Origin of the sequence: Nocardia sp. NBC_00508 (assembly GCF_036346875.1) — a bacterium.
Taxonomy (GTDB): domain Bacteria; phylum Actinomycetota; class Actinomycetes; order Mycobacteriales; family Mycobacteriaceae; genus Nocardia.
In genome coordinates this window covers 5387187-5848559 of sequence record NZ_CP107852.1, presented here as the reverse complement: position 1 = coordinate 5848559, position 461373 = coordinate 5387187, and the positions used below count along the sequence as shown (strand labels likewise).

Annotated in this window: 417 protein-coding genes, 2 tRNA genes, 1 pseudogene and 1 riboswitch (2 of these 421 running past the window's edge); of the genes and pseudogenes, 178 read left to right on the top strand and 242 right to left on the bottom strand. The window is 68.1% G+C overall.

The genetic code is table 11. The annotated features are described in order from the left end of the window. The 3 genes from OHA40_RS26145 to OHA40_RS26135 form a co-directional block, all read left to right on the top strand. On the top strand, positions 1 to 576 hold the 3' end of the coding sequence (locus OHA40_RS26145; protein ID WP_330229511.1) for an aminotransferase-like domain-containing protein. Its footprint begins 612 nt before the window's first position; the window shows 576 of its 1188 coding nt (coding positions 613-1188); its start codon lies beyond the left edge, outside the window; its stop codon occupies positions 574 to 576. 277 nt (positions 577 to 853) lie between these two features. Continuing rightward, positions 854 to 1273: a hypothetical protein gene (locus tag OHA40_RS26140; RefSeq protein WP_330229510.1), complete on the top strand. Its 420-nt coding sequence runs from the start codon at positions 854 to 856 to the stop codon at positions 1271 to 1273. Positions 1274 to 1347: 74 nt separating this feature from the next. Beyond that, positions 1348 to 2064, top strand: a complete 717-nt coding sequence (locus tag OHA40_RS26135; protein WP_442944080.1) for a metal-dependent transcriptional regulator — start codon at positions 1348 to 1350, stop codon at positions 2062 to 2064. A 238-nt stretch (positions 2065 to 2302) separates the two neighbouring features. Here OHA40_RS26135 and OHA40_RS26130 read toward each other — a convergent pair whose 3' ends face one another. Both OHA40_RS26130 and OHA40_RS26125 read right to left on the bottom strand, forming a co-directional pair. Then, positions 2303 to 3385, bottom strand: coding sequence for a tartrate dehydrogenase (locus OHA40_RS26130; protein WP_330229509.1), 1083 nt, complete (start codon positions 3383 to 3385; stop codon positions 2303 to 2305). Positions 3386 to 3518: 133 nt separating this feature from the next. Beyond that, positions 3519 to 4991, bottom strand: a complete 1473-nt coding sequence (locus OHA40_RS26125; RefSeq protein ID WP_330229508.1) for an NAD-dependent succinate-semialdehyde dehydrogenase — start codon at positions 4989 to 4991, stop codon at positions 3519 to 3521. Positions 4992 to 5127: 136 nt separating this feature from the next. Between OHA40_RS26125 and OHA40_RS26120 the strand changes: the two genes are divergently transcribed. Next, positions 5128 to 6369 (top strand): aspartate aminotransferase family protein, encoded by a 1242-nt coding sequence (locus OHA40_RS26120; protein ID WP_330229507.1) that lies wholly within the window; start codon positions 5128 to 5130, stop codon positions 6367 to 6369. Between the two features lie 75 nt (positions 6370 to 6444). Further along, entirely contained in the window at positions 6445 to 6939 is a 495-nt protein-coding gene (locus OHA40_RS26115; RefSeq protein ID WP_330234381.1) for a DUF3830 family protein, read from the top strand. A gap of 46 nt (positions 6940 to 6985) precedes the next feature. Here OHA40_RS26115 and OHA40_RS26110 read toward each other — a convergent pair whose 3' ends face one another. Together OHA40_RS26110 and OHA40_RS26105 are read right to left on the bottom strand one after the other, a co-directional pair. Then, entirely contained in the window at positions 6986 to 8371 is a 1386-nt protein-coding gene (locus OHA40_RS26110; protein WP_330234380.1) for an amidase, read from the bottom strand. Positions 8372 to 8398: 27 nt separating this feature from the next. Beyond that, positions 8399 to 9364, bottom strand: a complete 966-nt coding sequence (locus tag OHA40_RS26105; RefSeq protein WP_330229506.1) for a D-2-hydroxyacid dehydrogenase — start codon at positions 9362 to 9364, stop codon at positions 8399 to 8401. An 87-nt stretch (positions 9365 to 9451) separates the two neighbouring features. Here OHA40_RS26105 and OHA40_RS26100 point away from each other — a divergent pair, with 87 nt between their 5' ends. Genes OHA40_RS26100 through OHA40_RS26090 form a run of 3 tightly spaced genes read left to right on the top strand, consistent with a single transcriptional unit; the run spans position 9452 to position 11590 of the window. Continuing rightward, positions 9452 to 10192 carry a maleate cis-trans isomerase family protein gene (locus tag OHA40_RS26100; protein ID WP_330229505.1) on the top strand — a complete coding sequence of 247 codons (741 nt, stop codon included), beginning with the start codon at positions 9452 to 9454 and terminating at the stop codon, positions 10190 to 10192. Between the two features lie 14 nt (positions 10193 to 10206). Further along, complete coding sequence (locus OHA40_RS26095; protein WP_330229504.1) at positions 10207 to 10938, top strand: maleate cis-trans isomerase family protein; 732 nt, start codon at positions 10207 to 10209, stop codon at positions 10936 to 10938. Continuing rightward, a complete protein-coding gene (locus OHA40_RS26090; protein WP_330229503.1) occupies positions 10925 to 11590 on the top strand; it encodes a GntR family transcriptional regulator in 666 nt (221 codons plus the stop codon). Before OHA40_RS26095 ends, OHA40_RS26090 begins: the two co-directional genes overlap by 14 nt. A gap of 315 nt (positions 11591 to 11905) precedes the next feature. Here the strand turns inward: OHA40_RS26090 and OHA40_RS26085 are convergent, their stop codons facing one another. Then, positions 11906 to 12328, bottom strand: a complete 423-nt coding sequence (locus OHA40_RS26085; protein WP_330229502.1) for an EF-hand domain-containing protein — start codon at positions 12326 to 12328, stop codon at positions 11906 to 11908. 320 nt (positions 12329 to 12648) lie between these two features. After that, positions 12649 to 13062, bottom strand: a complete 414-nt coding sequence (locus tag OHA40_RS26080; RefSeq protein WP_330229501.1) for a DUF4345 domain-containing protein — start codon at positions 13060 to 13062, stop codon at positions 12649 to 12651. A 128-nt stretch (positions 13063 to 13190) separates the two neighbouring features. Here OHA40_RS26080 and OHA40_RS26075 point away from each other — a divergent pair, with 128 nt between their 5' ends. Beyond that, positions 13191 to 13799, top strand: a complete 609-nt coding sequence (locus tag OHA40_RS26075) for a TetR/AcrR family transcriptional regulator (RefSeq protein WP_330229500.1) — start codon at positions 13191 to 13193, stop codon at positions 13797 to 13799. 40 nt (positions 13800 to 13839) lie between these two features. Here the strand turns inward: OHA40_RS26075 and OHA40_RS26070 are convergent, their stop codons facing one another. The 13 genes from OHA40_RS26070 to rimP form a co-directional block, all read right to left on the bottom strand. Next, positions 13840 to 14295, bottom strand: a complete 456-nt coding sequence (locus OHA40_RS26070) for a type II toxin-antitoxin system VapC family toxin (RefSeq protein ID WP_330229499.1) — start codon at positions 14293 to 14295, stop codon at positions 13840 to 13842. Further along, complete coding sequence (locus tag OHA40_RS26065) at positions 14285 to 14512, bottom strand: AbrB/MazE/SpoVT family DNA-binding domain-containing protein (RefSeq protein WP_330229498.1); 228 nt, start codon at positions 14510 to 14512, stop codon at positions 14285 to 14287. Before OHA40_RS26065 ends, OHA40_RS26070 begins: the two co-directional genes overlap by 11 nt. Before the next feature lie 105 nt (positions 14513 to 14617). Further along, positions 14618 to 15538 carry a tRNA pseudouridine(55) synthase TruB gene (gene truB, locus OHA40_RS26060; protein ID WP_330229497.1) on the bottom strand — a complete coding sequence of 307 codons (921 nt, stop codon included), beginning with the start codon at positions 15536 to 15538 and terminating at the stop codon, positions 14618 to 14620. Then, the gene (gene npt, locus OHA40_RS26055) at positions 15538 to 16206 is read right to left on the bottom strand and encodes a 4'-phosphopantetheinyl transferase Npt (protein ID WP_330229496.1); all 669 of its coding nucleotides are present in this window, start codon (positions 16204 to 16206) and stop codon (positions 15538 to 15540) included. The genes truB and npt overlap by 1 nt, the downstream gene beginning before the upstream one ends. A 44-nt stretch (positions 16207 to 16250) precedes the next feature. Further along, positions 16251 to 17210 carry a metallophosphoesterase family protein gene (locus OHA40_RS26050; RefSeq protein ID WP_330229495.1) on the bottom strand — a complete coding sequence of 320 codons (960 nt, stop codon included), beginning with the start codon at positions 17208 to 17210 and terminating at the stop codon, positions 16251 to 16253. A gap of 58 nt (positions 17211 to 17268) precedes the next feature. Then, entirely contained in the window at positions 17269 to 18603 is a 1335-nt protein-coding gene (locus OHA40_RS26045; protein WP_330234379.1) for an MATE family efflux transporter, read from the bottom strand. 163 nt (positions 18604 to 18766) lie between these two features. Then, positions 18767 to 19768 (bottom strand): DHH family phosphoesterase, encoded by a 1002-nt coding sequence (locus OHA40_RS26040; RefSeq protein WP_330229494.1) that lies wholly within the window; start codon positions 19766 to 19768, stop codon positions 18767 to 18769. A 13-nt stretch (positions 19769 to 19781) separates the two neighbouring features. Next, the gene (gene rbfA / locus OHA40_RS26035) at positions 19782 to 20225 is read right to left on the bottom strand and encodes a 30S ribosome-binding factor RbfA (protein ID WP_330229493.1); all 444 of its coding nucleotides are present in this window, start codon (positions 20223 to 20225) and stop codon (positions 19782 to 19784) included. A 118-nt stretch (positions 20226 to 20343) separates the two neighbouring features. Continuing rightward, positions 20344 to 20634: a DUF503 domain-containing protein gene (locus OHA40_RS26030; RefSeq protein WP_330229492.1), complete on the bottom strand. Its 291-nt coding sequence runs from the start codon at positions 20632 to 20634 to the stop codon at positions 20344 to 20346. Between the two features lie 80 nt (positions 20635 to 20714). Continuing rightward, positions 20715 to 23699 (bottom strand): translation initiation factor IF-2, encoded by a 2985-nt coding sequence (gene infB / locus OHA40_RS26025; protein WP_330229491.1) that lies wholly within the window; start codon positions 23697 to 23699, stop codon positions 20715 to 20717. A gap of 108 nt (positions 23700 to 23807) precedes the next feature. After that, positions 23808 to 24140 carry a YlxR family protein gene (locus OHA40_RS26020; RefSeq protein WP_330229490.1) on the bottom strand — a complete coding sequence of 111 codons (333 nt, stop codon included), beginning with the start codon at positions 24138 to 24140 and terminating at the stop codon, positions 23808 to 23810. A gap of 122 nt (positions 24141 to 24262) precedes the next feature. Continuing rightward, the gene (gene nusA, locus OHA40_RS26015; RefSeq protein WP_330229489.1) at positions 24263 to 25294 is read right to left on the bottom strand and encodes a transcription termination factor NusA; all 1032 of its coding nucleotides are present in this window, start codon (positions 25292 to 25294) and stop codon (positions 24263 to 24265) included. Beyond that, on the bottom strand, positions 25291 to 25965 hold the full coding sequence (gene rimP / locus OHA40_RS26010) for a ribosome maturation factor RimP (protein WP_330229488.1): 675 nt from the start codon (positions 25963 to 25965) through the stop codon (positions 25291 to 25293). Before rimP ends, nusA begins: the two co-directional genes overlap by 4 nt. A 93-nt stretch (positions 25966 to 26058) precedes the next feature. On the opposite strand from rimP, the gene OHA40_RS26005 reads away from it, so the two are divergent. Together OHA40_RS26005 and OHA40_RS26000 are read left to right on the top strand one after the other, a co-directional pair. Then, on the top strand, positions 26059 to 26724 hold the full coding sequence (locus OHA40_RS26005; RefSeq protein ID WP_330229487.1) for a hypothetical protein: 666 nt from the start codon (positions 26059 to 26061) through the stop codon (positions 26722 to 26724). Next, positions 26721 to 27155 carry a ferritin-like domain-containing protein gene (locus tag OHA40_RS26000; RefSeq protein WP_330229486.1) on the top strand — a complete coding sequence of 145 codons (435 nt, stop codon included), beginning with the start codon at positions 26721 to 26723 and terminating at the stop codon, positions 27153 to 27155. Before OHA40_RS26005 ends, OHA40_RS26000 begins: the two co-directional genes overlap by 4 nt. A 151-nt stretch (positions 27156 to 27306) precedes the next feature. Here the strand turns inward: OHA40_RS26000 and OHA40_RS25995 are convergent, their stop codons facing one another. Both OHA40_RS25995 and OHA40_RS25990 read right to left on the bottom strand, forming a co-directional pair. Next, entirely contained in the window at positions 27307 to 29058 is a 1752-nt protein-coding gene (locus tag OHA40_RS25995) for an acyl-CoA dehydrogenase family protein (RefSeq protein WP_330229485.1), read from the bottom strand. A 79-nt stretch (positions 29059 to 29137) separates the two neighbouring features. Continuing rightward, on the bottom strand, positions 29138 to 30898 hold the full coding sequence (locus OHA40_RS25990; protein WP_330229484.1) for a proline--tRNA ligase: 1761 nt from the start codon (positions 30896 to 30898) through the stop codon (positions 29138 to 29140). Between the two features lie 58 nt (positions 30899 to 30956). Here OHA40_RS25990 and yaaA point away from each other — a divergent pair, with 58 nt between their 5' ends. After that, a complete protein-coding gene (gene yaaA, locus OHA40_RS25985) occupies positions 30957 to 31700 on the top strand; it encodes a peroxide stress protein YaaA (RefSeq protein ID WP_330234378.1) in 744 nt (247 codons plus the stop codon). Positions 31701 to 31925: 225 nt separating this feature from the next. Here the strand turns inward: yaaA and OHA40_RS25980 are convergent, their stop codons facing one another. Next, entirely contained in the window at positions 31926 to 33527 is a 1602-nt protein-coding gene (locus OHA40_RS25980) for a PucR family transcriptional regulator (protein ID WP_330229483.1), read from the bottom strand. A gap of 163 nt (positions 33528 to 33690) precedes the next feature. Here OHA40_RS25980 and OHA40_RS25975 point away from each other — a divergent pair, with 163 nt between their 5' ends. The 3 genes from OHA40_RS25975 to OHA40_RS25965 all read left to right on the top strand — a co-directional run bounded on the left by OHA40_RS25975 (position 33691) and on the right by OHA40_RS25965 (position 37070). Continuing rightward, positions 33691 to 35181, top strand: a complete 1491-nt coding sequence (locus OHA40_RS25975) for a CoA-acylating methylmalonate-semialdehyde dehydrogenase (protein WP_330229482.1) — start codon at positions 33691 to 33693, stop codon at positions 35179 to 35181. A 31-nt stretch (positions 35182 to 35212) separates the two neighbouring features. Then, entirely contained in the window at positions 35213 to 36577 is a 1365-nt protein-coding gene (locus tag OHA40_RS25970; protein WP_330229481.1) for an aspartate aminotransferase family protein, read from the top strand. A 79-nt stretch (positions 36578 to 36656) separates the two neighbouring features. Then, positions 36657 to 37070, top strand: coding sequence for a PPOX class F420-dependent oxidoreductase (locus OHA40_RS25965; RefSeq protein WP_330229480.1), 414 nt, complete (start codon positions 36657 to 36659; stop codon positions 37068 to 37070). A gap of 474 nt (positions 37071 to 37544) precedes the next feature. Here OHA40_RS25965 and OHA40_RS25960 read toward each other — a convergent pair whose 3' ends face one another. Next, a complete protein-coding gene (locus OHA40_RS25960) occupies positions 37545 to 39005 on the bottom strand; it encodes an MFS transporter (protein ID WP_330229479.1) in 1461 nt (486 codons plus the stop codon). Positions 39006 to 39138: 133 nt separating this feature from the next. Then, the gene (gene cobA / locus OHA40_RS25955; RefSeq protein ID WP_330229478.1) at positions 39139 to 40413 is read right to left on the bottom strand and encodes a uroporphyrinogen-III C-methyltransferase; all 1275 of its coding nucleotides are present in this window, start codon (positions 40411 to 40413) and stop codon (positions 39139 to 39141) included. A gap of 380 nt (positions 40414 to 40793) precedes the next feature. Between cobA and OHA40_RS25950 the strand changes: the two genes are divergently transcribed. After that, positions 40794 to 41264 (top strand): nucleoside deaminase, encoded by a 471-nt coding sequence (locus OHA40_RS25950; RefSeq protein WP_330229477.1) that lies wholly within the window; start codon positions 40794 to 40796, stop codon positions 41262 to 41264. Between the two features lie 19 nt (positions 41265 to 41283). Here OHA40_RS25950 and OHA40_RS25945 read toward each other — a convergent pair whose 3' ends face one another. After that, positions 41284 to 42645, bottom strand: a complete 1362-nt coding sequence (locus tag OHA40_RS25945) for a DoxX family protein (RefSeq protein ID WP_330229476.1) — start codon at positions 42643 to 42645, stop codon at positions 41284 to 41286. A gap of 113 nt (positions 42646 to 42758) precedes the next feature. Beyond that, positions 42759 to 44123: a DoxX family protein gene (locus tag OHA40_RS25940; RefSeq protein WP_330229475.1), complete on the bottom strand. Its 1365-nt coding sequence runs from the start codon at positions 44121 to 44123 to the stop codon at positions 42759 to 42761. Positions 44124 to 44370: 247 nt separating this feature from the next. On the opposite strand from OHA40_RS25940, the gene OHA40_RS25935 reads away from it, so the two are divergent. Together OHA40_RS25935 and OHA40_RS25930 are read left to right on the top strand one after the other, a co-directional pair. Then, complete coding sequence (locus OHA40_RS25935; RefSeq protein WP_330229474.1) at positions 44371 to 45501, top strand: phosphotransferase family protein; 1131 nt, start codon at positions 44371 to 44373, stop codon at positions 45499 to 45501. A 2-nt stretch (positions 45502 to 45503) separates the two neighbouring features. Next, positions 45504 to 46601, top strand: a complete 1098-nt coding sequence (locus OHA40_RS25930) for a hypothetical protein (RefSeq protein ID WP_330229473.1) — start codon at positions 45504 to 45506, stop codon at positions 46599 to 46601. 38 nt (positions 46602 to 46639) lie between these two features. Here the strand turns inward: OHA40_RS25930 and OHA40_RS25925 are convergent, their stop codons facing one another. From OHA40_RS25925 to mqo, 6 genes are all read right to left on the bottom strand, one after another. Beyond that, positions 46640 to 47002, bottom strand: coding sequence for a cobalamin biosynthesis protein (locus tag OHA40_RS25925; RefSeq protein ID WP_330229472.1), 363 nt, complete (start codon positions 47000 to 47002; stop codon positions 46640 to 46642). Continuing rightward, positions 46989 to 48578, bottom strand: a complete 1590-nt coding sequence (locus OHA40_RS25920; protein WP_330229471.1) for a cobyrinate a,c-diamide synthase — start codon at positions 48576 to 48578, stop codon at positions 46989 to 46991. The genes OHA40_RS25925 and OHA40_RS25920 overlap by 14 nt, the downstream gene beginning before the upstream one ends. Positions 48579 to 48666: 88 nt before the next feature. After that, positions 48667 to 49281 (bottom strand): cob(I)yrinic acid a,c-diamide adenosyltransferase, encoded by a 615-nt coding sequence (gene cobO, locus OHA40_RS25915; RefSeq protein ID WP_330229470.1) that lies wholly within the window; start codon positions 49279 to 49281, stop codon positions 48667 to 48669. Positions 49282 to 49417: 136 nt separating this feature from the next. After that, on the bottom strand, positions 49418 to 51364 hold the full coding sequence (locus OHA40_RS25910; RefSeq protein WP_330234377.1) for a VWA domain-containing protein: 1947 nt from the start codon (positions 51362 to 51364) through the stop codon (positions 49418 to 49420). A 275-nt stretch (positions 51365 to 51639) separates the two neighbouring features. Beyond that, entirely contained in the window at positions 51640 to 52098 is a 459-nt protein-coding gene (locus OHA40_RS25905; protein WP_330229469.1) for a GNAT family N-acetyltransferase, read from the bottom strand. 19 nt (positions 52099 to 52117) lie between these two features. Beyond that, positions 52118 to 53590 carry a malate dehydrogenase (quinone) gene (gene mqo, locus OHA40_RS25900; protein WP_330229468.1) on the bottom strand — a complete coding sequence of 491 codons (1473 nt, stop codon included), beginning with the start codon at positions 53588 to 53590 and terminating at the stop codon, positions 52118 to 52120. A 468-nt stretch (positions 53591 to 54058) separates the two neighbouring features. Between mqo and OHA40_RS25895 the strand changes: the two genes are divergently transcribed. After that, complete coding sequence (locus OHA40_RS25895; protein WP_330234376.1) at positions 54059 to 55024, top strand: alpha/beta hydrolase; 966 nt, start codon at positions 54059 to 54061, stop codon at positions 55022 to 55024. Here the strand turns inward: OHA40_RS25895 and OHA40_RS25890 are convergent. From OHA40_RS25890 to map, 5 genes are all read right to left on the bottom strand, one after another. Then, entirely contained in the window at positions 55004 to 55567 is a 564-nt protein-coding gene (locus OHA40_RS25890) for an alpha/beta hydrolase (protein ID WP_330229467.1), read from the bottom strand. The genes OHA40_RS25895 and OHA40_RS25890 overlap by 21 nt on opposite strands. Before the next feature lie 54 nt (positions 55568 to 55621). After that, on the bottom strand, positions 55622 to 56014 hold the full coding sequence (locus OHA40_RS25885) for a PIN domain-containing protein (protein ID WP_330229466.1): 393 nt from the start codon (positions 56012 to 56014) through the stop codon (positions 55622 to 55624). Then, entirely contained in the window at positions 56011 to 56298 is a 288-nt protein-coding gene (locus OHA40_RS25880) for an AbrB/MazE/SpoVT family DNA-binding domain-containing protein (protein WP_330229465.1), read from the bottom strand. Before OHA40_RS25880 ends, OHA40_RS25885 begins: the two co-directional genes overlap by 4 nt. A gap of 79 nt (positions 56299 to 56377) precedes the next feature. Next, positions 56378 to 57916 (bottom strand): cobyric acid synthase, encoded by a 1539-nt coding sequence (locus OHA40_RS25875; protein WP_330229464.1) that lies wholly within the window; start codon positions 57914 to 57916, stop codon positions 56378 to 56380. A 37-nt stretch (positions 57917 to 57953) separates the two neighbouring features. Further along, a complete protein-coding gene (gene map, locus OHA40_RS25870; RefSeq protein ID WP_330229463.1) occupies positions 57954 to 58817 on the bottom strand; it encodes a type I methionyl aminopeptidase in 864 nt (287 codons plus the stop codon). Positions 58818 to 58934: 117 nt separating this feature from the next. Here map and OHA40_RS25865 point away from each other — a divergent pair, with 117 nt between their 5' ends. Beyond that, positions 58935 to 59945: an LLM class flavin-dependent oxidoreductase gene (locus tag OHA40_RS25865; RefSeq protein ID WP_330229462.1), complete on the top strand. Its 1011-nt coding sequence runs from the start codon at positions 58935 to 58937 to the stop codon at positions 59943 to 59945. A 338-nt stretch (positions 59946 to 60283) separates the two neighbouring features. Here OHA40_RS25865 and OHA40_RS25860 read toward each other — a convergent pair whose 3' ends face one another. The 3 genes from OHA40_RS25860 to OHA40_RS25850 all read right to left on the bottom strand — a co-directional run bounded on the left by OHA40_RS25860 (position 60284) and on the right by OHA40_RS25850 (position 62509). Then, complete coding sequence (locus tag OHA40_RS25860; protein WP_330234375.1) at positions 60284 to 60643, bottom strand: DUF4254 domain-containing protein; 360 nt, start codon at positions 60641 to 60643, stop codon at positions 60284 to 60286. 493 nt (positions 60644 to 61136) lie between these two features. Then, on the bottom strand, positions 61137 to 61517 hold the full coding sequence (locus OHA40_RS25855; RefSeq protein ID WP_330229461.1) for a DUF1304 domain-containing protein: 381 nt from the start codon (positions 61515 to 61517) through the stop codon (positions 61137 to 61139). Positions 61518 to 61693: 176 nt separating this feature from the next. After that, complete coding sequence (locus OHA40_RS25850; protein ID WP_330229460.1) at positions 61694 to 62509, bottom strand: amidohydrolase family protein; 816 nt, start codon at positions 62507 to 62509, stop codon at positions 61694 to 61696. A 136-nt stretch (positions 62510 to 62645) separates the two neighbouring features. On the opposite strand from OHA40_RS25850, the gene OHA40_RS25845 reads away from it, so the two are divergent. Then, positions 62646 to 66074: a protein kinase domain-containing protein gene (locus OHA40_RS25845; protein WP_330229459.1), complete on the top strand. Its 3429-nt coding sequence runs from the start codon at positions 62646 to 62648 to the stop codon at positions 66072 to 66074. Positions 66075 to 66100: 26 nt separating this feature from the next. Here OHA40_RS25845 and OHA40_RS25840 read toward each other — a convergent pair whose 3' ends face one another. From OHA40_RS25840 to OHA40_RS25830, 3 genes are all read right to left on the bottom strand, one after another. Next, positions 66101 to 67390: a diguanylate cyclase domain-containing protein gene (locus OHA40_RS25840; RefSeq protein WP_330229458.1), complete on the bottom strand. Its 1290-nt coding sequence runs from the start codon at positions 67388 to 67390 to the stop codon at positions 66101 to 66103. Between the two features lie 118 nt (positions 67391 to 67508). Continuing rightward, a complete protein-coding gene (locus OHA40_RS25835) occupies positions 67509 to 68621 on the bottom strand; it encodes a terpene synthase family protein (protein WP_330229457.1) in 1113 nt (370 codons plus the stop codon). Positions 68622 to 68966: 345 nt separating this feature from the next. Continuing rightward, positions 68967 to 69641 carry a PAS and ANTAR domain-containing protein gene (locus OHA40_RS25830; RefSeq protein WP_330234374.1) on the bottom strand — a complete coding sequence of 225 codons (675 nt, stop codon included), beginning with the start codon at positions 69639 to 69641 and terminating at the stop codon, positions 68967 to 68969. 437 nt (positions 69642 to 70078) lie between these two features. Here OHA40_RS25830 and OHA40_RS25825 point away from each other — a divergent pair, with 437 nt between their 5' ends. From OHA40_RS25825 to OHA40_RS25815, 3 genes are all read left to right on the top strand, one after another. Continuing rightward, positions 70079 to 70939, top strand: coding sequence for a helix-turn-helix domain-containing protein (locus tag OHA40_RS25825; RefSeq protein WP_330229456.1), 861 nt, complete (start codon positions 70079 to 70081; stop codon positions 70937 to 70939). 75 nt (positions 70940 to 71014) lie between these two features. Continuing rightward, entirely contained in the window at positions 71015 to 72403 is a 1389-nt protein-coding gene (locus OHA40_RS25820; RefSeq protein WP_330229455.1) for an APC family permease, read from the top strand. 92 nt (positions 72404 to 72495) lie between these two features. After that, the gene (locus tag OHA40_RS25815; protein ID WP_330229454.1) at positions 72496 to 72993 is read left to right on the top strand and encodes a hypothetical protein; all 498 of its coding nucleotides are present in this window, start codon (positions 72496 to 72498) and stop codon (positions 72991 to 72993) included. Here OHA40_RS25815 and OHA40_RS25810 read toward each other — a convergent pair whose 3' ends face one another. The 3 genes from OHA40_RS25810 to OHA40_RS25800 all read right to left on the bottom strand — a co-directional run bounded on the left by OHA40_RS25810 (position 72994) and on the right by OHA40_RS25800 (position 76245). Continuing rightward, on the bottom strand, positions 72994 to 73446 hold the full coding sequence (locus OHA40_RS25810; protein WP_330229453.1) for a DUF4254 domain-containing protein: 453 nt from the start codon (positions 73444 to 73446) through the stop codon (positions 72994 to 72996). Between the two features lie 543 nt (positions 73447 to 73989). Next, positions 73990 to 75150, bottom strand: coding sequence for a C40 family peptidase (locus OHA40_RS25805; protein ID WP_330229452.1), 1161 nt, complete (start codon positions 75148 to 75150; stop codon positions 73990 to 73992). Positions 75151 to 75480: 330 nt separating this feature from the next. Next, the gene (locus OHA40_RS25800) at positions 75481 to 76245 is read right to left on the bottom strand and encodes an SDR family oxidoreductase (protein WP_330229451.1); all 765 of its coding nucleotides are present in this window, start codon (positions 76243 to 76245) and stop codon (positions 75481 to 75483) included. A 65-nt stretch (positions 76246 to 76310) separates the two neighbouring features. Here OHA40_RS25800 and OHA40_RS25795 point away from each other — a divergent pair, with 65 nt between their 5' ends. Both OHA40_RS25795 and OHA40_RS25790 read left to right on the top strand, forming a co-directional pair. Then, positions 76311 to 76661, top strand: coding sequence for a winged helix-turn-helix transcriptional regulator (locus OHA40_RS25795; protein ID WP_330229450.1), 351 nt, complete (start codon positions 76311 to 76313; stop codon positions 76659 to 76661). A gap of 44 nt (positions 76662 to 76705) precedes the next feature. Then, positions 76706 to 77224, top strand: coding sequence for a hypothetical protein (locus OHA40_RS25790; RefSeq protein ID WP_330229449.1), 519 nt, complete (start codon positions 76706 to 76708; stop codon positions 77222 to 77224). Positions 77225 to 77259: 35 nt separating this feature from the next. Here the strand turns inward: OHA40_RS25790 and OHA40_RS25785 are convergent, their stop codons facing one another. Further along, positions 77260 to 79020: a sigma-54-dependent Fis family transcriptional regulator gene (locus OHA40_RS25785; RefSeq protein ID WP_330229448.1), complete on the bottom strand. Its 1761-nt coding sequence runs from the start codon at positions 79018 to 79020 to the stop codon at positions 77260 to 77262. A gap of 149 nt (positions 79021 to 79169) precedes the next feature. On the opposite strand from OHA40_RS25785, the gene OHA40_RS25780 reads away from it, so the two are divergent. Continuing rightward, entirely contained in the window at positions 79170 to 80117 is a 948-nt protein-coding gene (locus OHA40_RS25780; RefSeq protein WP_330229447.1) for a class I SAM-dependent methyltransferase, read from the top strand. Between the two features lie 227 nt (positions 80118 to 80344). Here the strand turns inward: OHA40_RS25780 and OHA40_RS25775 are convergent, their stop codons facing one another. After that, positions 80345 to 81685: a TIGR03118 family protein gene (locus OHA40_RS25775; RefSeq protein ID WP_442943814.1), complete on the bottom strand. Its 1341-nt coding sequence runs from the start codon at positions 81683 to 81685 to the stop codon at positions 80345 to 80347. A gap of 117 nt (positions 81686 to 81802) precedes the next feature. Here OHA40_RS25775 and OHA40_RS25770 point away from each other — a divergent pair, with 117 nt between their 5' ends. Next, the gene (locus OHA40_RS25770) at positions 81803 to 82300 is read left to right on the top strand and encodes a peroxynitrite isomerase (RefSeq protein WP_330229446.1); all 498 of its coding nucleotides are present in this window, start codon (positions 81803 to 81805) and stop codon (positions 82298 to 82300) included. An 11-nt stretch (positions 82301 to 82311) separates the two neighbouring features. Here the strand turns inward: OHA40_RS25770 and OHA40_RS25765 are convergent, their stop codons facing one another. The 4 genes from OHA40_RS25765 to OHA40_RS25750 all read right to left on the bottom strand — a co-directional run bounded on the left by OHA40_RS25765 (position 82312) and on the right by OHA40_RS25750 (position 84920). Further along, a complete protein-coding gene (locus OHA40_RS25765; RefSeq protein ID WP_330229445.1) occupies positions 82312 to 83040 on the bottom strand; it encodes a hypothetical protein in 729 nt (242 codons plus the stop codon). 129 nt (positions 83041 to 83169) lie between these two features. Continuing rightward, a complete protein-coding gene (locus OHA40_RS25760) occupies positions 83170 to 83391 on the bottom strand; it encodes a hypothetical protein (RefSeq protein ID WP_330229444.1) in 222 nt (73 codons plus the stop codon). 570 nt (positions 83392 to 83961) lie between these two features. Next, positions 83962 to 84390: a DUF4254 domain-containing protein gene (locus tag OHA40_RS25755; RefSeq protein WP_330229443.1), complete on the bottom strand. Its 429-nt coding sequence runs from the start codon at positions 84388 to 84390 to the stop codon at positions 83962 to 83964. Further along, positions 84387 to 84920: a DNA-directed RNA polymerase subunit beta gene (locus OHA40_RS25750; protein ID WP_330229442.1), complete on the bottom strand. Its 534-nt coding sequence runs from the start codon at positions 84918 to 84920 to the stop codon at positions 84387 to 84389. Before OHA40_RS25750 ends, OHA40_RS25755 begins: the two co-directional genes overlap by 4 nt. Positions 84921 to 85171: 251 nt before the next feature. On the opposite strand from OHA40_RS25750, the gene OHA40_RS25745 reads away from it, so the two are divergent. The 18 genes from OHA40_RS25745 (at position 85172) to OHA40_RS25660 (ending at position 107051) form a co-directional block, all read left to right on the top strand. After that, positions 85172 to 86053 (top strand): helix-turn-helix domain-containing protein, encoded by an 882-nt coding sequence (locus OHA40_RS25745; protein WP_330229441.1) that lies wholly within the window; start codon positions 85172 to 85174, stop codon positions 86051 to 86053. Then, entirely contained in the window at positions 86050 to 86256 is a 207-nt protein-coding gene (locus tag OHA40_RS25740) for a DUF397 domain-containing protein (protein ID WP_330229440.1), read from the top strand. Before OHA40_RS25745 ends, OHA40_RS25740 begins: the two co-directional genes overlap by 4 nt. 216 nt (positions 86257 to 86472) lie before the next feature. Then, on the top strand, positions 86473 to 87042 hold the full coding sequence (locus OHA40_RS25735; protein ID WP_330229439.1) for a DUF3558 domain-containing protein: 570 nt from the start codon (positions 86473 to 86475) through the stop codon (positions 87040 to 87042). A 41-nt stretch (positions 87043 to 87083) separates the two neighbouring features. Then, entirely contained in the window at positions 87084 to 87563 is a 480-nt protein-coding gene (locus OHA40_RS25730; RefSeq protein WP_330229438.1) for a hypothetical protein, read from the top strand. Next, on the top strand, positions 87560 to 88714 hold the full coding sequence (locus tag OHA40_RS25725) for a hypothetical protein (RefSeq protein WP_330229437.1): 1155 nt from the start codon (positions 87560 to 87562) through the stop codon (positions 88712 to 88714). The genes OHA40_RS25730 and OHA40_RS25725 overlap by 4 nt, the downstream gene beginning before the upstream one ends. 331 nt (positions 88715 to 89045) lie before the next feature. Then, complete coding sequence (locus OHA40_RS25720) at positions 89046 to 89822, top strand: ESX secretion-associated protein EspG (protein ID WP_330229436.1); 777 nt, start codon at positions 89046 to 89048, stop codon at positions 89820 to 89822. A gap of 143 nt (positions 89823 to 89965) precedes the next feature. Beyond that, on the top strand, positions 89966 to 90541 hold the full coding sequence (locus OHA40_RS25715; protein WP_330229435.1) for a hypothetical protein: 576 nt from the start codon (positions 89966 to 89968) through the stop codon (positions 90539 to 90541). Beyond that, entirely contained in the window at positions 90541 to 90852 is a 312-nt protein-coding gene (locus tag OHA40_RS25710; protein ID WP_330229434.1) for a hypothetical protein, read from the top strand. Before OHA40_RS25715 ends, OHA40_RS25710 begins: the two co-directional genes overlap by 1 nt. A gap of 2 nt (positions 90853 to 90854) precedes the next feature. Then, entirely contained in the window at positions 90855 to 91700 is an 846-nt protein-coding gene (locus OHA40_RS25705) for a hypothetical protein (RefSeq protein WP_330229433.1), read from the top strand. After that, positions 91697 to 92242, top strand: a complete 546-nt coding sequence (locus OHA40_RS25700; RefSeq protein ID WP_330229432.1) for a hypothetical protein — start codon at positions 91697 to 91699, stop codon at positions 92240 to 92242. The genes OHA40_RS25705 and OHA40_RS25700 overlap by 4 nt, the downstream gene beginning before the upstream one ends. Before the next feature lie 464 nt (positions 92243 to 92706). After that, positions 92707 to 93444 carry an IPT/TIG domain-containing protein gene (locus tag OHA40_RS25695; protein ID WP_330229431.1) on the top strand — a complete coding sequence of 246 codons (738 nt, stop codon included), beginning with the start codon at positions 92707 to 92709 and terminating at the stop codon, positions 93442 to 93444. 893 nt (positions 93445 to 94337) lie between these two features. Continuing rightward, entirely contained in the window at positions 94338 to 94718 is a 381-nt protein-coding gene (locus OHA40_RS25690) for an effector-associated constant component EACC1 (protein ID WP_330229430.1), read from the top strand. A 50-nt stretch (positions 94719 to 94768) separates the two neighbouring features. Continuing rightward, positions 94769 to 99031, top strand: coding sequence for a caspase, EACC1-associated type (locus OHA40_RS25685; RefSeq protein WP_330229429.1), 4263 nt, complete (start codon positions 94769 to 94771; stop codon positions 99029 to 99031). Between the two features lie 717 nt (positions 99032 to 99748). Then, positions 99749 to 99970 (top strand): hypothetical protein, encoded by a 222-nt coding sequence (locus tag OHA40_RS25680; protein WP_330229428.1) that lies wholly within the window; start codon positions 99749 to 99751, stop codon positions 99968 to 99970. Next, positions 99967 to 100404, top strand: a complete 438-nt coding sequence (locus OHA40_RS25675) for a hypothetical protein (RefSeq protein ID WP_330229427.1) — start codon at positions 99967 to 99969, stop codon at positions 100402 to 100404. Before OHA40_RS25680 ends, OHA40_RS25675 begins: the two co-directional genes overlap by 4 nt. Continuing rightward, positions 100401 to 100706, top strand: a complete 306-nt coding sequence (locus OHA40_RS25670; RefSeq protein ID WP_330229426.1) for a hypothetical protein — start codon at positions 100401 to 100403, stop codon at positions 100704 to 100706. Before OHA40_RS25675 ends, OHA40_RS25670 begins: the two co-directional genes overlap by 4 nt. A 382-nt stretch (positions 100707 to 101088) precedes the next feature. Further along, positions 101089 to 105951 carry an IPT/TIG domain-containing protein gene (locus OHA40_RS25665; RefSeq protein ID WP_330229425.1) on the top strand — a complete coding sequence of 1621 codons (4863 nt, stop codon included), beginning with the start codon at positions 101089 to 101091 and terminating at the stop codon, positions 105949 to 105951. Positions 105952 to 106073: 122 nt separating this feature from the next. Next, positions 106074 to 107051: a hypothetical protein gene (locus tag OHA40_RS25660; protein ID WP_330229424.1), complete on the top strand. Its 978-nt coding sequence runs from the start codon at positions 106074 to 106076 to the stop codon at positions 107049 to 107051. 153 nt (positions 107052 to 107204) lie between these two features. Here OHA40_RS25660 and OHA40_RS25655 read toward each other — a convergent pair whose 3' ends face one another. The 5 genes from OHA40_RS25655 to dxr form a co-directional block, all read right to left on the bottom strand. Beyond that, positions 107205 to 108992 (bottom strand): penicillin-binding transpeptidase domain-containing protein, encoded by a 1788-nt coding sequence (locus OHA40_RS25655; protein ID WP_330229423.1) that lies wholly within the window; start codon positions 108990 to 108992, stop codon positions 107205 to 107207. 74 nt (positions 108993 to 109066) lie between these two features. After that, the gene (locus OHA40_RS25650; protein ID WP_330229422.1) at positions 109067 to 109930 is read right to left on the bottom strand and encodes a GNAT family N-acetyltransferase; all 864 of its coding nucleotides are present in this window, start codon (positions 109928 to 109930) and stop codon (positions 109067 to 109069) included. A 71-nt stretch (positions 109931 to 110001) separates the two neighbouring features. Beyond that, entirely contained in the window at positions 110002 to 111159 is a 1158-nt protein-coding gene (gene ispG, locus OHA40_RS25645; protein ID WP_330229421.1) for a flavodoxin-dependent (E)-4-hydroxy-3-methylbut-2-enyl-diphosphate synthase, read from the bottom strand. Between the two features lie 152 nt (positions 111160 to 111311). Further along, the gene (locus OHA40_RS25640) at positions 111312 to 112511 is read right to left on the bottom strand and encodes a M50 family metallopeptidase (protein WP_330229420.1); all 1200 of its coding nucleotides are present in this window, start codon (positions 112509 to 112511) and stop codon (positions 111312 to 111314) included. 162 nt (positions 112512 to 112673) lie between these two features. Further along, positions 112674 to 113813 carry a 1-deoxy-D-xylulose-5-phosphate reductoisomerase gene (dxr, locus tag OHA40_RS25635; protein ID WP_330229419.1) on the bottom strand — a complete coding sequence of 380 codons (1140 nt, stop codon included), beginning with the start codon at positions 113811 to 113813 and terminating at the stop codon, positions 112674 to 112676. A 136-nt stretch (positions 113814 to 113949) separates the two neighbouring features. On the opposite strand from dxr, the gene OHA40_RS25630 reads away from it, so the two are divergent. Next, positions 113950 to 114219 carry a DUF2631 domain-containing protein gene (locus OHA40_RS25630; protein ID WP_330229418.1) on the top strand — a complete coding sequence of 90 codons (270 nt, stop codon included), beginning with the start codon at positions 113950 to 113952 and terminating at the stop codon, positions 114217 to 114219. A 140-nt stretch (positions 114220 to 114359) separates the two neighbouring features. Next, positions 114360 to 114674: a hypothetical protein gene (locus OHA40_RS25625; RefSeq protein WP_330229417.1), complete on the top strand. Its 315-nt coding sequence runs from the start codon at positions 114360 to 114362 to the stop codon at positions 114672 to 114674. A gap of 81 nt (positions 114675 to 114755) precedes the next feature. Here the strand turns inward: OHA40_RS25625 and OHA40_RS25620 are convergent, their stop codons facing one another. After that, positions 114756 to 115808 carry a LysR family transcriptional regulator gene (locus OHA40_RS25620; protein WP_330229416.1) on the bottom strand — a complete coding sequence of 351 codons (1053 nt, stop codon included), beginning with the start codon at positions 115806 to 115808 and terminating at the stop codon, positions 114756 to 114758. A 73-nt stretch (positions 115809 to 115881) separates the two neighbouring features. Here OHA40_RS25620 and OHA40_RS25615 point away from each other — a divergent pair, with 73 nt between their 5' ends. Continuing rightward, positions 115882 to 116268, top strand: a complete 387-nt coding sequence (locus OHA40_RS25615) for a DUF5997 family protein (RefSeq protein WP_330229415.1) — start codon at positions 115882 to 115884, stop codon at positions 116266 to 116268. Between the two features lie 34 nt (positions 116269 to 116302). Here OHA40_RS25615 and OHA40_RS25610 read toward each other — a convergent pair whose 3' ends face one another. The 3 genes from OHA40_RS25610 to OHA40_RS25600 all read right to left on the bottom strand — a co-directional run bounded on the left by OHA40_RS25610 (position 116303) and on the right by OHA40_RS25600 (position 118847). Then, a complete protein-coding gene (locus OHA40_RS25610) occupies positions 116303 to 116575 on the bottom strand; it encodes a hypothetical protein (RefSeq protein ID WP_330229414.1) in 273 nt (90 codons plus the stop codon). Continuing rightward, the gene (locus OHA40_RS25605; RefSeq protein WP_330229413.1) at positions 116572 to 117126 is read right to left on the bottom strand and encodes an RNA polymerase sigma factor; all 555 of its coding nucleotides are present in this window, start codon (positions 117124 to 117126) and stop codon (positions 116572 to 116574) included. The genes OHA40_RS25610 and OHA40_RS25605 overlap by 4 nt, the downstream gene beginning before the upstream one ends. 176 nt (positions 117127 to 117302) lie before the next feature. Then, on the bottom strand, positions 117303 to 118847 hold the full coding sequence (locus OHA40_RS25600) for an HD domain-containing phosphohydrolase (RefSeq protein ID WP_330229412.1): 1545 nt from the start codon (positions 118845 to 118847) through the stop codon (positions 117303 to 117305). Positions 118848 to 119009: 162 nt separating this feature from the next. On the opposite strand from OHA40_RS25600, the gene OHA40_RS25595 reads away from it, so the two are divergent. Both OHA40_RS25595 and OHA40_RS25590 read left to right on the top strand, forming a co-directional pair. Then, entirely contained in the window at positions 119010 to 120638 is a 1629-nt protein-coding gene (locus OHA40_RS25595; protein ID WP_330229411.1) for a DUF4331 domain-containing protein, read from the top strand. Between the two features lie 95 nt (positions 120639 to 120733). After that, positions 120734 to 122038 carry a tetratricopeptide repeat protein gene (locus OHA40_RS25590; protein WP_330229410.1) on the top strand — a complete coding sequence of 435 codons (1305 nt, stop codon included), beginning with the start codon at positions 120734 to 120736 and terminating at the stop codon, positions 122036 to 122038. 28 nt (positions 122039 to 122066) lie between these two features. On the opposite strand, the gene rlmN is transcribed toward OHA40_RS25590, so the two are convergent. Continuing rightward, positions 122067 to 123176: a 23S rRNA (adenine(2503)-C(2))-methyltransferase RlmN gene (rlmN, locus tag OHA40_RS25585; protein ID WP_330229409.1), complete on the bottom strand. Its 1110-nt coding sequence runs from the start codon at positions 123174 to 123176 to the stop codon at positions 122067 to 122069. Between the two features lie 110 nt (positions 123177 to 123286). Here rlmN and OHA40_RS25580 point away from each other — a divergent pair, with 110 nt between their 5' ends. Beyond that, on the top strand, positions 123287 to 123628 hold the full coding sequence (locus OHA40_RS25580) for a LapA family protein (protein ID WP_330229408.1): 342 nt from the start codon (positions 123287 to 123289) through the stop codon (positions 123626 to 123628). A 4-nt stretch (positions 123629 to 123632) separates the two neighbouring features. Here OHA40_RS25580 and OHA40_RS25575 read toward each other — a convergent pair whose 3' ends face one another. The 5 genes from OHA40_RS25575 to rpsB all read right to left on the bottom strand — a co-directional run bounded on the left by OHA40_RS25575 (position 123633) and on the right by rpsB (position 128239). After that, on the bottom strand, positions 123633 to 124481 hold the full coding sequence (locus OHA40_RS25575) for a phosphatidate cytidylyltransferase (RefSeq protein ID WP_330234372.1): 849 nt from the start codon (positions 124479 to 124481) through the stop codon (positions 123633 to 123635). A gap of 415 nt (positions 124482 to 124896) precedes the next feature. Beyond that, the gene (gene frr / locus OHA40_RS25570; protein ID WP_330229407.1) at positions 124897 to 125454 is read right to left on the bottom strand and encodes a ribosome recycling factor; all 558 of its coding nucleotides are present in this window, start codon (positions 125452 to 125454) and stop codon (positions 124897 to 124899) included. A gap of 51 nt (positions 125455 to 125505) precedes the next feature. Continuing rightward, positions 125506 to 126234 carry a UMP kinase gene (gene pyrH / locus OHA40_RS25565; protein WP_174183891.1) on the bottom strand — a complete coding sequence of 243 codons (729 nt, stop codon included), beginning with the start codon at positions 126232 to 126234 and terminating at the stop codon, positions 125506 to 125508. Between the two features lie 194 nt (positions 126235 to 126428). Continuing rightward, positions 126429 to 127253 carry a translation elongation factor Ts gene (gene tsf / locus OHA40_RS25560; RefSeq protein ID WP_330229406.1) on the bottom strand — a complete coding sequence of 275 codons (825 nt, stop codon included), beginning with the start codon at positions 127251 to 127253 and terminating at the stop codon, positions 126429 to 126431. Between the two features lie 173 nt (positions 127254 to 127426). Next, positions 127427 to 128239: a 30S ribosomal protein S2 gene (gene rpsB, locus OHA40_RS25555; protein ID WP_330229405.1), complete on the bottom strand. Its 813-nt coding sequence runs from the start codon at positions 128237 to 128239 to the stop codon at positions 127427 to 127429. Between the two features lie 379 nt (positions 128240 to 128618). Between rpsB and OHA40_RS25550 the strand changes: the two genes are divergently transcribed. The 3 genes and pseudogenes from OHA40_RS25550 to OHA40_RS25540 all read left to right on the top strand — a co-directional run bounded on the left by OHA40_RS25550 (position 128619) and on the right by OHA40_RS25540 (position 130195). Next, a complete protein-coding gene (locus OHA40_RS25550; protein WP_330229404.1) occupies positions 128619 to 128924 on the top strand; it encodes a hypothetical protein in 306 nt (101 codons plus the stop codon). A gap of 74 nt (positions 128925 to 128998) precedes the next feature. After that, positions 128999 to 129451: pseudogene (locus OHA40_RS25545) on the top strand (M23 family metallopeptidase); the annotation flags it as partial. A 225-nt stretch (positions 129452 to 129676) separates the two neighbouring features. Further along, positions 129677 to 130195 carry a DUF1990 family protein gene (locus OHA40_RS25540; protein ID WP_330229403.1) on the top strand — a complete coding sequence of 173 codons (519 nt, stop codon included), beginning with the start codon at positions 129677 to 129679 and terminating at the stop codon, positions 130193 to 130195. A 176-nt stretch (positions 130196 to 130371) separates the two neighbouring features. On the opposite strand, the gene OHA40_RS25535 is transcribed toward OHA40_RS25540, so the two are convergent. The 6 genes from OHA40_RS25535 to OHA40_RS25510 all read right to left on the bottom strand — a co-directional run bounded on the left by OHA40_RS25535 (position 130372) and on the right by OHA40_RS25510 (position 135628). After that, on the bottom strand, positions 130372 to 130734 hold the full coding sequence (locus tag OHA40_RS25535; protein ID WP_330229402.1) for a hypothetical protein: 363 nt from the start codon (positions 130732 to 130734) through the stop codon (positions 130372 to 130374). A 165-nt stretch (positions 130735 to 130899) separates the two neighbouring features. Beyond that, positions 130900 to 132801 carry an alkyl/aryl-sulfatase gene (locus tag OHA40_RS25530; protein WP_330229401.1) on the bottom strand — a complete coding sequence of 634 codons (1902 nt, stop codon included), beginning with the start codon at positions 132799 to 132801 and terminating at the stop codon, positions 130900 to 130902. A 47-nt stretch (positions 132802 to 132848) separates the two neighbouring features. Next, complete coding sequence (locus OHA40_RS25525) at positions 132849 to 133157, bottom strand: DUF202 domain-containing protein (protein WP_330229400.1); 309 nt, start codon at positions 133155 to 133157, stop codon at positions 132849 to 132851. Then, positions 133154 to 133519 (bottom strand): YidH family protein, encoded by a 366-nt coding sequence (locus OHA40_RS25520; RefSeq protein WP_330229399.1) that lies wholly within the window; start codon positions 133517 to 133519, stop codon positions 133154 to 133156. Before OHA40_RS25520 ends, OHA40_RS25525 begins: the two co-directional genes overlap by 4 nt. Before the next feature lie 497 nt (positions 133520 to 134016). Beyond that, positions 134017 to 134742, bottom strand: coding sequence for an acetoacetate decarboxylase family protein (locus tag OHA40_RS25515; protein ID WP_330229398.1), 726 nt, complete (start codon positions 134740 to 134742; stop codon positions 134017 to 134019). A 178-nt stretch (positions 134743 to 134920) separates the two neighbouring features. Beyond that, entirely contained in the window at positions 134921 to 135628 is a 708-nt protein-coding gene (locus OHA40_RS25510; RefSeq protein WP_330229397.1) for a TetR/AcrR family transcriptional regulator C-terminal domain-containing protein, read from the bottom strand. A 54-nt stretch (positions 135629 to 135682) separates the two neighbouring features. Between OHA40_RS25510 and OHA40_RS25505 the strand changes: the two genes are divergently transcribed. The 3 genes from OHA40_RS25505 (at position 135683) to OHA40_RS25495 (ending at position 138537) form a co-directional block, all read left to right on the top strand. Continuing rightward, positions 135683 to 137146, top strand: a complete 1464-nt coding sequence (locus OHA40_RS25505) for an MFS transporter (RefSeq protein ID WP_330229396.1) — start codon at positions 135683 to 135685, stop codon at positions 137144 to 137146. Between the two features lie 249 nt (positions 137147 to 137395). Further along, positions 137396 to 137644 carry a hypothetical protein gene (locus OHA40_RS25500; RefSeq protein ID WP_330229395.1) on the top strand — a complete coding sequence of 83 codons (249 nt, stop codon included), beginning with the start codon at positions 137396 to 137398 and terminating at the stop codon, positions 137642 to 137644. A 230-nt stretch (positions 137645 to 137874) separates the two neighbouring features. Then, on the top strand, positions 137875 to 138537 hold the full coding sequence (locus OHA40_RS25495) for a serine protease (RefSeq protein ID WP_330234371.1): 663 nt from the start codon (positions 137875 to 137877) through the stop codon (positions 138535 to 138537). Between the two features lie 50 nt (positions 138538 to 138587). On the opposite strand, the gene OHA40_RS25490 is transcribed toward OHA40_RS25495, so the two are convergent. Then, positions 138588 to 139121 (bottom strand): FHA domain-containing protein, encoded by a 534-nt coding sequence (locus tag OHA40_RS25490; protein ID WP_330229394.1) that lies wholly within the window; start codon positions 139119 to 139121, stop codon positions 138588 to 138590. 391 nt (positions 139122 to 139512) lie between these two features. Between OHA40_RS25490 and OHA40_RS25485 the strand changes: the two genes are divergently transcribed. Next, positions 139513 to 140010, top strand: coding sequence for a GNAT family N-acetyltransferase (locus OHA40_RS25485; protein ID WP_330229393.1), 498 nt, complete (start codon positions 139513 to 139515; stop codon positions 140008 to 140010). Positions 140011 to 140065: 55 nt separating this feature from the next. Here OHA40_RS25485 and OHA40_RS25480 read toward each other — a convergent pair whose 3' ends face one another. From OHA40_RS25480 to OHA40_RS25425, 12 genes are all read right to left on the bottom strand, one after another. Continuing rightward, a complete protein-coding gene (locus OHA40_RS25480; protein ID WP_330229392.1) occupies positions 140066 to 140989 on the bottom strand; it encodes a tyrosine recombinase XerC in 924 nt (307 codons plus the stop codon). A gap of 536 nt (positions 140990 to 141525) precedes the next feature. Beyond that, positions 141526 to 142698 carry a DNA-processing protein DprA gene (gene dprA / locus OHA40_RS25475; protein WP_330234370.1) on the bottom strand — a complete coding sequence of 391 codons (1173 nt, stop codon included), beginning with the start codon at positions 142696 to 142698 and terminating at the stop codon, positions 141526 to 141528. Positions 142699 to 142751: 53 nt separating this feature from the next. Further along, positions 142752 to 144260 carry a YifB family Mg chelatase-like AAA ATPase gene (locus OHA40_RS25470; protein ID WP_330229391.1) on the bottom strand — a complete coding sequence of 503 codons (1509 nt, stop codon included), beginning with the start codon at positions 144258 to 144260 and terminating at the stop codon, positions 142752 to 142754. Continuing rightward, a complete protein-coding gene (locus OHA40_RS25465) occupies positions 144260 to 144616 on the bottom strand; it encodes a YraN family protein (RefSeq protein WP_330229390.1) in 357 nt (118 codons plus the stop codon). Before OHA40_RS25465 ends, OHA40_RS25470 begins: the two co-directional genes overlap by 1 nt. Before the next feature lie 101 nt (positions 144617 to 144717). Further along, a complete protein-coding gene (locus OHA40_RS25460) occupies positions 144718 to 145023 on the bottom strand; it encodes a DUF2469 domain-containing protein (RefSeq protein ID WP_011210678.1) in 306 nt (101 codons plus the stop codon). A gap of 46 nt (positions 145024 to 145069) precedes the next feature. Beyond that, positions 145070 to 145825, bottom strand: a complete 756-nt coding sequence (locus OHA40_RS25455) for a ribonuclease HII (protein ID WP_442944079.1) — start codon at positions 145823 to 145825, stop codon at positions 145070 to 145072. Between the two features lie 78 nt (positions 145826 to 145903). Beyond that, positions 145904 to 146686, bottom strand: coding sequence for a signal peptidase I (lepB, locus tag OHA40_RS25450; protein WP_442943813.1), 783 nt, complete (start codon positions 146684 to 146686; stop codon positions 145904 to 145906). 77 nt (positions 146687 to 146763) lie between these two features. After that, positions 146764 to 147105 (bottom strand): 50S ribosomal protein L19, encoded by a 342-nt coding sequence (rplS, locus tag OHA40_RS25445; RefSeq protein WP_067514127.1) that lies wholly within the window; start codon positions 147103 to 147105, stop codon positions 146764 to 146766. Positions 147106 to 147414: 309 nt separating this feature from the next. Beyond that, positions 147415 to 148335 carry a hypothetical protein gene (locus OHA40_RS25440; protein WP_330229388.1) on the bottom strand — a complete coding sequence of 307 codons (921 nt, stop codon included), beginning with the start codon at positions 148333 to 148335 and terminating at the stop codon, positions 147415 to 147417. Between the two features lie 28 nt (positions 148336 to 148363). Next, the gene (locus OHA40_RS25435; protein ID WP_330234368.1) at positions 148364 to 150763 is read right to left on the bottom strand and encodes a Tex family protein; all 2400 of its coding nucleotides are present in this window, start codon (positions 150761 to 150763) and stop codon (positions 148364 to 148366) included. A 266-nt stretch (positions 150764 to 151029) separates the two neighbouring features. After that, positions 151030 to 152697 (bottom strand): AMP-binding protein, encoded by a 1668-nt coding sequence (locus OHA40_RS25430; protein WP_330229387.1) that lies wholly within the window; start codon positions 152695 to 152697, stop codon positions 151030 to 151032. Then, positions 152694 to 154328: an AMP-binding protein gene (locus OHA40_RS25425; protein ID WP_330229386.1), complete on the bottom strand. Its 1635-nt coding sequence runs from the start codon at positions 154326 to 154328 to the stop codon at positions 152694 to 152696. The genes OHA40_RS25430 and OHA40_RS25425 overlap by 4 nt, the downstream gene beginning before the upstream one ends. A gap of 100 nt (positions 154329 to 154428) precedes the next feature. On the opposite strand from OHA40_RS25425, the gene OHA40_RS25420 reads away from it, so the two are divergent. After that, on the top strand, positions 154429 to 155280 hold the full coding sequence (locus tag OHA40_RS25420) for a helix-turn-helix transcriptional regulator (protein WP_330229385.1): 852 nt from the start codon (positions 154429 to 154431) through the stop codon (positions 155278 to 155280). A 97-nt stretch (positions 155281 to 155377) separates the two neighbouring features. On the opposite strand, the gene trmD is transcribed toward OHA40_RS25420, so the two are convergent. The 4 genes from trmD to rpsP form a co-directional block, all read right to left on the bottom strand. Next, entirely contained in the window at positions 155378 to 156085 is a 708-nt protein-coding gene (gene trmD, locus OHA40_RS25415; RefSeq protein WP_330229384.1) for a tRNA (guanosine(37)-N1)-methyltransferase TrmD, read from the bottom strand. A 64-nt stretch (positions 156086 to 156149) separates the two neighbouring features. Beyond that, positions 156150 to 156674 carry a ribosome maturation factor RimM gene (rimM, locus tag OHA40_RS25410; RefSeq protein WP_330229383.1) on the bottom strand — a complete coding sequence of 175 codons (525 nt, stop codon included), beginning with the start codon at positions 156672 to 156674 and terminating at the stop codon, positions 156150 to 156152. Beyond that, a complete protein-coding gene (locus tag OHA40_RS25405; RefSeq protein WP_011210690.1) occupies positions 156675 to 156917 on the bottom strand; it encodes an RNA-binding protein in 243 nt (80 codons plus the stop codon). Positions 156918 to 157011: 94 nt separating this feature from the next. Next, positions 157012 to 157443: a 30S ribosomal protein S16 gene (gene rpsP, locus OHA40_RS25400; protein WP_330229382.1), complete on the bottom strand. Its 432-nt coding sequence runs from the start codon at positions 157441 to 157443 to the stop codon at positions 157012 to 157014. 224 nt (positions 157444 to 157667) lie between these two features. Here rpsP and OHA40_RS25395 point away from each other — a divergent pair, with 224 nt between their 5' ends. After that, on the top strand, positions 157668 to 157823 hold the full coding sequence (locus OHA40_RS25395; RefSeq protein WP_330229381.1) for a hypothetical protein: 156 nt from the start codon (positions 157668 to 157670) through the stop codon (positions 157821 to 157823). On the opposite strand, the gene OHA40_RS25390 is transcribed toward OHA40_RS25395, so the two are convergent. From OHA40_RS25390 to ftsY, 10 genes are all read right to left on the bottom strand, one after another. Beyond that, entirely contained in the window at positions 157824 to 158381 is a 558-nt protein-coding gene (locus OHA40_RS25390) for a dihydrofolate reductase family protein (RefSeq protein WP_330229380.1), read from the bottom strand. It lies immediately after the preceding gene. A 145-nt stretch (positions 158382 to 158526) separates the two neighbouring features. Then, a complete protein-coding gene (locus OHA40_RS25385) occupies positions 158527 to 159264 on the bottom strand; it encodes a class I SAM-dependent methyltransferase (RefSeq protein WP_330229379.1) in 738 nt (245 codons plus the stop codon). Positions 159265 to 159313: 49 nt separating this feature from the next. Continuing rightward, positions 159314 to 160297 (bottom strand): LLM class F420-dependent oxidoreductase, encoded by a 984-nt coding sequence (locus tag OHA40_RS25380; protein ID WP_330229378.1) that lies wholly within the window; start codon positions 160295 to 160297, stop codon positions 159314 to 159316. A gap of 55 nt (positions 160298 to 160352) precedes the next feature. Beyond that, positions 160353 to 161447, bottom strand: coding sequence for an amidohydrolase family protein (locus OHA40_RS25375; RefSeq protein ID WP_330229377.1), 1095 nt, complete (start codon positions 161445 to 161447; stop codon positions 160353 to 160355). A gap of 81 nt (positions 161448 to 161528) precedes the next feature. Then, positions 161529 to 163091 carry a signal recognition particle protein gene (ffh, locus tag OHA40_RS25370; RefSeq protein WP_330229376.1) on the bottom strand — a complete coding sequence of 521 codons (1563 nt, stop codon included), beginning with the start codon at positions 163089 to 163091 and terminating at the stop codon, positions 161529 to 161531. A 103-nt stretch (positions 163092 to 163194) separates the two neighbouring features. Then, positions 163195 to 163479 (bottom strand): hypothetical protein, encoded by a 285-nt coding sequence (locus tag OHA40_RS25365; RefSeq protein ID WP_330229375.1) that lies wholly within the window; start codon positions 163477 to 163479, stop codon positions 163195 to 163197. A gap of 164 nt (positions 163480 to 163643) precedes the next feature. After that, positions 163644 to 166070: a [protein-PII] uridylyltransferase gene (locus OHA40_RS25360; RefSeq protein ID WP_330234367.1), complete on the bottom strand. Its 2427-nt coding sequence runs from the start codon at positions 166068 to 166070 to the stop codon at positions 163644 to 163646. 122 nt (positions 166071 to 166192) lie between these two features. Continuing rightward, positions 166193 to 166531: a P-II family nitrogen regulator gene (locus OHA40_RS25355; protein WP_330234366.1), complete on the bottom strand. Its 339-nt coding sequence runs from the start codon at positions 166529 to 166531 to the stop codon at positions 166193 to 166195. Positions 166532 to 166536: 5 nt separating this feature from the next. Then, complete coding sequence (locus OHA40_RS25350; RefSeq protein ID WP_330229374.1) at positions 166537 to 167916, bottom strand: ammonium transporter; 1380 nt, start codon at positions 167914 to 167916, stop codon at positions 166537 to 166539. Positions 167917 to 168260: 344 nt separating this feature from the next. Then, positions 168261 to 169796, bottom strand: a complete 1536-nt coding sequence (ftsY, locus tag OHA40_RS25345; protein WP_330229373.1) for a signal recognition particle-docking protein FtsY — start codon at positions 169794 to 169796, stop codon at positions 168261 to 168263. Positions 169797 to 169989: 193 nt separating this feature from the next. Between ftsY and OHA40_RS25340 the strand changes: the two genes are divergently transcribed. After that, entirely contained in the window at positions 169990 to 170379 is a 390-nt protein-coding gene (locus OHA40_RS25340; RefSeq protein ID WP_014987060.1) for a DUF2237 family protein, read from the top strand. A 272-nt stretch (positions 170380 to 170651) separates the two neighbouring features. On the opposite strand, the gene OHA40_RS25335 is transcribed toward OHA40_RS25340, so the two are convergent. After that, positions 170652 to 171425: a TetR/AcrR family transcriptional regulator gene (locus OHA40_RS25335; RefSeq protein ID WP_330229372.1), complete on the bottom strand. Its 774-nt coding sequence runs from the start codon at positions 171423 to 171425 to the stop codon at positions 170652 to 170654. Between the two features lie 106 nt (positions 171426 to 171531). On the opposite strand from OHA40_RS25335, the gene OHA40_RS25330 reads away from it, so the two are divergent. Beyond that, positions 171532 to 172449 carry an NmrA/HSCARG family protein gene (locus OHA40_RS25330; protein ID WP_330229371.1) on the top strand — a complete coding sequence of 306 codons (918 nt, stop codon included), beginning with the start codon at positions 171532 to 171534 and terminating at the stop codon, positions 172447 to 172449. Between the two features lie 1071 nt (positions 172450 to 173520). Here OHA40_RS25330 and smc read toward each other — a convergent pair. After that, entirely contained in the window at positions 173521 to 177141 is a 3621-nt protein-coding gene (gene smc, locus OHA40_RS25325) for a chromosome segregation protein SMC (protein ID WP_330229370.1), read from the bottom strand. A 431-nt stretch (positions 177142 to 177572) separates the two neighbouring features. On the opposite strand from smc, the gene OHA40_RS25320 reads away from it, so the two are divergent. Further along, positions 177573 to 179303 carry a hypothetical protein gene (locus OHA40_RS25320; protein ID WP_330229369.1) on the top strand — a complete coding sequence of 577 codons (1731 nt, stop codon included), beginning with the start codon at positions 177573 to 177575 and terminating at the stop codon, positions 179301 to 179303. Between the two features lie 402 nt (positions 179304 to 179705). On the opposite strand, the gene OHA40_RS25315 is transcribed toward OHA40_RS25320, so the two are convergent. Beyond that, positions 179706 to 180134 carry a DUF1707 SHOCT-like domain-containing protein gene (locus tag OHA40_RS25315; RefSeq protein WP_330229368.1) on the bottom strand — a complete coding sequence of 143 codons (429 nt, stop codon included), beginning with the start codon at positions 180132 to 180134 and terminating at the stop codon, positions 179706 to 179708. Between the two features lie 215 nt (positions 180135 to 180349). Between OHA40_RS25315 and OHA40_RS25310 the strand changes: the two genes are divergently transcribed. Together OHA40_RS25310 and OHA40_RS25305 are read left to right on the top strand one after the other, a co-directional pair. Then, positions 180350 to 181435, top strand: a complete 1086-nt coding sequence (locus OHA40_RS25310; RefSeq protein ID WP_330229367.1) for an S-(hydroxymethyl)mycothiol dehydrogenase — start codon at positions 180350 to 180352, stop codon at positions 181433 to 181435. After that, positions 181432 to 182058, top strand: coding sequence for an MBL fold metallo-hydrolase (locus tag OHA40_RS25305; protein ID WP_330229366.1), 627 nt, complete (start codon positions 181432 to 181434; stop codon positions 182056 to 182058). The genes OHA40_RS25310 and OHA40_RS25305 overlap by 4 nt, the downstream gene beginning before the upstream one ends. A 144-nt stretch (positions 182059 to 182202) precedes the next feature. Here OHA40_RS25305 and OHA40_RS25300 read toward each other — a convergent pair whose 3' ends face one another. The 4 genes from OHA40_RS25300 to kdpF all read right to left on the bottom strand — a co-directional run bounded on the left by OHA40_RS25300 (position 182203) and on the right by kdpF (position 187193). After that, positions 182203 to 183072 (bottom strand): potassium-transporting ATPase subunit C, encoded by an 870-nt coding sequence (locus OHA40_RS25300; RefSeq protein WP_330229365.1) that lies wholly within the window; start codon positions 183070 to 183072, stop codon positions 182203 to 182205. A 1-nt stretch (position 183073) separates the two neighbouring features. After that, positions 183074 to 185131, bottom strand: coding sequence for a potassium-transporting ATPase subunit KdpB (gene kdpB / locus OHA40_RS25295; RefSeq protein ID WP_330234365.1), 2058 nt, complete (start codon positions 185129 to 185131; stop codon positions 183074 to 183076). A gap of 100 nt (positions 185132 to 185231) precedes the next feature. Next, positions 185232 to 186902, bottom strand: a complete 1671-nt coding sequence (gene kdpA / locus OHA40_RS25290) for a potassium-transporting ATPase subunit KdpA (protein ID WP_330229364.1) — start codon at positions 186900 to 186902, stop codon at positions 185232 to 185234. Continuing rightward, complete coding sequence (kdpF, locus tag OHA40_RS25285; protein ID WP_330234364.1) at positions 186903 to 187193, bottom strand: K(+)-transporting ATPase subunit F; 291 nt, start codon at positions 187191 to 187193, stop codon at positions 186903 to 186905. A gap of 171 nt (positions 187194 to 187364) precedes the next feature. On the opposite strand from kdpF, the gene OHA40_RS25280 reads away from it, so the two are divergent. From OHA40_RS25280 to OHA40_RS25245, 8 genes are all read left to right on the top strand, one after another. Next, positions 187365 to 187490 carry a hypothetical protein gene (locus tag OHA40_RS25280; RefSeq protein ID WP_330234499.1) on the top strand — a complete coding sequence of 42 codons (126 nt, stop codon included), beginning with the start codon at positions 187365 to 187367 and terminating at the stop codon, positions 187488 to 187490. Positions 187491 to 187592: 102 nt separating this feature from the next. Then, positions 187593 to 190139: a sensor histidine kinase KdpD gene (locus tag OHA40_RS25275; RefSeq protein WP_330229363.1), complete on the top strand. Its 2547-nt coding sequence runs from the start codon at positions 187593 to 187595 to the stop codon at positions 190137 to 190139. Position 190140: 1 nt separating this feature from the next. Then, a complete protein-coding gene (locus tag OHA40_RS25270; RefSeq protein ID WP_330234363.1) occupies positions 190141 to 190875 on the top strand; it encodes a response regulator in 735 nt (244 codons plus the stop codon). A gap of 99 nt (positions 190876 to 190974) precedes the next feature. After that, positions 190975 to 191442 (top strand): OsmC family protein, encoded by a 468-nt coding sequence (locus OHA40_RS25265; protein ID WP_330229362.1) that lies wholly within the window; start codon positions 190975 to 190977, stop codon positions 191440 to 191442. Further along, positions 191442 to 191720 (top strand): acylphosphatase, encoded by a 279-nt coding sequence (locus OHA40_RS25260; RefSeq protein WP_330229361.1) that lies wholly within the window; start codon positions 191442 to 191444, stop codon positions 191718 to 191720. Before OHA40_RS25265 ends, OHA40_RS25260 begins: the two co-directional genes overlap by 1 nt. A gap of 31 nt (positions 191721 to 191751) precedes the next feature. Then, a complete protein-coding gene (locus tag OHA40_RS25255; RefSeq protein ID WP_330229360.1) occupies positions 191752 to 192573 on the top strand; it encodes a hypothetical protein in 822 nt (273 codons plus the stop codon). After that, the gene (locus tag OHA40_RS25250; protein ID WP_330229359.1) at positions 192574 to 193740 is read left to right on the top strand and encodes a glutathionylspermidine synthase family protein; all 1167 of its coding nucleotides are present in this window, start codon (positions 192574 to 192576) and stop codon (positions 193738 to 193740) included. Between the two features lie 58 nt (positions 193741 to 193798). Then, positions 193799 to 194254 carry a DUF350 domain-containing protein gene (locus tag OHA40_RS25245; protein WP_330229358.1) on the top strand — a complete coding sequence of 152 codons (456 nt, stop codon included), beginning with the start codon at positions 193799 to 193801 and terminating at the stop codon, positions 194252 to 194254. Positions 194255 to 194337: 83 nt separating this feature from the next. Here OHA40_RS25245 and OHA40_RS25240 read toward each other — a convergent pair whose 3' ends face one another. The 12 genes from OHA40_RS25240 to OHA40_RS25185 all read right to left on the bottom strand — a co-directional run bounded on the left by OHA40_RS25240 (position 194338) and on the right by OHA40_RS25185 (position 206146). Beyond that, positions 194338 to 194526 carry a hypothetical protein gene (locus OHA40_RS25240; RefSeq protein WP_330229357.1) on the bottom strand — a complete coding sequence of 63 codons (189 nt, stop codon included), beginning with the start codon at positions 194524 to 194526 and terminating at the stop codon, positions 194338 to 194340. Between the two features lie 95 nt (positions 194527 to 194621). Further along, positions 194622 to 196733, bottom strand: a complete 2112-nt coding sequence (locus OHA40_RS25235; protein WP_330234362.1) for an amylo-alpha-1,6-glucosidase — start codon at positions 196731 to 196733, stop codon at positions 194622 to 194624. Between the two features lie 14 nt (positions 196734 to 196747). Continuing rightward, positions 196748 to 197914 carry a glycosyltransferase family 4 protein gene (locus OHA40_RS25230; RefSeq protein ID WP_330234361.1) on the bottom strand — a complete coding sequence of 389 codons (1167 nt, stop codon included), beginning with the start codon at positions 197912 to 197914 and terminating at the stop codon, positions 196748 to 196750. A 370-nt stretch (positions 197915 to 198284) separates the two neighbouring features. Further along, a complete protein-coding gene (locus tag OHA40_RS25225) occupies positions 198285 to 199391 on the bottom strand; it encodes a winged helix DNA-binding domain-containing protein (RefSeq protein WP_330229356.1) in 1107 nt (368 codons plus the stop codon). A 93-nt stretch (positions 199392 to 199484) separates the two neighbouring features. Beyond that, positions 199485 to 201023 carry a PstS family phosphate ABC transporter substrate-binding protein gene (locus OHA40_RS25220; RefSeq protein ID WP_330229355.1) on the bottom strand — a complete coding sequence of 513 codons (1539 nt, stop codon included), beginning with the start codon at positions 201021 to 201023 and terminating at the stop codon, positions 199485 to 199487. A 105-nt stretch (positions 201024 to 201128) separates the two neighbouring features. Then, positions 201129 to 202190 (bottom strand): PHP domain-containing protein, encoded by a 1062-nt coding sequence (locus OHA40_RS25215; RefSeq protein WP_330229354.1) that lies wholly within the window; start codon positions 202188 to 202190, stop codon positions 201129 to 201131. Between the two features lie 3 nt (positions 202191 to 202193). Then, positions 202194 to 202775, bottom strand: a complete 582-nt coding sequence (locus tag OHA40_RS25210) for a dihydrofolate reductase family protein (RefSeq protein WP_330229353.1) — start codon at positions 202773 to 202775, stop codon at positions 202194 to 202196. 63 nt (positions 202776 to 202838) lie between these two features. Then, the gene (gene mutM, locus OHA40_RS25205) at positions 202839 to 203699 is read right to left on the bottom strand and encodes a bifunctional DNA-formamidopyrimidine glycosylase/DNA-(apurinic or apyrimidinic site) lyase (RefSeq protein ID WP_330229352.1); all 861 of its coding nucleotides are present in this window, start codon (positions 203697 to 203699) and stop codon (positions 202839 to 202841) included. Position 203700: 1 nt separating this feature from the next. Further along, positions 203701 to 204414: a ribonuclease III gene (rnc, locus tag OHA40_RS25200; protein WP_330229351.1), complete on the bottom strand. Its 714-nt coding sequence runs from the start codon at positions 204412 to 204414 to the stop codon at positions 203701 to 203703. A 22-nt stretch (positions 204415 to 204436) separates the two neighbouring features. Beyond that, a complete protein-coding gene (rpmF, locus tag OHA40_RS25195; RefSeq protein ID WP_039799574.1) occupies positions 204437 to 204619 on the bottom strand; it encodes a 50S ribosomal protein L32 in 183 nt (60 codons plus the stop codon). 53 nt (positions 204620 to 204672) lie between these two features. Beyond that, complete coding sequence (locus tag OHA40_RS25190; protein ID WP_330234360.1) at positions 204673 to 205302, bottom strand: YceD family protein; 630 nt, start codon at positions 205300 to 205302, stop codon at positions 204673 to 204675. A gap of 97 nt (positions 205303 to 205399) precedes the next feature. After that, complete coding sequence (locus tag OHA40_RS25185) at positions 205400 to 206146, bottom strand: DivIVA domain-containing protein (protein ID WP_330229350.1); 747 nt, start codon at positions 206144 to 206146, stop codon at positions 205400 to 205402. Positions 206147 to 206512: 366 nt separating this feature from the next. Here OHA40_RS25185 and OHA40_RS25180 point away from each other — a divergent pair, with 366 nt between their 5' ends. Beyond that, positions 206513 to 207031, top strand: a complete 519-nt coding sequence (locus tag OHA40_RS25180; protein WP_330229349.1) for a GtrA family protein — start codon at positions 206513 to 206515, stop codon at positions 207029 to 207031. A gap of 305 nt (positions 207032 to 207336) precedes the next feature. Here the strand turns inward: OHA40_RS25180 and coaD are convergent, their stop codons facing one another. Genes coaD through OHA40_RS25165 form a run of 3 tightly spaced genes read right to left on the bottom strand, consistent with a single transcriptional unit; the run spans position 207337 to position 211840 of the window. Further along, positions 207337 to 207822 (bottom strand): pantetheine-phosphate adenylyltransferase, encoded by a 486-nt coding sequence (coaD, locus tag OHA40_RS25175; protein ID WP_330229348.1) that lies wholly within the window; start codon positions 207820 to 207822, stop codon positions 207337 to 207339. A 53-nt stretch (positions 207823 to 207875) separates the two neighbouring features. Further along, positions 207876 to 208439, bottom strand: a complete 564-nt coding sequence (rsmD, locus tag OHA40_RS25170) for a 16S rRNA (guanine(966)-N(2))-methyltransferase RsmD (protein WP_330229347.1) — start codon at positions 208437 to 208439, stop codon at positions 207876 to 207878. Beyond that, positions 208436 to 211840 (bottom strand): pyruvate carboxylase, encoded by a 3405-nt coding sequence (locus OHA40_RS25165; protein WP_330229346.1) that lies wholly within the window; start codon positions 211838 to 211840, stop codon positions 208436 to 208438. The genes rsmD and OHA40_RS25165 overlap by 4 nt, the downstream gene beginning before the upstream one ends. Positions 211841 to 212302: 462 nt before the next feature. Here OHA40_RS25165 and dnaK point away from each other — a divergent pair, with 462 nt between their 5' ends. The 9 genes from dnaK to OHA40_RS25120 all read left to right on the top strand — a co-directional run bounded on the left by dnaK (position 212303) and on the right by OHA40_RS25120 (position 222931). Then, positions 212303 to 214180, top strand: a complete 1878-nt coding sequence (dnaK, locus tag OHA40_RS25160; RefSeq protein ID WP_330229345.1) for a molecular chaperone DnaK — start codon at positions 212303 to 212305, stop codon at positions 214178 to 214180. A 9-nt stretch (positions 214181 to 214189) separates the two neighbouring features. Further along, positions 214190 to 214702 (top strand): nucleotide exchange factor GrpE, encoded by a 513-nt coding sequence (locus tag OHA40_RS25155; protein WP_330229344.1) that lies wholly within the window; start codon positions 214190 to 214192, stop codon positions 214700 to 214702. Between the two features lie 6 nt (positions 214703 to 214708). Further along, the gene (locus tag OHA40_RS25150) at positions 214709 to 215620 is read left to right on the top strand and encodes a J domain-containing protein (protein WP_330229343.1); all 912 of its coding nucleotides are present in this window, start codon (positions 214709 to 214711) and stop codon (positions 215618 to 215620) included. Next, positions 215617 to 215946, top strand: a complete 330-nt coding sequence (locus tag OHA40_RS25145; protein ID WP_330229342.1) for a chaperone modulator CbpM — start codon at positions 215617 to 215619, stop codon at positions 215944 to 215946. Before OHA40_RS25150 ends, OHA40_RS25145 begins: the two co-directional genes overlap by 4 nt. Further along, a complete protein-coding gene (clpB, locus tag OHA40_RS25140; protein WP_330229341.1) occupies positions 215928 to 218558 on the top strand; it encodes an ATP-dependent chaperone ClpB in 2631 nt (876 codons plus the stop codon). Before OHA40_RS25145 ends, clpB begins: the two co-directional genes overlap by 19 nt. Positions 218559 to 218574: 16 nt before the next feature. Next, entirely contained in the window at positions 218575 to 219030 is a 456-nt protein-coding gene (locus tag OHA40_RS25135) for a thioredoxin family protein (protein WP_330229340.1), read from the top strand. Next, positions 219027 to 219293 carry a UBP-type zinc finger domain-containing protein gene (locus OHA40_RS25130; protein WP_330229339.1) on the top strand — a complete coding sequence of 89 codons (267 nt, stop codon included), beginning with the start codon at positions 219027 to 219029 and terminating at the stop codon, positions 219291 to 219293. Before OHA40_RS25135 ends, OHA40_RS25130 begins: the two co-directional genes overlap by 4 nt. Continuing rightward, on the top strand, positions 219205 to 220965 hold the full coding sequence (locus OHA40_RS25125; protein ID WP_330229338.1) for an FAD-dependent oxidoreductase: 1761 nt from the start codon (positions 219205 to 219207) through the stop codon (positions 220963 to 220965). Before OHA40_RS25130 ends, OHA40_RS25125 begins: the two co-directional genes overlap by 89 nt. Before the next feature lie 292 nt (positions 220966 to 221257). Beyond that, on the top strand, positions 221258 to 222931 hold the full coding sequence (locus OHA40_RS25120; protein WP_330229337.1) for a PucR family transcriptional regulator: 1674 nt from the start codon (positions 221258 to 221260) through the stop codon (positions 222929 to 222931). Between the two features lie 29 nt (positions 222932 to 222960). On the opposite strand, the gene OHA40_RS25115 is transcribed toward OHA40_RS25120, so the two are convergent. From OHA40_RS25115 to OHA40_RS25095, 5 genes are all read right to left on the bottom strand, one after another. After that, the gene (locus OHA40_RS25115) at positions 222961 to 223248 is read right to left on the bottom strand and encodes a hypothetical protein (protein WP_330229336.1); all 288 of its coding nucleotides are present in this window, start codon (positions 223246 to 223248) and stop codon (positions 222961 to 222963) included. 105 nt (positions 223249 to 223353) lie between these two features. Beyond that, complete coding sequence (locus OHA40_RS25110) at positions 223354 to 223566, bottom strand: serine hydrolase (protein WP_330234359.1); 213 nt, start codon at positions 223564 to 223566, stop codon at positions 223354 to 223356. A 263-nt stretch (positions 223567 to 223829) separates the two neighbouring features. Continuing rightward, a complete protein-coding gene (locus OHA40_RS25105) occupies positions 223830 to 224057 on the bottom strand; it encodes a hypothetical protein (protein ID WP_330229335.1) in 228 nt (75 codons plus the stop codon). Positions 224058 to 224410: 353 nt separating this feature from the next. After that, complete coding sequence (locus tag OHA40_RS25100; protein ID WP_330229334.1) at positions 224411 to 224689, bottom strand: hypothetical protein; 279 nt, start codon at positions 224687 to 224689, stop codon at positions 224411 to 224413. Positions 224690 to 224727: 38 nt separating this feature from the next. Next, positions 224728 to 225147 (bottom strand): Hsp20/alpha crystallin family protein, encoded by a 420-nt coding sequence (locus OHA40_RS25095; protein ID WP_327120664.1) that lies wholly within the window; start codon positions 225145 to 225147, stop codon positions 224728 to 224730. Between the two features lie 249 nt (positions 225148 to 225396). Here OHA40_RS25095 and OHA40_RS25090 point away from each other — a divergent pair, with 249 nt between their 5' ends. Next, a complete protein-coding gene (locus OHA40_RS25090; RefSeq protein ID WP_330234358.1) occupies positions 225397 to 225651 on the top strand; it encodes a MerR family transcriptional regulator in 255 nt (84 codons plus the stop codon). A gap of 170 nt (positions 225652 to 225821) precedes the next feature. Here the strand turns inward: OHA40_RS25090 and OHA40_RS25085 are convergent, their stop codons facing one another. Further along, positions 225822 to 226055, bottom strand: coding sequence for a hypothetical protein (locus tag OHA40_RS25085; protein WP_330229333.1), 234 nt, complete (start codon positions 226053 to 226055; stop codon positions 225822 to 225824). A 400-nt stretch (positions 226056 to 226455) separates the two neighbouring features. Beyond that, positions 226456 to 226686, top strand: a riboswitch (cobalamin riboswitch). Positions 226687 to 226833: 147 nt separating this feature from the next. Between OHA40_RS25085 and metE the strand changes: the two genes are divergently transcribed. Both metE and OHA40_RS25075 read left to right on the top strand, forming a co-directional pair. Next, positions 226834 to 229104 carry a 5-methyltetrahydropteroyltriglutamate--homocysteine S-methyltransferase gene (gene metE / locus OHA40_RS25080; RefSeq protein ID WP_442944078.1) on the top strand — a complete coding sequence of 757 codons (2271 nt, stop codon included), beginning with the start codon at positions 226834 to 226836 and terminating at the stop codon, positions 229102 to 229104. Positions 229105 to 229561: 457 nt separating this feature from the next. Then, positions 229562 to 230425: a hypothetical protein gene (locus tag OHA40_RS25075; RefSeq protein WP_330229331.1), complete on the top strand. Its 864-nt coding sequence runs from the start codon at positions 229562 to 229564 to the stop codon at positions 230423 to 230425. A 6-nt stretch (positions 230426 to 230431) separates the two neighbouring features. Here OHA40_RS25075 and OHA40_RS25070 read toward each other — a convergent pair whose 3' ends face one another. The 3 genes from OHA40_RS25070 to prpB all read right to left on the bottom strand — a co-directional run bounded on the left by OHA40_RS25070 (position 230432) and on the right by prpB (position 232960). Beyond that, positions 230432 to 230803, bottom strand: a complete 372-nt coding sequence (locus tag OHA40_RS25070; protein ID WP_330229330.1) for a nuclear transport factor 2 family protein — start codon at positions 230801 to 230803, stop codon at positions 230432 to 230434. 118 nt (positions 230804 to 230921) lie between these two features. Further along, positions 230922 to 232046, bottom strand: a complete 1125-nt coding sequence (locus OHA40_RS25065; protein WP_330234357.1) for a bifunctional 2-methylcitrate synthase/citrate synthase — start codon at positions 232044 to 232046, stop codon at positions 230922 to 230924. Positions 232047 to 232051: 5 nt separating this feature from the next. After that, entirely contained in the window at positions 232052 to 232960 is a 909-nt protein-coding gene (gene prpB, locus OHA40_RS25060; RefSeq protein ID WP_330234356.1) for a methylisocitrate lyase, read from the bottom strand. A gap of 26 nt (positions 232961 to 232986) precedes the next feature. On the opposite strand from prpB, the gene OHA40_RS25055 reads away from it, so the two are divergent. Continuing rightward, entirely contained in the window at positions 232987 to 233160 is a 174-nt protein-coding gene (locus OHA40_RS25055) for a DUF1737 domain-containing protein (RefSeq protein ID WP_330229329.1), read from the top strand. 8 nt (positions 233161 to 233168) lie between these two features. Here OHA40_RS25055 and OHA40_RS25050 read toward each other — a convergent pair whose 3' ends face one another. Next, positions 233169 to 234692, bottom strand: a complete 1524-nt coding sequence (locus OHA40_RS25050) for an MmgE/PrpD family protein (RefSeq protein ID WP_330229328.1) — start codon at positions 234690 to 234692, stop codon at positions 233169 to 233171. 145 nt (positions 234693 to 234837) lie between these two features. Between OHA40_RS25050 and OHA40_RS25045 the strand changes: the two genes are divergently transcribed. Then, entirely contained in the window at positions 234838 to 236259 is a 1422-nt protein-coding gene (locus OHA40_RS25045; RefSeq protein ID WP_330229327.1) for a short-chain fatty acyl-CoA regulator family protein, read from the top strand. Here OHA40_RS25045 and sigJ read toward each other — a convergent pair. Continuing rightward, a complete protein-coding gene (gene sigJ / locus OHA40_RS25040) occupies positions 236238 to 237167 on the bottom strand; it encodes an RNA polymerase sigma factor SigJ (RefSeq protein WP_330229326.1) in 930 nt (309 codons plus the stop codon). The genes OHA40_RS25045 and sigJ overlap by 22 nt on opposite strands. A gap of 199 nt (positions 237168 to 237366) precedes the next feature. Between sigJ and OHA40_RS25035 the strand changes: the two genes are divergently transcribed. From OHA40_RS25035 to OHA40_RS25020, 4 genes are all read left to right on the top strand, one after another. Then, the gene (locus OHA40_RS25035; protein WP_330229325.1) at positions 237367 to 238830 is read left to right on the top strand and encodes a DHA2 family efflux MFS transporter permease subunit; all 1464 of its coding nucleotides are present in this window, start codon (positions 237367 to 237369) and stop codon (positions 238828 to 238830) included. A 233-nt stretch (positions 238831 to 239063) separates the two neighbouring features. Beyond that, a complete protein-coding gene (locus tag OHA40_RS25030) occupies positions 239064 to 239465 on the top strand; it encodes an NUDIX hydrolase (RefSeq protein WP_330229324.1) in 402 nt (133 codons plus the stop codon). Between the two features lie 202 nt (positions 239466 to 239667). Next, positions 239668 to 240843 carry a helix-turn-helix domain-containing protein gene (locus OHA40_RS25025; protein ID WP_330229323.1) on the top strand — a complete coding sequence of 392 codons (1176 nt, stop codon included), beginning with the start codon at positions 239668 to 239670 and terminating at the stop codon, positions 240841 to 240843. Between the two features lie 145 nt (positions 240844 to 240988). Next, positions 240989 to 241690: a 2'-5' RNA ligase family protein gene (locus OHA40_RS25020; protein WP_330229322.1), complete on the top strand. Its 702-nt coding sequence runs from the start codon at positions 240989 to 240991 to the stop codon at positions 241688 to 241690. 4 nt (positions 241691 to 241694) lie between these two features. Here the strand turns inward: OHA40_RS25020 and OHA40_RS25015 are convergent, their stop codons facing one another. Continuing rightward, positions 241695 to 242957, bottom strand: coding sequence for a helix-turn-helix domain-containing protein (locus tag OHA40_RS25015; protein ID WP_330229321.1), 1263 nt, complete (start codon positions 242955 to 242957; stop codon positions 241695 to 241697). A 220-nt stretch (positions 242958 to 243177) separates the two neighbouring features. Here OHA40_RS25015 and OHA40_RS25010 point away from each other — a divergent pair, with 220 nt between their 5' ends. After that, positions 243178 to 243486 (top strand): hypothetical protein, encoded by a 309-nt coding sequence (locus tag OHA40_RS25010; protein WP_330229320.1) that lies wholly within the window; start codon positions 243178 to 243180, stop codon positions 243484 to 243486. After that, a complete protein-coding gene (locus OHA40_RS25005) occupies positions 243483 to 243653 on the top strand; it encodes a hypothetical protein (RefSeq protein ID WP_330229319.1) in 171 nt (56 codons plus the stop codon). The genes OHA40_RS25010 and OHA40_RS25005 overlap by 4 nt, the downstream gene beginning before the upstream one ends. A 524-nt stretch (positions 243654 to 244177) precedes the next feature. Here OHA40_RS25005 and recG read toward each other — a convergent pair. Both recG and OHA40_RS24995 read right to left on the bottom strand, forming a co-directional pair. Continuing rightward, a complete protein-coding gene (recG, locus tag OHA40_RS25000) occupies positions 244178 to 246457 on the bottom strand; it encodes an ATP-dependent DNA helicase RecG (protein WP_330229318.1) in 2280 nt (759 codons plus the stop codon). A 3-nt stretch (positions 246458 to 246460) separates the two neighbouring features. Beyond that, positions 246461 to 248092 (bottom strand): DAK2 domain-containing protein, encoded by a 1632-nt coding sequence (locus OHA40_RS24995; RefSeq protein WP_330234355.1) that lies wholly within the window; start codon positions 248090 to 248092, stop codon positions 246461 to 246463. A gap of 327 nt (positions 248093 to 248419) precedes the next feature. Here OHA40_RS24995 and rpmB point away from each other — a divergent pair, with 327 nt between their 5' ends. The 3 genes from rpmB to OHA40_RS24980 all read left to right on the top strand — a co-directional run bounded on the left by rpmB (position 248420) and on the right by OHA40_RS24980 (position 250071). Continuing rightward, on the top strand, positions 248420 to 248611 hold the full coding sequence (rpmB, locus tag OHA40_RS24990) for a 50S ribosomal protein L28 (RefSeq protein WP_011210730.1): 192 nt from the start codon (positions 248420 to 248422) through the stop codon (positions 248609 to 248611). Between the two features lie 94 nt (positions 248612 to 248705). Continuing rightward, a complete protein-coding gene (locus tag OHA40_RS24985; RefSeq protein ID WP_330229317.1) occupies positions 248706 to 249257 on the top strand; it encodes a GNAT family N-acetyltransferase in 552 nt (183 codons plus the stop codon). 25 nt (positions 249258 to 249282) lie between these two features. After that, complete coding sequence (locus OHA40_RS24980; protein ID WP_330229316.1) at positions 249283 to 250071, top strand: enoyl-CoA hydratase/isomerase family protein; 789 nt, start codon at positions 249283 to 249285, stop codon at positions 250069 to 250071. 6 nt (positions 250072 to 250077) lie between these two features. Here OHA40_RS24980 and OHA40_RS24975 read toward each other — a convergent pair whose 3' ends face one another. From OHA40_RS24975 to OHA40_RS24960, 4 genes are read right to left on the bottom strand one after another with little or no spacing between them, the layout of a single operon-like run. Then, positions 250078 to 250941: an alpha/beta fold hydrolase gene (locus OHA40_RS24975; protein WP_330229315.1), complete on the bottom strand. Its 864-nt coding sequence runs from the start codon at positions 250939 to 250941 to the stop codon at positions 250078 to 250080. A gap of 57 nt (positions 250942 to 250998) precedes the next feature. After that, the gene (locus OHA40_RS24970; RefSeq protein ID WP_330229314.1) at positions 250999 to 251238 is read right to left on the bottom strand and encodes a hypothetical protein; all 240 of its coding nucleotides are present in this window, start codon (positions 251236 to 251238) and stop codon (positions 250999 to 251001) included. A gap of 51 nt (positions 251239 to 251289) precedes the next feature. Then, positions 251290 to 251973 carry a uracil-DNA glycosylase gene (locus OHA40_RS24965; protein ID WP_330229313.1) on the bottom strand — a complete coding sequence of 228 codons (684 nt, stop codon included), beginning with the start codon at positions 251971 to 251973 and terminating at the stop codon, positions 251290 to 251292. A gap of 11 nt (positions 251974 to 251984) precedes the next feature. Then, positions 251985 to 253193 (bottom strand): thiamine-monophosphate kinase, encoded by a 1209-nt coding sequence (locus OHA40_RS24960; protein ID WP_330229312.1) that lies wholly within the window; start codon positions 253191 to 253193, stop codon positions 251985 to 251987. 180 nt (positions 253194 to 253373) lie between these two features. On the opposite strand from OHA40_RS24960, the gene OHA40_RS24955 reads away from it, so the two are divergent. Next, positions 253374 to 254132, top strand: a complete 759-nt coding sequence (locus OHA40_RS24955; RefSeq protein WP_330229311.1) for a DUF3515 domain-containing protein — start codon at positions 253374 to 253376, stop codon at positions 254130 to 254132. Here the strand turns inward: OHA40_RS24955 and OHA40_RS24950 are convergent. After that, positions 254129 to 255232, bottom strand: a complete 1104-nt coding sequence (locus OHA40_RS24950; protein ID WP_330229310.1) for a D-alanine--D-alanine ligase family protein — start codon at positions 255230 to 255232, stop codon at positions 254129 to 254131. The two genes, OHA40_RS24955 and OHA40_RS24950, sit on opposite strands and share 4 nt — an antisense overlap. Before the next feature lie 85 nt (positions 255233 to 255317). Further along, on the bottom strand, positions 255318 to 256313 hold the full coding sequence (locus OHA40_RS24945; protein ID WP_330229309.1) for an NAD(P)H-dependent glycerol-3-phosphate dehydrogenase: 996 nt from the start codon (positions 256311 to 256313) through the stop codon (positions 255318 to 255320). A 31-nt stretch (positions 256314 to 256344) separates the two neighbouring features. Between OHA40_RS24945 and cofC the strand changes: the two genes are divergently transcribed. The 3 genes from cofC (at position 256345) to OHA40_RS24930 (ending at position 260230) form a co-directional block, all read left to right on the top strand. After that, entirely contained in the window at positions 256345 to 257028 is a 684-nt protein-coding gene (cofC, locus tag OHA40_RS24940) for a 2-phospho-L-lactate guanylyltransferase (protein WP_330229308.1), read from the top strand. 71 nt (positions 257029 to 257099) lie between these two features. Further along, a complete protein-coding gene (locus OHA40_RS24935; RefSeq protein ID WP_330229307.1) occupies positions 257100 to 259271 on the top strand; it encodes an RNA degradosome polyphosphate kinase in 2172 nt (723 codons plus the stop codon). Then, positions 259268 to 260230: an NUDIX hydrolase gene (locus tag OHA40_RS24930; RefSeq protein WP_330229306.1), complete on the top strand. Its 963-nt coding sequence runs from the start codon at positions 259268 to 259270 to the stop codon at positions 260228 to 260230. The genes OHA40_RS24935 and OHA40_RS24930 overlap by 4 nt, the downstream gene beginning before the upstream one ends. A 175-nt stretch (positions 260231 to 260405) precedes the next feature. On the opposite strand, the gene OHA40_RS24925 is transcribed toward OHA40_RS24930, so the two are convergent. From OHA40_RS24925 to leuC, 3 genes are all read right to left on the bottom strand, one after another. Beyond that, positions 260406 to 261050, bottom strand: a complete 645-nt coding sequence (locus tag OHA40_RS24925) for an HU family DNA-binding protein (protein WP_330229305.1) — start codon at positions 261048 to 261050, stop codon at positions 260406 to 260408. 156 nt (positions 261051 to 261206) lie between these two features. Next, a complete protein-coding gene (gene leuD / locus OHA40_RS24920) occupies positions 261207 to 261815 on the bottom strand; it encodes a 3-isopropylmalate dehydratase small subunit (protein WP_330229304.1) in 609 nt (202 codons plus the stop codon). Positions 261816 to 261854: 39 nt separating this feature from the next. Beyond that, positions 261855 to 263276, bottom strand: coding sequence for a 3-isopropylmalate dehydratase large subunit (leuC, locus tag OHA40_RS24915; protein ID WP_330229303.1), 1422 nt, complete (start codon positions 263274 to 263276; stop codon positions 261855 to 261857). A gap of 155 nt (positions 263277 to 263431) precedes the next feature. Between leuC and OHA40_RS24910 the strand changes: the two genes are divergently transcribed. The 3 genes from OHA40_RS24910 (at position 263432) to OHA40_RS24900 (ending at position 264996) form a co-directional block, all read left to right on the top strand. Next, entirely contained in the window at positions 263432 to 264133 is a 702-nt protein-coding gene (locus OHA40_RS24910) for an IclR family transcriptional regulator (RefSeq protein WP_330229302.1), read from the top strand. A gap of 33 nt (positions 264134 to 264166) precedes the next feature. Further along, positions 264167 to 264667 (top strand): pyridoxamine 5'-phosphate oxidase family protein, encoded by a 501-nt coding sequence (locus tag OHA40_RS24905; protein ID WP_330229301.1) that lies wholly within the window; start codon positions 264167 to 264169, stop codon positions 264665 to 264667. Positions 264668 to 264750: 83 nt separating this feature from the next. Further along, positions 264751 to 264996, top strand: coding sequence for a DUF5302 domain-containing protein (locus tag OHA40_RS24900; RefSeq protein ID WP_442943810.1), 246 nt, complete (start codon positions 264751 to 264753; stop codon positions 264994 to 264996). Positions 264997 to 265265: 269 nt separating this feature from the next. Here OHA40_RS24900 and OHA40_RS24895 read toward each other — a convergent pair. The 4 genes from OHA40_RS24895 to OHA40_RS24880 all read right to left on the bottom strand — a co-directional run bounded on the left by OHA40_RS24895 (position 265266) and on the right by OHA40_RS24880 (position 268066). Further along, positions 265266 to 265338: transfer RNA gene (locus OHA40_RS24895), tRNA-Glu, on the bottom strand. Between the two features lie 146 nt (positions 265339 to 265484). After that, positions 265485 to 265556: transfer RNA gene (locus OHA40_RS24890), tRNA-Gln, on the bottom strand. A gap of 211 nt (positions 265557 to 265767) precedes the next feature. Beyond that, positions 265768 to 267252 (bottom strand): glutamate--tRNA ligase, encoded by a 1485-nt coding sequence (gene gltX / locus OHA40_RS24885; protein WP_330229300.1) that lies wholly within the window; start codon positions 267250 to 267252, stop codon positions 265768 to 265770. A gap of 13 nt (positions 267253 to 267265) precedes the next feature. Further along, complete coding sequence (locus tag OHA40_RS24880; protein WP_330229299.1) at positions 267266 to 268066, bottom strand: fumarylacetoacetate hydrolase family protein; 801 nt, start codon at positions 268064 to 268066, stop codon at positions 267266 to 267268. 206 nt (positions 268067 to 268272) lie between these two features. On the opposite strand from OHA40_RS24880, the gene OHA40_RS24875 reads away from it, so the two are divergent. Further along, positions 268273 to 269451, top strand: a complete 1179-nt coding sequence (locus OHA40_RS24875) for an MFS transporter (protein ID WP_330229298.1) — start codon at positions 268273 to 268275, stop codon at positions 269449 to 269451. Positions 269452 to 269499: 48 nt separating this feature from the next. On the opposite strand, the gene OHA40_RS24870 is transcribed toward OHA40_RS24875, so the two are convergent. Then, entirely contained in the window at positions 269500 to 270507 is a 1008-nt protein-coding gene (locus OHA40_RS24870; protein ID WP_330229297.1) for a 3-isopropylmalate dehydrogenase, read from the bottom strand. A 456-nt stretch (positions 270508 to 270963) separates the two neighbouring features. Next, complete coding sequence (serA, locus tag OHA40_RS24865; protein WP_330229296.1) at positions 270964 to 272562, bottom strand: phosphoglycerate dehydrogenase; 1599 nt, start codon at positions 272560 to 272562, stop codon at positions 270964 to 270966. A gap of 144 nt (positions 272563 to 272706) precedes the next feature. Here serA and OHA40_RS24860 point away from each other — a divergent pair, with 144 nt between their 5' ends. After that, entirely contained in the window at positions 272707 to 273261 is a 555-nt protein-coding gene (locus OHA40_RS24860) for a TetR/AcrR family transcriptional regulator (protein ID WP_330229295.1), read from the top strand. Between the two features lie 75 nt (positions 273262 to 273336). After that, positions 273337 to 275046, top strand: a complete 1710-nt coding sequence (locus OHA40_RS24855; RefSeq protein WP_330229294.1) for an alpha/beta fold hydrolase — start codon at positions 273337 to 273339, stop codon at positions 275044 to 275046. Positions 275047 to 275851: 805 nt separating this feature from the next. Here OHA40_RS24855 and OHA40_RS24850 read toward each other — a convergent pair. Beyond that, a complete protein-coding gene (locus OHA40_RS24850; protein WP_330229293.1) occupies positions 275852 to 276304 on the bottom strand; it encodes a VOC family protein in 453 nt (150 codons plus the stop codon). A gap of 79 nt (positions 276305 to 276383) precedes the next feature. Here OHA40_RS24850 and OHA40_RS24845 point away from each other — a divergent pair, with 79 nt between their 5' ends. Then, on the top strand, positions 276384 to 276980 hold the full coding sequence (locus OHA40_RS24845; RefSeq protein ID WP_330229292.1) for a TetR/AcrR family transcriptional regulator: 597 nt from the start codon (positions 276384 to 276386) through the stop codon (positions 276978 to 276980). Between the two features lie 167 nt (positions 276981 to 277147). Here OHA40_RS24845 and OHA40_RS24840 read toward each other — a convergent pair whose 3' ends face one another. From OHA40_RS24840 to OHA40_RS24800, 9 genes are all read right to left on the bottom strand, one after another. Continuing rightward, positions 277148 to 277351 (bottom strand): cold-shock protein, encoded by a 204-nt coding sequence (locus OHA40_RS24840; protein ID WP_054814460.1) that lies wholly within the window; start codon positions 277349 to 277351, stop codon positions 277148 to 277150. 505 nt (positions 277352 to 277856) lie between these two features. Next, the gene (iolD, locus tag OHA40_RS24835) at positions 277857 to 279698 is read right to left on the bottom strand and encodes a 3D-(3,5/4)-trihydroxycyclohexane-1,2-dione acylhydrolase (decyclizing) (RefSeq protein WP_330229291.1); all 1842 of its coding nucleotides are present in this window, start codon (positions 279696 to 279698) and stop codon (positions 277857 to 277859) included. Beyond that, positions 279695 to 280585 (bottom strand): 5-deoxy-glucuronate isomerase, encoded by an 891-nt coding sequence (gene iolB / locus OHA40_RS24830; RefSeq protein ID WP_330229290.1) that lies wholly within the window; start codon positions 280583 to 280585, stop codon positions 279695 to 279697. The genes iolD and iolB overlap by 4 nt, the downstream gene beginning before the upstream one ends. Positions 280586 to 280883: 298 nt before the next feature. Continuing rightward, entirely contained in the window at positions 280884 to 281777 is an 894-nt protein-coding gene (locus OHA40_RS24825; protein WP_330229289.1) for a Cgl0159 family (beta/alpha)8-fold protein, read from the bottom strand. A gap of 37 nt (positions 281778 to 281814) precedes the next feature. After that, positions 281815 to 282753 carry a 5-dehydro-2-deoxygluconokinase gene (gene iolC, locus OHA40_RS24820; RefSeq protein ID WP_330229288.1) on the bottom strand — a complete coding sequence of 313 codons (939 nt, stop codon included), beginning with the start codon at positions 282751 to 282753 and terminating at the stop codon, positions 281815 to 281817. Between the two features lie 19 nt (positions 282754 to 282772). Next, positions 282773 to 283555 (bottom strand): ATP-binding cassette domain-containing protein, encoded by a 783-nt coding sequence (locus OHA40_RS24815; RefSeq protein ID WP_330229287.1) that lies wholly within the window; start codon positions 283553 to 283555, stop codon positions 282773 to 282775. Beyond that, the gene (locus OHA40_RS24810) at positions 283552 to 284601 is read right to left on the bottom strand and encodes an ABC transporter permease (protein ID WP_330229286.1); all 1050 of its coding nucleotides are present in this window, start codon (positions 284599 to 284601) and stop codon (positions 283552 to 283554) included. Before OHA40_RS24810 ends, OHA40_RS24815 begins: the two co-directional genes overlap by 4 nt. A 17-nt stretch (positions 284602 to 284618) precedes the next feature. Next, entirely contained in the window at positions 284619 to 285620 is a 1002-nt protein-coding gene (locus OHA40_RS24805) for a sugar ABC transporter substrate-binding protein (RefSeq protein WP_330229285.1), read from the bottom strand. Positions 285621 to 285638: 18 nt separating this feature from the next. Beyond that, a complete protein-coding gene (locus OHA40_RS24800; RefSeq protein WP_330229284.1) occupies positions 285639 to 286535 on the bottom strand; it encodes a TIM barrel protein in 897 nt (298 codons plus the stop codon). 210 nt (positions 286536 to 286745) lie between these two features. Here OHA40_RS24800 and OHA40_RS24795 point away from each other — a divergent pair, with 210 nt between their 5' ends. From OHA40_RS24795 to OHA40_RS24785, 3 genes are all read left to right on the top strand, one after another. Beyond that, positions 286746 to 286964 (top strand): hypothetical protein, encoded by a 219-nt coding sequence (locus OHA40_RS24795; protein WP_330229283.1) that lies wholly within the window; start codon positions 286746 to 286748, stop codon positions 286962 to 286964. 35 nt (positions 286965 to 286999) lie between these two features. Then, entirely contained in the window at positions 287000 to 288004 is a 1005-nt protein-coding gene (locus tag OHA40_RS24790) for a LacI family DNA-binding transcriptional regulator (protein WP_330229282.1), read from the top strand. A 67-nt stretch (positions 288005 to 288071) separates the two neighbouring features. Then, entirely contained in the window at positions 288072 to 289091 is a 1020-nt protein-coding gene (locus OHA40_RS24785; protein ID WP_330229281.1) for a Gfo/Idh/MocA family protein, read from the top strand. A 231-nt stretch (positions 289092 to 289322) separates the two neighbouring features. Here OHA40_RS24785 and OHA40_RS24780 read toward each other — a convergent pair whose 3' ends face one another. Both OHA40_RS24780 and OHA40_RS24775 read right to left on the bottom strand, forming a co-directional pair. Next, the gene (locus OHA40_RS24780) at positions 289323 to 289730 is read right to left on the bottom strand and encodes a hypothetical protein (protein ID WP_330229280.1); all 408 of its coding nucleotides are present in this window, start codon (positions 289728 to 289730) and stop codon (positions 289323 to 289325) included. 395 nt (positions 289731 to 290125) lie between these two features. Beyond that, a complete protein-coding gene (locus tag OHA40_RS24775; RefSeq protein WP_330229279.1) occupies positions 290126 to 291499 on the bottom strand; it encodes a cytochrome P450 in 1374 nt (457 codons plus the stop codon). A gap of 132 nt (positions 291500 to 291631) precedes the next feature. On the opposite strand from OHA40_RS24775, the gene OHA40_RS24770 reads away from it, so the two are divergent. Next, a complete protein-coding gene (locus tag OHA40_RS24770) occupies positions 291632 to 292027 on the top strand; it encodes an acyl-CoA-like ligand-binding transcription factor (protein ID WP_330229278.1) in 396 nt (131 codons plus the stop codon). Between the two features lie 260 nt (positions 292028 to 292287). Here OHA40_RS24770 and OHA40_RS24765 read toward each other — a convergent pair whose 3' ends face one another. From OHA40_RS24765 to OHA40_RS24750, 4 genes are all read right to left on the bottom strand, one after another. Next, the gene (locus OHA40_RS24765; protein WP_330229277.1) at positions 292288 to 293121 is read right to left on the bottom strand and encodes a DivIVA domain-containing protein; all 834 of its coding nucleotides are present in this window, start codon (positions 293119 to 293121) and stop codon (positions 292288 to 292290) included. Beyond that, positions 293118 to 294308 carry an FAD-binding oxidoreductase gene (locus OHA40_RS24760; RefSeq protein ID WP_330229276.1) on the bottom strand — a complete coding sequence of 397 codons (1191 nt, stop codon included), beginning with the start codon at positions 294306 to 294308 and terminating at the stop codon, positions 293118 to 293120. Before OHA40_RS24760 ends, OHA40_RS24765 begins: the two co-directional genes overlap by 4 nt. 570 nt (positions 294309 to 294878) lie before the next feature. Next, positions 294879 to 295244 (bottom strand): group I truncated hemoglobin, encoded by a 366-nt coding sequence (locus OHA40_RS24755; protein ID WP_330229275.1) that lies wholly within the window; start codon positions 295242 to 295244, stop codon positions 294879 to 294881. Between the two features lie 844 nt (positions 295245 to 296088). Then, positions 296089 to 297276 carry a helix-turn-helix transcriptional regulator gene (locus tag OHA40_RS24750; RefSeq protein ID WP_330229274.1) on the bottom strand — a complete coding sequence of 396 codons (1188 nt, stop codon included), beginning with the start codon at positions 297274 to 297276 and terminating at the stop codon, positions 296089 to 296091. Positions 297277 to 297810: 534 nt separating this feature from the next. Between OHA40_RS24750 and OHA40_RS24745 the strand changes: the two genes are divergently transcribed. Both OHA40_RS24745 and OHA40_RS24740 read left to right on the top strand, forming a co-directional pair. Continuing rightward, positions 297811 to 298035 carry a hypothetical protein gene (locus OHA40_RS24745; RefSeq protein WP_330229273.1) on the top strand — a complete coding sequence of 75 codons (225 nt, stop codon included), beginning with the start codon at positions 297811 to 297813 and terminating at the stop codon, positions 298033 to 298035. Beyond that, positions 298002 to 298316 (top strand): hypothetical protein, encoded by a 315-nt coding sequence (locus tag OHA40_RS24740; protein ID WP_330229272.1) that lies wholly within the window; start codon positions 298002 to 298004, stop codon positions 298314 to 298316. The genes OHA40_RS24745 and OHA40_RS24740 overlap by 34 nt, the downstream gene beginning before the upstream one ends. A gap of 26 nt (positions 298317 to 298342) precedes the next feature. On the opposite strand, the gene OHA40_RS24735 is transcribed toward OHA40_RS24740, so the two are convergent. The 4 genes from OHA40_RS24735 to OHA40_RS24720 form a co-directional block, all read right to left on the bottom strand. Next, positions 298343 to 299086 carry an HNH endonuclease gene (locus tag OHA40_RS24735; protein ID WP_330229271.1) on the bottom strand — a complete coding sequence of 248 codons (744 nt, stop codon included), beginning with the start codon at positions 299084 to 299086 and terminating at the stop codon, positions 298343 to 298345. A gap of 131 nt (positions 299087 to 299217) precedes the next feature. Beyond that, positions 299218 to 300588 carry a vWA domain-containing protein gene (locus tag OHA40_RS24730; RefSeq protein ID WP_330229270.1) on the bottom strand — a complete coding sequence of 457 codons (1371 nt, stop codon included), beginning with the start codon at positions 300586 to 300588 and terminating at the stop codon, positions 299218 to 299220. A 50-nt stretch (positions 300589 to 300638) separates the two neighbouring features. Further along, complete coding sequence (locus OHA40_RS24725) at positions 300639 to 301535, bottom strand: AAA family ATPase (protein ID WP_330229269.1); 897 nt, start codon at positions 301533 to 301535, stop codon at positions 300639 to 300641. A 30-nt stretch (positions 301536 to 301565) separates the two neighbouring features. Further along, complete coding sequence (locus OHA40_RS24720; RefSeq protein WP_442944077.1) at positions 301566 to 302540, bottom strand: acyl-CoA thioesterase; 975 nt, start codon at positions 302538 to 302540, stop codon at positions 301566 to 301568. Positions 302541 to 303038: 498 nt separating this feature from the next. On the opposite strand from OHA40_RS24720, the gene OHA40_RS24715 reads away from it, so the two are divergent. After that, positions 303039 to 303317, top strand: coding sequence for a hypothetical protein (locus OHA40_RS24715; protein ID WP_330229267.1), 279 nt, complete (start codon positions 303039 to 303041; stop codon positions 303315 to 303317). Positions 303318 to 303392: 75 nt separating this feature from the next. On the opposite strand, the gene ilvC is transcribed toward OHA40_RS24715, so the two are convergent. The 3 genes from ilvC to OHA40_RS24700 all read right to left on the bottom strand — a co-directional run bounded on the left by ilvC (position 303393) and on the right by OHA40_RS24700 (position 307060). Further along, positions 303393 to 304394, bottom strand: a complete 1002-nt coding sequence (gene ilvC, locus OHA40_RS24710) for a ketol-acid reductoisomerase (protein WP_330234353.1) — start codon at positions 304392 to 304394, stop codon at positions 303393 to 303395. Positions 304395 to 304625: 231 nt separating this feature from the next. After that, positions 304626 to 305129 (bottom strand): acetolactate synthase small subunit, encoded by a 504-nt coding sequence (gene ilvN / locus OHA40_RS24705; protein WP_039799659.1) that lies wholly within the window; start codon positions 305127 to 305129, stop codon positions 304626 to 304628. Then, positions 305126 to 307060, bottom strand: a complete 1935-nt coding sequence (locus tag OHA40_RS24700) for an acetolactate synthase large subunit (RefSeq protein WP_330229266.1) — start codon at positions 307058 to 307060, stop codon at positions 305126 to 305128. The genes ilvN and OHA40_RS24700 overlap by 4 nt, the downstream gene beginning before the upstream one ends. A 508-nt stretch (positions 307061 to 307568) precedes the next feature. Between OHA40_RS24700 and OHA40_RS24695 the strand changes: the two genes are divergently transcribed. After that, positions 307569 to 308060 carry a PH domain-containing protein gene (locus OHA40_RS24695; RefSeq protein WP_330229265.1) on the top strand — a complete coding sequence of 164 codons (492 nt, stop codon included), beginning with the start codon at positions 307569 to 307571 and terminating at the stop codon, positions 308058 to 308060. A 356-nt stretch (positions 308061 to 308416) separates the two neighbouring features. Continuing rightward, a complete protein-coding gene (ilvD, locus tag OHA40_RS24690) occupies positions 308417 to 310258 on the top strand; it encodes a dihydroxy-acid dehydratase (RefSeq protein WP_330229264.1) in 1842 nt (613 codons plus the stop codon). Between the two features lie 304 nt (positions 310259 to 310562). Here the strand turns inward: ilvD and OHA40_RS24685 are convergent, their stop codons facing one another. Beyond that, positions 310563 to 311507 (bottom strand): GbsR/MarR family transcriptional regulator, encoded by a 945-nt coding sequence (locus OHA40_RS24685; RefSeq protein WP_330229263.1) that lies wholly within the window; start codon positions 311505 to 311507, stop codon positions 310563 to 310565. A 190-nt stretch (positions 311508 to 311697) separates the two neighbouring features. Between OHA40_RS24685 and OHA40_RS24680 the strand changes: the two genes are divergently transcribed. Beyond that, positions 311698 to 311946: a hypothetical protein gene (locus OHA40_RS24680; protein ID WP_330229262.1), complete on the top strand. Its 249-nt coding sequence runs from the start codon at positions 311698 to 311700 to the stop codon at positions 311944 to 311946. Continuing rightward, complete coding sequence (locus OHA40_RS24675; RefSeq protein WP_330229261.1) at positions 311943 to 313319, top strand: serine hydrolase; 1377 nt, start codon at positions 311943 to 311945, stop codon at positions 313317 to 313319. The genes OHA40_RS24680 and OHA40_RS24675 overlap by 4 nt, the downstream gene beginning before the upstream one ends. Positions 313320 to 313453: 134 nt before the next feature. On the opposite strand, the gene OHA40_RS24670 is transcribed toward OHA40_RS24675, so the two are convergent. Next, complete coding sequence (locus OHA40_RS24670) at positions 313454 to 314323, bottom strand: DoxX family protein (protein ID WP_330229260.1); 870 nt, start codon at positions 314321 to 314323, stop codon at positions 313454 to 313456. A gap of 120 nt (positions 314324 to 314443) precedes the next feature. Here OHA40_RS24670 and OHA40_RS24665 point away from each other — a divergent pair, with 120 nt between their 5' ends. Continuing rightward, positions 314444 to 315550 carry a PQQ-dependent sugar dehydrogenase gene (locus OHA40_RS24665; RefSeq protein ID WP_330229259.1) on the top strand — a complete coding sequence of 369 codons (1107 nt, stop codon included), beginning with the start codon at positions 314444 to 314446 and terminating at the stop codon, positions 315548 to 315550. Positions 315551 to 315738: 188 nt separating this feature from the next. Here the strand turns inward: OHA40_RS24665 and gatB are convergent, their stop codons facing one another. The 8 genes from gatB to OHA40_RS24625 form a co-directional block, all read right to left on the bottom strand. Further along, complete coding sequence (gene gatB / locus OHA40_RS24660) at positions 315739 to 317244, bottom strand: Asp-tRNA(Asn)/Glu-tRNA(Gln) amidotransferase subunit GatB (RefSeq protein ID WP_330229258.1); 1506 nt, start codon at positions 317242 to 317244, stop codon at positions 315739 to 315741. Positions 317245 to 317301: 57 nt separating this feature from the next. Beyond that, the gene (locus tag OHA40_RS24655; protein WP_330229257.1) at positions 317302 to 318678 is read right to left on the bottom strand and encodes an alpha/beta hydrolase family protein; all 1377 of its coding nucleotides are present in this window, start codon (positions 318676 to 318678) and stop codon (positions 317302 to 317304) included. Positions 318679 to 318714: 36 nt separating this feature from the next. Beyond that, entirely contained in the window at positions 318715 to 319158 is a 444-nt protein-coding gene (locus OHA40_RS24650; protein WP_330229256.1) for a hypothetical protein, read from the bottom strand. Positions 319159 to 319250: 92 nt separating this feature from the next. Next, positions 319251 to 320285: an ATP-dependent 6-phosphofructokinase gene (locus OHA40_RS24645; protein ID WP_330229255.1), complete on the bottom strand. Its 1035-nt coding sequence runs from the start codon at positions 320283 to 320285 to the stop codon at positions 319251 to 319253. Between the two features lie 82 nt (positions 320286 to 320367). After that, positions 320368 to 321255: a hypothetical protein gene (locus OHA40_RS24640; protein WP_330229254.1), complete on the bottom strand. Its 888-nt coding sequence runs from the start codon at positions 321253 to 321255 to the stop codon at positions 320368 to 320370. Further along, on the bottom strand, positions 321245 to 323428 hold the full coding sequence (locus OHA40_RS34775; RefSeq protein ID WP_442943808.1) for a protein kinase domain-containing protein: 2184 nt from the start codon (positions 323426 to 323428) through the stop codon (positions 321245 to 321247). The genes OHA40_RS24640 and OHA40_RS34775 overlap by 11 nt, the downstream gene beginning before the upstream one ends. Positions 323429 to 323500: 72 nt before the next feature. Continuing rightward, complete coding sequence (locus OHA40_RS24630) at positions 323501 to 324154, bottom strand: response regulator transcription factor (RefSeq protein WP_330234352.1); 654 nt, start codon at positions 324152 to 324154, stop codon at positions 323501 to 323503. A gap of 118 nt (positions 324155 to 324272) precedes the next feature. Continuing rightward, positions 324273 to 325586, bottom strand: coding sequence for a sensor histidine kinase (locus tag OHA40_RS24625; RefSeq protein ID WP_330229253.1), 1314 nt, complete (start codon positions 325584 to 325586; stop codon positions 324273 to 324275). A gap of 158 nt (positions 325587 to 325744) precedes the next feature. Between OHA40_RS24625 and OHA40_RS24620 the strand changes: the two genes are divergently transcribed. From OHA40_RS24620 to OHA40_RS24610, 3 genes are all read left to right on the top strand, one after another. Further along, the gene (locus tag OHA40_RS24620) at positions 325745 to 326053 is read left to right on the top strand and encodes a hypothetical protein (RefSeq protein WP_330229252.1); all 309 of its coding nucleotides are present in this window, start codon (positions 325745 to 325747) and stop codon (positions 326051 to 326053) included. A 50-nt stretch (positions 326054 to 326103) separates the two neighbouring features. Further along, positions 326104 to 326811: an ABC transporter ATP-binding protein gene (locus OHA40_RS24615; protein WP_330229251.1), complete on the top strand. Its 708-nt coding sequence runs from the start codon at positions 326104 to 326106 to the stop codon at positions 326809 to 326811. Positions 326812 to 326881: 70 nt separating this feature from the next. Continuing rightward, entirely contained in the window at positions 326882 to 329374 is a 2493-nt protein-coding gene (locus tag OHA40_RS24610) for an FtsX-like permease family protein (RefSeq protein WP_330229250.1), read from the top strand. Positions 329375 to 329379: 5 nt separating this feature from the next. Here the strand turns inward: OHA40_RS24610 and OHA40_RS24605 are convergent, their stop codons facing one another. After that, positions 329380 to 331221, bottom strand: a complete 1842-nt coding sequence (locus tag OHA40_RS24605) for a serine/threonine-protein kinase (RefSeq protein ID WP_330229249.1) — start codon at positions 331219 to 331221, stop codon at positions 329380 to 329382. 264 nt (positions 331222 to 331485) lie between these two features. Between OHA40_RS24605 and OHA40_RS24600 the strand changes: the two genes are divergently transcribed. Further along, positions 331486 to 332379 (top strand): hypothetical protein, encoded by an 894-nt coding sequence (locus tag OHA40_RS24600; protein ID WP_330229248.1) that lies wholly within the window; start codon positions 331486 to 331488, stop codon positions 332377 to 332379. 7 nt (positions 332380 to 332386) lie between these two features. On the opposite strand, the gene OHA40_RS24595 is transcribed toward OHA40_RS24600, so the two are convergent. Together OHA40_RS24595 and OHA40_RS24590 are read right to left on the bottom strand one after the other, a co-directional pair. Further along, positions 332387 to 333052: a response regulator transcription factor gene (locus OHA40_RS24595; RefSeq protein ID WP_330229247.1), complete on the bottom strand. Its 666-nt coding sequence runs from the start codon at positions 333050 to 333052 to the stop codon at positions 332387 to 332389. 215 nt (positions 333053 to 333267) lie between these two features. Next, entirely contained in the window at positions 333268 to 334482 is a 1215-nt protein-coding gene (locus OHA40_RS24590) for a sensor histidine kinase (RefSeq protein ID WP_330229246.1), read from the bottom strand. Between the two features lie 242 nt (positions 334483 to 334724). Here OHA40_RS24590 and OHA40_RS24585 point away from each other — a divergent pair, with 242 nt between their 5' ends. The 3 genes from OHA40_RS24585 to OHA40_RS24575 are packed head-to-tail and all read left to right on the top strand — an operon-like array spanning position 334725 to position 337423. Next, positions 334725 to 335519 carry a hypothetical protein gene (locus tag OHA40_RS24585; protein ID WP_330229245.1) on the top strand — a complete coding sequence of 265 codons (795 nt, stop codon included), beginning with the start codon at positions 334725 to 334727 and terminating at the stop codon, positions 335517 to 335519. Then, a complete protein-coding gene (locus tag OHA40_RS24580; protein ID WP_330229244.1) occupies positions 335516 to 336922 on the top strand; it encodes an alpha/beta-hydrolase family protein in 1407 nt (468 codons plus the stop codon). The genes OHA40_RS24585 and OHA40_RS24580 overlap by 4 nt, the downstream gene beginning before the upstream one ends. A gap of 54 nt (positions 336923 to 336976) precedes the next feature. Next, positions 336977 to 337423 carry an SRPBCC domain-containing protein gene (locus tag OHA40_RS24575; protein ID WP_330229243.1) on the top strand — a complete coding sequence of 149 codons (447 nt, stop codon included), beginning with the start codon at positions 336977 to 336979 and terminating at the stop codon, positions 337421 to 337423. Positions 337424 to 337563: 140 nt separating this feature from the next. Here OHA40_RS24575 and OHA40_RS24570 read toward each other — a convergent pair whose 3' ends face one another. Further along, the gene (locus OHA40_RS24570) at positions 337564 to 338151 is read right to left on the bottom strand and encodes a TetR/AcrR family transcriptional regulator (protein WP_330229242.1); all 588 of its coding nucleotides are present in this window, start codon (positions 338149 to 338151) and stop codon (positions 337564 to 337566) included. Positions 338152 to 338260: 109 nt separating this feature from the next. Between OHA40_RS24570 and OHA40_RS24565 the strand changes: the two genes are divergently transcribed. Next, positions 338261 to 339211 carry an SDR family NAD(P)-dependent oxidoreductase gene (locus tag OHA40_RS24565; protein ID WP_330229241.1) on the top strand — a complete coding sequence of 317 codons (951 nt, stop codon included), beginning with the start codon at positions 338261 to 338263 and terminating at the stop codon, positions 339209 to 339211. A 92-nt stretch (positions 339212 to 339303) separates the two neighbouring features. Here the strand turns inward: OHA40_RS24565 and gatA are convergent, their stop codons facing one another. Both gatA and gatC read right to left on the bottom strand, forming a co-directional pair. Beyond that, positions 339304 to 340773: an Asp-tRNA(Asn)/Glu-tRNA(Gln) amidotransferase subunit GatA gene (gene gatA, locus OHA40_RS24560; protein ID WP_330229240.1), complete on the bottom strand. Its 1470-nt coding sequence runs from the start codon at positions 340771 to 340773 to the stop codon at positions 339304 to 339306. Beyond that, entirely contained in the window at positions 340770 to 341069 is a 300-nt protein-coding gene (gene gatC / locus OHA40_RS24555; protein WP_330229239.1) for an Asp-tRNA(Asn)/Glu-tRNA(Gln) amidotransferase subunit GatC, read from the bottom strand. Before gatC ends, gatA begins: the two co-directional genes overlap by 4 nt. A gap of 458 nt (positions 341070 to 341527) precedes the next feature. Here gatC and OHA40_RS24550 point away from each other — a divergent pair, with 458 nt between their 5' ends. After that, positions 341528 to 342178, top strand: coding sequence for an amino acid-binding protein (locus tag OHA40_RS24550; RefSeq protein WP_330229238.1), 651 nt, complete (start codon positions 341528 to 341530; stop codon positions 342176 to 342178). Between the two features lie 164 nt (positions 342179 to 342342). Here the strand turns inward: OHA40_RS24550 and OHA40_RS24545 are convergent, their stop codons facing one another. The 3 genes from OHA40_RS24545 to OHA40_RS24535 all read right to left on the bottom strand — a co-directional run bounded on the left by OHA40_RS24545 (position 342343) and on the right by OHA40_RS24535 (position 344591). After that, positions 342343 to 342882, bottom strand: a complete 540-nt coding sequence (locus tag OHA40_RS24545) for a GNAT family N-acetyltransferase (RefSeq protein WP_442944076.1) — start codon at positions 342880 to 342882, stop codon at positions 342343 to 342345. A 117-nt stretch (positions 342883 to 342999) separates the two neighbouring features. Then, positions 343000 to 343326, bottom strand: coding sequence for a hypothetical protein (locus OHA40_RS24540; protein WP_330229237.1), 327 nt, complete (start codon positions 343324 to 343326; stop codon positions 343000 to 343002). Positions 343327 to 343346: 20 nt separating this feature from the next. Further along, positions 343347 to 344591: an AAA family ATPase gene (locus OHA40_RS24535; protein ID WP_330229236.1), complete on the bottom strand. Its 1245-nt coding sequence runs from the start codon at positions 344589 to 344591 to the stop codon at positions 343347 to 343349. A 233-nt stretch (positions 344592 to 344824) separates the two neighbouring features. On the opposite strand from OHA40_RS24535, the gene OHA40_RS24530 reads away from it, so the two are divergent. Together OHA40_RS24530 and OHA40_RS24525 are read left to right on the top strand one after the other, a co-directional pair. Further along, entirely contained in the window at positions 344825 to 345373 is a 549-nt protein-coding gene (locus OHA40_RS24530; RefSeq protein ID WP_330229235.1) for a Uma2 family endonuclease, read from the top strand. Positions 345374 to 345481: 108 nt separating this feature from the next. Continuing rightward, positions 345482 to 345835 carry a hypothetical protein gene (locus OHA40_RS24525; RefSeq protein WP_330229234.1) on the top strand — a complete coding sequence of 118 codons (354 nt, stop codon included), beginning with the start codon at positions 345482 to 345484 and terminating at the stop codon, positions 345833 to 345835. On the opposite strand, the gene OHA40_RS24520 is transcribed toward OHA40_RS24525, so the two are convergent. The 6 genes from OHA40_RS24520 to OHA40_RS24495 form a co-directional block, all read right to left on the bottom strand. Continuing rightward, positions 345828 to 346871: an S-adenosylmethionine:tRNA ribosyltransferase-isomerase gene (locus tag OHA40_RS24520; RefSeq protein WP_330229233.1), complete on the bottom strand. Its 1044-nt coding sequence runs from the start codon at positions 346869 to 346871 to the stop codon at positions 345828 to 345830. The two genes, OHA40_RS24525 and OHA40_RS24520, sit on opposite strands and share 8 nt — an antisense overlap. Continuing rightward, entirely contained in the window at positions 346868 to 347563 is a 696-nt protein-coding gene (locus tag OHA40_RS24515; protein WP_330229232.1) for an SDR family NAD(P)-dependent oxidoreductase, read from the bottom strand. The genes OHA40_RS24520 and OHA40_RS24515 overlap by 4 nt, the downstream gene beginning before the upstream one ends. 69 nt (positions 347564 to 347632) lie before the next feature. Beyond that, on the bottom strand, positions 347633 to 349747 hold the full coding sequence (gene ligA, locus OHA40_RS24510; RefSeq protein WP_442943806.1) for an NAD-dependent DNA ligase LigA: 2115 nt from the start codon (positions 349745 to 349747) through the stop codon (positions 347633 to 347635). A 308-nt stretch (positions 349748 to 350055) separates the two neighbouring features. Beyond that, positions 350056 to 351078, bottom strand: coding sequence for a methionine synthase (locus OHA40_RS24505; protein WP_330234349.1), 1023 nt, complete (start codon positions 351076 to 351078; stop codon positions 350056 to 350058). Positions 351079 to 351286: 208 nt separating this feature from the next. Beyond that, positions 351287 to 352402: a tRNA 2-thiouridine(34) synthase MnmA gene (mnmA, locus tag OHA40_RS24500; protein ID WP_330229231.1), complete on the bottom strand. Its 1116-nt coding sequence runs from the start codon at positions 352400 to 352402 to the stop codon at positions 351287 to 351289. Next, entirely contained in the window at positions 352402 to 353631 is a 1230-nt protein-coding gene (locus OHA40_RS24495; RefSeq protein WP_330229230.1) for a cysteine desulfurase family protein, read from the bottom strand. Before OHA40_RS24495 ends, mnmA begins: the two co-directional genes overlap by 1 nt. 717 nt (positions 353632 to 354348) lie before the next feature. Between OHA40_RS24495 and OHA40_RS24490 the strand changes: the two genes are divergently transcribed. Together OHA40_RS24490 and OHA40_RS24485 are read left to right on the top strand one after the other, a co-directional pair. Further along, the gene (locus OHA40_RS24490; RefSeq protein WP_330229229.1) at positions 354349 to 354606 is read left to right on the top strand and encodes a hypothetical protein; all 258 of its coding nucleotides are present in this window, start codon (positions 354349 to 354351) and stop codon (positions 354604 to 354606) included. 126 nt (positions 354607 to 354732) lie between these two features. Continuing rightward, the gene (locus OHA40_RS24485) at positions 354733 to 355110 is read left to right on the top strand and encodes a hypothetical protein (RefSeq protein ID WP_330229228.1); all 378 of its coding nucleotides are present in this window, start codon (positions 354733 to 354735) and stop codon (positions 355108 to 355110) included. A gap of 352 nt (positions 355111 to 355462) precedes the next feature. Here OHA40_RS24485 and OHA40_RS24480 read toward each other — a convergent pair whose 3' ends face one another. The 3 genes from OHA40_RS24480 to OHA40_RS24470 form a co-directional block, all read right to left on the bottom strand. Continuing rightward, positions 355463 to 356497, bottom strand: coding sequence for a lysophospholipid acyltransferase family protein (locus OHA40_RS24480; protein WP_330229227.1), 1035 nt, complete (start codon positions 356495 to 356497; stop codon positions 355463 to 355465). After that, positions 356494 to 357321 (bottom strand): GNAT family N-acetyltransferase, encoded by an 828-nt coding sequence (locus tag OHA40_RS24475; protein ID WP_330229226.1) that lies wholly within the window; start codon positions 357319 to 357321, stop codon positions 356494 to 356496. Before OHA40_RS24475 ends, OHA40_RS24480 begins: the two co-directional genes overlap by 4 nt. A gap of 289 nt (positions 357322 to 357610) precedes the next feature. Further along, positions 357611 to 358903: an NAD(P)/FAD-dependent oxidoreductase gene (locus OHA40_RS24470; RefSeq protein WP_330229225.1), complete on the bottom strand. Its 1293-nt coding sequence runs from the start codon at positions 358901 to 358903 to the stop codon at positions 357611 to 357613. A gap of 111 nt (positions 358904 to 359014) precedes the next feature. On the opposite strand from OHA40_RS24470, the gene OHA40_RS24465 reads away from it, so the two are divergent. Continuing rightward, positions 359015 to 359872, top strand: a complete 858-nt coding sequence (locus OHA40_RS24465) for a LysR family transcriptional regulator (protein WP_330229224.1) — start codon at positions 359015 to 359017, stop codon at positions 359870 to 359872. A gap of 234 nt (positions 359873 to 360106) precedes the next feature. On the opposite strand, the gene OHA40_RS24460 is transcribed toward OHA40_RS24465, so the two are convergent. The 3 genes from OHA40_RS24460 to OHA40_RS24450 form a co-directional block, all read right to left on the bottom strand. Beyond that, on the bottom strand, positions 360107 to 361162 hold the full coding sequence (locus OHA40_RS24460; protein WP_330229223.1) for a cobalamin-independent methionine synthase II family protein: 1056 nt from the start codon (positions 361160 to 361162) through the stop codon (positions 360107 to 360109). A gap of 180 nt (positions 361163 to 361342) precedes the next feature. After that, entirely contained in the window at positions 361343 to 362299 is a 957-nt protein-coding gene (locus tag OHA40_RS24455; protein WP_330229222.1) for an electron transfer flavoprotein subunit alpha/FixB family protein, read from the bottom strand. Positions 362300 to 362409: 110 nt separating this feature from the next. Further along, complete coding sequence (locus OHA40_RS24450; RefSeq protein WP_330229221.1) at positions 362410 to 363195, bottom strand: electron transfer flavoprotein subunit beta/FixA family protein; 786 nt, start codon at positions 363193 to 363195, stop codon at positions 362410 to 362412. A 260-nt stretch (positions 363196 to 363455) separates the two neighbouring features. On the opposite strand from OHA40_RS24450, the gene OHA40_RS24445 reads away from it, so the two are divergent. The 3 genes from OHA40_RS24445 to OHA40_RS24435 are packed head-to-tail and all read left to right on the top strand — an operon-like array spanning position 363456 to position 367173. Then, positions 363456 to 364259, top strand: a complete 804-nt coding sequence (locus OHA40_RS24445; RefSeq protein WP_330229220.1) for a class I SAM-dependent methyltransferase — start codon at positions 363456 to 363458, stop codon at positions 364257 to 364259. Next, on the top strand, positions 364256 to 365923 hold the full coding sequence (locus OHA40_RS24440) for a glycoside hydrolase family 57 protein (protein WP_330229219.1): 1668 nt from the start codon (positions 364256 to 364258) through the stop codon (positions 365921 to 365923). Before OHA40_RS24445 ends, OHA40_RS24440 begins: the two co-directional genes overlap by 4 nt. After that, positions 365920 to 367173 (top strand): glycosyltransferase family 4 protein, encoded by a 1254-nt coding sequence (locus OHA40_RS24435; protein WP_330229218.1) that lies wholly within the window; start codon positions 365920 to 365922, stop codon positions 367171 to 367173. The genes OHA40_RS24440 and OHA40_RS24435 overlap by 4 nt, the downstream gene beginning before the upstream one ends. A gap of 6 nt (positions 367174 to 367179) precedes the next feature. On the opposite strand, the gene OHA40_RS24430 is transcribed toward OHA40_RS24435, so the two are convergent. Together OHA40_RS24430 and OHA40_RS24425 are read right to left on the bottom strand one after the other, a co-directional pair. Further along, positions 367180 to 367725 carry a DUF1697 domain-containing protein gene (locus tag OHA40_RS24430; protein ID WP_330229217.1) on the bottom strand — a complete coding sequence of 182 codons (546 nt, stop codon included), beginning with the start codon at positions 367723 to 367725 and terminating at the stop codon, positions 367180 to 367182. Between the two features lie 193 nt (positions 367726 to 367918). Continuing rightward, the gene (locus OHA40_RS24425; protein ID WP_330229216.1) at positions 367919 to 368668 is read right to left on the bottom strand and encodes an acyltransferase; all 750 of its coding nucleotides are present in this window, start codon (positions 368666 to 368668) and stop codon (positions 367919 to 367921) included. A 249-nt stretch (positions 368669 to 368917) separates the two neighbouring features. On the opposite strand from OHA40_RS24425, the gene OHA40_RS24420 reads away from it, so the two are divergent. Beyond that, positions 368918 to 370255: an outer membrane protein assembly factor BamB family protein gene (locus OHA40_RS24420; RefSeq protein ID WP_330229215.1), complete on the top strand. Its 1338-nt coding sequence runs from the start codon at positions 368918 to 368920 to the stop codon at positions 370253 to 370255. Between the two features lie 208 nt (positions 370256 to 370463). Here OHA40_RS24420 and OHA40_RS24415 read toward each other — a convergent pair whose 3' ends face one another. From OHA40_RS24415 to ctaD, 8 genes are all read right to left on the bottom strand, one after another. Further along, a complete protein-coding gene (locus tag OHA40_RS24415; protein ID WP_330229214.1) occupies positions 370464 to 371675 on the bottom strand; it encodes a THUMP-like domain-containing protein in 1212 nt (403 codons plus the stop codon). A gap of 220 nt (positions 371676 to 371895) precedes the next feature. Continuing rightward, a complete protein-coding gene (locus tag OHA40_RS24410) occupies positions 371896 to 372873 on the bottom strand; it encodes a methyltransferase domain-containing protein (protein WP_330229213.1) in 978 nt (325 codons plus the stop codon). Positions 372874 to 372910: 37 nt separating this feature from the next. Beyond that, the gene (locus OHA40_RS24405) at positions 372911 to 373687 is read right to left on the bottom strand and encodes an enoyl-CoA hydratase-related protein (protein WP_330229212.1); all 777 of its coding nucleotides are present in this window, start codon (positions 373685 to 373687) and stop codon (positions 372911 to 372913) included. Positions 373688 to 373817: 130 nt separating this feature from the next. Beyond that, positions 373818 to 374588 (bottom strand): NUDIX hydrolase, encoded by a 771-nt coding sequence (locus OHA40_RS24400; protein WP_330234348.1) that lies wholly within the window; start codon positions 374586 to 374588, stop codon positions 373818 to 373820. A gap of 113 nt (positions 374589 to 374701) precedes the next feature. Next, a complete protein-coding gene (locus OHA40_RS24395) occupies positions 374702 to 375535 on the bottom strand; it encodes an ABC transporter ATP-binding protein (RefSeq protein ID WP_330229211.1) in 834 nt (277 codons plus the stop codon). Between the two features lie 317 nt (positions 375536 to 375852). Then, the gene (locus OHA40_RS24390) at positions 375853 to 376656 is read right to left on the bottom strand and encodes an aminoacyl-tRNA hydrolase (RefSeq protein ID WP_330229210.1); all 804 of its coding nucleotides are present in this window, start codon (positions 376654 to 376656) and stop codon (positions 375853 to 375855) included. A gap of 158 nt (positions 376657 to 376814) precedes the next feature. Beyond that, entirely contained in the window at positions 376815 to 378077 is a 1263-nt protein-coding gene (gene serB / locus OHA40_RS24385; RefSeq protein ID WP_330234347.1) for a phosphoserine phosphatase SerB, read from the bottom strand. Positions 378078 to 378617: 540 nt separating this feature from the next. Then, positions 378618 to 380360, bottom strand: coding sequence for an aa3-type cytochrome oxidase subunit I (ctaD, locus tag OHA40_RS24380; RefSeq protein ID WP_330229209.1), 1743 nt, complete (start codon positions 380358 to 380360; stop codon positions 378618 to 378620). A 505-nt stretch (positions 380361 to 380865) separates the two neighbouring features. Between ctaD and OHA40_RS24375 the strand changes: the two genes are divergently transcribed. The 7 genes from OHA40_RS24375 to OHA40_RS24345 all read left to right on the top strand — a co-directional run bounded on the left by OHA40_RS24375 (position 380866) and on the right by OHA40_RS24345 (position 399723). Further along, entirely contained in the window at positions 380866 to 381672 is an 807-nt protein-coding gene (locus OHA40_RS24375) for a VOC family protein (protein ID WP_330229208.1), read from the top strand. Between the two features lie 252 nt (positions 381673 to 381924). Then, on the top strand, positions 381925 to 383016 hold the full coding sequence (locus OHA40_RS24370; RefSeq protein WP_330229207.1) for an ABC transporter substrate-binding protein: 1092 nt from the start codon (positions 381925 to 381927) through the stop codon (positions 383014 to 383016). A 140-nt stretch (positions 383017 to 383156) separates the two neighbouring features. Continuing rightward, complete coding sequence (locus OHA40_RS24365; RefSeq protein ID WP_330229206.1) at positions 383157 to 383621, top strand: AMP-binding protein; 465 nt, start codon at positions 383157 to 383159, stop codon at positions 383619 to 383621. A 199-nt stretch (positions 383622 to 383820) separates the two neighbouring features. Next, a complete protein-coding gene (locus OHA40_RS24360; protein ID WP_330229205.1) occupies positions 383821 to 397107 on the top strand; it encodes an amino acid adenylation domain-containing protein in 13287 nt (4428 codons plus the stop codon). Beyond that, entirely contained in the window at positions 397104 to 398090 is a 987-nt protein-coding gene (locus tag OHA40_RS24355; protein WP_330229204.1) for an ATP-binding cassette domain-containing protein, read from the top strand. Before OHA40_RS24360 ends, OHA40_RS24355 begins: the two co-directional genes overlap by 4 nt. After that, positions 398087 to 398905, top strand: coding sequence for an antibiotic transporter (locus OHA40_RS24350; protein WP_442943804.1), 819 nt, complete (start codon positions 398087 to 398089; stop codon positions 398903 to 398905). The genes OHA40_RS24355 and OHA40_RS24350 overlap by 4 nt, the downstream gene beginning before the upstream one ends. Further along, positions 398905 to 399723, top strand: coding sequence for an ABC transporter permease (locus OHA40_RS24345; RefSeq protein ID WP_330229203.1), 819 nt, complete (start codon positions 398905 to 398907; stop codon positions 399721 to 399723). The genes OHA40_RS24350 and OHA40_RS24345 overlap by 1 nt, the downstream gene beginning before the upstream one ends. Before the next feature lie 159 nt (positions 399724 to 399882). Here OHA40_RS24345 and OHA40_RS24340 read toward each other — a convergent pair whose 3' ends face one another. After that, positions 399883 to 400275 carry a DUF7144 family membrane protein gene (locus tag OHA40_RS24340; protein ID WP_330229202.1) on the bottom strand — a complete coding sequence of 131 codons (393 nt, stop codon included), beginning with the start codon at positions 400273 to 400275 and terminating at the stop codon, positions 399883 to 399885. A 503-nt stretch (positions 400276 to 400778) separates the two neighbouring features. On the opposite strand from OHA40_RS24340, the gene nrdF reads away from it, so the two are divergent. Next, positions 400779 to 401741 (top strand): class 1b ribonucleoside-diphosphate reductase subunit beta, encoded by a 963-nt coding sequence (gene nrdF / locus OHA40_RS24335; RefSeq protein ID WP_330229201.1) that lies wholly within the window; start codon positions 400779 to 400781, stop codon positions 401739 to 401741. A 368-nt stretch (positions 401742 to 402109) separates the two neighbouring features. On the opposite strand, the gene OHA40_RS24330 is transcribed toward nrdF, so the two are convergent. Continuing rightward, positions 402110 to 402424 (bottom strand): hypothetical protein, encoded by a 315-nt coding sequence (locus tag OHA40_RS24330; RefSeq protein WP_330229200.1) that lies wholly within the window; start codon positions 402422 to 402424, stop codon positions 402110 to 402112. Between the two features lie 305 nt (positions 402425 to 402729). On the opposite strand from OHA40_RS24330, the gene OHA40_RS24325 reads away from it, so the two are divergent. Together OHA40_RS24325 and cutA are read left to right on the top strand one after the other, a co-directional pair. After that, a complete protein-coding gene (locus OHA40_RS24325) occupies positions 402730 to 403362 on the top strand; it encodes a helix-turn-helix domain-containing protein (protein WP_330229199.1) in 633 nt (210 codons plus the stop codon). Next, positions 403341 to 403667, top strand: coding sequence for a divalent-cation tolerance protein CutA (gene cutA / locus OHA40_RS24320; RefSeq protein ID WP_330229198.1), 327 nt, complete (start codon positions 403341 to 403343; stop codon positions 403665 to 403667). Before OHA40_RS24325 ends, cutA begins: the two co-directional genes overlap by 22 nt. 485 nt (positions 403668 to 404152) lie before the next feature. On the opposite strand, the gene mgtE is transcribed toward cutA, so the two are convergent. Beyond that, positions 404153 to 405517, bottom strand: a complete 1365-nt coding sequence (gene mgtE / locus OHA40_RS24315; protein ID WP_330229197.1) for a magnesium transporter — start codon at positions 405515 to 405517, stop codon at positions 404153 to 404155. 677 nt (positions 405518 to 406194) lie between these two features. Here mgtE and OHA40_RS24310 point away from each other — a divergent pair. The 5 genes from OHA40_RS24310 to OHA40_RS24290 all read left to right on the top strand — a co-directional run bounded on the left by OHA40_RS24310 (position 406195) and on the right by OHA40_RS24290 (position 411843). Further along, entirely contained in the window at positions 406195 to 407277 is a 1083-nt protein-coding gene (locus OHA40_RS24310) for an ABC transporter substrate-binding protein (protein WP_330229196.1), read from the top strand. Next, the gene (locus tag OHA40_RS24305) at positions 407274 to 408134 is read left to right on the top strand and encodes an ABC transporter ATP-binding protein (RefSeq protein WP_330229195.1); all 861 of its coding nucleotides are present in this window, start codon (positions 407274 to 407276) and stop codon (positions 408132 to 408134) included. Before OHA40_RS24310 ends, OHA40_RS24305 begins: the two co-directional genes overlap by 4 nt. After that, complete coding sequence (locus OHA40_RS24300; RefSeq protein WP_330229194.1) at positions 408127 to 409017, top strand: ABC transporter permease; 891 nt, start codon at positions 408127 to 408129, stop codon at positions 409015 to 409017. Before OHA40_RS24305 ends, OHA40_RS24300 begins: the two co-directional genes overlap by 8 nt. 176 nt (positions 409018 to 409193) lie before the next feature. After that, on the top strand, positions 409194 to 410135 hold the full coding sequence (locus OHA40_RS24295) for a TauD/TfdA dioxygenase family protein (protein ID WP_330229193.1): 942 nt from the start codon (positions 409194 to 409196) through the stop codon (positions 410133 to 410135). A 349-nt stretch (positions 410136 to 410484) separates the two neighbouring features. Further along, positions 410485 to 411843 carry a cytochrome P450 gene (locus tag OHA40_RS24290; protein ID WP_330229192.1) on the top strand — a complete coding sequence of 453 codons (1359 nt, stop codon included), beginning with the start codon at positions 410485 to 410487 and terminating at the stop codon, positions 411841 to 411843. 137 nt (positions 411844 to 411980) lie between these two features. Here OHA40_RS24290 and OHA40_RS24285 read toward each other — a convergent pair whose 3' ends face one another. Then, positions 411981 to 412496 (bottom strand): hypothetical protein, encoded by a 516-nt coding sequence (locus OHA40_RS24285; protein ID WP_330229191.1) that lies wholly within the window; start codon positions 412494 to 412496, stop codon positions 411981 to 411983. A 184-nt stretch (positions 412497 to 412680) separates the two neighbouring features. On the opposite strand from OHA40_RS24285, the gene OHA40_RS24280 reads away from it, so the two are divergent. Further along, entirely contained in the window at positions 412681 to 413673 is a 993-nt protein-coding gene (locus OHA40_RS24280) for an LLM class F420-dependent oxidoreductase (protein ID WP_330229190.1), read from the top strand. A gap of 167 nt (positions 413674 to 413840) precedes the next feature. After that, positions 413841 to 414272: a hypothetical protein gene (locus tag OHA40_RS24275; protein ID WP_330229189.1), complete on the top strand. Its 432-nt coding sequence runs from the start codon at positions 413841 to 413843 to the stop codon at positions 414270 to 414272. 298 nt (positions 414273 to 414570) lie between these two features. On the opposite strand, the gene OHA40_RS24270 is transcribed toward OHA40_RS24275, so the two are convergent. From OHA40_RS24270 to OHA40_RS24260, 3 genes are read right to left on the bottom strand one after another with little or no spacing between them, the layout of a single operon-like run. Then, a complete protein-coding gene (locus tag OHA40_RS24270) occupies positions 414571 to 415371 on the bottom strand; it encodes an enoyl-CoA hydratase-related protein (RefSeq protein WP_330229188.1) in 801 nt (266 codons plus the stop codon). Beyond that, positions 415368 to 416252: a fumarylacetoacetate hydrolase family protein gene (locus OHA40_RS24265; protein WP_330229187.1), complete on the bottom strand. Its 885-nt coding sequence runs from the start codon at positions 416250 to 416252 to the stop codon at positions 415368 to 415370. The genes OHA40_RS24270 and OHA40_RS24265 overlap by 4 nt, the downstream gene beginning before the upstream one ends. Positions 416253 to 416265: 13 nt before the next feature. Then, complete coding sequence (locus OHA40_RS24260) at positions 416266 to 417528, bottom strand: CaiB/BaiF CoA transferase family protein (RefSeq protein ID WP_330229186.1); 1263 nt, start codon at positions 417526 to 417528, stop codon at positions 416266 to 416268. A gap of 194 nt (positions 417529 to 417722) precedes the next feature. Between OHA40_RS24260 and OHA40_RS24255 the strand changes: the two genes are divergently transcribed. The 3 genes from OHA40_RS24255 (at position 417723) to OHA40_RS24245 (ending at position 420307) form a co-directional block, all read left to right on the top strand. Then, a complete protein-coding gene (locus OHA40_RS24255) occupies positions 417723 to 418976 on the top strand; it encodes a DUF3500 domain-containing protein (RefSeq protein WP_330229185.1) in 1254 nt (417 codons plus the stop codon). Further along, a complete protein-coding gene (locus OHA40_RS24250) occupies positions 418973 to 419401 on the top strand; it encodes a nuclear transport factor 2 family protein (protein WP_330229184.1) in 429 nt (142 codons plus the stop codon). The genes OHA40_RS24255 and OHA40_RS24250 overlap by 4 nt, the downstream gene beginning before the upstream one ends. 153 nt (positions 419402 to 419554) lie before the next feature. Beyond that, the gene (locus OHA40_RS24245) at positions 419555 to 420307 is read left to right on the top strand and encodes an IclR family transcriptional regulator (RefSeq protein WP_330229183.1); all 753 of its coding nucleotides are present in this window, start codon (positions 419555 to 419557) and stop codon (positions 420305 to 420307) included. A gap of 1 nt (position 420308) precedes the next feature. Here OHA40_RS24245 and OHA40_RS24240 read toward each other — a convergent pair whose 3' ends face one another. From OHA40_RS24240 to OHA40_RS24230, 3 genes are all read right to left on the bottom strand, one after another. After that, positions 420309 to 420986: a GntR family transcriptional regulator gene (locus tag OHA40_RS24240; RefSeq protein ID WP_330229182.1), complete on the bottom strand. Its 678-nt coding sequence runs from the start codon at positions 420984 to 420986 to the stop codon at positions 420309 to 420311. Then, positions 420983 to 422194 (bottom strand): FAD-dependent monooxygenase, encoded by a 1212-nt coding sequence (locus OHA40_RS24235; RefSeq protein WP_330229181.1) that lies wholly within the window; start codon positions 422192 to 422194, stop codon positions 420983 to 420985. The genes OHA40_RS24240 and OHA40_RS24235 overlap by 4 nt, the downstream gene beginning before the upstream one ends. A 90-nt stretch (positions 422195 to 422284) precedes the next feature. Next, positions 422285 to 422866, bottom strand: coding sequence for a TetR family transcriptional regulator (locus OHA40_RS24230; protein WP_330229180.1), 582 nt, complete (start codon positions 422864 to 422866; stop codon positions 422285 to 422287). A 172-nt stretch (positions 422867 to 423038) separates the two neighbouring features. Between OHA40_RS24230 and OHA40_RS24225 the strand changes: the two genes are divergently transcribed. From OHA40_RS24225 to OHA40_RS24215, 3 genes are all read left to right on the top strand, one after another. Next, positions 423039 to 423875: an alpha/beta fold hydrolase gene (locus OHA40_RS24225; RefSeq protein WP_330229179.1), complete on the top strand. Its 837-nt coding sequence runs from the start codon at positions 423039 to 423041 to the stop codon at positions 423873 to 423875. A gap of 49 nt (positions 423876 to 423924) precedes the next feature. Next, positions 423925 to 424491: a DUF3224 domain-containing protein gene (locus OHA40_RS24220; RefSeq protein ID WP_330229178.1), complete on the top strand. Its 567-nt coding sequence runs from the start codon at positions 423925 to 423927 to the stop codon at positions 424489 to 424491. A 231-nt stretch (positions 424492 to 424722) separates the two neighbouring features. Continuing rightward, on the top strand, positions 424723 to 425262 hold the full coding sequence (locus tag OHA40_RS24215) for a putative immunity protein (protein WP_330229177.1): 540 nt from the start codon (positions 424723 to 424725) through the stop codon (positions 425260 to 425262). Between the two features lie 175 nt (positions 425263 to 425437). Here OHA40_RS24215 and nrdE read toward each other — a convergent pair whose 3' ends face one another. From nrdE to OHA40_RS24195, 4 genes are all read right to left on the bottom strand, one after another. Then, a complete protein-coding gene (gene nrdE, locus OHA40_RS24210) occupies positions 425438 to 427519 on the bottom strand; it encodes a class 1b ribonucleoside-diphosphate reductase subunit alpha (RefSeq protein ID WP_330229176.1) in 2082 nt (693 codons plus the stop codon). A 62-nt stretch (positions 427520 to 427581) separates the two neighbouring features. Further along, the gene (gene nrdI / locus OHA40_RS24205; protein ID WP_067461885.1) at positions 427582 to 428043 is read right to left on the bottom strand and encodes a class Ib ribonucleoside-diphosphate reductase assembly flavoprotein NrdI; all 462 of its coding nucleotides are present in this window, start codon (positions 428041 to 428043) and stop codon (positions 427582 to 427584) included. A gap of 68 nt (positions 428044 to 428111) precedes the next feature. After that, a complete protein-coding gene (locus OHA40_RS24200) occupies positions 428112 to 428345 on the bottom strand; it encodes a redoxin NrdH (RefSeq protein WP_330229175.1) in 234 nt (77 codons plus the stop codon). Positions 428346 to 428724: 379 nt separating this feature from the next. After that, complete coding sequence (locus OHA40_RS24195) at positions 428725 to 429294, bottom strand: NAD(P)H-dependent oxidoreductase (protein ID WP_330229174.1); 570 nt, start codon at positions 429292 to 429294, stop codon at positions 428725 to 428727. Positions 429295 to 429451: 157 nt separating this feature from the next. Here OHA40_RS24195 and OHA40_RS24190 point away from each other — a divergent pair, with 157 nt between their 5' ends. After that, on the top strand, positions 429452 to 430051 hold the full coding sequence (locus tag OHA40_RS24190) for a TetR/AcrR family transcriptional regulator (protein ID WP_330234345.1): 600 nt from the start codon (positions 429452 to 429454) through the stop codon (positions 430049 to 430051). A 22-nt stretch (positions 430052 to 430073) separates the two neighbouring features. Beyond that, the gene (gene nadE, locus OHA40_RS24185; protein ID WP_330229173.1) at positions 430074 to 430898 is read left to right on the top strand and encodes an ammonia-dependent NAD(+) synthetase; all 825 of its coding nucleotides are present in this window, start codon (positions 430074 to 430076) and stop codon (positions 430896 to 430898) included. Positions 430899 to 430902: 4 nt separating this feature from the next. Here nadE and OHA40_RS24180 read toward each other — a convergent pair whose 3' ends face one another. The 5 genes from OHA40_RS24180 to moaA form a co-directional block, all read right to left on the bottom strand. Beyond that, positions 430903 to 432138: an RNA polymerase sigma factor gene (locus OHA40_RS24180; protein WP_330229172.1), complete on the bottom strand. Its 1236-nt coding sequence runs from the start codon at positions 432136 to 432138 to the stop codon at positions 430903 to 430905. 1 nt (position 432139) lies between these two features. Beyond that, the gene (locus tag OHA40_RS24175) at positions 432140 to 432853 is read right to left on the bottom strand and encodes a YciI family protein (protein WP_330229171.1); all 714 of its coding nucleotides are present in this window, start codon (positions 432851 to 432853) and stop codon (positions 432140 to 432142) included. 107 nt (positions 432854 to 432960) lie between these two features. Continuing rightward, positions 432961 to 433329: an iron chaperone gene (locus tag OHA40_RS24170; RefSeq protein WP_330229170.1), complete on the bottom strand. Its 369-nt coding sequence runs from the start codon at positions 433327 to 433329 to the stop codon at positions 432961 to 432963. A gap of 420 nt (positions 433330 to 433749) precedes the next feature. Continuing rightward, positions 433750 to 433992: a MoaD/ThiS family protein gene (locus tag OHA40_RS24165; RefSeq protein WP_330229169.1), complete on the bottom strand. Its 243-nt coding sequence runs from the start codon at positions 433990 to 433992 to the stop codon at positions 433750 to 433752. Then, the gene (gene moaA / locus OHA40_RS24160) at positions 433985 to 435043 is read right to left on the bottom strand and encodes a GTP 3',8-cyclase MoaA (RefSeq protein WP_330229168.1); all 1059 of its coding nucleotides are present in this window, start codon (positions 435041 to 435043) and stop codon (positions 433985 to 433987) included. The genes OHA40_RS24165 and moaA overlap by 8 nt, the downstream gene beginning before the upstream one ends. A gap of 378 nt (positions 435044 to 435421) precedes the next feature. On the opposite strand from moaA, the gene OHA40_RS24155 reads away from it, so the two are divergent. From OHA40_RS24155 to OHA40_RS24145, 3 genes are all read left to right on the top strand, one after another. After that, entirely contained in the window at positions 435422 to 436669 is a 1248-nt protein-coding gene (locus OHA40_RS24155) for a molybdopterin molybdotransferase MoeA (RefSeq protein ID WP_330229167.1), read from the top strand. Between the two features lie 67 nt (positions 436670 to 436736). Beyond that, positions 436737 to 437786 (top strand): bifunctional molybdenum cofactor biosynthesis protein MoaC/MoaB, encoded by a 1050-nt coding sequence (moaCB, locus tag OHA40_RS24150; protein ID WP_330229166.1) that lies wholly within the window; start codon positions 436737 to 436739, stop codon positions 437784 to 437786. Beyond that, a complete protein-coding gene (locus OHA40_RS24145; protein WP_330229165.1) occupies positions 437773 to 438207 on the top strand; it encodes a molybdenum cofactor biosynthesis protein MoaE in 435 nt (144 codons plus the stop codon). The genes moaCB and OHA40_RS24145 overlap by 14 nt, the downstream gene beginning before the upstream one ends. A gap of 140 nt (positions 438208 to 438347) precedes the next feature. Here the strand turns inward: OHA40_RS24145 and OHA40_RS24140 are convergent, their stop codons facing one another. From OHA40_RS24140 to OHA40_RS24130, 3 genes are all read right to left on the bottom strand, one after another. Further along, on the bottom strand, positions 438348 to 439385 hold the full coding sequence (locus OHA40_RS24140; RefSeq protein ID WP_330229164.1) for a CobW family GTP-binding protein: 1038 nt from the start codon (positions 439383 to 439385) through the stop codon (positions 438348 to 438350). Positions 439386 to 439479: 94 nt separating this feature from the next. Further along, positions 439480 to 441006 (bottom strand): N-acetylmuramoyl-L-alanine amidase, encoded by a 1527-nt coding sequence (locus OHA40_RS34770; RefSeq protein ID WP_442943803.1) that lies wholly within the window; start codon positions 441004 to 441006, stop codon positions 439480 to 439482. A gap of 137 nt (positions 441007 to 441143) precedes the next feature. Next, the gene (locus OHA40_RS24130) at positions 441144 to 441650 is read right to left on the bottom strand and encodes a sigma-70 family RNA polymerase sigma factor (protein WP_330229163.1); all 507 of its coding nucleotides are present in this window, start codon (positions 441648 to 441650) and stop codon (positions 441144 to 441146) included. 281 nt (positions 441651 to 441931) lie between these two features. On the opposite strand from OHA40_RS24130, the gene OHA40_RS24125 reads away from it, so the two are divergent. Further along, positions 441932 to 442303 (top strand): hypothetical protein, encoded by a 372-nt coding sequence (locus tag OHA40_RS24125; protein WP_330229162.1) that lies wholly within the window; start codon positions 441932 to 441934, stop codon positions 442301 to 442303. A gap of 12 nt (positions 442304 to 442315) precedes the next feature. On the opposite strand, the gene OHA40_RS24120 is transcribed toward OHA40_RS24125, so the two are convergent. Then, entirely contained in the window at positions 442316 to 443188 is an 873-nt protein-coding gene (locus OHA40_RS24120; protein ID WP_330229161.1) for a cyclopropane mycolic acid synthase family methyltransferase, read from the bottom strand. A gap of 22 nt (positions 443189 to 443210) precedes the next feature. Beyond that, a complete protein-coding gene (locus tag OHA40_RS24115; protein WP_330229160.1) occupies positions 443211 to 443366 on the bottom strand; it encodes a hypothetical protein in 156 nt (51 codons plus the stop codon). On the opposite strand from OHA40_RS24115, the gene OHA40_RS24110 reads away from it, so the two are divergent. Next, positions 443365 to 443766 (top strand): PaaI family thioesterase, encoded by a 402-nt coding sequence (locus OHA40_RS24110; protein WP_330229159.1) that lies wholly within the window; start codon positions 443365 to 443367, stop codon positions 443764 to 443766. The two genes, OHA40_RS24115 and OHA40_RS24110, sit on opposite strands and share 2 nt — an antisense overlap. On the opposite strand, the gene OHA40_RS24105 is transcribed toward OHA40_RS24110, so the two are convergent. Then, positions 443763 to 444866 carry an MAB_1171c family putative transporter gene (locus OHA40_RS24105; protein ID WP_330229158.1) on the bottom strand — a complete coding sequence of 368 codons (1104 nt, stop codon included), beginning with the start codon at positions 444864 to 444866 and terminating at the stop codon, positions 443763 to 443765. The genes OHA40_RS24110 and OHA40_RS24105 overlap by 4 nt on opposite strands. Positions 444867 to 445602: 736 nt before the next feature. On the opposite strand from OHA40_RS24105, the gene OHA40_RS24100 reads away from it, so the two are divergent. Continuing rightward, positions 445603 to 446310: a TetR/AcrR family transcriptional regulator gene (locus tag OHA40_RS24100; protein ID WP_330229157.1), complete on the top strand. Its 708-nt coding sequence runs from the start codon at positions 445603 to 445605 to the stop codon at positions 446308 to 446310. A gap of 12 nt (positions 446311 to 446322) precedes the next feature. Here OHA40_RS24100 and OHA40_RS24095 read toward each other — a convergent pair whose 3' ends face one another. Beyond that, positions 446323 to 446871, bottom strand: coding sequence for an ester cyclase (locus OHA40_RS24095; protein ID WP_330229156.1), 549 nt, complete (start codon positions 446869 to 446871; stop codon positions 446323 to 446325). 571 nt (positions 446872 to 447442) lie between these two features. Between OHA40_RS24095 and OHA40_RS24090 the strand changes: the two genes are divergently transcribed. From OHA40_RS24090 to OHA40_RS24060, 7 genes are read left to right on the top strand one after another with little or no spacing between them, the layout of a single operon-like run. After that, the gene (locus tag OHA40_RS24090) at positions 447443 to 453766 is read left to right on the top strand and encodes an SDR family NAD(P)-dependent oxidoreductase (RefSeq protein ID WP_330229155.1); all 6324 of its coding nucleotides are present in this window, start codon (positions 447443 to 447445) and stop codon (positions 453764 to 453766) included. Further along, positions 453763 to 455190 carry an aminotransferase class I/II-fold pyridoxal phosphate-dependent enzyme gene (locus tag OHA40_RS24085; protein ID WP_330229154.1) on the top strand — a complete coding sequence of 476 codons (1428 nt, stop codon included), beginning with the start codon at positions 453763 to 453765 and terminating at the stop codon, positions 455188 to 455190. Before OHA40_RS24090 ends, OHA40_RS24085 begins: the two co-directional genes overlap by 4 nt. After that, entirely contained in the window at positions 455187 to 457196 is a 2010-nt protein-coding gene (locus OHA40_RS24080; protein WP_330229153.1) for a CRTAC1 family protein, read from the top strand. The genes OHA40_RS24085 and OHA40_RS24080 overlap by 4 nt, the downstream gene beginning before the upstream one ends. Then, positions 457193 to 458362, top strand: a complete 1170-nt coding sequence (locus tag OHA40_RS24075) for an enediyne biosynthesis protein (protein WP_330229152.1) — start codon at positions 457193 to 457195, stop codon at positions 458360 to 458362. Before OHA40_RS24080 ends, OHA40_RS24075 begins: the two co-directional genes overlap by 4 nt. Then, the gene (locus OHA40_RS24070; RefSeq protein WP_330229151.1) at positions 458359 to 458862 is read left to right on the top strand and encodes a flavin reductase family protein; all 504 of its coding nucleotides are present in this window, start codon (positions 458359 to 458361) and stop codon (positions 458860 to 458862) included. The genes OHA40_RS24075 and OHA40_RS24070 overlap by 4 nt, the downstream gene beginning before the upstream one ends. A 15-nt stretch (positions 458863 to 458877) precedes the next feature. Next, complete coding sequence (locus OHA40_RS24065) at positions 458878 to 459840, top strand: DUF1702 family protein (RefSeq protein ID WP_330229150.1); 963 nt, start codon at positions 458878 to 458880, stop codon at positions 459838 to 459840. Between the two features lie 11 nt (positions 459841 to 459851). Next, positions 459852 to 460655 (top strand): SDR family oxidoreductase, encoded by an 804-nt coding sequence (locus tag OHA40_RS24060; RefSeq protein ID WP_330229149.1) that lies wholly within the window; start codon positions 459852 to 459854, stop codon positions 460653 to 460655. A gap of 63 nt (positions 460656 to 460718) precedes the next feature. Here OHA40_RS24060 and OHA40_RS24055 read toward each other — a convergent pair whose 3' ends face one another. After that, on the bottom strand, positions 460719 to 461156 hold the full coding sequence (locus OHA40_RS24055; RefSeq protein ID WP_330229148.1) for a DoxX family protein: 438 nt from the start codon (positions 461154 to 461156) through the stop codon (positions 460719 to 460721). Between the two features lie 98 nt (positions 461157 to 461254). On the opposite strand from OHA40_RS24055, the gene OHA40_RS24050 reads away from it, so the two are divergent. Further along, positions 461255 to 461373, top strand: partial view of a TetR/AcrR family transcriptional regulator gene (locus tag OHA40_RS24050; protein ID WP_330229147.1) — the 5' portion only. The gene runs 451 nt beyond the window's last position; the window shows 119 of its 570 coding nt (coding positions 1-119); the start codon lies at positions 461255 to 461257; its stop codon lies off the right edge, out of view.

Here is a 461373-nt window from a genome sequence, read left to right as displayed (position 1 = left end):
GACGTCTATTCCGACCTGCGCTACCGAGGCGTTTCGCCGCCCGCGCTCTGCTCCTTCGCACCGGACAACACGATCTACATCACGTCGCTCTCGAAAACGCTTGCCCCGGCAATTCGTGTCGGAATCACCGTCATGCCGCCGGATCTCCTGCACAGTGTGCTGGCCCTGAAGCAGGGCATCGATATGCAGACATCGACCTACTGCCAGGCGATTGCCGCCGAGTTCCTGGGCAGCGCGGCGGGGGCCGCGCACCTCGCTCACGTCATCGACGCTTACTCGGCCAAATTGGACACCCTGGTCGACGCTGTCGAGCGGCACTTCCCCCAGGGCTTCCGATGGCTCGAGCCCGAGGGCGGGATGTTCTTGTGGGTCGAAGGGCCGCGCGGTTTCGACGCCGACGCACTGCTGGGCACGGCACTGCGCGAGGGCGTCGCCTTCCTGCCGGGCAGCGTCTTCTACGCCGACGGCGACGCCGACCACCGCAACACGATGCGGCTGAGCTTCGCGAACGTGCCGCGAGCCGATATCGACCGGGGCATCGCGGTGCTGGCCGCCCTCTGCGAGGACACCGCATGAGCGGTCAGGCCCGGAGGCGGCAGCGAAGCGTAACCACGCAGGGCTCCGCTCAGGCGAGAAAACGGCACCGCATGAGCGGTCAGGCCCGGAGGCGGCAGCGAAGCGTAACCACGCAGGGCTCCGCTCAGGCGAGAAAACGGCACCGCATGAGCGGTCAGGCCCGGAGGCGGCAGCGAAGCGTAACCACGCAGGGCTCCGCTCAGGCGAGAAAACGGCACCGCATGAGCGGTCAGGCCCGGAGGCGGCAGCGGAGCGTGACCACGCAGGGAGGCACAGCATGAGTGAGCGGCATCCTGTCCTCGGCACGTGGGAGGTCATCGCAGAGGGTGCTCCCTTCGCCTACCACGTGATGCAGTTCCATCCCGGCGGCACGATGCTGCAATCGAATCCGGACTACGGCAACCGGGCCACCAGCGACAGCAACGGCATGGGCACGTGGCGCTCCGACGGACACCTCGTCATCGGCGCGTTCCTGGAGTTCGTCGTCGATCGGGCCGACCCGACCGTGGTCGGCAAGGGGATCGTCGCGTTCGAACTCGAAGTGACCGGAGACCGGTTCTCCGGATCCGCCACCGCGACGTTCTACGACCTTGCCGGTACGCCGCTGCGACCGCCCGCGACCGCACTGCTGACCGGCCGGAGATTCGACGGCACGGCGTTCGCCGGGCGTGCGGATTCACGCGATCGTGATGTCTGAATGTGTATATCGGCAGCGCCCAGCCTAAGCTCGGGTGTGTGCCCGGTAAACGAGATATCGCCACGCGACGCGAGCTGGCCGACACCTCCGTGCCAGGCGAAGCCCATGGTGGCACCGCGACGATCGCGCCGGTGCTCTCGTCGGTCGCCCAGGATTATCTGAAGGTGATCTGGACGGCGCAGGAGTGGTCGCCGGAGAAGGTGTCCACCAAGTTGCTCGCGGAGCGCATCGGCGTGTCCGCCTCGACCGTCTCCGAAGCGGTGCGCAAGCTGGCCGACCAAGGGCTGGTCGAACATGCCCGCTACGGTGCGATCGCCCTGACCCCCGAAGGCCGCCGCGCCGCCGTCGCGATGGTGCGCAGGCACCGGCTGATCGAGACATTCCTGGTGAACGAGCTCGGCTACCGCTGGGACGAGGTGCACGATGAGGCCGAAGTGCTCGAGCACGCGGTCTCCGAACTGCTGATGGCACGCATCGACGCCAAACTCGGCTACCCCGACCGCGATCCACACGGCGACCCGATCCCCTCGGTGGACGGCGCGGTACCCACCCCGCCCGCCCGCAGGCTCAGCGACTTCGCCGCGGGCGAATCCGGCCGCGTCGCCCGGATCTCCGACTCGGACCCGGATATGTTGCGCTACTTCGACTCCGTCGGCATCGCCCTGGACACCACCATCGCGGTCGTCGAACGCCGCGACTACGCGGGCACCATCGCCATCCGTATCGGCGCCATCGAGTCACCGACCGACTTGGGCCGCCCCGCCGCCGAGGCCATCTGGCTCACGGCCTGACCCGGTCGGCTCCGCGGAAGGCGGGTCATCGGGCGTGGTCGGCGCTGTTCTCGCCTACGCGTCCCATCCAGGCGGTTCAGCAACGCGTCAACGGCACCCGAACCAGCGATGCGGGTTCGCTCACCGATGGGCGCGGGCGACGACGGCCGACGACGACGAAATCTCCGGAGGCGCCACCGCATCGGTGAACTCCGCCGGACCGTCGGCAAAACGGCAGCCGCGTGGCACCGTGGGCAGGTCAGCCGCGTTCCACGGTCGCGGAGCGGCGCGCCAGTTCGGCCGCGCGGACGGCGATGGCATCGCCGAGGTCGGTGGTGGTGGCGGTTCCGCCGAGGTCCGGCGTGCGGACCTCGCCCGAGGCGAGCACGTCGCAGACCGCTCGGTCGACGGCGGCGGCCGCGTCCGACTCGCCGAGATGATCGAGCAGCATCGCGCCCGCGAGGATCTGGGCGACCGGGTTCGCTATGCCCTGACCCGCGATGTCGGGGGCGCTGCCGTGTACGGCCTCGAACATCGACGGGCCGGTGCGCTCGGGGTTGATGTTGCCCGACGGCGCGAGGCCGAGCCCGCCGGTGACGGCGGCGGCGAGGTCGGAGAGGATGTCGCCGAACAGATTCGAGCCGACGATCACGTCGAGCCGGTCCGGGTGCAGCACCAGCTCGGCGGCCAGCGCGTCGACGTGCATCTGGCGCGTCGTCACCTGCGGATACTCCGCGGCGATGCGCTCGAATAGGCTGTCCCAGTATGGCATCGAGTGGATGAGCCCGTTCGACTTCGTCGCCGAGCACAGCCGCCCGGACCGTTCGCACGCCCGCTCGAAGGCGTACCGGATGATCCGCTCGCACCCGGCGCGGGTGAACACCGACTCCTGGAGCACGAATTCGTCGGCGCGGCCCTCGTTGTGGATGCCGCCGATGCGGGAGTACTCGCCCTCGGAGTTCTCCCGCACGATGAGGATGTCCAGGTCGTCGGCGGTCCGGCCGCGCAGCGCCGACTCCGTGCCCGGCAGCAGGCGCACCGGCCGGAGGTTGACATACTGGCCGAAGGCGCGGCGCAGCGGGATCAGCAGGCCCCAGAGCGAAATATGATCAAGCACACCGGGAAAGCCGACCGCGCCGAGCAGGATCGCGTCGAATCGGGCGAGCCGCTCCGGACCGTCGACGGGCACCATCGCACCGGTGCGCAGGTATTGCTCGCAGGACCAGTCGAATTCGGTCCATTCGATACCCGGCAGCACCGCGTCGAGCACTCGTACCGCCTCTGCGGTGACGTCGACGCCGATGCCATCCCCTGGGATGGTCGCGATCCGGTATCCGCTCACTCGTGGTTCCTCTCCGCTTGCGTTCGGCGCACCTGGCATCCGGCGTTCTCGAATCCGAGCCGACTGTGGTCCTGGTCCGGACTATCCGTGGTCAACTGCTGGGGGCACGCGCCGTACGGCTCGGCAAGCCACCTCACAACTTCACGCCGATGTACTTGGTCTCCAGGAATTCATCGATTCCGGTGAGTCCGCCCTCGCGTCCGAGCCCGGACTCTTTGACGCCGCCGAACGGCGCGGCCGGATTCGACACCACGCCTTGGTTGAGTCCCACCATGCCGGTTTCCAGCGCCTCGCATACCCGCAGTCCGCGCCGCAGGTTCTCGGTGAACACGTAGCTCACCAGCCCGGAGGGGGTGTCGTTGGCTCGGCCGACCGCCTCGTCCTCGGTGTCGAAGACGCCGATCGCGGCGACCGGTCCGAAGATCTCGGTGTGGCACAGTTCGGCGTCGTCCGGGACATCGACCAGAACGGTCGCGGGATAGAAGGTGCCCGGACCGTCCAGCGCGGTGCCGCCGATGAGCGCCGTGGCGCCGCGAGCGCGGGCGTCATCGACCAGGCTCTGCACCTTGGCGACGGCGTCGGCGTCGATCAGCGGGCCGACCACCGCATTCGGCTGGGTGCCCCGGCCCATCGGCAGTGCGGCCATCCGATCGGCGAGCCTGCGTGCGAAGACCTCCGCGACGCCACGCTGGACCAGAATGCGGTTGGCGGCGGTGCAGGCTTGGCCGATATTGCGCATCTTCGCCGCGAGCGCCCCCTCGACCGCCTCGTCCAGGTCGGCGTCGTCGAATACCAGCAGCGGGGCGTTGCCGCCGAGTTCCATCGAGGTACGCATCACCGTCTGCGCACACTGGGCCAGGAGTTGTTTGCCGACCGCCGTCGAGCCGGTGAAGGACAGCTTGCGCGAGCGATCGTCGCGGATCAGCGGCGTCATCACGGCGGCGGGATCGGCGGTGGTGACCACGTTGACCACTCCGGCGGGCAGCCCGGCCGCGGACATGATCTCCGCCAGCGCCAGCATCGAAAGCGGCGTCTGCTCAGCGGGTTTCACCACGCAGGTGCACCCTGCCGCGAGGGCGGGAGCGATCTTGCGCGCACCCATGGCCACCGGGAAGTTCCACGGCGTGATGAGCAAGCTGGGGCCGACCGGCTGCCTGGTCACCAGGAAGCGTGAGCCGCCGGTCGGCGCAGGCATGTATCCGCCGTCCAGGCGCACGGCCTCCTCGGCGAACCAGCGGAAGAACTCCGCGGCATAGGCAATCTCGCCGCGCGCTTCGGCCAGCGGTTTGCCCATTTCCAGCGTCGCGATCAGCCCGAGCCGCTCGGTGTCGGCCAGCAGCGCGCGATGCACGCGCATGAGCAGGTCGCTGCGTTCCCGGGGTGGTGTGCGAGCCCAGTCCGGCTGCGCCGCGCACGCCGAGTCCAGGGCCGCGAGCCCGTCGGCGGGGTCCGCGTCGGCGACCGCGCAGAGCAGTTCACCGGTCGCGGGATCGAAGACAGGGAGCGATCCGGCGGCCTCGCGCCACTCGCCGTTGATGAACAGACCTCGCGGCACCGTCTCGATCGCGGCTCGTTCGGCAGTGCTCAGGGCGCTTTCGGTGAGCATCGTCGGTGGCTCCTCTCGACCGCGCAGCGTTCGGCCATTGCTGCGACCCGTGCGGCCATGTTATGCATATTGTCGACAATCCGACAATAGACAATTGGCGGCATCTCATCCCACCCGCTCCGGGAGGCGAATCACCATGACCGAGCTATCGCCCGTCCTGAAACAAGCCACTCCAGTGACCGTCGACCACGGCGCGGGGTGCTATCTCTACGACACCGACGGACGCCGATACCTGGACTTCACCGCCGGTATCGGGGTGACCAGCACGGGCCACTGCCACCCGCATGTCGTGGCGGCGGCGCAAGCGCAGGTCGCCTCGCTGATCCACGGCCAGTACACGACCGTCTTGCACCGGCCGCTGCTGGAACTCACCGAGCGGCTCGGTGCGGTGCTGCCGGAGGGGTTGGACGCGCTGTTCTTCGCCAATTCCGGTAGCGAGGCGGTCGAGGCGGCCCTGCGGCTGGTGCGCCAGGCGACCGGACGGCCGAACGTCATCGTGTTCCACGGCGGTTTCCACGGCCGCACCGTCGCCGCCGCCACGATGACGACCTCCGGCACCCGGTTCTCCGCCGGATTCAGCCCGCTCATGTCGGGGGTGCACGTCGCCCCCTTCCCCACCGCGTTCCGCTACGGCTGGAGCGAGCGGGAGGCCACCGCCTTCGCGCTGCGCGAACTCGACTACCTGTTCACCACGCTCACCTCGCCCGCCGAGACCGCCGCGTTCCTCGTGGAGCCCGTGCTCGGCGAGGGCGGCTACATCCCCGGCAACACCGAGTTCTTCCGCGGACTGCGCGAACGCGCGGACCGGCACGGCATCCTGCTGGTCTTCGACGAGATCCAGACCGGCTTCGGGCGCACCGGAAAGTTCTTCGGCCATCAGCACTTCGACGTCCGGCCCGACGTGATCACCATCGCGAAAGGGCTGGCCAGCGGGTTCCCGCTGTCCGGCATAGCGGCACCGCGCGAGCTGATGGCGCGGGCGTGGCCCGGCTCGCAAGGCGGCACCTACGGCGGCAACGCGGTGGCGTGCGCGGCAGCGATCGCCACGCTCGATGTCATCGAATCCGAAGGGCTGGTGGCGAATGCCGCGGCCAGGGGCGCGCAGCTGCTGCGCGGGCTGCGCGAGAGCGCCACCAAGGCGATCGGCGACGTCCGCGGTCTGGGGCTGATGGCGGGCGCCGAATTCACCACGCCCACCGGCGAACCCGATCCGGTCACCGCCGCGGCCGCGCAACGCGCCGCGGTGGGCAAGGGGCTGCTGCTGCTGACCTGCGGCGCGCAGATGAACGTGGTGCGGATGATTCCGCCGCTGATCGTGACCGATACTCAGATCGAGGACGCGCTCGCGATCTGGTCGGAGGTCCTCGCGGAGCTGTAGCCCGGTGACCACCGCCGGTATCCCGACCCCGTCTTGCCCGCCCGGCGGGCACCGATGATCAGGAAGCAGGACCGCATGGCCCGCTACATCACCATCTCCCTCACCAAGGCCGCGGTGACCTGCCGCGCCCGTCTGCTCGACGCGGAGGCGCCGCGCACCTGTGCGGCGGTGTGGAACGCGCTGCCGCAGGAAGGCGACGCGTTCCACGCCAAGTACGCCCGCAACGAGGTGTACACCCTGCTCCCCCGGATCGACGCGGCCCCGCATCGGGAGAACCCGACCGTCACGCCGATCCCCGGCGACGTGTGCCTGTTCGATTTCGAATCGTGGGAGATCGGCAATCCGGCCTACGGCTACGAACCCGGCTCCGCGGCCGAGCACGAGCGCGGCGCCACCGACCTCGCGCTCTTCTACGGCCGCAACAATCTGCTGATCAATGGCGATCTCGGCTGGGTGCCGGGCAATGTCTTCGCCACGATCGAGGAAGGCCTGACCGAGATGGCCGCAGCGTGTAACGCCCTGTGGTTGCATGGGGTTCAAGGCGAAGCACTCGCCTTCGCTCGCGCCTGACCCACGACCGAGTGGCCCCGCGGCACTGCGCGGGGCCACTCGTCGGTCATGACGCCAGCACGAATTCGGCGTAGCGGGCTACCGCCAGCACCAAATCGTCGGAGTGACGCGGACCGATGATCTGCAGTCCCACTGGAAGACCCGCAGGGGTGGTGCCCACCGGGATGCTGATCGCGGGCTGCTGGGTGAGGTTGAACGGATAGGTGAACGGCGTCCACTCCGCCCAGTGATGCAGCCCGCTGCCGGGCGGCACGTCGTGGCCCGCCGCAAACGCGGGAATCGGCACGGTCGGAGTGATCAGGACGTCGTAGTCGGTGTGGAACGCGCCCATAGCGATGCCGAGCTGCGCCGCCACGTTGCGGGCGGCGAGATAGTCGACCGCGCTGACGGTTTCACCGCGCTCCCACACCGCGAGCAGTCCCGGGTCCACCCGCTCGCGCGTCCCTGCCGGGAAGCCGGACAGCATGGTGGCCGCCCCTGCCGCCCAGAGCAGTTCGAAGGCTTCGCGCGGATCGCCGAAACCGGGATCGGCGGCGCTGACGCCCAGTTCGGCCTCGGCGAGGCGGGCCACCGCCGCGTCCACGACCGCCTCGACGTCGGCGTCCACGTCGGCGTAGCCGAGCGTCGGCGAATACGCCACGCGCAGTCCGCGCACGTCGCGCTGCATCTCGGCGCGGAACGCGGTGATCGTGGGAGCAAGCGCGGTGGGGTCGCGCGGATCGGGGAGCGACAGGATGTCCATCAGCAGCGCCGCGTCCTCGACGGTGCGGGTCATCGGGCCCGCGTGCGCCAGCGGACCGAAGGGACTGGCCGGGTAGAGCGGAATCCGGCCATAGGTGGGCTTGAAGCCCACGATGCCGCAGAACGCGGCCGGAATGCGCACGCTGCCACCGCCATCGGTGCCCACCGAGACCGGGCCCATGCCCGCCGCGACGGCCGCGGCGCTGCCGCCGGAGGATCCGCCCGCGGTGGTGGACGGGTCGGCCGGATTGCGGGTGATGCCGGTCAACGGGCTGTCGGTGACTGCCTTCCACGCGATCTCCGGAGTGGTGGTCTTGCCCAGGAACACCATGCCGTCCTCGCGCAGCCGAGCCGCCACGGGGCTGTCCACCGGCCACGGGCCGGCGGGGTCGATCGAGGTGGACCCGCGCCGGGTGGGCCAGCCCTCGGTCAGGAAGACGTCCTTGAGCGAGATCGGTACGCCGTCCAGCAGTCCGCGGGCGTGGCCGGACTGCCAGCGCGCCTCGGAATCCTTCGCCTGCACCAGGGCACGATCGGGATCTACGAGGCAGAACGCGTTGAGCGCGGCGTCGCGGTCGGTGATCGCCCGCAGGATCGCCTCGGTCGCCTCGACGGGTGACAGGGCGCCCGCCGCGTAGGAGGAGACCAGCTCGACCGCCGTCATCGCGGTCGGGTCGGTGGGAATGTTCATATCGGGGTAGCTCATGGATGGGCTCCTTCAGCCGGGCACGTACCCCAGCCTTTTGTCGACCACGTTGTCCAGCGGGCGTCCGGTGATCCATTTGTCGAAGTTCTCGGCGAACATGGTGACGATCTCGGTCCGCCATCCGATGACGTCACCGGAGTTGTGCGGGGTGATCCGGACATTCGGCAGTTCCCACAGGGGGTGATCGGCCGGGAGAGGCTCGGGGTTCACCACATCGAGCGCCGCGGCGGCGATCGATCCGGTGCGCAACGCGGCGACGAGATCGTCGGTCACAACGAGTTCCCCACGGCCGACGTTCACAAACCTGGCGTGTGGCCGCATCGCGGCGAAAGCGGTGGCGTCGAACATATCTCTGGTCTGCTCGGTCAGCGGGGCGATCGCGATGACGTAGTCGGCCCGGCACAGTTCGGCGTGCAGATCGGTGGCGACGGTGCCGAAATCCGGGTCCGTGACACACTCCCGCCTGCCCACCGCCCGTACCGTCATTCCGACCGCACGCAGCAAGCGGGCGATGTGGCGTCCGATCGAGCCGGTGCCCACGATCAGCGCACTGGCTCCCGCGACGCGTTCGGATTCCCGATGTCGCCACTCGTGCCGCTGCTGCAACAGCAGCGATCCGGAGAGGTCCTTGGCGAAGCCGAGAATCTGTCCGAGCACGTATTCGGCGATCGCCACGTCGAAGACGCCGCGGGTATTGGTTACCACCACATCACTCGTCCGCAACTCGGGAAACATTGCCGGGTCGACGCCGGTCGACCCCATGTGTAGCCAGCGCAGCCGGTCTGCCGCATGCCATGCGTCGGGCAGAGCGCGCGTGCGAAAGTCGTAGACGAACAACACTTCCGCCCCGCGCAGGGCGTCCGCGAGGCCGGAGGCCTCCGTGTACCGAACAGTGGCGCGGCCTTCCACCCGGGCCATGTGTTCGACATCGGGCACACTGTCACTGTGCAGGACGGTGACAATTGGGCCCTGTTCCACATTGACACACTAAGATCACATCGTATGATTGTCAACAATCCGATCGTGTTCGGAGGTCGTCCCGGCTGAAGCGCGAGAGGGGCCCCAGTGGACTTGAGCTTTCCCGATCTCGATGGCCCCGTCGCGCAGCGGGGTATCGGGATCATCGCTCCGTTCGATCTCGCACTCGAACGGGAGCTGTGGCGCTGGGCGCCCTTGGAGGTGAGCCTGCATCTGGCTCGCACTCCCTATGAACCGGTCCCGGTCTCGCTGGAGATGGCCGAGCTGGTATCCGATGCCGCGCACCTCACCGCGGCCACCCGCAACGTGTTGCACGTGGAGCCCGAGGTGGTGGCCTACCTGTGCACGTCGGGCAGCTTCATCAAGGGGCTCGCCTACGAGAAGTCGTTGCGCGACACCATCTGCCGTACCGGGGCCCAGGACGCGGTCACCACGTCGGGCGCGCTGCTGGAGGCGATCCGCCATCTGGATCTCACCCGGATCTCGGTCCTCACCCCCTATGACGAGATCCTCACGCACCGGCTGCACGAATTCCTCGCCGAAGCCGGGTGCGCGGTGGTGCGCTCCGATCACCTCGGGCTCGGCGGCGGCATCTGGAAGGTCAGCTACCGCACCATCGCCGAACGCATCGTGGGCGCCGACGATCCCGCCGCCCAGGCCATCTTCGTCAGCTGTACCAATCTGCCGACCTACGACCTCATCGAGCCGCTGGAACAGGCGCTCGGCAAACCCGTACTCACCGCCAACCAGCTCACCATGTGGGCCTGCCTCGGCCGGATGAAGCTGCCGACGATGGGTCCGGGCAAATGGCTACTCAACGTTTTCTGAAGGAAGAACATCGCATGCAGGCACCCACCGTCGGCTTCATCTACCCCGACCACGCGGCCGAGGACGACTACCCGCTCGCGGCGGCGGCACTCGGCGCGCACCTTCCGGTAGCGCACATCTACGGCACCGATCTGCACGCCGTCCCCGAACTGCTCGAGCTGGGCAGCCCGGAGAAGTTGCGCGTCGGCGCGGCACTGCTCGCCCGGCACCGGCCCGCGGCGGTGGTCTGGGCCTGCACCTCCGGCAGCTTCGTCTACGGACCCGCGGGCGCTCGCGAGCAGGTGCGCGCACTGGCCGAGGTCGCGGGCGTGCCCGCCACCAGCACCAGTCTCGCGTTCGCCGACGCCGTGCACGCGCTCGGGCTGCACGCCGTCGCGATCGCGGCCAGCTATCCCGACGAGGTCGCCCAGCTGTTCGTGGAGTTCCTCGCGGACGCGGGCATCGACGTCGTCTCGATGTCCAGCGCGGGTATCGACACCGCCGCCGAGGTCGGCACGCTCACTCCGCCCCAGGTGCTGCGGCTGGCCGCCGACAACGACCACCCGGACGCGCAGGCGCTGCTCATTCCCGACACCGCCATGCACACCATGGCGGTGCTGCCGGACCTGGAAGCTACGCTGGGAAAACCGGTGCTGACAGCCAATCAGGTCACGATCTGGGCGGGCCTGCGGCTGGTCGGCGCCGAGCCGGTCGCCCCCGGGCTCGGCAGCTTGTTCGCGGAAAGGCAGATCGATGTCCGTCGTTGATTTCGAGCCGGTGAACCGGCAGTCGACCGCGGAGATGATCGCCGATCGGCTCCGCGAGGCGATCATGCGCGGCAGCCTCGCCCCGGGAGCGCAGCTCGGCGAAGCGGATCTGGCCGCGCAGTTCGCCGTCTCGCGTGGGCCGGTGCGCGAGGCGATGCAGCGGCTGGTGTCCGAGGGCCTGCTGCACAGCATCCGCCACCGCGGCATCTTCGTCATCGAACTGGCACTCGACGACGTCATCGATATCTATCGCGCGAGGACAGCGCTGGAATGCGGCGCACTGGAGCTGATCCTGGACGGTCGCCGCCCGATCGCCTACGAGGCGCTCGGACCCAGCGTCGAGGAGATGGTGGCCTGCGCCGAACGCGGTGACGCGGTGGGTGTGTCCGACGCCGACCAGGCCTTCCACGAAGCTCTGGTAGAGAGCGCGGCCAGCCCGCGGCTGGTGCGCGCGGCCCGCACCTTGCTGATCGAGACGCGAATGTGCCTGGGCGCCTTGCAGACCACCTACCCCGACCTCCGCGAACAGGCCCACGAACACGTCGACCTGCGGGAGGCCATCGCCACCGCCGCGCCCGCCCGAGCTCGCGCCCTCCTCGTCGAGCACATGGACGACGCGGTACAACGCCTCCGCCACCAGATCAGCCGATAGACGGCTACCTCGCCTCCACACGGCCCGGCGCCGACTGCGGACGGACTACTCATGTCGAGTTGCATGGCCGAGCTGACGGCCGCGAGCAGTTGACATGTAGGAGATTGCCTACCTGCCATTTCGTGGCGGTGACCCGAGCTCGAGCTGTAAGAGGTCGCCCCGACAGGCGCCAGTCATCGCTCGCCCCGCAGGCTACGGACGGACGCCTCCGGCTACGCCCTTCTTGCGGCTGCGTCAGCCATCGCTCGGCGCGGGCTGCGGGCGAACTACGTCCAGCTACCCCTTCATGCGGCTTTCTCGGGTCCGCGGCGCGGTTCAACGGGACAGGAAGTCGAGCAGCGTGCGGAATTCCGCGAGCGACAGATAGCCGTCGCCGTCGCGGTCGGCCGCGGCCAGCAAAGCATCGGCAGGTTCGTCGATCCGGCCCGCGCCGACGTGGCGGATGAGCGATTCGAGTTCCTCGACCGAGATGCGGCCGTCGCCGTTGACGTCGAAGATCTTGAAGGCGGCGTCGGCGTCGGTCACCTCGATGCGGCCACTGACCAGCGCGGCGTCGAATTCGGCACGGGAGACCAGGAAGTCGCCGTTGGTGTCGGCCGCGGCGACCATCCGCTCGACCGCTTCGTCATCGACTTCTAGGCCGAGTGCCCGGATACCGGTGGTGATGTCCGCTACCGAGACGAGGCCGTCGCCGTCCCTATCCCACAACCCGAACGTATCGACCGGTCGTTCACTCATCGCCCATTACCTTCGCTGCCACTGCCTACCGTGGCCGCCACTGGATTCCGCGCACGACGACCAACGCACACTGTACGGATTCCATTGGGGGCGTGGTGCTCCGGTTGCACTCAGGGCAGGCCGCACAGCACCGTGCGCAGCGCTCTCGGGACGACGGGCACGCACGTCCCGATCCCGGCTCGGGCTGCTCGCGGCATTCCACCACGGAGGGATCAGGCCGATCAGGGCAGGCGGTCCGCACCCGATGTGAACCACTCGGTGCGCTGAGGTTCTGCGCAACGCCAGTTCCACGCCGCGTCGCCGAACGCGACGGTGGCGGGTCAGCGGGCGGCAGCGATGCGATCGGACGGCACCCCGAGCCGTTTCTCGTCGGCGTCCGCGAGCCAGAACCAGATCGGCGGCAACACGACTTCGATGGCGGTCAACACGATCTGGAACCAGTGCGGCCAGCCGTACACGGCGACCGAGACGAGGCGAGCGACGGCGCCGAGCAAGAAGATTCCAGCCAGCCAGCGGATCGCGGCGGCCGGGATCGGCGATTGCCGCGCCGCCCAGATCCAGACAACGCCGTATCCGATGAAGATCGCGCCGAAGAACCGGGTTTGGCTATCCGCGGTAACGCCGGAAGAACCCATATCGGGTATCCCGTCGATGCCGAGTGCGATGTGCATGAACCCGATCGCGACGCAGGCGATACCCATAGCCATGGACAGCCACTTCAGTGCAGCGGACATACATCCCTCCCGGAAGCACGTGCTCGGAATGACGCCCGGCGGTCTCGTCGAGCACCGATGATCTTAGTTGACGTCTGTCTACTAAGACGGTACGACCTTGGTAGACAGACGTCAACTAAGCTTGTGCGGTGACGTCCCGCCGCCGCCTTTCGCCCGACGAGCGCCGCCGCCTGCTGCTCGACGCAGGCGCGAAGCTGTTCGCCGAAGACCCCTACGACGCCGTGCTCATGGAGGACGTCGCCGCCGCGGCAGGCGTGTCCCGCGCGCTGCTCTACCGGCACTTCCCGAGCAAGCGCGACTTGTTCGCGGCCGTCTACCAGCTCGCATCCGATAGGTTGCTGATCGCGACGACTTTCGACGCCGAAGCCCCGCTGACCGACCAGCTCGCCGCGGGCCTCGACACGCACTTCGACTACTTCGAGGCCAACGCCAACACCGTGCTCGCCGCCAACCGCGTGCTGGCCGCCGATCCCACGATCCAGGCGATCATCACGGGCGAACTCGGCGAGCTGCGCGAACGTGTCCTCGACGCGCTGGGACTGCATGGGCGGCAGCGTGCGACCGTCTCGGTGATCCTGATGAGCTGGCTGACCTTCGTCCGGGTACTCACCGTCGACTGGCTGGAGAACGGCACACTGACCCGCGCCGAAATGCGCGAAACATCACTCGGCGCTCTCCTGGGTGCCCTGCGGCCGATCATCGCTCTCGACGCCCCGCAGGACACCGAGAGCCGATGAAAGCCGTTGCCCGCGATATCGAGTGCGGACGATCAGCGGGTCAGATCTGTGTGGTGTCGGGTGTGATCAGCTCGAGGTTCGGAAAGTACGTCCGGAACCGTGAGGTGTGCCGGGTCAACAGCCGGTAGCCCGACACCGCGGCGTGGGCGCCGATATAGAAGTCCGGTAGCGGGCTTCGCTTTTCACCGCCGCGGCGCCGGTAGGCGAGAAAGGCTTTGCCGGCCACGAACCCAGCTTGATAGGGCAGGTCTACGCGTTCCAGTTCGCTCTCGGGCAGCGCCGCGTCCAGCTCTTCGATACTGTCGAAACCGGCTGCGACTTCCGCGTAGACAATCGGATTTATGACCGTGAAACCGAGGTCACGGGCTTCGGCGATGGCGTCATCCGACCAATCCGCCCACTTCGGATCGTCGGTGAGCACATCGAGCAGCACGCAGGAGTCCACCAACGTGGTCGGGAGGTCCCGGACCGCCCGCAGCGTGCCGCTACTCTCCACGGAACAGTGCCATCAACTCGTCGGTCGTCATGGTCGTAGTCGCCCGGCCTCGCATGTGCCGGGTCAAACGCTTGCCACGCCGCTCCGCACCTTCTCGGCGGACGATCTGCAGCGCGTTGCCCACCTCGATGACTTCCACTTCGTCCCCCTCTTCGAGTGCGTACTTGCGCCGCAGTTCGGCAGGGATCGTGACCTGGCCTTTACTGTTGAGACGCATCGGTCACCCCTCGCTCATACGTATTACATGCGACACGTATTACATTATCCCGAGTTGGACCAGCCGACAATGCGGCAGTGCGCGGTGTCGTCCGCGCCCGGTGGATCAGAGGTTTGCCGGGCGGACGACCATCACCGAGGACGCGCGGTTGCCGGACTCACGCAGCAGGGCGATGGCGCGGCCTGCGGGGTCGATGGCCGCGTAGACGCCGGAGATTTCGGCGGGGGCGAGCCAGCGTCCGTTGCGCAGATCTTCGGCCTGATTCTCATCGATGTCCCTGTGCGGGAACGCGGTTCGAACCGCAGCGTCGATATCGAGGCTCAGCGGTGGCACGCCCGACTCCGCTGCGTCGGCCAGCTCGTCCAGGGTGCGGGCGTGCTCGAGCGTGAACGGGCCGACCCTGGTGCGGCGCAATGCGGTCAGGTGACCGCCGACGCCGAGCGCTGCGCCCAGGTCACGGGCCAGCGCGCGCACGTAGGTGCCCGAGGAGCACTCGACCACTACGTCCAGGTCGACGAAATCACCGGCGTCGCGGCGGGACAGCACGTCGAAGCGCGACACCGTGACCGGGCGGGCGGCCAGCTGCACGTCCTCACCCGCACGGTGGCGAGCGTAGGCGCGTTCGCCGTTCACCTTGATCGCGCTCACCGTAGCGGGGATTTGGTCGATGTCACCGGTCAGTTCGGCGGTGCGGGTGGCGATGTCGGCGTCGGTGAGGTGGGCGGCGGGTGTGGTGGCGAGCACCTCACCTTCGGCGTCGTCGGTGGTGGTGGCCTGCCCGAGACGGATGGTCGCGGTATACGCCTTGGTGGTCAGGGTGAGCAGGCCGAGCAGTTTGGTCGCGCGGTCCACGCCGAGCACCAGCACGCCGGTGGCCATCGGGTCCAGCGTGCCCGCATGCCCGACCTTCTTGGTGTGCAGCAGTTTCCGGCATTTCGCGACGACATCGTGGCTGGTCCAGCCACCGGCTTTGTCGATGATCAGCAGCCCGCCGAGCACATCGGGGCGCGCGTCCGATCCCGCCATCAGCTGTGCACGATCGCGGTCAGGATGTACCCGTCGACGATCAGCCAACGGCCGTCGAACGAGCGCAGCGGTGCGCCACCGTCGGTGGTCTGGCCCGGCACCAGAAGTTCGGTGTGGAAGCTGCCGTGCCCGGAATCGGCGGTGCTGTCCTCGATCTCGAACGTGATGTGCGCGTCCTCGAAGCCGAGCCAGCGCACCGTCAGCGGGAACCACGCTTTGTAGGTGGCTTCCTTGGCGCAGAACAGCAGCCGGTCCAGGTGCAGCTCGGAGTCGGTGGTCTTCAGCCACTCCCGCTCCTGCGGCAGGCTGACCGAGTCCAGCACGCCGTCGGGCAGCGTGGCATGCGGCTCGGCGTCGATGCCGATGGAACGGAACCGCAGCTTGTGGCCCAGCACTGCGGCCTGATAGCCGTCACAGTGGGTCAGGCTGCCGACGATCCCGCGCGGCCACACCGGAGCGCCCCGCTCCCCCTTGCCGATCGCGACCGGCTGCTCGCCGAGCTCCGCGAGCGCCAACCGGGCACAGTGCCGCGCGCCGATGAAATCCCGGCGTCGCTTCTCCACCGACTTGGCGATGAGATGCTCCTCCGCCGGATGCGGCGTCAGATCCTCCGGATACGCCAGCAACTCGGCAGAGGCCACACCAGCGGGCAGAATGTTCTCGATCATCACCGCCGAGCCTAGCCGAGCGCCGTCGGCGGCCTGCGCCACGACTACGCCAGTCCGCGCCGCTGCTGCGCTTTGCTCCGCATTTCGGCGGCGGCGGCTTCCATTTCCGGGGTCACCTGGAAGTGGCCGCCCCATTTGTTCAGCGTGCCCGGCGGGTACTGCGGGGTGGGCAGGATCTGGCGCAGCAGTCGATCGGGCAGGCCGCGGCGCTGCCATTCGCGGGGGTAGCCCAGCGAGACCTCCTCGAACCGGACGCCGTCGTAGTGCGAGGTGCGCGGGATGTGCAGGTGGCCGTAGACCGAGCAGACCACGTTGTAGCGGGTGTGCCAGTCCGCGGTCAGCTCGGTGCCGCACCACAGCGCGAACTCCGGGTAGAACAGCACATCGGTCGGCTGCCGCACCAGCGGAAAGTGGTTGATCAGGACGACCGGCGTGCCGGGCGCGAGCGCGTCGAGCTTGCGCTTGGTCGCCTGCACGCGGGCGTGACACCACGCGTCCCTGGTCAGGTACGGCTCCGGCGAGAGCAGGAACTCGTCGGTCGCCACCACGTTGCGTTCCCTGGCGATGGCGAGACCCTCCGCCTTCGTCGTGGCGCCCTGCGGCAGGAACGAGTAGTCGTAGAGCAGGAACATCGGCGCCAAGGTCACCGGTCCGCCGTACTCCTCGGCGCCCGCGCCCTCCCACACCGGGAACGGGTCCTCCGGCGTCAGCACGTCCAGGTCACGGCACATCGAGACCAAATAGTCGTAGCGCGCCACCCCGGACATCTGCACCGGATCCTTCGCCGTGGTCCACAGCTCGTGGTTGCCCGGCACCCAGATCACCTTGGCGAAGCGGCCGCGCAGCAGCTCCAGCGACCACCGGATGTCCTCGGTCTTCTCCCCCACGTCGCCGGCCACGATCAGCCAGTCCTCCGGCGAGTCCGCCGTGATCTGCTCGACGACCGGCCGATTCCCTTGGTGCCCGACGTGAATGTCGCTCACCGCCATCAACTTGGGTATCACCACACCTACCTTGGCATATCTGTTCCGATTCGCACGCACCGGCCGAGCCGGGTGTCGTTCACGTCGGCACCTCGGCGCCGACACGGGCCCAACGGCCCGACAGCGCCCGCCACGTGACGGCGAGCAGCCGTAACACCATGAACGCGGCCAAGCCGGACCAGATTCCGGCCACGCCCCAGTCGAACGCCAGCGACAGCCAGATGGCGGGCAGGAAGCCGGCCAGCGCCGCGGTGAGCGTGGTGGTGCGCAGGTAGGCGGCGTCACCCGCGCCGAGCAGCACACCGTCAAGGGCGAAGACGATGCCCGCCACCGGAATCAGGGCCACGAAGAACCACCACACCACATGGGTGCGATCGAGTACCTGCGGATCGTCGGTGAACAGCGTCGGGATGACCACCACCCCAGCCGCGAAAAGGGCGGCCAGAGCGAGGCTGAAGATCTCCGACCATTGGGTCACGCGCCGGGCGATGCCCCGGGCGCCCGCGGCATCGCCCGCGCCGAGTGCCGCGCCGGTGAGGGTCTGCGCCGCGATGGCGAGCGCGTCCAAGGCGAGGGCCAGGAAGTTCCACAGTTGCAGGACCAACTGGTGGGCGGCCACCGAGGCAGCGCCGAAGCGGGCGGCGACCGCCGCGGCCGAGACGAAACAGGCTTGGAAGGCGAAGCTGCGAACGATCAGGTCGCGGCCGAGCACCAGCTGCGCGCGCATGACCGACCACTGCGGGACCAGAGAAACCGGTTCGCGGATCAGCGCGTTCAGAAACAGCGCCGCCATCAGCACCTGGCCGACGACATTCGCCAATGCGGAACCGGGCAGTTCCATACGCGGCGCGCCGAACAGCCCGTGCACCAGCACTGGGCACAAGACAGCCGAAACCGCGAGACCCGCAACCACATAGGCCAGCGGCCTGCGCGTCTCCTGGACGCCGCGCAGCCAGCCGTTGCCCGCCATGGAGATCAGGATCAGCGGCACCCCGAACAGCGCGATCCGCAGCCAACCCAGCGCTTCACCCGCGATGTCGCCGCCGCCCGCGATGGCGTTCGTCAGTGGCACGGCGAACAACTCGGCCAACAGCAGGATCGCGGCGCCGACCGCGATCGCGATCCACGTGGCCTGCACGCCTTCGGCGACAGCGCCCCGGTGATCGCCCGCGCCGTGGCGGCGTGCCGAGCGCGCGGTGGTGCCGTAGGACAGGAAGGTGAGCTGTGAACTCGTCTGCGCCAGAATCAATCCGCCGACCGCGAGACCGGCCAGCGCGAGGGCGCCGAGCCGACCGACGACGGCGAGATCGAACAGCAGGTAGAGCGGCTCGGCGACCAGCACGCCGAGCGTCGGCAACGCCAGCCCGAGAAGGCGTTTCGGGCCGGCCGCGGCGGCCCGGTCGACCTCGAGCAGCCGCGTCTCGGCCTCACGTGCCGAGCCGGTAACCTCCGCCTCGCTGGAACTTTTCGCGTTCACGAACACCTCCGCTACCCGGACCCGGAGGCGACCGCCGTCGGTCGGGCCGAACAAGTTTCGTGGCGACATGCTTCCTGCCGACCGCTGCCGAAGTCCACCGTCATCCGAGCGCGGTCAACAGCGCGGCGACCAACTCCTCGGGCGAGCCATAGGCCGTGTATCCGGCGGCGAAGCGGTGACCGCCGCCGCCCAGCGCCGTGGCCACCTCCGCCACATCCACGCCGTCACCCACCGAGACCCCGGTGTCGCGCGAGCGCAGCGACACCGTCCACCGACCCGGCACGGCGTGGGATTGCTTGAACACCGCGGCGATTCCCGCTTCGGCGGTCGTGCGCACGATATCGATGACGCTCTCGACCTCCTCCGACCGCACCCCGTCGACATCGTCGCGGTGCACGAACGCGTACACCAGCCCGACACCACCGCGCGCCTCCGGCACCAGCCGCGCGGTCCCCAGCACTCGGGCCAACATCGGCAGCCACCCGAACGGGTGCGTGTCCAACAAGGTGCGGGCGATCCCCGCGCCATCGATCCCGGTGGACAGCAGGCGCTCCGCCAAGTCGTGGGTCCCCGGCCGCACCCACCGGAACGAGCCGGTATCGGTGACCAGACCGGCGTAGAGGCAGTGCGCCACGTCCGGATCGATCGGCACGCCCCAGGCATCGAGCAGCCGCGCGATCAGGCTCGTCGTGGACTCGGCGCTGGGATCGACCACGTTGATCGCACCGAACCGGGTATTCGACCGATGATGATCGATCACCATTGTCGTTGCGGCGCCGGGCAATCGGTCGGCGAGCGCGCCGAGCCGCCCCGCGCTACCACAGTCGACCGTGACCAGCAGGTCCACCTCGGCACGCACGTCGGCGGGCGCCACCAAGTGCCGCACCCCCGGCAGCGACCGCATCGAGACGGGCAACTCGGCCGGTTCGGCGAACGACACCTGCACCGGAATACCGCGCCGGTGCAGGACCAGCGCCAGCGCGAGACCGCTGCCGATGGTGTCCGCATCGGGCTGCACATGGCAGATGATGGTCACCGAGTGCGCCGCGTCCAGCGCCGCCACGGCCGCGTCCAGGTCGGCCGTTTCCCGCATCGTCGTCATCAACTACCGCATGTCACTCGTCGGCGTCGCGTTCGACCTTGTAGGGGTCGGCGTCGCCCGCGGGCCTGGCAGTGGCGGCCACCTTGGCGACCGCGTCGTCCGCGGCCCGCGCCTTGGCGAGCAGTTCCTCCATCTGCCGCGCCGCATCGGGCACGGTGTCCAGCACGAACGCCAGCGACGGGGTGAACTTCACCCCGGTTCCCGCACCCACTTTGGAGCGCAACACACCCTTGGCCTTCTCCAGACCGGCGGCCGCGCCGTCGTAATCCGGTTCGGCGTCAAGGGTTTCGCCCATCACGGTGTAGTACACCGTCGCCTCGCGGAGATCGCCGGTCACCTTGGCGTCGGTGACGGTCACGAAACGCAGCCGCGGATCCTTCACCTCGTATTCGATCGCGGTGGCCACGATCGAGGAAATCCGCTTGGCGAGTCGGCGTGCCCTGGCTTGATCCACCATGGCCGTTTCCTCCTCACTACTAACTCTGTTCGATGGCGGCCGGAGACCGCCGTGCCCATCGCTCACGCTGTGCCCGGCGGCAGGAGCAGCGTTGTGTGGCCGCATGCTCCCGCCGAGGTCAGTCTTCGGGTCCGAAGATCCGGCGGCGCACCGCCAGCAACTGTAACTCCGGACGGGCCGCGACGTGCCGTTCACATCTGTCCAGCACTTCGGTCAGGTGGTCCATTCCCGCGCTGACCATGGCGACGCCCAGCATTGAGCGACGGTAGAGATCATGGTCCCCGCCTTCGGCGGCACTCACCCCGAAGCGCTGCAATTCGGCCAGGATCGGCCGGATCACCGAGCGCTTCTGTTTCAGTGAATGCACATCGCCGAGTAGCAGGTCGAACTCCAGTGCACCCAGGTACACCGACACCCCTCCACTAATCGGGACGACCGGCCCGGACGCCGCGGCCTACACGGCGCGGCGTCCGGACTCGTCTCGGTCTATCAGTCGCGCGGCTTCTCGCGCAGCTCGTAGGCCTCGATGATGTCGCCTTCCTTGATGTCGGAGTAGGTGACCGTCATACCGCATTCGAAGCCCTCGCGGACCTCGACAGCATCGTCCTTCTCCCGTTTCAGCGAGGAAATCGTCATCGTCTCGGCGATCACCATGTTGTCGCGGAGCAGGCGCGCCTTGGCGTTGCGCTTGACCGAACCCGAGGTGACCATGCAACCGGCGATGTTGCCGACCTTCGACGAGCGGAAGATCGCCCTGATCTCGGCGCGCCCCAGCTCGACCTCTTCGTAGATCGGCTTGAGCATGCCCTTGAGGGCCTTCTCGATCTCGTCGATGGCCTGGTAGATCACCGAGTAGTACCGGATGTCGACGCCCTCGCGGTTGGCCAGCTCGGTCGCCTTGCCCTCGGCGCGGACGTTGAACCCGATGATGATCGCGTTCGACGCCGACGCCAGGTTGACGTTGGTCTCGGTGACGCCACCGACACCGCGGTCGATGACCCGCAGCCGCACCTCGTCGTCCACCTGGATCCCGAGCAGCGCCTCTTCGAGGGCCTCGACGGTACCGGAGTTGTCGCCCTTGAGGATCAGGTTCAGCTCGCTGGTTTCCTTCAGCGCGGCATCCAGATCTTCCAGGCTGATCCGCTTGCGGCTGCGTGCGGCCAGCGCGTTGCGCTTGCGCGCGTTGCGCCGGTCGGCGATCTGCCGTGCGATCCGGTCCTCGTCGACCACGAGGAGGTTGTCACCGGCGCCCGGCACCGACGTGAAGCCGATGACCTGGACCGGCCGCGACGGCAGCGCCGCGTCGACGTCCTCGCCGTGCTCGTCGACCATGCGGCGCACGCGACCGTAGGCGTCGCCCGCGACGATCGAGTCGCCGACGCGCAGCGTGCCGCGCTGCACCAGCACCGTGGCGACCGGGCCGCGGCCGCGGTCGAGGTGTGCCTCGATGGCCACACCCTGCGCGTCCATGTCCGGGTTCGCCCGCAGGTCGAGGGCAGCGTCCGCGGTGAGCAGCACCGCCTCGAGCAGTGCCTCGATGTTGGTGCCCTGCTTGGCCGAGATGTCGACGAACATGGTGTCGCCGCCGTATTCCTCGGCCACCAGGTTGTACTCGGTCAGCTGCTGCCGGATCTTCTCCGGGTTCGCGCCTTCCTTGTCGATCTTGTTGACCGCCACCACGATCGGCACGTCGGCCGCCTGCGCGTGGTTGATCGCCTCCACCGTCTGCGGCATGACGCCGTCGTCGGCGGCGACCACCAGGATCGCGATGTCGGTGGCCTTCGCACCGCGGGCACGCATGGCGGTGAACGCCTCGTGACCCGGGGTGTCGATGAAGGTGATCAGCCGGTCCGCGTCGCCCAGGTGGGTGAGCACCTGGTAGGCGCCGATGTGCTGGGTGATGCCACCGGCCTCGCCCTCGCGGACGTTGGCCTTGCGGATGGTGTCCAGCAGTCGGGTCTTACCGTGGTCGACGTGACCCATGACGGTCACCACCGGAGGACGCTGTTCGAGGTCTTCCTCGCCGCCCTCGTCCTCGCCGTAGGTGAGGTCGAACGACTCCAGCAGCTCGCGGTCCTCGTCCTCGGGGCTCACCACGTGCACGACGTAGTTCATCTCGCCGCCGAGCAGCTCGAGGGTCTCGTCGTTCACCGACTGGGTCGCGGTGACCATCTCGCCCAGGTTGAACAGGGCTTGCACCAGCGCGGCCGGGTTCGCGTCGATCTTCTCCGCGAAGTCCGACAGCGACGCGCCGCGGGCGAGCCGGATGATCTCGCCGTTGCCGCGCGGCAGCCGCACACCGCCGACGGCGGGCGCCTGCATCGAGTCGTACTCTTGCCGCTTCTGCCGCTTCGACTTACGGCCACGACGGGGCGCGCCACCGGGACGGCCGAACGCGCCGGCCGCACCACCGCGGCCGCCGGGACCACCCGGACGACCGCCGCCGCCACCACCGGGACGACCACGGAAGCCGCCGGCCGCACCACCGGCGCCAGGAGCACCGGTACCCGCACCGGGAGCACCGCCACCGCCACCGCCTCCGCCGCGGTAGCCACCGCCACCGCCACCGCCACCGGGACGGCCGGCACCAGCACCGCCGCCGGGACGACCCGGACGACCTGCGCCGGGACCACCGGCACCGCCCGGACGCGCCGCACGCGACGGCATCGCGCCGGGGTTCGGACGCGGGGGCATCGAGCCGGGGCTGGGCCGCGGACCGCCGGGGCGCGGACCGCCCTGACCGGGGGCCGGACGAGAGCCCTGGGCCGGGCCGGGACGCGGGCCACCCTGCGCAGGACCGGGACGCGGACCACCCGCGGGACCCGGACGCGGGCCACCAGGGGCGGGACGCGACGCGGGCCGCTCGGGAGCCGACGAATAGGGGTTGTTACCGACGCGCGGGGTCTTCGGCCCGGGACGGGGACCGGGCGTAGCGCCACCCTGACGCGGGCCGCCCTGCGTGGGAGCGCCGGGACGCTGCTGCTGACCGGGACGCGGGCCGCTCGGCGTCGGACGCGGACCGGCCGGGGCCGGTGCGCTCGCGCTTGCGGCGGCCGGGGTGATCGATTCCCGTGCGGCGGGCTTCGGGGCGGGAGCCGGTCCTGGACGCGCGGCGGGACCCGGCCTCACGGCCGGGGATTCGCCGGTACGCGCGGCGGGACGGGAAGTCTCCTGCGCCGCGGGCGCCGGAGTAGGCGCCGGAGCCGACGGACGCGGGCCGGGACGCGGGCCACCGCCCGCGGGCTTCGCGGCCGGACGGGCCGACGACGGACCGGGGCGCGCACCCGACTTGGTGCCGTTCGACGGGGCTGATTTCGCCGCGAACGACTCACGCAGCCTGCGCGCGACGGGAGCTTCCACCGTCGACGACGCCGACTTCACGAACTCGCCCTGCTCCTTGAGCGTTGCGAGTAGTTCCTTGCTCGTGACACCGAGTTCTTTGGCCAACTCGTGCACGCGGGCCTTGCCTGCCACTGCTCTCCTCACTGAGAGGCCGAGCAGCGCCACCGTCTCGGGACGGGGGGCCCGCACGACCTCGGGTTATCTCCGATGGACGTTCATCGTTGGTACTTCACGGTGTGCTCATGAGTGCTCGTGCCTGTTCTCGAGGTAATGCTCCAGGGCTGAGATATCCAGATGTCCGGACACTCGTAGTGCTCTGCCGATGGCTCGGCGCCGTTCTGCCGTGCTCAGACAAGCGGAAAGGGGGTGCAGCCAGGCACCCCGTCCGGGAAGTCTGCGCCGCGGATCGGGAACGATCTCGATGACGTGGGAGCCGTCTCCGTTCTCCCGGTCCCGAGCCACGATCCGCAACAGATCGACGGCCAGTTCTCGCTTTCGGCACCCGATACACGTCCGCACGGGAGCGGCCCGGCGCCGGGGCGCCGCGTGCTGCTCGGTGGTGCGGTCGGTCATTAGTGCCGAAGGCTCGGACTGAACCTTGGACCACTCTACCGCTGCCACGCTCGGAACGCCGAACCCCTCCCCCGCGGAAGTTACGAACATGTCATCCCGAGCACTCCGCGGGCGGGTTCCGGTCAACTGCGGTGCGCCTCCGTTCGAACCGATCCGCCGCCCATATCGGGCGCCGCGTCGCTGCGGATATCGATGCGCCAGCCGGTAAGTCGCGCGGCCAGGCGGGCATTCTGCCCCTCTTTGCCGATGGCCAGCGAGAGCTGGAAGTCGGGTACCACCACGCGGGCCGCGCGCGCTTCCGGGTCGACGATAGTGACCGAAACCACTTTCGACGGCGAGAGCGCGTTGCCGACGAACGTCGCCGGGTCGTCGGCGTGATCGATGATGTCGATCTTCTCGCCGGCCAGTTCGCTCATCACGTTGCGCACGCGCTGCCCCATCGGGCCGATACAGGCGCCCTTCGCGTTGACGCCGGGCACGGTGGTGCGCACGGCGATCTTGGAGCGGTGCCCCGCCTCTCGCGCGACGGCGACGATCTCCACCGAGCCGTCGGCGATCTCGGGCACCTCCAGCGCGAACAGCCGCCGCACCAGGTTCGGGTGGGTGCGCGACAACGTGATCTGGGGTCCGCGCGGACCGCGGGAGACGCCGACGACGTAGCACTTGATCCGGTCGCCGTGCTCATAGGTCTCGCCCGGCACCTGTTCGGCGGGTGGGATCAGTCCCTCCGCGCCGTGCAACTCGCTGCCGATGCGCACGACGACGGTGCCGCGTGCGTTGGCGCGCGCGTCGCGCTGCACCACGCCGCCGACGATGTCGCCCTCATGGGTGGAGAACTCGCCGAAGGACTTCTCGTTCTCCGCGTCCCGCAGCCGCTGCAGCACCACCTGCCTGGCGGTGGTCGCCGCGATCCGGCCGAATCCCTCCGGGGTGTCGTCCCATTCGGAGAGCACGTTGCCGTCGACGTCCACCTCGCGCGCCATCACGCGGACCACGCCGGTCCGCTGGTTGATGTCGATCCGCGCGTTGGGCTGATGGCCCTCCGTGTGGCGGTATGCGGTGAGCAGCGCCGACTCGATCGCGGAGATCACGGTCTCGATCGAGATCCCCTTGTCGGCGACGATCGCGCGCAGGGCTTCGATTTCGATGTTCATTCCACGATCCCTTCGGTCGGCGAATCGGACGCTGTTACTGATTCCTGTCGTGCATTCGGTGTTCCTCGAGCGGGACTGCTCGCCGCCACGCCGGCGACCGCCACCCCGTCTTCCCGACCCGGATCCGGTCGCCCCGGAACGACTCCGCCGGCGAGTGCCAGCTCCCGCGCGCCGGGCGGGGAGAACTCGACCTGGACGACGGCGCTGGCGATGTCGGCGAGCGGGACCGTCACCCGGTGCGGGTCGCGTTTGCCGCCGAGCACCAGCGCCACCGCATCGCGGGTGAGCGCGCCGACCCTGGCTTCGAAGGTCGCAGACTTCTCCGGCGGCTGCGCGCCGTCGCGCAGTGCGACGCGCACCTTCCGCCCCCGGGCGCGGTGCCAGTGCCGGTCGGCGGTCAGCGGGCGATCGATGCCCGGCGTCGTCACTTCCAGCAAGTAGGGCGTCTCGCCGAAATCTCCCGCGTCGTCCAGCAGCGCCGACAGATCCGCGCTGAGCGTGGCGATCGCGTCCAGATCGGACGCGTCGCTGTCCACGGTCACCTGGACCCGAGCCTGCGCGTCCGCGCGCTTGCCCGCCGTCGAGATCTCGACGCCCTCGAGGTCGAATCCTCGGCGCTCGACGAGACCAGCTACGAGCTGGCTCACCCTTTCCTCGGTCGGCATCGGCATGTGGGCGGCTCCTGGTTCAGTTGTGACGCGGCGGGAAATTTCTCTACCGAAGGTCTAGCGTAACGCGCCACGAGAGTGTAAAGGACCAGCGGTATGAGGAGTACGCACGCCACGGCCGACGCCGCGGCCGGTGGCGTACCGCGAATCTGGCACGATGGTGCCGTGCCCATCCGCCTTCCCGCCCCGCCGCGTGCCGGGTGCATTTCCGGCATTCCCTCCGACCGGCGCGAGTCCCGTCTCGGCGCCCTGGATCGTCGCAGCGCGCTACGCCTCGCAGGCGGAGGAACGGTCGGCATCCTCGTCCTCGGCGCGCTGGCGGGCTGCACCGAAGAGGACCCGGTCCACGAACCGGATCCGCTTGCCGCACAGGAGATTCTGGCTCGCGCCGACGCCGCCGCGGCGACCGCGGCCATCGCCACCGCACCGGAGCGGCACGCCGCGCTGAGCACGGTGGCGGCCGAGCGCACCGCGCACGCCGATGCCCTGCGCACCGAGATCGACCGCGTGATCGGCGTCTACGCCGACGGCACCACGCCGGTGCACCGCACCCGCGCCAACGGATCGGGCCCGTCCGCCGTGGCGGCGGGCAGCGCCGTTCCGCCCACCGCGCCGCCGAGCATCGACGCGCTGCGCGCACAACTCGCCGCATCGCAGAAATCGGCCGCCGACCTGGCCCGCGCCCTGTCCGGATACCGGGCCGGCCTGCTCGCCTCGATCAGCGCCGCCTGCGCGGCTCAGGCGGGGGTGTTGCTGGTATGACCGAGTCCGAACGCCGAGCGCTGCTGGACGCGCTGAACGCCGAGCACGGCGCGGTGTATGCCTACGGCGTGATCGCCGCGCACGCCTCGCCCGAGCGCACCAGGCTGATCGCCGAGCACACCGCCGCTCACCGCGCCCGGCGCGACACCACCGCCGACGCGCTCGCCGCGGACGGCGCGACGGTGCCGCCACCCGGCGCCGGCTATACCGTGCCGTTCCCGGTCACCGACCCGATCTCGGCCGCCCGGCTGGCCACGACGGTCGAGTCCGACACCGCGATCGCGTGGCGGGCGGTGGTCGAGCGCGGTGCGTCCGCGACCGTCCGCCGCACGGGTGTCGACGCGCTCACCGACGCCGCTGTCCGGCTGGCCACCTGGCAGTCGATCCTCGGCGCCAATCCGCCGACCGTCGCGTTCCCCGGCAAAGCCTGACCGTGCTCGGTGACAACGTCCAGCCGTACGCGCCGGATTCGGCGCGCTCCGCCCCGCGCCGGCGCGATCGATGCCGGACATACCAACCTGCCCGCCCCGGACGGCGGCCCGGTATCGATTCCGTGCCGCCGTCCAGCTCGAAACACCCTGCCTACGGCCGCATCTCGTAGGCGCCGTCGTGGGACACCGCCTCGGCCCACACCCGGTCGAACCGCGGACGGTCGGCGACCGGCGGCCGCAGGGCTGCCGCGGCCCAGCCCTGCTGCTCCGGGGTGGCCGACGGCTTGCCGTACAGCGCGGTGGCGTAGGCGTTGAAATCGCGGATCTGGAAGTCGAAGATCTGGTCGATCAGGTCACGGTCCAGACCGGTGATCGCGGCCTGTTCCAGGATCAGCTGGCCGTAGACCACCAGCGAGAACAGGTGGCCGATGGTCAGCATGAAGTCCAGGTCCTTCTGCTGCTCGGCGTCGGGTGCCGCGGTGGTCAACAGCGTGCGCAGCGCCTGCGCCTGCTCGTAGAACCGGCTGACGTTGGGGATGTCGGCGTGCTTGTCGTAGATCGGCGTCCAGTCCGCGAACTGCACCTTGCCCGCGCCCCGCGCCGGGCCCTGCCGCCAGAAGAACGCGTCGTCGGCAGCGTCCTGCCTGGTCCCGATCTCCGGGTAATCCGCAGGATTGAACAGGTAGTTGGGCATGAACTTCAGGATCTGCCCGACGTTCACGTGCACCGTGCCCTCCAACCGGGGCAGGGTGTTGATCAGCCGCTGCACCTCCGCGAAGTAGGTGTTCTTCTCGAACCCCTTGGCGGCCAGCACGTCCAGCAGCAGCGTCATGACGGTCTCGCCCTCGGAGGTCACCTTGGACTTCGTCATCGGGTTGAACAGCAGATAGCGCCGGTCCTCCAGGCTCGCGCTGCGGAAGTAGTCGACGGCTCGGTCGCTGAACAGCTTCATCGCGAGGATGCGCGCGTAGGCGTCGACGAAGTTCGTGCGCACGTGCGGGAAATCGGTGACCGGGTTGCCGTAGAGGATGCGGTTGTTCGCGTGCGTGATCGCCTCGTAGAAGGAGTGCTCGACCATGCCGATGCCGCCGTGGCAGAGATTGAACTTGCCCACGTTGACGGTGTTCAGCGCCGCGGAGAACGCCTCGGGGCCGGTGTGCAGGATGTCCTCGGCGCGCACCGGGTAGTTCTCCAAGCGGAACGTGCTGACGTACATCTGCTGGTGCACGACATTGCCGAGCAGGCGATAGTTCTCGTGGCGGGAGTCGGCGGCGAACCAGACGTAGGCGTCGGCGCCCTCCAGGTCGGCGCGACGAGAGAACACCGACACCATGCTGGCCACGTTGCCGTTGCCGATGTAGTACTTCTCGCCGTTGGCGCGGAAGAGGATTCCGGCTTCGGCGTCCGCGCTGCCGGGCTTGGTCGGGGTGAGCACCAGGTCGGTGTTGTAGATGTCGGCGCCGTGCGTCTGCTCGGACAGACCGAACGCCATCACCTCACCCGCGGAAAGATCGGCGGCCGCACGCTTCTTGGCGTCCTCGTTGTCGCTCTGCCAGATCGGGCCGAGACCGAGGATGGTCACCTGCTCGGCGTACCAGTACGCCAGACCGTAGAAGCCGAAGATCTCGGACAACGCCGCGTTGCGGGCCGCGTCCCAGCGACGGCCCGGGTCGCCATCGGCGTAGGCGGCGGGAGTGAGGAAGGTGGCGAACAGCTTCTCCTTCCGCACGAAGTCGAGGAAGTCGGCAGTCCACACCGCGTTCGCGTCGTCGGCGAGCAGACGCTGCTTGCCCCGCCCCTCGAACCACTCGATCGTGGCACGCAACAGTCGCCGCGTCTCGGCGTCGAACTGCTGCGGATCATAGGTGGCGGGGTTGAACAACCGCGCGTCTGTGTTTGCCATGCCGGTTAACTTACCAGCGGGTAATCGCAGCGTGGACCAGCTCCACGGATCTACAACCAGCAAATTCAGGCTACGACGGCTAGGCGGGGGAGACTTTCGCCACCACCGCGTCCACCGCCGCGGCAGCGGGGAGTTCTTCGGTCTCGCCGGTGAATCGGTCACGCAGTTCGACCTTGCCCTCGGCCCAGCCACGGCCGATCACCAGGACCAGCGGCATACCGAGCAGTTCGGCGTCCTTGAACTTCACGCCCGGCGAGGCGGTGCGATCGTCGAAGAGCACGTCCAGGCCTTGTGCGTGCAGTCCGGACACCACCTCTTCGGCGCCCGCGCGGGCCGCCTCGTCCTTGTTCGCGATGACGACGTGCACGTCGTAGGGCGCGACCGCGGCGGGCCAGCGCAGCCCCTTCTCGTCGTGCTGCTGTTCGGCGATCACCGCGACCATGCGCGAGACACCGATGCCGTAGGAGCCCATGGTCAGCCGGACCGGCTTGCCGTTCTCGCCCAGCACATCGACCTCGAACGCATCGGTGTACTTGTTGCCGAGCTGGAAGATATGGCCGATCTCGATGCCGCGCGCCGACACCAGCGGGCCGCGCCCGTCCGGCGAGGGGTCGCCGTCGCGGACCTCGGCGGCCTCGATGGTGCCGTCGGGCGTGAAGTCGCGGCCTGCGACCAGGCCGACGACGTGCTTGCCCGGTTCGTCGGCGCCGGTGATCCAGCTCGTCCCGGTGCCGACGCGGGGATCGACCAGATAGCGAACACCGTTGGCCTGCAATGCCTTCGGGCCGATGTAGCCCTTCACCAGGAACGGATTCTCGGCGAAATCGGCATCGGTGAGCAGCTCCACCTCGGCCGGTTCGACCGAGGCACCGAGCCTCTTGTCGTCCACCTCGCGGTCACCGGGGACGCCGATGCCGATGATCTCGGTCTTCCCGTCCGGGTGGCGCAGCTTGACCATGACGTTCTTCAACGTGTCGGCCGCGGTGACCGGGCGGCCGTACCGCTCCGCAAGCCCTGCGCTGTTGGCCCAGTCGACCAGCGTCGCGATGGTGGGGGTGGCCGGGGTGTCGTGCACGACGGCGGCGGGCCGGCCCTCGATGGGCAGCGGCTCGGGAGCAGCCGTTACCACCGCCTCGACATTGGCCGCGTAGCCCGATTCCAGGCAGCGCACGTAGGTGTCCTCGCCGACGGGACTGTCGGCCAGGAACTCCTCCGACGCGCTGCCGCCCATCGCGCCCGAGGTGGCCGCGACGATGACGTACTCGACCCGCAGCCGGTCGAAGATGCGCTGGTAGGCCTCACGGTGCGCGTCGTAGCTCGCCTTCAGCCCGTCCTCGTCCAGGTCGAAGGAGTAGGAGTCCTTCATGACGAACTCGCGCCCGCGCAGGATGCCCGCGCGAGGGCGTTCCTCGTCGCGGTATTTGTCCTGGATCTGGTACAGCATGACCGGAAGGTCCTTGTAGGAGCTGTACTCGCCCTTCACGGTGAGCGCGAAGAGCTCCTCGTGGGTCGGGCCGAGCAGGTAGTCCGCGCCCTTGCGGTCACGCAGCCGGAACAGGGCTTCGCCGTACTCGGTCCACCGGTTGGTGGTCTCGTACGGGTCGCGCGGTAGCAGCGCGGGGAGCGAGATCTCCTGGGCGCCGATCGCGTCCATCTCCTCGCGCACCACGTCCTCGACCTTGCGCAGCACGCGCAGGCCCAGCGGCAGCCACGAGTAGACACCCGGGGCAACGCGGCGCACGTAGCCGGCACGGACCAAGAGTTTGTGGCTGGGCACCTCCGCGTCGGCGGGGTCGTCGCGCAGGGTTCGCAGGAAGAGGCGGGAGAGGCGGGTGATCACGGAAGCACAGGGTAGTCGCTGGCCGGACGCTGGTCCCAGCGCATTACCGTATTCGTTCGTGCTGGTGCTGCTGCCTCCTTCCGAAACCAAGTCCGACGGCGGCGCCGGAGCGCCTCTCGCGCTGGACGCGCTGGCGATGCCGCAGCTCACGGCGCTGCGTGCGCGGCTGATCGAGGAAGTGATGCGCTTGGCGGCCGACCCGGAGCGCTCCCGAGCGGCGCTGGGGCTCGGCAAGGGCGGCGACGGCGAGATCGCCAGGAACGCGGCGCTGCGCACGTCCCCGACTCGCCCCGCGCTGGAGCGCTACACCGGCGTCCTCTATGACGCGCTCGACGCGCGCTCGTTCACCAAAATCCAACGAGCCAAGGCGTATGCCCGGCTCGGCATCGGCTCGGCCCTGTTCGGCGCGGTCCGCGCGGGTGACCCGATTCCCGCCTACCGGCTCTCCGGCGGCTCCAAACTGCCCGGCCTGCCCACTCTTTCGGCCCTATGGCGCGACGAGCTGGCCGCCGCGCTGCACGCCGAGGCCGCGGGCGAGCTCGTCGTCGATCTGCGCTCGGGCACCTATCAGCAGCTGGGGCGGGTTCCGGGCGCGATCACCGCGAACGTTCTCACCGAGCATCCGGACGGCTCGCGCACGGTGGTGAGTCATTTCAACAAGCACCACAAGGGCCTGCTCGCTCGCGCCCTCGTGCTCACCCGGGCCGAGCCGACCGACGTCCGCGGGGTGGCGCGGGTGGCGGCGAAAGCCGGGTTGCGGACCGAGATCGCCTCGCCTACCGAGCTTTTGATCATCACCTGAGTGCGTCTGGTTATCCCGTCGGAGCAGTGAGCGCGGACAACTCAGCGGCGAGATCGGCCCGTGCCGCCGACTCGTACCGATGTCGCGCGGGCGACGCGCGGAACAGATAGTGCTGCTCGGCGAGCTTCCGCAGTACCCCGTCCGGGACGTGCCGATTCCGCACGCACCCCCTTGTGAACATGGCGTAGCGGGGCGTGTCGGCGGCGAGGATCGCCGAGTCCGTGGTCAGGATGACCGCTCGGCAGCGCCCGTCGTCAGGTCGCGGATCAGCAGGGCGGTGTGCAACGAGGTGCGGGATTCGCCGTCGTCGAGGTCGACGTCGAGGATGCGTTCGATGCGAGCGAGCCGGTCGTAGAGCGTCGGGCGGCTGATATTGAGCCTGCGGGCGAGTTCGGTCTTGTTGCCCGCCAGGTCGAGGAACTGCCGCAGGGTGCGGGTCAGGTCGGCGTCGTGGCGGATGTCGTAGCGCAGCAGGGCGCTCAGCTCGGTCTCGGCGAACCGCTGCACGCCCGGCTCGCCGCGGATCAGCGACAGCAGTCCGCGCAAGCGCACGTCGCCAGTGCGATAAAACGGCCGCGGCGCCGAGCTTCCCAGCGACAGCGCGACTTCCGCCACGTGCGCGGCATGCGCGAGCCCGTACGCGGTGTCCAGCAGCGAGTCCGACACCGCACCCGCGCCGATCACCACCCGCCGCACGCCGTCGACCCGGTGAACCTCACCGAGGATCGTGGTGCAGGCGGCGGCGAGCGCCTCGTCCGGATCAGCGGCCCGCGGCAGCGCGAGGATCAGCGACACCCGGTCCCCCTGCTCGGCCGCCACCAGCGCGGTTGTCTTCGCCAAGCCGAGCCCGTGCGTCACGGCGTCCATGATGCCCACGGCGCGGCGCTGCCACGCGACCGGATCGGATTCGGTCGTCACGGCGACGTCGACCGCCAGCGGGACGTAGGCGGCCCGGCGGGCCAAGCCGAGCGCGGCAGAGCGAGCGAGTGCGTCGCGCTCGTCCAGCCTGCCGTTGACCAGGTCGTCGATCAGTCCCGTCTGCGCTTGCCGGTGCAGACCGAAGCGGTCCTTCTCGATCATGCGGTGCAGTGTCAGCGTCTGGGCGGCGCGCTCGAGCACCATGCGCGCCCGCTCGCTCGGCACGCCGTCTGCGCGCAGGAGCAACCGTCCCCACCGCTGCGTGTGCGGGCCCACCGCGACCGCGTTCCAGTTGTGCGGCAACAGACGCGAGGTGGTCTCCCAGTTCTCCAGTAGCGCCGAGGTGGACGTGTGGCGCGCCGACAGCGCGAGCACCCGGTGCGCCAGGTCCTCCAGCACCACCGGCGCGTCGAGCATGGTCGCCGCGGTCTGCACGATCTCGGCCAGCGCGGCGCGGCGCACACTGAGCTCGGTGAACGTCTCGTGCACGGTGCGCGCGAACTCCAGCTCCGCGTATTGGTCGGCGACGATCACCCGGTGCACGGCCTCGGTGATCTCCACGAACCGGGTCACCCGGCGCAGCGCGATCAATGGAAGCCCCAGTGCGTCGGCCGTCGAAGCAACGGCGGGCGACAGCGCGCGCACGTACCCGCCGAGTTCGACGATCAGCCCGGCCACTCCGGCGGCGGCCAGGGTGGTCAGGTACTCCGCCGTCGCCGCGTCGCCGTGACTCATGGCTTGTCCGGTGGTCAGGATCAGCTCGCCGCCGACCAGCAGGTGCGCCACGTCGGCCAGCTCGCTGACGTGCACCCAGCGCACCGGCCGCGCCAGCGATCCCCCGCCGACCACCTCGGGTTCGCCGGAGCTCACCACCGGCATCGCCAACACGTCGGCAACAGAGGGAAGCACCCGACGAATCGTAATACCGAATGCGAAATGGCGTACAAATCGTCGGCCCATCGGGAAGGCTGTATACCGGACAGTGGTAGTCGTGCCGCCTACGCACCCGGTCGCCGCGGGCACGGGGAATGCTGGCGGCCTCGCCGATGCTCACCGACCGAATCGAGGAGACATGCAGACCATCGCGCACTGGCTCGACGGCAAGACCTTCGCGGGCACCAGCCAGAACACGGCGCCGGTCACCAATCCGGCGACCGGCGCGGTGACCGGGCAGGTCGCGCTGGCGAACGTCGCCGACACCCGCGCCGCGATCGACTCGGCCGCGGCGGCTTTCCCGGCCTGGCGGGACACCTCGCTGGCCCGGCGCACCCAGATCCTGTTCCGTTTCCGGGAACTGCTGAACGAGCGCAAGGAGGAACTCGCGCGGCTGATCACCGCCGAGCACGGCAAGGTGGTCGCCGACGCGATGGGCGAGGTGAGCCGCGGGCTCGAGGTCGTCGAGTTCGCCTGCGGCATACCGCATCTGCTCCAAGGCGGCTACACCGAGAACGCCTCGACCAAGGTGGACGTCTTCTCCATCCGCCAGCCGCTCGGCCCGGTCGCGATCATCTCGCCGTTCAACTTTCCCGCGATGGTGCCGATGTGGTTCTTCCCGATCGCCATCGCCGCGGGCAACACGGTAGTGCTCAAGCCGAGCGAGAAGGACCCCTCCGCCGCGCTGTGGCTGGCGGAACTGTGGGCCGAGGCCGAGCTGCCCGCGGGTGTTTTCACCGTGCTGCAGGGCGACAAGGTCGCGGTCGACGAACTGCTGGACAACCCGGGCATCAAAGCCGTCTCGTTCGTCGGCTCCACCCCGATCGCCCGGTACGTCTACCAGCGCGGCACCGCCGCGGGCAAGCGGGTGCAGGCGCTCGGCGGCGCGAAGAACCACATGGTGGTGCTGCCCGACGCGGATCTGGATCTCGCCGCCGACGCGGCGGTGAACGCCGGGTTCGGCTCCGCGGGCGAGCGTTGCATGGCGATCAGCGTGGTGGTCGCGGTGGGCGGCGCGGCCGACGAACTGGTCGGCAAGATCGCCGAACGGGCCGCGACGATCAGAACCGGCGACGGCACCCGCGGCGCCGACATGGGCCCGCTGGTCACCAGCGCGCACCGCGACCGGGTCGCCGACTATATCGCCGCGGGCGAAACCGCCGGGGCCACCGTGGTTCTCGACGGCCGCGGCGTCGCAGCCGACGGCGCGGCCGACGGTTTCTGGCTCGGGCCGACGATTCTCGACCATGTCGGCGCCGACATGAGCGTCTACACCGACGAGATCTTCGGACCGGTGCTGTCGGTCGTGCGGGTCGGCAGCTACGACGACGCCCTCGCGCTGATCAACGCCAACCCCTATGGCAATGGCACCGCCATCTTCACCAACGACGGCGGCGCAGCCCGCCGCTTCCACAACGAGGTGGAAGTCGGGATGGTCGGCATCAACGTCCCGATCCCGGTGCCCATGTCCTACTACAGTTTCGGTGGCTGGAAGAACTCGCTGTTCGGCGACGCGCACGCGCACGGCGCCGACGGCGTGCGGTTCTTCACCCGCGGCAAGGCCGTCACCACGCGCTGGCTCGACCCCAGCCACGGCGGGCTGAACCTCGGCTTCCCGCAGAACAAATAGGTAACGCCCAGTGACGCAGGAGAACTAGCCGATGACCCTTCCGAACGGGCTGTCCCTCGACGAGGCCCGCACCGCGGCCGCCCTGGCCTCCGAGCTCGACCGCAGACATGTCTTCCACTCCTGGTCCGCGCAGGCGCACCGGGATCCGATGACGATCACCGCGGCGTCGGGTTGCTACGTGTGGGACGGCGACGGCAACCGGCTGCTCGACTTCTCGTCCCAGATGGTGAACACCAACATCGGTCACCAGCATCCGAAAGTCGTCGCGGCGGTGCAGGAGCAGGCGGCCAAGCTGTGCACGATCGCGCCGCAGCACGTCAACGACGCCCGCTCGGAGGCCGCGCGCCTGATCGCCGAGCGCACCCCCGGTGACCTCGACCGGATCTTCTTCACCAACGGTGGCGCCGACGCCGTCGAGCACGCGGTGCGGATGGCCCGGCTGCACACCGGGCGCTACAAGGTGCTCGCGCGCTACCGCTCCTACCACGGCGGCACCGAGACCGCGATCAATCTGACCGGCGATCCACGCCGCTGGCCCAACGACCGCGGCAACAGCGGTGTGGTGCATTTCTTCGGGCCGTTCCTGTACCGCACCCAGTTCCACGCGACCACCGAGGCCGAAGAGACCGAGCGCGCGCTCGCTCATCTCCGGCAGACCATCGCGTTCGAGGGTCCGGAAACGATCGCGGCGATCGTCCTCGAATCCGTCCCCGGCACCGCGGGCATCATGGTTCCGCCGCCCGGGTATCTGGCCGGGGTGCGAGCGCTGTGCGACGAGTACGGGATCGTGTTCATCGCCGACGAGGTGATGTGCGGCTTCGGGCGCGCCGGAAAATGGTTCGCCATCGAGCATTTCGAGGTCGTGCCGGATCTGCTCACCTTCGCCAAGGGCGTGAACTCCGGATACGTGCCGCTGGGCGGAGTCGCGATCGGTCCGGCCATCGCCGCGACCTTCGACGACCGGCCCTATCCCGGCGGGCTCACGTATTCCGGGCATCCGTTGGCCACGGCCGCGGCGGTCGCCACCATCACCGCGATGCGCGACGAGCGGATCGTGGAGAACGCCGCCGACATCGGCGCCCGTGTGCTCGGCCCCGGCCTGCGCGAACTCGCGCGGCGGCATCCCAGTGTCGGCGAGGTGCGCGGAGCGGGTGTGTTCTGGGCGCTCGAACTGGTCCGAGACCGGACCAGCCGGGAGCCGCTGGCCCCGTACGGTGGGTCGAGCCCGGCGATGGGCGAAGTGGTCGCGGCGTGCCGCGCGGCTGGGCTGCTGCTGTTCGTGAACTTCCATCGCCTGCACGTCGTCCCGCCGTGCGTGATCACCGAGGCCGAGGCGAAGGAAGGTCTGGCGATCCTCGACCACGCGTTGGAGTCGGCGGACCGGCACACCGTCTGAACCGCAAAGCTTTCGACGATCCGGTGGACGCCCGGCGAAGGCGGGAATGCCCTGCTGCGCCGGGTTGTTCGCACAGAGCGTGACCAGTACCGCCGCGCTTTCCGATGACCTGAAGAAGTACCTGGACGAGGAGCGAGTGTTCGCCACGGCCGCCACGATCGGGCCGAACGGGCAACCGCACCTGACCGTGATCTGGCTGAAGCGCGACGGCGAAGACCTGCTCTTCTCCACCACGACCGACCGCCAGCAGGCTAAGAACCTCGCCCGCGACCCGCGGATCACCGTGCTGATCAATCCGCCGGACAGCCCCTATGTCTATGCGGAAATCCGGGGCAACGCGGCGATCAGTCCGGATCCGGAAAAGACGCTGCCCAACGAACTCTCGCTGAAGTACACCGGCAAGAAATACGCTGATTTCAACCCGGCTTCTGTAAACGACGGACCGCGCATCATCGTGCGCGTGACACCGCGTCGCGTGGCAGGGCGATTCTGACCGGCCGCTGGCAAGCCGCAACTAGCCCGTCGAGCTGACACCTTTGGCCCGGCGCCGAACCTTGCTTGCCTGGAGGCTTCAGCCGACCGGCGGACACCTGGTTCTGCAATGACCACCCACGCAACCGCATCGGCCCACCCTTGCTTTCGAGCAAAGCGAGACCGAGCATTCCCCGTTCGCGGCCCGGCTCGCATCCGAGCGGCCGCCGCGTCCGCGACGAAATGGACCAGCGGCAGACACCCAGCCGCTAGCGATCAAGTGCGGCACACCCTTGACGCCGCAGTCGCCGACCCACGCAACCACTCGGCCCAACCCCCGATTCCGAGCGCAGCGAGACCGAGCATTCCCCGTTCGCGGCCCGGCTCGCGTCCGAGCGGCCGCCGCGTCCGCGACGAAGTCGCCAGCGGCGGCCGCTCGGACGCGAGCCATAAGGGGGCCGCGAACACGCCGCGCCCGCGCGGCAAAAAACACAGCTCAGGCCTGTTGGGCCTCTTCTTGGGCGTGCTGCGCCTTCGCCAATTGCTGCGGCGTGAACCGCAGCGTCAGCGCGACGAGTCCGGCCGCGAACGCGATGAGCGCGCAGACGAACAACACCAGCGTGTAGCCACTGCCCAGCGCGGTTATCTCGGCGGGCGTCATCGCGGCTACCTTGCCGGTGCGGCCGCCGAGCGACAGCGTGCGGGAGGCGGCGATCGGCGTGAGCAGGCCGACGAAGACGGGCGTCGCCAGATTCATGAACATCTGGCCGACCGCGGCCAACGGGCCGATATTGGCCGGTGGCACTCCGACCAGCACGCACAGCGGCGTGAGCACCATAGCCATGCCGACACCGAAGCCGATCACCGTCAGCAGGGGCAGCAGCGTAGCGAAGTACAGCACATCGCCGTCGAGAGTCGAACCGAACAGCAGCCCGACGCCGAGCACCGCGGCCGCCCCCGCGAGCAGCCAGCGCGGCGCGATGTACAGCGCAGCCTTGGACGCCACCGCGCCGCCGATGCCGATGCCGATGGTGAACGGAATGGCTGCCACGCCCGCCTTGAGCGGACCGTAACCGATCACGTTCTGCATGAACTGCGCCACGAAGAAGGTCATCGCGCCCAGCACGCCACCGGCCAGGAAGATCAGCAGGAAGGTGGCGACGCGGTCGCGGCTGTCGAACAGCGACCAGGGCAGCAGCGGATCATCCACTCGCCGCTCCAGCGCCACGAAGACGACCAGCAGCACCACGCCCGCGATCAGCGAGCTGATGATGGCGGGGTGCCCCCACCCGATCTCCGGTCCCTCGGTGGCGCCGAACACGATGGACGCGCAGGCGAGGGTGCCGAGCACCGCGCCGGGCACATCCAGCGCCGATCGATGGTGCTCGGTGTCGGCGAGCTTGTAGGCGGCGCCGAGGATGATCAGCGCGCCGATCGGGACATTGATCAGGAAGATCCACCGCCACGACAGCTGGGTCAGCGCGCCGCCGACCACCAAACCGCCGACCGAACCGATGCCGACCATCGAGCCGACGATCGCGATCGCCTGATTGCGCGCCTTGCCCGGCGCGAACGTGGTGGCCACGAGGGCGAAGGCGGTCGGCGCCGCGACCGCCGCGCCCGCGCCCTGGAGGGCGCGCGCGCCGATCAGCATGGCTTGGTTCTGCGCGAGTCCGCACAGCAGCGAGGCGAACGTGAACAGCGCTACGCCGACGATCAGCATGCGCTTGCGGCCGAAGGCGTCGCCGAGCCTGCCGCCCAGGAGCATCAGGCCCGCGAAGGTGAGCCCGTAGGACGTCACCGTCCACGCGCTTCCCGCGCTGGTCAGCCCCATCTCTTCCTGCAGCCGCGGCAGCGCGAAGATCACGACCGTGCCGTCCAGCACGACCATGAGCTGCAACCCGCTCAGGACTAGGATCGCGAGCCCGAAGGCCCGCTGCGTCACTGGATACTGCATCGTCGCAGCGGGATTCCGAAGCACAGTGAGCCACTGTAATTGATGGCTCCACCGCCTCCCCCGCCCCACCACGTCGCGGCTGTCACGGCAGCTATCGATTCCTCCGGCTGGCGGTGTGCGTGGGCGTGCCGCGCTACCCGGCTGCGGAGTCGGCGTGCGAGGTGGCGGAGTCGGCCGAGAATCCGGCCGTCGGGCCGATCACCACGATGGCGGGTGGGCGGATGCCTTCCTCGCGGACCCGCGTGGCGACCGTGCCGAGGTCGGCGCGCAGCACGCGCTGGGTCCGCAGCGTGCCCTCCTGGATGACCGTGACGGGTGTGTCGGCCGGGCGGCCGCCGTCCAACAGCGCCGTGGCGAACTGTTCGATCCGTTCCACCGCCATCATCAGCACCAGGGTGCCGCGCAAACGGGCCAGCGCGGGCCAGTCGACCAGCGAGTCCGGATGGTCCGGCGCGACATGCCCGCTCACCACCACGAACTCGTGGGTCACACCGCGATGCGTCACCGGAATCCCCGCGGCGGCGGGCACCGCGATGGGGCTGGTGACCCCGGGCACCACCGTGACCGGAATCCCCGCCGCGACGCAGGCTTCCAGCTCCTCGTAGCCGCGCCCGAACACGTACGGGTCGCCACCCTTGAGCCGCACCACGAACTTGCCCGCCTTCGCGCCTTCGATGAGCGCGGTGTTGATCGCGTCCTGCGCCATCGCCCGCCCGTAGGGGATCTTCGCGGCGTCGACCACCTCGACCTCGGGTCCGAGCTCGGCGAGCAACTCCGGCGGAGCGAGCCGGTCGGCGACCACCAGATCCGCCCTGGCCAGCAGCCGCCGCCCGCGCACGGTGATCAGGTCGGGATCGCCCGGTCCGCCGCCGACCAGCGCGACGCCGGGTGTGATCGGCGTCGAGTCGTCGCTCACCACGCCGGATTGCAGGGCCTCGAGCAGCGCGGTGCGCACCGCCGCCGAGCGCCGGTGCTGTCCACGCGCCAGCACGCCGAGCGTCAGTCCGTCGTAGCGCGCGGTGGCCGGGGTGACCGCCGTGCCCAGCCGCGCCGTGTCGGCCCGCACGCAGAAGATCCGCCGCCGCGTCGCCTCGGCGACCACAGCGGCATTGGTCTCGGGCTCGTTGGTGCACGCGATCGCATACCAGGCGCCGTCGAGATCGCCGTCCGCGTAAGCGCGCAGCGCGACGGTGATCTGGCCCGACGTCGCCATGCCCTCGACCGCAGGCGTGATGGCGCGACTCACCACGTGCACATCCGCGCCGGAAGCGATCAGCAGGCCCAGCCTGCGCTGCGCCACCGTGCCCCCGCCGACCACGATGACGCGCCGTCCGCGCAGATCGAGCCCGACCAGGTAGTTCGGGTCGCCGGTGGGCTGGTCTTGCGTTGCGTCTGACGTGTTCGGCACAAGTTTCGAGCCTACGGCCTGACCGCGGGGTACCGGCAATCGACCGGCCACCCCTGCGGCGGTGTTTCGCGATCGCCGCGACCACGACCGAAAGACAGGTCGCCGCCTACCGGCGATAGGGCGCCTCCTAGACGCGAGCGACGACGCGGCATGGGCTCAGGCGGACGACAATGGATCCGGCATCGTGGATCTCGCGCGAGCAGCTGCGGCGCACGCCCCATCCAACCCGCTGTGACCTGCGACGACACACCGCAGCGACCGGGGCGGCGAGTGGCTCACGGGCGCCGGGTGGCATACGGTCGGTTTGTCCTTCACCCCGCCCGGATCCACCGGCGAACGCGATGTGGTGGCCGGGACCGACCGGCTTGGAAGGTGAACGTATGACACAGGTGACACCGGTACAGCAGCTACTAGACGTGGCCTACGAGGAAGCGCTCCACGGGCTCGCCCAGGGCGGGATCCCGATCGGCGCGGCTCTCTTCGACGCGGACGGCATCCTGCTCGGCCGCGGCCGCAATCGCCGGGTGCAGTCCGGCGATCCCAGCGTCCACGCCGAGACCGACGCCTTCCGCGCGGCCGGACGGCGGCGCGACTACCGCCGCACGATCATGGTCACCACGCTCTCGCCGTGCTGGTACTGCAGCGGCTTGATCCGCCAGTTCGGTATCGGCTCGGTGGTCGTCGGGGAATCGCAGACCTTCTCCGGCGGGCACGAGTGGCTCGCCGACCACGGTGTCGCGGTGACCGTCCTGCAGGACCGGCGCTGCGTCGACCTGATGGCCCGATTCATCGCCGAGCATCCCGCACTGTGGTACGAGGACATCGGCGCCGCCGACGAACTCGAGGCGTGACGACCGCCGCCCGCGCGGGTCAGCGGAAGTACGGATACTCCTGCACCCAGTGGAAGCCGCGGCTGCGCAACGGGAAATCGTCGAGGTTCACCGAGGTCAGCGCGATCGACACCGGCTGGTCGGCGATCGTGCCGGTCAGCGTCACACGCTCGGATGCGGGCCGGTCGTAGCCGAAGCTGCCCAGCAGGACCGGTTGCGCGTTCATGAGGCTCGGCGGCGCGAGCAGGGTGACGGTGCGAGCGTCGGAATCGACTATCGCGAGCACCGGAAGCAGCCGGCCGTCCATTCGCTGCACCGTGGCGTTGTCGCGATCGAAGACCACACGCTGCCAACGCATTTCGTCGGTGGTCAGCGGCGGCACCGGCTTGCCGTCCACACTGAACTCGGTCACCGCCCAGATGCCGTACAGCGGAGGTTCCGGCCGGCCCGCCCCCTGTTCGGTCCACCGGTCCCATCCGGTGTAGGCGTTGGAGAACAGCAACCACAGCCCGAGCGCGATCTGCGCCACAGCCGCGATTCGGTTGGCGCGCGGCGTCCGAAACAGCGGGGGCGTCCTCGACGAGCCGACCGGACGATCCAGCACCAGCACGTTCACCAGGCGCCTGGCCTCCGGCGCGAGCAGCACCAGGCACAGCAGCATCAAGTGGAACGACAGGATCTTCGCCGGTACGTCGTAGGTCATGTCCAGCACGAACACCTGGGTCGTGCACACCAGACTCAGCATCGCGCCCACCAGCGTGGTGCGCGGCACGAACAGCAGCGCACCGCCGAGCAGTTCCGCGCAGCCGAGCAGGATTTCGTACTGCGGCGACACCCCGATCTGGTTCCAGAGCACCGCCATGGGGCTGAAGTCCCCGTACGGCTGGATCAGCCGGCTCAGCGGCGTGGGCGGCATCTGCGTCGGGATGGCCTTGGCCATGCCGTAGGCCACCATCTGCCCGGCCAGGCACAACCGCAGGAACAGCAGGAGCCAGGGCTGCATCGCCCGGTAGTCCGGCCGTTGCCGATCCAGCACGCTCCAGATCAGGGTCCCGAGCACCGCGACCACCCCGACGACGAACACCAGCACCCAGAAGTAGGCCTGATCGCCGCTGATGGACGCCGTGTTCGCCGCGACGGAGGCGCCGAACACCTGCGTGCCGGTCCACTCGACGAGGGGCCGCAGCGCGCGGGCGGCCCCGTAATTCACCCAGTCGGGCAGCCACTGCCGGGCCAGGCCGAGGAACTCCGGCACGATCGCCGGATACACCAGGCAGAACAGGCCGAAGTACAGAAACCCGAAGCGGAACGCCAGTCGGGTGGCGCCGCTCCATGGCCGGGTACCGGGATCCACGGCGCTCGCGGCGCCGTCTGCCCGATCGAGGATCGCTTCCGCGGTCACGGCGGTCCTTCCAGTCCGAGTTGACGCAGACCGAAGGTATCGAAAAGTCCGGGATCCGTTCGGGGATTCGACGCGATCGGTGGACTCGAACCGTCGCGCGTGACGTCGACGGGTCAGCGGAAGTACGGGTACTCCTGCACCCAATGGAATCCGCGGCTGCGCAGGGTGAAGGTGTTCAGGTCGACCCGATCCAGCGACAGCGTCACCGGCGTGCCGTTCAGCTCGCCCGTCAGCAGCAGCGTGTCCGATGTCGGCTGGGCGAAGGTGAAACTCGCCAGGCGGGCGGGCGGCGCGTCCTGAGCTCGCGGCGGCTCCGACAGCACGAGGGTGTGCGCGGCCTCGTCGACCTGCGCCACGACGGGCACGGACGAGTCGTCCATCTTCTGCACCGCAGTGTTCTGCCGGTCGAAAATCACTCGGCGCCAGCGGCTTTCGTCGGTCAGCAGCGGCGGCGCCGGATGCCCCGCCCTGGTGAACTCACCGACGGTCCAGATGCCGTACAGCGGAGGCTTCGGCGCGCCGTCACTGTCGTCACGCCATACCTCCCAGGTGAGCACCGTGGTACCGGTCAAGATCCACAACCCCAGCGCGACCTGCAGCGCCGCCGCAATCCGGTTCGCGCGCCTCGACCCGAACAGGACGGGCTGGGTGGCCGGCTCGGACGGGCGTTCCAGCACGAGCACATTCGCCAATCGCCTGGCCTGCGGCGCCAGGACCGCCAGGCACAGCAGCAGCAAGTGGAACGAGAGGATCTTCACCGGCACGTCGTAGGTCATGTTCAGCACGAAGACCTGCGCCATGCTCACCAGGCTGAGCATCGCGCCGATCGTCGCGGTGCGGGGCACGAACAGCAGCAGTCCGCCGAGCGTTTCGGCCGTGCCGAGCAGGATCTCGTACGCGGGCGCCGCGCCGACCTGGTTCCACAGCACGGATGCCGGACTCATGGTCCCGTACGGCTGCAGCAGCGCGGTCAGCGACGGTGCGGGCATCTGTGCCGGAATGGCCTTGGCCAGGCCGTAGAAGAGCATCTGGCCGCCCAGGCACAGCCGGATGAAAAGCACGAACCACCCTCCGAGAGTGGTGTACTCGCGACGGCGTCGATCGAAGATCGACCAGGCAACCGTGATCACCGCGGCCGCGACCAGTTCGCAGAAGATCAGCACCCAGATGGCGGCCTGGTCGCCGCTGCCGGAATTCTCGTGCAGCACGGCTTCGACTCCGAAGACGTGCTCGCCGACCCAGCCGGTGAGCGGATTCGCCGCGCGCATCTGCCACAGGATCGCGCTCTCCGATAGCCACTTGCCCACGATCCCGGTGAACGCGAAGAGGATCTGCGCGAACGACACACAGAACAGAAGCAGATACGCGAAGACGAACCGGAACGCGATCCGGGTCGGCAGGTTCCAGGGACGCCGAGGGGCGCCGAGGGGCGCCTCGTCGCCGCGAGGCTCCAGGACATTCGTTCCGACCGTGCGCACACCGCCCCCTCGCTCGCCGATAGATCTCCGAAAGCCGAAACTATCCGAACTGGTCATGGGATGACCTCAGGGAAAACCCCGGAATTCCGCATACATCTTTCGGCCTACGTGCTGGCCCCACTGGACGATCCACCCGGCGGACCCGCTTCGTGCCCCGGTTTCCACCCACGACAGAACTAGAACGCGTTACAGTCGCGTATCCAGGCCTTTGGGCGTGCACCCGGGCCGCACGTGTCAGGAGGACGACATGACCGATGATCCGGATCCGGCACAGCGACAGCAACTGACCGTCAGCGAGCGCGACCTGGACACGCTCGCCGAGAACCTGGCGCACTGGCTGCGGGCGAAGGTCGGCGCCGACCACCTGCCACAGGTCTCGGGATTGTCGCGTCCGCAGTCCGGCGGCATGTCCAGCACGTCGATCCTGTTCGACGCCGAGTGGAGCGCCGGAGGGGGCCTGGAGCGCGGGTCGTTCGTCGCACGGATGGCTCCGGAGGCCGGATCCTTCCCGGTCTTCCAGACCTACGACCTGGCCACGCAGTACCAGGTGATGGCGGGCGTGGCCGCGGCCACCGACGTGCCGGTGCCCGAGCTGTTCTGGCTGGAGAACGAGGAAAAGCCGCTCGGTACACCGTTCTTCGTGATGCGCCGGGTCGATGGCCGGGTGCCCGCGGACAACCCGCCGTACGTGTTCGTCGGCTGGCTGTTCGACGCGAGTCCCGCCGAGCGGCTGCGGCTGACCCGCAACACCGTCGAGGTGATCGCGAAGATCCACGGCATCCCCGATCCCACGATGCGGTTCCCGATGCTGGACGGTCCGGGCCAGTCCCTGCGCAGGCACGTCGAGGCGCAGCGCGCGTGGTATCGGTGGGCGCTGGCGGACGACGGCTTCGCGATCCCGCTCATCGAGCGGAGTTTCGCGTGGCTGGACGAGCACTGGCCCGCCGACCCGGGTCCGGACGTGCTCAGCTGGGGCGACGCCCGCCCTGGCAATATCATCTACCGCGGGTTCGATCCGGCGGGGGTGCTGGACTGGGAGATGGCCGCGCTCGGACCGCGCGAACTCGACCTGGGCTGGGTGATCTTCATCCACCGCTTCTTCCAGGACATCGCCACGCGTTTCGGCCAACCCGGATTGCCCGACTTCCTGCGCCGCGACGACGTGGTGGCCGAATACCGAGCGCTGACCGGACATCCGGTGCGCGATCTCGATTTCTATCTCGTCTACGCCGCGTTGCGGCACGCCATCGTGATGGCCAGGGTGAAGCGCCGGATGATCCACTTCGGCGAGGACACCGACACACCGGATCGCGACGACTACGTCATGCACCGGGCCGGCTTGGAAGCGTTGCTCGACGGAACCTACGAATGGGACTGACCATGCCTGTGCCTTTGGACGAATACCCGATCCACCAGACACCGCTCTCGCTGGCCCGGGTGGCCAGCAGCGATCGGAACTTCTACGACCGCAGCTACTTCAACGCCCACGACCGCGACGGCGGCAGCCTGCTGATCACCGGACTCGGCGTGTACCCCAATCTCGGCGTGACCGACGCCTACGCCGCCGTCCGCCGCGGCGACACACTGCGGGCGGTGCGCTTCTCCGACGCGCTCGGCGACCGCGGCTTGGACCAACGCGTCGGCGGCTACCGCGTCGAAGTGCTCGAGCCGCTGCGCCGCATCCGGCTGATCTGCGACCACGACGACCTGAGCTTCGACCTCACCTGGACCGGCGCCTTCCCCGCCGTGCAGGAACAGCCGCATCTGATCCTCGCGGGCAACCGGCCGATCATCGACGCGTCCCGGTTCGCTCAGGTCGGCGCGTGGGCGGGCACGCTGCACGTGGACGGCGACGACATCCCGATCGACCCGGCGGTGTGGACCGGAACCAGGGACCGCTCATGGGGCATCCGCCCGGTCGGCGAGACCGAGCCGCCCGGCCGCGCGGCCGCCGAGCCCTCCGGTGGGTTCTGGTGGCTGTATGTGCCGCTGCGGTTCGAGGAATTCGCCGTGGTGGTGATCGTGCAGGAGGAGCCGGACGGCAGGCGCACGCTCAACGACGCGACCCGAGTCTGGCCGGACGGGCGCACCGAGCAGCTCGGCTGGCCGCGCATCACAATCGACTACCGGTCCGGCACGAGGCTTCCCGTCGCGGCGCGGCTGGAGCTGACCACGCCGGACGGCAAGCCGCTGGACATCGAGATCACCCCGGGCACCGGCGTCCCGCTGCACGTCGGCTGCGGCTACGGCGGCGACCCCGACTGGCAGCACGGCCAGTGGAAGGGCCGCGACTGGTCCTGCTCCAGCCGCTACGACCTCACCGACCCGGCCATCGTCGCCCGCACTCCCTACGGCGTGATCGACCACGTCGCCCGCGCCCGCTGCGGCGACGCCGAGGGCTGGGGCCTGTTCGAACACGCCAGTCTCGGCCGCCATGACCCCACCGGCTTCGCGGACTGGGGGTCGGTGGCACCGTAAGCAAGGGTGTCGGCGGTCGGGCCGGGCACGGTGACCGCTCAGCGCGCGGCGGTCGCGGCGATCACGACTCCGTTGATCGTGGTCTTCGCGATCAGCAGCGGACCGCGTCCGGCCAGCAGAGCGGAGGCTTCCGCGACGCTCGCGGTGCCGAGCGCGCTCGCGGTGCGTGCGGACGGATTCGGCACTCGAACACCGGCGAGTTCGGCAGCCGTGTAGGAGCGGACGGGCACGCCCAACGCCTGGGCAGCGGCGTGCAGGCCGGGTTCGGCGGCGCGCCGGTCGATGGTCGCCAAACAGGCGATGACGTTGTCCCCCAGTACTTCTCGCAATGCCGCACGAATTCTGTCCGCGTCGGTGCCCGGGCGGACGCCGAGGCCGACGGCCAAGTCAGGTCGTGACACGGGCGCTGGCGTAGGCCGCGGCGACCGCGACGAAACGACGCACCGCGCTCGGATTTCCGGCCGGATGGGTGTGTAGGTAGGACGCGTGCACGTTGTCGGCGAGCATGCCATCGAGGACCCGTTCGCCCTCGCTGCCGTGCCAGCCCCACGCGGGCGCGGCCGAGGGCGGCGACACCAGACGGGTTCGATGGAACTCGTGCCCGCGGACCCGTTCCCCCGCCCGCCACAGCGGAGAGTCGCCGAGGGCCACCGCATCTCGGTAGCCGAGCGTCAGGCGCGGGCTGAACTCGGCGTCGGCGTCGATCACTCCCGCCATCGGATGGCCGTCGAGTGAGCGGGCCAGATACAGCAGCCCGGCGCATTCCGCGTGCACCGGCATCCCGCGCCGCGCGGCCTCTGCCACCGTCCGCAACAGCGGGACGTTCGATGCCAAGTCCGCGGCATGTTCCTCCGGGAAGCCGCCCGGCAACACCAAACCCGCTGTAGCGCCGGGCAATTCGTCGTGCAGCGGATCGAAGACGGCCACCCGCGCGCCCGCCGCCGTCAGCAATTCCCGATGCTCGGCATATCCGAACGTGAATGCCGCCCCACCCGCGACGGCGATCAGCGGTCCCTCCAGGTCGGCGATGCCACCGGCCGCGCCGAGAGTACTCCCGGCGGCTGCCGGCGAGTCACCACCGAGAATCGTCTCGGCGGAGGCCTCCGAGTCACCGCCACGATCGAGCTGCCGCTCGGCATGCGCCTGCGAATCACCACGATCGGGGGCCGCTCGGGCATGCGCCCGCGCGTCACCGCCATCGAAGGTCGCCGCAGCGGATGCCGGGGCATCACCGCCGAGACCGCGCACGGCGGCGGCGGGATCCCAGGACGGCCCGGTGACCGACGAGCGGGCCAGCGCCGCGATCGCGTGCAGGTCCACATTGGCGGCCACGAGTTCCGTCATCGCCGCCACGGCCGCCGTCGCGGCGGCGCCGTGTTCCACGGCGGGAATCAGGCCGAGATGCCGGGACGGAACCTCCAATTCGGCCAGCCGCGGCAGCGATCCGAGCACCGGCAGCCCGACCCGGTCGCAGGCCGCGCGCAATACCTGGTCGTGCCGTTCGCTGCCGACCCGGTTCAGGATCACCCCGCCGAGCCGGACGCCGCTGTCGAAGGTGGCGAACCCGTGCAGCAGGGCCGCCAGGCTCTGGCTGTGCCCGCGAGCGTCCACCACCAGCACCACCGGCGCCCCGAGCAGACTCGCGACCTGCGCCGTCGACCCCTCCGCCACCGGACCCGCGTGCTGATCGATCCGCCCGTCGAACAGCCCCATGACGCCCTCGACCACAGCCAGGTCGCACCCCTGCGCACCGTGCCGATACAGCGGTACGACACGTTCGGCCCCCACCAGCACCGGATCCAGATTTCGCCCTGGCCGGCCCGCCGCCAGTCCGTGATACCCCGGATCAATGTAATCGGGCCCCACCTTGAACGGCGCGACCCGATGCCCCACCCGCCCCAACGCCCCCATCAAACCAGTAGCAACCGTCGTCTTCCCACTGCCCGACGCCGGAGCCGCCACAACCACCGCCCTCATCCCGCCCCCCGCTCGTCGAGTGGCACACCATCGTGTGGGCATCTCGCGATACGCCGCAGGCATGTGCCACTCGCGATCCAGAACCCTGTCACCATTCGATGCCTCGTTGGCCTTTGCGGCCCGCGTCCATGGGGTGTTTGAGTTTGGTCATCTCGGTGACCAGGTCGGCGGCTTCGATCAAGGCGGCAGGTGCGTCGCGGCCCGTGATGACGACGTGTTGGTTGCCGGGACGGTTGGTCAGGGTGTCGACCACTTCGGCCACATCCACCCAACCCCACTTCAGCGGGTAGGTGAATTCGTCGAGGACGTAGAACCGGTGCTGCTCGGCCTGCAGGCGCCGGGCGACCTCCTGCCAACCGGCGAGCGCGGCCGCTGCGTGGTCCTGCTCGGTGCCCTGCTTGCGGGTCCAGGACCAGCCCTCGCCCATCTTGTGCCACTCCACCGGCCCGCCCGCGCCGGTCTGCTCGTGCAGCGTGCCGAGGGCGCGGAAGGCCGCCTCCTCGCCCACCTTCCATTTGGCGCTCTTCACGAACTGGAACACCGCGACATCGAAGCCTTGGTTCCATGCCCGCAGCGCCATCCCGAACGCGGCCGTCGACTTACCCTTGCCCGGCCCGGTGTGCACCGCGAGCACCGGCTGATTACGCCGCTGCCGCGTGGTCAGCCCGTCGTCGGGAACTGTCTCCGGAACACCTTTGGGCATCGAAACCTCCTTGCGGTTCTCGGCTCACTCCGCCCCTGCACGGCCCGCATACCGCGCCGAGGTCGCCTGCGCGAACCCGGCCGGATCGGGTACGGCAGCCGTGCTCAGACTCCGGCGCGAGGGCGATTTCCCCTGTTCAAGCGGCCCGCACCGCACCGCTCCCGGAACTCGCGCGGACGATATCGGCCACCGAGTCCCCGGTCAGCTCGGCCAGCCGCAGATAACCGCCGCGCAGGTCGCGTGCCAGGTCCGCGGCGAGACCGAGGCGGATCATGCCGCGTTCGCAGTCGACCACGATCGAGGTGACCGCGTCCTGCGCGAGCAGGCTCGCGGCGGCGCGGGCGCGGGGAACGGGATCGGCGCCGCCGGTCGCACGGCCATCGGTCAGCACCACCAGCATCGGCCTGCGGCGCGGGTCGCGCACGCGCTCGCGCCGCACCACCTCGCGTGCCTTCAGCAGGCCCGCCGCGAGCGGGGTCTTCCCGCCGGTACGCATTCCGGACAACCGCCGCACCGCGATATCGACCGACGAGGTCGGCGGCAACACGAGTTCGGCGTCCGCGCCACGCACGGTGATGACGGCGACCTTGTCGCGGCGCTGGTAGGCGTCCCGCAGCAGCGTGACCACCGCGCCGGTGACAGCCGACAGCCGGTCTTTGGCAGCCATCGAGCCGGACGCGTCGACCACGAAGACGATCAGATTGCCCTCTCGCCCTTCGCGATACGCGCCGCGTAGGTCGTCGGCGGCCAACCGCAACGGCCCCTCGTCACGTCCACGGGACCGTTGGTGCGGTACGGCGGCGAACACCGTGCCCAGCAGATGCAACCCCGAGGAGGTATCGGTGCTGGACCGTACGACGCGCCCGTGCCGCGATTCGGCGCGGGATCGCCTGCCCGGCGCCCCCTCGCCGATGCCGGGGACCTCCCAGCGCGGCGGTCGAGCCGCCGCGGAAACCGGTGCGCCACTGCGTCCTTCGCCCGCTCCACCGCCCGGCCCGTCCGGCGGCGACGGGTCCTCGGGTCCGCCATCGGGGTCGTCGCCGGAGACGCCGTCCGGTTCCGCCTCCGGCGGCGTGAATTCCTCGGTCGGCGCGGGCGGTTGCTCCTCGCGCTGTGCCTCGGTGGCCGCGTCGCGCATGGCGTCGTCGAGCTGCTGCTCGCTGATGCCGGGCTCGTCGAACGGATCGCGCCTGCGTCGGTGCGGCAGCGCCAGTTCGGCGGCGACGCGCACGTCGTCCTCGGTCACCGCGTCGCCGCCACGCCAGGCGGCATGCGCGGTCGCGGTTCGCGCGACGACCAGATCGGCGCGCATTCCGTCGACGTCGAACGCGGCGCACAGCGCCGCGATCCGGCGCAATTCCACATCGTCGAGCACCACTCGGCCGATCCGTTCCCTGGCGGAGCGGATCTGCCCGGCCACCGCACGATCGGCCTCGGCGTACCGCGCCACGAACCCGGCCGGATCGGCCTCGTAGTCCAGCCTGCGGCGCACCACCGCCATGCGCACGTCTACCTCTCGGGAGGCGGCCACGTCCACGGTCAGACCGAACCGGTCCAGCAGCTGCGGGCGCAGCTCACCCTCCTCCGGGTTCATCGTCCCGACCAGCACGAAACGCGCGGGTTGCGAGTGCGAGACGCCGTCGCGTTCGACGTGTACCCGGCCCATCGCGGCCGCGTCGAGCAGCACGTCCACCAGGTGGTCGTGCAGCAGGTTGACCTCGTCCACATAGAGCACGCCGTGATGGGCCGCGGCCAGCAGGCCGGGACGGAACGCCTGCTCCCCATCGCGCAAGACGCGCTCGAGGTCCAGGGAGCCCACCACGCGGTCCTCGGTCGCGCCCACCGGCAACTCCACCAGCCGGGCCGGGCGCGCCCCGGTCTCGTCCACAACCGGCGGCAACAACTGGGCAAGCGCACGCACCACGGTCGACTTGGCGGTGCCCTTCTCGCCGCGGACCAGCACGCCGCCGATGCCGGGATGCACAGCGCACAGAATCAGCGCGAGTTGCAGCCGCTCCTGCCCAACGACGGCCGAGAACGGGAACCCGGCGTCACCGTCCGAGGTAGGACGAGCCCTGTTCATCTGCTCTGACGTCAACGTAGTTTCGGCATGAGACACGGACACGCCCCAACTCTAGGCGCGCCCCGATGCCCGCCGAGCGGTGCCCTCCATGCGATCGGTTCGGGGCAGACCGCCACCATGCCACTCGCGCAACTACCAGCGAGTCTTACGAGCGACACTCGCGGCCCGGCTCGCGTCCGAGCAGCCGCCGCGTCCGCGACGAAGTCGCCAGCGGCGGTCGCTCGGACGCGAGCCATAAGGGGGCCGCGAACACGCCGCGACGAAGTCGCGGCAAATCAGACAGAGCCTCCCCTGCGCATCGGCACGTGGGGGATGCCGTCCTCGTCGAATTCCTCGCCGTCGACCTTGAAGCCGTGCTTGCTGTACAGGTCGACCAGGTAGCTCTGCGCGGACAATCGCACCGTCGCCGAACCGGTCTCGGCCAGCGCCGCCTGCAGCAGCCGCGTGGTGTAGCCGTGCCCGCGCGCCGGCGCCGCGGTGCACAGCCTGCCGATACGGAAGCTCTTCACACCGTCCCGGTGCTCCTCGCACAGGCGCAGCGTCGCGATCACCTCGCCCTCGTCATCGAGCCAGAAGTGCCTGGTCTCGGGCAGCAGGTCCTGCCCGTCCAGTTCCGGGTACGCGCACTTCTGCTCGACGACGAAGACTTCGACGCGAAGTTTCAACAGCTGGTAGAGCGTGGCGGTGTCGAGATCCTGCGCCCATGACCGTTTGAGAGCAACCGTTGACATCATCGCGCCTTGCTATCACAACCTAGGCGTTCGCCGCGACCCCTGCGTGCCTCGGCGTGTTGTCGCCACCGCCGACGAGGTTCAGCGTCTTGGAGGTCCAATCCCACACCTCGTGGAACAGCGCGGGGTTGTCCGAGAGCTGCACGCCCAGGGAGGGCACCATTTCCTTCAGCTTCGGCGTCCACTCGGCGTACTCCTGCGGGAAGCAGCGCTGCAGGACGTCGAGCATGGCGGTGACGCAGGTCGAGGCGCCCGGCGACGCGCCGAGCAGACCGGCGATGGAGCCGTCGCGGGCGGCGATCACGGCGGTGCCGAACTCGAGCACGCCGCCGGCGCCCTTGCGCCGGATCACCTGTACGCGCTGGCCCGCGGTGATCAGCTCCCAGTCCCTGGCCTCGGCGCGCGGGATGAACTCCGACAGCGTGATCACCTTGCCCGCCTCGGACTTCAGCAGCTCGCTGACCAGGTACTTGGTCAAGCCCAGCTCGGTGACGCCGACGCCGAGCAGGGAGAAGATATTGTTCGGCCGCACCGACTTGAACAGATCGGTGTTCTTGCCGTCCTTCAGGAACTTCGGTGTCCAGCCCGCGTACGGGCCGAACAGCAGGCCCGGCCTGCCCTTGATCACACGGGTGTCCAGATGCGGCACCGACATCGGCGGCGCGCCGACGGCGGCCTTGCCGTAGACCTTGGCCTCGTGCCGATGGATCAACGCCGGGTTGACGCAGCGGAAGAACTGGCCGCTGACCGGGAAGCCGCCGAATCCCTTGGCCTCTTTGATGTTCGCCTTCTGCAAGAGCGGCAGCGCGCCGCCGCCCGCGCCGACGAACACGAATTTGCTGATCAACCTGCGGGTTTCGCGGGTACGCACATTGCGGACCGTGACCAGCCAGGATCCGTCGGACTGCTTGGCCAGATCGCGCACCTCGTGGCCGAAGGCCAGGTCGGCCCCGGTGGAACCGAGGTAGGCCAGCAACTCCTGAGTGAGCGCGCCGAAGTCGATGTCGGTGCCGCCGTCGGTCCAGTTCAGCGCGATCGGGTCGGAGAAGTCCCGGCCGCGCGCCATCAGCGGCAGACGCCGGGCGAACTCGTCGGGGCGGTCGATGTACTCCATGCCCTCGAACAGCGGGTGCGGCGCCAGCGCCTCGTAGCGCTTGCGCAGGTACTCCACGTTGTCGGCGCCGTGCACGAAGCTGACGTGCGGGATCGGGTTGATGAAGCCGGACGGATCGCCGAGGACGCCGTTTTCCACGCCGTAGGACCAGAACTGACGCGAGACCTGGAAGCGCTCGTTGATGTCGACGGCTTTGGTGATGTCCACCGAGCCGTCCGGGTTCTGCGGGCTGTAGTTCAGCTCACACAGGGCGGAGTGTCCGGTGCCCGCGTTGTTCCACGGGTCGCTGCTCTCCGCCGCGGCGGCGTCGAGCCGCTCGAACAGGGAGATCGACCAATCCGGCTGCAGCTGCCGCAGCAGCGCGCCGAGAGTGGCACTCATGATGCCGGCACCGATGAGTACTACATCGGTCTTTTCAGTCAGGGCAGCGTTCGGCACGGGTAGTTCGACTTCCTTGTCCTTCTGCGCGGGCCCACCGGGCGGGTGGACCTGCCTGGGCACGGTGTGTGGTTGTCACTCGGGTCCGGCTCCGCCGTTCCCGAACACTATGGCGGGAGTCAGGTTACCCGCCGTTCACCTAGGCCCAATTGTGCACCTCACCACCCCCGCGACACGCGGTCGGCCTGCCGAATGTGCGGAATGCGACAGAGATCGTCGTCACTTCCGCGGCAGGGAGACCGCGATGGTCTGTCGGCTCACGGCGCCGTCCAATACATTGGTCGCGTGACGAACGAACAGTCGCTTGCCGAGCCGGTCAACACCTCTCCGGATGGCGTCCGCGTCACCGCTGCCGACGGGGACTGGCTCCCCGACGTCCTAGGCCCGCACTACCAGCAGCGCACGCTTCCGCTGGGCCCCGATCCCGACGGCGAAGGCGACGTGGTCGCCACGCTGGTGCGCTACGTGCCCAGCGGCGCCGTCGAGCAGACCGCGGGCGTGGTGCTCTACGTCCACGGATTCACCGATTACTTCTTTCAAGAGCACCTCGCCGAGCACTACGCCGAGCGCGGGTTCCAGTTCTACGCGCTCGACCTGCGCAAGTGCGGCCGCTCGCTGCGGGAAGGGCATACACCGCACTATGTGACGGATCTCGCTTTCTACGATCGGGAACTGGACGAGTCGCTGCGGATCGTGCAGGCCGAGACCAGTGCGCCGGTGGTCATCACCGCGCATTCCACCGGCGGTCTGGTCGCGTCGCTGTGGCTGGACCGGCTCAACCGCTCCCGAGGGACGGCCGCGGCGGGGATCACCGGCCTGGTACTCAACAGCCCGTGGTTCGACCTGCAGGGTCCGGCGTACTACCGGACCATCGGAACACGGTTCATCAAGGCGGTCGGGCGGTTCCGGAGGATGGTCGAGCTGCCCGGGGGCAAGATCAGCACCTACGGCGACAGCCTGCACCGGTCGGTGTCCGGCGAGTGGGATTACAACCTGGACTGGAAACCGTTGGAGGGCTTCCCGGTTCGGCTCGGCTGGTTGCGCGCGATCCGCAACGGCCACGCACGGCTGCACGAGGGCCTCGACATCGGGGTGCCGTCGCTGATCCTGCGCTCCAGGATGACCAAGTTCGCCCGGCGGTACGGTCCCGCGGTGGACGTGGCCGACGCGGTTCTCGACGTCAAGCAGATCCAGCGCTGGTCGGGCTGTCTGGGTGACCGCACCAACATGGTGCCGATCGACGGCGCCAAGCACGACGTGTTCCTGTCCGGGCCCAAGGCGCTGGCGCAGGCGTTCGCCGAGTTGGACAGCTGGCTGGACTGGCTGGCCGGCTACCAGGCGGCGGCCCGCCGGCAGTCACCAGAGGCTGGTGCGTAGCACGATCTCGGTGGCCAGCTCGTGGTCGGCTTCGGTGGCCACGTTGGTGACGTCGACCTCGATCACCCGGAACTCGCCGTAGACGAACCGTCCCGACGGGTCGGCCACCGAGCGCGGCATGTTCTTGGTGACCAGCAGCGTGGTCGGCACCTCCACCTGACCGGTGGTCGCGTCCGCCACCGCGCCGTCGGTGCCCGGTACGGCCGGATGCCCGCGGTCGGCGACGACCAAGCTCTGGAACCGGCCGAAGCCGCGGGCGCAGGCCTGCCAGGCCAGCACGGCGCCCGCACCGCGTCCGGCGACGTTCACCCACGGCAGCCCGAGCTCGTCCAGGAGCGCGGTCACACCGGCCGCGTCCAGGCCCTCGATCGACTCCACCGCGAAGGTGCGCAGGTCCGAAGTGTGCAGGCGGGCGCATACCTGGTCGTAGACGTCCGCCGGATCACCCGCGTCGGGCAGCAGCAGGACGCTGTGCCGGGACTGCGGCCCGTCGATCCGCACGGTCCACGCCCGGTCACCCACCGTGATCCGCCGAGATTCCATGCCGAATCACGCTACACGGACGGCCGGGCCACAGGGGCGTATGCGGGGCGGCACTCAGGTGAGCAGGCGCATTCCGGCCTGCTCACCTGCGTTGTGATCGAAGGTGACGGTCAGGTCACATCCCGCCTCTTGACCGAGTTGCTGGATCAGCGCGTCGGCGAAGTCCGCTCCGTCTGCGGCCCGGCGCAGCGCCTGCCGCACGGTGTCGGCGCGCTCGACCACGATCTCGGCGGAGTCGAGCAGGCCGAGCAGCACGTCGGTGACGGCTTCCGGGTCCTGTTTGTAGCCGCGGCGCAGTACCCAGTGGATCTCGGCGAGCACGATCATCGTGACGTAGCCGGGCCTGCTCTCGCTGAGCCCGTCGATCACCCGGTTGGCCCGCGCGGACTGTTCCGGGTCGTCCTGGGTGAGGTAGCGAATCAGCACGTTCGCGTCCAGACCGATCATCGCCCCTTGCCTTCCACGATGTTGCCCGCGATCGCCTCGTTCATCTCGGCCAGGCCGATCGGCGAGCCGGACCAGCCGACGATGCCCTTCAGCGACTTGATCGTGCGCGTCTCCGGCACCAGTTCGTAGGTGCCGGTGGGGGTGGGCACGAAGGCGACCCGCACACCGGCGCGCAGCCCCATCGCGACGCGCACGTCGATCGGGATGGTGATCTGCCCCTTGCTCGTCACGGTCGCCGACACCACGCTTCCCCCTCGGCTGTTGGGCTTCTTGTCCGTCGCCATATTCCTCACCCGACCGTCGGCCCGCGCCTTACCTGGGACCGAATTCCTTACTGCAAGGTAAGGGGCGAGGTCCGCCGCGTCAACCGATAGCGTCACCAGGGAGAACAGTGCCAGTGGCCAGGGTGGGCAGATCCGCGGGCGCACCCTCGGCGAGGAGGCGCTCGATCGCCGCCACGTCGAGATGGTCTTCGACCAGCCCGGCTACCAGATCGAGCTGCGCGGCCCGCACGTCGGCCACCGAAACATCTTCGGCCACAACGAAACCCGTTCGTCCCGCGGCCGCGGCGACGGCGCGCAGCCAGCCGCGCCGCAATTCGTCCGACTCCAGCAGCCCGTGCAGGTGGGTGCCCCACACCGCGCCGCGCACGCTGCCCTCCGGCTCGCCGTCGACCGTGAGCCATGCCGGGTCGCCGCGGTGGGTCACCCGGCCGTGGTGGATCTCGTAGCCGCGCACTGCGGTCCCCGCAGCGTGGCCTGCGCTGCGGCGCAACACCTTCGGCTCGGCGAATTCGATCGCGAGGTCGAGCAACCCGAGTCCGTCGACCACGCCTTCGCCGGACTCGACCCGGTCGAGGATGTGGGTACCGAGCATCTGATACCCGCCGCAGATACCCAGGATCGGACGTCCCGCGGCGGCGCGGGCGCGCAGCCCGTCGGCGATGCCGGTGCGCCGCAACCACCGCAGATCCGACACCGTCGCCTTGCTGCCCGGCACGATCACCAGATCCGCGCCCGCCAGCCGGGACGGCTCGCTCACCCAGCGCACCGCGACGCCGGGTTCGCAGGCCAGCGCCTCGACGTCGGTGGAGTTGGAGATGCGCGGCAGCCGGATGGCCGCAACGGTCAGCCATTCGGCGCCCACCGGCGGTCGCGGACGACCGACCGGCGCGTCGGCCAGGGTCCCGAGTGAGTCCTCGGCGTCGATCCAGAGATCCTCGGCGTACGGGAGCACGCCGAGGGTGGGGCGACCGGTGAGCTCGGTGAGGCGGTCCAGACCGGGCCGCAGCAGCTCCGGCGCGCCACGGAATTTATTGACCACGAAGCCCGAGATCAACTGCTGGTCTTCGGGTTCCAGGATCGCGACGGTGCCGAACAGGTGGGCAAGCACGCCGCCGCGATCGATGTCGCCGACCAGCAGCACCGGCAGCCGTGCGGCGCGCGCCAGGCCCATGTTCGCCAGATCCGTCGCGCGCAGGTTGATCTCGGCGGGCGATCCGGCGCCCTCGCAGATCACCACGTCGAATTCGGCGCGCAGCGCGGCGAGTTCGGCGGCCACGACAGCGCGCAATTCCCGCCGGTGCCGGAAGTAGTCCTCGGCCCCGACCGTGCCGATCGCCGTGCCCCGCACCACCAGCTGGGAGCGCCGATCACTACCCGGCTTGAGCAGGACGGGGTTGAATCGGATGCTCGGTTCCAGCCCGCACGCCTGCGCCTGCAACGCCTGCGCACGGCCGATCTCCCCGCCGTCCAGCGTGACCACGGAATTGTTGGACATGTTCTGCGCCTTGAACGGCGCGACGCGCACACCGCGCCGGGCCAGCATCCGGCAGATCCCGGCCACCACGACGCTCTTGCCCGCGTCGGAGGTGGTGCCCGCGACCAGCAGCGCGCCCTTCATCGCACACCACGCCCACCGTGGACCACGACGAGGCTGGTCACGGCAAGGTCAGGATCTCGGTCCCGGACTCGGTGACGACCAGGGTGTGCTCGAACTGCGCGGTCCACTTGCGATCCTTGGTGACGACGGTCCAGCCGTCGTCCCAGATCTCGTAATCGATGCCGCCGAGATTGATCATCGGCTCGATGGTGAACGTCATGCCCGGTTCGATGACGGTCTCCACCGAAGGCTGGTCGTAGTGCAGGACGACCAGGCCGCTGTGGAAGGTGGGGCCGACGCCGTGGCCGGTGAAGTCGCGCACCACGCCGTAGCCGAAACGGTTGGCATAGGACTCGATGACCCGCCCGATCACGTTGAGCGCGCGACCCGGCCGGACCGCCTTGATGGCCCGCATGGTGGCCTCCTCGGTCCGCTCGACGAGCAGGCGCACCTCCTCGTCGACGTCACCGGCGAGGAAGGTCCTGTTGGTATCGCCGTGTACGCCGTGGATGTAGGCCGTGACGTCGATATTGACGATGTCGCCGTCCTCGATCACGGTGGAGTCCGGGATACCGTGGCAGATCACCTCGTTCAGCGAGGTGCAGCACGACTTCGGAAATCCCTTGTAGCCGAGGGTCGACGGATACGCCCCGTGGTCACACAGATACTCGTGCGCGATGCGATCCAGCTCGTCGGTGGTGACGCCGGGCGCGACCGCCTTGCCCGCCTCCGCCAGCGCCTGCGCGGCGATCTTGCCCGCGATCCGCATCTGCTCGATCGTCTCCGCGGTCTGCACCCAGGGCTCACGCCCCTCGTTGGCGGTCTTCTTCCACGCGTACTCCGGGCGCTCGATCGCGCGCGCGACTTCACGGGTAGGCGACAGCGTGCCGGGGACAAGCGGCTTGCGGGTGCGGACAGACATAGCGAACAGCGTAATGGGACGGTCGGATGGATGCCGAGACCCAGCCGGAATAGTCTCGGACCGCGGTCCGTTTACAGAATTGGTTGACATCGAAACAACTCGAAAGAGGCTCGAACCGTGGAACTGGGACTCACGACTTTCGCCGAGCTCTACCCCGTCGGCGACCGGCCCGCACCGACCGCGGCCGAGCGGCTGCGCGAAGTGGTCGCGGAGGCCGTCGCCACCGAGCAGGCCGGACTCGACGTCTACGGGGTCGGTGAACACCACCGCAAGGACTTCGCCGCCTCCGCGCCCGCGATCGTGCTCGCGGCGATCGCGTCCCGCACCGAGCGGATCCGGCTCACCAGCGCGGTCAGCGTGTTGAGCTCGGACGATCCGGTCCGCGTTTACCAGGACTTCGCCACGCTGGACGGCCTGTCCGCGGGTCGCGCCGAGCTCATGGCAGGGCGCGGCTCGTTCACCGAATCGTTCCCGCTGTTCGGCTACGACCTGGCCGACTACGACGAACTCTTCGACGAGAAGCTGGCGCTGCTGCTGCACATTCGGCAAGACGAGCCGGTCACCTGGAGCGGCAGATTCCGTCCGCCGCTGCGCGACGCCGTCGTCTACCCGCGCACCGACCACCGGCCCCTGCCGGTCTGGATCGCGGTGGGCGGCAGCCCCGAGTCGGTAATCCGCGCAGGACTGCTCGGCCTTCCGCTGGCCATCGCGATCATCGGCGGACAGCCGGCCCGGTTTGCACCGCTGGTCGACCTCTACCACCGTGCTCTGGAACAGGCGGGGCACCCGAAGCAGGCGGTCGCGGTGCACGCGCACGGGTACGTCGCGGACACCGACGAGCAAGCCGTCGCCGACTTCTACGAGCCGTACGCGTTGGCGATGAGCACCATCGGGCGTGAACGCGGCTGGGGTCCCATGACCCGCGCTCAGTTCGACGCGTTGCGCGCACCGGGAGGTTCGCTGTTCGTCGGCACACCCGACTACGTCGCCGAAAAGGTCGCCGCGGTAGGTGAAACGCTCGGCTTGGACCGCTTCATGCTGCACACCAGCGTCGGCACCCTGCCGCACGAAAAGGTCTTGCACACCATCGAGCTGCTCGGCACGAAGGTCGCCCCGCAGGTGCGCTGACGGGCCCGCGCCGTTGTCCCGCACACGGCGGAGTGATTGTCGTACAGCGGGATCCGTGGCGGACGTGCCGTGCCAGTCGACCACGCGGCACGCCGGGCGGGGCGCCCCGTTGCGCCCGCCGTCACTGTGCCGGCGGCCGCCCTGGGGTGAAGTTACTGGTCAAATGACTCGGCACCGCAGGCCGGGTGCCGCGCGGCGCGACGTGTTGGCGAGATCGTCCGCGATGATGTGCAGGGTGCGAGCACGGCGCGGACGTGGCCAGTCGGACAAATGACGCTGCGGGGCAATGTCACTATCGCGGACGAGACCACCGTCGCGACGAGATCATCGTCGGGGCATCACTGCTCGGGCAGACGGCGGCGGCCACCGGCCACGTCGGTTACCAGATCAGTGTAACCGTCGACGAGTTCGGCCAGCTGATACCAATGTTTGTGGGTATTGTCGCTTCGCGCGCCTTCGCTATCGATGACCTGATTCGCGTCCACCCAGCTCCGCGCCATCCGGTCCACCACCGCGCCGAGGCTCTCGGTGTGCAGCGAAGCCCCATTGCGGTGCTGCGGCATCTCCTGCGCCACCCAGTCGTTGATGTCATCGACGAGTTCCTCACGCCTGCAGTCGATTTCGGCGATGAGTGCGACGTCCTTCAGCTCGGCGCGGCGCTGATGTAGCTCGGCGAGCGCGTGTGCGGACCGTAGCAGTTCCCGATCTTGGAAACGGCGTCCCTGGAAGGCACACAATAATTGCGGCGCGGTCGGCAATGCGCCAACCGTCGGCGCGCTCACCGCCCTACTCCGAATTCACCCGACACCAACGCTCTTTGTACCAACATGATTGGCTCTCGATTCGGTTATCCCGGTCATCGGATCGGTTGTCACAACTAGGTTAGCTGGATCATGCACGTACAGGTGCAAGAACGCAAGATTGCGTCCGCCCTTCTGCGGTCAAGGGCTCCTGATGCCGCGAAATGCCCAGAGCGCACCGACCGCAATCGATTTCGGCGTCCGCTTGGCCGCGGCACCGCCGCCCGGCGACGGCCGAATCCGGTAACCGAATCCGACCAGGGCAACTCCGCTCATCGCTACTCCCGCCATCGCTCGCCGCGCCCTCTGCGGGCCTCGGTTCGTCAGTGGTGGTCGAGATCGCCACTTCGCCAGCAATGCCGCAGCGTCGCACCAGAGCCGGCCATTCGACTCACAGCTGGGTCAGAGCGGCCAGCAGCGTCAGCGCGGGCAGCGTGCCTTGGATCACTGCGCCCCTGGCGAACCGGCGGTCGTGGGCGACCAGAACCACCGCGGCGGCCAGCATCGACCCGCATCCCGTCAATACCAGCGCCCACCCCGCCTCCGGCACCGACCGCAGGAGCGCCACGCCCACCAGTGCCGTCACCGCGAGGAACAGGTTGTAGAAGCCTTGGTTGAACGCCCACGTCCGCGCCGCGGGCATCTCGCCATCAGCCATCTGAAAGATTCCCTTGTACACCTTGGGATCAGTGAACCGCACGGACTCCATGACGAAGATGCCGACGTGGAGTAGGGCGGCCGCGACCGCCAGTGCCTGGACCACCCAGAGCATGTGACCTCCTCACAAAGTGAACCGGCCGAGTGACGCCACGGATCGTGGAGTGCTCCGGCTCGAGCGCGAGGCGACTCCGGCGTGCCGAGGCATCCTATGGCCCGCGGCCGCGGCAGACCGCGCGACATGCCGTCGTCCGAGCCGTCGGCGGAATCGCTCGGCCCAGCTGTTGCGGGTCAACCCGTCAGCCCGAACACGCGACGGGCGTTGCCATCCAGGTACAGCTCGCGTGTTTCATCGTCGAGGCCGAGAGCGTCGAGGCCGTCGAGCGCGTGCTGCGGGAAGATCATCGGGTAGTTCGTGCCGAACAGCACCTTGCGGCGGCCACTACCGGACTCGAGGTATGAGACCAGCTCCGCGGGAAGACGTTTCGTCGTGTACGCCGAGGTGTCGATGACGACGTTCTCGTGCTTGCGCGCGACGGCGATCATTTCCTCCGTCCACGGATAGCCGATATGTCCGCACACGATGGTCAGTTCCGGAAAGTCGAGCGCGACCTGATCGATATACGGGATGGGGCGACCGGTCTCCGACGGCCGCAGCGGACCGGTGTGTCCCACCTGCGTACAGAACGGGAGCCCGAGGTCGACACAGGCCGCGAACAGCGGATAGAAGCGACGATCGGTCGGCGGAAGCTCCCACAACCACGGCAGCACCCGCAAGCCCTTGAATCCTTGTCCGGCGCGGCGGCGCAGTTCCCGCACCGCGTCCATCGGCCTGCGCAGATCCACCGACGCGACGGGGAACAGACGCTCCGGCGCCTCGGCGGCCCATGCCGCGACCTCGTCGTTGGAGATGAGAATCCCGTCCGGCGCGTGCCAGGCCGAGATCAGCGCTTGGTCGACGCCCGCGGCATCCATCGCATCCAAGGTGACCATCAGCGGGATGTCGCCGGTCGGGATGGTGGCGCCGGTCCACCGCCGCAGCGAGGCGAACATGTCGTGGGCGAGGAACCTCTGCGTAGGGTGTTGCGCCCAGACGTCAATGGTCATCTGCGTGATCCTGTTCGTCGCATCGGGATGGATCGCCTCCCGGTTACCGCACTCGCAATAACCAAACCGGAAGGTTCGCCAGGCATAAACTGGGTATCTATCGCAGGACCGTAGACACCCGAGGCAGAGCAGGGCAATGGCTGGTTCGGACCCGTTCGCCACAGAGCGCGATCGGCCTCCAGATATCGAGCAGGAACTGGAGGGCGCGGGTCTCGACGACCCGCAAGTGATCGGCAAGGGCGGTTTCGGCGTCGTCTACCGCTGTCGGCAGCGCGCGCTGAATCGCAGCGTCGCGGTCAAGGTCCTCACCGGACGGCCGGATCTGGAGCCGGAGAATGTCGAGCGGTTCCTGCGCGAGCAGCAGGCGATGGGCGCGCTGTCCGGCCACCCGAACATCGTGCCGATCCTGCACGTGGGCACCACCGACAGCGGACGCCCCTATCTGGTGATGCCGTATCACTCGCAGGGTTCCCTGGCCAACCGCATCCGCCGAGAGAATTTCCTGCCATGGCAAGAGGCCATCGGGATCACCATCAAGCTGGCCGGGGCCCTGGAGACCGCGCATCGCGCCGGGATTCTGCATCGCGACATCAAGCCGGACAACGTCCTGCTCACCGACTACGGCGAGCCGCAGCTCACCGACTTCGGGATCGCCCGTGTCGAAGGCGGTTTCGAGACCGCGGCCGGAGTGGTGACCGGTTCCCCGGCATTCACCGCGCCGGAGGTCCTGCGCTCGGGGGTTCCTTCGGTCGCCTCCGACGTCTATGGGCTCGGCGCGACGCTGTTCGCCATGATCACCGGCCACGCGGCGTACGAACGCCGTTCCGGCGAGCAGATCGTCGCCCAGTTCCTGCGGATCGCCGCCGATCCGCTCCCGGATCTGCGTCCCGGAGGCATCCCCGACGACGTCTGCGCCGCCATCGAGGCCAGTATGTCGCAGGAACCGGCGAACCGTCCCCGCTCGGCCACCGCGTTCGGGGAGTCGCTGCGCGGTATCCAGCGCGACAACGGCCTGCCGATCGAGAACATGACCCTGCCGACCGTCGACCATGCGGTCTCGATACAGGAGGACCTCAGCACGCGGCCGATGGCCGCCACGGCGAGGCACCCCTCGGCCCACCCCAAGACGCCGCCCACGCCCGAGACGAAGTTCCGCCCGGCGATGTCCTCCCGGCCGCTGGTCCGGCGCGACCGCCTGATGGACGCGTTGCAGACCGAGCCGCGACCACGGCTTGCCGTCATCCATGCCCCCGCCGGGTTCGGCAAGAGCACGCTGGCGGCCCAGTGGGCCAAGCGTCTCGCCGAAACCGACGGTGTCACGGTGGCGTGGTTGAACGCCGACCGCGACGACAGCAACGTGGTCTGGTTCCTCACCCACCTGATCGAGGCGTTCAACCGGGCGAGCCCGGAGCTGGCGCCCCAGTTGGCGCGGATACTCGAAGAGGGTGACGACAACGCCGCACGCTATGTGCTCAGCACGCTGATCAACAGCATCCAGGAACGCGGTGATCGGTTCGCGCTCGTCATCGACGACTGGGATCGGGTCACCGACCCGGCCGCCGTCGACGCCTTGCATTTCCTGGTCGAGCAGGGCTCGCAGCACCTGCAGATCATTCTGACCAGCCGATCGCTGGAGAGTTTGCCGCTCGGCACCATGCGCGTTCGCCATGAGATCGTCGAAATCGATGCCGCCGCATTGCGTTTCGACGCCGAGGAAGCGCGCGCGTTCCTCGCCGAGCAGAGCGGTGTCGCGCTGGCCGACAAGGAGAGCGCCGAGCTGCGCGACTGCACCGAAGGCTGGGCGGCCGGATTGCAGCTGGCTTCGCTGTCGCTGCGCGAGCACCCTGACCCCGCGACGCTGATCTCTCACCTGTCCGGCCGCCATCACACCATCGGCGAATACCTGGCCGAGAACGTGCTCGACACCGTCGAGCCGGATCTGCTCGATGTGCTACTCAAAACCTCGCTACCAGAACGGATCTGCGGGAGCCTGGCGACCGCGCTGACCGGCAAGCCGCACGGTCAGGCCGTGCTGGAGAACCTCGAACGCCGCAATCTGTTCCTGCGCCGGATCGACGAAGGCGGTGAATGGTTCCGCTACCACCATCTGTTCGCGGAGTTCCTCCGGCAGCGACTCGAACGGGACCATGCCGAGCAGGTGGCCGAACTGCATCGTGCCGCGGCCTCCTGGTTCGCCGAGCACGAAATGCTCAGCGAAGCCATCGATCACGCGCTGGCATGCGGCGACGAGAAGAAGGCCGTCGACTTCCTCGAGGCGAAGGCCCGCGCCTTGGTACAAGACGGCCAGCTCGCGACCTTCCTCGGCCTGGTCGCCAAACTTCCACCGGCGGAAGCCTGCGCACGCCCGCAACTACAGATCGGTGTCGCGTGGACGAACGCTCTCCTGCGGCGAACCACCGACCTGCACGCCGCATTGCGGCTGGTCCGGGCGTCACTCGAGAAGTCACCGGAGCCCGATCCCGATGTCGCGGTCGAGGCCGATCTCATCGAGTGTGTGGAGCACGTGTTCGCCGACCGCCCGGAAGGCGTGGACTCCGTGGTCACCCGATGCCTGGCCCGCGCCGACACGCTGGGGCCGTGGGCACTGGGCGCGGCCGCCAACCTCGCCTCGTTCTCCGCGCGTTGCCGGTTCGAGTACGACAGAGCACGCGAATGGCATGACTGGGCAGCCCCGTACTACCGGGAGACCCGCAACACGTTCAGCCTGATGTACAGCCATAGCCTGGTCGGCATCGCGGCGCGGGAACAGCTCGACGTCGCCGCGGCGGAACGCAGCTTCCGCACCGCGCTGCACATCGCCACCACCTCGTCGGGCCCGCAGTCCTACGCCGCACGGTTGGCAAGCGCTCTACTCGGCGAATTGCTCTATGAACGCGACCAGCTCGCCGCCGCGGAACGTCTGCTGGACGAGGCGGGGCGGCTGGGCACCGAGGGCGGGCCGGTCGAATTCATGATGGCCGCCTACGCCACCGGAGCCAGGATCAAGGCCCTGCGCGGTGACCTCGCGGCCGCCGCGCGCCGCCTGGACGAAGGCGCGGAGGCCGCGCGTGCCCTGAAGCTGCCGCGGCTGGCCACCCGGATCGCCAACGAGCAGGTGCGGCTCGGACTCACCGCGACATACGTCACCGAACCGCCTGCTGGTGAAGACGGCATCGCGACGATGGCCGCGGAAATGCGCGAGGATTCCGCGATCCGGATGCTGCTGCGGTCCGGAGCAGCGAAACGGGCGGCGGCCGCGGTCGCACGCGCCCAGCAGTTGCGCGACGCCATCGACACCACTCGACGCCCGCGAGCCGCGGCGCAGGCGCAGCTGCTGCTCGCCTCCTGCCTCGCGGCGGCCGGAAGGACCGACGCGGCGAAGGACGCCCTGGTGCCGGTGGTGGCCAAACACGCCGACATCGGCCTCATCCGACCGCTGCTCGATGAAGGCACGTGGATCACGTCGCTGCTGCACACCCTGAATTACGACCTCCGCGAAGGACTCTGGAAAGACGAATGGCCGATCGTCCCCCCAGCTTTCCTGCACAGGTTGACAGAACGCTGAACGATCCTTGCCGACGCCCGACCGGCTCACAACGCAGGTTGCCGGGAGGTATCCGTGTCGAGAATGTGCAGCACCCACCGGCCCTTGCCATCGGCTTTGGCGCGGTAGAGGCCCGTGTCGGCGGCATCGAGCAGCGATTCGGCATCGGCGCCCGCGACCGCGGTGACGACCGCGCCGATGCTGATGGACATGCGTAGCCGCCGGTCGCCCGCGATGATCGGATCGACCAAGGCCTCGAGCAGGCTGTTCGCCACGGCGGCCACCCGGTGGTCGCTGGCGGGCGGCGGGATCAGCGCGACGAACTCGTCACCGCCGATGCGGGCGATCAGACAACCCGAGCCACGCACACTGTCCTGCAAACGCGCGGCCACGGCGGTGAGGATCTGGTCACCTGTGCCATGGCCGTAGCGGTCGTTGACGTGCTTGAAGCGATCGATGTCGACGAAACACAACCCCGCGCGGTCCCCATTGCCCGCGCTCGCGATCATCTCGTCGATCCGTTCGATGAGATGCCGCCGGTTCGGCAGGCCGGTGAGCGGGTCGTGCCGGGCCTGCCGGTGCAGCTCCTCGCGCATCCGGTGCTGCTCGGTCACGTCTTCGCCGACCGCGAGCAGGTAGTCGCTGTGCCCGTCGGCACCCTTGACGAAGGTGATGGCGAACGCCGCCCAGCCATAGCTGTCGTCGGCGCGACGAATCCGCTGCTCCAACCGCACCGTGCCCTGCCCGGCCGGGACCAGCCGCTCGTAGACCAGCGTGCGGATGCCATCCCGGTCATTGGGATGCGCGAAGTCGTAGACCGACACTCCCCGCAGGGTGTCGACCGGGACGCCGATCATGTCGGCCAGCCCGCGGTTGGCGTCCAGCAGCGTCCCATCGGTGTCGCCGATCGCGATCGCGATGGCGGCGTTGTCGAAGACGACGCGGAACCGTTCGTCGGCTGCTCGGGTCGCTTCACCCGCCGCCTCCGCGGGCTGCTCCTCATGCGCGCGCAGGTGCGCTTCGTACCCCTGCCCCATCGCGGCGAGCAGCGCCGCGAGCCGCCGGCCGCTGGTCGGGGCGCGGTCGGCCAATTCGAACAGCGCCTGCGCGGAGGCGCTGGGGATGCCGGGGGCGACGAACCCGGCGGAGGCCAGCGCAGCGCCTACGCGAGCACCCACACCGGCGTCGAACGGTTCGGCCTCCAGGCCGGAAACCAGCTCCTCGACCAGGTCGAGCAGCAGAATCTCGGGGGCGGGAACGAACACGGAGCCACCCGTGACGGCCTGCAACGCCTGCCACCACGAGTTCGCCAGTGTGGCGAGTTCGAACTGTTCCACCGCAAACCCCCTCACCATTCAGGCCGGAGATAGCCCCCGACGCATCGTATCCACATATGTTCGATACCGTCGAGTACTGCCGCTCGGAAGTATTCCCACAGCTGGTGAGGATGCGGAACTAACCCGTGCCGTTCTCGGTGAATATCGACGCGCCCTTATAGCGCAGCGTCTTGATCTGCCAGGCCCAGGTTGCCTGCACACAGGCGACCAGATCCGCGATATGGGTCGAAACGGTGGCCGCCAGAGCCGCGTCGCTCGCTCCCACTCGATCGCATTGTTCGGCGGTGACAGCCCCGACCTGCCGGAATTCCGTGAGCCGCGCCCGAACGATCTCGCCGGCGCCGTGCACGGCGTCCTCCAGCGACCACCCGGGGTTGTTCAGCAGGACCGCGGAGATCAGATTGAAGTCCGCGAGATCGACGATGCACTCCTTTTCGAAGGAGAACACGTCGTTCATCAGCGCCCCGATCTCGACGGTCAACCTCCGCAATCGGCGGAGGTCACCGGCGAGCCCGGCACGCCGGATCCGGCCCCAGGGTAGGTAGTCGTCGCGACCGAACTCGCACAGCGCGATGGCCGGATACATCCCCGACACCTGGGCGCGCAGGTCGATGTACTCCGTCACGCTGAGCAGTCCACCGCGGGCGCGAGCGTTCTGGTCCCGGATCGCGGGCCGCAGATGATCGATGGTGGCCTCGATGAACCGGTCGAGCCATGCCGGGTCGGCGAGGGCGGACAGCATGGCGAGGAAGGCCGACGTCGAGGCCTCCACCGGGTTCGCATCGCCCGACGCCGGGCGTGTACGCAGCAGCGAGCACAGCCGGTCGACCGCGACGCGCGCCTGTCGCTGCTCGTCGTCGTCCAAGTGCCCGAACTTCTCTCGGCCGACAGTGTCGTTGAGCCAGAACAGGATCGCGTTGTAGAGACCGATGATCGTCATCCGCTCGGCGCTGATGGCGCCGGGATGCAGGTAAGGCGTCATGCTGTTGTAGTGCTCGCCACCGGGCTCGAGCCAGATCTGCTGGGCGCGGCAGAATCGCTCGACCTCCGCACACGCCTGTGCCCCGAACCGGTTCGGCCGGAAGCCCTGGCAGTAGTCGACGATGTCCCAGTCGGGCGTACTGAACATCGCTCGCAACGACCACTTCCGCTCGGCCCGCAGCAACTCCTCGTGCTGCCCACGCATCTTCACGATGTCCCGCTCGAGCGCCGATGTGTACTCACTGACCACAACGACTCCATCCCACAAATAGTTAGTACATCTAAATTGTCTCCGACTTACCTCCAGTGGGACTGGTCGAACGACCAAACCGTGGCCGATTGCATTGACCGGCCGCCTTCCGACGCGACGACGCAGCGGGCCACGCGCCGCCACGTCAGCTCGAGAGTGCGGGGCGGTCGGTGACCGGCGCGCTGCGTAAGCCGCGGTCGCACGGGCGATCCGACGGAATCGGCACGGCACGCCACCGTGGAGCGAGTCTGCGGCGGGGCCGGATTCATCTGCGGGCGAAGGTGAACCTGCTCGCGTTGTCCGAGCGGGCCACCTCGACCGAGTCCACGCAGAAGCTTCGGCCGCTCACTCCGCCGCCACGACGTCGCCGCGCATGGTCAGCAGCAGATGGTCGAAGCGGGCCCGTTGCGAGGCCGGACCGCCGCCCATGGCGGGAATCTCGTTGACCAGCTGGTGCGCCAGCGTGCGCAGCTTGACGTTGGTTTCCTGGGAACGCCATTGCAGCACCCGGAACGCCTGTTCGGCATTGATGCCGTAGACCACCATGAGCACCCCTTTGGCCTGCTCGATCACCGCCCGTGATTCGACGAGCTCGGGCAGGGTGTCATCGAGGATCTCCTGCCGGTTCTCCTCGAGCGCGTCGGACACGTCGATGAGATATCCGGTCGTGCCGACCACCAGGCCCCGGTCGTCGAACATCCGGTCGGCGACGACGATGACGTGATGGACCCGCCCGGAGGTATCGATGACGCGGTGGCGGCCGCAGAACGGCTCGCCGGTGCGCACGGCGGCGTCGATGGACCGGGCGACCAGCGCGCGGTCGTCGGGGTGCTTGTGCGCCAACAGCAACTCGGTGCTCGGTTGCGTGCTCTCGGCGGCGTAGCCGTAGACAGCCGCGGCTTCGTCCGACCATTCCCACCGCTGATCCTCGAACCAGAAGCGGAAGCTACCCACGCTCTGCGGCGTGCCCGCGACGACGCTCTCGACCGCGGAGGCGCTTGTCGGCGCGCGGTGATCCATCCTCGTCACGCGGCCATTATCCACCGGCACCGGCTCGCATCAGAGCGGAACACCAGATGAAATCGAACTGTAGCAAACTCTTCGCATCCCACAATTCTCCAGATTTTCAGCGACAAAGAGCGACATATCGCCCCTCTTCGCACACATGGCAATCAATCAGCAACGAGCCGGTGGCAACGGCAACGATGCCGCCGCACCCAGCAGTAGCCTCGCCGGGATGGCGACCACAGCGCGGCCGACGTTCGGCCCGGTTTACACCCAGGCTTCCCCGCAATCGCCTTCGCCTCGAAAAACACTGACCATAACGCGGATCACTGGAGGTAGTCTCTGTTGCTGTGCTCACGCTTTCGTCGCAGATTCGCTGCATGGGAGCGGGATTCAGGTGAGAACGCCGTAACGCGTTCCAGCAAGTGCGCAAGACCGAAAGGGTTGTTCTGATGGCAGGCAAGCGCACCGTACTGACCGTCCGGTTGCGACGTCTGGCGGCAATGCTGCACGAGATGCGCGAGTACGCCCAGCTCAGCAAAGAAGAAGTCAGCGCGAAGACCGGGATCAACGTCACCACCCTGTACCGGATCGAGACCGCGCAGGCGCGTCCGCAGCGCCGCACCCTCATGGCGATGCTCGACCTGTACCGCATCGGCGACGACCAGCGCGATGACGCACTGGAGTTGCTGTCGGACGCGTTGAAGCCCGGCATGTCGCGCGCCTACGAGGGCAGCGTGTCGGAGGTGTACGCCGCCTACATCAACTTCGAGTCCGAGGCGCTGTCCGCCCGTCACTACCAAACCTCCATCATCCCAGGGCTTTTGCAGACCTACGAGTACGCGACGGCGGTGATCGACACCTCGATGCCGAAACTGGAGGCGTCGGTCATGGAGAGCAGGGCGAGGGCCAGGATGGATCGCGCGGCCAACCTCTCCAAGGAGGAGCCGCTCGAGCTGTGGGTGGTGATGGACGAGGCCGCGATCCGGCGCACGGTCGGCGGCCCCTCGGTGATGCGCGGCCAGCTCGAGCGGCTGCTGCTGGAAACCAAGCGCAAGAACGTGATCTTGCAGATCCTGCCGTTCGACGCGGGCGCGCACCCGGGCATGGCCGGGCCCTTCACGCTGCTGGATTTCCCTGATCCCGCCGACCCCGAACTGGTCTATGTCGAGGGCATCGCGGGTGACGAGCTGATCGAGGGGCACACCGAAATCCGGCGCTTCGGCGTCATCTTCGACCAGCTGCGCGCCATGGCACTGAGCCCGCGCGACTCCGCGGCCATGATCGTGGACGCCGCGCACCGAATGGACTAGGCACACCGCGGCGCATAAGGCGACTATTTCCCCTTGGAATGGGTACCCTCGGCCTTACTGCCGAGGGGAGGACGCATGTCCGATATCGCCGTGAATCCGACAGGCCACTCCGAGCCCGAACTAAAACGGGTGATGGGGCCGGGGCTGCTGCTGCTTTTCGTCGTCGGTGACATCCTGGGCACCGGCATCTACGCGCTCACCGGCAAGGTGGCCAACGAGGTCGGCGGCGCCGTGTGGGTTCCTTTCCTCGTCGCGTTCCTGGTCGCGCTCATCACCGGTTTCAGCTATCTCGAGCTGGTCACCAAGTATCCGCACGCCGCGGGCGCCGCCCTGTACACGCACAAGGCTTTCGGCATCCATTTCCTCACCTTCATGGTCGCCTTCGCGGTGATGAGCTCCGGGATCACCTCCGCCTCCACCGCCTCGCGAGCCTTCGCGGCCAACTTCGCCGAAGCCTTCGACCTGGATATCGGCACCGGTATCGCGGTGACGGTGATCGCGCTGGTGTTCATGACGGTGGTGGCGGCGGTCAACCTGCGCGGGGTGAGCGAGGGCGTGAAGCTCAACGTGCTGCTCACCTGTGTGGAGCTGACCGGCCTGCTGATCGTCATCGGCGTCGGTTGCTGGGCGTTGGGCGTCGGCGACGGCGATTTCTCGCGCATCGTGGAATTCGACACCGGTGAGCGCAGCGCGCTCGGCGGCGTCATCGTGGCCACCACGCTCGCGTTCTTCGCCATGGTCGGGTTCGAGGACTCGGTGAACATGGCCGAGGAGTGCAAGGAACCGAGCCGGATCTTCCCGAAGGTGCTGCTCGCCGGGCTTTTGATCACGGGGCTCATCTACGTCTTGGTGTCCATCAGCGCGATCGCGCTCGTCCCCGCCGACCAACTCGGCCAGGGCGATACACCATTGCTGAAGGTGGTCGAGGTCGGCGCGCCCGACTTCCCGACGCACGTCTTCGCGTACATCACCATGTTCGCGGTCGCCAACTCGGCGCTGATCAACATGCTGATGGCCAGCCGCCTGATCTACGGGATGGCCAGGCAGGGTGTGCTGCCGCGACCGTTCGGCAATGTGGGCGAGCGGCGCCGCACCCCCTACAACGCCATTGTCTTCACCACGCTGCTCGCGCTCGGGCTCATCGTGTTCGTCGGCGAGGTGCCCGAACTCGGCGGCACCACCGCGCTGCTACTGCTGGCGGTGTTCACCGTGGTCAACGTGGCCGTCCTGGTGCTGCGGCGAGACAAGGTGGCACACAAGCACTTCCACACGCCGACGCCACTGCCCATCCTCGGCGCGGTGACCTGCGGATTCCTCGTCACACCGTTCACCGACCGCAATCCGGCGCAATACGCCATCGCGGGCGTGCTGCTGGCCATCGGTGTCGCGCTGTGGGGCCTGAACTACCTGGCCATCCGTGCCATGCGGGCGCAACCCCTGGCCACCGAGCCGCCCACGGAGTAACCGATCACGTTCTCCCACGGGTGATCACCTACTACCGGTATGTCCGGTTCTGCGGATGACTAGCGGCCGCGATGTAGGTAAGGTTGGCGCCGATGACCAGCATGGAAGCGCGTTTCGGGGACGCGACCCGAAGCGTGCCGCTCCCCAACCCGTGGAACCTGACCGCCTATTTGGCCGCAGTGGCAGCGCATCGCGGCCGCTCGATCAGCCTGCACCCCGTTCCGAAGGCGATGCTGGCCGAGACAGGCTGCGGCGGCGGCGGTCTGTGGGTAGCGCGTAAGCACGACGACATCATCGTGTACGACGCCGCGGCGACCGGCCGCAACGCCGATCACGTCATCCTGCACGAGATCGGTCACATGTTGCTCGGTCACCACAAAGACGAGGAGCGCGGTGCTCCGCTGCCACCCTCGCTGGCCGTCATCCTGCCCTCGATTTCGCCGCACTCCATCGAACATGTGCTCGGCCGTGCCGAATTCGGCACCGACCGCGAGCGGGAAGCGGAAGTCTTCGCCGACATGACCATGGTGTACGCGACATTGCCGCGACGCCGCCCTCGGGCGTCCCGGCTGTTCGGACGGGGCAAATAGTTACCAGCGGTCGTAGTGCCCCTCGGGTAGTCGCCTGGCCCCGGTGCGCAGGTCATCGATGAGATCCTGGTAGCCGTCGGCCAATTCGTCGATCTGGATCCAGGCGTCGTAGAAGACGGCGTCGGGCGCGTAGGCGAGAGCCGCGAATGCCTGGGCGACGAGCATGGCCAGGCGGTCCACCATTCGGCCCACGGTCTCGGAGTGTTCGGGCGCGGCGGGAGGCGGGATCGGCGCCGCCAAGGTGACCCAGCGGTCGATGCCGCGGACCAATTGCGCCCGTCGCCGGTCGAGTTTGTCGCACCGGCTGAGCGGTGTGCGTTCGCGAGTCCGGTGCAGCTGAGCCAATTCGCCGGCCGCCTCCAGCATCGGGTGATCTATGTGCGGTAGGCCGCGAAATGCCGCTAGCAGCAGTTCCTTTCCGGGAATCGCCCGGTCCTCGGACGTCTGATTCACCCTCAGCACCCCCATTCCGACCAGAGCGGCGGACGCGTTTCGATCACGTCCTCGATGCCTTGTCACGCCGGTGTTCCGGCACTGCCCGAACATCCACATGTGCCCAGCGTGACCCAGACCGAAGCCCTCCGCGTCCATTTCACGCAGTTTCGCTCACACGACACGCCCATCCATCGGACTTCCAGCGCCCTCGTACGACCCCCAAGCCATGGCAAACATCCAGTGACCTTGTGTTTTTCGAAGACAGATCCGCTTTTCCGGCAACTACGCCCAGCCGGGTCGACACGCCAGCCAATCTCCGGCGAGTCGGGCAAATGCCGCTTGATGGGCACGCAGGCGCGGTGGCCCCGGTTCCCGGCAGTTGGCCGCCCAGCAACCGGCGAGCGCGCAAACGAATGCGTCGACGACCGCCTCGGGCAGCGTCGCGAGTCACCGGGTGGCTGGCGAGAATCGGGCACCATCGAATTGCGGTGCACCCCTTGATCCGACCGGATCACCGCCATAGTCCAGCTGGGTGATCGGCCGACACCGCGGGCGGACCCGTCAGGATGCCCTGTCGGCCGCAGAGGATGGCGGCCTGACGACGCCGACGAGCGATCCTGAGTTCATGGAATAACTCTGGTTCTGCAGACGATCACTGGAATTTCCTTCGATCGTGTTGATTCGGCCGGTTCTGGGGTCCACGGATTCCACGATGCCCACATGGTCCGGGGTTCCATCGCCCTCCCAGTCGAAGATGATCATGTCCCCTCTCTGGGCACTCGATATATGCGCCGCCAATCCCAAGTGTTTGGCGTCGTTCCAGATGGCGGGCACGTAATTCTTGTTGCTCCAGTCGACGTTGTAACCGGACTGATCCCACACCCAGGTGGAGAAGGCCGCGCACCATGCGTCGTTGATGTTGTAGGGGGCTTTGTAAAGTTTGCCGTCCGGGCCGCGGAACACCGGGATATTGTTGCCGCCGCTTTCGGTAACACCGAGCCTCAGCTGCTCCTGCGCCTTCGCGACAATATCGTCCCGGCTTCCGTTACCGGGGGCGATTTTGGCCGTGCTCGGGGCCTGCGCCCACGGCCCCTGGCTCCCGACATCCGGCGCGCTACCGTAAGGGTTGCGGGGGAGGTCCGGCATCAGATCGTAGATATTCTTGGCGTCCCTTTGCATGCCCCTGTCCGCGTCCTCGATCCGGTCGTGCACAGCGTCCACTGCCTCCGCAATCAGGCGCAGCAACCGGACTTCCTCGGCGACGGTCAGGTACAGGTTGCCATCTGGCCACCGAGTCACCTGATGCTCCCCACTCAGCTCGGCTTTGAGCTCGTCCACGATTCCGATCACGTCCTGGAACGCCTTGTTCGACGTGTCGAAGCTCGCGATGGCGCTTTGATTGACACTGCCGTTATACGTTCGCAGTTGCTCCGCTCTCTCCTGGATTTTGCCGCTATTCTCGCCGTAGCCGTCGGTCATCACCGACGCTTTCGGCTGGAGCTTCTGAGCACCGTCCTCGGTGAGCTTGCGCCCTTCCTTGCTGAGCAGCTCGTTCTCCGCCAGCCAAGCGATCATGTCCGGCTGCCCGCCGTCGAAACCGGACGCGAACAGCACGATCGAACGCTGCATGTATTCTTCCGCCAGGTCGACGACCGCTTTGAGCCCCTCTTTGGCGTAGGCGGGATACGGAAGATCGATCTCGATGTCTTCGAAGGTCGTCATGCACGCCCTCCACCCGACCAGGTCCACACGACCGGTCTCCGCGAGCCAACGAACAGCATCCGCAACCTCACTTGCCCATGGCCGCCGGACGCCGTGGCGGCATACTCCCTATGCTCCACTGAGTATCGGACATTCCCACCATTAGTAATTCGCACCACTCGGCCCGTCGTTCGAGCGCCACGCGGCACATAACTGCAGCCACTGCACGGCCATCGGGTTGATCAATGGCCGCCACGACAGGCGGTTCGCGGAGCGCAGCGCGACATGGCGTGACGAAAGGTACGCAGCACCGACCGCGGGCCAGATGGACCGGCGCGCTTGCCCAGCCGTTCAGGAGGCGGTTTCTCGCTCGTCGAGATAGTCCTGACCGCCGACGTATGTGGTGTGTCCGGGATCGGCCGGGCTGGTGGTGGCGAGGGCGACGGCGGTGGCGAACTCCGTGACAGTGGGCAAGGTGCCCTGATTTCGGCGGGCGGTGACGGCGTCGGGGTTTCGGCGCTCCAGAAGCTGGACGATGATCGTGCCGTCGATCATGTCGCCGGAAACGACGTGCAAGGTCACGCCGCGGGCGCTGAGTTCGGGGATCATGGCGCGCAGGGCATCCTCACCCGCGCGTTTGCTCGCGGCGATGGGCTCGTATTCGGCGGGGACCGGCTTGCGGCCGTAGAAGTGCGCCTGATGACTGGTCACGAAGACGATTCCGGAGCCGGATGACATGTGCGGCAAGGCAAGTCGCACCAGTCGTTCCTGCGCGTCGCGGTTCAGTGCCATCGCGTAGCCGGGACCCGCATGCAGCTCGAGACCGCCGGAGGCGTTGAGCACCAGCACGTCGAGGCGGCCGAACTCCGCGGCGATCCCGGCGATCAGCGCGCGGGCCGAATCCGGGTCGGCGATATCGGCGCCCGCCGTGGACGCGCTGCCGCCCCCCTCCCGGATCGAGTCGGCCAGACGCTCGGCCCGCGTGACCTTCTCGCGGTAGTTGATCACCGCGTGGTCACCTCGCGCGGCGAGCACCCGTGCGGTCTCCGCGCCGATACCCCGGGACGCGCCCGTGATCAGAACGATTCGCCGTCCGGTCGTGTCGTCCACGGTCACCCTTTCGATCGCGCCGGGCCACTCCGGCGCACGCTTCTAATTCAGAATCACTATGCTGATTCTAAATGAGAAGCGCAAACGAACCGAAGCCGCCGCGCGGCAGGGACGACCCGGCGAACGCGCCGCTGCTGGCCACGATGGACCTGCTCGGCCAACGCTGGATGCTGCGCATCCTGTGGGAGCTGGAACCCGACCGCCTGGGCTTCCTCGAATTGCGCCGCCGCATGGGCAACTGCTCGTCGAGCATGCTCTCGGTGCGACTGCAACACTTGCAATCCGCGGGCCTGATCGCGAAGAACCCCGACAAGTCCTACGAATTGACCACCGCGGGCAGCGAACTCGGCACCGCACTCGGCTCGCTCTGGGACTGGTCCCGCCGCTGGCGGGTAACCCCGACCGACACACAGGCCGACTGATTTCCCGCGCATCCGCAGAAACCCATAGAAAGGCTGGCTCCCCAGTGACCACCCCAGACGAGACCATGGCCGCCATCACCAGTGCGGTCGCGCTCGGCCACGACGGCCGCCCGGATGACGCGCGCGAGGCGCTGCTCGCCCTCTGGTCCTCGCTCGGGCCGCAGGGCGATCCGCTACATCGCTGCGCCCTCGCCCACTATCTGGCCGACCTGTACGACGACGCCGCCGAGGCGCTCACCTGGGACATCCGCGCGCTGGACGCCGCCGACAGCCTCACCGACGATCGCGCGCAGAGCTATGACGCGGCACTGCAGGTGGCCGCCTTCTATCCGTCACTGCATCTCAACCTCGCCGACAACTACCGCAGGCTCGGCTCGTTCGAGGCCGCGCAGCGCGAGATCGACGCCGCCAACACCCGTCTGCATACCCTCGCCGACGACGGTTATGGCGCCATGATTCGCGCAGCGGTCGAGGAAGTCGCGGCTGCTATCCGCGAACGGCGCACCGAACGCCGGGCGTCGGCACCGACCGGGGGCCGGCCGGGATCGGGTGTACGACAATGACCGGGCTGTTTCATCGATCGAAGCAGTCGGCTCGGCTACTCGATGCCGAAGTCCTTGATCCTGCGATAGATGGTGGCCCGCGACATCCCTAGTGCCGCTGCGGCTTCGGTCTTGTTGCCGCCGTTCTCCGCCAGGCTGCGCACGATCGCGTCGCGTTCCAGCGCCTCGATCCGGCTCAGTTTGCGCCGAGTCAGCGACCGGCATTCCGGCGGAAGGTTATCGACGTGGATCAGGCCGGATCGTTGCCGGGACACGGTTTTCGCCAGCACCCTGCGTAGTTCGGCGACGTTGCCCGGCCACGATAGTTTGCCGAGCTGGCGCATCGCGTCCGGGGCGAGCCGGATGTCGGTGCCCTTGGCCAGCTCGCGCAGCAGGAAGGGGACCAGGTCCTCGAGGTCTTCGATACGGTGCCGGAGTGCGGGCACGCCGACAGTGTGGGTGAACAGCGGCTGCACCGAATCGAGGGCAGTAGTGGACGTGGCCGAATGCGTTGTTGCCGCGATCCATCCACGACCAGCGCACGCCTGGAGGATGTTGGCGATTGGATTGATCGACTCGGCCGGCAGACGGTCCATTTCTGTGATCACAACGCTGAAATCGCTGTCGCTGGTTTTGGTTCTCAGCGCGGCCAGCAGGCTCGCTGTGTCGGCGAAGTCGGCCATCCGCAGCACCCGGGCCATTGTGCCGGGGGTGACGTACGCAACGACAGACTCCGCGAGTTTTGTTCGTCCGGAACCCTTTTCGCCATCGATGACCACCCATTCACGATCCCGGCAGCACCTCTCGATCTGCTGGCAACTGCGCCGCCACGAGCTGCTCCTACCGGCGACACCGGGCAATGCGGGCGTACCGTGCACGACCGGGTGTTGCACCACGCGGTCGGTTGCCAACTGAACGTGCAGGACCATGTTGAGGCTGTTGCGTATCGAAATACGTTCGACTGCGGTCACTCTCGCGATCCGGCCGCTCGGTAGCGGGGCGAGGACGGTATCGACCGCCCCGGGGCGGCCCAGGTCGGCCGAATATTGCAGCAATGCCGCTTGATCGTGGGTATTGAGAGCATGGCGCAGAAACTGGTTCATCAACACCACGTCGCGACCGATCGCGAGCACGCCGAGCGGATACCGGCGGCATTGGCGCCGATACGCCTCCAGCAGCGCCGTCTCGGTTTCGCTGGCGAGGGCGCCCAGCCGGTCCTGGATCTGGCTGCTCGCACTGTTGGCGAGGGCGAGCATCAGCGGATCGGACCGGCTGGCCCAGCAGGTGAGATCGATGACGCCGATCATCGAGCCCGTCATCGGGTGGCGAATGGGCGAGCCCGCACACGCGAGCCGGCCGAGCGTGCCCAGATAATGTTCGCCGCCGCGAATGAACGTCGGGGTGGCCGTCTCCAGTGTGGTGCCGATTCCGTTGGTGCCGACGAAGTCCTCCGCATAGCTGTAGCCGGGAGCGAGTTGCACACCGTCGAGCGTGCGCATGATCGTGGCATCGGACTCGTGGCGCTCGAGCAAGAGCCCGTCCGACGAGGTCAGGATGACACTGACCGACTGGTCGGCCAGGTCGCTCGCGAGCCGCCGCAGCACGGGTGACGCGGCGTTCACCAGTGGGGAGTCGAGGTTCGGATCCCGCACATAGGGCAGCTCCACACGGTCGGAGTGGATCTGCAGGGCACGCGATCGGTACCAAGAGTCGAGCACAGTGTCCCGCACTCGCGGGCGATCGGGCGAACCCGCGGTGAGGAATTGTTCGCGTGCCTTCTCCAGGCTCACAGGGCTCTCGGCCCGAGGATCCGGCATCACCTCGTAACCTCGGCGCTTGTCGCTATCCATGGTGGCGGCCGTCTTGGTGAATGACGTGTCTCAGATTGACACGGTCAGTTTATCGCTTTCGCTGTGTCATAGGCACAGGAGAGAAGTGCTTCGACCGGCAAACCAGGAGAAGGCGTGTGAGTCAGCAGACCCTCAGCAAGGCCCATCGAAAGATCACCGACCTGTCGTGGGAGCCGACCTTCGCCGAGGTCCGGTCCCGCACCGAGCTGCCGGATGAGTTCTTCACGCTGTTCCTCGACCCGACCCGTACCTACAGTTGCGCGTTCTGGACCCACCCGGACGACACCCTGGAACAAGCCCAGCGGGCGAAGATCGACCTCGCCTTGGCCAAGTGCGACCTGCGCCCGGGGATGACCTTGTTGGATGTCGGTTGTGGCTGGGGGTCGACCATGACGCGCGCCATGGACACCTACGGGGCAAATGCGATCGGTCTGACTTCCAGCCGTAACCAGTACCGGTATGTGCGGAATCTGCTCGTCGACCGGCTGGTCCGGGGACGTCCATACGGTGGGGTGCGGCAGCAAGGCTGGGAGGGATTCGACCGCCGAGTGGACCGGATCGTGTGCATCGGTGCGCTGGAACACATGAGCCGGGACCGATACGGCGAATTCTTCGATTTCGCGTACCGGATCATGCCAGCCGACGGGGTGCTGCTGTTGCAGACCGTCGTCAGCTACGACCGCGGCCATTTACGTGCGCAAGGCACGCGCCTCACAAGGACCGATTTCGCGTTCCTGCGGTTCCTGCGTGAGACCATCTTCTCTGGTGGCCAGCTCACGGCACCGACCGGTCACATTCCGAAGGGAATTACCGAGTACGCGGAGGATGCCGGGTTCACCGTCACCGGCATCCAGAAGCTGGGACGGCACTACACCACCACACTGGAGTACTGGGTCTCCGCTCTCCGTGAGCACCGCGACCGGGCGATCGAGCTCGCCGGGCAAGACACCTACAACGCTTACCTCAGGTATCTGACCGGGTCCGCGGACTATTTCCGCCGCGGCTACATCGACGTCGCGCAATTCATCTGCGCCAAACCCGGCGCTGCAACCCGGCTGCGGTGAGCGTGCCCGCGGAACTTCGGGTCGGCGCCCGCCGAGCCAGCGCGGCGACGTTGGTGCAGCTGCGCCGACACCAATCAACGGTCGAGCGATTCACCCCGCCGGGACGGCCTGGTAGCTGTCAGTCGGCCGTTCGCGAGCGGCGCACCGAGCGCCGGGCGTCGGCGCCGACCGGGGCCGATAACGCAACAACGGCCCGCCCCGGATGGTGCGGGCCGCTGCGAAACCAGCTACTTCAAGCGGAGCCTGCCGAACAGGCCGTCCTTCTCGTCGCCGGGTCCGGCAGTGAAATACAGCGAGTCGGCGTCGCCGAGGCTATCGCCGTTGCCGAACATCAGCGCCCATAGACCTTCGATCGCCACCGGCTTGCCGTCGGCGTCGCGCAAGTAGTCGGCGAACTTGCCGGTGGCGTCGTCGTAGGCGAGCACGTGTCCGGCGCCGCCGAAGTTGCCGACGAGAAGCTTGCCGCTGAGCGGGCCGAAGCCCTCCGGCGCGACGGTCACCGCCCACGGCGCGTTCAGGCGCTTGCCGTCGCCGAGGATGCGCACCAGTTTGCCGTCGGCGTCGAACTCGGCGAGCTTGCCCTTGTCCGGTCGACCGCCCGCTGCCTGCTCTTGATCTTTGTCCAGCGAATCCTCTTCGCCCGCATCGAACGCGGTCGCGTCCGCTCGGTCTGCCTTGGTGGTGGCGTAGGCGACGAAAACGCGGTTGCCGACCGTCGAAACGTTGAATGGCGCGGGATCGCCGGGCTCGGCCTTCCTGCCCTTCTCCGGCGCGGCCGGGTCGATCGCGTCACCGGTGGCGAACGGGTTGGCGAAGCCGGTGGTGGGAACCAGCTGCCAGTCCTTGTCGAACGTCCGGACCTGCGGTTCGGCGCCGAAATCGGCGGCGAGCAGCTTGTCCCCCGATGGTGTCAGCGCGATTCCGAGGAACTGCATGCCCTGCGGCTGCCCGTCGAAGACCAGGTTGGCCGGGCCGTCATGACGCACGATGCGGTCTTCGAAGTCCAGCTCGGTCCATGCCGAGATCTTGCCGGAGTCGGTGGCGACGATGAAGCGCGCCGAGCCGTTCAGCGGGCCGCCTTCCGCCTCGACCGGCTGGTCGTGCACGTAGAACAGATCAGAGGTGATCGGCGCCGGATTGAACACGACGCCGGTGGTCTTGCCCGCGCTGGCATCCGAGGTGTCGGCGTCGGCGCCGGGAATGGTGACGATCTTCAACCCGTCCTGGAAGAGTTTCTGCACCTGGGCGTCCGACGACTCGGTGACGTCGCCGACGAACTGGAACGACTTTCCGCCCGCGCCGACCCAGAAGTGCCCGCCCGCGCCCTTGGGTCGATTGGCGAGACCCCATGCGTTCACCAGGTCGGGGAAGGTGAACTGCGCCTTGTACTCCGCGTCATTGGCGGCCAGATTGGTCTGAACGTAATTGTTGCCGTCGAGGGCGGGCGTCTCGTCGGGCCTCGAGTCCGAGCAAGCTGCCGCGAGAAGCAGCGTGAGGCCGAGCGCCGACGCGCGCAGCAGACAATTTCCGCGGCGCGACCGGCGCAACTCATTCCAACGTCCGTTCAACTTTACTGTTCCTTTCCAGCACACACACTCTGGCGCTAAGGTTAAGCTAACCTTAGCGTCGCGCAATTTCGGGGAGTCTACGAGCGCTATCCGGAGCACGGGTTTAGTCTGTTCGCCGTGGTCGAACCCCAGCCCTCCATTGCTCCACATCCGGACATCGCTCCGCTCGCTCCACTGCTCGGCATTTGGCGCGGAAACGGCCGGGGTGAATACCCGACCATCCAGCCCTTCGGCTATGTCGAGGAAATCCGGTTCGGCCACCTCGGCCGCCCCTTCCTCACCTACCGGCAGAAGACCCGCGCCAGCGACGACGGCAGGCCGCTGCACGCCGAAACCGGCTATCTGCGCTGTCCGCGTCCCGACCGCGTCGAACTGATCCTTGCTCATCCCACCGGGATCACCGAAATCTGCGAGGGCTCACTGGCCGTCGAAGACGGCACCCTGCGCCTGGAATTGGACTCCACCGGCATCGGCCGCAGCAGCACCGCGAAACTCGTCACCGCCCTCGGCCGCTCGATCCACCTGTCCGGCGACACCATCGACTACACCCTGCGCATGGCGGCGGTCGGCGAGCCATTGCAGCACCACCTCGCCGCCACCTTGCGGCGGGACTGAGCGCGCGGGCTTCATACCTCCAGAATCCCCGGATTCTGTACATACTCCTGTCGCTGAGGCATGGGGGCTGGCCGGGGCGGGACGAGCTCCATGGAAAATTTGGGAAACTCCGGCGGCCTCGGTAGAGCCGTCTCGAGGCCCAACTCCCTCTTCGCACGAGAGACGGCGTCGTAGGCTTGTCTGAGCGCTTGATCTACGGCACCGGCAAGCTTGAGTTCAGCAAACGACGTGAGATTACCACCGGCTGAAGGGCGTTCGGTGTAAGAGGCAGGCAGCACAAGCACGGCCGCGTTCAACACGTCCTGCAACCGATAGACTATTTCTTGGAGTTCTTTCAGAGCCGCCGAACCTACGGTGGCGGCTCGTTGCGCGATGGTGAAGTTCGTCCCGTCGGTGCCTTGCCAGCCCGCCGAATGACCCTGCAGAACATTCTGGGAGGTCGAAAGCGCTGTGGCGGCGAATCCGGTCAGACCGACCGCCTCGCCCTCCGGCAGCGAGGGCGGAGGCGCCGCCGGTGGAGGTATCGGTGGGGGGACTGCGTATTCCGGGGTACCCAGAATTTCGGCCAGAGCCTGGAAGACCTTTCGGGCGCCGACGAAATAGTCGGCCAGAACCTTCGATGCCCCGGGCGGAGGGTCGAGCGGCGGCACCTGCCAGCCCTCGGGCTTCGGCTTCGATCCGGGTGGAGTAGGCGGCTCGCCCGGGGATGGCGACGGCGTGGGATCGGAGTCGATCTGCATCAAGTCACCTTCCTCGACGGGTTGAGGATTCGAGTTCACAGTCTTGCACCCGAACCGGTACCGGACTTCCCAGCAACGGCGGACCTGGTCGGCTCGCTCATGTCGAGACTCTGGGCCCGGACGCCCACGTCACCGAGACTGCAGATACAGGCGTTCACACGGCAGCCTCGGATACTGGCTCGCGTCATCGGTGCAGACCTGGACCGGATCATGCCAGTGCTTGTCTCGCCACTCCTGGACGAAGACACTCGCGGCGGTGACGCATGCCCGGAAGTCCAGCCGCAACCCGTGCAGGAAGATCGACAGGTGAACGTCCGCTTCCTGCGGCCTCGGCGAATTGTCAGCGGTCATGGCCGACCCTCGCTGTCGGCCATCCCACGGCCCGCGCGGCACGAGGTCGAATCCGGGCCGGTTGGACGGCGTCTGACGAGGCGCGTCCCGTGTGACAGTTGAGACACTCGCCCTCCTTCGGATCCGTCCAGGTTGCCGGGGTGATGCCGGGTAGCGGACTCATATGGCCTACCGCGCCGGATTGAACCGGACATTACGAGCAGATTGCCGAGGCGAACACCGAGCGAGTTCGACATTGCCGAACGCCCAGAGTGGTCTGGGTCACTCGTCGCGCTATCGAACGGCGACCGAGGGGGTTATGACGCAGGTCACATACCTCGGAGGTGATGCCGTGGAGCAATCACCAGGTGTTCGACATTGTCGAATCGATGCTTTGCGGATTTGTTTCCGGTATTGCCCGTCTATTGACCTGGTTGCGGTAACCCAGTTGCCGCCCCACCCGAGGGCGACCCTGTTGCCGTCCAGCACCGCTTGCCGGAGATGGTCCTTCAACTGACGGGCGACGCAATGGGATGCTCCGGTGAATGCGATGTGCGCGAGTACCCACAATCGAATCCGCGCCTTGGCGAACTAGAACGCGTTCGGCAAGCGGCGACGTCCGGCGGTCAGCTCAGTGGCCAGGTCCTCATAAGCGATGGCCAGTTCGGCCAGACGCTCCCAGGCGAACCACAGGTCCCAGTCCGCCTCGGCGGCCAGGGCCGCGTGTGCGGTGACGCTGAGGTGGGCGAGGCGGTCGATCACCGCGCCCAGAGACTCGGTGTGGAGGTAGGCGCCGCCGCGGGCGGAAGGCAAGCGCACCTCGGACCAGCGGTCGATATCCCGGACCAGGCGGGCACGGCACTCGTCGATATCGCGCACAGCTGTACGGTCCGCGCCGAGTCGACGGACGTGCAGGTCGGCTAGAGCGCGGGCGCGCAGCAGCACCGGATGATCCGGTGGCGGCTCGCCCTTCCGGCAGGCTTGCAGCAGTTGACTTCTCGTCGGGAGGACATCGTTCACGACCGCGCCTCGCCCGGGTTCGGCTCCGCCGCGCGCGATGGCGCGTTATCTCGGATCACTCGCTGACGCTCACCGACGACGCTCCGGCCCGCGCAGGTCAGCACGCAATCCACGATCACCGCGCCGGACGGGCGGAAGGTGTCCCGGGGTGCCACCACCCAGCGGCGGAAGCCGCCGTTCGCGTCGGCGGGGGACGGCAGCGCTATTTCGCCGCCGAATGGCACGACGGAGACGTCGAGCCGGAACAGGGCCGCGAACAGTCGCGTGTCGTCGGGGAGATCTGGTCGGCACAGGAAAGTCCAGCGGCGCGAACGGATATGCGCGACGACCGGACCCAGCGGGTGGCCCCGAAAAAGCATGTCGTCTCGCACCCATTGCCCCATCCGGTCGGGCATCGTGATCCCGCCGACCACGCCTGCCTTGACGACGATCCGCCCGATCTCCGGATGTATCCCCGCGGGCAGTCCACAGGTGCGGCGGTAAAAGGCGCAGCGGGACGCGGGTGTATCCGCGAATGCCGCATGGTTCATTCGCCAGCCTCGATTCAATTGGTCCGATAAGAGCAAATGCCCGATCGCTGGACCTGGAACCGTTGTCGCGGTTAAGGTTTCAGCACTTCTTCGATTCGGACCGGGCGCGTTCAGTAGAGCACCGGATATTGCTGGGCGGGAACGTAATCAGTTGTGGAATCGGGCGGAAACCGCCCAGGTTCCAAGGATCCCCGCCAAAAGGTTCCAGTTAGCTACCTGGCCACTAGTTTGGCTACGAAAGGGAATTCGTCATGAGTCCAACAGGTTCCACCCTTGCCCGCCGCATGCTGGGCCGACAGTTGCGGGCCCTGCGGATCAGCTCGGGAGTCAGTGCGGAGTACGCCCGCGACGCGATCAACGTGGGCAAACAGACTCTGTGGCGGATTGAGACCGGACAGCCCGTCCGGCTGAATCCCCTGTTCATCGAGCGGTTGTGCCAGATCTACGGCGCGTCTGAGGCGATGACCGCCATCTTGCTCGAGTTGACCGAGGAGACCAAGCACACCGGGTGGTGGCATGCGTTCGGCGACACCATCCACAAAGAGTTCAGTCTCTACGTGGAATTGGAGGCGGCGGCCAAGCGCATCGTCTCCTACCAGACGACCCTCCTCCCTGGGCTCCTGCAAACCGACGAGTGCCGACGCGCCTTGATCTGGGCCAGCTTTCCTGGGATGTCAGGAGCAGAAGTCGAGCGAAGGATCGAGATGTTCGGGCGGCGAAGGACTCGCTTGGACAACGACTCGGATCCCCTTCTCCTGGAGGCGATCCTCGACGAATCCGCACTGCGCCGGGCGATCGGCGGACGCGCAGTCATGGAAGGTCAGCTTAGGCACCTGCTGCGAGTCAGCGAGCAGCCGAATGTTTCGGTGCGGGTGGTTCCACTCGCGTCGGAGACGTACGCGGGGCTGAGCGTCGGGTCGTTTGTCATGCTCGACTTCCCGAAGCATCCGACTGCCCATCTCACCGAACCCCCTGTCGTCTATATCCAGGGTTTCACCGGGAACCTGTATCTTGAGAAGCCTGAGGAGATCCGGCAATACCGCCAGGCGCACGCCGAACTCCAGCGATCGGCACTGGACCAGGAGCGTAGCCGATCCCTCATCCGCAAGATCGCGAAGGAGTACGGCCAGTGAACACCAGCCTATCCGATGCCATCTGGTTCAAGAGCAGCTACAGCAGCGCACAGATGGACTGCGTGGAGGTCGCATTCCTGCCTGAAGGCTCCGTCGGTGTGCGCGACTCGAAGAACCCGACCGGCCCGGCTATCGTGTTCGCACCTAGCGACTGGGACTCGTTCACTGCCTGCATAAGCAGCGGCGAACTCGACCGGTCATAATCCCAACCAAAGCTGCTCGACCACAGCCCCGGCTCCTCCGTCACCGGCGGTTCCGGGGCGCTCGCTTGAACCGGCGGCTAGGACGGGCGATGCATACCAGATCGCTTGCACCGGAGGTAAACCCCCCGGTAGCGTCAACCTTGATTGAAGGGGGCGGAGGAGCCGGTCCGGCCCTGGAGAGGCCAGGAACAGCACACCGGTGTACGAGGGGAACCCATGACATCAAGGCGGAATTCGCGGCGACTGACCATCCTCACCACCGGTGCCGCGCTCGTTCTGACAGGCTGCGGTTCCTCGACCGATGACAACGCCGCGCCAACTGGCGCTTCCTCCGCCAACCAGAGCGTCGCCCCTGACGTGCCCACCGGCTACGACCCCTGCACCGACATCCCCCAAAGCGTGCTCGACTCCGAAAATCTGCGCAGCAAGGACACAGACGACTCCAAAGCATCGGGAGGAATCAGATGGCGCGGCTGCGGATGGGTACAAACCGATGGATACGCACCCTTCATTCGCACAACGAACCTCACCGTAGACATGGTGCGCGACAAGAAGTTCGCTGACACCCGCGAATACACCATCAACAATCGCCGTGCGATCTCTACGCGGCAGGTCGAAGAACATCCCGACGCCGTGTGCACCATCAACGTGGAGATGAAAGGCGGAAGCCTCGAATTCTTCCTCAGCAATCCTCCGTCGAATCGTAAGACCGGCCAACTCGACACCTGCGCACTCGCGAAGACCTTGGCGGAGAAGGTAGTGCCGACGATGCCTGCCACTGTTTGAAATACGCTGAAGCGATCGAACTCACCGGGAGGGAGTAGCACATGGGTGACGACAACGCGCAGCCGCCTCGGCCGATGGCGAACATTTTGAGCGCGGCGCGGGAGGGGCAGTTAGGTATCCAGATGTCCCCAGAGGACTTTATCTACATAGACCGTGACTGCGAATTCTTCAAAATCGAGATTCGCAAGATCCAACGCTCCATGGATGCTGTTTCTCAGCAGGAGCATTGGGGCTTGGGCGAATCCAGCGGCGATATGGTGTCCGCATCCACGTTGGTCGATAGATTCAAGACGAAGGCTCGCGGAGCCGAGGATCGGAACAGCGTTCATCAGATCATGGAAGATCACTATCGCATCGTCGAGGACATCCAAGATGTACACCGGATCGTTCGGGATCGAATGATGCAGGCAGACAGCAACTTTGCTGCGGACTTCAACAGGCTCAACACCACACTGCCCGAGCGCCCACCCGTCGGACTTCGGTTCGGGCCGTATGCGCTCCCGGACGGAACAAACAAATGAGCGGCTACGAGAGCAAGCGCATCCCGAACGGCGGCGAGCACGCGGACAGCTGGGAACACTCACGGATCAATGACACGTTCAAGCCGCTCGATAGCGGCGACGCGTTCACCCAAGCCGACAAGTACTGGAAGGCCCGCAACCAATGGGAGCAGGGCGTCGAAACCTTCGCCCGCTCCATCCAGACCTCCATCGCCCAAGCTTGGTCGGGTCCGGCCGCGGAGCAGTCCAAGAACGCGATCGCCAAGTACACCAGCGAAGCGCAAAACCTGACCACGTCCCTGGAAGACCTGTACTGCCGCGTCCGCGATGCCGCCACTGCGATCTCCAATACAAAGAACGCGCTCCCGGACACCGTCAACTACCCCTGGACCGAGCGCATTTTCCACCCGAGCCGCTGGAGTCTGTCGGGCGAGCAATCCGAAGCCGAGCAGGCCGCGCGGGCGGCGATGAAGCAGTTCTATGTGCAGCCGTTCAGCGAGATGGACGGCAAGATTCCGGTGCTACCAACACCGGTAGGCCCGACCGCGTCGGTGGACATTCCGGCGCCACCGCCTGGCGGATACCAGAGCGGCGACAACGGTGGTCCCAGCTCGACCGGCCCAGGCAATGATCCCGGCGCCACCGACCCCGGTGTGCCCGGTGACAAGGATGGCGACGGCAAGCCCGATGAGCCGGGCGCCGAGGAGCAGAAGCCCGCCGACCAGTCATCGCAGGAGCAGCAGTCCGCCGACACGATACCGGCCAATACGTCGACCACACCCGCCGGCGTGGACCCCACGGCGACAACACCGACCACGACGACCGACCCCACCCGTACCGTGCCGACCGGTACCGGAACCCCACACGGCCCAGGCACGCCGGGAACCCCTGGCACGACCACCCAGCCGCAACCCGGACGCAGCATCCCGGGCACACCCGGAACCCCGACCCCCTCGGCGAAACCTGCGGCCGCAGCCGCGACGGCCACAAGTGCGCGCGGCACAGCCGGTTTCCCCGGGATGATGTCTCCCGGTGCGCGCGGCGGCGGCAAGGACGACGAGTCCGAGCACAAGACACCGGACTACCTGATCAATCAGGACAACACCGACGAATTGCTCGGCGAGATCCCGAAGACGCTGCCCGGCGGCGTCATCGGCGGCGTCCCGGACTGAGCGCGCCGCCTTTGCCCGACGAAAGCCTTCGACCGTCTCGGGAATACGGGTACGCGCCACCCTCGGGTTGGATGCCTGCAGGCGCCGCAGGCGGCTTGGCCTCCGATCGTCTCGATACGGGTACGCCCACCTCGGTTGGATTCCCTCGGGCGGTGCCGGGTGGCCTCGCCTCCGATCGTCTCGGGAATCGGGGTTGCGCGTCACGGCATCGCGTGCGACACAGACAGGAGTGACCGCATCCGACCTTTCGACTCGGCACACCGCAGTGCTGAGCCACGGGCGTGTGCGCATGACAGCGGGTCGCCTCGGCGCGGCCGGATAGGGACCTCACATGGCTGAATGGACCTGGGAACCAGACGATTTCGCCGCTCTCTGGTACGGCGACGCCCACGATCGCATCCCCAGCCCATTGCGCTACACCAGCCGCTTCGCCTACCGCGACGAGTTCGACACCCACCGCACCGCCGTCCGGGCGCGCTACTCCGCCGACGAGCTCGACGAGATCAACGCCGCCCTACACACGCTGGGCACGTCCGACCTCCGCATCGAAATCCTCGGCGGCACGTGCAAGCACAAGAACAGCACCGGACGCGACGACCTGCGCGAGTACCGGATCCTCGGCGCCCGCACCGGCTTCGGCGCGGTCGTGCTCAGCCAAGCAGGCAACCAACACGACCACGGCCCGATCCGCGTCCGCACGTTCCCCGCCGACCAGCTCCCCACCCGCCTGGTGAACGCGATCCCCGCCTGCAAACCCGGCACCCAGAAGCCCGCCACCTTCCACCCCGACGACCTCGCCCCGCGCCGCGACACCTACCTCCAGGACAACGCCCGCAACACCCCGCGCGAGCAATACCAACGCCTCCTCCACCGCCCCGCCGACGGCGGCGGCACCGCCGTCCTCCTCCCCGCTCCCCTACACACCCACGCCAAACCCGCCAAAGTCCTCCAATGGCACGACATCTCCAACGACGGCCGCTACACCGAACACCGCACCCACCACATCACCGTCCGCCCCACCACCCCAGCCGACCTCACCACTCACTTCACCACCTGGATCGACCAAGCCCGCCGCCACCTCGAATCCACCCGCCCCGAAACTTGGTAACCAGCCCGATGGAACCGAACCCGGCCACGCGGCGTCCAATCAGTAGGTAGCTGCCACAGGTCAACAGGTCGAGGAGAAGGTTCTGCAGCATTGCCAACGGAAGACACGCAGCGGTTCGTTCTGGGTAGCGGCAAAGGAATTGAATGACTGAATTTCGCTTGATCGGTGTGGGGACATTCACGATGCATCTCGACGAAGGTCGCCTTCCAGTAGATGTCGACGTGAGCCGAAACCTCCACAACCGCTTGGATCCACCAGATTTCTCCGCAGCGGCGATGACCGCCTACTATCAGGCACTCTGGCGTCACGACGCACCGATCATCGCGCAGGGTAAATTCGCCGCGCTGAGCGCATCCCCGTCCCGTCGTGCCCAATTGATCACACTTCTCGACACGCAGTCACTCGCCGAATTCGAGGCAGTCGAGCGGGCGCTCCGCGGAGGTGACGAATTCATTGGCCACGGTCCTCCAACCGACTTCGGATCACGTTCCGTTACTGTCGCCGCGAGCCTCTCTCGCATCAGCAGCATCAGCATCGATCCGGCATGGGCGGCAACGGCCAGCCCGCCGTACATCGCCCACGACATCATCGACTGTGCGAATCAGATCCGTCACCAGCGTCCACACTTCCACGAAGGCGGTTCATGGGCGCACCGCTCCGACGATGAGCTCGAGTACGAACTCGGGGAATACGAGAACTATCTGACGAGGACTTCGTAATGACCAATTTCTCGGCGGACCTGAACCAGTTGGTTGCCGCCGCGCGGGCCTGGCGTCGTGCGTCCGACTGCCTCGGCGATGCCGCACACAAAGCAGATAGCATCCGATACAGCAACAGAGATGTCGTCTGGGCGCTATTTCAGGAAGCCTGGAATGCTCAGGCCACAGCCGCAAAGTATATGTACGACAGGCTGAGCGAGGGACGGGACGAAACTGACGCGATTGGAGACGTCCTCGAACACGTTGCCAACGTGTATATGGAACAGGACCAAAACTTCGCGAACGTCCTCATCAAAATGGACGAAGGATAGCTATGGGCGACACCAAAAGTCTCTATGAAATAAATAACGTTCTCGATCAGTTCGCAGACAAGGTCAAAGAAATACGAAGCCAGCCCGCCAAAGTGGAGGTTGCGTTCAATGAAGCAGCAGCAGCGATGGCCATCTACGAGGGGCAGGCATTTGGAGGACCGATCGGCGCAGCTATTGGTGCCGCATATGGCGCGATCACTCACGACAACTTCAGCGGATACATGCAAGACCACAAGGAAGAAATCAAGGCCAAGATCCGGGATCTTCTCGATAAACTGCACGATGCTATCGAAGGTTTACGTGCGCCTATCGCCTTCCTCCAGACCAGCGAGGAATGGCTGAAGCTGAAATCCAAGATCGGCGAGGCACAGAATAACGAAGTAGTCAAAGGAAACGTGCTCGGCTACTGGCAGGGCGGTGCAGCCAATCGATACGGGGCCGCACGCACACTTCAGGACACGGCCATGGATTCAGCCAAAGCGACCTGCGACAAGCTGAGCGACTGCCTTGCCGCGATATCGGATTCCGCTTGGGAATTCTACTCCGGCATCCTCCAGGATATTATCGGATTTCTTGCCAGATTCACTGCGGCTGTGGCTAAAATTGGTTCCTTCTTCGAAGCCCCCTGGGGAATTTCGGATGCGATCGATGCCCTTGCTGATATCATCCCGAAGACAGTACGTTACGGGGACAAACTCGCTACAGCCCTCCGTACACAAATTAATAACCTCGCTAAGATGACAGAATCCACAGACAACCAGAAGGCATTCCTCAACAACCGCTGGCCGGAAAGCACTTCCAAGAGTTTCGATACCCACGCTCCCGGGACCGAATGGGTGGCGACGTGAATCCACAGAAAATTTCCATCGTTGCGGTACTCGCGCTACTCCTGACGGGTTGCGGTGTTCTGCCGCGCACTGACACCGAACGGCAGACACTACAGTTGAGCAACCATACGATCCAGGAGCTGTGCGATTTTCCGAAACAGTTCTTCTCCGCCCGATATAACGCCCCGAATCTCGAAGTCAGCGTAACCGCCACCAAGCCGATGAACGATAAAATAGCTGCCGGCAACGGATGCGGTTACCATACACCTGGACGGAAGGAGTATCTCGGGGATGTCTTCCTGCATCGAATATTCGAGGACACGACGTCACCTACGATCGAGAATCGTCCGGCCCGCGTCCTGAAAGTTGATGGCGTGGCTGTCACAGAAACTGTGGAGCCCATACCGGACTATCTGGATCCCGCCACTGCGCGCCCGTACTTCGAGCTGACTGCCAATATCGATGGGTGGGAGGGCACACTAGAGTTCAAGAACGGCGACGACCAAGGTACGCAAGCGGGCGCGCAAGTGCTCGTCAATATGATTCGCGCCTTAAAGGGTTGACGACGACCTGCCCGCCGATCAGCAGTAGGGGAGTTGGTCCGGCCGTTGGAACCAGCGGCCGGATCATTGCCATCCGACCACCCCGCAACCTCGCCGCCCACTTCCTGTTGGCGTATTCGCCTGTCCAAGCCCGCGGCCCGGCGCGCGCAGACCTGCTCCGATCCGCGTCGTCGACGAATCCAGCTCCATGCTCCAACACCATCAGATCCCGCTCGACACAGAAGGATCCACGCCGCCTCACCACGCACGCCAGCGGAGAGCTTCCGACGAGCAGTCGAACCAGTGGTGGTGAGATCCCCGCACCCGCGACACCCACCTTTACGAAAACGGACGAAAACGGAGTGGGAGACTCATTGCCCAGGTCTCGGGCGGAGGCGTTAATGGAAAGTGCCGGGCCACTGAGTGAGTCGGGGCACCCCTCCCGGTTGAGAGGAACATTTCCACAGCACCGAGGAGGCAGCGCCATGCCCACAATCACTTCCCTCTCGCCGAACTCTGGTCCCACATCGGGAGGTACCAGCGTCACGATCACCGGCACCGGGTTCACCGGTCCCGCGACCGTGAGCTTCGGCAGCACCGCAACAGCTTTCACCATCGACTCCGATACCCAGATCACGGCTACCGCCCCGGCGGGATCGGTCGGTTCGGTGCAGGTCACCGTCACCACCGCGGCGGGGCCCAGCAATGGGGTGGCCTACACCTATCTCGCCGTTCCCGCGCTGAGCTCCATCAGCCCCAGCCAAGGGCCCACCTCGGGCGGCACGTCGGTCGTCCTCACCGGGACGGGACTGACGGGAGTCACGGCGGTCAGTTTCGGTAATACGGCGGCGACTTCGTTCACGGTGGACTCGGACACGCAGATCACGGCCGTCTCCCCAGCCGGAACGGGGATCGTGTCGATCACCGTCACGGGCCCGGGTGGCACCAGCAACGGCGTCCCCTTCACCTATGTCGTGGTCCCGACCATCACGTCGATTTCCCCGACCTCCGGGCCCACCTCGGGAGGAACCAGCGTCACGATCACCGGCACCGGATTCACCGGTCCCCTGACCGTGAGCTTCGGCGCCACCGCAACAATCTTCACCATCGACTCCGCTACCCAGATCACGGCCATCGCTCCGGCCGGGTCGGCCGGAGGGGTACAGGTCACCGTCACCGGCTCCGGCGGAACCAGTAACGGCGTCACCTACACCTACGTCTGATCGATGGTGTGCGCGGGCCGTCGGCGAGCTGTCGGCGGCCCGATCGCGCCGGGGTTGAGCGAACGATTCTCCAGGGTCCGTGCAACACACGAGAGCAGCACCGGCGCGATTATCGATCGTCGGCGCACACATCAGCTTCGGTGCCCGCCGTCCTCAGCTCAACGGGCGCACACGAGCACGGCCCGATTCCCGTGCGCATGCTCCCGGCGAACAACTCCCCGCGCGCCTGGTGACACGTTCCGTCTGCCCACCCCGAACGCCCGATAGCCCACGCCCATCCCCGCGCCGACCGGGTTCGCGTCCGGACGCCGGGATGTTCGAGGCCTCGAATTCGACTGCTGCGCTGAAGAGTTCGCCAGTGTGCTCCTGGATGGCGTTCCTCGCCGGTGCCGCCAGCTTCGCACAGGAATCCGGCATCCCGCTGTACATCGGTGTCTCCTCCGGCTTGTTGATCCCACACCCTGCCAGAACACCCACTACGGACAGTGCCCGTGCTGGTCGGTCTCGTCCTTGCGATGCATTCGACCGGCCGCTGGATCACCGCCAAGCCGCGCTGCGACTGACCGGCGGTGCAGGTTGGAGGGCTGCTTACGATCAGCCGTCCGGCGGCGTCTCCCTCCTGAGGGCGGAGACCCTGACGTGCGCCGCCATACGCCCTCATTGTCGCCGCGAATCCGCCTCGCGTCACGGCCGTGCGGAAGGCTCGACGCCCCGGCGTCGCCCCCTCTCCCGGTCGGCGATGGGAGCCGCTCCCGCTGGCCTAGGCGCCTCGGAACATTGGCGACCGCAAGCCGATTCGGCTCGCAAGTCGCCGCCGATCGACGGAGAAACCGATAGACTTCCGCGTCGAGCAAGGTCTCGAAGTCATCAGCGACGGCGATGGGGGCTAGTGCGTGCATGCACGGATCGATGTCGAAGCGGACGGTGCCGCGGCCGAATTGCGCTCGCTCTGGGGGCGATTGGTAGCCGAGGACGAGCTGCGCCAACGAGTTCTGTCCACCGAGAAGGCGCCGGAGCGGGGCACTCTCGGGGCGGTCATCGATAACCTCGCTCTCGTGCTGGCGCCGAGCGGGCTGGGTGTCGTAGCGGCCCGAGTGCTGGTCACCTGGATCCGTAGCAGGGTTGGTGCCGTCACCTTGACAGTGACGGCACCTGACGGAAGACGCTACGAGCTCGAGTCCACCAACGTCCGGAATCTGGACGCCGCCGCCATGCAGGCGCTCATGGACAGTCTCGCGAAAGCGGGTGACACCGAAAGCACGGCTCCCGAATGAAATTGGGATCCAAGGGTTCTCGTGCCCTCCTGGTGGGAACGGGAACACACGTGGCCGATTCCGTGCTGCCCGATGTCCCTGCGGTTGCCCACACGGTCCGTGCGCTCGGCGCCGCGCTGATCGACCGATGCGGCCTCGGCGTGCATGACGTGGAAACCGTAGTCGACCCGCACCCGATAGATCTCGAGGCCGCCATCGCGGACGCCGCGGCGCGGACCGAGGGCGTATTTCTGTTCTATTACGTGGGACACGGCCTCGTCGACGACCGGAACCAGCTGCACCTGGCAACCCACGACACCGACCACTATCAGGACCGGCTCGAGTTCAAAGCCCTCGCCTATTCAGCGGTCGGTCGGGCACTGCGGCGATCGCCGGCGCGGGCAATCATCGTGGTGCTCGATTGCTGCTTCGCGGGGCGGGCCTACGACGTGTTCGGTCCGGCCGCGAAGGATGCCTTCGACCTCGCTGAATCAGGTGGCATGTACGTGCTTGCGGCAGCATCGTCGAGCGAGGTCGCGCAGGCCCCCGCAGGCAAGCCGCACACCGCGTTCAGCGGCGAGTTGATCACCCTGCTTCGGCACGGTGCGGCCACCGAACCACCGAATCTGACCGTCGAGGGAGCCTATCGCCAGCTGCGCCGCGCGTTGCCGCTGGGCGGCAGCCCCGCACCGGTCCGTCATCTGCGCGGTCAGGCAGGCGAAGTCGTGCTGGCGTCGAACCTGGCGCACGCACCGGCACCCGTCGCCGCGGCACCCGAACGCGTACCGGCCGCCGACGAGCGCTGCCCGTACCGCGGACTCGACCCGTTCACCGCCGACGACGCCGCGTTCTACTTCGGCCGGGCGCGCCTGGTCGACGAATTGCTCGGCAGGCTCGCCGAGTGGTCCGCCGACGGGAAGCCGATCGCGGTGCTCGGTCGCTCGGGGGTGGGCAAGTCGTCACTGCTGCGGGCCGGGCTCATGCCCGCTGTCGTGGACGGAGAGATGCGCGTTCCCGATTCGCACACGTGGCCGCAGTTGGTCATCACGCCCGGCGAGCGGCCGCTCGACACGCTCGCAGCGCGGCTGACCACGCTGATCGATGCGACGACGGACCAGGTCCGAGATCAGTTGGCGGCCGACCCGGACAGCCTGGCCACCATACTGCGCGAACTGCTGCCGACCGGACGCCTGCTGCTCATAGTCGACCAACTGGAAGAACTGTTCACCCTGTGCCGGGACGTCGCGCAACGGCGCCGGTTCATCCAGGCGATCTGCGCGGCCGCGCACGAGCGTACGGCTCTGGTAGTGCTGGGCATACGAGCAGATTTCTACGGATCATGCCTGGCCTACCCGCAGCTCGCCGAAGCGCTCGCCAGGCGGCAGGTGACGGTCGGACCGATGACCGAGGACGAGATGCGGGAAGCCATCGAAAAGCCCGCTGCGCAGACAGGTCTCGGACTGGAGCCCAGCTTGTCGTCGCGCGTCCTGCGTGATCTCGGAGCAGGTCGCGATTTCGCCGTCGGTGCACTGCCACTGCTGTCCTACGCATTGCTGCTCACCTGGCAACGGCGGCGCGGCACGACGCTCACCGTGCTCGGTTACGAGGCGACCGGTGGCGTGTTGCATGCCGTCACCCAGGCAGCCGACGACGTTTACCGCCGGCTCGACGAAACCGGGCGGCGGGCGATGCGGGTGATGCTGCTGCGGATGGTGAACCTCAACGAAGACACCGAGGACACTCGCCGACGGGTGGATCTGGATGCGCTGACCCGAGAATTCCCCGCTGTCGCCCGCGCCCGCGAGGCGCTGGCAACTGCCCGCCTGATCACGGTGGACGGCGACACCGCGCAGATCTCCCATGAGGCATTGCTGCATGCGTGGCCCACGCTGCGCAGCTGGATCGACACCGATCGCGCCGGCCTGCTCGTCCAGCAGAAGCTGACCGACGCCGCACTCGAATGGAACCGGAGCGGGGCGGATCCGAACCTGCACTATCGCGGATCCCGGCTACGGCTGGCCACGGACTGGGCGGCCGCGCATCCCGGCCGAGTAAGCAAGCTCGAGCGACACTTTCTGGACGCAAGCGTCCGAGCGGAGCGCCGCAGAAGCCGAGTTCGCCGCGGTGTGACCGTGACGCTGGTGCTGCTGCTGGTCGGCGCGTTGACCGGGATGACATTCGCCCTCTACCAACGTGGCGTCGCGCAGGAGCGGCAGCGCACGAGTGTGGCTCGCGGACTTGTCAATCGAGCCGACGCCGCGCGCGACAGCGCGCCGCGACTCGCGTTGATGTTGGGCGTGGCCGCCGATCAACTCGACAGCAGTGTGTCGACGAATGCCGGACTGGTCACGAGTCTGTTGCAGCCCTACGCGGGCACCATCTCGGGTAGCGGCGCACCGACTTCGATCGCTTACAGCAACGACGGGCGACTGCTGGCAACCGGATGGAGCGGCCATGAGGTCACCGTGTGGAACGGCACCCGCAAGGTCGCCGCGTTCAGCGGTACGGACATCCCCAGTGCCCTGGCGTTCGATCCACACGGACACCGGCTGGTGGTGGGCGGAACCGATGGCGCGGTATCGCTGTGGGATCTGACCGACCCAGCCCGGCCCACTCTGCTCAGCGCCCGGCCCGGTCATACCGGCAAGATCGGCACGATCGAATTCAGTCCCGATGGCCGACTACTTGTGACGAGTAGCCCGAACCAGCCCGCGATTCTGTGGGACGTCACCGATCCGACGAACCCCAGGCAAGGCGGACGGATCACCACCGAGTCGAATCAGCTGCGGTCAGCGGCATTCAGCCCCGACAGCCGCAGGCTGCTCACCGGAGACCGGCGCGGTGAAATCACCCTGTGGGACATCACCGATCCGGGCACTCCGGTCGGACTCACCGATCTCACCGGTCACGCAAGCAATATCGCCGATGCGGTCGATTTCAGCCCGGATGGTCGCCGAGCAGCAGTCACAAACGGAAACTTGGTCCAAGTGTGGGATCTCGGCGATCCCCGGCAGCCCGCCAGGCTGGCCCGGCTCGCCGATCTGCCCACCACCGTTGCCGCCGTGCGTTTCGACTCGACCGGCAATGCACTCGAGATCGCCACTCTCGAAAGCGCATGGATCCGCAGCGACATCACCGATCCCGCGAAGCCGACTCGGGCCACCGTTGCCCCTGGCGGACGCAGCCCCATCAGCATGGTCACGATCGCCGACGACGGAAATCAGATGGCATCGGCGGGTGTGGACGGCACAGTGATCCTGAATCGAACCATGGCGCGTGCTGTGCCGAGAATGCCGCCCGCGCTCGGACATTGCGGCGATGCCGTGCGCTCGACTCGATACAGCACGGACGGCACGATGCTGGCCGTCGGATGTTTGGACGGCACCGTCAACCTCTGGGCGATCGCGGACCGAACGCGGCCGGTCCTGCTCGGCTCGCTCGCCGGATCGGCCGGCCCGACCGGCGCCGTGGCCTTCAGCGCAGACGGCCGAGTCCTTGCCGCAGGGCGGTACGACGGCGGCAACGTGGACCTGTGGGATCTGTCCGACCGCAGCGATCCGCGGCTGCTGGCTACTCGAAACGCCCAGATCGGTGACGTCAGCTCTCTGGTGTTCGCTCCGGAAGGCCGGATCCTCGCCGTCGCGGGTGAGCAGGGCGCCCTCCTGTGGGACGTCGAAGACCCGCGGGCACCTCGACCGTCGACCAGGCTCGATACGAACATCACCGTGCAGGAAGTCGCTTTCAGCAAGGATGGGCGCACGGTGGCCAGTGGCCGCAACGACAACAGCGCGACGCTGTGGGACATCACGGATCCGAGCCGAGGTATTCGGCGGGGCACCATGCGCCATGCCGGCGCGGTGAGCTCGCTGGCCTTCCGGCCGGATGGGCGCACCCTGGTCACCGGAAGCCTCGATGACAGTGTTGTCGTCTGGGATATCGGCGACCGCGACCACCCGCGGATGGCGAGCACTCCGCTCGTGGAACACACCGACTGGGTGCTTTCGGTGTCCTTCAGTCCGGACGGGCGGCTCATGGCCACCACCGGCCGAGACGGACGCCTTGTCATGTGGGAGACCTCCGATGTCACCCACCCGCGCAGGCTCGTCGCGGAACACTCCGATCGTTCCACCTTCACCGCCACGTTCAGCCCGGACGGGCACACGCTGGCCACAGGCGGATTCGACGATCTCGTGCACTTGTCGGATCTCGCCGGAGTCCTCGACGCGCGAGCGCACGCCCGCGAGCTGGCATGTGAGCGTGCGGGGCGTGGCCTCAACGAGACGGAATGGCACGAGCAGATCCCGGATCTGCCGTACCGGCAGACCTGCCCGTGACGAACCGGCATGGGCGGCCCCGCCGATGACATAGCTCGAGTCCGAATCCAGTTGTGTCACATGCCGACATGACATGGTCACGTAGTGGCGGTCGGCGTCCTGCGTTCGACGCTGCCGATGGTGACTCCCATGGGTGATGGCGACTTGTGCGCACTACTCCGCGACTTCCCGCAGCCGAGCCGCGATATGTAATCGGCCCGCGCGCACCGGATCCACGAGTACCCCGCTGTAGCAACGCCAGAGGGCACTTCGACGCCCGATCGCTCCATCCCCGTCAACATCTGGCAACAATCCGGAAAACGGACAAAAACGGATGCTGAGATGCGTTGCCGAGGTGCCGTTCCTGGGTGTTAATGGAGGTAACCGGGCCACTATCAGAGTCGGCACCCCCCGGTTTGGCGGAACCAGCAAACGAGGAGGCAGCGCATGCCTACGTTCCTCTCTCCGCCTTCCGGGCAGCACTCGCGGGGTTCCCCTGTCACCGTAACCGGCCGCACCGTAGCCGACCCCGCAACCCGCCGGTCCGCACGGCCGGATGGAACCACGAATCCTCTTCTTCCACATACGGGTTCGACTTGGCTAGCCCACACCGATGAAATCCCCCGGGATATCAGCACATACCAAACTTCGCAAAGTGGGCTCGTCTACTCGACGCCCCAGCCGCCGACCACCGACGGCACGGACCTCCACAAAACCCAACCGAGAAAGGGAAAACCAATGAACAAAGTACTCACGACCCTGCGCAGCGAGCCCGTTCGCGCCCTGTTGTACCCGCTGCTGGTAGCGGTCATCGGGTATGGGGTCACCAGGGGTGTCGTCTCGGCCGACGCGTCCGGATTCATTCTCGCCGTTGTCGCAGCGGCGCTGGGACTTCCGGCCGTCGAGTCGGCGCGCCACCGGGTGAGTCCAGCGCCGCCGCACAGTGGTGAACCCGCATGAAAGCGCCGAAGGCAACGACACGCCATGATCCCTTCGAAGTGGTCCTGTGCGCTGTCTTCGGTGTGTCGGCGCTGTTGCAGGCCCTCTTCGGTCCGCCGGCGGGTTCCGCCACCTCGAGCATGGCCCCGGGATTCCGGACGCTGTGGCTGGTTCTCCTGCTGATCGGCTGCCTCGCGACGCTGGTCGGCTTGTTCGCCCGGCGGGTGTGGGGCTACCTGGTCGAGCAGATCGGATTGGGGGCGCTCGGGTGGTCGCTGATGGCATTCGGCGCCCAGCTACTGGTGCTGCAGTTCCAGCAGCGAACCCTCGGGCCCGCCACGATTCTCGGCGGGCCGCTGCCCATCGCGCTGGGGCTCGCGTTCCTGTGGAAGCGACGGCAGGTATTGCAGGACGTGCGGACGCTGCACGCGGTGACGATGAAGGAGGAGCCATGACCATGGTCCAGCAGTCGCCGGTGTTCGCGGCGCTCTTGCTGATCGCCAGCTCCTCGGTGCTGTCGGCGATCGTGACGGCATGGTTCAAGCGCGGTGATGTCGACGCCACCATGACCAAGACGAAGGCCGACGCCGCAAAGGTGTTGAGCGACCTCGCCATTTCACAGACGCAACAGATGTCCGAGCAGATGGGCGCGTTCCGTATGGCACTGCGGGTGCACCGGGAATGGGATCGGAAGATGGTGACGCGGGCACGGCAGGCGGGCATCGAATTCGAGGACCCACCCGAGCTGTTCCTGTGACAAACCATACACCTGGATGAACCACTGCGGGATGGTTTTCGGTGCGGTTGCCAGACCCCCGCGGCAGCCCAAAGGTTTCCGTGATCAAACCCGGCGATCCGTTGCCGGGCGACGACCGGTGCCCGGCGAAAACGCCGCTGCCGCAACGCCAGACGGGCTGGTCACGGGGCGACACGCGGACAATCCGAAAACGGACCAAAACGGATTCGAGACTCGTTGCCCAGGTGCCCTTCCAGGAGGTTAATGGAATTAGCCGGGCCATTGAGCGAGTCGGGCACCCCCCGGTGCAGAGGAACGATCACCACGGCAACGAGGAGGCAGCGCCATGCCTACCATCACTTCCATCTCCCCCACATCAGGGCCCACCACAGGTGGTACCAGTGTGACGATAACCGGCACCGGGTTCACCGGTCCCACGACCGTTAGATTCGGTAGTACCGCGACCACTTTCACCCTCGACTCCCCCACGCAGATCACGGCGATCGCGCCCGCCGGTTCGGCCGGTACGGTGCAAGTCACCGTCCAGACCTCGGCGGGAACCAGCAACGGAGTCTCCTACACCTATCTTCCCGTTCCGTCCCTGAGCAGCGTCAGCCCCAGCCAAGGATCCACGGCGGGCGGGACGACGGTCACGCTCACCGGGTCGGGTCTGACCGGAGTCACGTCGGTCAATTTCGGTAGCACGCCCGCCACTTCGTTCACAGTCAACTCCGATACCCAGATCACCGCCGTCGCCCCTGCCGGGACGGGGATCGTATCGATCACGGTCACTGGTCCAGGTGGTACCAGCAACCCGGTCACCTACATCTATGTCATCGTCCCGACGATCACGTCCATCTCCCCGACCGCGGGTCCCACCGCGGGTGGCAACAGCGTCACGATCACCGGCACCAACTTCACCGGTCCGCTGACCGTACGGTTCGGCAGTACCGCAACTATTTTCACCGTCAACTCCTCGACGCAGATCACGGCGACCGCCCCCGCCGGTTCGGCCGGCACGGTACAGGTCACCGTCACCGGCTCGGGTGGAACCAGTAACGGCGTCAGCTACACCTATGCCGGAGTCCCCAGCCTCACGTCGATCACTCCGAGTTCGGGACCGACCACCGGCGGCACAACGGTCGTGCTCACCGGCACCGGCCTGTCCACCACCAGCGCGGTCACTTTCGGTGGCACACCGGCGACCTCGTTCACGGTCAACTCCAATACACAGGTCACGGCGGTAGCTCCTGCCGGGACCGGGACCGTGCAGGTCACCGTCACTACTGCGGGCGGGACCAGCAACGGACTCGCCTACACCTACGTCGCCGTCCCCACGCTCACGTCGATCATTCCGAGCTCGGGACCGACGTCAGGCGGCACGACGGTCGTCCTCACCGGAACAGGGCTGACCGGAGCCACCGCAGTCACTTTCGGTGCCACACCGGCGACGTCGTTCACGGTTAATTCCTCGACCCAGATCACCGCCGTCGCCCCCGCCGGAACAGGCACCGTGGGGGTCACCGTCACCACGTCCGGCGGAACGAGCAACGCGGTGTCCTACACCTACGTTCCCGTTCCGACCCTGACCACGGTGGTCCCGAATGTTGGACCAGTAGCAGGCGGCACGACGGTCGTGCTCACCGGAACGAACCTGAGCGGAGCCACCGCAGTCACTTTCGGTGCCACACCGGCGACGTCGTTCACGGTTAATTCCTCGACCCAGATCACCGCCGTCGCCCCCGCCGGGACCGGCACCGTGCAGGTCACTGTCACGACGGTAGGCGGAACGAGCAACGGGGTGTCCTACACCTACGTGGCCGTTCCCACCCTCACCACGGCGGTGCCGAATGCGGGACCGATAGCAGGCGGCACCACGGTCGTGCTCACCGGAACGAACCTGAGCGGAGCCACCGCAGTCACCTTCGGTGCCACACCGGCGACGTCGTTCACGGTGGACTCCGCGACGCAGATCACCGCGGTCGCACCCGCCGGAACGGGCACCGTGCAAATCACCGCCACCACCGCGGGCGGGACCAGCAACGGGGTGTCCTACACCTACGTCGCCGTTCCCACCCTCACCACGGTGGTCCCGAATGCGGGACCGATAGCAGGCGGCACCACGGTCGTGCTCACCGGAACGAACCTGACCGGAACTACCGCGGTCACTTTCGGTGCGACACCGGCAACGTCGTTCACCGTCGATTCGGCGACACAGATCACGGCGGTCACACCGGCTGGAACAGGCACCGTGCAAGTCACCGCCACCACAGCGGGCGGCACGAGCAACGGGGTCTCCTTCACCTACGTCGCTGTTCCCACCCTCACCACGTTGGTGCCGAGCGCGGGACCGGTCACCGGCGGCACCACGGTCGTGCTCACCGGAACAGGGCTGACCGGAGCCACCGCGGTCAGTTTCGGTGCCACACCGGCAGCCTCGTTCACGATCGACTCCGCGACACAGATCACGGCAGTCGCCCCGGCCGGAACGGGCACCGTGCAAGTCACCGCCACCACAGCGGGCGGGACCAGCAACGGACTCGCCTACACCTACGTCGCCATTCCGACCCTGGCCACGGTGGTGCCCAGCGCGGGACCGGTCACCGGCGGCACGACAGTCGTGCTCACCGGAACAAACCTGACCGCAGCCACCGCAGTCACTTTCGGTGCCACACCGGCGACCTCGTTCACGGTCGACTCCGCGACACAGATCACCGCCGTCGCACCCGCCGGAACCGGGACCGTGAGCGTCACCGCCACCACAGCAGGCGGGACCAGTAACGGAGTCGCCTACACCTACGTCGCTGTTCCCACCCTGACCTTGGCGGTGCCGAATGTTGGACCGTTAGCAGGTGGCACCACGGTCGTGCTCACCGGAACCGGGCTGACCGGAACTACCGCAGTCACTTTCGGTGCGACACCGGCGACGTCGTTCACGGTGGACTCCGCGACGCAGATCACTGCGGTCGCACCGGCCGGAACAGGCACCGTGCAAGTCACGGCCACCACAGCGGGCGGGACCAGCAACGGGGTGTCCTTCACCTACGTCGCAGTGCCCACCCTCACCACGGTGGTCCCGAATGCGGGACCGGTAGCGGGCGGCACGACGGTCGTCCTCACTGGAACCGGGCTGACCGGAGCAACCGCGGTCACTTTCGGTGCGACACCGGCGACCTCGTTCACCGTCGATTCGGCGACACAGATCACGGCGGTCACACCCGCGGGAACAGGCACCGTGCAGGTCACGGCCACCACAGCGGGCGGCACGAGCAACGGGGTGTCCTTCACCTACGCCCCAGTGCCCACCCTCACCACCGTGGTCCCGAATGCGGGACCGGTAGCGGGCGGCACGACGGTCGTACTCACCGGAACCGGGCTGACCGGAACCACCGCAGTCACTTTCGGTGCCACACCGGCGACCTCGTTCACCGTCGATTCGGCGACACAGATCACCGCCGTCACGCCCGCCGGAACGGGCACCGTGAGCGTCACCGCCACCACCGCGGGCGGAACCAGCAACGGGGTGTCCTACACCTACGTCGCCGTTCCCACCCTCACCACAGTGGTCCCGAATGCGGGACCGGTCACCGGCGGCACCACGGTCGTGCTCACCGGAACCGGGCTGACCGGAGCAACCGCAGTCACTTTCGGTGCCACACCGGCAGCCTCGTTCACGATCGACTCGGCGACACAGATCACCGCCGTCGCCCCGGCCGGAACGGGCACCGTACAAATCACCGTCGCCACAGCGGGCGGAACCAGCAACGGGGTGTCCTACACCTACGTCGCCGTTCCCACCCTCACCACAGTGGTCCCGAATGCGGGACCGGTCACCGGCGGCACCACGGTCGTGCTCACCGGAACCGGGCTGACCGGAGCAACCGCAGTCACCTTCGGTGCGACACCGGCGACGTCGTTCACGGTGGACTCCGCGACACAGATCACGGCAGTCGCACCCGCCGGAACAGGGACGGTGCAGGTCACCGCCACCACAGCGGGCGGGACCAGCAACGGGGTGTCCTACACCTACGTCGCCGTTCCCACCCTCACCACAGTGGTCCCGAATGCGGGACCGGAAGCAGGCGGCACGACGGTTATCCTCACCGGAACCGGGCTGACCGGAGCAACCGCGGTCACTTTCGGTGCCACACCGGCAGCCTCGTTCACCGTCGACTCCGCGACACAGATCACGGCGGTCACGCCCGCGGGAACGGGCACCGTCCAGGTCACGGCCACCACAGCGGGCGGCACGAGCAACGGGGTGTCCTTCACCTACGCCCCAGTACCTTCCCTCACCACCGTGGTCCCGAATGCGGGGCCGGTCACCGGCGGTACTACGGTCGTGCTCACCGGAACCGGGCTGACCGGAGCCACCGCGGTCAGTTTCGGTGCCACACCGGCAGCCTCGTTCACCGTCGACTCCGCGGTACAGATCACCGCAGTCGCACCGGCCGGAACGGGCACCGTGAACGTCACCGCCTCCACCCCGGGCGGAACAAGTAACGGAGTCGCCTACACCTACGTCGCCGTTCCCACCCTCACCACGGCGGTGCCGAATGCGGGACCAGAGGCAGGCGGCACGACGGTCGTGCTCACCGGAACCGGGCTGACCGGAGCAACCGCAGTCACTTTCGGTGCCACACCGGCAGCCTCGTTCACCGTCGACTCCGCGACACAGATCACCGCGGTCTCCCCGGCCGGAACAGGGACGGTGCAAGTCACCGCCACCACAGCGGGCGGGACGACCAACGGAGTCGCCTTCACCTACATCGCCGTTCCGACCCTGACCTTGGCGGTGCCGAATGCCGGGCCGGAAGCCGGTGGTACAACCGTCGTTCTGACCGGAACGGCGCTGTCCACCGCCACCGCGGTCACTTTCGGTGCGACACCGGCGACCTCGTTCACGGTCGACTCCGATACGCAGATCACCGCGGTCTCCCCGGCCGGAACCGGGACCGTGAACGTCACCGCCACCACCACAGGAGGAACCAGCAACGCAGTGTCCTTCACCTACGTTCCGCTTCCCACCCTCACCTCGGCGGTGCCGAACACGGGACCGGCGGCAGGCGGGACAACGGTGGTTCTCACCGGAACAGATCTGACGGGAGCCACCGCGGTCAACTTCGATGCCACACCGGCAACGTCGTTCACCGTCGACTCCGCCACACAGATCACGGCCGTCTCCCCCGCAGGGACCGGCACCGTGCAAATCACCGCAGTCACCACGGGAGGTACGAGTAATGGCGTCGGCTTCACCTATGTTTAACGGTTGACGCCGCTGGGCCGTCGGCAGGCTATTGCCGGCGGCCCAGTATTCGTTGCGGTTGAGCGAATACAACAGAGCCTCTGTCACCGTGGACGGAGGCTGCAGGGGTAAGGGGGTTTTCGTTGGCGACCGTACTCAAGATGCTGCTGGCGGAGCGGCATCTCAAAAGTCATCCGGATTTCCTGACCGCGTACGACCGGTGCGCGGCACAGCTCGACCCGCCCATTCCGCCGGGTCATGGGCCGGCCAAGGCGCAGTACTACCAATGGTTGTCGGGCCGCATGGTCGGGTTTCCGCGTGACTATCACTGCCGGGTGCTGGAGAGAATGTTTCCGGGCTGGACGGTTGAAGGATTGTTTCAGATGGCCAACTCCACACCAGGCAACCCCCGATTGCAGGGAACTGGCCCTTCCGGCACCGACATCCAGCTCGAGGCATTCCTCGGGGCCGAGATGACCACCAGGGGAACGACTCTGGTGTACCCGAGACTCGAGCTGACCAGGCCGTCCGTGGACGTACTGAAAGCGGCGGGGATTTCCCGGCCCTTCGGCAAGCAGTCGAGTGTCGACGTCCCGTCCATGGTGACGGAGAACGATGTTCGCGGACTGCTGTACGTGCTCTCCTTGCTGCAGCGCCAGACCGGCATTCGAGCCGACGTCCGCAGCGATCGCGACATGGTCGCCCGCTCGGACCGGCCGTACATCAGTTTCGGGCTGAGCGGCAACGACTGCACCGATCTGTATCTCGAGGCCGTCGAGCGTCCGCTGTTCACCGTCCATAACAGCGCCGCCGCGGACGGCGCCCGTTCGGTGCACCTGCGGTTGAGCGACGGCAGCGAATACGACTCGGACGACGACCGCAACATCGGCGTCATCGCGCGGGTGCGGCCGAGCCCGGAAGTGCACCCGGACCGATACTGGATCTATTGCGGGGGTCTGGGTCCGCACGGCACCGCCGGAGCGGGTTGGTATCTCGCCACCTCGTGGAGTCCGCTCCAGCAGCGTGCCGGTGATCGTGAGTTCGTCGCGGTCATCGGCGTCGACGAGTACTCCGATCGGACGACCAGCTTGGAGCATCTGCTGATCGCATCGACGGAGTGAGTGCTCCGGCATCACCCGGTGCAGGCACGACGAAGAAGGGCGTACCCGTGAAGTATCGGTCGACGATGGTTGCCGTGGCGCGGTTCCCGCTGGACCGCCCACGGCACCTCGAGCTTCTGTTCTGGGTTGTTCCGGTGTGGGAACGCAACCGCTTCAGTACCCGGCGGGCAACGCGGCGAACATATCTCGTGTCACGGCGACGGCATTGTCGGAACTACCACCTTTGACCAGCAACGTGGCGAACGCGATATCACCGCGGAACCCGACGAACCAGGAGTGCGACCCGCCGTCGACCTCGGCCTCGCCCGTCTTGCCGGACACCTCGCCCTGATCGGCGATCCGGTCGGCCGTGCCGCCGGAGACCACTTGGCGCATCATCATGCGCAGCCCTTCGAGCACGTCGGGGGCCAGCGCGGGGCGGTCGCCGTCGATCCGGGTCGGCCGCCCCGCGATCAGGTAGGGCACCGGCGCCGAGCCGTGCGCGATGGTCGCCGCCATGAGCGCCATACCGAACGCGCTGACCACGACCTTGCCCTGGCCGAGGCCGTCTTCGGTGCGCTGCACCAGATCGTCGGAGGGCGGCACCGAGCCAGAGGTCGTCGGCAGCCCGACCACCGAATAGCCGGGCCCCACGCCGAGTTTCGCGGCGGCGTCGTGTAGCGCGCGCCCGGGCAGCTCGCTGGCGAGTTTGGCGAACGACGTGTTGCAGGACCGCTCGTATGCGGTGGCCATCGGCACGTTGCCGACCGTGAACAGGTTGTAGTTGGGGATGGTGCGCTCCCCGATGATGATTCGGCTCGGGCACGGCAGCACAGTGCCGGGGGTCGCGAGACCGTTCGACATCGCCGCGGCCGCGGTGACCGTCTTGAACACCGAACCGGGCGGGTACTGGCCGATCGTCGCGATCGGACCGTCCCGGTCGGCGGCCTCGTTCTGCGCCACCGCCAGGATCGCGCCGGTGGACGGACGCAGCACCACCATCATGGCCTGTTCGGTACGCGCGTCCACGGCGCGCTGAGCGGCGTTCTGCACAGAGCGGTCGACGCTGAGCGAGAACGACGGCGCAGGCTGCGAAGGCACTTCGGTGAGCACGTCGGTGTCGGCGCCGTTGGCGTTCATGGTGACCACGCTCCAGCCCGCCTTGCCGTCCACCTCCGCGATCACCGTCTTGCGCACTTGGGCGAGCAGGTCCGGCGCGAAATCGCGGTCGGTGGCGATCAGGTCCCACTGCTGGGTCAGCGTGACGCCGGGCAGTCCGATGAGATCGGTGGTCACCTGGCTGGATTCGTGCTCGTTGAGCAGCGCGACGGTGTGGGCGCCGGTAGCGGCCTTCGCCGCGCCGAGGATCGAGTGCGGGGTCAGGGATTTGTCGAAGCGGTTCAGCGCCGCGGCCAGCGTAGTGGCCACCGCCGCGGCGTCGGGTGCTTGCGCCGCGGCGAAGGCGACCCGGGACACCTTGCCCGGCACCAGCACGTCGCTGCCGGACTGCTCGTTGACCCGCGCCCGCGGCGGCGGGGTGGACCGCAACGCCATGGTCTGAGTGTCGCCGAGTCTGGGATGGATGTTGGCCGAGGTCCAGCGGACCATCCAGCGGCCATTGCTGCGGCCCATCTGCAACTGGCCCGAGTAGTTCCAGGTCCGGTTCTTGGGCAGCCGCCACTCGTAGGCGTAGTCGACGGTTGCCGTGTCACCGTTCACCCGTGCCGCGCCGGTGCGTGCGGTGAGCTGTTCGGCCTGCAATTGGACCCACGCGGAACGCAATGCGCCGCTCGCCTTCTCGGGCAGATTGGTGAGTGCGGCCGCGGCGTCCACCCGATGTTCGGCGAACGCCTTGACGAACGCGTCCGCGGCCGGGACCGGCCCCTGCGCCTGGCTCGCGCAGCCCGCGGCGGCCACCGCGGTCACCGCGATGGCGAGCGAGAGGATCATCCGAGTCGGCATCGGCACCGATGGTAGTGGTCACCGGCGGGCAAACGCCTGCGGCACTCCGGAATTCGCCGCACCTGCGTGCGCGATCAGTCGACGAGGACGGTGGCGAAGGTCGCGATCTGCCGGAACCCGACCCGGCTGTAGGCGCGGCGAGCGATCCGGTTGTAGTCGTTCACATACAGGCTGGCGGTGCGGCCGGAGGCGACCACCGCGCACGCGATCGCCGCGGTGCCCGCCGTGCCGCGGCCCTTCCCCCGATGGTCCGGATGCACCCAGACCCCCTGGATCTGGCCGGTGCGCCGGGACAACGAGCCGACCTCGGCCTTGAAGACCACTTCGCCGTCCTCGAAACGGGCCCAGGCGCGGCCGGATTCGATCAGGCTCTGAATGCGGCGACGGTAGCCGCGCCCGCCGTCGGCGGCCCGGGGATCGACACCGACCTCCTCGATGAACATGTCGATCGCGGCCGAGAGGTAGCGATCGAGCTCGGCTGGACGCACCCGGCGCACCGCCGGGTCGGGCGTGGCCAGCGGCGGCTGGGCAAGCGCGAGCAGTGGTTGTTCCCCACGCAGTTCCCGTTCGGGGCCCCAGTGAACAGCCAACATCTCCCACAGTGGCAAAGCCAGCTCTCTGCGGCCCACCACCGAGGAACAGACGCGCGGCCAGCGGACCGCCCGGTCGGCGAACGCGCGCAAAGCGTCTCGGTCACCCAGCAGCGGCACCAGATTCGCACCCGAGAAGCACAGCGACTCCGCCGGACCGCCCCTGCTCCACAGCTCGCCCTGGCCGCACCGAGTGTCCAGACCGAACTCCTGTAGCCGGGCGGCGACCATGCACGAGGCCACCGGATCGGCATCCAGCACCCGCAGGACTTGCGCCAGATCCCGATTCGCGAGCTGCCGCGCAGGGGCATATTTGGCCCGTCGCGCCGGCTCCAGCAGACTCCGCACGGTGACAGCCTGCCACGAACCGGCGCCATGCGGTATCGCTATGCCGAAAGCCCAGGTCGGGCGCGTTTTGCTCAGCCGACCGTGACGACCGGTTCGCCGGCGCCCGCGTCCTCGCCCATTTCCTCGGCGATGCGCATGGCCTCTTCGATGAGGGTTTCGACGATCTTCGCCTCCGGGACGGTCTTGACGACCTCGCCCTTGACGAAGATCTGGCCCTTGCCGTTGCCGGAGGCCACACCCAGATCGGCTTCGCGCGCCTCGCCCGGCCCGTTCACCACACAGCCCATGACGGCGACCCGCAGCGGCACCTCCATGCCCTCCAGACCCGCGGTCACCTCGTTGGCCAGGGTGTACACGTCCACCTGAGCGCGCCCGCACGACGGACACGAGACGATCTCCAGCTTGCGCGGGCGCAGGTTCAGCGACTGCAGGATCTGCCCGCCGACCTTGACCTCCTCGGCGGGCGGCGCCGACAGCGACACCCGGATCGTGTCGCCGATGCCTTCCGACAGCAGCGCACCGAACGCCACCGCCGACTTGATCGTGCCCTGGAACGCCGGACCCGCCTCGGTGACACCCAGGTGCAGCGGGTAGTCGCACTGGGCGGCCAGCTGGCGGTACGCCTCCACCATGATCACCGGATCGTTGTGCTTGACCGAGATCTTGATGTCGCCGAACCCGTGCTCCTCGAACAGGCTCGCTTCCCACAGCGCCGACTCGACCAGCGCCTCCGGGGTGGCCTTGCCGTACTTCTCCATCATTCGCTTGTCCAGCGAACCGGCGTTAACGCCGATGCGGATCGGGATTCCGGCGGCGCCCGCGGCCTTGGCGACCTCCTGGACCCGGCCGTCGAACTCCTTGATGTTGCCCGGATTGACCCGCACCGCGGCGCACCCGGCGTCGATCGCCGCGAAGATGTAGCGCGGCTGGAAATGGATATCGGCGATCACCGGAATCTGCGATTTCCGCGCGATCGTGGCCAGCGCGTCCGCGTCCTCCTGACGCGGGCAGGCCACCCGCACGATGTCGCAGCCCGAGGCGGTGAGCTCCGCGATCTGCTGCAAGGTGGCGTTCACATCGTGCGTCTTGGTCGTGGTCATGGACTGCACCGAGATCGGGTGATCACTGCCGACCCCGACATCGCCCACCATCAGCTGGCGGGTCTTGCGCCGGGGAGCGAGCACGGCCGCGGGAGCGGTCGGCATCCCCAATCCGATTGTGCTGGTCACCTTCGGCTGCCTACTTTCGTCGTGTCCGGCCCATTCGGTGCCGAGTCTAGCCGTGGCGCACCTCGGCCACCCTGTGACAGCAGCGACAACGCTTCCCCTGCCGACCGCGACAGACTACGTCGCGAACCCCGTCCCTCGGCCGCCGACCCCGGTCAGAACAGCCTGATCGGATTGACGATGTCGGCAGCCAGGGTGAGCAGCATGTACGCCCCGCCGATCACCACGAACACGTAGGTCACCGGCAGCAGCTTCAAGTAGTTCACCGGCGCGCCGGGTGCCAGGCCCTTCCAGCCGCGAATGGTGTTGCGGATCTTCTCGTAGATCACCACCGCGATATGGCCGCCGTCCAGCGGCAGCAGCGGCAGCAGGTTGAAGACGCCGAGGAAGAAGTTCAGGCTGGCCAGCACCAGGATGAACAAATTCCAATAGCCGCGTTCCGCGGTCTCACCGCCGATCTTGCTGGCGCCGTACACGCTGACCGGGGTCTCCGGATCCCGCTCGCCGCCGGTGACGGCGACCCACAGCGAGGACACCTTGGCGGGCATCTGAGCCAGCGAGTCCACCGTGCGCACGAACATGTCCCCGGTGAACACCCCTGCGGCGGGGATCGCGGCCAACAGGTCGTATTGCACGGGTTCGTAGCGATCCGGTGCCACGCCGACGGCGCCGACCTCGCGTCCCGTGCCGCCGTCCTCGGGGTAGCGCATCACCCGCTCCGGGGTGACGGGGATGGTGAGGGTCCGGCCGTCACGCTCGACGACGTAGGTGAACGGGCCGTTCTGCTTCTGGGTTTCGGCCTGGAACTGCTTCCAGGTGTCCACCTTGACGCCGTTCACCTCCTTGACGACGTCACCACGCTGCAATCCGGCTTGCTGCGCAGGGCCAGTGCCGGTGCACGGCACGGTCGAAGCATCCGGATTCTGCTGCGGCACGCAGCTCATCTCGCCCAGCGCGGTGGCAGGTGGCTCGGTCAGGTTCGGCAGCCCCCAGCCCACGGCGAGCACCACGATCAGGATGAAGCCGAGCACGAAGTTCATCGCGATGCCGCCGGACATGACCAGCAGTCGCTTCCAGGTGGCCTGGCGGTACATGGCGCGGTCGAGCTCCTCCGGGCGCAGCTCGTCCAGCGCCGTCATGCCCGCGATATCGCAGAAGCCGCCGAGCGGGAGCGCCTTCAAGCCGTACTCGGTTTCGCCGCGGCGGAAGGAGAAGATGCGCGGCCCGAAACCGATGAAATAGCGCCGCACCTTCATTCCGGTCGCCTGAGCGGTCCACATGTGCCCACATTCGTGCAGCGCGATCGACAGCGTGATGCCGAGCGCGAACAGCACGAATCCCAACGCGAACACCATTTGCTCTACAGCCCTCCTGCGTTTGCGCAGCTCGAATATCCCGCACGCACGCGTCCGCTCCTGGCCGCGAGCATTCTGATCACCCTAACCGGACACCTGCCGACCCTGTGTGTTCAGTGTGCCAGGACGCGGTCGCGGCGCGAGTCCGATCCGGTCACCAGGTCAGCCGCGGACCCGGGCGGCGGCGAATTCCCGAGCCCAGGAGTCGGCGGCGAGAACCTCGTCGAGCGAGTCCGGCTCGGCGCGCCACCGCTCGGCCGCTTCGACCGCGGCGGCCACCGTCCGCACGATCTCCGGGAAGCGAATGGCACCGTCCAGGAACGCCTGCACCGCCACCTCGTTCGCGGCGTTGTAGACCGCGGTGACGCTGCCGCCCGCCTGCCCGGCCGCGCGCGCCAGCTCGACGGCCGGGAAGACCTCGTTGTCGACCGGCTCGAACGTCCACGTGGCGGCGGTGCCGAAATCGCAGGCCGGAGCGGCGCCGGGCACCCGGTCCGGCCAGCCGAGGGCCAGTGCGATGGGTAGCTTCATGTCCGGCGGGCTGGCCTGGGCCAGCGTCGAGCCGTCGGTGAAGGTGACCATCGAGTGCACGATCGACTGCGGATGCACGGTGACGTCGATGCGGTCGTAGGGGACGCCGAACAGCAGATGCGTCTCGATCAGCTCGAGCCCCTTGTTCACCAGGGAGGCCGAGTTCAGCGTGTTCATCAGGCCCATCGACCAGGTGGGATGCGCCTTGGCCTCGGCCGGGTCGACCGATTCGAGCATATCCGCGGTCCAGCCGCGGAACGGGCCGCCGGACGCGGTCAGCACCAGGCGATCGACCTCATCGGCACGCCCGCCGCGCAGGCACTGCGCCAGCGCGGAATGTTCGGAGTCGACCGGGACGATCTGGCCGGGGGCGGCGGCGCGTGTCACCAGGGAGCCGCCCGCGACCAGGGATTCTTTGTTCGCCAGGGCCAGGCGGGTACCCGACTCGAGGGTGGCCAGGGTCGGCTCCAGTCCGAGCGAGCCGACCAGGGCGTTGAGCACGACGTCCGCCTCGGTGCGCCGCACCAGCTCGGTCACCGCCCCGGCACCGCCGAGGGTCAGGTCCAGCTGCCGCGCGGCGGACCGATCGGCGACGGCGACATTGCGCGTGCCGGTGGCGGCCATCTGCGCGGCGAGCAGTTCGGTGTTGCCGCCGCGCGCGGCGAGTCCGACCACCTCGAAGCGGTCGGGATTGGCGGCGATCACCTCGAGTGCTTGGGTACCGATGGATCCGGTACTGCCCAGCAACAGGACTCTGACGATGTCGGACACGGCTTCATTCTGTCCTACCGCCGAAAGCGCGTTCGACGGCCGGCTTACAACGACGCACCGTCGTATGTCACGATATGCGGCGTAGCTCATCGAGTGCGTACCGGAATCCGGTACAGGAAACAGCTAAGGAGCGATCGTGGCCGCCACGGAACTCGAACACGCCGACACCGAGCGCGGCATCGTCACTCACGTGGACCCCGCCGAAGTTCCCTCCGCCGCCTGGGGTTGGAGCGGCGAGTCGCGGCGCACCTTCCGGATCGCGGGCTGGATCGTCGCGCTGATCCTGCTGGCCATGCTGGTCGGCAACCACAGCGGCCAGATCGAGAACATCTTCCTCGTCGGCTTCGCCGTCGCGATCGTGGGCGTCCTGATCCGCGATTCCTGGTTGCAGCGCAGGCCGCGCTAGTTCCGCGCTACGAAAAGTCTTCTCGCACAATTTCCTTCGTCCTGTACCGGCGGCCGCGTCCCGGTACCGTGTGCGTCCGAAGTCGGTGTCCCAGCCGGGTCACCGGCCTCGGTTTCGGTTCCCACGATTCTTAGGACGTAATGATCAAGACCTGTTCGGCCGCCCTTCTCACCGCGAGCGCGATCGGCTCCCTGCTCCTGCTGCCCGCGGCGCCCGCCTACGCCCAGTCACCCGCATGCGCCGCCGCCATCGATGCGATCAACGCCGCCATCGACGAGTCGGGCGGCAACCTCGACCCGACCGTGCAGCAGTCCCTCGCCACCAAGCTCTCGGCCATCGACGCCGAAGGCGCGGAGAAGGAGGCCATCGCCGGGTACGCGCGCGCCCTCACCGACGACAGCGTCCCCAGCATGGACACCGCGACCAACGAACTCAACCGGGTCTGCAAAGGCTGATCGCCCGGCGGCGCGGACCCGTCTGGTTCGCGCCGCCGATCAGGACGAGTTACCGCGACTACCGCACGAGACGGATCCCGACTACCGCCCGCGTCGCCGGGCCGGCTTCTTCTTCGCCGGGTTCGGGCGGCCACCTGTGCGCTTGGCCGGGGACTTCCTCTGCGGCTCCGCGTTCTTCGCGAGGGACGTGGCGCGCGAGCTGCGTTCGGAGCGGCCGCGCACCACACCGATGAAGTCTTCGACGAGATCCGTGGTGTGGTCGGCGGGCCAGGCCAGGGCGATTTCCGTCTCGGGAACATCGACCAGCGTGCGGTAGACGAGGTCGCGGCGGTGGTGTAGGCGGGCGAGCGAATGCGGCACTATTGCTGCCCCACCCGCAGCGGCGACGAGTTCCAGCGCACCGGCGACCGTGTCGATATCAGAGGTGTCCTGGAGGGTTTCGTCGGCTAGATCCGCCGAGCGCACCTCGTCGAACACCGAGATCGGATGTTCCTTCTGTACCACGGCGACCGGGATCTCCCGGTAGAGCGGGATGGCGCTCATACCGTCCCGATCGATCGGCAGCCGGACAAAGCACATGTCGACCCGGCCCTCGCGCAGCGCCACCTCTTGATCGGCCTGCGCCAGCGCGATGACCTCGAGCGGGGTCTCGGGGAACCGCTCGCCCCAAATCCTCGTCCACTTCGAGACGGTGACGCCGGGCACGAAACCCACCCGAAGTACCGCACGCGGCTGCGGCTGCTCGTCAGGCGCGGACTCGGCGCGCTCGATAATCGCCCGCGCCCGCTGCAGGAACTCCCGCCCGTCATCGCTCAGCTGGGTCGGCTGCGCGCCGGGCACGAAAAGCTTTGTCCCGAGCTCGTTTTCCAGGTCGATGATGGTCTGGCTCAACTTCTGACGCGAGATGCGCAGCGCGTTCGCCGCCCGCGCGAAATGCAATTCCTCCGCGACCGCGACGAACCAGCGCAAACGCACGACATCGATCGACTCCAACCGGCTCACTCCTGGAAGCGTATGCCACTGTCCGATCGGGACCACCCGGGCCGCCGGATCGGCTACCTCGGGGAACCCCGGCCCGCACGCTCTACATCTGGCCGTCGCGACCGCCGGCCGCGTCGCCTTCGCTCGGCCCACGGGCCGCGGACGAACCCCGGCCGACTGCGCCCGTTAGGCTGCATCAGTGAGACCGGAACAGAAATCGCAGACTATGAAGCCGTTGACGGCGGCGAACAAGCTCGGCATCTACCTTCCGGCTGCGCCCGAGGAGTTCCGCAACGCGCCGATCTCCCGCGCCCAACTCGACGCGCTGCGAAACGATCCACCCGAATGGCTCACCGAACTGCGCCGCGCCGGCCCGTTCCCGCGCGACGTACTGGCCCGCAAACTCGGCGTCTCGAACGCCGGTCTGGCCCGCGCCCAGGTCGCCGAGACCCTCACCGCCGAGGAAATCGGCGCCTTGCTCGCCGACCCGCCGGAATGGCTGCTTCGCGAACGTGCGAGCTACGCCGCGGTCCGCGCGGAGAACGCACGCATCAAAGCGAAGGAAGCCGAGCGCCGCGCCGCCACCAACCGCCCGGCGAGGAACCGCGGCTAGCAGACCGGCTCCGCCCGTGCGATGGGCGACCGCTCTAGTCGCCTCGACTACCGGCGCCGACCAGCGTGCAACGCCCGTCGACGCAGGTCTGCCGCAAGCGGCCACGCGAGGTCGTCTGGACGAGGCCGATAGCCCAGCAGGTCGGGCAGCCACGCAGCGCGACCATTCCGACCGGCACCAGCAGCAAGCTCACGAACCCTGCCAGCGGATACAGCGCGACCGCCGCGAGCAGGGCGCCGAATCCGACCAGGCCGCGGAGCAGATGGCGCGGCACGGACGCGCTGGCGAAGCCGTTCTCGTCGGTCACGGCCCCTCCTCGCCCGGCTCGGACATATCCCGCAGGCTGCGCTGGACCGCGGCCCTGGCCCGGTGCAGCCGCGACTTCATGGCCGCGGTACTCAGGCCGAGCAGATCGGTAACCATTCGTCCGCTGTAACCCTGAACGTCGCGCATGATCAACACCCGCCGCTGGTCCTCCGGCAGCGCCGCGATGGCAGCGGCCACCCGCTCGGTCTCCCAGGCCCGGATTGCTTGCTCCTCGGCAGAGGACACGGCGCAGTCCGGCGGAGACTCGATCTGCCGACCACGCAGCCGTAACTGCCGCAGACATTCGTTGCGGACGATGCGGAACATCCACGACACCAGCGCACCCGAAGCGCGCAAGGTGCCGATCTTGCGATACAGGACGATCAACGCCTCCTGCGCGGCGTCCTCGGCGTCCTCCGGTGTGGCACACAGCGAGTAGGCGAATCGGCGCACATGCGGATGCGAGCCGGACACCAGCGCGGCGATGGATCCGATGTCACCGTCGCGCGCCGAAGCAACCACGGCCGCGTCCGGCCAGGTCGTGTCAACCACGGGTCCGCCCCTTCCTGCGCAGCACGGCGACACTGCAGGCACACACCAGTACAACACCCACGACAACAACGGCAATGATCACGACAACCTCCCTCTCGCGTGCCAGCAGACGTGCTGACACGAACATCAGAGGCGCGAAATCCCGAAAGGATTCACTTCTCCGCGGCCAATTGCGCCTATTCCGGCAGCAGACCGTGTTCCATTGCGAAGACCGCGGCCCCGGCGCGGGTGCGCCGGCCGGTCTTGTCGTAGATATGCGCGAGATGGTGGCCCACGGTGCGCTCGGACAGCACCAATTCGGCGGCGATTTGCCGGTTGGACAGTCCTCGGGCGGCCAGCCGCAGCACGTCGAGTTCGCGTTCGGTGAGTCCGCAGGGCAAGTCGGTGCGCGGCTTGCGCAATCCGGCCGCCTCCACCACCGCGGCGCATGCCTCCCGGTCGAGGTTTCCCGCCGAGACGGCGTCCAGGAGTTCTCGGGCAGCTGCGTCAGGGGAGAAGGCGGGACGGTACGGCCGCGGCTCGGTGAGCGCCGCGAAAACATCGGCCGCGGCAAGGATCCGCGCGGGCTTGGCGAGGTCACGCCCCCGGATGCCCCGGTGATAGCCGCTGCCGTCGAGGCGTTCGTGATGACCGGCGGCGGTGTCGGCAAGATCGGCCAGCCCGGGGCAGCGTCTCAGTACCCGCTCGGTCCAATACGTATGCAGCCGAACGCGTTCCCAGTCGCCGGGCCCGAGCGGGCCGGGCCGATCCCAGATCGCGCTGGACACACCCATGCGCCCGATATCGTGCAGTAGTGCCGCAGCGCGCAGCGCGTCGCGATCGCCGGGGTCCATCCCGCACAGCTCCGCCGCCCCGCCCGCGAGATCGGCGACATGCCCCGAATGCCCCAGCAGCCAGCGGCCTTTCAGATCCACCACGATCGCCAGCGCCAGACACAGCTGGAGCCGCTCGCCGGGCTTGATGCGCAATGGCAGGCCGGGTTCCCCGTGGACCACGGCAGTGAGCACGTCCGGCACGTCGAGGCAGTCCCATACGGCGTCCTCGTCGGCGGTGAACACAGCCACCAGTTCGGGGTCGAGATGCCCGCCGGCCCGTCGCCGCAGCTCTGCCGCCGCACCATCACGGCCCCGCTCGGCAGCGGCGAGCACCGCCTGCTCGGCGACATGCACGATCCGCCCGGTCAGCGAAATCGCCTCGCCCTGGAGCCGTTGCGGTGCGCCGAGGCCATCCCAACGCTCCTTCACCTCGGTGAGCGCCACCACCGCCGCCTCCGGCAGCCCGAGACGGGGACCGAGGGCACGGCTGACTTCGCACACCGACCGGACTGCTGAAGCCGCTTGCCTCGGCGCTGTCGTGACGAACCGGTCCCGCAGCAGTGTCTTGCTATCGGGCGCCCACGAGCCGAACTGCGCCAGCTGCGCCGCGAAGATCGGCGTATCACCCGGATCCAGCACGTGGTAGGCCCGCTGGAAGGCGATGTCGTCGGCGAACGACGCCGCGTTCTCCGAGGCGCGGCTGGTGCAGCCGACCGCGCCGAGCAGTGCCGCGTGAAAGACGGTCCGCCGGTCCGCCTCGTCCAAGCCGATCCGTTCCGCGAGGGTGGTGGCCACCAGGCAGGTCGCCAAGCCCTTCTCGAACGGCGCCCCGGTCGCGAGGTCGGTCGTGAGCGACAGCGCGGCGAGAACCTCGGTGACCCGGATGGAGGCGGGCGGGATCGTCACCCTCCCACGGTAGTTCGCCCCATGGCAGCGCGTCATTCGCAATTCGTCGAATGGATGTCGCGCTCGGTCGTGTCGGGGATAGGTCGATCGACCGATGTGGCCGGGCAGGTCGAGCGTCGACCATTGGCTGCACCGTTATTTACGCCTATCGAAGGAAATCCCATGTCCCGATCATCGGCTCAGCCAGGCGTTCGACACCGCGCCGCCGGCGCCCTGATAGCTGTCGGTGCCACTGTGCTGAGCGGTACGGTGGGCGGTCTCGCGCTGCCGACCGCCGGCGCTTCCAGCCACCGCGAGGCCCCGCTGATCGCCGCCGATCCCGCGGTGGACAACACCGACGTCTATGCGTTCGTCAGCCCGGACAAGCCCGACACAGTGACAATCGTCGCCAACTGGTTCGGCCTGCAGGAGCCCGACGGCGGCCCGAACTTCTACCCGTGGGCCACCGAGGCCAACTACGACATCAACATCGACAACGATGGCAACGCGAAGCCGGACATCAGCTATCGCGTCACCTTCACGACCGACGATCGGCGCGGCGCCGCCACCTTCCTCTACAACAACGGGCCGGTCACCGCGCTGAGCGACGAGAACCTGCTGTTCCGCCAGAACTACACCGTGTCGGTCAGCCACGGCGCGAACGACTGGCGACCGATCGCGCACGGCCAGGCAGCTCCGTCGTACACCGGGTCTGCCTCGATGCCCGACTACGGCGAGCTGCGCAAGCAGGCAACCGAGAATCTGCCGGGCGGCGGCACCGTGTACGCCGGCGCCGCGGAGGACCCGTTCTTCCTCGACCTGCGGGTGTTCGACCTGCTGTACGGCGGTGACCTGTCCGAGGTCGGTACCGACACGCTCGCCGGGAAGAACGTCAACACCGTTGTGCTGCAGGTGCCGATGCGCGATCTCGCGCTGAAGAGCGACCCGGCGCGCAACCCGGTGATCGGGGTGTGGAGTGACACCGAGCGCCGCACGCTGCAGCTCAGTCCTGGCGCCGCCATGCCGGTCGGTGCGTCGGTGCAGGTGTCGCGCCTCGGCAATCCGCTCGTCAACGAGGTGGTCGTCCCGGTTGGGCTGAAAGACGCGTTCAACGGACTGGAGCCGGTCGGTGACGCCGGGGTTCCCCAGGTGGTCGAGCGGGTCACCAAACCAGAGCTGCCGCGGCTGATCGAGTCGATCTACCAGGTGCCCGCACCCGCCACCCCGCGCAACGACCTGGTGGAGATCTTCCTCACCGGGATCGCGAAGAAGGCGCCGACGCTGGACGGCAGCGCGCCGCCCATCCAGGCCGACCTGAACTCGCAGATCCTCAACGCCGATGCCAATTCCGCGGCGTTCCGGCCGTCGGAGATGCTGCGGCTGAACATGTCGGTGCCGCTGACGGCTCAGCCGAACCGGCTCGGCGTACTCGGCGGTGACCTGCAGGGATTCCCCAACGGTCGGCGTCTGACCGACGACGTGGTCGATATCGCGCTGCAGGCCGTGGAGGGCGCGGCGCAGACCGGCAAGCTCGTCGACGCGCTTGCTACCGGGGACAAGGTCGATGCCAACGACGCGTCGTTCTCCAGCACCTTCCCCTATGTCGCGCTACCGGCGAAGGGCGCGACCGCGCCTGGGCAGTCGACCAGCGCAACCGGACCCGCCGCAGCGCCACAGGGCGACGACGGTATGCCCTGGATGCCGATCGCCGCAGGCGGTGCCAGCGCCGCCGCGCTGATCGTCGGCGGTGGCTGGCTGCTGAGGCGACGCCGGACGAGCCGGTCCACGGTGCTCACCCCGCCGAGCGCCTGATATCCAGGCCCAGGTGGCGGGACCGCCCCAGATCCGATCCCGCCACCTGGCGATCACCAACTTCCATTCCATCCCGCACCACTCGAGGTCTCGACATGTCCGAAATACTTTCCCGTGTGCGCCGCAAGCCCGTGCTCGCACTCCTCCTGATCGGGCTGATCGCCGTCATTGTGGGGACGACCGCAGCATTGCCGGAGAAATCATCGACCACCGATCCGATCCCCGCCGATCCGTTGGCTGCGCAGATCGCGCAGATGCGCGGGCAACTGGACCGGGTGCCGGGCAATGCGACCGGCTGGGCCGCGCTCGGCGCCGCCTACGTCGAATTGGCCCGCATCACCGGCGACCCGGAGAACTACGGCCAGGCGCAGCGGGCGCTGGATCGATCGCTGGAGCTGAAGCCCGACGAGAATGCCGAAGCGCTGATCGGGCTCGGCGCACTCACCAATGCCCTGCACGACTTCACCGCCGCTCGCGGCCACGCCGAACAAGCCCTCATGCTGCGGCCGAACAGTGCCGACGTCTACGGCATCCTGATCGACGCGCTGACCCAACTCGGCGAGGCCGACGCCGCCACCGCGGCTGTGCAACGGATGCTCGACCTGCGTCCCGGTGTTCCGTCGTTCACCCGCGCCGCCTACGACCTCGAACTGCGCGGCCGCACCGACGACGCCCGGGAGGCGCTACAGATGGCGCTCGCCGCCGCCACTACGGTGGACCAGATCGCCTTCTGCCGCTACCACCTCGGCGAACTCGCGTTCAACACCGGGAACCTGGACGAGGCCGAAAGCCAGTACCGTTCCGGCATTCTGGCGAACCCCGACAACGTCGCACTGCAGCAGGGCATGGCCAAGGTGCTCGCCGCCCGCGGCGACGTCGAACCGGCGATCGCGCAATACACGGCACTGACCACCAGGGCGCCACTGCCGGAGTACCTGATCGAGTTCGGCGAGCTGCTCGACTCCGCGGGTCGACCCGATGCGGCAGCAGCAAAGTATCGGGAGGTCTCCGACCAGTTCCGGCGACTCGAAGAGCAGGGAGCCACCGAGTACCTGGACGCCGCCCTGCTCGCCGCGGACCACGGCGACCCCGTGGAAGCGGTGCGGCTGGCGCGGCTGGAATTCGACCGCCGCCAGAGCATCCTCACCGCCGACGGTCTCGCCTGGGCGCTGCACAAGGCAGGCCGCGACGACGAGGCGATCGGCTATGCCGACCGCGCAGCCGCCCTTGGCTGGCGCAGCGCCGCCCTCGCCTACCACCGCGGCATGATCCTCGCGGCGCTCGGCCGCACCGATGAGGCCGCCGCCGCGCTGACCGATGCGCTGCGGACCAACCCCAACTTCTCACCCTTGCACGCCCCCCGCGCCCAACGGGCCCTCGACTCGCTCATCTCTCGCTGAACCGGCGGGGCTCGCCGCCGCTGCCGCGTCAGCCTTCGGCGGCGAGCTGCCCGCAGGCGGCGGCGATCTCCTGCCCGCGGGTATCGCGGACGGTGCACGCGACGCCCTTGGCCTCTACGCGCCGGACGAATTCACGCTCAACGGGTTTGGGGCTGGCGTCCCACTTGCTGCCGGGGGTGGGGTTGAGCGGGATGAGGTTGACGTGCACGCGAGAACCGAGGGCCTTGCGCAGCTTTTCGCCGAGCATGTCGGCACGCCAGGGGTGATCGTTGATGTCACGGATCAGGGCGTATTCGACCGAAACGCGTCGGCCGGTCTTGTCGGCGTAATACCTTGCGGCATCGAGAACTTCGGATACCGGCCAGCGGTTGTTGACCGGGACCAGCGTGTCGCGCAGCTCGTCGTCGGGGGTGTGCAGGGAGACAGCGAGAGTCACGGACAGGCCCTCGTCGGCGAGTTTGCGGATCGCGGGCGCCAGGCCGACCGTCGAGACGACCACATTGCGCTGGGAGATGCCCAAACCATCCGGAGCCGGCGAGGTGATCCGGCGGACGGCGGCAACGACGCGTTTGTAGTTGGCCAGCGGCTCGCCCATGCCCATGAACACGATGTTCGACAGACGGCCAGGGCCGCCCGCCACCTCGCCGTCGCGCAGCGAAGCGGCCGCGGCGCGCACCTGGTCGACGATCTCGGCGGTGGACAGGTTGCGGTCCAGGCCGCCCTGGCCAGTGGCGCAGAACGGGCAGGCCATACCGCAGCCCGCCTGGCTGGAGATGCAGAGGGTGTTGCGGTCCGGGTAGCGCATGAGCACGCTTTCCAGGAGGGTGCCGTCGCCCGCGCGCCAGAGGGTCTTGCGGGTGGTGCCCTCGTCGCAGGCCACGTGCCGCACCTCGGTGAGCAGCGGCGGAAACAGAGCCTCGGCGATCTTCGCGCGCACCGGCGCGGGCAGGTCGGTCATCCGGGCCGGATCGGCCTGCAATCGCGCGTAGTACTGCCGGGCGATCTGATCGGCGCGGAACTTCGGCAGACCCAGTTCCTCGACGGCCGCGCGCCTGCCCTCGGCATCGAGGTCGGCGAGATGGCGCGGCGGCATGCCGCGGCGCGGTGCATCGAAAACGAGGGGCAGGGAGACCGTCATAATTGCTCCATTGTCCCATCACGGCGAACCTCGCCCACGTCGGCCCGACATGCCCGGTTCGTTGCGAGGAAATCCCCGCGCCGGTGATAGCGGTCCGCCATGATCGAGTTATGCCCACCCACCCTGACCACACGCCGGAGCCGGACCCGGACCTAGCGCACCCACGCACAGAACCGCCGGGCAGTACGCCCCCGGCCACCGTCGAGAAGCCGCTGGCCTCGCGTACCGGCTACGCCTGGACGGGGCTGGTCGTCGGCGTCCTGATCCTGGTCGTCTTGCTGATCTTCATCCTGCAAAACCTCGATCAGGTCGACGTGCACCTGTTCTTCTGGAACTTCTCGCTTCCGCTCGGCGTCACGGTGCTGCTCTCGGTGATCGGTGGCGCCCTGGTCATGGCGTCGGTCGGCGGTGTGCGCATTCTGCAGTTGCGCCGCCGAGCCAAGCATCGCTGAACGCTCAGATCAGGGTGGACAGCACCAGCCAGGACACGAACGCCGAAGGCAGCATGGAGTCGAGGCGGTCCATGATGCCGCCGTGGCCCGGCAGCAGAGTACCCATGTCCTTGATGCCGAGTTCCCGCTTGATCTGCGATTCGATGAGATCGCCGCAGGTGGCCACCAGCACCAAGCCGACGCCGAGGACGACGCCGATCATCGAGTTGGCCTCCAGCAGCAGCGTCACGGTCAGCAGACCACCGATCACGCTGAACACCAGCGAGCCGCAGAACCCTTCCCACGACTTCTTCGGGCTGATCGAAGGCACCATCGGGTGCTTGCCGAACAACACACCCGCGACGTAGCCGCCGACATCGGAGCAGACCACCAGGATCATGAAGGTCAGTACCCGCAGGTTGCCGTCCGGCTCGAGCAGCAGCAGGGTCGCGAACGAGGCGAGCAGCGGGATCCAGGCCAGCGTGAAGACCGCGATCGCGGTGTCGCGCAAGAAATTTCGCGGCGCGGTATGCAGGCCGTGGTCGAACAACCGCCACACCATGCAGATCAGCGTGGTGGCGGCGAACGCGCCCGTGACACCGCTGGCGCCGTACGGCCAGCCGAGCCAGAACACCGCTTGACCGCCGAGGATCAGCGGAACCCGAGGAACGAGCACATCCGCTTCACGCAGCCGCTTGGCGACCTCCCAGGTGGCCACGCCCACCCCTGCGGCCGCGACGCCGATGAATACCTTCGGCACGAACAGCAGAATCGCGATCAGTGACAAACCGAGGCCGAAGCCGACGCCCAGCGCGGCAGGCAGATTACGGCCCGCACGCGAACCACTCGGCGCCGGATCGGGATGGGCGGCCACCGCGTCGCCCTCGGATGTGGCTAGAGGTTCGGACGCACCGGCATGGTTCGCGTGCTCTTGCCTCGCATCGGCTCTACCGTTCACCGGCGGCTCCTCGGCCGCACCGGTCGCGGCGGCGTTCTCGGCCACGATTGTCCCGTCGCTCACTCGTCGTTCCGTTCATCCCCCGCCCTGGCGGGCCCTCCGCTGTATGCCACCGGCGGCGTTCCCGGCGCCGGTCGCGGTTACGCAAGCTACCGCCTCCGGGCTTCCCGCTCATGCCGCTGGTTTCCCCGGCGGCATTCCGTGCCCTCGGTTTCACACTCCAGACCAGCCGCTCATGCCTGCGCCGCGCTGACGCTCGGCTCCGGCACGAGCGGCTGCCCGGCTGTATCCATTGTTCGCTCGCTGCACTCACTCATGCCGCTGGTCGGCGTCAGACCTCGAGCAGTTCGACTTCCTTGTGCTTCACCAGTTCATCGATCTGTCCGACATACTTGGCGGTGGTCTTGTCGAGTTCCTTCTCGGCGCGCCCGACCTCGTCCTCCCCCGCCTCGCCATCTTTCTGGATGCGCGACAGCTCGTCCATGGCCTTGCGCCGGACGTTGCGGATGGCGACCTTGGCGTCCTCCCCCTTGCCCTTGGCCTGTTTGGCCAGCTCGCGGCGGCGCTCCTCGGTCAGCTGCGGCACCGAGATCCGGATGATGTCACCGTTGTTGGTGGGGTTCACACCGAGGTCCGAGTTGCGGATCGCGGTCTCGATCGGCCCGAGCTGGTTCGCCTCGTAGGGCTTGATCACGACCAGGCGGGGCTCCGGCACCGTGATGCTGGACATCTGGGTGATCGGGGTCGGCGAGCCGTAGTAGTCGACGACGATCCGGGAGAACATGCCCGGATTCGCCCGACCGGTGCGAATGGTTCCGAGATCGTCCTTCGCCACCGAGACGGCCTTTTCCATCTTCTCCTCGGCGTCGAAGAGCGCTTCTTCAATCACGGCCGTTTCCTCCACAGCGTCGTCATGTCATGATCCGCGGTCCGCGGGGTATCAGGACCGAACCAATGTGCCGATCTTCTCACCGGCGACCGCGCGGGCGATATTGCCCTTGGTCAACAAATTGAACACCAAAATCGGCATCTGGTTGTCCATGCACAAGCTGAAGGCTGTCGCGTCGGCGACTTTGAGGTCGCGCTCGATGACCTCCTTGTGGGTGATCTCGGAGTACATGGTCGCGGTCTCGTCGACGCGCGGGTCCGCGGTGAACACACCGTCGACCGCCTTGGCCATCAGAACCACGTCCGCGCCGATCTCCAAGGCGCGCTGCGCGGCGGTGGTGTCGGTGGAGAAATACGGCATGCCCATGCCCGCCCCGAAGATGACCACGCGCCCCTTCTCCAGGTGCCGCTTGGCGCGCAGCGGAAGATACGGCTCGGCCACCTGTCCCATGGTGATCGCAGTCTGCACCCGGGTGTCCACCCCCTGCTGCTGCAGGAAGTCTTGCAGCGCAAGGCTGTTCATCACCGTGCCGAGCATGCCCATGTAGTCGGAGCGGGCGCGCTCCATGCCGCGCTCCTCGAGCTCCGCGCCGCGGAAGAAGTTCCCGCCGCCGATCACCACGGCCACCTGGACGCCGCTGGCGACCACCTCGGCGATCTGCTCGGCGACCGTCTGCACGACATCCGGGTCCAGCCCGACCTTGCCTCCGCCGAACATCTCCCCGCCCAGTTTGAGCAGCACCCGCCGATATCCTGGGCGATCGGTCCCCGGGTCCGTCATGGGTCTCCAGTCTCCTTCGGCGGTGGATTGTCGTTCTTCCGGCGATTCGGTGCTCACGGCAGGCGCCTGTGACGTAGAACAAGGCGGAGCGGCACCTATCCTGCCTTATTCGATTCGAGCGGCAGCAGAAGGCCCCCCGTCAACCGGCGTTCACTCGGTCGACGGGGGGCCCTGCACGCTGGGGGTGCGGCGACTCAGTTCGCGCCGACCTCGAAGCGGGCGAAGCGGGTGACGGTGACACCGGCCTCGTCCAGCAGCGCCTTGACGGTCTTCTTGGAATCGGTGACCGACGGCTGCTCCAGCAGCACGACGTCCTTGAAGAAGCCGTTCACGCGGCCCTCGGTGATCTTCGGCAGCGCGGCCTCGGGCTTGCCCTCCTCGCGAGCGGTCTGCTCGGCGATGCGGCGCTCGTTCTCCACGATGTCGGCCGGAACCTCGTCGCGGGTCACGTACTTGGCCTTGAGCGCGGCCACCTGCATGGCGGCAGCGCGAGCGGCCTCGGCCGCGGCGTCGCCCGCACCGGTGTACTCGACCAGCACGCCGACGGCGGGCGGCAGGTCCGAGGCACGCTTATGCAGGTAGGTGGCGACCGGGCCGTCCAGCGAGATCACCCGGCGCAGCTCGAGCTTCTCGCCGATCTTCGCGGCGAGGGCCTGCACGGCCTCATCGACGGTCTTGCCGCCCAGGTCCAGGGCCTTCAGCGTCTCCAGGTCGGCGGGCTTGGCGGCCGCCGCCGCGGCGACGACCTGCTCGGCCAACTGCTGGAACTCCGCGTTCTTCGCGACGAAGTCGGTCTCGGAGTTGATCTCGACCATGACGCCGTCCTTGGCGACGACGAGGCCTTCGGCGGTGGTGCGCTCGGCACGCTTGCCGACGTCCTTCGCGCCCTTGATGCGCAGCAGCTCGACGGCCTTGTCGAAGTCACCGTCGGTCTCGGCCAGCGCGTTCTTGCAGTCCATCATGCCGGAGCCGGTCAGCTCCCGAAGCCGCTTCACATCGGCAGCGGTGTAGTTCGCCATTCTCGGCGAGCCTCCTTTGAGAAGTGTGAGTTTCTGGCAGCGGCGACCACGATGGCACTCGCTCGTGATCGCCGCCGAAACAGTGTCTGAATTGCGGCGTTCGCGGGGCCCCTCCGTGGTTACGCAGGCTACCGCCTCCGGGACCGTCGCTCGCGCCGCGGTGGTTACGAGTCTCAGGCCTCAGCCGAAGTCTCGGCGGCCTCGGCACCGGGGGCGGCCTGCGCGAGCAGCTCCTGCTCCCACTCGGCCAGCGGCTCGCCAGCGCCCGCCTCGGGCTTCTCGTCGCCCGCGGACAGACCGGCGCGTTGCTGCACGCCCTCGGCCACCGCGGAGGCGACGACCTTGGTCAGCAGGGCGGCGGAGCGGATCGCGTCGTCGTTACCCGGGATCGGGTAGTCGACCAGGTCGGGGTCGCAGTTGGTGTCCAGGATCGCGATGACCGGGATGTTCAGCTTGCGCGCCTCGCCGACGGCGATGTGCTCCTTGTTGGTGTCGACGACCCAGATGGCCGAGGGCACCTTCTGCATGTCGCGGATACCGCCGAGGGTGCGCTCCAGCTTGTTCATCTCACGCGTCAGCATGAGGATTTCCTTCTTGGTGCGACCCTCGAAGCCACCGGTCTGCTCCATGGCCTCGAGCTCCTTGAGGCGCTGCAGGCGCTTGTGCACGGTGGAGAAGTTGGTGAGCATGCCGCCCAGCCAGCGCTGGTTGACATACGGCATCCCGACGCGCGTCGCCTCGGCCGCGATCGACTCCTGGGCCTGCTTCTTCGTGCCGACGAAGAGGACGGTGCCACCGTGGGCGACGGTCTCCTTGACGAACTCGTAGGCCTTGTCGATGTAGGTCAGCGTCTGCTGCAGGTCGATGATGTAGATGCCGTTGCGGTCGGTGAAGATGAACCGTTTCATCTTCGGGTTCCAGCGCCGCGTCTGGTGCCCGAAGTGTGCGCCGCTGTCGAGCAGCTGCTTCATGGTTACGACAGCCATAGCTCTCGTATCTCTCTTTCCTTTGCCGGTTGACGCAGCGAATCGGCGATTCGCTGCCCTGGCGCCGCCGAATCGTCGGACCCGACCGCGAGGGTGGGACCAGCCGGCGATTCCCTGTTGGCGAACACGCTGCCGCGAACCCAAAGCTGTTGAGCTCGATCGAACAGCGCCGTTACGAACAAGCACGGGTGGCGCGCGAAGTCGGTCCGTGCACGCACAGACCGCTCGATCAGTCTACGGCCTGCGGGCATCCAGACCTAAATCGGTCCGAGCCAGAGCCTTCGACCAGGAGGAACACCGACTTTTCACAGTGGAGCAGGTTATCCACATTCCTTGTTTCGGACGCTCCGCGACACCCGCGCCGCACCAGAGTGGAGGCATGAAACCGATCTCCACAGTGACGACGTTGCTCATCCCGCTGTTGTTCGCTCTCGGCGTGGTCTCCGCACCACCGGTCGCGGCTCATCCCCACATCCCGGAACCTGCGCTCGGGGCGTGCGCGGGTTCCGTCTGCCTGCCATCCCTTCCCGGGCTGCTACGCCGCGCGCCGTTCCGGCAGTCCGAGGCAGGCGGCGAGGACCCTGATCCTGGGCCGAACGCCGCGTCATCGGGAGTGCCCTCGTGTGACCAGGCCGAATCCGTGCGCGTGGCGGTTTCCGCTGTGGTCCCGACCCGGTCCCGATGACGCTGTCGAACGGCGCGGGGTTACGTGGGCATCTCGGGTGGGTGCTGGGAGTCTGCGTCGTCGCGGTCGTCTCGATGGAGCCGCTGGCCACCGCGGCGCCCGAGGGCCGGTTCGGCTGGCCGCTGCAACCGCGGCCCGCGGTGGTGCGGCGCTTCGACAAGCCCACGCACGACTGGCTGCCCGGGCATCGCGGGGTCGATCTGGCCGGAGGCGAGGGGCAGCCCGTGCTCTCCGCAGGAGAAGGGATAGTCGTGTTCGCGGGAACGGTGGCCGACAAGCCGGTCGTGTCGATTGATCACCCGGGGGGCCTCCGCACGACCTATGAGCCGGTTCGCGCGGAGGTGCCGGTGGGCGAGCGGGTGGGGCGCGGCTCCCGGATCGGCACACTCGAGTCCGGCCACCCGGGCTGCGCGACGCCGTGCCTGCACTGGGGAGCGCGAGCTGAAGGCGGCCGTGGCCGTCGCGGGCGCGAATACCTGGACCCGCTCGGACTCCTCCATCTGACTCCCCTGCGGCTCAAACCCGTGCCGACGCATGCACGGTCTACGGCGAAGCAGGGTCCCGATTCCGCGCCTGGCATCAGGTTGGTGCGATGGCAGGACCCACCCACGAATTCCGCGCGAATCTCGACGTACATACACGGCCTCCACATGCCATCGGAGCTGCACGGAGGCCGAAGCCCGACGAGCGGCGGATCGCCAGTGTGAGGCTCGAAGTGGCGAAGCGGCGCAGTGGGAGGTGAAGATCGACGCATGGAGGATGGGCACGAGCGGCCACCGTTCACGTATCGCGAAGTGGGTGCGACCAAGGACGTGCTACCGGAGGGATATCACCGGTTTCAGCTGCGGCGTGCGATCGGCCGGGGTCGCGCGCTGTTCGAGCACGCGGGTGCGGAGATCCTGAGCTATCGAATGCAGAAAGGCACCGGGATCTTCCGATACGCCGACACTCCGACTGCCGAGCCCGGCACCGCCATCACGGTGCGGCTCGGGGTCGGTCCGGTCGGGATCACCGCGCCGTGCCGCGTGGTGTACGTGCTCGGCGAACCCGACCGGCAAGGTTTCGCCTATGGAACATTGCCGGGACATCCGGAAGCAGGCGAGGAACTGTTCGCGGTCGAATACGACTCGGCCGACGAAACCGTGTACGGACTGGTCATCGCATTCTCCCGCCCCGCCGCCTGGTACACGCGACTCGGCGGACCGGTCGTGCGGCTCATCCAGCGATTCGTCGCGGGCAGATACATCGCGGCCTTGCCGAGATCCGTCTGAGCGCGGGCCGCAGCAGCTCGAGTTCTGCCGAGCTGTTCTCCAGCCCGCGTCTGACGAAGTGGCCGAACCAGCATCCTGGCGGGCATTGAACCCCGCGGTGGATGTGCGGCGGATTCCTGCCCGCGCACAATCGACCTGATGCCAACCGATCGGAGACCTGGCGGCGCAGCGGCGATTTACAGCAGGCCGGTCAGCGCCTCCGCTTCGGCGTGCAGAGTCGCGGCGCGGTCGGTCTGGCCGAGCGACTCGTATTGCCCGGCGACCTTGCGACGTTCATCGACTTCGGCCCGCACGATCTGCTCGATGTCCTGTTCGGTCAATTGCCGGCGTGCGACCTCGGCGACACCGAGCCCGGTCGCACTGTTTTCCAGTGCGCCCGCCCGATGCTCGGCGACGTCGACGGCCTCGGCGTTGTCGACGGCGGCCAATGCCGAGCGCAGCGCCGAAGCAGCCGCGCGGTCACGGGATTTCATGGCAGCGGACAAACCCGCACGCATCCGCTCCCGCAGCGGGGGGCGGCCGATCGACTCGGTGGACATGAGCAACACCGTAGGCAACCGAGCATTTCGGATCGACCGATTATTCCGCGCGCATTCCCCGCCGATCCGTCGACCACGTCGGTTCACCCACCCGGCCGTCCGGCTGCCGAAATCGTCGACCGACGCAGTCGCGCCAGCCCCTGACCGAGCACGTCTGCCGAACGATTACGGCGTGACGATGGCGAAATCCGGGTCCGGGGCGTCGAAGATATCGACCAGTTCGGCGAGTTTGGTGACATCTCCCTCGATGACGATGTCGCCCGCGGCCGCCGCGACGCCGAAATCTTCCCCTGCCAGCAGCACTCGGATCAGCGTGGCTTTGGCCAGTGTGAACGTCGCGTCGGGTTCCGGAAGGATCATGCCGGGAGCGACATCGAAGTGCGTCAAACGTCCGTTGCGCAGCTCGAGCCGGTGTGTGCGGACCTCATCCGTGAGGATCCAGTCCGTCACGAGCCGATGGTCCCACGCCTTGGGGCCGTCGACGCGCAATGCCAAGGCGTCGAAGATCTGGTCGATGGTCAGCGCGGCGACCACAGTCGGCGATTCGGCCTTGGTCGGTGTGCCGAACGAACCGTAGCGCAGCTCGTAGGCTCCGCTGAGATAGAAGTTGCGCCAGGTCGCGTTCTCCGCGCCATACCCGAGCTGCTCGAAGGTGCTGGCCTGCAATTCCTTCGCTGCGTCGTTGTCCGGATCGGCGAAGATGACATAGTCGAGCACCTGCGCCACCCATCGGTAGTCCCCGCCGTCGTACGAGACCTGCGCCTTGCGCAGCACTTCCTCCACACCACCCATGAATTCCACGTGCCGCCGGGCGGATTCGACCGGGGGATGCTGCCAAAGATGGGCGGGGTTGCCGTCGAACCAGCCCATGTAGCGCTGGTAGATGGCTTTGACGTTGTGATTGACCGAGCCGTAATAGCCACGCGCGTGCCATGCCTGTTCGACGGCCGGTGGGAGCGTCAGCATTTCGGCGATCTCCGCGCCGACGTATCCCTGGTTCAGCAGCCGCACCGTCTGGTCGTGCAGGTATCCGTACAGATCACGTTGCAGCGCAAGAAACTCCACCAGGCGCGACGTACCCCAGGTCGGCCAGTGGTGCGATGCGAAGACGACGTCGGACTCGCGGGCGAAGAGATTGATCGCCTCGGTCAGGTACCTCGCCCAGACGTGGGCGTCGCGCACCAGCGCGCCGCGCAGCGTGAGCACGTTGTGCATGGTGTGGGTCGCGTTCTCCGCCATACACAGCGCGCGGCGGTCGGGGAAGTGGAAGTTCATCTCGGCGGGAGCCTCGGTGCCCGGCGTGAGCTGGAAGACCATCCGTATCCCGTCGACCGTCTCCTCTTGTCCCGTCCTGGTGATGTCGACGGTCGGAGGGATCAGCGTGACGGCTCCGACCGAGGTGGTCTGACCGAGCCCGGCGCCCACCGCGCCGAGTGGGCCGCGCGGCAGCACCGCGCCGTACATGTACCCCGCACGGCGCGCCATCGCCGTGCCCGCGTAGATGTTCTCGGCCACCGCGTGTTCCAGGAAACCGGCGGGCGCCAGCACCGGACAGCGGCCGGCCGCGACCTCGTCGGCGGTCGTGACTCCCCACGCGCCGCCGAAATGGTCGGCGTGCGAGTGGGTGTAGATCAGACCGGACACCGGACGGTCGCCGCGGTGCGCGCGGTAGAGCGCGAGACCCGCCGCAGCGGTCTCCGCGGAGATCAGCGGATCGATCACGAGCACACCGGTTTCGCCTTCGACCAGGGTCATATTGGAAATGTCCAGCCCGCGGATCTGGTAGATGCCTTCCGTGACCTCGAACAAGCCCTGCTTCACGACCAGCCCGGACTGCCGCCAGAGGCTGGGATGGACCGACGCCGGGCAGGGTTCCCGTAGGAAAGCGTAGGAGTCGTTGTCCCACACCACGGTTCCGTCGTCGGAGGTGACCACGCCGGGTTTCAGCGCGGCGATGAAGCCGCGTTCCGCGTCGGCCAGATCGGCGGCGTCGGCCGGTGGCAGAGCGGTGGCGGCACGCTGATGCTCCGCGACGATGAAGCCGCTCGGCTCGCTAGCTGTGCTCATTGTCGTCCTCCTCGCGTGTCGACCAACCATGCTGTGTCCCTACCCCTTCACGGACGTGGATCGAGAAAACCGGCTGCTGCGGCGGCGACCGCGACCATGGTGACGGCCACCGCCGCCGCGGCGACGATGCGGTCACCGTGTGTGTACCGACCTTGACGCAGGCTGCGATTGCGCAGGTAACAGGCACCGGTCAGCGCCACCATCGCGAACGCGGCAACGATGGGCGCGATCGCGGCCGGACGCCACCCGCTGTCGAGGGCGTAGTGCAGAAACAGCGTGCCGACCACCATCGCGGACACGGCGGTGCGCCGCCACGCCAGCGCGGTGCGTTCGGCGGCCAGGTGTGGCGCGCTCATCGCAGCAGCACCGCCAGGCCCGCCAACACCGACACGATCGCGATACCCGCTGACAGGATCGGTACCAGCACGGTGTCCGGCAACGGGTTGCCCCGCCGCATGGCCACGCCGACGCGCCGCCAGTGCGCGTACGCGCCGACCGCGACCACCGTCGCCAGAACCACGCAGCTCAGCGCGATCGCACGCCGGAACCCGGCCATCCGGAACGGCTGCACCAGCGTGTGCACCGCCACACCACCGGCGAGCAAACCCAGCGAGGTGCGCATCCAGGCCAGAAAGGTGCGTTCGTTCGCGAGCGTGAAGCGGTAGTCGAGTTCCTCTTCGCCCTCTTCGGATTCGGCATCGGGATTCGGCAGCGTCACGCCGCCTCGGCTCGCGTCGCGGTGTGCTCGGCATCGGTGCACCCGCGGCTTCCGGGGCATGGCCGCCCGTGAACGATCATCACGCCACACAACGCTACGTCGAGCGGCGGGAGACCGCGGCCTTCCAGCCGCGCGCCTACCGATGACAGGGACACTATGCCGGGTACCGACCACCGCATTTCCCACCAGGCGACCCCACTGGTCGTCGCGGCTACGGGGTAGCCAGATGGAAGCCGAATCGCGCTGACAGCCGGGCTGGAGAACCCCCACGTCCTGCCCCGCGAACAAAGACCGCTCTGCGCTTGCCGCACCGCCTCAGGTGACCGGCCCAGTTCACAGCGTTGATCGACAACACTGCGCTGCTCGGCGGCGATCACGGGCATCACTCCATCGCTCGTAGCGTTGGCAAACGATCCGCTACGTCAGCGTAACCGGAGGCCCAGGGGCCGTCCACGCGCCCGGCGCGCCCGTGATCCGGTGGTTATGTGCGAGATGTGTCAGATCGCGACCGCGTCCTCGAACGTCATGGCCAGGCGCGGGACGGCCGAGGACATCAGCGCGCGCCGCGGCAAACCGATCGACCGGAGTTCTTCCGCGATGGGGTGATCGCCCAAGGTCAGCTTCGCCCCACCGAAACGCGCTCGCATACCGGAGGGCCGCATCTGCCAGCGCGTGCAGCGAGTGATCCCGTCGATGTGCGAGTAGGCGTCGAGGGAGGACGCGGGCGCGCGACCGGCCGGTGTCACGAACCCCGGGCGGACGGTCAGATCTGCGATCAACTGTCCGTTCTGATGCAGCGCACCGCTGCGCGTCCGGCCACCGTGGTCGACGACGAACTCGGCCAGTTCCTTGGGGAATCCCCAGATACCCCGGCCCGCGGCGAGCGTGAAATCGCCGTCGACGGGCAGCCGATGGATCAGCACGCCAGACCGTCCGGTCACCAGATCTTTCGGGCCACCGGCTGCCGCGCTGGCGGTGTGGTGGCGCACCATGAACGAGACGCCGAACTCGTTGTAGGGACCGAGATCGCCATCGACGTAGTCGACGAACACCAGCGTGCACATCGCCCGTCCACCCGGCAGCCGCAGAACACGGAGGCCGGAATAGTCGATGAGCCGTTGCGCCGCCGCGGCGGGCACCAGGTAGGTTGCCATGAACGCGTGCGCGAGCCTGATGCGCACGGGCATCCGCACTTCACGGCCGAGAACGGTATGCGTGCTCACGTCAACACCCTTCTGCCGTCGGCGCAACCGTGTGCCGCGTCGCCATGCGGAGCGGTCTTTCCGCCCGATCATATCGATAGAACACGTATCAGATCACTCACACAATACGGTTCTAGATACGCTGCTACATGATCCGAACTTGTTTCAATTCAGGCGCATGCGATGCGGCGGCGAGTGACTACGCGGACCCCGGCGTGTTGCGCAGGCGGGCCGCCAACCCGTCGAGCACGCAGAGCAAGCCGAAATCGAAGGCCATCGCACGCCCGACCTCCGGATCGGTCGGCACCGTCGCCCGGTAGTCCGCGAGCATGTCGGGATAGTCACCGGCAAGCTCATCCATCACGCGCATCATGCCGTCGGTGTCGATTTCGGCCGAGGCCTTCTGCCACGCGATCTCCGGAAGCACCTGACCGAGGACGAAACTGATCACCGTTCCACTGGCGAGATAGATGTCCACCCCCTGGAAGCCCGCCTGGACGAACGCGCGCCGCAGGCGATCACTCAGCTGTAGCGAGTTCGGGCCGATGCTGGGCAGCTGCCCGACCAGCGACGCCATCCACGAGTGGTCCCGGATCGTCGCGCGGAGACTGTAGGCGAAGGTGGTCAGCAGCTCGCGCCAGGACGCCCGCTCGGGCTCCGGGATCTGCACCATGCCCCAGAACTGGTCGAGCACCAACTCGAGCAGCTCCTCCTTGTTCGCCACATGCCAGTACAGGCTGGTCGCGCCCGCGCCGAGCTTCGCGCCGAGCTTGCGCATGCTCAGCGACTCCAGCCCCTCGGCGTCGAGTATCTCGACCGCCGCGGTGATGATCTGCTCGCGGCGCAGCCCAGAGGTCTTGGGCTGGCGCGGTTCCCTGGTCCATACCGACGCGAACTGCTTGGTCACCCTCTGATTCTATATTCACTCGCACACTGTGCGAGTTTCTCGTACGCTGTGCGAGTGGAATCGAACGTTGTACGAGACCCCCGCCGCTGGTGGGTCCTGGGGGTCCTCTGTCTGTCCCTGCTGGTGCTGATGCTCGACAGCACCGTGCTCAATCTCGCGATCCCGTCACTGATTCGGGAGCTGGACGCCACACCGTCGGACGTGCAGTGGATTCTGGACGCCTACGTGCTGGTGTTCGCCGGGCTCCTGCTCACCGCCGGAAGCCTGTCCGACCGGTTCGGCAGGCGCCGCGCGCTGATCACCGGCCTGGCCGTGTTCGGCGTCGCGTCGCTTGCTGCCGTGCTGGCGAGCGAGCCGTGGCAGGTGATCGCCGCCCGCGCCGCGATGGGCGTCGGCGGCTCGCTGTTGATGCCGTCGACCCTGTCGATCCTGATGACCACCTTCGCCGAGGACGAACGCCGCACGGCGATGGCGGCGTGGTCCACGGTCTCCATGGTCGGCATCGTCGCCGGACCGACGCTGGGCGGCTTTCTGCTCGAGCACTATTGGTGGGGTTCGGTGTTCCTGCTCAACATCCCGGTGGCGGTGCTCGCGATCGTGGCGGCCTTGGCGCTGATGCCGGAAACCACCGGCGAGCAACGGCCCGTCGATCTCGTCGGCGTGGTGTTTTCCATCGTGGCGCTCAGCGCGACCGTCTACGTGATCATCGAGCGGGAATGGAATATCGGCATGATCGTGCTGGCGGTGGTGACGGCCCTCGCCTTCGTCGTGTGGGAGAGCCGGTCGGCGCATCCGATGCTGCCGTTGGCGGTGTTCCGCAGCCGTGATTTCACCGGCACCTGTTTCACGTTGCTGCTGATGGTCTTCGGCATGGGCGCGGTCATGCTGATGCTCACCCAGTACCTGCAGTTCGTGCTCGGCTACGGGCCGATGAAGGCGGGCCTGGCGCTGTTGCCCTACGCCATCGCAGCGGCCGTCTGCAACGGCCTCGGCGCGACACTCGGCAAGACCCTGAGCAACAAGACGCTCATCGTCTCCGGCCTGCTCGTCATGGGCGCCGCGTTCGGCATCCTCGCCGTGGCAAGCGGGTATCTGTGGATCCTGGTCAGCATGCTGGTGATGGGCATGGGCGGCGGTTTGGCCGGTCCAGCTGCGTACGCCGCCATCATGAGCGCCATCCCGCTCGAACACGCCGGTGTGGGCTCCGCGATGAACGACACGCTGCAGCAGGTCGGTATGGCGATCAGCATCGCGATCCTGGGCAGCGTGCTGGCCGGTGTGTTCACTTCGAACATGCCCGCGGACGCCCCGGACGCGGCGCGCGAATCCATCGGCGCGGCATTTCAGCTCGGCTATCTCGAGCCCGCCAAGGACGCCTTCACCGCCGCGATGTCCACCGGGGCCTGGATCAGCGCTGGATTCAGCATCGCCGCCGCTCTGCTCGGCGCGGCCTTGCTGCGCGTCCGGCGGCCGGAACCGGCCGAGCAGCCGGAACCCGCCGCGGTCACCAACGGGTAATCGGAGTCGGCGGCCCGCAGTGGTCCGGTGATTGATCACCCGATCATCGTGGCGCCGCCGACCTCCACGGCTGCGGCCGATCGAGCCGGGCACAATGTCGGTGTGGCGCATTACCCGGCGGTATGAATGATTCCGACCCGGGGGCTGATGGTCTCCTGCGCGCCCTCCGAGCAGAGTTGGTGGTGTGTTCGCATTCTGCCTGCCTTCAGTAGACGAGGGCTTGTGAATCAATCAGTCGCAGGAGAAATCATGATCACGAACAAAATGCGCGCGACAGCGGCGGCAGTAGCGGTCGCACCGGTCATCGCCCTCGGTTCCGGATTTGCTTCCGCAGCCCCGGACGTAGCACCGGCGCCCGTGGCGGATAATTCGGCGGTTCCGACTCAGGTCGAGCCCGCTACCTTGGGCCTGTTCTGGCCTCTGGGCATATTCTGCGCCCCATTGTTGCTCCTTCCGCCGGTCGTCAACGCGGTCGCCGTGTTCGTGTGCGCCATTTGACCGCACTCGACAGAAGGGCGCTGAGGACGAGAGCGCCACGGGCCGCGCCGTAACCCCGAGGCGTCTCGTCTCTGCCAATCCCCAACCGGGCTCCACGGCACAGGGCGAATGACGATATTGTCCGTCCCACCGACGCGCCCGGTAGGGGAACGCGTGCATATCTATTCGGGTAACGCGCGGACATATACCCCCTGAAGTACGGACAAGTGCGGTTCAATCATCGAATGGCCATGTTCAGGAAACTCGTGGGGGCTGCCGCGGCACTCGCCGCAGTCGCGACGCTGTTCGGGGCGCAATCAGGGGCTGCGCACGCCGAGACCGGGCCCGTTCTGGGCGGCGGCTCCGGCATCGTCGTCGGCAATCAGAACATCTGCACCCTCACCACGATCGGGCGCGACTCCGGCGGTCGGCTGGTCGGGTTCACCGCGGGTCACTGTGGTGAACCGGGAGCGACGGTCGTGGCCGATGCCAACCGTGACGGCGGCGTGGTCGGCACCTTCGCCTACACCAACAGCAGTCTCGACTACGCCGTGATCGTGTTCGACCAGGGCAAGGTCGCGCCCGCGAACACTGTGGGCGGCACGACGATCACCGGCGTGGGCGGACCTCCCCGATTCCCGGACATCGCCTGCAAAGAAGGTCGGACCACCGGCCGGACCTGCGGGTTGACCTACGGCGACGCGTTCACATACGGCAATGCGACCTGGACCCAAACATGTGTCGCGGAGGGCGATTCCGGCGGGCCGGTCGTAGTCGGGACAACACTCGTCGGCATGGTCAATGGCTACTTGGGCGTGCCGTGCCTCGGTCCGGAGATCGGCGTGAACATCAAAGACATCCTGGACGATGTGAACGCGCGCGGCGACGCTGGAGCGGGTTTCAGACCGATCTAGCCGGGCACCGTGCCGGACACACGCTTGCCGGGATCGTCCAGCCATAGCACTTACTGCTCGTGATCGACTATCACGCCGCTTTCGATCGCGCGTTCGACCAAGAACGAGCGCTTCTGATTCGGCGGCAGGTCCGGGACGCGAAATTTTTGGAACAGCGCCCGCATGTGCGTCTTGACCGTCGACACAGTCAGGCACAGATCGCTTGCGATCTGGCCGTTCGATGCGGGGTACGAATACGCACTCCGTGCGTCGTACGGGCGGCAGAGCGCCTTGAGAACCATAATTTGGGCGTCGGTCAGCGAATTCCGGATGAGCAGGGGAGAAAGGGCGATCGTCATTTCCTCCTCGGACGATGCGCCGTCTCGGAAAACAAGCAGTGATCGGCCCACGCGAATTCTGTCACCGGAACTGAGTTTGCGTCGCCCGCCGACACGCTCGCCGTTGACGAAAGTCCCGTTCTTCGACAACCCGTCGTCGATGATGATCCAGCAGCCGGAGACTCGCTCGATGATGGCGTGCAGACGAGAAACGGTCGCGTCGGCGGGCACGGTGATATCGGCCGCGTTCGACCGCCCGATCGTCACGGTGGGCGCGTCACCATTCAGAGGAATTTCGCGCCACGTGCCCCGCCCCGTGGGCTGGGATAGCGCCGATCCCGCGGCCGGAAGCGGCAGCGCGGGCTGACCTGCCAGTGAGTACAGTCCGCGATGCAGAGCCTGTGGTCCGCTCGACGTAGACATCGGCTATTTCCCACTCGGAGTACGTCATGGATTGCGGGCACTGATACGCAACTTCCAGAGTGCGCCCTCTCGGCGCTGATCACACCGGAATTCGACTAGATCGGCGCGATCTTGTACACAGACGAGGGAAAGGAATACTTGGACTCCGCATGCATGCCACCAAACAGACTGATAGTCGGAAATTGCCGCAACGACGGACGAGTAAGCGGTGTCGGCGGCAGGGCAGCATAGTCGGATGTGCGTGATCATCCGACCACGGACCGCTGCCGATGCGCACGACTGCGCCGCGGCACTCCGGCAAGTACACGACGTCGACCGATACCCGGAAACCTGGCCTGCCGACCCGGTGGGTTGGCTGTCTCCGTCGAAGCTCATCGCGGCTCGCGTCGCCGAGCAGGCGAGGGTAGTGGTCGGACACGTCGGTCTCGGCGCAGGCGAAGAAACCCCGATTGCCGTGCGTGGTGCAGTCGGCACGCTCGCTGTGGCGTGGGTCATCCGCCTGTATGTCGTACCGTCCGCACGTCGGGCAGGAGTCGGTTCCCATTTGCTTGCGGCGGCCGCGCGAATGGCGGCGAGCCGCGGGCAGCGTGCCGCGCTGAGCGTCGAGTCCGGTGGCGCGGCGGCGATCGCGATGTACGAACGAAGCGGTTGGCGACGAGTACATAGTGCGCCTGGCGGCTGGCACACTGCGCAGGGACAGAAAGCTTGGATGCACTACTACGTCAGCCCATGAGAGCGCGGGACCCCAGTCGCCCATCGACACTTGGCCGCATACTCCCAACGCCTCCTCAGGCGCGCGGGTGGGCTTGGTCGTGCACCTTTTTCAGGCGGTCGATGGAGACGTGGGTATAGAGCTGTGTGGTGGCCATGCTGGCGTGGCCGAGAAGTTCCTGGACCACACGCAGGTCGGCGCCGCCCTCGAGGAGGTGGGTCGCGGCGGTGTGCCGCAGGCCGTGCGGGCCCATGTCGGGGGCGCCGGGGATCGCCGAGACCACTTCGTGCACAACGGTTCTGGCTTGGCGCTGATCGAGGCGCTTGCCGCGGCGGCCGAGCAGCAGCGCGCGACCGGAGTCGGCGGTGGCGAAGGCGGGACGTCCATAGTGCAGCCAGTTGCCAACGGCCTCGTCGGCGGGCCCGCCGAACGGGGCCGAGCGTTCCTTGTTGCCCTTGCCGAGCACGCGGACCACACGCCGCTCCCGATCGACATCCTCGATATCCAGCCCGCACAGCTCGCTCACCCGGATGCCGGTGGCGTAGAGCAATTCCACGATCGCCCGATCCCGCAACGCCATCGGATCGCGCTGGGCAGCGCCGGATCGGGCTGCGTCCATGGCGCCGATCGCCTGCTGTGGTCCGAGCACGGCCGGGAGCACGCGATGCGCCTTCGGCGACCCCAACCGCAGCCCCGGGTCGACCGGCAGCCGCCCGGTCCCGGTGAGCCACGCAGTGAAAGTACGCGCGGAGGACGCCCGCCGCGCCAACGTCGTTCGCGCGGCGCCCGCCGCTGCTTGCCGCGCCAACCAGGACCGCACCAGCAGCAGGTCCAGCTCGCGGATCGCCGAATCGGCCGATCGCAGGTACAGATGGTCCAGCAGCGACCGCGCGTCCCCCAGATACGCCCGCACCGTGTGCTCCGACCGATTGCGGCCGAGCCGCAGGTGTCTGCCGTACTCCACCAGCAGCGCTTCCAGATCCTCGGGCAATTCCTCCATCCCCTTACCGTCGCGACCGCGGCCCCAGTTGGCAAGTGACCGCGCCGAATCCGCACCTCGCTGCCGCTCGACTCCGGCACGACCACGTCAGCGAGTGCATCGACGTTCGCCCGCACCACTCCCCATCGCCACCGCCTCCCGGCGCAGAGCTTCGCCAGAAGCACATCAACGAACGCATCGCCTGCACCTCCCCACCACACAGCGCCGCCATGCCCACATCGGCGACGGCACCAACGTTCCCGCAGCTCTCACTCGCCGCCTCCCCGTCGCACTGCTCATGGCCACATCAATGAACGGCACCGAGGTTCGCGCGCACCAGTCACCCATTGCCCGACTTCCGCACACACGGCCGCGCCATGACCGCATCGGCAAATGCACCAACGTTCGCCCATCGCGCTCACTCACCGCCCGCACCTTCTCGCCACACGGCTCCGCCCAGACCACGTCAACGAATTGCATCGACCTTCGCCCACACTCGCCCGTCGCGCTACCCGCACGGCTACGCCATTGCCGCATCGGCGACGGTGCTCGCTCACTCATATGCGGCGGCGTGCCGTTCGATGCCAACCACTTTCGTCGGCGGCCACCAGCCCCGCTAGTTCGAGGGCCGGGAGCGTCGCGCGGACCGCGGGAAGCGGCAGGCCGCACTGCTGGGACAGCTCGAGTGGTAATCGAGAGCCGATCCTCGGCAGCGCCGCGAAGACCAGGGCTTCGTCTCCCGCGAGGCGGTCGTCCGGATGGTCGGACACTCCCCCGGTCTCCGGGAGGGACAGTCGGAGCGGCCCCGCCTCGTCGACGACTTCCTCCGCTCGAGTCACCAGGAGCGCTTCGCCGTCCCGGATCATCCGGTGACAACCCACCGAAGCCGCCGAGGTCACCGGGCCGGGTACCGCCAGGGCGGGACGGCCGAGGCGACGTGCCCACTTGACGGTGTTGCGGGCGCCGCTGCGCAGCCCCGCCTCCACCACGAGCACGCCGTCGGCGAGGGCGGCGATCAGGCGGTTGCGGGCGAGGAACTGATGCTTGTGCGCAGTCACACCGGGCGGATATTCGCTGACCACCAGGCCGGACTCGGCGATATCGGCCAGCAGACGCTCGTGCTGCGCCGGGTACGGCCGGTCGACGCCGCAGGCAAGCACGGCGATCGTCGAGCCATCTACCGCCAGCGCCGCCCGGTGCGCCATGCTGTCGATCCCGAAGGCCGCACCGGACACGATCGTCCATCCTTGCGCGGCGAGATCTCCGGCGATCTCCCCCGTCACGCGGTCGCCGTACCCGGTGCTGCACCGTGCGCCGACCACCGCCACGGCGCGTTCGCTCGACTCGAGCAGGGAGCGCGGGCCGCGGGCCCACAGAACGAGCGGCACGGCCCCATCTGGATCTCGGCCGGGTTCGAGCTGGGCGAGACCGAGCATGCGCCAAGCGGGCCACTCCGGATCGTCCGGCGTCACCACTCGTCCGCCGATCCGGTCGATGACCTCGAGATCCCGCGCCGCGATGTCGAGGTCGCGCCGCCGCGCTGTCGGTCCGCGCAACGGCTCGGGCAGCGCGCACTCCCGCACCGCACGCGCCGCCTCCACCACTCCGACCGCGTCGATCAGCGCCGACAGCGGCGCACACGGGCCTTGCACCACTCGCGACAGGTACACCCAGGCCAACCGCCGCGCATCGGCCTCGCCGGACGCCGGGCAGGAGAGATTCTCGGACATGCCGCCCGCCGCGGCAGGATTTCCACCACCGCCCGCACGCGACGGCGCCGCACTCATTGCGCGCCTCGCTGGCGGAAGTTCAGCGCCGCCAGCACATCCTGCGCCGACGGCACGTCTCCACCGCGCAGGTCGCAGATGGTCCACGCGACCCGGATGGCGCGGTCGGCTCCGCGCGCGGACATGCGACCGAGACGCAGGGCGCCCTCGACGGGAGCAAGGGATTCCCGGGGCAGACGGAACCTCTGGCGCAGGACGTGACCGGGGACTTCCGCATTGGTCGGCCACCCGTATTCGCGCCAGCGCTCGGCCGCCGCGCGCCGGGCCACAGCGACACGACCGCGAACCACCTCGCTGCTCTCGGCGGCATCGGTACTGAACGCGGCCCCGGACTGCCCGTGCATCCGCACCCAGATATCGATCCGGTCCATCAGCGGCCCGGACAGTTTCCCGAGATAGCGGCGGCGGGCAAGCGGCGCGCAGATGCAGTCGACATCGCGTGCCGGGGCGCACGGGCACGGGTTGGCCGCCAGGACGAGCTGGAATCGGGCCGGATATCGTGCCACGCCGTCACGCCGGGCGATGCGGACCTCCCCTTCCTCCAACGGTGTGCGCATCGCCTCGAGCACCTTCGTGCCGAGTTCGGCGCACTCGTCGAGGAACAGCACGCCGCGATGGGCCCGGCTGACCGCGCCGGGCCGGGCGGTCCCCGAGCCGCCACCGATCATCGCGGTCACCGAAGTCGAGTGGTGCGGGGCGACGAACGGTGGCGCGGTGACCAGCGGATGGTCGCCGGCGAGCGTGCCCGCCATCGAATGGATCGCGGTCACCTCCAGCGCCTCGATCTCCGTGAGCGGGGGCAACAGCCCCGGAAGACGTTGCGCCAGCATGGTTTTGCCGATGCCCGGCGGCCCGGTGAGCAGCAAGTGGTGCCCGCCCGCCGCGGCCACCTCCAGCGCCCAGCGCGCTTCCTCCTGCCCCACCACCTCGCTGAGATCGCCACTCTGGCGCACCGTATCGGGCAGGCCGCCATCCGGTTCGGCGAGCGTGCCCTCACCGCGCAGCCAGGCCACCACCCCGCGCAGGCTGCTCGCCCCGAATACCTGGATGCCCTCCACCAGCCCGGCCTCGGCCATGGCCACCGCGGGCACCACGACGGTCGACCAACCCGCGCTGCGGGCCGCGAGCACGGCCGGCAGAACACCGCGTACCCGCCGCACCCGCCCGTCCAGCGCGAGTTCACCGAGCAGCACCGTCTTCGCGAGCCGCTCGGAAGGGACCGCGTCGGACGCGTCCAGCACCGCGACGGCCAGCGCGAGGTCGTAGACACTCCCGAGCTTGGGCAATGTCGCGGGAGACAAGGCGAGGACCACCCTGCCGTCCGGCCATTTCTCCCCTGAGTTCGCCACCGCCGAGCGCACCCGGTCGCGGGATTCCTGCAACGCGGTGTCGGGCAGCCCGACCAGGTGCACGGACGGCAAGCCCTGGCCGATATCGGCCTCGATCTCGACGAGCAGACCGTCCACGCCGGTGACCGCGACGGAATGCGCCCGGCCGAGCGCCATCAGAACACCGCCGCGAGGTGGTCGATCACCGGCGGGCGCCCCCGTGCCAGCAGCACCGACACGACATCGAATCGGATGCGCCGCCACGGGCCGTCCTGCTCGGCCAGCCACAGCAGGGCCAAGCGCCGGATGCGCTGTTGCTTGACGAAGGTGACCGACTCGGCCGGAGTGCCGTATGCGAGGCCCGAACGGGTCTTGACCTCGACGAACGCGGTCACGTCTCGGTCCTGGGCGATCAGGTCCAGCTCGCCGTACCGGCACCGCCAATTTCTGGCGATGATCTCCATCCCCGCGGCGCGCAGGAACGCCGCCGCCAGTTCCTCCCCGTGCGCGCCGAGCGCCTGTTTGTCTGTCACCCGGCCAGCGTGCGCCGGGACCGAATCAGCTCAGCGCCGCCGACCTGGGCAATCAGAAATACTGTTGATAACCGCGTTGCTGTGGAGAACTGCCCGGCCGCTCACTCGGGCAGCCGCAGGTCCGGCTTCTCCAGCTCCTCGATGTTGACGTCCTTGAAGGTGATCACCCGGACATGCTTGACGAAGCGGGCCGGGCGATACATGTCCCACACCCACGCGTCGCTCATCCGCACCTCGAAGTACACCTCGCCATCCGCGTTCTGCGGCCGCAGCTCCACGGAGTTGGCCAAGTAGAAGCGGCGCTCGGTCTCCACCACGTACGAAAACTGACCGACGATGTCCTTGTACTCGCGATACAGCGAGAGCTCCATCTCGGTTTCGTACTTCTCGAGGTCCTCGGCACTCATCGGGTGGGACGTCCTCCTTCTCGCCGCATCGCGTCGTGTGATGACATCATCGCGCATGCGCGGTATCGGTAGCCACTCGGCCAGCCGTACGGGCGTCCTGAAACTCCTCGGACAGCCCTTCGTCCAGTTCGCCTGCCAGGACGACGTCCGCCTCTTCGGCGTCCACCGCGACCGGCCGCAGCCCGGCGGCCTCGCGCACGTTGCGCCAGGAGCGGCGATGCTCGCTGCTGGGCCCCAGGCGATGCAACGCGGCCGTGTGCTCGGGCGTGTTGTACCCCTTGTGCGCCGCGAACCCGTAGCCCGGAAATCGCTCGTCCAGCTCGACCATCATGCGGTCCCGGGTGACCTTCGCCAGGATGCTGGCCGCCGCGATGCAGGCCGCCGACCCGTCGCCGCCGATCACCGGCAGCGAGGGCACCGGGATGCCGGGCACCCGGAACCCGTCGGTGAGCACGTAGCCGGGCTCCTGACCCAGCCCGGCGACGGCCCGGCGCATTCCTTCGATATTCGCCACGTGGATGCCGATCGAGTCGATCTCCCAGGCAGGGATGACGATGACCTGGTAGGCCAGCGCCAGGCGGATGATCACCGGGTACAGCTCCGTACGGGTGGCCTCGGTGAGCTTCTTGGAATCGTCGAGGCCGGCCAGCTTCTCATAGGCCTTCGGCGCGAGTAGGCACGCGGCCACCACGAGCGGGCCCGCGCAAGGACCGCGCCCTGCCTCGTCCACCCCGGCGACCGGCCCGAGACCACTGCGAATCAACGCCGCCTCGAGCGTGCGCAACCCACCGGCCCTGCGCATCACCACGCGCGGCGGCCAACCGTTACCCACTGGCACTCGACCTTGCCCCACGATCCAATTATCCTGCGCGCCGGATGATCAGTTCGTCTGGGGATTCTCCGAGTGCACCGGTCCGATCCGGCCGGGCGGCCAGATCTTGAACACCGCCTTGCCGCGGACATTGTCCACGGGGATTGTGCCCTGCAGTTCGTCGTTGATGTGCGCGCGGGAGTCGGCGGACTGGTTGCGGTTGTCGCCCATCACCCACAAATGCCCCTCGGGCACCTTCACGGGCTTGAACTCGCGCCCGCCGCCAGCGCCGTACGGCTGACCCGGGACGTACGGGGCGAGATAGCGGGCATACGGCTCGTCCAGCGGCTTGCCGTCCACGAGGACCCGGCCCTGCGGGTCGCAGCACTGTACGGTCTGGCCGCCGACCGCGATCACCCGCTTCACCAGGTCGTTCTCGTCCGGCGGCACCAAGCCGAAGAAGGAGAAGAAGTTCTGCACGCCACGAATGGCCGGATTGTCCGAACGAATCGACTTGTAGTGGGTGTTCCACGAGGGCGGGCCGACGAACACGACCACGTCACCCGGCTGCGGGTCGCCCCAGTAGTAGCTCAGCTTCTGCACGTAGATGCGGTCACCGGTGCATCCGGCGCACCCGTGCAGGGTGGTCTCCATCGACTCCGACGGAATCACGTACGGCCTGCCCACGAAGGTGACCATCAGCGCGGCGATCACCGCGGCGATCACGATGAGGATCGGCAGTTCCTGCCAGAACGGCCGCTGCTTCTTCTTCTGGCCGCGTTTGGCGCGGCCGCCCCGCGTTCCTTCGTCGCCCGATTCGGACACCGACACCGACCCACTTTCGTCTGCCACGCCGAACAGATTAGCCCGGCACCGAGACTGACGTTCGATGCCGGGCTGAGGAAAATCCGTTGTGCCGAAAAGCTAACTCAGCGCTTTTCCTTGATCTTGGCGGCCTTGCCGCGCAGCTCACGCAGGTAGTAGAGCTTGGCGCGGCGGACATCACCGCGGGTGACGACATCGATGTGGTCGATGTTCGGGCTGTGCACCGGGAAGGTGCGCTCCACGCCGACACCGAACGACACCTTGCGGACCGTGAAGGTCTCGCGGATGCCACCGCCCTGGCGGCGGATGACGACGCCCTTGAAGACCTGGATGCGCTCCTTCGAGCCTTCGATGACCTTCACATGCACGTTCAGCGTGTCGCCCGGCCGGAAGTCGGGGACGTCGCTACGCAGCGACTTTTCGTCGACGAAGTCAAGGGTGTTCATTTCCATCCTTCTGGTTTCGCGCGAACAGAGGACCCTGGCGGCACTGCGCGTGCTCGGCCGGTTCATGCTCCGAATTAGGGGGTGCGCCGGGTCGACAACCACCCAGGGCAACCTGAGTATTGTGCCAGATCGGCGCGGCGCGGAAGAAATCGGCCCGAGCGGAGGGTGTTGGGCTATTCCTGCACGCTACGCCGAGAGCGGCCCGGTACACGACCCCGGCCGACCTCGGGCTCGGTGAATCCGAAGGCAGGACGTCGCACGGACCTCGGAGCCGAAGTGGCCGAGCCGCACCCTCCGCCCCCGACCCCGTCAGTGATGCGGTTCCCCGGAGATCGCGTCCTGCGCGGGCGGTGGAGCGGGTGAGTTCAGCGCGCTGTGGTCGGCATGCCACAGCGCGTGGTGCCGGTGCGGAGCCGGTGGCGCGGGCACCACCGTACGGGTGAGTTCCGCCTCCGCCGCCGTGCGGACATGGTCGACGTCCGGTTTCCCCGCGACCAGATCCTGGACGAAGATCTTGGCGCGGATCACGGGACCGCGATAGCGCCGTTCGCGGACGATGGCCCGGTACATCAGACGCCTGCGATCGGCGTAACGCCAACGCGCCCACGGCGCGCCGGGACGACTGAGCCGCAGCGCGCCGACGACCAGCAGCGGTAGGAAGAACATGCCGAACAGGCCGGTCCAGATCTTGCCCTTGGCGATGACGATCGCGGCCAACGCCAGGTTCACCGCCGCGAACACCACGACGAAGACGCGCACCTCGATGCTCGGGTCCCGCCGGAAGTCGTTGATGTCCAGCAACCACAGCGGGTGAAAGCCGAGCAGCAGCAACCCCGTCACCGCGAGCGCGACGAACACCGCGTCCACCGAGGTGCGTCCCTGCTCCTCCCAATACACGTCGCGCAAGTAGAAGATCAGCGCGAACTCGTCGAGGACCAGCGCGGCACCGACGCCGAAGGCCGCGGCGAGCGCGCCGGCCGTCGCCGTGTCCGCGCTCTGGTACACCAAGACCATGCCGATGCCGGACACGAGCACCAGGATCACGCCGAACACCATGTGATGGATGTGGGTGTCACCGGCCCGCAAGTTCCCGGGCCACCAGCGCACCCGCGCCCGGATCAGCCGGACGCTGAGGCGGATGAACAGGAAGCCGACGATGAACCCGAGGAGGAAGCACAGCAACGGCAGCCGCCCTTGGGCGATCACATCCTCGTGGAGCCACCGTCGCATGCCCGCCTACTCCCTACCGTGCACCGGACTACCGGCCGAAACCCGCCCTGCGCAATGCGTCCGCCATCGCGCCGCTCGGCGGGGGCGCGTTGCGTCGCTGGTTTCCGCCGCGCCCCTGTCCCTGATTTCGACCCTGGCTCTGTTGCTTGTTCTGCCCATTCTGCCGCTGCCGCTGCTCCCCGCCGGATCGGCCGCCCTGGCCACGCTGCTTCTCGCCGGCCTTGCCCGGCGCGCCGGGCTCGTCGTCGAGGCGAAGGGACAGGCCGATGCGCTGGCGCGCCACGTCCACCTCGAGCACTTTCACCTTGACCACGTCACCGGACTTGACCACTTCACGCGGGTCCTTCACGAAGTTGTGCGACATGGCCGAGACGTGCACCAACCCGTCCTGGTGCACGCCCACGTCGACGAACGCGCCGAACGCGGCGACGTTCGTCACCACGCCCTCGAGCACCATGCCCGGCTTCAGGTCGGCGACCTTCTCCACACCGGCGGCGAACTCCGCGGTCTTGAACTCCGGACGCGGGTCGCGGCCCGGCTTCTCCAGTTCCGCGATGATGTCGGTGACGGTAGGGACACCGAAGCGCTCGTCGGTGAAATCGCCGGCGCGCAATGCGCGCAGCACCGAGGTGTTGCCGATGATCTCCGCGACGGGGCGGCCGGTCGATTCGAGGATGCGCCGGACGACGGGATACGCCTCGGGATGCACGGCGGAGGTGTCCAGCGGGTCGTCGCCTTCGCGGATGCGCAGGAAGCCCGCGCACTGCTCGAACGCCTTCGGTCCCAGGCGCGGCACGTCGAGCAGCGCCGTCCTGCTGCGGAACGGGCCGTTGTGATCCCGGTGCGCCACAATGCTTTCCGCCAACGACCCGGCGATACCGGAAACCCGCGACAGCAGCGGCACCGAGGCCGTGTTCACGTCGACGCCGACCGCGTTCACCGCGTCCTCGACGACCGCGCCCAGCGAGCGGGCCAGCAGCGATTCGGACACGTCGTGCTGGTACTGGCCGACTCCGATGGACTTCGGGTCGATCTTCACCAGCTCGGCCAGCGGGTCCTGCAGCCGTCGCGCGATCGACACCGCGCCACGCAGCGAGACATCCAGATCGGGCAGCTCCTGGGAGGCATAGGCCGAGGCGGAGTACACCGAGGCGCCCGCTTCGGACACCACGATCTTGGTCGGCGTGTTCGCCCGGTTGTCCGACGATGCGGCGATGCGCGAGATCAGCTCCACCGCAAGGGTATCGGTCTCGCGTGAGGCGGTGCCGTTGCCGATCGCGATGAGCTCGACGCCGAACCGGGCGACCAGCGCGCCGAGCACCGCGAGCGACTTCTCGGTCTGACCCTGCGGCTTGTGCGGGTAGATCACCTCGGTGGCGACCACTTTGCCGGTGGCGTCGACCACCGCGACCTTCACGCCGGTGCGGTAGCCGGGGTCGAGGCCCATGGTCGTGCGGGTGCCCGCGGGCGCGGCGAGCAGCAGGTCGCGCAGGTTCGCGGCGAACACGTCGACCGCGTCCTTCTCGGCCGCCTGGCGCAGCCGCATCCTGGTGTCGATGCCGAGACTCACCTGCAGTTTGGTGCGCCAGGCCCAGCGCACGGTGTCCAGCAGCCAGGAGTCGGCGGGGCGGCCCCGGTCGGCGATGTCGAAGCGGGTGGCGATGCGGCCCTCGTAAACGGTGCGCTGCCCCGGCTCCGGCTCCTCGGTGTCCGGCTCGAGGTGCACGGTGAGCACCTCCTCCTTCTCGCCGCGCAGCAGGGCCAAGACGCGATGGGAGGGCACCTTGTCGAACGGCTCGCTGAACTCGAAGTAGTCGGCGAACTTCGCGCCCGACTCCTCCTTGCCCGCGCGCACGCCCGAAGTGACCTGTCCACGGCTCCACATCAACTCGCGCAGTTCGCCGACCAGGTCGGCATCCTCGGCGAAGCGCTCGACCAGGATGGCGCGCGCGCCGTCGAGCTGCTCGGCGCTGTACTGTGCCGGATCGGTGTTCGGGTCGTCGATCAGCGCGTCGGCCACCGGCTCGTGTCCCGCCTCGCGCGCGATCTGCGCTTTGGTGCGCCGCTTCGGCTTGTAGGGCAGGTAGATGTCCTCGAGCCGGGCCTTGGTCTCCGCGAGCAGGATCTGCTGATGCAGGGCGTCGTCGAGTTTGCCCTGGCCGCGGATCGATTCGACGATCGCGGCCCGGCGCTCGTCGAGTTCGCGCAGGTAGTGCAGGCGCTCGTCGAGCTGGCGCAGCTGCGCGTCGTCCAGGCCGTCGGTGACCTCCTTGCGGTAACGCGCGATGAACGGCACCGTCGAGCCCGCGTCGAGGAGCTCGACGGCGGCGCGCACCTGGGTCTCGCGCACCGCGAGCTCCTCGGCGATGCGACGGTTCACGCTGGCTGTGCGCGCGGTGTCGGAGCGCGGCGGCACGGGAGGAACCATCGTGTTGGACTCTGCACTGGCGGTCTCGGGCGCTGTCGTCACGTCGGAGACACTAGCTGTTCCGCCTCTCCGAGTCTTCAGGCCGTGCTGTTCCGCCTCTCCGGGACTTCAGGCCGTACAGGTCAGGCGACCCCAGGCTTACGTTCAGGTCCTGCGTTGAGTGCCGCTCGAGTTCTGGGGGTACCCGGTGAGTTACCCATGTTCTTGCGAAATCAGGTGTTGCGTGGTTCTTGCGAAATCAGTTGTCTGCGTGGTTTCTTGCGAGATCAGTTGTTGCTTGGCGGATTCGACGTGGGTTTCGCTGCTGATGTGAGGATCGCTTGGGCGATTTCGCGCATCTCGGCCTTGCGGATCTTGCCGGTGACCGTCATCGGGAACTCCTCGACCACGTGGACGTAGCGCGGGATCTTGAAATGCGCCAGTTTGCCCGTGCAGAATTCGCGCACCGCGGCCGCGTCCAACGGTGTTGCGCCCTCGCGCATCCGGACCCACGCCATCAGCTCCTCGCCGTATTTCGGGTCCGGCACGCCGATCACCTGGGCGTCGAGGATGTCGGGGTGGGTGTAGAGGAATTCCTCGATCTCGCGCGGATAGATGTTCTCGCCGCCGCGGATCACCATGTCCTTGATCCGGCCGGTGATGGCCAGGTAGCCGTCGTCGTCCATCACGCCGATATCGCCGGTGTGCATCCAACGGGCCGCATCGATGGCTTCGGCGGTCTTGTCCGGGTCGTCCCAGTAGCCGAGCATCACCGAGTAGCCGCGGGTACACAGTTCGCCGGGTTCGCCGCGCGGCACCGTGAGACCCGTTGCGGGATCGATGATCTTGACCTCCAGGTGCGGCCCGACCCGGCCCACGGTGGCGGTGCGCCGGTCGATGCCGTCGTCGCGGCGGGTCTGGGTGGAGACCGGCGAGGTCTCCGTCATGCCGTAGCAGATGCACACCTCGCGCATGCCCATCCGGTCGATCACCCGCTTCATCACCTGCACCGGACAGGGCGAACCCGCCATGATGCCGGTGCGCAGGGTGGACAGATCCGGGGTGGCCGAATCCAGTTCGGTGAGCAGATCGATGAACATCGTCGGCACGCCGTAGAGCGAGGTGCAGCGCTCGGCCTCGACCGAGGCAAGCGTCGCCTCGGGATCGAACGAGGGCGCCGGAATCACGATGGCCGCACCATGGCTCGTGCTCGCGAGGTTGCCCATCACCATCCCGAAGCAGTGATAGAACGGCACCGGGACGCAGATCCGGTCCTGTTCGGTATAGCCGCACAGCTCGCCGACGAAATAGCCGTTGTTCAGGATGTTGTGATGGCTGAGCGTGGCGCCCTTCGGAAAACCCGTGGTACCGGAGGTGTACTGGATGTTGATCGGGTCGTCGGCGCACAGCCGCGCCGCGAGCGCGGTGAGCCGGTCGGCGTCTATCTCGGTGCGGATCAGCGCGTCCCACTCGGGTGTGCCCAGCACGAGCACCGCCGCCAGCGCCGGACAGTCCGGCCGCACCTTTTCGATCATCGCGACGTAGTCCGAGGACTTGAACCGCTCGGCCGCGACGAGCATCCGCACGCCCGCCTGGCGCAGCACGTATTCCAGTTCAGCGGTGCGGTAGGCCGGGTTGATGTTGACCAGGATCGCGCCGATCCTCGCCGTGGCGTACTGAAGCAGAAACCACTCCGCGCAGTTCGGCGCCCAGATGCCGACCCGGTCCCCCTTTCCGATGCCCTGATCGGCAAGGCCGCAGGCCAGAGCATCGACCGCGGTACCGAGTTCGCGGTAGGTCCAGCGGCGTCCGGATGGACGGTCCACCAGCGCTTCCCGCTCCGGGAACGTCGCGACGGCACGAGCGAGGTTGCCGCCGATGGTGTCGCCGAGTAGCGGGACATCGGAAACGCCGGACGTGTAGCTGGGCAGGGGCGGTTCGAGCGACGACGTCACCGAATCCCTCCCTGCCGCAGCACGAACCGCTGCACCTTGCCGCTGGGCGTCTTCGGCAGGCTCGCGACGAAGTGCACTCTGCGCGGGTAGGCGTGCGCGGCGAATTTTCGCTTCACCAGGCTCTGGAGTTCGGACGTCAATTCGGGGCTGCCCACCACGCCGTCGCGCAGCACGATGAACGCCTCCAGCACCTCCCCGCGCAGGTCGTCCGGCATGCCGACCACGGCCGCCTCGGCGACCTGTTCGTGCAGCACGAGCACGCTCTCCACTTCGAACGGGCCGATGCGATAGCCCGCCATGATGATCACGTCGTCGTCGCGGGCGGAGAAGCGGAAAAATCCGTTCGCGTCCTGCGAACCGGCATCGCCGGTCACGTACCAGCGGCCATCGGCGGTGTAGCGCTGCGCGGTGCGTTCCGGGGCGTCCAGGTAGCCGAGGAACCACAGCAGCGGACTGCGCGCGGTGTCGATGGCGAGGCGGCCCACTTCGCCGATGGGAGCGATGGTGTCGGCGTCTTCGGCGAGCACCGCGCAGGACCAGCCCGGCAGCGCGCGACCCATCGAGCCCGCCGGAGTCTCGGTGTCGAGGTCTTCCCGCCATGCGTTGCAGATGACCATGCCGTGCTCGGTCTGGCCGTAGTGGTCGCGCACCGCGACACCCAGGTGCTCCATCGACCAGGCGACGACCTCGGGCGTCAGCGGCTCACCCGCCGAGGAGGCGCGACGCAACCGGGAGTGCACCGGCGGCGCGGCGCTTTCCGCGCGCAGCGCGCGGTACACCGTCGGGGCGGCGGCGAAATTGGTGACGCCGAAGGCCTCCAGCACCTGCCAGGTCAGCGGAGCGGAGAAACCCGCGTGCAGCAGGATGCTGCGGATACCGGTGGCCAGCGGGCCGAGGATGGCGTAGTAGAGGCCGTAGGCCCAGCCCGGGTCGGCGGCGTTCCAGAACACGTCGCCGGGCCGGACATCCAGTGCGAACTCTTGGTAGGCGTGGAAGGAGGCGAGCGCGCGTAGCGGAATCGGGACGCCCTTGGGTGTGCCGGTGGTGCCGCTGGTGAACAACTGGACGAGCAGGCCGTCGCCGCCGACCGCGATCGGGCGAGCGTTCGGGTGGTCGGCCGAATGGCTATCGAGCAGATCGGCCATCCGCACCGCCCCCTCCGGGGCTTCCTCGCCGGAGGCGATCAGCCGCCAGGGCGGATCCGCGGGCAGATCCGGACCGGGCGCCAGCTTCGACGCTTGATCGGAGTCTGCGATGACGATCGACACTTCGGCGGCCGCCAGCCGCAGCGCGATGGCCGGCGGCGCGAATGCGGTGAACAGCGGGACGTGCACCGCGCCGCGGCGCCAGATGCCGAGCAGCGCGACCACCAGGTCCGCCGACTTCGCCATCAGCGTGGCGACCCGATCGCCGGACTCGACGCCGAGTCCGGCCAGTGCGGCGGCGAATCGGGCCGAGCGTTCGCGCAGCTCGCCGTAAGTGAGGTCGGTCGAGGACAGATCGGCCTCGATGATCGTGAAGGCGACCCGGTCGGCCGGGTGCCGATCGCACAGCAGGTCCGCCGCCGATGCGTCAGGGCGGTCGTAACAGTCCAGCAGCTCGCGCACCCGCTGATTCGGATCGGTGCCCATCTTCGGTTCTCCTCCATCTGTGACCCAGCACAACGCGGGTGTGCAATAGGATGTGGGTCACATCCCGCTGGCCACTACCCCCGAAAAAGGGTGAGTCTCGATGACCCACACCGCGCTGCTGCGTCCCCGCGACGCCGACGCATTACGCGCCGAGATCCGCTGGGTGGCCGGCACCGCGGGCGTGCCGGTGGCTTTCGGCGGCGAGGTGCACGGTGATGCCCTGCTGCTGTCGGAATTCGTCGGCACACTCACCAACGGACTGCGCGGGTTGGCTGTCGTTCGCACGTGGGGGCTCGGTGGCCGGGTGATGGATTCTGGGCGTCCCGCCGCGGTCTCGGACTACCGCACCGCGTCCTCGATCACGCACGACTACGACGGACCGGTCTCCGGCGAAGGCATCCGGTCGGTGCTCGCCGTCCCGGTGGTCGTGGACCGGCGCTCCCGCGCGGTGCTCTACGCCGCGACCAGGGGCGCGGCTCCGCTGGGTGACCGCACCGCGGATCTCGTCGTTCGAGCCGCTCGCCGCCTGGCCGGCGAGCTCGCCATTCGCGACGAGGTCGACCGACGCCTGCGGATGCTGGAGGTGGCCACACCGTCGGCCGGCACTGCCCCGGCCGTCACCGAGGAACTGCGCGACATCCACGCCGAACTCCGCGGCATGGCGCGCTCCGCCGAAGACGACCGGTTGCGCGGACGTCTGCACGCGGTGTGCGAACGACTCACCCGCGTCCTGGTCGGCGAACCGCACCCCGACCGTCCGCGACTGTCCCGGCGCGAACTCGACGTGCTGTCTCAGATCGCCCTGGGCTGCACCAACCAGGAAGTGGCACAACGTCTCTCACTCGGACCGGAAACCGTGAAGAGCTACCTGCGCAACGCGATGGTCAAACTCGACGCCCATTCCCGGCACGAGGCGGTGGTGGCGGCGCGCCGCCACGGTCTGCTGCCCTGACGGCCGGGTGGTCCCCTCCGCGTCGCAGTAGTGGCGCTGCACCGAAGGGGCGGGGAGCTACGACGTCGGCAGCGACGCGGCGCAGCGCGGATTCGACCTATCGCCCGGGTTCGCGCGTCGTGTCGTGCTCCCCGAGCAGGTCCGGGCGGCGTTCCCGGGTGCGGGCGAGGGATTGCTCGCGGCGCCAGGCCGCGACTTTCGCGTGGTCGCCGGAGAGCAGGATCGGCGGGACCTCGAGGCCGCGCCAGGTGACCGGGCGGGTGTAGCTGGGGCCTTCGAGGAGGCCGTCGGAGAACGAATCCTCTTGGTGGGATTGCTGATTGCCGAGCACGCCGGGCAGCAAACGGACCACGGCCTCGGTCATCACCAGCACCGCCGCCTCGCCGCCGATCAGCACGTAGTCGCCGATGCTGACCTCCTCCACGCGCACCCGCCGGGCGGCGTCGTCGAAGACTCGCTGGTCGATGCCTTCGTAGCGGCCGCAGGCGAAGACGAGATGCCGCTCGGCGGCCCAGCTGTGCGCGGTGGCCTGGGTGAACGGCACACCCGCAGGCGTGGGGACGACGAGTAGGGCGTCGTCGGGGCACACCTCGTCGAGGGCGTCACCCCACACGGCCGGCTTCATGACCATGCCGGGCCCGCCGCCGTAGGGCGCGTCGTCCACCGACTTGTGCACGTCGTGTGTCCAGCGACGCAGATCGTGCACGGTGAGGGAGATCAGCCCCTTGTCGATCGCCTTACCGAGCAGCGCTGTGCGCAGGGGCTCGAGGTATTCGGGGAAGATCGTGACGACGTCGAGTTTCATGCCTGTCTCCTGTCGCCGCACTCACCGACCGGGTGGGCGCCGCGCGATCGGGTCTCCCAGCGTCTCATTCCGGGTCGAGCAGGCCCTCGGGCGGATCGATGACGATCACGCCGTCGGCGAGCGACACGGTGGGAACGATCGCGGTGACGAACGGGATCAGGATCTCCCGGCCGTCGTCTGCGGCACGCACCGCGAGCAGCTCGCCCGCCGCGGAACGCAATACCTCGCGCACGGACCCGACCACCGTCTCGTCGGTGAGCCGGACCTCGAGCCCCTCCAGCTCGTAATCGTAGAACTCGTCCGGATCCTCCGACGGCGGTAGATCCGCACTGTCGACCACGAACAGCATGCCGCGCAGCGCGTCCGCCGCGGTGCGATCGGCGACGCCGGCGAGAAACACCAGAAGCCGGCCCGAGTGCTCCCGGGCCGACTCCACGGTGAAGTCGCGGACGTCGTCGGTTCGCGGCAGTCGACCGCGCAGCGTGATGCCGGGTGCGAAACGTGCCTCGGGCTCGTCGGTGCGCACCTCGACGACAAGTTCGCCGCGCACGCCGTGCGCCTTGGCGACCCGTCCGACGACGAGTTCCATCTACTGGTCGGTGTCGACCACGTCGACCCGGATGCCCCGGCCGCCGATGCCGGCGACGAGGGTACGCAGCGCGGTCGCGGTACGTCCGCCGCGGCCGATCACCTTGCCCAGGTCATCAGGATGAACGTGCACCTCGACCGTGCGCCCGCGGCGGCCGGTGATCAGCTCTACGCGGACGTCATCGGGATTGGCGACGATGCCGCGCACCAAGTGCTCGACGGCATCGGCGACTACGGCACTCACTGCTCCATCACCTCGAGACGCGACTCCCCCGTCGTCGCGGCCGGTCTATCGACGGCTCGAGACGGGTGCTGGATGGACGAGAAACGCCCGCTCATTACTCGGCGGCCTCGGCCTCGGCGCCCTCTCCGGCGTCCTTCTTGCCGGCCTTCTTCTTCGGGGTGACCGCCTCGGCGACCGGCTCGTTATCGGCGGCGGCCAGCGCGGCGTTGAACAGGTCCAGCTTCGACGGCTTCGACGGCTTGACCTTCAGGGTGCCCTCGGCGCCGTCGATGCCCTTGAACTTCTGCCAGTCACCGGTGATCTTCAGCAGCTGGAGAACCGGCTCGGTCGGCTGCGCGCCGACACCCAGCCAGTACTGCACGCGCTCGGAGTCGATCTGGATGAGCGAGGGCTCTTCCTTCGGGTGGTACATGCCGATGGACTCGATGGCCCGGCCATCCCGGCGGGTGCGGGCGTCCGCGACGACGACGCGGTACTGCGGGTTGCGGATCTTGCCCATGCGGGTGAGCTTGATGCGAACAGCCACTGCTGATCTGCCTTTCGTTGGTTGGTCACGACGCAATTCGGCGACCCGCATGGTCTGCGAGCCCGGTTTTGCGTTTTCGAGTGTGTGACCGCCGCGCGGTACGTAACCGGAGACGGGCTGACACTTGTCCGGAAGGACGGTGGTCCATTGTGCCAGACGGGACGATCGCGCCAGAAATCGCGTTCCGGTGTTCACACCTCGCGGCCCATGCGCCATAAGCAAGCATGGGAATCTTCCGTCGCAAACGCAGGCGCAGGGACAGCACCAGCCGCGAGATCGCGGCCGAGTTCAGCGAGCCGGCAGTGACCGAGTACGTGGTGCCCGGGGTGTTCCGTACGCTGCGCGCCGTCGTTTCGGGCCTCTTCCGCGCGCTCGACTGACTATCGGCGGCGATATCTCAGCAGCACCACGCCGGAGCGGAACGGGCGGGTCTCGACCAGCCGCAGCGCCGGAACCCGGGTCGCGCCCGCGAACAGCCGCTCACCGGTCCCGAGCACCACGGGGTAGACGAACAGGCGGTACTCGTCGACCAGGTCGGCGGCGATCAGGGCTCGGACCAGCCGGATGCTGCCGGTGGCGACGATGTCCCGGCCCGGCGCCGTCTTGATCACGGCGATCTCCTCGGCCGGCGGACCGCGCAGGATCACCGTGTTGTCCCACTCCGGTTCCCGCAGCGTGCCGGATACCACGTATTTCGTCACCTTGTTCAGGTGCTCGGTTACTCCGCTGGTGTCGTCGGTCCGATTCGGCCAGTACCCACGCATCTGCTCGAAAGTGACCCGCCCGAACAGCACGGCGTCCGATGCCGCGGCCTGCTCTCGCAGTTCCGCGACGAGATCGGACTGATCGACCCCTTCCCGGTCGGCGACATCGAACCAGTCCGTCGCCTCGATCACCCCGTCAAGGGTGATGTTCTCGGTCACGATCAATTTCCGCATATGTGCCTCCGATCGATTCCGGCCCTCGCAATGCAGACGCGAGCCATTGCCGGAATTCATCGCTCGCGACCGGACGAGCGGCCGATTCGGCTCCGTCACGCGGAAGCAAGGCAGGAAACCGATTCGCCGAGCGGCGGTGACGGGACTATCCGGGGGCGGTGGCGGTGAGGGCACGGGTCGGCACCCAGGGGCCGCCCCACCACATCCGCCAACCAACGCCGCGGTGGGTGACTCCGGTAACGCCGCTCGCGGCCAGCGTGGCGCGATACTCGCTGGTCTTACCGATGTCCACGATGACCAGCTTGCCGCCGGGCCGCAGGACGCGGCATGCCTCGCGGACGGCGTCGGCGCGGCCCTGCGCGGTCTTGATGGTGTGGATGGCCAGGCTGGACACGACGACGTCGAACGCGCCGTCCGGGAACGGCATGCGGGTCATGTCACCGGTGTGCAGTTCGATGCGATCGGCGACGTTCTCGGCGAGTGCGTTCTGCTCGGCGGTGGCCGGAATGTTGCCGCAATGGTCGGCGGAGCACCACAGATCCAGGCCGACGGCGCGTCCGGCGGGCAGCCGCCGCGCGGCCGCGAGCAGCACCGCGCCGCGGCCGCAGCCCATATCGAGCAGCAGTTCGTCGCCACGCAGCGTGAGGTCGTCGAGCAGACCCGCCCAGACCCGGAACTTGCCCCGGAGGGTCGCGTGCAGGAACAGGCCGAACTGCGCGGCGAGCACGGTTCCGATCAGCAGGAGCAGCAGGCTAGGACGCAGCTGCTGGAACAGCGCCACCACCAGTGCGGCGGCGAAATACCCGACCGCGAGAACTCCCAGCAACAGCAGCACCGACGGCGCGTCGATACCGTACGACGCTCGCCACGGAGGGGCTATCATCGGCCGATTGTATCCGGCGCCAACGGCATTCGCGTCCGGTTCCCGCTCGTCAGCCCACCAGCGGCGCCAGGGTGCGTCCGGCGAGTTCGACCGCGCCCGGTTCGTGTCCATTCAAGACCATGTTGACGATCAGACCATCGACGCCGCGGTCGAGGACGCGGGTCCGCAGCTGCTCGGCAACCTCGTCCGGCGTACCGACGAACTGGCGATCGGCCGGCGTCTGCGCTATCTCGGACTCCGACAGCGACGACAGGTCGATACCCATGCGGCTCAAGTAATCTCGCTGCTGCTTGCGGACCAAGTCGCCGTCTTCGTCCACCATCAGGAAGCACAGATAGCTGGTCTCCAACGTCGCGGGGTCGCGGCCGACCTCAGCGCAGCGGTCACGCAGAACCTCGATCTTGCGTGGCAGCTCGGAAGCGTTGCAGATCAGGTTGAGGTGGTCGGCGAAACGGGCGGCCAGGCGGAAGGTCTTCTTCTCGCCACTGCCGCCGAGCAGGATCGGCACGTCGTCGCGGATGCGAGGCTCGTTCATCGCGTTCTCGACGTGGTACCACTTGCCGTCGAAGGTGGGGCGCTGCCCACACAGCATCGGCTGGACGATCTGCAGTGCCTCCTCGAGCCGTTCGAAGCGGGTCGTGAAGGTGCCGAAATCGTAGCCGAAGGATCGGTGCTCGAGCTCGAACCAGCCCGCGCCGATGCCGAGCACGGCGCGGCCGCCGCTGACCACGTCCAGCGTGGTGACGGTCTTGGCGAGCATGGCCGGATTGCGGTAGGTGTTGCCGGTTACCAAGGCCGACAACTGGATTCGCTCCGTGGCCGTGGCGAGGCCACCCAATGCGGTGTATGCCTCGAGCATCGGCTCATCGGGCGTGCCGATGCCGGGCAGTTGGTAGAAATGGTCCATCACGAAGACCGTGTCGAAACCGGCGGCTTCGGCCTCCCTGGCCTGCGCGATGACCGTCGGGAACAGCTCGCGCACCGACTTGCCGTAGCTGAAGTTGGGCATTTGATAACCGAGGCGAATGGTCACGGAATTCGACCTTACGCCTCGTTCGGAAACAAGCGGGTGAGCCCGCGATGACGAATTACCGATGACCGGTGACCGGACCGCGTCCGCCGTATACGCGCCCGCGCAGCACGACGGCATACGGTGCGGCAAGCGCTTCCGAATGGGTACGCGGGTCCTGCTGGTAGACAACGAAATCCGCGGGGGCACCGGGCTCGATGCACGGCCGTCCGAGCCAGCCGCGGGCGTCCCAGGAAGCGGCGCCGAGTGCGGCGTGTCGGGACAGGCCCGCGGCGCCGAGTGCGGCGATCTCGTCGGCGATCCGCCCGTGACGGATGGAACCGCCGGCGTCGGTGCCCGCGAAAATGGGCACGCCCGCCTCGTGCGCGGCGGCGACCGTGCCGCGCACCCGGCGGTGCAGGTCGCGCATGTGCGCGGCGTAGACGGGGAACTTGCCCGCACTGTCGGCGATCTCGGGGAAGGTGTCGATATTGACCAGGGTGGGGACCAAGGCGGTGCCGTGCTCGACCATCATCTCGATGGTTTCTTCGGTGAGACCGGTGCCGTGCTCCACACAGTCGATGCCCGCGTTGATCAAGCCGGGCAGCGCGTCCTCGCCGAAGACGTGCGCCGTGACCCGGGCGCCATTGGCATGCGCGGCGTCGATGGCCTCCTTCAGGACCGCGTCGCTCCACAGCGGGCGCAGATCGCCGACGGAGCGGTCGATCCAATCGCCCACGATCTTCACCCAGCCGTCGCCGAAGCGGGCCTGTTCGGCGACGATGTCCGGCAGGTCGCGTTCGTCGTCGAGCTCGATGCCCAGCTCGCGGATATAGCGCTTCGGCCGGGCGATATGGCGGCCCGCACGGATGATGCGCGGCAGCTCGTCATGGTCGTCGACGAACCGGGTGTCGAACGGCGAACCCGCGTCGCGCAGCAGCAGCGCACCGGCCTCCCGTTCGATCTCGGCCTGCGCGAGGGCGCCCGCCCGATCCTCGTGGCCGCCGCCATACCGGATACCGACGTGGCAGTGCGCGTCGACCAGTCCGGGCACGATCCATCCGGTGCTGCACAGCGTTTCGGCGCCCGGCACGGGCTCGAAAGACACGAGCCCATCGCGCACCCAGAGATCGCGCACCTCGTCCCCGGGGAGAATCACTCCTCGTAGATGCACAGCAACCTCCTGGACGTCGTCGGCTGCCTCCAACCTACTGGGGTGGTCACCGCACGTTGTGCCGCGTCGTTCGGGCCCGGTCTACTTCTTCGGGAACTTCAGTTTCGACAGGTCGAAGCCCTCCAGGCCAGGTGGCAACTGGTCGAGACCGGCGGGCATGTTGGAGATGTCGGGCATTCCGGCGGGCATGCCCGGCATGCCGCCCATCCCCGGGAATCCGCCGCGCACCTTCGGCGGCGTGGGGCCACGGCCGCCCTTCTTGCCCTTCTTGCCCTTCTTCGCGCCGCCGCGGCGGGAGCCGGGCAGGCCCATCTGACGGCCCATCATCGCCATCATCTTCTTGGCCTCGAAGAAACGGTCGACGAGCTGATTGACCTCGGAGACCTGGACGCCGGAGCCGTTGGCGATGCGCAGACGGCGGGACGCGTTGATGATCTTGGGGTTGTCCCGCTCCGCCGGGGTCATGCCGCGGATGATCGCCTGCACGCGGTCGAGCTGCTTGTCGTCGACCTGGGCGAGCACGTCTTTCATCTGCCCCGCGCCGGGCAGCATGCCGAGCAGGTTCCCGATCGGGCCCATCTTGCGGATGGCCAGCATCTGGTCGAGGAAGTCCTCGAGGGTGAGCTCACCGCTACCGATCTTGCGGGCGGCCTCCTCGGCCTGCTCGGCGTCGTAGACCTGCTCGGCCTGCTCGATCAGGGTGAGCACATCGCCCATGCCGAGGATGCGGCTGGCCATGCGGTCCGGGTGGAAGACGTCGAAGTCCTCGAGCTTCTCACCGGTGGAGGCGAACAGGATCGGAACGCCGGTGACCTCGCGGACGCTCAGCGCGGCACCACCGCGGGCGTCGCCGTCGAGCTTGGTGAGTACCACGCCGGTGAAGCCGACGCCGTCGCGGAACGCCTCCGCCGTGGTGACCGCGTCCTGACCGATCATCGCGTCGAGCACGAAGAGGGTCTCGTCGGGCTGGACCGCGTCGCGGATGCCCGCGGCCTGCCGCATCAGTTCTTCGTCGATACCGAGCCGGCCGGCGGTGTCGACGATGACGAGGTCGTACTGCTTCTGCCGCGCTTCCTCGACACCGCCGCGGGCCACGTTCACCGGGTCGGCGGCCGAGATGCCCAGCGGGTTCGCCCCGCCACCGATGGAGGTGCCCGGGTGCGGCGCGTAGACGGGCACGCCCGCACGCTCGCCGACCACCTGCAGCTGGGTGACGGCGCCAGGGCGCTGCAGGTCACAGGCCACCAGCAGGGGCTGATGCCCCTGCCCCTTCAGCAGTTTCGCCAGCTTGCCCGCGAGCGTCGTCTTACCGGAACCCTGCAGACCGGCGAGCATGATCACCGTCGGCGGGTTCTTGGCCAGATTCAGCCGTCTGGTCTCGCCGCCGAGGATGCCGACGAGCTCCTCGTTGACGATCTTCACGACCTGCTGGGCCGGGTTCAGCGCCGCGGAGACCTCCGCGCCCTTGGCGCGCTCCTTGATCCGCCCGATGAAACCGCGCACCACCGGCAGCGCGACGTCGGCCTCGAGCAGAGCGAGGCGGATCTCGCGACAGGTGGCGTCGATGTCGGCCGGTGACAGACGCCCCTTACCACGCAGATCCTTGAGGGCACCGGTAAGCCGGTCGGACAGGGATTCGAACACCGATCGCGCTCCTGATCTCGGGGGACGTCACATTCTCTCCCAGGGTAATGGGATCGCCGGTGTGATCGCGCAGGCGGTGCGTCCTTCGAGGCGGAGCGTCTTGCTAGTCGAGCACTCGACGGCGCGGTTTGGCCGTTTTGCGGTAGTCGTGGTTCTCCTCGGCGACCATGAACACCGCCTCGTTAGCGGTCAGCCCCAGCTCGAGGGCCAGGTCGTCGAGGACGGCCCACTCCGCCGTGCTCGGGATGGGCGAGCTGCCGACCGTGGAGGCGATCGTCATCGCGGTCACCGCCTGCTGCCCCGTCAAAGTGCGACCGGGGAGCCAGGAGACCACCCAGCGGTCGCCGCCGACGCAGCGCGCCATATGCGTGGTCTCGTCACTTGTCATTGTCGACGCCGAAACGACTTCAATTGCCACCGACCTGCTCCCCTCGTGCTCGCGATAGCCAGACGCTCTAGATCGTAGGGGCGGGCCGCGATAGCGGAGCTGTTATCCAGCAAATATCTGGCAACAGATTGATTACCGGATAAATTTGCAGGTCGATGCCAATTTCAATGGTTTGGCATGTCATTTTTCGGCGGTTTTGGCGCAGGTCTGGGAACCACCGCGAGAATCGCCTTTTCGATCGTTTCCCGGCGCGCGGGACTGTCCTCAGGGCCCAAATCGAGGCAGAAACTGTCGACCACCGCCGACCCCATCGTGACCACCTTGGCCCAGCGCACGTCCGCTCGGCAGCCGGCCAATTCGGCGGCCAGGCGGCTGAGCAAACCGACCCGGTCCTCGGCGCGCAACTCCAGGATCACTTGACCGGACACCGAGGTCTCCGACCAGATCACCCTCGGCTGCGCCTGCGCATACCGGCTCCGGGCGATGCCGCTTGCCTCGCCCTCCCGTTTGGCCAGTGCCGCGGACACGTCCAGATCCCCCGCCGTGGCGCGGATCAGTTCCTGGCGCAGCAGCCCCGGGTCCGGCGGATCGCCGAATTTGGGCGCGACGACGAACGCGTCGACCGCGCAATCGCCTTCGACGCCCAGCGCGGCCGACAGCACGCGCAGCGAGTGCAGCGCGAGCACGCCCGCGGCGTCGGAGAGCAGCCCTGGGGTATCCGGCGCGATGACGGTGACCTTGTAGGTGTGCTTGCTCTCCCCCGGCTTCAGGTCGACGTGCACTCCACCCGCGCGGGCCTTCTCGACGAGTTCCGCCGCGATCGGCTCCGGCGTCGGGAGCTGATCGCCCGCCATGACCAACCGGCAGCGCCGGACCAGCTCGCCGATCAGAGACGCCTTCCAGTCCCCCCACACGCCGGGGCCGGTGGCCAGCGAATCCGCCTCGGCCAGCGTGTGCAGCAGTTCCAACAGCTGAGGATCGCCGTCGAGCGCATTCACGACGAACCGCACCGTCTCCGGATCGGACAGGTCACGCCGGGTCGCGGTCTCCGGAAGCAGCAGATGATGACGGACGACCGCGCTGAGCGTGCGCACGTCCGAGGGCCACAGGCCCAGGCGCCGGCCGATATGGGTGGCCAGCTCCGCGCCGACCACGCTGTGGTCGCCGGCGCGACCCTTGCCGATGTCGTGCAGCAGCGCGCTGAGGGCCAGCAGGTCCGGGCGGGCCACCCGAGTGCTGATCGCGCCGGCATAGGCGACTGTCTCCACCAGGTGACGGTCGACGGTCCAGGTATGCAGGACATCGCGCGGTGGCAGGTCGCGTACCGCGCCCCACTCCGGAAGCAGTCTGCCCCACAGGCCGGTTCGATCCAGCGCTTCGATCGCGTCGATGGCGCCGCGGCCGGCGCCCAGCAGGACCAGCAGGTCGTTGAGGGCGTCTTTTGGCCACGGCTCGCGCAGCTCGGGCGCGTCCTCCGAGAGCCGGTTCAGGGTGGTGGCGGACATCGGCAGCCCGGTCTGCGCCGAGGCCGCCGCCACCCGCAGGATCAGGCCCGGGTCGCGCTGGGGACGCGCGTCGCGGGCGAGGACGACCTCACCGGCATGCTCGACGACACCCTCGTCGAGTGGCCGGCGCACCGGCATACGGCGAAGCCGCGCCAGGCCCCGGCGGGGCAGCGCGTTGGCCGCGGTGCGCAGACCGACGTCCACGGAGTAACTCACGGTTCGCGCCGAATCGCTCAGGGTACGAGCCAGATCGAAGCGGTCGCCGATGCGCAGGGCCGCGCCGATCTCGTCGGCGTCCTGCGCCCGCAGCTGATCGCGGGAACGGCCGGCGACCCGGTGCAGTTCGGTGCGCACGTCCAGCAGGCGTCGGCGCGCCTGTTTCAATCCGCCGCCGGGCACGTCCGGCCCGAGTCCTGGCATGGCATCGGTCAGCTGGGCGATGGCCAGGGCGTCGAGCAGCTGGATATCGCGCAGGCCGCCGCGCCCATTCTTCAGATCGGGTTCGGCGCGGTGCGCGATCTCGCCGTTGCGCTCCCATCTGGCCTGGGCCTGGGCGATGAGATCGTCGAAGCGGGTGCGGATTCCGGTGCGCCATTCCCGGCGCACCCCGCTGATCAACAGGTTGCTCAATTCCTGGTCGCCGACGATGTGCCTGGCTTCGAGCATGCCGAGCGCGGCGATGAGATCGTCGGCGGCCACCCGCAGCGCCTGCGGCACGGTCCGCACGCTGTGATCGAGCTTGATGTGCGCGTCCCACAGCGGGTACCAGAGCTGGTCGGCGACCTCGGCGACCCGGGCGGGATCGACGTCGTCGTGCAGCAGCACCAGATCCAGATCCGAGAACGGCAGCATCTCGCCGCGGCCGAGGCCGCCGACAGCGACCACGGCCAGGCCGCTGTCGGCGGTGATGCCCAGTTCGGCGCCCTTGCTGGTGAGCCAGAGTTCGTAGAGGTCGACCAGCGCGTGCCGCAGCGACTCGGCATCGAGGCGAGGATTGCGGCGCAGGCCGCCATCGAGCAGTTGGGTTCGTGCGCGGACCAGATCGGCCGCTCCATTGGATATCTTGCCGTTGACTTCTTCGGTCACCTTCGGGTCACCGTCGTGCTCGTGCTCACTACCCACAACCCACCGCCCATTTCAGGCGCGCGGCCCCGCCCCGACCGGGAGTTCCGGTGGGAGCGGGGCCGCCGCTCGATACTCGATCTTCGTTACAGCGCGTCGGTGCCGCGTTCGCCGGTCCGCACGCGAATGATCGACTCCACCGGGGAGACCCAGACCTTGCCGTCGCCGATCTTGCCCGTGCGAGAGGCCTCCACGATCACCTCGACGACCTTGTCGACGGACGCGTCGTCCACGACGACCTCGACGCGGACCTTCGGCACGAAATCGACCGAGTACTCGGCGCCGCGGTACACCTCGGTGTGCCCCTTCTGCCGGCCGTACCCTTGCACCTCGCTGACGGTCATGCCCAACACGCCCGCCTGCTCGAGCGCGGTCTTGACGTCCTCGAGCGTAAACGGTTTGACGATTGCGGTGATCAGTTTCATGTTCGTCATGCCTCCTTGACGGCCGAACGTGCCGTGCTACCCAGAGCGGCGAAGTCGTAGGCGGTTTCCGCGTGCTCGGACTCGTCCAAGCCCACCGACTCTTCTTCCTCGCTCACGCGCAGCCCAATGGTGAACTTCACGATATAGGCAATGATCAGCGTCGCGATGAAGGAGAAAGCAAGTACCACACCGGCACCCACCGCTTGCCGCCACAGCTGATCGACGCCGCCGCCGTAGAACAGACCGGTCTTGGCCGCACCCGCCTCGGGCGCCGCGACGAAACCGACCATCAGGGTGCCGACGATGCCGCCGACCAGGTGCACGCCGACCACGTCGAGCGAGTCGTCGAAGCCGAACTTGAACTTCAAGCCGACCGCGAGGGCGCACAGCGCGCCCGCGACCACGCCGATGGCGAGCGCGCCGAGCACGTTCACCGAGGAACACGACGGGGTGATGGCCACCAGACCGGCCACGACGCCCGAGGCAGCGCCCAGCGAGGTGGGCTTGCCGTCGCGGACCTTCTCCACCAGCAGCCAGGCCAGCATCGCGGCGCAGGTGGCAATCGTGGTGATGATGAACGTCGAACCGGCGAGGCCACCGGAGGTCACCGCGGAACCGGCGTTGAAGCCGAACCAGCCGAACCACAGCAGACCGGCGCCGAGCATGACGAACGGAAGGTTGTGCGGACGGAAGGGCGTCGTCGGCCAGCCCTTGCGCTTACCGAGCACCAGCACCAGCGCCAGACCGGCCGCACCGGCGTTGATGTGCACCGCCGTACCGCCGGCGAAGTCGACCGCGAGCAGCTTGTTGGCGATCCAGCCGCCCTCGTGCACGATGTTGCCGTCGGCGTCCTTCACGTCGAAGTCGAACACCCAGTGCGCGACGGGGAAGTAGACCACCGTAGACCAGATGCCCGCGAACAGCAGCCACGCGCTGAACTTCAGGCGATCGGCGACCGCGCCCGAGATGAGGGCAACCGTGATGATGGCGAACATCAGCTGGAACGCGACGAAGACCGTCGCCGGAATCGTGCCCGCGAGCGGGATGTTCACCGCCTCCGTCGTGACGGCGCCTGCCGCGTCCTTGACCTCGGCGACGGAGTTACCACTGATCAAGCCCTTCAGGCCGAAGAACTGCGTGGGATCGCCGATCACGCCGAACTTGTTGTCGCCGAACGCCGTCGAGTATCCGTACAGCGACCACAGCACGCCGACCAGACCCATCGCGCTGATGCTCATCATGATCATGTTGAGCACGTTCTTCGACCGGACCATGCCGCCGTAGAAGAATGCCAGGCCCGGTGTCATCAGCAACACCAGCGCCGAACTCGCCAGCATCCAAGCGGTATCACCGGTGTCCGGTGCACCGGTAAGCGGAAATGCCACCTTAATGTCCTCCTCATCTCGGGCCCAGCCGATTCCGGCAAATGGACCTGCACAGAAGGGTCCTCACTCGGTGTTTCATCCGTTGAGCTGTCGTGTTTCACCTATGTGAACGGATGGCGCAGCTGTGTTGCTACCACGTTTCGTGGCGTACACCCGATGTTTGCCGACGCTGTGAGCAGCGTGTCCGGAAAATCGGACATTCGCTACCGCGGAGTAGGAGTCGGCAAACATTCGGGGTGTGACCGGCCTCGCACCGATGCGTCGGACAATCGCGGCGCACGGGCCGCGGCGCTCCGCTCGCCCGGAACGCCGCGGGCCGAACCGTTTTCAGCGGGTCGGGAAGATCAGCCCAGCAGCGCGTCCACGAACGCCGCGGGCTCGAACGGGGCCAGGTCGTCGGCGCCCTCACCGAGACCGACCAGCTTCACCGGCACACCCAGTTCGTGCTGGACCTGGAAGACGATGCCGCCCTTGGCCGTCCCGTCCAGCTTGGTCAGCACCACGCCCGTGATGTCGACCACCTCGGCGAACACCCGCGCCTGGTTCAGTCCGTTCTGGCCGACCGTGGCGTCCAGCACGAGCAGAACCTCGTCCACGGCGGCCTTCTTCTCCACGACGCGCTTGACCTTGCCCAGCTCGTCCATCAGGCCGGTCTTGGTATGCAGACGGCCCGCGGTGTCGATGAGCACCACGTCGACACCGCGCTCGACACCCGCCGCCACCGCGTCGAACGCGACAGCGGCCGGGTCGGCGCCTTCGCGGCCGCGGATGGTGTCGGCGCCGACCCGCTCGCCCCAGGTCTGCAGCTGGTCGGCTGCCGCGGCGCGGAAGGTGTCGGCCGCGCCGAGCAGCACCCGGCGGCCGTCGGCGACCAGCACACGGGCGAGCTTGCCGGTGGTGGTGGTCTTCCCGGTGCCGTTCACGCCGACCACCAGCAGGATGGACGGGTGATCCGGGTGCGGCAGCGCGCGGACCGAGCGGTCCAGCTCCGGTCGCAGCTGCTCGATCAGCACCTCACGCAGCACCGCGCGCGCCTGGTCGGTGGTGCGCACGCTGCGCGCCGCCATCTCGGCGCGCAGGCGGGAGACGACCGCGGCGGTGCTGCCGGTGCCGAGGTCGGCCAGGACGAGAGTGTCCTCGACCTCCTCCCACGAATCGTCGTCGAGGTCGCCGCCGCCGAGCAGGCCGAGCAGGCTCTTGCCGACCGCGTTCTGCGAGCGGGACAGGCGGCCGCGCAGGCGGACCAAGCGGCCCTCGGTGGGCTCGATCTCCTCCAGCACCGGGGCGGTCTCGACGCCCGCGGGAGTGTCCGGGGCGACGACTTCGGTCGTCGGGGCAGTGCCGGTGTCCACGGCGGCGGTATCCGGCTCGGCGGCCGCACCCTCGGGGGCGGCAGGTTCGATGACGGGCGCGGCGATGTCGGCTGCGTCCTCGGGTGTCTCCACCCGGTCGGCCGACGCGGGCGGGGCCGCCTCGGTCGTCGGAGATTCGGCCTCGGGCTCGGCGGGCGCCGTCGTCGACGCGGCGCCGCCCGCAGCGGGAGGCGCTTCGGCGACATCCGCCTCCGGAAGCGGAACGTTGGTGATCCCGCGCTTGGGCGCGTCGCGCGGGATCGCGGCGTCGTCCCCGACGTGCGGCTGTCCTTCGGTGTCGGTGCGCTCGAGCGGTGGCGGCGCGGTCGCGGTTCCGCTCCGGCTGAAGTTGAATCCGCCGGACGCGGTGTAACCACCGGACCGGTCGGTCACCTCCTTGTCCTGCGCGGGCGCGGTCAGCGACACGCGGCCGCGCTTGTACCGGACGAAACCGGCGACAAGCACCACGAGCAGCAGTGCGGCGACCACAGCGATCAGGATCCAGACTTCAGGACTCACGCGGACCATCCTTGCAGACCGGTCGTCACGGGCTCGGCCCCGAGCCGCACCCAACGGTCGCGTCGCGCCGCCGCGAGCACGGCACACGCTCGGCGAACACCGCGCGTTCCGAGCCACGGGCGGGCTCGGGCGGGCACCGACACAACCCCTGAGATTTCTTGTCCTGCGGAACTTCTCGCGAAGGGACAATAGGATCGGCGACGTGACCGATCGAAACGTGCTTGGGGGGCCGCTGGAAGAGTGCGGCGCCGATCCTCTCACCGGCTTCTACCGGGACGGCTGCTGCAGTACGGGGCCGGAGGATCTGGGCAGCCACACCGTCTGCACTGTCGTCACGGCGGAGTTCCTGGAGCATCAAGCCTCCATCGGCAACGATCTGAGCACGCCGCGTCCGGAGAACAATTTTCCCGGCCTGCAGCCGGGCGATCGCTGGTGCGTCGTGGCCGTGCGGTGGTTGCACGCACACGAGGACGGTGTGGCCGCGCCCGTCGTCCTGGCCGCCACGCATGAGAACGCCCTCGAAGTGATCTCGATGGACATCCTGCGCAAGTACGCCGTCGACGTACCGGATGACGTCAGCGACCTGCTCTGACCTGCCGTGCTGCGGCGACCGCTCAGCCCAGCCGAGCCACCGAGCCGCCCACTCCACGCCGGTGCCGACGACCGATCGCACCGGAACGCCGATTTGACGGCACCCGCCCCGTATCCCGTCGCCGCCCGCCTCGCGCCCGATGTCCAGCCCGCCGCCGCGGCCGCTGGCACGTATGACGGCCGCCTCATCCATCCGTCGCATCGGGAGGCCGCGGCCGGATCGGGGCCATGGGGCCACAGAGACTCCGATGGCACAAATGCGCCATCCAGGTACTAGCGCGCCGCTGCGGCGCGGCGCCGATGCGCCTTCTGGCGGCACGCCGCCGAGCAGTACGTGGCCCGGCGTCCTACCCCGGCCCGCGGCACCGTCGCGTGACACACCGGACAGCCCGCGCCATCACTTTCGTTACGATCAGCTAATTCGTTACGCCACTCGACGGCTGACCTCTCTTTCGTTACGGCCGGTCCACCCGGTCGCGCCCGCAGCGCGTCCAGCACGATCGCGGCGGTGCGGTCGACGCCGCCGCTCGGCTTTCGGAGCTGTTGAATCGCAACGCATCCGGTGAAGATCGCGAGCACGTCCGCGAGCTCGATGTCGGCGCGGACCGCGCCTTGACGGTGGGCGGCCGCCAGCAACGCTTCCAGGGCGCGATGAAAGCGCATGCCCGCGCTCTGCAAGAGCGCGCGCGGCCAGCCGTCGTCGGATTGGACCAGGTCGCACAACGCCTGGTTGCCCGGGGTGCCGGCGATCACCGCGGTGCAGAAGTCGAAGAAGGCGTCCCCGGCGTCCGGCGCACGGAGATATTCGGTGGCGAGCGTGGCCAACCGGTCGACGCGCTGCTGCATAACGGCTTCCAGCAGATCGGCTTTCGTCGGGAAGTGCCGGTAGACGGTGCCCGCGCCGACGCCCGCCCGCCGGGCGACCTCGGCGAGCGATACCGAGACCCCTTCTTCGGCGAAGGCACGCTGCGCGGCCGCCAGCACGAGAGCGCGGTTGCGCCGGGCATCGGCGCGCGCCGCCGTCCCGGGGGCGAGCGATGCGGTCATTTCGTTACGGCCTTCCCTGATCGGACGTGTTCAACCGGGTCGAGCCACCCGTATCGTCCGAATACGGGTTACTCGACCCGATTCTATCGAGCAGAGAAGGCGAAGCATGTCCCCTCAGCACAACCTCATCCTGGTCACCGGAGCCACCGGCAAGCAGGGCGGCGCGACTGCCCGCAAGCTGCTGGCGGACGGTCACGCGGTGCGCGCCCTGGTCCGCGACACGCAGGCGCCCGCCGCACGGGAAATGGCTGTCGCCGGCGCGGAACTCGTGATCGGCGACTTCGACTCCCCTGACACTCTGTCCGCGGCGCTGGACGGTGTCACCGGACTGTTCGGGGTCCCGCCCGCCGCGTACGGCCCGCAGGGCTGGGACGTGGAACTGGAAGCCGCGCGCGGCCGGACGCTCGTGGACGCGGCACGCCGCGCTGGTGTCGAGCAGATCGTGTTCACCGGCATCGCGTCGATGGGCGACAACATCTCGTGGGGTACGACGGGCAAGAAGCGCATCGAAGATGCGATCATCGCCAGCGGCGTCCGCTACACGCTGCTTCGCCCGGTGCGCTTCATGGAGAACTACCTGCTGCGCACCACGCCGGTCGACGGCATCATCGGCGGCGTGCACCGGCATCTCTTCCCCGCCGCCGGGCCGATGAAGATCATCGCGGTCGCGGATATCGGCGATATCGCCGCTCTCGCGTTCGCCGACCCCGACCGCTTCCACGGCCGCGTCCTCGAACTCGCGGGCGACGCACTCACCCCGCCAGCGGCAGCCGAGGCGATCAGCAAGGCCACCGGCCACCAGGTGCGCTATCAGGAGGTCAGTGAATCCGAGGCGGACGCGCTCGGCGCGGAGATCGGCAACACCTGGCGCCTGATGCGCCATACCGGCGGCTGGCGGGCAGACGTCGACGAGATCCGCGAAATCCACCCGGGCCTGCGAACCTTCGACACCTGGCTGGCCGAAACCGGTGCGGCCCAGATCAAAACGCTACTGGACGGCGACCACGTGAGTCCGGCGAGATAATCCGCGAAAACTCGCCGCAGTGGCCGGCCGACCAGGTCGACGGGCGCGCTGGGATCACATGGGGTAGTGAAATGGCGGCTCGAACCACCGCTACAACCGCCATTCGACTCCGCTCGATGCTCGAGTTCTCCGGCGCGACCACGGCTGGTCGGCTGAGCTGGGACCGTGATGGACGGCGGGAGATAGCGCCGGGTACGGCACCCAGCGTGCCCGGCTGCTCCGGCGCACCTACGGGCTCGAGCAGGGGCATCGCCAGAGATATCTCTGCCCGAAGCTTCGAGTAGTGCCCGCCTACCATCGTTTTCCTCTGGCGGTGCTGGGCGCGTCGTGTGCCGTACCCGGCTTACCTCCCGCGGTTGATCGGAACCCGTCGGCTTCCAGCGGGGTCAACCGGCTGTGGTTGCGTTCAGAAATCCCAGCGAAGAGGGGTTCCGTGTAATCGAGGGTAGCCATATGGCGGCTCGTTCTTGACCTGAAGCCACCATGTGACTCCGCTCGATACTCGAGTTTCTCCGACGCAACCACAGCCCGTCGACTGGGCTGGGACTGTGGGTGCGTGATCGATCGCGGGAGGTAAGCCGGGTACGGCACCCAGCGCGCCCAGCACTGCTCCGGTACACGCACGGAGGGTGTACTCAACTGTGGGGCATCGCCGGAGATTTCTCTGCCGCAGGCTTCGAGCCATGCCCCGGCTACCGCGGTATTTCCCCGGCGGTGGGCGCGTCGGGTGCCATACGTGGCTTACCTCCCGCAGTTGTTCAGGACTTGCGCGTTGCCAGCGTGGTCGACCGGCTGTTGCGTCTTGCGGCTGTTCACAAAGGGATTCGGCACATCACGCGTACCGTGCACACGGTGGTACGCATAGGCAGAAGGCCCGGTCGCGCCCGGCGGAATTCGGTGGGTGCGGAGGTCGACGAGATCTTCGGGCCATCACGCAGGCACATCCACGAGCGCAAGGAATAGATCGCGATCGCGAAGCTCGATGATCGATTCTCCGGTGACGCCCCGCTGATCGACTTGGACTCCGGGACCGTCACGCTCACCTCGCGCCGCGAGTGACCGCGCGCCGGCTCAGCTCGCCGCGCCGACCGGAGCCAGGTTCTCCCCGCGCAGCCGCTGGGAGATCACCTGGGTGATGCCGTCGCCGCGCATGCTGACGCCGTACAGGGCGTCGGCGATCTCCATCGTCGGTTTCTGGTGGGTGATGACGATCAGCTGGCTCTTCTCCCGCAATTGTTCGAACAGGCCGATCAGGCGGCGCAGGTTGGTGTCGTCCAGCGCGGCCTCGACCTCGTCCATCACGTAGAACGGCGAGGGCCTGGCACGGAAGATGGCCACCAGCAGCGCGACCGCGGTCAGCGACTTCTCGCCGCCGGACAGCAGCGAGAGCCGCTTCACCTTCTTGCCCGGTGGGCGGGCCTCCACCTCGATGCCGGTGGTGAGCATGTCGGAGGGGTCGGTGAGCAGCAGCCTGCCCTCGCCGCCGGGGAACAGCTTCGCGAACACCCCGACGAACTCGCGCTCGACGTCGGCGTAGGCCTCGGTGAACACCTCCAGGATGCGGGCGTCGACCTCGGCGACCACGTCCAACAGGTCCTTGCGCGCGTTCTTGACGTCCTCCAGCTGCGTGGCCAGGAAGTTGTACCGTTCCTCCAGCGCGGCGAACTCTTCCAGCGCAAGGGGATTCACCTTGCCGAGGGTGGCGAGGTCCTTCTCGGCGCGCTTGGCACGGCGCTCCTGAGTCTGCCGGTCGAACGGCATCGGAGCCGGCGGGCTGACCTGTTCGCCGCGTTCGGTGGCCTGCTCGTACTCGTGCAACTCCAGCGCCGAGGGCGGCAGCGGCACGTCGGGACCGTACTCGGCGATCAGATCGTCGAGCGCGATGCCGAACTGTTCGGCGATGGTCGCCTCCAGCTGCTCGATGCGCAGCGCCGCTTGGGCCTTGGCCACCTCGTCGCGGTGCACCGCGTCGGTGAGCTGAGCCAGTTGCGTTCCGAGCGCGCGCGCCCGTTCCTTGACCTGCTCGACCTGCGCGGCGCATTCGGAACGCCTGCGGACCAGGTCGTCGCGCCGGGTACCCGCCTCGGCGACCACCTTTTCCAGTTCGGCCGCGATCTTCGCCCCGGACTCGGCGACCGCGGCGGCCACCTCGGCCGCCTTCTTACGCGCGGCCTGGGCGCGTTCGGCGCGGGCACGGGTCTCACGTTCCGCGCGTGCGGCACGGCGCAGTGAATCCGCTTTCCCGCGCACCGATTCCGCACGTTCCTCGGCAGTGCGCACGGCGAGCCTGGCCTCGACTTCCATGGCCCGTACCTCGGCCAGGGCCGCCGCCGCCTCCTCCCGCACGCGTCCTGCGGATTCGGTGCCCGCTTCACCGGCGCCATCGTCGTCGACCTCGGACTGCTCGAGTTCCGCGTGCCGCAGGCGGTCTTCCAGTTCGGCGAGCGAGGCGAGCGCCTCTTCCCGGCTCACCTCCGCGTCGGTGCGCTGGGCCAGCAGGCGCTCACTCTCGGCGTGCGCGGTGCGGGCGGTCTGGCCGAGCCTGCCGAGCCGCTCGTAGATCGCCACCAGCGCCTGGTCGGATTCGTGCAAGGCGAGCAGCGCGTGATCGACGGCATCCTTGCGGTCGGCCTGCTCGTCCAGCGCGCCGGACAGCGCGGCCTCGAGTTCCTCCGCGCGCCGCTGCGCCGCGACCAGCCCGGCCTCGGCCGCGTCGATATCGGCCTGGATCTCCAGCTGGCTCGGCGCGCGATCGGAACCGCCCAGCAGCCAGCCGTTCCCGGCGAGGTCGCCGTCGCGGGTGACCACGCGGACATCGGGCCGGGCCGCGACGACCGCCCTGGCGGTGGGCAGATCGTCGACCACGGCGATGTCCGCGGTCAGCGCGGCGATCGCTCCGCGCACGCTGTCGGGGCAGTCCGTCACGTCGATCAGCCATCGGGCGCCGTCGGGCAGTGCACCGTGCGGCGGCCGATCGGCCCCCTCGGTGCCGAATACGACGGCGGCGCGTCCAGCGTCGGCGTCCTTGAGCGCGTTGATCGCGGCGTGCGCGGAGTCGTCGGTGTCGGCGGCGATAGCGTCGGCGAGCGGACCCAGCGCGGCGGCCGCCGCCGCCTCGTAGCCGGCGTGCACCCGCAACAGCGCCGAGAGCGGGCCGAGCAGCCCTTGTTCCCGGTTCTCCACCAACCAGGCCACACCGTCGCGGCGGGCCAGGTTCATGCCGAGCGCTTCGATGCGCGCGCTGAGCGACGCCACCCGCTTGCTCGCGTCGCGGTCCTGTTCGCGCAGCTCGGTGACGCGCTGATCGGCCAGTTCCAGTGCCTGCACCGCGTGCTCGTGCTGGGCGTCCAGGCCCACCTCGCCCGCGTCCAGTTCGGCGAGTTCGGCCTGCACCGTGTCGAATTCGACCTGTGCGGTCTCGCCGCGATGCCGGGCGTCGGCGATGGCGGCCGAGAGCCTGGCGATCTCCGCGTCCACCGACTGGGCCCTGGCGCGCAGGGTGTCGACCTTGCCGGACAACCGGGCCAGTCCCTCGCGCCGGTCGGCGATCGCTCGCACGGCGGCGAGATGCGCCTGCTCCGCGGCCTTGGCGGCATGTTCGCGTTCGGCCAGCTGATCCCTGGCCGCCTCCAGCATCTCGACGGCGATCTCGACCGCCTCGCGCAGCTCGGCCTCCTCGGCCTCCACCCGCTCGGCCTCGGCCTCCAGCTGCTCGGGGTCCCGACCGGTGCCGACCGGGACCGCGGTGTCCAGATGACGCGCCCGATCACCCGCGATCCGAATGGTCGCGTTGACCCGCTCGGCCAGCGCGGAGAGCTGGAACCAGATCTGGGCGGCCGCCTCGGCGCTCGGGGTCAGCCGGGACAGCTGGAATTCCTGCTCCGCCAGCGCCGCGTTGGCGGCGTCCAGCTCGGATTGCACGGTGATCTGCTGCTCGCGGGCGTAGGCCTCTTTGCTCTGCTGGCTTTCCAGTTCCCGACGGCGGGTGACCAGGTCGTCCGCGGCCAGGCGCAGCCGGGAGTCGCGCAGATCGGCCTGCACGGTCTGCGCCCTGCGCGCCACCTCGGCCTGCCTGCCCAGCGGTTTGAGCTGACGGCGCAACTCGGTGGTGAGGTCGGTGAGGCGGGCCAGGTTGGCCTGCATCGCCTCGAGCTTGCGGACCGCCTTTTCCTTGCGCTTGCGGTGCTTGAGCACACCGGCGGCCTCTTCGACGAACGCGCGGCGGTCCTCCGGGCGCGATTCCAGGATGGCCGACAGCTGGCCCTGCCCCACGATGACGTGCATCTCGCGGCCGATGCCGGAGTCGCTGAGCAGTTCCTGCACGTCCATCAGGCGGCAGGAGTTGCCGTTGATCTCGTACTCGCCCGCGCCGTCGCGGAACATCCGCCGGGTGATGGACACCTCGGCGTAGTCGATCGGCAGCGCGCCGTCGGAATTGTCGATGGTCAGCGTGACCTCGGCGCGGCCGAGCGGGGCGCGCCCAGCGGTGCCGGCGAAGATCACGTCCTGCATCTTGCCGCCCCGCAGCGCCTTCGCACCCTGCTCGCCCATGACCCAGCTGAGCGCGTCGACGACGTTCGATTTACCCGATCCGTTCGGACCCACCACGCACGTGATGCCGGGCTCCAACCGCAGCGTCGTCGCGGACGCGAAGGACTTGAAGCCCTTCAACGTCAGGCTCTTCAAGTGCAAATTCGAGGACCTTTCCGTATTCCACCCGCCTGCCTGTGCTCGGCAGCGCTTCGGCGACATGTCATGGTATTCCGTCGCGTGCCGGGACTTCCCCAGGCCCGACGGCCCGCGGCCGAGGAGCGGTTCGGCACTCTTCTGTAGGTTATCGACTCGTCCGGGGATCCCGCGCATTGCGATGTGCCCTGGGTTTGCCGGGGCGGCCCGTATCGCTGTCTACCGCCCTCGGTCGTCCGGTGCGACGCCAACATGACAGTTCACTGGGCATCCCGGCGCGGCGCAGGAAGGACCCGACGCGGTCTGCCGAGCTTCCGCGCGCCACGGCGGCATCGCCGCACCGATGCCGAGCAGTCTCGAACTGGCACTGACGCCGCGCCGTCCCGCCACATACGATCCCTCTGATTCGCCAGCGGAACGTTCGGGAGCGCACCACCATGTCTGCCCCCTCACCAGGGACTCCGACCGCGTTCCGCCTTGCCCGGATCACGGCGCTCGTGCTGGGCAGCCTGGTGTTTCTGCACGCGTGCGAGCGCAGCAAGAGTGCGGTGCTCAGCGATGTGTGGGGGGAAGTCGCCGTCGCGGCGGCGTTCGTCGCGGCGGCACTGGGGGCGGCGTGGTTCGAAATCAAGCTGAGGGCGCAGGAGCGGGAAGCCGACACCGCGCGTCGCCGCGCAGGTAGCGGGTGGGACGACGGCGCTGAGCAGGCCGAGGCTCCCATGCGTGGGAATTTTTCCCGGCGCGGGCGCCGATCCGGAGACGAGGAGTACCCGGGGGACGAGCCGGGCGAGCGCATCGGTCGCGCGGCGCGGCCGGTGCCCATGGCGCCGCTCAGGGCGGACGACCAGTCGGAACCCGCCGAATACTCGGCGCGTCCCGACCTCATCGCCGGGATAGCGCGGACATTGCGGATCGGCCGCTCCGGCGCCGAGGACGAGCGGCCATTGCTGTCCACCTGGAACGCCGTGACGAAGTGGACTCGGCGCGAGCCCGACGAGGACGCCGACCTCGAGGAACACGACGAGATCGAGCAGATCACGCGCACCGAAGCGGGTGAACTCGTCATCGAATCCAGCACGCGGACGATCCGGGTCAAGATCGCCCGCTCCGGCGACCTCGTGGTGCACGGCCGTGCGACGAGTGGTCCGCATCGGCGGTCGGAATGGAGATGGTCATTCCAACCCGATGTCTTCCCCGGCATCCGCGCCGCGCTCGGCGACCGGTCCGGTGATCTGCTGGACCTGCTCGAGGAAACCATTCCGTGGCTGGACGTCGGTGCCCGCCACGACCCGGGCGCGTGGCTGCGGGCCCACGACATTCCCGCGACCTATCGTGAGAAGGGCGTCAGCGCCTCCGAGGTCACCCGCGAACTCCCCGTGCTCCGACTCGGGCGTCCGCCGCAGCCGCCCCGGCCAGGGAAGCGGCACTCGCAATCGCCGGAAAACGCACCACGCACCAGGCATCCGCGCACGGCATCCGCGGAAACCCCGGACGTCCGCGATACCCGGTTCCCTGCCCGCCGGGAAAGTCCTTCGGCCACCGCGCGGGCCGCCGGACCCCTACCGTCCCATCGGGAAACCCCCTCGCCGGGCGGGAGAGCCGCCGATCAGCAGTCTTCCCGCCGCGCCGAAGGCGATCGGCGATCCCGCCGTGGCGCCTCCCGAGCCGCAGAGCAGCGGAAGCCGCGGCCCGACGACGACAGACCGTCCGCAGCGTCTCGCTCAGCGCGCCGCCATCGCGGCGATCCCGATCCGTCCGGGCACAGTGACCCGTTTCGGCACACCGCCGCGGAAGATCCCGACCTACCCTTGCGTTCCACCCCCGGGCGTCCCGAGCTGCCACGACGTCGGCGTCAGGAACCCTCCGACGAACCGCCCGCCGATCAGCGGCACTCCGGGCGCCACACCCCGCGTCCGAGTCCGGATCCACGATCCGACTACGAGGCCGACGCTGATCCGTCACCTCGAGAATCCCGCCGCCAGCGAAACCCCTACGCGGCCACGGACTTCGATTCGAGGCCGGAGCGACGCAACCAGCCCGAGCGTCCACGCCGCGACCGATCCGCACCGGCCGACCAACCTCCGCCGCGCCGCCGCAACGGCGACCAGCAGTCGCGGCGCGATCATCCCGACCCATCACACGAGTCGACCACCCGGCGCGGCTGGTAGAGCACGAAATCCGCACCGCAACCGGATATTCCGAATGACGGCGCGACTGCAACGGCGAGCGCGTCCAGCCCGGGTGCTCACATCGCGACCGATTCACACCGGCCGACCAAGCTGCCGGACCACCCCGACCAACCTCGGCCGCGCGGCAACCAGCAGTCGCGGCGCGATCACCCCTACCCACCCACGAGTCGAGCACACGGCGCGCAGGATGGCACCCGAAATCGGCGCCGCCACCAGGTGATCCGATGACAGCGCCGATCCAACAGCGACGCGACCAGCGCGAGCGCCGTCGCGGCGCCGAGCGGTGTTCGCGCCGCGATCACCCGGAGTCGACCGCGGGGCCCGCGTGACGAGACGCGAATTCGGCGCCGCCACCGGTTGATCCGAATGACGGCGCCCGGCTCAGCTCGCGCGGCGGCCGCAGCGACCGCTCTCGAACCCGGTCAGAACGCGGAACGCGAGGACGGCTCCCCACGGCCCGATAACCCAGATCGGCCAGAAGTACGTGAAGGCGCCGACACCGAGCGAGATGGCGGCCCAGATCACCAGCACGAGCACGCTGACGCCGAGCCAGCTGCTGCCCTCGATGCGCTGCCAGATCGGGATGCGCGGCCGCCGCGCGGCCGCCGGTTCGGCGGCGCCCTTGGCGGGCTCGGGCAGATCGGACAGCACCAATCGCAAGTCGTCGCGAGTGGCGGTCGCGTACACCTGGGCGACTCGCTGGTCGTACTCGACCACATCGATCCGCCCGTCCGCCATGTGCCTGCCGAGCAGGCGCACCACGGTGTCGCGTTCGGCATTGGAGGCGCGGGTACCGGTGGAGATGTCCATGCCTGGTCCTATCGACGGTTCCATGCTCCATAGTGGAATATGACTTCAGAATAACCCTCCAAAGTGGAATGTCAACCCTTCGTGATTCCCCTACCGAAAAGTGCGACTTCGGTAGTGTTCGGGGCATCGGGTACAGGAGTATGGACAGGTGTTCAGCTCGCGGGCCCGCCGAGCGGCCGGACCGCGTCATCGGTGAATTCGCTCAGGAGGCACAGATGTCGGAAACCGTGCGTGGGATCGTGGCCCGCGGCAAAGGCGCGGCGGTCGAGCTCGTCGACGTGGTGATTCCCGATCCAGGTCCACACGACGTGACGGTGCGGGTACAGGCCTGCGGGGTGTGCCACACCGACCTGCACTACCGCGAAGGCGGCATCACCGACGACTTCCCGTTTCTACTCGGCCACGAGGCGGCAGGCGTGGTGGAAACCGTCGGCGCCGCGGTCACCCACGTCGCGGAGGGCGACTATGTGATCCTCAATTGGCGCGCCGTCTGCGGCGAGTGCCGGGCATGCAGGCGCGGTCGTCCCTGGTACTGCTTCGACAGCCATAACGCGAGCAGGAAGATGACGCTCCCGGACGGCACCGAACTGACCCCCGCCCTCGGTATCGGCGCGTTCGTGGACAAGACCCTGGTACACGAAGGGCAATGCACAAAAGTCGACCCGGAAGCCGACCCTGCGGTGGCGGGCCTGCTCGGCTGCGGCGTGATGGCGGGATTGGGTGCGGCGATGCACACCGGCAACGTCTCGCCCGGCGACACCGTCGCGGTGATCGGCTGCGGCGGCGTCGGGGACGCGGCGATCGCCGGTGCGCGCCTGGCCGGGGCGAAGACGATCATCGCGGTCGACCGCGACGCCCGGAAGCTGTCCTGGGCCGCAGAATTCGGCGCCACCCACACGATCGACGCGGCCTCCGAGGACGTTGTCGAGAAGATTCAGGAGTACACCGGCGGCTGGGGCGCCGACGTCGTGATCGACGCGGTCGGCAAGCCGGAGACCTGGAAGCAGGCGTTCTACGGCCGCGACCTGGCAGGCACTGTGGTCCTCGTCGGCGTGCCGACGCCGGACATGGTCATCGAGATGCCGCTGCTCGACCTGTTCTCCCGCGGCGGAGCGCTGAAATCCTCCTGGTACGGCGATTGTTTGCCGGAACGCGACTTCCCCACCCTGATCGACCTGTACCGCCAGGGCCGCCTGCCGCTGCACCGCTTCGTCACCGAACGCATCGGACTCGACGAGGTGGAACAGGCCTTCGACAAGATGCACGCCGGCGCCGTGCTGCGGTCGGTGGTGATCTGGTGACCGCTCGCATCGACCGCGTGGTCACCTCCGGCACCTTCACCCTCGACGGCGGCACCTGGAACGTGGACAACAACGTCTGGCTGGTCGGCGACGACGCCGAGGTGGTCGTCATCGATGCCGCGCACGACGCAGCCCCGATCGTCGCGGCGGTGGCGGGCCGCACGGTCCGCGCGATCGTGTGCACGCACGGGCACAACGACCACGTGACGGTCGCTCCCGAACTCGCCACACGCTTGGACGCACCGATCCTGCTGCACCCCGGCGACGAGCCACTGTGGCGCATGACCCATCCGGAAGCCGCGTATCGGCCACTCGCCGACGGCGAGCGGATTCCCTTGGCGGGCATGGAAATCCGCATCCTGCACACGCCTGGTCACTCCCCCGGATCGGTCTCGCTGCATTTACCGCAGGCGAAGGCCGTGTTCACCGGCGACACGCTGTTTTCCGGCGGACCCGGCGCGACCGGTCGCTCGTTCTCGGATTTCGGAACGATCATCGAGTCGATCCGCGACCGGCTGCTGACTCTCCCGGAGGAGACCACCGTGTACACCGGCCACGGCGACTCCACCACCATCGGCGCCGAGAAACCCGGGTTGGCCGAGTGGATCGCCCGCGGCCACTGACGACCGCGGACGACCCGACGTCGCCCGCAGTCGTCAGCCGTAAGGTTTTCGTGGCTCGGACCACGCTCACAACCATCAGCGCAGTCCCTTGTCGTGCTGGAGAATCCGCCCTGGGCTGAATACCTCGGCGCGCCCGGGAGGCGATCAGGCGCGGTACGGGTAGCGGCGGTCCAGCTCCAGGTTCAGCTCGAGAACATTCACGCGCGGCTCGCCGAGGAACCGCAGAGTCCGGCCGTCGGTGTGCTCGTCCACCAGAGCGCGCATCTGCTCCTCGGACACGCCGCGTGCCTCCGCGACGCGAGCCACCTGGATGGCCGCGTACTCCGGGGAGATGTTCGGGTCCAGCCCGCTGCCGCTCGCCGTGACGGCGTCGGCAGGCACCGCCGGGTCGGCGGATGCCTCGCCGTGGATCGGCACGATGCGACCGACCGAGTAGTCCTGCCCGGGCCGGGCGCATTCGACCCGCACCCCGCGGTAGGTGTCGAGGAACGGCCGCGCCGGGCAGGCCTCGTTGACGCTGACCACCTGCACCGGCTGCGACACGCCGCCGTCGGCGTCGCGCGGACCGATCACCGAGAGCACCGCGCCCACACCGTCTTTCGTGCAGAACGGGCGGCTGCCGTCGGCCCCCTCACGGTCGCCGACCTCCTCGCTCCGCGTGCACACCAGCGTCAGCAGGCTCTCGCGCGACTCGGTATCGACGATGTCCTCCGGGCCGAGATTGCTCGCCGCGGTGGACAGCGGGTCGTACCCGTCACCTGCGGCGGACGGGCGGCTCTGGAAGTACTGCACCAGAGCGGCGCCGTCGGAGTCGGTGAACGACTGCCCGATCAGGCTGGAGCCCACGGTCGCCGCGTTCGCGTCGACCAGCGAGCCTTCCGCCTTCTCACGCAGTCCGGGCAGCTGCGCGACCGCGAAAACCGCCAGCGGATACACGATTCCGGTGATCGCCGTGAGCACGAGCAGCGCGCGCAGTGCGGCGACATGTTGCCGGATCAAAGTCGAGAAGCGCATGTCAGGACATCCCAGGGAGGAATTGGACCACGAGGTCGATGAGTTTGATGCCGAGGAACGGCGCGATGATGCCGCCGAGCCCGTACAGGGTCAGATTGCGGCTCAACAGCTTCGAGGCGTTCGACGGCCGGTAGCGCACGCCGCGCAGCGCCAGCGGGATCAGCGCGATGATGACGACGGCGTTGAAGATCACCGCGGACAGGATCGCCGACTGCGGGCTGGTCAGGCGCATGACGTTGAGCAGATCCAGGCCGGGGAACAGCGTCACGAACAGCGCGGGAATGATCGCGAAGTACTTGGCGATGTCGTTGGCGATGGAGAACGTGGTGAGCGCGCCGCGGGTGATCAGCAACTGCTTGCCGATTTCCACGATCTCGATCAACTTGGTCGGATCGGAGTCCAGATCGACCATGTTGCCCGCTTCTTTGGCCGCCGAGGTGCCGGTGTTCATCGCGACGCCCACGTCGGCCTGGGCCAGGGCGGGCGCGTCGTTGGTGCCGTCGCCGGTCATCGCGACCAGGCGCCCGCCGTCCTGCTCCTTCTTGATCAGCGCCAGCTTGTCCTCCGGCGTCGCCTCGGCGAGGAAGTCATCAACGCCCGCTTCGTCTGCGATCGCCTTGGCGGTCAACGGATTGTCGCCGGTGATCATCACCGTGCGGATGCCCATCCGGCGCATCTCGTCGAACCGCTCCCGCATGCCCTGCTTCACCACGTCCTTGAGGTGGATCACGCCGAGCACCCGCGCCGCGCCGTCGACCACTTGGCCCACGACCAGCGGCGTGCCGCCCGCGGCGGAGATGCCGTCGACGGTCGCGCCGAGTTCGCCGGGCACCGCACCGCCGTTGCCGCGCACCCATTCGGTGACCGCGCTCGCCGCACCCTTGCGCAACTGGCGGCCGTCCAGATCGACGCCGGACATCCGGGTCTGCGCGGTGAACTCGACCCAGTGCGCGTGGGTCAGCTCGCCCGGCGTACGTTCACGCAGCCCGTGGGCCTGCTTGGCGTAGACGACGATGGAGCGGCCTTCCGGTGTCTCGTCGGCCAGGCTGGAAAGCTGTGCGGCGTCGGCCAATTCGTCCTTGCTCACGCCTGGGACCGGGACGAAGTCGGCGGCCTGTCGGTTGCCGAGGGTGATGGTGCCGGTCTTGTCCAGCAGCAGCGTATTCACGTCGCCCGCGGCCTCGACGGCACGGCCGGACATGGCGAGCACGTTGCGTTGCACGAGCCGATCCATGCCCGCGATGCCGATGGCCGACAGCAGCGCGCCGATGGTCGTCGGGATCAGGCACACCAGCAGCGAGACCAGCACGATGCCGGTGACGCCGTGCACGTCCAGCGCCGAGCTGTCCGGCACCCCTGGGTTGTTCGCCTTGCTGAAGATCGCCAGCGGCTGCACCGTGACGACGGCGAAGACGAAGATGATGGTCAGCGCCGCCAGCAGGATGTTCAGCGCGATCTCGTTCGGCGTCTTCTGCCTGCTCGCGCCCTCGACCAGGGCGATCATCTTGTCGATGAAGCTCTGACCCGGTTCCTGGGTGATCCGCACGACGATCCGGTCCGACAGCACGGTGGTGCCGCCGGTGACCGCGGAACGGTCGCCGCCGGACTCCCGGATCACGGGAGCGGACTCGCCGGTGATCGCCGACTCGTCCACGGAGGCGATGCCCTCCACCACGTCGCCGTCGCCGGGGATGACCTGGCCTGCTTCGACCACGACGTGATCACCGGGACGCAGTTCCGGTGCGCCGACACGCTCTTCGACCGCCCGCGCGCCCGGCGCCCAGTCGACCAGCCGCCGCGCGACCGTGTCGGTCTTTGCCTTGCGCAGCGTGTCGGCCTGCGCCTTGCCCCGGCCTTCGGCGACGGCCTCGGCCAGGTTCGCGAAGATCACCGTGAGCCACAACCACACGACGATCGCCCAAGCGAAGAAGCTCGGATCCACCAACGCGAGGATGGCCGACCACACCGCACCCAGTTCGACGATCAGCATCACAGGGTTGCGCCACAGCGTGCGCGGATCGAGCTTGCGGACCGCGTCCGGCAACGAGGTCAGCAGCATCTTGGGGTCGAGTACCCCGCCCTGGACGCCCTTGCCCCGCCGCGGCCGCTGGGATTCGGGCTCCGCGGAGACGTTCTTTTCGATGACGGGACTGGACATGTCAGTGGATTCCTTCGGCGAGCGGCCCGAGCGCGAGCGCGGGCAGGAAGGTGAGCGCGACCAGGATCACCGTCACACCGACGACCATGCCGACGAACTGCGGCCGGTGCGTCGGCAAGGTGCCGATCGACTCGGGGGTGGTGCCCTGCTGCGCCAGCGAACCGGCCAGCGCGAGCACGAAGATGATCGGCAGGAAGCGGCCGCAGACCATGGCGAGGCCGAGCGCGGTGTTGTACCACTCGGTGTTGCCGGTCAGGCCCGCGAACGCCGAGCCGTTGTTGTTGGCCGCCGACGTGAACGCGTACAGCACTTCCGACAGGCCGTGCGGCCCGGAGTTCAGCATGCCCGCCCGTTGCCCGGGCAGCGCCATCGCAGTGGCCGTGCCGACCAGCACGATCAACGGGCTGATCAGGAAGTACGAGGCGGCGAGCTTGATCTCACGCGGCGTGATCTTCTTGCCGAGGTATTCCGGTGTGCGCCCGACCATGAGGCCCGCGACGAACACCGTGATCACCGCCAGGATCAGCATGCCGTACAGGCCCGATCCCACGCCGCCCGGCGCTACCTCGCCCAGCTGCATGTCGAACAACAGCATCATGCCGCCGAGGCTGGTGTAGGAGTCGTGGAACGAGTCGACGGCGCCGGTCGAGGTCAGCGTGGTCGAGGCGGCGAAGGTGGCCGAATCCGGCACGCCGAAGCGCTGTTCCACGCCTTCCATCGACGCGCCGATCGCGGTCGGCACGGTCCCGTGGTGCTGCAGCTGGAACAGGTTGGTCAGCGTCACGCTGAGCAGTGCGATCGTCCCCATCACCGCGACGATCGCGTAGCCCTGTTTGCGGCTGCCCACCATCCGGCCGAAGGTGCGCGGCAGCGAGAAGCTGATCACCAGCAGCAGAAAGATCTCCAGCCAGTTGGTCCAGGCGGTCGGGTTCTCGAAGGGGTGCGCCGAGTTGGCGTTGTAGAAGCCGCCGCCGTTGGTGCCCAGTTCCTTGATCACCTCTTGGCTGGCGACCGGTCCGCCGGTGATGGTCTGCTGGGTGCCGTTCAGCGTCTGCGCCACCTGATCGTGCAGGTGGAAGTTCTGGATCACGCCGCCCGCGACAAGCACGATCGCTGACACGAACGCGATCGGGAGCAGGATGCGCAGCGTACCGCGCACCAGATCCACCCAGAAGTTGCCCAGGTCGCCGGTGTGCCTGCGGGCGAACCCGCGCACCAGCGCGACCGCCACCGCCATGCCGACCGCCGCAGAGACGAAGTTCTGCACCGCGAGACCGGCCATCTGCACCAGATGCCCCTGGGTCGATTCACCGGAGTAGTTCTGCCAGTTCGTGTTCGTCACGAAGCTGACCGCGGTGTTCCAGGCCAGCGCGGGCGTCATCTCGGTCGCCGGATCGTTCAGGTGCAGCGGCAGTTTGCCCTGCACCAGCTGGAAGAAGAAGAGGAAGAGAATGCCGATGGCCGAGAAGGCCAGCGCGCTGCGCGCGTACACCGGCCAGGTCTGCTCGACTTCGGGTTGCGCGCCGATCGCGCGATAGATGAGGCGCTCGGCGCGAGAATGCTTGCGGCCCTCGTAGACCCGGTACATGTAGTCGCCCAGCGGTACGTGCACCAGCGCGAGCGCCAGGACCAGGGAGGCCACGAAGGCGATCCCCGCGGTTGTCGTGCTCACTCAGAACCTCTCGGGGAACAGCAGCGCCGCGACGAGATAGATCGCGACACCGACAGCGAGAACCAGACCGATCAGATTCGCGGTCACAGCTTCTCCACCCCGCGCTGTACCAGTCCCAACAGCGCGAACACCGCGATGGTGAGCGCCGTGAACACCACGACCGACATGACTCGTCAACCTCCATCCGCGCGCCAGGTTCGGCGCGTCAGAGCGAGTGAAGCGTCCACACGGCTGTCTCGACGGCTTCCTGACGACTTCTTGACGCCCGGGTCCTCGGCATTTGCGGTTCATTGACACGCCGGACAACGCCGCAAGTATCGCGTCAAAGTACGCGGCCGAACTGTCAACACACCGTAAAGATCGAGGTCGGCACCCGCTACGAAGGTAGAAGTGGAGAGCCGGCCAGGCGGAGGACTCCAACGCGACCGGTGTCATCCGCTGGGGAGGGAAGAGAGGATCGTCATGTCGGCAGTAGCCATTGTCGTCGGATTCGTCTGCTGCGCGCTGATCATCCGCACGCTCGCGACGCGTGAACAAGCGCGGTACTCCCAACCTGTCGTAATCGAACTGGAGGGTGCGCGGCGGTGACCTACGAGCAGATCTGGGGAGGGATGCGCGGGTACCCGCACAGCACTTCGGATCGGCCGGGGTCCGCTGGGCCGGAGAGGCGCGACGCGCGATGATGAACGCGTGAGACGCGGTCAGTTGCGGATCTACCTCGGCGCCGCGCCGGGAGTCGGCAAGACCTACGCCATGCTGGGCGAGGCCCACCGACGGCTGGAGCGTGGCCGCGACGTGGTGGCCGCGGTGGTCGAAACGCACGGCAGGGAGAAGACCGCGCGGTTGCTGGAGGACATCGAACGCATTCCGCCGAAGTTCATCGAGTATCGCGGCAGCACCTTCGCCGAACTCGACGTCGAGGCGGTGCTGCGGCGCGCCCCCGCGGTGGTGCTGGTCGACGAGCTGGCGCACACCAACACGCCGGGCAGCAGGCACGAGAAGCGCTGGCAGGACGTGGCCGACCTGCTCGGCGCGGGCATCGACGTGATCTCCACGGTCAACGTGCAGCACCTGGAGAGCCTCAACGACGTCGTGGAACAGATCACCGGCATCCAGCAGCGCGAGACCCTGCCGGACGCGGTGGTGCGCGGCGCGGACCAGGTGGAGCTGGTCGACATCACGCCGGAAGCATTGCGGCGCAGGCTTTCCCACGGCAACGTGTACGCAGCCGAGAAGATCGACGCGGCGCTGCGCAACTACTTCCGGCCGGGGAACCTCACCGCGCTGCGCGAACTGGCGCTGCTGTGGCTGGCCGACCAGGTCGACGCGGCGCTCGCCAAGTACCGGGCCGACCACAAGATCACCGAGCTGTGGGAGGCGCGCGAGCGCGTCGTGGTCGCGGTGACCGGCGGGCCGGAATCGGAGACGATCGTTCGCAGGGCCAGCCGCATCGCCACCAAGGCCAGCGCCGACCTGGTGGTGGTGCACGTGGTGCGCGGCGACGGCCTGGCCGGGGTCTCCACCGAGCGTCTGGCCCGGCTGCGCGAGCTCGCGGCCAGCCTGGACGCCTCGCTGCACACCGTCACCGGCGACGACGTGCCCACTGCCCTGCTCGAATTCGCTCGCGATGCGAATGCGACCCAGCTGGTGCTCGGCACGTCGCGGCGTTCGCGCTGGGCGCGGATGTTCGACGAGGGCATCGGCTCCACGGTGGTGCAGCTCTCCGGCAAGATCGACGTCCACATGGTGACGCACGAGGAGGCCCACCGCGGCTTCCGTCCCCCTGCGCTGCGCCTGCGCCGCCCGGTGTCCGCGTGGCTGGCCGCGGTGCTCGTGCCCGTCCTGGTGTGCGCGCTCAGTGCCGCGTACCTGGACGACATGCTGGATCTCGGCGGGCTCAGCGCGGTGTTCGTGGTCGGCGTCGTCGCGGTGGCGCTGCTCGGCGGCATCGTGCCCGCGTCGTTATCGGCGCTGCTGTCCGGTGTGCTGTTGAATTGGTTCTTCGCGCCGCCGCGCTACAGCCTGACCATCGCCGAGCCGAACAGCTTCATCACCGTGGTGGTGCTGCTCATCGTCGCCGTCGCGGTGGCCGCGCTGGTCGACCTGGCCTCGAAGCGAACCAGACAGGCGCGCAAGGCCTCTCGGCAAGCCGAGCTGCTGACCATGTTCTCCGGCGCCATCCTGCACGGTGCGGATCTGCCCAAGCTGCTCGAGCAGATCAGGGAGACCTTCGCCCAGCGCGCGGTCGGTCTCGTGGCAGGCGACCGGATACTGGCCGAGGTCGGCGACGATCCGCCACGACTGCCCTCGGACGCGAACACCGTGGTCGAGGCGGGCGACGCCCATCACTGGTTGCTGCTCGCCGGCCGTCCGCTGGCGGCGGCCGACCGGCCGGTGCTCAACGCGGTGGCCAACCAAGCCGTGGGGCTGGTGCGACAGGCGCGTCTGGCCGAGGAAGCCAGCGCCGCCGCGGCGCTGCTGGAGGCCGACCGCCTGCGGCGGGCGCTGCTCTCGGCGGTCAGCCATGATCTGCGCACTCCGCTGGCCGGAGCCAAGGCGGCGGTCTCCAGCCTGCGCAGCGACGACATCGAGTTTTCCGCGGAAGACACCGCCGAACTGCTGGAAACGATCGAGGAGTCGGTGGATCAGCTCACCGCGCTGGTCGGCAACCTGCTCGACTCGTCGCGGCTGGCCGTCGGTGTGGTCACGCCGCAGCTGCGGCGGGTGTACCTCGATGAAGTGGTGCACCGGGCGCTGGTGAGCGTCGGGATGGGCGCCCGGGGACTGCGACGCGCGGCGATGGACCGGGTCAAGGTCGAAGTCGGCGACGTCTCGGTGCGCGCCGACAGCGGCCTGCTGGAACGGGTGCTGGCCAACCTGCTGGACAACGCGCTGCGGCACGCACCGCGCGACAGCTCGGTCCGGGTGACTGCCGAACGCACCGGCGACCGCGTCTCGATCACCGTCGTCGACACCGGCCCCGGCGTGCCGCCCGGCGCCGAGGAGCAACTGTTCGAGCCGTTCCAGCGCCTCGGCGACCGGGACAACACCACCGGCGTCGGGCTCGGTCTCTCGGTGGTGCGCGGGTTCGTGGAGGCGATGGACGGCACGGTGCACGCCGAGCCGACACCGGGTGGAGGATTGACCATGCTCGTCGATCTGCCCGCCGGCGAGGCGCCGAGCTCGGACGGCGTGAGCGGCGCTGTGCCACACGAGACGATGAGCGCAGGTGAGTGAGGTGTCCCCGACGACACAGGAGGCGGCGGTTGTGACGAAAACGCCCGAGGCGGTGGCGACGAAGGTACTCGTGGTCGATGACGAACCGCAGATCGTGCGCGCGTTGCGGATCAATCTGTCGGTCCGCGGCTACGAGGTGATCACCGCGGCCACCGGCGCCGCGGCCCTGCGCGCGGCCGCCGACCGGCATCCGGACGTGGTGATCCTCGACCTCGGCCTACCCGACATGGACGGCATCGAGGTGCTCGCCGGGCTGCGCGGCTGGACCTCGGCGCCGGTGATCGTGCTGTCCGCGCGCACCGACTCCACCGACAAGGTCGAGGCACTGGACGCGGGCGCCGACGACTACGTCACCAAGCCGTTCGGCATGGACGAGCTGCTGGCGCGGCTGCGCGCCGCGGTCCGCCGCGGCGCCGCCGACGGCGACTCCTCCGCCCCCGTCGTGACGACCGCGTCGTTCACCGTCGACCTGGCCGCCAAGAAGGTGACCAAGCGCGGCGAGATCGTGCATCTGACCCCGACCGAGTGGGGCATGCTCGAGATGCTGGTGCGCAACCGTGGCAAATTGGTCGGGCGACGTGAACTGCTGCGGGAGGTGTGGGGCCCGTCCTATGCCACCGAAACGCACTATCTGCGGGTGTACCTGGCCCAATTGCGGCGCAAGCTGGAGGACGATCCGTCCCACCCGAAGCACTTGCTCACCGAGGCGGGTATGGGCTACCGCTTCCAGGAGTAGTAATCCCGCCCACCAGTGACCTGCCGCGCGGAATGGCGCGGCAGGTCATGGCGTTGCCAGGCGCGAGCCGATCGCGACGAGAATGGCAGGATCGAACCCATGGCTGAACAGACCGATACCCCCGCCACCGCCACCCCGGCGCCGATCGCGCAGGGACCGACCACGCTGTGGGTCGAGCGCACCGGAACCAGGGCCTACACCGGCCGCAGTTCCCGCGGCGCCGAGGTCCTGATCGGTTCGCAGGGCGTTCCCGGTGTGTTCACCCCCGGTGAGCTGCTGAAGATCGCCCTGGCCGCCTGCTCGGGACTGAGCGCGGACTTCGCGCTGTCGCGCAAGCTCGGCGATACCTTCGACGCGACCATCCGGGTCTCCGGCGATGCCGACCGGGAGAACGAGGTCTACCCGCAACTGGACGAGGTGTTCGAGCTCGACCTGAGCGAACTCGACGACGAGGCGCGGGAACGGTTGCTGGTCACGGTGCAGCGCGCGATCGACAAAGTGTGCACGGTGGGCCGGACGCTGAAGGCGGGAACGAAGGTGACGCTGTCGTTCGACATCGAGGCCTGATGAACGACGCCGTCCGGTTGAGCGCGTGGGTGCACGGCCTGGTCCAAGGCGTGGGTTTCCGCTGGTGGACCCGCTCCCGCGCGCTGGAACTCGGGTTGGTCGGGCGCGCGACCAACGCCCCCGACGGCCGGGTGCACGTGGTCGCGGAGGGCCCGCGTCCCGCCTGCGAGCGGTTGCTCGACCTCTTGCGTTCGGGGGATACACCTGGTCGGGTGCGGTTGGTTGTGGAAAGCTGGGAGCCCGCGCGGGGTGATGTAACGGGTTTCGAGGAGCGGTAGTGGTGATTCGGGCGACAAGGGGGGCACAGCGGTGAGTACGCGGAATCCGGGTGACGGCAAACGTCCAGACGACGCCGAGTCCGAGCGACCGTCCACGCCGGAGCAACCTGCCGAGGACCAGCCGCCTGCGCCGCCCGGATCAGCCGACCGAGAAGATCGGTCGCGGCCGGCCTCCGGCGGCACGGACTGGTCGACGCCGGTGTCCGCACCGAGCGGAGCCCCTGAACCGTCGGAGATCGACTGGTCGACGCCGAGTTCGGTGCCCGCCCGGCAGGAGCCGTCGGGGGTCGCCGGTTCCGATCAGCAGCCCGCCGAGCCCGAGCGGCGCGGCAGCATGCAGCGGCAGGAACCAGGCGTCACGCAGCCGCGACCGCCCACGGTGGCCGAGGCACGGGCCAGAGACAAAGCGCGCAAGCGCGCCGAAGAAGAGCGGCGCGCGGCCGCCGCGGCCGAGGAGTCCAAGAAGCGCAAGCGCAAGCGGGTCATGATCGGCGGTGTCGCCATCGTCGGCGTCGCCGGTCTGGTCGGCGGCGGCTACCTGGCCTATCGCGCCCTGACCGCGCCGGACCGGGTCACGGCGCAGTGCGTGAAGACCGAGAGCGGCCAGGAGGTCGTAGTCGACGACTCCTACTGCGGCGAGGGCCGTCCCGGCTACACCAGCGGCGCGCCGGGCGTGATCATCCTCGGCGGCGGACCGCAGTACCGCTACTACTACGGCGGCACCGGCACCATCGGCAAACCGCCCACCGGCGGCACCACGATCAAACCGAAGAACGCCGAGATCAAGACCAAGAGCGGCACCACGATCCAGCGCGGTGGGCTGGGCAGCAAGAGCACCGGCGGAGGATCGTAGATGCGCCGCGTACGGGATACGCCCCGGCCGGGCTGGCAGCAGGTCATCGAAAGCCAAGGCTTGGTCTACGGTTCCCCGGGACGGGATGCGAGCGGGCAGCCGCGGCCGTACTGGGACGAATCGGTCCATTACGAGTTCGAGATGCCGGAGATCCTCGCCCTGGAGGCCGATGTCGAACTGCTGCATTCGATGTGCCTGAACGCGGTGGAACACATCGTGCTCACCGAGCGGTTCGCCGATTTCGGCCTGCCCGAGTGGAGTTGGGGTCCGATCGCCGAATCCTGGAAACGCTCCGACCCCTATGTCTACGGGCGCTTCGATCTGCGCTATGACGCACGCCGCCCGGCGAAACTGCTGGAGTACAACGCGGATACCCCGACCTCGTTGCTGGAGGCGGCGATCGTCCAGTGGCACTGGCTCACCGACCGCTACCCCGGCGGCGACCAGTGGAACTCGTTGCACGAGAAGCTCGTCGAACGCTGGAGCGCGCTGCGCGACCTGCTGCCCACCGCGCACCTGCACTTCACCTGGTCCGGTGCGGACGCCACCGGCGAGGACAACGTCACGACCGCCTACATGCAGGAGACCGCCGCCGAGGCCGGTTTCGACACCATCGCACTGCCGATCGAGGAGGTCGGCTTCGATTCGGAGCTGGAGCATTTCGTCGACCTGGCCGAGGCGCCGATCGAGGCGATCTTCAAGCTCTACCCGTGGGAATGGGCACTCGACGACGAGTTCGGCAAGCGCGTCGTGGACAGCCTGCCGCAGACCATGTGGGTCGAACCGCTGTGGAAGACGTTGCTGAGCAACAAGGCGATCCTCGCGGTGCTGTGGGAGATGTACCCTGGCCACCCGAACCTGCTGCCCGCCTATCTCGATCAGCCGCATGAGCTCACCGAGTACATCCGTAAGCCGAAGCTCGGACGCGAGGGCGCGAACATGACCATCGTCGGCGCAGGCTTGGAGACCGCCACGGGCGGCGTCTACGGCGAAGAAGGCTACGTGTACCAATTGCTCGACCCGCTACCGGAGTTCGACGACATGCGCCCGGTGCTCGGCGCGTGGATCGTCGGCGATACCGCGGCCGGTCTCGGCATCCGGGAGACCGCGGGCCTGATCACCGACGACGGCTCCGCCTTCGTTCCGCACCGCATCATCACCGACTGAGCATCGACATGCACGAATCCATCTCGGCCGCACGCCGACCCATTTCGGAAGGATCAAGATGACCGCAGTCGCCCTGGAATCGGGGTACTGGAGCTCGCTGGGCGAGGGGGTCGGAGCGATCGTCCTCTACGCCCTCGTCGGCTTGGTGCTCATGCTCGTCGGCTTCTACGCCATCGACATGACCACGCCGGGCAAGCTGCGCAAGCTAGTAGTGGCGGGCAAGCCGAACGCCATCATCGTGACCGCCGCGGGCATGATCAGCATGGCGTTCATCGTGGTGCTCGCCATCTTCTCCGTCGGCGGCGGCGGCAAGCTCTCCGAGGGCCTGATCGCGGCGCTGGTGTTCGGCCTGGTGGGCATTGTCGCGCAGGTCATCTCGGTGCGGGTCATCGAGCGGGCGCTCGGCATCGATATCGGCGCCGCGTTGCACGCGGAGACCTACACCGCCGAGGTCCTCGTCGTGGCGGCCGCGCATTTCGCGCTCGGGCTGGTCATCGCCTTCGCGATTCTGTAGCGATCACCGCCGCGGCATGCGGAGGTGATCGGTCGGTGCGCTCACATCCGCCCGCTGGCCGCTGCGCGGTGAAAGCCGTGAGGTCAGTGGTCGTCCAGATGCTCGAGGCAATATGCCGCCGCCGCGAGATACTGGCGGCACTCCGGGCCGTGACCGGCGTGCACGCTGCGAATGAACAGCGCCCGGTCGAGGTCGAGATCGGTCGAGGGCTCCGCGGCGCAGTCCCGGTGCTGCGTGCGCCACAGATCCTGAGTATCGAGCGATGTCTGCATCGTGCACCTCCCATGCCTGTGTCAGTACGAGAAGGCTTGCCAACATCCTTACGCCGGAGGCATACCCCTTCGCGCCCCTCGGCAACCCGGCCGGGTCATCGGGTCACCAATCGCCAGTCGTCGGGCAGGCGCGCCGCGGTGATCTGGCTGCCCTGCACCTCCAGATCGACAGTGATCGCGCCGAGCCGCAACGCATGCAGTGAGATCTTGCCCCACCTTTCCGGGACGTGCGGGCGCACGGTCAGCGTCCGGGCGGGGACGTCCGGCTCGAGCCCGAGAAACGCGCGCACCAGCAGCAGCGGCGCGGCGCTCGCCCACGCCTGCGGCGAGCAGGAGGTCGGATACGGCACCGGGTTGGCGAACCGCGAACGGGGAAAGCCACAGAACAACTCCGGCAGCCGCCCGTCGAACACCGCTGCCGCGTCCAGCAATCCGGTGGCCAGCTGCGTCGCGACTTCGACCGCGCCCGGCACGTGCTGATAGCGCAGGAGGCCCGCTACCGCGATCGCCGTGTCGTGTGGCCAGACCGAGCCGCAGTGGTAGCTCATCGGGTTGTAGGCGCCCATGTTCGACGCCAACGTGCGCAATCCGAACCCGGAGTCCATCTCCGGGCCCGCCATGCGTTGCACCAGGTCGGCCGCGTGCTCGTCACTCGCGATGCCCGACCACAGGCAGTGCGCCGCGTTGCTGGTCAGCGCGTCGACCTGCCGCTTGCCACCGTCCAGCGCCACGGCGTACCAGCCGCGGTCGGGCAGCCAGAACTGCTCGGCGAACTTGCCGCGCAACTCCTCGGCGCGCTCCCGCAATTGGCCGGCCAGCCGCCTGTCGTCGTATGCGTCGGCCAAGTCGGCCCTGGCCAGCAGCGCCGCGTGTACATATCCCTGCACCTCGCACAGCGCGATGGGCGCCTCGGCGATATGCCCGGTGGCGTCGTTGATTCCGTCGAAGCTGTCCTTCCACCCCTGGTTGATCAGGCCGCGGTCGGTCGCGCGGCGGTATTCGACGAAACCGTCGCCGTCGCGGTCGCCGTAGTCGGTGATCCAGTGCAGGGCGGCGTCGGCCGCGGGCAGCAGTTGCCGGATCACCTCCGGATCCGCGCCCCAGCGATGACATTCGGCGAGCAGCATCACGAACAACGGGGTGGCGTCGGCGCTGCCGTAGTAGATGTTGCCGCCCAGCACCTGACCGCCCGACGGACCGCGGCGCATCTCGTGCATGATGCGTCCCGGCTCCTCCTCGGTGAGCGGATTCACCTCCTGCCCTTGCAGTTCCGCCAACTGCTGCAGCGTGCCGAGCGCCAGGTCCACTTCCAAGGGCAGCGCCATCCATGCGGTGAGCAGGCTGTCGCGACCGAACAGGGTCATGAACCACGGCGCGCCCGCGGCGACGAACGGCCTGGCGTCGCCGGATTCGTCGTGCATCTGCAACGCGCCCAAGTCGCTTTCGGTGCGGCGCAGCACTCGGGTGAGCACCGGATCGGACGCGACGATGTCGGTGGCGGTGTCCCGCCATGCCTCGATCTTGCGGCCCGGCGCGCTGATTCCGTAGTGCTCGCCGGGAGCGACCGCTTGGAAGCGCTGATTGCCCAACGTGGGCTGGGCGATGATCTCGGTCTGCCAGCATTCGCCGACCGGCACGATCACCCGCCAGACCAGCGTGCCCGGCATCACCTGGGGTTCCACTGTCGCCGAGACCGAGATCCCGCGCGTGCGGTCGGCGTGATCGTGCAGCACCAGCTCGCCGTCGGCCACCGTCACGTCGGCCCTCGCGTGTCCGGCACGGCCTTCCTTCACCGCGAACAGGTCGACGAAATCGGCGTCCATGTGCAGTTCCAGCAGCACCGCCGTGGGCTCGCGGCCCATGTTCTCCAGCGTCAGCAGCTCGTGCATGCCGTCGGCCACGATCCGTTCGCGCACCACCAGCAGCGTGCTGTCGGCCAGGCCCGCCTGCGGCGGCCTGCGCAACACGAACCTGGCGGCGAACGCCTCCGGACTCAGCACCGAAAGTGGCTCGGCGGGTTTGCCGTTCACCAGCAACTCCCAGCGGGACAGCACGCGCGCGTCACGGAAGAACAATCCGTGCGGCTTGCCCGGCTCCACATCGCCGAGCCGGTTCGACAGGCAGAACGTGCCGCCCTCCACCAGGGTCACCGAACCGCACCCCCCGAACCCGGTCGCCTCACCGGAATTCAGGGGGTCGGGACTCAGCGGTCGGGTACCGGTCACGCCAATCCGCTCGCCGCGATTCGCACCGGCGCGGTAGCGGTCACGCCGGTGTCGACCGGCACCGCGCCGAACCGCTTCTTGGACCGCAACAGCCTGCGATACACCTGCTCATAACCGAAGCCGAGCGTGTCGGAACCGAACTTCGCCTTCACGTGTGCCCGGCAGGTGTACGGGTCCATCGTCCGAACCTCGTCGATCGCGGCGGGCAACTCGGCGGGATCGTCACAGATGCGGCCGGTCACGCCGTCGACGATCACCTCGGACACCGCCCCGCCGCGCAGTGCGACCACCGGTGTGCCACAGACCAGGGATTCGATCATCACCATGCCGAACGGTTCCTCCCAGCGAATCGGGAACAACAGGCAACGCGCATTGGCAAGCAGCTTACGCTTGGCCGTCGCGTCGGCGAGGCCGAATAGATGGTCGTTGTCCGTCAGCAGCGGCCGCACCTTCTCCTCGAAGTATGCCTGCTCAGGTCGTTCGCTGCACTTACCCGCGAGTACCAGCGGGATGCCTGCGGCATGCGCGGCCTCCAGCGCCAGGTGCGGGGCCTTGCACTCGCTGAACCGGCCGAGGAACAGCGCATAGTCGTCCTTCTCGACGCGGAACGGCCAGTCGTCGACGTTCAGCGCATTGTGCACGCGCCCGGACCAATTCAGTCCCGCCGCGAGTGCGCGCTGGCGGTCGCTGATCGCCACCAGCGCCACGTCATCACCCAAATCCTGGTAGTACCGGTAGATGTCGTCCTCCACCGGACCGTGCACGGTCAGCACGGTGGGCAGCCCGAGGCGCTGGAAGACGGACGCGTTGAGCGGGCCCGCGAAGGTGTGGTCATGCACCAGGTCCACACCCGATGTCGCCGCGAGCTTCTCGACCGCGCGGCGCACCCGCAGCGCGTGCACGACTTCCGGAAACGGCTCCCCGAGACGCTCGGGCACGGCTCGATCCCACACCGGCACGAACCTCGCCTTGGTGCCCGGCTCCCCCGCCCCGAACAGGGTCACGTCGTGCCCGCGGGCCACCAATGCGTCGACCAGATCGGCGACCACGGCCTCGACACCGCCGTATGCCTTGGGCGGTACGTCGAAGTACGGTGGCACCACCATCGCGATGCGGAACGGACCGCTGGAATTGTCTGTCGACAAGTAGTCGGACGACGCCATCGGCAGATCGGACGATGCGCTCTGCCCCGAAAACGGCACGGAAATCGCGCTCATGACCCTCCTTCCAGGGACAACCACGTAGCACTCGCATTCACCCAGCACTCGGAGTACCGGGCGCCGAACTGAACTAAGTGGCCGCCGCGGCGGGGGTGAAGACCTTGCTGCACCGCCGTCCATGGGGCTTGGTTGGCCTGGTCACGCCGCTGACGTGATCAGGGGGGCCGACTGGGAGGTACCTCAGACAGGGTTCTTCAAACCAATCAGTTTGGGAAAAATCCCCTCGCCCAGCGTTTCATCAGCAACCGATGGGTAGTCCGGTGGGCCGGTTATGCCCGCCCGGCCTCGGACGACGCTTCCGAAGCGCCCGTTGTCAACCCTCGATGACAATCTCCGGATCCCGACTCGCCGTTGCATCCCCGCCCGCCGCGATGAACGACAGCAGATCCTCGGCTTCGGTGCGCACTGCCGCTTCGTCCGACGGCGACAGTGGATGCCACGGCTCGATGCGCAGTGTGGCGCCGTCGAGCGACCAGCGGCCGTGCACGAAACCGTCGACCAGATACATGGGCACGCCCGCGGATGCCTCCTTGGCGGTGCGTTTGCGGTCTTCCTCGCTGATGATCCTGCGGCGGTCCTTGTGGCCGAGCAGCGCGTTGTCGAAGGCGGGCAGAAAGCGCACGGGCACAGGCAGATCCGGCTCGGCCACGGGCGCGTCGGGTAGGTCGAACAGCACACGATGCTGGTCGTCGGTGAATACCCGCAGCTTCGTGCGCATCTCGTCGACGACCTCGGCCAATCGGGTGACGCCCGCCCACGCCTGCATGTCCGCAACCGTGGCGGGGCCGAACGCGGCCAGGTAGCGCAGCACCAGGGTCTCGGGCTGCGGTGCGGCGGCCATGGGAGCGCCGATCCATTCCTCGGCCGATCCCACCGTGACGTACCGGTTGCGCCACCGTCCCCACGCACCGGTCTCCGGGCCGTGCACCAACGGGACCAGCAGCTCGACGGTCTCGGCCAACCGACGGGTATGCCGGTCCGGGAAGTGCTCCGCGAGCAGCTTGCCCAGGTCGCCGCGGCTCAGCAGCTGTCCGGCCAGCAGTTCGCGTCCGGCCGCGGCGAGCGCGTCCAGGTCGACGCCGTCGATCTCATCGCGGAAGTACGGCGCCTTCAGCGCGGCGTCGACCACCGGCTGGACCGTGGGCCGCAACCAGCGAAAGTCCGCGGCGTCGGCAAGATGCACGGTCCGGCGGATCATGGTGGAGCGCACCAGCTGACGGTCATGCAGCAGCGCGGCCAGATCGTCGTGCCGGAACGTCGCCAGACGCGACCACAGTCCTACATAAGGCCAGTTCGGTTCCTGGCCCTGCACCGCGACCAGATGCCGGACGAGTTCGAACGGAGTCAGCGCCACCTTCTCCACCAGTTTCTGGCGGACCAGAAGCGTCCGATTCAGTTCGCGCAGCGAGAGTTCCGTCATGCGTCCATCCTCGCCGAGCCCACCGACAGATCGGCGGTCGCGGCAGCGGTGCGATGGCGTTGTGCCGCACCGCGCGGGACGAACCGCCGGGATTCACCGGTCGGGTAGGCAGCGACCGGGGTCGGGCAGGTCGGCGCACGGCGCGTTGCCCTGCGACCGCAGCACCTCCTTGCCGGTCTGATCGGTCAGGAAGTGCAGGAAGCTCGCGGCGAGCGAGTCGCCGGGCAGTTCCCCGTTGCTGTAGGCGTACTCGACGCCCCAGAACGGGTAGGTGCGCCGCACGGCGGCGTCGCGGTCGGCGCCGACGCCGTCGATCGCCACGGTGGGCAGTCCCGCGTCGATCGCTTCGGAGAACTCCGCGTAGCCGATGGCGCCGCGAATTCCGGCCACCGCCTTACGCATGTCCGCGGTGACCTGCACGTCGCAGTGCGCGGGCGCGGTGATGACCGTGTCCTTGAGCGCCGTGCAGCTGAGGTGCGGGCGGTCCGGTTGTGCGCCGTCGAGCAGCCTGCGCTCGAAGGTGTTTCGCGAACCCGAACCGGGAGTGCGGTTGACCAGCACCACCGGCAGGTCCGGACCGCCCACCTCGCGCCAGTTACCGATCTTGCCCCGGTAGAGATCCTGGATCTCGGCGACGGTCAGGTCACTCACACCGACGTCGGGATGCGCGATCATGGTGAACAACGACAGCGCGAGCGGACGGTGCACCAGGGTCGGGTACCCGCTGCCCTTGGCGCCATCGCTGATCGCGAGCAGACCTGGCTTGCCCGCGCCCTCCTCGGCGAGCCGGTCCAGACCATCCTCGGTCCCCTCGAAGTCGAACGCGAATTCCGCTCCGGTGCAGCGCTTCCGATACTGTTCTGCGGCCTCCTGGATCACCGGGCCGAAGGCCGACGACCCGATCACGGTCAGCTTGCCCGACGCGCACTCCAGTGGTGTCGGCGACGGCTCCTGCCAGACCACCACGAGCAGGAACCCGATCACCAGTACCAGGGACATCGTGAACGCGATCAGCCGTCGGGGCGTGCCCGCCCGGGTTTCGATGATCCGGCCGCCCTTGATACCGCCGCGCAGCACCGGCTCCGGGTAGCTCCCCGCGCCGTCGGAGCGTTGCAGGATGGCCAGGATCTTGTAGTGATCGTCCTTGCGTAGCGGCACTTTCGGCAGATCGATCACGCCGATGTGCCCACCGGTGTCCTCGCGCACGTCGATGCCGGAGTTGCGGCCGAGGTGGTCGGCCAACGCCGAAGGATCGCTCAGCTCGTTCACCGCCATGCCGATCACCCGGCGCTGCGGAAAATGCAGGTGCAAACCGATCTGCTGGCCCGGCGCCGTGTAGTCCTCGGTGTCGATCCGCGTAATGCCCGCGTTCTCGATGCGCACCAGGACGACCGAGATGTCCTTCAGGTCCGGGCTCGCGCCATCGGCGGGACGCAGCTGGGTGAGCACGCCGGGAAACCTCGACTCGATCTCGCCGGTGACCGGCGTATCCATCTGCACCCGGTAGCCGAGCCTTTTGCTGCCCGCGAAGACGAACTCCCGAAGGAAGGCGGCGAGCGCTACGGCGAGAGCCACCACCGCGACGACGGTACCGATAAGCTCCAGAACGGTGTCGAGCGGCAAGTCGCCCACCAGTTGATCTCCCACTCCCCGCGAACCACGTGGCACTCATTCTCGGCGCCGATCATGTTCCGGCACATCGTGATCCGAATTGTTCGGCAACCGTTAACCCGGCGGTCACGCTCCGGCACGGGTCCATGCCAGCAGGTCGGCCAGCGGCCAGGCGTTGATCACCCGTTCGGCCACAACACCATTCGCGAGCGCGCGCTCGCATCCGTATCCTTGCCAGTCGAGCTGTCCGGGGGCGTGTGCGTCGGTGTCGACGGCGAAGTGACAGCCCATTTCCACAGCCAAGCGCAGCAACCGCGAGGGAGGATCGAGTCGTTCGGGCCTGCTGTTGATTTCGACGGCGGTGCCGTAGGTGCGACACGCCTCGAAGACCACCTCGGCGTCGAACGTCGACTCCGGCCTGGTGCCGCGACCACCCGTGACCAGGCGGCCGGTGCAGTGCCCGAGCACGTCGACGTTGGGATCGGCGACCGCGTACGCCATGCGCTTGGTCATCGTCGCGCTGTCGTCGCGCAGATGAGAATGCACGCTGGCCACCACGATATCCAGCCGCGCGAGCAGGTCCGCCCGCTGGTCGAGAGTGCCGTCGTCGAGGATGTCGACCTCGATGCCGGTGAGAATGCGGAACGGCGCCATCCGGTCGTTGAGTTCGGCGACCACGTCCAATTGCTTGCGCAGCCGGTCGGCGGACAGGCCGTTGGCCACGGTCAATCGCGGAGAATGGTCGGTCAGGGCGCAATATTCGTGGCCGAGCGCCGCCGCGACGCGCATCATCTCTTCGATCGGGCTACCGCCGTCCGACCAGTTCGAGTGAGTGTGCAGGTCGCCGCGCAGCCGTTCGCGCAACGGCTTGCCCGGCTCCCCGATCGGCTGTGCCGCGGCCCGCAGCTCGGCGAGATACCGCGGCACCGCACCGGCGTACGCCTGCTCGACAACGGCCGCGGTCTTGGGTCCGATGCCCGTGATCTCCTGCCAGCTACCCGCTGCCCGATGCGCCTCGCGCTCGTCGGCGGTCAGCCCGGCCACGACATCGGCGGCGCGCCGGTAGGCCTTGACCCGATGGGTTTCCGCTCGGGCACGTTCCAGCCAGAAGCCGATCTCCCGCAACGCCGCCACCGGCCCGGGCGCCGCGGCGCGGTCCGGTGTCCCGCTCGGATCCTGGTCGGGCACCGGCTATGCGATCCGGCTGTACTTGAGGAAAGCCACGCCGTCCTCGAACACCGTGCTGGTGATCACCCGGAACTTGGCCGGTTCCGGCAGCCGTGGTCCGGCGCCGAACAAAGGGCGTCCGCGACCGAGCACGATCGGGTACAGCTTCAGGAAGATCTGGTCGATCTCCGAGAGCAGCACCTGCGCCAGCTCACCGCCGCCGCACAGCCAGATGCCCAGCCCGCTTTCGCGCTTGAGCGCCCTGACCTTCTCGACCGGGTCCGCGGAGATCAGCTCCACGGCGGGATCGGGGCTCTCCGGCAGCGTGGTCGAGACCACGAACTGCCGCAGATGCGCGTACGGGCTCGAGGTGCCGGTGCGCACGCCGAAGTCGTGCGTCTTGCGCCCCATCAGCACCGTGTCGAAATAGCGATTGCGCTGCTCGACCCCGATCGCTTCGCGCACCTTGGTCGGCAGTGTCTCCGGGTACTGCGCGGTGATCGCCGGGCCGTGATCGCCGCCGACCGGGAAGAAGTCGACCGAGCCCTCCTCGGTGGCGATGAATCCATCGATGGTCGAGGCGACGTAATAGGTGAGCTTGCGCATGCTTCCTTCCTCACGGTCGGGTGACATTCCGAACCGCCCTGAGGAAACGGTAACTCTCTCGCGCTACCGGCGGCGCGGCTTCGGCTGGCAGCGCGGGCAGGAGTACGACGAGCGGTTCATGAACCGATCCCGGATGATCGGCGCGCCACAGCGGCGGCACGGCTCGTCCTCCCGGCCGTAGACGGCGAGGGAGCGTTCGAAATACCCGGACTGACCGTTGATGTTCACATACAGCGCATCGAAGGATGTGCCGCCCGCGTGGAGCGCTTCCCCCATCACCACGCTCACCTCGGCGAGCAGGCTGCGCACGGCGGGCCTGGACAGTCCCGCGGCGATCCGCTCCCCGTGCAGCTCGGCACGCCACAGCGCCTCGTCGGCGTAGATGTTGCCGATACCGGAAACGACGCTCTGATCGAGCAGGACGCGTTTGATCTCGCTGCGCTTGCCCCGGACGACGGCGACCACGGATTCGACGTCGAAACGCGGGTCCAGCGGGTCGCGGGCGATGTGCGCGACCGGCTCGGGCACCAGGGTGCCGTCCACCTCGACCAGCGGGGCGAGCGCCCAGCCGCCGAAGGTGCGCTGGTCGACGAAACGCAGTTGCGTGCCGTCGCTGAAGGTGGCGCGGATGTGCGCATGCTTCTCCAACGGCGCGTCGGCGAGCTGGATCAGCATCTGACCGCTCATCCCCAGATGCACCACCAAGGCGGCTTCCGGGTCGTCGAAGGTCAGCCAGAGGAATTTGCCGCGCCGCTCGGCCGCCTCGACCGTCAGGCCGGTCAGCCGCGCGGCGAGATCGGCGGCGCCTTCGAGATGGCGGCGGACCGAGCGGGGATGGGTGATCGCCACCGATTCGACGACCCGGCCGACCACATGCTCGGCGAGGCCACGTCGAACCACCTCGACCTCGGGAAGTTCGGGCACGTCAGGTTTCGGCGGTCAGCGCCTCGTAGGCGGCGCCCGCGGCCTTCTGTTCGGCGTCCTTCTTGGACCGGCCCACACCCTGCCCGTAAGCCCGGCCGCCGATCACCGTGGTGGCGGTGAACTCCTTGTCGTGGTCCGGCCCCGTCGAGGTGATCTCGTAGCTGGGCACGCCGAGACCACGCTCGGCGGTGAGTTCCTGCAGGCTGGTCTTCCAGTCCAAGCCGGCGCCCATGCGCGGGCCACGCTCCAGCAACTCGGCGAACAGCCGCAGCACCACCGAGCGCGCCACCTCGATACCGTGCTGCAGATGCACGGCGCCGAGCAGCGACTCCATGCCGTCGGCGAGGATGCTGTCCTTGTCCCGACCGCCGGTGAGCTCTTCGCCCTTGCCGAGTAGCAGGTGCGCACCGAGGCCACCTTCGCCGAGGCCGCGGGCGACCTCGGCGAGCGCGCGCATGTTCACCACGCTCGCGCGCAACTTGGCCAGCTCACCCTCGGTCTTCGAGGGATGTTCGTGATACAGCCGCTCGGTGATGCTCAGCCCGAGCACGGAGTCGCCGAGGAACTCGAGACGTTCGTTCGTCGGCAGACCGCCGTTCTCGTACGCGTACGACCGATGCGTCAGCGCGAGGCGCAGCAGCCCGGGCTGCAGCTCGACGCCCAGCGCGGCGAGCAGGCTCGCATGTTCACCGGACGAGTCGGGTTCGTCGGTCACGTCGCTACGGAAAGTCGAACGATCAGACCGCGGCGGTGACCTGGCGGCCCTTGTAGGTGCCGCAGGATGGGCAGGCGATGTGCGGCAGGGTCTTCTCGCCACAGGCGCGGTTCGGGCAGGTGATCAGGGTCGGCGCGGCGGCCTTCCACTGGCTGCGCCGCGACCTGGTGTTGGAACGGGACATCCGGCGCTTGGGAACGGCCACGACTACTTCTCCTCTGTCTTTATTGCTTTGCCGGTTCGGCTGATCTGTCTTGCTCAGTGGTCTCGGTCGGCGGCACCCTCGTCGGGGCTGCCGGTGCCGGGCGATCCGGAGGCGAACTTAGCCAGTCCGGCCCAGCGAGGGTCAAGTATCTCATGTGTGTGCTCGGATCCCGCAATCGCCATCCGTACGCCGCATTCCGGGCACAGTCCTGCGCAATCCGGCGTGCACAGCGGCTGCAGCGGGAGCTCGAGGCCGAACGCGTCGATGACCACGGGCTCGAGGTCGATGGTGTCGTCGACCAGCCGGTAGACCTCGTCCTCCTCGGTGGTCTGCTCGGTGGTGCTGTCCGGATAGGCGTACAGCTCGGTGACTCGCACGCCGACCTCGCCGGTGAACGGCTCGAGGCAGCGCGAGCACTCCCCTTCGGTCGGCGCGGTCACCGTTCCGGTGACCAGCACACCCTCGGACACCGCCTGCAACTGCAGGTCGAGCTCCACCGCCGCGCCCACGGGGACGGCCATCAGATCCAGGCCGATCCGCGCCTGGGTGGTCACGGTGCGGCGCAGCTCGCGCATCGTCCCCGGCCTGCGGCCGAGGCTGCGGGCGTCCAGCACGAAAGCCGCGTCCGGCATCCGGCGCTTGGCCGAACGGGAACGCGACGCGGAACCGGAACCGGCGGACATCACGAACTCACTCACGATCGGGGGGGACATGGGCAACCACTCAACAATACGCGACCACCCGGTTCTCACCCAAAGCGGCTGATCATGACGGGTGCCGCTACCTGCGGAATTCGGTGGCGTAGTCGGGTGCGCCCGCCCCGCTGCGCAACTGGTGCCGCCCACGGCCGACCGTGCGCAGCGTGCTGGTGAGCGTCTCCTCGAAATCGGCCAGCCGGGAGTCGACGTAGTGGTCGCATTCCTCACGCAGCCGATCGGCTTCGGCGTGCGCGGCATCGATCACCCGGGCCGATTCGGCATGCGCGGCGCGCACCACCTCGGTCTGCGTCACCAAGCGCTCCTGCTCGGCGAGGCCTTCGGCGACGGAGCGTTCGTAGGCGGCCTTCCCCGCCTCGATCATCCGCTCCGACTCGGTGCGCGCCCGGCCGGTCACCGCCTCGAATTCGGCGTTGCCATCGGCCACCACGCGATCGGCCTCCTCCTGCGCGGAGGTGACCAGGTGGTCGGCGTGGGCGCTCGCCTCCGCGACCATGCGGTCGGCGTGCGCCTTGGCGTCGGCCAGGATCCGGTCGGCCTCCTCGCGGGCCGAGCCGATGGTGCGCTCGGCCTGGTCGTTGGCGCCCTGCACCGTGGTCTCGGCCCCGGACCTGGCATCGGAAACGATCTTGTCCCGATGATCGAGCACGTCCTGGGCGTCGTCGAGTTCACCGGGCAGCGCGTCACGGACGTCGTCGAGTAGTTCGAGCACGTCGCCGCGCGGCACGATGCAGCTGCGGGTCGGCGGGATGCCGCGCGCCTCTTCGACGATGGCGACCAGTTCGTCGAGCGCTTCGAATACGCGATACATGCTCACTACCCTCCTGCGGACTCACGGCGAAACCCAGTGTGCCCCTCGTCACGGCTCGTGCCGAATCACTTTCCGGTGTGTCGCGGCAATGTCTCGCACACCACAGAATTCAAGTGGAGACCTCCTCTCCGCTTCGTGTTACATTCGTTGGGAAGATCAGATCTTCAGCACGGACCGCGACCAGCCGGGATCGCGGACAAGGAAGCCGGAGGAATGGACACCTGCCCGTCGAATGTTGACAGGCTCCGACTGTTCAGCGATTGCTGAATATGCGCTACGAACGGAATCTGCCAGGAGTCGACGGGGAAGGAAGCGATGACCGTCGCTGTTGACCCTGCCGAGGGCTCGTGTTCGATCGGAATGACGATGACTGTTCTGGAACTACCGCGACCGGCGGGAGTGAGCGCTACCAGCCTCTTCACGCCGTGGGTGAGCGCGTACCCGGCGCTGCCGAAGGCGCAGGCCGCGGCCACCTCCGGACGGCTGCCCCAGTACCTGCGCGGCGACCGCGCCTTCGCCCAGCTGATCCGCTTCGCGCTGGTCGGCGGCTCCAGCAACGTCGCCTACGTGCTGCTGTTCTTCGCCATGCACGGCATCGGACCGCTGATCGCGAACGTCGTCGGCTCGATCGTCAGCACCATGATCGCCAACGAACTGCACCGCCAACTGACCTTCCACGCCGCCGACCGGGTCGGCTGGTTCACCGCGCAGTGGGAAGGCGGCGGGCTGGCGCTGGTCGGCCTGGCCATCACGACGGCGGCCCTGGCCGCACTCGCGGTGTGGGCGCCCGGCCTCGGGGACATCGCCCAAGCCGCCGCCATCCTGGCGATCACCGCCGCCGTCGGCGGCATGCGCTTCCTCGCACTACGCGGCTTGGTCTTCTGAGCGCTCCCCCGCCTCTCCGGGTCTTCAGGCCGTACTGGTCGGGTGACACAGGATTTGCGTTCAGGTCCTACGTTTGGTGCCGCTCGGTTTCTGGGTGTACCCGGCGAGTTACCCATGTTCTTTTGAGATCAGTCGTTGCGTCGCGAGTTCGGCAACGCGTCGAGCAGGTTGTCTCGGGCGACACTGGTGGCTGTGCCAGCAGGGCGGTGGTTGTGCCGGTCCGGCAATGGTCGCGCCGATCGGACAGTAATTGCGCCGATCCGACAGCCACCGGGTAGCAAGCCCCCGAGGTTCGCTACCCGGTTTCAGGACTTGCGTTCGGCGAGGCGGTCCAGGAGGCGTTTGTGGACCGACGGGGGGAGCATGTCGGTGACGTCGCCGCCGTATGCGGCGACTTCCTTGACGAGGGAGCTGGACAGGTAGCTGAAGGACGGGTTGGTGGCGATGAAGAAGGTGTCCACGCCGGAGAGCTTCTTGTTCATCTGTGCCATCTGCAGCTCGTAGCCGAAGTCGCCGGCATCGCGCAGGCCCTTCACGATCGCGGTGATGCCCTGCTCTCTGGCGAAGTCCACGAGCAGGCCCTGCCACGACTCCACCCGGACGTTGGTCAGGTGAGCGGTCGACTCGCGCAGCATCTCGATGCGCTCCTCGACACTGAACATGCCCTGCTTCTTGGGGTTGATCATGACGGTGATGACCACCTCGTCGAACTGGGCCGCCGCCCGGTTGAAGACATCGAGGTGTCCGTAGGTCACGGGGTCGAACGACCCGGGGCACAGTGCTCCTGCCATGAGCCGACGCTAGCAGGACCGCGACCCTCCGGCACGGGTGGCCACGCCCGCGCCTATCCGTCCGGCTCGAACTCCGCGAGATCGATGCGCGTTTCGCCGTACCGGCGCGACTTGGCCGGGACGAAGCCTGCGGGCCAAGCTGTTTCGGGCGAACGCGCCGAACGCTCCAGCACGACCACGGCGCCGGGACGCAGCCAACCGTGCTCGGCCAGCGCGCGCAGGTCGGCCAGCACGGCGGCATTGTCCACCGCGTAAGGCGGGTCGGAGAACGCCACGTCGAAGCCGCCCGCCCCGCCCAGTCGCAGCACGCTCGCCACCGTCGCGACCCGCAGCTCGGCGCCGGGCAGCCCGAGTTCGGCGATATTGCCCCGCACCACGGCGGCCGCCTTGCGGTCGGACTCGACCAGCAGCGCGTGCTCGGCGCCGCGCGAGAGCGCCTCCAACCCGAGCGCGCCGGAACCCGCGTACAGGTCGAGCACGCGAGCGCCCGCGAAGTCCAGCCGGGCGTCCAAAGCACTGAACAGCGCCTCTCGTACCCGGTCGGAGGTCGGGCGGGTGCCCGAGGGCGGCACCCGCAGGCGCCGCCCGCCCGCCGTCCCCGCGACGATCCGGGTCATTGGGCGGAGGATTCCCGCACGGTCAGCTCGATGAGCAGATCGCCGCCTTCCACCTGCTGTACCGGGCCGATCGCGACGCGGCCGACGATGCCCGCGCGGGGTGCGGTGATCGCGGCCTCCATCTTCATGGCTTCGATGGTGCCGATCGTGTCGCCCGCGGCGACCGAATCGCCTTCGGACACAGCGAGAGTCACCACGCCGGCGAACGGAGCCGCGATGTGCCCGGAGTTGGCTTTGTCGGCCTTCTCCGCGGCGGGGATGTCGCTGGCGACGGAGCGGTCGCGCACCGCGATCGGCCGCAACTGCCCGTTCAGGATGCACATCACCGTGCGCATGCCGCGCTCGTCCGGCTCCGAGATGGCCTCCAAGCCGATCAGCAGGGTGACGCCTTTCTCCAACTGCACCCGGTGTTCCTCACCGCGCCGCAGACCATAGAGGAACTGGTTCGCCGACAGCCCGGAGGTGTCGCCGTACTTCTCCCGGTGAGCGAGGAATTCGGCGGTGGGTCCGGGGAACAGCAGGCGGTTGAGGGTGGCGCGCCGCTGTTCGGAGCTACCCGCCAACCCCTCCTCGTCCGAAGGAGTCAACCGTGTTTCCGGCTTGGCCGCGCCGCGACCGGCCAAGGCCTTGCTGCGGAACGGCTCCGGCCAGCCACCGGCAGGAGTGCCGAGTTCGCCACGCAGGAAACCGATCACGGAATCGGGGATGTCGTAGCGTCCCGGATCGGCTGCGAAGTCCTCGATGTCGACGCCGGTGCCGACCAGCGCGAGCGCCAGGTCACCGACGACCTTCGACGACGGCGTCACCTTCACCAGACGCCCCAGCAGCCGGTCGGCCGCGGCGTATTTCGCCTCGACTTCCTCGAACCGGTCGCCGAGACCGAGTGCGATGGCCTGCTGCCGCAGATTCGACAGCTGACCGCCAGGGATCTCGTGGGTGTAGACCCGGCCGGTCGGTGCGGGCAGCCCGGATTCGAAGGGCGCGTACACCTTCCGCAGCGCCTCCCAGTACGGCTCCAGATCACACACATTCTGCAAATCGAGGCCGGTGTCGTACTCACTGTGCGCCGCGGCCGCGACGATCGCCGACAGCGCCGGCTGGCTGGTGGTTCCGGCCATCGCCGCACTCGCGCCGTCCACCGCGTCGGCGCCGGCCTGCCACGCGGCGAGGTAGGTGGCCAGCTGACCGCCCGGGGTGTCGTGGGTGTGCACGTGCACCGGCAGATCGAAGTTGGCGCGCAGCGCGGTGACCAGCTCGGTGGCGGCCGGGGCGCGCAGCAGACCGGCCATGTCCTTGATGGCCAGCACGTGCGCGCCTGCGTCGACGATCTGCTCGGCCAGCTTCAGGTAGTAGTCGAGGGTGTAGAGCGACTCGTCCGGATTCGCCAGGTCACCGGTGTAGCTCATCGCGACTTCCGCGATCGCCGTTCCGGTTTCGCGCACCGCGTCGATGGCCGGACGCATCTGGTCGACATTGTTGAGCGCGTCGAAGATACGGAAGATATCGATGCCGGTCGCGGTCGCCTCGGAGACGAACGCGCGGGTCACCTGCTCCGGATACGGCGTGTAACCGACGGTGTTGCGCCCGCGCAGCAGCATCTGCAGGCAGATGTTCGGCACCGCCTCACGCAACGCGGCAAGCCGCTCCCACGGGTCCTCGGACAGGAAGCGCAAGGCGACATCGTAGGTGGCCCCGCCCCATGCCTCGATCGACAGCAGCTCCGGCGTCAGGCGCGCGACGTGCCCGGCCACGCCGAGCAGGCCGTTGGTGCGCACGCGGGTGGCCAGCAGCGACTGGTGCGCGTCGCGGAAGGTGGTGTCGGTGACGGCGACCGCCTTCTGCTCGCGCAGCGCACGTGCGAAGCCATCCGGCCCGAGCCGCAGCAACCGCTGCCGGGAGCCGTCCGGCGGCGGCACGCTCAGGTCGATCGCGGGCAGCTTGTCGTGCGGGTACACCGTGGTCGGGCGCTCACCGTGCGGCTTGTTCACGGTGATATCGGCCAGGTACTCGAGAATCTTGGTGCCGCGGTCCGCGGATCGGCGCAGGGTGAGCAGCTGCGGTCGCTCGTCGATGAACGAGGTGGTGACCCGGCCCGCTTTGAAGTCGGGATCATCCAGCACCGCGAGCAGGAACGGGATATTGGTGGCCACACCGCGGATACGGAACTCCGCCAGCGCCCGGCGCGCCCGCGCCACCGCCGCTGTGAAGTCGCGACCGCGGCAGGTGAGCTTGACCAGCATCGAGTCGAAGTAGGCGCCGATCTCCGCACCCAGATTCGCACCGCCGTCCAGGCGGATGCCCGCGCCGCCCGGCGTGCGGTAGGCGGTGATGCGGCCGGTGTCCGGACGGAATCCGTTGGCCGGGTCCTCGGTGGTGATCCGGCACTGCAGCGCGGCGCCGCGGATGGTGATCGAGTCCTGGCTCAAACCCAGCTGCTCGAGCGTCTCCCCCGCGGCGATGCGCAGCTGCGACTGCACCAGGTCGACGTCGGTGATCTCCTCGGTCACCGTGTGCTCGACCTGGATGCGCGGGTTCATCTCGATGAAGACGTGGTTGCCGCGCTCGTCGAGCAGGAACTCCACGGTTCCCGCACACGAGTAGCCGATCTGGCGTGCGAAGGCCACCGCGTCGGCGCAGATCCGTTCCCGCAGTGCCGGATCCAGGTTCGGCGCGGGCGCCAGCTCGATGACCTTCTGGTGGCGGCGCTGCACCGAACAGTCCCGCTCGAACAGGTGCATCACGTTGCCGTGCTGGTCGGCCAGGATCTGCACCTCGATGTGCCGCGGGTTCACCACCGCCTGCTCCAGGAACACGGTCGGATCACCGAACGCCGACTCCGCCTCCCGCGAGGCGGCCTCGATCGACTCACGCAACTGCTCGGGGGCGGCGACGCGCCGCATACCGCGTCCGCCGCCGCCGGCGACCGCCTTGACGAAGATCGGGTACTCCAGCGCCCGCGACGCGGCGATCAGCTCGTCCACGTCCGCCGACGGCGCGCTGGAGCGCAACACCGGAAGCCCGGCCGCCTTGGCCGCCTCGATGGCGCGCGCCTTGTTACCCGCGAGTTCGAGCACCTCGGCGGAGGGACCGATAAAGGTGATGCCCTCCCTGGCGCAGGCCGCCGCCAGGTCGGGGTTCTCCGAGAGAAAGCCGTAGCCCGGGTAGATGGCGTCCGCCCCCGCCGACTTGGCCGCCTCGATGATCGCATCGATGGACAGGTACGCCCGGACCGGATGCCCCGGCTCCCCGATCTGATACGACTCCGCCGCCTTCAACCGATGAACCGAATTGCGGTCCTCGTGGGGAAACACGGCGACGGTCCCGATGCCGAGTTCGTACGCCGCCCGGAAGGCGCGGATGGCGATCTCGCCACGGTTGGCAACCAAGACTTTCGAGAACATTGACCCAAGGTACCCGCATGCGTGAACCGCACGAACACGGAATCCCCCTTCGCAAGACTCTTCACAAAGGGGCCTAGCACCGTTGCGAAGTTGCGTTCACCACGCGGATACATGACTCCCCCGCCTCTCCGGGGCTTCAGGCCGTACAAGTCAGATGGCGCGGAATTTGTCACTGGTCGTTAGGGCCTCGAAACAGCGTGCCGAAGGCCGTCTACCGGCGTCGAACCCCTGTTACGGCAGGGCGAATAGGAGTTCCGGGTTCGGCTTCCCGGACCGTGTTCTGTCGCGGATCGGGTTGCGAGGATCGGGTAGTCGGGAGTTCGGTATAGCGCGGACACCGTAGCGAGGCGTGCTCGACGCGCTGAATCGCAGGGGCGGCGTTGTCGGGGAAGCACACACCTGCCGTGGTCGCCGACGAACATCCGGCTGTCAGCCTGTCGCACCGACCCGAAGGAATCCGTCATGGCAACAGCTGTAGGCATCGATTTGGGAACGACGAACTCCGTCATCGCGAGCTGGCAAGGCGGTGAGCCTGTGGTGATCGCAAACGCCGAGGGAGCGCGCACGACACCGTCGGTGGTTGCGTTCACCGAGAGCGGCGAGCGCCTGGTCGGGCAACTTGCCCGCAGGCAGTCGATCCTGAACCCGAAGGGCACCATCTATTCGGCGAAGCGATTCATCGGCCGCCGCTTCGACGAGATATCTCAGGAAGCCAAAGCGGTGAGCTTCGATGTCGTCGCGGGAGAGGGCGGCGCAGCCCGCTTCGACGTCCGCGGCAAGTTGTACGCGCCGGAGGAGATCAGCGCGCTGGTGCTGCGCAAGCTGGTCGACGACGCAAGCAAATTCCTGGGCGAACGGGTCAAGGAAGCAGTCATCACCGTGCCCGCCTACTTCAATGACGCCCAGCGCAACGCCACCAAAGACGCAGGCCGCATCGCCGGTCTCGACGTGCTGCGCATCATCAACGAGCCGACCGCGGCCGCGCTGGCCTACGGCTTGGACAAACAGACCCATGAGACCGTGCTGGTCTTCGACCTCGGTGGTGGCACCTTCGACGTGAGCCTGCTCGACGTCGGTGACGGCGTGGTCGAGGTGCGCGCCACCGCAGGCGACTCCCATCTCGGCGGCGACGATTTCGACCGTCGCCTGGTCGACTATCTGGCCGACGAATTCCAGCGTGACCAGCACATCGACCTGCGTGCCGACCCGCAAGCGCTGCAACGACTCTTCGAGGCGGCCGAGAAGGCCAAGGTCGAACTGTCGTCGGTGGCGCAGACCCAGGTGAATCTGCCGTTCGTGACGGCCGACGCGAACGGTCCCAAGCACCTCACCACCACGATCATGCGGTCGAAATTCGAGGACCTGACCGCGGATCTGGTGCAACGCTGCCTCGACCCGGTGGAGCAGGCGATGAGCGACGCCAAGGTGACCGCCAACGACATCGACGAGGTGATCCTGGTCGGCGGCTCCACTCGCATCCCGGCGGTGCAGGCGCTGGTCCGCAGGCTCACCGGCGGCAAGGACCCGAACATGAGCGTCAACCCCGACGAGGTCGTCGCGCTCGGCGCGGCCGTCCAGGCGGGTGTGCTCAAGGGCGAGGTCTCCGACGTGCTGCTGCTCGACGTGACACCGCTGTCGCTGGGCGTGGAAACCCAGGGCGGGGTGATGACGAAAATCATCGAACGCAACACCACCATCCCGGCCCGGCGCACCGAGGTATTCGCCACCGCGGAGGACAATCAGCCCGCCGTCGATATCGTGGTACTGCAAGGCGAACGGGAGCGCGCCGCCGACAATCGCGTGCTCGGCCGGTTCCGGCTGGAGGACATTCGGCCCGCCCCGCGCGGCGAGGCACACATCGAGGTCACCTTCGATATCGACGCGAACGGCATCCTCAATGTCACCGCCCGCGACAAGGACACCGGCCGCGAGCAGAGCATCACCATCACCGAGCAGTCCAATCTGGACCCGAGCGAGGTCGAACGCATGCTCGCCGAAGCCGAACGCCACCGCCGTGAGGACGAGGAGTTGCGTAAGGCCGTCGATGGCCGTAATGAACTCGATTCGGTCGCCTACCAAGTGGAGCGGCGCCTCGCCGAACTCGGCGACACCGCCGCCCCGCACGATCGGGCCCGCGCCGAGATGCTGATCGCCGATGCCAGGCAGTTGGTCAAGGAAGATGCCCCGCTGGAGCGCGTGCAACCGCTCACCGCGGAACTGCAGCAGCTGCTGTACGGACTCGCACCCGCCCGGACCGGAGGCGAGGGCGGACAAGCGAGCGGCGCCGCGCCATCGCCGGGCGACGACGATGTGATCGACGCCGAGTTCGACCGGAGCTGAGGCACGCTGATGGACAGTTCCGCCGACCGGTCGACCGACGACGCGAAGACTGACGACACGAGCCAGGATCAGTCGCCCCCAGGCCAGCCCGACCCGGCTGTCGCCCAGCTAGAGGACCGCTGGCGCCGCGCCGCCGCCGACTTGGACAACCTGCGCAAGCGGTATGCACGTGACCTGGACCGCGAACGTGCCGCCGAAAGGTCCAAGGTGGCCGCCGCCTGGCTGCCCGTGCTGGACAATCTGGAACTGGCGCTGGCCCATGCGGGCAGCGAGCCGGACGCGATAGTGCAAGGCGTGCAATCGATCCGAGACCAAGCGGTGCAACTGCTCGAGCAACTCGGCTACGCACGATATGCCGAGACCGGAGTTCCGTTCTCGCCCACTGTGCACGAGGTGGTGGGAGTGGTCGAGGCGCCGGATGTCCCGCCTGGCACCGTGCTCGAGGTCGTGCGCCCCGGATACGGCGAGAACGGCGGGCAGCTGCGGCCCGCGGCAGTGGTCGTCAGCAGGGGGGAGGGGTGAGCGCCGATGGCACGCGACTTCTACGAAGTCCTCGGGGTGCCCCGTGACGCCGACAAGGACCAGATCCAGCAGGCATATCGCAAGCTCGCCCGCCGCTACCACCCGGACGTGAATTCCGAGCCCGCGGCGGCGGATCGGTTCAAGGAGATCGGTGAGGCGTATCAGGTGCTGTCCGACCCGTCGACCAGGCGCCGCTACGACCGATTCGGCGCCGACTTCCGGCAGATACCGGAGGACTACGACGAACGGGTCGCCGCGGCCGGTGGCGGTTTCGGGCGTGGCCGCGGCGGCACCCGGGTCCAGTACGGCGAGGGATTCGGCGCCGGTGGGCCCGTCGATCTCGAGGACCTCTTCAGCGGAATGTTCGGCGGCCGTGGTGGATTCGGCCCGATTCCGGGCGCCGACCAGGAGGCCGAGTTCGAGCTCACCCTCGAGGAGGCCTACCGCGGTGGCAAGAGGACCCTCCACTTGGACGGGCGCAGTTTCACCGTCGACATTCCGGCGGGGGTAGTCGACGGACAGCGAATCCGGCTGGCCGGGCAGGGCGGCCGCGGCAGCGGTGAGGGGCCCGCCGGGGACCTGTACCTCGTCGTGCGGATCAAGCCACATCGGCGATTCCGGCTGCACGGCCGCGACATCCACCTCGACCTCCCGGTCTCCCCGTGGGAGGCGGTGCTCGGCGCCACGGTCGCAGTCCCTACCCCGAACGGCGAGGCGAAGGTCAAGGTGGTGCCGGGGTCGTCTACGGGACGGAAGCTGCGGTTGCGTGGCGAAGGCATGCCCAACCCACGTGGCGCGAACGGCGACCTGTACGCCGAGGTCAAGGTGATGGTGCCTGCGAAGCCGACCGAGAAGGAACGAAAGCTGTTCGAGCAGTTGGCGGCCGAATCGACCTTCGACCCGAGGAGGGGCACATGAACACCTTTCTCCCGGCCAACCGGTACGTCTTGGTGCGCCCGGCGCCGATTCGGCTGGAAACCTTCGCACGGCGGGTCGGGTTGCACCCCGAGTTCGTGCGCAGGCTGACCGCGCTCGGCCTGCTCGATTGCACCCGCGACAGCGCGGGGGAACTCCGTTTCGAACCGTCCGAGGTGGCTGTCGTCGCCCGGATCCAACGGTTGCGGACGGGCCTCGGCCTGAACTATGCGGCGATCGGGTTGGTGCTCGATCTGCTGGACCGAATCGAGAAGCTCGAAGCCGATCCTCGCCGAAGGAGGACCTCCACATGGACACCAGCCGACTGACCGAAAAGTCTCGGGAAGCTCTGCACGAAGCGCAGAACGCAGCAACTCGGTTGGGGCACACCGAAGTCGACGGTGAACATCTGCTGCTGGCGTTGATCGATCAGCCGGAGGGCTTGGTGCCCCGGCTGCTCGACCAGGCGGGTGCGGATGTCGATATGCTGCGCGCGGATCTGCAGTTGGAGTTGTCTCGTCGGCCGAAGGTCGGCGGCCCCGGCGCATCGCCTGGTCAGGTGATGATCACCAAGAGATTGGCCGGACTGCTCGAGTCCGCCGAACGAGAGGCCAAGCGCCTCAAGGATTCCTATGTGTCGGTGGAACATCTGGTGCTTGCCCTCGCCGAGGAGGGGTCGGCCGGTGCCGCGGGGCGGCTGCTCGCTCGCGAGGGTGTCGGCAGGGAATCGTTTCTCACGGCGCTCACGAAGGTCCGCGGCAATCAGCGGGTCACCTCGGCAACCCCAGAGGGCGCGTACGAGGCGCTGGAAAAGTACGGCCGCGACCTCGTCGCCGAAGCTCGCACGGGCAAGCTCGACCCGGTCATCGGTCGAGATGCCGAGATTCGCAGAGTGACCCAGATTCTGAGTCGCAAGACGAAGAACAACCCGGTGCTGATCGGGGATCCTGGTGTCGGCAAGACGGCGATCGTGGAGGGTCTGGCCCAGCGCATCGTTCGCGGGGATGTTCCGGAAGGTTTGCGCGACAAGACGATCTTCGCGCTGGATATGGGTTCGTTGGTCGCCGGTGCGAAATATCGGGGGGAGTTCGAGGAGCGGCTCCAAGCCGTGCTGGGAGAAGTGAAGGCGGCGGAGGGCGGCATCCTGTTGTTCGTCGACGAGTTGCACACGGTGGTCGGCGCCGGATCGGTCGGCGGCGAGGGTTCGCTGGACGCGGGCAACATGCTGAAGCCCATGCTCGCACGCGGCGAACTGCACATGATCGGCGCCATCACCCTGGACGAGTACCGCAAGCACATCGAGCCGGACGCGGCGCTGGAGCGCCGGTTCCAGACGGTATTGGTGGACGAACCGACCGTGGAAGACACCATTTCGATTCTGCGTGGCCTGCGCGATCGCCTCGAGGTGTTCCACGGCGTGAAGATTCAGGACGGGGCTCTGGTCGCTGCCGCAACCCTGTCGCACCGCTACATCACCGACCGCTTCCTGCCTGACAAGGCGATCGACCTCGTCGACGAGGCATGCGCCCGGCTGCGCACCGAAATCGACTCCATGCCGGCCGAACTCGACGAGCTCACCAGGAAGGTGACCCGCCTGGAAATCGAAGAGGCCGCGCTGTCGAAGGAAGCCGACGCCGCCAGCAAGGCCCGCCTCGAGGAACTGCGCAAGGAGTTGGCCGACGTACGCGCCGAGGCCGACGCCAGGCACGCCCAGTGGGACGCCGAACGGCAGGCGATCCGCCGGGTCCAGGAACTACGCGGCCGACTCGAACAGCTGCGCCACGAAGCCGAAGAGGCCGAGCGCAACTACGACCTCAACCGCGCGGCCGAACTGCGGTACGGCGAGATCACCAAACTCGAGCGGAACCTGCAGGCCGCGGAAGAACAGCTGACCTCCAAGCAAGGCAGGCAACCGCTGCTGCGGGAGGTGGTCACCGAAGACGAGATCGCCCAGATCGTCGCCGCATGGACCGGTATTCCGGTCGCTCGGCTGCAAGAAGGCGAGCGGGAGAAGCTGCTGCGGCTCGACGAGATCCTGCACGAGCGCGTTATCGGGCAAGACGAGGCGGTGCAGGTTGTCGCCGACGCGGTGATCCGGGCCCGGTCCGGGATCCGCGATCCGCGTAGGCCGATCGGTTCCTTCATATTCCTGGGTCCCACCGGCGTCGGCAAGACCGAGCTGGCGAAGACGTTGGCCGCCGCGCTGTTCGACAGCGAAGACAACATGGTGCGCCTGGACATGAGCGAATATCAGGAACGGCACACCGTCAGCAGGCTGATCGGCGCACCACCCGGCTACGTCGGCTACGACGAAGGTGGTCAGCTCACCGAGGCCGTGCGCCGCAAGCCGTACTCGGTGGTGTTGTTCGACGAGATCGAAAAGGCGCACGCGGACGTCTTCAACACTCTGCTGCAGGTGCTCGACGACGGCCGGATCACCGATTCGCAAGGCAGGCAAGTGGATTTCCGCAACACGGTGATCATCATGACCTCCAACATCGGCTCCCAGTACCTGCTCGAAGGGGTCACCGGTCATGGCGAGATCAAGCCGGACGCCCGGGACCGGGTGCTTGCCGAACTACGCGGGCACTTCCGTCCGGAGTTCCTCAATCGAGTCGACGACATCGTGCTGTTCACTCCGCTGACGCTGCCGCAGCTCGAACAAATCGTCGAACTCCAGACCGCCGAGCTGCGCGAACGGTTGGCGCAGCGGCAGATCCAGCTGGAAATCACGCCGGAAGCGCGCAGGCTGATGGCACAGCACGGTTTCGACCCGGTCTATGGTGCGCGACCGTTGCGCCGCTATATCGCCCACGAGGTGGAGACAAAGATCGGGCGGGCCTTGTTGCGCGGCGACATCGACCAGGGCGGCACCGTCACGGTGACCGTGCATGGCGGCGAACTGGCGGTCGCCTACACGCAACAGCAGGTCGCGGCCTGAGGAAGCGGTGGGGCCAATGGAAAAGGCGCAGGTCAAGTGTCCGCATTGTGGCAAGACCAACCGGGTGCCCGCCGCGGCGGGCACCGGAACCCCGCGTTGCGGCAATTGTCATGAGCCGCTGCCGTGGATCGTCGCTGCGGGCGACGATGATTTCGCCGGGGTGGCCGAGGAAGGGGCGGTGCCGGTGCTGGTCGATCTGTGGGCGACTTGGTGCCGCCCCTGTCTGATGGTCAGCCCGGCGCTCGAGCAGCTCGCGACCGAACGCGCAGGCCAGCTGAAACTGGTCAAGGTCGACGTGGACGCCGCACCCCGCACCGCGCAACGGTTCGCCGTCCGTGCGGTGCCGACCCTGCTCGTGTTGCAGCACGGCGAGGTCTTGGCCCGGCAGGCGGGCACCGCGCTGGTGCCCGAATTGCGGCGATGGCTCGACCAAGCGCTCGCCGAAGGCCGAAAGAAGGAGACGACGGCATGACTTCTGTGCACACCGACCCGCACGCAGCCGCGATCCGGCCGGTAACCCCCCGAACTCCCCAAGGGTGTGAAGAGTGCCTCCGGCTCGGGACGCCGTGGGTCCACCTGCGGCTCTGCCTGACCTGCGGGCACGTCGGCTGCTGCGACTCCTCGCCGATGCGGCACGCGCGTTCGCATGCGGGCGGGGCAGGCCATCCCATCGTCCAATCGATGGAACCGGGCGAAAATTGGCGCTGGTGCTACGTCCACCAGAACTTTGTCTGAGAACCCCGCGTCGGGCGTGACGCCGACCGAAACATCCGACATCGCAGGGGCATTCCCACGATTGTCGGATGAGCAGGTGGCGACGCTCGCCGTCGGCGGAACCCGCAGGCGGGTGCGCGCTGGCGAGACGCTGGTCCGGGTCGGCGAGCCGAGCGATACCTTCTTCGTGATCCTGTCGGGCAAGGTCGGGATCGTCGGCGACGAGCAGACGCACCGGATCGTGCGCGTGCACGGCCCCGGCCGATTCCTCGGCGAGCTGGGTCTGCTGGAGGGCCAGGTCGCGTTCTACACAGCGGAAATGGTCGAGGATGGCGAGGTACTTGCCGTCCCGACGCAGCGGGTCCGTGCGCTGGTCGAACACGATCCGGTGCTCAGCGATCTGATCCTGCGCGCGTATCTGGTCCGCCGCAGTTTGCTGATCGGGCTCGGTTCCGGCTTCCGGATCATCGGCTCCTGTTACTCACCCGAGACTCGGCGGTTGCGCGAATTCGCGGTGCGAAACCGATTGCCGCACCGATGGATCGACCTCGAGCGCGACAGTCGCGCCGAACAGTTGTTGCGCAGTCTCGGGGTCCGACCGGAGGACACCCCGGTGGTGATCTGGCGGGGCGAGCAGGTCCTGCGCAACCCGACCAATGCCGAGCTTGCGCGGGCCATCGGGCTTGCCGTTCCGGACACCGGCCACGACACCTGCGATCTCCTCGTCGTCGGTGCGGGTCCGGCGGGACTGGCCGCCGCAGTGTATGGCGCGTCGGATGGGCTCGACACGGCGGTGCTGGAGGTGATCGCGTCCGGCGGGCAGGCGGGTACCTCCTCCCGGATCGAGAACTACCTGGGCTTCCCTGCCGGGATATCCGGCGCCGAGCTGGCTGAGCGGGCGGTACTGCAGGCCGAAAAGTTCGGCGCCCGGATTCTGGTGTCGGCCGAGGTGACCGGTCTCGAATCCGAAGGCGGCCATCATCGGCTCCGCCTTTCCGACGGCGGCGCGCTGGTAGGCCGAGCCGTCATTCTCGCCACCGGCGCTCGATACCGCAAGCTGGAAGTGCCTGGCATCGAGCTCTTCGAGGGCACCGGTGTGCACTACGCCGCGACGCACCAGGAGGCGGCCACGTGCGGTCTCGGTCCGGTGGCGATCGTCGGCGGCGGCAACTCCGCCGGACAGGCAACGGTGTTCCTCGCCGAGCGTGTCGAGCGTGTCTACCTGCTCATTCGGGGCGGCGACCTCGGCAAGAGCATGTCCCGATATCTGGTGGACCAGATCGAGCGGCATCCGCGCGTGACGACACTTCGGCATACCGAGGTCCGCGGGGTGCACGGCACGAGTGATCTCGAAGAGATCGTGGTCGAGGACAATCGCACCGGCGAGCAGGCGACACTCGCGGTGAGTGCCCTTTTCGTCTTCATCGGCGCCACACCGTGTAGCGCCTGGTTGGCAGGCGCCCTCGGGCTGGACGATCACGGTTTCGTTCGCACCGGCCCGGATGCGGTGTACCGGACCCGCGACGAGGACGCCCGCTATCCCGAATGGCGACCGGTGCCGCTGGAAACAACCGTGCCCGGCGTCTTCGCGGCGGGCGACGTCCGCAGCGGCTCGGTCAAGCGGGTTGCCTCCGCGGTGGGCGAGGGCGCGATGGCGGTGCGGCAGGTTCACGAATACTTCGAAAGGCGCTGATCGGTATGCGGTGCCGGGCGACAGGAGATGTCGACGGTTCCGCACTGACGAGTGATCACCCAGCACACTCGATTACCACATCGGCCCACGCGCGACACGCCGATCGCGTGTAGCATCAAGGATCGACGCCCGCAGCATCGCATCGGCACGTGGGACACCAATGATGTAAGCAGGTCACGGGCTCGCGGCAGATAGACGCGATCGGTCAGTATTCGGGATTGGGCACCGAAGCCGCCGCGGTTTCGAGGTCGGCGCGCGACCTCGGCCACCTAACCTCACGGACTCGATCCGCATGAACCAGCAACTGTTGAGTTCACAGGTCAATGACTCGCTCGCCCGCGCCCAGTTGTCGTCGATGCACGCCCTGTGCGCCCTGTCGATGATGCTCTTCGCCGAACACCAGGACCTGGACATCCTGCGGATCGCCGCGGAGGCGGTGCCATCGCTCGGGTGCTGCCGCACGCTGGCGAGTTATCACTCCGTCGACGGCGAATTTCTGCCCTACCCGCCGCTACCTGCGCGGCCCGACCTCGACACTCAGATCCGCGCGCAGGATGGTGCGGGCAAAGTCGACCTGTCCGACGGCCAGTGGGGCTGGGCGTTCACCCTGTCGAGCGTGACCGGAGCACGCGGCTCGCTGCTTGTCGCTGCCGACCACGAACCACGGGCGGACGAGATCTTCCTGCTCACCGTGCTGGCTCAGTTGACCGGTGCGGCGCTGGCGAATGCCGCACTGCGTGAACAGTCGGTCGCCCACGCCATCCAATTGACCGAGATAAACCAGCACCTATCCGCCAGTGTGGTCCGACTGGAGAGCCAGATGCGGGTACACGAAGTGCTCGCCGGCGCTGCGGCGTACGGCGGCGGGGAGCACGGGATCGCGGACGCCCTCGCTCAGGTGTCCGGGCTACCCGTAGCGATCGAAGACCCCTTCGGCAACCTGAGGGCCTGGTCCGGGCCTGGTCTGCCGGACCGTTACCCGAAGCCCTCACCGCAGGAACGTGAGCAATTGCTGCACCGGCTCGCCACAGCCAACGCGCCTCTCCGCATACACGACCGGGTAGTCATCCTGGTGAAACCGCGCGCCGAAATCCTCGGCACACTCGCGCTGGTCGACCCCGACCATCGGGTGACCGACGAGAACCTCTTCGCCCTCAGCTACGGCAGTACCGTTCTCGCGCTCGAACTCTCGCATCAACGCAATGTCGCCGAGATGGAGCTGCGACTGCGCCGCGACCTGGTCGACGATCTGCTGTCCGGTACCGACAACGACAGCGCCTTGGCCAGGGCCGAGGCATTGGGACACGACCTGCACGGTCAGCACTACCTCGTCCTGGTGCACAGCACCGGCAGCGCGGTCGCCGAGGCAGTAGGCCGCGCCGCGACCGCGCTGGACCTGCACTACATTCCGGGACGCCACGCCGGGATGGTGGTGCTGATCACCGACCGCCGACCCGATCCGGTCGCCCTGCACCACGCCATCCGCGAACACCTCGACACGACACCGGTGGCCATCGGTATCAGCGGCCGCTGCGACCAGCCGAGCCATTTCGCCGGTGCCTTCGCCGACGCGCGCCGCGCCATCAATATCCGGCTGCGATCCCGAACACCCGACGGCGCGACCGCATTCGACGAACTCGGCTTCTACCGCCTGGTCGACGCCGCCCATACCGACGGCCAGGTCGAAGAATTCATGCGTGAATGGCTCGGCGCGCTCCTCGACTATGATCGAACCCGCAACACCGACCTCGTCCACACCTTGAGCCAATACCTCGAATGTGGCGGCAACTACGACGATTCCGCCGCCGCACTGCACATCCACCGCAGCACCCTGCGCTATCGCCTCGGGCGCATCCGGGAAATCACCGGCTTCGACCTGCGTGACGTCAACACCCGCTTCAACTTGCAAGCCGCGACCCGCGTCTGGCAATTCCTGTCCGCCGTACACCTCCCAGGCGAGACCTGATATCAGCGCTGCAGACTCGGAGTCGGATCCTATGTCGCCCGGTCGGCTCCCGGCCGGGCGGTCACGCCGAGGCGATGATCGAGACCGAGGTCGGCGGCGCGGAGGGCGGCCAATTCGAGCGCGAGTTCGTTGTCGGCAGTGCCGTGGTCGTTCAGGATCTCGTCGAGGACCATTCCGTTCACCGCCTGCTCGCGTGTCAATGCGATATTCGGCAGCCAGCTGAGTTCCCAGCTGCCGCCAGCGAAGTCGGGCACGTAGCGCGCGATTTCCGGAGTGATGTCGCTGGTGATGAATAGGTCGGTCGTGTCGAGTGCCATGATTCGCTCTCATTCACTCTGTGCGGGATGACCCGGACAGCGGTTCGCGGGATGGCGGTGGTCGTGCTCGGTCACGGCCCGAACGCGCTGGTGTCAGGCACCTCCTCACCCTCTCCAGCGTCGACAAGTTCCAGTCCTACGCACCGGAAGCGTTCCTGCGTCGCGTGTCTCCGACACCGCTGCTGATGGTGATCGCGGATCAGGACCGCCGGAGACCCGGCGCCCGATCTCGCCAACCAGATGACCGAAAGTCACGCTGTGGTACAGGTGTTCCGTGCCCGGCGGCCACTGTGGTGGCTGCGTCTCGAGTGGATTGATGACCGGGTCCCAGGCGCATGCTTGTTCGAAGGTCAGCGTTCCGTCGATGATCGGCGGGCCAGGGCCTGGATGTTGAGCGCGGAAAACCGCGTACGAGTCTCACGATGACTTCGTCGGCGCCGGGTCGGCGCGTGTAGCAGGCGCCGACTGATACCGGCACGGCGTCGATATCGAGATCCGGCCCCCTGGCTGCCTGGCTTATGCCGGTCGCGCCTGGCCATAGCGGGGTCGGCCGGTAGGTAGTGCGGGTCCGGGTGCTGTGGTCAGCAGGCGGGGTAGTCGTAGTCGTCATCATCGTGTGGGGTGATCAAGGCTTGATCGATACGGTCGGTGAGGTCGGCAGTCTCGATCGCTGCGCGCAGGGCCTCGGCGAGTGGGTGCAGCGTGGTGGTGCCCAGGCCGATGTCGAGGTCGCTGTCCCGGACGGGAACGTTCTGGCCGACGCGGTCGAAGTCGCTGCCTGCGGGGGTGGTGGTCCAGGTGGCGGTCACGGCGGTCTCCTTCCCTCGAATGCCATCGGGTGGCCGATCCGGCGAAAGGCCGGGTGAGCCCGGAAGCCTCATGCTGACCGGGCCCACCCGTCGGCGGCAGGGACAACATGAACCTGTGCCGGTGCTCCCGCGAGGGGCGGCGCGCCGTGCCCGCTGCTGTGCCACGACAGTGGCTGTGCACGCGCCGGACGGGGTGTCCTGACGTCCGGGTGCCGGTGTGCAGGAACCAGGCCCGGCCGCCGGCCCGTATATCGCGAAAACACTTCTGTGCGAGAACGGTTTCGTGTGGTCTTCGTTGTCTTCGACGGGCATCACCTCGCTCTCACTCGTCATCGGATACCGCACCGAGGCTCTCAGCGCCGGGGGCGGGCCGCGCTGGCGAGCCGGCCCAACGCCCGGTCGGCGTCCGTGCAGCTGGGCGGTCCGCCCTCCCGGCGCCGCGCGCCCTGCCGTGGCCAGGGTGCGCGAGGTCCGCGCGGTGGCGGGGACCTCCACCGATCCCGGGCTTCGCGCAAGACCTGGTCGATCTCGGCGAACAGTTCCTCGAGATCGGGGTCCAACCCCAGCAGCCGGGCATCCAGGCCCGACAGCTCGCCGGGCTCGGTCGCAGCGTGACCGGTCGCGCACCTCATCGCGGGCATCATCACAGGACTCGCGTGAGGCTGCCGGGTCAGGCGTTGATGGCCTCGCGTTCGTCGTGGCGGCTGATCTCGATCTTGCGGGGCTTGGCCTTCTCCGCGACCGGGATCACCAGGCGCAGCACCCCGTCGCGGTAGTCGGCGCGGATCGCGTCGGTGTCGAGGTTCTCCCCCAGGAACAACTGGCGGCTGAACACCCCACGGGTGCGCTCCGCGGCGATCATCGAACGCTCGGGGTCCAGTTCCGGGCGCGAGGCCCGCACAGTCACCACGTTGCGTTCGATATCCAGATCCAGCGAGTCCGGGTCGATGCCGGGCAGGTCGAGTTCGACGAAGAACTCGTCTCCCTCGCGCCAGGCGTCCATCGGCATCACCGCCGGACGGGCCGGCGTGCCGAACACCTGCTGTGTCAAACGATCCAGATCCCGGAACGGATCGGTGCGCATCAGCATGGTCGCCACCTCCTACTTCACTCCATTCTCGATCGAAGGGAACTCAGATAACTTGTGTCATCTGACATAGATTTTTTTAGCACTCTGCCGAGATGAGCGCAAGCATCCTACGGAGGTAATCTGGAGATGGCAGAGAGAAGGAGTCGAATGCTGTCGGATCGATACGAGGACCACCCGACGGGGCACGGTCACCGGCCCGGCCCGGCGCAGGCGGTGTACGGGATCTCGGTGGCCGCCGAACTGGCCGGGATGGGAATGCATTCGCTGCGCTTGTACGAGCAGCACGGACTGGTCACACCAGCCCGCAGCACCGGCGGCACCCGCCGCTACAGCGACGACGACCTGGCGCGGCTCGCGCGCATCGCCGCCCTGACCGCGCAAGGGGTCAACCTCGCCGCGATCGCCCGCATCCTCGACCTCGAAGACGCCAACACCGAACTGCGCCACACCAACGCCGCGCTCAACGCGGAACTCGACCGACTACACCACCACAACCCGCAGTAACACTGGGCGCGCGGCCAGGCGGGAACCGATCCGCCGCCCCGCGCATGGACTGCTTCATCGTCCCGTCAGCCCTCTTGCCAGGACCACTCATCCGCCGAGAGCGAGCCGGGTGTTCATGTTGAGCTCGACCTCGCCGTAGGGGTTGTTATCTGGACAATTTGGTGCTCACCTCAGCATTCGGTAGGCCCTTCGGCCAGCTGGCAGTGCTCACCGAGTTCGGTCAGGAGCTGCCGGATGCGGCTGGCGGCGCTGCACGAGATGGCGCGCCGGCGTGGTGGGGTACTGCTGGTGGCGGCGTAGTCGATGGGAATGTCGTCGAGCAGGGCGCGGGTAACTTTCTCGCTGCCATCGTCGATGGCCAGGATCGCGGTGCCGCGGATCAGCTGCGACCGACTGCCGATCATGCCGCCGGTGCGCTGCTAGAGATAGTCCCCCAAATCGACCAGCGCGCCGGACTTGTGCCGGTGCAATTGCAGCATGCCCTCCAGTGAGGCGATCAGGGCGCGCCAGGTGTCGCGCTGCTCGCCGGTGCCGTAGGCAAAGGCCGTCGCGCCAATTACATGGAGTTACCCATGTGCTCACGAAATCAGATGTTGCGTTGAGAGCGCCGTTGTGGCCTACCGTCGATGCCGCGGCAGCAACCCGCGTCCCCCACCGGAGGCTGATCCAGATAAGGGTGACATGGCCAGGCCGGGCCGGTTACGCGCGCCCGCGGCTGCGGGGCCTATGCTGAAGGAGCAGCTGGTTCACCAGCGCGCGGCGAGATGGAGCCCCGACGTCGCGCGACGGAGTCGAGCCCGTCCGTGCGGCGACGTTACGGCGGGCGAGAGGGAACCCGGTGGGAATCCGGGACTGTCCCGCAGCGGTATGCAGGAACGACCGCCGTCACCAGGCACTGAGTTCACCGAGCCGGAAGGCTTCGTGACTTGGGAAGCGACGGCCAGTAGGTCGGTCATCGGGAACACCGGAGCACGCCGGTACGTCCCTCGGCCGGTGCCCGCGAGTCCGAAGACCTGCCAGCCGTGCCGGGTACGCCGTACCCGGCGGCCACCGCCTCGTGGATTGGGCGTGCGGATCACCAGCTGACGTGTCGGGCTCCTCGGCCGGGAATATCTCCGGCATGTCATAAGGTCCTCCGCCTGCCCGTATGGCGATGGCTTTCGTCCTCAGCAATGGAGAAACATCGTGACTGTTTCACAGCAAAAGCCGTTCACCGCAACGGTTCTCGGGCTACCTCGGGTGGGGCCGCGGCGCGAGCTCAAACGAGCCACGGAAGCCTACTGGGCAGGCGGGATCGACGCCGAGAAGTTGCACGCCGTGGCAAGTGATCTGCGGCGAGCTCAGCTCACCGAATTGCTCGCCGCGGGCCTGGACTCGATCCCCGTCGGGACCTTTTCCTATTACGACCAGATACTCGACACCGCCGTCCTGCTCGGCGCGTTGCCGCCTCGGGTCGCCGGGATCGCCGATCCGCTGGATCGGTACTTCGCCGCCGCGCGCGGCACCGACACGGTCGAACCGTTGGAGATGACCAAATGGTTCGACACCAACTATCACTATCTGGTGCCGGAAATCGGCCCGGACACCGCGTTCTCGCTGCACCCGGAGAAGCTGCTGGAGGAACTGCGGGAGGCGCTCGAGCTGGGCGTGCCCGCGCGGCCGGTGGTGGTCGGCCCGATCACCTTCCTGAAGCTGGCGAAGGCGACCGGCGGCACCGCGCTGACCCGGCTGCTCGAGCTGCTTCCGCTCTATCGGGAGTTGCTGCGCCGGCTGGCCGCCGCGGGGGCCGAGTGGGTGCAGATCGACGAACCCGTGCTGGTCACCGACCTCACGGCGGAGGAGATCGACCTGGTGCAGGCCACCTACGGCGAACTGGCCGAGGCGGCCGATCGTCCCGCGATCCTCGTCGCGACCTACTTCGGTGATCCAGGTGCCGCGCTCACCGCGCTGGCGAATACTGGGATCGAGGCCGTCGCCGTCGACTTCACCTCCGGCACAGACGTTTCCGCGGTGGCTGCGGTGCCCGCCCTGGCGGGCAAGCTCGTCGTCGCCGGAGTGGTGGACGGACGCAACGTGTGGCGCACCGACCTCGACCGTGCCCTCGCCACCCTCGGCACCTTGCTGGGATCCGCTGGGCACGTGGCGGTTTCGAGCTCGTGCTCGTTGCTGCACGTGCCGTACACGCTGGCCGCGGAGACGCGGTTGGACGAGCGGCTGCGGTGGTGGCTGGCTTTCGGGTCGGAGAAGGTCGCGGAGGTGCGCCTGCTCGCGACCGGCTTGCGCGAGGGCCCGGAGGCGATCGGCGCCGAATTGGCCGCGGTGCGGGCGGCACTCGCGGCGCGGCGGTCGGATCCGCGTCTGAACGATCCGCAGGTGCGCGCCCGTCTGGCCGCACTCGGGCCGGACGCCGTGCGCCGCGCTCCCGCCGAGCAGCGCCGTGAGCTGCAACAGGATCGTTTGCGGCTGCCCGCGCTGCCGACTACGACGATCGGTTCCTATCCGCAGACCTCCGCGATCCGGTTGGCGCGGGCCGCGCTGCGCAAGGGCGAGATCGATCAGGCGGAATACGTGCGCCGGATGCGCGCCGAGATCGCGGACGTCGTCGCGCTCCAGGAGGAACTGGGGCTGGACGTGCTGGTGCACGGCGAGCCGGAGCGCAATGACATGGTGCAGTACTTCGCCGAGCAGCTCGACGGTTTCGCGGCCACCGAGCAGGGGTGGGTGCAGTCGTACGGCACCCGCTGCGTGCGGCCGCCGATCCTGTTCGGGGACGTGGCACGGCGGGAACCGATGACCGTCGAGTGGATCGGCTACGCGCAGTCGCTCACCGACAAGCCGGTCAAGGGCATGCTGACCGGCCCGGTGACCATTCTCGCGTGGTCGTTCGTCCGCGACGACCAACCGCTGGAGGAGTCCGCCCATCAGGTGGCGCTGGCGATCCGGGACGAGACCGTGGATCTGCAGTCTGCGGGCATCCGGATCGTCCAGGTCGACGAGCCGGCTCTGCGCGAACTGCTTCCGCTGCGTGCGGACGACCAGCCCGCGTACCTGGAGTGGTCTGTGCGGTCGTTCCGGCTCGCGACCTCCGGTGTGTCGGATGCCACGCAGATCCACACGCACCTGTGCTACTCGGAGTTCGGCGAGGTGATCGACGCTATCGCGGGGCTGGACGCCGACGTCACGTCGATCGAGGCCGCGCGCTCGCGTATGGAGGTGCTCGACGACCTCAACGCGGCGGGCTTCGACCTCGGCGTCGGTCCCGGCGTGTACGACATCCACTCGCCGCGGGTGCCCAGCGTGGAGGAGATCACCACGTCGCTGCGCGCTGCGCTGAAAGCCGTTCCGGCCGAACGGCTCTGGGTCAATCCCGACTGCGGATTGAAGACCAGGGGCCCCGCCGAAGTGGAAGCCGCGCTGCGCAATATGGTCGCCGCCGCGGCGGCCGTCCGGTGAACGCGTCCTCCTGAGCGATGATCGGCGCCCCCTTCCCCCTGACGAAGGGGGCGCCGACTCACGCACGCCCGACCGGCCGCACTACATGCCGTCCCCTGGTTGCCCTCTCGCCCCGATCCTGACCGATTCCCCGGACTGCGCGAGCCAGTCCACTACGGGCTCAACCGGATTCCGGTTCCGGCCGTGGATGCCGTCGCCGCCGGGACGTATACCGCTCACACGGCTCCTCCCGCCGCGTCATCGGCACAACCCCCGCCCGCGTCCGCATCGCCTTCCGCCACGCCGTGTGACACCCGGAACAACGCTCCATCGGCATACCCCTCCTCGCACGTCTTCTCCGACTCGGTCTTTCCCCTCTTGCCCTACTTCGACGCGCGCACGCCCGATTCGGTTCCCAATAATCGCGACGAATTTCCGCTTCAACGAATGTCAGTGTGGCCGTGTAGTTTCCATTGCCATGCCGACGCAGCAGCACGAGGTGCTCGTAGAGATGTTCCGGTCGCAACCGCACCTAGCGGCCGGGTTGATCACCGATGCCTTCGGCATACCACTACCCGCGTATGCGCAAGTGCGTGCGGCGTCATGCGATTTCACCGATGTCGGGCCCAACGAGTTCCGGGGTGACACCGCACTGGTGCTCACGGACGCCAGCGGGACCGCCGTGGTCGGCATCGTCCTGGAAGTCCAACTCGGCCGCGACCGATCCCGGCAGTGGGCGTGGCCGGTCTATGTGAGCACCTTGCGTGCCCGCCTGGAATGCCCGGTCTTCTTGATGGTCGTCAGCCCGGATGCACGGGTTGCCACTTGGTGCCGGAAGCCGATCGAATTCGGTCACCCGGGCCTCGTGCTCCGCCCATTGGTGCTCGGACCGGACGTGGTGCCTACCGTGACCGATCTGGGCGAAGCTCGAACGCTGCCCGAACGAGCCGTCCTCTCCGCACTCGCACACGCGGACGGCCCGGACGCGGATCGGGTGTTCGAGGCGTTTCTCGCCGGATTGCAGAGCACCGACGACGAGCGCGCGAAAATGTACTATGACCTTGTTGTCGCGGCTCTGTCGAAGACAGCCCGGCACCGACTGGAGGAACTCATGACGTCTACCTTCAAGTACGACTACCAGAGCGACTTCGCCCGCAAGTACGTCGCACAAGGCCGCGCCGAGGAGGCGGTGCGGACCCTCCTCATGGTCCTCGAAGCACGCGGAATCGCTGTCCCGGACAAGACACGGGCCGAAATCATCTCTTGCACCGATCTCGACCGACTCGAATCCTGGACCCGCAAAGCCGCCACCGCCGAATCCGAGAACGACCTGTTCGACTGACCCGCTCTACAGTCCGAAGGCTCGGTTGATGACCGCCATGTCGAAGTAGTCGCGCCAGGTGGTGATGGCACCATCGGTGACCTCGAAGAAGCCCATGACCGGGAGTGGGGTCGCGCGGCCTGCGGAGCGCAGGGTGTCGGTGCGTTCGTTCATGACCACGCTGCCGGATGCGATCTGGTGGTGGATGTCGAAGTCGATGGCGTCGAAGGTGGTCAGGAAGCCGGCGATGAAGTCGCGGATGGCAGCGCGGCCGACGATGGGTTCCATCGGAATATTGTGGTAAACGGCGTCTTCCGCGAAGTAGGCGCTGATCCGGTCGGGATCGGGGTCGGACCAGCTTCGGCACATCGCACGGACGAGTTCGTCGGGACTCGGCATTCGCGTGGCTCACTTCCTGCTACCGCCGGGCGGGGTGCACCCACGATTCAACCAAGCAATTGCTCGGTAGGGAAGAGAATCGGGGTTTCCCCTGCCCGCCGGGGGCAGGTCGCTCCGTTCAGTGGCTGACGGCCAGCTTCCGCTGCGGCACGCCGGTGTACTCCGACAGCGGCCGGATCAACGTGTTCGATGCCGCCTGCTCGATGACGTGCGCGGTCCACCCGGTGATCCGGCTCATCACGAAGATCGGCGTGAACATCGCGATGTCGAACCCCATCAGGTAGTAGGCGGGGCCGGCGGGAAAATCGAGATTCGGCTTGATTCCGGTGGCCTCCGCCATCGCGCGCTCCAGTTCGGTGTACATGCGCAACCAGCGCTCACCTCCGGTCGCCGCCGCGACCCGCTCCAGCTCCGCGCGCATGGTCGGCACGCGGGAATCACCGTTCTTGTAGACCCGGTGACCGAAGCCCATCACCTTCCGCTTGTCCGCAAGCTCGGCGCGCAGCCACGACCCGGCCAGCTCCGGTTCGCCGATCTCCAGCATGGCGTGCATGACGGCCTCGTTGGCGCCGCCGTGCAGCGGTCCTTTCAGCGCCCCGATGGCGGCCGTGACCGCGCTGTACATATCCGATCGGGTGGAGGTGACCACCCGCGCGGCGAAGGTGGAGGCGTTGAAACCGTGTTCCGCGTAGAGGATCAGCGAGGTCTCGAACGCCCGCACGATTCGGGGGTCGGGCACGGCGCCGAAACACATGTTCAGGAAGTTCGCGGCGAAGCCCAGATGCGAGTGCGGCGCAATGGGATCCAGTCCGCGCCGCCGCCGCATGTCCGCCGCGATCACGGTCGGCAGCACTGCGGTCAAGCGCAAGGCTTTCGCCAGCAACGCCCGCTGCGTGGGCGTACCGCCGCGATCCTCCTCCGCGTCCTCGGCCCCGAGGTAGCTCACCACCGTGCGCACTACGTCCATCGGATGACAGGTCTCCGGCATCTTCTCGACCAGCGACAGGATCGACCGGTCGATGCGTCGCTGCGCGCGCTCGCGCTGACACAGCAGCTCCAGCTGCGCGACGTCGGGCAGTTCGCCGTACCAGAGCAGGTACGCGACCTCCTCGAAACCGCAATGCCGCGCCAGATCCGGTACGGCGTAGCCGCGATAAGTCAACGAGTTGGTCTCCGGCACCACCTTCGAGATGGCGGTGGTGTCGACCACCACTCCGGCCAGGCCCTTCTTGATCTCGGTCATGTCGGTCACTCGCTTCCGGTGTAGGTGAATATTCCGGCGTCGAATTCGGTGTACTGCTGGTAACGCAGCAGCTCGTAGAGCCTTGACCGGTGCTGCATAGTCCCGAGTAGCGCGGATTGCGTTCCGGTGCGGGCGATCTCGCGCAGCCCGTGCTCCACGGCATACATGGCCAGCCGCAGTGTGGTCACCGGATAGATGACCGCGTTGTAGCCGATCTCCTCGAGGGTGGATGCGGACAGCAGCTCGGACTTGCCGAACTCGGTCATGTTGGCCAGCAGCGGGACCTGCACGGCGGCACGGAATGACGCGAACTCCGCGGCGTCCGCCAGCGCTTCGGTGAAGATCAGATCCGCGCCCGCGTCGGCGTAGGCCCTGGCCCGGTCGATCGCCGCGGCCAATCCTTCGGTGGCGCGCGCGTCCGTGCGGGCGCAGACGATGAAGTTCGGGTCGCGCCGGGCCGAGACAGCGGCTCGCAGGCGGCGCACCATTTCCTCGACCGGAACCACGGCCTTGCCGTCGAGGTGACCGCAGCGTTTGGGGTTCACCTGATCCTCGATATGGCAACCGGCCAGGCCCGCGTCCTCCAGGAGGGTTACGGTGCGGGCGGCGTTCATCGGCTCCCCGAAACCGGTGTCGGCGTCGACGAGCACCGGGAGATCGGTGACCCTGGCGATCTGCTGCCCCCGGGCGGCCACCTCGCTGGCCGTGGTCAGCCCGATGTCGGGCAACGCCAGCTCGGCCGACATCACGGCGCCGGAGAGGTAGACGCCCTCGAACCCGGTCTCCTGGATCAGCCGGGCCACCAAAGGATCGAACGCGCCCGGTAGTCGCTGGATGCGCCTCGAGTCCAGACCCGCCCGGAACGCCGCACGCTTCTGCGCCGCACTCGTCGCGGCCGCCAGCAGGCCGGTCACCGCACCCACCGTCCTACCCTCAGGAGATGACCGGCGAACCCCTGCGTTACCGACTGATCACCGGCGTGGACGACGCCCGATTCTGCGAGCGGATCAGCGCCCTGCTGGCACAGGGGTATCGCCTGCACGGCTCGCCCGCGATCACCTTCGACGGCAAGAACGTGATCGCCGCGCAGGCGGTGACTCTGGACGACAACTAGCGCGACCATCAGAAGATCCCCTCCGGGGTGCGCGGCGCTCGGTCGAGCACCGCGTCGGACACGGTGAAGCTCAGCTGGTCCAGTTCACCCGCGTCCAGTTCCGGGGTCCGCTGCGCCGCGTCCAGGAATCGGTCCTGCTCGGCCTCGTCGAGCACTCCTTCGGCGAGGGTGCGGAATTTCGCGATGTACTCCGCTCGCCCGAACGGGCGCGCCCCGAGCGGATGCGCGTCGGCGACGGCCAGTTCGTCGACGATCGTCTCTCCGCTCTTCAACGTCACCACCGCCCGCGCACCGAATGCCTTCTCGCCAGGATCGGTGGCGTGGTAACGCCTGGTCCATTCCGGATCCTCGGTAGTGCTGATCTTGCGCCACAGCGCGACGGTGTCGGGACGCCGCGCCCGCTCCTGCGCGTACGACCGCTCGTGATGCCAGGTTCCGTCTTGCAGCGCCACCGCGAAGATATACGGGACCGAATGATCGAGCGTTTCGCGGCTGGCCTGCGGATCGAACTTCTGCGGGTCACCGGATCCGGTGCCGATCACCACGTGCGTGTGGTGGCTGGTGTGCAGGACGATCGAGGCGATCTGATCCAGATCGCCGATCCGCGACCGCATCCGGCGCGCCAGGTCGATCGGCGCTTGGCTCTGGTATTCGGCCGAGTGCTCCTTGGTGTAGCTGCTCGAGATCGCGAGCTTGGCTTCGCCCGGCCCGGGCAGTGGCACGTGGTATTCCGCGTCCGGGCCGCCGAGCAGGTAGGCGAGCACGCCGTCGGCGCCCTCCCAGATCGGCGCGGGCGCGCCTTCACCGCGCAGCGCGCGATCCACCGCCTCGACCGCCATCTTGCCCGCGAAGGCGGGAGCGTAGGCCTTCCAGCTGGAGATCTCCCCTTTGCGGGATTGCCGCGTCGCGGTGGTGGTGTGCAACGCTTGGCCGAGCGACTGATAGATGGTCTCGGTGTCGAGCCCGAGCAGCGTGCCGATGCCCGCGGCGGCGGACGGGCCGAGGTGGGCGACATGATCGATCTTGTGCTCGTGCAGGCAGATGCCGCGCGCCAGGTCGATCTGGATCTCGTAGCCGGTGGCCAGCCCGCGGATCAGATCGGCGCCACTGCGGCCGAGGTGCTGGGCGACGGCGAGGATCGGGGGAATGTTGTCCCCCGGATGCGAGTACTCGGCGGCGAGGAACGTGTCGTGGAAATCCAGTTCGCGCACCGCTACACCGTTGGCCCAGGCGGCCCACTCCGGCGAAACCCGCTGCCGCGCAGGCAATCCGAACACTGTCGAACCGGAACGACCCGCTCGCGGCCGGTAGGGCTGCGCGGTGGCCTGGGCACGCGCGGCGGTCACCGGGCGGCGGGTCAGCGCCGCGGCGGCCACGGCGGCGTTGTCGATGATCCGGTTCACGATCAGCGCGCCGACCTCGGCGGTGACCGCGACCGGATCCGCGGCGACCTCAGCGATCTTCGTGGCGAGATGTTCCGAGCGCGGAAACTCCTCGGCGGCGGCGCGGGCGCGTACGGTGTGTGTCTTCATGCATCCTCCACGAGCGTGTGCAAATCCCTCTTCGCACGCTACGCAGGCCGGACATATCGCTGAATACCTCGCAAAAGCATATTTTCGCGGGAAACAACTCCCGATTTTGCGATGATTGCGAATAATCGCCGCTACCATCGTGCGGGTGCGCAAGATGTATGCGGGCGCCCGGCTTCGGCGGTTGCGCGAAGAGCGGAGGATGACCCAGGCGGCCCTGGCGAAATCGCTGGACCTCTCGCCCAGCTACCTCAATCAACTCGAGCGCGACCAGCGGCCCCTCACCATTCCCGTACTGCTGAAGCTCAATTCCACCTTCGACCTCGACGTCCAGTTCTTCGCCGCCGATTCGGACGCGCGCCTCGTGTCCGACCTGCACGAGGTGCTGGTGGACGCCGCGGGCGGGCACACCGCACCGCTGACCGAGGTGGAGGAGCTGGCGACCCGCCAGCCGGAGGTCGCCAGAATCGTCGTGGCGATGCACCGACGACTACGCGCGACCACCGATCAGCTCGATCTGCTCTCGGCGCGGGTGTCCGCGCCCGCGGGCGCGCCTGGGGTGCCCATGCCCTACGAGGACGTGCGCGACTTCTTCTACGACCACCACAACCACATTCCGCAACTCGACATCGCCGCCGAGCAGCTGTTCGAGAACTCCGGCCTCTCCATCGGCTCGCTCGATCGCCAGCTCGCGCGGATCGCCGAAGAGCGCGCCAGGGTAACGGTTCTGGTGCGCGGCGACGGCGCTGACCCGACCATCCCCAAACGGCACTACGACCCGGAGAACCGCACGCTGACGCTGGCCCGGCGGTTGCGTCCTGGCCAGCGCGCGTTCCAGATCGCCACCACCCTCGCCTTCCTGCTGTACGGGGCCGAGCTGGACGCGGTACTGGCCGAAACTCCTGCACTCAGCGGCGAATCCCGCACGCTGGCACGGATCGGGCTGGCCAATTACTTCGCGGGCGCACTGGTACTGCCCTATGGGCGGTTCCTGCGGTCGGCGGAGGAACTGCACTACGACATCGACCTGCTCAGCTTGCGTTTCGAGGTCGGCTTCGAGACCATCTGCCATCGGCTCAGCACCTTGCAGCGGCAGGGACAGCGCGGCGTTCCGTTCTTCTTCGTCCGCACCGACCGCGCGGGCAATATCTCCAAACGCCAGTCCGCCACCGCGTTCCACTTCTCCCGGGTCGGCGGCAGCTGCCCGCTGTGGGTGGTGCACGAGGCGTTCGCGCATCCCGGCCGCATCCTCACCCAGGTCGCCGAAATGCCGGACGGCCGGCGCTACCTGTGGATCGCCCGCACGGCCGCGATCGCCCCACATGGCTTCGGCACCGCGGCGAAGAACTTCGCGATCGGGCTCGGCTGCGATATCGAATACGCCGAACGCCTGGTCTATTCGGCGGGCTTGCAACTGGACGACCCGGCAGCCGCGGTGCCGATCGGCGCGGGCTGCAAAGTATGCGAGCGCCCAGCGTGCGCGCAGCGCGCGTTCCCGCACATCGGTAGCCCGCTGGCGATCACCGAGCACACCAGTAGCGATCTGCCCTACCCGCGCCTCGGCCGCTGACCGGCCTCGATCCTGGTGAGTTTGTCCGGATTGGACACCGCGTAGATCCCGCGGATCCGGTCGGTGGCCGGATCGATGTCGAGGACGAGGACCGCGAACGGCGCGCCCGCGGAGAAGATCAGCGCGGCCGGGTCGCCGTTCACGAACCGATATCCGACACCGAAATCGGGCACGTCGTTCAATAGATTTCGGCCGGTGAGCAGGCGAGCGACCTTCTCGCGGCCGTGGATCGGGCGCAGCGCGGCCCGCCGCTTGCCGCCGCCGTCTGACCAGAATGCGACGTCCGGCGCGAGCAGTTCCAGCAGACCGGCCAGGTCGCCGTCCCGCTGCGCGGCGACGAGCTTCTCGGTCACCCGCCGCTGGGTGCGCGGGTCGGCTCGGTAGCGTGGCCGCCGCGCGTGAACATGCCCTCTGGCCCGGTGGGCCAGTTGACGGATCGAGGCGGGGCTGCGGCCGAGGATCTCGGCGATGTCGGTGTGCGGATAGCCGAATACCTCGTGCAGCACGAAGACCGCGCGTTCCAGCGGGGTGAGCGTCTCCAACACCACGAGCACCGCCATGGACACCGATTCGGCACGCAGCGCGCCCTGTGCCGCGTCCTCGGTGAGCTGTGGCGTGTCGGTGACCAGCGGTTCGGGCAGCCACGGGCCGACATAGGTCTCGCGCCTGCGAGAAATCGCCGCGCGGCGCGCGAGCGCCTGGTTCACCGCGATACGCACCAGATACGCCCGCGGATGCCGGATTTCGTCGCTGCCCTCCCCCACCCGGGCAGCCCAGGAAAGCCACGTCTCCTGCAGCACGTCCTCGGTGTCGGCGACGCTGGCGAGCATGGTGTAGACCACCGAGAACAGCAGTTCCCGGTGGTCGGCGAACACCCGCGTAGCGGCCTCGTCGGCGGTTTCGGCCATCGGAGCTCCTGTGTCTGTGCGGACAACCGCGCCTGTATCGGTCTCACGCATAGGAGCGAGACAGCGCCGCGATCTGTGACGTCCGGCCCCGAATTGTGATCCGTCTCTCGTCGCCGTGCGGCGATGTCACATCGGCCAGCGCGCCGAAGCTCTCGGTTTGCAACGGACGACAACGTCCGCATCGAGAGAGGACATCGGAGTGCTCGCACCCACCGAAACACCATCGTTCCTGGCGACCCGCCGCGGCAAACTCACGCTGGCGCTGCTGTGCACGGTCGCCTTCCTCGACTTCGTCGACGCCTCCATCGTCAACGTCGCGCTGCCGACCATCCAACGCGAACTCGGCATGTCCGTGCCGACGCTGCAGTGGGTCACCAGCGGGTATCTGCTCACCTATGGCGGGCTGCTGCTGCTCGGCGGCAGGCTGGCCGATCTGCTCGGACGGCGGCGGATCCTGAGTGCCGGGACCGTCGTCATCGGCGTGTCCTCCGCGTTGGGCGGGCTCGCCGACAGCAGCGGACTGCTGATCGCGGCTCGCCTGGCACAGGGTGTCGGCGCCGCGTTGATGCTGCCTGCCGCCCTGTCGATTCTCACCACCAGCTTCCGGGAGGGCTCCGATCGGCACACCGCGGTCGGAATCTGGGGAGGCGCCGCAGGGTTGGCATCGGCGGCGGGCGTGTTCCTCGGCGGGGTGATCACCGAGGGGCCGGGCTGGCGCTGGGTCTTCTACGTCAACACGCCGGCCTGCGTGCTGGTACTGGCGGCCATCCCGTTGCTGATTCCGAACGATCAGCGAAATGACATCCGACGCGGCTTCGACGTGCTCGGCACGCTCTTGGCAACCGCGGGCCTGATGACGCTGGTATTCGGCTTGGTGAAGGCCCCGGAATACGGGTGGGGCGACGCGCGCACGATCGGCGTGCTCGGTGTGGCCGCGGCTCTGCTCGTCGCGTTCGTCGTCAACGAGCGCGCCACGGCCGACCCGCTGGTCCCGCTGTCGATCTTCGGCATCCGCGGATTGGCCGCGGCCAACCTGACACACCTGGTGATCGCCGCGGGCATGCTGTCGATGTTCTTCTTCGTCACGCTATACATGCAGACGGTGCTCCGCTACGGCGAATTCGAGGCGGGGGTCGCCTACCTTCCGGTGAGCTTGACCATCGGTGTGGCCGCGGGTCTGGCGACGAAGTTCTTCTCGAGGACCGGAACCCGGATCTTCACGGTACTCGGGTCGCTGCTGTGCGGGCTCGGCGTTCTGCTGCTGTCGCGCATCTCGACCGACGGCTCCTACGTCACCGATCTGCTGCCCGGAATGCTCGTGATGTCGTTGGGTGCGGGCGCGGTCTTCGTCGCGAACACCACCGCCGCGAACGCGGGCGTGCCGCCCGAGCAGGCCGGTCTGGCCGCCGCGCTGCTCAATACCGGGCAGCAGCTGGGCGGGGCGCTGGGCCTCGCGGTGCTCACCGCCGTCGCGACCTCGCACACCAACGCCCAACTCGCCGCGGGCCACACGCCGATCGATGCGATGAACGCCGGGTTCGGGCGGGCGCTGTTCGTCGGCGGCGTGATCGGTGTGGTAGCAGCGGTCATCGGGATGTGGACCGTCAACGCGCGCGGGGATGCCGAGTCCACGGCGCCCGCCACCCAACCCGTGGCGCGCTGAGGTCGACAAGTGGCCGGGAATCGAACGACTCCCGGCCACACCGCTGATCACATAGCTTTGTGCTCGTTCTATCTCCCATTGCTACCGTCAAAGTTGTGCGCCGCACTCAATGGACAATCCACGGTGAACACGTGGTGGACGAGAACCGTCATATCAGGCTGTCGACAGTCGAAGTAGAGCTGCCGGATGGGATGCGGTTCACGCAGTACGTCGCCAGGATGCCTCGCTGTGCGATGACGTTGGTCCTGAACAACGACAGCGAAGTCCTGCTGATGTACCGGCACCGGTTCATCATCGACCGCTGGGTGTGGGAGTTGCCGGGCGGATACGTCGACCACGCCGAAGACGTCGCCTTCGCCGCCGCCCGCGAGGTCGAAGAGGAGACCGGGTGGCGTCCGAGAGCCATGGAACATCTGGTCACCTACCAGCCATCGATCGGCACACTCGACCAGCCGCAGGAGATCTATCTGTCCCGCGGGGCCGACCTCACTGACACGGCCCCGGACATCAACGAGGCTGAGGACATCCGATGGTTCCCACTACCGGACGCGGTCGCCATGATCGACCGCGGCGAGATCGTCGGCGCCGCGACGGTCGTTGCGCTCTACCGCGCGCTCAATCTTCCCGAGCAGTGACCGTCAGCGCTCGGTGTCGGAACTCTGCCACGTCATCCAAATCGTTGCGCGGGCGAGCCGAGGTATTCATCCGACGCTTGGTTGGGGATAGCCTCGATACGTGCAATCATCGGCAGATATAGACGGCCGCTACTGAATTCCGGTCCCGCTACATCCATCTGAGGTGCGCGCCGCGCGAACAGGGACGAGTAGCGTGGAATGTATGAATGCCGACCTCGGGGAACGGCTGAAGTCGCTGCGCAAGCGGCGCGGGCTGACCCAACGCGAACTCGCGGACAACTCCGGTGTCTCGCTGTCGCTGATTCGGAAGCTCGAACAGGGTGACCGCGCGGCCGCCCGCCTGGAGACGTTGCGAAAGCTCGCGATTGCGCTGCGCACCCGTACGTCGACGTTGCAAGCCGGACAGATCGACGTTGAGCACGCCGACGCGGGAACCTCCGACATGTGGGAGCCGGTACGCCGGGCGCTTGCCGGTCAAGGCGCGCCGGACGAGATCGAGGACCAGCCGACGGCCGCTGGCGTCCACGCAGCCTACGAGGCACTGATGCCCATGATCGACGCTCACCGGTACGCCGAAATCTCGGCGCTGCTTCCCTCGCTGCTGCGCGACGCCGAGCTTCTCACCGACCACGAAGGCCGCGCGATTCGCGCCCGCCTGCTCAGTATGACCGGTTGGATGCTCACCCAGAACAGGCAATTCGATATCGCCGCCATGACGCTCGACCAGGCCATCGACACCGCCCCCGAACGCGGGATAGCCGTCGGCGCGGTGAACGTCGCCGTCTGGTCACACCTCCGGCAGGGCAACCTCGACGCCGCACGCGAACTCGCGGTCATGTGGGCCGATGACATCGAGCCGCGCTTCTCCCGCGCGACCGCGTCGCAACTGGCGCTGTGGGGACGACTGTGGCTGTACGTGGCAAATGTTGGTGTGCGCGACAACTCGCCCGGCGCCACCGAGGACACGCTGAGCCTGGCCCGCGCCGCCGCCGACCGGATCGGCCGCGAAGTGCTGTACGACCCGAATCCGAACCGGCTCTTCGGGCCGGTGACGGTCGCTCAGATCACAGGCGAATGTGCCGTGATCGCCGAGCAACCGAGCAAGACATTGGCTATCGCCGAAAGTCTGCCGACCGCAGTACTGTCGCCGACCGCCGCCGGTCGACTGCGCCACCGGCTCGACGTAGCCAACGCGCACACGCAGCTGCGTCAGTATGGCGAGGCGATGCACACCTTGCAACAGCTTCGCTCGATCGCACCCGAATGGCTTGCGCAGCAACGCTATGCCCGTGATGTCCTCGGTCGGATCGTGAAAGAGCGCCGCACGCTCACTGACGAAATGCGCGAGCTGGCTACGCTCGTCCGCCTCCAGTACTGACCTCACTGGTCAGCCACTTCTTTTGTGACACTTTCGGCAAACCAGTTCAGGAAGTGACACGGACCATCCTCCTTGCCCGGCGCGACTCTGTCTCTAGCCCCGACGCCGGGTTCGGGCAGGCGCTGAGGTCCGTACACTCACCGGCGTGGTCGCCACCAAACGCCCGTTCCCGTTGTTCCAGCCCGCGTCGACGTCCGACCCGGTCGCCATCCGGGACAACGATTGGACGGCGTTCCGGCAGCTCGGGTCACTGCACGACCATTGGAGCTTGAAATCGTGGGCTCCTGGCCAGTCTGGCTTCTACTGGTATCTGACCTTCGACGATCCGGCGCTCGCCGATCTCGCCGAGCAGTGCCAGAAGAGTCTCGCCGACGACGGGATCGACCCCGTCCCCCTCGACGGTCTGCACCTCACACTGCTGAGCGTGGGCCGCACCGGTGACATTTCCGACGAGCAGCTCGCCGGGGTCGCCGACGCTGCACATGCAAGGCTGTCGGCGGTCGCACCATTCGACCTCGACGTCGGGCCGTTGACCGGTTCTCGCAGCGCGCTGAGGTTCTCGGTCACCCCCTGGGACACCCTGCTCGACCTGCATCGTCTCCTGCGTGAGGCGACCGCGACACAACGGTCGGCCAGCCGCCTCACGGATACCACAGAACTCCGGCCGCACTTGGGCATCGGCTACATCAACCGACCGCAGAACGCAGCGACAATCGTCGCCGACATCGCGGCGTTGCGCGATCTGCCACCAGTTACGGTGCACGTGAACAAGGTCCACCTCGTCGAGCTGCGCCGCGATGGCCGCCAGTATCGCTGGACCGACCGCGCCGTTCTCTCGCTGGGGTGACCGGCTATCCCTCCGACGCCGAGAACTCCCGGGCGGTGGACGACCACGCCAATAGCGAGCCGAGATACTCATCCGACGCTCGTGTTGGAATCGCCTCGATGATCTTGCCGAGCTCGTGGGCGCGCTGCCAGACAGATCGGATCGGCCGATCGCTGGACACCTCGAGTGCTTCCACGCCGAGTCGCGCCGCATGCTCGACCTCGCGGTGACGTCCGGCGCCGAGCATCGCCGCGGCCATGTCGAGTCGCACGAGAGACCGGCTCCACACCGAGTCCGATTCGGCGACGCGGTCCTCGACCTGCTGGCCGTAGTCGAGGCAGCGATCATGCTCACCGGCCGAAAGGAATGCGGTGGCCGCGTTCGCCATCAGCCGGGCCTCGCCGTATGGCGCGAAGGTCAGCGCGGGGGTTAGTCCTGGGCCTGTGTCGAGCGCACTTGCGGTTGCGGTCGCGGCGTCGATCGCCGCAGCGACACCGGCGGAGTCTCCAACTTTTCCGAGGGCGCGTGCCAGTCCGTTCGAGTACAGGCGGATGGATTGCGGACCGCCGTTCGCCAAGTCCAATCCTTCGTAGGCGGCTCGCACAGCCGCAGCGCAGTCGCCTTGGTAGTAGGCACAGAAACTTTCGGTGCCCTTCACCCAGGCCTGCAGATCCGTGTCGCCAAGCAGCTCGCCGATGGAGAAGGCTTCACGGCAGTACATCCGCGCGTGCCCGAATCGTCCGCGGTTCACCGCCATGTATCCGAGGACACCCGACAGACGGCCCGCGATCGAGTAGAGCGCATGGAGCTGCGCCGGGTGGCGCCGCTGCCGCAGCATCGCCTCGACCTGGCGCCGTGCGGTGATGACGTCCGGGGCGAGTCGGCGCGGACCCTCCAATTCGTACCGCTCGACGACGTCGTCGATGGCCAGGGCCAGGATGTCCAGCACGCTGCCATCCGCGTCGAGTTCGTTCAGGCTCTGTACGCGCTGCGCGATTTCGGTCGAGCTCTCGAAGGAGTCGGGCGCGGATGGCGTTTTGACCACGCTTCCCCGTCCCGCCAGTGCAGCCTCGAACCGCGCTTCGGCAGCATGGTCCAAGCGCTGTAGCAACGTGTCCATGCCTGCGGCGAATCTGCCTGCTAGTTCAATCGTTTCGCGTCGGCCTTCCCATTTGCGCACCGCTGCAACGGTGAAACCGAGGATCTCGGCGAACTCCGGCTGCGTGACGCGCAATGCGGCGGTGCGCAGTGCACGAACCTCTACCCCGGTCCATCTGGTCACGATCATCTGATCTGCCCATCTGTGCGTTCGTCCGTGAAATGCAGCGTAGATGTTTCGTAGTAGTCGCGTGGGTTCAATCGCCCAAAAAACAGCGCGAAAGTGCAGGTAGACACCCGGTGCCGGGTGATGCCGGTCCATCAGCGGTACTGAGCCGCACACCGATGGCGAGAGACCCGGCGCCGGGTGCCCCAACCAACAGAACCCAACGCGCACAGGGGGTACGCAGATGCCCGCGGAATCCGTCAGCATCGCCGTAGTCGGCGGATCGGTCCTCGTCGTCTTGTGGCTGATCTTCGGCGTCCTGCCCGCCATTCTCGAACGTCCATTCAAGACAGCCAGCCCAGCCGATGAAACCCTGGAACACCTAAACCATCCTTGCCACCACGCACCCACGGTCTCCTACACGGCTGCGCAAGCGCAGCGGATCATGCAGCGGCTCATCGAATGTGACGCCACTGCATGCCACGCCAAGGCCGCCGCATTCCGGGTGCTCGCCGAGGCTGGAATGGTCAAGCCTGCGAAGGACCTCCGGTGATCGCCGTCGCTCGTGCCGACGTCCTCGACCGATGGCGCGCACAACCCTGCGCCAGCCAGATGATCGAAAGCATCGAGCACGCCCGGTTCGCGCTCACCAACCACGCCGCCCACAGTTGCGACCAGTTCCTCGCAGCACTCGGCCATGGATCGGTGGTGTGCGGATGAGGGGGCGACTTGTCGGCGAGGGCTGCGAGGACGCTGCGGCACCGGGCATAGACATGCCCCAGGCTCGCGGCATTGTCGCGATCCACGAGCACTGCACGCCACCGTGCCCAAGGAAGCGCACCGCGACCGAATACCTTCGGCAGCACGGCGTTCCCACGGACGCCGATACCGATGGCGCTTACTGAGCCGCAGGCGAAGGTGCTGGGCGCGCTGTCCGCACAGGCGTTGACGTTCGACGAGATCCGCACCCGTACCGGCCTTTCAACGCACACGACACGGGTCATTGTGCACGCCCTCGCGTATCTCGGGTGGGCGCGCCGGTCCGCTACGTGCTGGCGGATCACTGATGACGGCCGGAGGGGTCATCGCCGAGCCACGTTACCGAGACTTCCGTCCGGACAACACGCGAGAGGAGGTGTGACGATCGTGGATGCGCAGGAACCGGGGCCGGTTGGGCAACAGCGAGTATCGGCGAAACTGTCGAATCGAGCCGAAACACAATGCGGCGCATTGCAATCCGTAGGTCAAGACTTCGCCAAATACTCCAGGCGCTCGGAATCCACGGCGGCATGCATCATGCTCGCCAAACCGGGGTGCCGGGTCAGGCCGGGATCGGATTCGACAACCGTACGGGCGAACTCCTGGGCGGCCGTGATGACCTCGAGATCGTCCAGCAGCGACAGCAGGCGCAGGGAGCGGGCCGTGCCGGACTGGGCGGCGCCGAGTACGTCGCCCTCGCGGCGGGTGCGCAGGTCGAGTACCGCGAGTTCGAAGCCGTCGGTGGTGGTGGCGACGGCGTCCAGCCGGGCCATCGCCGATCCGCCGGGGGCGGCGTCGGTGATCAGCAGGCACAGCCCCGGGTGCGTGCCGCGCCCGATCCGGCCGCGCAGCTGGTGCAGTTGGCTGACGCCGAACCGGTCCGCGTCAACGATCACCATCACCGTGGCGTTCGGCACGTCGACACCCACCTCGACCACGGTGGTGCACACCAGCACGTCCACCGATCCGTCGTTGAACGCCCGCATCACCTGGTCTTTTTCGTCGGCGGGCAGCCTGCCGTGCAGCAAGCCGACCCGAACGCCCGACAGCGGCCCACCGCGCAGCGTCTCGAACACGTCCAGTACCGCCTGCGTGGTGGGGCCGTCCTTCTCGCCGTCGCGGGATTTCGAGCGCCCGTTGCGGGACTTGCCCGTCCCCTCCTCGTCGTCGCCGATGCGCGAGCACACCACGTAGGCCTGACGCCCGGCGGTCACCTCCTCCACGATCCGCTCCCAGGCGCGATCCACCCAGTTCGGATGCTGCCTGCGCGGCACCACCTTGGAGACGATCGGCGAGCGCCCTTTCGGCAGTTCGGTGAGCGTGGAGGTCTCCAGGTCGCCGAGGGTGGTCATCGCGATGGTGCGCGGGATCGGCGTCGCGGTCATCACCAGCAGATGCGGGCTCGCGCCCGCTTTCGCCTTGGCGCGCAAGGCGTCGCGCTGCTCGACGCCGAAGCGGTGCTGCTCGTCGACCACCACCATGCCGAGATCGAAGAACTCGACGTTGTCCTGGATCAGCGCGTGGGTGCCGATCACGATGCCCGCCTCGCCGGTGACCGCCTCGAGCAGCGCGGCCTTCTTCGCGGAGGCCGACATCGACCCGGTCACCAGCACCACGCGGGTCGCGTGCTCGGCAGCGCCCAGCTCGCCCGCGGCGCCCAGCTCGCCGAGCATGCCGCGCAACGACCGGTAGTGTTGCGCGGCAAGCACTTCCGTCGGCGCGAGCAGCGCGCACTGCAGTCCGGCGTCGACCACCTGCAGCATGGCGTGCAAGGCGACGATCGTCTTGCCGGAACCGACCTCGCCCTGCAACAGCCGGTGCATCGGCTGCTCGCCGGACAGATCGGCGGAGATCTCGCCGACCACCTGCTTCTGCCCCGCGGTGAGTTCGAACGGCAGCCTGCGGTCGAACGCCGCGGCGATGCCGTCGGTACGTGGCGGGCAGGCCCGCGCGCTACGGCCGGACACCTCGTGCCGCCGCTCGGCCAGCACCAGTTGCAGGGCCAGCGCCTCGTCGAAACGCAGCCGATCCTCGGCCCGATCGATGTCGGACTTGTGGTCGGGCAGATGGATCAGGCGCAGCGCGTCGGACAGGTTCAGCAGTGCGCGTTCCGCGCGCATCGCCTCCGGTAGTGGGTCCTCGATGGGATCGAGCTGGTCGAGCACTTGGCGCACGCACGCGAGCACGTCCCAGCTCTGCACCTTCGCGGTCGCCGGATAGACCGGGATGAACTCCCGCTCCATGAACGAGGTGTCCACTCCCCCAGCGCCTTTCGCGCTCTCGGCGAGGCCGCGTAGATCCCCGCCACCACGCACCTTGGTCAGCGACCCGACGGAATCGTCGCCGTCGGCCTCCGGCAGGATCAGATAGCCAGGGTGGCTGAGATTCCATTGGCCGGGGCGCCAGTAGTTCACGGTGCCCGACATCATGGCCCGCAGACCCTCGCGCACAACGTATTTCACTTTGTCGCCGTGGAAGAAGGTGACGTCGACACCGCGCCCGGCCCCGGTGTCGAGGACCACCTTGAGCAGCGAACCGCGGCGGTTGCGCATCGGCCGCAGCTCGGCCTTGGTGATCCGCCCGATGACCGTGATGTGCGAACCGTCCTCGGGCGCCTCCTCGGTGAGCGGCTGGCCCTGGGTCGCATAGCGCAGCGGATAGTGCCGCAACAGGTCTTCGACGGTGTGCATGTCGAACGCGTCCGCCAGCGAGGCGGCCGCCTTCGCACCCAGGATGTGGTCCAGCCGATCGCTCAGTGTCGCCATGCCCTACTCCACTCCGATCTGCACCAAATCGCCGTGCTGCCCACCGGAATACACGATCACCTCGACACCGGGAAAGCCGCGCGCGATATGTGCGGCGAGTTCGGCGCCGAGCTCGTCCGGTGCCTGCGCGCCCAGCAGCAACGTGACCAGCTCGCCGCCGAAGGCGAGCAACCGATCGAGCAGCGTCCGTCCGGCGGTGCGCACGTCGCGGTCGATCACCACGACCTCGTGGCCGGCCAGCCCGAGCCCATCGCCCGATTCGCAGGTGCCGACCAGGGTGAGCGCGCGCTCGGTGGCGGCGCGCAGCGATCCCCACCGCGTCGTGGCGGCGGCCTCCGACATGGCGAAGGCGTCGTCAACGGCGATCCGTCCGCGGTCGTGCACGGCCAGCGCGGCAAGACCCTGCACCATGGACGCGCTCGGCAGCAGCAGCACGTCACGATGCGCGTCGCGGGCCGCGACACCGACCGCGACCAGCTCGTGCGCGGGGAGCGCGCCGTTGGGCAGCACCAGCACTTCGCGGTTGGGCATCCGCCGGATCGCGGCCAGCAGCGTCGTCGCGGTCACCGCCGGAGCACCTGCCAGCACCACCGCACCCGCGCGCTCGAACAGGTTCGCGGCGCCGTCCCCGGTGACCACGGCCAGAATCCCGCGGTCGGCCGGAGCTTGCGGTATCCGGGCGGCGCCGAGCGCGCCCGGCGCGGTTTCGCCGTGCCCCTCCCACTGATCGTGGTGCGACGCGAACGCGACGTTCTCGATGCGGATGCGGCTGAGCGCGCCCGCCGCGATCCCCGCCTCCACCGCCGCGCCCGCGTCGGCACAGTGCACATGGGCCGACCAGGAACGGTCGCCGTCGCCCACGACCACGACCGAGTCGCCGAGCTCGGCGAGCCGGGCCCGCAGCGTCGCGACTTTCGGCTCGTCGGCGTCGGTCAGGAGATACATCACCTCGTACCGGGGTTCGGCGTCGCCGACGGAGGCGAACGCCGGCAGCCGGGGGTATTCCGGCCGCGTGGGCGCCTCGCCGCGTGTCACCGCGACCAGGCTGTCCAACAGCACGACCAGCCCGCGAGCGCCCGCGTCGACGACACCGGCCTCGCGCAGCACGCCGAGCTGAAAGGGCGTGTCGCCGAGCGCTTTGGCGGCGCCGTCGGCCGCCGCGAGCGCCACGTCGACGAGCGTGCGGTCCGGGCATGCCGCGGCCGCCGCGGACGCGCAATCCAGGACGGTCAGGATGGTTCCCTCGATGGGCACGCTGAGCCCCTCGCGCACCAGCTCCGAGGCCCTGGCGAGCGCGTCACGCAGGGTGTCCGCCGTCAGCGGACCGCGGCGCACCGCCTCGGCGACGCCGCGCAGCACCTGGGACAGGATGATCCCGGAATTGCCGCGGGCGCCGACCGTCGCGCCGTGCGCCATCGCGGCGGCGACGATATGGGCTGCGTCGTCGGGGTCCGCCGACGGGTTCAAGGCAGCCGCTTCCGCCGTCTCGACCGCGGCGCGCATGGTGGCCAGCAGATTGGTTCCGGTGTCGGCGTCGGGGACGGGAAAGACATTGAGCGCGTTGATCTCCTCGCGCCGGAGTTCCAGATCCGCGAGACAGGTGCGGCCCCAGCACAGCAGTGCCGTGCCGTCCATCACATCCCGCCATCCCGGCACGCCACCTCTCCCTTCCGCCACCGGCGCATCACCACCGCACGTCAGGTTAGCGGGCGGTGGTGACACGGAACCGCTGACACCGCGCCACTACACTCCGGGGTGCCCAGCGACTGTTCCGGCACTCGTTGCCAGGGGGACCGGTTTGGTGGATCGGTGCCCGCACAGCTACCCTTGCAGGGTTGCCTCGCGCGGCCGTCGCCGGTCCGCGCTGGTCGGCTTCCGCCGACAGGGCATACTTGACATTGATCGGACAGGCCGCCTCGCGAAAGCGGCGGTCCCCACCATGACATGAAGGAGTTCGCGACTATGGCTGCCGTCTGCGACGTCTGCGCCAAGGGCCCCGGCTTCGGGAAGTCGGTCTCGCACTCGCACCGGCGCACCAACCGTCGCTGGAACCCGAACATCCAGACCGTTCGCGCACAGGTCGCGCCGGGCAACACCCGCCGCATGAACGTGTGCACCTCCTGCCTGAAGGCGGGCAAGGTCGTCCGCGGCTGATCCGGCCTCCGGCCGACCAGCACACGCCCCGGCACCCTTATCGGGTGGTCCGGGGCGTCGTCATGATTGCGATGATTCGGCGAGCATGGCCGATATGACCGAGCATCCGTGGCGCATCCTGCCGCTGGCCGCCGAGCACACGCGCAGCCTCGCCGAATGCCACATCGCCTGCTGGCGCGAGGCCTACCGAGACCTGGTACCCGCGCACGTCCTCGACGCGTTCGACACCGAGCGCCGCGCCCAGCAGTGGGAGCGCGATCGGGTGCGGCATCCCGGCCGTACACAAGTCGCGATGGTCGACGACGTGGTGATCGGATTCGCCAGCGCGGGCCGGTCTCGCGACCCGCAGCCGGTGACCCCGTTCGAGCTGCACGCCCTCTATGTCCGCATGCCCTGGCATGGGAGTGGTGTCGCCGACGACTTGATCCGCGCCGCGCTCGATCCGGCGGCCGCGTGCTCGCTGTGGGTGTTCGAGCGCAACCCGCGCGCGCAGGCGTTCTACCGCAGGCACGGATTCGTGCTCGACGGAGCCCGCAAGGTCGAGGCGTTCACTTCCGCGATCGAGGTGCGCATGGTACGACGCGCACCGATGACGAGTGGCGAATCCGCACCGACCGGAGCTCCGGGCGGCAGCCGCTGGACGTAGCTCCGCCTTCGTTAAGGTGCAGACCATGACCTCCACCGAGCAAACCGAGTACGTGACGACCGTCGACGGCGTTCTCCAGATCACCATCGCCACCGGGGCGAACGGCACGTCGATGGACTTCGCCGGCATCACCGCGGGCACCGCCGCACTGGGCTCGCTCGGGTCCGACGTGGGCGCGGTGCTGCTGCGAGGCACCGGCGCGAACTTCTGCGCGGGCGGCAACGTGCGCGGCTTCGCCGCAGCGCAGGACCGCTCCGCGCACATCCGCGGTCTCGCCACCGACCTGCACGAATTCGTCCGCGCACTGGATGCCACCGCGGTCCCGGTGGTGGCCGCGGTGCAGGGGTGGGCCACGGGCGCGGGAATGAGCCTGGTCTGCCTGGCCGATATCGCGCTCGGCGGGCCGGGCACCAAGCTGCGCCCGGCCTATCCCGGCATCGGGCTGAGTCCCGACGGCGGCATGTCCTGGACGCTGCCGCGCCTGGTCGGGGCCGGGCGGGCCGCGGAAATCCTGCTCACCGACGCCGTGCTGGACGCCGACGAGGCGGTGCGCTTGGGCATCGTGAGCAGGCTGGTCCCCGATGCGGAGATCGCCGACGAGGCGCAGCGCCTCGCGCGCACCATCGCCACCGGACCTCGTTCCACCTACGCGAACATCAAATCGCTACTGCGGCAATCGAATTCGGCGACGCTGAGCGATCAGCTGGACAGCGAACGCGACGCGATCGCCGCGGCAGCGAACACTCCCGCCGGTCGCGAAGGCGTCGACGCGTTCGTCGCCAAGCGCCAGCCCGACTACACCGGGTTCGCCTGAGCCGCGTCATTCCCGGGTCGACAGCACGAATTTCGACACCGCGTCGGTGAACGAGTCGTTGTCGTCACCGGCCGCGGTGTGCGCGGCGCCGCCGATCTCCACGAGCTGGGCGTGCGGCACCAGCCGCTGGAACGCCTCGGCTCCCTCGGGACTCACCACGTCCGAACGCATACCGCGCACCAGCAGCACCGGAATGCTCAGTGCGCGGGCCGCGTCCTCCGTCTGCTCGATCATCGCGGAGGGGTTCTCGAGCCGGCCGCCGAGCATGTCCGGGTCCCAATGCCAGTACCAGCGACCGTCGCGCTCGCGCAGACTGCGCAGCAGACCGTTGGTGTTCTCGGGCCGTGGGCGGTGCGGTAGGTACGCGGCGACCGCGTCCGCCGCCTGCTCGATGCTGTCGAAGCCGTGGCGATGCTTGCCCATGAAGTCGATCACCCGGGCAACGCCTTCCGGCTCGGGCCGGGTCACGATGTCGACGAGCACCAGGGCGGTGATCGCCTCCCCGCCGGGCGCCGCAGTGGCGAGCAGTCCGGTGATGCCGCCCATGCTGGCGCCCACCACTACCGCGGGTGCGCCGAGTTGTTCCAGCACGAGCAGTAGGTCCCGGACCATGGTGTGGCGCCGGTAGTCGCGGTCGGGCGCCCACTGACTGTCCCCGTGGCCGCGCGCGTCCAGCGTGACCACCCGCATCCCCGACGCGCCCAGCCGCGCGCCGGTCTGTTTCCACGAGTGACGGTTCTGTCCACCACCATGCAGGAAGACCACGAGCGGGCCGTCGACCGGGCCGAACTGATCGGCGGCCAGCTCGATTCCACCCGAACCGCGCAGCCGGAGCCGGGACGGTTCGAGAAGATCGTTCGCATTACTCACGATCTGTAGGATCGCACAACCCGGTCTGCGCCGGGGCGAACCCGGCGAATCAGTCGCTCAGCAGCCGAGATTGCCCGCGAAGAACAGGCACGCGATCTTGGCGTGCACCGAGGACGAGATTGTGGAGGAGCCGCTGGAGGTGTACTCCTCGGCGACCGGAGCCGTAGTGGTTTCCGTGGCGGGCTCGAGCCGCAGCGGGGCCGCGCCGGCGACGGCCGCGCCGCTGGTCAGCGCGGCGCATAGGGCCAGGGTCGCGGTGGTGCCGCGCAGCGCGCCGCGGACGGTGGTGTTGTGCATGGTAGAGCTCCTCACTCGTTTTCTCTCGGTCGATCACACACTGACGCCCATTCAGGGCAGGCGCCAGTCAACCGGTTCGGCCCCCAGTTCGTCGAGTAGCTCGTTCACTCGCGAGAAGGGGCGGGAACCGAAGAACCCGCGCGACGCGGACAACGGCGACGGATGCGCGGACTCGATATAGGGGATCTCGGACTCGATCAGCTGCGGCTTCAACGTCGCCGCGTCCTTACCCCACAGGATCGCCACCAATGGCTCGTCCCTGCCGACCAAGGCGCGAATGGCCTGGTCGGTGACCGCCTCCCAGCCCTTGCCCCGATGCGAGGCCGGCTTGCCTGGCGACACGGTGAGCACTCGGTTCAGCATCAGCACCCCCTGGTCCGACCACGGGCTCAGGTCGCCGCACGACGGCGTGGGGTGGCCGAGGTCCTTGCTGTACTCGGCGAAGATATTGGCCAGGCTGCGCGGAATCGGCGAAACATCGGGCGCCACCGAGAAACTCAGACCCATCGGGTGGCCGGGTGTCGGATACGGATCTTGGCCGACCACCAGCACGCGCACCTCGTCGAACGGACGCTGGAAGGCGCGCAGGACGTTCTCACCGGACGGTAGGTAGCCACGGCCCGCCGCGTTCTCGGCACGGAGGAATTCGCCCATGGCGGCAATCCGATCCGCCACCGGCTCGAGTGCCTTCGCCCATCCCGGATCCATGATTTCCGACAGTGGTTTCGTGCCCATGACCGCACAACTTAGCGTGGTCGGTCGCCAATTGCCGAGTCCGCCCCATGGAACGATTCCCACCCGCCGTCGCCCACCTGCGCCACCCCATCGACGGAGAGCCCGTGACCGGCCACAACGCGCCCGATCGCGACCCAGCCCGCAGGCAGCGGACGGTCCGGCGCCCACGTGCCCGCGAAGGCATGGTCCTCGCCTCCGGTCAGGATCCATTGCGCCGCATCGGCGTCCAGCACGGCGGCGACGCGTTCCAGCGCCGGATCACGCAGCGCCGCCGAATCCAGATCGATCGCGACGCCGGAGGCGGCGGCGATGTGTCCCAGATCCGCGAGCAACCCGTCGGATACGTCGGTCAGGGCGTGCAGCCCGATGTCCCGCGAACCTGTCATAGTCGGCTCGCCCGTCACGGAGGGCGACGAACGGTCCACCAGGTTCCCGTCCGGTATCGCGTGTGCCCGCGTCTCACCGGTCGCCGCCTGATCCAGCTCGCCGATTGCCGCCGCACTGGGCATCTCGCGCGGCGGACCGTCTGATCCAGAATCGACGCACGCGCCCGATCGCACCGAAACATGCTGGGGTGTAGGTGAATCCGGCCCCCAGATCGGCCCGCGCTCCAACGCGTCCAGCACGGCCGCATACTGCGGCTGCGGAACACGATGTGCGGCAAGTGCTTCCGCGACCTCGGCACCGGTCACACCGGCGGTGAAGGCGTCGAGCCCCGCGGCCGACCAGCCGAGGCGGCCCGCGATCGCGACGATATCGCCCACGCATGCACCGGATCTCGTGATCGGCGCACCGCCACGCAGGTCGCCGAAGGCGGTGATCGAGATGACCAGGTCGCGGCTGCGGACCAGATCGCCACCGGCAATGGACGCGCCGGCCCTGGCGGCCTCGGCCCACATGCCGTCCGCGAGTCCGTCCACCAGCGCCAGCGGGGTGTCGGCGGGGCAGCCGAGCGCGACGACGAACGCGGTCGGCGCCGCACCCATGGCGACCACGTCGGCGGCGTTCTGCGCGATCGCTTTACGGCCGATGTCCTCCGGACCGGACCAGTCCAGCCGGAAATGCCGATCCTGTACGAGCATGTCGGTGGTGACCACGAATCGACCGTCCGCGGCCGCGACCAGCGCCGCGTCGTCACCGGGGCCGAGCAGCACGCCCGGCGCCTGCACCCGGCCCGCGTTGATGCGGTCGATCAGCGCGAACTCCCCCAGTTCACGCACTGTCCTCGGGCCCGTGCTCGCGCTGATGACCGATCCTTTCCGGCGCACTGCTTGCTGGAATGAGCCCGACGGTACCCTTTCGCCAGGTACTCGAGTACCACCGGGCCGGTCCACCTGGCCGCCGCGCTTCCGCGGTCGCCGACCGGCGCCGATGCGCGCGAACAGGAAGGATCGGTGAGCATGGCGGCGGATTCGTCGAACCGCGATTCGACGGAGCATGACAACGAACACGCGGACGCCACGAAATCCGCGTCCGACGCCGGTGCGGACGGTCCGGCGGCAGACGCCACCGAGCCGGAGGCGCCAACCGATTCCACCGACACCTCCGGGGCAGCGGAATCGGACGCCGGCGATGCGAAGTCGACCGACGAAGCCACCGAGCCGGACCGCGCGGCCGCCACATCAGCTCAGTACTCCCCTGCCCTCATCGCCACCGCGGTGGCGCTGCCCGTCGTCTTGGTAGTCGCGGTGCTGGTGGCCGCGGTACTGGCGCGCCGCGCGCCCGTCGAGCGGGAACCGCTGGTCCTCGGCCCCGTTCCCGCCCCGGCGGCGGAAGGTCCCGCCTGCGCCGCCCTGCTGCCCGCCCTGCCCGCGGACCTCGGCGAGTACAGCAAATCGACCCTGGTGGAGCCCGCTCCCCCCGCTACCCGCGCGTGGCAGCGCACGGATGGCGGCGACCCCATCGTGCTGCGCTGCGGTTTGGATCGCCCGCTGGAATTCCACCGCGCCTCGCCTTTGCAGATGGTGAACGGCGTGCAGTGGTTCGAGGTCAAGGACCAGGCGGCGAAGGCGAGCACCTGGTTCGCCGTCGACCGGGGGACCTACATCGCCCTGACCGTCCCCGACGGCTCCGGTCCGACCCCGCTGCAAGAGGTTTCCGACACCATCACCGCCACCCTCCCCGGCCAGCCGCTCGACCCGGGGCCGCTGCCCAACTAGCGCAGGCCGGTGCCGCGGGCGAGCGCGGTTTCGATGAGCGTGGAGATCAACGTGGCGAAGTCGACGCCGGTGGCCTCCCACATGCGCGGGTACATGGAGATCGCGGTGAAGCCCGGCATGGTGTTGATCTCGTTGATGACCGGTCCCTGCTCGGTGACGAAGAAATCGACGCGCGCCAGGCCCTGGCAGTCGAGGGCCTGGAAGGCGCGCACCGCCAGTTCCCTGATCCGGTCGGCGACCTCGTCGTCCAGCTTGGCCGGGACGTCGAATTCACAGACGTCGTCGAGGTACTTGGTGTCGAAGTCGTAGAACTCGGGTCCCGCGGCGGTCACGTCGTCCTCCGGCATCCGGATCTCCGCGACCACACTCGCCGAGACCCGCCCGTCCGGGTATTCCAGGACACCGCACTCCACTTCGCGTCCGACGATGCCCGCTTCCACGATCACCTTCGGATCGTGTGCGCGCGCCGCGGCGATAGCCGCTTCCAGCTCGCTCCAGTCGGTCACTTTGGTGATGCCGATCGATGATCCGCCGCGCGCGGGCTTCACGAACACCGGCAGTCCCAAGCGCCGCCGATCCTCCTCGGCGACCGTCGCGGTGCCGGGCCGCAGTACCACCTGGGTGCCGATCGGCAGTCCCTCGGCCGCGAGCAGCTTCTTGGTGAACTCCTTGTCCATGCCCGCCGCGCTGGCCAGCACCCCTGGCCCCACATACGGGATTCCGGCGAGCTCCAGCATCCCCTGCAGGGTGCCGTCCTCGCCGAACGGTCCGTGCAGGATCGGGAACACCACATCGACCGAGCCGAGGGCGGCGCCCGGATCGTCCAGCGCGATGAGCGCCCCCGAACGGCTGGGGTCCGCGGCCAGCGTCAGCGCCGTGCCGGTGGCGTCCACCGAGGGCAGGGCGCGGTCGTGAATGCCGAGCGCGGCCACGTCCGAACCGCCGAGCACCCAGCGGCCCGCCGCGGTGATGCCGATCGGCACGACCTCGTACTTCTCCGGATCCAGGTTGCGCAGCACGCTGCCCGCCGATACGCAGGACACGGCGTGCTCGTTGCTGCGTCCGCCGAACACCACCGCAACCCTGATCCGGTTCGTCATGCCCCGAACCGTACCCGTTTCGGCAGGCGTCTCCACGGTTGACCGTACGGCCGGGCGGAGCCCGCCCGAGCCGGGCGGAGCCGGATCACTCCGGCTTGATCCGCCGCCCGAGCAGGTTGTCTACGGCTTCGCGGACCGACAGCCCCTCATGACAGACCCGGTGCACCGAGGTGGTCAGCGGCATCTCCACCCCGTGCCGCTCGGCCAGCGCGCGAACCGATGTGCAGGATTTCACGCCCTCGGCGACCTGGCCATGGGTGGCCGACTGGGCGGCATCCATGGACCCGCCCGCGCCGAGCACGTGACCGAAAGAGCGGTTGCGCGACAGCGGCGACGTGCAGGTGGCGACCAGATCGCCGACGCCGGCCAGACCGGCCAGCGTGGCGGGTTCCGCGCCGACGGCCACCCCGAGCCGGATGATCTCGGCCAGACCGCGGGTGATCAGGCCGGCGATCGAGTTGTCGCCCAAACCCATGCCCGAGGCGATGCCACAGGCGAGCGCGATGACGTTCTTGCAGGCGCCGCCGATCTCACAGCCGATCACGTCGGTATTGGTGTACGGCCGGAAATATCCGGTCGCGCTGGCGTGCTGCACCGCGACCGCGCGGTCGGTGTCCGAGCAGGCGATGACAGTCGCGGCGGGCTGCTCCACCGCGATCTCACGGGCCAAGTTCGGCCCGGACAGCACCGCGATCCGGCCCTGGTCCGCGCCGGTGACCTCCCCGATCACCTGGCTCATCCGCAGCAGCGTGCCGGTCTCGATGCCCTTGGCCAGGCTCAGCAGCGTGGCATCCGGCTCGAGCAAGCCCTTCCACTCGGCGAGGTTCACCCGGAGGGACTGCGATGGCACCGCCAGCACCACGATGTCCGCGCCGTTCAGCGCCACCGCGGGGTCATGGGTTGCTGCGATCGGGGGCAGCGGAATATCGGACAGGTAATCGGGATTGCGATGTTCAGAGGCCAGCGTCGCGGCCACCTCGGGCCTCCGGGCCCAGATCGTGACATCGGTTCCCGCGTCCGCCAACACCTTCGCGAACGCGGTGCCCCACGATCCCGCGCCCAGTACCGCCGCCCTCGTCATCAGCTCAATATGCCATGGAAGGATTGCCCGCATGCGCCCGCACGCCGTGCACGCCGTGATCGCGGTCAAGAGTCTCGATCGGGCCAAGAGCCGATTGGCCGACCGGCTGCGCCCGGAGCACCGGGCGCGGCTGGTGCTGGCCATGCTCGCCGACACCGTGACCGCAACCGAAGCGGTCGCCGATGTGGTATCTGTCACCGTGGTCACGCCGGACCCCGCGGTCGCCGATCTGGCTCGCACGCTGGGCGCCGACGTGCATCCGGAGCCGCACGAGCGGAACTCCGACGGGCTCAACACCGCCTTGGCCGCCACCGCCGCAGCATTGCGCGCCGCGCACGGCCCGGTCGACCTGCTCGCCTTGCAGGCCGATCTGCCCGCGCTGCGTCCGGACGAGTTGTCGGATATGCTCGCCGCCGCCCCGCCCGGCCTGCGGTCGATCGTGGTCGACCACGCGGGCAGCGGAACCGCCGCGCTGGTGGTCCGCGACCCGGTCGCCCCGCTCGACCCACGCTTCGGCCCGGGGTCGGCGCGCAGTCATATCGCCGCGGGCGCGGTCGATCTGGCCGGGGACTGGCCGGGGCTGCGCCTGGACGTGGACACCGCCGACGATCTGGACCGCGCCGTCGCGCTCGGGGCGGGCGCGGCGACCCGCGCTGTCCTGCATGACATCGGTTGGCCGGGAGGTGTTCACGAGCACGTTCCGCACGTGTGCTAGATGGTCGCCGCAATGTCGTGAGACATACGTCAATCCCGTCTGGGGGCTGCACACCGGGTGTCCGGTAAGGGATGATCGTTGACGTGAGCGATACGGAAACCGTCAAGCAACAGCCGTTGCTTCCCATGCCACCTCCGGCGGCGACACCCCTGGCCGCCGACTCGTCGGCGCAACGGTTGCCACGTGATCGCTACCTCAATCGCGAACTGAGCTGGCTCGACTTCAACGCCCGGGTGCTCGCCCTCGCCGAGGACGCCTCGCTTCCGTTGCTGGAACGCACGAAGTTCCTCGCGATCTTCGCGTCCAATCTCGACGAGTTCTACATGGTGCGGGTGGCGGGCCTGAAACGGCGCGCCGAGACCGGTCTGCTCGTGCGCTCGGCCGACGGCCGCTCCCCCGGCGAGCAACTGGAGCTGATCGCCGCGCGCACCCAGGAGATCGCGGTGCGGCATGCAGGCGTTTTCCTCGACAGCGTGCTGCCCGCGCTGACCGCCGAGGGCATCGCGATCATCGACTGGAACGATCTGGACGACGACGAACGCCAGCGGCTCTCGAGCCACTTCCAGGATCAGGTGTTCCCGGTCCTCACGCCGCTCGCGGTGGACCCGGCGCACCCCTTCCCCTACATCAGCGGGCTGAGCCTCAATCTCGCCGTGACGGTGAAGGATTCCACCACCGGCGGCGAGCATTTCGCCCGCGTCAAGGTGCCCGACAACGTCGACCGGTTCGTCCGCGTGCGCCGCACCGAATCCGGCTCCCCCATCGCGGCATTCCTGCCGATGGAGGCGCTGATCGCCGCGCACCTGGACCTGCTGTTCCCGGGCATGGACGTAGTGGAGCAACACTCGTTCCGGATCACCCGCAACGCCGACTTCGAGGTCGACGAGGACCGCGACGAGGACCTGCTCCAAGCGCTGGAACGCGAACTGGCCCGGCGCCGGTTCGGTTCGCCGGTGCGCCTGGAGGTCTCCGACGACATGACCGAGCACATGCTCGACCTGCTGCTGCGCGAGCTGGATGTCGACCCCGCCGACGTGCTCCAGGTGCCCGGCCTGCTCGATCTGTCCTGCCTCTGGCAGGTGTACGGCGTGGACCGGCCGAATCTGAAGGACATCCCGTACGTCCCGGCGACGCCGCCCGCGTTCGGCGAGCGGGAGACGCCGCGCAACGTGTTCGCGGCGCTGCGCGAGGGCGACGTGCTCGTGCACCACCCCTACGACTCGTTCTCCACCAGCGTGCAGCGGTTCATCGAACAGGCCGCCGCCGACCCGCAGGTGCTGGCGATCAAGCAGACGCTCTACCGCACCTCCGGCGATTCCCCGATCGTCAACGCGCTCATCGACGCCGCCGAGGCGGGCAAGCAGGTCGTCGCCCTGGTGGAGATCAAGGCGCGCTTCGACGAGCAGGCCAACATCAAATGGGCGCGCGCGCTGGAGCAGGCGGGCGTGCACGTGGTGTACGGCCTCATCGGCCTCAAGACGCACTGCAAGACCTGCCTGGTGGTGCGCCGCGAGGGCGCGACCATCCGCCGCTACTGCCACATCGGGACCGGCAACTACAACCCGAAGACCGCCCGCCTCTACGAGGACGTCGGATTGCTCACCGCCGCACCGGAAATCGGCGCCGACCTGACCGATCTGTTCAATTCGCTGACCGGTTACTCGCGAAAAGAGCGCTACCGCAATCTGCTTGTCGCCCCGCAAAGCGTCCGCTCGGGCATCATCGAGCGCGTCCAGCGCGAAACCGATCTGGCCGCCCAAGGGCAGGCCGCCCGAATCCGCCTGAAGGCCAACGCGATCGTCGACGAGGAGATCATCGACGCGCTGTATCGGGCCTCGCAAGCGGGCGTGCCGGTGCAGATCGTGGTGCGCGGTATCTCCGCGCTCCGCCCCGGCGTGCCGGACATGAGCGAGAACATCGAGGTACGCTCGATCCTGGGTCGGTTCCTGGAGCACTCGCGCATTCTGCACTTCCAGGCGCAGGACGAGTACTGGATCGGCAGCGCCGACATGATGCACCGCAACCTGGATCGCAGGGTCGAGGTGATGGCCCAGGTGAAAGATCCGCGGCTGACCGAGCAACTCGGCGACGTGTTCGATTCGGCGCTCTCGCCGACCACGCGCTGCTGGGTGCTGCAGCCCGACGGCACCTGGCGGGCCTCGCCGGGGACGACCGGAGACGGCGACAAGATCCGAGACCACCAGGAGTTTCTGATGCGGCTGCGGAGACCCGAGCAGCAGTGAGCGCTGAAGCAGGATTCGAACACCGAGGGGGCCCGTTCTGGGATCCCCGCGTCACGGCCAATATCCGAGCCGCGGGAGCGGTGCTGTGGCGGACGTCCGCGCAGGGAACGGTGGAGATCGCGGTCGTCCATCGCCCCAAGTACGGGGACTGGTCCCTGCCGAAAGGAAAGCTGGACCCGGGCGAGACCCCGGTGCTGGCCGCGGTCCGCGAGGTCCGCGAGGAGACCGGGCTGGAGAGCAGGCTCGGTCGCTACCTCGGATACGTGACCTACCCGATTCCGGGCCATCGCAGGTTGAAACGGGTCGACTACTGGGCCGCCGAAGTGGTGGGCGGCGAGTTCGCGGCCAACTCCGAGGTGGACGTGCTCAACTGGCACCCGCTGGACCGCGTGATGGACCAGCTGTCGTATCCGATGGACCGCCAAGTGGTGCGCGCCTTCACCCGCCTGCCCGCGCGCACCAGCACCCTGCTGCTGGTGCGGCACGCGAAAGCAGGCCGCAGAGACCGCTTCAGCGGACCCGACGAACAGCGCCCGCTCGATCGCGAGGGCAAGGAACAGGCGCAGGCGTTGGTGCCGAATCTCCTGGCGTTCAAGGCATCCGAGATCTATTCGGCCGATCCGCTGCGGTGTGTGGAGTCGATGATGCCGTTGGCCGAGCATCTCGACGCCGAAATCGCTATCGAGCCATTGTTTTCCGAGTCCGGCTACGCCGCCGCCACCGACGAGGCCCGTGAGCGATTCCGAACCCTGGTGTCGGACAAGACTGTTCGCGTCGTCTGCAGCCAGGGCAAGGTGATCCCGGACCTGCTGGAATGGCTGGCCGGACAAGACGGCGTCGCGCTGCAGTCGGCGCGCAACCGCAAGGGCAGCGTGTGGGTGCTGTCGTTCGTCGGGCGGCGCTTGGTGGCCGCCGACCATCTGGACCGATCGCTGTCGGCCTCCGTCGTGAAAGCCTGACGGCTCGACGGCCTACCGCCGCGCCTCGGCGAGCACGCGCCCCCCTGCCGACTCCTATTGCTTACGGACATCCGAAAACGGCCCCGGGTGTTTCCCGGGGCCGTCTCGACGTTGAGGCGAATGGGCCCTGTCTTCGGGGCCGCACATTCGGCGCCGATCCGGCGGTGGCTCGGGATCAGCGGGCGCGACGAGCCGGAGCCTTCTTGGCCGCGGTCTTCTTCGCAGGCGCCTTCTTGGCGACGGTCTTCTTGGCGGCGGTGGTCTTCTTGGCCGCCGTGGCCTTGGTGGCCGTCTTCTTGGCCGGAGCCTTCTTCGCGACCGCGGTCTTCTTCGCGGGCGTCTTCTTGGCCGCGGTCTTGCGAGCGGTGGTCTTTGCCGGGGCCTTGGCGGCGGCCTTGCGCGCCGTGGTCTTGGCGGGCGCCTTGGTCGGGGTCGCCTTCTTCGCAGCGGCCTTGCGCGCCGTCTTCTTGGCTGCCGCCTTCTTAGCGGCCACCGGCGCACCCACCCCGCGCTTGACGGCGGGGCCGGTCGCGGCCAACTTCTGCTTACCCGCGATCACCGCCTTGAACTGAGCGCCAGGACGAAACGCGGGCACCGATGTGGGCTTAACCTTCACGGTTTCGCCGGTGCGCGGGTTCCTGGCGACTCGAGCCGCACGCTTACGCTGTTCGAACACACCGAATCCGGTGATTGTGACGCTCTGACCCTTGTGCACCGCGCGCACGATGGTGTCGACCACATGCTCGACTGCCGCGGTGGCCGTGCGCCTGTCCGTACCCAACTTTTCGGTCAGAACGTCGATCAGTTCCGCCTTGTTCATTGAATCCTCCGCAGACTAATGGCCCGTCGTCGGACCGACTAGGTACCACGGTAAACCCACTTTGGGCAAGAGTCTATGTGCCACGCCAAAATTCATGTGGTTTAGCACACGTCCAGCTACCGCCACCAAGTCTGGCCAGCTAACCGCCGAGGGTGATTACGTCTGCGAAATATGTGCCGGGAGGGTGGCGGGTTTCCATGTTGGCCTTGCCTTTTCGAACCGGTCGATGGCGTCCTCCCGCCGCAGAGTGAGCCCGATGTCGTCCAATCCTTCGAGCAGACGCCACCTGGTGTAGTCATCAATATCGAACGGCAACACGACGGTTCCAGCCGCCACAGTGCGCGCCCCGAGGTCCACAACCAATTCCAAGCCGGGCTGTTCCTCGAGCAACTTCCAGAGCATTTCGACATCGTTCTGTGACATCTGAGCGGCCACCAGACCGCCCTTACCGGCATTGCCGCGGAAGATGTCGGCGAACCGGGACGAGATGACCACCCGAAAGCCGTAGTCCGACAGCGCCCAAACGGCGTGCTCACGCGAGGATCCGGTACCGAAATCCGGGCCCGCCACCAGCACACTACCCCTGTTGTATGGCTCGATGTTGAGAATGAAGTCGGGATCGGTGCGCCATGCGGCGAACAACCCGTCCTCGAATCCCGTACGAGTCACCCGCTTCAGGTAGACGGCGGGGATGATCTGATCGGTATCGACATTGGAGCGGCGCATCGGCACCCCGATGCCCTTGTGCACGGTGAACGCTTCCATAATGAATCTCCTGGGTTTGATTGAGGGAATCGGGGCCGGTCAGTTCAGATCCGCAGGCGAGGACAGGGTTCCGCGGACCGCCGTCGCGGCCGCTACGAGGGGAGAAACCAGGTGCGTACGGCCGCCTTTGCCCTGCCTTCCTTCGAAGTTGCGGTTCGAGGTGGAGGCACAACGCTGGCCGGGTTCGAGCTGGTCCGGATTCATTCCCAGGCACATTGAGCAGCCCGCCTGCCGCCATTCGGCGCCCGCCGCGGTGAAAATCTCACCCAGTCCTTCTTTTTCCGCCTGTGCGCGAACCCGCATCGACCCCGGTACAACCAACATTCGCACCCCGTCGGCGACATGACGTCCCTTCAAAATCCCGGCCACCGCACGCAAATCCTCAATGCGTCCGTTGGTGCACGAACCGACGAATACGGTGTCGATCGGCACTTCCCGAAGTGGAGTACCCGGCTCCAAGTCCATGTAACGCAGCGCTTTCTCCGCGGACTCGCGGGCCACCTCGTCGGCGATCGCGGCGGGGTCCGGCACCGCCTCGCCCAGCGGGGCGCCCTGGCCCGGATTGGTGCCCCAGGTGACGAACGGGGACAGCGCGGAGGCGTCGATATGCACCTCGGCGTCGAAAGCCGCGCCCTCGTCCGTCTTCAGCGCCTCCCAGGCGGCCACCGCTGCATCCCAGTCGGCGCCCTGCGGCGCGTGCGGCCGCCCCCTGAGGAATTCGTAGGTCGTCTCGTCCGGCGCGATCATGCCGGCCCGAGCGCCCGCCTCGATGGACATGTTGCAGATCGTCATTCGGGCCTCCATGGACATGGCCCGGATGGCCTCGCCCCGATACTCCAGGACGTAGCCCTGGCCGCCGCCGGTGCCGATCTTCGCGATGACGGCCAGGATCAGGTCCTTGCTCGTCACGCCGGGGGGCATGGCGCCGTCCACGGTGATTGCCATCGTCTTGAACGGCTGCAACGAGAGGGTCTGGGTGGCAAGCACATGCTCGACCTCGGAGGTGCCGATACCCATGGCCAGCGCGCCGAACGCGCCGTGCGTCGAGGTGTGGCTGTCACCGCAGACCACGGTCGTCCCCGGTTGGGTCAGGCCGAGCTGCGGCCCGACCACGTGCACGATGCCCTGGTCCAGGTCGCCCATGGGATGCAGCCGCACACCGAATTCCGCGCAGTTGTGCCGCAGCGTCTCCACCTGGGTGCGCGAAACCGGGTCGGCGATCGGCTTGTCGATATCGATCGTCGGCACGTTGTGGTCCTCGGTCGCGATCGTGAGATCCGGCCGGCGCACAGGTCTGCCCGCGGCGCGCAGTCCGTCGAAGGCCTGCGGACTGGTCACCTCGTGGACGAGGTGCAGGTCGATGTAGATCAGGTCCGGCTCGCGCGAGGCACCCTCACCCTCTCCGCGAGCGACGACATGCTGGTCCCATACCTTCTCGGCCAGCGTGCGCGGTTCGGCCATGGTTGATCACCTTTCGGACGAAGCAGCCGTTCCGCGATCTGGACTTCGACGCGGCGACAGTTGCACAAGTTGGGATAGCTACGCCTGGTCGGAACGCTGATGACCGGAATCCGCACTGGTGGATTTATCAACATCCGAGACGCTAGTATCGTTCTATGAGACAGCATAGCGGCATCGGCGTCCTCGACAAAGCAGTGGCGGTCCTGTATGCCGTAGCCGAGCACCCCTCCGGTCTCAACGAGCTGTGCGCGCGCACCGGCCTGCCCCGCGCCACCGCACACCGTCTCGCCGTCGGGTTGGAGGTGCATCGCTTACTCGCCCGCGACAGCAACGGGACGTGGCGGCCCGGGCCCGCCCTCGCCGAGCTCGCGACCAGCGCCAACGATCCGCTGCTCGAGGCCGCGTCGGCCATTCTGCCCCGCCTGCGCGAGATCACCGGCGAAAGCGTCCAGCTCTATTGCCGCGACGGCAACGCGCGCGTGTGCGTCGCGGCGCTGGAACCCCCGGTGGGCCTACGCGACACCGTTCCGGTCGGAGCGCGGCTGCCGCTCGCCGCCGGCTCGGCGGCCAAAGTACTGCTGGCCTGGGCCGACCCGGAATTGCAGCGCACCATCCTGGCCGACGCGGTATTCGGCGAGCGCGCGCTGGCCGAGGTGCGCAAGCGCGGCTGGGCGCAGAGCGCCGCCGAGCGCGCGGCCGGTGTGGCAAGCGTTTCCGCGCCGGTGCGCGACGCCGGGGGCACCGTGGTCGCGGCCGTGTCGGTGTCGGGCCCGATCGACCGGATGGGCCGCAGGCCGGGCGCCCGCTGGGCGGCGGATCTGGTCGCGGCCGCCGAGGCATTGCACAAGCGCCTGTAACACGTTTCAATCCGGATTCTCTAGAGTTGGCCCATGGGAGTCAACCAACGGGCACAGATCGTGATGTCCGACACCGAGATCACCGAGTTCCTGGAGCGCAGCCGAATCGCGACGCTGGCGACCATCGGCCCCACGGGCACGCCGCACCAGACCGCCATGTGGTACGCGCTCATCGGCGGCGAGATCTGGTTCGAGACGAAGGCCAAGTCGCAGAAGGCGGTGAACTTGCGGCGCGATCCGCGCGTCTGCTGCCTGGTCGAGGCGGGTGATACCTACGACCAGCTGCGGGGCGTGTCGATCGAAGGCCGAGCCGAGATCGTCGAGGACGCCGAGAAACTCTTCGCCGTCGGCGTGAGCGTCTGGGAGCGCTACACCGGCCCGTACAGTGCGGAGGTGCGCCCCATGGTGGAGTCCATGCTGAACAAACGGGTCGCCGTCCGCGTCGTGCCCGAGCGCACGCGCAGCTGGGATCACCGCAAGCTCGGCCTTCCGCGCATGCCACTCGGCGGGACCACCGCACACGCGCTGGACTGAACAGAGCACGCTCGGGCGACACGACGCGCCCGAAATCCAACTGACACAACCACCTCGCACGGGATATTTTCGAGGTGTTCGACATGAATCGGCCGGGCATCAGCGCCCGCGAGGACGCGCTGCGCGGCCGCGACGACGAGGAGCAGGCGATGGCGGATTCGGATAAGTCCAATGGCTCCGACGAGGTGAAGCGCAAATTCCGGGAGGCACTGGAGCGCAAGAACCAGCAGCACGCCCGCGCGGCCGACCACCTCGACGGACGGTCCAAGGCGTCCGCGACACATGGCACGGCAGCCCACAAGCGGGAATTCCGGCGCAAGAGCGGGTAGTCCGCGAACAAGCCGAAGGCCCTCCAGCAAGATCGCTGGAGGGCCTTTCGTTTCGCGCCGTACCGCGGCGAGCTGTAGGCCGCCCAGCCCCCACCAGACGGGGCAAAACCAACTCCGCACCCGCCCACTCACCCACCAGGCGGGGCGAAGCCCTCGCCGGGGGTCCGGGGGCGAAGCCCTCCGGGCGGGGCGTGGGGGTTGCACCCCCACAAAACATAGCGAAACGAGAAAGGCCCACGCTCTGTGTGAGCATGGGTCTTCCACTTGTGTAGCCCCGACGGGATTCGAACCCGCGCTACCGCCTTGAGAGGGCGGCGTCCTAGGCCGCTAGACGACGGGGCCAGGACTGCTTCTCGCTACCGCGAGGAGCGCCGTGGTGATCTTTCGATCAGGAGGCTCGGCTAGCTTAACCGGCCGAAGCCCGGCGACCAAATCGCCGGTTGCTGTCATGATTTCGGCCGCGAACCGAAGTCGAACAACACACTCCGCTGGGGTACCAGGACTCGAACCTAGAATGGCTGAACCAGAATCAGCTGTGTTGCCAATTACACCATACCCCAATGACCAGGTCGTCCCGCCTCGCGTCTGGATGACTCGAGACCGTGTTCCGGGCCGAGAAGAAGAGTACCAAACGGCTACCGGTCTACTACAAATCGCCTGGTCAAAGCCACATTTTCGGCGCTGGGCCGCTGCCTCGCCCTCGCTGGGCCGCTGCCTCGCCCTTCACCCGGCCCAGCGCAGGCCGAGGACAGCCTGCCTCCGACTGCGCCCTCAGGACGACGCGTGGTCCGGTGCGGTCCAACTCAGCGCCGAGCCCAGCCGCTCCAGAGTTACGTCACGGCCGAGCAGTTCCAGCGACTCGTACAGCGGCGGGCTGATATGCGATCCGGTCACCGCGACTCGCACCGGCGCGAAGGCTTTGCGCGGTTTGAGTCCCAGATCATCGATCAGCGCCTTTTTCAGCGCCTCTTCGATCGCCGCGGTAGTCCACTCCGTCAACGGCGTCAACGCGGTAATAGCGGCCTGCAATACCTCGGTGGCATCGGTACCGAGATTCTTGGCGCCCGCGGCGGGGTCGATCGCGAACTCATCCGCCGGTGCGAACAAGAAACGCAACAGTTCCCAGGCGTCCGCCAACACCACGATCCTGGTCTGCACGAGCCCGGCCGCCGCGGTGAAGACCTTCTCATCGATTTCCGCGCCGATATGGCCGTGTTCGGTGAGATACTCCCGAAGCCGGTGGGTGAAATCGCCCGGCTCCAGCAATCGGATGTGTTCGGCGTTGAGCGCGTCCGCCTTCTTCTGGTCGAATCGGGCCGGGTTCGAATTCACTTTCGAAATATCGAAGGCTTCGACCATCTCCGCCATCGTGAATACGTCCCGGTCCTCGGAGAGGCCCCAGCCGAGTAGCGCGAGATAATTCAGCAAACCCTCGGGGATGAATCCTCGGTCGCGGTGGGCGAACAGATTGGACTCCGGATCACGCTTGGACAACTTCTTGTTGCCCTGCCCCATGACGAAGGGCAGATGACCGAACTCCGGCGTGAAATCGGTTACCCCGATCCGGCGCAGCGCGCCATACAGCGCCAGCTGTCGCGGGGTCGAGGAGAGCAGGTCCTCACCGCGCAGCACGTGGGTGATCCGCATCAGCGCGTCATCGACCGGGTTGACCAGGGTGTACAGCGGGTCGCCGTTGCCGCGGGTGAGCGCGAAGTCCGGGACGGAGCCCGCCTTGAAGGTGGTCTCGCCGCGCACCAGATCGTGCCAGGAAAGGTCCTCGTCGGGCATGCGCAGCCGGATCACGGCAGGGCGCCCCGCGACTCGGTACTCCTCGATTTGCTCGGGCGTCAGGTCGCGGTCGTAGTTGTCGTAACCGAGCTTCGGATCGCGTCCAGCAGCCTGGTGGCGAGCCTCGACTTCCTCTGGCGTGGAAAACGATTCATACGCCTCCCCGGACTCCAGCAAACGCTGAACCACGTCCAGATGGAGATCTTTTCGCTGTGACTGGCGATACGGTTCATAGGGCCCACCGACCTCGGGGCCCTCGTCCCAAGTCAGGCCGAGCCAGCGCAGTGCGTCGATAATCGCCCGGTAGGACTCCTCGGAATCGCGTGCGACATCGGTGTCTTCGATACGAAAGACGAATGTGCCACCGTGATGGCGGGCGTAGGCCCAGTTGAACAGCGCCGTCCGGATCAGGCCGACGTGCGGTGTTCCGGTCGGCGACGGGCAGAATCGGACCCGTACTTCAGTCATGGCTCTCTTTCGATCAGCGTTTGGCGGCAACGGGATTGGTGAGCGTTCCGATGCCATCGATGGTCACCGACACCTGCTGCCCGTCCGTCATCGGGCCGACGCCCTCCGGGGTGCCGGTGAGGATGACGTCACCGGGCAGCAGCGTCATCACGGTGGTGACCCACTCGATCAGCTTCGGAATGTCGTGCAGCAGAAGCGAAGTGCGGCTGCGTTGCCGCACCTCGCCGCCGAGCTCGGTGACGATCTCCAGATCCGAAGGGTCCATGGAGGTTTCGATCCACGGACCCAGCGGGCAGAACGTGTCGTAGCCCTTCGCCCTGGTCCACTGGCCGTCGTGGCGCTGCTGGTCGCGGGCGGTCACGTCGTTGGCGACGGTATAGCCGAGGACGACGTCCAGCGCGCGGGCGGCGGGCACCTCCTTGCACGGGCGGCCGATGACGACGGCGAGCTCTCCTTCGTAGTCGACCTGAGAGGCGCTGGGCGGCAGGATGATCGGGGCGTTCGGACCGACGATCGCGGTGTTCGGCTTGAGGAAGATGACCGGGTCTTCGGGTGCGGGACCGCCCATCTCGGCGGCGTGAGCGGCATAGTTCTTGCCCACGCAGACCACCTTGCTGGCCAGGATCGGGGCAAGCAACCGCACGTCGGCCAGCGGCCAGCTCCGGCCGGTGAACGTCGGTGTGCCGAACGGGTGTTCCGCGATCTCCTTGGCGATCGCCGACCCCGCCCCATTCCGGCCCGCGCTGTCACTTACGTCGCCTTCGATGCTGACGAAGGCGACCCCATCGGGACTGGCAACTCGACCTAGACGCATGCCCGGCAGTCTATCGACCTATCGCCACCTGCCCGAACGCGCCCGACCGAGTGGTACGGAAATATCGGGCCGGTCGCGGCGACCGCGCTGTGAGCAGTCCGACATCCGCAGCCGTCGATGCGCGCCGCCACCCAGGTGTACGGTGAGCCGGGAAGTTCACAAAGTGGGAAGACAATCCCAAATATTGAGATACTGAGGTGAGGCCGATGACGACCGCGATCCAGATCGACGAGGTTCGGCGCTGGTCCATGCTCGGCCTCGGCGTCTTCGCACAAGCCTCCAGCTCGATCTTCATCCACGGTGTCCCGTTCTTGCTTCCCGCGCTGACCGACCGCGGCATGCCGCTGGCTACCGCGGGCCTGCTGGTGGCCATGCCGACCATTGGGCTGGTGTGCACGCTCATCGCGTGGGGCTACGTGGTCGACCGGATCGGCGAGCGCAAGGTGCTGGTCGGCGGCCCGCTGCTGATGCTGGCGGCGGGATGCGCCGCGGCGGCGACCACCGACGACATCACTTTGGGCACGCTGCTGTTCCTCGGCGGCGTCGGCGCGGCAAGTACCAACGGCGCCAGCGGCCGGGTGATCGTCGGCTGGTTCCCACCGCATCGGCGGGGGCTGGCGATGGGTATCCGGCAGACCGCGCAGCCGCTCGGCGTCGGCGTCGCCGCGTTGGCGATTCCCGCGGTGGCCGCTGCGCACGGTGTGCCCGCGGCTATCCTGGTCCCGGCGCTCATGGCGGGCCTGGCGGCCCTGGGCTGCCTGACCGGCATCGTCGACCCGCCGCGCCCGGCGGCTTCCGCGGCCGATCCGGCCTTGCGCGCCAACCCTTATCGCGACGCCACGCTGTGGCGCATCCATCTGGTCTCGGTGCTGCTGGTCGTCCCGCAGGGCACCGTGTGGACGTTCGCGCTGCTGTGGCTGCACCGCGACGTCGGTTGGTCACTGGCCGCCGCGGGCGCGCTGGTGACGGTCACCCAGATTCTCGGCGCGCTCGGCCGCATCGGCGCGGGCGCGTGGTCGGATCGGGTCGGTAGCCGGATGGGCCCGCTTCGCACGGTCGCCGCTGCCGCCGTGCTCGCGATGGCGGGGCTGGCCCTGACCGCGTGGACCCACTGGTGGTGGGCCGCCATCCCGCTGCTGATCGCCGCATCGGTGATCACCGTCTCCGACAACGGATTGGCCTTCACCGCGGTCGCCGAAATGGCGGGCCCCTACTGGAGCGGCCGCGGCCTCGGCATCCAGAACACCGGGCAGAACCTGGCCATGGCCGCCATCCCTCCGGTATCCGGCGCCCTCATCACCGCAAGCGGCTTCCCCGCCGCCTTCCTGCTCGCGGCCGCCGCAGCGGCAGCCGCAGCCCCACTGGTACCCGCCGACCCGAAATAGCCTCTCCCGCAATATCTCCCGGCTAGGCGGGACCTTCGTGCGTCGCTGTCAGACGCTGGCAGCGATGCGGTCGCCGATCTCCACCGTCGACGCGGAGCCGGAGCGGGACGCGAGGTCCTTGGCGACGGCCGACTCGATGCGGGTGGCCGCCTCGGTGTCGCCGAGGTGGTTGAGCAGTAGCGACACCGAGAGGATCGCGGCAGTCGGGTCGGCCTTGGACTGGCCCGCGATATCGGGGGCGCTGCCGTGCACCGGCTCGAACATGCTCGGGTTCGTCCCGGAGGCGTCGATATTGCCGCTCGCGGCCAGGCCGATGCCGCCGCTCACGGCGGCGGCCAGGTCGGTGATGATGTCGCCGAAGAGGTTGTCGGTGACGATCACGTCGAACCGGCCCGGATCGTTGACCAGGTGGATGGTCGCCGCGTCGATGTGCTGGTAAGCCGTTGTGACATCGGGGAACTCGGCCGCGACCTCGTCCACGGTGCGCTGCCAGAGCGAGCCGGCGAAGGTGAGCACATTGTTCTTGTGCACCAGCGTGAGGTGCTTGCGCCGGGTCTGCGCCTTTGCGAAGGCGTAGCGCACCACGCGCTCGATGCCGAACCGGGTGTTGGTGCTGACCTCGGTCGCCACCTCGTGCGGGGTGCCGACGCGGATCGCGCCGCCGGTGCCGGTGTAGGGGCCCTCGGTGCCTTCGCGCACCACCACGAAGTCGATGTCGGGGTTGCCCGACAGCGGGCTGGTCACGCCGGGGAACAGTTTGGACGGCCGCAGGTTCACGTGGTGATCCAGCGCGAACCGGGTGCGCAGCAGCAGGCCGCGTTCCAGCACGCCGCTGGGCACCGACGGATCGCCGATCGCGCCGAGCAGGATCGCGTCGTGCTGCTTCAGCTCGGGCAGCACCGAGTCCGGCAGGATCTCGCCGGTCGCGTGGTAGCGCCGCGCGCCGAGATCGTATTCGGTCTTCTCGACACCGGGCACGACCACGTCGAGCACCTTGAGCGCCTCGGCGATGACCTCGGGCCCGATCCCGTCACCCGGGATGACAGCAAGCTTCATGACAAATGCTCCGTTCGATATTTGCCGGTCACGGCCGCCACGATGTGCGACCCATGGGTTCGACCGTCGGGATGAGCACGACATTCCGGTCCGGTGACTGCAGCACCGTCACGGTACTCGGCACGACCGGACGGTCGAGAACTGGGCGGCGGACACCGGCGCGCCGTGCATACACGTGTGCCGAGCGGCGCGGCCAGCCAACCCGACCGACCGAGGGTCGGCCTCCTGGGTCGACAGACGCGGATCCCGCACCGATCGACAGACGCGGATCCCGCACCGATCGACAGACGCGGATCCCGCACCGATCGACAGACGCGGATCCCGCACCGATCGACAGACGCGGATCCCGCACCGATCGACAGACGCGGATCCCGCACCGATCGACAGACGACGCCGTGCACGATTCCTCGTGCACGGCGTCGGTCCCCCGCTATTAAGGCGTGATCCCCGATCCGATCAGAACAGATCGACCAGGACGATCTTGGCCGCGCCGACCGACTCGGCGATCGCGGACTGCACGTCGGCGGGCACCTCACGGGCGACCCGCAGCACCACGGTCGCGCCTTCCTTGTCCACGTCCTGGGTCAGCTGCGCGGCCAGGATGTCGATCCCGGCCTCACCGAGCTTGGTGCCGATCTTGCCCAGCGCGCCCGGCCTGTCCTCGTAGTTCAGGATGGCCAGGTTCAGGCCCTCGGCGCGCATGTCGTAGTTGCGGCCGTTGATGTTGACGATCTTCTCCACCAGCTGCGGCTCGGTCAGCGTGCCTGCCACGTTCAGGGTGGAGCCATCGCCGAAGACGGCGCGCAGATCGACCACGCTGCGGTGGCTCGAGCTCTCCGACGCCGTGGAGACCTGGGTGCTGATCCCGCGGTCCTTGGCCAGTGCGGGCGCGTTGACAAAGGTGACCTGGTCCTCGACGTGCGCGGAGAAGATGCCGCGCAGCGCGGACAGCTCCAGCACGCCGACCTCCTGCGCGGCCAGCTCGCCGCGCACCTGGACCTCGACGCTGACCGGCAGCTCATTGGACAGCGCGCCGAGCAGGGCGCCCTGCTTGCGCACGATGTCCAGCCACGGCGCGACCTCTTCGCTGACGGTGCCGCCGGTGACGTTCACCGCGCCGGGCACGAACTCCCCGGCCAAGGCCAGCAGCACCGACTTGGCGACGTCGGTGCCCGCGCGGTCCTGGGCTTCGGCGGTGGAGGCGCCCAGGTGCGGGGTCACGACGACCTGCGGCAGCCCGAACAGCGGGCTGTCGGTGCACGGCTCGGTCGCGAAGACGTCCAGGCCCGCGGCGCGCACGTGACCGGACTCGATCGCCTCGGCCAGCGCGGCCTCGTCGACCAGGCCACCGCGGGCGGCGTTGACGATGATCACGCCCGGCTTGGTCTTGGCGATGGCGTCCTTGCCGATGAGGCCCTTGGTCTCCGGGGTCTTCGGCAGGTGGATCGAGATCAGGTCGGCGCGCTCGAGCAGGTCGTCCAGGGTCAGCAGCTCGATGCCGAGCTGCGCGGCGCGCGCCGGCGACACGTACGGGTCGTAGGCGACGATCTTGGTCTCGAAGGCGGCCAGGCGCGCGGCGAACAGCTGGCCGATGCGGCCGAGGCCGACCACGCCGACGGTCTTGCCGAAGATCTCCACACCGTTGAACTTGCTGCGCTGCCAGGTTCGCTCGCGCAGGGTGGCGTCCGCGGCCGGAATCTGGCGCGCGGCGGCCAGCAGCAGGGTGACCGCGTGCTCGGCGGCGGTGTGGATGTTCGAAGTCGGTGCGTTGACGACCATGACGCCGCGCTCGGTGGCGGCGGGCACGTCGACGTTGTCCAGGCCGACGCCCGCGCGGGCGACAATCTTCAGGTTCTTCCCGGCTTCCAGGACCTCGGCGTCGACCGTGGTCGCCGAGCGCACGAGCAGCGCGTCGGCTTCCGGCACCGCGGCCAGCAGCGCCGGCCGGTCGGGACCGTCGACCCACCGAACCTCGACACCGTCACCGAGCGCGTCGACGGTCGACTGGGCGAGCTTGTCGGCGATCAGAACTACAGGACGGCCTGCTTGGCTCACGTGGGTTACTCCTGGGGACAAGGGATCGGCAATTATCGCCGACCAGCTTAGTGCGCGCGGATTCCGCGGCTCCTACCACCTGGTAGGCGGCCGTCTTCAGTCGCGCCGCTGGCAAAAATATGAAGACCGGTCTACAGTCGCAGCATGGGCGTGAAAGGCAGCGAGACCCGCGGCAAACTGGTCGACGCGACGCGGACACTGGTGGAACGGCACGGCTACTACGGCGCGGGCCTCAACCAGATCCTCGCGGCCAGCGGCGCGCCGCGGGGCTCGTTGTACTTCCACTTCCCCGGCGGCAAGGACGAATTGGTCGCGGCGGCGATCGCCCGAGCGGGCAAGGACATCGCGACGCTGATCGACACCATCGAGCCCGGGGACACCGCCGCGGCTGCGACCAGGCTGCTGAGGGCGTTCGGCGATCGCCTGGAAGAGTCCGGCTGGCAGCAAGGCTGCCCGGTCGCCACGGTCGCCTTGGACGTCGCCGCCGCGAACGACCCGATCCAAGCCGAGTGCGCCGCCGCCTACGCGGCATGGGAGGAGGCGCTGCGTATCCGGCTGCGAGCGGACGGCCGCGACGACGCGGACGACCTGGCGGCCGCGGTGCTCGCGATGGTCGAAGGCGCGCTGCTGCTCGCTCGCGCACAACGCAGCCGCGAACCACTGGAACGGGTGGAGCGCACCCTGCGCCACCTGATCTGAACCGCATAACCACACACCCCGGACCGCATCCGCAGGGCTACAAAATATGTAGACCGGTCCAGTAAGGAGCATCTCATGTCCGACAGCATCGTGTTCGGCGCCGCGGGGTTCCTCGGCCGCAACGCGGTCGCCCGCTTGCTCGCGCAGGGGCATTCCGTCGTCGCCGCCTTGCGGCCCGGTAGCGAGGAGCGGCTCACCGGCTGGTTGCGCAGACGCGGGGTGGAGGCGAGCGGACTGGAGATCGTCGCGTGCGATGTCACCGCGCCGGACCTCGGCCTGCCCGCCGAGTTCGACCCGTCCGGCATCCGCGACGTGTACAACTGCGCCGCCCGCTTCGCCTTCGGACTCGCGCCCGAGGACGCGTACGCGGTCAATGTCACCGGGGCGCTGCGCGTGCTCGACTGGGCGGCCGCCCTGCCCGGCCTACGGCGCGTCGTGCACATCACGGGATACCGGATCACCGTCGAGGAATCCGGGGAACAGCATTACGAGAATGGCGCGTATGGCGCGTCCAAGTTCGAATCGGACCCGCTGCTGCGGCGTCGCGCGGCCGAACTCGGTGTGGCACTGAGCATCGCGAACCCGAGCAGCGTGATCGGGCCGGGCCAATACGTCGGGCTGTCGAGCGTGGTCGAGGACCTATGGAATGGCAAGCTCGGGGCCATTCCAGGCGGCGCGGAGACTTTCGTGCCGATCGTCGACCTGGATTACTTCACCGATTTCCTGATCAGACTGCCCGCCCTCCCTGACACCGCAGGCCGGTCCTATACGGTCCTCGACGATCGAACCCCGGTGCTGCCCAAGATGATTCGGTTGCTGGCCGACTATCTGGGGGTCCGCGCGCCGCGTTTCTCGATTCCTGTCGGTGTCATCTCGAAGCTTCCCCGCGCGTTGACCGGCGCCGATCCGGAGACGATGACCTTCATTGCCGACGACCGCTATGACACGTCCGCGGCGGAGGAGGTCGCGCGACGCGCGGGTCTCAGCATGCCCCCGACCGAGGCGACCGTTCTCGCCTGGGCCGATCATCTCGTGGCCAGCCGTTTCGGAGCGGTGGCGGACGATCCGACCGCCGGATTCGACCATGGTGTCTGGGTGAGCGGCGAACGCGAACGTCCGGCATACGTCTTGGTGCACGGCCTTCCACTGGACGGTGAGTCCTGGAACGCGGTGCGCGCCGAGTTGGACGCACCAAGTCTCACCATCGACCTTCCCGGGCTCGGACGTTCGGCGCCCGGCGACATCGATGCGGCGCTGCCTCGGTTGCTCGCCTCGGTACATTCTCGGCCAGTGCTGGTGGGCCATTCGCTGGGCTGCGGACCGGTCCTTCGATACGCGGCCGAACATCCGGAGCGGATCTCCGGTGTGGTCCTGGTGGCGCCCGCGTTCTTGCAACCGCGGGCAGGGATGCTGCTGCGCTCGCCGCTGATGACGATCGCACTGCGCCGAATCTCGGCCGCCGCCTTGGCGAAACGGCTCGGGACGCCCGAGAGTGCGGCGATCACGAGCGCCGCGGCGAATCTGCGCAGGCCCGGTGTCGCCGCACGAACCATCGGCGCCCTGCGTCGCGCGAGCAGCTCCGCACAGCGCCAGGAGTTGCGCACGTCGCTCGACCGGGTCGAAGTGCCGGTGCGAATCGTCACCGGTGCCACGGATCCGGTCGTCATTCCGACATCGAGGGAATCGATCTCGATCGAGGGCACTGGGCACTACCCGCAGCTGACCCATCCGGAGCAGCTTGCGGCCGACCTCGCCCGGATGTCCACCGTCGGCACTCGCCACTGACCCTCGCTCGAGCGTGTGTCGCCGAAGCGGGCTCAGCTCGCGCGAACGTCCGCAGCCATACCGCGGGCGCTCTCGCGCGAACGCCTGTGCCATCGCAGGGCGGCGTACCTCGCACAGCGGCGGGCCCCCGCACCAGAGCCTGGTGCGGGGGCCCGCTCGATCGCGCCGTCCGTCGGCGCGAAGCCCGGTCGACGCTCCTCGACCGTCACGTCGGTCAGCGGCCGCCGAAGGAGCCCGTCCACAGGGTGTCGACAAGACCGTGCAGCGCGGCGCCGAGCGTGTTGAAAAGACCGTTCACGGCAGCACTACCGGTGTCGATGATAACGGGGATCATGAAATACCTCTTCCTCGAAAACATAATCCAGTCGAACTGGCTGACATGGGGCACATCGAAAGCCGGACGAGGACAGTTACGGAATTCGAATATTTCGTGATGCGGACCACGTAGCACAGCGATTGTGAAGCACGACACTGTAGTTCAGGGCGATACGCTGCACTTTTAGTCGTTTGACCAGGTCAGAGCAGGTGCTTCGACCACATGATTTCCACGGCTGATGGACATTCGTAAGAGAATTCTGAGAAATTCCTGCACACCCGATCCTCAAAAAATAGGAGGCAGCTATCCCATTCGGGCAGACAATCAAAGATAGAGCTACCGAATAACTGCAATCAGGATCGTGTCCAGCCCCGTGAATAGCGGCGCCAGGTCGGCGCCGACAACCGGGGCCGGAGCCGGATTCGAGCTACCGGGGCAGGCGCCGTCGATGGTGACCGCCCGCACACTCGCCGGGGGCTCGCCCCCCGGTCAGCTGGCGCCGAACTTCTCCGCCATGTAGTCGGCACTGAACTGGTCGGCGTACTCCTGGCCCGGCGGGACCTCGGTGATCACGTCGATCAGGACACCGCTGGGGTCGGCGACGATGAAGTGACGCTGGCCGAATTCCTCGGTACGGATATCCAGTTCAGCCTGCAGGCCGCCCTGCGTCACCAGGCGTTCCCATTCCGCATCGACGTCATCGACCTCGAAGTTCAACAGCAACCCCTGCACCGGCTTACGGAAGGCCGTCGGCACCGTCGGGTGGGTGTGGTCCAGCAGAGCCAGCTCGTAAGCGGGCTCATCGACGCCACCCGGCCTGCGCAGGCTGATGTACCAGTCGGCTTCGAAGGTGATCTCGAAGCCGAACCAGGTGGTGTAGAAGTCCCGCGACTCCGCGAGCCGGGTGGTGCAGACGACGGGGTAGAAGCTGCCGAGTTTCATGTCCCAACCTTTCACATACCGATGGAATGTAAAGTAGGCTAGTTCACATACTTTCGGTACGTCAACAGGAGAATCCGCGATGCCGAGCACCTTGCGCGCCAAACAGCGCGAAGAGACGCGCCGGGCCCTGCTGCACACAAGCCGACGCCTATTCGCGGCAAAAGGCTATGGCGCCGTTGGTCTCTCGGAGATCGTCGCGGCCACCGGCGTGACCAAAGGCGCGCTGTACCACAACTTCGACAGCAAGGCCGCGCTGTTCCGAGCGGTGCTCGGCCAGGTGCAACAGGAGGTCGGCGAGCGGATCGCCGCGGCCGCGGCAGCCCAGTCCGACGCCTGGTCCCAGCTGGTGGCGGGCTGCGAGACCTTTCTCACCACCTGCACCGCTCCGGAGATTCAGCGGATCATGCTCGTGGACGGCCCCGCAGTGCTCGGCTGGCACGAATGGCGAGCCCTGGACGAAGCCAATTCCGCCCGCCATCTGCGCGAGGCGCTACATCTGCTGGTCGAGGAAGGCGTGCTGGCGCCACAGCCGATCGAACCGCTGACCCACCTGCTGTCCGGCGCGATGAACGAGGCGGCGCTCTGGCTCGCCTCGACTGACGACCCGGAAGCGCTCGCCGAAACCGTCACCGCACTGCACCGCCTGCTCAACGCGCTGCGCGCCCGGTCGGCGTGAGGGTATCGGCTCAGGAGAAACGCTGCGCCACATATGATTCGAATCGCTCCAGCTTCGTCCACGTCGGCCGGTTCGGCGGCGGCCGCGCTCCGCGCGGGAAACCCTCCGAACAGGGGAAAGGCCCCGCACCGTCGGGGGTGCGGGGCCTTTCGAAAGCTAAGTCGCGATCAGAGAACGCGGACGTCCTGGGCCTGCGGACCCTTCTGTCCCTGGCCGATCTCGAACTCCACGCGCTGCCCCTCATCGAGGGACCGGAAACCCGCGCCGCTCACAGCCGAGTAATGCACGAAGACGTCGGGTCCCCCGCCGTCTTGCGCGATGAAGCCGAAGCCCTTCTCGCTGTTGAACCACTTCACAATGCCTTGAGCCATTTCATACTTTCTGTAGACGAGCCAGGTGTGTTCATCGATATGTCCCGGTCTCGTAGATCAACGATGCCATGATCCGACGAATTACTCACGTTTTGTTCCACCAACTGTGAGCTAACGCTCACGACTACGCCTCGACTACGCCTCGCTGGCGCTCGGCTCCGTCGTGCGCGAGTGCGCGCTGTGTCCTCGGTTCACCCACTCACGCTACGCCTCGCTGGCGGCCTGCGTCTTCACCTCCCATGCTCGGTCGGTACCCGATCCGGACTTTTCCGGAACAGCACTCGGGTACCTCGCACTACTCGCCGGATGGGCCCGCCGCCGTCTTCGACGAGCACACCCCGATCGCATGGGCCACCGCGCCCGGCACTTTTGTCTACGCGGCTCGACACCGGTCTTCTGGTACCAGTTCCGTTGTGCCCCAACGGGTTACAGCCTACAGTACGCAGACTCCGACAGTTCAGCCTACGTCGGGCGGCGGCGGGACGCACCATTCGTTAAGTTCTGTTCACGGGCCCAGATAGCGCAGCTGGCGCGGTTTCGTTTCGTCGTAGGCGACCCGGCCCGGCAAGTGCTCCGGCACGCCGACCTCCCACCAGGCGCCCGCCTCGGTCCACGCCGACGGCTGCGTCCGCACCACGAGCACGGCCGGACGGGATTCGGCACCGGCAGCGGCACGCGCCCGCACGTAGGCGTCGCGGAACTCGTCCAGGTCGGCGGCGGTGAAGACGGAACAGCCCAGGGCAGCGGCGTGGGCGGCGAAGTCCACACGGGGCGGATGTTCCCGGGTGGTGCGGCAATTCGCGTAGAAGTTGTTGAACGGCGCGCCCCCTTGGCCTTCTTGCAGGCGGGCGATCACGGCGTAGCCGTCGTTGTCGCAGACCACGGCGACAAACGGGTGTCCGGCGAAGGCCGCCGAGAACAATTCGGAGTTCAGCATCAAGTAGGAGCCGTCCCCGAGCAGCGTCGTCACCACGCCGTCGGTATGCGCCATGGCCGCGCCCCAGGCGCCCGCGAGTTCGTAGCCCATGCAGGAGAAGCCATACTCCACGTCCATGGTGGGTGCGCCGCCCGGCGCGCGCCAGCCGCCGACGAGTTCGCCGGGCAGCCCGCCGGAGGCCGTCATCACATAGTCGCTCGGACCGCTCAGGTCGTTCACCACGCCTACGACCTGCGCATAGGTCGGTATACCCGGGGTCGGTGCACGCAGTTTGTCGATGTGCGCGTCCCAGGTGCCGCGCAGCGCCGCGGCTCGCGCCGACCACTCCGGATCGGCCCGCCTCTCCCCCAGCTGGTCGGCCAGCTCACGCACGCTGACGGCGGCGTCGCCGACCACCGCGAGGGCGCCGTGCTTGACGGCGTCGAACCGCGCCACGTTGATCGTCACCAAGCGCACGTCCGGCGCGAAGACGGTCCAGGACGCGGTGGTGAAATCCTGCAATCGGGTCCCGACCGCGAGGACCAGGTCGGCCTCGGACGCCATCGCGTTCGCCGACGCCGAGCCGGTGATGCCGAGCGGCCCCGTGTACATCGGATGGTCGTGCGGCACGAGCGTGCGGCCCGCGGTGGTCTCCGCGACCGGTATGCCATGACGCTCGGCGAAATCCAGCACGGTGCGCCCGGCGCCCGAATAGCGGACGCCGCCGCCCAGCACCAGCAGTGGACGCCGAGCGGCGCGCACCATGGCGGCAGCGTCGGCGAGGGCACGCTGATCGGGGCGAGGCCGCGGCAGGCGATGCACGACCGGGGCGAAGAGCGTATCGGGGAAGTCGTAACTCTCGGCCTGGACATCCTGCGGCAGCGCAAGGACGACGGGACCGGCGTCTGCCGGATCGGTGAGGACCCGAACCGCCTGGGGCAGGGTGGATATCAGCTGTTCCGGGCGAGTGATGCGGTCGAAATACCGGCTCACCGCGCGGAACGCGTCGTTCACCGTGACGGTGGCGTCGCCGAAGTGCTCGACCTGTTGCAGCACCGGGTCGGGCGCGCGGCCGGTGAAGGTGTCGCCCGGAAGCAACAGCAGCGGAAGACGATTCGCGTGCGCGACGCCCGCGGCCGTCACCATGTTCAGCGCACCGGGACCGATCGACGACGTCGCGACGCCGACCTGGCGCCGGTGCGTGGCCTTGGCATAGCCGACGGCCGCGAGCGCCATCCCCTCCTCGGTGTGCCCACGCCAGAGCGGGAGTTCGTCGCGCCGCTCGTGCAGCGCCGTACCGAGGCCGAGCACGTTGCCGTGCCCGAAGATCCCGAAAACGGCGGGGAACAGCGGCACCTCACGGCCGTCGAGTGTTTCCGAGCGCTGGGCGACCAGCCAGGCCACCAGCGCCTGCGCTGCGGTCGATTTCATCCGATCCGTCCTTCGTGAGTGGTGACCGGGCAGCGGGGGTCGATCGATTCGGCGTCCCATCGCGTGCGCACCCAGCTGTGCGCCGGGTCGTCGCAGAAAGCCATCGACCGCTCGGGCGCGGGACCGGCCAGCACGTTGAGGTAGTACATGGGGTAGCCGGGCGCGGCGATGCACGGCCCGTGGTAGCCGTACGGGATCAGGAAGACATCACCGTCGCGGACGGCGACGTTCTCGTCCAGGGTGCCGTCGGCCGTGTAGATCCGGTGCATGCCGAATCCCTCCCGCGAGGGGGTGATCCCGTCGCGTCCGGCGATGCGGAAGTAGTAGATCTCCTCGTTGACGACCTCGCAGTCGCTCGCCTCGTCGTGCTTGTGCGGCGGATAGGACGACCAGTTGCCGTCCGGGGTGATCAGCTCGCAGGCGTTGAGTTTGTCCGCGTGTTCCCACACGCCGGGGACTCCGAAGTTGGTGACCTGCCGCGTCGCACGTCCCGCGCCGCGAACTTCGACCGGAACCTGTTCCGCCGGACCGTACCTCGGCTCCAGACGTGTCGCGCATCGCGCCATCGGCAGTGCCACCTCCAGGTCGCCGCCGTCGGCGACCAATTCCACCTCGGCGTCCCGGGGGACGTAGGCGAAGTCCGTCACCCGGGTGAAGACCGATTCCCGCCCAGCCAGCACGAACGTCCCACCGTCCACGCGCACCGTGCACGCCCCGGCCAGGGGCAGGACGAACGCTTCGAACTCGCCCGTCCGCACGGTTCGCGACCTGCCCGCACCGATCCGCAGCATGCGCAGTCCGGCATAGGTCCATCCAGCGTCCTCGGGAGTCAGCCGGATCGGGTCGCCGTCGCGGGACAGCGTTCCCTCGGGCCGATGCAGTGTCATCGCGCCTCCTCCGTGCCCGGTCCGCGAGCACCGGCGGTCCGGTCGATCCGCCAGGCGGACCCCACCGGCCGCCTGCCAGACGTTGTGCTGCTCCTCGATGCCTCGGCCGCCGCCGCCGCCTTGTTCCGAGCGCTTATCCGGCACTGCGGACCATCGCCGCGTAGGGCGGACCGGGGTCGTCGCCCAGCCCGATCCGGCTTCTTCGACAGCCGATCGTCGGACATCGCCCGAGACGACCTAGGCGCCCTACGGATACCGCCGGGTGGCCCAACGACGTGCCGGGCGGCGATCGTGCGGCTCATCTGGCCTCCTTCAGCAGGCGGGCCGCGGCGTCCACCGCCTGGGCGACGTCGCCGTCCGGCGGATACAGCAGGGTGCGTCCGATCACGAGACCCCGCGCCACATCGTGACCGAGCGCGCCGCCCCACAATCCGCGATCCACGGACGGGTCTCCGGAAGGCGCGCCGCCGAGCACGAGCACCGGCAGGGTGGTCGCGTCCAGCACCGATGTATCGGCCGGGGCCGGGATCTTCAGCCAGGTGTAGGCCGAGGTGACGCCGAGACCGGAAGCCACCGTGATCGCCCTGGACAGCGACAGCGCGTCCTTGCTCATGACCAGCGCGCCGGAGTCGTCCCGGTGGTAGGGCAACGGTTCGACCATTGCCATCAGCCCGTGCGCCGCCAGCTCCGAGACCGCCTGCGCGCAGGCTTGTAGCGTCGGCACCGTGCCCGCGTCGGAATCGACCAGGCGCAGCAGCATCTTGCCGCCGTCGAGCCGGAAGCGCACCAGGGATTCGGCGTCGTAGCCGGTGAAGCGGTCGTCGATCTCCCATTCCGCGCCCGCGAGTCCGCCGCGATTCATCGACCCGATCACGACCTTGTCGTCCAGCGCGTCCAGCAGCAGCAGTTCCTCCACCACGTCCGGCGAGCCGAGCACGCCGTCGACGTCCGGGTTGGCCAACGCGATCAGCAGCCGTTCCAGCAACGTGCGCCGGTCGGCCATCGCCGTCCGGTCCTCGCCGACGCCGAGGGCGCCGCGGGCGGGATGATCCGCAGCGACCAGGAACAGCGTCTGCTTGCCCGCCAGCAGGGATGGACGGCGCGCCCGCTTCGCATAGGCCCGCTCGACCGCGGCGGGGTCCGTCGCCCGGACGCGCAGCAGTTCGCGCCAGCGTTCGTCGGTCAGATACATAGCAGCTCCTCCGTTTCACGTCCGGTCGCGCGCCGGTTCAACCGCACAGCAGTTCCTCGATTTCCTCACTCGTGGGCATCGCGTCGGCGCAGGCGAGACGCGCGGCCACCAGTGCGCCCGCCGCGTTGGCGTAGGTGGCGATGCGTCGCGGGTCCCAGTCCGAGAGCAGGCCATGGATCAGCGCCCCGCCGAATCCGTCGCCCGCGCCGAGTCCGCACACCACCTCCACGCGGCACGGCGGCACCGTCCAGCGCTCGGAGTCGGTGGCCACCAACACTCCGTCGGCGCCCTGCTTGATCACCGCGAGGCGTACACCGCGCGCGAGCAACCGGTCGGCCGCCACATCCGGATCCGCGGTGCCCACCGCCACCTGGACTTCGGCGCGGTTGCCGACCACCACGTTCACGTGGTCGAGCATCCAGCCGATCTCGGCCCGCGCGGTGTCGACGTCGGGCCAGAACATCGGACGGTAGTCCAGATCGAGCACGGTGTGCCCGCGTCGCGCGCGCCGCAGCAGGATCTCGCGCTGTGTGCCGCGGCCCGGTTCGGCGCTCACGCCGGTACCCGTGACCCACAGCAGGGGCACGGAAGCCACCACGTCCCAGGGCACTTCCTCGGGGGTGATGGTGAGATCCGGCGCGATCGGCGCTCGATAGAACAGCAGCGGCGGATCGGCGGGCGGCGTGAGCTCGCAGAACACCACCGGGGTCTGCAGGTCCGGCGCGGTCGTCACGTAACGGGAAGAGACGCCGAAATCCTCCAGCGCGGTCCGCACGAAATCGCCGAAGCCGTCGGGGCCCACTTTGGTGAGTACCGCCGAGCGCCTGCCGAGCCGGGCGGCGGCCACGGCGACATTGGTCGCGGTGCCGCCCAGGAACTTCGCGAAGCTGCGCACCTGCGCCAACGCGACACCGCTCTGTTCCGGATACAGATCCACCCCGACCCGGCCGATGGTCAGCGCCTCCAGCTCGGTCACGAGTCCACCTCCATCGAATTCACGACGACACCACCCGCCGCAGTTCGTGCTGCAAGGCGTCCAGTTCCGCCCCACCCGCCATTTGCCGGGTCAATTCCGGCAGGTCGATCTCGGATTTCTCGTACGAACCGAGCATCGCGCCCCGCTTGAGCAACAGGAATCGGTCGCCGACCGGATAGGCATGGTGCGGGTTGTGCGTGATGAGCACGACGCCGAGCCCGCGTTCGCGCGCCTGCACGACGTACTTCAGCACCACACCGGCCTGCTTCACACCCAGCGCCGCAGTCGGCTCGTCGAGGATCAGCACCTTCGCGCCGTAGTGCACGGCGCGCGCGATGGCGATGCATTGCCGCTGGCCACCGGACAGCGTGCCCACCGGCTGCTCCAAATCGTGGATGTCTATTCCCATGTCCGCCAGCGCCGTTCGCGCTATCTCCTGGCCCTTCTTGCGGTCCAACAGCCGGAAGGGCCCGTATCCGATGGTGGGTTCGGAACCGAGCACGAAGTTGCGCCACACGCTCATCAGCGGCACCACCGCGAGATCCTGATACACCGTGGCGATGCCGAGATCCAATGCCTCCCGGGGCGAGGAGAACCGGACCGTTTCGCCCCCGACGCGCAGCTCGCCGCGATCGTGCTGGTGCACCCCGGCCAGGATCTTGATCAGCGTCGACTTGCCCGCCCCGTTGTCGCCGAGCACGCAGGTCACCTCGCCCGCGTTCACCACGGTGGACACCTCGCGCAGGGCGATCACGCCGCCGTAGCTCTTGCCCAGGTCGACGGCCTCGATGAGGGAAGTCATCGGCGTACCCTTTCGGCTCGTTTCTGGAATCTGTTGTTGACCAGCACCGCCGCCAGCAGCAGCACGCCGAGGAAGAGCATGAACCAGTCGCTGTCCCAGCGGGCGAACACGATGCCTTGGCGCGCCATGCCGAAGATCAGCGCGCCGATCGCGGCGCCGACCGCCGAGCCGAAGCCGCCGGTCAGCAGGCACCCGCCCACCACGGCGGCGATGATGTAGTGCAGTTCGAGCCCGACGCCCTGATTGGCCTGCACGCTCGCGAACCGGAGGATGTTGGAGGAGCCGACCACCCAGCCCGCGAACGCGGTGCCCATGAACAGCAGGATCTTCGTGCGGTCCGCCGGCACGCCGACCGCGCGGGCGCTCGGCAGCGCGCCGCCGACGGCGAAGATCCAGTTGCCGAACCTGGTGCGCACCAGGATGATCGCGGCGAGCGCGGTCAGCACGACCCACCACACCACCGATGCCTGGATGTGCGCTTCGCCGATGTCGAGCGTCGAGGCGAACACCCAGCCCGCCGACTGGTAGCCGTCCGCGCTCCGCACACCCGAGACCTGGACCGTGCCGGTGACCAGCCGCGTCACGCCGAGATTCAGACCCTGTAGGGCGAGGAACGTGCCCAGCGTGACGATGAAGCTGGGCAGGCCGGTTCGCATCACCACCCAGCCGTTGAACGCGCCGACTACCAGCGCGAACACCAGCGAGGCCAGGAGCGCGAACCACACGTTCCACCCGGCGTGGACAGCGAGCAACGCGGTGACCAGGGCGGTGGAGGCGGTCATCACGCCCGCCGACAGATCGAACTCGCCGCCGATCATCAGCAGAGCCACGGCCACCGCCATGATGCCCAGCGTCGACGCGTCGTCCAGCCAGGTCGCCACGCCGAGCGGGCTCAGGAACCGGTCGGTGATGATCGAGAAGAACACGAACACCAGCAGCGCGCCCAGCGCGGCGCCGATCTCCGGCCGGACGGCCAGGCGCTGGAGTGGCGAAAGGCCCGCCGATCGCTCCTGCGTCGTGTCGGATGTCTTTGTCGCAACGGTCATTTCATTCACTCCCGACCTCAGCGCGTGCCCTGCGCGACCAGCGCGGCCACGGCCTCGACGTTGCTCTTGTCGACGAAGCCGGGACCGGTCTGCACCGGCGTGCCGCCCCCGACGGTGTTCAGATTCGTCCGGTACAACTGCAACAGCACGATCGGCAGGTAACCCTGCTCGTACTGCTGTTGATCGACGGCGAACAGCAACCTCCCGGCTCGGATCGCCTCCACCACATCGGAATTCAGATCGAAGGTGGCGACGGTGGCGGCCGACCCCGCCTCCCGGACCGCGTCGACGCCCCGCGCTGCGACCTGGGAGTTCAGCGTCAGGACGGCATCGATGGATCGGTCGGCCTCCAGTGCGCCCTTGATCCTTGATTGCGCGTCGGTCGGGTTGTTGATGTCGACCTGAAGCGTGGTCGTATTGCCGAATGCCTTCGTCGCGCCTTCGCAACGCTGGTTGGCGCCGATATTGCCCGCCTCGTGGATGACGCACAGCATCTTCGTGCGCCGGGCATCGGCCAGTCGCCGGCCCGCCGCCTGTCCCGCCAGCGATTCGCTTTGACCGACATGGACGAAGGCGCCGAATTTCGCGCTCTCTGACTCACCGGAATTGATCGTCACCACCGGAATGCCCGCGGCGACAGCCTTTTCCACGGACGGTCGCAGCGCCTCGGGATTGGCCATCGAGACTACGACGCCATCCACACCCTGTGCCACCGCGTTGTCGATCAGCTTCGCCTGCTGGCCGGGATCACCGGAGGCGTTGTACTCCACGCGGATGCCGAGATCCTTGCCCGCGGCCTCCGCTCCGTTCTTGACGACGTTCCAGAACGCGTCGCCGGGACTGCCATGGGTTACTACCGCTACCGAATTCACCGTTCCGGCGGCGATCGGGGTTTGCGAGGGCGCGGGCGCGTCGGCGCCGGGGCCGCTGCACGCGGCCAGGAGGGCTGCCGCGGCGACCCACGGCAGTAGGCGACTGAAGCGCCACGTGGTCGCGCTGCGCTGTGGTCTCAGAGACATCCTTGTCATCGCTTCCCACTAGATTCCTGCCGCGGCGAGCGCGATATCCGCCAGGTGACGCAAGCTGCGTTCGGTGTCGCGGCTCGGCTGTCGCGCCGAGTCCGTCGGCCGCAGCGCGGCGTCCTGCTCCAGCACATACCAGCCCCGGTAGCCCGCCGCCTGCATGCCGCGCACCAGCGCCGCGATATCGACATCGCCCTCCCCCAGCGGGACATACAGCCCGCGGCGCACCGCCTCGCTGTACTCCATGTCCCCGGCACGCACCTGGTCGACCAGTGCGCCCCGCACGTCCTTGAGGTGAATGTGGCCGATCCGCTCGGCATGCCGCCGCGCGAGCCGCACGGGGTCGGTGCCGCCGATCAGCAGGTGCCCGGTATCCAGGCAAAGGTCCAGATCCGAGTCGGCGAGAAATCGCTCGACCTCCGGCTCGCTCTCCACATGGGTGCCGACGTGCGGGTGCAGGACGGTGCGCAGACCGTGCACGGCGGCGATATCGCGGATCGCGGAGGCGGTGTCGACCAAGGTGCGCCATTCGGCGTCGTCGAGTCGCGGGCGCGTGTCGTATCCCCCGAGCCCGGTTGCGGCGGCGAGCACGAGGACTTCCGCGCCGGTGGCGGACAGCAGCGCGGCGGTGTTCTCGGCCTCCGCGATGGCGTCCTGCCGGTCGCGGTGCAGCACGAGGGCCAGGAATCCGCCGACCGCTGTCAGGCCGAAGGTGTCGAGCAACCGTCGCAGCTGATCCGGGTCGCGCGGCAGGTAGCCGGGTGGGCCCAGTTCGGTGGCGGACAGGCCGAGCGCGGCCATTTCCGACAGCACAGTGCGCGCGTCGAGCACATGGCCCCAGCCGGGGACCTCGCAGACTCCCCAGGAGATCGGCGCGGCCGCGATGCGCAGCGGGTAGAGGGATTCGGTCATCGGCACTTCTCCGACCTTCGATGTCGAGTTGACTCCGCTCTGTTGGAGCGCTCCAACTATGTAACGTAGGTCATAGTGTGTCAAGAGCTTTCATTCCGCCAGTGAAAGTGCCATTACCAGCTGATATTCCAGCTTCGACCGAAAACACCAAGTAACCGAGCCATCCGGAAAGTCCGATTAGAGCGCTCTATTGATTCGCGTGCGCCGACCTTGTATCGTCCGACCCGGCAGGTCCGGCAGGTCCGGCAGGTCCGGCAGGTCCGGCAGGTCCGGCAGGTCCGGCAGGTCCGGCAGGTCCGGCAGGTCCGGCAGGTCCGGCAGGTCCGGCAGGTCCGGCAGGTCCGGCAGGTCCGGCAGGTCCGGCAGGTCCGGCAGGTCCGGCAGGTCCGGCAGGTCCGGCAGGTCCGGCAGGTCCGGCAGGTCCGGTAAGCCGCACAGGCCGACTAACGAGGAACGGAGGCGATATGGCGCGACCCACGATGGAAGACGTCGCCGCGCGCGCCGGCGTTTCCCGCGCGCTCGTCTCGCTTGTCATGCGAAACTCGCCCAAGGTGAGCGAGCACCGCCGCCGCGCGGTGCTGGACGCCGCGAAAGACCTCGGCTACCAACCGCACATCATGGCGCGGTCGCTGGCCAGCCGGACCTCCAATATCGTCGGCGTCATGGTCTCCGACCTGCGCAACGCCTTCTTCGCCGACGTCGTCGAAGGCATGGACACCGCCGCGCAGGAGTCCGGCCTGGAACTGATCCTCAACACCGGCCGCCGCAGCGCGGCCCGCGAGCGGACCGCGTTGGAGAGCCTGCTGTCCTTCCGGCCCGGGGGCATCATCCTGCTGTCCCCCATCCTGCCCGCCGCCGCGATTCGCGAAGCGGCGCACCAGGCTCCGCTGGTGCTCGTCTCCCGCACCTCCACCGTCGCCGAGATCGATACGGTCAACGACGACGGCGAGATCGGCGCGAGCCTCGCCGTCGATCATCTGGTCTCCCTCGGGCATCGTCGCATCGTGCATCTCGACGGCGGCGGCGCTTTCACCTCGGCGCCACGCCGCAAGGGTTACCGGGCCGCCATGCAGCGCCACGGCCTGGAGCCGATGGTCGTGCCGAGCGAGCACACCGACTCCGCGGGCATGGCCGCGGTGCGCAAACTGCTGAACCTCTTCTCCCGCGACAACTTTCCCACGGCGCTGGTCTGCGGCAACGACTTCAACGCCGTGGGCGCGATGTCCGCGCTGGAGGAAGCGGGATTACGTGTCCCGGAGGACGTTTCGGTCGTCGGCTACGACAACACCTCGCTGGCCGCGCTGCGCCACGTCGCCCTGACCACCATCGACCAGCCCCGCATCCAGATGGGCCGCCTCGCGATCGAGGCGCTCACCGAGCGGCTCCGCGACGGCCGCACCGCGCCGGTCCGCCGCCGCCTCCAACCTTCTCTCGTCGTCCGCTCCACCACCGCCACCCCCGGCCGCTGAACCATCGCCGAACTCGGATTCGGCGTCCGCCAACACACGTCGCTATTCCACCCGCTAAGGAGAGCCGATGTCATCCCACCGAGCCGTCACCCTGGGCCTGGCCGGAACCGGCCGCATCGGGACCTCACACGCCGAAACGTTGAGCAAGCTGCCGAACGTCGCCACCGTCCTCGTCGCCGATGCCGACGCCGACCGTGCCCGCGCGACCGCCACCCACCTCGGCGTCGAATTCGCCCCCGACCTCGACACCCTCTTCGCCGCCGACCTCGACGGCCTGATCATCGCCACCGCCACCGATTCACACCCCCAACTCATCACTCGCGCCGTCGACGCAGGCATCCCGGTCTTCTGCGAAAAGCCGGTAGCGGCCGACATCGAGGGCACCCTCGCCGTCATCGACCACATCCGGAACTCCCCCGTCCCAGTCCAAATCGGCTTCCAACGCCGCTTCGACGTCGGCTACCACGCGGCGCGTGAAGCGATCCGATCCGGCAAACTCGGCTGGTTGCACACTTTGCGCGCCACCACCCTCGACCCGGCGCCGCCACCCGCCGACTACATCCCACGCTCCGGCGGCATCTTCCGCGACTGCGGAGTCCACGATTTCGACATCATCCGCTGGGTAACGGGCCGCGAAATTGTCGAGGTCTACGCCCTCGGGGCGAACCAAGGCGCGACATTCTTCGCCGAAGCCGACGACGTCGACACCGCCGCAGTGCTTTTGCGATTGGACGATGGCGCCCTCGCCACCGTCTCGCTGACCCGCTACAACGGAGCCGGATACGACGTACGCCTGGAAGCCCTGGGCTCCAAGGGAAACGCCATCGTCGGGTTGGACGAGCGAGCGCCGCTCACATCGGTCGAACCCGACTGCGCGCCCTCCCCCTACCCTGCCTACGCGAGCTTCATGGAACGGTTTCGTCCCGCGTACACCGAGGAACTGTCCGCCTTCGTCGCGGTCGTCGACGGCGAACTCGACAATCCTTGCAGTCCTCTGGACGCTCTCGAAGCGTTCTATGTCGCCGAGGCCTGCGAACTATCCCGGCGGGAAGGCCGCGCTGTCCAGATAACCGAAGTACGGCACTGACCTCCGCACTGCACGTGAATACGGATGAGTTCCGATACTGATGGTTCCGTATACGAAAACCGAAACGCCGGGTCGTACCGACACGGCCGCCGAAGCAGTGGCGACCGTACCGTGGTCCGGGGCCTCGGGCCAGCCGAGACAGAGACCCCATCCGTTCGGGACTTCAGAAGGGATGGGGTCTCATATTGAAACTGGATGATGTCGCTACGAATCGCTCAGGCTTGGGTAGGACTACTTCCAGGCCCACTGCTTTCCGATCGCCTTGCCGCTTGGATCCGTCTCGAATTCGAAGACGCCCGCGGTGCCGCGCAGCGAAGCGAATTCTGGCGAGTCGGTCTCGTAGACGACCGAGCCACGCCAGCTCACCGAGCCATTCTCGCTGAGTGTGCCGACGCCGGATCCTTGCCAACTCGCGTGAGCGCCGGTCGGGCTCATGATAACGCCCTGGCCCTCGCCGTAGAGCGTGCCGTCGGCGCGAAGCCGACCCGTGTATGTTCCGGTGTCGTTAATGGTGACGTCGAGCAGATGGCCCGTAGCCTGGAACGAACTCTCCATCGCCGGCGGAAGTCCGTTCTCACCGCGCAGTATTCGCTGCACCGTGACCTGGCCTTGTTCTTCCGAGATGAGGTCGCCGAGCATGACTGAACTCCTTCCCATCTATCGCTCCCCTAACAGCTGGGCTACACCCGTTCGGGGATGCTGTCAACACCCGCCGACTCGGTTGAAACGTCGGATTATCAGTTTTCTGCCCCTCTTTCGGCGCGGTCGCGACCCATCGGTCAGCAGTGCAACCCATCCCTGCGGACCCACTCGGGACATCCGCGCATCGGCGTGAGCACGCGCTTCTCCTCACCGCGGTCCGAGCCGATTCGGATTCCCACCGCGATGATCAGGTGGCGCGCGGGGCCGCGACGGATGCGCCGTCCGCGCGGCCCTCCGATCCGCCCTGCTCGAGGCTCAGCCGACCACACGACGCCAAGACGACCTGCTCCGATAGCTTCCGAGGCTGTCGGGCAGGCGTTATGGGACAGCCCTCAGCGCGGCTGCAGCGCGATACGTATGGGCTTGTCCGGCCACAACGAGATGTTCGGGACCTTGCGCAAGGGCTGCTCGGTGCGCGATTCGAAGCGGAAGCGCTGCAGGATGCGGGTCAGGATCAGCTGGATCTCGGTCATCGCGAAGGTGTTGCCGATGCAGATGCGCGGGCCGGCGCTGAACGGAATGAACGCGCCTTTGTGAATGCCGCGCGCGAGGTCGGGCGCGAAGCGATCCGGGTCGAATTTTTCGGGATCCGGCCAGAAATCCGGATTCCGGTGCACCAGATAGGGACTCCAGAAGACGTTGGACCCGGCCGGGATGCGATAGCCGCCGAGTTCACCGTCGACGCGGGCATGGCGCATGATCTGCCAGATCGGCGGGTTGACCCGCAGATTCTCGTTGATCACCGCGGTGAGATAGCTCAGCTTCGGCAGATCCGCCATGGTCGGCTCGCGATCGCCCACAACGCGGTCGATTTCCTCGCGCAGCCGACTTTCCACGTCCGGGTGCTCGGTCAGCATCTGGATCGTCCAGGTGAGGGCATTGGCACTGGTCTCGTGTCCGGCGAAAAGGAAACTGGTGATCTCGTCGCGCAACTGGCGGTCGTCCATCTTCTCGCCGGTGTCGGCGTCCTGCGCGTTCATCAGCATGTACAGCAGGTCGCCTTGGTTCTCCGCCGTGCCGGCGCGATACCGGCCGATCATGTCGTACACGAAACCGTCCATGATGCGGATGTTCTTCCAGAACCTGCGATGGCCGGGGGTCGGCGCCCGGAGCGGAATAATGGGAAATTGGAGGAACGCCGACAGTTCCTTCATCATGACTTCCAGCGCCTGGGCGTACGGATGCGTCGCTCCCTCCGCTCCGATATCGACCGCGAACAGCGTGCGAGCCACGATGCGCAGCGTAATCTGCGACATTTCCCGGCCGACATCGATATCCGTGCCGTCCGCGGCGAATCCGCTCCAGCGTCGCAGCATGTCCTCGCTGTGCGACAACATCACCTGCGTCATGTCCTCGATGCGCTTGCGGTGGAACGAGGGCTGAATCAGGCGACGTCGGCTCATCCAACTGGCCCCGCCCACCACGCTGATCAGCCCATCGCCGAGCAGCGGTTGCACCAGCTCGAAGATCGCCGCGTCCTTGTCGAAGTCGACGTGGTTGTCCTGCAACACTTTCTTGACATCGTCCGGGTGATTGATCACCACCATCGGCATGCCGAGCACCGGAAGGCGTACCACATTCCCGTACTGCTCCAACATCTTCGACAGGAAGCCGAGCGGATCCCGTTGGAACGCCAGCGTCGTCGACAACGAGCCTGACCGGCCCGGACCGGGAATTGTCGACGTCGAAGTGGGCGCGAGTGCCATCAAAACCTCCGCAACAGGAAAACTGGAGCCTGGAGCAGGGAAGATAGTCGACGCATACTACAAAAGACTGGCAACCTACTTCCCAACACCAGGAATGCCCACGCATGGTGTACGAACCTCTATCAGGACATCGTGGTCGGCGATCTGATGGCGTTGGGCGAAGTGGTCCAGGCGGCATTGCGGGCGCGTCCGGTCGAGGAAGGGCTGTGGGACGCGATGACAGCCGCCCTCGCCGCCTTGACCGACAGCCCGCACACGCCGCGCCGCGCACTCGAAACCGCGCTGCTGACCACCGCCGATCCGGCACTGCGCGCCCGTCACCTGGAAAAACATCTGCGCTGGCAGGAACTACTCGTCCCCGAGATCGAACGGCGCATGGGTGTCGAACCCGGCCCGGTACCCGACCCACGTGCCAACGCCATCGTCGGCGCCTGCCTCGACACGGCCATGGAAATCTGGGCCAAGCGCAACGGGGAAGGCACCCTCGAGGAAATCTACCTCGAAGCCCTCACTGCCGTCCGAACCTGAACACCGACCACCGACAGCATCGACAACCACCTCTGCCGCCGCATACCGCGCAGATAGATCGGCCGTAATACGTCCGCGCTGACGAATGACCGCTCTCTGAACGCAACCGGCGGCTTTGGTCGTACAACACTCACCTACGGTGCGTCGCAGCCGGAGTCAAGGGATTGCGATACCGAAAAGTTCTGCTGCACGGTGGTATTGGGCGGACACCGAGTTGAATCTGTTGTTCGACAGGCACTTTCGCGCCGCACACCCGCCGGTCAAAGGTGCTGGTCGACCGAGGTCACCGCTGGTGACCGTGCCGCGGGTTCCAACGCGTCGTGCTGTGTCCGAGGCAGCATCTGCGTCGTGGCCGGTGTGCTGGACTCGACGTTGTCCGGTCCACTTCCGGGAGGCTCGGCGTCGCGATGGGGTCGCGCCTGTTCGCGTCCGAGCTTGTCGATCTCGGTGAAAAGCGCCTCGACGATCGTGTGCATCTGCTTTTCCGCGATCTGGGCGTATGTGCGGATGTACTCGATCTCCGCGGGCAGGAGATCGGAAGCTCCTGCTGGATCGGCCGCCACGGCGGCGATGCCGTCCGCCGCACGGGCCGCCGATTTCTGGGCCTGCCGCAGAATGTCTGCGTACTGCTCGCGGGCGTGCGCGACCAGCTCGCGGGCATAGATCTCGGCTTCGGCCACTGTGGACTCCGCGGTGATCTGTGCCTGGCTGAGCATGTTCACCGCGCGTACGTTCACCCCGAGCACGTCGCGCTGGGTATCTTCGCGAAGCTGCGCGTTCTCGCGCTGCAGTTCCGCCAGCTCGGTGCGCAGGTATTCGACGGTGGCGGAATCGCCGAGCGCGGATTTGTACATGGAGACCCGGTGCTCGAGTTCCGCAACCTGGTGAGCCAGATAGTTGTTGTCCGCCAGCAGCGCCTTCTCGTCGCCGAAGTCCAGCTGCTGGGTCAGCCGTTTGTTCGCCGAGTTCAGCCGGGAAACCTCACGGGCTACCCGCCGGACGAAGTCGTCGACGTCGTGTTCGTCGTACCCGCGGCGGCCCAGTGCCGACTTCTTGAATTTTGCGTTCTCGATATCACGTGCCCTCAGCGTCATGTCGCTACCTCGTGCGCAATCTCCGCCGGAGCCGCGGAGGTATTCGGTGTGGTGTACTCGGGGGTGCGGCCGTCGAGGTTCTCGAATCGGATGGCCGAGTCGGGCAGGCCCGCACGCCGCAGTTCACCGGCGGCGTGCTCCACCATCGCGGCGGAGCCGCAAATGAGTGCGGTCTCTCCCTGCCAGCGGTGGGTCTGGGCGGCCACCGTGCCGACCAGTCCCCGCGCACCCGGGTAGGCCGGGTCATCGGAGACCACCGGGGTGTAGCGCAACCATGGCCTGGTCCCGGCCAGCTCGGACAGGAAGGCGTGGTCATACATGCTCCACTGGGTCCGGACCCCGTGGAAGAGATGGACATTCGTGGCCTCGCCTGTGGTGCGCCAGCTCTCGTCGAGTTGTTCGATCAGCGCGGTCATGGGGGCCAGCCCTGTACCGCCCGCCACCATCAGCAGATCCCCGCGGAAATCCGCAGGCAGGGTGAGTGCGGTCCCGATCGGCGCGGCGAGCCGCAGTGTGTCGCCGACCGCGACCGTTCGGGCGAGGGTGGCGCTGACCTGTCCACCGGCCACGATCTGCACATGCAGGTCGAGGGTTCCGTCGGGGCGAGGTGCGTTGGCCGGGGTGTAGTAGCGCCACAGCCGCGGCCGCTGCGGAACCTCCACGGCCATGGACTGCCCGGCGATGTAGCCATAGGGCTGGGTGGGCCGGATGCGCAGCAACCCGACGTCGATACCGCGGCGCTCGGTGGCGATGACCTCCGCCTCCCACCAGGCTGGGACGGATTCCTCGTCCTCCTCGGCCGCCATCATCATGATCTGGGCGACCGCGTGGTACGCCTCGGCCCAGTCGGAGGCGAGGCTGTCGCTCCACTCCGCACCGAGGAAGTACTGCAGGGTGGCCAGCAGTGACGCGCCGGCCGCCGGGTAGTGGTCGGCGACGACCTCGAATTTGCGGTGGTCGCGGCCGAGTTGCCGCACGAAGGTCGGGTCGGCGGCAACACGGTCGACATTGCTGACAATGCGGCCGAGCGCCGCTAAGAATTTGCCGCGCTGGGCGGCCATCGACACCGGGAACAGATCGCGGACTTCGGGGTGCGTCATGAACAGATGTGAGTAGAAGTACAGTACCGCCTCGTCGCCGACCTTCTCAACCCTGAGCCAGCTGTCTCTGAGCGCTGGGACATCCATGCCCGATCACCAGCTCATCTGTCGATCGATCCCGAACCGAGGCAACAGATTTCGGCCCAGGACGTGCGAGCGGAAACAGCTCGATCCCGAGGCGCCGGAGATGATTTCGAACTCACTCGCACGCCCTGGAGAGAGGGGCCTCATATCTGTGCCCCAGGCAGGTCGAAATCGAACGGAACCATCACACTTCTCTCCGATACTTGGCAACGCTGTATGCTTGCCGGGCAGATAATCCTGCGCAGGAGGCTCCTCGACGATAACCCGGCCAAGCGAGGAAAAGGCTGTTCGCTCTCGGATGAGGCAAGGTCGGCAATGAACTGTTCGAAGACCTCACAGGATGCCGCGGGACGCCCGCCTCGACGCCGTGTCGCTCAACCACGGCATGAACCTCTCACGATCCGCAGCTGAACGCAAATGGGGCGAATTCCCATGGCTTACAGCTGATCTGACCCCGCAGGTTCGGTCCGGCTGATCCGGCCCCCGCTCCGGGGTCCGCGGCTTCGAGAGTTGAGGCAGACTGACCGCAGGAGGTCACGACGGCGGACACCGGCGCACAACGACATCAACCGGTCATGCTGCTGAATCACTGACGATGTCTGGTGCCAGATTCGCCACTATTCCTATGATCTGTTCCACGATCTCGGCGGGCACACCTGCAGCCGTGAGCGAATCGGTCAGATGCGCGGCCACGAGTTCGAAGTGGTGCATCGCAATTCCTCTACCCTGGTGAATGCGATGCATCGGGGCACCTGCGTAGGGATCGGGACCGCCGAGTGCCGCAGCGAAGAACTCCGTTTGACGCCCCTGGAGCCGGGACATATTGGTGCCCTTGAAGAATCCGGCCAACTCATCGTCTGCGAGGACACGGACATAGAAGTCGGCGACAACGGCCTCGAGGGCCTCAGCTCCGCCGATCTTCTCGTAAATGCTGGTCATTACATCTCTTATCTGCACGTGGATCTGGGCATCCGTGCCTTTGAATGCCGACCGATCATGAAGGCGCCTCACCCGGGTGGTACGCGCTCCTATAGAACCGTTCGGTTTCGCCACTGGAACCACTGGGTAGCGTACCGGGGAGAGTAGTCACCCACAACTCCAGATAGATCCGAACGGCCTTGTGCCACACAGCTTCCGGTCGGACATACGGCGTACCGAAGGCGTAGCCGATCATTCGGCTGTCGATCCGTTCGGCCACAAACTCGAAGGCCGCGATCGGGGCGTACATCGCTTCTAGGCGCTCCCAGAACTTCCCGGGGCTCTTACCACGGATTGCCTTACTGTTCACGGTGCGATGCGAGACACAAGGCGAGTTCGTCGGCGACTGCGAGTGTTCCGGCGGCGTCGTAGTGAACGAGTTCGACCGGGCAGGAGGTCATGACTCGACCGCTCGTTGTTCGCGAAGTGCATGGTCACGCAGGAGTTCGTCAAGCTCTCGCGCACTATGAGTGCGTCGTTGATCGGACGGCACGGCCGCAAGGACTTGTTCGCCCAAACCCACGACGAACCGTGTCCGGTGCTCGGTAGGCAAACCCTGCAGGATGGTCGTCGCGTATCCGGCGCCCTGGCTCGGATCACCGGTAGAGACCAGACAGAGAGCACGCTGTAGCTCGATCTGAACCGGCCCGCGCCGACTGTTGGGCGGGTACAGGCCGAGTGCCGCCGACTGCGCTTCCTCCGCCCGTCGGGAGTCGCCGAGGTGGGAGTACATGAAGCTCTCAGCGAACCTGACTCTCCCTCTTCTAAATATCGACTTGGGCTGTTCATTCGGTGAGGTCCGCAGCTACACCACCCCAGCCGCGAGGCCGTCCAACCTGCGTACCGCGCTCGAGCGTGCCCACGGTGCCAGAGCGGCGCGCGTATCGAAGTAGACCTCCCTCAGGCGTGGCGATGTATTGATCTTCGACAGCGCCAGAGCGCGTTCCGCTGCTTCGCATGCCCGATCGAGGTCGTCGCGCACAGTCATTCTCGTCAGGTACAGCAATGCCAGTGCTCGGTCCCGAACCTCCGTCTCCGGGATGCGGTCGATCGATGCTTCGATCGTTTCCACCGCCGCACGCGTTTCGCCTGCCATTTGGAGGCTCTTGCTGGTCAGTAGCCCCGTGAGCCAGTCACTCATGTAGTAGGCGTACGAGATGTCGGGTGTTGTCGGATCGGAATGTTCTCCTGAGATTCGATCCAACAGCGGCCACGCCTTCCGCGCCTTTCCCGAGTATGCGTACGCCTGTGCCGATTGCAGCAGAACGTAATCGGCCATTCTCGGATCGCCGACCGAGAGTCGTTTCGTGGAATCTGCCAGGTCTGCGGCCGCCTGGTAGCGATGGGTCCAGATCGCAAGCTGAGTTCGGTGGCACAGTATCCCCACTGCCACGTCCTCGTCACCAGCGTCGGTGGCAAGATCGTGGGCAGAAACGAAAAGCCGATCCGATTTCTCGTATTCGCCTTGGTCCCATGCCGCCCACGCGTTGCTTGCGGTGGCTTCGCTGGTGAGGGATTGGAGCTCCGGACGAAGTTTCGACGGGCAGTCACGCAGCAGCGCCGTACACGCCCGCGCTTGGGCTTCGATGATCGGCTGTGCGGCGTTCGAGCCCAGCTGATCATCGAGCAGCATCGCCGAATGGATCGTGGTCCGCAGATGGCCTATGGCGTCCGGTGTGACTGTCGGCGCTTCAGCGCCTCGCAGGGCTGATGCGCCGACCACAACACCCGTAGCAGCAAAGAATTCCCGTCGATTCACGTCGTCTCCAATCAACCTCCGGAACCGATCTTGTGCCCCATGGTCCGCGTCTGCCAGCAGTCTGTCCAGACCCGCCTGGTGGGCGAGACCGACTTTCGCGGTCGGCCGCCCCTCCCAGAAACTGACTGTTCGCTGACTACAACGTAGTGCCTCGGCCAGTTCGTTCTGGGTCAGTCTGCATGCGGCTCGGAGCGCCTTCACCTCGGCACCGGTCCATATCGTCACGCCCGTCACTGTGCCCCCTGTCGTGCCCTGGTATCGATTGGTAGAACCTGCGTGTCTCTTGCCTTCCACCAGGCATTTTGCCCCGGCATCCTGTGTTGTGTACCCGAAACCGAGAAAGCCTCTCGCACAACCGAACCCTTCTGCAAGAAGGCACCCCATGTGAGCCTCGCACTTCGTCTGGCGAGTGCCCCGCGCGGTTTCGAGTCCGCCAACAAACCGAGCAGGAGGCACAGGAAATTGGTTCGACGAGATGCGGAAAGCGACATGCGGCGACCGCTCATGAACTGCGGTGTAAACGAGGTCCTTCCGGTCGAATCCGCAGACACTTTGGCGTCGCGGTGCCGGTTCTATCGCGAGGTCTGCGGCCTGCCTGCGCGAGTACAGCCGGAACTCCACCAGATCTTTATCCCCTCGGGCAGCGTCGGCGCAATCACTGTCCCGGCCGAGCTCGGCGTGACCGTAAAAGGGCACATGCACTCTCGGGGTGTGCAACTCGGCCCGATCGTCTCGCACTCTCGGTCGAAGCGGTGGACATTTCTCATCGTGCCCGACATCCCCGACGACAACCTTGCCCTGTTCGGAGAACTGTTCCGCCTCAATGCCTCCGTCGCCCGCCTCGGCGCCCGAATCGCACTCCCGTCGCCGATCGACCGCCACGGTTTCCGGATCTGGGTGCAGCCGCCGCGCAACAGATACCGGCCGTCCGGCCTGGCCGTCATCGAAGCCATCCGCGCATGCGCCAGACCACGGCTGCGCGGATCCCGGTAGTTGAAACACCCGAAGCCAAGAAGGGATCAGCGATGACACCGAATCGACTCACCATCGGCAGTTGGGTGAGCACCTCCGAAGGTTGCCCTGTCCGCACCATCATCGGGGAGTACCGAGAAGATGTGACATTCGTGTTCGGCCTGCCCGGCCACGAGTTCGAACTCCTATTGGATCCCGCCACTCTGGCCGACGTGCTTCAACTCGGCTCCAAAGCATTGAGCGAGCTGGCATCAACCCCGGAAGGGGTAACACGGTGCTACATTGGCGGTCATCGCGCCTGACAATGCAGGATCGAGCAAGCGCTTCATCAGCATTTACGGCTGTTCTCTGTCACCAGGGCACGCAGGTCCTCCGGGTGAAGCCACTGTGGGCGGTAGTGAATCATCCTGTGGCAGTTCGCGCACAACAGGATGAGATCCGCCAGTTTCGTCTTCGTCTCGCCCGAGACATGAAGCGGAACCACATGGTGGCATTCAATGTAATCCGAGCCGTGCGGCCCGTATACCGCTTCGAAGTCGAAATAACAGACCTCGCACCGTACCCGGTCCGCCGTCTCGAGAAACTCGGCGATCTTCTGTGCGCGTAGCCGGCGGTCTCGTTCACGCCGGAAATATCGACCGGCTAGCAACTTGCCCTCACGGAATCCGACGTCTTCCGGGAACGCCACATCCCACGTCACGTCCTCTGTCGACCCGGCCGCGAACTCGCCCGATACGATCCCCTTTCGGATCTCGGCGGCGGCTGAGCGCATCTCATCGGGCGAGATCAAGAAGTCGTCCAGGACTTCTCGGTCCAGCTTCGACCCACGTGTCTTCCCACCTCGATAGGCGGGGTGAACCGTTGCTATATCAGCCGTCTTCCGTGAGACGCTGCCGATGCTTCGAAACTTGTCGGTCCGACGATCGGGTGGGTGGATCGACGCGCGCTTCAACAACGCGGACAGTTCTACGGCGCGAGAGTCCGTCGCCCGGATCTGCCGCCAGCCGCCGTCCATCATCAGGTCGCAGGCGAGGATAAGCTCGTCTCGCGTCCAGTCCGGATTGGACACCATGTGAAGCAGGATAACTTCGAACTCACATCTGGGCGCGCAGGACCACCGCGTCAGGAGCGGCTGCCGCGACGGAAAGGTAAGCAATCCGACCATCGCGCGCTGCGATCCCTACATTCACGTGTGCGAGATCCTCATGCTGGCAGTAGGCGGGCGACGACCTCGGTTAGTTGTTTCACGTTGCGGCACTCGTGCATCGTGACGCACTCCGCGTAGGCGTGCGCGGCGGAGTCGCCGGTGGACCAGGAGCGGGACGGCTCCGGGTTGAGCCAGTAGGCGTGCTTGGCGCGGTCGCGGATGGTTTGCAGAGCTGCGAGATTCGGGTCTGTGCGATTGGTCCGGGCGTCACCGAGGATGAGGACGGACGTCCGGGGGCCGAGAGCGTCGACGTAGTTGTCGAGGAAGCCCTGGAATGCTTCGCCGTAGTTGGAGCTGCCGAAGCGGGCGACGTTGGTGGAGCGGATGATTCGGGCGGCTGTGCCGAGGCTGGGCGGTTCGCCAGGGGTGAAGAAGTTGGTGATTTCGTCGCAGGTGTCGATGAAGCCGAAGCTGCGGACCTTGCTGAATTGGTCTTGCAGGGCCTGGATCAGGTGGAGGGTGAATTCGGCGAAGCCGGTGACCGAGCCGGAGAGGTCGGCGAGGATGACGAGGTCGGGGCGGCCGTGTTTGCGGGCGCGCAGGACCGGGGCGATGGGGACGCCGCCGGTGGACATGGAGCGGCGCAGGGTGCGGCGGAGGTCGATTCGGCCGCGGACGGCTTTGCGGCGGCGGACGGCGAGGCGGGTGGCTAGTTTGCGGGCCAGAGGGTGGACCAGGCGGCGCATTTCGGCGAGGTCTTGTTCGCGGGCGCCGAGGAAATCGATCTGGTCGGTGCTGGATTCGACGCCTCGGCGGGCGATGTATTCGGTGCCGCGCAGTTGCGCCGAGCGCAGGCGGGCCTCGGTTTGGACGGCGGCGCGGAATTCGGTGAGGCGGCGGTTGGCTTCGATCGTGTGGACAGTGGTGTCCAGCTGGGAGGTGCCGCTCATGCCAGCGACGATGCGATCGACGAGGTCTTCCGGCTGTAGGGCTTTCATGGTCAGGTAGGAGGACCAGCCCGCACCGGAGGCGGTGGTGACCGGTCCGGAGGTCTGCCCGGTGCCCAACCCGCCGTAGCCGCCGAGTTCGGTCAGCGCCTGGCGAGCGAGTTCGGTGACTGTCCGCGAATCATCTTGTGCCAATGCGGAAACGAGGCGATCCCGCAAGGCGTCGATGGATTCGGGCGTCGACGGGGCTGCGGGCTGCGGCGCTTCCGCAGTGAGAAAGTACAGGTCGAAGAGCTGGTCGAACACGGTGCGTTGGCCATTCCGGCGCAGCAAGCAGGCTGCCATGCCCGAGCGCAGGCGTTTGCGATCGGAGATCCCGAGGGCGACCATCGCCTCGGCCGCGTCGATGGTTTCGCTCGGCCCCGCGTTGATTCCGTGATCACGCAGCAGCCCGACGAATTCGATGAGCCGATCGGTCATCGAGTCGGCGATTCGAGGCCTCGTCTCGCCCTCGCGTGCTTCCGCCGTACTCATGGTTTGCCGCGAGTAGTCGAAGGTAGGTCCGGGTCGAGCAACCCCAGCCGTTCGACCGCAGTGCGGTGGTCGGATTGGTACTTCAGCAGCACGCCGAGTGTCGAGCGGACAACGTTTCCGGTCAGGTTGCGAGCACCGAGGGCGACCAGAGTCTTCGCCCAGTCGACGGTTTCAGCGATCGACGGGGCCTTGCGCAACGACAGTTGTCGCAGAGCGCCGACCACCCGGACCACCGGCTCGCCGAGCGCCTCGTCCAGCTCGGGAACCCTCATCCGCACGATCGCCCGCTCCAATTCGGCGGTCGGGTAATCGATGTGGAGGTACAGGCAGCGTCGCTTCAGGGCCTCGGACAGCTCGCGGTTCGCGTTGGACGTCACGATGACGAACGGCTTGCGGACCGCCGTGACGGTGCCGAGTTCGGGGATGCTCACCTGGTAGTCGCCGAGGACCTCGAGCAGCAAGCCCTCGAGCTCCACATCGGCCTTGTCGAGTTCGTCGATGAGCAGGACGGTGGAGCGCGGGCTGCGGATGGCGGCCAGCAGAGGGCGGGCCAGCAGGAATTCCTCGGTGAAGACGTGGTCGCGCGTGCTGTCCCAGCTCTCGTTGTCCGTGGCGGTGATGCGGAGCAGTTGCTTGGCGTGATTCCACTCGTAGAGGGCGCGGGCCTCGTCGATGCCCTCATAGCACTGCAGGCGCACGAGATCGGACGTGGTCGCGGTGGCGACGGCCTTCGCCAGTTCCGTCTTGCCGACGCCTGCTGGCCCCTCGATCAGCAGGGGCTTGCCGAGGTGGCCCGCGAGGAACACGGCGGTGGCGATGTCGAGGGACGGGAGGTACCCGGCCTCGGTGAGGCGACCGGTCACCTCGTCTACCGACGAAAAGAACTTACTCATCGGTAACTAGTTTAGCCGCGCGGTTGCGACCTACCTCATCGCCGGTACCCGGAAATGACTGGGCTCGGCATCGGCCGGCACCGCACTTGCCGGAGTGAAAGCCTCCACCAGCGCGCGCAGTTCGACAAGGTGCCGGGCGTGCGCGTCAAGAGCTCGGTCTTCGTCGGAGACCGGCTCCCATTCCCGGACGGCCCGCGCCTTTCCGTTGTCGTCCACCGCGACGACCACAGCGTGACCGTGCGCCGCCAGCGCAGGCTCGTCGGAATGGGTGTCCGTGGAGGTCACGTGCACACTCATATGCATACTGCGCGGCCCGGTATAGATCAGCCGGGCAGTGACCTCGACGACGTGACCGATGACGATCGGCCGGTAGAAGCGAATGCCGCCGAAGTAGGACGTGATGACGCGTTCCCCGGCCCAATCGGCGCCGCACACATAGGCGGCCTCGTCGATCCACCGCATCGTCCGGCCACCATGAACCTTGCCGCCCCAATTGATGTCCGAAGGCGCTGCCAGGAACCTCAGCGTGGCGCTCGGCGCGGTGCCCGCCGCTGTGTACCGCTGAGCGGACATTGCCTCCGCGATGAGCTTGCGCACCGAAATCCTGGCCCGCGCCTGCCGATGCCGCTGCAACTCGAGGATCGTCGTCGGATTCCATTGCGGGACTTCTACGGTGCGCCTGTTGCCATCCACTGCGACGAAGATCGTCAGGCACTGGGCAGATTGGACCGGCTGCACCCGCGTGGGATCGGTCGAGTAGACGGTGACGAGGATGTGCATGCTGGTCCGGCCGGTGTAGACGAGATTCGCATGCAATTCGACTAGCTCACCGACCGCGATCGGCCTACCGAGATGGATGTTCCCGACGTAGGCGGTGACGCAGTAGCTGCCGCTCCACTGGGCCGCCGCCGCGTAGGCGACCTTGTCGATCCATTCGAGGAGTTTGCCGCCGTCGACCGATCCCACGATGCCGGCGTCGACGGGTTTGACGAGAAATCGGTGGATCGCCTCGGGGCGCCGACCGGCCGAAGCCGGGCCGGGAACGGTGGGGTCGAGATTCGTCGAGTTGGGCAAGGTTCACAATCCGTTCGGGCAGAGAATCTTCGGGTATACAGCTCTCTGACCTCGTTGTCCCGGAGAACCTTAGACACCCGCGGGCGTACGAGCGAGTAGCGAAACGGGCCCACTGCGACCTACTGCGCGGTACCGATCTTGGCGCTCTCATTCATGTGCCCGCCTCATCGCTCAGGCGGAACTGGAGCACTTAGGGGGAAGCCCCTAATACCGCAGTTTGATTTTTCCCGCTGGGGAGGCAACCCCCGTGACCTTTCTGGACAAGTGCGCAAGAGTGGAGGCGTGCAGCCGCTGCCCCGTTGGTAAGCGTGCCCGCGAAGCAGCGGCGACCCAGTTGATCCCGGCCTGTCAAGGGGGGCGGGCCGCGGACGAAAAACGCAATCAGGGGGATGGTGGGCAGACGCTCACCGCAGAGTGAAAGGATCCACGTTGTTATCCACAACCAGCGCCGCACGACGAAAGCTCGCCCGTGTGGCCGTCGCTGGCGCGATCGCCGCAATTCCGCTGACCGCCTTGGCGATGCCCGCTTCCGCCAACCCGAGTGCACCTGCCGCCACCGAGGTTCGATACGACCCCTGGTACGACCGCTGCGCCTTCGGTCCGTTCCAGAACTGGAGCTGCAACAACAACCCGTTGTTCGGTTGGTGGGGCGGCCCGGCCGATCGCTACCGGCAGGACCGGCCACCTGGCCTGTTCGGCAGCAGCTAGAAACCGAAACGGCTCGAAGACGCCGGTGGCCCGCTCCGAAACCGGAGCGGGCCACCGCGCGAATCAGCCTCGGACTCAGGCCGTCTCGGTGATCGGCCGGTCGACCCAGCTCATCAGGCCGCGCAGCTGGGCGCCGGTGACCTCGATCGGGTGCTCGGCGTTCTGCTTGCGCAGCGCCTCGAGCTCCTTGTTGCCGCCCTCGACGTTGGCAACGAGGCGCTTGACGAAGCTGCCGTCCTGGATATCCCTGAGGATCTCCTGCATACGCTTCTTGGTGTCGGCGTCGATGACCCGCGGGCCGGACAGGTAGCCGCCGAACTCGGCGGTGTCGGACACCGAGTAGTTCATCCGCGCGATGCCGCCCTCGTACATCAGGTCGACGATCAGCTTCAGCTCGTGCAGCACTTCGAAGTAGGCCATCTCCGGCGCGTAACCGGCCTCGACCATGACCTCGAAACCGGTCTTGACCAGTTCCTCGGTGCCGCCGCAGAGCACGGCCTGCTCACCGAACAGGTCGGTCTCGGTCTCTTCCTTGAAGGTGGTCTTGATGACGCCCGCGCGGGTGCCGCCGATGCCCTTGGCGTAGGACAGCGCCAGCGCCTGGCCCTCGCCCTTCGGGTCCTGCTCGACGGCGATCAGCGCCGGAACGCCCTTGCCGTCGACGAACTGGCGACGAACCAGGTGGCCGGGGCCCTTCGGCGCGACCATGCCGATGGTGACGTTGGCCGGCGGCTTGATCAAGCCGAAGTGGATGTTGAGACCGTGGCCGAAGAACAGCGCGTCGCCGTCCTTCAGGTTCGGCTCGATGTCGCCTGTGAAGATCGACGCCTGCGCGGTGTCGGGCGCCAGCAGCATGATGACGTCGGCCCAGGCCGAGACCTCGGCCGGAGTGCCGACGGTCAGGCCCGCCTCCTCGGCCTTCGGGCGCGACTTCGAGCCCTCGGCGAGGCCGACCCGCACGTCGACGCCCGAGTCGCGCAGGCTCAGCGAGTGCGCGTGGCCCTGGCTGCCGTAGCCGATGACAGCGACCTTGCGGCCCTGGATGATCGACAGGTCGGCATCGTCGTCGTAGAACATCTCGACTGCCACTGTGGTTCCTTCCGGGATCATCCCCGCGCGAGGCGGGGCACACCGTGCTTGCGCCGGTGTTGATTTACGTGTTTCTGGATCGGATCACCCCCGCGTACGCGGAAGGTGATCATTCCCGCATACGCGGGGAGGGCGGCACGCCAACCGTCGATCGCAGAAAGGTTAGCGTGTGGTCGCCGCTGGGCGATCAGCCCCATCGGTGTGCGCCGTGCCGGCGCGTCATCGGGTGGCGGTGATGGACTTCGGTCCACGTCCCACCGCGACGACACCGGACTGCACGATCTCGCGGATGCCATACGGTTCCAGCATCCGCAGCAGCGCGTCGAGCTTGGACCGGGTTCCGGTCGCCTCGACGGTGAGCGCGTCCGGGGAGACGTCGATGACCTTGGCGCGGAACAACCCGACGGCCTCGATCACCTGGGTCCGCACGCTGGCGTCGGCGCGGACCTTCACCAGGATCAGTTCGCGGGCCACGGAGCTGTCGGAGTCCTGTTCCACGATCTTGATGACGTTCACCAGCTTGTTGAGCTGCTTGGTGACCTGCTCGAGCGGCAGGTCCTCGACGGTGACGACGATGGTCATGCGCGAGATCTCGGGCAGTTCGGTGCCGCCGACCGCCAGCGATTCGATATTGAAGCCGCGGCGGGAGAACAGCGCCGCGACCCGCGCCAGCACGCCCGGTTTGTCCTCGACGAGAACGCTGAGGGTGTGAGTCGTACTCATCCGTTGTTCACCTTGTTCTGGTCATGCGACATGGCCTGGTGGATGACCGCGGGTTCCGCGGCCTGCTCGTCCTCGTCGAACAGCGGGCGGATACCGCGCGCGGCCATGATCTCGTCGTTGCTGGTGCCCGCGGCGACCATCGGCCACACCTGGGCGTCCTTCCCGACGATGAAGTCGATCACCACGGGACGGTCGTTGATCGACTGCGCCTCGCGGATGGCGGCCTCCACGTCCTCCTCGCGCTCAACCCGGATGCCGTGGCAGCCGAGGGCTTCGGCGAGCTTCACGAAGTCGGGGATGCGCAGCGAGTGCGTGCCCAGATCGGTGTTGGAGTAGCGCTCCTGGTAGAACAGCGTCTGCCACTGGCGGACCATGCCCAGGTTGCCGTTGTTGATCAGCGCGACCTTGATCGGCACGCCCTCGACGGCGCAGGTGGCCAGTTCCTGATTGGTCATCTGGAAGCAGCCGTCACCGTCGACCGCCCACACCTCTTTGTCCGGCGCGCCCATCTTGGCGCCCATGGCGGCCGGGACGGCGTAGCCCATGGTGCCGAGGCCACCGGAGTTCAGCCAGGTGCGCGGCTTCTCGTACTTGATGAACTGGGCGGCCCACATCTGGTGCTGACCGACGCCCGCGCAGTAGATCGCGTCGGGTCCGGCCAGGCGGCCGAGCGCGTCGATGACGAACTCCGGCGAGAGCGACCCGTCGGCGGGCGGGGTCCAGCCCAGCGGGTAGCCCGTGCGGATGCCGTCGAGGTAGGACCACCATTCGCCGAGCGCCAGCGGCAGCGCATCGCCCGCGGCAGGGTCGGCCTTCAGCGTCTCGATGAGTTCGACGATCACCTCGCGGCAGTCGCCCACGATCGGGACGTCGGCGTGCCGGTTCTTGCCGATCTCGGCCGGGTCGATGTCGGCGTGGATGACCTTGGCGCCGGGCGCGAAGGAATCCAGCTGACCGGTGACGCGGTCGTCGAAACGCGCGCCGAGGGTGATCAGCAGGTCCGACCTCTGCAGCGCGGCGACGGCGCCCACGGTGCCGTGCATGCCGGGCATGCCCATGTTCAGCTGGTGACTGTCGGGGAACGCGCCGCGCGCCATCAGCGTGGTGACCACGGGGATGCCGGTCAGCTCGGCCAGTTGCCGCAGCTCGGCCGAGGCCTCGGCCTTGATCACGCCGCCGCCGACGTACAGCACCGGCGCCTTGGCTTCCATGATCATCCGGGCGGCCTCGCGCACCTGCTTGCCGTGCGGCTTGGTGACCGGGCGGTAGCCGGGCAGGCGCATCTCCGGCGGCCAGCTGAACGTGGTCTGCGCCTGGAGCACGTCCTTGGGGACGTCGACGAGCACGGCGCCGGGACGACCGGACGCGGCGAGATAGAACGCCTCCGCGATGATGCGCGGGATATCGATGCCGTCGGTGATCAGGAAGTTGTGTTTGGTGATCGGCATGGTGATGCCGGAGATGTCGGCTTCCTGGAATGCGTCCGTGCCGATCAGGCTCCGCCCGACCTGGCCGGTGATGGCCACTATCGGGACCGAGTCCATCTGCGCGTCGGCGATCGGCGTGACCAGGTTGGTCGCGCCGGGGCCCGATGTGGCCATACACACACCGACCTTGCCGGTGGCCTGCGCGTACCCGGTCGCCGCGTGGCCGGCGCCCTGCTCGTGCCGGACGAGGACGTGGCGCACCTTGGTCGAGTCGAACAGCGGGTCGTAGACGGGGAGGATCGCACCGCCCGGGATGCCGAATACGGTGTCGACGCCGAGCTCCTCGAGCGAACGCACGACCGACTGCGCGCCGGTGACCCGCTCGGGCGGGACCTGGCGGCGGTTGGCCGCGGAATTCGCGTTGGCAGCGGGCGTGGCCTGCTGATTCGCCGAAGGCGCTGGCCTGCGGGCCGAGGGCCCGGGCCGTGCGGTAGGTGCGCTCACCGTCTTCGTTCCTTACTGGTTGTCGTTCCGACCCCGGATTGTGTGCCTCGAGACGTTGACTCGGACGAGCATCCGTCCTGCCCTCGCCCAGGGAGCGCTCGGCCGGACGAACGTCCGGCCGACCGCTCATGCGGTGTCTTGCGCTTTGCCATGTTGGACATTAGTCCGAACATAAAAAAGCCCCCGACAGCACAGGGCTGATCGAGGGTGGCGCGTCGCAACGCGAGCTGACGTATTCGACTCAGTGTGTCAGGCTCAACGCTGGACGCGCCGGCCGATTACGAGCAACTCGTTTCGATTCACGCGCACGACGTTAAGCGGGCGTGAACCGAAGAGTCAAACAGATGACCTCTCGTGTCCCATTATGTGGGACAGTGCGGTTGCTTGTGTCCGTTCACCAGGATGCGAGGATGGTGGTGTGTCATCACCGCATCAGTCCGTGCCACCTTCTGAATCGTCCCATACGTCCGCCGCGACGACGGATACGGGTAGCGCCCGGAACGCCCGTGTGATCCGCATTCCACGGCTGGCCTTCCTCGGCGTATTCATCCTGCTGATGTGCGTGTTCTTCCCGTTCGTCGGGTGGCCGGCCGGACTGTGGTGGCTGCTGCTGATCCCGGTGGTCGTGCTGGCGTGGGTGCTGCGGACGCAGACCACGGTGTCGGACGCCGGACTGGACCTGCGGACACTGTTCGGCTCACGTCATCTGGACTGGGGGCAGGTGAAGGGTGTGCGCATCCCGAAGCGCGGATACGTGCGCGCCGACCTGACCGACGGCAGCGAGGCGAAGTTGCCCGCGGTGAGCTACGACCGGTTGCGTGATCTGGCGGTGGCCTCCAACGGGCGGATCCCGGACCCGTTCGCGGAGCCGGAGGAACCCGCGGCGGACAGCTCCGCCGACGAGCCCGCGAACACCGCCGACGAGGCGAGACGGCGCTCCGACGGCGAGCCGCCGGCCAACGGCTCTGCCGGGGGCTCCGGCGACAAAGACGCCGAGTAGTCCCGGCGGCCCGAGATGGCGCCGCATGATCGCTTCGCACCTCTTCGCGGCAAGCCCGGCAACGCCGTGAGGGGGCGGAGCATTCGCCGACGGTATTGTTGCGGTCCGGTGATGGGATGATTTCATCGAGTATCACTCACGCGACCCATCGCCCTCGACGGTCCGGCACCTCCGGCGACACCGTCGGCGCCGCCGACACCACCCCGCGGCGACACACCGAACCCTGGACTGACACCGAGAGACGCAACGCACGGCCCACCACAACCGGCGCGTGGGCACGCCCGCCGCGGGAGTAACGTGACCGAGCAGGCTCTGCGCCGTCGCACGTCAGCCCCCGCGACCCGAGGACCATCGAAATGCCACCGCTTCGTTCACGAACCACGACCATCGGCCGCAATGCCGCAGGCGCCCGCGCACTCTGGCGCGCCACCGGCATGACCGACACCGACTTCGGCAAGCCGATCGTCGCCATCGCGAACTCCTACACCCAATTCGTGCCCGGGCACGTGCATCTGAAGGACGTCGGCGAGATCGTGGCCGACGCGGTGCGCGCCGCCGGTGGCGTACCGCGCGAATTCCACACCATCGCCGTCGACGACGGCATCGCCATGGGACACGGCGGCATGCTCTACTCGCTGCCCTCGCGCGAGATCATCGCAGACTCGGTCGAGTACATGGTGAACGCGCACACCGCCGACGCGCTGGTCTGCATCTCCAACTGCGACAAGATCACCCCGGGCATGCTGAATGCCGCGATGCGACTGAATATTCCGGCCGTGTTCGTCTCCGGCGGGCCGATGGAGGCGGGCAAGGCCGTGGTCGTCGGCGGCGTCGCGCAGGCGCCGACCGACCTGATCACCGCGATCTCCGCGAGCGCGAATCAGGCCGTGTCGGAAGAGGGTTTGGACGAGGTCGAGCGGTCCGCGTGCCCGACGTGCGGCTCGTGCTCGGGCATGTTCACCGCCAACTCGATGAACTGCCTCACCGAAGCGCTGGGTCTCGCGCTGCCCGGCAACGGCTCCACCCTCGCGACGCATGCCGCGCGGCGGGCTCTGTTCGAGAAAGCGGGCACCGTGGTGGTGGACATCGCCAACCGCTGGTACCGCGCGGACGACGCGTCCGTGCTGCCACGGAACGTGGCCAACGCCAAGGCTTTCCGCAACGCGATGGCGCTGGATGTCGCGATGGGCGGCTCGACCAACACCGTGCTGCACACGCTGGCGGCGGCGCAGGAGGGTGAGATCGACTTCGATCTGCACACCATCGAGGAGACCAGCAGGCGGGTGGCCACGCTGTCGAAGGTGTCACCCAACTCCGACTACCACATGGAGGACGTGCACCGCGCCGGCGGCATCCCCGCCATCCTGGGCGAGCTGCGCCGCGCCGGTCTGCTGGAGACCGACGTCACCACCGTGCACACCGAGACCTTCGACGAGTGGCTCGACACCTGGGACATCCGCTCCGGCAAGGCGTCCGAGGAAGCCGTCGAACTCTTCCACGCGGCACCGGGCGGGGTACGCACCACCGAACCGTTCTCCACCGACAACCGCTGGTCGTCCCTGGACACCGACGCCGAGGGAGGCTGCATCCGCGATCTGGAGCACGCCTACACCAAGGAGGGCGGTCTGGTCGTGCTGCGCGGCAACATCGCGCCCGACGGCGCGGTGCTGAAGACCGCGGGCATCGACGAGGAGCTGTTCTCCTTCCAGGGCCCAGCCGTGGTGGTGGAGTCGCAGGAGGAGGCCGTGTCGGTCATCCTCGGCAAGAAGATCGAGCCGGGCGACGTCATCGTGGTCCGCTACGAGGGCCCCGCTGGCGGCCCCGGCATGCAGGAAATGCTGCACCCCACCGCCTTCCTGAAGGGCTCGGGGCTCGGCAAGCAGTGCGCGCTGATCACCGACGGCCGATTCTCCGGCGGCACCTCGGGCCTGTCGATCGGGCACATCTCCCCCGAAGCGGCCAGCGGCGGCGTCATCGGCCTGGTCGAGAACGGCGACCAGATCCGCATCGATGTCGCCACCCGCACCCTCGAGGTGCTCGTCGACGACGCAGTGCTCGCCGAGCGCCGCGCGAAGATGGAGGCCTCCGAGCGTCCGTGGCAGCCGGTCAACCGCGATCGTCCGGTCACGACCGCTCTGCGTGCTTACGCCGCAATGGCTACGTCGGCCGACAAAGGCGCGGTCCGGCACGTGCCGTAGCGGTCGCCTCTGCGGCGCGGACGGTCTCGTGTCCGCCCGCCGAGGGATCGGCGCTGTCCACTGAGCGCCGCTCGCTGTTCAGTTGAACACGACGTGCCGTAGACCAGGGACAACGGCACTTCCACCGTGGACGGATCCGGCTTATGTCCGATCTGCGGGGCGACCGGCGCGATGCAGTCGGCGCGCAGGTGAAAGCCGTGGAGCGAGGACGGAGTGTCCGCGGGGCACCCTCTCCCGTTCGCGATGGTCGACTCGGCTGGCGACGAGGTGAAGCCGGTGACTCGCTACTCGCCGGATCTCATGATCACGGAGTTCGGTCCCGGATACGCATCTGGAGTGCTTCACGTTGCGCCGGGCTCAGGCGGTCCGGCCTCGTGGTGAAGGTGTATGTCTCGGGTCCGATGACCCGCAGGGCAAGGGGATCGGCGATGGCCGGTTGACGTTGGATCGCGTCCAAGGCGGCGGCGGCGCGGTCCACGGGCCAGTCGAGCGCGGCGGCCAGCGTACCGAGGCTGAGCGGTCGGCCGGCGTGCACGAGGGCGGCGAGAACGGTCAGCGCGTCGTACACGACGGTCTCGCCGAGGGTGCTGCCGCTCATCTGCTCGCTGAGCCGGGCGAAGAATTGGCCCATCTTGCCGAGTCGGGCGCCGGCGGTGGTGTCGGCGCCGAAGATCTCGATGCCCCGCTGTGCGGCGGTCGCGATCTCGCCGTGCGCGCTGGTGTCGGCCTGCCACGCGCGGAGCCAGACCTCGTCATCGATGACATATCGCTCGCGGCGACCACGGGAATCCGGTTGGCGCACTACCAGTTCCATGGCTTCGAGGTAGGCGATGGACTTGGATACCGACGCGGGGCTGACCTGTAACCGGCGCACCAAGTCGGCTGCCGTCAGTCCGCCGGCGTCTGCGGTCAGCAGGCAGACGAATACCCGGGAGGTCATCCGGGGCATTCCGGTCGCGGCCAAGACGGTCGCGAACTGGTCCACGAAACCGCGTACCAGCTCAGTCGGCTGCCCGTCGGTCACCGGCCCGGCGGGCCGGGCCTGCTTGCGTCGGCGGGCACGGTGGCCGGCGGCCTGTTGCGCGTCGTCGGCCAGGTAGGCGCCGGATGCGCGGTTGCGTGCGACCTCGCGACTGATCGTGGACGTCGGCCGGCCGAGCTGTCGGCCGATCTCGGCGTACCCGAGCCCGTCGGCCAGCCACGCCGCGATCTGCCTGCGGTCCTCATGGGTCAGCCTGCCTCCTGGCACGCGCACACCTCCTCTCTGTGCATTCATCAACAGTACATTGCAATGCCCGTCAGCTTCCGTTGCATTCATTCACAAATCTGTTGCAACGATTGCCTGTTTAACACGGATTATAGGGCGAATATCGTTGACTGATTAGGAAACGCAACGTAGCTTTTCCACATCTGAAAAGGAGGCAACAACGATGCACGTGATGGCCGTCTCAACCGTCTCGGACGAAGGCAAGTTCTGGAGTGGCCTGAAGAAGGCACACGCCTTGCTCCCCGAGGGCGCCAAGTGGAAGCTGGCGGTCGCCAGCAAAGACGGGGCCAAAGCGGTGAACCTCATCACCCACGACTCGATCGATGGTGTTCGCGACTTCTTCGAGACACACGCCGGCGCCTACGCCACAACGGAGTACTTCGAAGCGGACGCCGCGAACGCGGTCGGTCTTCCGCGATGACGATCGACGTGCCGCGGATCCAGGCCCGGGTCGCCGAACTCCTGGCGGAGTACGGCATCCCGAGCGCCGCGATCGGCGTGCTCCACGACGGCGCGATCGCCGAGCTCGCGGTCGGCGTCAAGAACGCGGAAACGCGGGAACCCGCGACCACGGACACCGTCTACCAGTGCGGCTCCATGACCAAGACGTGGACCGCGCTGGCGTTCATGCAGCTCGTCGACGAGGGAAAGGTCGATCTGGACGAGCCGGTGCGGACCTACCTGCCCGGTTTCACGGTGGCCGACCCCGAGGCAAGCGCCGAGGTCACCCCCCGCCACCTGCTGTGCCACACCAACGGCATCGAGGAGGCTTTCGGCGATCCCGGCGAAGACGACGACGTCTACGAGCGCATGATCGAGAACATCGCCGACGCGCCCCAGGTCTTCCCCCTGGGCCGAACCCACGGTTACAGCGCGGCGCTGGGTTACGCGATCCTCGCGCGGATCCTGGAAGTGCACGACGACAAACGCTGGGACGACGTCATGCGGGATCGCCTGTTCGACCCCATGGGCCTGACCAGCACGAACAGCCGGCGCGAGCAGGCGGACGAAACGCGGGTCGCGACCGGGCACCTGATCCGGTCGCTGGACGAGGGCCCCATCGTCACACCGGTGCACTACCTGCCGCGCGCCTTCGGCCCCGGCGGCAACATCACCTCGACGACCCGGGACGTGCTCACGATGGCGCACGTCTTCCTCACCGGCGGCACGGCGCCGAGCGGACAGCGCATCGTCTCGGCCGCAAGCATCCGGCAGGTGACGCGATCACGGGTGCCCGTACCGGATCCGTACCTGTTCGGGCCGGAATGGGCACTCGGCCTCATCGTGTGTGACTGGCACGGCGAAACCGTCTACGCGACCGATGGCAGCACGATCGGCCAGAACGCTCGGCTACGGCTGCTGCCGGACTCGAACACCGCCGTCGCGATGCTGACGAACGGGGGACCCCGGGAGAGCTTCTACCACAAGGTATTCAACGAGATACTGACCGACCTGGGCACGACCACCATCCCGGACCTGCCCGCACCCGACGCGACCCTGGATCTCGACCCTTCCAGGTACGTAGGCGTCTACGAGCGCCCCGGCGCACGGTACGAGGTCTCAGCCGAACGCGGACAGCTGTACCTGACCTTGGTTCTCGACCCGATGCAGGCACAGTTCCTCCAGAAACCGGACCGCATCAGATATGAGCTGCTCCCGGTGAGCGATACGCATTTCCTGATGCCGCCGGCGGATCCGTTGGAGGACACCCAGACGGTCTCGATCTACGACTTCACGAACGGCACCGCTCGATACCTCCACACCAACTGCCGGGTGAACCCACGAACAGGGTGACCGTGCGCACGGATTCCGCCGCCTCGCCCACCCGACCGATACATCGCAGGAGCTGTGTTGGCGAAACGGTGCCCACCCGCCCTGCGGTGCGGGCACCGCACATCTGTTCCGCGCGGTAGCGAGCCGGAACGGCGCTAGTCGAACGGGCCGATGCCGGTGAGTGGATTGCCGCCGTGCAGGTACCAATACGTGCCGACCGCGGCGGCGATGGCGAGCAGGAGCACGGTGAACGAGCCCATATGGGGCCGGGTGGCCCAGCCTCGCTTGACATCGAAGGAATAGCGTCCCGGGCCGGTCAAGATGATGACGGCGGCCGTACCCGCGAGAATGCTCTCCAGCTCGACCGCCCCGGGACCCGCCTTGTACTGGAACCCGGGGGCCATCCCCTGCTTCCAGGCCCAGGCGTCCAGGATGACCGCCAGCACCGCGCCCGCCGCCAGCGGTGTGGCCAGGCCGAGGATCAGCAGCGCGCCGCCACCGACTTCGCCGGCGATGACCAGGATGGTGGACAGCGTCGGGTGGTCCCAGCCACCGCGCTCCATCATTTCGCGGGTACCGTCCAGGCCGGGGCCGTGGAACCAGCCGGTGAGCTTCTGCAACCCGTGGTAGACGAACGTGCCGCCGACGACCAGGCGCAGCAGAAGCAAGCCTAAATCTAATGTGCCGCGGCGATTTTCGGCGGTGCGGCGGCGGCGCAATCCGCCGGTCTCGGTCGGCGGAGCCGCCGCGGGCGGGATGCTCGCGTAGTCGTAGGTGGGCACGGCCTTGGTCTCCGCCGTGGTCGGAACCTCCGGGTCGAGCCCGAGTTCGTCGTCGGTGCGGGGGACGTCCTTGCCCAGCCGTCGGCGCGCGGACGGATCCACCCGATGGAACTGCTCGGTGGGCGAGTCGAACGGGCTGCTCACTCCTCGACCGGTGGACGCCGCCACCGACTGCTCGGCCGTGGACGGCGCGGAGTCCTCGGCTAACGGAGGTGCGGGCGTGTCTTTCGCCTTGTCGGTCACGGCCACTACCCTAAGCCGCGCCGCGCTACCGCGGGCGAGTAAGCGGCACGGCGTGTCAGTGTGCGCGCAACACCCACCCGGAGGCGGCGCGCGCGGCGGTATTTCCGTAACGTCTGAGCTATGAGTTTGGTTGTCGTTGGCCGCCTCGCGGCGAGCTTGGCGCTCGGTGCCGCGCTGCTGGCCGGTTGCGCCCGGTTCGACGATTCGGCGTCCAGTCCGTTCACCCCGGAGCCGACGCTGCGGGGAGCCGACATCGACCCGAGGAAACCGAACCAGCCGCCCACCTCGACCACCCGGCCGAGCGGGCCCTGCATCGATCCGGACCCGGCGGTGGTCGCGACCTGCCTGGACACGACCGGCGGCCTGGTCACGCTCGGCGACAGCGCACTGGTCGCGGAACGCCGGACCGGGCGCATCCTCAAGGTGGCCCCGGAGCAGCCGCCGGTCGAGATCGCGCAACTGGACGTGGACGGCTCCACCGACGGCGGCCTGAGCGATATCGCCCTGTCCCCGACCTACCCTGAAGACGGGCTGATGTACGCCTACATCACCACTTCCAGCGACAACCGGGTGGTCCGCATCGCCGAGGGCGGCGCGCCGAAGGACATCCTCACGGGAATCCCCAAGGGCTCCAGCGGAAATCGTGGCGCGATCGATTTCACCTCGCCCGACCAGATGCTCGTGTTGACCGGCGACGCAGGCAACCCCTCAGCGGCCGCCTCCGCCGGCTCGCTCGCCGGCAAGCTGCTGCGGGTGAAATCGCTGGTACCCGGTCGCACGTCGTCGCCGGAAATCGCCGTCTCGGGGATCGGCACCGCGGGGGACGTGTGCCGGGACACCAAGGACAGCATCTGGATCACCGACCGCGTCGCCGCCGAGGACCGGCTGCAGCGCCTCGGCGGCGACGGTGTGGTCACCACCGCGTGGACCTGGCCCGATCGCCCCGGCGTCGCCGGTTGCGCCGCGGCCGTCGACGGTGTCGCGATCTCGCTGACCCGCGCGAAGGCCCTCGCCATCACGGCCGCCGACCCGAATACCCACGCGGTCACCGCGGCGCCGACACTGGTCGCCCAGGACAAATACGGCCAGCTCGGCGGCGCCGCGGTCGGCGCCGACGGCACCATCTGGGTGACCACGGTGAACAAGACCGACGGCCAGCCGGGACCGTTCGACGACCGCGTGGTGCGCATCCCACCGCCGCAGGCAGGCGGCGGCGGACCGGACTGATCCGGGACAGCGTAGGGGCCGACTCCAAGGGCCACTACGCCGAGCACGCCGAGAAGCCGCGTCCGGCGCCGAAGACGGCGGTGGCGGTGGCGGCTGCCGCGCCGCCGCGCAGGAGGGCGCGCCTGGCGTGGAGTCGGCCCCTACGAGCTATGTCAGGCCGCACGCTTGTCGAGCGAAGCGACGAGCTTTCAGCTACAGGCGGCGAGCACCAGCTCGCGGACGCGCGCCGCGTCGGCCTGGCCACGGGTGGCCTTCATGACGTCGCCGACGATCTTGCCCGCGGCCTGTACCTTGCCGGAGCGGATCTTGTCGGCGATGTCGGGGTTGGCGGCGAGCGCCTTCTCCACCTCGGCCTGCAGGGCGCTGTCGTCGCTGACCATGCCGAGACCCTTGGCCTCGACGATCTGCGCCGGGTCGCCCTCCCCCGCCAGCACGTAGTCGACGACCTGCTTGGCGACCTTGTTGTTGATGGTCTTCGCGTCGACCAGCTTGATCACCTCGGCGACCTGGGCGGGGGTGATCGGCAGCTCGTCGAGCTGGACGTCGCGCTCCTTGGCCTTCTCGGTGAGGTAGGCGACCCACCAGGAGCGCGCCTCGTTCGCCGGGGCGCCCGCGTCGACGGTCGCGATGATCAGGTCGAGCGCGCCCGCGTTGACCAGGTCGCGCATCACTTCGTCGGACAGGCCCCAGTCGGACTGGATGCGCGCGCGGCGCAGCCAGGGGTACTCGGGGATGGTGCCGCGCAGCTGCTCGACCCACTCGGCGTCGGGCGCGACGGGTTCCAGGTCGGGTTCGGGGAAGTAGCGGTAGTCCTCGGCGGTCTCCTTGCGCCGACCGGGCGAGGTGCTGCCGTCGGTCTCGTGGAAGTGGCGGGTCTCCTGCACGATCGTGCCGCCGCCCGCGAGCACCGCGGCCTGCCTGCGCATCTCGAAACGCACCGCGACCTCGACGCTGCGCAGCGAGTTGACGTTCTTGGTCTCCGTGCGGGTACCGAATTCGGCTGCGCCGATGGGCATCAGCGAGACGTTCGCGTCACAGCGCAGCGAGCCCTGCTCCATCTTCACGTCCGAGACGCCGAGCGACTTCAGCAGATCGCGCAGTGCCGTCACGTACGCCCGCGCCACCTCCGGCGCGCGCTCCCCCGCGCCGGTGATCGGCTTGGTGACGATCTCGATCAGCGGAACGCCCGCCCGGTTGTAGTCCAGCAGGGAGTGGCTCGCGCCGTGGATACGGCCGGTCGCGCCGCCGATGTGCACCGACTTGCCGGTGTCCTCCTCCATGTGCGCGCGCTCGATATCGACCCGGAAGGTGCTGCCGTCGTCGAGCAGCACATCCAGGTGCCCATCGGTGGCTATCGGCTCGTCGTACTGGCTGATCTGGTAGTTCTTCGGCTGGTCGGGGTAGAAGTAGTTCTTGCGCGCGAACCGGCCCCACGGGGTGATCGTGCAGTTCAGCGCCAGCCCGATCCGGATCGCCGACTCGACGGCCTTCTGATTCACCACCGGAAGCGAGCCGGGCAGACCGAGGCACACCGGGCAAACTTGGGTATTGGGCTGCGCGCCGAACTCGGTCGGGCAACCGCAGAACATCTTCGTCGCGGTGTTCAGCTCGACGTGGACCTCCATGCCGAGCACCGGCTCGAACCGGGCGATGACATCCGAGTAATCCATCAGATCGACCGTGGGTGCGCTCATGGCCATAAGTCTAAGTAAGCGTTCGCACCGCAGCGCAGCGGCTCTCGCGGCGCGCTGCTACTTCGCCGGAACCCGTTGCCGCAGCCAGCCGGTGACGTAGTCGAGCACCTCGGGCGCGATGGTTGTGTGGATGGAGCTGTACTCGTTGGGGCGGCCGGTCTCGGTGGGCTGCATCAGGTGGTTGAGACCGGGAAAGACGTGGACGGTCGCGTCCGGGTCGGCCGCGAGGTGGGCACGCATGGGCTGCTCGCTCTGGGCGGCGGGAACCTGGAGGTCCTTGCCGCCGAAGAACGCGAGCACCGGGATGCGCAAGGCGGCGAGGGCGGGCGCGGGATCGTAGGCGACGAGGGCGGCCAGATTGGGCGTGATCTGCGCGGCCGCCTCTTCGTCGGGCACGCGCTGATCGGCGGGCAGCGCCTGGTTCTGGCGGCGCGCCAGGTCCTTGGCGCCCGCCGAGTCGCCCGCTTTCAGCAGAGCGGCCAGCTCGCTGATCTCGCGCACCCGAGTGTCCACCTGGTCTGGGGGCGTGCCGTTCGCGGTCGCGATCAGGCGGGTTTGTTCTATGAGTATGTCCGAACCCGGCACGCCTGGTCCGGCCATCAGGATGGCGAACGCGACGCCGCTGTCCGGGCGCGCGGCGACCAGCGGCGCGAGGTAACCGCCCTCGCTGTGGCCGAAGAGCCCGATACGGCCCGGGTCGATGTCGGACCGGGCGCGCAGGAACCGGACGCCCGCGGCGGCATCCTCGGCCAGGTCCGTGTAGTTCGCGTCGTTCAGTGTGCCGGTGGTGCCGCCCACGCCGCGATCGTCGGTGCGCAGCACGGCATATCCCGCGCGGGTGAGGGTGTCGGCCAGCAGCAGGAAAGGCTTGTGGCTCATCAGTTCTTCGTTGCGGTCCTGCGGGCCGCTTCCGGTGATCATCAGAATGGCGGGGAACGGGCCCGCGCCCTGCGGCTCGGTCAGTGTGCCCGCGATGGTGATGTCGCCGTTGCGATAGGTGACGTCCTCGGACTTGTACGGATACGGCGGCTTCGGCTCCTGCGGGCGGGCCAGGGGTTCGACCTCGCCTCTGCTCAGCGCGAGCCGGAAGCTCTGGCCGGCCTGCGTGAAATCGCCGATGATCTCATCGGATCCGGACTCGTACCGGCCGCGGAACACCGGGTCGCCCGGGATGTCGGGAATCGCGAACGACACTCCGTTGCGATCGGAGCTGACGTCCTTCAGCTGCACGTCGGCCGCGCCCTGCACCGGGATATCGATGGTGGCCGTCCCGTCATCGCGAAAACTCACCCCGACCTGCAGCGGCTCACCAGGGACCTCGATGCCGCCGTGCCAGTCACCGGTGGTCGGCTCGGGCGGATTCGATTCGGAACACCCCGCCACCAGTGCGGCAATCACGAACAGAACCAACGTGATCAGTCGCCCACTGCGCATGCAATTCACAGTACCGACGATCCGAACCGGTTCGGGCTACTCGCCCCGCGCGTATCGCACCGCCGCGGCGACGGCGGCCATGTCGACCTCCAAGGCCGGGTCGCGTTCCTGCGCCTCACGAAACTCCAGCAGGGCGTCGTCAACGCTGGACTGCCTGGTGAGCCGCACGAGCTCGCGGCGCACGTACTCGCCGAGCGGGAGCCCGACCGAGCGAGCGCGGCGGCCCAAGACGCCGAGCGTCTCGATGGGCAAGTCGTAGCTCTCGACGAGCGCCACGGCATCCCCGTCGATCTCCGGCTCTACATCACGACCCTCGGACTCCAGGAACGTGACGACCGTGTCGTCGGCGGTCCGCCGTCGCGCCAGCGCGATCAACTCTTGGCGGATGTGTTCCGGCAGCGGGAGCCCAGCCGCGCGAGCACGGCGGCGCAGCACATCGAGGGTGGTGTCCGGCAGGTCGTTCACGTGCAGCTCGGCCATACCGGCCAGAGTAGCCCGGCGTGCGTACGGGCACGTCGAGGTGATTCTGATCGCTTGTGCGCCACGAAATCCAGCCCGGGCGGCGGCGTGTGCTACCCGAAGAACGCCTCCGCCTCGCGGTAGCGCTCGTCGGGGACGCGCTTGAGCTGCTTGGTGGCCTCGGCGAGCGGGACGAGGTCGATGGCGGTGCCGTGCAGTGCGACCATCTGACCGAAACGGCCCGCGTGCACCGCCTCGGCGGCGTGCAGGCCGAAACGGGTGGCCAGGACTCGGTCGTAGGGGGTCGGGCTGCCGCCGCGCTGGACGTGGCCCAGCACGGTGGTGCGGACCTCCTTGCCGATGCGGCGTTCGATCTCGACACCGAGTTGCTGGGCGACGCCGGTGAAACGCTCGTGGCCGAACTCGTCGATACCGCCCTCACGCAAGGTGAATCCAGAATCCGGGGCCGGATGCGAGCCCTCGGCGACGACGCAGATGAAATGCTTGTCGCCGCGCTGGAACCGGCGCTTGATCATGGTGCACACCTCGTCCACGTCGAACGGGACCTCCGGCACCAGGGTCAAGTGCGCGCCCGCCGCCATGCCCGCGTGAATCGCGATCCAGCCCGCGTGACGACCCATCACCTCGACGAGCATGACGCGCTGGTGCGACTCGGCGGTGGTGTGCAGCCGGTCGATCGCCTCGCTGGCGATGCTCAGCGCCGTGTCGTGGCCGAAAGTGACGTCGGTGCAGTCGATGTCGTTGTCGATGGTCTTCGGGACGCCGACCACCGGGACGCCCTCGTCGGACAGCCAGCTCGCGGCAGTGAGCGTGCCCTCGCCGCCGATCGGGATGAGCGCCTCGATGCCGTTGTCGTCCAGGGTCTGCTTGATCCGGCCGAGACTTGCGTGCAGCACGTCGGGGTTGGTGCGCGCGGTACCGAGGATGGTGCCGCCCTTGGTGAGGATGCGGTCGGTGCGATCGTCGTTCTGGATCTGGATCTTCCGGTCCTCCAATAGACCGCGCCAACCGTCCTCGAAGCCGACGATCGCGTCGCCGTAGCGGCCGTTCGCGGTGCGAACGACGGCCCGGATGACCGCGTTCAGTCCTGGGCAGTCTCCGCCTCCGGTCAAGACTCCGATGCGCATGGCCGCTATCTTGCCCTCCATGTCCGATCTCGGCAGCCCCGACCCCGTGAACGATGAGTAACAGTGACCTGGCCGAATGTCCTCACGCCGCCGGGCAGCGACCGCCGGGCAACTCGTCGAGATGCTGGGCGACGACGGCGGCCATCCGGTCCAGGACGTTCATGCCATCGCTGAACGACCCCGAATCGGGCCGCACCGCGATCGCGATGGCGATCTGGCCCTGGGGAACGCTGATGATCCCGAACTGGCGCACCAGGTAAGCGCCCGAGGGCTCTGGACCCCAACCGCCCTTGAATTCGGCTCCGCTGAATTCGCCGAGGCCCCAGCGCTGACTGGTTACGACCTGCTCCATCAGCGCGGTCACGCGTCCGGACTCGGCCAGGCAGGGCAGCCGCGAGGCGAACCGCACCTGGTCGATCAGCGTCCATTCGGCTTGCCCGAAGGCAGAGTGCTCGGGACGGGAACGGGTGGCGGGCACGACGGTCCTGGTGTCACCGCCTTCGCGGAGCACCGCCTGCACGGCCTGGGCCGCCTCCTGCGGGCTGCCGAGAGATTGCCACAGCGTCTCGGCGGCGGAGTTGTCGGAGGCGGTGATCGCCGCCGACGCGGCATAGTTCGAGCTCGGATTGCGGCGCAGCGCGGCGACAGTCAACGGCACCTTCATCGTCGACCAGGCCGGACCGCCGGTCCACTGGCCGAAGGTCACCGGCTGATCGCCGCCGACCGGCATCACCGCCATCCCGAGCTGCCCGCGCACACCTGCCTCGAGTTCCGCGAAACTCGCGGCCAGCGTGCCCGGCACGATGAGGGACAGACCCTTTTGATCGGTCCGCGCCGCGGCCTCGGTGATGGTCGGCTCACTCGTCGCTGGATCTTCGGCGCGGTCGGTCCCGCATCCCGCGACAACACACGCGACAAGCGCCGCGCAGCCCAGGACTTTTCGAGCTTTCCGGAATTGATCAGTAGACATACACCACCGCGTTTTCACCGCCACTGCATGTGACGAGCAGACCTTCGGTCTGGCAATTCATCGGGTAGGTCCGGCCGGTGACCGGACTCGTCGCGAGCACCGTGCGCGGTGCGTCGCGAGCTGTGTTCTGGGCCGTGCCGATTTCGGCATAGACCCTGCGCACCTCTTCGGCGAACGCGCAGCTGGTTACGGCGGTACCTGCCGCCGATTGGGTGAACGCCCCCGCGACCGCTTGGCCCTGGCCGCACGGTTTGGCCCCCGCGGGCAGCGTGACCGGTGTCGGCTTGGCCGAGGTGGAAGCGGCGGAGGACGTCGACGGGCTGCTCGACGGACGGGCAGTGGACTGCCCAGCCGGAGTCCGGGCGTCGGACTGCCGTTCGGCGGAGGCGGTCTCGACGCCGCCGGAGCCGAGCGACTGCCAGGCGATCGCGCCGCCGACGGCCACCACGACGATGGCGAGCACGGCGACCATGATGGGCAGTGCGATGGAGCGTCCTGGGCGCGACGAAGAGTAAGCGGCGTCGTCGTAGTCGTCGTGACCGTACTCGGGGTCGTCGCGACGCTGCGGGTAGTCGCCCTGTGGCTGGTAATCGCCGTGCGACTGGTCGTCGGCATGCGCCGGATAGTCGCCCCGCGGCGGATAGTGAGCACCCGCCGAATAGTCGCTTTCCGGCGGGTAGTCGGTACGCGCCGGATAGTCGCCGTGCGGCGGGTAATCGGTGCGGGTCGCGTAGCCGTCTTCCCTCGCGCGTGCCGGGGCCAGGTATTCGGTCGGCGCTGCGGAGTCCTGCGTGACCGGATGTGCGGACGCGTCCCCGCGGTAACCGGTCAGGTATCCGCCATCCGGATCTTGCCTGGTCTCCGGATAGTTCCCGGCCCCGGGATGCGGCGGAGTCTCGGCGAACGCGGAAAAGGCGGGTGTCTGCGAATACGCCTGTGGGGGCTCGAAGTTCTCGCTCGATGCGTTATCGGCATAACTCTCCGGATACGCCTGCGCCGGCGGCGCCGAATGCCCCTGGGCCTGCGCGTATCCCGTCGACTCCAGATATGCCTCTGTCTCGGGATACAGATGCGCGTCCGGGAAGGGACGCATCGGAGGCAGGCCCCCCTTGGGTGGGTGCGGCGCACGCGGCGCCAACAGCGTCGGCGGCGGTTCGTCCGCCGACGGGAGCGGCGTGAACTGGGTTTCCGTCGGCCGCACCACCGTCGGTGCGCTGGGACGGATCACCGACAGCTCGCCTGTCGATTCCGGCGGAACCGCCGCACCACTCGCGGTCGGCTCACCGGCACGCTGGGCCCGGTCGGGCGCGCGCACCACGAGCATCGGCCCGGTGGACGGCGCCGGGGCGAGAGCGGCTCGGGCGGCGCCGGCCAGGGCGCTCGCGGTCGGGTAGCGGTCGTCCGGGTCCTTGGCCATGCCGCGGTTGATCACCGCGTCCAATGCGGGCGGAATGCCGTGCGCCTGCGCGCTCGGTCGCGGCGGCGGATCGGAAAGATGCGACTTGATCAGCACATTCATGCTGGCCGCCGGAAACGGCGTTGCTCCGGTCAGGCATTCGTGCAGCACACAGGCCAGCGAGTAGACATCGGCGCGCCCGGTCACCAGCCCCACGTCGAAACGTTCCGGGGCCATGTAGATATACGAGCCGATGGCCATGCCGACCAGCGTCACCGCGCTGTCGCCCTCGGTGTGCGCGATCCCGAAATCGGCGAGATACGCGAAATCCGCGTCCGTGACCAGGATGTTCGCCGGCTTCACGTCGCGGTGCACCAGGTCGACCGCATGCGCGGCGTCCAGCGCCGAGGCGATCTGTTCGATGATGCCCACCGCGCGAGCGGGACTCAGCGGCCCCTGGCCGCGCAGGAGGGTACGCAGGTCCACGCCCTGCACCAGCTGCATATCGATGAACAGCACACCGTCGATCACGCCCCAGTCGTGGATGGGGATGACGTGCGGTTCGGCCACCCGGGCGGCGGCCTGCGACTCGCGCCGGAATCGCACCTGGTACATCGGGTCTTTGGCGAGTTCTTCCGACAACAGCTTGACCGCGACCGCCCGGTCCTTCAGCGTGTCGTAGGCCTCGTAGACCTCCCCCATTCCTCCCTTGCCCAGCAACGACCGCAGTTCATACGGCCCGAACCGCGTTCCGGTTCTCGGCCCAGGTTCCTGCACCCGTCCATCCTCCACATCCCGAGCAAGGATCGCACACCAAAGATCACGCGGTCCGCGACCGGAGCCTGCCCGTCAAAGAATGGATTCTCCGGGTGTCACCACCCCGTGGTCAAACGCAAACACGATAGCCGCGGCCCGATCCCGGAGCTCGAGTTTGCCGAAAATATGTCCGACATGGCTTTTCACGGTCACTTCCGAGATACCGAGTTCGCGAGCGATTTCCGCGTTCACCCGGCCGCGACCGATCAATTCGAGCACCTCGTACTCGCGGGCGGTCAGTTCGGACAGCCGAGCATCGGAGCGAGTGTTCACCGGGCGAACCGTGCGGTAGGCCGAGAGCACACGACCGGTGACCGACGGATCGAGCCAGGCTCCGCCGCCTGCCACCATCCGGACCGCGCGGATGAGGTCCTCGGCGGGTGAGTCCTTGAGGATGAATCCGGCGGCACCGGCGCGCAGCGCGCCGGACAGCAACTGGTCGTCGTCGAAGGTGGTGAGCACCAGCACCGGCGGTGCGCCGTCACGCGCCCGCAGCATCCGGGTGGCGTCGATACCGCCGACACGCTTCATGCGCAGATCCATCAGCACCACGTCGGGGTGGAACTCCGCGACAGCGGCGGGCACCTCGTCCCCGTCGGCGCACTCGGTCACCACGAATCCGTCGCGTCGGCGCAGGATACGCCGCAGGCCACCGCGCACGAGCTCCTGATCGTCCACCACCAGCACGGTCACCGCGGCTTCCCCGCTCGCGGGCGATGTCACACTCACGCCTCCGCCTCGCCGACGTTCGACTCCACCGTGCGCGACCGCGCGCGGTGCCCTCGGTTCACTCGCTGTCGCTCGCTCACGCACCCTCCCGTGCTGTCGTCCCGGCGCCGGGCAGTATCGAGCAGGAGAATCCGCCGCGACCGGGCGCGAGCGGAATGCCTGCCCGCACCGACCAGCCGTGGTCGGACGGGCCGACCGTCATCCGGCCGCCGAGCAATTCCGCGCGCTGCCGCATGCCGGAGACGCCCATTCCCGCGCCGCGTTGCGGCGGCAGCCCGGCGGGCAGAGTGTTGTGCACCGTCAGCGTCACCATGGTGTCGTCCACCGCGAGTCGTACCGAGGCGGACGCGCCGTGCGCGTGTTTGACGACGTTCGCCAGCGACTCCTGGCCGATTCGGTACAGCGCCAGCCCGACCGCGGGCGATACCGCGCCGAGGTCGCCGTCGTGTTCGTAGCGCACGTCCAACCCGGCCCGCACGAAGTCGCCGACCAAGTCCGTGATGTCCTCCACACCCGGTTCCGGGACCTGCTTCCATGGCCGCGCGTCGAGCAGGCCGACCGTGCGGCGGATGTCGGCCATGGCCTGCCTGCCGAGTCGCTCGGCATCGGTCAGCGCCTCCACGGCCTCGTCCACATCGCGGTCGGCCTGCAGCGCGTGCCGCGCGGCGGTGAGATGCAGCAGGGTGACGCTCAGCGAGTGCGCGATCACGTCGTGCACCTCGCGGGCGATCCGGTGGCGCTCCTCGTCGGCGGCCTGCGCCGCGCGGATGTCCTGGTAGTCGCGTTCCTGGTAGAGGAAGCGGCGCTGATACTGCATCATCAGCCCCGCCATCCAGCCGAACGCGATACCGACCAAGTAGGTCGGTAGTCCCTCCAGTGCGTGGCCGATCGCGTTGAACGCGCCCAGCTGCAGCATCATCGCCACCGTGACCGGAACGCTCACCCGCTTCGGCGCGATCGCCGCGATCTCGCCCGCGGCGGCCACCAGCACGAACGGCGCGAAGTCGCCGCTGACCGGTTGGACGAGGAACAACGCTTCCGCGGACATGGCCAGCACACCGAGCAGCAACGGGCGCGGCATCACGCCGAGGAACGCGTACAGCGGGCCGAAGGCATAGGTCAGCAGCACCGCGATAATCGGAAGCACGGTCGGGAAGTAGTCGTGCCGCTGCACCGCGGCCGCGATCGCGACGACGAGCACGGCGAGATCGATACTGATGATGACCGACGGTGGATAGTCGAACGGCAACTGCTCGACCTTGCGCCGGAACGCCGCCACCGGATCGCGCACGAACTCGACGCACCGCTGCCTGGTGCGCCGCAGCGCGGCGCGCACGCGCCCGGTACGCGGCGTACCGGGAGGTGCTTCGGTTACGCCGGTCACACCCATTCTGTAAGGCTAGCCGCCGCCCGCGGGCCGGTACATCGTCCCGCGAGCGGGCCGCTACTCCTACCGTGGTCGGAGACGCATGCGGGTCCCTGGCACGACGACAACAAGGTGTCGCGTCCGTAGCGTGAGCGGTAGTTCACCGACGGAAGGCAAAGGCCATGTCCTGGATCGATCAACACGCTCGAACCGACATCGTGCACACCGTGCTCAGCCGTGCGGCGATCGATCCGACCAGTCCCGATCTGTTCGCGGGCATCCCCGATCTGGAGCGGCTGTTCGGCGGCGCGGAAGGACTGCTGCTCACGTTGCGCTACCGGTGGAACATCCACATCGACGCGAAACTCGAGCTGGGGCTCACGGAGGTCGAGGCCTACCTCGAGCTGGCCGCCGAACAGCCGGTGCTGCGGGCGGTGCTCGACGCACAGTATCGTCGCCGCCACCACGCGTCGGAGGCCATGGCGCGATAACGCGCGAGGAACGAAGAGTTTTGATCGACCGAACGGAGCGGGGGACAACGATGTCGGAAACGGCCATGCTGGAACTATCGGGTGTGACCAAGGAGTACCGGGTCGGCGGCCAGACCGTCCGCGCGCTCGACGGCGTCGGCTTGCGCATCGAGGCTGGTGAGTTCACCTCGATCATCGGGCCGTCCGGTTCCGGCAAGAGCACCCTGCTGCACCTGCTCGGCGCGCTGGACAGTCCCGACGCGGGCTCGATCCGGTTCCGGGGGGAGGAGATCGGCGCCCTCGACGAGGAACAGCAGTCGCGGTTCCGGCGCCACCAGGTCGGTTTCGTCTTCCAGTTCTTCAACCTGCTGCCCACGCTGTCCGCGTGGGAGAACGTGGCGATTCCGAAACTGTTGGACGGCACCGGTTTGCGCAAGGCCAAGCCGCGCGCGCTGGAGCTGCTCGACCGGGTCGGCCTCGGCGAGCGGGCCGAACACCGGCCCGCCGAGCTGTCCGGCGGCCAGATGCAACGTGTCGCGGTGGCGCGAGCGCTGATCATGGATCCGCCGCTGATCCTGGCCGACGAACCCACCGGAAACCTGGATTCCAAGACCGGCGCCGCCATTCTCGAATTGCTCGGGGAGATCGCCGGCTCCGGCAACTCGGTGGTGATGGTGACCCACGACATGAGCGCGGTGACCTACTGCGATCGGGTGATCACCCTGCGCGACGGCTTGATCGGCTCCAACGACAAGGTCGAGCGGACGGTCAACGCGTGAGCGGTCAGGCCCGGAGGAGGCAGCGAAGCGTGACCACGCAGGGCCCCGCTCACGCGAGAAAGGACACCACGTGATCGGCGCCGCGTGGGACCGCCTGCGGCTGTTCAACATCGGCGAGCTGCTCGCCCATCGCGGCCGCACGCTGATGTCACTGGTCGTGCTGGGTGTTTCGGCGTCGCTGCTGGTCGCGGTGCTGAGCATCTCCGGATCGGTGACCGGTTCGGTGGACAAGCTGACCCGAGGACTCGGCGGCAAGGCGCAGTTGGAGGTCACCGGGATCACCGACGCGGGTTTCGACCAGCAACTGCTGCCTCGGATCGCGAACACTCCCGGTGTCGCGGTGGCGGTGCCGATGTTGCGTGTGCAGATCGGCACCGGCGCCGACCGCGCGCTGCTGATCGGCGCCGACTCGACCATCGGCGCGCTGGGCAGCGAATTGACCGCTCCGATGAGCGCTTCGGCGGGAAAGCTGCTGTCGGTGTCGAATGGGGTGCTGGTCGGCGCCGCGCTCGGTCGCTCCGCGGGCGAGCGGTTCACCCTGGGCGACACCACGGTCACGGTCGCGGACGTCCTCGACGAGCAGACGTCGGGGAAACTCAACGGCGGGCATCTCATCGCGGCCCCGCTCGGGCTCGCGCAGAAGATCACCGACCGGACCGGGCGGCTGGACTCGGTGCAGATCGTTCCTGCCGACGGCGCGGACCTCGGGGAGCTGCGCGCGGCGCTGACCGCGGCGGTGGACGGTCGCGCGGTGGTGGCCGAGCCGAGCCTGCGCACCGCGCAGGCGGGCGGCGCGGTGCAGATCGTCCGGTACTCCACGGCGATGGCCTCGGCCGCCGCGCTGATCGTGTCGGCATTCCTCATCTACAACGCGATGAGCATGGCGATCGCCCAGCGCAGGCCCATGCTGTCGCTGCTGCGCGCCATCGGCGGCAAACGCGGGCCGATGGTGCGCGATCTACTGGCCGAAGCGGCGCTGCTCGGCGTGCTCGGCGGTGCGGTCGGCGCGGCGCTGGGTGTCTTCATGGGCCGTGTCGCGATCGGCGCCCTGCCCACCGCGATCGTGGAGTCGGTCGAGGCGCGCACCGAATACCTGCTGCCCTGGTACGTGATTCCGTTCGCGGTCGCAGCGTGCGTGTTCACCAGTGTGCTCGCGGCGGCCCTCGCCGCGCGCCAGGTGTACAAGGTCCGGCCCATCGAGGCGCTGGCTCCGGTGGGGGTCGGCCGAACGGATACGGCGAGCCCGCTGTTGCGCCGGCTCGCCGTCGCGCTGGGCGCCGGACTGGTCGGCGCCGCGGTGCTGATCGCGGGCAGCGACATCGGCCGCTATTCGCTGACCGCCATCTCGATCTCGTTCGTCGCCGCCATCCTGTTGTGTTTCGGCGCCACCGTTCCGATCGTGCGGGCGGCCGCCGCGATCGCACGCTGTTTCCGTGCCCCCGGCGCGCTCGGTGCGACCACACTGGAACGTGCGCCTCGGCGGGTATGGGCTACGGCCATGACGGTGATGATCGGCGTCGGCGCGACCGTCGGCATGAGCGGCGCCTCGAGCAACATGATCGATTCGGCCGCGGTGACTTTCACGGATCTGGCCCGCAACGACGTCTACGTCAGCCCGGCCTCGATGGCCCAGTTCCCGACCGGCCCGCTGCTGCCCGCCGATCTGCGGGACGAGCTCGCGGCCGTGCCCGGCGTCGCGCACCTCAGCCCGGCGCAGATGGCTTTCGCCACGCTCGGCAGCACTCGCGTGATGCTGCAAGGATTTCCGCCGGATGCCCGCGAAACCCGCATGCGGATGCTCACCGACGAGTCCGTCGCCCGGCTGTCGGCCGGGGAGGGCGTCGCGATCTCCCGTGACGTGGCGCGCTCGCTGGGCATCGGCGCGGGCGCCGAACTGACCCTGCCGACGCCAACCGGCCCGCGCACCGTGCGAGTGCTGCAAGTGATCCCGTATTTCTCGGCGATCGCGGGCGTGGTGATGATGGACCTCGACCTGATGCGCAGCTGGTACGAGCGGCCCGGCGAGACGGTCATCGCGGTCGATATCGAGCCCGGCGCCGATCGCGCGGCGGTGCTCGCCGCTATCCGCCGGGTGGTGCCACCGGAACTGAACGTCGACACCGGGGCGGATACGGTGGTCATGGCCTCGTCGAGCATTCGGCAAGGAGCAGTGCTGAGCAATGCCATCCTCTGGATCGTGGTGCTGGTGGCCACGGTCGCGTTGCTCAACACGTTGATGCTCTCGGTGCTGGAACGCCGCAGGGAACTCGGGGTGTTGCGCGCCATGGGCACCGGGCGCAAGTTCCTGATGCGTTCGGTGCTTGCCGAGGCGGCGGGCATCGGAATCGTCGGCGCGGTACTGGGTTTGCTTCTCGGCGGCTTGGTGCAGTATTTGGCCTCGGTCGCGATGGGACATGCCTTGACCATCGACGTGGCCTATCAGCCGAGCCCGATAGTGCTGGTCTACGGCATGATCGCGCTGGCGCTGGCGCTGCTCGGGTCGATTCCGCCCGCATTGCGGGCGGCCCGGCTGCCCATCGTGGAGGCGCTCGCGGTCGACTGAGCTCGTTACAGTGGCAGGTCGGCGAACCAGCCCCTGAATTCGGCGGTGGGTATGCCGAACCCGGAGGTCGGCATGCTGTCGGTGAGGGTCACCGTGGCGAACAGCAGGTAGCTGGATCGGGCCGGATCGTCCTGGAAATCGACGACCAGGAACCCGTCGGGCAAGCCACTGCCGGACTGCCACCGGTAGGTCGAATACGACTTGCCGTTGTTGCGTTCGGTCGCACGGGTGTTGGACGGCAGGTCGCGCACCGCCGCCTGTGCGTCCTGCGGCGATCTGAAGGCGATGAGGACGTAATCGGGTTCGTTGATCGGCGTGCCCCAGCAATTCCAGGCCGTTTCCCAGTTGGGGAAGTCGGGCACACCGTCGGCGCTCGACACTTTGCGACCCGGCTCCGCAGTGTCGAGAAAGCAGGTTTTGTCCCGGTATCCCGGGCCGGAGCCGAAGTTGTACTTCGTGTCCACGTCTTGCGGCAACAGGTTCGGGAACGCCTTGGCGAGGGTGTCGGCGTCGGTCGGTCCGGGGGGTTCTTTGGTACCGAGGTCGAGCGGAGACGCGGAATTCGAGAATCCGACCTTCGCCACGACAATGCCGATGCCGACGAACAGCGCCAAGACGATCAGCACGATGGTCACGATCAGACCGGTAGAGGAACGGCGTTCGGGGCGATACCCGGGTGGCTGATGGGGTGCGTAGCCCATCGGCGGTGGCATACTCGGCGGAATCGGCTGTGCTGCAGGGTAATTCGTTGAGGCTGCCGGATAACCGGGTTGCTGTGGTGCCGCCGAGTAACTCTGCGGCGCTACCGCGGAGGCTCCGGACACCGGGAGCTGTTGTCCGGCGGCCGGATTCGTGGCGTATTGCGGCGGCGCGGTGTAGCCGGGACCGGAGGCCGCGGCGACGTATGTCGGCGAACTCGCCTCCGGCGCGGGATAGGCCGGACTCGACGGCTGCGCGATGACAGTGGGCGCCGGTTGCGGCTGGTACTGCGACGCCACGATCGTCGGCGCGGGCCCGGCCAGCGCTCGCCGTGCGGCCGTGGCGAAGTCGATGCAGGACGCGTACCGGTCATCGGGCCGCTTCGCCATCGCCTTCGCGATCACCGGGTCGAGCGCGGCCGACAGCCCGGCGCGCCTGGCCGCGACCGACGGGGGCGGCAGCTGGAGATGGCCGCGGATGATCTCGGCCGGAGCGGGCGCGTCGAACGGGGCGACGCCGGTCAGCAACCAGTACAGCGCGCACGCCAGCGAGTACTGGTCGGAGCGGTGGTCCAGGTGCGCGCCGGTCATCTGTTCCGGCGAGGCATAGGCGAGCGTCGCGGTGAACATGCCGGTCTGCGTCAGGTGGGTGGAATCCTCCCGCAGCCGGGCGATGCCGAAGTCGGTGAGGAAGACCCGTTCGCCGTGCCCGCCCACCGCGCGGGCCAGCATGATGTTGGCGGGCTTGACGTCCCGGTGCAGCACGCCCATACCGTGTGCGTAATCCAGTGCGGCGGCGACGCCTTCGATGATCTGCACGGCCCGTTCCGGCGGGAGGGTCTGCGGGTTCACCGTCGCGGCGTCCACGCCGTCGACGTACTGCATGGAGATCCACAGCTGCTCGTCCTCGGTGCCGCGGTCGTACACCGCGACGATGTTCGGATGATCCAGCTGTGCGGCCAGGTCCGCCTCGCGCTCGAACCGCGCCCGGACCTCGGCGTCGGCGAACAGCTCGCGGTTGAGCAGCTTGAGCGCCGTCTGCCGAGGCAGTCTCGGGTGACGGGCCAGGTACACCGATCCCATGCCGCCCTGGCCGAGCAGCTTCTCTATGGTGAACCCGGCGAACACCGCACCGCTGTCGAGCAACACGCCCCCTTCAGGTGACCACGGCCGGACGCGGACGTCCAGGCGCTCCGTACAGATCCTGGAGCCTACCGGGTGTCGCCCTGGCCACGGAGTTTCGAATTCTCCGCGAAAATCGGCGAAACTATGTCCCGAGATATCGTTCTCGCGGCGCGGTCGCTTGTCGCGCGACGATGTCTCCCGCCCTGCCACCGGCCGGACGGGCCTGATCAGCTATTTTGCACCGCCGATGAACTGCGAGCACACGCAAGTGGTGGTGGGGAGGACTCGGTGGTGAGGTCGAACGGATCTGGTTCGATGCTGCGCGCCGCGGCGATGGTGGCGCTGCTCACGCTGACCTCGTGCGCCCTGCTTCCCGGCGAGCGGCCGGCCGCCGAACCTCCCCCGCTGGTCGTCGACACCGCCGGGACGTGGCGGCCGAACCTCGCGGTCTCCGTGCCCGACTCGCTGGCCGCCGATTTCACGCAGCTGCAGCCGCAGCTGGCCGGACAGGTCGGCATGGCGATCATGCCGGTCGGCGGCGGCCGGATGACCATCTTCGGCGACTGGGCCAGCGGCATCGCGTGGTCGACGATCAAGGTGCCGCTCGCGATCGCGGCGCTGCGGCACGACCGGCAGGAAGGCATTCTGCACGAGGTGGAGGCCGCCATCACCTGGTCGGACAACGCCGCCGCCGACGCACTGTGGCAGTCGCTCGGCGACGGGCTGGAAGCCGCCAAGGCGGTGCAGGACGTGATCGACGAAGCGGGTGACGCCACCACCGGTGTCGCGGGGCCGCGCACCACGCTGGACTACACCTCCTTCGGCGGTACCGAATGGACGCTGGCCAACCAGGCCCGCTTCGCGTCCCGGCTGCCGTGCCTGCCCGAGACGTTCCACGTGACCGAGCTGATGACGGAGATCACGCCCGAGCAGGCGTGGGGTCTCGGCGTGCTGGAGGGTACGGCGTACAAGGGCGGCTGGGGGCCGGACGACGCGACCGGGGTCTACACCGTCCGCCAGTTCGGCCTGGTTCCGGTACGGTCCGGCATGATCGCGGTCGCGCTCGCGGCGCAGGCCGATTCCGGCTCGTTCGACGATGCCACCACCATCCTGAGCCGCATGGCGCGGCTGCTCGGCCGTCACCTCGACGAAGTGCGCGGCGGGTCATGTCCGCCGCTGTGAACCCGGATCAGCCCGGAGTGACCAGGCCGGTCTCGTAGGCCAAGACGACCGCCTGGGCGCGATCGCGCAGGTTCAGCTTCGAGAACACCTTGGACACATGGGTTTTCACGGTCTGCTCGGCCACGAAGAGGGTCTCGGCGATCTCGGAATTCGACATGCCCTTGGCGATCAGCTCCAGCACCTCCCGCTCACGCGGGGTCAGCGCGGTCAGCTGCGATGCCTGCTTGGCCCGCGCGGCGCCGCGTCGGCGGGTGACATCGGCGATGAGCCTGCGCGTGACGGTCGGCGCGAGCAGTGCCTGGCCGTCGGCGACCACCCGCACCGCACGCACCAATTCCTCGGCGGGCGCGTCCTTGAGCAGAAATCCGCTGGCGCCGAGGCCCAGTGCCTCGTAGACGTAATCATCGATGTCGAAGGTGGTGAGCATCAGCACGCGCACCGGCGGGTCGAACCCCGCGGCCAGGATGGCGCGGGCCGCGTCCAGTCCGTTCATCTCCGGCATGCGCACATCCATCAGCACCACGTCCGGACGCAGCCGCTTGGCCTCGGCCACCGCGACCTTCCCGTCCGCCGCGTCGCCCACGACGCTGATGTCCGGCTGAGCCGCGAGCAGCGCTCCGAACCCCTGCCGGACCATGGCCTGGTCGTCGGCGATCAACACGGTAATTGCCACCCGCCCACCCTAATTGCCTCTCGCGCGTACGCGCTGTCCCATTCGCCCGATGAGCCCGCATCCGGGTCCGCCTCGCTCGCGGCGAGGTCCTCTCACGAAAGCTGCCGAACTGTCGGCGGATCGCCGTCTACCTGGCACGTCGTAGCTCGGAACCCGCCCTGCCGCGCTCGACTCCTTGGTGCGCCGCGTAGGCGCACGATCTCATCGCGTTCGACCTACCGTGCCGACGCCGCATGCGTCGGTGCGGCGGCGTCGCTCGGCAGTGCGAGTGGGAGGCGGGCGCGGACTTCGAAGCCGCCATCGTCGCGGGGACCGGCCGAGACCTCACCGCCGACGGCCACTGCCCGCGCCTGCATGCCTGCGATGCCGTGGCCACCGTTGGCCGCCGGTCGGGCGGGTGCGGCTCCCGGACCGTTGCCTACCGTGAGCAACAGGTCCGCACCGCGGACGAGCCGCACGTGGACCGGGGCTCCCGGTGCGTGCCGAGAGGCGTTGGACAGCGATTCCTGGGCGATGCGATAGAGGGCGAGGCCGGTGGTCTCGGGGATCGTGTCCAGCGCGCCATCGACCGTCCAGGTGACGTCGACCCCCGCACGTCGCGCGCCCTCGAACAGGCCGACCACGTCGGCGGCCTTCGGCTGCGGCGCGTGCTCGGGCAGCTGGCCGTCGCTGCGCAGGACGCCGAGCATGCCGCGGATCTCGTTGAGCGCCTCGCGCGCCGTGGCGCCGATCGACTCGAACTCGGCGCGAGCGGCCGGGGTGACGCCCTCGACCCGGTAGGGAGCGGTCTGCGCCTGCACCACGACCAGGGACATGTGGTGGGCGACCACGTCGTGCAGGTCGCGGGCGATGCGCGCCTTCTCCTCCAGGATGGTCCTGCGAGCCCGCTCGAGTTCGTTCTCTTCCTCCTGGCGCACCAACTGCCGCCGCGACAGCGCCAGCCAGCGGATGAGCAGGCCGAACAGCACAAGTGCCGCGAGCGCGATCGGCCAGCCCCACGCGGCGTTCGCGAACGCGTCCCCTTCGCCGGGCATCGCCGTCGCGAACAACAGCGCCGTGGCCCCCCAGGCGAGCGCGACGATCTGCCCCGGCGCGCGCAGCGCCACCGCGAACAACAGCACCAGCAGGCTCAGCACGTGCACGACCTGGAACGGCAGCTCGTTGTCGGGCTGATGCGGAATCGCCAGCGAGATGACCAGCGCCGAGCCCGCCGAGATGGCCCAGCCCAACGCCGGGTTGATCCGCACGAGCAGCACCGGGAAGGCGGCCAGCGCCGCGATGAACGGCTGCGCGGCCGGGGGCACCGCGTGGGTCAGATGCAAGGTCGGCCACGCCACCGCGTACAAGATCAGCCCGACCAGCAGTGTGCCCAGATCGAACCAGGTCCGTGCGTCCAGTCGCCGCGCCCGGGCACTACTTCGCCGGTTCATGCTGTGTCCCCTTTCTGCCCGAGTAGGCCCTCCGTGGTCACGCTCCGCTGCCGTCTCCGGTCCCGACCGCTCATTCCTACGACACTAGAAACCTCCAGCTCATCGCGCCCTCATACGCAGGAGTGATTTCGGACGCGGTACCCCGGTACGAGACGGTGCCACGGGCTCCCCCGACGGCCCGGGGCGCGAAACCTTCCCGGGCGTGAGGCGCCCGCGCGAACCGGGTCCCTAACGTCATCGCCATGAGCACACCGACCAGCGCAGGACCAGTGACCCGGTCCGCATCGGCCGCAGGAGCCCGAACCCGTTCCGCCGCAACCCCTTCCACTTCCGGAGCGACGCGACGCTACGCGGCGTTGACGGCGACGGCATTGACCACCATGGCGGCGACGGTGTTCCTCGCGCCCGCACCTCAGGCCGCCGCGGCGGCCGCGCCGATCGAGAGCGCGCAGGCCGTCGCCGCCGTCGCCGAACTCGCCGCGGATGGCCCCGGTGCGCTCAGCACCATCCCGCCGGACTTCGTCGCTTCGTTCGGCTACCGTCCGAGCGCGGTGGACGGTCTCGTGGTCAATCCACGAGGTGACTGTTCCTCGCCGGTGACCCTGCCCGCGGAGTTCGATACCGCGTGCAAGGCCCACGACCTCGGCTACGACCTGTTGCGCTACGCCGAGCAGCGGGGCGAGCCGCTGGGGCCGTGGGCGCGGCAGGCCTTGGACGCGATGCTGGACCGGCACATGCACCAAGCCTGCGCGGCCCGCGTCGATCCGTTCTCCCGCGCCCGCTGCGATGCGATGGCGTCGATCGCGAACACCGCCGTCGATCTGAACTCCCGTCGGCAGGACTACGGCGCACCGGTGGTCGAATCCATGCTCGGCGCGGCGGATTCCGATTCGACGGCGAGCTGGAAGCTGCTCGGAGTGCTCGGGGCCGGAATCGCCGGACTGGCTGCCGTTCTCACCGTGCGCAACCGGCAGCGCGGGGTCGCGTTCGCGATCGGCTCGGCGAATGCCATTGCCGAAGCAGGGGTCCCGAGATGACCGTTTCCGCTTTCGCGGCGCCCCAGAATCGTCGCCGCTGGGCTATGACCACACTGCTCGATGCGGGGCGCCGAGCCCTGCCGCCACGGATCGGCACGACACTCGGGACCGGGATCGGCGTGCTGGCATCGTTGGCGCCCGGACTGCTCCCCCGTACGCCCAGCGCGCAAGGCGTGCTGACGGGGCTCCTCGCGGCGATCACGCTCGGCGTCGCGGGAGTCTTGCGCGTCGTCCTGCGGCGGTGGGCTGTCGACATCAATGAGCGCCAGGGCTGGGTGCGGCTGCCCCTGCTGATCGCGATGTCGGTGCTGGTCGTGGGCGCGGCGGCGAACGCGGGCCACTGGCAGAACCGGCTGCGCGCGGCGATGGGGACCCCGCGGATCGGGACCGACTACTGGTTGCGGTGCGCGCTCGGCGCGGCGCTCATCATCGGCCTGTTCGTCGGCGCCACCCGGTCGATCGCCTGGGCCCTGCGCAGACTGAGCTGGGCGCGAGGAGTCTCGCTGATCGCGGTCGTGGCGATTCTGCTGTATGTCGTCGGCATGCCCGCTGTGGTCGGGTGGCGTGATTCGGTGTATGCCGGTGCCAATGCCGAGCTGGATCCGACTCTGGTGCGGCCGGTTTCGCGTACCGGGTCAGGCAGCACCGCGTCGGCGGTGAGCTGGTCGTCGCTGGGCGCCGAGGGACGCAAGTTCGTGAGCGACGGGCAGGTGCGGGCGGTGCGGGTCTACGTCGGGGTGGCTTCGGCGCCGGACTTGGAGAGTCGGGTCGCCCTGGCGATCCGGGAACTGGAACGTTCGGGCGGCTTCACCCGCTCGCATCTGGTCGTCACGGTGCCGACCGGGTCTGGGTGGATCGACGCCAACGCCGTCGCGGGACTCGATGAGCGCTTCGACGGTGACGTCGCACTGGTCGGGCTGCAGTACTCCTACCTACCGAGCTGGGCGACGTTCGTGTTCGGCCGCGAAGCCGCCGTGACCGCCGCGCGCAGCCTGTTCACGGCCGTGGAGAACCATCTCCAGGGCCTGACGCACAAGCCGAGGCTGTATATGTACGGCCAGAGCCTCGGCGCGCTGGGCGGCAACGCCGTCTTCGCCGACGACACCGACCAGGACAGCCGCACCTGTGCGGCGCTGTGGGCCGGGCCCCCGGCCGGCCAGGTCCATCGCGGCGGCGCCACCGTGCTGGCCAACACCTCCGATCCGGTGATCCACTGGTCGCTCACCCAGCTCTGGCGCGCGCCCGACCTGACCGGCGCCCGCACCGACGCTCCGGTCCCCCGGTGGCTTCCGCTGATCAGCTTCGCGCAGACCACGGCCGACCTGCTCGCCGCGCTCGACGCTCCCCCGGGTCACGGCCATCGCTATGGGACCGACCAGGGCACTGCGATGGGCGGCTGCTGACCCGCTCGGCGCGGACGCACAGCCATCCTTCGTAGAACGTGTTCTAATTCCTTCATGGCCTTTGTCATCGATCTCGCCGTCGACATCGACGCCCCCGCCGAGCTGGTCTGGCAGGTGGTCACCGACTTCCCCCGCTACGGCGAATGGAATCCCTTCGTCACGGAGTGCCGCAGTTCCCTGGTTCCCGGCGAGCCGATCGACATGCTCGTGCACGTCTCCGGTTCCAGCCCGCGTAAACAGCGCGAGTGGATCCGTTCCCATACCCCCGGCCGCGAACTCAGCTATGCGATGAAGCCGGTTCCCCTGGGCGCGCTGCACAGCCTCCGCTCACACACCGTGACGCCCCTCGCGGACAACCGCGCCCGGTACGAGTCGCACTTCGAACTCGGAGGATGGCTACATCCCGTGGTCGTCGCGCTGCTCGGCAAGAACCTGCGCCGCGGTTTCGAGGACATGACCGAAGGCATCCGGAAGCAAGCCGAGTCGCTGCGAGCCTCCTGATCGAGACATGCTCGGCGTCCGCCCCCGCATACAGCCCTCGCCCTGCTAGCGAGTTCCGGTGCAGCGTGGCACGTTCCAGGGAGCCGGGCAGCGGGTGACCGAGTTTCCGCGGGCGACCGACGCACCATCGCGGCCGGGCATCACGCCCGCAGATACGCCAGCGCAGCCTCCAGCGCCACGTCGGCATAGTCCTTGGTGAGTCCGCCGAGCCCCAGCGACCACCGCATTTGCGTAGGGCCGAGCAGCAGGTCGACAGCGAAGTCGAGATCCAGGTCGGCGCGCAGTTCACCCGCGTCGACGGCGGCGGCGAGCCGATCGGCGATGGCGGAGCGCTGCGGCAGCAGCAGCCGTTCGCGATAAGCGGCGCCCAGTTCGGGGTCCTGCTGGATCTCGACGTACATCGCCCGCAGGAAGGATTCGAAACCCGGATCGGTCATAGCGGCGATCGAGCCGCGCAGCAACTCGCGCAGGTCGGCCTCGACGTCGCCGGTATCCGGCAGGGCGGGACCCGCAGGGCCGGAATCGGATTCGAGCATGGCGTCGAACACGACCGCCCCCTTCGAGGGCCACCAGCGGTAGATGGTCTGTTTGCCGACACCCGCACGGGCCGCGATCGCTTCGATGCCCAGCTTCGCGTAGGGCAGTTCGCGGATCAGCTCGGCGGCGGCAGTGAGGATCGCGGCGCGGGCCCGTTCGCTGCGCCGCGCGACGGAAGGAGTGTCGGGCATGCCGCCACTCTAGCAGACGACGAGACGATACGTCTCGTCTTGACAAGCCCGGGTTTGCTTGGCATCGTTCTCAAACGAGACGGATCGTCTCGCTACGAAAGGATTCTTCGTGACCAGAACCTGGTTCATCACCGGCGCCAACCGCGGGCTCGGCCGAGCATTCACGACCGCCGCGCTCGCCGCGGGCGATCGTGTGGTCGCGACCGCCCGGAATCCGGAGTCCATGGCGGAACTCGCCGATGACCGGCTGACCGTGCTGCCCTTGGACGTGCGCGAACGGGAGGCCGCGATCGCCACCGTGGACAAGGCGTTCGCGCTGATGGGCACAATCGACGTGATCGTGAACAACGCGGGTTACGGCCTGGTCGGCGCGCTGGAGGAACTGACCGAAGCCCAGATCCGCGACCAGATGGACACCAATTTCTATGGCGCGCTCTGGGTTTCCCAGGCGGCGGCGCCGCACCTGCGCGCACAGGGCTCCGGGCACATCGTGCAGATCTCCACGGTCGGCGCCGTGGGCAGCCTCCCGCTGTTCAGCATGTACAACGCGAGCAAATGGGCGTTGGAAGGGTTCAGCGCCTCGCTGGCCGACGAACTGCGCCCGTTCGGTGTCCGGGTCACGCTCGCCCAGATGGGCGGCTTCGACACCGACTGGGCCAAGTCGAGCATGCGGTTCGCCACCGGTATCCCGGCCTACGAAGACCTGCGTAGCGCCGTCCTCGGCATGCCGGACTATCCGACGAAGGCGCCCGCCGACGCCCCGGCGACCGCAACCAGCGGCACGCCGGACGGATCCGAACCTGCGGCCGTTCCAGGGGAATCCACCACTCGCGGAGGCGAATCAGCGGATCTCGCCTCGAGCGACGCGCCCGGCACCGAGACCGAGTGGATCGAGGCGTCCCCGGAGATCGGCGCCGCAGGCTTGATCGAGCTCGTGAACATGCCGAATCCACCGCTGCGCAAGGTCATCGGCCCAGGCGCGCACCAGATGGTGGCGATCGCATTGGACCAACGGCGCCAGGACTACGTGACCGACCCCGAATTCACCTGGCCCGTATAGCCGCGCGCTGCTCCCCACACTCGGTCTCGCAAAGCCGCTCGGTTCCTCGCTGCCTAGGCGAGGAATCCAACGGCTCTGCGAGGACCGGTACGTCAGGCGATGGGACCGCGCGCGGCTTCGTAGGCGGCGCCCACCCGGTAGAGGCGGTCGTCGGCGAGGGCGGGAGCCATGATCTGGAGGCCGACCGGCATGCCGTCGTCCTGGCTCAGACCGGACGGGACCGACATGGCCGGGTGCCCGGCCAGGTTGGTGGGCAGGGTGCACAGGTCCGACAGGTACATGGCCAGCGGGTCGTCGACCTTCTCACCCAGCTTCCACGGGGTGAACGGGCTTGTCGGCGAGACGAGCACGTCGACCTGCTCATAAGCCTTGTCGAAGTCGCGGGCGATGAGCGTACGCACCTTGAGCGCCTGGCCGTAGTAGGCGTCGTAGTACCCCGCCGACAGCGCGTAGGTGCCGATCATGATGCGCCGCTTGACTTCCGGGCCGAACCCGGCCGCACGCGTGGCCGCCATGACCTGCTCGGCACTGTGCTGCCCGTCGTCGGCGACACGCAGGCCGTAGCGCATGGCGTCGAACCGCGCCAGGTTCGACGACACCTCCGACGGCATCACCAGATAGTAGGACGGCAGCCCGTATTCGAAGTGCGGACACGACACTTCGACCACCTCGGCGCCGAGATCCTTCAGCACCGCCACCGCGGCGTCGAACGAGGCGAGCACGCCCGGCTGATAACTGTCGGAGTGCAGTTCTTTCACCACACCGACTTTCACGCCACGCAGATCGCCGTTGGCCCCCGCGCGTGCGGCCGCGACAACCGGCGGCACCGGCACGTCGCGGGAGGTGGAATCGCGTGGGTCGTATCCGGCGATCACCTCGTGCAGCAGCGCGGTGTCCAGCACCGTCCGGCCGCACGGACCGCCCTGGTCCAGCGACGAGGCGCAGGCGACCAGGCCGAAGCGGGACACCGTGCCGTAGGTCGGCTTGGTCCCGACGGTCGCGGTGACGGCGGCGGGCTGGCGGATCGACCCGCCGGTGTCGGTCCCGATGGCCAGCGGCGCCTGGTTCGAGGCCAGCGCGGCCGCGGAACCGCCGCCCGAGCCGCCCGGGACGCGGGTGGTGTCCCACGGGTTGCGAGTCGGGCCGTAGGCCGAGTTCTCGGTGGAGGAGCCCATCGCGAACTCGTCCATGTTGGTCTTGCCGAGGATCGGGATGCCCGCGGCGCGCAGTTTCGTGGTGACCGTTGCGTCGTACGGCGACACCCAGCCCTCGAGGATCTTCGACGCGCAGGTGGTGGGCATGTCCGTGGTAGTGAATACGTCCTTGAGCGCCAAGGGAACTCCGGCCAGCGGCGAGGCGGGCGGGGCGCCCGACGCGATCGCGGCGTCCACCTCCGCCGCGGCCGCCAGCGCCTGCTCCGGCGCGACATGCAGGAAGGCGTGGTATTCACCGTCGACCGCGGCGATCCGATCCAGATGCGCCTGGGTCACCTCCACCGAGGACAGTTCCCCGCCGTGGATTTTCTCGGCCAGCTCGGCCGCCGACAGCGTGGTCGGACTCATTCGGCTTCTCCCAGGATCTGCGGCACCAGGAACCGCTGCTCGTCCACCGCGGGCGCGCCGGACAGCGCCTCCTGCGGGGTCAGGCCTGGCACCACCTCGTCGAGGCGGGTCACGTTGGTCGCCGGGTTCGGCGACGCGGTGGCCGGGACGTCGGCGGCGGCGACCTCGGAAATGGTCCGCACGTGGCTCAGGATCGAATCCAGCTGTCCGGCGAACTGATCCAGTTCGGCGTCGGACAGGGCGAGCCGGGACAGCCGGGCGAGGTGTGCGACCTCGTCGCGGGAGATGGCGGGCACCGCGGGACCCCTTTCGGCTTTCGGTTTCAACAGGTCACACCGGCTCCGCTGGCAGCGGACGGCGTCGGCATGCACGACAGGCAACAGCATGCGTGACACGCAATAGCGTGCATGCCATACCCATACCTTAATGGGCACAGCCGGACGTAGTCCGTCGCAGCCCGGAGCGGGCCGAACGAGGCCGAGGCATCCGCCTGATCACCGGCGACGACCGTCCCTCTGGCATCTGCGCTTCGTCCGTCCGAGCGGGACGATCCGCGCGAGCAGGCACCTGGCAACCGGGTCCGCATCGCGACACGAATCCCCCGAATAGCCCGACACGCCGCTTGTGCGCGAATCCGCCCAGTGGCGTGTGTCACTGGCGGCACTTCGACTCGATAACCGGCCCGTAGGGGTGTAATTATTGCGTTACCCGGGTATCCGTTCAGAACCTCGGCCGCCCAAGGAAAGGAACGCGCGTGTCGTATCTGCTCCGCGTGCAACTTCCGGATCGACCGGGAAGCCTCGGCGCACTCGCCCTCGCACTCGGATCCGTCGGCGCGGACATCCTGTCCCTCGACGTGGTGGAGCGCGGTGCCGGCTACGCCGTCGACGACCTGGTCGTCGAGGTGCCCGCGGGCGCACTGCCCGACACCTTGATCACCGCCGCCGAATCGATCGGCGACGTGCACGTGGATTCGATCCGCCCCTATTCCGGCGTCCTCGACACCCACCGCGAACTCGAACTCATCGATCATGTGGCCAGCGCCCGCGACGACCGATTGCAGGTGCTGGTCGACGGTGTGCCCCGGGTGTTGCGGGTCGGCTGGAGCACGATCATCGACGTCGGCCCGCAGGGCGCCTACCGGGTGGTCGGAAGTCCGAGTGCGCCGCAGACACAGGCGGGTTCGGCGCCGTGGATGCCGCTGGAGAAGCCCAGCGCGCTAGATCCCGAGGCCGACTGGGTGCCGCAGATCTGGCGCGACATGGACACCAAACTGGCCGCCGCCCCACTCGGCAATACCGGCAAGGTGCTGCTGCTCGGCCGACCGGGCGGCCCCGACTTCCGCCCCTCCGAAGTAGCCCGGCTCGGTTATCTCGCGGGGATCGTCGCGACCGTCCTCGGCTAGTTCCGGACGGGCGCTCACCTGGTTCTGCCCCGCGCTTCCTGGTTTCGCCGCAGTGCCGCCGGATCTTCGAGGAGTCGACAGCGTCCGCGGGTCCGCATCCGAGGCGGCTGCCGGGCGCGATTGCCCACACCCCGCTCACCGTGCACAAGACAATGGGCACCCGGTCACGAGACTCGATCCGAGGATTCTCGAGCGTCCGGGTCGAGCGGTAGCCGCAGGACGTGCAGCGGGTGCCCGAGGCTGGTGCGCCAGTCCCGGCTCGGGATAGGCAGGAAGCCGAGACGGTCGTAGATCCGGCGCGCCTCGACCATGGCAGGCATGGTCGTGAGCGCAACGGCGGCGAATCCTTCCGCTCGAGCCAGATCGATCACGCTGCGCACCAACGATGTTCCGGCGCCGAGACCGCGCCCGGACTTCGCGACGGCGAGCATTCGGAACTCCAGCTCACCCGGCAGCGCGGTCTCCGCGTAGGGGGTGCCGGGACGTGCGACGGTGAGGGAGCCGACGATCCGATCGGCATGGGTGGCCACGAGAATCCGGGTCGACGCCGCGCGGCGGGCCGGATCGGCCAACTCGGCGACATACGGGCTGGCCGCGCGGACATAGCCCTCGCCGACGTAGACCTCCACCGTCAGCTCGCCGACCGCGTCGTACTCTTCCGGCCGCGCCATCCGGACGACGACGCGGGTGTCCCGCACATCCATACCCGGCATGATGCCACCGGCCATAGCGGGGGCTACGTCACGTCCGTCCGGCTCCCTCGCCCCGACCCGCACGGTCATCGATCCGTCCTCTCCTGCCCCGACAATCGTTCGACCTGCTCAGCCGGGTTGGGAGATCTGCCACCGTTCGGGTTTGCCCGCCGGATAGACGACGGTGAGCAGATCGCCGACTTCCGGCCAGCGGGAGCTCGTGTCCCAGGTGAAGCGGCCGTAGACGACTGTGCCGGGGACCGAAGGGCCGGTGAGTTCGCCGGTGATGGTCACGTACTGCTCGCCCGGCGCGTCCGGGCGCGGGCTCACCCCGGTGACGAACAGCGTCCCCAGCTCCGGGTTCGCCGGCCGGGCGCCCTTGCGGCCGCGGAGAGCGAACACGATCAGCGACACCAGCACCGCGGTCAGGATTACCAGCGAGGCGAACTCCAGCATGTCCCCATGCTAGGGGCGTGCTACACCGGCGCGAGCTCACTGGTGCCGTTGGCGGTGCGGCGGACCTGCCAGACCGAGCTACGGGTCCGTGCCGAGCGTCCGTTGCCCCGATCGATGAGCATGCGGTTGTCCGTGGTGAAGATCAGCTGCGCGCCATGGGAATTGGTCTCGGGGTTCTGGAACAGCTGGATCAGCCGGTCGGTCTCCTCGGCGGGCAGGCACGCGCCGATATCGTCGACGGCGAGGACGCGGCCCGCGTCCAGCGCGTCGAGCATGGCGGGGAGCACCCGCAGCAGCGACAACGTCGCGGATGATTCGTCGCCGATCTCGAACGGGTTGGCGATGCCGTCGTGGACCAGGCCGAGGCCGACGCCGCGCCGGGCCACCATCCGTGTGTACAAGGCGTCGCGCGCGGCCTTCAGGTTGGTCAGCTCACGTTCGAGCAGGACACCGGTCAGGCCGTTGTCGCGCAGCAGCTGGTCGGCGTAGCCGGGCGAGGTGGCGCACAGCTCGACCTGTTTGGCCAGCCCGGCGATGTCCGCGTCCAGTTCGCGCAGGTAGTCGGCATACATCGGGTCGTTCTCGGCGATGAGCAGATCGGTGATGCCCAGCTCGGCGGTGCGCAGCAGCATCAGCAGCCGGGCGGCGTTCTCCGGCGACCGGGACAGGTGACTGCCGAGCCGGTGCGCGATGGCGTCCGGCTCGGCGGGGCCGCGCTGCACCTCGAGCATGGAGTCGAACCACCGGTACGCGGGCACCAGCGCATCGGAGTACATCTGCCCGGCGAGACTGAGCAACAAGGCGTTCGGACGCACCAGCGGCACCAGCGCGGCGATGCCGTAACGCGCCGCCTCGAACATCGGCCCGATCTTGATCTGTTCTCCGCTGCGCTCGAACACGATTCGCTTACGCGAGCGCGGGTGGGTGTGCAGCCATTCCGCGGTCACATCGGCGTTGTCCAGCCGGAAGCCGTAGGTGTAGGGCACACCCTCGGCGACGAACGCGGCCACGAATTCCGAAGGCCGATCCGGGAATCCGAGATGTGGCGCCCGCACCGGGCCCGCGTACGGGTCCCATCCGGTGACGGAGTGCAAGACCGCGTCCCGCATCTGTGCGAGCGCATCGATCAGGTTCGTCTTTCCCGCCGCGGCGCCGCCGTGAACGGCGGTCACCGGCACGGCCACCGGCCCGCTCCCCCTGGTGAGCCGCAACTCCTGCTTGTCGGCCAGCGATCTGTGATTGGTCACCTGAAAACTGCGCAGCATGCCGCCATACTTCCGTCTGCGCCGCGCCGCGGCGACACCAGGCCGGTGGCACCCGCGATCCGCCGGTGTTCACGACTCGCGCGCGGGTGCACGCGCTATGACCACGGACGCCGACCAGCCGTCGGGCGCACCGCTCCGGGGACCCCGAGACCTGATGACGGCCGCGTCCGCGCAGAACAAACCTGCTTCCGCGACCGATGGCTCCTCTCTCGGCGGCACGGTACCCTGAGCGCATGACCGGGGCTTCGATCGCCTACCGCTGGACGCGCAGCGAGTTCCTGCGCGCGTGGGAGGCGGGCGCGTTCGACCATCGCGTCGAACTCGTCGAGGGGGAGGTATGGCCGGTGGTAATCGGGTCTTGGCACGGCCGAGCAGTGTTCCGCATCGCGCGGAAGCTTCCGACCGACGGTGTCGAGGTGACCAGCGAGACGTTACCCACCGCCCAGTCCCTGCCCGACCCTGATTGCTGGGTCCTGCGCGCCGACGCGGATCAGGTCGATTCGATCGGCTCGAAGATCGCCGTCTGGGATCCGTCCGACGTACTCCTGGTCATCGAAATCTCCGACGAGACGGTGATGCAAGACCTCAGCGTCAAAGCGAAATTGTATGGCCGCGCTGGATACTCGGCCTACTGGGTGGTCACGAAGACGGTGATCTACGAGCACACCGAACCGACAGCCACGGGGTACCGGACGCGCAAGGAGTACCGGCCCGGCGACCACATCCCGGTGCACTACGCAGGCACCGAACTCGCCGTGGACGACCTGCTGTTCGCCGGGTAGCGCACACCCATCGCCAGGACAACTGCCGTGATAGCGGGTTAGCATGCCTGCACGCTGCGGTCATTCTGCGGCGTACTGCCGAAGTTGTTCGATGAGATGAGGGTATCGATGGAACCGACGGTTCGTCGTCTTGTGGTCGGAAGCTCCGTCGTCGCCGCGCTCGCGCTGGGCTCGCTGGTCGTGGCGCCGGACGCGGTGGCCGACGCGCCGTGTCCGGATGGCACCGCGCGCGTGTTCCTGGCCAACAGCACGAACACCTGCCAGGGCGGCGGGACGGTCAGCTACGACCCGCCCGGGGCGGTGTCGAAGGTGTGCTCGACGCCGACCGCCGACGTGTCCGCCGAGGCCACGTTCAAGAATCGCCGCGGGAAGCTGATCACCCAGAAGCTCGACCTGAGCGACGGCCGCTGCGGACGGTTCGACATCGCGGGCCAACTAGGTGCCACCGTGACGGTCAGCTGAGCTGCCTATCCACGCCGAACAGCAGAGCGCTGTCGCCGAACTCGTGCCACAGATAGCCGGTATCCATGGCAACGGCATAGGCCGCGGCGACGGTTTCCTCGCCTGCCACGGCGACCAAAAGATCCAGGTGTGACGCGCCGGGAGCGTGCCACCCGGTGATCAGTCCTTCGACCACCCGAGCCGGTCGGTCTGCTCCGAGCACCAGATCGGTCCAACCATCGGCCGCGTGCACCAGACCGGACGGGTCGGCGACGGTCTCCAGCGCGCGTGTCACCGTCGTACCGACCGCGACAATGCGGCCACCGGCGGCTCTCGTGGCGTTCACCAGTCCGGCCGTCGAGGCGGTGACGACGAACCGTTCCGGGCTCGGCGGCTCCCCCGACTCCGGTGAGGAAACTCCCGTGTGCAGAGTGATCGGCGCGAATGCGATGCCCGCGGCGATCAGATCCAGCACCAGATGCTCCGTGAACGGACGGGCCGCACTGGGCATTTCCGCGCTGCCCGGGATCCTGCCGAACACCGTCGAGTAGTAGGACGCCGACCACCGATGCCGCACATAGGAATACGTGATCGGCCGCCCGTGCGCGGCCAGCAACCGGGGCACGTCGGTGGTGACGTCGGCGATCCATAGCCGCCGCGCACCGGGCAACCACGGCGTGCACAGGGTCGCCGCGGCGCCCGGAAGTCGCAGCACGACCCCGGGCACGAGTCCCTCTGCCGGATAGGGAGTGCGCTGGGTAGTGCGCACCTCCACCACCCAGCGGCCGTTGTCCAGCCAGGTGGAGAAGTGCAGCACGACCGGCTCGCCGTCGAGCGTGGCATCCACCGCCGACGACATGGTGGCCGAATTGTTCACCACCACCAGGTCGCCCGGACGCAACTGATCCGGCAGCTCGCGGAACCGAACGTGGGTCAGCTCGGAGTCGGCGACGAGCAGCCGGACCTCGTCCCGCGCCGAGCCCCGCGCCTCGGGCGGGGTGGCGGCGTCGCGCTCGCGTGGCAGGACGAAGGACGGCCGGTCGGCCTGCACCGTCATGACACCCGCCCGACCGTGAAATCGGCCGCGGCGTAACGCCCGCTCTTGGGTTTCTCCGCCAGCAGCCGCAACAGAGCGGGCACCACCGTGTCCGGTTCCGGCCGATCCGAGATGTCGACGCCCGGGAACGCTGCCTGGTGCATCTCGGTGCGCATATCACCCGGATCGAACGCGTAGATCGACAGCTCCGGATGCTCCGCGCCCAGGATCGCGGTGAGGTGATCGAGCGCGGCCTTCGACGAGCCATACCCGCCCCACTCGGGATAGGGCTCCAGCGCGGCGTCGGAGCTGATGTTCACCACGCTGCCGCCGGAGCCGAGCAGGGGCAGCGCGAACTGCAGGATGGCCAGCGGCGCAACGATATTCGTTCGATACACGTGCTCGAGCTCATCGAGCGGATAGTCGACGAGACGCGGCAGCGGACTCGGCCCGAGCCTGCTGGCGTTGTTCACCACAAGAGCGAGTTCACCCGCCCCGCGCGCCGTGGCGGCCAGCCGCGCGCGGTGGCCCGGGTCGGTGACGTCGCCGGGAATCGCGACGAATGCCGTGCCCAGTTCGGCCGCCACGGTCGCCAACCGGTGGGCGCGACGCGCGGTCCCGAGCACTTGCCATCCCTGTCCGATCAGCGCCCGCGCGAGCGCCGAGCCGAATCCGGCCGATGCGCCGGTGATCAGAGCGGTCGGCTGAGACATGATGACCTCCTGGTAGTCGCCCTACCAGTCGATCCTGATACCTCAACGTATCTTCAGGTCAAGCGCCGGTCACTCCTCGGCTTCGGCGTCTTCCGCCGCCGTCTCCGGCGCCACCGCCGCGGGACCGCCGTCCAGCAGCCGCCGGAACCCGTCCTCGTCGAGGATCGGCACCCCGAGTTCCTCCGCCTTGGCGGCTTTGGATCCCGGCGCATCGCCCACCACCACGAACGCGGTCTTCTTCGACACTGAGCCGGCGGCCTTGCCGCCGCGCATCAGGATCGACTCCTTGGCGCCATCCCGGGTGAAGCCCTGCAGCGAACCGGTCACCACGATGGACAGGCCCTCGAGATTGCGTTCGATGGATTCGTCGCGTTCGTCCTCCACACGCACGCCCGCGTCCCGCCACTTCGCCACGACCGCGCGATGCCAGTCGACGGTGAACCATTCCGAGACGGCTGCCGCGATGGTCGGGCCGACGCCGTCGGCGTCGGCGAGTTCCTCGACCGACGCCGACTGGATGCGGTCCAGGCTGCCGAACTCGGCGGCCAGCGCACGCGCCGCGGTAGGGCCGACGTGCCGGATGGACAGGCCGACCAGAACCCGCCACAACGGCCGGTCCTTGGCGGCGGCCAGATTCTCCAGCAGACGTTTGCCGTTGGCCGACAAGCTGCCGTTCTTGTTGGCGTAGAGCGAGGTGGTGAGCAGCGCCGCCTCGTCCATATCGAACAGGTCGCCCTCATCGGTGATCGCGCCGGATTTCAGCAGATCGATCGCGGCCTCGTAGCCGAGCGCCTCGATGTCGAACGCGCCGCGGCCCGCCACGTGGTAGACGCGTTCCCGCAGCTGAGCCGGGCAGTACTGCTGATTCGGGCAGCGGATGTCGGCATCGCCCTCCTTCTCCGGCCGCAGTTCGGTGCCGCACTCGGGACAGTGCGTCGGCATGACGAACTCGCGCGCGTCCTCGGGGCGTGCGTCCACTACCGGGCCCAGCACCTCGGGAATCACGTCGCCCGCCTTGCGGATGGTGACCGTGTCACCGATCAGCACGCCCTTGCGCTTGACCTCGGCGGCATTGTGCAGGGTGGCCATCGCGACCGTGGATCCCGCGATGGCCACCGGTTCCATCACCGCGAACGGCGTCACCCGGCCGGTACGGCCGACGTTCACCTGGATGTCCAGCAGCTTGGTCGTCGCCTCTTCGGGCGGGTACTTGTAGGCGATCGCCCAGCGCGGAGCGCGCGACGTGGAGCCGAGCCTGCGCTGCAACGCGGTCTCGTCGACCTTGATCACCTGGCCGTCGATCTCGTGCTCGATGTCGTGCCGGTGCTCGCCCCAATAGGCCACCCGCTCGATCACCGCGTCGATGCCCTGCACCCGCCTGGTGTGCTCGGACACCGGCAGGCCCCATGCCGCGAGCGCGCGGTACGCATCGTACTGCGAGGTCGGCGTGTAGCCCTCCATCCGGCCGAAGCCGTGGCAGATCATCCGCAGCCTGCGTCGCGCGGTGACCGACGGGTCCTTCTGCCGCAGCGAACCGGCGGCCGTATTGCGTGGATTGGCGTACGGCGGCTTGCCCTCGGCCACGATGGCGGCGTTGAGAGTCTCGAAATCCTCCAGCCGGAAGTACACCTCGCCGCGGACCTCCAGCAGATCCGGGATCGGGAACTCGTCGCTGGGCGTCAGCTCGCCGGGGATGTCATCGATGGTGCGGGCGTTCAACGTCACGTCCTCGCCGGTGCGCCCGTCGCCGCGGGTGGCGCCGCGGACCAGGCGCCCGTGCTGGTAGACGAGGTTCAACGCGACGCCGTCGATCTTGACTTCGCATAGGTAGTGCAGGTTCGGCCCGGTCTCCGCCTCCACCCGGGCGGCCCAGGCGCGCAGCGCGTCGATATCGAACACGTTGTCCAGCGACAGCATCCGCTCCAGGTGATCGACCGCGGTGAAATCGGTCGCGAACCCGCCGCCGACGAGCTGGGTCGGCGAATCGGGCACGAGCAGGTCGGGATGCTCGTCCTCCATCGCCTGCAACCGCCGCAACAGTTCGTCGAACTCGCCATCGGAGATGATCGGCGCATCCCGCACGTAGTAGCGGAACTGGTGCTCACGCACCTCGTCCGCGAGCCGCTGCCACTCCACCCGCTGCTCCGGCGTCGCCGGGACCGCCGCACTGTCGCTGTCACTCACCCATCGCACATTAGCGGAGGCCACCGACAGGGCACCGCCATGTTCCCGCACGTCGCCGCCCTCGACGGCACAGAATCCGAACGGTTCGTTTTCACGTGGGACCGCGGCGAAAGACCCGCCGACCGGGCGCCCCGCGGTGCCGCTCGCCCAGTCGAGGAAACCCCGGGGCACTACACCATCGTCAGGCAGTGACCCGGAATCACGGATCGCACGACGCCGGTTGCCGTCGTCATCTTCCACGGCGGAAAGCACGGTGTCACCCTGCTCCACACCGCGGCCGGGCACCGGACCTCACCGGGCGCCGGACCTCAGGAGAACGAAAGCTCTTCTGGCTCTTCGGCATACGCCCGTGCGACGTCATTGGCCAGACGGAGTGCTCGGCGACCCCACTCCAGCGAGCCGCCCGCCAAACCGCAGGCGGGACTGACCGCCACCCGCTGCGCCAGCGTCCTGCGGGCGAAGCCGAGCCGATCGATCAGCCGGACACCCGGCTCGGCATAATCGCGCCAGGTCGTGCCGGTGGCCGGTGCGTGCGTCGGAACGACGCCGAGCACCAATTGCTTTCCGGCTTCGAGGGTTTCCCCGATTTCGTCGAGTTCACGGGTGCCGATCGTGTTCAGGTCGAAGCCGATCGCGGCGGCGGCACTGCGGCGCAGCAACCCCAGCGCGGGCGGCTCTGCGCAGCTGTGCACGAGCACCGGGGCAGGCTGGCCCGTGATCACGGTGTCCAGCACGGCGAGCGCTTCGGGCTCGGGCAGGGCGCGCACGGTGTTCAGCACGCTCACGCCTCGCAGCGAGCCGTCGAGCACCACCGTCGACAATGGTTCGTCCAGTTGCAGCACGACCTGCGCGCCGAGCCGCTTGCGCACCTCGGCGACATGCTGGGCCAGCCCCTCGGCCAACGACTCCGAAAGGTCCCGCACCGCACCGGAATCGGTGAGCACGCGATGTCCGCCGGGCAGCTCCAGCTGCGCGGCCAAGGTCAGCGGGCCCACCGCCTGCACCTTGACCAGGCGGCCGCGGCCGGACAAACCGGCGTTCTCCCACGCTTCCTCGAGCGCGTCGAGATCGGTGCGCAACAGGTCATGGGCCCGCCGCGAGACGGCTCCCGGGCGCGGTGCGAGCCGGTAGCCCCGCGGCGTGGTGTCGAAACGCAGGTCGACCAGGAGCGCGGAGGCACGCCCGATCAGGTCCGCGCCCGCGCCGCGATCCGGCAGCTCCACCAGGTGTGGCAGTTCACCGAGTTCGCCGATAATGGTCGCGGCGGCTTCCCGCGGATCGGCACCCGGCCAGGAGCCGACTCCGGTAGCGATTCCTCCCCGTATGCGCATGGGCTCGGTCACTGCGTCCGTCTCGCCGTCTTGTGCCGCGCCATCCGTGCCGGTCTCCTGCACCGCTGCCGTACTCCGTCCGTTCGATTCCGCCATTACCGGACTCCGCCGACTTCAGCGGTGACACCGGCCTCCCCGTTCCCTGTCACCGAACCGGACAGGTCGAGCGACGGCACCGGAAACCTACCGCGCCGCAGCCCGGTCCGGATCACCGCGCCGCCTCGGACCCCGCTTCGCTCGTGACGGGCTCGCGCGCGGTGCCGGAGATGGTCCCGCTGCCGATCACCTCGTCGCCCTCCTGATCCGGACGGTAGAGCACCACGGCTTGACCCCGCGCGACGCCGGTCAGCGACTCACGCAGGCGCACGGCCAGCCCGCCGTCCACCGCCTCGGCCACCGCGGGCGCGGTGCCGCCATGCGCGCGCACCTGCACCACGCAGTCGATCGGGCCCGCGGGCGCCGAACCCGAGGTCCAGATGGCGCGCTCGGCCTCGACCGCCCAGACGCGCAGGTCGTCGGCCGAACCGACGCGGACCATGCCGGAATCGGGGTCGATGTCGGTCACGTACCGCGGCTTGCCGTCGGCGGCGGGGCCGGGCAAACCGAGACCCTTGCGCTGGCCGATGGTGAACCCGTGCACGCCCTCGTGCTGCCCGAGCACCTGACCGTCGGCGTCGACGACCGCACCGGGCCGGATGCCGATCTTCGCGCCGAGGAAGGCGCGGGTGTCGCCGGAGGGGATGAAGCAGATGTCGTGGCTGTCCGGCTTGTTCGCGACGGCGAGCCCGCGCTCGGCGGCCTCGGCGCGGATCTGCGGCTTGGGGGTGTCGCCTACCGGGAACATCGCGCGGGAGAGCTGCTGCGCGGTCAGTACCGCCAGCACGTAGGACTGGTCCTTGTCGGCGTCGACGGCGCGGCGCAGCACGCCGTTGTCCAGGCGCGCGTAATGGCCGGTGACCACCGCGTCGAAGCCGAGCGCCAGCGCGCGGTCGGCCAGCGCGGAGAACTTGATCTTCTCGTTGCAGCGCAGGCACGGATTCGGCGTTTCGCCCGCCGCGTAGGCGGCCACGAAATCGTCGATCACGTCCTCCTTGAAGCGGTCGGCGAAATCCCAGACGTAGAACGGGATGCCGAGCACGTCGGCGGCGCGCCTGGCGTCACCGGCGTCCTCCTTCGAGCAGCAGCCGCGCGACCCGGTGCGCAACGTGCCCGGTGTCGCCGACAGCGCCAGATGCACGCCGACCACCTCGTGACCGGCGTCGACGGCACGCGCCGCCGCCACGGCCGAATCCACACCACCGCTCATCGCGGCGAGTACCCGCATCAGACACCTCCTTTCGCACCGGCCAGACCCGCGGCCTTGGCCCGCTCCACCACCTGCGGTAGTACTTCCAGTAACGCGTCGACGTCGGCGCGGGTCGAGGTGTGCCCCAACGAGAAGCGCAGCGACCCGCGCGCCTGCCACGGTTCGACGCCCATGGCGATCAGCACATGACTCGGTGTGGCCACGCCCGCGGTGCACGCCGAACCGGTCGAGCATTCGATCCCGGCCGCGTCCAGCAGCATCAGCAGCGAGTCCCCTTCGCAGCCAGGGAAAGTGACGTGCACGTTGCCGGGCAGGCGCCGCTCGCCGAGAGGTCCGTTGAGCACCATGTCCGGGGAAGTCGCGCGGATACCCTCGATCAGCGCGTCCCGCAAGGCCACCAATTCGACTGTGCGCGTAGGAAATTCGATCGCCATCTGGCGCAGCGCGGCGGCCAGGCCGACGGCCGCGGCCGTGTCCGAGGTCCCGGATCGCAGATCGCGCTCATGCCCGCCGCCGTGCAGCAGCGGGACGCACGGCACCTGCCTACCCAGCAGCAGCACGCCCACACCATGCGGGCCGCCGACCTTGTGTCCGGCGAAGCTCGCCGCGGACAGGCCGCTGGCCCCGAAATCGATCGGCAATTGGGCGGCCGCCTGTACCGCGTCGCTGTGCATCGGCACCCCGAATTCCTGGGCGACGGCCGCCAGTTCGGCGATCGGCTGGATGGTCCCGACCTCGTTGTTCGCCCACATGACGGTGACCATCGCCACGTCGTCCGGGTTCGCGGCGAGCGCGGCACGCAGCACACCGGGCGTCACCACGCCCTCGGCGTCCACCGGCAGCCAGGTGACGTCCGCACCCTCGTGCCGCTGCAACCACTCCACGGCGTCGATCACCGCATGGTGCTCGATCGCGCTGGCGATGATCCGGTTGCGACGCGATTCTTCGGCGCGGCGCGCCCAGAAGATCCCCTTGATCGCCAGGTTGTCGCTCTCGGTGCCGCCGGAGGTGAAGATGACCTCCGAAGGCCGGGCGCCCAAATCGGCGGCGATCGACTCGCGCGCCTCCTCCAGCACCCTGCGGGCGGCGCGACCCGAGCCGTGCAGCGACGACGCGTTCCCCGTCGTGCGCAGCGCAGCCGTCATCGCCTCGATGGCCGCGGGCAGCATCGGTGTGGTGGCCGCGTGATCGAGGTAGACCGTCTGGGGCGCCGCACCGTTGACCGGACCCGAAAAAGCCGACTTCATGACCGATAAAGCCTATCCCACCGCTGACCTGCACATCTTCGGGGTATCCTCCGCCGCCCTACGATTTGTCTACGATTCACCCACGATCCGCAACCCGCTGACCGCCCTCCGATATTCCCGAAGCCCGCGCCGCAACGGACCGCCGGGGTCGGTGCGCCGTCCTCGCGGTCGCCGATCTCTGCCGTGCATTCTCCAGGTCCGGCCGGCGGCACGCTGCGCGCACGAAGCACGCAGCGGGCATCGCAGGCAGATCTGCATCGATTGCATCCAGATCTCGGGAGTCCCGGTGCCGAGGTCCCATCGCTCCGGTTGTTCGGCGCACGGTAGCCGGCGGTGCGGTGGCCTGAACATCGGAGCTGTCATGGCCGCTCGTTTCGTGAGACTCGGGGATATGTGACGGACGAGTTCGACGTCGGCGGGGCGGGTGGTCGAAGCACACTTCCAGACTCGGGGCTTCGGCGCATGAGTGGGTACTAGGGAGATCCCTGCATCCGATCACCGACATACAGCACTGCCGCGTCACTTTCGTCACCGGCGGCACCACCGCGCTCGGTGCCACGATCGCCCGCGGATTCGCCGACCGGGATGCACAGGTCGCCGTGATTGCCGCCGAAACCCCTGCCATACAGCACAATTCGCCGCCGAGTTGATCGAGCGCGCAGAACGGCACGAGGCCGTCGCGCCGGCGCCCGGACGACTGTCGACGCACCGTCGCCGATGTCATCCCCTGGACGCCTGGACTTCCTCGTCGACGACGCCGGGATCACCGGAGACCGGACTGCGGTCGACATGAACGAAGGCGCCTGGAACACCGGGCTCGCGGTCGATCTGTCCGGTGCCGCCATCTGCCCGAGCACCCTCACCCTGTCACTGATAGCTGGCTATTTCCCGACCACTCGTGCGCACGCGACAGGAGTGGTCGCCCCGAGGGATGCCTCGTGGCACAGGGCACATCAATCCATCCACACCTATTGAATGCGCCGCTATATAGCGGTACGTTGTTCAACGTACTGATCGCTCCAGCACGTGCGGGAAACGGCTATCGGGCTGGGAGAAGCAAGTGGTCGTCCGCGGGCGACATCAATGAGTGAGGAAGTTCCGATGAACCCAAGCACCAGCCACACCGGACGGACGCGCCGTGTGCTGGCACGTACCGCCGCGGCGTCGATGCTGGCCCTGATGCCGATCACCGCCGTCGCTGTGCCCGCGCTGGCCGACCCGATCGTGCTCGAGCCCGCCGTCGAGCCCGGCGTCGAGTCCGTCGACGAGCTCGACGCGGTGCACGGCCGCAACGGCCACCGCCACCGCCACGGTCGCAACGGCCACGACAGGTGGAACCGGGGTCGTCACGACGACTGGAATCGCGGACGCCACGACGACTGGCTCCGTGGCCGCCACCGCCACCGCCACGACGACTGGGACCACGGCAGGCCCGGATGGCACAACGGCTACCGGCCGCCCACCGGAAGCGGATTCTGAGCCCAGCCGACCCATCGTTCCGGAGCGGGCCGAGACGACCACGACCCGCTCCGGACGACCGGCACCGATCCGCTGCTCGGACCGATCCGGACCATGTCCGGACGAAGCCACCGGGTTCTGTGATCCCGCGCCAGCGATCGCTGGACGAATCGGAATCCGCCTACCGCGACTGGCATCGTCAAACCAGCAGCCGCGCAGAGACATTGATTCCGAGCGGGCGGCGCGATGAAACTCTTCCGCCCATCCGGCCGATCGCCCGACTCCGTAGTCGTCGCAAAGACCGAGTTGCTTGCGGCGTACGGACACGCGCTGACGTCGCGACGAACGCGATCGTCCCTGATCCTCCGACTGCCTACCGCGCGGCGGCGGTGCCGCGGCGACTGCGCAGCATCGGGAGACGACGCGGCCTGCGCACATCCGGTGTGTCCGCCGCGACCGACGGGTCCTGAACCCGGGTGTGGGCCGCCTCGATCCACACTGTGTCATCCAGCGCGCCGTGCCGCGATCGTTCGGCGCCACGCACAGCCGCCTCGCAGCGCCGGGCCAGCTCACGGCGATCCGTGCCGGGCTGTTGCACCGGTTCCAGCACGATCTCGGCGACCATGCCGCGCGACCGCAGTATGCGGCGCGCGGACGAGGCGAAGGTGTCCACGCCGACGAATCCGGGCACCGTGCACGGCACGCCGTGCCGGTCCAGATACCGCAACCGCACCGGCTGCACCGCGGCGCCCACATCCACCGCCGCCTGGAACAGCGCGGGTCGCATGGTGCCGTAGGCGCGGCCACACCATGTGGTGCCCTCCGGGAAGATCCCGATCCGCTCGCCCGCGGCCAGCCGTGCGCCGACCGCGTCCACTACGCCGGGCAGTTCGCGCAGCCGCTCCCGTTCGATCGGGATAACGCGCATCACCTTCGCGAGCTTGCCGAGCATCGGCCAATCCAGCATGTCCGCGCGCGCCACGAAGCCGAGCGGCTGCACCGAGGCCAGCGCGACGATGTCGGTCCAGCCGATGTGCCCGGTGACGACCAGCACGCCGCGATCGTGCGCGCCGTAACGAACCCGCGCGAGCGCGGCGCCGCCCTCATCGGCGACGCCGTGCTCGTCCGCGGCCGCCCGGTTGTCCACGACACGCAATCGCATGCCGAGACAGCCGAGCAGCAGCCGCGCGTAACCCCGCTGCATCAGTTCGCGCTTGCCGCGCGGCGTCATCACGTGCGCGACCGGGTAGCTGAGCAGCAGTCCGGCGACCCCGGCCAGCCGGGCGGCCACCCGTCCCGAGCCCACCTCGTCGATCGAATCCAGGCAACCGGGACCGCATGGGCTCGATGGCATCCACGCGTGCGCGGTGGACACGGCGGGTGGCGCGTCGAAGACCACGGTCCTCACCGTCCCCCGTCGAAGGTGGCCGCGGCATCCCGTAACCGGTTGAGGTAGCGGGTGTTGATGGTGTCCAGGCCGAGCAGCACGACGAAGTCGGCGACCGCGAAATCGGGGTCGTGCGCGGGCTCACCGCAGATTTCCGCGCCCAGCCGCAGGTAGCCGCGCACCAGCGGCGGAAGCTTCGGGCGCGGCGGCGGGGTGAGTTCGTCCAGGGTCTTCAGGTCGACGATCACCGGGTTGTACGGATGCACCCGGCGCTCCGGATCGGAGGCGTGGCGGCCGAGCAGCAGATCGCGCACGCCACGCACGTTCACGCCGGGCGGGTCGGCCGGGGTGTCCTGCATGGGCACCGACACGCAGCCCATCACCCATTCGTAGCCGGTGAGCTGGATGTAGTGCAGGATGCCCGCCCACATGAGGGTGAGCACCGATCCGTTGCGATGGTCGGGCACGACGCAGGCGCGGCCCATCTCCACGATCCGCATGCCCTCCGGATCCAGTTGGGCGAGATCGAATTCCGTCGCCGTGTAGTAACCGCCCGCGGCGGCGACCTTGTCCGGCGGCAGCATCCGGTAGCAGCCGACGAACTCTCCGCTGGCGTCGTCACGCACCAGCATGTGGTCGCAGTGCTCATCGAAGCGGTCGGCGTCGAGTCCGGTTCCGTGGTCCGGGATCTGGAAGCCCGGCTCGTTGGCGAACACTCCGTAGCGCAGCCGCTGCGCGGCGACACGGTGCTCGAGGTCGGAGGAGACCACCAGCGAGTAGCCCGACCGTTCCTCCCCGGAGCCCGACGGTCCAGCCGAGGCTGTCAGCACGGACGAAATAGTCATATCCATGATGAAGCCAGCCCGACAATGCGACCCAGCAACCTCGAAGTGTCGCGTCGATGCCGGTTCGGTTAACGAGACGACGGTCACACCAACCGTTCACCGAACGGTTCCACCCCGTTCGTCCATCCGCATCACCACCGCATCCGACCGCGCGGCTTATCGCGCGACCAGCTATTTTCGCCACCCAGCGGGAGCCGCCCGCATTCGGACGGGCAGCGCGGCGGACCCGGACGCGCGAATCGCGCTGCCTCCGAGTCGAGACAGCGCGATTCCTCAGGCCCGGGAAGGGTCAGGCAACCCAGCGTTCCGGAGCGCGTACCTTCGACAAAGTTGTCTCCTCCTCGGCGAAGCCGGGGCGTCCGGTCCCGACGAACGCGACCAGCCACGAAGCGACCGCGGCGAAGCGGTTGCGGAAGCCGACCAGGTACAACAGGTGCACCGCGAGCCACATGAACCAGGCGATCACGCCGCGGAAGGTGATGTGCTCGTTGAGTTTCACCACCGCGCTGAACCGGCTGATCACCGCCATGCTGCCCTTGTCCCAGTACTTGAAGGGCGTGCCGGGCCGCTTCTTGCGGCGGATGATGTCGGCAGCGTGCCTACCCTCCTGCATGGCCACCGGCGACTGCCCGGGGTAGCCGTTGAGCGAGGTCATGTCGCCGATGGCGTAGATGTCCGCGTAACCGCCGACGGTGAGGTCCGGGTTGATCAGCAGACGACCGGCGCGGTCGGTCGCGACTCCGGTGGCGTCGGCCAAGATCTCGGCGAACCCGCCCGCCTGCACACCCGCCGACCAGACCACCGTTTCCGCCGCGATGTCGTGCTCGACACCGTCGGCGCTCTTGACGGTGACCTTGCCGCGCTCGATGTCGGTGACGAACGTGCCGAGCAGCACGTCGACGCCGCTGCGGGTCAACGACTTCTTCGCGTACTCCGACAGCCCGCCGCCGAACGGCGGGAGCACCGCGCCCGCGCCCTCCACGAGGGTGACCGAAATCTCTTGGCGGTAGTGCCGTTTCGCCAGCTCCTTCAGCTGGCCGGCGACCTCGACGCCGGTCGCGCCCGCACCGACCACGACGAAGCTCAGCAGCCTGCGCCTGGTCGGTTCGTCGGCGTTCGTGGCTTCGGCGAAGACGCGTTCGATCTGCGCACGCAGCCGCCGCGCGTCGTAGATGGTCTTGAGCGAGAAGGTCTTCTCGGCGAAATCGTCTCGGCCGAAGTAGGACTGGCTCGCACCGGTGGCCGCGATCAACGAGCCATAGCGGATCCGGTGCCGCACGCCCTCGTTCTCGTAGGTGACGATGGCCTGGTCGGGATCAATGGCGACCACCGTGCCGAGGCGCACATCCGCCTCGCGGTGTCGGCGCAGGACGCCCGCGATCGGCGGCGCAATCTCCTCCGATGCGAGCACACCGGTCGCTACCTGGTACAACAGCGGTTGGAACAAGTGCTCGGGCGTGCTGGAGATCAGCACGAAGTCCACCCCCGACTTGGCCAGCTGCTTGGCGGCGGCGAGCCCGCCGAACCCCGATCCGACAATGACGACACCCGCGGTTTCGATTCCCGCTTCCACGTACTGCATGACAGCCTCCTTCTCTCATTACGAACCGCGATCCGGGGGGCGGATATTTCAGGTGTCAGAGCGCATAGTTAAGATGACTCTTATCTCGATCCGTAATTAATGGGAGGCGCTGTGGAACTTCGGCAGCTCACCTACTTCGTCGCGGTGTGCGAGGAGCTCAGCTTCAGCGGCGCCGCCGCGCGCTGCTTCATCTCACAGTCGGCGATCAGCCATCAGATCTCCCGGCTCGAGCGCGACCTCGGCGTACAACTGTTCGAGCGCTCGACCCGCTCGGTCGTACAAACCGATGCCACCGCTCGGCTACTTCCCCTCGCGAAACAAATGCTGAGCCTGGAGTCGGCGATCCGCGCCGCGGTGCGCACGGTGGGGCCGCGCATCCGGCTGGCCGCGAACATGACTTTCGCCACCCGTTCGCTCTCGGCGATCGCGGGCGCGCGCGCCGCGCACCCGGAAGCCGAGATCGAGTTCGTGATCAAACCATTCCGCCAGCGCATCGCCGCCGTCACGGACGGGGACTGCGATCTCGCGCTGATCCGCGGGAGCGTCGACCAACCCGGCCTCATGGTGGAGCAGCTCTGGGTCGAGGACCTTGTGATCGCCACCTCCAGCGCGCATCCCCTGGCGACCAGGGACGTGGTGACCTTGTCCGACCTGAGTTCGTATCCGCTGCTGCTGCCACCGGAACAGGAACAAGTATTGCTGCACACCGTGATTCGCAGCGCGTTCGCCGAACTGCCCACCGGCCCGACCTTCGGGCCGCCCATCCCGCCGGACCACACCGCGACGATGGAGCTGATCAACCGGCCGGACGCGTGGACAGTGCTCTACGCCGAGAGCACCACCGAGGGGCTGGTGGTGCTGCCGCTCGCGGAGCACAAACTGCGCATCCCGGTCTCGGCGGTGCTACGCGCCGAAGCCAAGCGCTCACCGATCCTGACCACCCTGCTGTCCGCGCTACACCGGTGCTGATCCGGTCGGTCGCAGCGGGACCGACCGGCTTCCCTTGCGCGCGGCAGGAGCGTAGTGGATCGCAAGGAATCGGCTGTGATTTCGAGCCGAGGCCGCCCACACGAAGCGCTCGGCTGGGATACCCGAGCCGAGCGCTTCGCTAGCTCTTGTCCACCAACCAGCAGCGGTGTTGCGACGCCCCCTGGAACCCGAGCATGCCCAGGGCCGTTCGGGCTGATCGCGTCGAGTTGGGGGTCAGACACCCAATTCCGTTGCGGCCAAAGCGGTCCCCTCGATGCGCGCCCGGATCTTGGCGAACGCGGTTTCCCGCGAGGTGGATCGGTCGTCGGCGAACGGCGCGAAACCGCAGTCGTCGCAGGTGCCCAAACGCTCCACGGGCAGGTAGCGGGCGGCGAGCAGTACCCGGTCACGCACCTGCTCCGGCGTCTCGACAACCGGATCGATCGGGTCGGTGACGCCGATGAACACACGCGCATGGGCGGGCAAGTGCTCGGCGACCACGGCGAGCACCTTCTCCGGCTCCGATTCGCTGGCGAACTGGAGGTAGAACGCGCCCACTCGCAATTGCAGCAGCTTGGGCAGCAGCGCGGTGTAGTCCACGTCCAGGCTGTGTGTGGAGTCCTGATCGCCGCCCGGGCAGGTGTGCACGCCGATCCTGGCGCGCTCCTGGTCCGAGAAGCGATCGAGCACAAGGTTGTTGAGTTCGATGAACTGGTCGAGCACGCCGCCGCTGGGATCCAGCTTGAGCGACAGCCGCCCCTCGGTGAAGTCGAGCTGCACCAAGTGCGCACCCGCCTCCAGACAGGCGCGGATATCGGCCTCGGCCGCGTCAGCCAAGTCGGCGAGGAACTGCTCGCGCGGATACCCGTCGATGCCGTCCGCCGGATACAGCAGGCTCAGCGCCGACGGCGCGATGACCGCCTGCTTGACCGGCACGGTGGCGTGCTGCCGAGCCGCGCGGAAGTAGTCCGCCGCATGTGCGGCGTAGCGAAACGGTCCCGCGGTCAGCCGGGGCAGCTGCCGCTGGTGCCCGTCGGCGAACGGGATGATCGCACCGTCCGGAGCCAGGTTGTCCAGCCCGGCGATCGGATAGGTGGCAAAGCTCGGCTTGGTTTGCTCACCGTCGGTGACGACGGGAGAGCCGAGTTCCTCCAGGTGGCGGATGGTCTCGGCGACCGCGCGCTGCTGAAGCTCGGCGAGCGCGGTGGCGTCGCCGGAATCATCGGCCATGGCGGCCAGGACGTCGTGGGGACGAGGAATGCTACCGATCAGTTCTGTGGGGAGGCTCACACGGGGAGTGTACGTCGGAGGCCTGGCCCTCGACTCGAATTCGCCTGCGTCCGAATTCCATTCGCACAGGTCACAACGGCAGCCGGTTGAGACGCCATGCCGGGCGATCACGCTGCTGACGAAAAGGTGGCCCTGACCGTTTTCTGGTCAGGGCCACCATCTTTGTTCGGCCGAGGAACCTCAGCCCTTGTGCGTCTTGACCGCTTCGGTCAGCTGCGGCGCGACGTTGAACAGGTCGCCCACGATGCCGTAGTCGGCGATCTCGAAGATCGGCGCCTCTTCGTCCTTGTTGACCGCGACGATGGTCTTCGAGGTCTGCATGCCCGCGCGGTGCTGGATGGCGCCGGAGATGCCGAGGGCGATGTACAGCTGCGGCGAGACGGTCTTACCGGTCTGGCCGACCTGGAACTGGCCCGGGTAGTAGCCGGAGTCGACGGCGGCGCGGGAAGCGCCGACGGCCGCGCCGAGCGAGTCGGCCAGCGCCTCGACCACCGCGAAGTTGTCGGCGGAGCCGACACCGCGGCCACCGGAGACCACGATGCTCGCCTCGGTGAGTTCCGGACGGTCACCGGCAACGATCGGCTCACGCGAGGTCACCTTGACCACGCCCTCTTCCTGCGCAGGCACCTCGACGGTGACCTTCTCGCCCGCGCCGGCCTGCGCCGACGCCTCGACGGCGCCCGGACGGACCGAGATCACCGGCACATCGCCGGTGGCCTTGGCGTCGACGGTGAACGCGCCACCGAAGATGGAGTGCACCGCGCTGCCGTCCGCCTTCACCTCGATGACGTCGACCAGCAGGCCGGAGCCGATGCGGGCGGCCAGGCGGCCCGACACCTCCTTGCCCTCGGCGCCGGCGGCGACGAGGACCGCGGCCGGGGAGGCCGACTCGGTCAGGCCGGCCAGCACGTCCACCTTCGGGGTCACCAGGTAGTTGTCCACATCGTCGGACTCGGCGATGTAGATCTTCTCCGCGCCCGCGGCGGCCAGCGCGTCGGCCAGCTTCTCGCCGGTGCCCGCCGTGCCGAGCACGACGGCCGCGGGCTCGCCGAGAACGCGCGCCGCGGTGAGCAGTTCGGTGCTGACCTTCTTGATCGCACCGTCGGCGTGCTCGACGAGCACAAGTACTTCTGCCATTTGTGTTCTCTCCTAAGAAGTCTCAGTCCTGGAGGGCGGGGCGAGCGACAATCGCGAAGCGGCTCGTTCCGCCCGGCCGGATGCGGTGTCCCGCAGGAGCGCTGCCGCGATCAGATGACCTTCTGGCCGATCAGGTACTGGGCGATCTTGGTGCCGCCGTCGCCCTCGTCGGCGATCTTCTCGCCCGCGGTGCGCGCAGGCTTCGGGGTGGCCGCGGTGACGGCGGTGCCCGCGTTCGCGACACCAACGGTCGACGGGTCGACGCCGAGATCGGCCAGCGTGAAGGTCTGCACTTCCTTCTTCTTCGCGGCCATGATGCCCTTGAAGGACGGGAAGCGCGGCTCGTTGATCTTCTCGTTGACGCTCACGATGGCCGGAAGCGTCGCCTCCAGCTTGAACACGCCCTCGTCGGTCTCGCGCTCGCCGGTGATCTTGTCACCGTCGACGGTCAGCTTGCGCAGGTGCGTCAGCTGCGGCAGGCCCAGGTACTCGGCGATGATCGCGGGGACGGCACCGGCGCGGCCGTCGGTCGCCTCGTTGCCCGCGATGACCAGCTCGACACCCTCGACCTGGCCGAGCGCACTCGCCAGCACCCACGCCGTCTGCACGGCGTCGGAACCGTGGATGGCTGGGTCGTTGACGTGGATCGCCTTGTCGGCGCCCATGGACAGCGCCTTGCGGATGGCCTCGGTGGCACGGTCCGGACCGGCGGCCAGCACGGTGACCTCGCCGCCCTGGGCCTCCTTGATCAGCAGCGCCTCTTCGACGGCGCGCTCGTTGATCTCGTCGAGAACGGCGTCGGCGGCCTCGCGATCGAGGGTGAAGTCACCGTCGGTCAGCTTGCGCTCGGACCAGGTGTCGGGAACCTGCTTGATGAGTACGACGATGTTCGGCATCGGTCTTCGTCGACCTCCTGTTCTGGTTACACGTTTGTGGTGGTCGCACGAGCTGGTGCCGTACGTCCGTGTGAGTGGCTCAGGCCGTGACATTACCTTACGTTAAGTTACTCGTGGGTAACTTAGTGGCTTCTCTCTCACAACCCGGCCTCGAGGGATAAAGTGCGCCGGATCAGAGGTCTCCGCACGGCGCAGCCGCGCGAAGTGGCCGACCAGGTGCGAGTGTCCCGCGCCGCCACCCTGCCAGTAACGTCGGAGTGATGAGCGAGGCTGTGATCCCTGCCGCAGTGGGCGTTACCGCGGGCCCCGAGACGAGCGGCGCTGTCGAACCGCTGCCGCTGACCGGCGAGCGCACCGTCCCGGGCATCGCCGAGGAGAACTACTGGTTCCGCAGGCACGAGATCGCCTATGCCCGCCTGTTGGATCGCTGCGCTGGAAAGACCGTCCTGGAGGCCGGTTCCGGGGAAGGCTATGGCGCCGACATGATCGCCGACGTGGCCACAAAGGTGATCGGCGTGGACTACGACACCACCGCCGTCGAACACGTGCGCGCACGCTACCCGCGGGTGGAGATGATCCAGGGCAACCTCGCCGCGCTGCCTCTCGAGGACGCCTCGGTCGACGTCGTGGTGAACTTCCAAGTGATCGAGCACCTTTGGGACCAGGCCCAGTTCCTGCGGGAGTGCCTGCGCGTGCTGCGCCCCGGCGGCGAGCTGCTGATCAGCACTCCCAACCGAATCACCTTCTCCCCCGGCCGCGACACCCCGCTCAACCCGTTCCACACCAGGGAACTGAACGCGGCCGAGCTGACCGAATTGCTGGCCGAGGCCGGTTTCGAGGTCACGCGGATGATCGGCGTGCACCACGGGCCCGGCCTGAAGGCGCTGGACATCAAGCACGGCGGGTCGTTCATCGACGCGCAGATCGAACGGGCACTTGCCGGCGAGCCCTGGCCCGCCGAACTGACCGCGGACGTCGCGGGCGTCACGGTCGACGACTTCGCGCTCGTCGCGGCGGACATCGACGCGAGCTTGGATCTGGTCGCCATCGCGGTGAAGCCTTGACCGATCGCAGTGCCGTGCCCGGCGGGCACTCCGCAAGCCCGGTGCCGGGCCAGTTCACCTTGGTCCTGCACTCGCACCTCCCCTGGCTGGCCCATCACGGCCGCTGGCCGGTCGGCGAGGAATGGCTCTACCAATCCTGGGCCGCGTCCTATCTTCCGGTCGTCGAGGTCCTGAGAACCCTTGCGTCCGAAGGTCGTTCGCATCTGCTCAGCCTCGGCATCACACCGGTGCTCGCGGCCCAGCTGGACGACCCGCACTGCCTGGCGGGCATGCACCACTGGCTGGGCAACTGGCAGCTGCGCGCCGATGAGGCCGCCATGGCGGGCAACGTCGCACTCGGCAGGCACGAGCATCGCTCGGCCGCCGCGGCGCTGACCGAGTTCGAGCAACGCTGGCGGCACGGGGCGGCGCCGGTCTGGCGCGAACTCGTCGACGCGGAAACCATCGAGCTGCTCGGCGGGCCCCTGGCGCACCCGTTCCAGCCGCTGCTGGATCCGCGGCTGCGGCACTTCCAGCTCACTGAGGGCCTGGCCGACGCGCGGCATCGCTGGGGCCATACACCCACCGGGATCTGGGCACCGGAGTGCGGCTACACACCCGGCATGGAGATCGGCTACGCCGCCGCGGGCGTGACGCATTTCATGGTTGACGGACCGGCGCTGCGCGGCGACACGACGCTCGGCCGACCGGTGCACGATTCCGACGTGGTCGCCTTCGGTCGTGATCTGCAGGTGAGTTACCGGGTGTGGTCGCCGAAATCCGGCTACCCGGGCCACGGCGCCTACCGTGACTTTCATCACTATGACCACGCGACGGGTCTCAAACCGGCCCGGGTCACCGGCAAGACCGTCGCCGGACCGGACAAGGCGCCGTACGACCCGGAGTTGGCTGCCGCCGCGGTGGCACGCGACGTGGACGACTTCGTGCGGACCGTGCGGGAGCGGCTGGTCGCCGAGTCCGCGCGGATCGGGCGGCCCGCCCTGGTCGTCGCCGCGTTCGACACCGAACTGTTCGGCCACTGGTGGCACGAGGGTCCGCAATGGCTGGCCCAGGTGCTGCGCGCGCTGCCGGAAGCAGGCGTCACCGTTGGCACGCTCGCCGACGCGCGCGAGCGCGGCTACCTGGGCGAACCGGTGCCGCTGGCCGACTCGTCCTGGGGTTCGGGCAAGGATTGGCGGGTGTGGGCCGGCGAGCAGGTGCGCGACCTCGTCGAGCTCAACGACGACGTCGTGCGGCTCACGCTGGACACCATCGACAAGATGCGCGCGGCACAGGGCGGGGCGCCCGGCTTGCGCGACCAGGTTGCCGATCAACTGCTGCGCGAGGCGATCCTGACCGTGTCGAGCGACTGGGCGTTCATGGTCAGCAAGGATTCCGCGGCGGGCTACGCGCGCGACCGCGCACACCGGCACGCTCACGCGGTGCGGGAGATCGCCGCGGCCGTCGGCGCGGGCCAAGTCGCCAAAGCACGGCAATTGGCGGCAGGATGGGGGGCGGCTGACGGACTCTTCCCCGGCGTGGACGCGCGACGATTGACTTCCGCCGGGTCCGTACCCAGCGCCACCGGGGCAGCATCCGCCACCGCGCCGGGATCGGGCCCCGTCACCACGGACCAGAGCACCGACCCAGCGGACCCGGGCTCCGCCGCAGAAGGACATGCATGAAGATTTTGATGGTGTCGTGGGAGTACCCGCCGGTCGTCGTCGGCGGGCTCGGCAGACACGTGCATCACCTCGCTGTCGAACTGGCCCGGGCGGGCCACGAGGTGGTCGTCCTGTCCCGGCGCCCCTCCGGCACCGACTCCTCGACCCATCCGACGCACTCCTTCATCGCCGAAGGCGTGCTGGTGGTCGCCGTCGCGGAAGACCCGCCGGTGTTCGACTTCGGCGAGGATATGCTCGCCTGGACGCTGGCCATGGGCCACGCGATGGTGCGCGCCGGCATCGCCCTCGGCAAGCCGGGAATCGGCGACGGCTGGACGCCCGACGTGGTGCACGCGCACGACTGGCTGGTCGCGCACCCCGGCATCGCGCTGGCCGAGTACTTCGACGTGCCGCTGGTGTCGACCATCCACGCCACCGAGGCCGGACGGCACAGCGGCTGGGTCGCGGGCAAGGTCAACCAGCAGGTGCATTCGGTCGAGTGGTGGCTGGCCAACGAATCCGACGCCCTGATCACCTGCTCGGCGTCCATGCAGGACGAGGTGGAGCGGCTCTACGGTCCGGAGCGGATCCCGATGACGGTGATCCGCAACGGAATCGACGTGGGCGCCTGGACCTTCCGTCCACGCTCGCCGCGCAGCGGTCCGCCGCGGCTGCTGTACGTGGGCAGGCTGGAGTACGAGAAGGGTGTGCAGGACGCGATCGCGGCGCTGCCGCGTATCCGCCGCGCCCACCCGGGCACCACCCTGACCGTCGCCGGTGTCGGCACCCAGTTCGAGTGGCTGCGTGAACGCGCCCGGGTGCACCGGGTCGCCCGCGCGGTGACCTTCACCGGGCAGCTCGACCACGAGGAACTGCTCGGCTGGCTGCACGGCGCCGACGCGATCGTGCTGCCCAGCCGGTACGAGCCCTTCGGCATCGTCGCCTTGGAGGCGGCCGCCGCGGGTACTCCGCTGATCACCTCGACCGCGGGCGGCCTCGGCGAGGCCGTGATCGATGGCGTCACCGGCGCCTCCTTCGCACCCGCGGACGTGGACGGCCTCGTCGAGGCGGTCCGCGCCACCCTCGACGACCCGGCCGCCGCGCAGCAGCGGGCCTACGCCGCCCGGGAACGGCTCACAGCCGATTTCGCGTGGGACGTGGTGGCCGCGGAAACCGCCCAGGTGTACCACTCCGCCAAGCGACGTGTGCGCAACCCGCTGGGCCGCCCGACCATCGTCGAACGTCCGCTGCCGGAACGCGATCCGGAATAGCCGCGGTCATTTTTCGATCTTCTTGGCGATGCGCTCGACGGTGAGCCAGGTGCGGGTGGTGATGTCCTTGCCGTACGTCCTGTCCAGCCAGGCCATGAAGTCCGGTGTCTTGCCCGGATCGCTGTTGTCGATCACCGCGAGGAAGGCGCGCGCGGCCTTGTCGTAGCCGACGATCCGGGTGAGCGGGTCGGGTTGTTCGGGCAACGTGTCCGGTGGCGTGGCGGTGTCTTTGAGGAACGTCGCGATCAGATAGGTCCCCCGCCCGTGCGTCAGCCCGGGAAACGGGTCGGTGTCCAGCAGTGCACGCAGTTCCTCGTAGCTGCGGATGATCGTGCCGCCGCCGATCCCGAGTCCCCGGATCAGCGCCTCCTGGATGCGCTCCTCCAGCGCGGGGACATCGGTGTCCGCGCTGCGGAACACGATATTGCCGCTGGCGAGCACCGACGCGACGTCCTCGAACCCGAGTGATTCGAACACCGCCCGCAACTTCGCGTTGCTCATGTTCGGATTGCTCGGCATGATCCCGCGCAAGAGTGCGGCGTAGGCGTTCATACCGCGAACCTACCCGCCTCTGCCGTCAGCCGACTGGTCTCGCCGGCGCTTCCCGACCTGCGCCCAGGCCAGCCCCACGCGGCTCCTCGCCATCGCTCAGCCGGGCGCAGGGCAGCAAACGAACTGGTACGGGCTGTGTCATAGGTGCGGCTGACGCTGTCGCACGCGGACCAATCCCTCCGGCGGTGCCCGTTTATGCGGTCTGGGTGGCGCCGTTCTTCTTGCGGGCGATGTCCTCCAGGGCCGCAAGGTATTTGGCGCGTTCTTCGGCGCCCGCCTCCCAGGCCGCCTTGCGGTTCTTGACCACCTTGGCCGGTGCGCCGACGGCGATGCTGTAGTCCGGGATGTCGCCCTTGACCACCGCGTGCGCGCCGAGCACGCAGCCGCGGCCGACGCGGGTCTCACGCAGCACGGTCACCTTGGCGGCGATCCAGGTATCGGGGCCGATGCGGACCGGGCTCTTCACGATGCCCTGGTCCTTGATCGGCAGGGTGATGTCGTCCATCTTGTGGTCGAAGTCGCAGATGTAGCACCAGTCCGCGACCAGCGTCGATTCGCCGATCTCGATGTCGAGGTAGGTGTTGACGACGTTGTCCTTGCCGAACACCACCTTGTCGCCGATGCGCAGCGAACCCTCGTGGCAGCGGATCGCGTTGCCGTCGCCGATGTGCACCCAGCGCCCGATCTCCATCCGGGCCAGCTCCGGCGTCGCGTGGATCTCCACCCGGCGGCCGAGGAACACCATGCCGCGCAGCACGATGTGCGGGTTGGCCAGGCGGAACTTGAACAGCCGGTAGTAGCGCACCAGATACCAGGGCGTATACGCCCGGTTCGCGAGCACCCAGCGCAGCGACGCCAGCGTCAGAAATCGCGCCTGCCGCGGATCCCGGCGGCGCGAACCCCGCCAGCGCGAGCGCAACGGCGCGCCCCACATGCTCGTCACGAACGGTTCTCCTGTCGTGGTACTACCGGCTGCCGCCCGCCTCGGCGACGGATAGAGCCTATCGCTCGCGACCAGCACCGTGACGAGCACCCGCGACGACAACGACGGGACTCGTTCACCCCCGAACGGGCCTCCCGTACAGTGACTCGTGCGCCGGCGACGGCGACGGCGAACCCGCCGGTGCGACGACCGTTCCGCCGGACGCGGTTCGACACTTTTCGGTCTCGTGCGAGCAAAACGGTGACAGGAGTGCGGCAGGTGCGAAGCGGCGGCGTACTGGCTACTTCCATGTGGCGACCGTCCCGGAAGCGTGCCGCTGCCGTGCTGGTCGCGGTCGCCGCGCTGGCCTTGACCGGCTGCGGCACCGATGTCGACGACATCACCGTCGGTTCGGGCAAAGGCTGGACCGGCGCCTACCACGACGGCCGCAACAGCGCCACCAGTCCGGTCACCGGCTCGCGGAAGCTCGCGCTGAGCTGGTCGCGCCCGATCGGCGGGCCGGTCGCGGAGCCGATCACGCTCGGTCCCGACGGCCAGATGTTCGTCACCACGCGGCTGCCGAACTGCTCGATCTTCACCTTCCAGATGGCCACCGGGCGCAAACGGTTCTGCAATGCGCTGGGCCCGAGCGCGATCTCTTCCCCCTCGGCCGTCGACGCCATGACCAATGTCTACGTCGGCGACGACAGCAAGGTGAACGCGTTCAACTATCTGGGGCAGCCACGGTGGAGCACACCGGTCGCCGGTACGCCGGTCTCGGTGCAGTTCACCGGCGACGGAAAGCTTGTGACGGTCACCCAATCCGGTCAGGTCGACGTATTGTCGCGGCAGACCGGCGAGCGCGTGGTGCCGACCGTGCAGCTGCTCGGCGAACCGGATTTCCTCGCGAACGCGGGTCTCACCTGGCCCGCCGCCGGGCAGGGACTGGACGACTGCGCCGCCGGGGGACCGCAGTGCCCGGTCGCGAACATCTCCCCCATCGATACATCGAGCGGCCGCTTCTACGTCACGTTGTGGCAGCCGGGCAAGCCCGCCGCGGTGCTGGTCGCGCTGCGCTACGCCGACGGCGAGATCGAGCGGGAATGGAGCGCGGACCTGCTGGAACGCGGTAGCGCGACCAGCCCCGCCCTCTCCGCGGACGGCGGCACCCTCTACGTCGGCGACAACAGCAACCGCCTGATCGCGCTCGACACCGCCGACGGGCGGGCCAAGTGGGTCCATCGGCTGGACTGGACGCCGCGCGGCGGTATCTCGGTCTCCAGCGACGGCCTGATCATCCCGTCCGGCGACGACGGTTACCTGCTCGCGCTGCGCGACAAGGGCGATGCCGTCGAAAAGGTCTGGGAGCGTAAGGATCTCGCGTTGCGCGGTACCCCGGTGCAGACCGCGGGCGACACCGGCTACACCACCGCCGTGATCGGCGACGGCCTGAACCTTGTCACCTTCGACACCCAGACCGGCGCCACCGTCGATTCCGATGTACTTCCCGGCGCGCAGGGCACCACCACAGGCACGTCCGTCGGCGCCAAGGGCGAAGTCGTTGTCGCTACCCGCATCGGCGAGATCTTCGCCTTCAAGCCGGAATAGCCACCCGCCGACCCGAGATTCAGACAACCGTTATCGCAGCCGGTTACCCCGCGGGCCATGCCGTGCGCCCGGCGGCGTCGCACTATCCGCGATCCGCCCCTTCGGGTAAACGATTCGGCCGTTGGCGTCGCGCCACAGGTCCCCCTGCCGACCGTGGATCCGGCCGGTTGGACGAAAGGCGTGTTCGGGGAGCAACGCACCCTCAGTGTCAAGGGGTGGCGCAGAGAAAGGCGGTGGCGGCACGGCCTATGCGGGTGATGACGAGAGTGTGAGACCGGCTACCGCGGAGTTTCATGCGGGCGCGCAGGGCATCGGGGTCGATGTCGACGCCGCGAGTGAGGATTTCGAGGGGGCCACAGTCGCGGCGATGGAGTTCGGCGCGCAAGGATTTCTCGCGGAAGTCTATGCGGTCGAGAATCCGGAAGCCGCGCACGCCCGCGGGGACCGTGTCGCCGGTGAGATAGGCGATGCGCGGATCCAATTGCCACAGGCCGTGTTTCGCGGCGTAATGACGCACGAGACCGGCGCGCACGACGGCGCCGTCAGGGTCGATGATCCAGTCCCCTGGCGCGCGCTCATCGATAGTGTCGGGTTCGGCATCGGTGATGGTCCAAGCGACGCCCGTGGAGGAGATCACCGTGGCACGACGGGTGACACCGGGTTCGGCAAGTCCTGGGGACCACAGGCAGGCCTCGCGCACCGCGCCGTCCAGGGAATCGACCTCGATCTCACCGGACCAGTCCAGGCGGTCGAAATCCAATCCGGGAGCGCATTTCACGGCCAGATCGCGCCCCTGATAGGCCGTGAGCAGGTCCGGCAGCGGCGGCTGCAACTTCGCCGGGTCGTGGGTACGCCGGCCGTCGGCACGCCGCGCCGGGTCAGCGATGACGACAGTGTCGCTGCTGCTCGGGCGCAGCGCGTCCGCCTTGGCCAGCACCACGTTCCGCGCTGGCGAACCGGCGACGGACGCACCCGATTCCCCTACCGGAAACCAGCGCTGCCCCAGGTTGTGCGCGGCAATGGCGAGCCGCACCTCGTCCAGATCGCTGCCCACCACAGCCGGGCACACCCGGGCCAGCTCGACGAGTTCCGCGCCGATCGAGCAGGTTACGTCGTGCACCGCCCGTCCGGCCAAGCGCGCGGCCCGGTGCCGGGCGACGGCGGTGGGGGTCGCCTGCTGCAGGGCGTCGTCGGTGAACAGCCATTCTTCCGCGCCGGCGAGTTTGGCGGTAGCTCGGCGGCGCAGCCGGACCGTCTCGACCAGAGCCGCGGCCCGGTCACCGTGGGCGCGGCGCACCTGCTCGAGATTCTTCAGCAGGGATGCGGGGGTCAGGGCCAGTCGATCCACCTCGGCCAGCGCGGCCCGACCGGTCGCGCTGCCCAGGTACCCGACGTCATCGCGGGTAAAGCGATAGCCCACTACCGATTCCCCACCGGCCTGTGCACCGAATCGGCTCGCCCGGCAATCGCGATCGTGCTGGTGGCGTTGCTGCAAGACTTCGTCCGGTCACCGTTCCCGCGGTGTTCCATCTCCAGATTCCGAAGCGGAAACGGCGACATGGGCTCGCACTCGCCCACCGTAGCGGCACCGACCGTGCCGCCGAGGTGGGCGATGCGATCGCGATCGGGATCGCGAACCACTACTTTCCGGCGGCGCTTGGCTTCACGCCGGTGATCATGGCGTTGTAGAAGAACTGGCGCGGAACCACGCGGCGCATGACGTTCTCGTCCACCCAGCTCAGACCCAGCCAGGCGCGGTACATCGCCATCCGGTAGCGCAAGGTGAGCTTCTCGGCGGGCACGGCCGCCTCGAAGGTGCGCACCGGCCAGCCCCACAGCGCGGCGGCGAATTCCTCGGTCTGGGCGGACACGTCGACAGCGCCCGCCGAGCGCGCCATCGCCTCCAGCCGACTCGGATCGAAGGTGTGCAGGTCGACGACCGCTTCCAGGGCGGCGGCCCGGGAGGACTCGTCCAGCTCCTCCTGCGGACGCCGCCAGTCGCGCAGCATCGGCAGCTTGGTGACCGTGGTGGCCGCCTGCCAGGTGATCCGGCCCAGCCAGCGTGCGTAGAAGTTGCCCACCGTGGTCGGCTCGCCGGCGAACACGAAGCGGCCGCCCGGCTTGAGCACGCGCAGGCACTCCTTCAGCGCCAGCTCGACGTCGGGGATGTGGTGCAGCACCGCATGGCCAACCACCAGATCGAAGGTGTCATCCTCGTAGGGGATGGTCTCCGCGTCGGCGACCCGGCCGTCCACGTCCAGCCCGAGATTCTCCGCATTGCGCAGCGCGACCTTCACCATGCCCGGCGAGAGGTCGGTGACCGAACCGGACTTCGCCACGCCCGCCTGCATCAGGTTCAGCAGAAAAAAGCCGGTGCCGCAGCCCAGTTCGAGCGCCTTGTCGTAGGGCAGCGGGGCGGGACCGACCGCGGCGTCGAAGCGCCCGCGGGCGTACTCGATACAGCGCTCGTCATACGAAATGGACCATTTGTCGTCATAGGTCTCGGCTTCCCAGTCGTGGTAGAGCACCTGGGCCAGCTTCGTATCCTTGAGCGCTGCTTCGACCTCTGCCTCGGTGGCGTGCGGGTTCGGCGCGGGGTCGTCGGAACGTACCGTCATGGTCGGCAAGCCTACCCAAATCCCCAGTTGACGCCTGCTATCGGCCCACGAATTCGGCCGACCCTGGACCGTTGGCCAGATAGGAACCTGTTCCGATCAGGCGATCCTCCGTCGTGAACAGCGCGGACCACTCCGTCCTGGCCCGATCGAGGCCGTGCGGACCGGCTTCGAAGACCGCCTTTGCGCCCGCGAGCGCGCGGGCGGGGCCGTCCTCGAACTGGCGCGCCCAGCGCATCGCGGCGGTGTAGACGTCGTCCGGCGCGACGACCTCGTCGACCAAACCGAGCGCCTTCGCCTCGTCCGGCTCGACGAAACGACCGGTGTAGACGAGATCCTTGGCCGGACCCGGCCCGATCAGCAGGGACAGCCGACGGATGCCGGCGAGCGGGATCAGGCCCGCCTTGATCTGCGGCAGACCCAGCTTGACGTTGTCACCGATGACGCGGCGGTCGGCGCCGAGGGCCAGTTCCAGCCCGCCGCCGAGACAGTAACCGCTGATCGCCGCCACGGTGGGCTGCGGAATCCTGGCCAGGCACCCGAGGGCGCGCTGCAGATCGGCCGCCATGGCGCCGGCCTGATCCACCCCGAGCCCGGATAGCTCGGCCACATCGTCGCCCGCCGAGAACACCCGCTCGTCGCCGTACACGACCACCGCGGCCACACGCGGGTCGGCGGCCGCGGCGGCCGCCGCCTCGGCCAGTTCCCGCGCCAGCTGCACGTTCAGCAGGTTCATCGGCGAGCGGGCGATCCGGAGGACGGCCACGCGCCGCTCGGCAGCGCTCTCGGGCAGATCCAGGGTCACGAATTCGGCCATGGGAGGCCACGCTACCGATCAACGAAGGCCTTGCCGCTACCGGGCAGGACACCGGCATGGCCGCTCATCGCGCCTCGCGGGCACCCGGCTCAGTCGTGCGCGAGGGCGCGCCGTGGCCTCGCCTGCTCTCTCACGGACGTACGGAGCCCTTGAGCCGTCCGGCATCCGGCAGATCGGCGAAATAGCGCTGGTTGTCCGGGAAGGACAGCACTTGTCTGCCGTCGACGTCGTCCAGCACCGGCTGGATCGGATCGATCGCCCGCTGCGTGGCCAGGATGTCGGCGGTGGAACCGAACTCGCCGAGCGCGACCAGCTGCGACCAGGTCGGCGGCAGTAGCACGTCGGTGCCGGAGCGCCAGCGCGCCAGCGCCTCGGCCGGAGTACTCCACTGCACCTCGGCCGCCTCCGACGTGGCGCCGTCGGCGAGCTGCCCCTCCGGCAGCACCGCGACGAAGAACCGGGTGTCGTAGCGGCGCGGCTCGATCACCGGCGTGATCCAATTCGCCCACGGCCGCAGCAGATCCGCGCGCAGCACCAGCTTCTCCTCGGCGAGGAACGTCGCCAGCGACAGTTCCCTGCGCTCCAGCCTGCCGCGGGCATCCCGGTATCCGGTGGTGTCGGAGACGACGCTGTCGCCGGTGGGACCGGCCAGCAGCACGCCGCATTCCTCGAACGTCTCCCGCACGGCCGCGCAGACCAACGCCTTCGCCCTGGCCTGGGTGGTCGCGAATCGCTCGGCCCACCAGGCGGGCTCGGGACCGGCCCAAGCGATCTCCGCGGTGCCGTCGGTCAGGTCGACGCCGCCGCCCGGGAACACGGTCATACCCGCGGCGAACGCCATGGCGCCCACCCGGCGCTGCAGGAAGATCTCGGGTCCATCGGCGCCGTCACGCACCAGCATCACCGTCGACGCGTCCTTGGGTGACGAGGGCCGCTGAGAGTCGGCCTGCGCTTCTGTCTCACTCACCCCTGCACCCTAACGCGCGCTTGGTGAGCGCCGTCACGACCTCCGTGTCAGCGGGTGCGGTGCCTGCCCGCGCGACGTGCGCGCCGCGCGAAGTAGCGGCCATCGACCCGATCCAGTGCGATCGATTGTCGGAACGCGTCGCTGAGGTTCTCCGCGGTGAGCACATCGGTCAGCAGCCCCTGCGCAACCACGTCACCCTCGTTGAGCAGCAGGCCGTGCGTGAATCCGGGCGGGATCTCCTCCACATGGTGAGTGACCAGCACGATCGCGGGCGCGTCCGGGTCAGCGGCGAGATCGCCGAGCCGTTCCACCAGTTCCTCCCGGCCGCCCAGGTCCAAGCCCGCCGCCGGCTCGTCGAGCAGCAGCAGTTCGGGATCGGTCATCAGCGCGCGAGCGATCAGCACGCGCTTGCGCTCGCCCTCCGACAACGTCCCGTAGGTGCGGTCCGAGAGATGTTCGGCGCCCAGGCTTTCCAGCATGTCGATGGCGCGATCGGTGTCCAGGTCGTCGTAGCGCTCCCGCCAGCGGCCGAGCACCGCGTATCCGGCGGATACGACCAGGTCGCTGACCTTCTCGTCGAGCGGAACCCGGCTGGCCACCGCGGCTGACGACAGGCCGATGCGCGGACGCAGCTCGCTGACGTCGACCTTGCCGATCCGCTCCCCGAGCAGATGGGCGATGCCGGCGGTGGGATGCATCTCGGCGGCGGCCATCCGCAATAGTGAGGTCTTGCCCGCGCCGTTGGGGCCGAGGACCACCCAGCGTTCGTCGAGCTCGACCTGCCAGGTGACCGGACCGACGAGGGTATGACCCGAGCGGCGGACGGTCACGTCGGTGAAATCGATGAGCAGATCGGGATCCGGTTGCGGCACGCGCTCCATCTTGGCCCACGATCGGGGGCACTTGCCAACGCGGGGAGGGAAAACGTTCCAGTTGGTCTGATCGATATCTCCTCAGCCGTCGCCGCCCGACCGGAACTCCACGGACCACGTCGAGTTCACAGGTGGCGCAGAGGCCGTTTCCCCTGGATCGCGCGGGCACAGCGATCACCTGATCGAGCCCGCCGTTACCTCCGTGAATGCCGCGTCCCACACTGTCACCGCGCTTCCCCGAGCCGCCTGGCCGACACCACGCCCCGCACTGCCGCCGCGCCGGAGCCGCCTGATCGACACCGCGTCGACAACGACGATGTCCCCGCTCACCAGGATTGGGCAGGCACCGCGATCACCGTCATCGAACCCGGCGCCACCTCGGTGAATCCCGCGTCCCGCACGGCAACCGCGGTGCCCTCGGCCACCTGGCCGGCCAGGGACGCCCAGCGCTGGGCGTCGGCTTCCCGGACCGCGCAGCGGAATCCGAGTTCCGACCAGCGCAGTGCGTGCTCGACCGACAGCGCACCGGCCAGCAGCATGCTCGCGTGACCCACTTGCGCGGCCGCTTTGCCCAATGTCATGCCGAGCGCGGCGTTCACCCACAGCACGGGCAGCTGCGGGGCGGGCGGGCCTGGATCGTCGTGGTCGAGATCGGTGCCACCGATCTGCAAACGCTTGATCACTGGATCGGCCTCGCCCACCGGCCCCGGCACCAGCGCCCGCGCTTGCGCGCCGTCGATCTCGACGGTGACGCCGTCCACCGCGCAGGTCGCGCGCCACTGGGCGCCGCGGGCGCGCCGAGCCAGCTTGCGGATGCGCGAGCGCTTCCACGCCAGATAGCGCTCTGCCCACTCGCCGCCCGGACCGACCCGCTCGTCCAGGCAGAGCGCGACCGCGGCCGCCGCGGCCGCCGCGAGCAGAGCGCTGCGCGGTGGCGGATCGGTCTTGGGCAGGTGCAGGACCATCTGCATCGCCTGCACCATGGCCGGATCCTCCGGATCGCCCGCGCCGCCGTAGCCGCCCGCCAGCTCGGCATGTCGCACGCGGAATCCCACGATGTCCGATGCCGTTGCCGCCGTGCGGGTTTCGCCACCACGGGCTTCGGCCCCGCATTCCGGGATGCCCGTCATCACTCCACCTTGATAGTCAACGTAAACGTTTCGGCCGGCGCCGAGCCGTGCTCCCACGCCCGCGTGCCTCCCGGACCCGCACGGCCCTTCCGGTCGGCGGGCCGGCACGACGACGAGCCGGGCGCCGTCCGACTACCCGCCCGACCAGGTCCGAATGCTCAGCCCAGTGGCACGCGGCGCAGCAGGCCGTCCCGGGCGTCGGCGGCTTCCACCTCGTGTCGAGTGACTCCGAGGATGAACAGCACCGCGTCCAGGTAGGGATGCGAGAGCGCCGCGTCGGCGACCTCGCGCAGCGCCGGCTTGGCATTGAACGCGATGCCGAGCCCGGCGGCGTTGAGCATGTCGATGTCGTTGGCGCCATCGCCGACCGCGACGGTCTGTTCCATCGGCACCCCGGCCTCGGCCGCGAACTTGCGCAGCGCGGTGGCCTTGGCCGCCCGGTCGACGATCTCGCCGACGACCCGCCCGGTCAGCTTGCCTTCCACGACTTCCAGCGTGTTCGCCTGCACGAAGTCCAATTCCAGCTCGTGCGCCAGCGGTTCGATGACCTGCCGGAAGCCGCCGGACACTACGCCGCAGCGGAAGCCGATGCGGCGCAGCGTGCGAATGGTGGTGCGCGCACCGGGAGTCAGCGCGATCTTCCCGGCCACCGCCTCGATCACGGACTCGTCGAGACCGGCCAGCGTCGCGACCCGCTGCCGCAGCGATTCGGCGAAGTCGATCTCCCCGCGCATGGCGGCCTCGGTGACCTTGCGGACCTCGTCCTCCACACCCGCGTGCGCGGCGAGCATCTCGATGACCTCGCCCTGGATCAGCGTCGAGTCGACGTCGAACACGATCAGGCGCTTGCCGCGGCGCGCGAGCCCGGCGCGCTCCACCGCGACGTCCACCTCCTCGGTGACCGCGATCTCGGCCAGCGCCGTGCGCAGCCGTGAATCGGTGTCGGGGCCGGAGTCGATCGCGGTGACCATCAGCTCCATACCGGTCACCGGGTAGTCGGCTATGCCGCGGATGGTGTCGATGTTGGCGCCCAAGGCGGCCAGTTGCCGCGAAACCGCGCTGAACGCGCGCGCCGTGACCGGGCTGCCGAGGACCACCACCGCGTGGGTGGACATCGGCTGCCTGCCGATCGCCGCGTCCACCTCGACGTCGACGTGCATGCCGACGGTGTTCATGGCCTCTTCGAGTTCGTCCTGCAACGCCTCGGGGTCGTTCGGACAGGTGACCAGGACGCCGAGGGTCAGCCTGCCCCGGATCACGACCTGCTCGACGTCCAGCAGGCTCACCTGGTGCCGCGACATCGCCGCGAGCAGCACGGACGTCACACCGGGGCGGTCGGGCCCGGTGACGGTGACGAGGACGGTGGTGTCGGCCAACTGATGAGCTCCAAGTTCGGTGTGTGCCGTCGCTGTGCTGGACATCGTTGTCACAACGCCACGATGCGTAGTGGTCTCCACAAATGAGTGTGCACCCGCTGGTCACCAGCAGGTGCACACCCGTCACGTTGAATCCTAAGGCGCTACCGGACGAACTCCGGCCATCGCCCCGCCGCCAAATGACGCCGCCGGACGAAGTCCGTCCATAGACCGCGCCGGGCCGAGCGCAGGCGAGAGAGCCGCATAAAGAACGCCGCCGGACGAAGTCCGTCCGTAGACCGCGCCGGGCCGAGCGCAGGCGAGGCAGCCGCATAAAGAACGCAGTCGGACGAAGTCCGTCCATAACCCGCGCCGGGCCGAGCGCAGGCTGAGGCAGCCGCATAAAGAACGCAGTCGGACGAAGTCCGTCCATAGCCCGCGCCGGGCCGAGCGCAGGCTGAGGCAGCCGCATAAAGAACGCAGTCGGACGAAGTCCGTCCATAGCCCGCGCCGGGCCGAGCGGAGGCGAGGCAGCCGCCTAAAGAACGCAGTCGGACGAAGTCCGTCCATAGCCCGCGCCGGGCCGAGCGGAGGCGAGGCAGCCGCCTACTTGGCCGCCCCCACCGTTTCGCGGACCTCGACGGCGTGCTTGCCCGAGCCCCAGCCGACGTGCGCTTCGGCGTGCATGCGGTCGATCATGTGCGGGTAGTGCAGCTCGAAGGCGGGACGCTCGGACCGGATGCGCGGCAGCTCGTAGAAGTTGTGCCGCGGCGGCGGGCAGGTGGTGGCCCACTCCAGCGAGTTGCCGTAACCCCACGGGTCGTCCACGGTGACGACCTCGCCGTAGCGGTAGCTCTTGAAGACGTTCCACAGGAACGGCAGCATCGAGGCGCCGAGCACGAATGCGCCGATCGTCGAGATCGTGTTCAGCGTGGTGAAGCCGTCGCTGGGCAGGTAGTCGGCGTAGCGGCGCGGCATGCCCTCGGCGCCCAGCCAGTGCTGCACCAGGAAGGTGGTGTGGAAGCCGATGAAGGTGGTCCAGAAGTGCCACTTGGCCAGGCGCTCGTCGAGCATTCGCCCGGTCATCTTCGGGAACCAGAAATAGATGCCCGCGTATGTGGCGAACACGATGGTGCCGAAGAGCACGTAGTGGAAGTGCGCCACGACGAAGTACGAGTCGGTGACGTGGAAGTCCAGCGGCGGGCTGGCCAGGATGACGCCGGACAGACCACCGAAGAGGAAGGTGACGATGAAGCCGATGGAGAACAGCATCGGCGACTCGAAGGTCAGCTGACCGCGCCACATGGTGCCGATCCAGTTGAAGAACTTCACACCGGTGGGGACCGCGATCAGGAAGGTCATGAACGAGAAGTAGGGCAGCAGCACGGCGCCGGTGGCGTACATGTGGTGCGCCCACACCGCGATGGACAGCGCCGCGATGCCCAGGGTGGCATAGACCAGCGTGGTGTAACCGAAGATCGGCTTGCGCGAGAAGACCGGGAAGATCTCCGAGACGATGCCGAAGAACGGCAGCGCGATGATGTACACCTCGGGGTGACCGAAGAACCAGAACAGGTGCTGGTAGAGCAGGATGCCGCCGGTCGCGGGGTCGTAGATGTGGCCGCCCAGGTGACGGTCGTAGGCCAGGCCGAACAGCGCGGCGGTCAGCAGTGGGAAGGCCAGCAGCACCAGGACGCTGGTGACGGCGATGTTCCAGGTGAAGATCGGCATCCGGAACATGGTCATACCGGGCGCACGCAGGCAGACGACGGTGGTCAGCATGTTCACGCCACCGAGGATGGTGCCGAGACCGGAGACCGCCAGACCCAGGATCCACAGGTCCGTGCCGACGCCGGGCGAGTGCAGGATGTCGGTCAGCGGCACGTACGCCGTCCAGCCGAAGTCCGCCGCACCGCCAGGGGTGACGAAGCCCGCGGTCGCCATGCTGGCGCCGAACGCGTACAGCCAGTAGCTGAACGCGTTCAGTCGTGGGAAGGCGACGTCGGGCGCGCCGATCTGCAGCGGCAGGATGATGTTGGCGAAGCCGAACACGATCGCGGTCGCGTAGAACAGCAGCATGATCGTGCCGTGCATGGTGAACAGCTGGTTGAACTGCTCGGTGGAGAGGAACTGCAGGCCGGGCCGCGCCAGCTCACCGCGCATCAGCAGCGCCATCAGGCCGCCGATCAGGAAGAAGGCCATCGACGTGGTCAGGTACATGACACCGAGGACCTTGGGATCCGTGGTGGTGACCATCTTGAAGATGAACGAGCCCTTCGGCCCGGTCCGAGCCGGATAAGGCCGAGTCGCTTCCAACTGAGGGACTGGCTGGGGCTCTACGGCAGTCACTGATCCTCCTGAAAGGTGCCTTTAGGTCGCTCCGCAGGCTCCGCTGATCGCATCCATCCCGACGACAGGACAGACGACAGTTCGCTTGCGCTCATCGAATCGTAAACGGTGCCTATCGCGCGAGCCGAACGGGTCCTACTCTCTGTCGTATTTCATAGCTGTGTTTGTTTTGCAGCGCCTGCGGCGCTGCGTGTTCGCGGCCCCCTAGTGGCTCGCGTCCGAGCGGCCGCCGCTGGCGACTGCGTCGCGGACGCGGCGGCCGCTCGGACGCGAGCCGGGCCGCGAACGGGAGCATGCCCGGTCTCGCTTCGCTCGAAACCGAAGGTTGAGCCAATCGGGTGGCGTAGAGAGGCACAACACGGTGTTGGTTGGGCCGTGGCTGTGACGCGCCGCGAAATACCGCGCGGATGGATGGCACCGGTCTGCCCGGCCCGCCGCCGATGAGTTCGTCGCGCGGCGGCCGTCTCTACCGGTGACACACGTTCCCCTGGCAAGGAGATCAGCGATGACGAATCCGAACGGAACCAAGCCCGGCGACCCCTGCTGGGTCGATCTGTACACCTCCGACCCCGAGCGCAGTATCGCGTTCTATCGCGACCTGTTCGGCTGGACCGCCGAACAGGCGGGGGCGGAGTTCGGCGGTTACATCACCTTCCGCAAGGACGGTCGTGCGGTAGCGGGCGCGATGGGCCGGATGCCGGGCGACACCGACAGCCCGGAACAGTGGACTGTCTATCTGGCCAGCCCCGACGCCCGCGCCACGGCCGACGCGGCCGTCGCGGCGGGAGCGTCGCTGATCGTGCCGGTGATGCCGATCGGCGAGCTGGGCACGATGGCCGTGCTCGGCGACGTCGGCGGCGCGGGGGTCGGCATCTGGCAAGCAGGGACGTTCCCGGGATTCGAGACGATGGGCCTGGTCTCCGGCGGTCAATGGCGCGAGCACGCGGGCGCGCCGTCCTGGTTCGAGCTGCACACCCGCGCCTACGACGCCTCGATGACGTTCTACCGGGACATCTTCGGCTGGTCGGACGTCTTCACCGTCTCCGACGTGCCGGAGTTCCGCTACTCCACGATCCACGCGCAGAGCCCGATGCTCGGCGGTGTGATGGACGCCTCGGCGTTCCTGCCCGAAGGAGCACCCGCGGGCTGGACCGTCTACTTCGGCGCCGACAACGTGGACAAGTCCGTCGAGAAGGTCGTCGAACTGGGCGGCTCGGTGCTGTCACCCGCCCAGGACACCCCGTACGGCCGAATGGCCGCGGTCGCGGACGCCACCGGCGCCAGGTTCAGCATCGGCGGCGAAAAGGCCTGAACGGTGACTGTCCGGCAGCACTGCGTGTTCGCAACTCGCTGATGCCTGGCATTCGAGCGGGCGAAGCGCCCGAACAACGCCACCAGCAGCGGACACCCGCCAGCGAGCCAGGGTATGGCGAACTCAGATCCTGCGGTTACAGCACAACGCAACCACATCGGACCAGCTCCGGCTTTCGAGCGAAGCGAGACCGAGCATTCCCCGTTCGCGGCGCCGCAGGCGCTGCAAATCAGACACGGTACCCTCACCGGCATGCCGCTGAGCGCCTTCGTTCGTCTCCGAAACCGCACAGCCCCTTCCGCACACGCCGCGTCAGCGGGCCGACGGGTGATCGCCGTCGCCGCGTTGTGCGCGACCGTTCTCGCGGCGGGGTGTGGCGGGAAGAGCGACGACGACGTCTCCATCGTGCGCACCACCACGAATATCGCGGGCGCGGGGGTGGTCGGGCTGGAGCGCGACACCACCCGGGCGTGCGCGCTGCCGAGCGCGCCGGACCAGACGAGCGAGGCCACTCGCAGCGTCGCGCACGCCGCGGGCGTCTCGGAGGTGCCCGCCGACCCGCAGCGCATCGTCGTGCTGACGACCTCCGCGCTGGACGCCGTCTGCGCGCTCGGTCTCTGGGAGCGGGTCGTGGGCACGGTCACCATCGAGGGGCCGAGTCCGCAGCCCGCCTATCTCGGCACCGGCGTGCTGAAGATCCCCGGCGTCGGCACCGCCGCGCAGCCGGATCCGGCTCGAATCGCTGAGCTGCGCCCCGACCTGATTCTCGGCGAGATCCCCTCGGGCGCGGCGAGTTTCGCCGCGTTGCAGGCCATCGCCCCGACCGTGCTGGTCGGCGCGAGCACCAGCTGGCAGGCCGAATTCGCCGCGTTCGCAGCGGGTTTGGGGCGGCGTGCGGCCGCGGAGACCACGCTGCAGAACTATCGCACCGAGGCCAGGGATACCAGTACCGCGTTGGCGGCGGGGCAGACTCAGGCGTCGGTCCTCCGATTCACCGCGGATGCCAACCGGGTCCAGGGCGGCGACAGCTTCGCCGGCCAGGTGCTCGGTGATGTGGGCGTGCAGCGTCCCACCGCCCAGCGGGGCGCCTCGTTCGACGTGCGCGCGGATGAGTTCGCCACCAAGGTGGAGGGCGACGTGATCTACGTGATCCTCGCCGGCCCCGACGGGAAGAAACACGGTGAAGCCCTCATGCGCACCGACGAATGGAAGGAACTCAGCGCCGCCACCGATCGCCGGGTGTTCGCCGTCGAGGACACCGTCTGGCACGGCGACGGCCTCACCGCCGCCCGCGCGCTGCTCACCGATCTGCGCGCCACGCTCAACGGCTATGTGAACGACTGAGCTCCGCACCCACCCAGGGTGAGGTTTTGCCCACCCTGGGAGTGCGCGGACCAACGCTGGGGTTGCTGTCGGAAACCCGTCTCGAGGACGAGATTCAGAGGTACACGAAACGCCTCTCATTCGACACTCGAGGACATGACATGCACACGCTGACCGCTTCGCTCGCCGACAACCTGTACGTCCTGCCGCTGGCCGCCCAGCCCGTCGCCGAGGTCGATCCGGACGCGGTCGTGGTGTCCACCGCCGATTGCGACCTCACCTACGCCGAACTGGATCGCTGGTCCAACCGCATGGCCCGCCTGCTGCTCGAACTCGGCGCCGGCCCGGGCGCCCTGGTCGCGATGGCGATCGACCAGCCGATCGAGTCCCTCGTGGCCGAGCGGGCCGCCACCAAGATCGCCGCCATCGCGGTCCCGGCCACCGACGACGCCTCCTTCGCCCTCGGCACCACGGTCGGGATCACCACCAAGGACCAGCGCCCCGAGGCGACCGACGGGATCGCCTGGCTGGTGCTGGACGAGCGCTCGACCCTGCAGCGCTACCTCACCGGTTCCGACGCCCCGCTCGAGCCGGCCGACCTGGATCTTCTTCCGGCAGCCGCCTGACCGGGCACACCTCTCCCCCCGCGACCCGAACAGCGATGTTCGGGTCGCGCAGTGTGCGCAATACCCCCGCAGCGCCGTCCGCACCGGTTCAGAATTGAGTTGCCGCGTGCTGTGCGGCGGCAGGTACTACCAACTACCGCGGTGGCTACGGGCGGTCACACCTGGGTAGTCCGACCGCGGTCAGAACGTAGGACACGTCATGCAACAGCCTTCCCTTTCGGCGAAAGATACGGACACAGTTCTTCCCGACGGGGCCTTCGCCCTGTCGGCGGCGCAGCGCGGCATCTGGTTCGCCCAGCATGTCGCCGGTGCCACCCCGATATCCATCGCCCAGTACGTCGAACTGAACGGACAGATCGATGTCGACCTGCTCGCGCGCTCGGCGCGGCAGGCCGGGCGCGAGTTCGGCACCGGTTACCTGCGCCTGGTCGAGGTGGAGGGGCATCCCTTCCAATTCGTCGACAGCACGCTCGACGACAGCCTGGAAACCATCGACTTCCGCGCCGAACCCGACCCGGAAGCGGCCGCTCATGCCTGGATGCGGGCGGAGTACGAGGCCCCGCTCGAGCTGACCCGCGACCGGCTGGTGCGCATCGCCATGCTGCGAGTCGGTGCGGAGCGCTGGTTCTGGTATTCGCGGATCCACCACATCGTGCTCGACGGGATGGGCGCGTTGACCGTGGTGCAGCGCACCGGAGAGCTCTACAACGCCGCCGTCGATGGTCGCGAACCCCCGCCTGCGAAAGCGGAGGATCTGCGCAAGATCGTCGAGGCGGACCTGGCCTACCGCAGTTCGGATCGATTCGCCGCCGACCGGGAGCATTGGCTCGCCCATCTGGACGGCATGGCCGACCCGGTGAACCTGGCGGGCCGCACCGCGGGCGTGGACGGGCATCCGATCCGGGTCGAGGGCGACCTGCCCACCGACACCGCGCGGATGCTGGACGTCGTCGCCGAGCAGGTGTCCTCCGGCGTCGCGCCCACCGTGGTCGCGGCCTTCGGCGCGTATCTGTCCGCGATGACCGGCGCACCGGAGGTCGTGCTGAGTCTTCCGGTGTCGGCGCGCACCACCGCGACGCTGCGCCGTTCCGGCGGCATGATCGCCAACGTCGTCCCGCTGCGGTTGCGGATGGCGCCGGCCACCACGGTCGGCGACGTGATCCGGGCCGCCCAGGGCGAGCTGACCGGGGCGCTGCGTCGGCAGCGCTACCGCCAGGAGGACATCTTCCGTGACCTCGGCTGGCCGATGGACGAGGCCGGGTCCTTCGGCCCTTCGGTGAACCTGATGATGGTCGACACGAGGATCCAGCTCGGTCCGGTCACCGGACGGCTGCACGTGCTGACCTCCGGGTTGATCGACGACCTGTTCGTCAACTTGTATCCGGGCGTCGGCGGCGAGAGCACGCACATCGACTTCCAAGCCAACGGCAACCTCTACACCGGCACCGAACTGGCCGCGCAGCACCACCGGTTCCTGTCGTTCCTGCACCGCTTCCTTGCCGCGGGACCGGATGCGCCGCTGACGACCATCTCGGCGCTCTCGGCGGACGAGCGCGCCGTCTACGCCCCCGCACGCGGCGCCGCGGGCGTCGCACCCCGCACGCTTCCGGCGCTGCTCGCCGCGGGCGCGGCCCGCGATCCACAGGCGACTGCGCTGGTCGAAGGCGCGACCGCGCTGACCTACCGCGAGGTCGACGACTACACCGATCGCCTGGCCCGGGTGCTGATCGCCGCGGGCGCCGCACCCGAGCGCACCGTGGCGATCTCGATTCCGCGTTCGGTCCGGTCGGTGCTGGCGACGATCGCGGTGGCCAAGACCGGCGCGGCGTTCGTGCCGATCGATCCGACCTATCCGTCCGACCGGATCGAGCACATGGTCGGCGACAGCGAGGTCGTCACGGGTGTCACGGTCGCGGCGGCGCGCAAGTCGTTGCCGGACCGGGTGTCCTGGCTGATCCTCGATGACGAGAGCACCGAGCGGTCCTTGGCCGAGCAGGACGCCGCGGCGCTCTCCGACGCCGAGCGAACCGCGGCGCCGCACCCGGACCAGGTGGCGTACATCATCTACACCTCAGGCTCCACCGGGCTGCCCAAGGGCGTGCTCGTCCCGCACCGCGGGCTGGCGAACCTGGTCGCGAGTTCCGGCGCCGGATTCGGCATCGACGCGGATTCCGTTGTCGCCCATGCGGTGTCGCCGAGCTTCGATATCTCGGTCGAGGAAATCCTGGTCACGCTCGCGGCGGGCGGGACGCTGGCGGTGGTGCCGCCGTCGGCGTACGCGGGCGAGGAGCTCGCGCAGGTGCTGCGCGCCCACCGTGTCACCCACCTCAATGTCACCCCGGCCGTCGTGGGATCGCTGGACCCGGCGACCCTGCCCGATCTGCGCACCGTGATCGTCGGCGGCGACGCCTGTCCACCGGAGCTGGTCGCGAAGTGGTCCGGCCGCACCCTGCTGAACGGCTACGGCCCCACCGAGACCACCGTCACCGTGACGCTCAGCGCCCCGCTGACTCCGGACGCGCCGGTCACCATCGGCGGTCTCGCCCGCGATGTGTCGGCCGTGGTGCTGGACCCGTGGCTGCGGCCGCTGCCCCCGGGCACCACCGGTGAGCTCTACCTCGCCGGTCCCGGTGTGGCGCGCGGCTACCACCGGCGCAACGGGCTCACCGCCGACCGCTTCGTCGCCAACCCCTACGCGACCGGTGAGCGGATGTACCGCACCGGCGATCTGGTGCGCTGGGTCGGGCACGACGGCCGGATCGAGCTGGAGTACCAGGGCCGCAGCGACTTCCAGGTGAAGGTGCGCGGCTTCCGTGTCGAGCTGGGCGAGATCGACGCCGCCCTGCAGCGGCACCCCGATGTCGACTTCGCGCTCACCCTCGGCGTCGAGACCGGGTCGGGCGCCACCGCGCTCGTGTCCTACGTATTGCCCAAGCCGGGCGCGGAGGTGCCTACGGAGGCGCTGAAAGCCGCTGCGGGCGAGACGCTTCCGGCTTACATGGTGCCGGCCGTGGTCATGGTGCTGGACAGCCTCCCGCTGACGCCACTCGGCAAGGTGGACCGCAAGGCGTTGCCCGCGCCGGAGTTCGGCGCCCGCACGGTCACGAGCAGGCCGCCGTCCACGCCGCGCGAGAAGACGCTCGCCGCGCTGTTCGCGGAGGTGCTCGGGCTGGACACGGTGGGTGTCGACGAGAGCTTCTTCGCGCTCGGCGGCGACAGCATCGTGTCGATCCAGCTGGTGTCGCGAGCCAAGGCGGCCGGGATCGGGTTCAGCGCACGGGATGTCTTCGAGCGCAAGACCGTCGCGGCGCTGGCCGCGATCGCCACCGACGTGCCGACTGTGGAGGTGCACGAACTGCCCGGTGGCGGGGTCGGCGAGGTGGAACTCACGCCGATCGTGCACGCGATGCTCGAGCACGGCGACTCCTGGCGCCGGTTCGCCCAGGCCGTACTGATCGAGCTGCCGTCCGGAATCGAACGCGCGCGGCTGGTCGGCGCGGTGCAAGCCCTGTTCGACCAGCACGACCTGCTGCGCTCCACCCTGCGGCGCACCGACGACGACTGGAGCTGGGTGGTCGCCGAACCCGGCGCGGTGGACGCGAACGCCCTGCTCGAGGTCGTGACCGCGTACGCGGATGTCGAGGCGACCTGCGAACGCGAGCTGCAGCGCGCCGCCGACCAGCTCGACCCGGAGTCCGGCCGCCTGGCGCGCTTCGTGTGGATCGAGCGCCGAGGCGCCGCGCCGCTGCTGTGGCTCGTGCTGCACCACCTGGTCACCGACGGCGTCTCCTGGCGCATCCTGCTGCCGGATCTGGCCACCGCCGCGCTGGGCGCCGAGCTCGCGCCGGTCGGCACCTCGTTCCGGCGCTGGGCGCACGGGCAGCGCGAGCACGCCGCCACTCGGGTCGCGGAACTGCCACTGTGGCAACGCATTCTGGCCACGCCCGATCCGGCACTCGGCTCGGCGCCGATGGACCCGGAACTGGACGTGGTCGCCACCATGGCGGACCTGACGACGGTCGTGCCGCCGGAGATCGCGCGGACGGTGCTCACCATCGCACCGGATCGTTTCCACTGCGGCGCCGACGACGTGCTGCTGGCCGGGCTCGCGCTGGCGGTGGCCCGGTGGCGCGGACGCACCTCGGCGCTGTTCACCCTGGAAGGCCACGGTCGCGCCGAATCCGTCCTGCCCGGGGCCGACATCGCGCGCACGGTGGGCTGGTTCACCAGCATCTATCCCGTCGCGGTCGACCTGACCGGCATCGATCCGGCGGACGCGTTCGAGGGTGGTGCCGCGGCGGGCGCCGCGATCAAGGCCACCAAGGAACAGCTGCGGGCCCTGCCGGACAAGGGCATCGGGTTCGGCATGCTGCGCTACCTGGTGCCCGAGACGGCGGCGGCGCTCGCGGACGCGCCCACCCCGCAGATCAGCTTCAACTATCTCGGCCGCGCGACCACCGGCGGTGAGGCGGAGCCCTGGCTGCCGCGACGGTTCGCCGCGACCCAGGACGATCGCGCGCCGCTGGCCGCGGCGGTGGACATCAACGCCGTCCACACCGATTCCGGCCTCGAAGTCACCTGGGCCTATGCCGCACGTCTCTTCGAGGAGGCGGAACTCGCGGAACTCGCAGCGCTGTGGACGCAGGCCCTCGGCGCCCTCGCCGAGCACGCCGAATCCCCCGGGTCGGGTGGACGCACCCCCTCGGACTTCGATCTTGTCGCCGTCACCCAGGCACAGATCGATGCCTGGGAGCGCGACTACCCGAACCTCACCGACGTGTGGCCCCTCTCGCCGTTGCAGTACGGCCTGCTCTTCCACGCGCTGTACGACTCCGACACCGCCGACGGCTACACCGTGCAGTCGCTGCTCACCCTGGCGGGCACCGTGGACTCGGCCCGATTGCGCCGCGCCGCACAGGCTTTGGTGACCCGGCACGAGAACCTGCGCGTCGCGTTCGCCGAGACCGAGGACGGTCCGCGCCAGCTGGTTCTGGCCGACGCCGAGATCGAATGGCACGAAGCGGATCTCACCGCCATCGCCGACGAGGACGAGCGCGCCCGCGAAATCGAGCGGCTCATCGCCGTGGACGCGCGCACCCGGTTCGAGCTGACCCGTCCTCCACTGCTGCGTTGCACGCTGCTGCGGATCGGCCCCGACACCTACCGTTTCCTGCTGACCAACCACCACCTGGTGCTGGACGGCTGGTCCACACCGCTGCTGGTGCGCGAGCTGCTCACCCTCTACGTCACCGACGGCGACGCCTCCGCGCTGCCGCCCGCGCACTCCTATCGCGAGTTCCTGACCTGGCTGCGGACCAGGGACGACACGGAATCACTTGCGGCATGGGCTGATTCGCTGTCCGGCGTGGACGCCCCGACTCGCGCGGTGCCCACTCTCGCCGGAATCGAATCGACCGAAACCGGCATGATGTCCGTCGATCTGTCCCGCGCCACCGTGGCCCGGCTGGAGACCACGGGCCGGGAAGCGGGCGCGACGGTGAACACCCTGGTGCAGGCCGCGTGGGCGATGCTGCTGGCGATGCTCACCGGCCGCACCGACGTGGTGTTCGGCGGTACGGTCTCGGGCAGGCCGCCGGAGCTGGGCGGGGTCGAGGAAATGGTCGGCCTGTTCATCAACACACTGCCGGTGCGGGTGCGGCTCGATCCGGCGGAGAAAGTGGCCGACCTGCTCGCGCGCGTGCAGTCCGAGCAGGCGCGGCTGCTGGACCATCAGCACATCGGTTTGGCCGCCATCCACCAGGCGGTCGGCCTGGCCGAATTGTTCGACACCCTCACTGTGTTCGAGTCCTACCCGATCGACCGCGAGGCGCTGTCGCAGGCGCTGGACATCGCCGGCATGCGGGTGCTCGACGTGGAAGGCACCGACGCGACGCCATACCCGTTGAACCTCATGGTGATTCCGCTGCGCGGCGCCGACGAGCAGGACACGCTGCGAATCACGCTGAAGTACCTGGCCGACCAGCTTCCCCCCGAGGCGGCACGGCCGCTGCTGGATCGCTTCGTCCGGCTGCTCACCCAGCTCGCCGACAACCCGCGCGCGCTGGTCTCCCAGCTGCAGTACTGCGACGACACCGAGCGCGAAGCTCTGCTTCCGGTGCGCGGCCAGGAATCGGCGTGGTCGGCCACATTGCCCGAGCTGTTGACCGCGGGCGCGCGGATCGATCCCGACGCGATCGCGGTCGCCGCGGGTGAGCTCACCATGTCCTACGGCGAACTCGACGCGTGGTCCAACCGCTTCGCCCGCGTGCTGCTGCGCCGGGGCGTCGGGCGCGAGGTGTTCGTCGTGCTCGCGCTGACCCGGTCGCTGGAATCGGTGGTCGCGGTCTGGGCGCTGGCCAAGACCGGCGCGGCATTCGCACCGCTGGACCCGAACTACCCGGTAGAGCGCATCGAGCACATGCTCGCCGACTCCAAGGCGCCGATCGGTTTGACGGTCACCGCGACCGGAGAGACGCTGCCGGGCACGGTCGACTGGCTACTGCTGGACGATCTCAACACCATCCGCCGGGCGATGACCGTCCCGGATGCGCCGATCACCGACGAGGAGCGCGGCGGGCCCATCGACCTCGACCAGACCGCGTACCTGATCTATACCTCCGGCTCCACCGGCAAGCCGAAAGCTGTGCTGCTCAGCCACCGCGGTATCGCGAATCTGGTTGTCGCGCAACGCGAGACGCTGAGCCTGGACCACACCGCCGGCGTGCTCCAGGTGGCCTCGCCCAGCTTCGACGCCTCGGTGTTCGAGCTGCTGATCGCGCACGGCGCCGGCGGCAGGCTGGTGGTGTCGCCGCCGGACGTCTACGGCGGCGCGGAACTCGAACACCTGCTGCGCACCCAGCGGGTCACCCACGCGGTGATCACGCCGTCGGCGCTGGCCACCATGGAACCCGTCGACCTGGACCACCTGCGCGTGCTCGCGGTCGCGGGCGAGGCGGCGACCCCGGAGCTGATCGAGCGGTGGGCGCCCGGCAGGCGCATGGTGAACCTGTACGGCCCCACCGAATTCAGCATCTGGGCGACGGGCCCTGGCGAACTCGTCTCCGGCGAGCCCATCACGATCGGCGGACCGATCCGCGGCGCCGCCACCATGGTGCTGGACACCTGGCTGCGGCCGGTGCCGGTGGGCGTGCCCGGTGAGCTCTACCTGGCCGGTCCCGCACTCGCGCGCGGCTACTTCAACCGGTTCGAGATGACGGCGAGCCGTTTCGTCGCCGACCCCTCCGGCGAACCCGGCGGCCGGATGTACCGCACCGGCGACATGGTGCGCTGGGTGATCGGGCACGACGGCGCGTACGAGCTGGAATATCTGGGCCGCAGCGACTTCCAGGTCAAGATCCGCGGCTTGCGGATCGAGCTCGGCGAGATCGACGCGGTGCTCTCCAGGGACGACGAGGTCGAGTACGCCGTCACTATCGGGCTCACCGGTCCGGCCGGGACCACCGTCCTGGTGTCGTACGTGCTGCCCGTCGAGGGCGTTCGGCTGGATGTCGAGCGACTGCGCGCCCAGGTGGCCGCCGAACTGCCGGGGTACATGGTGCCCGGCTACCTCGTCGTCCTGGACTCGATTCCGCTCACCCCGGTCGGCAAGCTGGATCGCAAAGCCCTTCCGGTACCGGACTTCTCCGAGACGCACCGGCCCTACCTGGCGCCGCGTACGCCGGTCGAGGAGGCGGTGGCCGCGGTGTTCGGCGACGTGCTCGGCCGCGAGCGAGTCGGCGCCGACCAGTCGTTCTTCGAGCTCGGCGGCAACTCGCTGAGCGCGACCAAGGTGGTGGCGCGGGTGAACGCGGCCCTCGGGTCGCGGATCGCGCTGCGCGATCTGTTCGACGCGCCGACGGTGGCCCAGCTGTCCGCCCGGGTGGTTCCCGCGACCGGCGCGGAACCGGGGCGGTTCGTCCTCGCGCCGCGGATTCGCCCGGACCGCGTTCCGCTGTCGCCCGCGCAGCAGCGCATGTGGGTGCTCAACCGGATGGATCCGGACTCGCCCGCCTACAACATCGCCGTCGCGCTGCGACTCACCGGAGCCCTGGACGTCGAGGCGTTGCGCGCCGCGCTCGTCGACGTGGTCCAGCGCCACGAGAGCCTGCGCACGCTCTATCCCGCGGACGCGGAGGGGCCGCGCCAGGTGGTGGTCGGCGCCGACGTGGCCGTGCCCGCCATGCCGATGCTCGACGCCGAGCACGGCGCGGCGCTGCGCGCACGCATCACCGAGCTCGCGAGCACCGGATTCGACCTGGCCACCCAACCGCCACTGCGGGTCGGCCTGTTCCGGATCCACGGAGCGGCGGAGCCCTCCGCGGGTGCCGGGCCGGTGTCGTCGGGCCCCTCCACCGGAGCCGCACCGGTCGCGTCCGCGCCGGTCTCGTCGAGTTACGCGGCGCACCCCGAACCGATGGCGGCGAATCCGCCGGTGCACGTCGTCGTGCTGGTGGTGCACCACATCAGCGCGGACGGCGCGTCGATGGCGCCGCTGGCCGCCGACCTGGCCGCCGCGTATTCGGAAAGGTCCAGCGGCGGGCAGGCCACCCGCGTCCCGCTGCCGGTGCAATACGCCGACTTCGCGCTCTGGCATCGCGAGGTGCTCGGCGACGAGGCGGACGCGGAATCGACCGCGGCACGCCAGATCCGGTTCTGGCGCGAGGCATTGGCGGGCGCGCCCGACGTCCTGGAACTGCCCTCCGACCGCCCGCGGCCTGCGGTGCAGACCATGCACAGCGCCGATCTCGGCTTCGCCATCGACGCCGAAATGCACGGCGACCTGGTGGACTTCGCCGCGGCGCAGCACGTCAGCCCGTTCATGGTCGTGCACGCCGCGCTCGCGGTGCTGCTCGCCCGGCTCGGCGGCACCGACGACGTGCTGATCGGCACCCCGGTCGCCGGTCGCGGCGAAGAGGCGCTCGACCAGCTGGTCGGCATGTTCGTCAACACCCTGGCGCTGCGCACTCCGGTCGATCCCGGCATCGGCTTCGCGGTGTTCCTGGACACCGTCCGGTCCACGGATCTGGACGCCTTCGCCAACACGGACGTCCCGTTCGAGCGGCTGGTCCAAGTGCTGGACCCGCCCCGCTCGACCGCGCACCATCCGCTGTTCCAGGTGTCACTGTCGCTGCAGAACTTCGTCGAACCGGTGCTGGAGCTGCCTGGCCTGCGTTTCGAGGTAGAGGATTTCGATCGCAACGCCTCCCAGTTCGACCTGACCCTCGATCTGCGCGAGCGCTTCAGCGAGAGCGTTCCCGCGGGGATCGACGCAGTGCTGACCTACGCGACGGATCTGTTCGACGAGGCGACCGTGGCCGCGTTCGCCGCCCGGTGGCGGCAGGTGCTCGCGACCGTCCTCGCGCGACCCGACGTGCCCATCGCCGATATCGACATCCTCGACGACGCCGAACGTGCGACGCTGGTGCCGGTGCGCGGTCCCGAAACCGCCGGAACGACAACGCTTCCCCGCGTGCTGGCCGAGACCGCCCAGCGGTACCCGGAACGGCCGGCCCTGGTGGTCGGCGGATACACCACCACGTACCGCGAGATCGACGCGTACGCCAACCGTCTCGCCCGCATCCTGCTCGAGTCGGGCGCAGGCCCCGAAACCGTGGTGGCGCTGGGGCTTCCGCGCTCCGCGGAACTGCTCACCGGCATGTGGGCTGCCGCCAAGGCCGGTGCGGCGTTCCTGCCGGTCGATCCGAAGCACCCCATCGACCGCATCGATCACATGCTCACCGACTCCGGCGCGACACTGGGACTCACCCTTACCGCGTACCGGCCGATGCTGCCCGACAGCACGAATTGGCTGGTGCTCGATGACCTCGCCCTCGTCGAACGCTGGGGCGCCGCGAGCAGCCACCCGCTGGACGAGCGCGACCTGCCCGGCCCCATCCGGCCGGACAACGCGGTGTGGATGATCTACACCTCCGGTTCCACCGGCACGCCGAAAGGTGTCTCCGTCTCCCACCGCGGCCTGGCCGATCTCGTTTCGGCGCAACAGAAGTCGCTCGGTCTGGCGGAGCACTCCCGGGTGCTGCAAGTGGCGTCGCCGAGCTTCGACGCGTCGGTGTTCGAGGCGATCATGGCGTTCGGCTCCGGTGCCGCGTCGGTGGTCGCACCGCCGGATGTGTTCGGCGGCAGCGCACTCGCGGAGCTGATCGAGGCCGAGCAGGTCACCCACATGGTGATCACCCCGTCCGCGCTGGCCACCCTCGATCCCGCCGAGGTGACCAGCCTGCGGGTGCTCGCGGTGGCCGGTGAGGCGGTCGGCGCCGAACTGGTCGAACGCTGGGCCACCGGGCGCACCATGGTCAACCTGTACGGTCCGACCGAATCCACCATCTGGGCAACGGGTTCGGCGCCGCTCGAGCTCGGCTTGCCGGTGACCATCGGCACGCCGGTGCAGGGCGCGGCCGTGCTGGTTCTCGACGATCGGCTGCGTCCGGTCCCGGTGGGCGTGGCGGGCGAGTTGTACCTCGCCGGACCCGCGCTGGCCCGCGGCTACCACGCCCGGGCGAGCCTGACCGCCGCTCGCTTCATGGCCGCCCCGTTCGGCGCGGCGGGCGAACGGATGTACCGCACCGGTGATCTGGTGCGCTGGATCCGTACCGAGGCGGGGCTCGAGCTGGAGTACGTCGGCCGCACCGACTTCCAGGTCAAGGTCCGCGGCCAGCGCATCGAGCTCGGCGAGATCGACGCCGTGCTCGGCCGCGCCGAGGGGGTGGACTTCGCGGTGACGCTCGGCGTGCCCGGCCCCACCGGGGCGACCGCGCTGGCCGCCTACCTGGTCCGTACGCCTGGGTTCGACCTCGACGTGGCGAAGGTGCGCGCGTTCGCCGCCGACATCCTGCCCGGCTACATGGTGCCCTCGGCGTTCGTCGTGCTGGACGAGATCCCGCTCAACGCGGTCGGCAAGCTGGACCGCAAGGCGCTGCCCGCACCGGAGTTCACCGCGGACCACACCGAGTACCGCGCGCCGTCCACGGAGGCCGAAGAGCAGCTGGCCGCGATTTTCGGCGAGCTGCTCGGGGTGGCGCGAGTCGGCGCCGACGATTCCTTCTTCGCGCTGGGCGGCGACAGCATCCTGGCGATCCAGCTGGTGTCGCGCGCCAAGCAGCAGGGCATCTCCTGCACCCCGTTGCAGGTGTTCGAGCACCGCACGGTGGCGGCGCTGGCCGCGGCGATCGACGCCGCGGGCACCGCGGTGACGCTGGACGAACTGCCCGGCGGCGGCGTCGGCGAATTGCCGGTGCCGCCGATCGTGCACTACATGCTCCAGCGTGGCGGAAACTACGACCGCTTCGCCCAGACCGCGGTGTTGGAGCTGCCGGTGGGCATCGAGCGTGCCCAGATCGCCGCGGTGCTCACCGCCGCGGTGGATCGGCACGACATGCTGCGTGCCCGGCTGGTCGCCGACGGCGAGGACGGCCCACGCATCGTGGTCGGCCCGCCCGGCTCGGTCGACGTGGACGCGCTCGTACACCGCATCGAGTTCGACGCGATCGAGCCGATCGAGCTGCACGAGTTCGCCATGACCGAACTGGACGCCGCGGCGAACCGGCTCGATCCGGCGAACGGCACCGTGCTGCAGTTCATCTGGTTGGACCCGGTGGGCGCCGCGGGCATGCGCACCGGCGCGGGGCGGCTGATCGTGCTGGCGCACCATCTGGCCATCGATGGCGTGTCCTGGCGCATCCTGGTGCCGGACCTGGTGGCGGCCTGGGCGCAGGTGTCGGTCGGCAACACCCCGGTGCTCGCGGAGACCGGAACCTCGATGCGGCGCTGGGCGCACGCGTTGGCCGAGGAGGCGCACTCCGATCGGCGCAGCGCCGAACTCGCGTATTGGCGCGACGTTCTCGCCGGACCCGATCCGCTGATCGGCGGCCGGGAGTTGGACCCCGCGATCGACAACACCGGCACGCTGCGCATGGTCGAGCGCGAGGTGTCCGCGGATGTCACCGCCGCGCTGCTCACCACCCTGCCCGGCCTGTTCCAGGGCAGCGTCAACGACACGCTGCTGGCCACCTTGGCCGTGGCGCTGGTGCGCTGGCGCGACTCCGAGCCGACGGCACTGCTGCGGCTGGAAGGCCATGGCCGCCAGGAGGAAGTGGTCCCCGGTGCCGACCTGTCCCGCACCATCGGCTGGTTCACCAGCATCTACCCGGTGCGGCTCGGCCTGGCGGGAATCGATATCGACGACGCACTCGCCGGGGGCCCCGCGCTCGGCGCGGCCATCCGTGCGGTGAAGCATCAGCTGCTCGCGGTGCCGGACAAGGGCATCGGCTTCGGCCTGCTGCGCTACCTCGATCCCGAGACGGCGCAGCAGCTTCCGGAACGCCTCCCGGGACGGGTCGGCTTCAACTACCTCGGCAGGTACTCCACCGGCGACATCCCGGCCGGACTCGAGGGCCTGGGCTGGCTGCCGACCGACGACCTGGGTGACGTGCACGTCGCCGAGCACCCCGAGGTGCCCTTGCAATCGGCGATCGACGTGAACGCCGTCGTGATCGGCGACCGCCTGCGTGCGAGCTTCGGCTTCCCCTCGACCCTGCTCACCCGCGACGAGGTCGCCGAGCTGGCCGATCTGTGGATCGAAACACTTCGCGCGGCAGCCCATTTCGCGCAAACTCCGGCAGCACGGTCCGCCGCGGAGGAAGAGGCCGCGGTCACCGCGCCACCGGCTACTCCGGCGGCGGGCGGTCTCGGACTGGACGTGGTACTGCCGATCCGGCTCGGCGGTGACGAACCCGCGCTGTTCTGCGTCCATCCCTCGTCCGGGATGGCGTGGACCTACCTGGGATTCTCCGACGCGCTGGCTCCCGGTCGTCCGATCTACGGCCTGCAAGCCCCTGACCTCGGCGGCCACGAACCGTCGGCGCGCTCGATCGAGGAGTTCGCCGACCGCTATGTGCGCGAGATCCGCACCCTGCAACCGGACGGCCCGTACCACGTGCTCGGCTGGTCCTTCGGCGGGCTCATCGCCCACGCGATGGCGACGAAGCTGAAGGCCGAAGGCGCCGAGGTCGGTGTGGTCGCACTGCTGGACGCCGACACGGCCGATATCGACGGCGACAGCATCGAGCGGGTCACCGCAGGCTCGTTCGTCAACACGTTCGGCTCGGTGTTCGGCATCCACGACGTCCCCGCCGAGGCGACCGCGCAGCAGGCGGCGGACCTGATCAAGGAACGGCTCGGCGGTGTCTCGCTGGTCGACGCCGCCACTCTGGAGCGGATGGCCGGGTCGTACAACGCCTCCGCGCGGACCAGAACCGGCTATCGCCGCCCGGTGTTCGACGGCGACATCGTGTACTTCAGCGCGACCGTCGACACCTCCGACATCTTCGGTCCCGACGGCTGGCGGCCGTACGTGACCGGCGAGATCATCAACCACGACATCGAGGTCACGCACGACGAACTGACCGCACCGCAGGTGCTGCCGGTCATCGCGCGCGCGCTCGATGCACATCTGGGAGGCCGAGGATGAGCTTCGATCAAGGAGTCGTCGTCGAGGGAATCGAGAAATCGTTCGGCACGGTCAAGGCATTGCGCGGAGTCGACTTCGCGGCCGAGCCGGGCGAGGTGCTCGGCATCCTCGGACCGAACGGCGCGGGCAAGACCACCACGGTGAACATTCTGTCCACGCTGATCCGCCCGGATCGCGGCCGCGCGCTGGTCGCCGGGTACGACGTGGTCGCCGACCCGGCGGCGGTGCGGCGCAGCATCATGCTGACCGGACAGTACGCCGCGCTCGACGACATGCTCAGCGGCTACGAGAACCTCGTGATGTTCGGCAGGCTGATGGGCCTGCGCAAGCGGGCCGCCCGCGCCCGCGCCGACGAGCTGCTCGCCGAGTTCGATCTCGAGCGCGCCGCGGGCCGCCGGGTCGGCACCTACTCCGGCGGTATGCGCAGACGCATCGACATCGCCTGCGGCCTCGTCGTGCGGCCCGACGTGGTGTTCCTGGACGAGCCCACCACCGGGCTCGATCCACGCAGCAGGCAGGGCGTCTGGGACCTGGTGTCCGGCTTCAAGAAGGCGGGCATCACCACCCTGCTCACCAGCCAGTACCTGGAGGAGGCGGACGCGCTCAGCGACCGGATCATCGTCATCGACCACGGCGTGGTGATCGCGCAGGGCACCGCCGACGAACTGAAGTCCCAGACCGGAGGCAGCTACTGCGAGGTGGTGCCGCTGGATCTGAAAGACCTGCCCGCCATCGCCGCGGCGCTGGGTTCGCTGCTGCCGCAGGAGAGCCGGGCCGCGTTCACCGCCGAGTCCGATCGGATCGCCATACCCGCGCCGGATGGCGCGAAGACGCTCGCCGAGGCGCTGCGCCGACTGGACGGCTCGGGCGTCGAACTGGTGGACATCGCCCTGCGGCGACCCTCGCTCGATGACGTCTTCCTCCAGCTCACCGGGCATTTGGCGAGCACGGAGAAGATCGCGCAGCCGGAGGTCGTGTCGTGACGGCCGCGACGTGGCTCGCCCAGACCCGCGCGATGCCGCTACGGCCGCAGCAGTGGTGGGTGCTCACCGCGCGGCTGATCGTGCCCTCGGTGCAGACCGGCGAGGTGCTCACCTCGGTGCTGGCGCCCGCGGCGTTCACCGCCAGCTTCTACATTCCGCTGAAGACCATCATGACCGTGCTCGGCACGGGATTCAGCAGCTACGCGCAGTTCATGATGCCGCTGGTGATCCTGCAGGCCGCCGCGTTCACGGCCGTCTCGGCGGCGTTCCGCGCGGCCACCGATTCGGTCGCCGGACTCAACCGGCGCTTCGGCGCCATGCCGATCGGTCCGCTGGTCCCGGTCGCGGCGCGCCTGTCCAGCGGTGTCTTCCGCCTGACCATCGGGCTGATCACCGCGTTGATCTGCGGCTACGTCATCGGGTTCCGCTTCCATCTCGACGCCGCGCACACGATCGGCTTCCTGCTGTTCTCGTTGCTCGTCGGTCTCGCGCTGATCTGGGGCGGGGACGTGATCGGGACGGTGTCACGCAACCCGGAGGCGACCGCGCAGGCGCTGGTGCTGCCGCCGTTGATCTTCGGCATGTTGTCGTCGGGAATCGCTCCGGCGGATCAGTTCCCGGAGTGGGTGCAGCCGTTCGTCCGCAATCAGCCGGTCTCGCAGTGGGCCATCGCCTTGCGGGCGTTCGCCGGCGACACCGGGCCGAACGCCGGTCAGGTGACCTTGTCGCTGCTGGGACCGCCGCTGGCCTGGGCGATCGGCATCCTGATCATCTGCGTTCCGCTGTCGCTTCGGCTGAGCTCGAGGAGGGCGTGATGGTGCTGCTGGCCGATCGCAGGGACGATCAACACAGCGCTTCGGAGTTGTCGCTGTCGGCGCTGGTGCGCCACACGCTGCTCCAGACACAGCGGTTGCTGCTGCGCTGGGCGCGCAATCCGGTGACGCTGCTGGAGACGCTGATCATTCCGTGTCTGCTGTTGATCATGCTGAACACCGTGATCGGCGGGCAGATCAAGAAGTTCACCGGTGAGAGCGCGCTCTTCGGCTCGGTGCCGATGGTCGCCCTGGTCGGCGCCCTGTCCGGCGCGGTCGCCGGGGGCGTGCTGCTCGGCCGGGAACGCGATGCGGGTTTGCTCGCCCGCTTCTGGGTGCTGCCGGTGCACCGCGCATCGGGTCTCGCCTCCCGTATCCTCGCGGAGGGTTGCCGCATCTTCGTGTGCACCCTCGCCGTCATCCTGGTCGGCCTCCTGCTCGGGTTCCGCTTCCACCAGGGCGTCGCGGCGACGATCGTCTTCCTGTTCATCCCGGTGTTCTTCGGCCTGGCCTTCGCCACCATCGTCACCGCGGTCGCGGTCTTCACGGCGAAAGCGACGCTGGTGGAGGGGATCACGATCCTCACCTCGCTGATGATGTTCTTCAGCACCGGATTCGTTCCGCTGGTCGCCTTCCCGAAGTGGATCCAGCCCGTGGTCCGCAACCAACCGATGTCGGTGGCCGTCGACGCCATGCGGGCTCTCGCCTTCGAGGGGCCCCTGGCCCGCCCGCTCACCCTGACCTTCGCCTGGTCGCTCGGCGCGATCATCGTCTTCGCCGTTCCCGCCGCCATCGGCTATCGCCGGGCCAGCAGGCGGTGAACTCGCCGCGCACGCACAGCGAACTCCCAGCTCGGTCCCAGCTCGCCAGGAGCGCCCGTTCCTAACGTCACCGAGGACGACTCGACGAACGGAAGGACCAACACAGTGAAAAGGGGCCGCGAGCACCCAGCGCCGCAGGCGCTGGCAAAACCAGCACAGCTATTCGGCCGCGAGCTGCCTGGCCAGCGCCCAGATCACCAGCACGTCGATGGCGATCAGCACCAGCGCCCAGAACGGGTAGATCGATACGAACAGGAAGTTGTCCAGGATGCTGAGCGCCGCCAGCACGATGCCCGCGAGATAACCCCAGGTCTTCCCGGTCACGATGGCGAAGCCCGCGATCACTATCAGTACCCCGATCACGAGGTGGATCCATCCCCACGTGGCGACGTCGATCAGGAACACCTGATCCTCGGTCACCACGAAGACCTCGCGCCCCGCGATCGCCGCGACGGCCGTCAACATGTGCAGGACACCGGCGAGGAGGATGAGCACGCCCGCGAAGATCGTCATGTCGCTGAGCACCGGACGGGTGCTGATCGGACTGGTCACAACACTCACTCCTTCCAAGCGCGACACTGTCCGGCCCAACGTAACGGCTCATCTGGTCGAATCGGCGCAGGTAGCCAGGGCGGGTCACCCGCCGGGCCCCATGGTGCCCGCGCCCGGCCCCTGGTGACTTCCGGCACTGCCTACGCTCCGGCACCACGAAAAATCGACGAATCGCCACGCTCGGCAACGGTTTCGCGGCTGCCAGGGCGCGCAGCCGTACCTGCGCGCGGCCCCGCCAGCGCACCGTTCCCGGGCGTTCGATCGAACAATGGCAAACGCATAGCGATCGATTGGGCGGATCGGGACCGATGTGGTCGCCGGCGGGCACATGCCGCACAATAGGGAGCCGCGCGCGGCGCGTGCCAGGTGTACTGCCCACACCCGGACGCATGCTGCGGCGACACAAGGTGTTGTGCTACGCGGACTTGTCACCCACAAGGAGTAGTGTTCCAAGGGTAGATATTCCGTGACGGCAGCGGGCTTGGGAAAGGCGTGGAGGCAGGATGAAACTGATCGATCGGGTTTCGGCCATCAACTGGAATCGGGTGCCCGACGAAAAGGATGCAGAGGTATGGGATCGGCTGACCGGCAACTTCTGGCTGCCGGAGAAGGTCCCGGTCTCCAATGACATCCCGTCCTGGAACACCCTGACCGCCGACGAGAAGCAGCTGACCATGCGGGTCTTCACCGGCCTGACGCTGCTGGACACCATCCAGGGCACGGTCGGCGCGGTGAGCCTGATCCCGGACGCACTGACCCCGCACGAAGAGGCGGTGATGACCAATATCGCGTTCATGGAGTCGGTGCACGCCAAGAGCTACAGCTCGATCTTCTCCACGCTGTGCTCCACCCGCGAGATCGACGAGGCGTTCCGCTGGTCGGAGGAGAACCGCAATCTCCAGCGCAAAGCCGAGATCGTGCTGTCCTATTACAACGGCGAGGACCCGCTCAAGCGCAAGGTGGCCTCCACCCTGCTGGAGAGCTTCCTGTTCTACTCCGGTTTCTACCTGCCGATGCACTGGTCGTCGCGGGCCAAGCTCACCAACACCGCCGACATGATCCGGCTGATCATCCGAGACGAAGCGGTGCACGGCTACTACATCGGCTACAAGTACCAGAAGGGCTTGGAGCTGGTCACCCAGGCCGAGCGTGACGAGCTGAAGAACTACACCTTCGAGCTGCTGTTCGAGCTCTACGACAACGAGGTCGAATACACCCAGGATCTCTACGACGAAGTCGGCCTCACCGAAGACGTCAAGAAGTTCCTCCGCTACAACGCCAACAAGGCGCTGATGAACCTCGGCTACGAGGGCCTGTTCCCCAGGGACGAAACCGAAGTCAACCCGGCCATCCTGTCCGCCCTCTCCCCCAACGCCGACGAAAACCACGACTTCTTCTCCGGCTCCGGCTCCAGCTATGTCATCGGCAAGGCGGTCAACACCGAGGACGAAGACTGGGAGTTCTGAGCGATCAGCGCAGGGGCATAAGCAACCCTGTCGTTGATCTGCTGTCCCCAGCGGCTCGGCTGGGGTATCCCAGCCGAGCGGCCACAGACACTCCTCGGCTTGCTGGCACCTTCTCCCGAATCTCGAAATCCATCGCACACCCATTCTCGAGGTGTTGCGACAAGGTCCTCGACCGAGCTCCGGTAAGGCGCGTTCAGGGGTGGTCCGTGGCTTCCGGCGCAACCTTCAGAAACTGTCGTCTCGCCGTCTGGATCCGGTCGAATTCGGGTCCGGTCGGGGGTTCACCCACCCGTGCCCATTGGTCGCACGCATGACGGAAATCGGCAACTGCCCGTCGGTATTCGGCGGACCTCCGCAGATTCACGAGTTCACCGACCATCGACTCCTCCAGCCGAAGCGTCGGCAGAGTCCAGCAGCGTGGACCAGTAAGCGTCCCGGACCGTGTTCCACAAGTCGTCGTGCTCGGGGAACCACTCGCGGGCCTGCGCCAGATCGGGAAAGGTGTCGAACAGGACGGTTCCGGGCTGAACCGCCGGCAGCGGGTTGCCGGGGAACCGGTATGCCGTCGAGCCGTCGTCGTTGACCCGGAAGCGAATCACGTACGCACTACGGCCGAGCAGCCGCCAATACGCTGTCTTCCGGCCGTCCCCTGTTTCAGCGGTCCGGATCCCACCCTTCCTCATCGGAGACCTTCCGTAGCTTGGTGTTTCCCGGTGCCGGGGGATGCGACACCTCGGCACCGGGAAGTCCGGAGCTCCCGTTCGCCCAGCCCGGCGCCCACTCGCCAAATCCGGACCTCTCGGCACGGAGTGGCGGTGCCGGATGGGTACGAGTCGCCGGGAGATAAGCACTGGGGCAGTTCTTCACACACGTCGTTGTCCTCCCAAGCGAAACACCGGTTAGTCAACACTGTCTGATCAGACGTACATGTCTAATCATAGGGCCGATGGGTACGCTTTGGTCAGCAATCGAAGGAAGGAACGCGGCGGTGAGTACTACCGGCGATGTCATCCGAAGGCAACGAGAGCGGCTGCAGCTGTCCCAAGACGGCCTTGGCCAACTGGTCGGTGTGGGGCAGCGACAGATAGCCCGATTCGAGTCAGGCGCGTCGGAACCATCACTGTCGATCGCGGCGCGACTAGCGACGGCGCTGGACGTGTCCCTGTCGGAGCTGGCAGGCGTCACGCCGCGCGGGCTCGATCTGTCCGGCGTCTGGTGGGCAGGCTGGCAGACCTGGAAAGACGATGTGGAGCGAGTGGACGTGCACGAGCTGACCATGCAGCAGAACGGCGCGTTCATCACTCTGGACGGCGCGCGAGCCCGGCCGGTCTCCGAAGGCTCCTACGAGTGGCGCGGGGAAATGAAGCTCTGGGACAACGAAATCTTGATGGGTTGGTACATCGCCACTGATGGCGCCGTTCGTTCCAAGGGTTCTCTGTACGCTGCCCTGCACCCGCACGGACACGCGATGATCGGGTCGTGGACCGGCCTCAGTTACGCCGGATTGATCGTTCGCGGTTGGAGCGCAATCGCCCGCGACCGTGACCAGGTCGAACATTTGCTGGGCGAATTGATCCAGACCCAGGGAAACTTGACGACATGGCCGAAGATGAAATCGTAGATGTCTCTATTGCTGCCGATGACCCGGCGTGGCTGGCCGAGTTCACGCACAAACTCATCGAGGACGAGCTGGTAGCGTGCGGCAACATCATTCCCGGTATCCGGTCGATTTACCGCTGGGAAGGCCGGATTCACGACGACGCGCAAGCGCTTGTCATCCTGCACACACGCGCCAGCCTGGTTCCCGCAATCATCGAACGGGCCGACGCCGACCACCCCGACGAAACTCCCCAGGTCCTTGCTGTCCCCGTGGTCGACGCCCACCCCGGCTACCGGCAATGGGTCCTCGACTCCACGCGAGGGTGAATCCCCGACTTCCACGGCAGTCGGTTTCCCCGACGCACAAATAAAATTGGCGCACAACAACTTCGAGCGACCGCGACGCCTCCTGAACCGAAATATTCGGGACCCGGCAGGCATTCGGTCCGGTCGAGCGGTGAAACACCGTGATATAGCTGATCAAATGAGTGGAAAATTGTCTCGATGCACCAGCGCTGATCACTGCGCTGCTGAATGACCGCTGTCGGATGCGCGGACGACTGTCCGGCGGTCCGCCTCGGCACCATTCCCTTCGACCGCCGCGATCTCCCTCCGCATGAACACTCCACCCGGGTCGAACCATGCCCGATCGCAGCTCGCCGTTCACGGCGGCGGTGTCCGGATGCAACGCTCTTTCCGTAGGCGGCGGCAACAGTCGGGGGCTGCTTCCGGTCTCCGTAACCGCAAGCAGCCCCCGGCGCGTGATCCCCAATCGACGGTCGGACGTCGAAAAGAGTCCGCATCCCGCGAATTCAGATCCCCAGAACCAGCTTGGCCGTGGTGAAGTAGATGATCAGGCCGGTGGCGTCGACCAGGGTGGTGACCATCGGGGCCGAGACGACGGCGGGATCGATCCGCAGCTTCTTCGCCAGCAGCGGCATGGTGCCGCCGATGGTGGCGGCCCAGCCGCAGATCAGCACCAGCGTGATGCCGACGACCAGCGCGATGCGCGGGCCGACGAACACCGCGCCGATCCCCAGGCCCACGGAGGCCAGCAAGGAACCCAGCACCAGGCCCACCCGGCATTCCCGCCAGATCACCCGGAACAGGTCCGACACCCTGACCTCACCGACGGCCAGCGCACGCACGCAGGCGGTGGCGGCCTGCGCGCCGGCGTTGCCGCCCGCGCCGATCAGCAGCGGGATGAACAGCGCCAGGTGCGCGGCCTGCTGCAGGGTGCCCTCGAAGAAGTCGGTCACACTCACCGTGAGCGTCGCCGCGAGCAGCAACAGCAGCAGCCACAGCGCGCGATAGCGGGCCAACTGAAACACTCCGGCCGCCATGTAGTGGCCTTCCCACGGCGCGGACCCCGCCTGACGGGCGACGTCCTCGCTGTCGGCAGCCTCGATGACCTCGACCGCGTCATCGATGGTGAGCAGCCCGACCAGCCGGTCCTCGCTGTCCACCACCGGCAGGTTGATGTCGTTGGTCTCGCGCATCAACCGGGCGGCCTTCTCCGCGGAATCGGTCGCGCGCGCGAAAGCGGGCTCGGTGACGACCAACTCCGACACCATCGCGCCCGGCTCGCTGAGCACCAGTTCGCGCAGTTCGACGATGCCGGTCAGGCGCCTGCCCGCGTCGACGACGGGCAGCGTGTACACCGTCTCGGCATTGCCGCCCTTGGCCCGCACCATACCCAGCGCCTCGGCGACGGTCAGCGCGCGTGGCAGCGCCACCACCTCGGGCGTCATGTACTGCCCCGCGGAACCCTCCGGGTAACCGAGCAGGCTCGCGGTCATCCGCCGCTCGCGCGGGCTCAGCCCGGCGAGCACCTTCTTGGCGACCTTGGCGGGCGCTTCGCGCAGCATCCGGGCCCGGTCGTCGGGCGCCATGCCCTCGACCAGCTCGCGGAAGCTCTGATCGCGCAGGCCCTGCAGGATCTGCTGCTGATCCACCGGCTCGAGCTCCTCGAAGACGGCCAGCGCCAGGTCTTTGTCGAGCAGGCGGAACGCCATTCCGGCCCGCACCCCGTCCATGCGGGCGAGCTGGTCGGCGATGACGTGTGGCGGGTGGTTGCCGAGCCAGTCGAGCGCGGCGTCCACGCAGTGGGTTTCGACGACGTCCTGCAGGGATTCGGACAGCGTCGGGCGTACTTCGATGATGTCGGTCTGCGACATGGGAGGACCTCAGCACATGCGTGAGTGAACAAGGAGCGCGAAATTCACACCGCGGGCGCCGGCCCCTGCCGTCGCAGATCAACTAGGAATGCGAAGGGGCGGCGCCGCGCGGCCTTCGACTGGGAGGTTCGCTGCGCATCGCAACCCCACCTCCTACTCGTCGTCGCCACGGATCCGAATATCCGCACCATTCCGTTCAACATCCTGAGGGCGTCGAAAACGTCCTCGTGCAGCTTACATCTCTTCGGAGCGAAAGATCGCCTCCGAACGCAGGCTGTGACCGAACCGGCGTTCCCGCTACCACGTTTCCGGACCATCGGCAGCGGAAGCACCCGGTTTGACGCACCCCGCGTCGAACTGTTGCTCCCGCGCCGACGACCCTGGACAGTTGTGCCGAGCAGGTCCAGACCACGGGTCCTCGCCCACGCCCCCCAGCACCGCTCACGGAAGTCTCGACAGTGTCGACAGCCACACCATGGATCCGCCGTCGCGCGATCGACCTCATGCGCATTCCACACGGAATCTGTTGCCGCTGACATAGCGCGGCCCGTTTCCACCCTGAATATCCGCGCGTCCCCCACGCCGCCCCTCACACTGCCGTTCCGCACGGTGGTGTCGCCGCCGCATGCCGAGCATTCCAGCTGCACGGCACCTTCTCGTCTTCGAAAGAACCGACAATGCCCCACCCCTCATTTCCCCGGCGCGTCGCCCGCGCGCTCGCCACCGCCGTCGCCCTGGTCACCGGCCTGTCCGTGCTCACCGGTTGCGGCGAATCCGCGCCCGCCAAGACCGCCGACGGCAAGTACGTGCTCCGCTATCAAGGCGCCACGGGACAGGTCGGCGCCTACGAACTGGCCCAAGAACTCGGCTACTTCTCGAAAATCACACTGCATTGGGAAGGCGACACCACCAGTGGCCCCGCCAATATCCAGGCCGCGGCGACGAACCAAGTCGAATTCGGCAGCGCGTTCAACGGCGCGGTGGTGAAACTGATCGCGGGCGGGGCGAAGGTCACCTCGGTGCTCAGTTCCTATGGCGCGGACGAACAGTCGTTCACCGGCTACTACGTGCGCGAGGACTCCGGCATCACCTCGGCACGCGATCTCATCGGCAAGAAGGTCGCCGTCAACACCCTCGGCGCGCACCACGAATTCATCACCAGGGAGTGGCTGCATCAGCAGGGTCTTTCCGACGACGAGATCGAGCAGGTGCAGCTGACCGTCGTGCCTCCGGCCAATACCGAGGACGCGGTACGCAAGGGACAGATCGACGTCGGCGCTCTCGGCGGCGTCTTCCGCGACACCGCACTCGGACGCGGCGGTATTCGCCCGCTGTACACCGACAAGGCCATCTTCGGCACGGCCGGCTACGGCACCTTTGTCTTCCGCGACGACTACATCGCCAAGAACCCCGAGGCGGTGCAGGACTTCGTGCAGGGCACCGCGCGAGCGATCCGCTGGCTCCAGGTGACACCCCGCGACCAGGTGCAGGCGAAATTCACCGAGATCATCGCCAAGCGCGGCCGCAACGAGAACACCAGCTTGGTGCCGTACTGGCTCAGTTCCGGAATCCCGGCGCCCGGTGCGGTAGTGGCGGAGAAGGAAATACAGATCTGGATCGACTGGCTGGTGCGCAACGGCGAACTGCCGAACGACAAACTGAAGGCCACGGATCTGTTCACGAACAAGTTCAACCCGTACGCGAACGGCACGTACCAGCCGGAGAGCGGGCCGACCGGCGCAGCGGTGGTGGCGAAATGACCACGACCGCAACGAAATTGTCGCTCGCCGGCGTGCACAAGCAATTCGCGGTGCGCGGCTCGCGGGAACAGTTCACCGCCATCCAGGACATCTCGCTCGAGTTGCGCGACGGCGAGTTCCTGGTCCTGGTCGGGCCGAGCGGATCGGGCAAGTCGACCCTGCTCGACCTGCTCGGCGGGCTGAGCAAGCCGACCTCCGGCGAGATCCTGCTGGACGGCAAGCCGATCACCGGGCCGGGCCTGGACCGCGGCATCGTCTTCCAGCAGTACGCGCTACTGCCCTGGCGGACGGCGCGTTCCAATATCGAATTCGGTTTGGAGGCCAAGGGCTTGCGCCGCAAGGCACGCCGGGAATCAGCCGAGCACTACCTGGAACTCGTCGGGCTCTCCGGTTTCGGCGACCGCTACCCGCATGAACTGTCCGGCGGCATGAAGCAGCGCGTCGCCATCGCACGCAGCCTCGCGTTCGACCCGGAGGTGCTGCTGATGGACGAGCCGTTCGCCGCGCTCGACGCGCAGACCCGGGAATCCTTGCAGGACGAGCTGTTACGTATCTGGCGTGCCACCGGCAAGACCGTCCTGTTCATCACCCATGGCATCGACGAGGCGGTCTACCTCGGCCAGCGGGTGGCCGTGCTGACCTCACGGCCCGGCCGAATCAAGGCCATCCTCGACGTCGAGATCGATCGCGACGCGGGCGGCGACATCCGCTCCTCCGAACGCTTCCGGGACTACCGCCACGAGATCTGGACGCTGCTGCACAGCGAGGTTCAGCGGGCGGCGAGCCTGGAACGTGAGTCGCTGACCGACCACCCGGCCGACGTCGAATCCACCACCGAGAGGGCGGCCCATGTCTAGTGCGATTCAACTCACCGAGCGCCCGATCCAGCAGAACGCGGCCGAGCCGTCGCTATCCGTCTCGGTGCGCCGGGCGCGAAGCGCGCCTCCGCTCGTCGCGAAGGCGGTCCGCGTGGTCGGCCGGTTCGCCTGGCGGGTGTTCAAACCGACGTTCGTGATCGCGCTGTTCCTGCTGGTGTGGCAGCTCGCCCCGACCGTCGGTCTGGTGGACGAAGTGTTCTTGCCGCCCTTCTCGGTGGTCGTCCAGGCGTTCGCCGACCTGGTCGCGAGCGGGGAGATGTGGACGCATATCTCCGCGAGCCTGAGCCGTTCGCTGGTCGGATACGCGATCGCGTTGTCTGTCGGCATTCCGGTGGGCGTCTCGATCGCCTGGTACAAGCCGGTGGCGGATTTCCTCAACCCGATCCTGGAGCTGTTCCGCAACACCGCGGCGCTGGCGTTGCTTCCGGTCTTCCTGCTGATCCTGGGTATCGGCGAAACCTCGAAGGTCGCGATCGTCGTGTACGCGAGCTTCTTCCCGATCCTGCTGAACACCATCACCGGCGTGCGCACCGTCGACCCGCTGCTGATCAAATCGGCGGCGTCACTCGGGTTCTCGCCGCTGCGGTTGTTCCAGAAGGTGATCCTGCCCGCGGCGTTGCCGTCCATCTTCACCGGTCTGCGGATGGCGGCGGCCAGCTCGATCCTGGTGCTGCTGGCCGCCGAAATGTTCGGAGCGAGAGCCGGACTCGGCTATCTGATCACCGCCGCGCAGCAGAACTTCGCGATCCCGAACATGTACGCGGGAATCCTCGCCATCTCGCTGCTCGGTCTCGGGTTCAACGGCCTGCTGGTCGCACTCGAACGCCGCCTGTCGCGGTGGCGCGTTCCGGCGAGCGCGTGATCATGGTCGAAAGCCTCCGCCTCCGCGCGATCGGGACGCGGTCGCGATGACGCCGCTGACCAAGCGACGCTTCGTCGACTTCATGCGAGTGTGCCGCAGTGCTTGTCGCCCTTGTGGACGCCCCGACACCTCCGGTTGACCCGGTCGATTCCTCTATCTCGAAGTGAGTTCTTGCCATGACCGCCGTACACGAAGCCACCACCACCGCCGTCGACAGCGTGCAGATCGCCCCGGTCGCCGGGTACATCGGCGCCGACATATCCGGCGTCGATCTGCGCGAGCCGCTGACCGAGCAGCAGGTCGAAGCGATCACCAACGCACTGCACACCTACAAGGTGCTGTTCTTCCGCGATCAGCACATCGATCACGTGCAGCAGATCGCGTTCTCCCGCCGGTTCGGCGCGGTCACCCCATCGCACCCCTATGACGACGACGCACCGACCGAGCACCCCGAGATCCTCGCGGTCGACAGTCGCCTGTACGAAAAGCGCTTCGGGGTGCGGAAATTCAGCTACAACAATCACTGGCACACCGATGTCTCCGCGCTGATCAACCCGCCCGCGGCCTCGATCCTGCGCGCCGAGATCGCGCCGGAGCGTGGCGGAGACACCGGCTGGACGAACCTCGTGGCCGCCTATGAGAACCTGCCGGAGTCGCTCAAGCGGTTCACCGAAGGACTGCGCGCCGAGCACCGGTTCGGCGGCAACCGGCCCGCCTGGAACTCCGACAGTGACTACGCGAAGAAGGTCGCGGCCGCGCCATTGGTCACCGAGCATCCGGTGGTCCGCGTGCACCCGGTGACCGGAGAGAGGGCGCTGTTCGTCAATCCGGGCTTCACCACACGGATCGTCGGACTGTCCCCGAGCCAGAGCGACGCGGTGCTGAAACTGCTGTTCGACGAGGTGACCACCCCGGCGTACACGGTCCGGTTCCGCTGGGAAAAGGGCAGTCTCGCGTTCTGGGACAACCGCGCGACCGCGCACCTCGCACCGAGCGACCTGAACCACCTCGACGTGACCCGGGTGCTGTACCGCACGACACTCGAGGGTGACATCCCCGTTGGCATCGACGGTCAGCCGTCGAAGTCCATCTCCGGAGCGAAGTTCACCGGCGCGTAGGGCGCGGACCAGCAGGTTCCGGCCGAGTGCTCCGCGGCGCTCGGCCGGAATCGCGCTGCCCTGGCCGGACATCCATATCTGTCGATGCGAACACCGAACTGGCCGCCTCCACCCTCACCTCAGGTGGGAACAGGCGTCCAGCCGTCGGCGGGTACGCTCCAGGCTGGCGGATACTGATCGCCGCAGTAGACGCGGTCGGCATCGATGACCTCGGCCTGGTTCGCGCTCGCGGGATCGACACGTTGTCCGGCTCGGTGTCGCAACCTCAATCCTGTTGCGGGAGTTCACTTTCAACCACTTTTCACCAAAGTTCGACAGATATCCGGGCGGTCGGTTTTACTTGCTGCTTATGACCTCCACTTCTGCCGCCGAGAGCGGGCTACCCCCGATGGCCGCAGGCCGCTTCCGCAATACCAAGCGCTTCGTCACCGATCCGATTACGTTTCTTTCCGACTCTATGACGCAGCACGGCAACGTCTTTCAGTTCCAGCTGATCACCGGGAACATGGTCGGGATCACCCATCCCCACCACATCAAGTACATCTTGCAGGAACGCATGGCCAACTTCACCCGCGAGACTCAGATGTACGACATCATCGAACCGTTCGTGGGTCGCGGGCTGGCGACCATCGCCGACCACAACCGGTGGCGACGCAACCGACGCCTCGTCCAACCCGCCTTTCACCACAAGAGGATCAACGCGCTCAGCGAGATCATGGTGGCGGAGATCGACTCCATGTGCGACGAATGGGCCGACCATGCCCACGCCGGACGAACGATCGACATCGGCGAGCAGATGAGCCACCTCACATTGCGGATCGTGGTGCGGGCGCTGTTCGGATTGGATCCCCACGGCCCGGAGGTCACCGGCTTCTCCCGCGCGACGCAGAAGGTCAATGCCGAATTGGGGAAGTTCGTGCGAATGCCCCTGATACCGTTGAAGTTTCCGACGCCGAGTCACCAACGCTTCTGGCGGGCTATCGCCGAGATGGATGCCATCGTCTACACGGTGATCGACAAGTTGCGCGACGCTGACAACGATGGCCTGCTATCTATGCTCATGAACGCCACCGACGCCGATACCAACGAGAGCCTCACCGACGAGGAGCTGCGCGACGAGGTCGTCACCATGCTCTTCGCTGGTCACGAGACCAGCTCCTCGGCCCTGACGTCAGCCATGCTGCTGCTGCAGCTGCATCCGGAGGTGCGTCAGCAGCTGCGCGATGACGTTGACGCCGCGTTGCCCGGCGGGCACGCCACCATGACCGACCTGCCCGCACTGCCCTACAGCAAGCAGGTGCTGGAAGAGGTATTGCGGCTCAAACCACCGGCATGGATGGGACAACGTCGTGCCGCCGAGGACGACGAGATCGGGGGTTACCACATCCCGGCAGGCACTCCGCTGATGTTCAGCTATTACCATGCACACCGGAACCCCGAGTGTTGGGATCAGCCTGACACCTTCGACCCGGACCGCTTCACCGCCGACGCGGTCGCCGCCCGTGACCGGAACGTGTATCTGCCCTTCGGTGCGGGCGGGCACCTCTGCATCGGCAACGCGTTCGCGATGATGGAGATGCAGCTCGCGCTCTCGACCATCATGCGACGGTTCGAGTTCGCCATCGCGAACCCAGACCTCACCCCGACTTCCGCGCTGACTCTCAACACCAAGTTCCCGGTCATTGCGACGTTGACCGAACGGCGATAACGCCCGCCGGCGTGGTGCCACCCCTCACTGTGTCACCAGCCCATCAGTGGCGAAAGGGTGCTGTACCGCACGACACTCGAGGGTGACATCCCGGTGCGCCGTGCCCACGTGGAATGCATGCCCATCGGCGTCGGCGCTCACTCCGCGGAGTCGATGGTCGCCTCCACCGCGAGTTCGACATCGTCCCAAGTGGGAACATGACGCACCCAGTCGGGAATCGGATCGTTCTGCACGCCGAACAGGTACCGGTGCGGCACCAGATCGCGCAGCGCGCGGTGCACGTCGAGGCCGTCGTCGATCATGTGCGTGATGCCGAGTTCGGCGCAGTGCACCGCCTTGTCCGCCCGCGCACGGCAGAAGCGCACGTTGTCGCGCGCGATCCCGGTCCGGTCGTAGAAGTCGTGGTGGTCGAGCCACTGGCGGGTGCGCTGCTCGACCCGAGGGCCGCATTTGGAGATCACCCAGGCCCGGCCCTCGAAACGCCGCACCAGGCGGGGCAGGACCTCGAAGGCACCCGGGCTGGGCGGCGTGCGGAGCGCTTCGGCGAGGCCGCCGGACAGGAATACGGTGTCCCGGGCGCCGGCCGCCAAGGCGGCCCCCTGGATGACCCGGCCGAAATCGACGCCGAGTCGAGGTTGTCTTTCATTGTTCATACGGCATCCAGCGTGACCGATCCGGGCCGCACGAGGCCAGCGAATTCCGCGGGACGGTCGTCATCCGCGCGTCGGAATTGGACGCGCCGTGCGCCGAACGGTTGCTCGCAGGGGGTGTACTGGGAACAGTGAAGCTCGGAGCCGTGTTATGGAATGTGGCTCGATATACGCGAAGGAGATATCTGTGCGCTTCGGCATCTTCATCCCGCAGGGTTGGCGGCTCGATCTGGTGGGCATCGACCCCGCGGCGCAGTGGGGTGTGATGCGTGACCTTGCCCAGCGTGCCGACGCGAGCGAAGCATGGGAATCGCTGTGGGTGTACGACCACTTCCACACCGTCCCGACCCCGACCGAGGAGGCGACGCACGAGGCGTGGACGCTGATGTCGGCGTTCGCGGCGACCACCTCGCGTATCCGGCTCGGCCAGATGTGTACCGCGATCAGCTACCGCAACCCCGCATACCTGGCGAAAGTCGCAGCGACAGTCGACCTGATCTCGGGTGGCCGGGCCGAGATGGGCATCGGCGGCGGCTGGTACGAACACGAATGGCGCGCCTACGGCTACGGCTTCCCCTCAGCGGGCGAACGGCTGGGCCGCCTCGATGAAGGCGTGCAGATCTTCCGGCAGGCATGGACCACCGGATCGGCCACCCTGGACGGCAAGTACTACCAGGTGGACGGCGCCATCGTGCGCCCGCTTCCCGTGCAGGAAGACGGTGTTCCCCTCTGGATCGCGGGAGGCGGCGAGAAGAAGACGCTGCGCATCGCCGCGAAATACGCGCAGTACACCAACTTCAGCGGCAACCCCGAAGAGTTCACCCGCAAATCCGAGATCCTGCGCACGCACTGCGCCGAAGTCGGCACCGACTTCGCCGCGATCGTGCGATCCTCGAACTTCAACGTCGCGATCGGCGCCACCGAAGCCGAAGTCGAAGAGCGCCTCGCAACGCTGGCCGCCCGCCTGACCCCCTTCATCGGCGCCGACCAGGCCAAGACCCACATCGACGACCTCTACCGCGGCACCGCCGCCGTCGGCACGCCCGAGCAGATCATCGAAAACCTCACCCGAGTCCGCGACCTCGGCCTCGGCTACGCCATCCTCAACTTCCCCGAAGCCGCCTACGACACCTCCGGCATCGAACTCTTCGAACGGGAAGTGATCCCTGCCCTGCGCTGAACACCAGAGGGGCAACATACCCGCGCAAGCCGCCGCTTCTCGTCGAATCGAACAGGATGAGTGGTCGACCTGGCGCAAACCGCTTGGTAGCGTGACGATTACGGCGGGCTCGGCACCACCGTGCTCCCATTCGCCCGGCGTCCAACGTTGTTCCGAAAGGGCTGATCATGATGCTCGGTATTCGAGGGGTACTCACTGTCGTCACGACCGCTACCGCGGCGGCGGTCATCACCGCACCAGCCGCGTCGGCCTACATCACCGCGGTCACTCCGACGCCAGGGCTGAGCCTCGGTGCCAACTCCTACGGCACCGGCTGCACCTACACCGTCACCATTACCGGGGACCCTGGCGACAAGGTCGTGTGGGTCGAGGATCAGGTGTACCGCAACGGCACGTGGGATCACGTCGCAACCGGTACGTTCGGCCCGGTCAGGGAGGTGGCCGGCAAACCCGGCCAGTTCACGGTCGAATGGACCCCGAACGCAACCGGCGAGCACTACTTGGGAGCCGGACACAATCAGTACCGCGAGGGTGCGTCGGTCAAGGTCAACGTGGGCACTGGATCGAACCTCGGCAGCAGCTGCGTAGCTCTGCCCTGACACCTGCCCTCGGTGGCACCGGATCTGTTGTGACTCAGGTACTTTCGTCGCCACATCGAGCAGCTCCCCAGCCGTATCTCTCGGTCCTTCCCCCTTTCCGGCATCACCGTCCCCGCGCGTGACATCACGGCGCCCGCCGTCGGTGTCGCGCCCGCCGTCGGTGTCGCGTATCCAGCTCTTGCCGCCACCGGTTCCCGATGATCCGAGGTATCCATGTCGAATCCCAGGTGGTGAAGTCTCCTTGCGGACGATGGCTCGCGGCGACGCAACACAATGGCTCAGCTGATGCGTCGCCGAGTCAGCCTCCGGCGAACCGTGGTGGTCGTTTCTCCAGGAATGCGCGTTGTCCCTCCAGGGCGTCCGTGGAATCGTTGCAGGCAGCGATCAGTGCCTGGGCTGCGGTTCGTGCCGCGGAGTTCTCCGCGTCCAGGACAGATTTGAGCGCGGCCTTGGCCGCGCGTACTGATAGCGGAGCGTTCGTGGCGATTGTCCGGGCTAGTTCGGCCACCGTGGATTCGAGTTCGGCAGGCCCCACGACGTGGTTGACGAGGCCGGTTCGTAGCGCGGTGAGTGCGTCGTATCGGCGTCCGGTGAACAGGATTTCGGCGGCGATGCCTGGTCCCGCCGCGTTGAGGAGGGCTCGGACCTGCGGCAGTGGGTAGCCGATTCCCAAGCGGGCGGCTGGGATTGCGAAGCAACTGCCGGTTGCGGCGATGCGGATATCGGTGCCGAGGGCGATGGCCACGCCTGCGCCGATGCAGTAGCCGTGGATCATGGCGATCGTCGGCGTGGACACGGTCGAGAGCGCGTCGAACATGGCTGCGGTCGCGCTGTCGGCGCGGTCGCGTGCTTCTGTGGTGGTCTGCTGGGATTCGAACTCCGAGATGTCCGCTCCCGCGGCGAATGCGGAGGTTCCCGCACCGCGTATCACGATCACGGTGGCGGTCGGGTTGTCGTCGAGTGTATACAGGGCCTCGGCCAGGTCGGTCATCATCTGGGTGGAGATGGCGTTGCGCCGCAGCGGATTACTCAGCTCGATCCAGCCGACGCCGTCGCGGATTTCGGCGGTAATTGTGCCGGTGGGGGCGGTGCGGCTCATCGGGTGTGCTCTCGGACGCAGCGGTTGCGAATGGCGCCGATGCCCTCGATGCGCACTTCGAACTCGTCGCCGTCGGTGAGATAGCGGGGCGGGGTTTGCGCCAGGCCGACTCCTGCCGGGGTCCCGGTGAGGATCACGTCGCCGGGTTCGAGGGTCATGAAAGTGGTGATGTAGGCGACCAATTGCGGAATCCCGAACAGGAGGTTCGTGGTGCGGTCGTCCTGCACCCTCTCGCCGTTGAGTCGTCCGGTCAGGCGCAGATCGGGTCGGGCGCCGCCGAGGTGGGCTGCCGGTACGACCACGGGTCCCAGCGGGGTGAGAGCGTCCCATGCCTTGCCCGCCGTGCGCTGTGCGGTGTGGAACTGGAAGTCGCGCACCGAGCCGTCATTGGCTGCGGTGTAGCCGAAGACGACCGTGGCGGCCTGTGCTTCGGGGATCCTGCGGCAGCGCTTGCCGATCACGATGGCGAGTTCGCTTTCGTAGTCGACCTGGTCGGATTCGGGTGGCAGCGGGATGTCGGCGTAGGGCGCACACAGCGCGGTTGCCCATTTTGCGAACAGATCCGGATACGCCGGGCGTTGGTCGCGGCCGGTTTCGGTGATATGGGCGAGATAGTTCTGCCCGACGCAGATGATCTTTCGTGGGTTGCCGACCGGGCTGAGCAGGTCGTCGTCGGGCACGGTGACCGATGGCCCGCGCCGGATGCGGTCAGGGTTGCCGCCGACGGCCTCGAGCAGTTCCGGCAGGTCGGCGTAGGTCTGGTCGTCCACCATGGCCAGGAACGCACTGGCAGCGCCGGATCGGCGGAAGACCATGACGCGCTCGCCGCGGACGGTTGCTCGTGCCAAACCAATGTGGTTGGCCGGGTCATTGTCGCGCATACCGTTCCCCTTTCTATCCCGCGACGCGGCCGGATGAAGTCATCGGGTCTCTTTGCGGTGGTGCGGTGTCGCCGCCAAGCGTGACGACCTTGTCGGCAGCCAGTTGTGCCACCTGCGCGGGCTCGTAGCCCAGTTCGGCCAGCAAACGCGCGGTGTGCTCGCCGAGGGCAGGTGACCGATCGCGGGCGCGTGGCGCTCCGGAGGCAACGATCGGAGTATTGACAATCGTCGGCTGCCCGTGGCGCTCGGGATCGTGAACGAGTGTCCCGCGCTCGAGGTAGTGGGGATCGGCCAGGACTGCGTCGATTGTGTTGACCGGGCCGCAGGGCACGCCGACGGCATGCAATGCGGCGACCCAGTGATCCCGGGGGTGAGCAGCAAGGCGAGCCTGGAGGATCTCCGCCAGCGCATCACGATGCAGGAACCGGTCGTATTCGGTCTGGAATCGCTCATCGTCGCTCAGGTCGATGCCGAGTGTGCGGCACAGCGCAGGCCATGCCCGGTCGATCCCGCCGACGACGAGCGACTCGCCGTCCGAGCAATCGAACGCCTGGTAGGGGGCGGCAAGCCGGTGTGCGGTGCCGAGTGGTCCGGGTGTCTGCCCACTGCTGACGTAGTCGGCGACCTCCCACAGTGACCATGCGGCAACTGTGTCCGCGAGCGCCACGTCGATGTGACAGCCACCGCCTCCGGCGCGGGCCCGTAGCAGCGCGGCCAGTACGCCGATCACACCCCACATGCCGGTCCCGATGTCGGCCACGGGGAACCCCGCCTTGGCCAGTTGCCCGTCGGTGGTCCCGGTGACGCTCAACAGCCCGCCGTAGGCCTGGGCGATGAGATCGACGCCCTTCATGTCCCGTTTGGGGCCGAACTGGCCGAACCCGGAGATCGAGCAGTACACCAGATCCGGATTGTCGGCACGGAGGTCCTCGTAGCCCAAGCCGAGCCCCTCTAGTGCGCCGACTCGGAAATTCTCCACGAAAACGTCGGAGCGCCGGGCCAGGCCGTGCAAGATCTCGCGGCCGGCGGCAGTCTTCAGATCCACGGCAATGCTGGCTTTGTCGCGGTGCACCAGATCGAACGGCACCGGGCGTGGCTCGGCGCCCATCCGGCGGCGGCGCATGCCGTCGCCCGTCACCGGCTCGACCTTGATCACCTCGGCGCCGAGGTCGGACAGAACCATCGTGCAGTACGGACCCGCGAGCGCGCCGGTCACATCGAGCACCCGCACGCCGTGCAGGAACGGAATCGGACGCTCGGCACCGTCACCCTTCATGTGCCTGTCTCCTTCCAAAGTCTGTTCCGTAATACGGACTACTAGACCATATTACGGACCGCATGGCAAACTGTTCTCTAGCGCGCGATCGCGCGCAGGCGCAGCGACAGGGCAGACGTCCAGCGAATTCGGCCGACGAAGCTGCGGCTTGTGGTCGGATGGCGCGCAGTGACCGGCCCGAGATCGGAGGAGCGATGAACGACGGTTTCCGTGAGCACTTGTTCCCGCCCGGGCATCCGCGACTGGCGGGGCTCGATCGGTGCGATTCCTACAGCTACGTCGATGAGGCGAGGCGGAACCCGATCGTCGCCGAGTTGCTGTCCGACTGGGGCAAGCGTTTCGAGACCGAGGACTTCCGCGGGATCACCGACGACGGCGCCGTGATCGCCGGACTGTTCCCGCTCGGCTGTCAGGAGAACGCCCCGACCGCATCGGCGGTCACCGCGGCCGAGCAGTTGCTTGCCGAGCTGACCCCGCGGCAGCGCACCGCTCTCGGCCACCCTTTGGACAGCCGAGTGTGGCGTGCCTGGATGAACCCGGAGTTCTATGTGAACCGTTTCGGGCTGCGGCTCGAGGAGACCGACGCCCGCGTTCGCCGCCGGGCCCTGCGGCTGGTGCAAACATGCCTGAGCCCGGAGGGCTACGCGAAGGTTCGCGACGTCATGCGGGTCAACGGGTTCCTGGGCGAGTTGGTCGGGCTACCGAAGATCCTCAACGAGCACAGCTACAACATCAATCTGTTCGGCGTTCCGTCCCGCGACCGGCCCTGGGGATGGAACCTCTACGGACACCACCTCTGCCTCAACTGCCTGTTGATCGGTGATCAGCTCGTGTTCACACCGGTGTTCTTCGGCGCGGAACCCAATTGCATCGACCAGGGACCGTACGCCGGCACCGTTCTGTTCACCGCACAACAGCAAGCGGGGCTGAACCTGATCAGGTCGATGCCACCCGAACTGGCCGACGAGGCCGTCTTGTTCCGACGTAAGCGCGATCCCGGCCTACCACCCGGCCGCCTGCATCCTGGAGACGAACTGCACCTGGGCGGCGCGTTCCAAGACAACCGGATCATCGGCTGCGAGGGGTTGAACATGGCGGGCCGTCCCGCCGCTCTGCGAGCGCAGCTCCTCGCCCTTGCCGATGCGTTCCTGGACTACCTACCCGCCGGTCCCCGGTCCGTCCGGCTCGACGACGTACGTCGGCATCTGGACCGGACCTGGTTCTGCTGGATCGGTGGCACCACCGACGCGGACCCCTTCTACTACCGGATACAGAGCCCGGTTGTCCTGATCGAGTTCGATCACCATGCCGGAGTGTTCCTCGCCAATTCGGAGCCGGAGAGGTTCCACGTGCACACCATCGTGCGGACGCCCAACGGCAACGACTACGGTGCCGAACTCGTCCGCCACGCGACCGGCGCCGCCCATCGGCTGAACGGCCCGGCATGACCGCGACACCGCTCTCCGACGAGGCGGAAGCCGCCTGCCGGCGCTTGGTCATCGCGTTCGCCCACCACCTGGACCATCGCGAGTTCGCCCAGGTCGCCGACCTTTTCGCGGCCGACGGAGTCTGGGAGCGACACGGCGAGCAATTGGTCGGACCCTACGAGGTCGCCGCTCTGCTGGCCCGGCGCCCGCCCACCGTGCGCGAGCGGCACGTGATGACGACCATCCATATCACCGCCGTATCGCCGGTCGAGTGCGCGGGCACCAGCTACGCCATGATCTTCCGAACCGAGGCAGAGCCGGACGCACCACCTCCGGTGGTGCCGGGACCGAGCTCGCTGGCAGAGTTCCACGACCGCTTCCAACTCACCGCGTACGGCTGGCGGCTGGCGCACCGCCGGTCGGAACTGGTGTTCACCTGCCGATAGCACCCTTGGCCGAGGGTATGGTGGACGACCGCGGTACGGTCCACATTGCGGACCGAAGGCCCGCGAATCGGAGCACACGCGGCAAATGGGTGTGTGTGCGGCGTCAGGCCGCCCAGCGGCCGCCGAACGACCATCACGGAGGGTGAGCGCCTCATGCGCAGCGTCAAGATCGCACTGCAGGTCCTGGAGACCGTGGCGCGCATGCAGCCGGTGGGGCTCAGCGATCTGAGCCGCACGCTCGGGCTACCCAAGACCACGGTCCACCGCAGCCTGGTCACCCTCGCCGATTCCGGCTGGCTGGAGGCCGACGACCAAGTGAGCGGACGCTGGCGGATCGGCACGCGCGCGTTCATCATCGGGAACACGATCGGCGAGCGGGATGGCTTGCGTTCGCGGGCGCTGCCGGTGATGAACGCGCTCAATGCCGACGTGGGTGAGACCATCCACCTGATGATCCCCAGCGCGGGCGAGGTCATCTTGATCGAGCGGATCGACAGCACACGCTCGGTGCGAGCGTTCACACCGCTCGGCACACGCGCCCCACTGCACGCCAGCTCCAACGGCAAAGCAGTCCTGGCCTACCTTTCCGAGCGGGAGATCGAAGAATACTTGCGATCGAACATCGAGGCGGTCACCGCGCACACCACCACCGACCCCGCTCTGCTGCGCGCCGAGCTGGCCGAGATCCGATCTCGCGGCTACGCGGTGAACGTCGAGGAACTGCGGGACGGCGTCGTCTCGGTCGCCGCTTCGATCCGCCCGGGTGGCGCCCGCCCCATCGGGTCGCTGTCCATCTCGGCGCCCAAAGTCCGGATGCCACAACAGGTCCACAACGCCTACGGCGAAAAGGTGCGCACGGCCGCCGCGAACATCGCGGCCGCACTACCCGCCTCGACGCACTACTGAGTCACCGCAGCCGGTCGGTGATCTGGTTCAGACTCCACCGAATGTGATCGACACTCGCGCTCGCGGCCGCCGCCGCATCGCGGCGCAGGCAGGCGTCGTAGATCGCCTCGTGTTGCGCATGGATCTGTTCGAGCAGCGCACCGCTCGGCTCCGAGATCGGCACGAACACCAGCCGGTGAATCGTGGTGTCCCTCCGTGCGGACTCCGCGAGTTCGCGCAGTCTCCCGTTGGGGCAGCGGGCCATCAGGACGAGGTGGAACGCGGTGTCCAGATCGACGCCACGTCGACGTTGCGCCGCGGGCAGGTCACGCAGCTCGTCCAGCACGGCACGCGCGCTCCCCAGGTCGGCGTCGGTGAGCAGCGGGACCGACGTTTCGACGGCCCGGCTCTCCAAAAGTTGCTGGACCTCAGAGGCTTCGATTACGTCGGTGCGTGTCGGCCGAAATACCTCGACGCCGCGGTGCGGTCGCATGATGACCAGCCCTTGCCGAGCCAGCTCGCCGAACGCCTCCCGAACCGGGGTACTGCTGGTGCCGAACTGCTCGGCGATCGCGTTCTGTTGCAGACGACTCCCCGGCGGGATCTCGCCGGAGAGAATCCGTTCGGAGATCTCGTGCGTCAGCCTCTGCACGATCGTGCGCGGCTGGTCTTCCAGCAGACCCATGGACGAGCGGTTCACCGCACATCACCCGCCGACTGTGCGACAGTGCGGCCATCGCTGCGGATGTCGGCCCGAACGTCATGGGCGAACAGCCATGCGTTGTCCCGGAAGGGATCACCACCGGAGGCATCCGCCAGCCGGGCGTCGCGGGCTTGCTGCTGGGCGCCATCGGGAAGGTGGAACATCGTCGCGTTGCGGTGAGAGACATCCTGCACTCGCCGAACGCGCTCGACGCGAGCAGCCGAGAACGCGGCGAGGCGCCGCGTGATGTCGGACTCGCCCAGATCAGCCAGGACAGCACACAACACAGCGGCGTCCTCCAAAGCGAGGCTCGCGCCTTGGGCGAAGAAAGGCAGCACAGGGTGCGCCGCATCGCCGATCACCACCACGCGCCCGACATGGTAGGTATCCCGGGTCGGCCGGTCGTACAGGCCCCACAGCGAGACCGCGTCGGCCGCGTCCAGGATGCACCGCACACGCCCGTCCCAACCGGCGAAATGCCTCCGGGCATCGGTCAACTCTCCCGGCTGGCTCCAAGACTCGGCCTCCGCACGCGGCGAGGGAACAATCGCCACGAAGTTCAGCACCTTCCCATCCGACACCGGGTAGTGCACAAAGTGTCGATCAGGGCCGAGCCAAACCGCATGATCGGTGCCGATATCGCTCACCTGCGCGAACGGCACCATACCGCGATAGGCGGCATAGCCGCTGGCCCGAGGCCGAGTCGCGATGCCGACAGCGTCGGCCACCCGTGAGTGGATGCCGTCGGCCGCCACGACGAGGTCCGCACGCACCGCGTCACCGTCGGCGAACTGGACATCCACACCATCATTGTCTTGGACGACAGCCACGATCCGCCGACCGAGGTGCAAGCTGCCAGGCCGGACGTGAGAAACGAGCGCGTCCAGCAGATCGGCCCGATGCAATGCGACATACGACGCCCCGAACCGCTCGATGCACGCTTGCCCGAGAACTTGCCTGCTGATCGTCACCCCATCCCGCCAGCGGCGCAGATGAATCGCGCCGGGCGGCACCTGACCGTCCACTCCCCGATCGATCCCGAACTCACCGAGCAGTCGATAGGAGTTCGGCGCCAGCACCACCCCCGCGCCTACCGGCCTGATCTCCGCGGCCTGCTCGTAGACCTGCACCTCGAAGCCGCGCCTCTGAAGCCCGACGGCGGTGGCGAGGCCACCGATACCGCCGCCGGCAACAACGATGTTCATCCATCCACCACAGCATGCATTATGCATAATGTCAATGCATAATGCACAGTCCGCTGAGTTCGCGGTCGACATCCTGGGAGTAGCGCCAGATCAGGCGCGGTCAGCGATAAGAAGGTCGAGATTCCGCGCGATCATGGTTTGCAGCGGCTCGGCGCCGTCAGTGTCTCGCCAGGTTTCCAGCGCTATCCGGAAGGCGGTGACCGCCGCGGCGCCGATCAGCCGTGCGCGATTGCCGTCGCGCTCGGCGAACTTGGCGGCGATGAAATCGCGGAGCAGATACTCGAAGTCCACCAGAGCCTTGAGATAGGCCGAAGTGAGTGATTCGACACTGTCTATGAGTCTCAGCCTGGCCAGATTGCTCTCACGGTCGTCGTCGTTGTCGTAGCGCGCGGCCACCCTGTCGCCCAGTACCCGGAGGGCGTCCCGGACCGATTCCTCGGCCGGGCGGGCGGCCAGATACTCACCGGCCTCGGCGAGATCGCGCCGAAACGGGGACAGCACCACATCTTCCTTCGACGCGAAGTACCGGAAGAACGTGCGGCGGTGCACGAGCACGGCTTTGCAGATGTCCTCGACCCTGACCTCGTCGAAGCCTTGTTCCAGGAACAGCCTCAGTCCTGTGGCCTCGATGGCTGACCGAGTCACTTCCTTCTTGAGCTCTCGCAACGTCATGGGTTCACTCCCCAACTCGATGGCGCACGGGCCCCGCCGCCCGGCCGGTACCCGTGCAGCCTGCCATATCCGCGCCCATTCTTGACAAGTGACACTCAGGCGCTTTTTACTATTATAGGCAAATGCTTAACTAAGACATCACTTGTAACGGGACGCCGAAGGGAACGCGCACATGGACGCAACCAAGGCCGCAGGGCTGGTCGAGCTGGAGGACGTGCGGCTCTACCACGAACGACGCGGCACAGGACCCTCGATCGTGCTGGTGCACGGAGGGACGGTCGATGGAGGCTTTTATGAGGAGATCGCCGAGCTGCTGTCGGACGAATTCACCGTGGTCAGCTACGACCGCAGGGGTAACTCACGCAGCCCCGCACCCGAGCAGCAGACCACCAGCATCACGCAACAGGCACACGACCTCGCAGGACTGATCGAGACACTCGAACTGGCGCCCACAGTGGTCTGGTCCTCCAGTGTCGGCGCGGTGATCGCCCTGGATCTGCTGTGCCGCCGGCCGGAGCTGCTGCGGGGGCTGATCGTGCACGAACCGCCACTGTTCCCTGTGCTGGACAACGCGGACGAGGTGCTGCGGCAACTGGCCGAGGGCACTCAGGAGGCGATCCGGCAAGGGGGTCCCGCCGCGGCGCTCGAACAGTGGGGCCGCCAGGAGCTGGGTGCGACCTTCGACCGGCTCTCCCCGCAGCGGCGTCAGCGGATGTTCGACAACGCGGACGCATTCTTCTCCATCGAACTTCCCGGATTCGCCACATCGATGCCCGGCGCCGCGACGTTGGCCGAGAAGTTGAAAACCACGCAGGTCCCGGTGTGCGCCGCAGCCGCCGTCGAATCCGCAGGCGAACTACTGCACCAGACCTCGCAGTGGGTGGCCGACCAGACCGGCACCGCACTGCGTGAACTTCCCGGAGGTCACCTGCCGCACGTCGACGAGCCGGTGGCCACCGCCGAACTCATCCGTTCCTTCGCCCATCAGACCAGCGGTAACCGGCACTGATCCGATCTCCGGAATCCCGGCAACACAAGAAATAGAAAGAAGAACAACCATGTCCGAACACCACGCGACCACGACAATGCCCTCGAGTGAGCCCCTCGGCTTCACCCTGCCGCCGGAACACACCTTCCGGGGGATCGGCGCGGCCACCACGGCACCGCGCGGCTACGCCGATCGAGCGCAGGTAAGCGGAGTCAACATCGTCCTGACGGACACCTTCCAGCAGGTCGAGGTCGACCCCGCCGACGAGTCCGGGGTGTCCCTGGTGCGCTACGGCATGACCGAACAGTTCTCCGGAGGCGTCACCGGCACCGGCACCGCCTCGCACGTCAGCGTCGTCCGCAAAGACGGAACCTCCACTTTCACCGGAATCGAGCGGATTGTCGGCGCAGTGGGCGGGCGTCAGGGGTCGTTCGTCATCACCGACGCCGGCTATCACGACCGCCACAACATGGCACACGGCCGTTGGACGGTGGTGGCAGGCTCTGGCACCGGGGAACTCACCGGGCTGCGCGGCGAAGGCGAATTCACCGTCGCGATCGACGGCCCCGGCGGTCCGCTGTCCATCTACACCCTGACCTACTGGTTCGAAGAGAAAGACGAGCAGGGCGCCGCATAGGCGTCATGTCCGGCTCTCCGGCTTCCGGCGACCTTCTCCCAGGCCGACGGGAAGCCGGGGGGCACCGCAGAGCTCCGTCGGGCCTCGTCGATGGCGGCGCCAGATCAATGCGCCTGAGCAGTCCACCGTTTTGAAGGTTTCGCATCACTGTCCTGACAGTATCGCTGGAAAGTTCCAACCGAAGTTTCAGCGATACCGTTAAGTGTCGTGAACGTGGCAGACGAGAATCTGATGATCGAGCTCAGCATGGCCGAACTGCGCGAAGTCACGGCCTATGCCGTGGCCTGCGCGGAGCCTGTTTTGGCGATCTTCGAGCGCGACTGTCCGGATGATCCACGCGTACAGGCGGTGCTCGACGAGGCGCGCAGATTCGCCGCTGGGGGCAAGCGGACGAAAGCGCTCCGCGTGACCGCACTGGACGCGCACCGGGCCGCACGAGCAGCTCGAGCGATGGAATGTGAAGCCGCGGCCGACGCGGCGCGCGCCGCCGGTTACGCGGGAGCCGCCGCGTACCTTCACCCGCTGGCGAAGGCGACCCAGGGCGGGCATATCCTCATGCCGGCCGCCAGCGCGGCTCGTGCATTCGAGCTCGATGCCGGCGACGACCGTAACGTCGGCGCCGACTACATCGAGAAGGCAACAGCCCTGGCCAGTCCCATCGTGGTGAGCGTCCTGACGCGTTATCCGAACGCCCCGAGTGGTCGCGGCCGTGTGGGAGACCTCTGGCGGGAACTGGACGCATCGTTGCGACGACTGGCGATCGACCGCTAACCGATCGTCGACCACGACGGCGGAGATAGTCGGGCTGTCGCGCCTGCGCTGGGCGCCCCGTTGACGGTGTTGTCCGATCCAGAACGCACGATGGGATCAACACGGCGTTCCACTCAGCGACGTACGAACCGATGCAGGGCAAATCCCTGCCCTGCATCCCATCCGATGACCCAACTCACAGCATGCAGGACACGCAGCCCTCGACTTCGGTTCCCTCCAAGGCCATTTGGCGCAGGCGGATGTAGTAGAGCGTCTTGATGCCCTTGCGCCAGGCGTAGATCTGGGCGCGGTTGAGGTCGCGGGTGGTGGCGGAGTCCTTGAAGAACAACGTCAGCGACAGGCCCTGGTCCACGTGCTGAGTGGCCGCGGCGTAGGTGTCGATGATCTTCTCGTAGCCGATCTCGTAGGCGTCCTCGTAGTAGTCGAGGTTGTCGTTGGTCATGTAGGGCGCCGGGTAGTAGACGCGCCCGATCTTGCCTTCCTTGCGGATCTCGATCTTCGACGCCACCGGGTGGATGGAGCTGGTGGAGTGGTTGATGTACGAGATCGAGCCGGTCGGCGGCACCGCCTGCAGGTTCTGGTTGTAGATGCCGTGCTCCATGACCGAGGCCTTCAGCTCGCGCCAGTCGTCCTGGGTCGGAATGTGCACGCCCGCGTCGGCGAACAGCTGCCGGACGCGATCGGTCTTCGGCTCCCACACCTGATCGGTGTACTTGTCGAAGTACTCGCCGCTGGCGTACTTGGATTCCGGGAAACCGCCGAAGTAGCTGCGACGCTCGATCGCGATCTTGTTCGACGCCCGGATCGCATGGTAGACGACGGTGTAGAAGTAGATATTGGTGAAGTCGACGCCCTCTTCGGACCCGTAGTGGACCCGCTCGCGCGCCAGGTAGCCGTGCAAGTTCATCTGCCCGAGGCCGATCGCGTGGGACTCGTTGTTGCCCTGCTCGATGGACGGCACCGAGTAGATGTGCGTCTGGTCCGACACCGCGGTCAGCGCCCGGATCGCCACCTCGATGGTCTGGGCGAAGTCGGGTGAGTCCATCGTCTTGGCGATGTTCAACGAGCCGAGGTTGCAGGAGATGTCCTTGCCCACCTTCGCGTAGGACAGGTCGTCGTTGAATTCCGACGGCGTGGACACCTGCAGGATCTCCGAGCACAGGTTGGAGTGGGTGATCTTGCCCGCGATCGGGTTGGCCCGGTTCACCGTGTCCTCGAACATGATGTACGGGTAGCCGGACTCGAACTGCAACTCGGCGATGGTCTGGAAGAACTCACGCGCCTTGATCTTCGACTTGCGGATGCGCTTGTCGTCGACCATCTCGTGGTACTTCTCGGTGACGTCGATGTCGGCGAACGGCTTGCCGTAGATGCGTTCCACGTCGTACGGCGAGAAGAGGTACATGTCCTCGTTCTTCTTGGCCAGCTCGAACGTGATGTCCGGGATGACCACGCCCAGCGAGAGAGTCTTGATGCGGATCTTCTCGTCCGCGTTCTCCCGCTTGGTGTCCAGGAACCGGTAGATATCCGGGTGGTGCGCATGCAGGTAGACCGCGCCCGCGCCCTGACGCGCGCCGAGCTGGTTGGCGTAGGAGAACGAGTCCTCCAGCAGCTTCATGATCGGGATGACGCCCGAGCTCTGGTTCTCGATCTTCTTGATCGGCGCGCCGTGCTCGCGAATGTTGCTCAGCAGCAAGGCGACACCGCCGCCGCGCTTGGACAGTTGCAGCGCGGAGTTGATCGAGCGCCCGATCGACTCCATGTTGTCCTCGATGCGCAGCAGGAAGCACGACACCGGCTCGCCGCGCTGCTTCTTGCCCGAGTTGAGGAAGGTCGGCGTGGCCGGTTGGAAACGGCCGTCGATGACCTCGTCCACCAGCTTGCTCGCCAGCACCTCGTCACCGGCCGCGAGGGTGAGCGCGACCATGCAGACCCGGTCCTCGAACCGCTCCAGGTAACGCTTGCCGTCGAAGGTCTTCAGCGTGTACGAGGTGTAGTACTTGAACGCGCCGAGGAAGGTGGGGAACCGGAACTTCTTGGCGTAGGCCTGCTTGAACAGCTTCTTGATGAAGGCGCGGCTGTACTGGTCGAGAACCTCTGCCTCGTAGTAGTTCTCCTCGATCAGGTAGTCCAGCTTCTCGTCCAGGTTGTGGAAGAAGACGGTGTTCTGGTTGACGTGCTGGAGGAAGTACTGGTGGGCGGCCTCACGGTCCTTGTCGAACTGGATCTCGCCGTCCGGGCCGTACAGGTTCAGCATCGCGTTGAGGGCGTGGTAGTCCAGAACCTCGCCTGCTTCCGCGCCGCGGACCGGTGCTTGCTCTAAGCGAGCTGCTTTTCCGGTCGGTGCTGTCGTTGCTGTTGCCAAAACAATCCCAATCCCTCTCGGACGCGCTCGACGTCCTCAGCGGTTCCCATGAGTTCGAAGCGATACAGGTACGGCACCCCGCATTTGCGCGAGATCAGCTCGCCCGCATAGCAATAGGTCTCGCCGAAGTTCGTGTTGCCCGCCGCGATGACGCCGCGCAGCAGCGACCGGTTGTGCGGATCGTTGAGGAACTTGGCGACCTGCCGCGGCACGAAATCCTTCTCGGAACGGTTGCCCCCGAGTACGTGCCGACCGCCCCCATAAGTGGGGACGATCAGCACGTACGGCTCGTCTACGCGCAATGAGTCGGCGGTGTGCAGTGGGATGCGAGTTGCCGGGAGACCCAGCTTCTCGACGAAACGATGTGTGTTCTCCGAGGCGCTGGAGAAGTAGACCAGCGCCGTCGTCTCCGACATGGTCGACTTCCTCCTCTCCGGAGTGCCGGGCACTCGGCCCTCGGATGGACCGGACGCGGTGGACGCGCTCAGGCCGCCACGGTCGCGAGCGACTTGATGCGGTCGGGCCGGAAGCCCGACCAGTGATCGTCTCCGGCCACCACGACCGGCGCCTGCAAGTACCCGAGGGCCATGACGTAGTCACGCGCCTCGTCGTTCTCCGAGATATCGATGACCTCGTAGTCCAGACCGGCCTTGTCGAGGGCCTTGTAGGTGGCGTTGCACTGGACGCAAGCGGGCTTGGTGTACACGGTGACGGTCAATTGATGTCCCTCTCTCCTTGTGCCTGATCCACAGCCTGTGATCCGTATGCAGTGCACGATCCGACATACTGCGCAAACTCCTGGATCCGGACCCGAAGCCCCTGCTCAGCCACTCGTGTGGAGCGAGGTCTCATGCCGTCTTCCAGTACCGAAGACACTACACCTAGTGGCCGACAGATTCATCCAACACGACATGTAGCGAGTCACATCGGTGAAATTCCACAGCGAGAAGTACCTGGATGCTCGATTCGCCCGCGCGACAAAGAGTGACGCAGATCACTCTCTAGGGCTATAGCTAATTTCTGGCAAATATAGGACAAGCGACGAGGGCCGTCGCTACCGCGGTAACGACGGCCCTCGCTGGAGACCGGGGTGGAGCTTACACGGAGGCCAGCTGGCCACGTGTGGCCTCGACCAGTTCGCGCACGGTGCCCGCCAACTGGGTCAGCGCCTCGGCGTCCTCGCGCGGATGCGAGGCGGCGAACCGCTCGCCGATTACACCGAAGTGCAGGTGCGCGGACTCCACGACCTTCGCGCCCGCAACGCCGAGCGCCTTGACCGCGTCGCCGTGCGCCCACTGCGCCGCGTTCGGGCTGACCGACGCGCTCACCACGGCGGTGGGCTTGCCCGTGAGGACCCCGGCGCCGTACGGGCGGGAGGCCCAGTCGATGGCGTTCTTCAGGACCGCCGACAGCGTCCCGTTGTATTCCGGCGTGGCCAGCAGCAGGCCGTCCGCCTCCGCGACCGCGTCGCGCAGCGCCTGCGCGGCGGCGGGCACGGCATCGGGAAGGTCGATGTCCTCGTTGTAGAACGGGATGTCGGCAAGGCCTGCATAGATAGTGACCTCGACACCCTCCGGCGCGGTCTGCGCGGCAGCCTCGGCGAGCTGCCTATTGACCGACGCGGCACGGAGGCTACCGACGAGTGCGAGGATGCGGGTCTGACTCATGACGACTCCTGGTGTACTGAATGGTGGTGTCCGTACGTTCACCACACACTAACCGGACCATGGTCCGATTACTTCCCGTGGAGTCTGCGTGAGCGCTGTGAACTACCCCACATCGGACGCACCGACGCCGGACCGGAGTCGGTTGATCGACGTCGGCATGCCCCTACCCGGCACGGTGCAGCCCGCCGAGCCCGCCGAGCGCGCCGACGCGGCGCGCAACCGGCAGCTCCTGCTGGACGCGGCCCACCAGTTGATGCGCGAGCAGGGTATCGACAGCCTCACGATGGACGCGCTGGCCAAGCGCGCCGGTGTCGGCAAAGGCACGGTGTTCCGCCGGTTCGGCAGCCGGTCGGGGCTGATGCTCGCGCTGCTGGACCACTCCGATCGAAAATTCCAGGAGGCGTTCATCTTCGGGCCGCCGCCGCTCGGCCCCGGCGCTGCGCCGGTGGAACGGCTGGTCGCGTTCGGGCGGGCCCGGCTGCTGGACATCGACCTGGCCGGTGAGCTACACCGCGCCGCCGAGCTGGGCGAGGCAAGGGACCGCTATTCCGGCGCGCCCTACGGACTGCTGCGCGCGCACGTCACGATGCTGCTGCGGCAGGCCGACGTACCCGGGGAAATCCCGCTCGTCGCCGACGCGCTGCTGGGGATGCTGGGTGCGGCGCTCGTCATGCACCAGATGCACGTCCAGGGTTACCGCCGCGAGCAGATCGGCGACAACTGGGAGAGCCTCGTTCGGCGCGTTGTCGCCCGCTGAATCGCCAGTAGACTCGGGCGCCATGCGGAACCTGCGCGAACAGATCATCAGCGAATTGGGCGTCCAGCCCACGATCGAACCGAAAACCGAAGTGCGGCGCCGGATCGATTTCCTCAAGGATTATCTGAACGCCACTCCCGCACGAGGTTTCGTCCTCGGTATCAGTGGCGGGCAGGACAGCGCCCTCACCGGACGGCTCTGCCAGCTCGCGGCCGAAGAGCTGCGCGCCGAGGGAGCGGACGCGACGTTTCTCGCCGTCCGGCTGCCCTACGGGGTACAGGCCGACGAGGCCGACGCGAGGATCGCGCTGCGCTTCATCCAGCCGGACCGCCAGGTCGTCGTGAACGTCCGTCCCAGCGCGAACGCCGCGGCGGCCGAGGCCGCCTCCGCGCTCCAGGTGGACAAGCTGCGCGACTTCGTGCGCGGCAACATCAAGGCGCGGGAACGCATGGTGATCCAGTACGCCCTGGCCGGGCAGGAGAACCTGCTGGTGGTCGGCACCGACCACGCGGCGGAAGCGGTCAGCGGCTTCTTCACCAAGTACGGCGACGGCGGCGTCGACCTGACCCCGCTCACCGGCCTCACCAAGCGCCAAGGCGCCGCGCTGCTGCAAGAACTCGGCGCGCCCCCCAGCATCTGGTCCAAGGTCCCCACCGCCGACCTGGAGGACGACCGTCCCGCGCTGCCCGACGAAGAGGCGCTCGGCCTGCGCTACAGCGAAATCGATGACTATTTGGAAGGCAACGAGGTCAGCGCGGAAGTCGCCGCCAAGGTCGAATCCACCTACCTGAACACCCGGCACAAGCGGACCGTCCCGGTGACTCCGCTCGATACCTGGTGGCGCTGAGCGCTCAGCGCGCCGACTCGACCTCCGCGAGGCGGCGCGCCAGGAACCGCCGCACCTGGTCATTGCCCGCCAGTTCCAGCGCCGCGCGATAGCTCTCCGCGGCCTCCCGCCACCGTCCGCCGCGTCGCAGCAAGTCGGCGCGGGTCGCGGGTGCCAGGTGCGATCCGGCCAGCCGCGGGTCGCCGGCAACCTCGTCCAGGGCGGCAAGCCCCGCGTCGAACCCGCGGGCAAACCCCACGGCCACGGCGCGGTTCACCGACACCGCGGGCGACGGGGCGAGCCGGAGTAGTTCGTCGTACTCCGCGACGATCGAATGCCAATCGGTCCGCGCCCAGCTCGGCGCCGTCGCGTGCGCGGCGGCGATGCGCGCCTGCACCAGGTACGGGCCGCCACCATCGGCCTCGGCCGACCTCAGGCAATCCAGCCCGGCCCGGATCGCCGCCCGGTCCCACCGCGACCGATCCTGCTCCTCCAACGGCACCAATTCCTCGTCACCGCGCCGCCGTTGATTCCGGCGGCTGTCCTGCAACAGCATCAGCGCCAGCAGCGCACGCGCCTCGGGTTCGCGCGGCAGCAACCCGCACAGCAGCCTGCCGAGCCGAATCGCTTCATCGCACAGCTCGTCTCGCACCGCGGAAGGGCCCGACGTCGCGAAGTATCCCTCGGTGAACACCAGATACACGCACGCCAGTACGCCAGGGACCCGATCGGGCAGCAGGTGCGGGGGCGGCACCCGCAGCGGGATGCCCGCCTGACGGATCTTCGCCTTCGCGCGCGTCAGCCGTTGCGCCACGGTATGTTCCGGTTGCAGAAAGGCACGCGCTATCTCGGCCGTGCGCAGGCCGCACACCAGGCGCAGCGTCAGGGCCACCTGCGAGGGCCGCGACAACGCCGGGTGGCAGCAGGTGAAGATCATCCGCAGTTGGTCGTCCGGCACCGGCGACACCTCGGCCTCCTCGTTCGGCGCCCGCGTCAGCACCGCGTCATGTTCCTTGACCGGCCTAGCCGACTCGCGTCGCAGCCGGTCCAGCGCTCTATTGCGCGCGGTCGTGGTTATCCAGGCGCCCGGGTTGGACGGCAGTCCGCGCTCGGGCCAGGTACGCAGTGCGTCGGCGAAGGCCTCTTGCACGGCGTCCTCGGCCAGGCCGATATCGCCAACCATCCTGGCCACCGTCGCGAGGGCCCGGCCGAACTCGGCGCGGTAGACGGCGTCGATCGTCTCGGCCGGACCCGTGCGCACGTCAGTCGCCCAGATCCACGACCTGACGCACCTCGGTGCGCCCACGCTCGCCCAGCGGGATGGCCGACGCGATCTCGGCCGCGTGCGCTCGGCCCTCCGCGGCGAACAGGTACAGCCCGTCCACCACCTCGGCGAACTCCGCATACGGCCCGTCGGTGAGCAGCGTCTTCCCGTCGCGCACCCGCACGGTGGTCGCCGAGGACGGCGGTTGCAGCGCTCCACCACCGCGGATCTGTGCCGCATACTTCTCGCCGAAGCGCTGATGTTCGGCGACGGCGGCGTCCCACTCCGGCGTATCCGGCGCGATCACCGCGTCCGGAGCTTCCCACAGCAGCGCCAGCCACCAATCCGCACGCGGGGTGTCGTGCGGCCACCACATCGCCATCGGGCGCACTTCGACCGCCCCGTCTTCGGCGGCGGGCACGTGGCGCGCCAGCCGGATCGCCTCGTCCAGATCGGCGGCTTCGAACACATAGAATCCGCCGACGACCTCGGCTTGCTCGGCGAACGGGCCGTCGGTGACCAACGTGCGCTCTCCGCGGCGCCGGATGTGCAGCGCGTCGGCGGAGGGGAACAGCGCCACGCCGCCCGCGACCGCCGCGGCCTCCCGCTCCTCGAACACCGCGTACTTCGCCACCTCGGCGTCGAACTCCGGCGTGCCGGGCCGGGTGCCCGATCCTTCTTCCCGTCCCACCAGTGTCGCCAGATAGTGCATAGCGTCATCCTTCCTCGCCTGGACGGGGCCGGATACCCCATCTATTCGGACGACGAACGGGGCGGGCCGTTTTCTACATCCTCGCGTACCGAATATTCAGGCGGTCCTCAGCAGACCAGCCCGCCTCGTCCCGCCGCGGTGGCGCGGAGCACATCGCGGACGAGCTCGAAATCGACCCGTTCCGGCGCCCGGAAACGCAGGCATCCCTTGCCCATGTCGTGTCCGGCCAGACGGTCGGCGAAGGCCGCGCGCACGTCGGTGCGCAGCAGATAGAAGGAGATGTATTGCTTCTGGTCAGCGAAGGCGATCTCCCCGACCCCGTCACGCTCGTAGCAGGGCATGCCGTAGGCCATCACCTCGGTGAAGCCGGTCAGTTCGGAGCGGCACAGCTCGCGAAGCCGAGTGAGCGCGGCCCGGCGCGCTTCGGGCGCCTCGGCCAGGTAGCCATCGACATCACTCGCCTTGCTTCGCACCACGGCTCGACTGTAGCCGCGCAGCGGGGCGTAAGCGGCGAACCAGCCGAACGAAACGCGTCCTCAACCACGCCGCGCGGCGAAAGCGGCGAACCCAGCCGAACGAAACGCGTCGCCAGCCCGCGCCGAACCGAACAAAGCCCGGAAGCAGCCGCACAAAGGGCGTACCTGAACGAAGTCTGTCTATAGCCGCGCCGAGCGAGCAAGGCAAGACCGCTGCCTAAGAGACGAAGCCCGACGAAGCCCGTCAATAGCCCGCCCCGAGCGAGCGAAGGCAGAGGCCGCCGCAGAAAAGACACCGCCGGGCGAAGCCCGTCGATAGCCCGCGCCCAGGCGAGCGAAGGCGAGAACGCCGCAGAAAAGACACCGCCGGACGAAGTCCGTCCTTAGCCCGCGCCGGGCGAGCGAAGGCGAGAACGCCGCCTATCCCCCCGCGAACGGCGGGAGCACGTCGACACGTGTGCTGAGCGCGGCCATGGGGTCGCGGGTGAGCTCGTCGCCGATCAAGTAGGCGCAGACGGACAGCATTTTGTCCAGGTCGGGGCCGTACGCGGCCGCCAGGGTGGCGCGTAGGTCGGCCACTGTGGCACCGGCCGGGAAGTCGAGGGTTTCGCGTTCCTTGCCGACGGCATCGGCGATCGCGGCGAAGTAGCGGATCTCAACCACCGATGGCTCCCATCGTCCGCTCCGGTGGGACGAAGCCGTCGGCGTCGATGCCATGTCCCGCCCACTTGTTCCACATCGCGCCGCGCCAGAGCGTCGCGAGTTTCTCGTCGTCCGCGCCGGAACGCAGCGCCTGGCGCAGGTCGAACTCCTGATCGCTGAACAGGCAGGATCGCAGCATGCCGTCCGCGGTAAGCCGGGTGCGGTCGCAGGTGTCACAGAACTTGCGGGTCACCGTCGCGATGATCCCGACGGTTCCCGGGCCGCCGTCGACCAGCCATTTCTCCGCCGGAGCCGACGGATCGGCACGTCCGGCCTCGGTGAGCTCGAATCGGGCGCCGAGCACGTCCAGCAACTCGGCCGCGGTGACCATGTTGGTCCGGGCCCACTCGTGGTCGGCGTCCAGCGGCATCTCTTCGATGAACCGCAGCTCGCAGCCCTCGTCCAGGCACCAGCGCAGCAGATCCGATGCGCCGGAGAGGGTTTCGCGCATCAGCACGGCGTTGACCTTGATCGGTTCCAGTCCGGCGTGCCGGGCGGCGCGGATGCCGGCGAATACCGATTCGAGCCGATCGCGCCGGGTGAGCCGGGCGAAACCGGCCCGGTCCACGGTGTCCAGCGACACGTTCACCCGGTGCAGACCGGCCGCCGCGAGCCCGCGGGCACGGTGCTCGAGCCCGACGCCATTGGTCGTGATGGCCAGCGGGATGTGCGGGACCTCCGCGTGGCACCCGGCGATGATCTGCTCCAGTTCGCGACGCATCAGCGGCTCACCCCCGGTGAAGCGGACCTCGCGCACGCCGAGATCGCGCACCGCCAGCCGGACCAGCCGCACGATCTCGTCGACGGTGAGCAGCTCGTGCCGGGGAATCTCCGGCAGCCCCTCCTCCGGCATGCAGTAGGTACAGCGCAGCGAGCACTTCTCGGTGATGGAGACGCGCAGATCTCGGGCGACGCGTCCGAAACGATCCAGCAAATACGGAGTATCGGGACGGCCGTCGAGCGAGGGAGGCCCGGAACGCACGGCGGGGATCCCGATCTCGACTAGAGTCACACGTCCATTATGACCGTCTGTCCCGAATCGTCACCGGGCGGAAGGTACACAGACGGCTCACCGCGGCCGGGCGCGGACGGTGAGCCCGGCCTCGCGATGATCACGGTGCGGCCGCAGACCGGCGGACGGCGGCGGAGACGGAAAGTCCGGATAGAGGGCAAGGCGGCTGCCTCGCCTTCGCTCGGCCCGGCGCGGCTGAGGACGGACTTCGCCCGGCTGCACCCTTCCCTGCGGCTACCTCTACCTTCACTCGGCCCGGCCCGGGCTGCGGACAGACTTCGCCCGGCTGCACCCTTCCCTGCGGCTACCTCTACCTTCACCCGGCCCAGCCCAGGCTGCGGACAGACTTCGCCCTGCTGCGCACATTAGGCTGACCGCATGAACCCCCGGCCCGCGAGCGTTTCGGCCAGGCCCGTCGACGACTACCGCGACAGCATCGAACAGCTGTTGCGGCCGCTGGCCGCGCGCGCGGTCGAGTCCGTCGCGGTGTCGCGGGCGCTGGGCAGGCAGCTGGCCGAGGACGTCCGCTCGCCGATCGACCTGCCGGTATTCCGCAATTCCGCGATGGACGGGTACGCGGTGCGGGCGGAATCGGTGCTGGTCGCGCCGGTCACCCTGCCGCTGGCCGGTGTGGTCGCCGCCGGCGCTCCCGGCCGGGCGCCGCTGCCGCGCGGCGCGGCCGTGAAGGTGATGACCGGCGCACCGCTTCCGCCCGGCGCGGACTGCGTGGTTCCGGTGGAGGACACCCACGCCGACGCCGGCTCGGTGACCATCGAACGCGGCCGCAGCGCAGGCGAATTCGTGCGGGAACCAGGCACCGACGTCCGCACCGGGGACCTGCTCGTCCGCGCGGGAACCACCCTGGCGCCCCGGCACATCGCGGCTCTGGCGGCGGTCGGCCTGCCTGCGGTGACGGTGTTCGGCGCCGTGCGCGGCGCGGTCATCACCACGGGAGACGAATTGGTCGCCGCGGGAAGCGCGCTACGGCCCGGACAGATCTACAACTCCAACGGCGTCGCCCTGGCCGCCGCGCTCGCGGCGAACGGCGTCGAGGTCGTCTCGGTCGCGCACAGCACCGATGATCCGGCGCGATTCCGCGCGCTGCTGTCCGCCGCGACCAAGGCCGCCGATGTGGTGTTCACCTCCGGCGGCGTGTCCAAGGGCGACTTCGAGGTGGTCAAGGACGTGCTCGAGCCGCTCGGCGGGCAGTTCGGCTCGGTCGCGATGCAGCCTGGCGGTCCACAAGGGCTCACCGTCGTCGACGGGGTGCCGGTGCTCAGTTTCCCGGGCAACCCGGTCAGCACGATGGTGTCGTTCGAGGTCTTCGCCCGACCGATCTTGCGCCACCTCGCCGGCCTGCCCGACGTGGACGCTTACGAGCTTCCCCTGCTCACCGCCGTGCCGCGCTCCCCGGAGGGGAAGCGGCAATTCCTACGCGGCAAACTGGTCCGCGCCCAGTCCGGGGAACCACTTGCGCCGCATCGGCACCCGAAGGCCGTCGAGGTGGTGTCGGGGCCGGGTTCGCATCTGGTGGCGGGCATGGCGCGGGCCGACGTGCTGATCGATGTGCCCGCGGAGGTCACCACGCTGCCCGCGGGCGCGCTTGTGCGAGTGTGGTCACTATGAGCGAGCGAACAATGGACACAGCCGAGTGCTCGCTCGTGCCGGAGCCGAGCGCTAGCGAGGCGGAGGCATGAGCGAGCTGTCCCACGTCGACGACGAAGGTCGCGCCCGCATGGTCGATGTGAGCGCGAAGGACGACACCACCCGGATCGCCGTCGCGGCGGGCGAGTTGCGCACCACAGCCGAGGTGGTCGCGCTGGTCCGGGCCGACAACCTGCCGAAGGCGGACGTGCTGTCCACGGCGCGCATCGCGGGCATCGCGGGGGCCAAGAAGACCTCGGAGCTGATCCCGCTGTGTCATCAGCTGGCGCTCTCGTCGGTGCGGGTCGAGTTCGGATTCACCGACACCGGCATCACGATCGAGGCCACCGCGAAGACCAAAGGCCCTACCGGTGTCGAGATGGAGGCGCTCACCGCTGTCGCGGTCGCCGGTCTCACGCTGCACGACATGGTGAAGGCGGTCGATCCCGCAGCCACGCTGACCGAGGTGCGGCTGCTCACCAAAGAGGGCGGCAAGCACGGACATTGGGTGCGTCCGGCCGCCGCGGAACCGATCGAGACCACCGACGAGACGGCCGACGACGACGCGGTTGCCGCGGAGGAGATCTCGGAGTACGCCGAAGCGGAACCAGACGAGGCCGAGCGCTCGGCCGTGGTGCTGGTCTCCTCCACAGGCGTCGCCGCGGGCACCCGCGTCGACACCACCGGTCCAGTCCTCGTGGAATGGCTTGCCGACCTCGGCTTCTCGGTGCGCGGTCCGCTGGTCTACGCCGACGCGGATATCGAATTCGGCCTGGCCGACGCGCTGCGCTTCGAACCCGCGCTCGTGATCAGCACCGGCGGAACCGGCGCCTCTCCTACCGACGGGACACCCGAAGTCACCCTCGCACTGCTCGACCGGGAACTGCCCGGCGTGGCCGAGGCGATCCGGCAGCGCGGCACCGCGAAATTCCCGCTTGCCGCGCTGAGCCGCGGGGTCGCCGGGCTCGCGGGCCGCTCGGTGATCGTGAACCTGCCCGGATCGCCGGGCGGCGTCAAAGACGGCATGGCGGTGCTGGAACCGCTGCTGGATCATCTGCTCGCACAAGTAGCCGGAGGTGGTAGTCATGACAACGGCTGAGGCCATGGTCCGGCTCGCCCGGATCAGCGACCAGCCGCTCGACCCCGATGAGGTCGAGGCGGCTGTGACCGGATCGCACTACGGCGCGGCCGTGGTGTTCACCGGAAAGGTCCGCGATCACGATGGCGGACAAGCCGTTTCGGCCCTGGAATACTCCGCGCACCCGCAAGCGGAGCGATTCCTGCACACTGTCTGCGCGGAACTCGCCGCCTCGCACGGCTTACCGGTCGCCGCGACACATCGTGTGGGATCGCTCGCCATCGGCGATCGCGCGATCGTCGTCGCGGTGGCGGCGGCGCATCGCGGCGAGGCGTTCGCCGCGTGCGCGGAACTGGTCGATCGGATCAAGCACGAAGTCCCGATCTGGAAACGGCAATTGTTCGCCGACGGCCTGTCCGAATGGGTGAACGCCTGCGGGTGAATCCATCGCTGATGGCGTGGGACCGGCGACAGTCGCGGCAACGTCGAAGTCATCGCGGCTAGCGGTGCCCTTGGCCGACGGCGCCTCGCTGACGCCCGCGGTGGCGCTCTCGGTTCGTCAGCAGCGCCGGCGCGGTGCGCTCAGTGCGGTGTGTAGCGCCAGACGCCGAGCATGCTCTGCGGGTCGAGCGGGGCGGCGGCATCGTGCACGGTGTCCCGCAGCCGGTCCAGGACTTTGTCGGTCTGCAGTCCAGCCCCGATGAACACCAGCCGCGCGCCCCGGGATTCGCCCCGCGACCAGCTGCCCGACTCGAAGACGATGTGGCGGCCGACCATGTGCACGACGAACTTCCTGCGTTCATTCGCGACGCCGAACGCGGCGAAGCCCTTGGCCCGGAACAGCCCCGGTGGCGGGTCCTCCAGAAAGTCGATCAGTTTGCGCGGGTCCAGCTCTCGCCCGCTCGTGAACGAGACGCTGGTGTAGTCGTCGTGCAGATGGCGGTGTTCGGCGTGGTCTTCCTCGTGGTCGTGCTCGGCGAGTAGTTCGTCGAAACTCAATTGCTCGGCCAGGCGAGGTGTTTCCCGCAGCGGTTCGTCGAAAAGCAGCCCGGGATCGATACGGCCGTGCGTCGTCACGTACACCGGCGCCGGGGCGACGAGCGCCGCGATGTCCGCACGCAGCAGGGCCAGTTGCTCCGGCGTCACCCGGTCGGCCTTGTTCACCACGACCAGATCGGCCAGCCGCAGGTGCGTGATCAGCTCGGGATGGCGTGCGCTGCTCTCCGGGAACTGCTCGGCGTCGACCACTTCCACCAAGCCGCCGTAGCGGATGCGTGGATTGTCGCTACCGACCACCATCCTGATCAGATTGCGCGGCTCGGCCAGGCCGCTGGCCTCCACCACGATGACGTCGATTTCGGCGCGCGGCTGCGCCAGCCGGGTGAACAGCGCGTCCAGCTCGGTGACGTCGACCGCGCAGCACACGCAGCCGTTGCCCAGCGAGACCATGGCGTCGACCTGCCCGGCGACCAGCATGGAGTCGATATTGATCGCGCCGAAGTCGTTGACCACCACCCCGATCCGGGTCCCACGATTGTCCCGCAGTATGTGGTTGAGCAGCGTGGTCTTCCCGGAACCGAGAAACCCCGCGACGAGCACAACAGGAATCCGGTCAGCCATTCCGCTCACCCTACTGTGCGGCACCACGGTGCGAGAAAAGCCGGACGCCATCCTCAGCGGGCGAGGATGGCGTCCAGTGGGTTCGGTGTGCGGACTATTTCGCGGGGCCCAGCAGCATGCCCGCAAGGGTATAGGCCAGGTTGATCAACTCCGTGCTGACGGCGCTGTCGTCCAAGCCGAGCGATTTCGCCAGCGGTCCCAGCAACTCCATGATCGACCCTGGATCTCCGGTGATCCCTGGTGATTGCTGAGCGTTCGGTGTGCTCGGCGATTGTGTTCCGGATGTGCCCGGCGACGTCGGTGTCGCCGATGTACCCGGAGCGTTCGGCGTCGCCGAGGTGCCCGGTGTGGACTGCGCCTGAGGTGCGCCCGGAACCGACTGGCTCTGCGGCACACCCGGGACCGACTGATTCTGTGGCATGCCCGGGACCGACTGATTCTGCGGCATGCCCGGGACCGACTGACTCTGCGGCGCACCCGGAACCGACTGACTCTGCGGCATGCCCGGGACCGACTGACTCTGCGGCGCACCCGGGACCGACTGACTCTGCGGCGCACCCGGAACCGACTGCCCCTGCGGCACACCCGGAATCGCCGGAGTCTGCGGCATGCCCGGGACCGACTGACTCTGCGGCGCACCCGGAACCGACTGCCCCTGCGGCACACCCGGAATCGCCGGGGTCTGTGGCACACCCGGAATCGTCTGGGCCTGCGGCGTACCCGGGTTCGCCTGCCCCTGCGGAGTGCTCTGCTCCCCCGCCGGAAGGTCGGTCGGCGCACCCGGTTGCGGAATGGACCGGACCGCGGACTGGTCCGACGGCGCACCCGCCTGCGATGCGAGCAGGTAGCCGACGAGCCCGGTCGTGAGGGCGATCGCGTGCTTCAGCTGGCCTTGCGGCGTCTCCAGCAGCGCCGCGTCCTCGGGATTGGCTCCGTTGCCCATCTCCAGGAAAACGAGCGGCACCGCGGTCAGCGCGGGCCCGGCGATATCCTTGCGGGTCTGCAGCCCGTCCACCACGCCGCCGTAGTTCGCCGAGACGAAGCCCGCCTGCCGATACGCGTCCCGCACCGCCTTCGACGCCGCGAGTCCTGCTCCGGACTGGACCTCATTGACGATCGGGTTCGGGACGGGCAGTTCCGGGACGATCAGGTGGAACCCGCGATACTCCCCGGGCGCGCTGTCGGCATGGATACTCACCGCCACGGTGGCGCCGGACTGAGTCGCCGCGTTCGCCCGGTCATCGATGCAGCCACCCCAGCCCGTGTCGTCCGGGCGGCTCAGCACAACGCGCGCGCCCATGCCCTCCAGCGCGGTTCTGACCAACTGGGTGACGTTCCAGTTGATGGTGTGTTCCGGAATGCCGTTCATCGTGGCCATCCCGGTGGTCTGACAGTCCTTCGTGCCGCCGCGACCGTCGCTGACCGGTCTGGCAAGGTTTTCGGAGTGGCTCGACCCCTGGTGTCCCGGGTCGAGGAATACGGTTCTGCCTGCGAGCTTGTTCGCCAGATCCGGCGATGTCGGTACAGCCTGCGCGGTGACCGGGAGCGTTCCGGACACCGTCATCGTTACCGCGGCCGTGACGGCGGTACAGATACCGGCCTTGATGATGCTTGGCTTCATAGTGCGGTCGGCGCCCCGGGACGGGGCACCCCTCCCTTCCCACTTGTAACACCAAACCCACGGTTCACTCTGGCAACACCTGTCTCAGCAAGCAAGGCGCGTTATCGAAGTGTTACAGCGCGCGCCGCGCCGCGCCGTCAGGCGCACTGGGGCAGTTTGCGCAGAGATCGCAGAGCGTAGTGCACCCGAGTCTTCACGGTGCCGACCGGCACGCCGAATTCATCCGCAACCTCCTGGTAGGCGCGGTCGCGCAGGATGACTTCGGTGACGGCCGCCCGCTGCGAGGCGGGCAGCAGCGCCAATAGCTGGGCCACCAGCATGCCGTCGACCAGACCGTCGGAGAAGTCCGGGTGCGCGTGGCGGGAGTCGACCAGTTCACCGAGTTCGTCCCAGCCGGAATCGCCCGGTCGCGCGGCACGGGCGCGGCTCATGTCGACGACGACGTTGCGGTGGATCGCCAGCAGCCAGGTTCGGAGGGCGCCCCTGTCTTCGTCGAACCGCGCGCACGAGCGCCAGGCGCGCAGCAACGTCTCCTGCACGGCGTGTTCGGCCAGACCGCGGTCGCCGAGGGCTTGCACGGCTCGCCAGTGCAACAACGCCCGGTCGGCGGTGAGCACCGCGGCGAGCCCGTCGTCGGTGCACAATCGCGCACATCGCATACCGCATGGCGCCGACCGGCCGAGGCCGCGGGCACGCCGAGCACACTTCATGTAGGGGATATCGCGGCGCCTCGATCCGATGACAACATCGCGCGCGATTCGGTGCGGTGTTGTTCGACAGCACAGGAATCCGCGAATTCCGGCACACCATCGGGTCTGTTCTGGTAAGTCTGGCCGCGGAGATGCGGGGATCTCCCAGGTCGGCCGCGACGGCGGAAGAACGACAGCCGCGACGCGGCGGTAGCACAGTCGAGGAGAACACCGTTATGCGTGCAAGCGCGCTTCTATTCGCGGGGGCCGTGACCTCCGCATTAACCCTGGTCGCCGCGGGAACGGCGGCGGCCGAACCCGCGAACACCATGCCGCAGGACGGCGTCTACCTGGTCGGCGTCGACATTCTTCCCGGCGTCTGGGAGGCGCCTGGCACGCCCGATCCGGCCTTCGGTTGCGACTGGCGCAGGCTGTGGAAAGTCGAAGGCGACAACACGAACATGCAGAACATCCTCGCCAACAACTTCACCCGGCTCAGCCCGGTCCGAGTGGAGATCAAGCCGACCGACGTCGCATTCAAGACGGAGAACTGCGGTCCGTGGCGGCTGCTGCCGCCGCGGCCCCATACCGGATCGTTCGGCGGCTGAACCGGTTGTCGGCTATCGGGCGGCGCCTTCCTTCACCAAGGTGAACTGCATGACGTCGATGTGCCCGCTACGGAAGTTCGCCGCGCAGCCGGTGAGGTACTTCAGATACCGCTCGTAGACCTCCTCGGAAGCGATCGCGATCGCCTCGGCACGACGCTCGCGCAGCGCCTGTGCCCAGAAGTCGAGGGTGCGCGCGTAGTGCGGTCGCAGTTCCTGGATCTTCTCCGTGCCGAATCCGGCGCGTCCGGCGACCCGGGTCACCTCGGCGGGCTGCGGCAGCTGGCCGCCCGGGAAGATCTCCCGCTTGATGAAGATGTGAAACAGCGCATGTTCTCTGGTCACAGGGATATTCATGCGACGGAGGTCGTCCAGTGTGTAGCCGACGATGGTGTGCAGAAGCATCCGCCCGCCCGGCGGGAGCATCCGATGACACCGTTCGAAGAACGTCGCATAGCGCTCGCGCCGGAAATGCTCGAACGCGCCGATGCTGACGATCCGGTCGGCATCGCCGTCGTATTCCTCCCAGCCCTGTAGCCGGACCTCGGCGTGCGCGAGGCGCTGCCGGTCGATCATGGACTGGACGTAGTCGTACTGGTTGCGGCTGAGGGTGAACCCGACGACCTTGGCGCCGTACTCGGTGGCGGCGCGCACCATCGTCGCGCCCCAGCCGCAGCCGATGTCGAGCAGCGTCATTCCCGGTCGCAGGTCGAGCTTTCCCAGCGCGAGGTCGATCTTGGCGTACTGCGCTTGTTCCAGCGTCATGTCCTGGTGCTCGAAATAGGCACAGCTGTAAGTCATCGAGGGATCGAGGAAAAGCGCGTAGAACGCATCGGAGACGTCGTAGTGCGTTTGCACTTGCCGATAGAACGGCTGGAGGTCGGTCATCGCGTTCTCCTGTTCATCGGGTTCATGTCCAGATACCCGCGCGCACGGCGAAGCGTTTCAGCGCGCGGGGACCGATACCGAACCGATGCCAGGGTCTCCGTTGCACAACGTGCGCGGGCATCCGATTACCGACGACGTAATCGACGCCGGACACCGCGTCGGGCAGGATCGCGCTCATGATCGACGAGACGGGCACCGCGCTCTTCCACCGGACCATGCCGTTCACCGAGCGCCTCGGCATCGAGGTGCTCGCGCAGGGACCCGAGCTGGTATGCAGCCGGCTGGCCTGGGACGAGTCGCTGTGCACCCTCGGTGGCGTCCTGCACGGCGGGGTGCTGATGTCGCTTGCCGACGCGACCGGTGCGGTGTGCGCGTTCCTGAACCTGCCCGAAGGCAAGCAGGGCACCACCACGGTCGAGTCGAAGACGAACTTCCTGCGTGCCGTGCGCTCCGGCTACGCCACGGCGTCCGCGATTCCGCTGCATGCCGGACGCTCGTTCATCGTGGTCGAGACGGTGATCCGCGATGACGCGGACAAGCTGGTCGCGAAGGTCACCCAGACCCAAGCAGTGCTCTAGACGCCGACGAGGCCGGCGCGGGCGGTGGGCCACACCCGGGCGAGCGCGAGCAGTTGCCGCAGTCCGGCGTCGAAATCCGTCGCGGGCACGGGCAACCGGGCCGGGGCCGATCCGACCCGCGCGGACCCCGACTTCCGCGCGCGTGTCGCCTGCGCCACTTGGTGTGCGTAGTCGGTCAGCGGACAGCCCGACCCGGCCGGGCCGACCGTGGCCGGAGCGTAGCGACCGAGGTGCAACAGGGCGTCCTGGATCTCTACGGTCATCCGCATCAGCCGGGACGACGCGTCGGTGCGTTCTTCCGGGACGGGAGGCAGGACGATCTCGGGAACCGCCGCGGTGAGATCTCGCCACAGCGGGCGCAACCTGCGGCAGGATCGCCCGGCACGGTCGAGCTCCGCCGCGGCGAGCAGCGTCCTCACCAGCGGAATGGCAGTGAACATCGCGTCGAGTACCAGGCACACGGTGACCGTCGCTTCAACCCTGGTCAGGTGCGTTCCCCCGCCCTGCCACCCGGTGACCGCCTGCACCAGCGACAGCGCCAGATTGGCGCCGAAGAGAGTTGCTGCCCATGCCATTACGCCGGAGACCAGCTTTCCCTCCACGCCTATCCCACCGGACCGCAGCTCCCGCAGGCACATCCGGGCCAGCAGCGAGGTGTTCAAGAGCAGCGGCAAGCCGAACGCGGTCCACACCACGATGTCCCCTGGGCTCGCGGTCAGGTCGACCAGTCGTCCTTCGCGGCGCGCCGACGTGCCCGCCAGCAGGATCGTGGCAGCGCATCCGGCGGCGAGCAGAGCGCAGACGCGGTGCCTGCGCCAGACCGCTACCGGGTCCGCGTCGAAGGCCCAGACACGGACGATCCCTTGCAGGCACATCGACGACATCACCGTGCAGCCGAGCGCCAGCTGATGGGCCAGGCTCGCGACACCGGGCGTCATGTCGCAGCGGTACAGCAGCAAGCTCAGCAAACCCCACAGGAACAGCCGGTTGACCAACTGATCGACGACGGTGTCGCGCACGACCACCGACCGGCCCGCGAGCACCGCGGCGACGAGGCCGATCGCAGGCCAGGCGATGACTCCCGGAATCGGTGACAACATCGATGGACCTCCCACCCTCGAAACTGTCCCCTGTGGACGATACCGTTGCCGGGTGTCAGTGACCGCCCGCATAGAGAACCGGCAGCAGCCGGCTACCGAGGCGCGTCATCCTGCCCTGGCGATTTCGCCCGCTCGGATCCGCACCACGCACGGATCCGGGTGGCGGCTCGCTCCGCACCAGCTAGCCCGAGGTCGATCTTGACAAGTACGCGATCCGCTAACCCGCCCGTCGAGCGCATGTCTGATTTGTCCGATCCGAGACATCCTCTGCCATTCGCCGGGTTGAGACGGAGACCGCTTGTCACCGACCCCAGGACCGCGGCGTCTCGATCGTCAGCTGCCACAGCGAAGCGCTGGAGAGCGAATTCGGAAAGGACGCAAAACATTTGGCGCAACGGCCGAGAGTGTTACGCTCTATCACATACAGTCTCAGTGACGACACTCACCTCCGACACGCACCTCCCGGCGGGTGCGCCCGCTTCTCGTAGCCCGCGAACGCGGACCCATTTCACGCTCTGCCCGCCAGTTCGTGCGGCAAGGACGGAGATATCTGTGCGCGATGAACCACGATCAGCGTCCCGGACCGAGCGAGTCGATGGTGCATCGATCGGCGCCGAAGTCGTTCCGCCGGTCCTGCTTCGACGCCGTGGCCGACCGCACAGCAACCTAGAAGACCTATGCGTCGCGGCCTGACCGTGGTGGGGAATCGGAAGCGATGAGCAAACAAACTGCCGGAATGACCGAATTAGCCGTGCGCCCGACCGCCGCGCCCGACGCGATGAGCACCGCGCTGCGCGATCGCCTGATCGACGCGACCGTGGAGGTGGTGTCGACCGAGGGGTTGCACGCCCTCACCGTCCGCCGGGTGTCGCGCATGTGCGGAGTCTCCACCATGGCGGTGTACTCCAATTTCGGCGGCATGCCGGGCCTGATCCGCGCCGCGGGTTCCGCGGGCTTCGCGCAGCTGGCCGACCGCATGACCGCGGCGGGAGTGACCGACGAGCCGATCGCCGATCTGCTGGTCCTCGGCCTGGTGTTCCGTGACGAGGCACAGCGCGGGCCGGAGCTGTTCCAGCTGATGTTCGGCACCGGAACGCGCATCGACATGAAGATCAACCGAGGCAATGTGCTCGTGGCCGGGCATGATTCGGAGTTCGAGCACTACCAGGAAACGTTCGATCACGTGGTCGGCGCGGTGCGGCGAGCGCAGGGCGCGGGGCTGATCAATTGCCCCGACATCCGTTCGGCGGCCGCACAGCTGTGGATGGGCCTGTTCGGCTTCGTCCAGCTGGAGATGGCCGGACACCTGGGCGACGACGGTCTCCTCGAGGTGCTGGTCCCCGCCATCGTGCATCTGCTCGTCGGTATGGGCGCCGAACTGGAGACCGTCGGCGCCGCGGTCCTCGTGGCGATGGAGCGGTTCACCGCCGAACCCGGCGACTGATCCGGCCCCGGCTCAGAACGGCAACCGGGACCTGACCCGCTGGGCGCGCGCCATAGCGCGTTCGGCGGCGCTGCCGCGCGGCGGCATCAGGCCCAGTTGGAGCAGCATCTCCTGCAGATCCCAGCTGGCCTGGCTGCGCCAGATCAGCCCGGAGCGGAACTGCCAGAGATCCACCACGAGCAGGTCGAGCTTCTTGCCGGTGGCGGCGAACCCTGGTGGGTCGATCGGACCGAGATGCGTACCGGTCATCCGCCACGGCACGAGGGCGAGCCGGTTGTCCGCGGCGAGCACCGGCGGAAACGGGTTGGCGTAGGCCACGTCCGGGAACGAGCGCACCGTGTCGGCGACGAACTTCTCGACTCCCGCGCGACCGTGCGCCGGCTCGGACAGGGACGGATCGTGCCAGATGGTGTCCTCGGTCGCGCATTTCGCGACGGCCGCCGGGTCCCCGCTGTTCCAGCCCGCGATGTACTGCTCGGTGAATTCGGCCAGCCACGCCACGCTCTCGATGGGTTCGGCTTCCGCCTCGATTCGGAACTGTCCGGTGTTGTACGTAACCACGGCGCATCGCCTTTCACCCCGAGTGCGTAGTCGACGAGCCATGGTAGCCGCTCCCCCGCCTCTCCGCATATTCAGGCCGTACCAGTGAGGTGGCGGGTGGATTTGCGTTCGGGTCCCGCGTTGGGGGCCGCTCGAGTTCTTGGGGTTCTCAACAAGTTACCCACGTGCTCACGAAATCAGTTGTCCCGTTGACATCGGGACGTCGGCTACCCGACGGGACAGGAGCGAATAACGCTGTAATTTCTCCGGTCTCGACTAGACAATAACCCTGTAATAACAGGTGAATAATGCTGTCATACCCATTCTGACCTGCGGTGATGACGTATTTGATATCGACTGAGGCGCAATAGTTTTCACTCGTGTACTGCGCGATACCGTATTGACCTCAGCGAATCAGCGCTCCTACCATGGGTGGACACTGACCTCCGACCACGGAACTACTTCCTCTCCGGACGGCGCCTACGACGGAACATGTTTACCGGCGTCGCGATTCCGGTTGTCTCCACGCTGATTCGATGGCGCCGATCCGACCGCAGGCGTTTTCGAGTACCTGAGCATCAGGGGTTTTTGCATGCCCAATGTAGCAATTGTCGGTATCGGCTGCCGTTTTCCGGGCGGCATCGATAGCCCGGCCTCTTTCTGGGACTTCGTCGTGCACAAGGGCGACGGCGTCGTGGAAGTCCCGCCGGACCGCTGGAATCTCGCGAAGTTCTACGACCCGGACCCGGACGCGCCCGGCCGGATGTACACCAGGCACGGCGGATTCCTGACCCAGCCGCTCTGGGAGTTCGACGCCGAGTTCTTCGGCATCTCCCAGCGCGAGGCCTCGATCATGGACCCGCAGCAGCGGCTGCTGCTCGAGGTCGCCTGGGAGGCGCTCGACGACGCCGGGATGGCGGGCCGGGTGAGCGGTCGCGAGGTCGGCGTGTTCGTCGGCGGCTTCATGAACGACAACGCGCTGGTGCGCAGCGGGGCGGTGTCCCGCGCCTCGATCAACAGCCACAGCCCGACCAGCTCGTCGCACACGCTGCTGTCGGCCCGCATCGCGTTCCTGCTGGACCTGCTCGGGCCCACCATGACCATCGATACCGCCTGCTCTTCGTCACTGGTCGCACTGCATCAGGCGGTGCTCGCCCTGGAGTCGGGGGAATGCGAGACGGCGATCGTCGGCGGCGCCAACGCGATGCTGCGGCCCGAGGCGTTCATCTCGATGTGCAAGGGACGCTTCCTCTCCGTCGACGGCCGGTGCAAGTCCTTCGACGCCGCGGCCGACGGGTACGGTCGGGGCGAGGGCGCGGGCGCCATCGTGCTGAAGTCGCAGGAGGCGGCGGTCCGCGACCGCGACCGGATCTACGCGGTGGTGCGCGGCAGCGGCGTCAACCAGGACGGCCGCACGCTGGCCATCCCGGTGCCCAACCCGGACGCGCAGGCCGCCCTGGCCCGGCGGGTGCACCGGCTGGCGGGCGTCGACGCGCACGACGTCCGCTACGTGGAAGCACACGGCACCGGGACGCCGGTCGGCGATCCGCTCGAATTGGCCGCGCTGGGTGCGGTGTACGGCGCGGTCGAAGGCCGCGGCGAGCCGCTGCCGGTCGGTTCGGTGAAGAACAACATCGGGCACACCGAAGCCGCCGCGGGCGTCGCGGGCGTCATCAAGGCGGCGCTGACCCTGCACCACGGCGTCATCGCGCCGCAGTTGCGGCTGGACAACCCGAACCCGGAGATCCGGTTCGATGAACTGCGAGTGCGGATTCCGCTGGAGGCCGAGCCGCTGCCCAACACCGACGGACAGGCCGCGGTGGCGGTCAACAGCTTCGGCTACGGCGGAACCAACGCGCACGCCGTCCTCACCCGAGCGCCCGAAGCGCCCCGCGAGGACGCCGCGCGGACGCCGATCACCGTGCTGCCGCTGTCGGCCCGCAATGAGACCGCGCTGCGCACCATGGCCACCCACCTGCACGGCCTGACCGAGAACGCGCCCGTCGGCGCGGTGACCGAAGCGGCGTGGACGCAGCGCGCGCACCATCCACTCCGCGCCGCGTTCGCCTACCGTGACAGCGACGACCTGCGGTCGCAACTGGCCGATTTCGCCGCGGGCGCAGGCAAATCGCCGGCCCGCGCGCTCACCGACGGCTCGACCGAGCCGGTATTCGTGTTCAGCGGCATGGGCCCGCAGTGGTGGGGCATGGCGCGCGGCCTGCTCCAGGCCGACGGCCACTTCGCGGCAACGGCGCGATCGATCGACGAGACCTTCCGCGAGATCGCGGGATGGTCGATCGTCGAAGAACTCCTGCGCCCGGAAGAACAGTCGCGGATCATCCAGACCGCCTATGCCCAGCCGGCGAACTTCCTGGTGCAAGCAGCGCTCACCGCGGAACTGGCCGAACTCGGCATCCACCCCGCCGCGGTGGTCGGCCACAGCGTCGGCGAGGTGGCCTCGGCCTACGTCTCGGGGTCGCTCTCGTTGCGTGAAGCGCTGCTGGTGAGCTATCACCGCGCCAGGTTGCAGGCCACCACCGCGGGCAGCGGCGGCATGCTTGCCGTCGGCCTGGCGGAAGAGCAGCTGCGCGAACGCCTCTCGGGCATCGAGGGGGTCTGCGTCGCGGCGATCAACAGCCATACCGCGGCTACGCTGTCCGGCGATCCGGCCGAATTGGACCGGATCCGGGAAGAACTCACCGACGAGGGCGTCTTCGCCAAGGCGTTGCGCGTCGAGGTGCCCTACCACAGCCATCTCATGGATCCCATTCTCGGCGACCTCACGACGGTGCTGGCCGAGCTCGCGCCGCAGCCCGCGCGGGTGCCGATCTGGTCCACCGTCACCGGCGGCGAACTGTCCGGACCGGGCTGGGACGCCGCCTACTGGTGCCGCAACGTGCGCGAGCCGGTGCTGTTCGGCGCGGCCGTGGACAGCCTGCTCGACGCGGGTCACCGGGTCTTCCTCGAGGTGGGGCCGCACCCGGTGCTCAGCGGCAACATCCGGGAGGCGTTCGTACGCCGCGGCCTCGACGGCGCGGCGATCAGCACCCTGTCCCGCAACGCCGACGACCGCGACAACCTGCTCCGCGCGGTCGGCGACCTGTACCAGGTCGGCGGGCTGGACGCCACGTCGGCGCCCGGCGCGCCGGAAACCCCTGCCGCGCACCTGGACCTGCCGCGCTACCCGTGGCAGCGCCGCACCCTGTGGACGGAGGACCCCGCGATCGAACGCGATCGCATCGGAGCCACCGACGGTTACGTCATGCTCGGCCAGCGCACTGCGGCGTCCGCACCGGAGTGGGAGATCGAACTGTCCGTGGCCACCCTGCCGTGGCTGCCCGATCACGTGGTGGACGGGTCGGTCGTGCTCCCGGGCGCGGCCTACCTGGACGCGGCGCTCAGCGCCGCCGCCATCCGCACCGGACGCTCGACGTTCGGCCTGGAGTCGGTCCAGTTCGTCGCGCCGCTGGTGATCGGCCGACACGACGTGCCGGTGCTGCGACTCACCGTCGAGGAGACCACCCGCCGGTTCACCCTGCGTTCCCGCACCGCCACCGGCACCGCCTGGACGGTCAACGCGCACGGCAGGCTGATCGAGGCGGACGTCGACGCGCGAACGATCGACCTCACCCCGGCGGCGGACGCGGTCGAGGTGGCGGCCTCGACGCTCTACGACGGGCTCGCCGCGCACGGGCTGGCCTACGGCCCGAGCTTCCGGCTGATCACCGCCGCCGAGGTCGGGGCGGACTCCGTGCTGGCTCGGCTCGATCTCACCCCGCTCACCGAGAACGCGCCGAACCTGCCGCACCTGGCCCACCCCGCGGCGATCGACGCCGCGCTGCAGTGCTTCGCCGCTCTCTATGCCCAGACCGCGACCGGAGCGAGTGTCGTGGTGCCGTCCTCGGTCGCCGGGGTGCGGTGGACCGGACCGTTGCCCGAGCAGGCCGTGGTGCTGGTCCGCCGGGCAGGCGCCGACCCACTGTGCGCCGACATCACCGTCGCCTCGCCGGATGGCACTGTCGCACTGATGCTTTCGGGCGTGCGATTCACCAGCCTCGCGGCCGAGCCGGATTTGCACGACCAGCTCGACGAGCTGTTCTACGAGCCGGTGTGGTCCATCGTCGACGACGCCCCGGCTGTCGACGAGCCCTCGGACGGCGAGGAGTTCCTGCTCGTGGTCAGCCTGGGGAGCACCGTCTCGCAGCGGGCGAAGGAAATCGCCAGCGCCCGCACCGCGTCGGAGATCCTCACACTGGCGCCGGAGGAGACCGGCGCCGCCGAAGGCTTACTCGCGGCCCTGCGCGCCGCCCACGAGCGACCCGACGTGGCGCGCAGCCGCCTCGTCGTGGTGTCCGGCGCCGAACTGGACACTGTGCCGAATGCCTACGGGCTCGCGCTGGTCGCCAAGGCGGTCGGCGAACTGGTGGTCGGCGAGGAGGAGGGCGACGCCCCGGCGGCGGAGGTGCGCGCGGTGGTCGTCACCGAGCGGGCGTTCTGCCTGCCGACCGACGACTTCGGGCATCCCGCGCAGGCCGCGCTCACCGGCGCGCGGCGCACGCTGCGCAACGAGCAACCCGCGGCGCACTGGCGGCTGGTCGACACCGAACCGGCCACCCGCGCCGCCGACGTCATCGAGCAGGTACTCGGCGACGAGCAGGCCGACGAGGTCGCGCTGCGCGCGGGCGCGTGCTGGGCGCTGCACCTGCGCAAATCACTGCGCGAGCAGGTGGCGCACTGGGACGAGGCCGCGCCGCTGACCGAGCCGGAAAGCTCTTTCCAGCTGGAGATCCCGCGCTCGCGACTGCTTCCGGACCTGGCGTGGCGCGCGGTCGATCGCGTGGCGCCCGGACCCGGCGAGGTCGAGATCCGGATGGAGGCGGTGGGCCTCAACTACAAGGATGCGCTCAAGGTGCTCGGCGTGCTCACCGAAAAGGAGCTGGCCGGAACGTATTTCGACACGGCGCTGGGCATGGACGGGTACGGCGTGGTGGAGCGGGTCGGTCCCGGCGTGACCGGGATCGCGGTGGGCGACCGGATGTCGGTGTGCGCCAAGGATATGACCCGGCGCTATCTCACGTGCCGGCCCGACGAAGGCGCCACGATGCTGATCGACTATGTGGACTCGGAGATCGACCCGTGCCACTCCAGCTCGGCGCTGCCCTTCCTCACCGCCGAATTCGCCTTCGACCGGCTCGCGCACCTGCAACCAGGTGAAACGGTGCTGGTGCACGGAGCGGCGGGCGGCATGGGCATGGCCGCGGTCCAAGTGGCCGTGCACCTCGGCGCGCGAGTGATCGCGACGGCCGGCTCGGACGAGCGACGCGCCATCGCCGCGGCGGCAGGCGCGCACGAGGTGGTCAATTCGCGCTCGATCAGCTTCGTCGACGATGTGCTCGCACTGACCGACGGACGCGGCGTCGACGTCGTCTACAACTCCTCCCCCGGCGAGATCCTCCAGCAGAACCTGCGCGTGGCTGCCGAGTTCGGCCGGATCATCGAGATCGGCAAGGCCGACATCTACGGCGGCGGCGCCATCGACCTGCGTCCGTTCGACCGGAACCTGTCGTTCTTCGCCGTGGACATGGACCGGGCGCTGGCCGTGCGTCCCGAAATCGTCCGCCGCGGGATACGCCGCGCGATGAAAGCGTGCGACCAGGGCATCTACAGCCACCTGCCCTACACGGCGTTCCCGCTCGACTCGACCGCCGAGGCGTTCGAGACCGTGGTGCGGTCCAAGCAGATCGGCCGCGTGGTCCTCGATCTGCGTGCACCGAATCCGACCGTACTGCCCAAACGGCCGAGTCTGCCCGTCGATGCCGAGGGCAGCTACCTGGTGACCGGAGGGTTCGGCGCGTTCGGCCTGGCTACCGCGCGCTGGCTGGTCCGGGTCGGCGCCCGTCGCCTGGTGCTGGTCGGGCGTAGCGGCGCCACCGGGGATGCGGCCCGTGCCGCGGTTGCCGAATTCGTCGCCGCCGGAGTCGAAGTCGTCGAGGAGCGCGTCGACGTGGCCGACTACGACGCCGTCGCCGCGCTGATCGAGCGCACCCACACCGGCGACCATCCGCTGCGCGGGGTGTTCCACGCCGCGGGTGTGGTGAACAACATCGAGGTCCCGTACATCACCGCCGAGTCGCTGGCGGAGATCTTCGGGCCCAAGGTGGCCGGCGCGGTGAACCTGGACACCGCGGTCACCGCCGCAGGCATCGACCTCGACATGTTCGTGCTGTTCTCCTCGGCCAGCAGTATTGTCGGCATCCCCCCTCAATTCGGCTATGCGGCAGCCAATTCCGTGCTCGACATGATCGCCGCTTCCCGGCGCGCCCGCGGCGCCGCCGCGCTTTCGGTGAACTGGGGCTTCATGAGCGGTGGCGGCGGCATGGCCGACTACGAGGCGGTCACTCGGTACGCCGAGCGGACCGGTTACCGCTCGGTCGACATGGACACGGCCACCGAGATGCTCGGCGAGTGCCTGCTGCTGGACCTGCCGCAGATCGTGCTGTTCGACGTGGACTGGAGCCAGTGGGCGTTGGCGCACCGCCCGTCCACGCGCACACCGCGTTTCGCCGAACTGGTCGCGGCCGCGGGCGGCGGCGCATCCGGCGCGGGCGCGCTACGGGCGGAGATCTTGCGGCTGGGTGCCGAGCAGCGCGGCGAGGTGGTCGCATACCTGCTGGCCGAACAGCTGGCCGCAGTGCTCGGCGTCGACGCCGAGACGGTGGATCTGAACACCCCACTGCCCGAACTCGGCATGGACTCACTGATGGGCATGGAATTCGCGGCCCGCGTCGTGCAGACGCTGGGGACCCAGCTGTCGGTGCTCGCGGTGATCGGACTGACATTGCGCGGGCTCGGCGCGCGAATCGCCGAGCAGATCGCACAGGAAGAAGAACGCGCAGCGAGAGCGAGGATGAATTGACCGACAACAACTCTCGTAACCTGGCCCGCACACTGCTGGCCAGGCACACGACCGGAGAAACGGGCGCGGCCCCGGCGACCACGAACGCGGCGCCTGCCGACAACGGCTCCGCCACCGCGGCGGTGGCCAACGGCAACGGCGCGCGGCGCGGGGTCGCGCACACCTCCTTCCGCGATCATCCCGGCGTGCTGGAGGCCGGGCAGCGGTTCGGGCGGTTCGACGCGTGGGTGCAGCAGGTGGGTCTGGTGAACCCGTACTACCTGCCGCACGAGGGCGTCAGCGGGGCGGTGACCCGGATGGCCGACCGGGATGTGGTGAACTTCAGCAGCTTCGGCTACCTGGACCTGGCCGCCGACCCGCGGGTGCGACAGGCGGCCAAGGACGCGATCGATCAGTACGGCACTTCCGCCGCCGCGGTCCGCATCGTGGCGGGCGAGCTGCCGATCTACCGCGAACTCGAAGCGGAGATCGCCCGAATCTACGACACCGAAGCCGCTCTGGTGACCGCGAGCGGCTACCTCACCAATGCCGCGGCGGTCGGATTCCTGCTGGGTAAGCGCGATCTCGCGGTCTGCGACGCGCTGATCCACCACAGCGTGGTCTCCGGCACCGAATGGTCGCGCTGCAAGCGGGTTTCGTTCCGGCACAACGACCCCGAGTCGCTGGAGACCATCCTGAAGATGTCACGGCGCAGTTTCGATCGTGCCATGGTGATCATCGAGGGCCTCTACAGCATGGACGGCGACGTGGTCCGGCTGCCCGAGATCATCGAGGTGGCACGGCGTTACGACTGCTCGATCATGATCGACGAGGCGCATTCGTTCGGGACGCTCGGCGCCACCGGCCATGGTGTGCGCGAACTGTTCGACCTGCCCGGCGACGCCGTGGACGTCTGGATGGGCACCCTGTCCAAGGCGCTCGGCAGCGTGGGCGGCTATCTCGCGGGCAACCGGGAGCTGGTCGACGGATTCAAGTACGTCGCGGGCGGATTGAGCATGTACACCGCCGCGCCTGCGCCCTCGGCCATCGGGTCCGCGCTGGCCGGGCTGGAGGTGCTGCGCGACGAACCGCAACGCGTGACGCAACTGCGGCACAACAGCGAGTACTTCCACCGCCGCGCCAAGGAATACGGCTTCGACATCGGCACGTCCGAGGATTCGCCGATCATCCCGGTCATGACCGGCGCCGACGAACCCGCGGTGCTGGCCGCGCTGGCGATGTTGCAGCGGGATTTCAGCGTGAACGCCATCACCCACCCGGTCGTCCCGGCCGGGGAGGCAAGGCTGCGGTTCTTCATCAACTGCAGGCACACCGAGCAGCAAATGGACCAGGCACTGGCCACGCTGCGCGAGGTGCTCGACGGACTCGCGGACACCGCGGGAAAGCAATTCACTCTCGCCCATGAGGAGGAGCAGCGCTCGTGAAAGTTCCCATCAACCGATCTCTCCTCCGAAAAGCCGTAGTGCCCGGCGTGGCCCTGCTGCTGATGGGCTCGCTGTTCATTCCCGCGCGGTCGTCGCTGCTGCCCATCCACGACGAGGCGGGCGGGCCGATCGCGAGCAAGTTCGACTTCACCGCGATGCCGATCGCCCTGCCCAAGGGGCTGCCCACCGATCGCAAGATCCGCCACCTGCGTCCGGCCTACGACCACCTGGCGGCCTGGATCTCCTCGATCGGCTCGGCCGTCGCGATGAACGACTTCGACGGCAACCGGCTGGCCGATGACCTGTGCGTCGTCGATCCCCGCTCGGACACCGCTTTCCTGAGCCCGACGCCGGACAGCAACACCAGCCGCTACGAGCCGTTCGTGCTGGACCCGAAGCCGCTGCCCATCGACGAGTCCACTGTGCCGTCGGGTTGCACACCCGGCGACTTCAACGGTGACGGCCGGATGGACGCGCTCGTTCAGTACTACGGCCGCACGCCGATCCTGTACTTGCAGCGCGCGAACGCCAACCGCCTGGACTCCAAGGCCTTCCGTCCAGTGGACCTGGTCGCCTCGCCGAACACCCCGGACGGCAGCTATCAGGGCCAGCGCTGGATCACCACGGTGGTTTCGGTCGCCGACTTCGACGGTAACGGCAAGCCGGACATCTTCCTGGGCCATTACTTCCCCGATATGGACGTGCTGACCGACGACGCCGAACTCGCGCTGCGGATGAGCGACTCGCTGTCCAACGCGCGCAATGGCGGCAAGGCCCGCATCTTCACGCTGGCCTCCGCCAAGTCGGGCGACGAGCCGACCGCCGACTTCCGCGAGGTGGCCAATCCGTTCCCGATCGGCACGGATACCGGGTGGGCGCTGGCCGCCGCGTCCAGGGACCTCACCGGCGACCAGCTCCCGGAGCTGTACGTGTCCAACGACTTCGGGCGCGACCGCCTGTTCGTCAACCAGTCCGAGCCGGGTGACATCCGATTCCATCTCGCCGAAGGCGAGCGCGGCCCCACCGACCCGAAGTCGTATGTGATGGGCCACGATTCGGACAAGGGCATGGCCGCGGAGTTCGGCGATCTGAACGGCGACGGCATGCCGGACCTGTTCGTCAGCAACATCGCGGTGCGATTCGCGCTGATGGAAGGCCACTTCGCCTGGTACAACACGGCCAAGGACACCGCGGACGCTTCGCGTCAGCTGGCCGAGGGCGTCGCGCCGTTCGAGAACCGCGCGACCGATGTCGGCCTGGCCTGGGAGACGTGGGGCTGGGACGCCAAGACCGGCGACTTCGACAACGACGGCCGCAACGAGCTGGTCCAGGCCACCGGCATGATCAAGGGCGAGACCAACCGGTGGCCGCAGATCCAGGAACTCGGCACCATGAACGACGAGCTGGTCAAGTACCCGTGGGCCTGGCCGATCGTCGGCGCGGACGCCGATCTGGCCGGCAGCGATCCGGTCGGCTTCTTCAGCCGCGGTGACGACGGCAAGTTCGCCAATCTCACCCACGCACTCGGGATCGACACCCCGGTCCCCTCGCGCGGTATCGCCGTCGGCGACACCTCCGGCAACGGCGCGCTCAGCTTCGCCGTCGCCCGGCAGTGGGGCGATCCGACCTTCTACCACAACAACAAGGCGAACAACGGCCAGTTCCTCGGCCTGAAGCTGGTCAAGCCGACCTGGGAAGGCGCCACCACGACCACCGTGGCCGGGCTCCCGGTCCAGGGTGTTCCCGCGGTGGACGCCCAGGTGGAGGTGCGCACGCCGGACGGCAGGCTGCTCACCAGCTACGTCGACGGCGGCAGCGGGCACACCGGAAAGCGTGCCACCGAAGTACATCTCGGTCTCGGCAGTGTCGATCCGGCCGCCGCGCTGAACGTCGTGATCCGCTGGCGTGAGAACAACGGCACGCCGCACGAACAAACCCTCCAGCTCGCGCCGGGCTGGCACACCGTGAACCTCGCCTCGGACGCGCAGGAGGTCAAGCAGCGATGAGCGACAACGACAAGAAGGAGCCGGGCGACGCGGTGGCCGCGTCGAACGGCCATCCCGAAACCAGCCCGGACGGCAACGGCAGCGCCGCGGCCAACGGCGGCTCCGACGGCAAGGGCACGGCCACCACCACCGCGGAACGCATCTCGGCCCTGCAGCGGTCGGGCACCGAGTTCGCCAAGGAGTGGGTGGAAACGCCGGCGCCCGCGAAAGATCCGCGCTACTTGGCGCTGCGCAACTTCGCCATCTCGATCACGGTCTTCAACGTCATCGGGTTCCCGCTGCTCGGTTTCGAGCAGCCGTTCCTGTGGCCGTTCATCGCGCTGGCCACCGCGTACTCCACCGAAATCGGCTTGGAAGTCCTTGCCGCCTGGGCGTACAAACGGCCGCCCGCCTTCATGGGCCGCGGGCCGCGCGGACTGTTCGAGTTTCTGCTGCCCGCGCACATCACCGGTCTGGCGTTCAACTTCCTGGTGTTCGCGCACGACAAGCTGTGGCCGGTGATCTTCGGCATCGTGGTCGCGGTGGGCACGAAGTGGGTGCTGCGCGCCAAGATCAACGGCAAGGTGCGGCACTTCATGAACCCGTCGAATTTCGGGATCGTGGTGGCCTTCCTGGTGTTCCCGATGATCTCGGTGGCGCCGCCGTACCACTTCACCGAGTACATCTCCGGACCGCCGGACGCGATCATCGTGCTCGCGCTGCTGACCACCGGCACCATGCTGAATTCCAAGCTGACGAAGAAGATGCCGCTGATCCTCGCGTGGCTGAGCGCGTTCGCGTTGCAGGCTATCGTGCGCGGGCTCTTCGAACCGAACGTCTCGATCCTGGCCGGTCTGAGCATGATGACCGGACTGGCGTTCGTGCTGTTCACGAACTACATGGTCACCGACCCCGGCACCACGCCGTCGGGCAAGAAGCAGCAGATCGTATTCGGCGCGTCGGTCGGCATCCTGTACGGCGTCGTCACCGCGCTGCACATCTCCTACGGGTTGTTCTTCGCGTTGGTCATCGTGTGTTCTGCCCGCGGCATCTACTGGTGGGTCCGCAGTGGCGTCGAATGGTGGCAGCAGCGCGACGCGACGCCGAGCGCAACGCAGCCGTCGGGTCCGGTCGCGCCGGATGAGGACGAGCCCGCCGAGTTGGCGACGGAGGCGGCCCGCCCATGACCGAAAGCGCCGAGCTGCGCCGCGTGCTCGGCGCTTTCACCACCGGTGTCACCGTGGTCACCACCGGGTGGCCACGGCCGCACGGGATGACCGCCAACGCGTTCACGTCCGTCTCGCTGGATCCCCCGCTGATCCTGGTGTGCGTCGCCCACACGGCGCGCCTGCACCGGGCGATCCACGAGGCGGGCGCGTTCGCCGTTTCGGTGCTCTCGGCACGGCAGGAGCCGGTGGCACGGTATTTCGCCGACTCGGCGCGCCCCAACGGTAGCGTGCAGTTCGACCAGGTCGAGTGGTTTCCCGGACCGCACACCGCCGCGCCGATGCTGGCGAATGCGGCAGCAGGGCTGGAATGCAAGCTCGACACCGTCTTCGACAGCGGCGACCACAGCATCGTCATCGGCGAGGTCGTGCACGCCGAACGCGACGCCGAACTGGCCGCCTCGGGAGCGCTGACGTTCTTCGACGGCGGCTTCTGTCCTTTCAACCCTCGAATCCCTTGACGATTGGAGTACCCCATGCCTTCGCCGTTGGGTCCGCTGCGCGCGGCCCTGTTCGTTCCCGGCCCTGCCGCTGTCCGCCGGGTGATGAGCGGGTTCGAGCAGCCCGACCAGCAGACCGCGCTCGAGCTCGAGCAGGTGACCATGCACTTGGTCAGCGGCATCGACTCCGCGGTGCGCAGTTCGAACAATGACGAACTGATCACCGCTCTGCTCCAGGTGCCGCCGAAGTACCGCGGGTTCGCCTACGAGGGCGCTGCGGTCGGCCTCACCGCGATCGACTCGCTGTCCCCCGGCCGCCGCGCCGCGGAACTGATCAGCGGCCCGGCCGGCCAGTACGCCCTGACCATGTACGTCGGGGTCGGCCTGGCGATGTCGAAGATCCCGAAGTTCCGGTGGAACAAGGTCTTTCCGGAGCACCCGCTGTTCCGCTGGCTCGCCATCGACGGCTACGGCTTCTACAAGGCGTTCTTCCAGATGCCGCGTTATGTGCGTGACAAGAAGGTCGAGAACCGCTTCCCCGGCTGGCTCGGTGACCGAGACAATCTGAAGCGCATCATGAGTCAGGGCACCGGTCGTGCGCTGTGGTTCATCGGCGGCGGCAGCCCGGCCGGTGTCGTGCGGATGATCAGCGAGTTCGACCCGAAGCGGCACGCCGATCTGTGGAGCGGCGTCGGCATCGCGGTCACCTTCGCGGGCGGCGTGACACCCGACGCCATGGAGGAACTCTGGGACCTCGCCGGTGAATTCCGGCCGCAATTGTCGCTGGGTTCGGCCATGGTGGCGCGCATCCGGCAGCAGACCAACAGCGTCAACGAGCACAGCGAAGCGGCCGCGCAGGTGTTCTGCGGCACCACCGTCGCGAAAACCGATGCGCTGATCGAGACTGCGCTCGAAGGCCTCCCCGACGACGGCACGTCCGGCACCTACCTGCTGTGGCGGGACCGGATCGCCGACATCGTCACCGCGAGCCGAGCCTGAGGGTCGCCACGATGGCACGGGTCAGCGACTGGGCCGGCAAGCACGTCATCGTCACCGGCGGATCAGAAGGGATCGGCGCCGCGGTGGCGGGAGCCTTCGCGCAGCGTGGCGCGCAGGTCTCGATCATCGCGCGCCGGAAGCTTCCGCTGCGCGACGCCGCGAAACACCTCGGTGCGGACTGGGCCGCCGCGGACGTGACGCGTGCGGACCAACTCGGCTCCGCCATCACGGAATTGGAGCAGCGGAACGGGCCGTGCGAGGTCATCGCCTGCTGCGCCGGCCTCGCGCTGCCCGGCCGGTTGCTCGAGGTGGATGCCGAGGAGTTCGAGACGCAGATGTCGGCGAACCATCTCGGCGCCGTGCACGCGGTGCGCCGGGTGCTGCCCGGCATGATCGAGAGGTCGAGAGGGAAAATCCTTCTCGTCAGCTCGACCGCGGCGTTCCTCGGTATTCCCGGTTACACCGGCTACGGGCCGACCAAGGCGAGCATCCGGCAGTTGGCACTGTGCTTGCGCTACGAGGTCGAACCGCGGGGCGTGGACGTCACGGTGATCTACCCGGCCGACACCGATACGCCGGGGCTGGCCGCGGAGAATGTGCGAAAGCCGGTGGAGACCAAGGCCGTCACCGGATCGATCGAGCCGATGTCGGCCGAGCGAGTCGCCGAGGCCGCCGTGCGCGGAATGGAACGCGGCCGCCACCACATCGCCCTCGACCCGCTGACCCGGTTCTTCCTGGCCTGGGCGAATCTGCCGGAGGATCTGGCGCGGCCGTTCCTGCGCCGCACCATCGCGAAGGCGCTCCGCGCGAGCTGACCGCGGCGGCGAAAGGCCCGCCCTCGCATCGGATCCCGGTGCGCGGACGGGCCTTCGGCGTGTTCAGCCGACCAGCACGATCACACAGGCCCCGACGAAGACGACCTGGACCAGCGTCCGCAGCGGCAGCGGCATGGTCTTGATGCCCAGGTCGGCGCGGGCGGCGCGGACGTTCGCCGGGAACAGCGCCAGCAGCAACGCGATCAGGCAGACCGCGGCCAGATCCGCGGTCGCCGGTATCAGCAGTCCGATCGCGCCCGCCACCTCCAGCACGCCGGTCAGCGTCACCAGCGCGGCCGGATTCGGCAGTCGCGGCGGCACCATGGCGATCAGGGCGTCGCGGCGCGGCTGGAGGAAATGCGCGCTCGCCGTGAGAGCGAGCATCATGGCCAGTCCGAGTGCGGTCGCGTGCGCCCAGGAATCGAGCCAGCCGCCGCCGATGAGCCGGCCGATGAGCCGGGCGAGTGCGGTGACGGCGGCGAGGACAACCAGCGGGGCCATCGGGGTCTCCTGTGCATCGAAGCAAATCTTGACAGTGGAAAGATTAAGCACGCCGCCGCAAACTTGTCAATGTCTAGATGATCGGCCACCATCGAGGTATGGCGAAGGACAGCTACCACCACGGCGATCTACGCGCGGCACTGCTGACCGCGGCGGCCGAGCGCATCGCCGCCGACGGCGTCGACGCCCTCTCGCTGCGCAACCTGGCACGGCACGC

Bases quoted from the DNA above. Each gene is read 5' to 3' on its own strand.
- OHA40_RS25480 (WP_330229392.1), bottom strand. From the start codon at position 140,989: ATGGAGGAATTGCCCGAGGATCTGGAAGCGCTGCTGGTGGAGTACGGC.
- OHA40_RS25830 (WP_330234374.1), bottom strand. From the start codon at position 69,641: ATGGATCACCGCGCGCCGACAAGCGCCTCCGCGGTCGAGAGCGTCGTC.
- OHA40_RS24495 (WP_330229230.1), bottom strand. From the start codon at position 353,631: ATGAAGTCGGCTTTTTCGGGTCCGGTCAACGGTGCGGCGCCCCAGACG.
- OHA40_RS25855 (WP_330229461.1), bottom strand. From the start codon at position 61,517: ATGCTCTGGGTGGTCCAGGCACTGGCGGTCGCGGCCGCCCTACTCCAC.
- OHA40_RS26115 (WP_330234381.1), top strand. From the start codon at position 6,445: ATGGCCCGCTACATCACCATCTCCCTCACCAAGGCCGCGGTGACCTGC.
- OHA40_RS24765 (WP_330229277.1), bottom strand. From the start codon at position 293,121: ATGACGCTGAGGGCACGTGATATCGAGAACGCAAAATTCAAGAAGTCG.
- OHA40_RS24355 (WP_330229204.1), top strand. From the start codon at position 397,104: ATGAGCTTCGATCAAGGAGTCGTCGTCGAGGGAATCGAGAAATCGTTC.
- OHA40_RS25815 (WP_330229454.1), top strand. From the start codon at position 72,496: ATGACCAGCATGGAAGCGCGTTTCGGGGACGCGACCCGAAGCGTGCCG.
- OHA40_RS25530 (WP_330229401.1), bottom strand. From the start codon at position 132,801: ATGAGCACAGCTAGCGAGCCGAGCGGCTTCATCGTCGCGGAGCATCAG.
- OHA40_RS24345 (WP_330229203.1), top strand. From the start codon at position 398,905: ATGGTGCTGCTGGCCGATCGCAGGGACGATCAACACAGCGCTTCGGAG.
- OHA40_RS24105 (WP_330229158.1), bottom strand. From the start codon at position 444,866: ATGTTGTCACCGATTCCGGGAGTCATCGCCTGGCCTGCGATCGGCCTC.
- OHA40_RS25950 (WP_330229477.1), top strand. From the start codon at position 40,794: ATGACACAGGTGACACCGGTACAGCAGCTACTAGACGTGGCCTACGAG.
- nrdI (WP_067461885.1), bottom strand. From the start codon at position 428,043: ATGTCGGAGACGACGGCGCTGGTCTACTTCTCCAGCGCCTCGGAGAAC.
- OHA40_RS25795 (WP_330229450.1), top strand. From the start codon at position 76,311: ATGAGAAGCGCAAACGAACCGAAGCCGCCGCGCGGCAGGGACGACCCG.
- gatB (WP_330229258.1), bottom strand. From the start codon at position 317,244: ATGAGCGCACCCACGGTCGATCTGATGGATTACTCGGATGTCATCGCC.
- OHA40_RS24070 (WP_330229151.1), top strand. From the start codon at position 458,359: ATGACCGAAAGCGCCGAGCTGCGCCGCGTGCTCGGCGCTTTCACCACC.
- OHA40_RS25300 (WP_330229365.1), bottom strand. From the start codon at position 183,072: ATGCGCTTCTCGACTTTGATCCGGCAACATGTCGCCGCACTGCGCGCG.
- ilvC (WP_330234353.1), bottom strand. From the start codon at position 304,394: ATGTTCTACGACGACGATGCCGACCTGTCGATCATCCAGGGCCGCAAG.
- OHA40_RS25905 (WP_330229469.1), bottom strand. From the start codon at position 52,098: ATGATGTCAACGGTTGCTCTCAAACGGTCATGGGCGCAGGATCTCGAC.
- map (WP_330229463.1), bottom strand. From the start codon at position 58,817: ATGTCTGTCCGCACCCGCAAGCCGCTTGTCCCCGGCACGCTGTCGCCT.
- OHA40_RS24725 (WP_330229269.1), bottom strand. From the start codon at position 301,535: ATGAGTAAGTTCTTTTCGTCGGTAGACGAGGTGACCGGTCGCCTCACC.
- OHA40_RS25050 (WP_330229328.1), bottom strand. From the start codon at position 234,692: ATGAAGACACACACCGTACGCGCCCGCGCCGCCGCCGAGGAGTTTCCG.
- OHA40_RS24645 (WP_330229255.1), bottom strand. From the start codon at position 320,285: ATGCGCATCGGAGTCTTGACCGGAGGCGGAGACTGCCCAGGACTGAAC.
- OHA40_RS24220 (WP_330229178.1), top strand. From the start codon at position 423,925: ATGTCCGAACACCACGCGACCACGACAATGCCCTCGAGTGAGCCCCTC.
- OHA40_RS24375 (WP_330229208.1), top strand. From the start codon at position 380,866: ATGACGAATCCGAACGGAACCAAGCCCGGCGACCCCTGCTGGGTCGAT.
- gltX (WP_330229300.1), bottom strand. From the start codon at position 267,252: ATGACTGAAGTACGGGTCCGATTCTGCCCGTCGCCGACCGGAACACCG.
- rimP (WP_330229488.1), bottom strand. From the start codon at position 25,965: ATGCCGATGCCGACCGAGGAAAGGGTGAGCCAGCTCGTAGCTGGTCTC.
- mnmA (WP_330229231.1), bottom strand. From the start codon at position 352,402: ATGCGGGTACTCGCCGCGATGAGCGGTGGTGTGGATTCGGCCGTGGCG.
- OHA40_RS26065 (WP_330229498.1), bottom strand. From the start codon at position 14,512: ATGCGTCTCAACAGTAAAGGCCAGGTCACGATCCCTGCCGAACTGCGG.
- OHA40_RS24805 (WP_330229285.1), bottom strand. From the start codon at position 285,620: ATGTCTCTGAGACCACAGCGCAGCGCGACCACGTGGCGCTTCAGTCGC.
- OHA40_RS26095 (WP_330229504.1), top strand. From the start codon at position 10,207: ATGCAGGCACCCACCGTCGGCTTCATCTACCCCGACCACGCGGCCGAG.
- OHA40_RS24195 (WP_330229174.1), bottom strand. From the start codon at position 429,294: ATGAGTCAGACCCGCATCCTCGCACTCGTCGGTAGCCTCCGTGCCGCG.
- OHA40_RS26020 (WP_330229490.1), bottom strand. From the start codon at position 24,140: ATGACCGACCGCACCACCGAGCAGCACGCGGCGCCCCGGCGCCGGGCC.
- OHA40_RS25675 (WP_330229427.1), top strand. From the start codon at position 99,967: ATGAAAGCGCCGAAGGCAACGACACGCCATGATCCCTTCGAAGTGGTC.
- nadE (WP_330229173.1), top strand. From the start codon at position 430,074: ATGCGGAACCTGCGCGAACAGATCATCAGCGAATTGGGCGTCCAGCCC.
- OHA40_RS25395 (WP_330229381.1), top strand. From the start codon at position 157,668: ATGGGAATCTTCCGTCGCAAACGCAGGCGCAGGGACAGCACCAGCCGC.
- OHA40_RS25025 (WP_330229323.1), top strand. From the start codon at position 239,668: ATGAATGCCGACCTCGGGGAACGGCTGAAGTCGCTGCGCAAGCGGCGC.
- OHA40_RS24525 (WP_330229234.1), top strand. From the start codon at position 345,482: ATGGAACCGACGGTTCGTCGTCTTGTGGTCGGAAGCTCCGTCGTCGCC.
- OHA40_RS25715 (WP_330229435.1), top strand. From the start codon at position 89,966: ATGACTGAATTTCGCTTGATCGGTGTGGGGACATTCACGATGCATCTC.
- OHA40_RS25135 (WP_330229340.1), top strand. From the start codon at position 218,575: ATGGAAAAGGCGCAGGTCAAGTGTCCGCATTGTGGCAAGACCAACCGG.
- OHA40_RS25995 (WP_330229485.1), bottom strand. From the start codon at position 29,058: ATGGCAAACACAGACGCGCGGTTGTTCAACCCCGCCACCTATGATCCG.
- OHA40_RS24620 (WP_330229252.1), top strand. From the start codon at position 325,745: ATGTCCTGGATCGATCAACACGCTCGAACCGACATCGTGCACACCGTG.
- OHA40_RS25455 (WP_442944079.1), bottom strand. From the start codon at position 145,825: ATGCGCAGGGCCGGTGGGTTGCGCACGCTCGAGGCGGCGTTGATTCGC.
- OHA40_RS25670 (WP_330229426.1), top strand. From the start codon at position 100,401: ATGACCATGGTCCAGCAGTCGCCGGTGTTCGCGGCGCTCTTGCTGATC.
- OHA40_RS24300 (WP_330229194.1), top strand. From the start codon at position 408,127: ATGTCTAGTGCGATTCAACTCACCGAGCGCCCGATCCAGCAGAACGCG.
- OHA40_RS25245 (WP_330229358.1), top strand. From the start codon at position 193,799: ATGACCGCAGTCGCCCTGGAATCGGGGTACTGGAGCTCGCTGGGCGAG.
- OHA40_RS26090 (WP_330229503.1), top strand. From the start codon at position 10,925: ATGTCCGTCGTTGATTTCGAGCCGGTGAACCGGCAGTCGACCGCGGAG.
- OHA40_RS26040 (WP_330229494.1), bottom strand. From the start codon at position 19,768: ATGACGACGATGCGGGAAACGGCCGACCTGGACGCGGCCGTGGCGGCG.
- OHA40_RS24060 (WP_330229149.1), top strand. From the start codon at position 459,852: ATGGCACGGGTCAGCGACTGGGCCGGCAAGCACGTCATCGTCACCGGC.
- OHA40_RS25150 (WP_330229343.1), top strand. From the start codon at position 214,709: ATGGCACGCGACTTCTACGAAGTCCTCGGGGTGCCCCGTGACGCCGAC.
- OHA40_RS25640 (WP_330229420.1), bottom strand. From the start codon at position 112,511: ATGGTGTTCGCGTTGGGATTCGTGCTGTTCGCGCTCGGCATCACGCTG.
- OHA40_RS25330 (WP_330229371.1), top strand. From the start codon at position 171,532: ATGTCCCCTCAGCACAACCTCATCCTGGTCACCGGAGCCACCGGCAAG.
- tsf (WP_330229406.1), bottom strand. From the start codon at position 127,253: ATGGCGAACTACACCGCTGCCGATGTGAAGCGGCTTCGGGAGCTGACC.
- cofC (WP_330229308.1), top strand. From the start codon at position 256,345: ATGCGCCCGCACGCCGTGCACGCCGTGATCGCGGTCAAGAGTCTCGAT.
- OHA40_RS24955 (WP_330229311.1), top strand. From the start codon at position 253,374: ATGGCGGCGGATTCGTCGAACCGCGATTCGACGGAGCATGACAACGAA.
- OHA40_RS25765 (WP_330229445.1), bottom strand. From the start codon at position 83,040: ATGCAGATCGACTCCGATCCCACGCCGTCGCCATCCCCGGGCGAGCCG.
- OHA40_RS24400 (WP_330234348.1), bottom strand. From the start codon at position 374,588: ATGCTGGTGCGTGACGGCGCCGATGGACCCGAGATCTTCCTGCAGCGC.
- kdpB (WP_330234365.1), bottom strand. From the start codon at position 185,131: ATGCTGCTGACCTCGTTGCCGGACGCGGTCCGCAAGCTCGATCCGCGC.
- OHA40_RS25365 (WP_330229375.1), bottom strand. From the start codon at position 163,479: ATGACAAGTGACGAGACCACGCATATGGCGCGCTGCGTCGGCGGCGAC.
- OHA40_RS25885 (WP_330229466.1), bottom strand. From the start codon at position 56,014: ATGATCGGTCTGGACGCGAACGTGCTGATTCGCTACCTCACCCAGGAC.
- moaCB (WP_330229166.1), top strand. From the start codon at position 436,737: ATGAGCGAGCTGTCCCACGTCGACGACGAAGGTCGCGCCCGCATGGTC.
- pyrH (WP_174183891.1), bottom strand. From the start codon at position 126,234: ATGACGGACCCGGGGACCGATCGCCCAGGATATCGGCGGGTGCTGCTC.
- OHA40_RS24825 (WP_330229289.1), bottom strand. From the start codon at position 281,777: ATGTATCTGACCGACGAACGCTGGCGCGAACTGCTGCGCGTCCGGGCG.
- OHA40_RS25355 (WP_330234366.1), bottom strand. From the start codon at position 166,531: ATGAAACTGATCACCGCAATCGTCAAACCGTTTACGCTCGAGGACGTC.
- OHA40_RS24840 (WP_054814460.1), bottom strand. From the start codon at position 277,351: ATGGCTCAAGGCATTGTGAAGTGGTTCAACAGCGAGAAGGGCTTCGGC.
- OHA40_RS25935 (WP_330229474.1), top strand. From the start codon at position 44,371: ATGACCGATGATCCGGATCCGGCACAGCGACAGCAACTGACCGTCAGC.
- OHA40_RS25535 (WP_330229402.1), bottom strand. From the start codon at position 130,734: ATGTCCACCGAGTCGATCGGCCGCCCCCCGCTGCGGGAGCGGATGCGT.
- OHA40_RS24775 (WP_330229279.1), bottom strand. From the start codon at position 291,499: ATGGCACTCGCGCCCACTTCGACGTCGACAATTCCCGGTCCGGGCCGG.
- OHA40_RS25180 (WP_330229349.1), top strand. From the start codon at position 206,513: ATGACTGTTCTGGAACTACCGCGACCGGCGGGAGTGAGCGCTACCAGC.
- OHA40_RS24445 (WP_330229220.1), top strand. From the start codon at position 363,456: ATGAGCGAGGCTGTGATCCCTGCCGCAGTGGGCGTTACCGCGGGCCCC.
- OHA40_RS24115 (WP_330229160.1), bottom strand. From the start codon at position 443,366: ATGAGCGCGATCCTGCCCGACGCGGTGTCCGGCGTCGATTACGTCGTC.
- OHA40_RS24540 (WP_330229237.1), bottom strand. From the start codon at position 343,326: ATGCTGGAGTTCGCCTCGCTGGTAATCCTGACCGCGGTGCTGGTGTCG.
- coaD (WP_330229348.1), bottom strand. From the start codon at position 207,822: ATGGCAGGAGCACTGTGCCCCGGGTCGTTCGACCCCGTGACCTACGGA.
- OHA40_RS24800 (WP_330229284.1), bottom strand. From the start codon at position 286,535: ATGACCGAATCCCTCTACCCGCTGCGCATCGCGGCCGCGCCGATCTCC.
- OHA40_RS26120 (WP_330229507.1), top strand. From the start codon at position 5,128: ATGACCGAGCTATCGCCCGTCCTGAAACAAGCCACTCCAGTGACCGTC.
- OHA40_RS24090 (WP_330229155.1), top strand. From the start codon at position 447,443: ATGCCCAATGTAGCAATTGTCGGTATCGGCTGCCGTTTTCCGGGCGGC.
- OHA40_RS24370 (WP_330229207.1), top strand. From the start codon at position 381,925: ATGCCGCTGAGCGCCTTCGTTCGTCTCCGAAACCGCACAGCCCCTTCC.
- mqo (WP_330229468.1), bottom strand. From the start codon at position 53,590: ATGAGTGCCACTCTCGGCGCGCTGCTGCGGCAGCTGCAGCCGGATTGG.
- OHA40_RS25500 (WP_330229395.1), top strand. From the start codon at position 137,396: ATGATCACGAACAAAATGCGCGCGACAGCGGCGGCAGTAGCGGTCGCA.
- OHA40_RS24470 (WP_330229225.1), bottom strand. From the start codon at position 358,903: ATGCAGTACGTGGAAGCGGGAATCGAAACCGCGGGTGTCGTCATTGTC.
- OHA40_RS25730 (WP_330229438.1), top strand. From the start codon at position 87,084: ATGGGTGACGACAACGCGCAGCCGCCTCGGCCGATGGCGAACATTTTG.
- clpB (WP_330229341.1), top strand. From the start codon at position 215,928: ATGGACACCAGCCGACTGACCGAAAAGTCTCGGGAAGCTCTGCACGAA.
- OHA40_RS25920 (WP_330229471.1), bottom strand. From the start codon at position 48,578: ATGAGGGCGGTGGTTGTGGCGGCTCCGGCGTCGGGCAGTGGGAAGACG.
- ftsY (WP_330229373.1), bottom strand. From the start codon at position 169,796: ATGGTCCGCGTGAGTCCTGAAGTCTGGATCCTGATCGCTGTGGTCGCC.
- OHA40_RS34770 (WP_442943803.1), bottom strand. From the start codon at position 441,006: ATGAAGCCAAGCATCATCAAGGCCGGTATCTGTACCGCCGTCACGGCC.
- ilvN (WP_039799659.1), bottom strand. From the start codon at position 305,129: ATGAGTACGACTCACACCCTCAGCGTTCTCGTCGAGGACAAACCGGGC.
- OHA40_RS25010 (WP_330229320.1), top strand. From the start codon at position 243,178: ATGCCCGCGGAATCCGTCAGCATCGCCGTAGTCGGCGGATCGGTCCTC.
- OHA40_RS24505 (WP_330234349.1), bottom strand. From the start codon at position 351,078: ATGCGCATACGGGGAGGAATCGCTACCGGAGTCGGCTCCTGGCCGGGT.
- OHA40_RS24215 (WP_330229177.1), top strand. From the start codon at position 424,723: ATGATCGAGCTCAGCATGGCCGAACTGCGCGAAGTCACGGCCTATGCC.
- cutA (WP_330229198.1), top strand. From the start codon at position 403,341: ATGGCCGAAGATGAAATCGTAGATGTCTCTATTGCTGCCGATGACCCG.
- OHA40_RS26080 (WP_330229501.1), bottom strand. From the start codon at position 13,062: ATGTCCGCTGCACTGAAGTGGCTGTCCATGGCTATGGGTATCGCCTGC.
- OHA40_RS24880 (WP_330229299.1), bottom strand. From the start codon at position 268,066: ATGCGTCTAGGTCGAGTTGCCAGTCCCGATGGGGTCGCCTTCGTCAGC.
- OHA40_RS25720 (WP_330229436.1), top strand. From the start codon at position 89,046: ATGGCTGAATGGACCTGGGAACCAGACGATTTCGCCGCTCTCTGGTAC.
- OHA40_RS24395 (WP_330229211.1), bottom strand. From the start codon at position 375,535: ATGGAGCGCGTGCCGCAACCGGATCCCGATCTGCTCATCGATTTCACC.
- OHA40_RS24845 (WP_330229292.1), top strand. From the start codon at position 276,384: ATGCCGAGCACCTTGCGCGCCAAACAGCGCGAAGAGACGCGCCGGGCC.
- OHA40_RS25015 (WP_330229321.1), bottom strand. From the start codon at position 242,957: ATGATCGTGACCAGATGGACCGGGGTAGAGGTTCGTGCACTGCGCACC.
- OHA40_RS24655 (WP_330229257.1), bottom strand. From the start codon at position 318,678: ATGCGCAGTGGGCGACTGATCACGTTGGTTCTGTTCGTGATTGCCGCA.
- OHA40_RS25385 (WP_330229379.1), bottom strand. From the start codon at position 159,264: ATGATAGCCCCTCCGTGGCGAGCGTCGTACGGTATCGACGCGCCGTCG.
- OHA40_RS25240 (WP_330229357.1), bottom strand. From the start codon at position 194,526: ATGCAGACATCGCTCGATACTCAGGATCTGTGGCGCACGCAGCACCGG.
- OHA40_RS25970 (WP_330229481.1), top strand. From the start codon at position 35,213: ATGACCCTTCCGAACGGGCTGTCCCTCGACGAGGCCCGCACCGCGGCC.
- OHA40_RS25655 (WP_330229423.1), bottom strand. From the start codon at position 108,992: ATGCCGACTCGGATGATCCTCTCGCTCGCCATCGCGGTGACCGCGGTG.
- OHA40_RS24145 (WP_330229165.1), top strand. From the start codon at position 437,773: ATGACAACGGCTGAGGCCATGGTCCGGCTCGCCCGGATCAGCGACCAG.
- OHA40_RS24175 (WP_330229171.1), bottom strand. From the start codon at position 432,853: ATGCACTATCTGGCGACACTGGTGGGACGGGAAGAAGGATCGGGCACC.
- OHA40_RS25055 (WP_330229329.1), top strand. From the start codon at position 232,987: ATGACCGGCGAACCCCTGCGTTACCGACTGATCACCGGCGTGGACGAC.
- iolD (WP_330229291.1), bottom strand. From the start codon at position 279,698: ATGAAATCGACCGCAGCGCAGGCGCTGGTGGCCTGGCTGGTCGCCCAG.
- OHA40_RS25615 (WP_330229415.1), top strand. From the start codon at position 115,882: ATGAAGCCGTTGACGGCGGCGAACAAGCTCGGCATCTACCTTCCGGCT.
- OHA40_RS25435 (WP_330234368.1), bottom strand. From the start codon at position 150,763: ATGGTTCCTCCCGTGCCGCCGCGCTCCGACACCGCGCGCACAGCCAGC.
- OHA40_RS24860 (WP_330229295.1), top strand. From the start codon at position 272,707: ATGGGCGTGAAAGGCAGCGAGACCCGCGGCAAACTGGTCGACGCGACG.
- rpsB (WP_330229405.1), bottom strand. From the start codon at position 128,239: ATGGCTGTCGTAACCATGAAGCAGCTGCTCGACAGCGGCGCACACTTC.
- OHA40_RS25495 (WP_330234371.1), top strand. From the start codon at position 137,875: ATGTTCAGGAAACTCGTGGGGGCTGCCGCGGCACTCGCCGCAGTCGCG.
- OHA40_RS24640 (WP_330229254.1), bottom strand. From the start codon at position 321,255: ATGTCTACTGATCAATTCCGGAAAGCTCGAAAAGTCCTGGGCTGCGCG.
- OHA40_RS25485 (WP_330229393.1), top strand. From the start codon at position 139,513: ATGTGCGTGATCATCCGACCACGGACCGCTGCCGATGCGCACGACTGC.
- OHA40_RS24155 (WP_330229167.1), top strand. From the start codon at position 435,422: ATGAACCCCCGGCCCGCGAGCGTTTCGGCCAGGCCCGTCGACGACTAC.
- OHA40_RS24850 (WP_330229293.1), bottom strand. From the start codon at position 276,304: ATGAAACTCGGCAGCTTCTACCCCGTCGTCTGCACCACCCGGCTCGCG.
- OHA40_RS25315 (WP_330229368.1), bottom strand. From the start codon at position 180,134: ATGGACATCTCCACCGGTACCCGCGCCTCCAATGCCGAACGCGACACC.
- OHA40_RS24530 (WP_330229235.1), top strand. From the start codon at position 344,825: ATGACCGGGGCTTCGATCGCCTACCGCTGGACGCGCAGCGAGTTCCTG.
- OHA40_RS24055 (WP_330229148.1), bottom strand. From the start codon at position 461,156: ATGGCCCCGCTGGTTGTCCTCGCCGCCGTCACCGCACTCGCCCGGCTC.
- OHA40_RS25420 (WP_330229385.1), top strand. From the start codon at position 154,429: ATGACCCACACCGCGCTGCTGCGTCCCCGCGACGCCGACGCATTACGC.
- npt (WP_330229496.1), bottom strand. From the start codon at position 16,206: ATGATCGAGAACATTCTGCCCGCTGGTGTGGCCTCTGCCGAGTTGCTG.
- OHA40_RS24970 (WP_330229314.1), bottom strand. From the start codon at position 251,238: ATGCACAACACCACCGTCCGCGGCGCGCTGCGCGGCACCACCGCGACC.
- dprA (WP_330234370.1), bottom strand. From the start codon at position 142,698: ATGTCCGAGAATCTCTCCTGCCCGGCGTCCGGCGAGGCCGATGCGCGG.
- OHA40_RS24110 (WP_330229159.1), top strand. From the start codon at position 443,365: ATGATCGACGAGACGGGCACCGCGCTCTTCCACCGGACCATGCCGTTC.
- cobO (WP_330229470.1), bottom strand. From the start codon at position 49,281: ATGCCCAAAGGTGTTCCGGAGACAGTTCCCGACGACGGGCTGACCACG.
- leuD (WP_330229304.1), bottom strand. From the start codon at position 261,815: ATGGAAGCGTTCACCGTGCACAAGGGCATCGGGGTGCCGATGCGCCGC.
- OHA40_RS24625 (WP_330229253.1), bottom strand. From the start codon at position 325,586: ATGGGTGTGACCGGCGTAACCGAAGCACCTCCCGGTACGCCGCGTACC.
- recG (WP_330229318.1), bottom strand. From the start codon at position 246,457: ATGGCGACACTGAGCGATCGGCTGGACCACATCCTGGGTGCGAAGGCG.
- rbfA (WP_330229493.1), bottom strand. From the start codon at position 20,225: ATGGTGGATCAAGCCAGGGCACGCCGACTCGCCAAGCGGATTTCCTCG.
- OHA40_RS24740 (WP_330229272.1), top strand. From the start codon at position 298,002: ATGCGCCAGACCACGGCTGCGCGGATCCCGGTAGTTGAAACACCCGAA.
- OHA40_RS25735 (WP_330229439.1), top strand. From the start codon at position 86,473: ATGACATCAAGGCGGAATTCGCGGCGACTGACCATCCTCACCACCGGT.
- OHA40_RS25745 (WP_330229441.1), top strand. From the start codon at position 85,172: ATGAGTCCAACAGGTTCCACCCTTGCCCGCCGCATGCTGGGCCGACAG.
- OHA40_RS24360 (WP_330229205.1), top strand. From the start codon at position 383,821: ATGCAACAGCCTTCCCTTTCGGCGAAAGATACGGACACAGTTCTTCCC.
- OHA40_RS25975 (WP_330229482.1), top strand. From the start codon at position 33,691: ATGCAGACCATCGCGCACTGGCTCGACGGCAAGACCTTCGCGGGCACC.
- OHA40_RS24365 (WP_330229206.1), top strand. From the start codon at position 383,157: ATGCACACGCTGACCGCTTCGCTCGCCGACAACCTGTACGTCCTGCCG.
- OHA40_RS25680 (WP_330229428.1), top strand. From the start codon at position 99,749: ATGAACAAAGTACTCACGACCCTGCGCAGCGAGCCCGTTCGCGCCCTG.
- OHA40_RS24965 (WP_330229313.1), bottom strand. From the start codon at position 251,973: ATGGGCACGAAACCACTGTCGGAAATCATGGATCCGGGATGGGCGAAG.
- OHA40_RS25725 (WP_330229437.1), top strand. From the start codon at position 87,560: ATGAGCGGCTACGAGAGCAAGCGCATCCCGAACGGCGGCGAGCACGCG.
- OHA40_RS24615 (WP_330229251.1), top strand. From the start codon at position 326,104: ATGTCGGAAACGGCCATGCTGGAACTATCGGGTGTGACCAAGGAGTAC.
- OHA40_RS25070 (WP_330229330.1), bottom strand. From the start codon at position 230,803: ATGCCGAGTCCCGACGAACTCGTCCGTGCGATGTGCCGAAGCTGGTCC.
- OHA40_RS24985 (WP_330229317.1), top strand. From the start codon at position 248,706: ATGACCGAGCATCCGTGGCGCATCCTGCCGCTGGCCGCCGAGCACACG.
- OHA40_RS25390 (WP_330229380.1), bottom strand. From the start codon at position 158,381: ATGCGGAAATTGATCGTGACCGAGAACATCACCCTTGACGGGGTGATC.
- OHA40_RS25750 (WP_330229442.1), bottom strand. From the start codon at position 84,920: ATGAACCATGCGGCATTCGCGGATACACCCGCGTCCCGCTGCGCCTTT.
- OHA40_RS24410 (WP_330229213.1), bottom strand. From the start codon at position 372,873: ATGACGGTACGTTCCGACGACCCCGCGCCGAACCCGCACGCCACCGAG.
- OHA40_RS24650 (WP_330229256.1), bottom strand. From the start codon at position 319,158: ATGGCCGAGCTGCACGTGAACGACCTGCCGGACACCACCCTCGATGTG.
- OHA40_RS25440 (WP_330229388.1), bottom strand. From the start codon at position 148,335: ATGCGACGGTGGCTCCACGAGGATGTGATCGCCCAAGGGCGGCTGCCG.
- sigJ (WP_330229326.1), bottom strand. From the start codon at position 237,167: ATGGCCGAAACCGCCGACGAGGCCGCTACGCGGGTGTTCGCCGACCAC.
- OHA40_RS25225 (WP_330229356.1), bottom strand. From the start codon at position 199,391: ATGACGGAACTCTCGCTGCGCGAACTGAATCGGACGCTTCTGGTCCGC.
- OHA40_RS24815 (WP_330229287.1), bottom strand. From the start codon at position 283,555: ATGACTTCCCTCATCGAGGCCGTCGACCTGGGCAAGAGCTACGGCGGC.
- OHA40_RS25185 (WP_330229350.1), bottom strand. From the start codon at position 206,146: ATGTATCGCGTATTCGAAGCGCTCGACGAACTGGTCGCCATCGTCGAA.
- OHA40_RS25280 (WP_330234499.1), top strand. From the start codon at position 187,365: ATGTCGGCAGTAGCCATTGTCGTCGGATTCGTCTGCTGCGCGCTGATC.
- OHA40_RS25805 (WP_330229452.1), bottom strand. From the start codon at position 75,150: ATGACGACCTTCGAAGACATCGAGATCGATCTTCCGTATCCCGCCTAC.
- OHA40_RS24780 (WP_330229280.1), bottom strand. From the start codon at position 289,730: ATGCTCGGCGACCTCATCTCGGAAGAACAAGGCCAGGTCACGGTGCAG.
- iolB (WP_330229290.1), bottom strand. From the start codon at position 280,585: ATGACACTGCATCGGCCCGAGGGAACGCTGTCCCGCGACGGCGACCCG.
- OHA40_RS25230 (WP_330234361.1), bottom strand. From the start codon at position 197,914: ATGGCGTCGTCCGACTACTTGTCGACAGACAATTCCAGCGGTCCGTTC.
- gatA (WP_330229240.1), bottom strand. From the start codon at position 340,773: ATGAGTCCGACCACGCTGTCGGCGGCCGAGCTGGCCGAGAAAATCCAC.
- OHA40_RS25460 (WP_011210678.1), bottom strand. From the start codon at position 145,023: ATGAGTGCCGAGGACCTCGAGAAGTACGAAACCGAGATGGAGCTCTCG.
- OHA40_RS24590 (WP_330229246.1), bottom strand. From the start codon at position 334,482: ATGAACCGGCGAAGTAGTGCCCGGGCGCGGCGACTGGACGCACGGACC.
- OHA40_RS26000 (WP_330229486.1), top strand. From the start codon at position 26,721: ATGACCGAGTCCGAACGCCGAGCGCTGCTGGACGCGCTGAACGCCGAG.
- OHA40_RS24430 (WP_330229217.1), bottom strand. From the start codon at position 367,725: ATGAACGCCTACGCCGCACTCTTGCGCGGGATCATGCCGAGCAATCCG.
- OHA40_RS24255 (WP_330229185.1), top strand. From the start codon at position 417,723: ATGAACGACGGTTTCCGTGAGCACTTGTTCCCGCCCGGGCATCCGCGA.
- OHA40_RS24810 (WP_330229286.1), bottom strand. From the start codon at position 284,601: ATGACCGTTGCGACAAAGACATCCGACACGACGCAGGAGCGATCGGCG.
- OHA40_RS25125 (WP_330229338.1), top strand. From the start codon at position 219,205: ATGCGGGCGGGGCAGGCCATCCCATCGTCCAATCGATGGAACCGGGCG.
- OHA40_RS24275 (WP_330229189.1), top strand. From the start codon at position 413,841: ATGATGCTCGGTATTCGAGGGGTACTCACTGTCGTCACGACCGCTACC.
- OHA40_RS24935 (WP_330229307.1), top strand. From the start codon at position 257,100: ATGATCGTTGACGTGAGCGATACGGAAACCGTCAAGCAACAGCCGTTG.
- OHA40_RS24910 (WP_330229302.1), top strand. From the start codon at position 263,432: ATGAGACAGCATAGCGGCATCGGCGTCCTCGACAAAGCAGTGGCGGTC.
- OHA40_RS25310 (WP_330229367.1), top strand. From the start codon at position 180,350: ATGTCGGAAACCGTGCGTGGGATCGTGGCCCGCGGCAAAGGCGCGGCG.
- OHA40_RS25120 (WP_330229337.1), top strand. From the start codon at position 221,258: ATGAACCAGCAACTGTTGAGTTCACAGGTCAATGACTCGCTCGCCCGC.
- OHA40_RS25165 (WP_330229346.1), bottom strand. From the start codon at position 211,840: ATGTTCTCGAAAGTCTTGGTTGCCAACCGTGGCGAGATCGCCATCCGC.
- rsmD (WP_330229347.1), bottom strand. From the start codon at position 208,439: ATGACCCGGATCGTCGCGGGGACGGCGGGCGGGCGGCGCCTGCGGGTG.
- OHA40_RS24950 (WP_330229310.1), bottom strand. From the start codon at position 255,232: ATGACGAACCGGATCAGGGTTGCGGTGGTGTTCGGCGGACGCAGCAAC.
- OHA40_RS25425 (WP_330229386.1), bottom strand. From the start codon at position 154,328: ATGGGCACCGATCCGAATCAGCGGGTGCGCGAGCTGCTGGACTGTTAC.
- OHA40_RS24225 (WP_330229179.1), top strand. From the start codon at position 423,039: ATGGACGCAACCAAGGCCGCAGGGCTGGTCGAGCTGGAGGACGTGCGG.
- OHA40_RS24995 (WP_330234355.1), bottom strand. From the start codon at position 248,092: ATGGACGGCACGGCACTGCTGTGCTGGGGCCGCACCTGTCTCGCGGAT.
- OHA40_RS24735 (WP_330229271.1), bottom strand. From the start codon at position 299,086: ATGGTGTCCAATCCGGACTGGACGCGAGACGAGCTTATCCTCGCCTGC.
- serB (WP_330234347.1), bottom strand. From the start codon at position 378,077: ATGTCCAGCACAGCGACGGCACACACCGAACTTGGAGCTCATCAGTTG.
- OHA40_RS26005 (WP_330229487.1), top strand. From the start codon at position 26,059: ATGAGGAGTACGCACGCCACGGCCGACGCCGCGGCCGGTGGCGTACCG.
- OHA40_RS26085 (WP_330229502.1), bottom strand. From the start codon at position 12,328: ATGAGTGAACGACCGGTCGATACGTTCGGGTTGTGGGATAGGGACGGC.
- OHA40_RS25595 (WP_330229411.1), top strand. From the start codon at position 119,010: ATGTCCCGATCATCGGCTCAGCCAGGCGTTCGACACCGCGCCGCCGGC.
- OHA40_RS25785 (WP_330229448.1), bottom strand. From the start codon at position 79,020: ATGCCGGATCCTCGGGCCGAGAGCCCTGTGAGCCTGGAGAAGGCACGC.
- OHA40_RS24980 (WP_330229316.1), top strand. From the start codon at position 249,283: ATGACCTCCACCGAGCAAACCGAGTACGTGACGACCGTCGACGGCGTT.
- OHA40_RS24120 (WP_330229161.1), bottom strand. From the start codon at position 443,188: ATGACCGACCTCCAGCCGTTCTATCGGCAAGTGCAAACGCACTACGAC.
- OHA40_RS24545 (WP_442944076.1), bottom strand. From the start codon at position 342,882: ATGGATGTGCGGGACACCCGCGTCGTCGTCCGGATGGCGCGGCCGGAA.
- dnaK (WP_330229345.1), top strand. From the start codon at position 212,303: ATGGCAACAGCTGTAGGCATCGATTTGGGAACGACGAACTCCGTCATC.
- OHA40_RS24270 (WP_330229188.1), bottom strand. From the start codon at position 415,371: ATGAGCCGCACCGCCCCCACCGGCACAATTACCGCCGAAATCCGCGAC.
- OHA40_RS24065 (WP_330229150.1), top strand. From the start codon at position 458,878: ATGCCTTCGCCGTTGGGTCCGCTGCGCGCGGCCCTGTTCGTTCCCGGC.
- OHA40_RS24675 (WP_330229261.1), top strand. From the start codon at position 311,943: ATGACGATCGACGTGCCGCGGATCCAGGCCCGGGTCGCCGAACTCCTG.
- OHA40_RS24330 (WP_330229200.1), bottom strand. From the start codon at position 402,424: ATGAGGAAGGGTGGGATCCGGACCGCTGAAACAGGGGACGGCCGGAAG.
- OHA40_RS24285 (WP_330229191.1), bottom strand. From the start codon at position 412,496: ATGAACAATGAAAGACAACCTCGACTCGGCGTCGATTTCGGCCGGGTC.
- OHA40_RS25890 (WP_330229467.1), bottom strand. From the start codon at position 55,567: ATGGAATCTCGGCGGATCACGGTGGGTGACCGGGCGTGGACCGTGCGG.
- OHA40_RS25090 (WP_330234358.1), top strand. From the start codon at position 225,397: ATGGGAATGCATTCGCTGCGCTTGTACGAGCAGCACGGACTGGTCACA.
- OHA40_RS24305 (WP_330229195.1), top strand. From the start codon at position 407,274: ATGACCACGACCGCAACGAAATTGTCGCTCGCCGGCGTGCACAAGCAA.
- OHA40_RS25030 (WP_330229324.1), top strand. From the start codon at position 239,064: ATGACGTTGGTCCTGAACAACGACAGCGAAGTCCTGCTGATGTACCGG.
- OHA40_RS25820 (WP_330229455.1), top strand. From the start codon at position 71,015: ATGTCCGATATCGCCGTGAATCCGACAGGCCACTCCGAGCCCGAACTA.
- OHA40_RS25760 (WP_330229444.1), bottom strand. From the start codon at position 83,391: ATGACCGCTGACAATTCGCCGAGGCCGCAGGAAGCGGACGTTCACCTG.
- OHA40_RS25930 (WP_330229473.1), top strand. From the start codon at position 45,504: ATGCCTGTGCCTTTGGACGAATACCCGATCCACCAGACACCGCTCTCG.
- OHA40_RS25470 (WP_330229391.1), bottom strand. From the start codon at position 144,260: ATGGCGCTCGGCCGGGCGCATTCCGTCGCGGTCACCGGCGTGGACGGT.
- OHA40_RS24945 (WP_330229309.1), bottom strand. From the start codon at position 256,313: ATGACGAGGGCGGCGGTACTGGGCGCGGGATCGTGGGGCACCGCGTTC.
- OHA40_RS24125 (WP_330229162.1), top strand. From the start codon at position 441,932: ATGCGTGCAAGCGCGCTTCTATTCGCGGGGGCCGTGACCTCCGCATTA.
- OHA40_RS24490 (WP_330229229.1), top strand. From the start codon at position 354,349: ATGTCATCCCCTGGACGCCTGGACTTCCTCGTCGACGACGCCGGGATC.
- OHA40_RS24310 (WP_330229196.1), top strand. From the start codon at position 406,195: ATGCCCCACCCCTCATTTCCCCGGCGCGTCGCCCGCGCGCTCGCCACC.
- OHA40_RS24785 (WP_330229281.1), top strand. From the start codon at position 288,072: ATGTCATCCCACCGAGCCGTCACCCTGGGCCTGGCCGGAACCGGCCGC.
- OHA40_RS25580 (WP_330229408.1), top strand. From the start codon at position 123,287: ATGCCCACCCACCCTGACCACACGCCGGAGCCGGACCCGGACCTAGCG.
- OHA40_RS24190 (WP_330234345.1), top strand. From the start codon at position 429,452: ATGCCCCTACCCGGCACGGTGCAGCCCGCCGAGCCCGCCGAGCGCGCC.
- OHA40_RS24265 (WP_330229187.1), bottom strand. From the start codon at position 416,252: ATGCGCGACAATGACCCGGCCAACCACATTGGTTTGGCACGAGCAACC.
- OHA40_RS25845 (WP_330229459.1), top strand. From the start codon at position 62,646: ATGGCTGGTTCGGACCCGTTCGCCACAGAGCGCGATCGGCCTCCAGAT.
- OHA40_RS25825 (WP_330229456.1), top strand. From the start codon at position 70,079: ATGGCAGGCAAGCGCACCGTACTGACCGTCCGGTTGCGACGTCTGGCG.
- OHA40_RS25705 (WP_330229433.1), top strand. From the start codon at position 90,855: ATGGGCGACACCAAAAGTCTCTATGAAATAAATAACGTTCTCGATCAG.
- OHA40_RS25085 (WP_330229333.1), bottom strand. From the start codon at position 226,055: ATGATCGGCAGTCGGTCGCAGCTGATCCGCGGCACCGCGATCCTGGCC.
- mgtE (WP_330229197.1), bottom strand. From the start codon at position 405,517: ATGTCGCAGACCGACATCATCGAAGTACGCCCGACGCTGTCCGAATCC.
- OHA40_RS25250 (WP_330229359.1), top strand. From the start codon at position 192,574: ATGCGCCGCGTACGGGATACGCCCCGGCCGGGCTGGCAGCAGGTCATC.
- OHA40_RS25100 (WP_330229334.1), bottom strand. From the start codon at position 224,689: ATGAGGTGCGCGACCGGTCACGCTGCGACCGAGCCCGGCGAGCTGTCG.
- OHA40_RS24875 (WP_330229298.1), top strand. From the start codon at position 268,273: ATGACGACCGCGATCCAGATCGACGAGGTTCGGCGCTGGTCCATGCTC.
- OHA40_RS24295 (WP_330229193.1), top strand. From the start codon at position 409,194: ATGACCGCCGTACACGAAGCCACCACCACCGCCGTCGACAGCGTGCAG.
- OHA40_RS24245 (WP_330229183.1), top strand. From the start codon at position 419,555: ATGCGCAGCGTCAAGATCGCACTGCAGGTCCTGGAGACCGTGGCGCGC.
- OHA40_RS24520 (WP_330229233.1), bottom strand. From the start codon at position 346,871: ATGACGGTGCAGGCCGACCGGCCGTCCTTCGTCCTGCCACGCGAGCGC.
- nusA (WP_330229489.1), bottom strand. From the start codon at position 25,294: ATGAACATCGAAATCGAAGCCCTGCGCGCGATCGTCGCCGACAAGGGG.
- OHA40_RS25540 (WP_330229403.1), top strand. From the start codon at position 129,677: ATGGAGGATGGGCACGAGCGGCCACCGTTCACGTATCGCGAAGTGGGT.
- OHA40_RS26110 (WP_330234380.1), bottom strand. From the start codon at position 8,371: ATGAACATTCCCACCGACCCGACCGCGATGACGGCGGTCGAGCTGGTC.
- OHA40_RS25625 (WP_330229417.1), top strand. From the start codon at position 114,360: ATGATCAAGACCTGTTCGGCCGCCCTTCTCACCGCGAGCGCGATCGGC.
- OHA40_RS25115 (WP_330229336.1), bottom strand. From the start codon at position 223,248: ATGGCACTCGACACGACCGACCTATTCATCACCAGCGACATCACTCCG.
- OHA40_RS24250 (WP_330229184.1), top strand. From the start codon at position 418,973: ATGACCGCGACACCGCTCTCCGACGAGGCGGAAGCCGCCTGCCGGCGC.
- OHA40_RS24485 (WP_330229228.1), top strand. From the start codon at position 354,733: ATGAACCCAAGCACCAGCCACACCGGACGGACGCGCCGTGTGCTGGCA.
- leuC (WP_330229303.1), bottom strand. From the start codon at position 263,276: ATGGCCGAACCGCGCACGCTGGCCGAGAAGGTATGGGACCAGCATGTC.
- OHA40_RS24855 (WP_330229294.1), top strand. From the start codon at position 273,337: ATGTCCGACAGCATCGTGTTCGGCGCCGCGGGGTTCCTCGGCCGCAAC.
- OHA40_RS24760 (WP_330229276.1), bottom strand. From the start codon at position 294,308: ATGGATGTCCCAGCGCTCAGAGACAGCTGGCTCAGGGTTGAGAAGGTC.
- OHA40_RS24790 (WP_330229282.1), top strand. From the start codon at position 287,000: ATGGCGCGACCCACGATGGAAGACGTCGCCGCGCGCGCCGGCGTTTCC.
- OHA40_RS26125 (WP_330229508.1), bottom strand. From the start codon at position 4,991: ATGCTCACCGAAAGCGCCCTGAGCACTGCCGAACGAGCCGCGATCGAG.
- rplS (WP_067514127.1), bottom strand. From the start codon at position 147,105: ATGAACACCCTTGACTTCGTCGACGAAAAGTCGCTGCGTAGCGACGTC.
- OHA40_RS24515 (WP_330229232.1), bottom strand. From the start codon at position 347,563: ATGTCTCAGCCGACCGCTCTGATCACCGGCGCATCGGCCGGATTCGGC.
- OHA40_RS24665 (WP_330229259.1), top strand. From the start codon at position 314,444: ATGAGTTTGGTTGTCGTTGGCCGCCTCGCGGCGAGCTTGGCGCTCGGT.
- rlmN (WP_330229409.1), bottom strand. From the start codon at position 123,176: ATGACGGTCTCCCTGCCCCTCGTTTTCGATGCACCGCGCCGCGGCATG.
- OHA40_RS24450 (WP_330229221.1), bottom strand. From the start codon at position 363,195: ATGCCGAACATCGTCGTACTCATCAAGCAGGTTCCCGACACCTGGTCC.
- OHA40_RS24905 (WP_330229301.1), top strand. From the start codon at position 264,167: ATGGGAGTCAACCAACGGGCACAGATCGTGATGTCCGACACCGAGATC.
- OHA40_RS24535 (WP_330229236.1), bottom strand. From the start codon at position 344,591: ATGCTGCGCAGTTTTCAGGTGACCAATCACAGATCGCTGGCCGACAAG.
- trmD (WP_330229384.1), bottom strand. From the start codon at position 156,085: ATGAAACTCGACGTCGTCACGATCTTCCCCGAATACCTCGAGCCCCTG.
- OHA40_RS24260 (WP_330229186.1), bottom strand. From the start codon at position 417,528: ATGAAGGGTGACGGTGCCGAGCGTCCGATTCCGTTCCTGCACGGCGTG.
- OHA40_RS26140 (WP_330229510.1), top strand. From the start codon at position 854: ATGAGTGAGCGGCATCCTGTCCTCGGCACGTGGGAGGTCATCGCAGAG.
- OHA40_RS24585 (WP_330229245.1), top strand. From the start codon at position 334,725: ATGAGCACACCGACCAGCGCAGGACCAGTGACCCGGTCCGCATCGGCC.
- OHA40_RS24925 (WP_330229305.1), bottom strand. From the start codon at position 261,050: ATGAACAAGGCGGAACTGATCGACGTTCTGACCGAAAAGTTGGGTACG.
- OHA40_RS24075 (WP_330229152.1), top strand. From the start codon at position 457,193: ATGAGCGACAACGACAAGAAGGAGCCGGGCGACGCGGTGGCCGCGTCG.
- OHA40_RS25875 (WP_330229464.1), bottom strand. From the start codon at position 57,916: ATGAAGGGCGCGCTGCTGGTCGCGGGCACCACCTCCGACGCGGGCAAG.
- OHA40_RS25550 (WP_330229404.1), top strand. From the start codon at position 128,619: ATGAAACCGATCTCCACAGTGACGACGTTGCTCATCCCGCTGTTGTTC.
- OHA40_RS24235 (WP_330229181.1), bottom strand. From the start codon at position 422,194: ATGAACATCGTTGTTGCCGGCGGCGGTATCGGTGGCCTCGCCACCGCC.
- OHA40_RS25260 (WP_330229361.1), top strand. From the start codon at position 191,442: ATGAACGACGCCGTCCGGTTGAGCGCGTGGGTGCACGGCCTGGTCCAA.
- OHA40_RS24405 (WP_330229212.1), bottom strand. From the start codon at position 373,687: ATGGCCGAATTCGTGACCCTGGATCTGCCCGAGAGCGCTGCCGAGCGG.
- kdpF (WP_330234364.1), bottom strand. From the start codon at position 187,193: ATGAACCGCAAATGCCGAGGACCCGGGCGTCAAGAAGTCGTCAGGAAG.
- OHA40_RS24390 (WP_330229210.1), bottom strand. From the start codon at position 376,656: ATGACGGGCATCCCGGAATGCGGGGCCGAAGCCCGTGGTGGCGAAACC.
- OHA40_RS24100 (WP_330229157.1), top strand. From the start codon at position 445,603: ATGACCGAATTAGCCGTGCGCCCGACCGCCGCGCCCGACGCGATGAGC.
- OHA40_RS25075 (WP_330229331.1), top strand. From the start codon at position 229,562: ATGCCGACGCAGCAGCACGAGGTGCTCGTAGAGATGTTCCGGTCGCAA.
- OHA40_RS24580 (WP_330229244.1), top strand. From the start codon at position 335,516: ATGACCGTTTCCGCTTTCGCGGCGCCCCAGAATCGTCGCCGCTGGGCT.
- OHA40_RS25320 (WP_330229369.1), top strand. From the start codon at position 177,573: ATGTCTGCCCCCTCACCAGGGACTCCGACCGCGTTCCGCCTTGCCCGG.
- OHA40_RS25210 (WP_330229353.1), bottom strand. From the start codon at position 202,775: ATGCGCAAGCTCACCTATTACGTCGCCTCGACCATCGATGGATTCATC.
- nrdE (WP_330229176.1), bottom strand. From the start codon at position 427,519: ATGCTGAACCTGTACGGCCCGGACGGCGAGATCCAGTTCGACAAGGAC.
- OHA40_RS24900 (WP_442943810.1), top strand. From the start codon at position 264,751: ATGAATCGGCCGGGCATCAGCGCCCGCGAGGACGCGCTGCGCGGCCGC.
- OHA40_RS25265 (WP_330229362.1), top strand. From the start codon at position 190,975: ATGGCTGAACAGACCGATACCCCCGCCACCGCCACCCCGGCGCCGATC.
- ilvD (WP_330229264.1), top strand. From the start codon at position 308,417: ATGCCACCGCTTCGTTCACGAACCACGACCATCGGCCGCAATGCCGCA.
- rpmB (WP_011210730.1), top strand. From the start codon at position 248,420: ATGGCTGCCGTCTGCGACGTCTGCGCCAAGGGCCCCGGCTTCGGGAAG.
- OHA40_RS25130 (WP_330229339.1), top strand. From the start codon at position 219,027: ATGACTTCTGTGCACACCGACCCGCACGCAGCCGCGATCCGGCCGGTA.
- OHA40_RS24730 (WP_330229270.1), bottom strand. From the start codon at position 300,588: ATGACCGATCGGCTCATCGAATTCGTCGGGCTGCTGCGTGATCACGGA.
- OHA40_RS24870 (WP_330229297.1), bottom strand. From the start codon at position 270,507: ATGAAGCTTGCTGTCATCCCGGGTGACGGGATCGGGCCCGAGGTCATC.
- rimM (WP_330229383.1), bottom strand. From the start codon at position 156,674: ATGGAACTCGTCGTCGGACGGGTCGCCAAGGCGCACGGCGTGCGCGGC.
- OHA40_RS25190 (WP_330234360.1), bottom strand. From the start codon at position 205,302: ATGTCCGCCGGTTCCGGTTCCGCGTCGCGTTCCCGTTCGGCCAAGCGC.
- OHA40_RS25960 (WP_330229479.1), bottom strand. From the start codon at position 39,005: ATGCAGTATCCAGTGACGCAGCGGGCCTTCGGGCTCGCGATCCTAGTC.
- OHA40_RS24755 (WP_330229275.1), bottom strand. From the start codon at position 295,244: ATGACCAGCATTTACGAGAAGATCGGCGGAGCTGAGGCCCTCGAGGCC.
- OHA40_RS25695 (WP_330229431.1), top strand. From the start codon at position 92,707: ATGCCCACAATCACTTCCCTCTCGCCGAACTCTGGTCCCACATCGGGA.
- OHA40_RS25590 (WP_330229410.1), top strand. From the start codon at position 120,734: ATGTCCGAAATACTTTCCCGTGTGCGCCGCAAGCCCGTGCTCGCACTC.
- truB (WP_330229497.1), bottom strand. From the start codon at position 15,538: ATGGCGGGATCGGACGCGCGCCCCGATGTGCTCGGCGGGCTGCTGATC.
- OHA40_RS25145 (WP_330229342.1), top strand. From the start codon at position 215,617: ATGAACACCTTTCTCCCGGCCAACCGGTACGTCTTGGTGCGCCCGGCG.
- OHA40_RS24455 (WP_330229222.1), bottom strand. From the start codon at position 362,299: ATGGCAGAAGTACTTGTGCTCGTCGAGCACGCCGACGGTGCGATCAAG.
- OHA40_RS25910 (WP_330234377.1), bottom strand. From the start codon at position 51,364: ATGAACAGGGCTCGTCCTACCTCGGACGGTGACGCCGGGTTCCCGTTC.
- OHA40_RS24680 (WP_330229262.1), top strand. From the start codon at position 311,698: ATGGCCGTCTCAACCGTCTCGGACGAAGGCAAGTTCTGGAGTGGCCTG.
- OHA40_RS25710 (WP_330229434.1), top strand. From the start codon at position 90,541: ATGACCAATTTCTCGGCGGACCTGAACCAGTTGGTTGCCGCCGCGCGG.
- OHA40_RS24475 (WP_330229226.1), bottom strand. From the start codon at position 357,321: ATGACTATTTCGTCCGTGCTGACAGCCTCGGCTGGACCGTCGGGCTCC.
- OHA40_RS25850 (WP_330229460.1), bottom strand. From the start codon at position 62,509: ATGACCATTGACGTCTGGGCGCAACACCCTACGCAGAGGTTCCTCGCC.
- OHA40_RS25095 (WP_327120664.1), bottom strand. From the start codon at position 225,147: ATGCTGATGCGCACCGATCCGTTCCGGGATCTGGATCGTTTGACACAG.
- OHA40_RS24570 (WP_330229242.1), bottom strand. From the start codon at position 338,151: ATGCCCGACACTCCTTCCGTCGCGCGGCGCAGCGAACGGGCCCGCGCC.
- OHA40_RS25065 (WP_330234357.1), bottom strand. From the start codon at position 232,046: ATGACCGAGATCAAGAAGGGCCTGGCCGGAGTGGTGGTCGACACCACC.
- OHA40_RS24140 (WP_330229164.1), bottom strand. From the start codon at position 439,385: ATGGCTGACCGGATTCCTGTTGTGCTCGTCGCGGGGTTTCTCGGTTCC.
- OHA40_RS24435 (WP_330229218.1), top strand. From the start codon at position 365,920: ATGAAGATTTTGATGGTGTCGTGGGAGTACCCGCCGGTCGTCGTCGGC.
- OHA40_RS25335 (WP_330229372.1), bottom strand. From the start codon at position 171,425: ATGACCGCATCGCTCGCCCCCGGGACGGCGGCGCGCGCCGATGCCCGG.
- OHA40_RS25525 (WP_330229400.1), bottom strand. From the start codon at position 133,157: ATGAGCGCGCCACACCTGGCCGCCGAACGCACCGCGCTGGCGTGGCGG.
- OHA40_RS24290 (WP_330229192.1), top strand. From the start codon at position 410,485: ATGACCTCCACTTCTGCCGCCGAGAGCGGGCTACCCCCGATGGCCGCA.
- OHA40_RS25155 (WP_330229344.1), top strand. From the start codon at position 214,190: ATGGACAGTTCCGCCGACCGGTCGACCGACGACGCGAAGACTGACGAC.
- OHA40_RS25880 (WP_330229465.1), bottom strand. From the start codon at position 56,298: ATGGCGACGGACAAGAAGCCCAACAGCCGAGGGGGAAGCGTGGTGTCG.
- nrdF (WP_330229201.1), top strand. From the start codon at position 400,779: ATGAAACTGATCGATCGGGTTTCGGCCATCAACTGGAATCGGGTGCCC.
- OHA40_RS24575 (WP_330229243.1), top strand. From the start codon at position 336,977: ATGGCCTTTGTCATCGATCTCGCCGTCGACATCGACGCCCCCGCCGAG.
- OHA40_RS24230 (WP_330229180.1), bottom strand. From the start codon at position 422,866: ATGACGTTGCGAGAGCTCAAGAAGGAAGTGACTCGGTCAGCCATCGAG.